This window comes from Parabacteroides sp. B2-S-102, assembly GCF_023656665.1.
Classification (GTDB): Bacteria; Bacteroidota; Bacteroidia; order Bacteroidales; family Tannerellaceae; genus Parabacteroides; species Parabacteroides distasonis.
This window is the reverse complement of sequence record NZ_JAMOKM010000002.1, coordinates 115,343-513,188: the sequence shown is the minus strand read 5'-3', so window position 1 is coordinate 513,188 and position 397,846 is coordinate 115,343. Positions and strand designations below refer to the sequence as shown.

The following is a 397,846-nucleotide window of genomic DNA, read 5'->3' as shown; positions in this document are numbered from 1 at the left end:
AATAAATAGATTCAAAATCTTCCATGGTCCATTGATGTGACATAACAATTGAGCTTTTTTACTTTGATTACAAAAGTAATATCACATTTTTAGAATGAAAGGGGGAGTTTATCGAATGCTTACCGTACAGTAATCCTTTGTCGGTCCAGTTTGGCGATCCATACGTATTGTTGGCCTCGGACGGACGTTATTATATGTATGGTACCGGTGCCGGGGCTGTAGACGGTTTTTGCGCCTATTCTTCCGATGATTTGATCCATTGGAAGTCGGAAGGGCAGGTTTATCGGGGCAATACGCCCGATTCTTGGGCAATCGCTAATTTCTGGGCGCCGGAAGTGTACGAGCGTGACGGGAAGTTCTATATGTTCTTCAGTGCGGATTGGCGGAAGAATCCGACCAACGAGGAGGAAAATTTCCGTATCGGCGTAGCTGTGTCGGATAAGCCGACCGGACCATTTAAGGAATTGGCCGATGCTCCTTTGTTTGATCCGGGATATCCTGTAATCGACGGAAACTTGATCGAGGATGAGGATGGCCGTACCTATCTCTATTATTCCCGTTGTTGCTATAAGCATCCGGTAGAAAGCGAGATCGCCGATGAGGCAAAGAAGAAAGGCATGTTCGACTCCGTTGAGGAAAGCTGGATTTACGGGGTGGAGGTCGCTCCGGATCTTACGCACGTAATTGGGGAACCCGTACTTCTGCTGCGTCCACCCGTAAAATTGGATGATGCGCAAAGTGAGTGGGAAAGTCGCTCGGTTACCAAAGGGGAGGTCGGACGTCGTTGGACGGAAGGCTCTTTCATGCTACGTCACAACGGCTTGTATTATATGATGTATTCCGCTAATTATTTTGGCGGGGCAAATTATGCGGTGGGATATGCCGTGTCCGAACATCCGTTAGGACCGTTTGAGAAGGCATCTAATAATCCGGTGCTGGAGAAGAACGTGGAAAAAGGCGGTATCGTCACGGGTACCGGACATAATAGCGTTACTTGGTCGAAGGACGGAAAACAAATGTATTGCGTTTACCACGGGCGTACCCAGAAGACAGGGGATGAGCGGGTCGTATTCATCGATAAAATGCGAATCAATGAGAATGGCCTTCTAGTCGTGGAAGGCCCTACCACCGATCCGCAATCTATTCAATAGTTATTTATCTCTTCCAGCAACGCCACTCGTTCCAACGAGAACGTAGTGTCGTTGCGTTGGATATATTCCAATAGCTCTTTCGCTCTTGCCCGGAGTTTTTTACCTTGCGCCTCCGGCAAAAGGAAACTTTCTTCCAGCAAGGTCTTGCTCGCCAGCTCCATGCGTTGGAGGCCGCACGAATCATCACCGTCCAGATAAGTGCGGATACCGTCGATAGGCGTGTTCAGCAAGAAATCGTTATCCAGTTTTAAGAATGTGTAGACGGATTGGATTAACTCGGGGTTCTTGCGTGCCCCATCGTTGGAATTACGATTGAAGATGATCTGGGCGATCACTTTGCCCAGTTCCTCGATCTGTACCATGATGAAATCTCTCTTTAACATAGGAGTGGTGAATTATTCGATCGTTATACTTTGGATGCGGATGTCTTTCTTCGGACGGTCATTCTGGTCTTTCGGCTGGGTGGCGATCTGATCCAAAACGTCGAATCCCTCCGTCAGCTCCCCGAAGATCGTATAGGTGCCGTCCAGATGATGGCAACCGCCTACGGTGGTATAAGCCTTCCGTTGCTCGTCCGTAAATAGCAAATGCCCGGGAGTTGCTTGAATAACGGAGTCTATCTGGGCGTTGATCATTCTCAATCGCTTCTGGTATTCCCGTTTGTTACTCATCTTTATCATATTCAACTCGGCACGGACCGGTGCGTAAAACTCCTTCAGGGCCTTTTGCCGGGCCGGATAGTTGGCGGTACGCTCTAACGTATCCAGTTCGGTTTCCCTATAGACCTTCCCCTGCACGATAAAGAATTGCGACATATCCGATTTCTTTTGCGGGTTGACATCGTCCGGTTGGCGGGGAGCGGCCAAGGCTCCTTTCTTATGGAAATATTTCTCGTTGATCTCGGGCGGTATCTCGGCGGAAGGATCTCCAAAGCCGCATTTAGCACCGGCGGGAGCGTTCTTGGAATCCGGGGCTCCTCCTTGGATCATAAACTCCGGCAGGACACGGGTGAATAAGGTCCCGTTGAAATCCCCCCGTTTTGCCCGTTCGATGAAAGTACGGGTGTGATTAGGCACATCATCGTACAGGATGGCCTTCATAGTACCTACATTGGTTTTAATAACTACCGTTTTTCCAGCTTCTTGCGCCGAGGTGGCTACCACGCAAAGGAACAATGCTGATAAAATGTAATATATCTTTTTCATGAGATTTTAATTTAAAAGGTAAATATAGGTGTTATGTTGTAAAACACAAAGTAAATGCCTAACTTCGCGTCTTTATTAATAGGTAATAAGATTTTTAAAGATTTTAGCATGGATTGGATAAACGATTTATTATGGGGAGAAGGTATCGGGCATTCTATCCTTTTACTATCTTTCGTGATTGCCGCCGGCATTCAGTTGGGAAAGATAAAGGTGTTTGGGATTTCGCTTGGGATTACCTTGGTGTTGTTTGTAGGTATTATTTTAGGGCATTTTGGGTTTACGGTTAACCACAATGTGATTCATTTCTTTAAGGAATTTGGATTGATCTTATTTGTTTATTCGGTAGGTATGCAAGTCGGGCCGGGTTTCTTCTCGTCTTTTAGGCAGGGGGGAATCACGTTGAATATGCTAGCCTGTGGAATTGTCTTCCTTGGCGTGGCTACGGCTTTGGTATTGCATTTCGTGACAGGTATTCCGATGCCTACGATGGTGGGTATTTTATCGGGGGCGGTGACGAATACCCCCGGATTAGGTGCGGCTCAGCAGGCTTATTCCGATATGTACGGGGTTTCAGATAATACGATCGCCTTGGGTTACGCCGTGGCTTATCCGCTGGGCGTGATCGGTATTATTCTTTCGATCATTTTCGTACGTTACGTATTCCGTGTGAATTTCGATAAGGAGAATGACGATTTGAATAAGGAGGATGCCTCGCATACGAATGAGGCGAAACCGATCTCGCTGGTCGTAAAGAATCCGGCGGTTTTCGGTAAGACGGTAGGGGAGTTATCCGGTTTGATGGATCATCTGGATTTCGTGATTTCCCGTGTATGGCGTAATGATAACAAGCAGATCGAGATCGCTTCCGCCGGTACGATCTTGAATGAGGATGATAAGATTTTCGTGATCACGACCGATCAAGATGCCGAGTCCGTAAAGACATTCATTGGCGAGGAGATCGATATGGAGCGCAAGCAATGGATTCGTATGGAGAGCCAGTTTATCAACCGCCGTATCTTGATCACGAAACCGGAGTTGAACGGCAAGAAGCTGGGACAGTTGAAACTGCGTAAATTATATGGTATCAATATCACCCGTATCAACCGTGCGGGCGTGGACTTGGTAGCTACGCCGGGTCTGACGTTGCAGGTGGGCGACCGTGTGAATGTGGTGGGTACCGAGACGGCTGTCTCGAATGTAGAAAAGGTATTGGGTAACTCCTTGAAACGCTTGAACGAGCCGAACTTGATCACGATCTTTATCGGCATTGCCCTCGGTATTGTCTTGGGGAGTATTCCTATCACGTTCCCGGGCATTCCGCAACCGGTTAAGTTAGGTTTGGCGGGAGGTCCGTTGATCGTGGCGATCTTGATTAGCCGTTTTGGTTACCGTTATAAGCTGGTTACCTATACGACCCAGAGCGCTAACTTGATGTTGCGTGAGATCGGTATCACCCTCTTCCTCGCTTGTGTGGGTATCAGTGCCGGCGATGGTTTTGTGGATACGATCGTGAACAATGGTGGATTCGCTTGGATCGGTTACGGTTTCATTATCACAACGATTCCTTTGCTGATCATCGGTTGTGTAGGCCGTTATTTCTATAAGATCAATTATTTCACCTTAATGGGCTTGATCGCCGGTAGTACGACGGATCCGCCCGCTTTGGCTTACTCGAACGCTACGGCTGGAAACGACGCTCCTTCCGTAGGTTACGCTACGGTATACCCCTTGACCATGTTCTTGAGGGTACTTACGGCGCAATTATTGATCTTGTTCTTCGCTTGATGCGGTAGTTATAATGGTGCCGTCTTACACGTATATCGGCATTGCCTCACACGTATATCGACGTTGGCCTATGCGAGCGTAGGCGTGAGGCGATGTCGGTATACGTGCTGGATGGAGTTGACGCCGGGGAAAATAAAAAGCATAGATGTATTAAATTTATCAGTTTAAAAGGTGATGTTATTCGTAACATTGCCTTTTTTGTTAGCTTTGTGGGAGTATAATCTAATTTAATATCGTGGAAAGAATGAGTGTAGAGAAGAAAAACGCTTATATCGGAGTGGATTTAGGGGGGACGAATATGCGTGCCGGCCGTATCGTAGGGGATCGATTAGTGGCTCAGGGGAACGCCCCGACTCCCCAGGACGCCGCGGATTGCGGGGAGACATTGGAGGCTTTGATAGAGGTGATCCGTTCCGTGTGGGACGAGGGCGTGGTAGCTATCGGAATCGGTGTGCCGAGCGTGGTGGATCGTGAGAAGGGGATCGTATATAACGTGGTGAATATCCCGCATTGGGAGGAGGTACATTTGAAGGAGATCTTGGAGGCTTGCTTCTCCGTGCCGGTTTATGTGGATAACGACGCGAATTGCTTCGCTCTGGGTGAGCGTATCTTTGGCGAAGGAAAGACGGTTGATAACTTCGTGGGCCTCACCTTGGGTACGGGTTTGGGGGGTGGAATTATCCAGAATGGCAAGCTGTTGGCCGACGCTAATTGTGGCTCGGGAGAATTTGGCATGATTCCCTACCAAGGACAGATCTTGGAATATTTCTGTAGCGGTTCCTATTTCATGAACGTATGGGGCGTGGATGGGAAGGAGATGTACACCCGTGCGATGCGGAAGGACGAGCAGGCGCTGGAGGCTTACCGGCAGTTGGGCGTACATGTGGCCGCCGCTATCAAGATCGTGGTATTGACGGTAGATCCGGAGATGATCGTCTTCGGAGGCTCGGTGACCGCCGCCCATGAGTTGTTTGAGGAGAGCATGTATGAGGACTTGAAGGATTTCGCTTATCCGAACTCTATCAAGAACTTGAAGATACGTTTCTCTAAGCTGGAGAATCCGGGGCTATTCGGTGCCGCTTCCCTTTGTTATGATAAATAAAGACGGATAATTTATAGTTTACTTAAATCTTATTCATACCATGAGACATGTATTTTGTAGGAAGATCGTTTTCCTTTTGGCCGCTTTATTGGTTGTATGTGGCATGTCGGCCCGTAAGCCGATCAAGACGTTATTAATAACAGGGCAGAATAACCATAATTGGCAGGTGAGCCATGTGGTGCTTAAACAGATATTGGAGAACTCGGGACGCTTCTCCGTGGATTTCGCGGTCTCTCCGGAGGCGGGGAAGGATATGTCCGGCTTTGTCTTGGATTTCAGTCCTTACGAGCTGGTGGTGCTGGATTATAATGGGGATGCTTGGCCGGAGGAGACGAACCGCCGTTTCTTGGAGTATGTGCAAGGGGGTGGAGGTGTCGTGATCTATCATGCCGCTGATAACGCCTTCGTGAACTGGCCGGAATACAATAAGATTTGTGCCTTGGGCGGTTGGGAGAACCGGGATGAGAAAGCGGGACCCTATGTATATTGGAGCGATGGTAAGTTGATAAAGGATAGCTCGGCGGGCGTGGGTGGCTCTCATGGCAAGCAGCATGAGTATGTGCTGAATGCCCGGAACCATGAGCATCCGATCATGAAGGGGCTGCCGAATAAATGGAAACATGCGCAGGATGAGTTATATGATCGTATGCGTGGCCCGGGAAATATAAAGGATTGCTTGTATACGGCTTATTCGGACAAGGAGACCGGAGGCTCCGGCCGTGAGGAGCCGTTGATCTTTACGGTTGATTATGGGAATGCCCGTATATTTCATACGATGTTAGGGCACGCGGGGGAAACGGTAGAGAATTGTCCGGCTATGCAATGCGCCGGCTTCCAGATCACCTTGTTAAGAGGTGCGGAATGGGCCGCTACCGGCAAAGTAACCCAAAAGGTTCCCGCTGATTTCCCGACGGAAAAACAAGTATCTAATCGGAGTAATTATAAGCGGTGATACTTGGTTTATTAGAATGCCCATTGTAAGCTCCTTATGATGGGCATTCTAGCAAGCTAACAATGGGCATTCTAAGGAGCTTACGATGGGCATCGTGCTATTTTGCTGAATCCTCGTGCGATAGATAGCCGTCGCTTAATGTGAATCGGGGATCTTGATCCGCCAGAAAGCGGATGGCCGTGAGGCTTTTCTCTTGAGGGAAAGGTAATTTCTCAATAAGTTCTTTCACGGGGATAGGGGATTCCCCGGCCAATACCTTTACGAGACTTTCCCGGATAGCGCTGAATTCCCAATTCATAAGCTGTGATTCATGCTTCGATAGGCATACGTCGCAACAGCCACAAGGGGCGGAATCTTCCTCGCCGAAATAGGATAGGAGCATGCGGCTACGGCATACCCGCTCCTCGTTGATATATTCCAGCACCTTCTCGATCCGTTTCCCGAAACGCTCCTTGCGTTCCTCATACGCCGAGCGGGGTATGGAAAGATACCGCTGTTCCTCCCGGGTCTGGGTATAGATAATCAACGGGGTTTTCTTATGCGGGATGTAGTTTACGATCCGGTATCTGGATAAACCTACCAAGGTCTCATACACCTCGTGAGGCGTTACTCTCGCACGGGTAGCGATTACGCTCTCATCTATATAAACATAATCCGCGAATAACCCGGTGTAAGAACGCAAGATCGTCTGAATCACCTCATCCGTTCGCTTGTTCTCACTTAAATACCTGTAAAGCTCGTCACGGGTAGCCGTGAACATCAGGCGGGAAGCGTTGTCCACCTCCTCCGTATACTCGATATAGCCCGATAACCCAAGGATCTTCAAGGCATGATGCGCTTGCAATAAAGAGAACTTATAAGCGGAACAAAAATCCGTTAACGAGAAATCGTGTACCGTATCTAGCCCGTACCCTACGGCGATCTGGTAATAATTACCCAACGCCTCATAGACCCGGTAGATAAACTCCTTGTCCGGAAACTCATCCGCCAGCCGTTTCTTTAGCTTGGCGCTATCCGTGGAGGAACAAAGAGCCACGGCGAAGGCTTTCTTCTCATCACGCCCCCCGCGTCCGGCCTCTTGATAATATTCCTCCAACGATCCCGGCATATCCATATGCACGACCAATCGCACGTCCGGCTTATCGATACCCATACCAAAAGCGTTGGTCGATACGATTACCCGGCACTCGTTGCTTTTCCAACGGGCCTGACGCAGTTCTTTCTCGTCACGGTTTAATCCGGCATGGAAGAAATCGGCGGAGATACCCGCCTGTTGCAGCATGACGGCGATCTCCTTGGTGCGTTTCCGGTTGCGGACATATACGATGGCCGTACCCGGAACTTTTCCCAATATATAAACGAGTGTATTTAACTTATCTTCCGTCTTCCGGACAATATAAGCCAGATTTTTGCGGGCGAAGCTCTTTTGAAATACGTTCTTCTCCTTGAACCGCAGACGCTCTTGTATGTCATTCACCACTTCCGGGGTAGCCGTGGCGGTCAAGGCCAATACCGGAACACCCGGCAATAAGTCCCGGATCTCAGCGATATTGAGGTAAGAAGGACGGAAATCATATCCCCATTGCGAGATACAGTGACTCTCGTCGATCACTAGCAAACAAACTTGCATGGCCTCCATCTTGATCCGGAAAATATCCGTACTAAGCCGCTCCGGGGAGACATACAAAAACTTATACCCCCCGAAGATGCAATTCTCCAGTTGCGTGATAATCTCTTGCCGGCTCATGCCCGAATAAATAGCCGTAGCCTTGATGCCGACCCGGCGTAAGTTCTCCACTTGGTCTTTCATCAAGGCGATCAAGGGAGTGACGACGATGCAAATCCCTTCCATCGCCAAGGCCGGCACCTGAAAGGTGATGGATTTACCACCACCCGTAGGCATCAGCCCGAGCGTATCTTTTCCGGCACAGACGGAATGGATAATATCCTCCTGCAAGGGACGAAAAGCAGGGTATCCCCAATACTTCTCTAATATCTTATGGTAGACGTCCACCTGTCCTCCTCATATATCGTCGGGTTTGATGTCTTTGATCATCAGCTGGATAGAGGTGTTGCCGTTGTAGGTGTTCTCCTCCACCGTGTAGCAGATGTTGAAAGGCTTCATACCCTTGATATGGTCGTTGTGCCTGTGCATGCCGAAAGCGATGGCGTGCATGGGGGTGCTTGAGTTTCCGTCGATCAATTCCAGCTTGAGATGCTCCAGTTCCTTACCCACGAGCTTACTGGTGCCGTAGTCCTTTACGCCAAGCGAGCAGAATACAGGCTTCTGGTTGTCCGGTCCGAACGGGCTCATCTTCTTTAGGTCGTTCACGAACTTCTGGTTGATCTCTTTCAAATCCAAGATAGCGTCGATATCGATCTGTGGGATCATCTGTTCCGGTATGATCTCCTCGGATGCGATCTTCAAGAAACGCTCGGTGAATGCCTCTAGGTTCTCCTCCCGAAGGGAAAGCCCGGCGGCGTAGGTATGTCCCCCGAAATTCTCCAATAAATCCCGGCAGCTCTCTATCGCCTTGTAAATATCGAAACCCGTTACGGAACGTGCCGATCCGGTGATCAACTCGGACGATTTGGTAAGAACGACCGCCGGACGGTAATACTTCTCGGTCAAACGGGACGCTACGATACCAATCACGCCTTTGTGCCATCCCGGGTTATACACCACGATCGCCTTCCGGTCATCCATGTTCTCTACTTCGTCGATGACAGCGTTCGCCTCGTCGGTGATCTTCTTGTCCAATTCCCGGCGTTCCTCATTATATTGGTTGATGCTCTCGCTCTTCTCCCGGGCACTGGCGCTATCCTTGGACAGTAGCAGTTCCACCGCCTCCTTCCCGTTCATCATACGGCCGGAAGCGTTGATACGGGGACCGATCTTGAATACGATATCACTGATCGTGATCTCCTTTCCGGTCAATCCGCAGATATCGATGATCCCTTTCAGCCCGAGGCTGGGGTTGCTGTTCAATTGCTTCAGCCCGTAATAGGCGAGGATGCGGTTCTCTCCCGTAATCGGGACGATATCCGAGGCGATACTGACCGCCGTCAGTTCCAACAACTTCTCCAGATCCGAGAACGGGAAATTATTACTCTTGGCGAACGCCTGCATGAACTTGAATCCCACTCCGCAACCCGATAAATGCTCATACGGATAGATAGAATCCGAGCGCTTGGCATCCAATACGGCGACAGCGTCCGGCAAAGTGGCGTCTGGCATATGGTGGTCGCAAATAATAAAGTCGATACCTTTCTCCTTGGCGTACTCGATCTTCTCGATCGCTTTGATACCGCAATCCAGCGAGATAACCAGCGACACGCCGTTCTCGGCGGCATAATCGATACCCTTGTAAGAGATACCGTACCCCTCGTCGTATCGATCTGGGATATAGAAATCCAAGGTAGACGAGTAAGGTCTTAAATACTTGAAGACGAGCGATACCGCTGTCGTTCCATCCACGTCGTAATCGCCGTAGATCAAAATCTTTTCTTTATTCCCCAAGGCTTTGTTCAAGCGCCTCACCGCCTTATCCATATCCGGCATAAGGAACGGGTCGTGCAAATCGTTCAAGCTGGGTTTAAAGAATTTCTTCGCCTCTTCGATCGAAGTGATACCTCGTTGAACGAGCAAGAGACAGATCACCGGGCTGAATCCTAATTCAGCCACCAATTGGTCTCTCTTATGTAACTCTTCTTCTGATGGGGTTTGAAAGTTCCATTTGTTAATCATTATATATTGTTTTTTTCTTTTTTGCTTGCCTGATACTACGGATACCTTGTCATCCTTAATCTACCGTATGACAAAGGCGAGATTTCCGCAATATATTTCAACCCGTAAAGTTAGAAATTAAATATGGTATATCCGGTATGGCTTAAAGAAAATAGTTTTTTTGTTATTATTTTTTTGAAGTAGGAGAATGATTCGTACATTTGCCTAAATATTATAAAATACAATGACGGAAGATATTAAAAAAGCTTGCGAAGTAATGGCCGCAGGCGGCATAATACTTTATCCTACAGACACTATCTGGGGAATTGGTTGCGACGCTACCAATGAAAAAGCCGTACAAAGAGTGTACGAGCTAAAGCGAAGGGCAGACAATAAGGCTATGTTGGTCTTGATGGACAGCGAGGCTAAATTGGATAGGTACGTGTCGGATGTTCCCGATATCGCTTGGGATTTGATTAGCGTGTCTGATAAGCCGTTGACCATCATTTACTCAAGTGCCAAGAACTTGGCGACAAATCTATTGGGAGCCGATGGTAGCGTGGGTATCCGCATCACGAACGAGGAGTTCTCCAAGAAATTGTGCGAGCGTTTCCGTAAACCCTTGGTCTCTACTTCCGCCAACGTAAGCGGCGAGCCTTCTCCCGCTAATTTCAGCGAGGTATCGGAGGTGATCAAGGAGGGTGTGGATTATATCGTGAGTTATCGTCAGGACGATATGAGCAAGGCCGCTCCGTCCGGCATTATCAAGCTAGGAGCCGGTGGGCTTGTGCAGGTAATTAGATAAGGATGAAGAAAAGCGTACAAGCCGGAAAATATATTGTCTCGGATTTTATAGCGTCGTCGGTAGTCTGGTTATTATTTAACCTGATACGCTATGAGGAGGTGGCGGTGTATGAAGGGTTTGATACCGTCGGGGCCTTTTTGCTGCATATCCCCTCGTTGAAGGGGCAGCTATTGATCCCGTTTTTCTGGTTCGTATTATATTGGTTTTCCGGTTATTATAATAAACCGTTCGGTAAGTCGAGGCTTACTGAGTTGTTCTCTACCCTTGGGAGCGTGTCGATCGGTGTCGTGATCTTGTTTTTTGCCTTAGTGCTAAATGACTTGCCCCGTTCCTATCATGTGTATTATGATATGTTTTTCTCTTTATGGGGATTGCAGTTTGTCCTGACGTATATTCCCCGGTTATTGATTACGCAGGCCGGGTTACGGAAGATAAAGTGCAGGGAATGGGCGTTGAACGTATTGATGATTGGGGCGGGGAAGAAGGCGGCGTGTATTGCTGACGACCTGTATGGGTTGGGTTATAATATCGTCGGTTTTGTCTCCGATGGTACGGAGAAAAAGGGCGGGGTCGCCGGAGATCGTGTGATCGGTAGGCTGGAATCTTTGCCGGTGATCGTAGAGGAGAAAAAGGTGGATGAGCTGGTTGTCGCCTTGGAGACGGTGGATAATAGCCGTTTGATGGATATCCTGTATTCGTTATATTGCTATAAACGGCCGATCAAGATATTGGCGGATAAATCCAGTTCATTATCGCAAGTAAAGATCAAGGCGATAAAGGGCGTTCCGCTGGTGGACGTGACGGATAACAACTTCTTGCCCATCGAGCAGAATGTAAAGCTCTTTATGGATAAGATGTTATCTCTGATTTTCTTGGTGCTCTTATCTCCCTTGTTCCTGTATATCGCTTGGCGGGTGAAGCGGGATTCCCCCGGCCCGGTGTTTTTCAGTCAGGAACGGATCGGATACATGGGCGAGCCTTTCATGATCTATAAGTTTCGTACGATGTATACGAACGCCGAGGAAGAAGGTCCGTTGCTCTCTTCCGAGGACGATTCCCGTATCACTCCCTTCGGACGGGTGATGCGGAAATACCGCTTGGACGAGTTACCGCAGTTCTGGAACGTGCTGAAAGGGGATATGTCGCTAGTTGGCCCCCGTCCGGAACGTAAATATTTCATCGAGCAGATCGTGAGGAAAGCCCCCTTCTACTATCTGCTGCATAACGTACGTCCGGGAATCACCTCGTTGGGTATGGTGAAATATGGATATGCCGGCAGCGTGGATGAGATGATCGAGCGCTTGGAATATGATATATTATACTATGAGAATATGTCCTTGATTCTGGACATAACGATTCTCATTTATACAGTTAAAACAGTGTTTACAGGTAAAGGTATTTAAAATGGCAAACGAAGGTTTATTCTATAAATTCTTGTTGTGGAGGGAAAAGCGCATCAAGGAGAAGCATTTCATCCTTATTATCAGTTTTATCGTGGGACTTTGTACGGCAGCCGCCGCCATAATACTGAAACAGCTGATCCATTTCATACAGCATTTATTGACGGGCAATTTCAATGCTGATGGCGTAAATTACCTCTATTTGCTTTATCCGGTGATCGGTATCTTGTTGGCCGGATTATTCGTGAAATACATCGTGCGGGATGATATCAGCCACGGTGTGACGAAGATCTTGTATGCCATCTCGCAACGAAAGAGCCGTATCAAGCCGCATAATACATGGACCTCTATCGTAGCCAGTTCCGTGACGATCGGCTTTGGTGGATCGGTCGGGGCGGAGGCTCCTATCGTATTGACGGGGGCGGCTATCGGTTCTAATCTGGGGCGGGTGTTCAAGATGGAGCAGAAGACGTTGATGTTGCTCGTGGGATGTGGTGCCGCCGGAGCGATCGCCGGTATCTTCAAGGCGCCTATCGCCGGGTTGGTGTTCGTGATTGAGGTATTGATGCTGGACCTTACGATGACTTCCGTGCTTCCTTTGCTGATCTCGTCGGTGACGGCGGCTACGATGTCTTATATCTTTACCGGCACCGAGGCCATGTTTAAGTTCTCTCAGACCGAGGCATTCGAGATCGAGCGTATTCCTTACGTGCTCTTGCTGGGTGTTTTTTGCGGATTGGTATCCCTTTATTTTACCCGTGTGATGAACAAGGTGGAAGGGATGTACCGGAAGTTGGGTACGTATTGGAAGAAGTTCATGTTGGGCGGCGTGATGCTGAGTATCTTGATATTCCTGTTCCCCCCGCTATATGGTGAGGGCTATGATACGATCGGCTCGTTGCTGAACGGGCAGTTCTCGCATATCATGGACAAGAGTTTGTTTTACGATCTGAACGATACGTATTTCGGGGTCTTGATCTTCTTGACCTTGATCTTGCTTACGAAGGTATTCGCTTCCAGCGCCACGAATGCCGGAGGGGGTTGCGGTGGTATCTTCGCTCCTAGTTTGTATCTGGGCTGTATCGCCGGTTTTATCTTTGCGCATACGTCTAATTATTTCCCGTTCACGATGTATATCTCAGAGAAGAATTTCGCTTTGCTGGGTATGGCGGGCATTATGTCCGGGGTGATGCACGCTCCTTTGACCGGGGTTTTCTTGATTGCCGAGCTGACGGGTGGGTATGATTTGTTCCTCCCCTTGATGATCGTCTCGATCAGTTCCTATATCACGATCCTTATGTTCGAGCCTCATAGCATCTACTCCATGCGTTTGGCGCAGAAAGGCGAGTTGCTGACGCACCATAAGGATAGGGCGGTGCTTACCTTGCTACGGGCGGATAGCGTGATCGAGAAAGATTTCCAGATGGTGTCTCCGGAGATGACGTTGGGCGATATGGTAAAGGTCATTTCCCGAAGCGGACGTAACACCTTTCCTGTCGTGGACGAGCGGGGCGTGTTGCTGGGTATCGTCTTGCTGGATAATATCCGGAATATCATGTTCCGTCCGGAGTTGTATAATCGTTTCCATGTATCGAAGTTCATGGTTTCCGCCCCGGCCAAGATCGTAATCAACACGCCGATGGATCAGATCATGCAGACGTTTGATGATACGAAAGCGTGGAATCTTCCGGTGGTCGATGAGAATGGCCATTATATCGGCTTTATGTCGAAATCGAAGATATTTAATTCCTATCGGGAGGTATTGGTCGATAACTTTTCCGGGGACTAACTTGTTACAAACAGATCCAATTTATTATATATGAAGAAAGAGGATTTACGAATCGTATATATGGGCACTCCCGATTTCGCCGTGGAGAGCCTGCGTGCCTTGGTAGAAGGTGGATATAATGTGGTAGGTGTCATTACGATGCCGGATAAGCCGATGGGCCGTCATGGTAGCGTGCTTCAGCCGAGCGCTGTGAAGCAATATGCCGTATCGGTGGGTCTTCCGGTCTTGCAGCCAGAGAAATTGAAGGACGAGGCATTTTTAGAGGAACTGCGTGCCTTGCGGGCGGATTTGCAGATCGTGGTGGCGTTTCGTATGCTGCCGGAGGTGGTCTGGAATATGCCCCGTCTGGGAACTTTTAATCTGCATGCCTCCTTGCTTCCGCAATACCGGGGTGCCGCTCCGATCAACTGGGCGGTTATCAATGGTGATACGGAGACCGGCGTGACTACTTTCTTTCTTACGCATGAGATCGATACGGGTAAGATCATCCGTCAGAGACATCTGCCGATCGCTGATACCGACGATGTAGAAACCGTTCACGATGCCTTGATGGCGATGGGGGCGAGGTTGGTTACCGAGACCGTGGACTTACTGTTGGATGGAAAAACAGACGCTATCCCCCAAGAGGAATTCTATAAGGATGCCGCCGAGTTGCGTCCGGCCCCGAAGATATTCAAGGATACCTGTCATATCGACTGGAACCAGCCGGTGAAGAAGATCTATGATTTCGTCCGTGGGCTTTCTCCTTATCCTGCCGCTTGGACGGAATTGATCTCTGAGGATGGCAAACGTCTGGCTTTAAAGATTTACCAGGCAGAGAAACGTCCGGCTGAGCATAACTTCCCGGTCGGCTCTATCCATACGGATCATAAATCGTATATCGACGTGGCCGTGAAGGACGGTTTTCTTCGCTTGCGTTCCTTGCAACTTGCCGGAAAGAAACGGATGAATATAACGGACTTCTTGAACGGTTTCAAGCAAATCGCAGAATATACGGTTGGCTGATGAACGGGACGAGACGTATCATATACATTACGTTAGGAACGTTTTTTCTTATATTGGGAGCGATCGGCATCTTTGTCCCTTTGCTCCCGACCACTCCTTTTTGGTTACTGACTTGTTGGTTTTATGTCCGTAGCTCGGAGAGACTTTATAACCGGGTGATGAGCAATCGTTATTTCGGGCCGCATATTAAGGGCTTTGTGGAAGATAAGGCTATTCCTTTGCGTTCCAAGATTATCACGATCGCTATCATGTGGCTATCTACGATCATTACTTCCCTTTTGCTAGTCGGCTATTGGTGGGTGAAAGCTTTGTTAGGGCTTATCAGTATCGGAGTCTCATGGCATATCCTCTCTTATCCTACTAAAAAAGAATGAGATAACCTGTTCATCCATAGGATTACTGGGGTTATCCCTCTTTTATCGCTTTCTATCGTAGCCTTACTACTTTATCGGTCTTCTTTCAAGGCCTCTTCCAAGCTGATTCCTAGAGCTTCAGCTACTCCCTTACCGTAAGCAGGGTCTGCCTTGTAGCAATTGCGTACGTGGCGTTGCTTGATGAACAGTTGGGCGTTACCCATCGCACGGGCGGTATTTCCGAATAACAACTGTTGCTCTTCCGGCGGCATCAAACGGAATAAGGCACCCGGTTGGCTGTAATAATCATCATCATACTCACGCTCGTTGTAATTATAAACATCCCCGTGTACTTTCAAAGGCGGTTCCTTCTTCTCGGGAGAGTCTTTCCATTCGCCGAAGCTGTTAGGTTCGTAACCCTTTGCGGCTCCATAGTTTCCGTCTACACGCATCGCTCCGTCACGGTGATAGGCATGGAACGGACAGCGGGGCTTGTTCACCGGGATCTGCTCTAGGTTCACGCCAAGGCGGTAACGCTGGGCGTCGCCATAAGAGAATAGACGACCTTGTAACATCTTGTCTGGGGAGAAGCCGATACCTTCGACAGTATTCATCGGGTTGAATGCGGCTTGCTCCACGTCTTGGAAATAATTCTCCGGATTACGGTTCAACTCGAGGATACCGACATCCATTAACGGGAAGTCCTTATGCGGCCATACTTTCGTGAGGTCGAACGGGTTGATCGGATAGGTCTCGGCCTGCTCCTCAGTCATCAATTGGATCTGGAATTTCCATTTCGGGAAGTCCCCACGCTCGATACTCTCGAACAAATCACGCTGATGGGATTCACGATCCTTGGCGATGATCGCAGCCGCTTCCTCGTCACTCAAGTTCTTGATACCTTGCAGGGTTCTGAGATGGAACTTCACCCAGATACGTTCGTTCTTATTGTTGATAAAACTGTACGTATGGCTACCGAAACCATGCATATGTCGATAAGAGTAAGGAATGCCGCGAGAACTCATCGTAATCGTTACTTGATGCAGGGCCTCGGGAAGCAAAGTCCAGAAATCCCAGTTGTTATCCTCGCTTCGTAGATTCGTTTTCGGGTCACGTTTGACCGCATGATTCAAGTCCGGGAACTTTAGGGGATCACGCAAGAAGAATACGGGGGTGTTGTTACCTACCAAGTCCCAGTTACCCTCCTCTGTGTAGAATTTCATGGCGAATCCACGGATATCACGCTCTGCGTCGGCTGCTCCACGCTCTCCGGCTACGGTGGAGAAACGGACAAAGCAGTCAGTTTTCTTGCCTACCTCGCTGAAAATAGCCGCTTTCGTATACTTTGTGATATCATGTGTAACGGTAAAGGTACCGAATGCGCCGGAACCTTTGGCGTGCATGCGTCTTTCTGGGATCACTTCACGGTCGAAGTGCGCTAGCTTCTCAATGAACCAAGGGTCTTGTAATACCATCGGGCCACGTGGCCCCACTGTTTGTACGTTCTGATTGTCCGCAACAGGGCGCCCGTTGGCGGCAGTTAGTTTTTTGTCTTCCATAACTTTAGTTTTTATGTCGCAATAAAGAATTTTAGATAAAGTAATCTTTAAATAAAACTGTTTAGAAACAACAATTGTTTTTAACTTCCTGACAAAAATAAGATGTTGTTAGACAGTTGTCAAATAGTTAATATCTATAAATATATAGACGGGTAGTAGAAACTCAGTGGGGATAGGCGCATGAGTTATAAAAGTATCTTAGTTTCATCGCCCCATACACCTAAGATACTTCGCCAATGAACTTAGGATACTTTCTCTATGAAACTAAGATACCTTGTTTAAAAGGTATGGATACAAAAAAGCGGTTGTCTGGCAAGATGCCAAGCAACCGCGGTATGGTTTGAAAAAATCAAATGTTCACCTTCCCGGTAAAATGGGGTGTTACTTATTTATTGTAACCCCATTTTGTTAACTCCGACTGACCGATAGCAGCGAGTGATCTCAAGCAGCTATCCAAAAAATGTCTAATAAAACTTTTCATAGCTCATTTTCTTTTTAATTAATAAATCTGTGCCTTTCGACACGTTCTAAATCTCACATAACTTTTGAAGTCCGAGTAACGAATGAATTGAAAACCTAAACCTTTAACCTTTTAACCTATTACTAACCTAATCCCGAACTTCTGATAACCTTAACCTAAACCTTCCTCTTTTTCATCGTGAGGTTTACCACATGCGGTAAACCCAAATTGTCCAAGGTTGAAACCCTAGCAAATCGATGTAACGTTTAAACAATCTCTTTACCATATTTGCTTTACAATTATGTTTTACGACACAAATATACGGCGTTATTCCATACGTGGTATGTTTTATAGCATGTTTTTTGCGGATTCCTATGTTTTCTTGATCTATGATAAAAAAAGCGGGAATCAGATTCATATAATGATAGTATTTGAACGTTTGGCATGTCTATTGTGTTACCATGCCATTGCGTTTCTATTTCTATTTGCTACATTTGCGGAGCTAAATGTAAGATAATGTAATATATATGAGTAGAAAAGAGGAGTACAAAGAGAAGAATCTATTGTATTTGGACGAGATCGCTTCGGAAGAGGGAACCCGGACATTACCGTGTGGTATATTATATAAGGTAATACAAGCGGGTACAGGCAAAGTCTCTCCTAATCGGGAAAGCGTCGTTTCCGTACGTTATAAAGGAACGTTGATTAACGGAAGGGAATTTGATAACTCATGGAAACGGGGTTGCCCGGAAGCCTTTCGCTTGAACCAAGTGATTGAAGGCTGGCAATTGGCTCTTCAAGAAATGCGGGTAGGGGATAGATGGATAATCTATATCCCTTACAATTTTGGTTATGGTAATCGTGCCTCGGGTCCGATCCCTGCTTTCTCCACATTAATATTTGAGGTAGAGTTGTTGGGAATCGCCTAATTCCAATCATAGAATATATAATAATGTATCCGAAGGGAGTAAAAAAGAATAACCATGGGTTTAGCCATGGCTATTCTCTTTTTGCCTCATTAGAGGATTGGAAACTTTCTATTGTTTAGGCGTATCATCCGTCTTCTTTCCTTTATCCAGCCATTTCTCTTGGATGGTCTGCATCAGTTCATAGAAGTTAGGGATGAACATCGTGGCGAATATCGTATTGATAGCCATACCGAATACTACCGCCGCACCTAAGGATATACGGCTGGCCGCTCCCGCTCCGGTAGCGAAAAGCAAAGGCATGACACCCAATACAAAGGCGAACGAGGTCATCAGGATCGGACGTAAACGAACGTGTCCGGCTTCCAAGGCGGAATCCCGTATCGGATTACCTTCCTTTCGGAAATCCCGGGCGAACTCTACGATCAAGATACCATTCTTGGCGGACAAGGCGATCAATAAGATAATACCGATCTGGGTATATACGCTTACCGGAACCCCCATCACCCAGCAGCCGATAATAGCTCCCAACAAGGCGATCGGCAAACCCATGATAGCCGCCAACGGACTTGTCCAGCTCTCATATTGAGCCGAGAGAACCAAGAAAGCGACTAGCAACGCCATGGCGAAAATAATCACCGTCGTAGATCCTGCTTTCGTCTCTTGATAAGCGACCGAGGTCCATTCATATCCAAAATTATCACCTAATTGCTCCTGTATCAGCTCCTCCATCGCTAGGATCGCTTCTCCGGAGCTATATTTCGGGTTGGCGATACAAGTAATAGCCGCCGATGAATACATATTATATAGGTTGATCTGGTCTAATCCCAATTGCTCGTCTAATTCGATAAAAGAGGAGAAGGGTACCATCTCTCCTTTACTATTCGCCAGACTCAAACGGAGTACATCATCGATCACTTTCTGCGCCTCTCCGTTCGCCTCGATCTTAACTTGGTAAATACGTCCGAACTCCACGAAATCGTTCACGTACGCCGCTCCCATATAATAGCTGAGCGTGGAGAATACTTGATTCAACTGAAGACCGAGCATCTGCACCTTATCCCGGTCTATCTTCAGTAGATACTGCGGGGTATTGGCCTGATACATACAAGAAAGGTTCAGCAATTGCGGTTTCGAGCGGTAGCTGGCCTGCAATGTCTCCACGGCATGCTGCATCTCCGTCGGACCTAGGTTCTTACGATCCTCCAATTGCAGTTGCAAGCCGCCCGAAGCGCCCAACCCCGGGATAGCTGGCGGTACCATACCGAATACCTGCGCTTCTTGGATAGCCGATGCCTCCCGGTTGAAACGGTTGGTCACGGCCTCTGCCGTATGCTCCTTACCTTTACGTTCGTTCCAGTTCTTTAGGATCACGAAGAAGGTGGCCGTATTGGATTGCTCCCCTCCACCCATCACGGAGAATCCGCTAACGCTGATGAATGATTTCACCTCGGGGTATGTCTTTAGGATCTCGTCGATCTGCTTGGTGACCGCCTCCGTCCGGTTCAAGCTCGCCGCCGGGGGTAATTGGGATACGACTAGGAAATAGCCGTCATCCTCTTCGGGTATAAAGGTTGTCGGCCAGCGCATAAACAAGATAACCGCTACCGCCGTGATGATACCGTAAACGATCATCGCCGCTCCCGGTCGTTTCAGCATCCGCTCCACGATCGAGTCGTACATCTTCTGAGTCTTTCCGTATACCTTATTGAATCCTTTGAAGAGGAAGAATTTTGGTTCTTCCGTATTCTTCTCCAAGAAAAGGGCGCAAAGCGAGGGCGTAAGCGTAAGCGAGTTAAATCCGCTTAATACGGTAGCGGCGGCGATTGTCAAGGCGAATTGCTTATAGAGCTGCCCGGAGATACCGCTGATAAACGTTGTCGGGATAAATACCGCCAATAATACCAATACCACGCCCACGATAGGCCCTACGATCTCATCCATGGCCTTCGATACCGCCTCGTGGGCCGTATATTTCCCGGTATCGAGGAGCCGGGTGGAGTTCTCTACCACCACGATGGCGTCGTCTACCACCACCGCTATCGCCAGAATCAAGCCGAATAAGGTCAACGTATTAATGGAGAAGCCTAAAGCCGCCATGACCGCCAGTGTACCGATCAATGAGACCGGAATCGTAATGAACGGGATGACTACCGCCCGGAAATTCTGTAAGAATAAGAAGATAACCAAGACCACCAGCAAGGTTGTCTCCAAGAACGTGATAAGCACCTCATGGATGGAGGCGTCGATCACCTCGGTCGTATCCAAGGTCACTTTGTATTCCACGCCTTCGGGTAAGGAACTGCCTAATTCTTTCATCTTGGCCTTTACCACCTTCGATACATCCAATGAGTTGGAACCCGGCAACTGGTAGATCGCTATCGCAGCAGTCGGCTGTCCGCTTAATTTAGAGACCACGTTGTAAGAGGAGCTACCCAACTCTATGCGGGCGATATCCTTCAATCGCAGGATCTTGCCACCTTGCCCGGTCTTAAGGACAATATTGCCGAACTCATCCGGTGTCGTCAACCGTCCTTTCACGGTCAAGGTATATTGATAGGGGTTATCCGCCCGTAGAATCGGTTGGCCTACGTAACCGGCGGATACTTGGGCGTTTTGCGTGGATATGGCTTGATAGACCATGTCCGGCGTCAAGTTACGGATACGCATCGCCTCCGGGTCTAGCCAGATACGCATGCTATAGTTTCCGGCTCCCATCACCTGTACCGAGCCTACACCCGGCAGGCGGGTTAGCTGGTCTATCATATTTAAGGTGGCGTAATTACTTAAATACAACCCGTCGTAAATGGAATCCTTGGAACTTAGGGTAAGCATCATCACGATATTGGAGGATTGCTTGCGGGTGGTGATACCTTGTACGATCACGGGTTCCGGCAAGCTGCTCTGGGCGATACTCACCCGGTTTTGCACCATGACGGTCGCCATGTCGATATCCGTTCCCACGGCGAAGGTGATCGTTAGGGAGTAAGCCCCCGAACTGGAGGAGTTTGAACTCATGTAAAGCATACCGTCCACGCCGTTTACCTGTTGCTCGATCGGTAAACCTACGGTCTGCGCTACGGTCTGTGCGTCCGCCCCGGGATAAACGGCGGATACCTGTACGGTAGGCGGCGTGATCTCCGGATACTGGGCGATCGGTAATATATTGAGGGTGACCAAACCCGCCACGACGATGATCAGAGCAAGTACGGTGGCGAATATCGGTCTGTTAATAAAGAACTTTACCATAGCTTGCTTATTTTATAGGTTTGATAGTCATGCCATCTCGTACCTTAAGCAGGGCGGAGGTGACATAGGAGTCTTTGGGGCTGATACCGGCGGTCACTTGGCGAAGCGTATCGTCTACCAATTGGCCCACCTCGATAGGACGGTATCGTACGACATTGGAGTCGTTCACGATATAAAGGTACTTCCCTAATTGGTCGGTACCGATCGAGGCGTCGCGAACCAAGACCGCATTCGGCTGCTCGGCATACGGCAGGGTGATGGTGACATATAAGCCACTCTTCAATACATGCTTCGGGTTATCCAGATTGGCACGTACGTTCAGGGTACCGGTCGATAGGTCGATATTGGGGGATAGATAATCCAGCCGGCCCGTATACGCATTGCCGCCATCCTTGCCTATGCTGACGAGGATCTCGGTCGGAAGCTTCACGGTGCTATCGTTGCGGGCGGCTTCCAGCATCATCTTCATGAACTGGTTATCCTCGATATTGAAATTGGCGAACATCAAGTCGTCCTTGTATAAGGTGGCCAAGGTAACCGGCTGGACGGCTCCGTTGATGTAATTACCTATATCGTAGCTGGCCCGGGTAACCGCACCGTCGAAAGGCGCACGGATATAGCAATAGCTCAAGTTGGTCCGTGCGGTATTCAACTCCGCCTCGGCATTCTTCACGGCAGCCTCAGACTCCGATACGGTAGCCTCCGCTTGGATCACTTGTATCTGGCTTACGGCGCCGCTCTTAGCCGCCTCCTTCATACGCTCGTAGTTACTGCGTGCATATTCCAGCTGGGCTTTGGAGGTCTTTACGGAAGCCTCGGCTTGGGTGACGTTATCTTGATAGGTGTCCGGTTCGATCACGAAGATAAGATCGCCCTTCTTCACCCGGCTTCCGGCCTTGAGGTAAGAGGTACGCAAGTATCCGTTGACACGGGCTACCAAGTCTACTTTCAGTTGTGAACTAAGGTATCCGGGGTATTCTTTCGTCAAGGTAATGTCCCTCACGATCGGCGTGGATACGCTTATGGAGGGCACGGGCGTTTCCATCGGCTTGCTTTTCCCCTTGCAAGACGCCAGTAATAAGGCGGAGGCTCCGATAATCCCTATGTAAACAAATGTCTTCATATCTTTTGTCTTTAATGATTATTTATATTAATTGTTTGAGTGGGCTTTTGTTCGATCGGATCGAACGGCCTACATAGGATTCCATCCTCCGCCCAATGACTGATAAAGCTGTATCAAGTTCAGTAGGGAGCTACCTTGAGCCTGTGTCAATTGGTTCTGGTAGGTGAGGAGGGAGCGTTGCGCGTCCAGTACGTTTTGGAAAGGCGTAAGGCCCTGCTTATAGAGGTCTAGGGAAAGATCCAAGGTCTGTTTTCCTTGGTTTACCACTTCCCGGAGGGCTACGATCTGCTTGATCGAGTTCTTGTACGAGCTCATGGCGTTATCCACTTCCTGTACGGAGGTAAGCACGGTCTGGTTGAATTGCCGGATCGACTCGTCCAACTGGGCTTTCGCCAACCGGGTAGCCTGTATCTTCTGGGTGCCTTGGAAGAAGTTCCACGTAAGGGTAGGGGCGATCTCATAGGTCAAGCTATTATGATTCGCCAGCTTGTCGAAGTCGTGGGAGGCGAAACCGACCGAGCCTTTCACGAATACTTTCGGCCACCAATCGGACTTAGAGGCCCCGAGCGAGGCGGCAAGCGCATTGACCTGCCGTTCTGCCGCACGTACATCCGGACGGCGTAGCAACAGGTTTGCCGGTAGCCCTACACCGACCGGCTCGATATATTCCGGCAAGGAGGCCTCTGTCTCCATGATCTTTTGCAGATCGGAAGGGTACAGGCCTAGCAAGATCGCCAAGGAGTTCGCGTATTGGATGATACCGGCCTCCAGCATCGGTAGGGAGGCTTTCGTGCTGTAGTATACGGATTGCGCCTGCGCTACGTCCAGTTTAGAGACTAGCCCGGTCTCATACCGTTTCTGGGTGATCTGTACGACCGTCTGTTGGGAGCGGCAGTTCTGTTGCGCTACCTTTACCTCTTGTTGCAGTTCCCTCATATTGATATAGGAGGAGGCTACTTGAGCGCAAAGGGAGACCATGGCGGCGTTGTATTCCTCTTTCGAGGCGGCGAAATTCTCTTTCTCCGCTTTCACCCGGTTCCGGATACTCCCGAATACGTCCACCTCCCAGTTCATATCTACGGTAGCGCTGGAATATTGGGTGATCGCCTTGGGTACCTGATTGATATTGCCGCTACTTTGTTGCCGTGTCCATCCGGCAGAAAGCCCTAGGGTGGGCGAGTAGCTTCCTTGTGCCGACCGCAGGTTGGCTTTTGCCATGGCGATCCTGTCCATCGCCATTTGCACGGAATAGTTTTGTTTCACGGCTACTTCTATCAGCGAGTCCAGCAACGGGTCCTTAAAATTTCTCCACCAATTATCTTCTACGGGAAGTGTCTGCTGGAAATCACTCCCTTCCTCAGACCATGACCCGGGTAGGGCACGGTCTAAATACTTATGCTCTGTCTGCGCCATTACCCCGATCGGTACCAGCAAGCACAACAAAGCATAACATGTCAGGCGTAAATGTTTGTGCATAAATATATATGTTTAGATTTAGCTTTTAGCAAAACAGTTAAGGGTGAGAAATGTTTGTATCTTTGCCTATTTATATATCCCAAAAACTGAAATATATGGATATCTTATTGGTTATACTAGGCGTTATCTGTTTGTTGGTGGGATTGGCGGGGTGTTTTTTGCCGATCTTGCCGGGGCCGCCGGTGGCGTATTTGGCTTTGTGGCTGTTGCATTTTACGGGCTATGCGGAATTTACGGTTACGGAGTTGGTCGTGTGGGGATTGCTGGTCGTGTTGGCACAGGCGATGGACTATGTTACGCCCATGCTGGGGACTAAGTATAGCGGAGGGTCCAAGTGGGGAAATTGGGGATGTGCCGTGGGAACTGTGGCCGGTATGTTCGTGTTTCCGCCTTGGGGGATCTTGCTGGGTCCTTTCGTGGGGGCTTTCGTGGGGGAACTTTTGGGAGGTAAGGCGTCCGGGGATGCGTTGAAGGCTGGTTTCGGGGCGTTCGCTGGTTTTTTATTGAGTGTCGTGCTGAAGGTTACCCTTTGCGGCTATTTTATTTATAGTTTTGTGAGAGGGATAATTAATTGAAGATGGTAATTAATAAAGTAAGATATGTTTGAGAAAATTGTAGTGGTAGATTCTACCGGGTTGAATACATGGGGAGTGGAGCGTTTGAAGGCGCTTGGAAAAGAGGTTGTTTTTTATACCGGCATTCCGGAAACGGATGAGGAGATTGTGAACCGGATCGGGGACGCAGATTGTGTGCTCGTCTCTTATAATACACAGATCCGAAGGAACGTGATCGAGGCTTGCCCGAATATCAAATACATCGGGATGTGCTGTACCCTTTATAGCGAGTCTAGCGCGAATGTGGATATAGCCGCCGCACGTGAGCGGGGGATAACGGTTTTGGGCATCCGCGACTATGGCGATGAGGGAGTCGTGGAGTATGTCATTAGCGAGCTGGTCCGTTTGTTGCATGGTTTCGGCGGGAAACAGTGGAAGCATAAGGCGTATGAGCTGGGCGGGCAAAAAGTAGGCATCGTGGGATTGGGTCGCACCGGGAGAATGATCGCTGACGCCCTTCGTTTCTTGGGGGCGGAGGTTTATTATTTCAGCCGTACCCGTAAGCCGGATGCCGAGGCCTCCGGTATCGCTTACCTGCCTCTGCGGGAGTTGCTGCCGGAAGTGGATATTTTATGTACTTGCTTGCCTCGTAATACGATTCTTCTGGGGGCGGGTGAGTTTCGTTTGTTCGGTAATCTGAAGATATTGATCAATACGTCGGTAGGGCCTACTTTCCGTGTTCCGGATTTACAACGTTGGCTTAGCGCCCATAAGCGGAATTTCTTCTTATGCGATGAGGTAGGTATCGGGAATTATGCGGATACCTTGACGCAATTCGATAATGTCATATATACCCCGAAAGTCTCCGGCCACTCGGAGCAATGTATGGAGCGATTGTCGCAAAAGGTAATAGCGAATATCGAAAGCTATCAGAATTGATATATCCAGTTGTAGAGACGGGGCACGCCCCGTCTCTACAACTGGGGACAGTATTGATAGGGCTTATCCCCCTATCAACCTTCTTTCTCGATCTGCTCCTGAACGATAGCGTCTACGACAGCTACGGTAGTCAGGTTCACGATATCACGGGTAGAGCTTTCTACGTCGGTGAAGTGGATCGGTTTGTTCAATCCCATCTGGATCGGGCCGATCGTCTCGGTGATACCCAGCGTATCCAATAGCTTGTACGCGCTGTTGGCGGAGCTTAGGTTCGGGAAGATCAAGGTATTCACGTCTTGTCCTTTCAGCTTGTTGAACGGGTACATATCGTCGCGCAGCTTCTTGTCGAGGGCGAAGTTTACTTGCATCTCTCCGTCTACTACCATGTCTGGGTATGTCTTATGCAAGAAGTCGATCGCCTCGTGCACCTTCAGCGGGCTACCCTGCTTGTCGGAACCGAAGTTCGAGTAAGACAACATCGCCATCACCGGCTCGTGAGCGAAGAACTTCACGGCGTCGTGCGTCAGGCGGGCGATATCGATCAATACCTCGGCCGACGGGTGACGGTTGATCAGCGTATCGGCCATGAAGAAGGTACCCTTCTTACAAGTCAGGATGTTCAAGGCACCGAAATGCTTGTAACTCGGGCGGATGCCGATGATCTGTTCCGCCATCTTGGTAACCTCCGAGTAGCGGCTGTATACACCCGTCACGAAAGCGTCAGCGTCGCCGGTAGCCACCATCATCATACCGAACGCATTACGGTCTACCATCTTCTCGCAAGCCTCTGAGTAAGTCACGCCCTCGCGCGCCTTCTTGTCGGTAAGGATACGGGCGTAGCGGTGGCGGCGTTCCGTCTCACGGTCGTGGCGGAGGTTGACGATCTCGATACCGTCCAGACTGATATTCTCCTCAGCGGCGATCTTGGCCAGACGCTCCTCGTTACCCAGCAAGATCGGGAAACAGATACCTTCCGCTTTCGCCTCGGCGGCGGCTTTCAGCATATTCACGTGGTTCGCCTCCGCGAATACCACCCGTTTCGGGTTCGCTTTCGCCATATCGGTGAACGAGCGCAAGAGTTTATTATCGTACCCCATCATCTCACGCAAATGGTTGGCGTAGCCCTCCCAGTCGGTGATCGTCTTGCGAGACACGCCCGAGTCGATAGCGGCTTTCGCCACGGCGCAAGATACACGGGTCAGCAAGCGGGGATCGAGCGCTTTCGGAAGGATATAGTCGCGTCCGAAAGTGGTTCGTTTCAGCTTATAGGCGGCGTTCACCACGTCGGGAACCGGCTCCTTGGCAAGGTCGGCGATGGCGTAGACGGCGGCCCGCTTCATCTCCTCGTTGATCGCCTTGGCGTGCGTATCCAAGGCGCCGCGGAAGATATAAGGGAATCCCAGCACGTTGTTGATCTGGTTCGGATAGTCGGAACGTCCGGTAGCGAAGATGATATCGTCCCGCGAGGCCATCGCGTCGGCGTAGGAGATCTCCGGGTTCGGGTTCGCCAAGGCGAATACGATCGGGTCGGCGTTCATGCTACGTACCATCTCCTTGGTCAATACGTTCGCCACGGAGAGGCCCAAGAATACGTCGGCTCCCACCACGGCCTCCTGCAAGGTCTTGATCGGACGGTCGGTAGCGAACTCCCGCTTGGCGGCGTTCAAGTCCGGGCGGCTGGTAGAGATGACGCCCTTGCTGTCGCACATGACGATATTCTCCTTGCGCGCTCCCAGCATCACGTACAGTTTCGTACATGAGATAGAGGCGGCTCCGGCGCCGTTCACCACGATCTTCACGTCCTCGATCTTCTTGCCGGCGATCTCCAAGGCGTTGATCAGCCCGGCGCCGGAGATGATTGCCGTACCATGCTGGTCGTCGTGCATGACGGGGATATCCAGCTCGTTCTTCAAGCGAGTCTCGATCTCGAAACACTCCGGTGCCTTGATATCCTCCAAGTTGATTCCTCCGAACGTGGGCGAGATCGCCTTCACGGTCTGGATAAACTTCTCCGGATCTTTCTCGTTCACTTCGATATCGAATACGTCGATACCTGCGAATATCTTGAATAGCAATCCCTTGCCTTCCATCACCGGCTTACCGGCCAAGGGGCCGATATCGCCCAGCCCGAGTACGGCGGTACCGTTGGAGATTACGGCTACCAAATTACCTTTCGCCGTATATTCGTACGCGTCCAGCGGATTCTTCTCGATTTCCAGACACGGCTCGGCTACGCCCGGCGAATAAGCCAGGGATAAATCCGTTTGCGTGCTATGAGGCTTTGTCGGGATAACCTCGATCTTACCCGGTTTGCCCTCGACATGGTACCGAAGGGCCTCCTCTTTTGTAATCTTTGCCATAGGTATGTTTATTAATTATGTTGTTCCTATTTAAAACCACCGCAAAAGTAACAAATTATTATGAGTTTACTAGGTTTTGCTTACAAATAGTTTTTTCAAGAAAGTGCGAATAGTAATCCGGTTTTAACTTGTGAGAGTGGAACTCTATTGTTATATTTGAAGATTTAATAATCAGGGCCTCCATCCAAGAGAGACCTATAAATCTATTTATCATGGCAATACTAGTAAAACCCGTGCAACGAATAAACCCTTTGGACAAGGAAGCGCCTAAGAAATGGTATGTAACTCAAGTAACTACCGCCCAAGCGGACGAGACCGAGGTAGCGATGGAACTCGCCGACGAGACTACGTTGAACCCTTCCGAGGCGATGATGGCCATCCGCCAGCTTCGTAAGATCTTGCTTCGCAGGCTGCTGGGAGGCGAGAGCGTGAAACTGGGTAACTGGGGTAGTTTCAGCGTTACGCTTTCCAGTTTGGGGGTACCTACCAAGGAGGAGGTCAACGCCAAGAATATCAAAAGTGTGAACCTTAACTTCCAGCCTGACGAGGCTTTCAAGACGGATCTTCAGAAGGCTACTTTCGCTTGGGTGGACAAGCTGGCGGAAGGACGACCGGGTGGCTCCGGCGGCTCCGACTCGGAATCTCCGGACGAGATATAGGCTAGGATGATAGCCGCGGGCCGGTATCCGGGCAGGTACTCACGTGTACCCGCCCAGATACCGGCTTTTTGTTGCCCGGATACAAGCGGGTACCCGTACGGTTACGCTCTTGCACTTACGTATCTGCGTCCTTGTATCTACGTATCTGCATCTTCGTATCCGTACGGATACACGGATGCAGATACGTAGATACAAGAATGTAGCCGTACGGATACGAGTAAGGAAGATGCCGGGTAGATAAATAATCGTGGAAGAGGTGTAGGCGTTGTCCCTGCGGGACTCTGGTTAATTATGAGATCAAAGATAATAATATTTATTAAATAGCTGGTGAAAATCAATAATAGTCTTAAGAAAAAAAACAATAGTGTTAATGAGCGGAGTGAAATAAAACCATTTACCACCAGAGTCCCGCAGGTACTCGTAAACTTAAAGAACCATGAAACACCTACTTTATATATTTTTAGTTTTAGCAACCTTGCTTACGGGGTTGTACTTGCTACCTAAGCATACTCCCTTATTTGAGTATTATAGGCTGAGGCCTGTTTTTGAGGTAGCTACTATCGTATTTTTAATCGGTGTCTTATGCTTGTATGGGCGGGAGAAGAGGCAAGTCAAGATGATCTTCTCCCGTTTGTCTCAAAAGAATTTCTTCTTGGATTTGGCCATACAGTGTGGAGGCATATACATCTGGGAATTCAAGGATGAGGAGTTCTTTTTCAAGTATCCTGTCGGTGACCAGCCGTCGCGAATCGAGTTGGAGGAGATGTGGAAATTGATACATCCCGATGATCTCATCGCTTTCAAGCTGCAGAGGCAATCCTTATGGAAAGCGGACAAGGAGGTATTCCAATGCCGTGCCCGCTTTACCGGATCTGATTATGAATGGTGGGAATTCCGCTTTAGCGCCATGCCTGCGGTAGATAATGCGGAGGGAGGTAAAGACGTGAGCGGTATACTTATCAACATCAATGACATGAAGAAACGGGAAAAAGAGCTTATCCTCATGAGGGGGTATGAGCAAAAGTTCTTGGCGAACATGAGCCATGAGATACGTACGCCGCTGAACTCTATCGTAGGCTTCTCGAACCTGCTGGCCTCGGAGAAGGACTTAGACGAGGCCGACAAGCAGCTGTTTGCCAAGACGATCAATCAGAGCTGCGATCTGTTGTTGGTGCTCATCAATGATATTCTGGAGGTTTCGAGACTTCAATCGGGACAAATGAAATTCGAGAAAGAGAGCTGCTCCGTCAAGGAGTTGGTCGACGATCTTTACCTCGCCCATCAGTTATTGGTCCCCACCCACCTACGATTCTCGAAAGAGGCGGAGGGGGATTTGTTTATCTATACGGATAAAAAGAGACTTTCGCAAGTTATAACCAATTTCTTGACAAACGCTTGTAAATTCACGAATAGCGGATATATAAAGTTGGGATTTAAGCATCTGAGGGGGACGGATGAGGCGGCGATTTTTGTCGAGGATTCCGGGATCGGTCTATCGGAGGAGGAACAAGAGAAGGTATTCAGCCGTTTTTTCAAGCAAGATGAATTCAGCCAAGGGGCCGGTCTAGGGTTGTCTATCTGCCAAGGAATCGTACAAAACTTGGGGGGACGGATAGCGCTGAGTTCTAAGCAGGGAGAAGGAAGCCGCTTCTCGGTCGTGCTGCCGGTATACAAGGGGGGATAGTGGAGCGGGAAGCGGATGTCTTGCCGACCCTAGACGGGATTCTCATTTTATTCCTCTTTTTGCTCGATTTTTGTGGATTTACCTCTTTGGGTTATAATGACGATAATTCCATTGCTAGCTTTAGGCCCCCATATGGCTGCGTCTGATCCTTTTAGTAAAAATATTTCTTCTATGTCGTTAACAGGGTAATCTAGGATGTCGAAATCGATAAAAGGCGTGTCATCAATCACGACTAGGGGTTTCCCTTCATTTTTTGATCTAAAGGAAGTTATCGCGTCACGGAGTACCGGATAATATTTTTGCTTAACGTTATCGAAGATAAATTTAACCCCGCTAAAGCGAGATAATAACGATTTCATCTCATTTATATGCCACCGTTCTATATCTTGGGAGCTATAAATACGGCTGGAAGCTTGGACGGGCGAATAGAGTCCTTGATTCTGTTTGTCTTTCTTGAATGCCTTGATTTCTACATTCTCCAACTCGATGGTCTTCCATATATCATCATTTGGCCTTTTATCAGGTTCCGATTGTTCCTGGTCGATTGTTAAAGTCTTGGCCAAAGTATCCAATACGAGATTCTTCCGTATGGAGTCGGTTCCCGGATCGTTCATGATAGGAAGTAGCCTTATCTTGAAGTCCGGAGGCAAAGATTGGAGTGATGAGATATTTTCTAGCTTGAAAAACGGTCGCCCGGAAAGTAGATCGCCATTACTATCGACTAAAAGAAAACTAGACAGGCCGGTCTTGATGTTTTTTTTCTCGAATACGATCCATCTCCTTGAGAAATCCCAAATGTCTTTATAAACGATGGAGTCTTCGGATTGTAACAGTATATATAAAGTGTCTTTAAATTGCAAATGCTCTGGTTTTAAGGCGGAGACTAATATTTGGTCTTCCTTGAAATGTACTTTTATCCCTATTGACAGGGTTGCGGCAGGTAATATAAAGCTTTTTTCTATACCTTCTGTGCTTTTACAGTTCAGATAATAGGTCCTTCCTTCATCTGGGTAAATATTGAAATATCCTAATCCGTTATATAAGGATTTTACGTTTTGTACAATATTACCTCTGTCATCCACGATCTCTCCTGAGATATCTAATGTTCTACCATCTCTGCTTTCTGCCTTGAATGCGACTACGCAGGCGGTATTTAATATCAATCGGCCCCCTTCCGGATAGAATGAGACTGTGTAAGCCTCATTTCCCTCCTTGATATCCGGATTTGATGCGGTCGATTTATCCCCGTGAAGCAATGGGAGAAAGAAAACTAGAACGTTTAGTATCAGATGGTACATGATTTTTATTTAGTTTTTTTATTGTAAACTATGTCATTGCCTTTAGGAAATCTATGATATTCCGTTGCTATGGGAAAAACGGTTGATGATCATTCTTCGCTCTAAATGTAACAAAAGAATTTATAAACTTAGGACTAAAATACATATATTATGATGTATATTGCTGAAATAGACCTGAAAAAGAAGAAACGACAACTTATTCCCTTGACGCGGATATGTCTCTTTGGCTATGTTGACGGCAAAAGAAAGAACCTAGAAAAAAATTGTACCTTTGCTTTTATAAATATGACAATATATGGCATTGAAACTTATCCATACCGCCGACTGGCATCTGGGCCAGACCTTTTTCGGCTACGACCGGGAGGCGGAGCACGAGGCTTTCCTCGGTTTTCTGACAAATCTATTGGTGGAGCGGCAGACGGATGTCCTGTTGATCGCCGGCGATGTGTTCGACGTGACGAACCCTTCCGCGGGGGCGCAACGCCGTTTCTATCGTTTCCTGCGGGAGGCGAATCGCCTGAATCCGGGCTTGCAGATCGTGATCATCGCCGGCAACCACGATTCCGCGATCCGTCTGGAAGCCCCGAATCCCTTGCTGGAGGAATTGAATACCTCGATTGTCGGTATCGTGGGGAGGACGGATTCCGGGGAGATCGACCTCGCTTCGCTCGTCGTCCCTTTGAGGAACCGGGCGGGAGAACGGGAGGCGCTTTGCCTGGCGGTGCCTTTCCTCCGCCAAGGGGATTACCCGGCGGTACCTGAGGGAGAGCCCGACTCGTATGTGGCGGGTATCGGCCGGATGTACCGGCGGCTCTACGCTTATGCGGATGCCCGGAGGAATCCCGGCGAGGCGATCGTAGCCTTGGGACACCTCCACGCTACCGGAGCCGAACTATCGGAGGATGACCGGAGCGAGCGTGCGATCATGGGAGGTCTGGAGTCCGTATCCGCGGATACCTTCGACGCCGGGATCGCTTATACGGCGCTGGGGCATATCCATAAGGCGCAACGGATCGGCGGGCGCGAGGCGGTACGTTATGCCGGAAGCCCGCTTCCCATGTCGTTCTCGGAGAAGAATTACCGGCATCAAGTGATAGCCGTAGCGGTCGAGGAGAGGAAGGTCGCTGGTATCGAGGCGATCGAGATCCCAAGAGTAGCGGACTTGATGCGTATACCGGATAGCCCGTTACCACCGGAGGAGGTCTTGCGATGCCTCGCCGGGCTTCCGGAGCCGGAGGAGGGCAGGGAGGACGAGAGCCGCTGGCCTTACGTGGAGATACGGGTCCTGCTGACGGAGCCGGACCCTACGTTCCGTCATCGGGTAGAGGAGGCGTTGGTCGGGAAGGCGGTCCGCCTCACCTCCATCGTTCCTTCGTATCCCCGGCGGGAAGGGGAGGCAGAGGAGCGGGCCTTGTCGTATAACGATTTGCAAAAGATAGCTCCGTTGGATATGCTGAGGCATACGTTTGCCGTGAAATACGGAGGCGAGTTGCCCGAGGAGATAGAGACATTGTTTAATGAGGTGATGAGGGAGGTTTCTTTATGAGAGTGCTGGCGATCAGAGGACGCAATCTGGCGTCGCTGGAAGGAGAGTTTTCCATTGATTTTACGGAAGAGCCTTTGGCTTCGGCGGGTATTTTCGCTATATCCGGGCCTACGGGGGCGGGAAAATCCACGTTGCTGGATGCCATGTGCCTCGCCCTCTTCTCCCGTACGCCGCGAACGGAGCTGGCGAAGGAGAATAACGTGCGGCTGAGGGACGTGCAAGAGGATGTGTTGCCGCAAAGCGACCCCCGCTTCCTCTTGCGCCGCGGGACGGCCTCGGGCTATGCCGAGGTGGATTTCGTGGCGCTGAACGGGTGTCGGTATCGCGCCCGCTGGTCCGTATCCCGGGCCCGGGAGAAGGAGAGCGGACGTTTGCAGGCCGCCCGCCTTACATTATATAATATAGATGCCGGGAAAGAGGAGCCGGGAACCAACAAGGACCTGCAAGCCCGTATCATCGAGCTGATCGGCCTGACTTTCGATCAGTTCACCCGCTCGGTGCTCTTGGCCCAGAACGATTTCTCTACCTTCCTGAAAGCGGAGCAGGGCGAGAAGGCCTCCTTGCTGGAAAAACTGACCGGTACGGAGCAATACTCGGAGATCTCCCGCCGGATCTTCGCCAAGAACGCCGAGGCGAAGGAGGCCTACGAGCAGCTATACGCCCGCGTACAAGACATAGAGCTTCTGTCGGAGGAGGAGGTGGAAGCCTCCCAAACCCGCCTTTCGGCCTTGGAGGTGGAGCTGGCCCGTCTGGAGAAGGCGAGGGCCGAGCGGCAAAGCCTGCGGGAGGCCGTGAAAGCGGCCGAGGTCCAGATCGCCTCGAAGGAAAAACAGCGGGAGGAGAACGCCCGTTTCTTGGAACGGGCGTTGGCATCGCTGGAAACCTCAAGGAAGGAGTATGAGCAAGGAGAGGTGCGATTGGCGAGGACGGATGAGGAATCTAAGGGCTTGCGACTGGAATTGCAACAGGCCCGGAAACTGGACGTGCAACTGGAATCGGCCTTGAAAGCCCGCTCCGAGGCTGATGAACGGATGAAAGACTTCTCCCGGCGGAAGCAGGAGGCAGAAGAGAAACTCAGGAAGGTGGAAGAGCGGCAGAAGAAAGCCTCGGAGGAATGGGACAAGCTGACGTCGTGGCGTGAACGTTACCGGAGCAAGGAGGGGATCGCCGAGCAACTGTCGGCCTTGTTGATTCATCTGGATACCTGCCTTACGGCTCGCCGGGCAGTCGAGCGGTCGGACAAGGCCTTGCTAGCCATCCGACAGAAAATCCAGCGGTTGGAGGTTCGGAGGCAATCCTTGCGGCGGGAGGCGGAGACGCACGCCAAGGAACAGGTAAAGATTGAGGAAGAGCGGAAGTCCGTAGCGCTTGCCCTCCAGGAATTGGAACCGGAGGCTTTGGACCGGTCGATCGAGACCTGCCGTACGGAACGGGAGCGTTTATTGCTGGAGCAAGCCCAGTTCGTGACGACTGGCGATATCAAAAGCCTGCGGGACAAGCTGACTGCCGGAACGCCTTGCCCGGTCTGCGGAAGCCTTGAGCATCCTTTCGCCTCTCACGAGGCGCATGAGCGCCTGTTGGCCTTGGCGGATCGCATCTCGGAAGCTACCCTGCGCCTCAAGCGGCTTCTCGACCGGAAAGAACGGCAGGAGGCCTGCGGGAAACAACTCGCCGCCCTGCAACAGAAAGAATTGGAGCTGCATAAACAACTCGCCGCGGACGAGAACGCACGGACGGAATTAAGGAACCAGTTACAATCCTTGTCCGAGCAAATCGACCGGGAAGAACTGGATAAGCGGGAACAGCAGGAGAAGCTGTCCCAATCCCTATCAGCGGCCAACGCCCTGTTCGGGAACGACGCATGGCAGACGGGCTGGAACAAGGACCCGGAAAGCTTCCGGGAGACCTTGACGGATTTCGCCCGCCAGTGGCAAGCCAACGGGGAACGCCTGCGGGAACTGGAACGGGAGCGGAGCGCCCATCAAGCGGAACGGGAGTCGTACGAGGCTTTCCTCCCTCCCTTGCGCAAGCAGTACGAGGACGCCGCGAAAGCCTACGACGAGAAGAATCAATCCTATACCCGCTTGCGTTCGGAGCGGAATCTCCTGCTGGGAGGCCAGCCAGCCGACCAGGTGGAACGTACCTTCCACGAACGGGTGGAAGCCTTGAAGAGCCATTTGAAGCAGTTGCAAGAGAGTACGACGAGGCACGCCGGCGAGGTGGAGCAATACCGGGGGGGTACGGAACAGATCAAGAAGGATCTGGCGGAGACTTCCGGTCTCCTTTCCGCACGCCGGCAGGAGCTGGATAACTGGATGGTCGCCTATCAAGAGAACTCCGAGGGGAAGACGCTGGAGGAATCTCTGTCGGAAATGACGGCCCAAAAGTCTGAATGTAGTTTCCGTCTGCGTACGCACGAGGAGAATAAGCGGAAGATAGCCGGCTTCCAGCAAGAGCTCTCGGAGCGGAGGGCGATGAGCGAGCGTTGGGCGAAGCTGAATGAGTTGGCAGGCTCGGCGGATGGCGCCAAGTTCCGTAGGATCGCCCAAGGCTACACCTTGGATGTCTTGTTGAGTTACGCGAATGTGCAATTGCGGCAACTATCCCGGCGTTACCGGTTGGAGCGTGTGCCGGATACCTTGGCCTTGCAGGTGATCGACCAAGATATGTGCGACGAGATCCGTACCGTGCATAGCCTTTCCGGAGGGGAATCTTTCTTGGTCTCGCTGGCCTTGGCGTTAGGCTTGTCCTCGCTCTCCTCGAACCGGATGAAGGTTGAGAGCTTGTTTATCGATGAGGGCTTCGGCTCTTTGGATGCGGAGACGTTGCGGGTCGCTATGGATGCCTTGGAGAGCCTGCGTACGCAAGGGCGCAAGATCGGCGTTATCTCGCACGTACAGGAAATGACGGAACGTATTCCCGTGCAGATCCGGGTGAACCGGGCGGGAAACGGACGGAGTTATCTGGAAGTCATATAGCTTTACCAGCCGTTGTGATGGATCTGTTGGACGTTGTATTTGTTTTTGGGAGTCTCTTTCTGCATGGGGTATCCCACAGGTATGACGTTCAACGGCATGATATGATCCGGTAGCCGAAGCTCTTTCCGGACGATCTCGATCCGGTCCGGATAGGGGTAAACAGCCGTCCATACGGCTCCCAATCCCATGGATTCGGCGGCAAGTAGCAGGTTTTGCGAGGCGGCGGAACAATCCAGAAACCAAGCGTTGGAGGATTTGATCGTATCGCCGCAAACGACGATCGCTTGCCTTGTCTCTTTCAGCATCCGGGCGAAGGGGAGACCTTCGGCCATTGTGTCCAAGGCTTTCCGGTCGGTTACGATAATGAATTCCCAAGGTCGCCTGTCACGGGAGGAGGGGGCGGCCATTCCGGCTCGTATCAGTTTGTCTATCTTTTCCTTTTCTACCGGGCGATCCTTATACTTACGTACGCTTTTGCGATTGAGTATCGTTTCCAAGGTCTGGTTTTCCGGTTCCTGCCGCTGGTTCCCCGTAGAGGAGCAGGCCATGAGGAAAACGGTGATCAAGAAGAAAAGACAGATTCTCATAAAGACGGGTTTATATGGTTTATAACGGATTATTTACTTAATATCAACGTAGAAGGCATCTTCTGCAAGGCTTCTTTCCGGTGCTCGGAGACATCGTTCCATGTCTTATAACTGATCAGCATGAAGTTGAAGCCGTTGAAAGACTGGGGCGTAAGGTCTTTCTCTCGTAGAAGCGTGGTCTGCTTCACGTCTTCCGTGAATCGCAGGATTCCTTCCTTGATCACCTCGTTCCCCGGGGTCGTACTGCTGGATTTATCAAGTACGCTGGCCGAGCCGTGTGTAGACTTCAATAAGGTCTGGGCGTATCCCAACAGGAATAAATCCTCCTCGGAGTCGATGACCACGATCACGTTCGATGCCTTGACGAAATTCCGGTTCACGAATACACCTACCGGGCAATTGCTTTGCTCGATAAACATCTTCGTCTTGTCTTTCAATAAGGCACCCGGATAAAACCAGGATTCCGGAGCCTTGAAGCGTTTGAAATAACGGTTGTAGAAAGAGGCCCGGTAATGGCTTGCCGCTATATCATCCGGTGTGTTGCTCATCGATATCCCGGAACCGACCAGAAGGAAATCATACCCCTCATTGTTTACGATGCTACAAATATCCACTCCGGCGTTGTTCGATACCTCGTAGCGAGTCTGTATCTGAATGCCCAGCTTCTTGGCCCCGTAAAGGATCGGGCCGAAGCTGACTTCCTCGAAATTATCCGTGTGTAGCGGGTTTACATCCGAGCCAACCGTCAAATGCAGTGCCGTCAGCTCCAGTTTGTTTTTGCCTTGGGCGAACATCTGGTAGGCCACGTCCAGCATGATCTGTCCGTTTCCGGCTCGTCCGAAGGATAGCAGTACCTTGAATATTCCCTCCAATGGCATTCTTTCTTTTTGCTCCATCAGCTTATCATGCGCCCGGTAACAGAATTTGATGAATGAGACCAATGGGGTTGTCATAAAGGTGGTGACCAGTGTCATTAGCACTAAGATCACGAATACGGAAGGCGTCAATATCCCCATCTCGTACCCGATCGTCAATACGACCAGCTCCATCAACCCACGGGTGTTCATGAGAGCCCCTATATAGAGACTATCCTTCCAGCTCTCACCCACGAATCGGGCGGAGAACATCGCTCCCCCAAACTTTCCTGCGATGGCCACGACTATGAAGATAAGGCATAGCCACCATAATTCAGGCTTGTTTAGAAGACCTATTTCCGTACGTAATCCGGTGGATACGAAGAATAAGGGAAGAAATAGCGCAAGGGATACATCCTCTACTTTCTCGGTCATGATCTTGCGGAATTTGACATTTCCCGGCATCACCACTCCTGCGATAAAAGCGCCGAATAAGGCATGCAATCCCAATATCTCTGTCAGATAAGCCGAGGTGATCAATAGCAAGAAGATGAAAGCGACCAGCCCCTTGTCGATTACCTCCTTGTTGTGGTAGATATGTCCGATCATCCGCAGGAATGGCCGCACCGCCAAAAACATAAACACTATGTAAAGAACTGAGAATAAGATGTTGTAAACGGCACTTAGCATCGAACCCGCTTGTGCGATCGCTATGACAACCGCTAGCAAGCACCATGCGGTGATATCCCCATTCGCCGCGCTTGCCAACGAGATGGTACCCAAATGTGTCTTGGTAAGTCCTTTCTCTTGGATAATACGTGCCAATACGGGAAAGGCGGTAATACTCATGGCGATACCTATAAACAAGGCGAAAGAGAGGAAAGGCGTACTCTTATCCGCATATTTGTCGTACACGAAATAGGCGGTCAGCATACCGAAAAAGAAGGGGACGATCGTACTGGTATGACTGATTAAGATCGTCTCTTTCAGCTTTTTCCTTACCTCGGAGATATTAAGTTCCATCCCGATAGCGAACATAAAGAGTATAAGTCCGAATTGACTCAGCATATTTATATTCACCAACGATTCCACAGGAAAAAGGAAGGCGGAAGCCTCCGGGAATAAATTGCCTAATACGGACGGCCCTAGCACGATTCCGGCAACGATCTCGCCGATGACGGTGGGTTGCCCGATCTTCTGGAATAACCAACCGAACAAACGGCACGTAAGCAATATCGTGATGATTTGTAAAAGCAGAATTCCTATGGAAGACTCGATATTATGTACTAATAATTGAGTAAATATGGTAAATCCCTCTTCTAAATTACTAGGTGCGTTTTGAATGGACGCAATCGAATTTTCCAGTTGCTGACTTTCCCCTTCTTTGGCGATAAAGTACATCAGCGAACCGAAAATGAGGATCATCATTAGGTAAAAGGCTATACTTTTTGTTCCTTTGCTCATCTTTATACGGTTTACCGCGAATATAAGAAATATCCTAATATTATCAATGGGTATGTTTTTTTCTTTTATCTTTGCCGAGAACCAAATTATAATAAATCATGGAGTCTCTAAATCTGATAAAAAATGACCCGTGGCTGGCCCCTTATGAGGCGGCTATAGAAGGCCGGTATCAATACGTGATTGATAAAGAAAAGAGCTTGACGAATAATGGTAAACTAACTTTATCCGAGATGGCTTCCGGATATCTTTATTTTGGGTTACACAAAACCACGAAAGGCTGGGTGTTCCGTGAATGGGCGCCGAATGCTACCGCTATTTATTTGATCGGAACATTCAACGGATGGCAGAAAGATAATAAATACAAGCTTAAACGTAAGGCGAATGGCATATGGGAGATCGCTTTGACCGATGCGCAGATGTGTCATGAGGACTTGTTTAAGTTGCTGGTCGAGTGGGACGGCGGTAGCGGAGAACGTATTCCCGCATGGACTCGCCGGGTGGTGCAAGATGAGCAATCTAAGATATTTAGCGCTCAAGTATGGAACCCGGAGAAACCTTATAAATTCAAGAATAAACGATTCAAACCTAAGAAGTCTCCCCTTTTGATCTACGAGTGCCATATCGGTATGAGCACTAACGAGGAGAAGGTGGGGACGTATAATGAATTCCGTCAAAATATATTGCCTCGTGTAGCGAAGGATGGTTATAACGCCATTCAGATCATGGCTATACAAGAACATCCTTATTATGGATCGTTCGGCTATCACGTAAGTAGCTTCTTCGCTGCCTCTTCCCGTTTCGGTACGCCGGACGAGTTGAAACAACTGATCGACGAGGCGCACGGGATGGGTATCGCCGTGATCATGGACATCGTACATAGCCACGCCGTAAAGAACGAGGTGGAGGGATTAGGCCGCTTTGACGGTTCGTATGACCAATATTTCCTGAGTGGCGAACGCCGTGAGCATCCGGCATGGGATTCCCTGTGCTTCAATTATGGAAAGAACGAGGTGCTTCATTTCTTATTGTCGAATTGTAAGTTCTGGCTGGAGGAGTATAAGTTCGATGGTTTCCGTTTCGACGGCGTGACCTCCATGCTTTACTACAGCCATGGCTTGGGCGAGGCTTTCTGTAATTACGGCGATTATTTTAATGGCCACCAAGATGGCGACGCTATCGCTTATCTAACCTTGGCCAATAAATTGATCCATGAGGTGAATCCGGGCGCTATAACGATCGCCGAGGAGGTGAGTGGCATGCCGGGTTTGGCAGCCAAGGTCGAAGATGGTGGTTATGGCTTTGATTATCGCATGGCCATGAACATCCCGGATTATTGGATCAAGACGATCAAGGAAAAGAAGGATGAGGATTGGCATCCGTCTTCGATCTGGTGGGAGACGACGAACCGTCGTGCCGATGAGAAGACGATCAGTTATGCCGAGAGCCACGATCAAGCCTTGGTGGGTGATAAGACGATCATCTTCCGCTTGATCGACGCCGATATGTATTGGCATATGCAAAAAGATGACCATAATTTCATGGTAGATAGAGGTATCGCCTTGCATAAGATGATCCGTTTGGTTACGGCTTCTACCATTAATGGCGGTTATCTGAACTTCATGGGAAATGAGTTTGGGCATCCGGAGTGGATCGACTTCCCAAGGGAGGGCAATGGATGGTCTTATAAATACGCTCGCCGCCAATGGAATTTGGTGGACAACTTGGATTTGAAGTACCATTTCTTGGGCGATTTCGACCGTGAGATGTTGGAATTGATCGGGGATGTGAAGAATTTCCAAGATACCCCTATCCAGAAGGTTTGGGATAATGATGGCGATCAGATATTGGCTTATATGCGTAAAGACTTGGTTTTTGTGTTCAACTTTAGCCCGACGAAATCGTTCACGGATTACGGTTTCTTGGTTCCGAAGGGAGAATATGAGGTCGTATTGAACACTGACGCTACCCGTTTCGGGGGGTTTGGCTTGGCTGATGATACCATAAGGCATTTCACGCAATTTGATCCGTTATATAAGAAAGAAAAGAAAGAATGGCTGAAACTTTATATCCCGGCACGTAGCGCCGTCGTATTAAGGAAAGTGAAGGTCAAAAAGTAAAACTCTATACACAAAACACGTTATGTTATATCCATTTACATTTAAGCCGATCCTCAAGAAGGTGATTTGGGGCGGTTCAGATATCTGCCCGTTTAAGGGTATTACTCCGGTTGAGAATGGTGTAGGCGAGAGCTGGGAGCTTTCTCATGTTGAGGGAAATTATTCTATTGTCGATAATGGCGAGTTGGAAGGCAAGTCTTTGGATGAGTTGATCCGCTCTTATGGCAAGGAGTTGCTGGGAGAGAAGGTGATGGAGAGATTCGGGACGACTTTCCCGTTGCTAATCAAGTTTATCGATGCCCGTGATAATTTATCTATTCAAGTTCACCCGGACGATGAGCTGGCGAAAAAGCGCCACAACTCTTTCGGTAAGACGGAGATGTGGTATGTGATCAAGGCGGAGAAAGGCGCTGGCCTATATTCCGGTTTCTCTGAGCAAATCGACGCAGAGGAATACGTGAAACGGGTGGAGAACAATACGATCATGGATGTGCTTCAACGTTACGACGTAAATGAAGGTGATGTATTTTTCTTGCCGGCGGGACGTGTGCATGCGATCGGAGCGGGTTGTTTTATCGCAGAGATCCAGCAGACTAGTAATATCACGTATCGTATTTACGATTACAACCGTAAAGATGCGAACGGTAATGGCCGTGAGCTGCATACGGAATTGGCGAAAGACGCGATCGATTATACGTTGTATCCGGATTACCGTACTCACTACAAAGGTCATACGAATGCCACGGTAGAGTTGGCGGACTGTAAGTATTTCACGACAAACCTTTTGGATCTGGATACGATTATGGTTCGTAATTTCTCGGAACTGGATTCTTTTGTCGTTTATATCTGTATGGCAGGCAAGGCTTCCATCCGTGATAATAAAGGAAACGAGATCTTTGTACACCAAGGTCAAACTGTCTTGATCCCTGCGGACACGGAGGTAATAACCATCTCTCCGGCTCCGGGCGCTAAGTTCATGGAGACTTATATCGGTCAATAAGATCGATGCGCTAAATAATAATGAGGGGGTGTGTCAAATCTAATAAACCGGACTTTTGACACATCCCCTTTTTATTATCCTTTCCTGCAAACGCAGTCTATCAGATGATCATTGATAAATCCCGAAGCCTGTAGGTGGGCGTAACAAATTGTAGGTCCGAAGAATTTGAAGCCCCTCTTCTTCATGTCCTTGCTCATGGCTTCGGATTCAGGCGACGTGACAGGGATCTCGCTCAATGACCGGAATGTGTTGATAATCGGTTTTCTGTCGGGAAAGAATGACAGGGTGTAATTGTAAAAGCTGCCGAACTCCTTTTGTATGGCGAGGAACAGCCTTGCGTTTGTGATTGTGGATTTGATTTTCTGGCGGTTTTTCACGATACCCTCAAACCGCATCAACCGTTCAACATCCTCATCGGTCATTTGCGCTACCCGTTCGGTGTCGAAGTCACAAAAAGCCTTACGATATCCCTCACGCTTCCGAAGGATTGTTATCCAACTCAATCCGGCTTGAGAGCTTTCCAATACAAGAAACTCGAACAGTGTTTTATCGTCAGTCACCAACTTTCCCCACTCTTGATCGTGGTACGCCATATACAACTCGTCAGTTCCGCACCAACCGCAACGCCCGTTTATTAGATCTTCCATAATGTATGATATTACTGATTTTTCGGATAGGGATAAAAAGACAATCCGTTATACATAAATCGATAAGTAGGGACATCAACGCCGAGCTTCTCCGCTTGACGAATAACATATCCGGTCAATGTTTCCAACTCTGTTTTTTTCCCGGCGAGAAAATCACTATGCATGGAAGTCGTGGAGCCGGCCGGCATCATCTTTTGCGTCTCGATGGAAGTATAGACGATGTCATCGGGTAAACTGACTCCCATAGCCTCCGCTACGCTTTTTAATTCCGTACCCAAAGCGATGAATAGATCAATATGTTGGGCTAGTACTTCATCAATGGGCTGGTTGAAGAAACTCGTAGCCGTAGCCGCCGTAGAGATCATGAAGAATTTCTTCCAGATGCGTAGGTCTATATCCGCTGGATTAAAAGCGTTTAACCGGGCATACATAAGTAATTTAAGCAACTCGGTTTGCTTATCTTTGTTTGCATCTTTGTTGCCGAAGAAAATACGTTCCTTCAAGGAGAATTTCTCGACAACACCCGGCTCTGTCAAGCGGGAACCGATATAAACACATCCTTTCCAGACCTCTTGTCCGGGTAGTATATTATGGATTCGTTCTTCGATATCCAATCCGTTTAGCAAGGGGATGATAACGGTCTTAGGTCCGATAACAGGCTTTAGCTGCTGGATGTTTTCTTCTAGATCGTAACTTTTTGTACAACAGAAAAGGTAGTCTACCGGCCCTATCTCGGCGGGATTATCGGTGGCTAGTGCCGGAGCCGTATGGATTGTCCGGATGCCTAGTTGCATTTGTAAACCTTTTTCACGGATAGCCTTTAGATTTTCTCCACGGGCGATAAAAAAGATATCTGCTTTTATTGTTCCTTGATAGCGGGCGGCGACCATACCTCCGTAATAACCACCCACCGCACCGATACCAGAAAACGCTATTCTTAATTTAGCCATACTATTATATTCCTTTTATTTGCAAATATGAGAAAAAAAAGGCTCTCATTTATATCAGTTTCAGTTCTTTTAGTAAATCCGGAATGGATTGTTCGAAGTTCACGCCAAAGCGATAATCCGTTTGCGCCTTGAATGTTCGAAGAATACTTTCTGCCGTGAAGCGAACGGCTATTTCCGCAGATATCTCCAAGTTGAAATTATTTAACAAACCGGACAGTAAAGCACTTGCGAAAACATCTCCCGTACCATGATAATAACCGGGTATTTTCTCTGTTAAAACATACTCTGTCGCATTTCGTTCCATATCGAAAGTGGCGGCTCCCAGTTCTTTCTCGTCGAAATAGACACCGGTCAAGACAACTTGCTTAGGGCCTAGCTGACTTAGCTTATGTAAAATACCATCGATATAAGCTTTGGTATAGGGACCTGCTTGGTAGGGTTCGCCCAACAATAATGCGGCCTCCGTCAGGTTCGGCACGATAATATCCGCTCTTTCACAAAGGGATCTCATTCCTTTCGCAAATTTAGGGGTGAAGATCTTGTACAGTTCTCCGTTATCGCCCATGACAGGATCGACTAGAATCAGGTTATCTTCCCGCTTGAAAAGGGAGAAGAACTCTTTTACGATATCTAATTGCTCGAAAGATCCAAGAAAGCCGCTGTAGACGGCGTCGAAACGGATATCTAATTCTTTCCAATGCTTCATGAACGGACGCATATCTTCCGTCAAGTCTCTATATGTATAGCCGAGAATACCTCCTGTGTGTGTAGAAAGTATGGCCGTAGGTAAGGCGCTTGTCTCTATTCCTGCCGCCGAGAGGATCGGGAGGGCAACTGTCAATGAACATTTGCCGAATCCCGATAGGTCATGAATGGCGGCTACTCTTTTTTGTTGTTCCTTATTCATCTTGAATCGATTAAAATGTGATAGGAAAACAAGAGCGGATTGGTAAAGGTTTATTTTACTTTCCTAGAAATAGTTCCATGTCTTCGTCTACACTACCTATTCCGGCGATCCCGAAATTATCGACCAATACTTTGGCTACATTCGGCGACAAGAACGCTGGCAATGTCGGTCCTAAGTGAATGTTTTTTACGCCTAGGTAGAGTAGGGCAAGTAATACGATTACCGCTTTTTGCTCGTACCATGCGATATTGTATGCGATAGGTAATTCATTGACATCATCCAGCCCGAAGATCTCTTTTAACTTGAGGGCGATCATCACCAATGAGTAACTGTCATTACATTGTCCGGCATCTAATACCCGTGGAATACCTCTGATCTCACCCAAAGGCAGTTTGTTGTAACGATATTTGGCACAACCGGCGGTTAATATGACGGTATCTTTCGGTAATTTCTCGGCGAATTCGGTATAGTAGCTACGGCTCTTCATTCTTCCGTCGCAACCTGCCATGACAAAGAATTTACGTATCGCTCCTGATTTTACGGCATCGATAACCTTGTCGGCTAATTGGAATACCTGCTCATGAGCGAATCCACCGATGATTTCCCCGTGTTCGATTTCCGTTGGAGGGGCGCATTTCTTTGCGTGTTCGATTAACGCAGAGAAATCCTTAGAGCCTCCGGGCTTACGATCGGCGATATGTGGGAATCCTTCGAACCCGGTAGAGCCGGTCGTATAGACCCGATCGGCGTAAGTGGCGGAAGAACGGGGAGGGACAAGGCAGTTGGTCGTAAACAGGATAACTCCATTGAATGTCTCGAAATCGGATGTTTGTTTCCACCAGGCGCTACCGTAGTTTCCTACAAAATGCTTATACTTCTTGAAAGCCGGGTAATAATGTGCGGGAAGCATCTCGCTATGTGTATAGACATCTATGCCTGTACCTTCGGTTTGTTCCAGCAAGTCTTGAATGTCTCTCAAGTCGTGCCCACTGATAAGTATACCCGGGTTCTTTCCTACGCCGATATTCACTTTCGTAATTTCCGGGTTGCCATAGGTGGAAGTATTCGCTTTATCTAATAAGGCCATGGCTTTTACTCCGTATTCGCCGCAGGTAAGTACCCATTGGGTTAAATCGGCGACAGTCAGGTCTGATCGAGTCGTCGCTACCAAGGCATCTTGCATAAAGGCATAGAGGCTGGTATCCTCGAAACCTAGGTTGTAAGCGTGCTCCACGTAGGCGGCCATACCTTTAACCCCATAAGTGAGTAATTCGCATAGAGAACGGATATCCTCGTTTTCTGTGGCAAGAATACCTACTTCTTTCGCTTTGACCTCCATTTCCTCTACTTTATCCGATTTCCAAGTCAGACAGTCGCAGGTTAAGGAAAGATGGATTCCCAGTCGATGCAATTCGTTGAGAAGGTTCTCCCGTAGCTGATAGGCTTCCTTGATCTTTGAGACGAACCTGGATGAATCGAAATTGGCGTTTGTGATGGTCATGAAAAGTCCGTCTACGATAAACTTATTGGCCGTGGATGATTCCACGTCTTGTTTGCGTAAAGTCGTTGTTAATTTGGAGATTCCCTTCATTAAGTACATCAGTAAATCTTGTAATCCGGCCACTTCGGCGGTCTTACCACATACACCTTTTAATGTGCAGCCCTTTCCTTGGGCGGTTTCTTGACATTGATAACAGAACATAGCTTTTATTTTTAAAGTTTATCGCGAATGTAGGGGGGAGAAGGTCGTTTAATCTGTAACAGTTGTTACACTCTTTGATTATTTTCTTTATCTTTATCCGCAAAAGGAAGTTTTATGAATCTGAGTTTGTGTCCTATTTGCGGAAAATTGTCTGAGGAAGAGCAAACCGCTCTTTTCAGTTCGTTGGATTATTCGACAAGGTCGTTTAAGAAAGGTGACTGGGTGGCTCGTCAGGGAGATGCCTTATCTTCGCTTTATCTATTGAGTAAAGGACGGGTAAAGACTGAGATGATCACCGAAAGCGGGACAATTCTGGAAGTGGAGACTTTATCGGCGCCTACTCCTTTGGCCTCCGCATTTTTGTTTGCGGAAAATAATCGCTTCCCGGTAGATGTTATCGCCTTGGAGGAATGCGAGATTATTTTAATACCTAAGAGTGCGGTGATGCGTTTGCTGGCGACAAACGAGCATTTTCTTCAAAGCTATATGGCTTTTAACGCCAACCGAACACAATTTCTTTCTGAACGTCTTCAATTATTATCGATTAAGACCATTAAAGGTAAACTGGCTTACTATATACTTAAACGTATTCAAGGGGATCATTATAAGCAGGATCGTAATCAAACAGAGCTTTCGGAATATTTTGGAGTGGCTCGTCCTTCATTGGCCCGTAGTTTCTCGGAAATGATAGAGGAAGGGGCTATTTCCCGGGAAGGGAAAATAGTTGATATGAATAAGCTGAAAAGCTACGTGCTTTGAAAATCCATCTACGAATGTACTTGTTCTCGAAACAACTCCCTCTCTATATATGTTACTAGAGTAGATGATTTTTCATTCGACATGGTTATGATGATAAATGAATTAAATACAGGCTTGATTGAAGCTTTAAAAGAAAAACTTCCCCCTAAGACAAATTTGGCGAATCTGTTGATGGATACCCTTTATATTGGCAGAGAAGCCATTTATAGGCGCTTACGTGGCGAGGTTCCTTTCACCTTGGAAGAGGCTGCTCTTATCTCAAGGAAATTGGGTGTGTCATTGGATAAAATAGTAGGGGTTAGTTTTAGTGCCAATGCCGTGTTCGACTTGAATGTGGTAGATCACGATGATCCGTTTAATGCTTATTTTACGATCTTGTCTAGATATGTGAAGATCTTTAGGGCCTTTCAGGATGATCCTACTACGGCTTTGGGTACCTCTTCCAATACTATTCCTCAGACCCTTTATTTGAAGCATGACCTTTTGTCAAAGTTTCGTTTATTTAAATGGATGTATCAGAATAAGCATATCCAATGTAATCATTTTGAGAATCTGAAGATACCGGAAAAACTGGTTGATATCCAAAGAGAATTTGTATCGTTGACACGGTATATCCATTCTACGGATTATATTTGGGATAATATGATCTTCCATCATTTGGTCAATGATATTAAATATTTCTCCGATATCCATCTTATTTCCTGTGAGGATATACAACGTATCAAAGAGGAGTTATTAGTGTTGGTGGATGAATTGGAAGAGCTTGCCATGAAAGGAAAGACCGAGGCAGGCAATAGTGTACGGATTTATGTATCGCATATTAACTTTGAGGCTACGTATAGTTATCTGGAAACAAGTTCTTTGCAGTTAAGTATGATACGGGTTTACTCGATAAATTCTATTACGACACAGGATACTGAGATGTTTAATAGCTTGAAAGACTGGATTCAATCTTTAAAAAAGTTCTCTACCATGATCTCCGAGAGTGGAGAGATGCAACGTATCCAGTTTTTCAATAGACAAAGGGAGATTATAAATACGTTTTAGAGTTTGAACTTGTTTCGATAAATGAAACAACCTAGATCTTCCGATTGCGCGATTCGAAATTTATAGGTGCTTTTTTTATTTAATTTCGTTTTCTATCTTTTTCTGTCTGCGTTTGCCTTAATTAGAAAAGGAACAATTCTCATAGGCTTTCTTTATCGTACAAAACTATCGTTTACATGTTTTACATTTGCCAAATGTATCAAGGATTATTAATACTTAGAAATAAGGAATAAGGCAATGAAAGATAGTATTGTAAATGAATTGATAACCGCAATGAAAGATAGGTTACCTCCCGGACAAAATCTTGCTAATTTCTTGACGGATACTTTATGTATCGGGAGAGAGGCGGTGTATCGCAGGCTTCGTGGGGAGGTCGCTTTTACGATTGATGAGGTTGCGCAAATTTCCTGTAAGTTGGGATCAGATCATAGGAAATCACTTGTATAATAGAGTGACTTTCGATATGAACTTGCTCCGATCCGCTAATGCGATAGAAAGTTATTATGAGATTATTGATCGTTATTTACGGATTTAACGTATTGACTTTATGAAAAGTCAGAGGTTGGTTATCGATGCGTTATAAAAATGAAGAGGCTTTACACGATAAAGGTTAAAGAACTAGTTAATTTCGCCCGGATTCTACTTAAGGATTGAGCCGTGACACCTAGATAAGAAGCTATATATTTTAGGGGGACGGATTGGATGATTTCGGGCTGCTTGTCCAATAGAATGGCGTAACGTTCAATGGCGGTTCGTTTGTAAGAACTTAACCATGAAGTCTCGATCTCAAGCATAAAATTCTCTAGAATCCTTCTTCCGATATTTGCTAATTGCACGGAGGATTGAAATAGGATTTCTAGTTTCTGTTTGGATAGGCAATACGCCTCGCTTTCCGTAACGGCTTCTATGGTATAAAGAGAAGGAGAGCCGGAAGTATATCCCCATACCGGGAGTGCGATCTCGCTCTCCACGGCGAACCAAAAGGTATCTTCCGTCCCATCTTTAAATGTATAAGCCCGCCAGATTCCCTTGGATAAGATATACATATTCGTGTTTATCTCACCTTCATGTACGATTATATCTTTAGGGACAAACGACATCATCTCTGCGCTTTCCAGCAATAACCGCATGGCCTGCTCAGAGATTGAAAACCGTTCCATCACTTTCTGGCGAACTTCCTCTTTCATGCTCTTGTACGTTTCAATAGATAGTATACCACAATGATTACAAAAGTAATTAATTCCGACAAAGGTACGGCCAGCCAAATACCTTTAATTCCGCAGACAACAGGTAGGTACATGAAACTTAGGGTGATAATCACGATTCCTCGTAGAATAGTGAATAGCGTAGCGGGTTTGAAACGTTCTATGCTCTGGTAGTACCCGATACAAACGATATTGAGAGCGAAAAAGACATATCCCAAAGAAAAATAGGGAATACCGGAGATTGCTATCTCGTAAGCGTTGCCATGATTACCGAGAAATAAGGAGGAGACTTTCGGGCAGAATAAAATAGTACCCACGCAGGCGAGTCCTCCGCACACGACAGCGCATAGCAGGGCTAACTTAAACGCCTGCCGTACTCTTTTCCACTGCTGTATGCCATAGTTGTAGCTTATGATCGGCTGGATAGACTGGGCGATCGCATTGTTCACCATGAATACGATAGGAAAGCAATAACAGGCTACACTATAGGCGGCAACCCCGTCTTCCCCAAGGTATCTCATGAATATATAATTACCCACCAGCATCATACAAGCGATAGCTGCCTCAGTTAAGAATGCGGAAGAACCAAGCTTTACCATGTATCCGATATTGCGGATTGTCAATAAGATACTTTTAAGCGAGAATTTAGGGCGGTAAAGATGTAATACTTTAGAAAAACCTACGATATAAACCACGATCATAATACTTCCTACGATTACGGAAATAGCGGAAGCTAAAGCGGCTCCCATTAATCCCCAATGCAATGGGAAAACGAAAATATAGTCTAATGTTAGGTTTATCAGGGCCGGGATAGCGCTGCATAACATGGCGTATGTAGGTGATCCGTCTAACCGGATAATGAATAACCCGATATTCAATAACATGTAAAAGGCAAGGAACGGGACGATCCAGTTCATATATTCCAATACAGAGGGCAATAATTGCTCGGAACTACCCAATAAAAGAGCGACCTCAGCACGGAATGTCATCACTAACAAGGAAAGCGATAACATAATACATAATGAGACCGAAAGCGCTTGCGTGATATTAATATTCGCTACCTTAACTTTCTGGTGTGAAAGGTGGATCGAGGCGACGATAGATGCGCCTACTCCGAACATAAGCCCGATTCCGGTTGCTAACATGAAAAAAGGAGCCACGATATTTACCGCAGCCAAGGCGTCATTTCCTACGCCTCTTCCTACGAATATTCCATCGGCGATATTAATAGTGGCGGAAAGGATCATACCTAATAAGGTAGGGATAAACATCATACGGAACAACTTCGGAATGTTCATTGTTCCAAAATCAATACTGTCTTGCATCATCAGTTTCTTTTCTTTTTATTTTTGCGGCACAAAAGTAGGCTTCTCTATTTAGAAAAAAGTTACCATTAGGGTAAAAAACGGAGTATTTATCAAGTTTGAATTCGATAGCTTATATTTCCTTTGTACATTTGTCCATAATTAAATAGAATAGTGACATAGTGAAAGACGCATTTATAAAACTGCATATATCTATTATTTTGGCAGGTGCGACGGGCATATTTGGAAAATTGATTAGCTTGAATGAAGCCCTATTGGTCTGGTATCGTATGATGCTTGCGTCTTTGTTGTTTTTACTCGTTTTATCCGTCAGCAAAAGATTGAATCGAATTTCTTTCGGGGATGCCTTGAGAATAGGGGGAGTAGGGTTATTGCTGGGATTGCATTGGGTTTTCTTTTATGGAAGTATAAAGGCTTCGAATGTGTCTATTGGAGTGGTTTGTTTTTCTCTGGTAGGTTTCTTTACGGCTTTTCTAGAGCCATTGATTAATTGTCATAGAGTGTCTTTCAAGGAGGTTGTTTTTAGTTTGTTGACTTTATTCGGGGTGGTACTGATTTTCCATTTCGATACTCGCTATCGTTTAGGAATAGGTTTGGGTATTATATCATCCGCTTTAGCGGCTTTGTTCACGATCACGAATAAGAAGACCGGAAATAATTATTCAACAAGTACCATGCTCTTGTATGAAATGGTAGGTGGCTTTATCGGGCTTTCCTGTATTTTACCGTTCTATTTGCGATATTTTCCTGTATCGACGATTGTTCCCGGGCTATTAGATTTTACTTATTTATTGCTTTTAGCTTCTGTTTGTACGATTGGTTTGTATTTACTTCAGATACAAGTCTTGAAAAAGATCTCTGCGTTCACGGTAAACTTGAGTTATAATCTGGAACCTATTTATAGCATTATCTTGGCTATGCTTCTTTTTAGTGAGGCTAAAGAGTTGAACGCCGCTTTTTATATAGGGCTAGGGGTAATAATATTGTCTGTCATCTTACAAACACTAAGTGTTATTCGATCAAACAAGAAGATTTAGTGTAGGTAACAAAAAATCTAAAAAGTCCCACAAATCGTTGGATTTGTGGGACTTGACTGTTCATTATCTGGTTAGTTCTGCGGAGAGAGCGGGATTCGAACCCGCGAAACCCTTTAGGGGTTTACACGCTTTCCAGGCGTGCCTCTTCAACCACTCGAGCATCTCTCCAAGGTCTTGTTGAAACCGGGTGCAAAGGTATTGATTTTTTTTGATTATGCAAGAGTTTCGCTTGCGAATTTACATAGAGATGCAATGTCTGGATGCGATTACTTGGCTCACCCGATATTTATTGGGGACAGACTTAATTCAAAGGGATAAGACAAGAATCGCGGATGTCAGCTTAATGCGATGAATGGTATCTTTTTGATTGAAATGCCTTCTTTTTCACGACACGGCTCTCTGGCTATAAAAGCCAACGGGCGTAAACGGGGAGCGCGAACAAGCTGCCACCACCGCTTTTTAACACGATAAGCGTCGCTTTTTAACGAATATATACGTATCAACCTACACATATGGCTGTATCAGCTCACACATATAGCAGTGTTAACCCACACATATAGTCGCGTCAAGCTACACATATAGTGGCGTAAGCCTACACATATATAGGTATCGGCCCTCACATGCGGTAGCGTTGGGCATTATTACCGCCTTACGACCGTAAAACATGAACTAGGGTGAATTATTTCGGCTGGAACGAAAGGCCGTTTTTCAGCAAACAGCTATCAAACAGAGAATTGCTGTTTTTTTCTCTCGAATTTGGAAGCGAGACGCACTTGGGTACGGAATAATCGTTTCTCCGGGACTTCAGATTACAAGTTGTCAAAAAGACAAATGGGGCACTTGTATCTATAGTTCCTCTGCCATTTCCCGATAACCATCGGGGGAGAGACGGTTAATGTATAATTTATGCCTTGTCAGGTGAATAACTTACGGCTTGTCAAGTGAATAACTTACGGCTGGGGGTAGCCGTAAGCTTACGAGTCTGGAAGTGGTTAGTTATTCACTTGGGAAGCCTTTCTCAAGTGAGTTGGTCTGTTGATTAACAGGATATAAGACAGCGATTTATATGGTAATGGTTATCCCATGATCTCATCTGTTGGCCGACTTCTATATTTCTGTAGGTCGACTTGTCTTAGGTTGCCGGCTGAAATATAGATGAGCCTGAAGATACCCCCACTGATTATCAGGTGAGCCGAATTTTCTTCTGATAAGGCATTGGACACAAGACTTATAGGCGATAAAAACCTACAAATCAGCGATTTGTAGGTTTTTGTCCACTTACTCTCTTGTTTTGTTCAGTAGGTTCTGCGGAAAGACAGGGATTCGAACCCCGGGAACCTCTCGGTTCAACGGTTTTCAAGACCGCCGCAATCGACCACTCTGCCATCTTTCCAAGATGTTTTGCGATCAAACGTTTCGTTTAATTGCTTTGCAAAGGTAGTCATTCTTTTGGAATATACAAGAGTCTTATGCGCTTTTTTTCTTTTTGTTTATTCTTTTCTTTTAAGAATAGAATGTGTGGGAATCCCCTTTTTATTGCTATTTTTGTAGCAAATAATTTATCAATCAAGTAAAAGGTTTCTATATGAGAAAGTTGAAAAGTTTATGGCTGGTTTCGGTTGTGCTGCTATTAGTAAGCTGCTCGATGTCCGCTAAATCAGATAAATCAAGTGAGGCTGGTACCGCCTCCAAGGGAGAGGTCGTTACTTTGAACAAGGCAGAGTTCCTGCAAAAGGTATTCAATTACGAGAAGAACGCTACGAAATGGGTATATGAAGGTGATAAGCCTTGTATCATCGATTTTTATGCGGACTGGTGTGGTCCCTGCAAGCAAGTGGCTCCTATTTTAAGGGATTTGGCTATCCTGTATAAGAATGATATCGTAGTTTATAAGGTAAATGTGGATAAGGAAAAGGAGTTGGCTGCCGCTTTCGGCATACAAAGTATTCCTACGTTCTTGTTTATCCCTAAGGAAGGACAACCTCAGATATCGATGGGAGCTCTTCCCCGTGAGGAGTTTGTGAAACAGATCGATACTTTCTTGTTGAAGAAGAAGTAACACGACTTACTTAATCATCATTTATAGATCGGAAAGCCGTAGAATTTTAGATTTTACGGCTTTTTTAATTGGGAGGGATGCTTTATGAAAGTAGGAATTATCAGATGTATGCAAACAGAGGATTTTTGCCCCGGTACTACTGATTTTAGGATGATCCGTGAGAAAAAGGGAGCCTTTGAGGGCGTAGAGGAAGATATTGAGATCATCGGGTTTATCAATTGCGGAGGTTGTCCCGGAAAAAAGGCCGTATTAAGGGCGAGGGAGTTGGTGAATAGAGGGGCGGATAGTATCGCTTTTGCTTCCTGTATCCAAAAAGGGACGCCGATAGGTTATGCCTGTCCTTTCGCCAAAAGGATGAAGGATGTTATCCAGAACGATTTAGGCGATGGCATCCGGCTGATCGATTATACGCATTAGGAAGATCCGGTAGCTGGTGGAAAAGGCATAAAAAAAGAGGGCATTGAAAAATGTCCTCTTTTTTATTTTGGCATCGCACGAATTATTCAGCGCTTTCAGTTGCCGGAGCTTCTTCAGCGGGAGCCGCTGCGGCTGCTTCCTCAGCTTGCTTAGCAGCTTCAGCTGCTGCCAATTCTGCTTTCTTTTTAGCTACGATTTCTGCTTTTGCCTTATTAGCTTCCTTCTCAGCCTCAAGACGTGCTTTAGCTTCTGCTCTAGCTGCTTCGCTGTCTTTTTCTTTGATAGCTTGTACGGAAGCTTGTTTATTCTTCAACCAAGCTTGGAATTTCTCCTCAGCTGCGGCTTCGTCGAACGCACCCTTCTTAACACCTTCCAATAAATGCTTTTTCAAGCAAACGCCTTCGCGAGAAAGGATGTTACGAGTTGTGTCTGTAGGTTGAGCACCTACTTGTAACCAATACAAAGCTCTTTCGAAGTTCAAATCTACTGTAGCAGGATTAGTGTTCGGATTATAAGAACCTATCCTTTCAATAAATCTTCCATCACGTGGAGCCCTGCTGTCTGCGATCACGATTTGGTAGAAGGCGTAACCTTTACGACCGTGTCTTTGCAATCTAATTTTTGTTGCCATGTTTGAATAATTAATTTAAGCTGTTTGTATTAGCGGGTGCAAAGATAGGAGTTTCTGTTTATAAAACAAGCGTTTTGTTGGAAAATATGTGGATGCTTCTGCTTTTTTTTAAGGTAGTTTAAGGGATTAGTCCTTTATGCAATTGGTTGCCGACACCGTCGGCAATAATGCTGACGCTGTCGGAAATATTGCTGACGGCGTCGAAAATATTGTCGACGGCATCGGCAACCAATTTCTTCCTAGTCTTGCCCCGGAAAGATCGTATGAAATCTCCTGTACATCCCTAATGAAAGGGATTTTTCTTATCTTCGCGGCTTCATTATATTAATGTATTAAAATAAACATATGATTTCAGTTGACGGACTAACAGTAGAGTTTGGTGGAAGCGCCCTTTTCTCGGATGTTTCTTTTGTGATTAACGAGAAAGATCGTATCGCTTTGATGGGCAAAAACGGTGCTGGTAAATCTACCTTGTTGAAGATATTGGCCGGCGTGCGGGAGCCAAGCCGTGGAAAAGTGTCCGCCCCTAAAGATACCGTGATCGCTTATTTGCCGCAGCATTTGATGACGGAGGATGGCCGTACCGTTTTCGAGGAGACGGCGCAGGCTTTCGCCCATCTGCACGAGATGGAGGCGGAGATCGCCGAATTGAATAAGCAACTGGAGACTCGTACGGACTATGAGTCGGATGGTTATATGGAGCTGATCGAGCGGGTCTCTACCTTGAGCGAGAAATTCTATTCCATAGAGGAGATCAATTACGACGCCGATATAGAGAAAACCTTGTTGGGACTGGGTTTCAAACGGGAGGATTTCGACCGGCAAACCAGTGAATTCAGCGGTGGCTGGCGTATGCGTATCGAGTTGGCGAAACTACTGTTGAAGAAACCGGATGTCCTTTTGCTGGACGAGCCGACGAATCACTTGGATATCGAGTCTATCCAGTGGTTGGAGGATTTCTTGATCGATAACGGTCAGGCCGTAGTGGTGATCAGCCACGATCGTGCGTTCGTGGATCATATCACGACTCGTACGATCGAGGTGACGATGGGCCGGATTTATGATTATAAGGTAAACTATAGCCAATACTTGCAATTACGGAAGGAACGTCGTGAGCAACAACAGAAGGCTTATGACGAGCAACAGAAGATGATCGCCGAGACGAGAGAGTTCATCGAGCGTTTCAAGGGCACGTACTCCAAGACCTTGCAGGTGCAGAGCCGTGTGAAGATGCTGGAGAAACTGGAGATCTTGGAGGTGGATGAGGAAGATACCTCGGCTTTGCGCTTGAAGTTTCCGCCTTCGCCCCGTTCGGGCTCTTATCCGGTAACGATCGAGAATGTCTCGAAAGCGTATGGCGATCATACGGTTTTCCGAAACGCTAATCTGATGATCGAGCGAGGGGATAAGATCGCTTTCGTCGGGAAGAATGGCGAGGGTAAGTCTACCTTGGTGAAGTGTATCATGAAAGAGATCGAGCATGAGGGGACGTTGACGCTGGGGCATAACGTGATGATCGGTTATTTCGCCCAGAACCAAGCCTCCCTGCTGGATGAGAATCTTACGGTTTTCCAGACGATAGACGATGTGGCGCAAGGCGATATCCGTAATAAGATCAAGGATCTGCTGGGTGCGTTCATGTTTGGCGGCGAGAACTCGGCGAAGAAGGTGAAGGTGCTTTCCGGTGGCGAGCGCACACGTCTGGCCATGATTAAGCTATTGTTGGAGCCTGTGAACTTGCTGATTCTGGATGAGCCGACAAACCATCTGGATATGAAGACGAAGGATATCTTGAAGCAGGCGTTGCTTGACTTTGACGGGACGTTGATCGTCGTATCCCACGACCGTGATTTCTTGGATGGGCTGGTCTCTAAGGTCTATGAGTTCGGAAACCAAAAAGTGACGGAGCATTTGGAAGGCATCTATGAGTTTATGCAGCGCAAGAAGATGGAGAATCTGCGTGAGCTTGAGCGGAAGAATTAAATCCTCCACCCAAGCGTCAGCATAATATCATACGTGGAGCTATCTATATCTTTATGATACTTATAATGGGTACGGCGGGAGAAATAACGATTTCGCAACGCAATATTCCATTTATGCTTGGACATATAGGCTAAGGTGGTGGAAAATACCGTTAAACGTGCGTTGCCGGCATCGCCTTGTACGTTTAACTTTGTAGGGTCCACCGCATTCCAGTCTATATCCGGCTCGTATCCTTTCCATGTGAAGATATGGTAGTTTTCCAAATCGATCAAGAACGCCCAGCGTTTATCGTAAGCCAATCCGGTAAACGCTTTCACGCTATAACCGCTTCCCAGATTATAATCTCTCTCTTCCAGCCGGAGATAATCGGAGATGCTTGCGCCCAAGGCGACTCCTGTTCCGTATAATTCGGCGTAAACATCTACCTTATTGTCCGGCGTGCCTCTTTTGTAATAGATCAATCCACCACCGACTGCCGCCGCTTCCGATATGCGGTAGGGAGCTACCGTTTGGGAACTATTGGATTTTAACTCGGAATCATAGTAGTCGAAATGCTGAAAGATTCCAGCGGCCAGACTACGAGGGCCTTTACTCCAGACCTGTTTCCCCCAGATAGCCCCAACGGCATTGACTTGGCTGATGAGCGGCTGGCTGGAAAAGAAATCGAACCCGGCCTTCAGCTGAAACCATTCATAGGGCGAATAGAAATCATCATTGAAAGGATCTCCATAATCCAACCTGAAGGATACGTGCATGCTCGTAGTGCCATGCTTGGAGCCTTCCTGCTCGGCAAGGAAGCGAGGACCAACACCCACGATGAAGTTTACGGGAACCGAGGTGTAGACACGCCCCTTGGAGCTGCTGTGTCTCCAAGCTTCTCCCGTGATGATACGATTGATCGCCCGCATCGGAGATATCAAACCGGATAAGATCTCCCGTCCCACACGTTCCGCCCCGTGGGAGCGGTTGTCGATGAATAAGTCGGAGAGCCGGTAGGTAATCTCACCTAATTCTATACCGCCGAAAGAGGTGGCAAGCATGTCATTGATGGAGGGCGGTTCCGTTTCCATAAAGAATTCCCACATTAGGCTGCCTCCCGCCGCGAATGGAATGGATTGCCAGAAATTCAGTCCGTTGCTACGGGCCGCGTTGAAATATAACGATCCGTGATAGGGATGGGCCACCAGATTGGTAGAGAACTTATCCGTGTCCCAAACAGGCCCCGTCTTGAAGTTTTGCTTAATCGTATGTCCGTTTATCTTCGCGAAATCCTCGTTCATTAAGAAACGGTCGAAAGTCCAGACGGCCATGTTCATTCCGAATACCTCGCTTGCTGCCAACCAAGGGCGGCGTGGAATGAAAAGGGCCGTGTCGCTCACGTAATTGCGGGCATCCATCTGAGGGAAGTGTTGCCCCCACATCCATTGGCTGGATAGCAGACAGATCAACCCGATCAACATGCATTTTTTCATCCTCATCTAACTCAATTCTCTTTTGTAAATAAAAATCAATAGGTTACGGTTATAACCACTCCGCAAACTTATATATAATAAACATTAAGGGATTCGTTTGGTTTAAATTATTGTTAGGTATTCTTTCTATAAATGCTGTTATTTGCGAACTATTCCGTATTTTTGCGAAAAAAACAAAATGATAGATTTTATCACCTTTTGTGACTATACAGGGACCTTTGCGTTTGCCATAAGTGGCATAAGATTGGCTTCTGCGAAACAATTTGATTGGTTTGGCGCCTATGTGGTGGGTGTCGTGACCGCTGTAGGAGGAGGTACGATTCGTGATATTTTATTGAATGCGGTGCCTTTTTGGATGGAACAAGCCTCTTATTTGATTGTCTCGGCCTTGGCTTTGTTGTTCGTTATCGCTTTCCGAAAATACGTGATCCGTTTGAACAATACATTTTTTATATTCGATGCTATCGGATTGGGGTTGTTTGTGGTGGTAGGTATCGCCAAGACCTTGGATTTCGGGTTTCCCATGTGGGTGGCGATCGTGATGGGAACTATAACCGGCTCGTTTGGCGGTATGATGAGGGATATATTGATTAATGAGGAGCCTTTGATATTCCGGAAAGATATTTATGCGTTGGCTTGTGTCTTTGGCGGTTTGATATATTATATATGTATGCAAACTTCTATGTCGGCGGCGATGATACAGTTCGTATCGGCGTTGAGCGTGTTCCTCGCACGTATAATCGCCGTAAAATATCATATAAGTGTTCCGGTGTTGAAAGGAGAAGAATAATTTATTAACTTTGCATAATTATATGGACATGCATACTCAACAAGAAAAGGCTTCCATCCTGTTGATATATACGGGTGGGACGATAGGTATGATCGAGAATCCGGAGACTGGAGTGTTAGAGTCGTTTAATTTCCAGCATTTGAAGGACAATATGCCGGAGTTGAAGAAACTGGGGTATTCGGTGGCCACGATACAGTTCGATCCTCCGATGGACTCCTCGGAGATGGGGCCGGACTCGTGGATGAAGATCGTGAAAATCATCGCCGATAATTATCAGAAATACGACGGCTTTGTGGTACTGCATGGCACGGATACAATGTCGTATACGGCATCGGCATTGAGTTTTATGCTCGAGAACCTGAGTAAGCCGGTGATCCTTACGGGATCGCAATTACCGATCGGGATGTTGCGTACCGATGGGAAGGAGAACTTGATTACGGCGATCGAGATAGCGGCCGCCAAGGAGAACGGCTTACCGTTGGTCCCGGAGGTCTGTATCTTTTTTGAGAATGATTTATTGAGGGGGAATCGTACGAGTAAGATAAACGCAGATAATTTTAATGCGTTCCGTTCGTACAATTACCCGGCTTTGGCTCATGCGGGTATCTATATTAAGTATGATCTGCCGCAGGTATATCATCCGGTATCGCGTAAGCCGCTGAAGCCGCATTATTTGTTGGACCGAAATATCGCTATACTAAAACTATTCCCCGGAATTTCTCCGCAAGTAGTGGAAAGTATCCTGAATATCCCGGGTCTGAAAGGCGTGGTGATGGAAACATTCGGAAGCGGAAACGCTCCGTGCGAGGAATGGTTCTTGAATATGTTGAAGGAGGCTGTAGACCGTGGTATCGTTATCGTGAATGTTACTCAGTGTAGGGCTGGAAGTGTGGAGATGCACCGTTATGAGACGGGGCACAAATTGTTGGAGGCAGGCGTGACGAGCGGCTTCGATAGTACGACGGAGAGCGCCGTAACGAAGCTAATGTTCCTCTTCGGCCATGGGCTGACACCCGACGAGGTGAAGGAGCATATGAACTGCTCGTTAATCGGGGAGGTATCGATCCCTGAGACGTTCCGCCCCTAGTGTATACTATGTAAAACAGAAAAAAAGCAGTGTTGCGGAATAGGAGAGTATGAAACTATCATTTCTGAGTTTAGCGAGTGGGAGCAGTGGGAACTGCTATTATTTGGGGACTTCGGAATTCGGTATGCTGATTGACGCAGGTATCGGAATCCGGACCATAAAGAAAGTATTGAAGGACCGGTCGATCGATTTTACCAAGATCGTGGCCGTGTTGATTACCCACGATCATGCGGATCATATCAAGACGGTCGGGTATTTGGGCGAGAAGCTTTGCATTCCTGTCTATGCGACAGCCGACGTGCACCGGGGGATTGATAAGAGCCGGTATGTGGAGGAGACCTTATGTGTCTCCCGCAAGGTTATAGAAAAAGAAGTTCCATTCCTTATCCGTGATTTCCGTATCACGGCTTTCGAGGTGCCTCACGATAGTACTGATAATGTGGGGTACCATATCGAGTATGGTAATCATAAATTCACTTTCGCTACCGACGTAGGCCATATCACGGACACGGTGGGGAAATATATCTGCATGGCGAACCATTTAATATTGGAAGCGAACTATGACGAGGAGATGCTTCGTTTCGGTACATATCCCGCTTTCTTGAAAGAGCGGGTGGCGAGCCCCACCGGGCATTTGAGTAATAGGGAGGCCGCAGAGTTCTTGGCGACCCATTATAATACCGGTTTGAAGAATATCTGGCTTTGCCATCTCAGCCGGGACAATAACCATCCCGAACTGGCCTATAAGACAGTGGATATACGTCTTTTCCAAGAGGGCATAAGGGTAGGGAAAGATGTCTCATTGGTAGCGTTGAAGCGGACTACACCCTCGGATATTTACGAGTTTGATTAAAATTTTAAGAAAAAAAGTAGTCGAAAAGTTTGCGGGGAAAAATAAAACCTCTATCTTTGCACCCGCAATCGAGAAACAAACGGTGGTTTGAAAAAGTAACGATAGCGAAACAGAATGACTTGGTAGCTCAGTTGGTAGAGCAAATGACTCTTAATCATTGGGTCGAGGGTTCGAGCCCCTCCCAGGTCACTCAAACAAATAACATGTTGACTTGGTAGCTCAGCTGGTAGAGCAAATGACTCTTAATCATTGGGTCGAGGGTTCGAGCCCCTCCCAGGTCACACGATTTACTTATTGGAAAGATGGCAGAGTGGTCGATTGCGGCGGTCTTGAAAACCGTTGAACTGAGAGGTTCCCGGGGTTCGAATCCCTGTCTTTCCGCAGAGAGTCCTGTAAGGCGAAAGCTTTACGGGATTTTTTGTTTTTGAGGCGTTTGTCCGGGCACAAACGGAAAGAGGTAGCGGGCATCGCTAGAATGAGAAAGTGTATAATAATATGGAAACAGGATCATTGCGGATAAGTGATATACGGCCGGATTTTATCTATATGATGGAACAAGCCGTGAAAGCCCCATCGGGGCATAATACCCAACCTTGGTTGTTTCGTGTGCAAAAGGATAGGATACAGATTCTTCCGGATATGAGTAAGTCCCTTCCGGCCGTAGATCCGGATAACCGTGAGTTATTTATTAGCTTAGGATGCGCCACCGAGAATCTTTGCATTGCGGCTGAGGCAAAAGGATATACTCCGCTACCGTTTTTTTCAGGATCGGGGGAGATCACCGTACTCTTGTCGGAGGCATCGATGATTAAGGAGACGAGTGGGCTTATCGAGGAAATTTCGGTGAGACAGACGAATCGAGGCATATATTCCGGGGAAATGATTCCATCGGATCAACTGAGCTATTTGAGGAATACGCCTTTGGAGGAAAATATCAGTCTGCATTTGTGGTCGAAAGGAGAGTGGGAGTTCGATACGCTTTCTTCTTATATATTTGCGGGGAATAACCGGCAAATGAACGATCGTCTGTTTAAGCGAGAGCTGAAATCATGGATGCGTTTTAATAAGAATCATGTACGAGCTACATCGGACGGCCTGAGTTATGCGGTGTTCGGGGCGCCGAACCTTCCCCGTCTTATCTCAGAGACAATCATGGGAAGTGTCTTGAAAGCCGGCATACAAAATAGGGGAGACAAGAAGAAGCTGGACTCTTCTTCTCATTTAGCCTTGTTCGCCTTACGGATAAATACGCTACCGGAATGGTTTGCGCTAGGCCGGAGTTTGCAACGTTTTCTTTTGAGAGCTACGGAAAAGAATATCGCTTTCGCCTTTTTGAACCAGCCTTGTGAGGTGCGTGATCTTTCCGGTTTGCTGGCGAAAGACTTGTCTTTCACCAACGAGATTCCAGCCTTGATCCTCCGTCTGGGATACGCCAAGCGGAAAATGCCGTACTCACCTCGAAAGTCTTGGCGTGAGAGGCTGGTTCCGTAATGGTTAAGTCAGATAGCGAGTACCCTCGTTCATGCCAGCCTGCACGGGATATGCCAATACGAAACTGTTTGCCTGGAAGTATTTGTTGAGGTACTTGGGGATACGGGCCATGGCGGGAGCGTAGGAAAGTCCTTCCTTGCGGCTAAGGATAATCCACATCGTGTCGTCCGGTTTTATATCCCGGAAAACGATCAGGAAGTCATCCCAGTCGTTGAATTCGATATAACTGGCTTCTCCGCTTTTCTTGGCTAATAATTTCTTTAAGGCATTCAAGGTCGCTTCCGAACCGTAAAAGACTGTCGCTGCACCTGTGTTCTGGGTCACGTTTCGTAACCGGAAGATGATTTGGTTGAAACCGATTTCTTTTTCGGCCAATTCCGGGATGATGATCAGATGCCGTCTAACGGTAGAGATGGGTTGTGCGGGCTTGTATATGAATGTACTTACACTACTTTCCGCCAATACACTTTCCACGATATGGCCTAGGAAGGCCGCCGGTATATCTTTTTCCTTGTGCAATCCCACTACCAGATCTGTGATCTCCCGCTCTTTTACCACGCTGGCGATAGCATTCGATACGCTTAAGTCATATCTTAATAAATCTTTCATCCGGGTATCCGTGGCGGCAGCCGTATTGACTGCGGTCTGTAGAACCCTGCGGGATTGTTTTAACGCTTTCTCGTCTGAATGATGGTTATCTATCACTTTTAGGGCAAACAAGCCGTTCTTGTTTTGGGGAGATTTGATCGCCAAGCTGAGGTTGACCAGCTCTTCCACGGTCTCTTCATTGCTGACCGGTATCAAGATATGCTCTGATTCTTTTTTGTTTTCCTCCTTATCGGATATATCTTGGGCCGCTATGTTATGAGCGCCTTTTTGGGCGGCGAAAGAGGCGATGGTACAAGTGACAAGTATCATCAGGATCGTACCGTTCAACACGCTCTCATTTAATAACCGGATTGGTTCCCCATTAGCGTCTGTTCCGGTGATTACGTTATATCCGACCATCACGGCGGCCAATGTAGCGGCGGCTTGTGCGTTACTTAAGCCGAAAATAACGCTTCGCTGATCTGTGGACAGATGGAAAGTCTTTTGGGTCATCCAAGCGGCTATGTATTTGGCGGCCGTAGCTACGATAATCATGATAAGCCCTACTTTAATGGTCTCGAAACTGGTAAAGAACGTACGATAATCTATTAACATACCTACGCCCAACAAGAAGAATGGGATGAATATGGCATTTCCTACGAACTCGACACGATTCATCAAGGGTGAGCTTTGCGGGATAAGGCGATTTAGGGCTAGTCCGGATAAGAACGCCCCGATGATCGCCTCCATACCCGCTACCTGAGCTAGGAAAGATCCCAGAAATACCATCACCAGCACGAATATATACTGTGATATATTATCGTGTACATGCTTAAAGAACCAACGCCCAATGAAAGGGAAACCGAATAATACGATTAACGCGAATATCAAGATGGAAACCCCCAGACGAATCCAAAACATATCGTTGACCTGTCCGGTGGCCATGCCGACAATGATCGTTAGGACGAGCAATGCCAAGGTATCAGTGATCATCGTTCCTCCTACGGTGATACTGACAGCTTTGTTTTTGCTGATACCCAGTTTGCTGATAATCGGATAGGCGATCAATGTATGGGAGGCGAACATACTGGCGAGTAAAACGGAGGTCAATACGTTGAATCGCAGGACCCATATTCCGACAACCGTTCCTAGGATCATCGGAATGAGGAATGTGTACATGCCGAATGCTAGGCTTTTCGTACTATTTCTCTTAAAATCCGCCATATCGATTTCCAATCCGGCGAGAAACATGATATAAAGCAATCCCGCCGTCCCGGACAAGATAATGCTGCTATCCCGTAATACGAGATTAAAGCCGTGCGGTCCGATAATTGCGCCGGCAATGATCAGTCCAAGCAGGTGAGGGATTCTCAGCTTGTTTAATAAAAGGGGAGCGGCCAGGATAATTAAAAGAATCAAGAGAAATTTTAATACCGGGTCCGCTAAGGGCAATGTGAAATCTATTGTCGAGGCTAATACCATATGCGTAATTTTTTCGTTATAATTTGAAACAAAAATAATAAGAATTTGCGGAGATTGCAGCGTTTACGCCAACTTTGCATCTTCTTTTATAGATAACAATGAATGTGTGAGTTTTATAAGTTAAAGTATATGTAAATCTTGGGACATTAGCGTGAACCGATTATATTTGTACATACATTGCATTGAGTTTATTGTTATAAAACTAAAAAGCGTTTAAACCCTTTGCATAAAAGGGTGTCAAACATGAAAAGAGAAAAATATTTATTTAATGTAGAGGAGAAACAAATATGAAACCCATGAAATTAACATCTTTAGTGATGATGCTTCTGATCGCGTTTAGTGCTGCGGCTCAGGAGGAGTTCTTTGATGATGTGTATTTCTCTTCCAAAAACAAGAAAAAGAAAGAACAGGTTGAAGAGAAAAAGGTTGTTCAGCCGAAACAGGAGTCTAGGGCCCTGGTCGCTACAGCCAAGAGCCCAGCTTCTTCAGACAGCCGGGATGTGGATGAATATAACCGTCGTTATACATCAGTCGAGGTAGAGGAGCCTTATCGTGAGGATGATTCCGTTATCTATGAGGATAGCGATGAGAATGAGTCTTCTTCCGAGCGTCGTTCGGATACTGAATATACGGAACGTATCATTCGTTATCATTCGCCGAGTAAGATTACGATCGCCGGAGCGGATCAAGTCGATTTGTATCTGAGTGACGGATATTATGGTTACGGCTATGATACGGATTATTCGAACGGTAGTGCGAACGTGAATTTTAATATCAATGTCGGCAACGGCTGGGGCTCGCCTTGGTATACAGGTTGGTACGATCCTTGGTTCTATAGCTATAGCCCTTGGTGGACTTATTCATCTCGCTTCTACGGCCCGTCTTGGGGATTCGGCTGGGGCTGGGGAGGCTTTTATGCCGGCTATTATAGTCCGTGGTACGATCCATGGTATGGCCCGTCTTGGGGCTGGGGTGGAGGCTATTGGGGTGGCCATTGGGGACATCATCACCATTACTATCCCGGTTACTACTCGACTCCAAGTAGACATTATTCAAACGGACGTTCCTCTTATCGAGATAATCGCTCTTATGCGAGTGGCAGAGGTTCCGGTTATACAGGTGGGCGGAGCAGTGGCTCTTCTTCCTTGAGAAATTCAGGATCGACTACAAGACCTTCGTCTTCAAGTTCATTGAGCAATGGACGTGCGGGATCTACCCGTAGGGAATCTGCTATATCCTCTGGTGCGGGACGTCGTTCCTCTTCTTCTGTTAGAAATTCGGCAACGACAAGAAGTAGCTCGGGCATAAGTAATAGCTCGGCGAGAACAAGGATTTCCAGAAGTAGTTCTGGAGCCGCATCTTCTTCCGGACGTCAATATTCAGCTCCGGTAACACGTTCCTCTTCTAGGAGCAGTAGCGATTTCTCAAATAGTCGCTCTTCTTCCAGTCAATTTAGAAGTTCCTCTCCTTCTCGTAGTAGTTCGGTAGGTTCTTCTTCCGGTAGCTTCGGTGGAGGTCGTTCTAGTGGAGGCTCTGTTGGTGGCGGAGGTGGCCGTGCCGGTGGTGGTCGCAGGTAAAAGTGTTAGGTTGATAAAATTAGAGATACGATGAAAAGGATAGGAATTATAATGTCGGTGCTTGCCCTGTGTGGCGGCACCGCTTTTTCGCAGTCACAGTTGGATGCCTTTAAGTATTCCCAGACGGAGTTGAATGGTACGGCTCGTTATTTAGGAATGGGTGGTGCTTTTGGTGCGTTAGGTGGTGATATTTCCGCTATGAATACGAACCCGGCAGGCTTGGCGATTTATAAAAGCTCGGAGGTGGTTACGACATTGAGTTTGTCTTCGGCCTCGGCGAAGACCGATTGGCTTGGTTCGAAGGTGGATAACAGCCGTACGAAGGTGAGTTTCGATAATATCGCTTACGTAGGATATTTCCCGACAGCGAATGATGAGGGTATCGTGAGCTGGAACGTTGGTTTCTCTTATAATCGCTTGAAGAATTATAGCCGGAACTATACGATGGCTACAGGAGGTGATTTGAATACTTCTCTTTCTGATTATGTGGCCATGCGTGCGGCAGGAATGCCTAGCGGACTGTTAGGGGAGGATAAGGACTATAATCCTTATAACAATCAAGACTTGGGTGATTGGCTATCTATTCTAGGATACAATGCCGGTTATATGGATTCATATAACGATAATGATAAAGAGTATTATAGTGCGTTCGGAGATAATAATGCGGATGGGCAATGGAGTCCATATTTATTGCAAGGAGGTCAATTAAAAGTTTCAGAGCGAGGTTCCGTGGATCAATATGATTTGGCTTTCGGTATAAATATATCGGAACTTGTGATGCTTGGCGCTACGGTTGCGATTACGGATCTGAACTATCGATATCAGTCATCGTATGATGAGGAATTTACGAACGGCAATAATTTATACTTAGATAATTACTTGGATACGGATGGTACCGGGTATTCATTTAATGTGGGTGCTATCGTCCGTCCCGCCGATTTTCTTCGCTTGGGTGTGGCTTATAATTCACCTACGTGGTATAAGATGACAGATCGTTATTATGGTGAGGCCGGTTCTTATCTGACCTTTATGGATAAAGGGGAGATGAAAGAGCGTAAACTAGATGCCGCTACCCCTAATAATGCTTATTATGACTATGAATTCCGTTCTCCGGATAAATGGATCTTTAGTGCCGCCGCTATCTTGGGTACGACCGCTTTGATAAGCGTTGATTACGAGTTGATGAATTATAAGAATATGCGTATGTATCAAACGGATGGTAGCAGTAACGTGTATACTAACCAAGATATAACGGATAATTTCAAGTCAATGAATACGATCCGTGTAGGTGCGGAGGTAAAGGTTACTCCTCAATTTGCCGTAAGAGCAGGTGTCGCCTACAGCGATAGTCCGATCAAGGATAAACTGAAGAATGGAGAGAAAGAGGTCTTTACGGTTGGTACGATTCCTAATTATACGATCGATAAAGGGGTCATGAATTATACGGTAGGTATCGGTTATCGCTTCACCCCGAACTTCTATACGGACTTGGCTTGTGTATTCCGTACGCATAAGGAAGATGTTTATGCGTTCTCTAATATGTTTGCGGGAGATGATCCGAAACCATTCCTCGAAGCCCAACCCGCCACGATGAAAACAAACACGACTCGTGTAGCTTTGACATTGGGATACAAGTTCTAATATACATATATTTTAGATCAGTAAAGTCCCCTGTTCGTACGTTAAAGGTGCGGGCAGGGGACATTCTTTTTATAATTTGAAATAAAATGTTTGTTGGTTTAAAATATTTTTCGTTCTTTTGCTTCCATAAATAACATTGTATAACAGTTAAACCCCATCGCCTATAGCATAAACATTACTCGAATAAACTAAAAATGTGAAAGTAATGAAGACTTTAAAAATGATGACCGACGAGGAATTGGTTGTCCTTTATGCAGAAGGTAATAATGCCGCTTTCGATATTTTATTAAATCGATACAAAAGTAGCATTCATTCTTACATTTATTTCATAGTACGTAACAAAGAGCTTACGGAGGATATCTTTCAAGAGACCTTCGTGAAGGTTATCATGACTATAAAACAAGGTCGCTATACTGAGAACGGCAAGTTTAAGGCATGGATTACTCGTATTGCCCATAACTTGATTATCGATAATTTCCGTCAAGAACGTTGCGAAAACACGATCTCGAATGATGAGGTAGAAATCGACTTATTTAATAATATCAAGCTTTGCGATGGTACGATAGAGGATAATATCGTGCGCCATCAAGTATTGTCTGACGTGAAGAAATTGGTAAAGCATTTGCCGGATAACCAGCGTGAAGTGTTGGAGATGCGTTACTATCAAGACCTTAGTTTTAAGGAAATCGCCGATATCACGGGGGTTAGCATCAATACGGCCTTAGGGCGTATGCGTTACGCTATCTTGAATATGCGCCGTATGGCCGATGAGAACCGTATCGAGCTATCTATGGTGTAAAATAATTTTCTTTCCATGCAATAAGTCTTAGGTCCCTACGTTTTATTAGCAAACAAGATAAAAATAGAGGTGCCTATGAGGAAGCTTTCTACGCAATGCATGGATGATTTGGAGAAAAAAGTGAAAAGTGCCCCGGAGGCGAAAAGTTCGCCTCGGAAGCAAACGATGGATTTCTTGAAACAGTTTGCGAGGGCTTATCAAGCGGAACCGGCTGTACGTCCGGAGCTCTGCGGGTATGTGTTGAACTAAGAATTACGGAAAGAGAATCTATATTATTAGGTTCTCTTTCTTTTTTTGTGTACTTTTGTAAAAACAAAAGACAAGATTATGAAGCATTTGATAGCGCCTTCCCTGCTTTCCGCTAATTTTCTGGATTTGCGGAAGGAGATGGAGATGATAAATAAAAGTGACGCCGATTGGTTGCATCTGGATATTATGGATGGGGTATTCGTGCCGAATATCTCGTTTGGTTTCCCGGTACTTAACGCATTAAAGCCTATATGCCAGAAGCCGATGGATGTGCACTTGATGATCGTGGAGCCCCAGAAGTTTATCCCCGAAGTGGCGGCTACGGGAGCCTATATGATGAACGTGCATTATGAGGCATGTTCCCATTTGCATCGGACGGTAGCGGCTATTAAGGAAACGGGCATGAAAGCGGGTGTCACCTTGAATCCGCATACGCCCATATGCTTATTGGAAGATATTATCCAAGATGTGGACATGGTTTTATTGATGTCCGTGAATCCGGGATTTGGTGGTCAACGTTTCATTGAGCATTCCGTAGATAAGGTGGCTCGTTTACGAGAAATGATAGACCGGAAGGGATTGAGTACTATGATCGAGGTAGATGGCGGGGTGAATTTAGAGACGGGGAAGCGCTTGGTTGACGCCGGTGCCAATGTGTTAGTCGCCGGTAACTTCGTATTCAAATCTCCAGATCCGATACAAACAATTAAAGACTTGAAAGCTTTGTAGAACACATTAATATATCACAAAACCTAACTATCATGATTGAGGAAATACAAAAGCGGCCTTTTGTACGGCCGCTTTTTTTATGGATAACCGGAATTTTATGCTATGCGTTTTTACCTGCCTCTTCGCTCCTATATGTTTTAGGGGTTTTATCTGCTTTGGTTTTTCTTTTTTTGGGGTTCTCGTGGGGGCAAGGGCATGCTGAGTTGCAATACGATTCCCGTTGGATATGGGGAGCTATAGTCTCCGTTTTGATTGTATGTTTGGCGGTTGAGGTCTGTTGGTATAGTGACCGGCGTATAGCGCTTGTAAATGAGCCTGCTTCTTCTTTAGATTTATTGGCTACCAAGGCTCAATATTCTTTGGTAAATACATTTGATCGTTTGCGTTTATCTGATGAGGAGAAATCTATTTTGGCTACATTGACATTGGGATATAAGAAAGCGATGAGTCGGGAAACGAAAAGGCGCTTCTCTTTGGCGGGCGTGTCTCATATATTAGCGGTGAGCGGTTTTCATGTTGCCGTGATTTGTGGATTCTTATCTTTCTTTTGCTCGTTTATGCCAAGATGGGGGATAGGACGTTGGGTTCGTTATATCATTCTGGTGGGAAGTCTTTGGGGGTTTGTCTTTATCACAGGATTAGCGCCCTCGGCGGTACGGGCAGCCTTGATGCTATCTTTATATTTAACAGGAAGGGCGCTTAGGCGTGTTACGGATGGATATAATACATTGGCCGCCGCCGCTTTCTGTATGCTGGCCTATAATCCGTATTATCTGTTTGATGTCGGTTTTCAGTTAAGCTATTTGGCTGTGTTTTTTATTTTATTCCTAGTGCCTCGTTTCAAGGAATGGATAGTGGTGAGAAATCCTTTGTTGGCCATGCCTTGGGAATGGATTACGGTGTCTATTGCTGCACAGATAGGTACTGCTTTGCTCTGTTTTTATTATTTTGGACAATTTTCGACAGTTTTCTTGTTTACGAATCTACCGGTCACTCTCTTGGCTATGTTTTTGATTCCTTTTGCCTTTTTGTGGTTAGGCTATCCGGTGGATTTCTATGGATATGACTGGATACAGAAGATCGTAGAAGGGCTGGTTCATGGCATGGTAAGGGTAGTGGACGTGTTTAGCGTTATGCCTTATGCGACGATTACGGGTCGTTTTAGCTTCTTTGAGATGCTAGGAGGTTATGGGTTTCTTGTTTTATGCTTGATATATATGAAGATACGGGAACCAAAAGTTTTGTTAGCCGCCTTAACCCTTTTGTTAATAATATCAGTAAAGATCCTTATTGAACTTTTTTTGATAGCCGGAAACTAAAAAAGTCGTACCTTTGGGGGTGAAAACAAAAAGATTATATGATCACTAAAATCATTCAAGAAGAGAAGATTCAGAAAGCCAAAAAATACGTAGAGAAAGGCGAGAGTTTTGTTATCGTGACGCATGTCTCACCAGACGGCGACGCATTAGGTTCATCCCTTGGTTTATATCATTTCCTATCCGCTTACGGTAAGGATAATGTAGCGGTAGTGGTACCGAACGCATTTCCCTCTTTTTATAGATGGATGCCGGGCGCTAAGGATGTCGTGATACATGAGAAATATCCGGATTTCGCCGAGAAATTGATCAAGGAAGCGGATGTTATTTTCTGCCTCGATTTCAATGAACCCAAACGTATCGAGAAACTGGCTCCGGCGGTGATCGCCTCAGAAGGCCGCAAGGTGATGATTGATCATCATTTGAACCCCGCGGATTTTTGCCGTGTGACGATGTCGTATCCGGAGATGTCTTCTACCAGTGAGATGATTTTCCGTTTTATTTGTCGTATGGGGATGTTTGATTTATTGAATCGGGATGCCGCCGCTTGTATCTATACGGGTATGATGACGGATACGGGATCGTTCACCTATAATTCGAATAAACCGGAGATTTATACGATCGTCAGCGAATTGATCAAGAAGGGGATTGATAAGGATTTGATCTATCGTAAGGTGAATCAGGTCTATTCCGAGTGTCGTTTACGTATGATGGGATATGTGTTGTATGAGAAGATGAGGGTCTATCCGGAACAACAGGCGGCTCTTATCACGTTATCGAAAGAGGAACTGGATCGTTTTCAGTACCAGACAGGAGATACGGAAGGTTTCGTGAACTTGCCGTTAAGCATAGAGAACGTAAGCTTTAGTGTCTTTATTCGTGAGGACAGCGATTATATAAAGGTATCGCTTCGCTCTGTGGGCGATTTCCCTTGCAACCAGTTTGCCTCTACTTATTTCAACGGGGGTGGACATAAAAATGCGTCCGGAGGTGAGTTCTATGGCTCTTTATCTGAGGCCGTAGCCGTGTTTGAGAAAGGTTTACAGGAATTTAATCCTAATAAATCAGAAGATTTAGGCAAACATGCGTAAGGTTTGACGAAGATTATTTACATTTGCGATTCATTCAATTAAAGACTAACAAATGAAGAAAGGTTTTAATATCCTGTTGATTCTGTGTGCCGCATTAGTTGCTATCTCTTGTAGCAAGACAAAGTCGTACACGGATATGTTGAAAGATGAGAAAAAGGCAATCGAGCGTTTTATCGATGATAAGGGCCTTGAGATCTTAGATGATTTTCCTGCTGATAGCGTATTTAAGGAAAATCAGTTTGTGCTCTTGGATAATGGTGTCTATTTGAATATTATTGATAAGGGAAGCGATCAGAGAGCGGTGCAATATAAGACGAAAATGTTGTACCGTTGTAAGATGAGTTACTTCATGGATTCTACTATTGTCGCTATTGAGAACTATGGCCCGCATAGTAATGGAACTTCTCCTATCGCTTTTACATATGGGGATTATTCGAAGAATTCACCTTATGATCCCTCTTATTATTATGTAAGTGAGGGAATGCAAGAGCCTTTGAAGTATGTTGGAGATCGGGCTAAAGTGAAAATGATAGTGCCTTTCAAAAGAGGAGCCTATAATGATCAATCAAACGGTCAACCTGTATATTACGAAATTCTAGAATATATATTTGAAGAAAACTTATGACACTAATTAAATCTATTTCCGGTATTCGCGGTACAATAGGCGGTAGCCCGGAAGACGGATTGAATCCGTTAGCTATTGTTAAGTTTGTAGCCGCTTATGCTACATTCATCCGAAAAAACACAAAAGTGGAGACCAATAAGATCGTTGTAGGGCGTGACGCACGTATCTCCGGTCCGATGGTAAAACAAGTCGTCCTAGGAACGCTTACCGGCATGGGATTCGATGTGGTGGATATCGATCTGGCCACGACCCCGACAACCGAGTTAGCCGTAGCTATGGAAGGGGCTTGCGGAGGTATTATCCTTACCGCCAGTCATAACCCGAAGCAATGGAATGCCTTGAAGCTTTTGAATGAGAAAGGTGAGTTCTTGAATGCCGCTGAGGGGGCTGAGGTATTACGCATAGCTGCCGCCGAGGACTTCGAGTTCGCCGACGTGGATCATTTGGGCAAGGTAATCCCGAATGCGACTTATAAGCAAAAACATATCGAGAGCGTCTTGAATCTGGATCTCGTGGACGTGGAGGCTATTAAGGCCGCTAATTTCCGTGTAGCTATCGATTGCGTGAACTCCGTAGGCGGTATCGTGATCCCTGATTTATTATATGCGTTGGGCGTGAAGGAAATCTTCAAGCTGCATTGCGCTCCTCATGGAAACTTCTCTCATAATCCGGAACCCATTCCGGAAAACTTGACAGAGATCTCCGATTTGATGGGACATGCGAAAGCGGATGTCGGTTTCGTAGTAGATCCGGACGTAGACCGTTTGGCGATTATCTGCGAGAATGGCGAGATGTTCAACGAGGAATACACCTTGGTCGCTGTCAGTGACTACGTATTAAGTCATACACCGGGTAATACGGTAAGTAACCTGAGCTCAAGCCGTGCGCTTCGCGACGTTACCCGTGCTCATGGCTGCGAATATAATGCCGCCGCTGTAGGCGAGGTAAATGTGGTTACCAAGATGAAGGCTACGAATGCCGTGATCGGTGGTGAGGGCAACGGTGGAGTGATCTATCCGGCCAGCCATTACGGACGCGACGCTTTGGTGGGTATCGCCTTGTTCCTGACTCATCTGGCAAAGAAGAAGATGAAGACGAGCGAGTTGAAGGCTTCTTATCCTCCGTATTTCATCTCCAAGCAAAAAGTTCAGTTAACGCCGGAGATCGACGTGGACGCTATCTTAGCGAAAGTAAAAGAGAAGTTCTCTCAATACGATATTACGGATATCGACGGCGTAAAGATCGATTTCCCGGATAAATGGGTCCATTTGCGTAAGAGCAATACGGAACCGATCATCCGTATCTACTCTGAGGCCCATACGATGGAGGAAGCCGAGGAATTAGGCGGTCAATTAATACAGATCATCAACGAGATGTGTAAATAACACCCTTTCGGGGCGTTTTAAAATATTGGGTTCAGTCTTCAGCCGAGGTAAGCTATTTATGCTCTGTTGATTTGACTGAACCCTTTTCTTTTGGATAATTCTCAGTTCGTGTAATGAATAAACTAATAAAGGTAATCTTATTTCTAATTGTCGGGATGGTTCAGGTCTTCGCATGGGGAGGGCTGAGAGGGGACACGTTGGCCAAGGAGTTGGATGAAGCTGTTTTGAATAGATCTTTTTATCTGCAGCAACGGGAGCAACGGATCACGCAGCTAAAGGACATGTTTCTCTTGAGCAAGATATCGTTGTGGCAGGAATATGAGATCAACCACCAATTATACGAGGAATTCAAGAAAATACAACAAGACTCGGCCATCTATTACATAAAGCGGAATATGGAGATAGCGTCATTTATGAAGGATACGGCACGCATCTATACTTCCCGCTTACGACTGGCTACGCTTTATGCTTTCTCCGGGATGTACCGTGAGTCGGAAAGTCTGTTGCGAAGCATAGACCGTGAATTGCTGTCTAAAGAGCAGAAACAGGATTTCTATGAGGCTTATTATTCGTTTTTCTCTTATTACAGTACGAATCTGGATTCTTTTGAATATAGGAAACAACTTGATTTATACAAGGATTCGTTATTGTCTGTCTTAGATACGGTCTCTTATCGGTATAAGATAAATCTGGCGCAGAAATATCTGGCTCACGGACAGGCGAGGTCTGCGGAGAAGGTGCTCATCCCTTTATTGGAGAAAGAGGAGCGGTATAACCCGAATTTCGCGATGATCACTTATCTGCTGGGAGATGTTTATGATATGGATGGGCGTACCGATCTCGCCCGAGACTATTATACCTTGTCGGTTATCGCCGATATCAAGAGGGCCTTCTTGGATAGTGGTTCTATCCAAAAGCTGGCGTTGAATTATTATGAAAGTGGTGATCTATCCAATGCCCTTAAATATGCGCAGCTAGCTATAGAAGGTGCCGTTACTTGCAATATACAGTTCCGCATGAATGAGATCTCTAAATTCTATCCTATCATTAATGCTTCCTATCAGACACGGGAAGCTCAGGGCAAAAGGCAATTGATGACTTATTTCTTGTCGATCAGCCTATTGACGCTCTTTCTGATCCTTTCTCTTGCCTATGTGTATAGGCAGATGCGGAAGATCTCAGCGATACGAGAAGAGCTGGTTAATACCAATGCCTGTTTGGTAAAGTTGAATGGAGAGATAAGCGAGACGAATAATTTATTGCAAGAGCGAAATATACAGCTATCGGAGTCAAACCATATCAAGGAGGAATACATCGCTCATTTCCTCGATCTCTGCTCCACCTATATTAATAAACTGGAGGATTACCAGAAATCGCTACAGAAGAAGGCGATGAATAAACAGTTGGACGAGTTATTCAAGATGCTCCGTTCGACCCGTATGGTGGAGAATGAGGTGGAAACGCTTTATGTCAACTTCGATCGAATCTTTCTTGGATTATATCCTACGTTTGTCAAGGACTTCAACGCTTTGTTGCAGCCCGAGGAACGTATCGTCTTGAAATCGGAGGATCTGTTGAATAAGGAACTTCGTATATTCGCCTTGATGCGGTTGGGAGTTACGGATAGCGTAAGGATAGCCGCTTTTCTTCGTTGTTCGTTGAGTACGATCTATAACTACCGGACCAAGGTACGTAATAAGGCGTTAGTGCCTCGTGATGAGTTTGAAGGTTGGGTGATGAGGATCGGGGTTAACCGGAATCCGTTATAATCAATCTACATTTTTTAGGATAGTGATCTTTATTAACTGATTTGTATTTAATAGGATAGCGGATCGTACTGTCTACATTTTTATATCAATCTTCTTTTTGCTTCTTATTCCCGGATACATTTGCGGCATAACTTTTAAAAAGAGATGCCATGAAGATTAAATTAATGATTGCCGCCGTGATCGCCTGTTTGGTGTTCACGGGATTTACGAAAGAGAACGTATCCGATACGGTCGATCACAACGCATGGAAGACATCCGGCGTCGTGGTCATACAAAATGATGTCCTTACGTTGGCCGGTTCCAACGCCCGTGCTTTGTTGAACGATGGCAAAGGCTATACGAACTTCGAGTTAGATATGGATGTACGTACCACGACCGGTGGCAAAGGTTATATTGGTATCCATACGGACGCTACGGATCGTAAAGGATACCGTATCGCCTTGAACAACGATCGGGAAGATCCGGTTTGGTGGCGGATGACGGGTAGCTTGGTGTCGGTCCGGAACCTGACGAAGAGTTTCGTGAAAGAGAACGAATGGTTCAAGATGAATATCCGGGTAGAAGGACGGCTTGTCCGGGTGCGGATTAATGGTGAGACTGTCGTAGAATATATAGAGCCTTCCAAACCTTTCCGTTTGAAGGAGAACGCTAAAGCATTGTTATCCCAAGGTACGATCTCGCTGGTGGGTACGGGACGTGGAAATCTTCAGTTTAAGAATATCTCTTTAGAGGCGTTCAGCGCGAAAGGAATAGACATTCCCGCTCAATGGGCGAATGCCGTGGATGAGCAGACGGACGAGATTATTCGTTTGCATCAAGAGGACTTCCCCGTGCTTGATTATCATGTTCATTTAAAAGGTGGATTGACGAAGGAAGTAGCCGCACGGCAGTCACGCCAGACGGGTGTTAATTATGGCTTGGCTATCAATTGTGGCATCGGCTTCTCGATCACGAACGATACGGAGTTGTATAATTATCTGGATACCATGCGTACCCAACCCTTTATCTTGGCTATGCAAGCGGAAGGACGTGAGTGGGTAACAACCTTTTCGGAGGCGGCCCGCAACAGCTTTGACTATGTGTTTACCGATGCCATGACGTTTCTGGATCATAAGGGGCGGCGTACGCACCTATGGGTAAACAAGGAAGTGATTATCGATGATGAGCAAGCATATATGGATATGATGTTGGACCGTATCTGTTCTGTCTTGGAAGAGCCGGTCGATATGTACGTGAATTCCTGTTTCCTTCCCGACGCGATGAGTGACCGATATGATCTATTTTGGACAGAAGAGCGTATCGCTCGCTTCGTGGATGCCTTGGCAAAAAGCGGAAAGGCTTTGGAGATAAACGAGCTTTATCATATTCCGAATAAAGCGATCATTCGGAAAGCGAAAGCCGCGGGTGTAAAGTTCACGTTCGGTTCCAACAATATCACGCCGGAGGTAGGAACGCTCGATTATTGTATCCGTATGAAAAAGGAATGCGGTTTGACAGCGCAAGATATGTATAAACCACACATTAATATATAAGATTAGTTTTAAGGTCTGAACAAACATTAGATTTAAGGTAGAGGTATTAGTGCTTTAGGCAAAGATTGTTAGGTTTCGAGGTAAGATACATATGGGGTTACAGCTATAATATAATAGATCGATTACTATAGGACAAAACATTTTATTTACTATATATAAAGATAATCATATATAGTTACATTCTACAAAGCACGGCGTGAACCGTACAGACCACAGCATGGATTGTATAGTTTACGTCGTGGTCTGTACGGTTTACGCCGTAGTTTGTAGAATGTAACTGTATCTTACGAAGAATGAACAGGCTCTTGAATAACTATTCTAGCTGAAGTGTAGCGTTTTATCTTATAGGAAAATAGCGGTGAATTCCTTTTCGAAATTCGGGGTGAATGCGCCTTTCCCCAGATTCTCTTTGATCTCTTCGATCGGCCAGAAACGTCCTCCGTCCAGTTCCTCGGGATCGGGGGTGATGGGGCCATCGTAAGTGGTCCGGAAGCTGTTTACCAATTCCTTCTCTATGGAAGACTCGAATATATAACGTTTGATGAAGACAGGCGTAAAATCAGTAATGCCCAATTCCTCACGAACCTCACGGCGCAGGGCCTCTTCCACGCTTTCTCCATAATCAATATGCCCACCTACGGCCGTGTCCCACTTTCCCGGTTGTATATCCTTGTTCATGGAACGTTTTTGGAGATATAGATCTCCATCCTTATTAAAGATATGTAAATGGATTACGGGATGTAGCAACTTACTTCCGCTATGACATTCCTTGCGAGTAGCCTTTCCGATCGTCTCACCCTCCTCGTTTACCAGAGGAAACCATTCTGTTCTCATATTTTAAATCGTTTATGTGGCGCGAAGATAAAGAATAAACAAGTTTGGTTCGCTGAAAATAATTACTACTTTTGCAAATAACTAATTAATAGGAGGATTAACTATGACAAAAGCGATGATGGCCTTGGAGGCCGAGAAAGCGGAACTGGCCCGTATAGTGCTGGATCTTGACGATATGGAGTTGGTAAAGAAAGCGAAAGCAGCCCTGAAGCGTATCACGACTCCCAAGGAAGATCCTTTCTTCACGAACCCGGCGAACCTTGAGCATTTCAGACGATCTGTGAAGCAAAGGGAGAATGGGGAAGTGGTAGAGTTGACAAAAGAGATGTGGGAAGAACTTTTATTGAAGTGATTATGTATGAAGTTATACCGACCAAGCAAGCCTTAGAAGATATAGAGTCTTTTAGAAGAGCCGGAGATAAGGCTAGTTTGAAGAAAATATACGCTTTGATTGAGGAACTGTATGAACATCCGTATACCGGAACCGGCAAGCCCGAACCATTAAAAGATAATTGGTCCGGCTACTGGTCGCGGAGGATCAATAAGAAGGATCGCTTGATCTATGCGGTGGAGGAAGAGCGGGTAATCGTTACGGTTGTCCAAGCGAAAGAGCATTACGGTGATAAGTGATCAAGGCTTTAGTTTATTGATAACCGCGCTTAATTCCTCATCCGTCAATAGATTTCCATACGTGGCGTAATCCAAGCGGAACGTACATCCATTCTTGTATTCAGAGCAGCCATAAGCGGTTTTGCCCCGGAGGATAGAGCCTTTGTGACAGATGGGGCAAACGGGCTTTTCCGTTGGTGGAAGCTCCAATTTAGGAGCAGCCTCCGTTTTCTCTTTCTTGGCACGGGGCTTACGAGGTTTCTTTTCCTTTTTCTCCTTAGGTTCGTCTTTGAGAGCTTCTTCTTTAGCTACTTTAGACGTATCCTCAATCGTGATCGTTCGCCGGGTTTGGTCGGAAAGAACGTTTATGACGACCTCGTTTACCATCTGCTTCAACTCATCAAGGAAAGTACGGGCCTCATAAGTTCCCCGCTCGATCTGGCGAAGCTTCTTCTCCCAAAGACCCGTCAACTCCGCGCTTTTCAGCAGTTCCTCATGGATCGTGCCGATCAATTCCGCGCCGGTAGCGGTGGGATAAAGATTCTTGCGCTCCTTCCGTATATAATTACGCTTAAATAAAGTCTCGATGATCGCCGCACGGGTAGAAGGACGGCCGATACCGTTTTCCTTTAAGGCATCCCGCAGCTCGTCATTATCCACTAATTTACCGGCGGTTTCCATCGCCCGCAATAAAGTAGCTTCCGTATAGGGTTTCGGAGGCTGGGTCCAAGTCTCTTTCAAGATCGGTTTATGCGGGCCGCTTTCTCCTTTCACGAAATCGGGCAATACGCCTTCTTCCTCGATAGGTTCAGCCTCCGGATCTTTCTGCTCGGCTCCGAATACGACACGCCAACCCGGTTTGAGGATTTGCTTTCCGGTCACCTTGAATTCCACCTTATCCACTTGGCCCAAGACCGTAGTGGTCGATATCTCGCAATCCGGATAAAAGGCGGCGATAAAACGACGGGCTACCAAATCGTACACCTTCCGTTCCGTATCCGTAAGATTGCGGGCGGGGACTCCGGTAGGGATAATCGCATGGTGATCGGTAACCTTCGAGTTATCGAACACCTTCTTGCTCTTCGGCAATTTCTGATTCATCAAAGGAGCGGTAAGCTCCGTATAATCCACCAGCCCTTTCAAGGTATTGGGAACTTTCGGATAAATATCATCACTAAGGAAAGTCGTGTCGACACGCGGGTAGGTTGTCACCTTCTTCTCGTAGAGCGATTGGATCAGCTTTAGGGTATCGTCCGCCGTAAACGCGAATTTCTTATTACATTCCACCTGCAACGAGGTCAAGTCGAATAGGCGAGGGGCGAATTCCTTCCCTTTCTTCTCGGTGATACTGGTAACGGTGAAATCCTGTTCCTTTACCTTCTCCAGAAAAGCCTCGCCTTCCTCTTTCTTCGTGAACTTACCTTTCGTGGCGGAGAAAGTCGTATTCCTGTAAATGGTCTTTAATTCCCAATAGGGTTCCGGCTTGAAATTGTCGATCTCGGCTTGCCGGTTTACGATCAAGGCGAGCGTCGGGGTTTGCACACGGCCGATCGATAATACCTGCCGGTTCTGCCCGTAGCGCAAGGTATAAAGGCGGGTGGCGTTCATCCCCAGCAACCAGTCACCGATGGCACGGGATAGCCCGGCCTCATATAACTTATTGAATTCCGTCTGTTCTTTGAGTTTTTGGAAACCTTCCCGGATCGCCTCCTCCGTAAGCGAGGAGATCCAAAGGCGGTAGACCGGGCATTTACAACCTGCCTTTTGCATGACCCAGCGTTGGATCAGCTCTCCCTCTTGGCCGGCATCACCGCAGTTAATGACCATCTCGGCATTTTGCATCAGGCTCTCGATTACCTTGAATTGTTGCTCATACGTAGGATTCTCGATTAGTTTGATACCGAACCGGGGAGGGATCATAGGTAGCGACCCCAGACTCCAGCGTTTCCAGTTCTCCGCGTATTCATGCGGTTCTTTCAGGGTACACAAATGCCCGAATGTCCAAGTTACCTGATATCCGTTTCCTTCGATATACCCATTCATTCGTTGGGTTGCCCCTAATACTTCCGCGATTTCCCGGGCCACACTCGGCTTTTCGGCGATACAAACTTTCATCAATACATCATCCTTTCTTAAATGAACAGACAAAAATACATGATTATTTCCGAATGAGCAAAGATGTTTGTTATCGCGAGTTTATAAAGCTGTATGATGGAGTTGCTGATTTTGGTTCAATTTGTTTTTACCTTTGGGAATTTTGCATACATTTGAACCTATGTAATCGAAGTGGGAGAATAAGTCGAATGGCAGACATTGATTCAGAGAAAGAAAGAAGGCTTGTGGCGGACTTGCTAGAAGGGGACGAGTCGGCCTTTTGTGAATTATATGCCCTGTATAAGGATCGCTTGATGTGGTTTTCCTTGAAATTCCTTAAATCCCGGGATATGGCGGAAGATGTTTTTCAGGATGCTTTCGCCTCTATTTGGCAAAATCGCCGTTTCTTGAACCCGAATGTACCTTTTGGCCCGTATGTGTATACGATCGTGAAAAATCGGATCTTAAACCTGTTGGCGGGACTGGATCGTGAGTTGGAGCTGAGGGATAAGATACGGTCCGCCTCATTGGATAGCACGAACGAGACGGAGGACTCGGTATTGGATACGGATTTAAACGCATTGTTGGATAAGGCGCTTGAAACGTTGACCCCACAACAAAAAAGGGTTTTTGATATGAGCCGTAAAGATATGAAATCCCATAAGGAGATAGCCGACAGTTTGGGTATCTCGGTATATACGGTACAACAACATATCTCTACGGCCTTGAAAGTGATCCGGGCGTTTCTGGCTAAATATGCGGAGACTTATATGAAGCTACTGCTCTAAACACACACCTCCCTTTATTCATATTCCCGATAGGCACCGAACCGGGCTAAGCGATCCTCGCCGAGTTGTTCCGGTACAGGTTGCGGGGAGAGGCCCAAGCCTTCGTTGATCTGTTCCCAAAGTCCCGTACGGGTGTAAGTTTGATGCACTTTCTGGAAACGGGTGGATAGTAATAAATCCTTGGCTTCTTGATATTGCTTCTTATCAATCAGTAGCTGTACCTTTCGCTCGACCACCCATTCATCAGAGGACGCGTTTATCTTATCCAGCCATTTTTCCCGTTCCGATAAAGCCTCTGTTCCAAACTTCTTTAATACTTTATCCCGCTCGATAACCAACTGGGGATGTAGGTTCAACCACGAGGTCTCGGGGATAGCGGCGTAAGTATCTCTCGCCTTTTCCCACGCCTGCCGACGAACATATAGCCTTGCCAATAAAGCTTTCGCCAGATCGATATCCGGAATGGATAGTTGTTCGATCGCCTCCTCTACACGTTCTCTTCCAGCCAACCAAGTCCCATAGTGGAATTGCCAATAATCCCGTTCCGGCCGGGGAGATATTTGGATCGCCCAACGAAAAGCATCGTCCAGATCTTCCATGCCGGATGGAGCCCACTGCCCGTCTTCCGGATAGGGGGCGGCGGGAAGCGTGGACTTATTCTTATAGGCATCGGCTAAGGCGATCCAGATGGAAGATTCATTCTTCCGGGCCCAGTCGAATAGCGGGATGCGATCAATCGGGCGAAGCCTTAATGCCGGAACCTTTAAGGAATAGATATCCAAAGGATGATCTGTCGGTATCCAATATTCTACGTGATTCTTTTTCTCGCCGGGACGCAATTCGAGCTTGATAGATTGGTCGCTGATCGGGCCACCTTGGATTTCTACGTAAGGCTGCCGGTCGGGGGTACTGAGCATGGACCATTCCTTGTCGCCGGCTACGCCATAACTCCATAGCTTGATACCGGGCGTACTGGATTCGTCGGCGATATGATAGAGCCCGCTGCCCAAGGAGGGAGTGTAGGCCCCGAAAGCATTCACGTCTTTCGTTTTCCAGAAGTAGCCGGTCATCTCTTTGATATCCCGTTCGTGATGGGTTCCTTCGGTTTTCCAGTCGATTGTGTCCAACGTGGAGGCATGGGATAATACGGTCCCGTTCGGGAAATCGTATTGGGTATCCGGTGCGCAAGGAAGGGCGGCGTTGGACCATGACATCCATGGATAGGCTTGCTTTCCCGGGTTGTAGTAAACAACCCTTTGTGTAAGGCACTCGTCCTTATCTCCTAAGGAATATTCTACGGACCATTGCATACCGTAATGAGGTTCCCGTTCTCCGCATGTTACATATGTGCGGTCTTCTGTGTGATCGATCTGGTAAAGCACCGGCTCATTTTGCGTGGGAGAGTGGGAGATCGGGAAACTGACCTCGATCCCCCCGGCCACGAAATAGAAGCGGGGTAATATCCGTGTGTATTTGATTACGTCCGGTCTGTACAAGACCTCCTTGCCGCTCTCCTTGTGAGTGAGGGATATTACTTTCCCGCAAAGATCGGGGCAGATGATAGCCTTGACTTTCTTGTTCTCTAGCGAGATCATCCGGTACCTTTTAGGCACCGGACGATTTGAGGTCTCGCTATAACTCATATAGGGGTATACGCCATTCGGATCCAAGGCGGTCGGTAGCGGGCCGGTGGGCGTCAATACGTGCGTCAGCTGTATCTGGTCGAACTTCTCGCAAACAACACCTGTTGTTTGCGAGAAGGCCGGCCCTGCGGCTACGCTTGCCATGAGTGATAGGATTAAACGATATGCTTTCATGTCTTTCCTGCTATATAAGCCCATTATTTCGCCAAAAGATCGGACAGTTGACGGATGATGAGGTTACCCTTACGTACATCCGCCGAGATCTTGTTCTCATCGAACTCTTTCTCTTTCGGGAAGATAGACAAATGTTGGTCTAGCTGCTTCAATAAGCCTTGAGCTTGAGCGTTACCCGATTGGGCGGTCAGTTCCCGTAAGATACGGACCTTCTCGAAATCCACGATACCTTCTCTCATTTTCTCGAAGCGGATGCAACTTTTGCCTCCCGGATATACCATGTAGCAATCGCCTGCTGCCCAAGAGCCATGACGTGCGTCGCGATCGGCATCTTCCGGCCAAGCGTCGTAAGCCCATCGCAAGAAGCCGTCGTACCCATACGCCATTACATACCAACTGATCCAACGTCCCTCGATAGGAGGTGAGAACACGAAGTTGTTCGGGATCGGCGGGTTACAGCATACGTATACGGTGGACGTGCGTCCGGTGGCGGCCCGTGCCTTTTGCTCGGCGATGGTAGGTTCCTCTCCGTAAAGGAAAGAATAATCGTCCAGCAGTCCGTCCAATTCCTTATGCCAATTGCCGGCGTAAGTGATCTTCCAGCATTTATCATGGTTGCGCACGACATGGATAGCCGCTAAGGTCTCTTCCATCGGATTCTCGTTGATTCCGATATAGGTGATGTCCAACCAGCTTTTAGCTTCCAGGTGGAACTTGAAATCCGTGAGGAAGATATTCCACATCTTCTTGAATTCCTCTGAGCTTGGCGCCCAGTTGATATAAGAATAATCGCCCGTAGCCTCGTCCTTATAGCGGTGACGGAATCCCCAAGGAATCGGGGTATAGAGGGTGATTGCCTCGTCGATGCCACATTCCATTGCTAATTCTACGTACTCGTCGAAGATCTTGTAGTCGAAGGCCCATGTGCCGTCTGCTTTCTTGATCCACTCGATCATACCCCCCTCGATCATATAGGAGTTATCGGACCAAGGAGAATGTACTCCATAAGTCGTGATGTAGGTACCACCCGCATCGGCATAATGCTTCAAATGCTGCTTGAGAAGCATTTTATGTTCTGGTGACCACGGTTCCACGTGATTGTACCATGCCACGGCCCACGGGTTCTGCCATAGGTCCAGACGGTATTTCCAGTCTTTCGGATAGGGGAGAAACTGGTTTTGCACCACGATCTCCAGATTCAATAGTTGAGGAGCCTTGCCTTTCGCCCGCACCTCCACCTGTCCTTTATACGTGCCGGGAACGGTTCCTCTCGGCACATCCACCATCATCCATACCGGACGGGTGGTTTGGGAAGGGAGATCGAAGCGGTCCAGCGTCTCGAAACGGTCTGGCATCAGGAAACCGGATTTGTAGGGAGATTCCCCGCAGATGGCTTTTTTCTCGGCATACGGATAATTGGACAATACGTAACGCACCAACTCGAAGGTAATCCGATCTTTCGGGATGATGTTTCCCTCGGCGCTCCTCAAGTCCTGCGTAGAGACACGTACTTGTTCCAACGCTTCTGACGACCATACCAATATCTGGGCATTCGCTCTTTCCCCCCTCCAAACGGTCGTAGAGTAGGAAGATGATAAATCGTTGTCATGGTTTACGGGTACTTCCTTCCGGAAATAAAGCCGGTCGGTCGATCCGAAGGCGGAATGGATACCCGCCTGATTGCTCCAAGCGGGTTCATTCACGCAAAAATCAAATGTTAACTCCGGGTCATAGTGATGACTCCGTACAGGGACAAACGTGGAATCCATCTGCCCCGGATACACTTGGCCTAGACTGATATGAGAATAAATAAAAAAACTAGCTACCGCTAAAAAGTATTTCTTCATGCTATAAAAATTTAAGATAATTCATATTTAAATGGGATTCCCCTCCCGGATAGGTAGGCCCTACCTTCTCGTATAGGTAGGGCCTACCCTCATATATATAGTCGCTTATTCTTGGAAAAACCCTTACCAGCCCGGATTCTGTTCCAAGGTTCCTTTCGACAATTGTACCTGTTGCAAAGGTATCGGTGACAGCCAATGCTTCGGTGTCTGGAACTTGCGGGCGGATGCGGGTTGGGCGATGATAAAGCCATCGCTATCCACCTGTATATCCTGCCCGATCACCAACTCCGGGAATTTCTGTTGATACTCCGTACCCACGAATTTCACGCCACGGATCGCAAGGGGAAGAACCGTTTCCGCCGTGCCCCAACGACGTAGGTCGTCCCGGCGATATCCTTCGAATGCCAGTTCCACGGTTCTCTCACGCCGGATCTCTTCCTGCATATTCAGTCCGTTCGTAGCTACAAACGCATTGGTCAAGCGAGGCATATTCGCCCGGTTTCGCAGGTCATTAATGGTCAGGTCTAATTGCTCGTCCGTGATCTGTCCGTTCTTCTCGTATAAAGCCTCGGCCAAGATTAATAGGACCTCTCCGTAACGGAATTCCTTGAAATCGTATTCCCCAATGAATTGTACGGCATCAAGCGTTTCATCCATAAACTTGCGGATCATGTATCCGGTCCGGGTAGAATTGTTACCGATGAATCCCGGCTCTACGGTTGCCCATCCGCCCCCTTCCGAGAATATCTCGCTACCGGGTACGACAAACGTTTGCGCCATCCGGGAATCCCGGTTCTCAAATTCGCTTGTCTGGGTTTGGAATCCTTTGAACAACTTGGATTTATCGATAGGTAAACCATCGGTACAAAGGTATACGTCCGCAAGGTTCTTTGTCGGTACCATGGCACCTAATAATAGTTCCCGGGTCCAGTTATGAGTCGCTCTCAATTTGTAATACCGTCTTGCCAACAAGACTTCCTTGCTGTCGTCGCCTTCTAGGATATGAAGATATTTGTAACTGAGTTCTCCTTTCTCGCGATATAGTTCATACTCCTTGGAATCGACAATGGCTTGGGCCGCTTGGATAGCTAGGTCGAGGTATTTGCCTGCGTCCGCCATCCCGTGGTATTTTTGCCAAGTTCCTTCGAACAAGGCCGCACGGGCCTTGAGAGCTAATGCCGCCCCTTGCGTGGTACGTCCTAATTCCTCAGCGGTCAGTCCGCTTTGCTTCGGAAGGAGAGGAATGGCCTTATCCAAGTCCTCGATAATAAAATCGATGATCTCCTGTTGGCTGGAACGAGGTGTGTAAAGTTCCTCCGAGGAGGTATTTAACGGGATGTCTATCTTGGGTACTCCTCCATAAGTTTTCACCAATTTCCAATAGTTGTAGGCACGGAAGAAATGCGCTTCTGCTTTCCAACGTCCGATCTCTTCGTCCGACAAACCGGATTCCTCCGCTTTCTTAAGCAAATAAGAGGTAGATTGGACAAATTTCCATGGGTTGTCCCAATCATCCGAGTTGACCGGGGCCAGATAGGAACCGTCGCTGACATCGTTCGTGCCGGAACCAAAGGCGATATCCGAGTTCATGTCTATATATTGGGAGACCTCTTGGAGCCCAAAATAGAAATCGTTGGCGGCCAATTCAAAGTCGGCCGGCTTTTGCCAGAATACAGCGTCCGACACTTGATCCATTGGCATTTTATCCAGCTCACAACTGAATAGTCCTAAGGTGGCGGATAACGTGATAATTATATTGAATCGTTTCATAATATTCGTTTTATTAAATAGAAAACCTTAGAAAGTCAAGTCGATACCAAATGAGTAGTAACGTTGGAACGGATAGTTGAAACCTCCGGTGTCAGACTCTGGGTCCCAACCGCCTTTTACCCCGTGTATCTCGAATAAGTCTTGTCCGCTTACATAAAAACGGGTCCGCTCGATACCGATCTTCTGCAATAAGCTTTTCGGCAGGGTATATCCGATCTGGATGTTCTTTAGGCGTACGTAAGCGGCGTTGATCTTTTGCATCGTAGACGCTTGGTAGTTCCAATGCCTGATATCGCCGTGGGTCAGACGAGGATAATATGCGTCTTGACGATCCTCATTCCAGGTTTGCCCGTAATAGAACTGAGGCGGATATCTCCACCAGTCGCTCCAAGGCATGGAGAACTCACCTTCACGGAACAAGGTGCGTTTAGCGACTCCTTGGAAGAATACGCTGATATCAAAGTTGTTCCACTTGGCACCCAAGTTTAATCCGAATGTATATCGGGGAGTGGTTGAGCCGACATACTTAGCGTCGCCGTCGTCCCCTTCCTTATCACCGTAAGTGGAGATTTTCCCATCGCCGTTCAGATCCTTGAATTTGGCATCGCCGATACCGATATTAGAGGGTACGCCTTCCAGCTTCTTGTAAGCGTCCAGATCCGCTTGGTCCTTGACTACGCCATCATATACATAGGCGAAATAGGAGTTGATGGGATATCCTTCTCTCGTCTTGTTCAAGCCTAGCTCATAAGTGTCCGAGCCTCCGTATTCCACGAGCTTGTTCTTAGCGTCGCTCAATTGGAATTGTGCGGAATATTCGACATTACCGATTTTGTCCGTCCAGTTTAAGGTAAGCTCGAAGCCATTCGTACGCAATTTGCCCGAGTTCGTATCCGGGGGAGTTGCCCCTAGCATACTGGGATAAGTTACGGGGATCAACATATTATTGTTCATCTTCACGAAGTAGTCGAAAGAGAATCCTAAGCGGGAGTCTAAGAAAGCGGCATCAATACCTGCGTTGATATTCTCCAAGATCTCCCATGTGCGATTTACGCCGGCTAAGACATCCAGCCCCATCGCTTGTGTTTGTGAACCGCTGCCGAAAGGATAGGTCAATTTAGTTCCCCAACCGTCGTCCCTGAATTTTAGCAACTGGATATAATCGTATAGACGAATACCTTCTTGATTACCTGTTTGTCCGTAAGAAGCTCTTAGTTTCAATTCGTTGAATACCTTAGAGCTCTTTAGGAATTCCTCTTGAGAGATACGCCAGCTAGCGGATACGCCGGGGAACATTCTCCAACGGTTACCCGGGGCGAAGCGGGAGGAACCATCGTAGCGGAAGTTTGTCTCCAAGATATACTTATTCTTGAAGCTGTATCCGATACGGGCGAAAGCCGAGCTTGTCGCCCAATGTTCAGCTTTGGCGTCGTTCTTCATATTTCCGGTGCCACCAAGGTTGAGTTCCCATAATTCGTCTGTGATGAAATTATCTCGGCGTGCCATGAACATACGGACCTCTTCTGCCTCATAAGCCATACCTAACATGGCATCTAAATGATGATCCAGTCCGAAGTTCTTATTATAATTCAAGTAAGCCGTATAATTTTGATAGATGGTTTCCTCGGTCGTACGATCTACAGCGGATTGTTCGGGACTACCTGCTCCCGTATAATAATTGATGTCACCGTCCCATGTATAGAGCGGGATGGCTTTCGCTATATCCTCGTTATTCTTGTTTTTGTAGTTTAAGCCCACTTGAGCGTTAAACACGAGTCCGTCCGTGATATCGGCGATCAATCTAAAGTTACCGTTCATCTCCCGGGTATTGAACGTGGCGGTCTCGCTTTCCTTGGCCAGCGCTATCGCGTTGCTCCAGCCTCCTTGCGTGAAGAACTCTCCGTTGGCGTTATAGATCGGGAAGTTCGGCATATCAAACATCGCCTCGCCGATCACCCAAGCGCCATTACTTCCTATGTCCGTACGTTTCTGGTTATCCAAAGATACCTTTGTCTCTAATTTTAGCCACTTTGCCAATCGATAATCATAATTCATACGCAGATTGTATTTGGTATTATTATCGTCTGCATATTTTACCACGCCAAATTGTTTGCTGTAGCCGGCGGATAGGTAATAGTTAGACTTCTCGCCTCCACCGGAGATTGTTAGGTTATGGCGATGTTGTACGCCATTGGTCAGCAACTCGTCCATCCAGTCCGTGTTCGTGAAAAAGAGCTTCCAGCCGGGTTGGGTGGGATGGTCGATAGGGTTCGGATCGTTCGCTAAGATGCGATCCAGAAGCTCTTGGGTATAGAGTGGGGCGGCACCGTTGTGTATGTTCGCCTCGTTATCCATAATCGCCATCTCATAATTTGTCGGGGCTTTCATGATTCCGGTCATTTTCGTGATCGCCAAGTTCCCGTTGTAAGTAAGTTTCGGTGCTCCGCTCTTTCCTTTCTTAGTCGTGATTAATACAACACCTCCGGCGGCACGGGAACCATATATGGAGGCTGAGGCATCTTTCAATACCGATATAGCCTCGATATCCTGCGGGTTGATCATATTCATATCCCCGGGGATTCCGTCGACCAAGACTAGCGGGGTATTCCCTCCGTTCGTGGAGGAGGCGCCACGCACGTTCAAGTCGAATTCCTCGTTACCCGGTTGTCCGGATGTTCGCTGAACGACCATACCGGGAATTTCTCCTTGCAAGGCGGACAGGACATTTGTAACCGGCTTAGAGTCGATTACCTCGGAGGATATTTTCGAGATCGCTCCGGAAAGATTGCTTCGTTTCTGTGTTCCGTAACCGATCACGACTACCTCATCAAGCTTCTGGGTGTCTTCCTTTAGCTGGATATTGAGGGTTTTGTTGTTGCCTACGGCCACTTCTTCCGATAAATAGCCGATGTAGGATATGAGTAGGATCGATTTACCGTTCGCCTCGATGCTGTACTGACCGTTCAGGTCGGTAACTGTACCATTTGACGTACCTTTTACCACGACATTCGCTCCGATGATCGGTTCGCCCCGTTCATCTGTAATGATACCGGTCACTTTTCGGTCTTGCGTCACCGGAACGGAGGCGTTGCCCGCGTTTCCGAGACTGACGGCTATCGTGTTATTCTCCCGCTTAAAATAAAGATTGGCTTGCCGGGTGATCTCGTTCAATACGCTGTTGACGGGAGCGTTTTTGAACTTTAGGTTAACCTGTACGTTCCGGTTCGCGATGGCTTCTCCATAGAAAAATTTTAATCCTGTCTGCTTCGACAAATCATCAAAGACTTTCTGTATGGGTTGGTTTTTGACTTGAATTGTTATTCTTTCTTTCTGATTTTCTTGCGCTTGCAGAGGTTCAGGGGAGCCTAACGCTAAAAAAACTAAAATAATAGAACAACACATCCAATTATTCCTAGTAATAGTTGGAAAGTTCATAATTTTGTATGTTTAAAGGTTGTTTTTATACACTTTTAAAAACAGTCCGATTTATGTAATCTCCAAGGGGGTCCAATCCAAGGGTGTACATATCGGGAAAGATAAAGGGAGATCGAAGGTCAGAGGTCGGTTTCCCTTTTTTATGTGGCTAAGCTTATGTCGTATCTTTCATGGGCAAATCGATTTTAAGGTTAATGACTCGTTTTATATAACACGATCCGACTTTCTTCTTTCCGGTATCGGATGCCGGTTGAATATTGAATTGCGTTCAGTACGGCTTCCAGACTTTTATTGTCGTGCTCGCCATAGATGTAATCGTCGAATACGACATTCGGATCGAGTACGATCTCTTGATTATACATTCGCTCCAAATCGTGTATAACGCTACTGATAGGTGTCCGGTTGAAATAAAGGCCGCCTTGCAGCCAAGCCGTTACTTTTTGGGCGTCCTCGTTCTTTTTAAGAATCTCTCCATTTGTGTTATTCACGATTATCTGCTCGTTCGGTAATAGGCGCATTACGCTTTCGGGCATATCCACCTCAACTTTTCCGGTCCGAACGCTGACGGCCATCAACTCATCCTCTTGATAGGCTTTTACGTTGAAAGAGGTTCCGAGTACTTTTACGTCGGCTTGCCGGGTACGGACGATGAAGGGCTTGCCCTCGTCTCTCATGACATTGAAAAAAGCTTCTCCTTCCATTTCTACCAAACGGATGTCAGAGGTAAATTCCGTTGGGTATCGCATGACGGTACCGGCGTTTAGATGAACGACCGTGCCATCGGGAAGGGTGACTTGCTTATGTTCGCCATGATTGACGCTTATTTCCGTTAGGAGATGGTCGCTGGCAGATGTATGCTGCTTTGCTGAATGATTTAGGTATAGTTTCGCTCCGAATCCGATGGAAACGATAATCGCTATGCTCGCCGCGTACTTGATGAAAGTGGATAGGGAGATTCTTCTTTCTCTTTTACGTGTCTTATCCAACAGGTCTTGCGCCTCCTTCTTATAAAGCAGATGATTATGGGAATCGGATTGAGGTAAGTCTTGCGCCTCGTTCCAGACCCGGTCCATTTCGCTTTCTAATTCTGCTCGCTTCGTTATGGATGCGGCTAGCTTCCGCAAGGTCTCTATATCGTTCCGTGTATAGAGTCCATTTACGTATCGGATTAATAAATCGCTTATATGTTTGTTTTCTTCTTCCATTATTTCTCGTGCTATATTAATAGTACAAAGAAGTCCGGGAGAACTGGGATGTCATTAACTTTTATTAGTATATGATTTTATTATCTTCGCGAAACGATATGTGATGCTAAATGAAAGAGAGACAAATTATAAAGTCGTTGAAAGAAGGAGATAGGGAGGCTTTTTCGATGTTGTATAAACAATATTGGGAAAAGGTTTATCATTTCTGCGGGCTTTATTTGAATAATCGGGATGTAGCCGAGGATGTGGTACAAGAGGTGTTTATCAAGGTCTGGGAGTCGAGGGAATTCATCCGGGAGGATGATAACTTCAAGGGTCTTCTGTTTATCATCACCCGTAACTTGATCTTTAATCATCACCGGAAGAACGTGAACGAGGACTTTTATAAAATGACGGTCTTGTCCGTTATGGAGACCTCCTACGACCTAGAGGAAGAGATCACCGCCTATAACCTGGGGGAGTATATCGATCATTTGATAGAGGAATTGCCGGAAAGACGCCGGGTTATCTTTAATCTAAGCCGGAAGGAGCATAAAAGCTATAAAGAGATAGCCTTCCAACTCAATATTTCCGAGAAGACCGTTGAGAACCAAATCAGCGAAGCCTTGAAGTTCTTGAAGAAAAATATCATGTTACTTATCTGGTTTATCTAGCGCTTTCCTAGGTCACGTATTTGTAGAGTCCGGAAGTGCCACTGCGTCTTAAGTTTTAGTTTTGCTCGTCTTCTTTTTCAGGCAGCACATAAATCCGGTGTGTTCGATATCCTACGCTGGCTATTACGTTATCCTTGATAAATTGCTTGATATCCTCGCTCGCACGGTAGCGGGTACAATTGTTCAAGCCGGCGTAATCGGTGAGATTTATATATGAGTTTCTTTCTAGATAAGATAACATCTTAGTCTTCCTTCCCTCGATTCCCGTTTTGGGCAGATTTTCCCGTTTAACCAAGATGGGGGCGTTCTTTTTTACCATCTCCTTCAGTCGGGGAGAGCAGCGGAAGTTAACGCCGTGTATGCTAGCGCTTGATTTAGTATTTCCTTTCTGGTCCGTTACTTCTTTGCTTTTTACCGATGGCGAGAAATGTCCCAATCCTTCCAGTTCCACGCTGTACCCATAGGATAATTCCCTGCCGATATAGGAAGTAAGCGCCTCCAATACACCTTTTATGTCGGCGGAGGTGACGGATGAGCATTCGGAAATATACTCACATATATCGTTCATGCGTTTGGTATCTCTGGTGATGACTCGTGCGCAGGATGTTGGCCTGCGTTGTTCATTGCCCGGTGTATTATAAATACTGACTTGGATGCCCCTTCTTGGTTTTCCCATGATTTTCTCGTTATTTAAATGGATAATGTATAGGATGCCTCGGAGATTTAACGTTTATCTCTTTGGCGTTTCTATTTGATGAAATCGGTTGCCGACGCCCTCGGCAATGCTGCTGACGCTGTCGGAAATATTGCTGACGGCGTCGGAAATACTGCCGACACCGTCGGCAACCAATTTCATTGAATACAAAGGACGGAAATATAAGGATGGAAAGCAAGGAAGATACTGATAAAATACAATTTCGTAAAGATAATTTTAAAGAGTACCTATAAGTAATGGACATTTAATTGTACTTGAGGCTTTAGGCATGATTATTTTTCAATCGTATTTGGGTATCTTATCTGAATTTGATTAACCTAAGCGAATTTTTTTATCTTCCAATAGGGGGGAGGGAGTCGTGGCGTGTATTTATAAATAGAACAAGAATAATAAACATGAGCGAAGATACGAGAACGATATTGAAGAAGTTGATGCGAGATGCTCTGGATGAGAAAGATCGGCAACGTTTGCTGTGTGACCCCAAAGTGGAAGAGCGTATGCGTTCCCAATGGGACGAGGCTGCGGATCGCGTGAATCCCGTGGTGGGGAATCGCATGTGGGAACGAATCATAGCCCGGACAATGGCGACAAACGGTGTCCGTAAACTCTGGGTCTATAAGATTACGGCGATAGCCGCCTCCATATTGCTACTTTTAGGTGTAGGAAGCGTAGTTTATTGGTCTCATACGAAAGAAGATCAATATATATATGTAATGGCCTCCGGTGTCCGTTGCATAGAGTCGGTTTCCTTATCGGACGGCACGACCGTGAGAATGGGGCCGAATAGCCAATTGATCTACCCAAAGAGTTTCGATGGCAAGACCCGTGATGTGGAATTAAAAGGGCAAGCCTTCTTCGACGTGGCGAAAGATCGGGAAAGACCATTTACCGTGCATACCAAGAACATGGATGTAACGGCCTTGGGCACGGCCTTCGAGGTTTTCAATTATGATTCCGAGAGCAAGTTGGAGACGATCCTGTTAAACGGTAAGGTGAAGATTGGCTTGGGAGGTCCCAATGTGAAGAACAGGCGTGAGGTGATATTGAACCCGAACGAGATGTTGGTTTTCGACAAACAAGCGAATACCGTTAGAGTTAAGACGGTTAATGCCGAGGAGTATTCGGGTTGGCGTAACGGTGTCCTCAGTTTTGAGAACGAACGCTTGAGCATGATCCTTACCCGTCTGGAGCCTTGGTTCGGGCGGAAGATAAAGTGCCCGAAGGAGATAGCGGAGAAATATCGGTTTACGTTTAAGGTACGGGATGAGTCCTTGGAGCGAATCCTGTTTATGCTGAGCAATACGTCGCCCATTAAATACAGAGAGAAAGACAATGAATATGAACTATATATAAAGGGAGATAAATGAGTGTCTAACGTTAAATTCTAAGAGATATGCTTGTTAACAGTTCTTGAGTCTAATAAAAAAACAGGAGGAAAAACTAGGTTTCTCCTCCTGATCAAATGTTCTTGACGGCAGGCGTTAGGAGTTGAGAGGCCGACACACCTGCTAATTTATTCATCAGAAACATTACAAAGTTATGAAAAAAATCAGAAAAGTAAACCGAGTCATGAAGATAAGTGCGTTGTTATCCTTGGCTTTCGCATGCACTGTATCCGCTTCTACCTATGGACAGAATTATAAGCTTTCCATGAATAAACAGGATTGCAGTATATCGGAAGTGCTAAAAGAAATAGAGAAAAATAGTGAGTACACGTTCTTCTTGAATGATAATCAAGTAAATGTAAATAGGAAAACGAGTGTAAAAGCAAATAATGCTTCGTTAGAGGAGGTCTTAGAGCAAGCCTTGAAAAATACGGGATACCAATATGAGATTGTAGACCGGCAGATTATAATTAAGTCAAAGAGTGTTTCAAGTGTCTCACATCCGAATGCCTTATTCCAGTCTTCGCCACGAAAGATTACCGGGCAAGTAAAAGATGCGTTGGGAGAACCCATTATCGGGGCGAATGTTGTCGTTAAAGGCACTACGAACGGAACGATTACGGATATCGATGGAAACTTCAGTCTGGAAGTACCGGACAATGCGATTTTGGTAGTTTCTTATATTGGTTATACGGATCGTACGGTCGAGGTCGGTAATTCTTCGAAAGTAATGGTTAGCCTGTCCGAGGATACCCAGAAGTTGGATGAGGTTGTGGTCGTAGGTTACGGAACGCAGAAGAAAGTGAATTTAACGGGAGCGATCTCCTCTTTGGATGCGGAGACGTTGGAGAATCGTCCGATCACCAACTCGACCCAAGCGTTGCAAGGTACGCAAGGTGTTTACGTAAATCAAGCGGGTGCTCAGCCGGGAGCGGACGGGGCGACGATTCGTATTCGTGGTCAGGGAACCTTGAACGATAATAACCCGTTGATTTTGGTGGATGGTATCGAGTTCCCGTTGGAAGCGGTAAATCCGAATGATATTGAGAGTATTTCCGTATTGAAAGATGCGGCTTCTTCCGCTATCTACGGTTCTCGTGCGGCGAATGGCGTTGTCTTGGTAAAGACAAAGGGGGGAAAGAAAGGTAAGTTTACCGTCGATTATAATAACTATTTCGGCGTGCAGCAGGCTACCTATCTGCCTAACTTCATATATGATCCGGTCGTGTTTATGGAAATGAGAAACCAAGCGCAACGGAACGAAGGTAAACTAACGGTGGATTATTCTGATGCGTTAATCGAGGAGTACAAACAAGGTATGTTAACAGACCCGATTATGTATCCGCAGAATAATTGGTTGGATATTATGTATAATAATGCCTTTATTATGGAGCATAACATACGTTTCTCCGGAGGTGATGATAAATATACGTATTCCGTATCTTTAGGCTATGGTGATCAAAATGGAGTATTGCGTGGAACGGATTCCAATAAATATACCTTAGCTGTGAATACGACTGCTCAGGTAAATAGCCGTTTGAAGATCGGCGCTAATATCAATGCGCATTATCAGATCTATAATGAGCCGGTAGCGGGTGTGGCAAACTTAGTGGAGATGACTTATAAAGCGCAGGCTTTCCACCCGACTTATACGGCCGATGGTCGCTATGCGGATACCTTTATCCGTACTCCTGGGCATAATATCTATCGCCATCCGTTGGCGTTGGCCGATGAGGGCGAGAACAAGCATAAGTCCTTGCGTATGTTGGCGAATTTGTCTGCGGAATATAAGCTTCCGTTTGATATCGTTTATAACCTGAATGTCGGTTTAAACAAATATGATTATCTGCAATCTCGTTTTGCGCCTGATGTATACGAATATCAGTTGAAGACCAATGAGGAGAAACGAGTGGTTTATGACGGTCAGAATACACGCCATGCCTATAAAGGTGATAAGAATGACTTGGCAGTTACAGTATTCAATACTTTATCTTGGGGCAAGAAGTTCAATGATGCCCATGACGTAAAAGTATTGGCTGGCTATAGTTTTGAGAGCGATGATAAGACTGAGTTTTCCGCTAAGGTAGAAGGTTTCTTAGGGAACGAGTTGCACGAATTAAACGCAGGTTCTAGTAATCCGAGTGTAGCGGGCACTTCCTCGAGATCAGTCTTGATGTCTTATTTTGGTAGGGTGAATTATGGTTATAAAGACCGTTATTTATTTGAGGGTAACTTTCGTTATGATGGTTCGTCCCGTTTTGCCAAAGGAAATCGTTGGGGTATTTTCCCTTCATTCTCTGCCGGATGGCGTTTGAGCGAGGAAGAATTTATGAAAGATATTCCTTGGATCTACAATCTGAAATTGAGAGCTTCTTGGGGACAATTGGGTAACGAGCGTATCGATTTGTTCCGCTACGTGGACCTAATGAACTTGAAGGTGATAAAAAATGATGGTTCAATCACGGATTATAACTACCCGTTGAATGGAGCGATGCAATCCGGAGCGGCTATTACCGCTTATAACGATCCGAACATTACATGGGAGACAACGACCATGACGAATGTCGGTATTGACGCTAGCTTATTAAACGGAAACTTGGATTTCTCTTTCGAGTTCTTTGATAAACGTACTTCCGACATCTTGCGTAAGGTTACTTTGCCGGATCAAGTAGGTGGTCTGGATGGGCCGATCCGTAATATCGGCGAGGTGAGCAATAAAGGTTTCGAGTTGAATATGGGGTATCGGAACAATATCGGGAACTTCCGTTACGAGGTAAATGGAAATATGACCTTTATCAAAAATAAGATCGTTAGCTTGAAGGGGCAAACAATCATTGATGGAATGTTTATCTTGGAAGAAGGAAAGCCTATCGATTCTTATTATATGCTTCATGCTATCGGTATTTTCCAATCTGAGGAGGAAATCAAGAATAGTCCGTATCAAACCGCGGCTACTAAACCGGGATATCTGAAGTTTGAGGATACGAATGGAGATGGGAAAATTACCGAAGATGACCGCCAGATACGTGGTGGTGTGATTCCAAAGATAACTTATGGATTCAATATCAACTTAGGATATAAGGATTGGGATCTGGGCGCTTTCTTCCAAGGTGTAACTGATGTCTATACATATGGAGACCGCATTGGTGCTACTCCTTTATGGTTTGGTTGTGGTTTGCCGGAACAATGGTTGACGGATGCTTGGACTCCCGAGCGGGGAACCAGCGCTACATTGCCTATCTTGACTACATATGAAGGATGCTTGAACGAGAATTTCCGTACAAATGATTTCTGGTTGAGAAACGCCTCTTATTTACGTTTGAAGAACTTGCAACTTTCTTATAACGTACCGGTCTCTTTCTTGAAAAGCGGTGTTGTTAAGAGATTGAAGGTCTTTGTCAATGCGCAAAACTTATTCACGTTCTCTCCGATGAAGGATTTTGATCCGGAGAAGAACTTGAAGGGAAGCAACTGGTATGCCTATCCGTCTGTACGGACTTATACGGCAGGTGTTAATGTCACATTTTAAATAATAAGGAATAATAATATGAGATGTAAAATATATAAGATGATATGTGTCGCTGTCGCTTGTATGAGTTTAACCGCTTGCGATAGCTGGTTGGATGTAGATCCTTCCGATCAATATTCCACGGAAACATTCTGGAAGACAAAAGAGCATGCGAGTGCCGGTATAATGGGATGTTACAACGCATTGAAACCTTGGCGTTCATTGCATACGATGGAATTCGATATGTTGACAGCGAATGCGATGCCTTATAACGAGGCGAATGGTACGCAAGCGATTGGAAAGGGTGAACATTTGTCTACTACGGCTCTAATCGGAAGTTTATGGAAGAACTGTTATGTTGGTATTGGCCGTACGAATACTTTCATCGCTAATGTCGGAGGTGTCGATATGGATGAGTCGGAGAAGGCGAAGATGGTGGGTGAAGCCAAGTTCTTACGAGCTTTCTATTATTTAAGTCTGGTCGATAAATTCGGAGGTGTACCGCTGATTATAGATGCTCCCAATGCGGATGAGCAAGCCGAATTACCTCGCAATTCCAAGGAAGAGGTAGTGAATCAGATTGTCAAGGATTTGGAGGAGGCCGCTGCCGTGCTACCGGACACCTATGCTAGCTCAGACTTGGGACGTGCGACAAAAGGTGCTGCGTTAGCGTTAAAAGCCCGTACTTTATTATATAATTCTCGTTGGGCGGAGGCGGCCCAAGCTGCTAAGCAGGTAATAGAGTCTGGCGTTTATCAATTATTCAATGATTATCGTCATTTCTTTAGCGAAGATAATAAATATAATTGTGAGGTAATCTTTGATATAGAAGCGAAATTGCCGGAGTATCCAACGGATTATGATCAGAATATCTGGCGCTTGAATCGTCCGGCTCCCTTGAAGGAACTGGTTGATACATATCTCTGTATTGACGGGAAGACGATAGAAGAGTCACCGCTTTATGATCCGGCTCGTCCGTATGAGAACAGAGATCCCCGTTTATTGAAATCGATCGTTTGCATCGGTTATCCGTATTTAGGAAAGACGATCACAAAAGAAGATGTGGCGACTACGGGTTTCGGTGTGAAGAAATACACTTCTTATGAGGATGATGTAACGATTCCTTTAGTAGAACGTTCGGCTTTCAATTTCATTTTAATTCGTTATGCGGAAGTTCTGTTGACGTATGCCGAGGCGCAGAATGAGGCGAGTGGTCCTGATCAGTCAGTTTATGATGCCATCAACCAATTGCGTAGGCGCCCGGATATCAATATGCCGGAAGTACCAAAAGGTTTGACGAAAGATCAGATGCGTGAGGTAATCCGCCGTGAACGCCGTATCGAGTTGACCTTTGAAGGACTCTACTATTCGGATATCTTGCGCTGGAAAACCGCCGAGAAAGAAAATAATGGTATGATGCATAATTATGAGGGAATAGAAGTCGTGAAACGTTCTTTTAATCCGAAACGAGATTATTTATGGCCGATCCCTTATAACCAAACAGTCTTGAACCCTAATTTGGAGCAAAATCCGAACTGGGATTAATTCTTGGGTAAATTAAAAACTGTTATCTTTGAAGTGCCAAACACAGGATGGCACTTCAAAGCCAATATTTCAATAAATAATATCATGAAGAATAAACTAATGTTACTGACGGCCGCCTCAGCTTTTTCAATGGCAGGCATAGCCGCTGATTACACGAATATCGTCCTAATCAATTTGGATGATGTGGGTTACGGAGATTTTTCTTTTAATGGAGCTTACGGATATACCACTCCGAATATCGATAAGATGGCGGCGGAAGGCGTTCGTTTTACGCACTTTTTGGTAGGACAACCGATCAGTGGAGCCTCTCGTGCCGGCTTGTTGACCGGCTGCTATCCGAATCGTATCGGTTTTTCCGGCGCTCCGGGGCCAGATTCGAACTACGGTGTCCATCCAGAGGAGATGACGATCGCAGAGGTATTGAAACAGAAAGGATATAGTACCGCTATCTTCGGTAAATGGCATTTAGGTAGCCAAAAGGAGTTCCTCCCCTTGCAAAATGGCTTCGATGAGTATTATGGGTTGCCGTATTCTAACGATATGTGGCCATTCCACCCGCAACAAGGTGAGGTCTTTAATTTCCCAGATTTGCCGACTTATGACGGAAATGAGATTATCGGTTATAATACGGACCAAACACGGTTGACTACGGATTATACCACCCGTTCTGTTAATTTCATCAAGAAGAATAAGAATAAGCCTTTCTTCTTGTATCTGGCCCATAATATGCCCCATGTACCGTTGGCCGTTTCCGATAAATTCAAGGGAAAGAGCGAGCAGGGTTTATATGGCGACGTGATGATGGAGATCGACTGGAGTGTAGGTGAGATATTCAAGGCATTGCGTGAGCTGGGCTTGGAAGATAATACGTTGGTGATCTTGACTTCCGATAATGGCCCTTGGACCAATTACGGGAATCATGCCGGTTCAGCCGGTGGGTTACGTGAGGCAAAGGCTACGACCTTTGATGGTGGTAACCGGGTTCCTTGTATCATGTACTGGAAAGGTAAGACGTTACCGGGCACGACTTGTAATAAGTTAGCTTCTAATATCGACCTTCTTCCTACGTTCGCCGAGATCACGCAGGCTCCGCTTCCTCCTCGCAAGATTGACGGAGTAAGTATCTTGCCGTTGATCGAGGGTAAAAAAGACGCCAACCCACGTGAGTCTTTCGTCTATTACTATCGAAAGAATGACTTGGAGGCTGTTACGGATGGAATGTTCAAATTGGTATTCCCCCATAAATACGTTACTTATGGGGCTTATGAGCCGGGAAACGACGGCCAGCCGGGTAAGTTGACGAATCTGGAGATCATGAAGCCGGAGATGTACGACCTGCGCCGTGATCCGGGAGAGCGTTATAACGTGATTACCCAATATCCGGAGGAAGCCGCTAAATTGATGAAGATCGCGGACCAGAAACGCCATGAGTTAGGGGATGACTTGACTCGTATGAAGGGTACGGAACGTAGGGAACCGGGTTTAGTACAAGGGAAAAAACGTCATGACTTATGAAACAATCGATCATTAGTATCGGAATGACTGCCTGTTGTCTTTCGGGAAACGGGCAGTCTCTCTTTGCCGCCAATAAACCGGCGCAAGAGGAACGTCCCAATATCTTGTTTATCCTATCGGATGATCATACTTCCCAATCGTGGGGTATTTACGGGGGCGTGTTGGGGGAATATGCCCGCAACGAGAATATCCGTCGCTTGGCTGCGGAGGGTTGCGTATTGGATAATTGTTTTTGTACGAACTCGATCTCTTCTCCGAGTCGCGCGGCGATCTTGACCGGAGCCTATAGTCACGTGAACGGTGTCTACACGTTAAGTGATTCTTTTGATCCGGAGCAGGATAATATCGCCAAGCAAATGCGGGCGGGAGGCTATCAGACCGCTTTGGTCGGTAAATGGCATCTGAAAACGCAACCGCAAGGTTTCGACTTCTATTCCGTGTTCCATGACCAAGGCGAGTACCGAGACCCTACTTTTATAAATTGTACGGAACCTTGGCCGGGTGAGCGTAATTTCGGGGAGCGGGTACGAGGTTTCTCCACGGATATCGTGACAGATAAGGCGATCCGTTGGATGAAAGAGGCCGATAAGGACCGGCCTTTCATGATGTGTTGTCATTTCAAGGCTACACACGAACCTTGGGATTTTCCAGAACGGATGAGGCATTTGTATGACGGCGTTGTTTTCCCGGAACCGGAGAACTTATTTGATTGGGGGCCGGAGACGAATGGACGTACTTTCTCCGGACAGCCTTTGGAGGAGTTGGCCCGTCGTTGGGACGTGGCGTCGCAAGACCCTGATAAATGGTGGTGCCGGTATCCGGAGTTGCCTTTTACGACGAAGGGGATGCATCGATCTGCCGCCCGTAGCGCCGCTTACCAGAAATTGGTGCGCGACTATCTGCGTTGCGGGGCTACGATCGACGATAATATCGGGAAGTTATTGAAAGCGCTGGACGATATGGGAATCGCCGATAATACGATCGTGGTGTACGTATCCGACCAAGGTTATTTCTTAGGAGAGCATGGTTTCTTCGATAAGCGTATGATGTATGAGGAGTCTCTACGTATGCCTTTCGTGATCCGTTACCCGAAAGAGATCCCGGCGGGGACCCGCAATAAGGATATGATCTTGAACGTGGATTTTGCCTCTTTGCTGGCGGATTACGCAGGCGTGAAGACCCCGAATGAATCGCAGGGCCATAGTTTTCGCGATAATCTGAAAGGAAATACCCCAAAGGATTGGCGTAAGGAGATGTATTATCGTTATTGGACCCAACATTCGAACCGTCCGGCCCATATGGGTATCCGTAATGAGCGGTATAAACTGATGTTTTTCTATGGCGACCGTCTGAATATGACTGGTTCGGAGGATAAGACCACGACACCAGCATGGGAGTTTTACGACCTTCAATCCGATCCTCGTGAGAATCACAACGCTTATAACGATCCCCAATACGCCAAGATCATCCGGCAAATGAAGGAGGAGATGCTGAAGCTGCGGAAAGATGTTAAGGATGAGGACACGAATACCCCTAAAATGAAGGAGATTATGGATACCTATTATTGGTAAAAAGAAAACGGAGGGAGACGTAGCGTGCTGCGTCGCCTATCCTTTGTAATAGAAGTCCACGCTAGCAACCGAGAGGGAGTGCGGTATGTTATAAAGCATGTATTTCTAGAAAGAAGAAGGAATTTGTTCTTTTGTGAAAAAGAAGTCTTATGTTTGTGCACGATATGAAAAACAGGGTTTATATGGCCCCGTTATCAGTAAAAAACCAGCCTTGACATGAATACAAACAGAGATAAGGCTGTCTCTTTTGGGCGGGACGGCGGAGATGTCCGCCGTCCCGTTTTTTTGTCAATGAGCCAGAGCCGTATGTTACATCCGTTCCAGCTCCGGGGGAGCCAGAGCGGAATATCGCCCGCTGGCTGTGTGAATAACGACAAGCTGCGTCTTTCCGGATACCTATTTCGTTAAATCATAAGCCTCTATCACGCATTCCAAAGCGCAAGCGTTTGCTGCCGAGTTTTCCTTGTGGAAAGGGCCGTACCAATAACAACCGAAGCTTTTGGATGTGGGATCATAATCTTTTGTGATGATGGATTCCGCATTTTTCAAGATGAAATCTTTATAAGCCGGATTCTTTGTCACTTCATACAGGAAGGCTAAATGACGGATGAAGATACCCTTAAATTGGACACCGTCGTTGCTATCATCGATCTCGGGCTTCATTTCACGGAGAATACCCTCGTCAGTTATCAATTGTGTGGTGATGGTAGCGTCGGCGATCTTTTCCGCTAGTTCCAAATAAGATTTATCGTTGGTTTGGAGATACATCTCGGCTAAGACAGCGATGGCTACGCCTTGGTTATAGGTGTAGTGGGCATTTCGGTTGGGGGTACAATCGTCTTTGGTACCGTCTTCGATTTGGTAGATGTTCGTATTGATCATGCCGGTTCGCATATACCAATCTACGTTCTTCTTGAACCAGTCGAGGTATGCCGGATTCTGGGTCGCTTTATATAAACGGATCGCCGTAAGGGAGAATAAGTTGTTGGCAATCGAGTTCTTGTAATGCAGTGGATTCTTCTTCCAGAAAATGCCGCCTCCGCAAGCGTCGCTCCAGCCGGTTGTCATATCATCGAATATGATCTCGGCCATATCTAGGTACTTTTTCTCTCCGGTCAGTTTGGAGGCCTCGATCCATGCCAATGCCCACCAACCCTCGTCATCGTAATAATCGTTGATGAAGTTGTCGCAATAACGGGGAGTACCGGTTGAGTCTACGCCTACTTGGTAATGACGGGCTTTCTCGAATACATCCTCTATGACAGAAGGGATGGCCGGATCTTTGGTTACGGCACCGTAGCGAATGGTGGCGGTTAATACGTTCGCCGAGTTCCACCAGCCTGCTGTTTCCCAGATACCGGTCGTGTCGTTTCTCCAGCTTAGGGAGGTTTGTACGCATTCTCGCATCTTTCCTTCAAAAGGGGAAAGTTTGCTACAGGATAGCATGAAAAATACAAGCAATACGCTTGTCAGGAAATGTTTGTACATACGTATTTATTAAAATAAGATTAGATTAAGCTACAAAGATAAATGATCTTTTTGAACTTTATTTAAACTTTGTACCTTTGTCTGACGGAATCTAAGATACTTCAATATTAATCATAAAAGAAAAACACGGTAAGATGAAAAAGCAAATCTTATTTATTTGTTGTGCGGTAATCGCATACTGCCTGAGCGCCTGTAATACGGCACCTCAGCAAGTGCCTTTGAAAGAGAAGAATCTGCCAAAGCATGTAATCTTGATTGGTTTCGACGGCTTGAGCGCCCATTGCTTGAATAATGGGGCGGATATGCCTACTTTCCGTAAGATGATGGCGGAAGGTGCTTCCACGTTAGAGAATCGTTCGATCCTGCCTTCGTCGAGTGCTTGTAATTGGGCTTCCATGTTTATGGGAGCAGGACCGGAGTTGCACGGATATACGGAGTGGGGATCTCGTACGCCGGAGCTTCCTTCCCGTGTCGTGAATAGCGACAACCGTTTCCCGAATATCTTCGGCATGTACCGGGATAAGGCTCCCGAGGCTGAGATTGGCTATATCTATGAGTGGGAAGGCATGAATTATCTGGTGGATACCTTGGCCATGAGCTTCCGTAAGCATGCCCCGATGTCGGCTGAGAACCCGAACGGATGTACCCCGGTAGCCGTTCAGTATATCAAGGAGAAGAAGCCGAACCTTTGCGCGATTATATACGATCAGCCGGATGGTACCGGACATGGCAAGGGATGGAGTTCCCCGGAGTATTTCGCCATGGTGAATCATTTGGACAGTTGCTTGACGCAAGTGATGGACGCCGTTCGTGAGGCGGGTATCATGGATGATACGGTGGTTATACTGACGGCCGACCACGGCGGTATCGAGACCGGTCACGGTGGCAAGACGATGAACGAGATGCAAACCCCGATCGTTTTCTATGGAAAGAACGTAAAGAAAGGCTTCAAGATCCCGGAGAGCACGATGGTATATGATATCGCCGGTACGATGGCTTACCTATTGGACGTACCGCAGCCGCAGGTGTGGATCGCCCGTCCGATATTATCAGCTTTCGAGGATAATTAAAAACATAGATCATGAAGAAAGTTATTTATTCTTTTATTTTTCTTTTTTGCGCCGTATTAACCTTACAGGCGGAGACAATGGTGGTTGCCACCTATAATTTGCGTAACGCCAACGGCGGCGATTCCACGAACGGTAACGGTTGGGGACAACGCTATCCCTACATCGCCCAGATCGTACAATTTCACGGGTTCGATATCTTTGGTACCCAAGAGGGCAAATATCCGCAATTGCAGGACTTGAGGCAAGCCATGCCCGGATATGATTATATCGGTGTGGGACGTGACGATGGTAAGCGGGCGGGAGAGCATTCGGCTATCTTTTACCGCACGGACAAGTTCGAGGTTTTGGAGCATGGCGATTTCTGGCTATCCGAGATCACCGACCGTCCGAATAAGGGCTGGGATGCCGTCCTTCCCCGTATCTGTACGTGGGGTGAGTTCCGGGATAAGCAAACCGGTTTCACTTTCTTGTTCTTCAACCTTCACATGGACCATGTAGGCGTACAGGCACGTGCCGAGAGCGCCAAGCTGATCTTGGAGAAGATCAAGGAGTTCCCCAAGAAACTTCCCGCTATCCTTACCGGCGATTTCAACGTGGACCAAACAAGTGAGTCCTATCAGTTGTTAGATGGTTCCGGTATCATGCGTGACTCTTATGAGATCGCTGATTTCCGCTATGCCCCGAATGGTACCTTCAACGGTTTCCATCCGGACCGCAAGACCGATAGCCGTATCGACCACCTTTTTCTTACGAAAGAATTTGAGGTGAAGAAGTATGGATTCTTAACGGATACTTATCGCTCCGAGGCGAAAGAAAGCGCCCGGAAGGAGCAAAACGGTAATTTCCCGAAAGAGGTGTCATTGAGTAAATATGAGGCCCATACCCCTTCCGACCACTTTCCCGTAATGATCGTTGTGGAAGTAAAAGACTGAGGTTTTAGAAAAATTGGTTATTATTAACCCCGTAATCTTTATCAAATTTGTTTAGATCTTGTTATATAATCAGAATATTGACTAAAACGATCTAAACAAATTTGGTATGATACGTAAATTATTGATTCGTGATTTGACTCTTCGCGATGGTCAGCAATCGGCATTCGCTACAAGAATGTCTCAAGCGCAAATAGACCGTGTACTTCCTTACTACAAAGACGCAGGCTTTTATGCCATGGAAGTATGGGGTGGGGCGGTTCCCGATTCCGTGATGCGTTATTTAGGTGAGAATCCGTGGGATCGTTTAGAGATCATCAAAGAGAAAATAGGAAATTCCTCCAAGCTATCCGCTCTTTCCCGTGGGCGTAATTTATTCGGTTATAATCCTTATCCCGACGAGATTATAGAAGGCTTTTGCCGGAACTCGATTCGTTCTGGTATCGATATCATGCGTATTTTCGATGCTTTGAACGACGTGGATAACGTGAAATCCACGATCCGTTATGTGAAGAAATTCGGGGGAAAGGCTGACTGTGCCATCTGTTATACGATAGATCCTCACCATTCCCCGGTAGAACGTATAAAAGCCGCCTTGCATGGACGGCCCTTGCATAAGCCTGTTTTTACGAATGAGTATTTCTTAAACAAGGCCCTTCAACTGGAGTCGCTGGGCGCTGATATGATCACCCTGAAGGATATGAGTGGTTTGATACCTCCGGCTCGTACGGCGGAATTGGTGCGATTGTTCAAGAAGAGCCTGAAGGTACCGGTGGATTTCCATACGCATTGTACGCCCGGTTACGGATTGGCGTCGGTCGTATCCGCCATTATCAATGGGGTGGACATCGTTGATACGAATATCTGGAACTTCGCCGGAGGACCGGCCGCTCCCGCCGTGGAGCTGGTCTATATCTTCTGCAAGAAATTGGGTATCGAGCTGGATCTTGATATGGACACGATCGCTAAGATCAACAAGGAGTTATTGACGATCCGCAAGGAACTTTCCTCGTTCGATACCGCGAAGAAATTCCCGAGGCCCTTTAATCCCGTAGAGGATAGTTTCCCCGCCGAGATCGACCGCTTCTTCAACGATGCCATCGAGGCCGCCCGGAAAGATAAGGAGGACGATTTGCTGCTTTATTGCCGTGCGATCGAGGAGTATTTTGATTTCCCCGAGCCGAACGAGTTGGTGAAAAAAGCGCAGATCCCGGGAGGTATGTACACGAATATGGTTGCCCAGTTGAAGCAATTGGGGCAGATCGACTTGTTGGAGAAGGCGATGTCGCTCATTCCGCAAGTACGGATGGATGCCGGCTTACCTCCGTTGGTGACGCCTACGAGCCAGATTATCGGGGCGCAAGCGGTTTCCTGTGCGCTGGATGAGCTGAAAGGTCGCCCGATGTATAGTAATCCTTCCAACCAGTTTATCGCCTTGGTAAAAGGAGAGTATGGCAAGACGCCGATTCCGGTAGATCCGGCGTTTCGGTTGAAAATCGCCGGCGTACAAAATGAGGTGCCTTACGACGGTTCCCATTACGTGAGGCAAGAGAATCCTGTATTGGAGGATTTGGATGTGCTATTGGCTGAGAATGAGAAAGAAATACTGTTGCTGGAGTTGTTCCCGACGGTAGCCCGTACATTTTTAACTAAATGGAAAGAACAAAAAGCGAGATCGACTGTTTAATAGTAGAAAGTCCTCAAATTTGGCATCCGTCATCTATTATATGTACGTTGCCGTTTAAACGGTGATACGAAAAGGCTCTCCGAATGGTAAGCGAACCATGGGAGAGCCTTCTTTATTTTATAAAGTGACTTTTTCGCGGACTCTACAAAGGGATCTTGTCTATACGACGTTGGTGGCGACCACCCTCAAAAGGTGTATCCAAGAATATCTCAACGATTTTCTTAGCCTCTTCCTTGCTGATAAAACGACCGGGCATTGATAACACGTTCGCGTCGTTATGCTCACGTGCCAGTTTCGCGATATCCTCTCGCCAGCATAAGGCGGCACGGACACCCCGATGTTTGTTCAAGGTCATACTAATGCCATTCCCTGTACCGCAGACAGCTATTCCCGGATAAACTTCGCCAGCTTCTACGGCCTTGCCCATCAGATGGGCGAAATCCGGATAATCGCAACTGTCAGAAGAATAAGTTCCAAAATCTTTATAAGACAATCCCCTTTTATCGAGGATTGTCTTTATATATTCTTTTAACTCAAAACCAGCGTGATCGCTACACAAACCTACTATACCCATCTTTATGCTAATAATTCTTTTACTTGGTTATAAACGTTCTTAGCCGTGAAACCTAATTTCTCGTCCAATACTTTGTAAGGGGCGGAGAAACCGAAGGATTCAAGTCCCCATACCTTGCCGTTAGGACCTACCAAACCTTCCAGATTAACCGGAAGACCAGCGGTTAAACCGAAAATCCTGCTTCCTGCGGGAAGAATGGATTCTTGGTACTCTTTGCTTTGTGAACGGAATAGACCTTCGGAAGGAACGGAAACGATACGAACCTTTATGCCTTCAGCACGAAGTAAGGCGGCGCCCTCGACCAAAGTCGATACCTCGGAACCGGAAGCCAAAAGAATTACATCCGCGTTAGCGTCTTCATTGACGATATAGGCACCCTTTTCCGCCTGCAAAGCCTCTTGATAGCGGTTTTCCTTAGCGGGAAGATCTGTGATATTCTGACGGGAAAGAATCAATGCGGTAGGAGTGTAAACGTTCTCCATCGCTAGTTTCCATGCGACTGTTGTCTCCACAACGTCTGCCGGACGAAGTACCAACATGGAGTTGTGTCCCTTATGATTCTTCAATTTCTCTAATAAACGAACTTGAGCTTCTTGCTCTACCGGCTCGTGCGTAGGTCCGTCTTCTCCAACACGGAAAGCGTCGTGTGTCCAGATGAACTTAACGGGCTGCTCCATCAACGCGGCCATACGTAACGCAGGCTTCATGTAATCGGAGAATACGAAGAATGTACCGCAAGCGGCGATCACGCCACCATGTAAAGACATACCGATACAGATACAAGCCATAGAAAGCTCGGCTACACCCGCTTGGAAGAAAGCTCCGCTAAAGTCGCCTTTCACGAAAGCATGGGTCTTTTTCAAGAAGCCGTCTGTCTTATCGGAATTGGAAAGGTCGGCGGAAGCGACGATCATGTTTTCTACATGGGTAGCAAGCACTCCTAATACGGTAGCGGAAGCGGCACGGGTCGCTTGGTTCGCTTTCTGCTCGATTGCGGCCCAGTCGATTTGAGGAGCCTTTCCGGAGAACCATTGCTCCATCTTAGCCGCTAAGTCCGGGTGAGCTTTCGCCCATACGTCTTTCACGGCGTAACGTTCGGCGACGATTACTTCCAATTCTTTCGCACGCTTGGCATATAATTCTGCTACTTCAGGGAAGATCGTGAACGGATGTTCCGGATCACCACCTAGGTTCTTGATCGTATCCGCTATGGAAGCTCCTGCCGCGGATAAAGGTTGTCCGTGAGTAGATACCTTATTTTCGTAACAGCTGTTATCAGCGCCGACAGCACCTTTCCCCATAACGGTGTTACCGATGATCAAAGTCGGTTTGGAGATCTCTGCCTTAGCCTCTTTTAAAGCCTTGCGGATCTCGTTTACGTCGTTACCGTTTATTTGAATGACTTTCCAGCCCCAAGCCTCGTATTTCATGGCTACGTTCTCCGCATCGACGTCTTCTACCTTGGTAGATAGCTGCACGTTGTTAGCGTCGTAGAACATGATCAAGTTATCCAGTCCTAAAGTTCCGGCGATACGTCCGGCACCTTGGGAGATTTCCTCTTGGATACCTCCATCGGAAATATATGCGTAAATAGTCTGGTTCATTACTTCCTCACCCAGACGTGCTTTCAAGAATTTAGCCGCGATAGCCGCACCTACCGCATAAGTATGTCCTTGTCCCAGCGGGCCGGACGTGTTTTCGATACCACGCATAACGTCTACCTCAGGATGTCCCGGAGTAACGCTTCCCCATTGGCGGAACTGTTGAAGTTCATCCAATGTGAATTTGCCGCTTAAAGCCAGTACGGAATAAAGCATCGGAGACATATGCCCCGGGTCAAGGAAGAAACGATCGCGTCCTTCCCATTTGGGATTCTTGGGATCGTATATTAAGAACTCTGAGAACAGTACGTTAACAAAGTCTGCACCACCCATAGCGCCACCCGGGTGCCCGGAGTTCGCTTTCTCCACCATTGACGCAGCCAGTATACGGATGTTATCAGCTGCTTTGTTCATTACTTGAATATCGTTCATTTTATCAGATGAATTATTTATTTGACCGCAAAGATAATCAAACTCTTTGTAAGAGCCGTTATATCAATCAAACAATTCCTTTTCGGTAAAGGTTCCTATCTTCTTATATTTTTGATAAATTGAGAGATATTTAAGATAGCCCGCTGAGCGCCTTATTCTTGCGGATATACATCATTCGGATTAGAGCGAGAAGTCGAAACCCTGTTCAACCCATTTGTTGTATTTTTTCTCGTTGAATTTGTAGAGGAAAGCTCCTCGTTTGGAACTTTTCTTGTCTTTGATATCCAGTTTCTCCAGAATATCCATGGCGTTTAGCTTTTTGCGAAAGTTCCGTTTGTCTAAAGGGGTTTGGTAAATGGCCTCATACAATGTCTGTAGTTGGGGCAAGGTAAATTGCTCGGGAAGCAAATTGAAACCGATAGGGCGGCTTGCCGCCTTCTTTTTAAGGACGGACAACGTATCGTTTATCATTTGGTTATGGTCGAAAATCAAGTCAGGAAGCTCGGATATCTTGGTCCAAGTAGCGTTATGGCTTTCCAAGATCTCGGGGCTGAAATCATTCATATTCACCAAGGAATAGTAAGCTACGGAGATAACCCGTTCCCCTAAGTCACGCGATACATCTCCGTAAGCCCCTATTTGTTCCATAAAAAGATGCTCGATACCCGTGCAATCCGTTAATACCCGTGATGCTGCTTCATTCACGCTTTCCCCGGATTTCACGAAGCCTCCCATAAGGGACCATTGTCCTTTCATCGGCTCGAACGAACGTTTGTATAATAAAACATTCAACTCCTTATTGTTAAACCCTAGAATGATACAATCTACGGCAACATAGAATTTTACTTCGTCTTGATAAAAAGCTGCTGACATCGTTTTATGGATTTTAAAGATTAACAGAGCTTGCGTGCTCCGTCGCTGATTACTACATTATATAATTTAGGTTCACGGCCAAACTTCTCTTTATAAGCAGAGAAGGCTTTCTTCACGAAATCGTCGTACAACTCATCCTTAACCAAGTTTATCGTACAACCACCGAATCCTCCACCCATGACACGAGAACCGGTTACACCACATTCCTTGGCGATATCGTTCAAGAAATCCAGTTCCTCGCAGCTAACTTCATAAAGCTTGCTCATACCCTGATGCGTGCCGTACATCTTTTCGCCGACAGTCTCATAGTCGCCTTTCTCCAGAGCGGCACATACGTCGAGTACGCGTTGGATTTCCTCGATAACATATTCGGCACGCATGTAATCCTCTGCGCTGACATCCGCTTTTACCTCGTTCAGCATCTCCATCGTAGCGTCACGTAAGAACTCTACTTCCGGATGGTTGCGGCGAATGGCGGCTACCACGTTCTCACAGGATTTACGGCGTTTGTTGTAGGCTGAGGACGCCAACTCGTGCTTAACGACCGAATCCAATAACACGAGTTTGTAACCAACCGGATTAAACGGATAATATTTATATTCCAAAGAACGGCAATCCAAGCGGATCAAACTTCCGGCCTTGCCGAATACGGAAGCGAATTGGTCCATGATACCGCAATTCACGCCACAATAATTATGTTCTGTAGCCTGACCGATCTTAGCCAACTCGAATTTATCGATGTTCAATGAGAATAAGTCATTCAATGCGAAAGCATAAGTACTTTCCAATGCGGCGGAAGAAGACATTCCAGCGCCCAGAGGTACGTCTCCAGCGAATACGGTATCGAAACCTTGGATATTGCCACCTCGTTTAATAATCTCCCGGCATACGCCAAAGATATATCTTGCCCAGCTTGCGGAAGGAGCGTCCTCCTCGGTCAAGCCGAATTCAGCGTAATCATTTAAGTCGATGGAGAACGCCCGGACTTTGCCCGTCCCATTTGGTTTGATCTCGGCGATCATTCCTTTATCTACGGCACCCGGAAAAACGAAACCTCCATTATAATCAGTATGTTCACCGATCAAGTTAATACGTCCCGGAGATGTGTATAAGCTACCTTCGGTATTAAATAACTCTTTAAATTTAGTTCTGATTTTTTGTTGCATGATACTTAATTTGATTAAGGTAAATAATTGAATAAACAAGAAGAAATTATCCATTCAGAAAACTCTGCCGGATAATTTCTTCTTTATTATATTATGTCCTGTCCTTATTATTCAACAGGAATATCTTTGTTTACGTTCTTGCTACCAATCAAAGCGTAATATAGCAAATATGCCAATCCTAGGAATACCACCCAGAAGCTGGTAATGAAACCGCCAGCGTCGGCTACGGCTCCTTGGATCAACGGAAGAATACCTCCACCGCAAACCATTACCATGAAGATACCGGAAGCGGCTGCCGTATATTTACCTAAACCTTCTACTGCCAAGTTGAAGATACCACCCCACATGATGGAAGTACATAAACCACAAAGAGCCATGAACATGATTCCGACAGGAACCTCAACCATACCGAAAGAGATATCTGACAAGAATACAGGCATACTAACTTTAGTCGTAGCAGGGGCAAAGATAGCGATCAAGATAAAGATCATACCTACCGTGGCGGCTGATGACAACATCGCCTTACTAGAGATCTTAGCTCCGAAAGAGGCACCGAACAGACGTCCGATCATCATCAAGAACCAATATGTACCCACGATAGAACCGGCTACTGTAGGATCGATACCGATCTCAGAAGAAGTAGCGAACAAGTTCATGAAGTTAGGAATACCTACTTCGACACCCACATACAAGAAGATTGCGATGGCACCTAAAATGAAGTGACGGAAAGAAAGCGCGCTGTGCTTGTCCGGAGTCTTGGCTTCATTTTCCTTAACCATATGCGGTTCTGGAATTTGCATGCAGAACAATACGATAAATACGATGGCAAAGATACCCATAGCCAAGAACAATGCCGGGTTAGCGTCACTGATCTGAGCCTTAGCAGCGTCACCGATCAAATAACCAACCAATACCGGAACGATCGTAGCACCGATAGAGTTCACGGAACCGGCAACCTGAATTAATTGGTTACCTTTGTTTCCACCACCACCTAGCGTGTTCAACATCGGGTTTACTACGGTATTCAACATACACATAGAGAAACCGGACACGAAAGCACCTGTCAAATAAACAGCGTAGCTACCAGCCACACCGGAAAGATAAGAAATACCTACACCACAGAAACCTACGATGATCGCTAACAAAGCGGTTTTCTTGTAACCGATCTTCTGTAATAGCATACCGGCCGGAATACCCATGAAGGCATAGGCGATAAAGTTAGCCGCGTTACCCAGCTGCGACATGAAGTTGCTGGCAGCGAACTGGTTCTTAACGATGATACCGAATGGGTTCTGTAGACCCGTCACGAAAGATATCATGAAGAAGAGAGCCACCATCATGATAATAGGCAATGTGTAATTCTTTTTTGCTGTTGATTCCATTTCTTTTTTGTTGTTTTAGATTATTAGATTACTTAAATTATTCTCTTATTCTACACTGAATTTATAAATAGTAGTACTTTGGAAAACCTCGCCCGGGCGGAGTTCCGTTGTCGGATATTCCGGTTTGTTGGGGCTATCGGGGAAATGTTGGGTTTCCAGACATAAAGCGGCCCGTTCCGGGTAGCGTTGTCCGTTCTTACCTTCGAAATTCCCAGTCATCCAGTTACCTGTGTATAATTGCACGCCCGGTTGAGTCGTATAAGTTTCCATTACGATACCGGTCTTGGGGGAGGAGCAGCGAGCGCAGTAAGAAAGTTCGTTGTCCTCTTTATTTAATATGTACGTGTGGTCATATCCCTTACCGAATATAAGCTGTTCGAAATTGTCATTGATTCGTTCGCCTACCTCATGAGGAGTCCGGAAGTCCATCGGTGTACCTTCTACTTTCTCTTTAGGTCCGTACGGGATTGCCGTATTGTCCGTAGGCAGGTAATAGTCGGCGTTGATCGTGAGGATATGGTCTCCTATATAAGGATCTCCCGCACCGGATAGGTTAAAATAAGAATGATTGGTTAGGTTCAAGACCGTAGGTTTGTCCGTAGAGGCTTGATAGGAGATAACGACCTCATTCTCATTTGTCAGATGATAAGTTACGGTTGTCTTTAGTTCTCCGGGGAAACCTTCCTCGCCATCGGCGGAGGTATATTTCAATTCAATGGTTTGCTCGTCTATTTGCTTGGCGTCCCATACGACCGCATTGAATCCCTTGATTCCGCCATGCAAGCTATTGGGGCCATTATTTATGGCTAATTTGTCATAAGTAACACCGTCGATCGTGAATTTTCCAGCGGCGATACGATTTCCATAACGACCGCAAATGGCACCGAAATAAGGTTCTTCTGATGTTAAGTACTCTTCAATCGAATTATGGCCAGTAACGACATCGGTCATTTTTCCGTTCTTATCCGGAACCATCAGTGAGACGATTTTCGCTCCATAATTCGTGATCGCTAGCTCTGCTCCAACCTTGTTACACAGGGTATAAAGCGCCGTTTCTTTCCCGTCAATTTGCTTGCTGAAGTTAGCAACAGACAAGCCCGACAGTGTATTTATGTTCTTCATGCGTATCAATATTATTGAAATTGCGTGTAAAAGTAACTTTCTTCTTTGTATTTATAACCTTTCTGAATAATGTTTTATAGCATGATTTTAGATTTGTCTACCAAAAATATATAATTATCGCTTGTTTATACGTCAAGTCCTTGATTCTTCTCTTAGGCTAAAAAAACAAAACAACTCTTGTCTTACCCCTGTTATTAGTAAAACAGAGATAGAAAGAAATTGTCCATGCGGTCGTCCTATAAATATATCATACTCATACTCTTTGTGCTTATGCCCGGCTTGCTTTATTCCCAATCTCAAGATTGGGTACGTAAGTCCATTTATCCGCAAGCGGATAGTGGTAAAAGCAAGATCTATAATTGGATGTGGGGGAGGCATTATCGTCACCTTTATACGATCCCGATCAGGGTTCCTTCGGCTACGATAGAAACGTTGGGGGGTGGGATGGATATCGTCGGGCAAGCGGAAGGGTTTCACGGATTATTGTTGGAGAATAAGCGTAAGCAATTGTATTTGCTAAAGCCCTTGGGTGGCTCTACAAGTTTCTTGGAGTCGAAGTTTTTCCGGGAAATATATAATAAGACTGATTTTAAGAATACATATTTGGATGAGTTCTTAGGAGATGCTTATACGATTATCAATCCCTATACCTTTTTGGTCGCAGATTATTTAGCGAAGTCCGCGGGATTGAGTTTTTCTCCCTCCCGTATTTACTATATTCCTTCCCACATACGGAAAGACACAGTTGCGGACGGCAGCGATATACAAGATAGGCTGGTCAATCTAATCAATGTTCCGGATATTAATTTAAGGTCTAATTTGTATACCACGGAAGACTTTCTAGACAGCCTTCAAGTGAGTAAAAACTATATGGCGGATCAAAATCTATACATTCGGGAACGTATTTTCGATATGTGGATCGGAGATTGGAATAAGATGAACGAAAACTGGGAGTGGCAATCACATACCGTCAATGATAGCGTAATTTATACCCCGATCGTGATCGATAGGAATCATGCTTTCACGAAGGTGGACGGAGTATTGTTCAAGCAAATGTTGAAGATGTTATCGTTGGATTTTATCTGTAATTATGATAGCTTGATTTTAAAGGATACAAAGAAAATCAATAAGCTAGCTTTTGCGCTGGATATGGCGGTAGCAGGCCGCAGTGATGAGTCGGTTTGGATACGCCAAGCCCAAGAAATTCGGAAACAGATGACCGACTCTTTGATCGATAGCGCTTTTACTTATTTGCCGGAAGGTGTAAAACATGATGAGATAGAACTGATTAAACAAAAGTTGAAACGAAGGAGGCTAGAACTGGAAGCGGTTGCCAGCCAATATTATCGCTTATTGCAACGTACGCCAGTGGTTGCCGGAACCAATCAATCCGATTATTTCTTGATCGAGCGGCAAGCGCCGGACCGAACTATTTTACGGATTTATGATCCCGAGACCGGAGACTGTAGGTTGGAACAACAATTCTCCGGCAAAGAAACCAAGGAACTGTGGTTATATGGGCTTGCGGGAAACGATACGTTTGAAGTGAAGGGAAATACACGGAAAGATTTTCCGATATACTTGATCTCCGGAGAGGGGGAGAACCAATACCAATTGAATCATAGCCGGAAAATACATGTCTATGATAAGGATTATAAATATGATTACCAGAAGATAAAATACCATAAGATATCTTTTACCCCGTGGGGAATATATGACTCGGATAAAGGTATAAGTTTGGGTACGTTCTTTACATATACGATGTATGGCTTTAAACGAGCCCCATTTACCTATCAGCATCGGATCGGGTATAATTATTTGAAAGGGTTCATGTATGCAGGTGTCTTCCCTAATTATGACGGCCGGAGACGTTTATACCTGAATGCCTCCATCTCTTCACCCCGTAACTTCGAGAACTTCTTCGGATTTGGAAATAATACGGCGGGCTATAAAGAGGAAAAAAAGAATTATAACCGGGTGAAGCTCCGGACGTATATGTTTAATCCATCCTTCGAGATGGATTTGAGGAAAGAAGAGGTGATGACTTTCTTTGGCTCTTTGGATATGTACAAGGCTAAACGTACGGATGATCGATATATTTATACGGTTTATGGAGAAGATCATCCTATTTTCCGTACGAATTATTTCGTGGGTCTTGGGGCTACTTACCGGATAACGAAACAGCCTTATTCGTGGCTTCCCCTATTGGAAACCGAATGGACGGCCGGATGGAAAATGAATTTGAAAAAGCCGGAACGCAATTTCCCCTATGCGCAGGGAAGCCTTTCATGGAACGTACGGTTCTCGGATCGTTTTACTTGGGCCTCCTTGATGAAGGGAACGGTATTATTCGATAATGACTATGAGTTCTATCAAGCCGCCACGATTGATTTAAGGGGATTCCGTGATAACCGTTTTATCGGAAAACAATCCTTTTACCAATACTCGGATTTACGCTTGGACATGGGAAAACTAAAGAATCCGTTCACTCCCTTAAAATATGGTCTATTTGCGGGCTTTGATTATGGTAGGGTCTGGTTTCCCGGTGAGCGTTCCCATAGTTGGCATACTTCCTATGGTGGCGGGATTTGGCTTACTTTCTTGAATAAGTTCACCACTAAATATTCTTGGTTCGGCTCGACGGATAGTTTCCGGTTCGCCTTTGAGTTGGGGCTTGGGTTTTGATATAGCCTCAAACTTACACGGGACTGATGAGGGAAATTCTCATCATGATAAGGAGGGTTATTGTCTATTTCTATATTTGTTCTTGTCTTCTGTCGTATGACCCGGTAAAAACGTGTACGTGTTTTCCGAAAAACATGTACGACTTTTGTGGAAAACATGTACGTGTTTTTTCAGAAATATAATCATGTTTTTAAGGCTGATGATAATCAATGATTTACATATTCGTGTTATTTGCATGCTTATTGTTTGGATTTATTGAGTGAAAATCCATACATTTGCCTTTGATCAATTTTGTTCTTGTTATGAAATGGTTAAGGGCAATGTTTTTGTGCATGGTCGTTTTTGCCGCATTGACTGTGGTCGCCAACGATTCTTTCTCCCAAAAGGAGGTACGGGTGTGTGCTTCTACATCTTTATTTTCAATAGCGAATAAAGAGCCGGCTGCTTTCATCTCTTTTCAAGAAATCATAACTCCTTTGACGTCTTTCCCCGCTTTTGGGGAGAAGCTTTTGTTTCTTATTGCCTCATTGACTTTTTTCCTCGCTTTGTTTACCCTGTCGGTAGCTTTGTTGTTTTACGAACGGAGGGTAAGTTATGTTCGATTAAAATCCGTCTTTTGGCAAGAACGATACTCTTGCTATGTGCTTTGTCGTATGCTGGATTAGACATGATTATGCCCTGTCTTTAAGGGTATAGGGGAGAATTGTGTCAATTTATTATATACGAAAAACAAGCGTATCATGAACTCTATATATCGAAATTTTATTATCACGTTGAAGGTAAATAAAATGGCGGCAACACTAAATATATGCGGCCTCGTTATCGCCTTTACTTTATTTGATAGCGTAGCTATCCGTACGGAATCCGAACGAACTTTTGATAAAATACACTCGAAAGCCGAGGCTATTTATCGATTGGATTGTGTGACAAGTAAAAGTCAATGGCCTACGCAAATCCTGCCTTTTGCCCAAGCGTTCGCCTCGTCTTCTCCACATATATTGGAAAGTACGATCATAAATCCTTACGTAGGGGAAGTTTATTTTACGATCGGGAGGGACGAGATTCTCAAAGATTATAAGGAACCGGTGATAACCTGTACTCCGGGGATCGTTTCTATATTTGACTTCCAATTGGTGGAAGGTTCACTGGATTGCTTAGATGATCCGGAGAAATGCCTTTTGCCGGAGAGTATGGCACGGAAGATATTTGGCGAGTCATCGGCTATTGGTAAGGAGTTGCTTGCGGAAGAAGAGATTTGGAGCAAGGAACGGAAATCACTAGTCGTAGGAGGAGTTTATAAAGATTTCCCGGAAAACACACAATTGAATAATGCCATTTATACTTCTTTATCGTCGACTTATTGTATGGATGATTGGGATAACTGGATTTTCCTTTGTTATGTCCTTTTAGATGATCCGTCACAAAAAGATCTCATTTGCTCCCAGTTTAACCAAGCATTCCCCTTCAAGCAATACGAGAGGCTCCAAGAGGTACAGACCCGTTTGGTGAATTTATGCGATATTTATTATATGAATGATATGAATAGCGTTACTTACATAAAATCAGGGAATAAAAGACAAACGGATTTGTTGTTTAGCGCCTCGTTTCTAGTGGTATTGATAGCAGTGATTAATTTTATAAACTTTACAATGGCATTGGTTCCGGCAAGAATAAAAAGTATTAACATCCGTAAAATTCTAGGGGACTCGGTACGGCGGTTGCGTGGATTTCTTTGGTTGGAGTCTTTTCTTTTTGCGTTATTGTCTTATGCTATATCCTTGTTGCTGTTATTGGTTTATGAAGGTTGCATTGGAGGAGGCTTTCATATGAAGGGAATAGTTTTTTTTGGTGGATTATTCATGGCTTTGTGTGCGGGACTATTGGCCGGTGCATATCCGGCTATTTATGCGACTTCTATTCCTCAGCGAATCGTGCTGAACGGTTCTTTCGGTTTGTCTCCAAAGGGAAAAAGAATGCGGGAATGTCTGGTTGGTTTTCAGTATACGGTTTCAATTATATTGATCGTCCTGTCACTGTTTATTTATAAGCAGATAGAGACAATGCGGAGTCATTCCTTTGGTTTCGGGAATGATAATGTAGTTGTCGTAGAATTGAATAAGGAGATAACCGAGAAATATAAAGAGAATTTTACCAACCGTTTGCGTGGTTATGCGGGAATTGAGGATGTGGCTTTCGCCGCTAGTAAGATAGGAGCGACTAATGAGAATCGTGGCGGGGCCGCAGAGTTTAATGGAGAGACTATTTATTTTTATTATTTGAATGTATCACCTAATTTTTTATCCCTTATGGATATTACCGCGAACGAGGGACGTGTCTCAAGGATGGAAGATGGGAGGAATAAAGAGTTGCTTTTGGTTTTTGACCAAAAAGCGAAAAGGCAATTAAACCTTCATGTGGGTGACCGTATGAAAACCTTTTGGGGGAATGATGCCCGGGTATTAGGATTTACGGATGAGGTGGTGATCGCTTCCACACATAAAGCATCGGAGTCGCTAGCTACTTATCCTGTCGCTTTTGTGACGAATGAAGAATTATATATGCCTTACGCTTATATAAAGTTGATGCCGGGGGCTGATAAAGGGAATGTTTTACTTTATATTAGGAATATGCTCAACGAACTTTCCCCTTCATGTTTACCTGATTTTGAGTTTTGCGATACATTCTCCCGGCATCTGTATGAAAAAGAAATCCAGTTTGGCGACCGGGTTATTTTATCCAGTGTTTTATCTATCTGGATGGCATTGGCAGGTATTTTAAGTCTGGTATTGTTTGATGTCCACTATCAGCGGCGAGAAATTGGTATAAGGCGGGTGTATGGATCTTCCGTGAGTGAGATACTATATCGTTTGAATAAAGTCTATTTAAAGGTCTTGCTCATTAGTTTTGTTATTGCGATTCCAGTTTCCTATTATTTTATGGAGAGATGGGCCAGTAATTTTATGGAGAAAGCCCCTGTCGGTTATTTGATTTATTTTGTCGCATTGCTAGGGATCAGTATCCTGACGGTAGGAGTGGTCACGTTCCAAAGTTGGAGGGCGGCGAATGAGAATCCGGTGGATATGTTATAGACAACTTACATCGGCAACGAAGTTAACTTTATCGGCAAAGTAACTTAACATACTTTGCTGATGAAGCTAAGATACTTTGGAAGTACAGATAAGGTATTGGATTGTAACCGATTTTTCTAACTAATTTGAAATTTGTAAGGGAGGATTTATGCGAATAGTCCCTCCCTTACATTTTGTCTTGTTCAAATAGTTGGCTTTATTTGTCCTAGAACTTATTTCTTCAAGGCCTCCAATACTTGAGGCATCATAGTACAGATATAATGTTCTTCTTTCGCTGTAAAGAAATTGCCATCGACTACGGAATCCTCATCTGTAGCTTGTCCTTTGCTAATGGAAGGTTTAGCCAACGGATGTACCGCTAGCTTCTTTCCTTCCGTGATTCCGGTGAAGTCGAAGAGCATAGCGGCAGCGCAATGTCCAATCATAATCTTACCCTTTTCCCCGAAATTCTTAATCACATCCATTAGATCGATATTGTATTGTTTGCTAGCGTTCTGCTGGAAAACAGGAACCGCATCGCCACAAGCGAATACCATTGCGTCGTATTCATCTTCATGCCCTTTTAAATTAGCGATCACATCGTCTACTGTCAAAGCTATGCCAGAGTTCGTTTTGATTTCTTTTGAATCGGCTACCGCATATACTTTATAAGTAATGCCATTCTCGAAAAATGATTCCAAATATTGGAACAAACCAAATCCATTTACTGGATTTACCGCTAAAACTGCTACTTTCTTTGCCATAATCGTAAATTATTAAGTGATACAATAGTTATTTTTCGTAAGTTTATTACTTTTGTGGTGTAAAAGTAAGTTCCTTTTTTAGAGAAAACAAGAAGGAACTTATAAATAAGGAACTTACATGGATGTAACCATTGTTGAGATTCAAGTAAATAGAAAAGGTTAAAAAATGAAAAACTTTCATCCGACAGGGAATTGCCCCGTGAGAGACGTATTGAGCCGGCTAGGAGATAAATGGTCTATGTTAGTGCTTATCACTTTAAGCGCCAATGGTACCATGCGTTTTAGTGATATCCATAAAACCATCGCGGATGTATCGCAACGTATGCTGACCGTAACTTTGCGCACGTTGGAATCGGATGGTCTGATCGAACGAAAGGTCTATGCGGAAGTTCCTCCCCGAGTAGAATACTGCTTAACGGAAAGAGGATTAAGTCTTATTCCCCATATCCAAGGTTTGGTGGATTGGGCGTTGCAGCAGATGAGTGGTATTATGGAAAGCCGGGTTTTACATACGTCATGACTTGCTCTGGCATTAATCTATCAGTGAGCTTTTTCTGCAAGAATATCTGCCAGCGACCGTTGGGTTAATTTACTCTCAATCCAAGCAAGGACATCAAATGTCTTTAAAAGTTGGCGTTCATATTTATCTTGTTCGATTTTTTGAATGTCTTTTTGGTATTGTAGCCAGCGTTTATTTCTAGCTTTCTCGTATGATGGAAGCGGATAGCCCTGTATAAACTTGAATATTAACTTTTCTGTGATATAAGTCTGTTTCTCGAAGCGGATGTTTCTTTTGATGGAAATAATTTCGTTCTCAAAGAAATCATAATTGCCTAATTCTGCTTGGAGTAAAAGATTTACCAATCTTGCTATCTTGTAAGAAGGAAATGCGCAAAATAACTTTCCCAAACTAAATATCTTTTTCATGTATTTGCGAGCTTGTACATAATCTTTCGTATACATGCCTAATACAGCGAAGCTTAGATATAACCGTAATTGAGACTCAAGTCCTAATGATGTTACTTTTTTTAGTAATTCATTTTCTTGCTTATCCCTTAGCTCTAAGGCCTGTTCAAAGTTTCCGGCTTGTAACAAGCTATTGGATTTGTAGATATATATCAAGGTTTTCAGATGTAAGATGAATTCAGTGGAGTACTCATTTTGTGTTAATTCTTCTAGTTTAGAAAGGAAAAAGGGAGTTTCATGATATAATCCGGCAATACATAAACTGTCTAAAATACCTTGTATGGCACTTAAATAGTAGATAGGAGGATTTAATATTAAATGTTGGTTGTCGTTAAATAAGTTGATAAGCTCTTGGTAATATCGGATAGCCGATTTATAATTGCCGGAGTTAAGATAATAAGTGGCTTGGAATAGCAAATGTAACTTTTGCGCTTCGAATCCTTGGTAGGAATTGTTTGCGATTAAATGGAGTTCGCTCAATACGAGATCGTTTAAATCCTCTTTTTGTTTGTCGGAACGGATATAGCCTTTGTTAATTAAACGGTGTTTAAGAATATCGTATAGCTGTGTATGTTGATTAAGGGTTCTTGCGTATTTTAATACTTCATTGATTTTCATTTGCTTGTTTACCAGCTGCTTTTCTGAGATTGTTTTAAAATCAAGAGCGCTTAAGTATTTCAGTTCCGTTCTCCGAATCAATAAAAGCAAGGAATCATTTTCATAAGTGATCGCTAATTTTTTTGCTTTATCTAATTCAATGAAAGCTTCATCAAATATTTCTCGTTCGAATAATACGCCAGCCTTTGATATATAATTGAAAATTCTTGTTTGGACATCCTGTTTTTCTCTTAGTCTAACTAAACATTCTAGAAGTACCCGATATAAATGTTTGACTGCGGTCTCGAAACTCTTCCCGTCTTGAATCTGACAAAAGCGTGTATACAGCTGTTCGGGAGACGTATTAGCGTCTATTAGATTAAAAAGGGTGAGGTATACCTTATCACCGTTTTGAAGGTTTGCGCAAAGATGGAAATATCTTTTCTCAGCTTTTGTCAAGGTGTTGACAAGCATTAATAATATGTATGTGTTATTCATGGACTTTTGATGTTATCAAGTGTTTGATATATAGTGAATATGAGAAATTGTATGATGCAAATATATCGATTTGGGTTTATCTACGATGAAGATTAATTGATGATTTTTATATTTTGGATCTTTTTATATTTGCGACATCGGTGAATGAATTTAAATTAACATGAAATCTGGTGTACCAAGCGGAATATATGATATTTTTGTTAAACGAATGATTAATAAGAGAAAAGCATGAAAGACTTACGGAATCATAATATATTGGTTGTTGGAAGTAGCAATACCGATATGGTCATAAAGACGAATCATCTCCCTCGTCCGGGAGAGACGGTATTAGGCGGAACATTTTTTATGAACCCGGGTGGGAAAGGAGCGAATCAAGCGGTTGCTGTTGCGCGGTTAGGGGGACAGGTCTCGTTTATTTGTAAAACAGGCAGTGATATATTCGGACATCAATCCCAGCAGCTATTTGAGGAAGAGGGGATTGATACTTCCTATATTTTCTCAGATCCGAAGAATCCATCTGGCGTAGCGTTGATTACGGTGGATGCTCATGCTGAAAACTGTATTGTGGTGGCCTCCGGAGCTAATGCTAATCTATTACCTTCTGATTTAGCGAAATCGGAAGAGGCGATAGAAAAAGCCGATTTGATTTTAATGCAATTGGAGATTCCTATGGATACTGTCGAGTTTGTCGCTAAGATGGCATCGAAGAAGAACAAACGGGTAATATTGAATCCGGCTCCAGCTCAAACTTTGTCGGCTACGTTACTCCGGCATCTGTATATGATTACCCCGAATGAGACAGAGGCAGAGATGATCTCTGGCGTGAAGATCACGGATGAGGTTTCCGCGAAGAAGGCTGCGCAAGTTATAATGGAGATGGGAGTACAGAACGTAATCATTACTTTAGGTTCAAAAGGAGCTTTGATTTACTGTGATTCCATGGTAGATATGGTTCCTGCGATAAAAGTGGAAGCCGTTGATACTACTGCAGCCGGGGATATTTTCAACGGTGCTTTAACGGTTGCTTTGGCCGAGGGGCGGGATTTAAGGGAAGCCGTGAGATTCGCTTGCAAAGCTTCCGCCATTTCCGTGACTCGTGTGGGAGCGCAATCTTCCGCTCCTTATCGAAATGAGGTAGATATCTTTGATTAATCTAAAAAACAATCTAATATTATGAAACAAACAGTATTTGCGATGATAGCGGCTGCCTCTTTATTTGTAGGGGCGACCTCATGTTCCCAACAACCCTCGGCAAAGGATCAAACGACGGTTCCCGCTGAGTTTACGATTAGTAAAGAAAAGTTGATGGATAAGATTAAGGGAGGTTGGGCCGGACAAACCATAGGCTGTACGTATGGCGGTCCGACGGAGTTCAAATATAACGGAACGATGATTCAGGAATACGTACCGATCGTATGGCCGGACGGGTATATCAAATGGTGGTACGAGAATGTTCCCGGATTGTACGATGATGTTTATATGGACCTTACGTTCGTGGATGTCTTTGACCGGTTGGGATTGGATGCTCCTGTAGACTCATTCGCCATGGCGTTCGCTACGGCAGGATATACGTTGTGGCATGCTAACCAGTCGGCACGTTATAATATTTTACAAGGGATCATGCCTCCGGCATCCGGTCATTGGCTGAATAACCCGCATGCGGATGATCTTGATTATCAGATCGAGGCGGACTATGCCGGACTGATGTCGCCGGGTATGCCGAATACGGCTTCCGAGATTTCTGATAAGATCGGGCATATCATGAATTATGGAGATGGTTGGTACGGCGGTGTGTATGTCGGGGCGATGTATTCGTTATCGTTTATCTCGGATGATATCGAGTTTATCGTGACTGAGGCATTGAAGACGATACCGGAGCAAAGTATCTATTATAAATGTATGAGCGATGTGATCCGCTGGCATAAGGAATATCCGGACGATTGGAAACGCACTTGGTTTGAATGTGAGAAGAAATGGAGCTCGGATATTGGTTGTCCGGATGGTGTTTTTGTTCCGTTCAATATCGATGCCGTGATCAATAGCGCATACATTCTTATCGGCTTGCTTTATGGTGAGGGAGATTTCTATAAAACATTGGATATCTCTACCCGTTGCGGACAAGACTCGGATTGCAACCCAGCCTCCGCGGGTGGTATCTTAGGAACAATCCTTGGTTATAGCCATATACCGGATTATTGGATGAAGAACTTGAGAGAAGTGGAGAATATGGATTTTGCCTATACGACCATCTCATTGAATAAGACTTACCAAATGGGCTTCGATCAAGCGTTGCAAGTGATAGAGCGCAACGGCGGTTCCGTTTCAGGTGACGAGGTGACGATCAAATGCCAGCAACCTGTAGCCGTTCGTTACGAGAAGGCTTTCGAGGGTATGTATCCGATAGAGAAAGTGGCGGTTAATAAGAATTTGCCCGATGTAGGAGAACTGCCTTTTGAGGGAACAGGCGCCGTATTCAAAGGCTTTGTGAACGCTAAAGATGATAAATACGTAGCGAAAGTAGAGATGTACCTAGATGGGGAGCTGGTTGAGACGGCGAACCTTCCGGCATCCTATACGACTCGTAGGAACGACCTGTTCTGGAAGTATCAGCTGCCCAAGGGAAAACATACGGCTACGTTTAAATGGCTAAATCCACGTAATGATGTCTCCGTTCATTTCAGCGAGATACTGATTTACTCGGATACTCCGAAAGAGATTGTTCACCAATAAATTATAAAGATTATGAAGAAATCATTGTTTCTGATGGGCTTATTTGCCTTGTTGATTTCCTGTAAGGGAAATGTGTCGAAAAATATTCCTCAAACCGATAAGCCTCAACCGGTAAATCTTATTCTAGATACTGATTTAGGTCCGGACTATGATGATGTGGGCGCTATGGCCTTGATGCATGCCTTGGCGGATAGCGGTCAGGTAAATATCCTTGCGACTCTTTCCTCCAACCATGATGAGCGGGTGGTACCTTGCATTGAGGTGTTGAATACTTATTTCAACCGTCCGGACATACCGGTAGGGGCACCAAAGAGCGAACCGGGGGCTTCCTTGACTACTTGGCATAAAACGAAGTGGACTGACGAGTTACCCGCTAACTATCCGCATCATACGGCGAAGACTTCCGACGCTCCGGATGCTCTGAAGGTGTACCGTAAGATTCTGAGCGAACAACCGGATACCAGCGTTGTTATTTGTACGATTGGTTTCTTCTCTAATTTAAGGGACTTGCTTCAATCGGGAGCTGATGAATATAGCGATCTCTCCGGAAAGGAATTAGTCGCCAAGAAAGTGAAACGTTTGGTTTCTATGGCGGGCCTGTTTCCGGAAGGAAAAGAATTTAATGTGTATTGCGATGTCCCTGCCTCTAAAGTCGTAGCGGATGAATGGCCTACAGAGATTGTCTTTAGCGGTTTTGAGATCGGGAACGTAATCTTGACCGGAAAGAAACTGGTGCAAATGAACGTGGAGAACAGTCCTGTAAAAGATGCGTATGCCCTTTGTTTCACGGAGGGAGACCCGGAAGGGCGCATGAGCTGGGATCATACGGCGGTATTGGTCGCTATAAAAGGTTATGAGCCTTATTTCGATGTAGAGCGAGGTACCTTTCATGTCGTAGATGATGAGGGGACTAACAATTGGGTGGCAAATCCCAATGGCCGTGATCTTCGTTTGATCGAGAAGATGCCGCCTACGGAGGTCGCTTCCTTGATAGAGAATTATATGATGCATCAACCATCTATTAAATAGTATTTTATGTATATCGTACAAGATTATTCTTTAGCTGTCATATTCTGTGTCGTTACGATGCTTTGTTGGGGATCGTGGGGGAATACGCAGAAATTAGCCTCCAAGACTTGGAGATATGAGTTCTTCTATTGGGACTACGTGATTGGTGTCTTGCTCCTTTCTCTGATTTCCGGCTTTACCTTGGGCAGCATCGGGACGGAAGGACGCAGTTTCCTGCCGGATTTGGCGCAAGCGAATCTCGCTAGTTTAGGGAGTGCCTTTTTGGGCGGTATTATTTTTAATGCTGCCAATATCTTGTTGTCTGCGGCGATCGCCATTTGCGGATTGTCGGTCGCTTTTCCGGTAGGGATCGGATTGGCCTTGGTGCTAGGCGTATTGGTTAACTATTTCGGGGCGGCGAAGGGGGAACCGACTTATATCTTTATCGGTGTAGCCTTAATCACGGTCGCCATCATCTTGAATGGCCTGGCTTATAAGAAAGCCTTGGTCGGTACCAAGAAAGTATCGGGGAAGGGGATCCTTATATCGGTTGTGGCCGGCGTGATCATGGCCTTTTTCTATCGTTTTGTCGCCGCTTCCATGGACATGGAGAATTTCGCTTCTCCGGCACCCGGGAAGTTGACGCCTTATACCGCCGTATTTGTTTTTGCCATAGGAGTATTTGTTAGTAATTTCTTATTTAACACATTGGCAATGAAACATCCGGTGGAAGGTAAGCCTGTCTCCATATCCGGTTATTTTAAAGGAGATATGAGTACGCATCTCGTGGGTGTATTGGGGGGTGTTATCTGGTGTATCGGTCAATCTTTCAGTATGATAGCGTCAGAGAAGGCGGGAGCGGCTATATCTTACGGATTGGGGCAAGGAGCCACGCTAGTCTCCGCTTTATGGGGCATCCTTATCTGGAAAGAGTTCAAGGGAGCGCCAGCCATTTCCAATCGTCTGAATGTCGGGATGTTTATTTTATTCGTGATCGGACTTGGGTTCTTAATTTATGCGGGAGCTTAAATAACGTTATTTTTATTTATTCCGGAAAAAACATTACCTTTGTTCTTGTTTCTTGTTTATGGGAGTTTAATAACGAAAAAAGACGATCTATGAAAGAAGAAGGTGATGTATTCAAAAAGTTCCGTGATTCCTTCAGCAGGATGGAGGGACATTTCCATATACTAGAACAGCGTGTGCCGGTTGAACTTCAGATGGAGTATTTCAAATACTCGGAAAACGTACGGAAGGAAAACCGGCCTCCCCGTCCCTTATCGGAGGATGAGTGCGAGACCCTGTACAACACTTTGTTGACGGAGGAAACCACGGACAAGACCGAGAAGAGATATTTGTTATCTCAATTGGCTACCTCGAAATCCGTCCGTGCGTACCGCTTGTTGGAGGAATACACCCAGCATCCGGACCCGGAAGTGACAGATTGGGCCTACATGGCTTTGATGGAGTCTCGTATCTCCTTAGAGTCCGATTTCTCCGACGAGAAACAAATTTATATCTCGACCGGCTTGGGAGGAAAAGGGGAGAAGCTGCGTTTCTATGTCTTGATGACGTCTAAAGGCAAGAAACCTTTCCAAGAATATCAGCGGCAGACAATCGAGCGGGAGTTCGCTTATTATCTGCCGAAAACGGACTGCGAGATCGAGCGTTTGACGATCGGTGAGCAGTATGTGGAGCTGGTGTTCTTGATCCCGGTGCGTACGGATATAAAAGCCACGTTGGACCGGGTGATCAATGAATGTAACCAATACGGCGATTTCCTCTCGAATGTTTTCACGATCACGAATGTCAAGGAATTGACACCCGAGGAGATTTCCGAGATTATAAGTAAGAATGGAGACGATTAAGCAAGCTATTAAGTATGGTGTAGTCGGGTTGAGCAATACCTTGATAACGATGATCGTTATCTGGGTGATGATGAAACTCTTCGGATGCCGGGAAGGTTTATCTAACTTAACGGGATATGTGGCAGGCATATTAAACAGTTTCATCTGGAACAAGCAATGGACTTTCAAGGGAAGTTCCACCGGATGGACGAAAGGGGCGGTTCGGTTCACGATCGCTTTCATTATTTGTTATGCCTTACAGTACGGATTGGTACTGATCTTGAATTCCCGACTTACGATCGATCATTACTACAACCACTTGATTGGAATGGCTTTCTATACGGTGATTAATTTTTTAGTAAATAAGTTTTATACCTTTAAAGCTTAAAAGGCATGAAGAAGTTAGCGGTTATAGTCCCGTGTTATAACGAGGAAGCCGTGATCGAGGAATCGTATCGGCGTACGAAAGAGGTCTTGGTAAAGTTGCCGAACCCTACGGAGATTATCTATATAAATGATGGCAGTCAGGATAAGACACGTTCTTTGTTGGATCATATAGCCGCTACCGATCCTCATGTGAAGGTGATTCACTTCTCCCGGAATTTCGGTCATCAACCGGCGGTAACGGCGGGTATCAATAACTGTGACGCTGATTTGGCGATTATCATCGACGCCGATATGCAGGATCCGCCGGAATTGATTCCGGATCTGCTGGAAGTGCAGGAGAGAGAGGATGCCAACGTGGTTTATTGCGTCCGTAAGTCACGGGAAGGGGAGAGTCTTTTCAAGCTGTTCACCTCCAAGGCTTTTTACCGGGTGATGAATTATATGAGCGAGGTCCATTTCCCGCTGGATACAGGAGATTTCCGTTTAGTGGACCGGAAGGTGATGAATGAGTTCGACCGTTTTAAGGAACGGGGAAAATATATCCGTGGCTTGATAAGCTGGGTGGGCTTCCACCAAGTGCCGTTTTATTATGAGCGTGAGGCGCGTATCGCCGGCGAGACGAAATATCCGATTAGTAAGATGCTGAAATTTGCGTCGACGGCAATGCTTTATTTCTCGAAGAAGCCGTTGCGTTTGGCGACGAGTCTCGGGTTTATATCCGTATTGGTCGGTATAATCTTGGCGGTTTGGTTCACGTTGGGCAAGATCTATGGTTTTAGTAACGCCGAGGTTGGCTGGACTTCTATCATGACTTCCATTATCTTCTTTGGAGGTGTGCAGCTATTGACGGTCGGCGTGTTAGGGCAATATGTCGGTATCCTCTTTGACGAGATCAAGGCCCGTCCCGAATACATTATTGACGAGAAGAAAAACTATTAAAAAACATCGGAGGCGAAATAAGCCGTTTTTCTATGATCTGAATTCTGTTCCATGATAAATGTCTTTTCATGATATACTTGTGAATGTAACATAAACAATTCGATATCCGGATAGTTTATACATAGAAGAGATTAATAAAACTTATGTGTCATGAAGTATAGAATAGAGAAAGATACCTTAGGTGAGGTGGAAGTGCCGGTGGACGTTTATTATGGGCCGCAAACACAACGGAGCGTGAATAATTTCAAGATCGCCACCGATATTAGCCGGATGCCCAAAGAGGTGATAGAGGCGTTCGCTTACTTGAAAAAAGGAGCGGCTTTGGCTAATAAAGACGCCGGCGTCTTGTCTCCGGAGAAATGCGAGTTGATCGGTAAGGTATGCGACGAGATCTTGGCGGGTAAATTAAATGACTCCTTCCCCTTGATCGTATGGCAAACGGGGAGCGGGACCCAGACGAATATGAATGTCAATGAGGTGATCGCCAACCGGGCACATGTGCTGAGCGGAGGAAAGCTAACGGATAAGGAGAAAGTGCTGCTTCCGAACGATGACGTGAATAAATCGCAATCCTCCAATGATACGTTTCCTTCCGCTATGCATATTGCCGCCTATAAGGTGACTGCGGAGGTGACGATACCGGGATTGGAGAGTCTGTATCGTGCGTTGGCGCTAAAAAGTGAGGAGTTCATGAAGATCGTGAAGATCGGGAGGACTCATTTTATGGATGCCACTCCATTGACATTGGGGCAAGAGTTCAGTGGCTATGCGGCTCAATTGGAATATGGTATACGGAAAGTAAAGGATTCCCTGTCGCATATCTCCGAGTTGGCTTTAGGAGGTACGGCGGTTGGGACCGGTATTAACGCCCCGGTCAATTATGACGAGTGTGTCGCTAAGAAGATATCTGAGTTGACTGGGCTTCCTTTTGTAACCGCTCCGAATAAATTCGAGGCCCTAGCTACCCATGATGCCTTGGTTGAGGCGCATGGAGCCTTGAAATCCGTAGCGGTCAGCTTAATGAAGATCGCGAACGATATACGAATGTTGGGCTCAGGTCCTCGTGCCGGTATCGGTGAGATCCATTTGCCGGAGAACGAGCCGGGTTCCTCCATCATGCCGGGAAAGGTGAATCCTACGCAATGCGAGTCATTGACGATGCTCGCCGCTCAAGTAATGGGTAACGACGTGACAATCTCGATAGCCGGCTCCAACGGGCAGTTCGAGTTGAACGTATTTAAGCCGGTGATTATCTCGAACTTCTTGCAAAGCGCCCGCTTGATCGGTGACGGTTGCCTGAATTTCAGCGAACGTTGCGTAAAAGGCATTACCCCGGTGAACGAAAACATCAAACGCCATCTGGATAGCTCCTTAATGCTGGTTACCGCCTTGAATCCGAAAATAGGATATTACAAGGCCGCCGCTATCGCCCAGAAAGCCTATCAAGAAAATAAGACTTTGCGGGAGGCGGCTATCGAGTCCGGTTATGTGACCGCCGAGGAGTTTGATCGTTGGGTAGACCCGTCCAAGATGGTAGGAGAGATTGAGTAGTGTCAAAACTGCTACATCTTCTCCCAAAAATGAAACAAAGAGTTAAGATGATAATGGATATTTTTGTACCGTTATCATTTTAATTCTTTGTATTATGAAGAGCACACGATGTATTTTGTCTATAATCTTAGGGTTGCTGGCCGGATGGCTACCTCTGGGTGCGGTTACCGTATTGAAGAACCTACAGGTTGAGTATCAAACCAATCCACTGGGAATTGATGTCAGTCAGCCACGTTTTAACTGGCAGATGGAGTCCGATCGCTATGGGGCCTGTGGACAGGCTTATCGGTTATGGGTGGCCGATAGTCCGGAGCAATTGGCTGCCGGGCGTTATATCTATGATTCGGGAAAGGTTCTTTCCGGGGAATCGGTCGGCGTAGTTTATCAAGGAAAAGCATTGCAACCTTCCACTCGCTATTATTGGAAAGTTTCCGTATGGGATGAATCGGGAACGGAAATTACCTCCACCGAGCCTGCGTGGTTCGAGACCGGTCTTCTGGGTTCCGGATGGAGTGGCGCCCGTTGGATCGGCTCGTCGGAGACACAACTCTCCAAATATCGCTCGCATTATGTGATCGACTATGATGTGCGGGTTGCCGAGGGTAATGATAAAGCCGTATTTGTCTTTGGGTCGAGGGACGCTGATAATTATGTGTCTGCTGAACTGGACTTGAATGGTTCGGGGGACGCCCGTTTCATTTTACGTCATACCACAGATGGAAAAACGAGGCAAGATGCGGCGGAAAGTCTGGCCTCTATCATCCCAGCCTCGGATAAGCATAAGGTGCATCATATCCGGTTGAAGGTGACGACGGCCCAATATGCCTTGAAATATTTCGTGGATATAGAGATCGATGGAAAGACCTTGGTGAATTCCTCTTTGACTCCCGAGGAGAAAGAACGGAAGAGCCGTGGTGATTTCTGGGGAGGCAAGGAAGGGGCTTTCACCGTGTATCCTTATCCGGATGGAGAGTTGGTTTATCATTGCCGCTTGTACGCGATCGGTTTCCTGCAACCTAAAGGGCAGACCGCTACATTCTCCAACTTGCGTATCAGCGAGGATACGTGGAATACGCTTCTGTACAATCCTGCCGAGACTTATGTGGAGAAAGGGGAGGGAAAGCTCAATGTCTGGTATCCGGGCGAGAACGTATCCGCTCCCATGCTCCGGAAAGAGATAAAGATAGAGAAACCGGTCAAGAGCGCCCGTTTATATGCTACCGCTAGGGGTATCTATGAGTTCTCGGTGAACGGGCGGAAGGTTGGAAAGGATTATCTGAATCCGGGTTGGACGGATTACCGTTACCGTATCATGTATAATACGTATGATATAACGAGTTTGCTACGACCGGGTGATAATGGTATCGGGGCGATGTTGGGCGCCGGATGGTGGAGCGAGCATAGCGGTTTCCTTACCGGTTGGCAGGATCAATACGGAACCCGCCAGTCCTTATTGGGAAAGATCGTGATCGAGTATGCCGACGGTACTCGTGAAACGATCGTTACGAATGATAGCTGGAAATGTTATGACCGGGGACCGATCACTTTTAACGGCCTTCAGAATGGAGAGGAATACGATGCCCGGAAAGAGGTGAACGGCTGGGATGCTCCGGGTTTTGATGACTCGTCATGGAACCCGGCGACCTTATTCGCCGCTCCTCCGGTAAATGTGGAGATCCAAGGATATGTAGGTAGCCCGATACAAAATAATGTGACCCTCACCGCCCGTTCCATGGTAGAGCCTATTCCCGGCGTCTATGTCTATGATATGGGGCAGAATATGGTCGGTGTTCCCCGTCTGACCTTCAAGGGAAAGGCCGGACAGGAAATCACGATCCGTTTCGGGGAGATGAATTATCCGGAAACGATCCCTACCGAGCCGGTCGCCCCGTACACGATCGCGATGTATAAGGAGAAGAAAGGGCAAGTCTATACGGATAATTACCGGAGCGCCCTTTCCACGGATCGCTATATCCTGAGAGGGGATGCGGCGGGTGAGACGTATGAGCCTCGCTTTACGTTCCATGGTTTCCGTTACGTGGAGATTCACGGGTTGGACAAGCCGTTACCCTTGGAGGCGGTGAAAGGGATCGTGCTGGAATCTATCGGTGCGCGGACGAGCGGTTATGAGACGTCGGACGAGCGTGTCAACCGTTTGTTCAGCAATATCATCTGGGGCCAACGGGGTAATTTCCTGTCGGTTCCGACAGATTGCCCGCAACGGGATGAGCGTATGGGCTGGACAGGGGATGCGCAGGTATTCGCTCGTACGGCTACTTATAATATGAATGTCGATCCGTTTTACACCCGTTGGCTCTACTCGGTCCGGGATAATCAAGGAGATGACGGTAGTTACGCGAACTATATACCCGTAGTCGGTTTCCCGCCTCACGGCGCGGAGGATGGCGGAGGTGCCATGGGATGGATGGAAGCCGGCGTGATCGTACCGTGGCAAATGTATCAACAATACGGAGACGTGCGTATTCTGGAACAGCATTACGCTTCCATGGTCGCTTATATGGATTATTTGGAGCGTCGTGCCGTACGCTATGTACAGCCCTTCGGTGGTTTCGGCGATTGGCTGGCTATCGAGCCGACGAATTCCATGTTGACGAACACCGCTTACTCCGCCTACGACGCTTTGATTATGGAGCAGGTAGCGAAACGTTTAGGGAAGGACGCGGACCAAAGGCGTTTCCGTACTTTCTACGAGAACGTGAAGAGGTCTTTTAACGACTTGTTCGTAAACGAGGAAGGACGCACGTTCGCCCCGACGGTGGAATCTATCTTTGGCAAGGATTCGCAAGTAGGTATGTGGCCCGGAACGGCGGCTACCGAGGCGAAGATCGTGGATACGCAGACCTCATACGTGGTTCCTCTCCAGTTCGATCTGTTCAATGAGAAAAACAAACCCTTGGCGATCCGGCATCTGGTAGAGAATATCAAGAAACATAATTATACGCTTACCACTGGCTTTATCGGTACGCCTTACCTGAATTTGGTATTATCCGACAATGGTTATGACGATGTCGCCTATAAATTATTTGAGCAAACCGCCTATCCTTCATGGCTATACCCTGTCCTGCAAGGCGCAACCACGATTTGGGAACGTTGGAATTCCTACACGTTGGTAAATGGCTTCGGCCCTGTGGATATGAACTCTTTCAACCATTATTCGTATGGCGCTATCGAGGAGTGGATGATAGCTTATACCTTGGGTATCCAGCGGGATGAGGAACAACCCGCCTATAAGCACATCATCCTTCAACCCCGTATCGGCGGAACCTTCTCGTTCATCCGGGGTCATTACGATTCCGCCTATGGCCGTATCGAGAGTGGATGGCAAATCCAAAAGAAGGGCTATATATACGAGGCAACCATTCCCGCTAATACGACGGCTACCTTATATCTGCCCGCCAAATCGGAGAAGTCCGTTCGTATGGAGAAAGGGCAGGTGGGGATCACGCCCGTGGGATTGAAGGATGGGAAGGCTGTGTACCGATTGGGATCGGGGAGCTACCGGATATACGTGGATTGAATATTTCCCAAATATCCCGCCCGCGTCGGGTGCGCGGTCGAATCTTGGAGAAATGCGGGACCTCGCGCCGGGTGCGCGGTCGAATCTTGGAAAAATACGGGGCTCGCGTCGGGTGTGCGGTCGAATCTTGGAGAAATATTGGACCTCGCACCGGGCGCGTGGTCGAATCTTGGAGAAATACGGGGCTTACACCGGGCGCGAGGTCGAATCTTGGAGAAATGCGGTGCTTCTCACCCGGTGTAAGGTCAGATTTTGTAAAAACGATAGTGCCCGGCCTTATTAAAATCTGTACATTCGCGCAAAAATAAATAAGAACATTGTTCATGATTGTTTAATTCTAATTAGATCAAGCGAGAATGTCAATACGAAAATCGGATCGCATTATCAGCGTGGAGCACGTATCGAAGTATTTTGGCGAGAAGGCCGTGCTGAATGATGTAAATTTACAGGTCCGCAAGGGCGAGTTTGTAACCATTTTGGGGCCTTCCGGTTGCGGAAAGACTACCCTGTTGCGTTTGATAGCCGGCTTCCAGACGGCCTCCGAGGGCGTTATCACGATGTCCGGGAAGGAGATTACGCAGACGCCGCCGCATAAACGTCCCGTAAATACGGTATTTCAGAAATATGCTTTATTTCCACATCTGAATGTGTACAATAATATCGCCTTTGGCCTGAAGCTGAAGAAACTTCCTTCCGCCACGATCGAGAAGAAAGTGAAACAGGCGTTGAAAATGGTAGGGTTGACAGACTATGAGGATCGGGATGTCGATTCCCTTTCCGGTGGCCAGCAGCAACGTGTGGCGATCGCTCGCGCTATCGTGAATGAGCCGGAGGTGTTATTGCTGGATGAGCCGTTGGCGGCCTTGGACTTGAAGATGCGCAAGGACATGCAAATGGAATTGAAAGAGATGCATAAGTCCTTAGGCATTACGTTCGTGTACGTGACCCACGACCAAGAGGAAGCGCTGACGCTTAGCGACACGATCGTTGTCATGAGCGAGGGAAAGATCCAGCAAATCGGTACCCCGATCGATATTTATAACGAGCCGGTCAATTCGTTCGTCGCTGATTTCATCGGTGAGAGTAACATCTTGAACGGAACGATGATCAAGGATAAGCAAGTCTCTTTCGCCGGTCATGAGTTCGAGTGCGTGGATGAGGGATTCGGGGAGCAAATGCCGGTAGATGTCGTGTTGCGCCCCGAGGATATTTACATCTTCGAGCCGTCGGAGGCGGCGATGCTGACGGGTACGGTAACCTCCTCCATCTTTAAGGGCGTGCATTATGAGATGATGGTGCAAACCCCGAACGGATACGAGTTCATGGTACAGGATTACCACCCGTTCGAGGCGGGTAGCGAGGTCGGGCTTCTTATCAAGCCTTTCGATATCCATGTAATGAAGAAAGAGCGTATTTGCAATACCTTCGAGGGAAAGCTCATCGACGCTACGCATGTGGAATTCCTAGGCTGTACGTTCGAATGCAAGGAGGTAACCGATATAGAGCCAAATACGCCTGTGAAAGTCGAGATCGATTTTAAAGATGTGATCTTGGAGGATAACGAGGAAGACGGTCGCCTGACCGGAGAGGTGAAATTTATCCTCTACAAAGGCAACCATTATCATCTGACCGTGTTTACGGATTGGGACGAGGACATCTTTGTCGATACCAACGATGTATGGGATGATGGAGACCATGTCGGCATAACGATCGCCCCGGATAAAATTCGAATTATTCATGCTTAAAAAGGGAAGGAAGTGATCAATACGTTTTCTGCATTTTTTATGAGACGAAGGAACTGGACCATTCCTTATGTCCTGTTCTTGGCCATCTTTGTCGTGATACCGCTCCTCTTGATCGTGTATTACGCCTTTACGAATGACGAAGGGATGTTTACCTTCGCCAATTTCCGTAAGTTTATGATCCATCCCGAGGCGATAAACACCTTCGTGTATTCAGTCGGGATCGCTTTGATAACGACCATTCTTTGTCTGCTGCTGGGATATCCGGCCGCTTGGATATTGAGCCAAGCCCGATTTAATACTTCCCGTACGATGGTCGTTTTGTTTATCCTTCCGATGTGGGTCAATATCTTGATCCGTACGTTGGCTACCGTGGCTTTGTTCGATTTCTTGAATTTCCCGCTGGGAGAGGGGGCCTTGATCTTTGGTATGGTGTACAACTTCCTGCCCTTTATGATCTACCCGATTTATAATACACTCCAGAAAATGGATCACAGCTTGATAGAGGCGGCGCAAGACTTGGGGGCGAATCCGTCGCAGGTATTTATCAAGGCCGTATTCCCACTATCGATGCCGGGAGTGATGAGCGGTATCATGATGGTGTTTATGCCGACCATCTCTACGTTTGCCATCGCCGAGTTGTTGACGATGAACAATATCAAGCTCTTCGGTACGACCATACAGGAGAATATCAATAACGGTATGTGGAACTACGGGGCGGCGCTTTCTCTTATCATGTTGTTATTAATCGGAATCACGGGATTGTTCAGCAATGAGAGCAGTGATTCGGCGAATGAGGGAGGGCTTATCTGATGGTGAAATATTTAGCTAAGGGATATCTATGGGCTTTGTTATTATTGCTCTACTCGCCGATCTTGATTATCATGATCTTCTCATTTACGGAGGCGAAAGTACTGGGTAACTGGACCGGGTTCTCCACGAAATTATATAGCTCTCTTTTTGCCGGCAACGTACAACATTCGTTGGTCAGCGCACTTTGGAATACGTTCGCTATCGCCATGATAGCCGCTACGGTATCTACCTTGTTGGGGAGCGTAGCCGCTATCGGGATCTTTAATTTGAAGGCAAGGGCCCGCAATGCCGTGAGTTTTGTCAATAACATCCCGATGTTGAATCCGGATATCATTACCGGTATTTCCTTGTTCCTGTTGTTTGTCAGCTTAGGGATCTCTCAAGGTTTGACGACGGTCGTGCTGGCGCATATCACGTTCTGTACGCCGTATGTGGTATTAAGCGTCATGCCCCGCTTGAAACAGATGAACCAGAATATCTACGAGGCGGCGTTGGATTTGGGGGCGACTCCGTTTCAGGCCTTGCGGAAGGTGATCTTCCCGGAAATCCGTCCGGGTATGATCAGTGGCTTTATCCTTGCCTTCACGCTATCTATCGACGATTTCGCCGTGACCATATTTACGATTGGTAATGAGGGCTTGGAAACCCTTTCCACCTTTATCTACGCGGATGCCCGGAAAGGAGGTTTGACCCCGGAACTGCGTCCCCTCTCAACGATTATATTCGTAACCGTGTTAGTATTGTTGATTGTTATAAATAAACGTGCTGAGAAAGCGAAGCGAGCGTAAATGAAAATGAAGAAATTTATATCGATTCTGTCTGTTTTGGCCCTGCTTATGGGGCTGTTCACTTCTTGCGGGCGCTCGGACGAGGAGAGAAGCAAGATCTTGAAGATTTATAACTGGGGAGATTATATCGACGAGGACGTCCTGACGGATTTCCCGAAATGGTATAAGGAACAGACGGGTGAGGAAGTCCGGATTATCTATCAGGTCTTTGATATCAACGAGATCATGTTGACCAAGATCGAGCGGGGACATGAGGATTTCGACTTGATTTGCCCTTCGGAGTATATCCTTGAGCGCATGCTGCGGAAAAATCTCTTGCTACCGATCGACCGTAATTTCGGGAAGACACCGGATTATATCGACAATGTCTCTCCCTATATCCAAGAGGAACTGAATAAGTTAAGTCAGCCGGGCCGTAAGACTACCGACTACGTGGTTCCTTATATGTGGGGAACCGCCGGCCTGTTGTATAATAAAGCCGATGTCTCGAGGGACGAGGTAATGTCGTGGAAATGCCTTTGGGACCCTCGTTTCAGGAATAAGATCTTGATGAAGGATAGTTATCGTGACGCTTATGGAACCGCTATCATATACGCCCATGCGAGGGAATTGGCGAATGGTACGATCACGGTGGAGCAATTGATGAACGATAGCTCCCCGGAAATGATCGCTATCGCCGAGGAATACTTGAAGAAGATGAAACCGAATATCGCCGGTTGGGAGGCCGATTTCGGTAAGGAGATGATGACGAAAGGAAAGGCGTGGCTGAATTTCACTTGGAGCGGCGACGCGGTCTGGGCCATGGAAGAGGCGAGTGCCGTAGGCGTAGATCTGGGGTATGAGGTTCCTTTGGAGGGTAGTAATATCTGGTACGATGGTTGGGCGATCCCTAAATACGCTCGCAACGTGAAGGCCGCCAGTTATTTTATGGACTATCTATGCCGTCCGGACATCGTCAGCCGTAATATGGAGGTGACCGGATATGTCAGCACCGTGGCCACCCCGGAAATATTGGCGGAAAAGATCGATACGACGCAGACCGAGTTCTCGGACGTAAGTTATTTCTTCGGACCGGGAGCGGAGCGTGTCCAGATAGACCCGGCTCAATATCCGGACCGGAAGGTCGTGGAACGTTGTGCCATGATCCGTGATTTCGGGAACGAGACGGAGGTGGTTCTGGAAATGTGGAGCCGGGTAAAAGGTGACAATCTTAACTCTTGGATTGTTATATTGATATTCGCTGTTTTCGGCTTGTTGTTTGTCTGGGTCGTTTACAAGCGGATCAATCGTTATCAACAGAAAAGACGACATCGCAGACGTCGTAGCTGGTATAAAAAGAAATGATATGGAAGGCATAAAGAACTTGATTATAGACTTGGGCGGTGTGCTTATTAACCTGACTCGCAACCGTTGTATCGAGGCTTTCGAGAATCTGGGCGTGGAGAATATCCGGGAGCAGATCACGAATAACTATCAACATAAGGACTTGTTTGAGCGATTAGAGTTGGGAACGATTTCGGTGGAACAGTTTCGCGATGATATTCGTGCCTTATCGGGGAAGCCCCTGACGGACGAACAAATCGACACGGCATGGATCGCCATGTTGGGAGACGTCCCGGAAAATAAGTTGCGTCTGCTATTGGAGCTTCGTGAACGCTATAATACGATGCTTCTGAGCAATACGAACGAGCTTCATTGGAAATGGTCCGAAGATACCTATTTCTCTTATCAAGGTCTTTGTGCCCAAGATTTCTTCCATAAGATTTACCTCTCTTACGAATTGCATATGCTGAAGCCGAACGCGGATATTTTTGAGTACGTACTGAAGGACTCGAATCTTTTAGCTGAGGAAACGATGCTGATTGATGACGCTTCCGTGAATTGCCGGGCGGCTAAATTATTGGGAATGAAGTCCTATACGCCGCAACCACGGGAAGACTGGTCGCATCTGTTCAAATGAGGCCGGCCTTCGCTGGGTGACGAATTAAATATCCTTTACCTTTAGGATATTATACGAGGTACCAAGATCATACACATCATTCCCGTCTACTTTCTTGATGTACTTTACGACACGGATGGTGACGGGAAGGATGATAACCTCGTACAAGGATTTAAGTACCGCCTGCGTCCCGATCATGATAAGCAATTCTCCGGCCGGGATCAATCCGGCGAAGGCGATCGGGAAAAAGATCAGGGAATCGGCGCTCTCACCGATAAGGGTAGATACGATCGCTCGTAACGAGAAATTCTTTCCGTTGGAGGCGATTTTCATTTTGCTCATCACATAGGCGTTCAGGAAAGAACCGGCCAAAAACGCTATCAAGCTGGCGACCGCTATACGTGGGGCCATCCCGAAGACGAAATTGAAACCTTCCTCACCCTCCCAAAAAGGGGCGGCCGGTAATAATACCGCCAATTGCGCGAATGCGATCACCAGAAAATTAGAGGCGAAGCCACTCCAGATAATTAGCCGTGCCTTCTTGAATCCCCACACTTCCGCTATACAATCATTGATGATATACGAGATCGGGAATACGATCAAACCTGCGGTAGCCGTTATACCGCCTACTTGCACTACTTTTGTCTCTAAAAGATTGGACGCTACAAGGCATATATTAAAAAGTATACCTAGCAGCATGAAAGGTACTGTAACTGTTTTTTGCATGTCTTCTTGTTTTTAACGAGGTTTATCAAGCACTCGGGGCGCGAAGGTACGAAAATTCTCATTAAAAACGATGGGTATAGCAGATACCGATCGCATGGCGGTAATTCACGGGATCGTCTACATTAAATATATGGTAGCGATAATAGAGTTGGAGGTTATTGTTCGGGTTTAGTTGGTAATTACTTCCTGTGGAGAAACGGATCTTATCGGACCGCATCTTATTTCGCGTATCATTGAAGACCTCGGTGTAGGCAAAAGGACAGAAACCACTCTTGCCGATCTTATAGGAGAGGGTCAGCATCGAACGCAGATAATTCTTGGGATGTTCGGCGTGAACCTTATAGGTACTTTGAAAACGTTCCCGGACAGAGAGGGTAAAACGTCCGGCCGAATAAGTCCCCGTAGCGTAGAGATAATATCGGTTTCGCAACTCGTCGGATGCCTTGTATCGTGCTAGAGACATATATCCGCTTCCTGCCAGAAGATATTTATTAAACTTGTAGTTTACCTCAACGGTGGTGAGGAACCATTCCGCTTCCTTAAAGTCATCTCTCGGACGGATGTCCTCTTCTACAAGAAAGGATAAATGCTTATAGATTTTTCCGCATAGGCTCGCCTTGAAATACACACCTGCGCCTTCCATTCCGTATAGGGATGAAGTGCATCCTATTATAAAGAATAGGATCAGATAAATAGATCGTTTTGTATATGATGTGTTTTTCATGTAGAGTGACTTCCGATGCAAAAGTAGTGTTTTTGGATGTAATACCAACGCCTCAGGATATTATATCCGATTTTTCTTATATTTGTCTCCTATTAACTATCAAATTCGAATACATGGAAAACATATCAAGAAGAACGGCTATCAAGACATTTTTAGCTGGAGGCGTGGCTTTGGCGACTACAGGTATCGAGGCGGCAGCCGCCGCGAAAAAGAAAACAGACGTGAAGGAACCCTTGAAAGGAAATGTCCGCCACTCCGTAAGTAAATGGTGTTTCGGCGATTATAAGCTGGACGAGTTCTGTGAGATCTGCAAGCATATAGGGATTGAATCCGTTGAGTTGCTGGACCCGGTAGATTGGCCGATCGTACAAAAACATGGCCTGACGGTGGCGATGGCGCAAGGGGCCGGGCTTGGAATAGATCGAGGTTTCAATGATCCGGCCTTGCATGACGAGTTGGTCGCCAGTTATGAGAAGGTGATCCCGATGGTGGCGGACGCTGGATTGACAAACTTGATTTGCTTCTCCGGCAGACGTAATGGCGTAACGGACTTGCAAGGCTGGGAGAACTGCGAGAAGGGGTTGAAGCGCCTTATCCCGTTAGCGGAGAAACACAAGGTCGTCTTGACCATGGAGCTTTTGAACAGTGTCGGCCATAAGGATTATCTGTGCGATCATACGGTTTGGGGGGCGGAGCTTTGTCGCCGTATCGGTTCCCCTAATTTTAAGTTACTATATGATATTTATCATATGCAGATCATGGAGGGGAATATCATCGAGAATATCCGGAAATATAATCAATACTTCTCCCATGTCCATACCGGAGGTAGTCCGGGACGCGCGGAAATCGACGAGACGCAGGAACTTTATTATCCGGCTATCATCAAGGCTCTTATGGAGACAGGCTATAAAGGCTTCGTTGGGCAGGAGTTCGTCCCCGCCCAAGAAGACAAGATCGCTTCCTTGGAGAAGTGTATCCGTATCTGTGATGTATAGGGCTATTTAGTAATAACTTACAGTGCCAAGCCAGTGCCGTTATAGTGGCACGGCTGTGCCACCAGCGTGGCATCGTTGTGCCATCGCTATGGCATCATCGTGCCATAAGGGTGGCACGACTATAATACTAGAATGACAAAGACCTTGAATTTATTTTCTCCAGCCATGTTACGTTTTCTTTTCTCGATTGTCATTAAGATAGAATGGAACAAGAACAGTTTAAAAAAGAGATATTGCCTTTGCGGGAGAAACTATTCCTTTACGCGAGAAGGCTGCTAGATAACCCGGAGGATGCCGAGGATATCATGCAGGAAGTCTTTTTGAAACTGTGGTATATGCGTGGCGAGTTAGACTATTATAATAATGTAATGGCCTTGTCCGTACAAATCACAAAGCACCTTTGCCTGAATCGGATGAAAGTTCGTGAACGCACGGAAGGTGAGGCGGGCGAACAATTCTTTATCTGCGATGCCTCCACGCCTTATACCCAGCTGGAACAAAAAGACAGTTTGGAGCATGTAATGCGGCTTATCAATAAACTACCGGGACTTCAACAGACCATTCTTCGCATGAAACACGTGGATGGTTTCGAGGTAGAGGAAATCGCCGGGTTGACCGGAAGTACCCCCGAGGCGGTACGTATGAATCTTTCCCGTGCCCGTAAACGGGTGAGAGAGCAATTCTTTAAAATGCAGACGTTATGAAAACAGAGGAATACAAGTCTATAGAGGATTTATTAGACCGCTTCTTCGAGGGCCAGACCTCGAACGAGGAGGAGCGAGTGTTGTATAAGTTCTTCGCCCGTCCGGATATTCCCGCCCATCTGGAACGTTATCGGGAGGTATTCGGATACTTCGAGAGTGGCATTGCCTTGGATTTTAGCGAGACTCCGGAATTGAGGCTACCCGCTAAGGAATCTTCTAATAAGCGAAAAATAGGATGGGCGATCGCTGTTTGCGTGGCGGCTTCTCTTTTGTTGTTTTTGGTGAATCAGCTCTTTATGGGCACTGAAGAGGTCATTAATCCGTATGAGGGGAGTTATATCGTACGTAATGGCTGTGTAGTTACCGATCTGGATCGTATACAACCGGAGATCGAAGCTATTTATCAAGCGGCGGAAGCGGCGGAAAAAGAGGCGGATCTATTGTTATGCGATAAGAATGAACGGAAATTCATATCCGGAATGGCGGACCGGCAAGTAAAAGAAAACTATCAATCTTTGTTGAGGAGTGTACAGGATGATCGACTTCGGAAAGAAATTAAGAATATATTGGACTCGGATGAATAAGGTCAAATAATTTATAAACAATGGAAATTATGAAAGCAAGTAGATTTTGTTGGTTGGCATTATGCCTTTTATTAAGCGGTTTTAGTATGGAATTGATGGCACAGAAGAATTTGGAGGCTGTCGTGCAAAAGTGTAAGTCTGATAAATCGGTAGATAAGAGTATCGTGACTAAAAGAGATCCTAAGACAAAGGAGTTACAGAAAATAATCAGCTCTTTTACGATTGAAGACAACCCTACGTTACAGCAGGAAGTCAAGACCGCCTTTGAACAGGATAAGGAAGATGCCTATCAAGTGATCGAGAATGAGTCGAATGGTAAGATGGATTATTTTATCCGTTTCTCAAAAGCGAATGTCAAAGTCTCTTATTCCATGGATTCTCGTGATACCAAACTGTCATTTACGGTTATTGAGAATTTTGAGAAGGGAGGAGATAAGGGTACGGACTTCGAATTTGGTAATGACATGTAGGTTTAAAATGTAAGTAAGTCAATGAAGGCACCTTCTATCTGTGAGGATAGAGGGTGTTTCTTTATGTCAAGATATTGGACAGTAGTGTCAAGATATTGGACAACCTATAGAATATAGTGGTTCGTTAGTTTGCTGTTATTTAGATTGTTGTAATCTTTGGCATACTATTTGTATTTTACTTAATGACATAAGATAATAACAGCTTTAAATCCATACAGCCATGAAACAACTTCAATATGTAATCCGCTACCTGTTAAAAGCCAGAGGAAACAATCTTATAAAGATCGTCTCATTGACATTGGGGCTGTTTGTCGGTTTGATCCTTTTCGCTCAAGTAGCTTTCGAGATGAGCTACGATAATTTCTATCCGGATAAGGAACAGCTTTATTTATTGCATATCAAAGCTTCGGTACAAGGTAAAGATGGATTTGAGGGAGGGGTCGTGCATGCGCCGTTTGCCCCTACTATGTATCGGGAGTTTCCTGAAGTGATCTCTGCGGCCAATGCTTATGCTTTCTCGTGGGAAAGGCGTTTCAAGTGGGGGGAGACTACGTTTGAGGAAAAGACACTGTCCGTGGATTCTTTGTTCTTCCAGACCATGGGTTTCCCCGTCTTGGAGGGAAATCCGGAAGAGTTAAAGATGGAGGATGCCGTTTTTGTATCCCGCTCGTTTGCGGAAAAAGTGTTTGGAAATATCATGAATGCGGTGGGGCAACGGCTAATATCGGATGAGCAAACTTATCAAGTGAGGGGTGTTTTTGAGGATTTGCCAAAGAACGGACATTTACAATTTGAGGTAGCTACTTCTCTGACCTCATGGACAAAAGGAGCCGGATGGAGAAATAATGACGCGTACGCTTGCTATCTCAGATTAGCTTCTGGGACAGATATAAATACGATACCGGATAAAATACGAGAGATGCGTTTGCGGCATTATGATGTAGAGGCTTTGGAGCGGGAAGGTGTTCGTTGGGATTATTATGTGAAGCCTGTCACGGAATTGCATTCCGGCGATCCGGTAGTTCATCGAACTTGCTTGATTCTTAGCTTACTGGCTTTTTCGTTATTGGTGGCATCCGCTCTCAATTACGTATTGATCTCTATCTCATCTTTGGCTACGAGAGCGAAGTCGGTTGGTGTTCATAAATGCAATGGTGCGTCGGAAGGAAATATTTTCGCTATGTTTATTTATGAGACGTTCGTATTGATTATGGTGTCTTTGCTGATCACGATAGTGCTGATTTTGTTGTTCCAAAAACAGATAGAAGTGTTGGTGAAAACGGATTTGTCGGCTATATTCTCCTTGGAGCATTGGTGGGTAGTAGGGGCTGTGATCGTTGTATTGATGCTGATTACGGGTATTATTCCGGCTAAGATCTTTTCTTCTTTGCCCGTATCCTTGGTTTTTCGTTCGTACAAAGATAGTAAGCGGACTTGGAAGCGGTCTTTATTATTTATGCAATTTGGCGGTGTCTCATTCTTGATGACTCTTTTAGGTGTCATCGTTCTTCAGTACCATATGATGTTGAACCGGGAATTGGGTTTTGATACGGAAGGTGTGATTTGTACGGAAGGTATGTACACATTAAGTAAAAATGAGTTGCAGGCCGTCAAACATGAGTTTTTAAGTTATCCGGGAGTGGAGTCGGCTACTCTTACCCAAAATTTACCTACCGGTAGGTGGAGCGGGCAAAGTATGAAAGACCCGGTCACTGAAGAGATTTTAATCCATACACGTTTCACCTCTGCGGATTCGTCTTATTTTAAGACATTAGGCATCCGGGTATTGATGGGGAGAAATTTTAATGAGGAATCATGGGAACGTCGTGAGGTAATCGTGAACCAGACATTTGTCCGGCAATTAAACGTAGAGAATCCGATTGGGATGAGAGTGTCTTATTTCGATGATATTTATACGATCTGTGGCGTAGTGAATGATTTTCAATATCGGTCTTTCTTTGAGGAGATTCCTGCGATAGCGTTTGTGCCGATCGAATTTCCCTATTGTAACAGCGCTACTTTGGCCTTGCGCTTAAACAGGGAGATTACCCCGGAATTATTGATTGATATGAATGAGAGGCTGAAAGAATTGTCCCATAAAGAGGATTATATGTTTACTCCTTATTTTGTGACCTATGCGGCCTATTATAAGGATATCCGCTTATTCCGCGACTCTGTGATTGTGGCTGGATTGATTATGTTGGTAATTACTTTGTTAGGCCTTTTCGGATACATTACAGATGAGGTTCACCGACGTAGCAAGGAGATCGCTATCCGCAAAGTGAATGGGGCGACCTCAATGGATATATTACGGATATTATCCGTGAATATTTCTTTTATAGCGATCCCGTCTATCTTGATCGGTTTAGGCTTTGCATATATGGTTGGGACGGAGTGGTTAAAGCAATTTGCGGTGAAAATACCGTTGAGCATTGCTTTATTTGCGGGCTGTGGGTTTATTCTTTGGTTGATCATACAGATGTGTTTGGTACTTCGTGCGTGGAATGTGGCGAACGAAAATCCGGTGAAAAGTATCAAATCGGAGTAAGACCACGTGTTGAAGTGTCTAAATTTTGTACACCACTGTCAAATAATTGGACAGTCTGTTTTGGAAAGTAAAATAGTACTTGTTTGATAATTAAATATTTAGTTAGTTTGGCACACTATTTGAATTAGATATGGTAAATTAAACAGTTAGATAACAATTAAAACAAATACAGTCATGATTAAGATCGAAGGTTTAAGTAAGTTTTTCCGTACGGAAGAGGTTGAGACAATTGCGTTGAATAAGGTTTCTTTGGAGGTAAAAGATGGCGAGTTCGTCGCTGTCATGGGACCTTCCGGTTGCGGTAAGTCTACGTTGTTGAATATTCTGGGTTTGCTGGATAACCCTTCCGAGGGAAATTATTACTTGGGCGACCAAGAGGTAGGACACTTGAAAGAGAAAGAGCGTACGCAGGTCCGTAAGGGAAACATCGGTTTCGTGTTCCAGAGCTTCAACTTGATAGACGAGTTGAACGTTTTTGAGAACGTGGAGCTGCCGTTGACTTATCTAAAGATCAAGGCGTCGGAGCGTAAACAGATGGTAACGGATATCTTGAAACGAATGAATATCAGCCACCGTGCGGCTCACTTCCCTCAGCAACTCTCCGGAGGTCAGCAGCAGCGTGTGGCGATTGCCCGTGCGGTAGTTTCCAACCCGAAGATAATCTTGGCCGATGAGCCAACGGGTAACTTGGATTCCAAGAATGGTGCCGAGGTTATGCAGCTGCTCACCGAGCTGAATAAGGAGGGAACGACGATCGTAATGGTGACGCACTCCAAGCACGACGCGGGTTTCGCTCACCGTGTGATCAATTTATTCGACGGTAGCGTTGTTTCTTCCGTTAGTGAATTTATTTAGTCAACATGACATAAACACATACACACAAGAGTTTTTTATAAGCTAATTGGCCTGTGAAGGTCGGTTAGCTTTCAATTTAACTTAAATACAAATCGATGAGACAGCTATATTATACAATCCGTTATTTACTTCGAGGCCGAGGGGGAAATGTGATCAAGGTCCTGTCCTTGACACTAGGACTTGGAGTGGGATTGATCCTGTTCGCTAGGGTCGCTTTTGAATTGAGCTTCGATACATTCTTTGACCAAGTGGAAGATTTGTATAGCGTGCATGTGCGATACAATGATGATAAGGCGGGAGAGGAAGATGAGTCTCGTATCATCTTTGCCCCGATCCCGGAGGCTTTGCGGCAAGAGTTCCCCGAGATACAGTACGCGACGGTTTGCCGGAGAAGGTACGGGGCCGTATTGTATCATGGTGAGGATCGGTTCAAGCCCCGTTTGATGATGGCGGATTCCCTTTTTTTCCGTACGATGGGAATCAAGGTGCTAAGGGGGGATGACCGTTTGTTGGGAATCGAAGATCAAGTTTTCTTATCGGAAAAAATGGCTGAACGTATATTTGGCAAGGAAGATCCGATCGGGAAACAACTGCTGTACGGAAAAAACTATCCTTATACGGTGGCCGGGATATTCCGTGACATACCGGAAAATAGTCATTTACGTTTTGACGCTGTCGCTTCTTTCATTAATATGAAAACCCAGTTCGGTGCCTATGCCGGTTGGGGTGCCGACGATAGTTATCTGGGCTATATCCGCCTGAAACCGGGTGTGTTCCCGGAACAAATCAATCAGAAGATACCGGCTTTATTGCCTAAATATATAGATGTAGAAAGGGAGAGGAAACAAGGTTTTGAGATGGAGCTTTATATCAAGCCGGTCTCGGAGATATATACGCAAAGTACCGAGGTGAAGCGGATGGTGGTGATCATGAGCGTACTGGCTTTCGCTTTGTTATTCGTGGCGGCGATGAATTATATCTTGAACTCGGTATCTTCTCTGCCGATCCGGGCGAGATCCGTAGGAGTACATAAATGTAATGGAGCTTCCAGCAAGGACATTTTCAATATGTTCTTGTTTGAGACGGCGGCTTTATTTGTTGTGGCTCTTGTATGTATGGCATTGCTTTTATTCGCTTTCCGGGAATATGTAGCGGATATGGCGGCTGTTCCTACTTTGGGCACTTTATTGAATGCGCAGACTATATGGCTTCCTGCGATCATGATCTTGGCTATATTCATTTTGTCCGCCTTGCTACCGGCCCGTTTGTTCAGCGTTATCCCGGTTACCCAAGTATTCCGGGTATCTACTTCGGGTAAGCAGGGATGGAAGCGGAGTTTGCTCTTTATCCAGTTTGGGGGAATAGCGTTTGTCATTACATTATTGGTGATTGTGTTATTGCAATATGATCGGCTAATGAATAATGATTTAGGATATGATCCGGAAAATATAGTGTATGCCCCCTTGAATAATATGGATGATCCGAAAACGGCCAAACTTACCGCCGAGTTCAAGAAGTTACCTTATGTCATGGCTACGGGGCTTTCGTCCATGGACATTCTAAGTGGTTATGGTGGTTTCCCTATTCTGGATAATGAGAAAAACTGGCTGTTCACGGCCCGTCAGGTAAACTATAACGCCGATTATCTCTCTCTGATGAAAATCCCCTTGCTTGAGGGGCAACCACTAAAAGGTGACGGGGATATCTTAGTGAATGAGTCATTCGTGAGTAAGCGTGGGTGGACGGATGGTGCGATCGGTAAATATATTTATGATGATGAGGGCAATTTAAAGGGAAAAATAGTGGGTGTAACCCGTGATTTCATGGTGAATTCCTTCTTCACTCCCCAGTTACCGGTCATCATGTTTGGTAGTGACCGGATGAGTTATTGTAACTTTACGGTTCGTGTCTCCGAGCTAACTCCGGAATATTTGCGGGAAATGAATGATCGGATCGCGGAACTATTTCCGGATGAGGATGTCGGTTTTACGGTGCTGAAAACGATTATAGAGTCTCAGTATGAGGGAACCCGTCATTTCCGTGACGGTGTCTTTGTTGCCTCGATCGCTATCTTGCTGATCATCTTAATGGGATTATTAGGATATATTACGGACGAGATGCACCGTAGGAGCAAGGAGATAGCGATTCGCAAGGTGAATGGAGCGACGGCCCCGAATATTTTACGTCTTTTATCTAAGGACGTTTTGGTCACGGCTTTCCCGGCTATCCTTTTAGGAGTGATAGCCTCACGAGTCGTGGGAGAGAGCTGGTTGAGGCAATTCGCGGATAAGATACCGCTGACTGTTTTTATTTTCATATCTACGGCTCTACTGGTTCTAGCTATCATTTGGGGATGCGTGATCCTGAAATCTTGGAATATCGCCAATGAGAATCCGGTCCGTAGCATTAAGAACGAATAATATAATAGGTAATATAAAATTGCGTATGAAGACTATTTTGAGGAATCTCTTGAGCGTATTGCGCCGTTTCAAGATGGCGACACTTTTAAATGTATTAGGACTATCTGTGGCTTTTTCCGCTTTTATCCTGATAATGATGCAAGTGGACTATGACCGGAATTTTGACCGAGGCATAAAGGATGTGGATCGGATATTCCGGGTAGAGGTGGCTTATGAAAGTGGTACGAAACAGGCTATTATAAATCGTCCGTTGGCGGAAGCTTTTATCCGATCATCACCGCATATTCTGGCCGGTTCGTTATTGGATCCTTGGGGAGAGGGCGCTTTCTTTTATACGGAGGAGAACGGTGTCCGGAATAATTTCAAGGAGCGATGGATGCGTGTATTTCCTGAGTATGCGGATATATTTACGTTTGATATGTTGGACGGCAGTGCCGATAAATTGAAAGAACCCAATATGGTATTACTTCCGCTAAGTCTATCGAGCAAGCTTTTCGGCAATCAATCCGCGGTGGGTAAGCAGTTGCATATGGCTAATTCGAAAGGTGTTTTCACCGTTGGAGGAGTGTATCGGGATTTCCCGGATAACTCATCCGTGGGGAATAGCATCTATTACCAATTAAATCCGAAAGAGAATTTCCAGAACTTTGGCAATTGGAATTATATGTTCTACGTCCGTTTGGATGATCCGGCGAATGCTTCCGGCTTGTTCGAGAATTTCAAGGCGCATTTCGATGTATCTACCTTATCGAAAGATTTCTCTTGGGAAGGAGGTGGAATGTCTTTGGTCTTGAACCCTCTGACGGAGGTGCATTTCGACTCCGGGGTCACTTACGATAATGCTCCGAAGGCAAGTAAATCTACTATGCTTGTCTTATTTGCGATCGCCATTGTGATCGTAGTGATTGCCGGTATTAATTTCACGAACTTCAGTACGGCGCTTACACCCATGCGTATCAAGAGCATAAATACGCAAAAAGTATTGGGTGGCGAGGTCTCGGTGATCCGTATGTCTCTGATTTTGGAGGCTATCGTTATCAGTGTTATCTCTTTCCTGTTGGCGTTGCTTTGGGTCTCTTTGTTTTCCAGCACAACCTTATCTGCGCTTATCGACGCTCGGATTGCCTTGATGGATTATCCGTTGTTGTTGGGGGCTACGGCATTGATTGCGATTGCTACCGGTTTGTGCGCCGGGTTGTATCCCGCTTATTATATGACATCTTTTTCTCCGGCCTTGGTATTGAAAGGAAGTTTCGGTCTGTCACCAAAAGGTCGCCAGATGCGTAATGTCTTGATTGGCGTGCAGTATGTGGCTTCATTTGGGTTGATTATTGGGGCGGTATTCATGTATTTGCAGAATTATTATATGCAGCACGCCCCGTTAGGCTATGATAAGGATGAGATTATCGTTACCGATCTGAACGCTAAACTCTGGAAAAGCCATGAGGCTTTCGTGAGCCAGGTGAAATCTTTCTCGGGCATCGATGACGTGACGTTCGCCGAGCCTCTTCTCTCCAGCAGTGACCAGTACATGGGGTGGGGACGTGAGTATCAAGGCAGAGAGATCAGTTTTCAATGCCTGCCGGTAGATCCTTCTTTTCTAAAGGTGCTAGGGATACAAGTAAATGAAGGCCGCGACTTTCGGGAGGAAGACGCTAATAATCCTTATGGGGCTTATATTTTTAATGAGCGTGCGCGTGCCGCCTATGAAATGGAGGTGGATGCGATGATTGACAGCGCAAAGATCGTCGGTTTCATACCGGACGTGAAATTCGCCTCTTTCCGTACGGAGATAGCGCCCATGGCGTTTTTCGTATGGGGAACACGTAATTGGGGGAGTCGTCCTAACTGGGCATATATCAAGGTGAAGGCGGGATCAGACTTGCGGGCAGCCATGGATCATGTGCGATCGGCCGTGCGAACATTCGATCCGGAGTATCCCTTCAATATCCGTTTTTTCAATCAGGTGTTGAATGATTTGTATAAGAAAGAGGGGAATCTGAGTTCCTTGATCACCTTGTTCGGGCTATGCGCTATTTTCATCTCTATCGTAGGGGTCTTTGGCTTGGTGGTTTTCGATAGCGAGTACCGGAAGAAAGAGATCGGTGTTCGCAAGGTGCTGGGCTCTACCACGGGCGAGATTATCGTGATGTTCAACAAGACGTACATACGTATTTTATGTATCTGCTTTGTGCTGGGCGCTCCGGCTGCGGGCTATGCGGTGCATCGCTGGCTAGAGAATTTCGCTTATAAGACCCCGATGTATTGGTGGGTTTATCTGATAGCCTTCGCTCTTGTCTCGATCATCACGATATTGACTGTCACCTTCCAGAACTGGCATGCGGCGAACGAGAATCCGGTACATAGTATCAAGAATGAATAGGCGGTAGTCTCCAACCCTAAGATGATCTTGGCCGATGAGCCAACGGGTAATTTGGATTCCAAGAACGGTGCCGAGGTCATGCAACAATAAAATAGAGTAAGTCATGAAAACAATCATACGTAATTTCATCAATGTATTAACACGTTTCAAGGTAGCTACCATTTTGAATGTAGCGGGATTGGCGGTCGCTTTCGCTGCTTTTATCGTGATTTTGATACAGGTAAATTTTGAGTGGATGTTTGATCGTTGCCACCCGACTTCCGATCGTATTTATCGGGTAGAGCTAACACCTGCGGTCGGGCTCAATACGATCTTATCCCGCGGATTGGTTGAGGCAGTTATCCAATCTTCTCCACATATTGAGGCTGGAACATTGTTAACCCCTTCTTTCGGGGAGATTTATTTGACAACTGAGAAAAAAGATGGAGAACGGTTGGGATTTGAAGAGACCATAACAACCTGTCATCCGACTTTACCTTCTATCTTCCAATTTCCACTCATCGAAGGTGATCTTAATTGCTTGGATGAGCCGGAAAAGGTTATGATCCCTGAAAGTTTGGCGATGAGGCTTTTCGGGAAAGGAGTTTCAGCGGTCGGTAAATCATTACATGCGGAGCAAGCGGTATGGACGAAATCGCAAACTCTTTTTACGATAGGGGCGGTATATAAAGATTTTCCGGATAATACGCAGCTAAAGAATGTGATCTATACGTCGATTGATCCGGATTACGAGATCAATAATTTCGACGCAAGTAACTGGATCTGTTATCTATTGCTGGATCAATCCTCTTCAGCGGGAGGAGTGATGGATAGTTTTAACCGGCATTTTGATTTCTCTAAAATAGGGCGGCCGGAGGTTCGGGTTCAGTTAGTCCCGCTTACCGATATTTATTATTTGGATGAACCTAACAATTATAGCATGTCTCGGAAAGGGAATCTTGAGGTAACTGTCTTGCTTTTAGGATTAGCTATATTGATCATTTTTGTAGCCGCTATAAATTTTACGAATTTCAGTACGGCGTTGACGCCTTTGCGTGTCCGTAGTATCAATACCCAAAAGGTTTTGGGTAGCTCGTATCGTATCTTGAGGGGCTCTTTACTAATCGAGGCTGTTCTGATAAGCCTTATTGCATGGTTGATCGGTTTATGGATAGTATGGGGACTTGACCGAACAGTAGCTTTACCTTTTCTTGAGGCGGATTTGGATTTTTCAGTTAATATTCCGGTAATTGTTGTTTCTGGATTGATCGCTATGTTGACAGGTATAATCGCAGGTTTATATCCTTCTTATTATGTGACCTCTTTTCCTCCGGCTTTGGTTCTGAAGGGAAGTTTTGGACTTTCTCCAGTCGGTAGGAAATTACGGATGGTTTTGATTGGTTTCCAGTTTGTAGTATCTATCCTGTTGATTATACTGTCTTGTTTCATGGGGATTCAAAGTCATTATATTCGGAATTTTTCTTTGGGTTTTGATAAGGACGCGATTGCGATCGTGGAGTTGAATCCGACTCTATACGATAAGCATCATACAACTTATGTGGACCGTTTGAAGGGATATCCCGGCATTGAAGATGTAGCTTTCTCTACGGCGAAAGTCGGGGCGGGCGATAATTATAGTTATAATACCGTGACTTATAAAGATCAAGAATTTACCTATTTCAATATTAGGGTCTCTTCTAATTTCTTTCAGGTCATGGGGATATCAGTGGCCGAGGGGCGCGAATTCTCAAAAGCAGATGAAGGATCGGAAAATGTCGTTTACATATTTAACCGTGCGGCACATATTGGCGCGAATATGAAAGAAGGAGATAATTTTCACGATGGCCGTATTATAGGCTTCACGGATCATGTCAAATTCACGTCGCTCCGGGATGGAGAAAACAATATCGCGTTCTCTTGCATGAGTTCGAAAAAAACGATGCCTGTTTCTTACATTCGATTAAAAGCGGGTACGGATATGTTCGCCGCCGTGGATTATATCCGAGAGACCTTGAAAGGGCTAGATTCTGCTTACCCTTTTGATGTAGAGTTCTATGATGAGATATTCGACAATCTATATCATAAGGAAGATGCCTTACGAGATATGATAACTGTTTTTGGACTTTTGGCTATTATACTTTCATTGGTTGGGGTATTTGGCTTGGTCGTATTTGATACGCAATATAGGAGAAAGGAAATAGGTATTCGCAAAGTACATGGAGCTACAGTAGGAGAGATCTTGCGGATGTTCAATAAATCGTATGTGAGGATCGTGATAGTCTGTTTCGTGATCGCGGCTCCGGTTGCTTGGCTTGGCGTAGAGAAATGGTTGGAGAATTTTGCTTATAAAACACCGGTTTATGGTTGGGTGTTTTTACTGGCTTTAGTCGTCGTTTGCTTTATTACATTGTTGACTGTCTCTTTCCAATGTTGGCGTGCGGCGAACGCGAATCCGGTGGATAGTATTAAAACGGAATAATAAATGAAACTATAATAAAATGAAAACGATTATTCGAAACTTTCTAAGTGTGTTGAGGCGGTTTAAAATGGCGACCGCATTGAACGTAGCCGGTCTTGCGGTTGCTTTCGCCGCTTTTATCGTGATTTTGATACAGATTAATTTTGAGCGGACTTTTGACCGTTGCCATCCTACGTCCGGGCGGATTTTTAGGGTGGACTTGACCATTCCGGGTACTTTCGGGACAATATTACCCCGTGCCTTTGTGGAGGCTGTCATCCAATCTTCCCCGCATATAGAGGCGGGTACATTGTTGACTCCTTCTTTTGGCCAGAATGGTGTTTATCTCTCGGTGGATAGAAACGGGCAACCGTTTGGGTTTAAGGAAATCGTGACAACCTGCCACGCTAGTTTACCGAAGATATTCGCGTTCCCGATCGTGGAAGGCGATATCGATTGCTTGAAAGATCCCGAGAAAGTAATGGTACCCCGAAGCTTGGCTGACAAGTTGTTTGGGGAAGATATCTCTGCGGTTGGTAAGACGTTGCGAGCGGAAGAAAATATCTGGACTAAATCGGCTAAACTCTTTACGATTGGCGCGGTTTATAAGGATTTCCCGGAGAACACGCAGCTTCGGAACGTGGTCTATACGGCGATCGATCCGGATTATAATATCAATAATTTTAGCTCAAGTAACTGGGTTTGTTATTTATTGCTTGATAATCCTGCCATGGCAGATGAGGTTGCCGATAATTTCAACCGTCATTTTGATTTCAAGAAGATTTACCATGAGGGAGAACAGATCCGGCTCGTCCCGCTGACTGATATTTATTATATGAATGAGACGCAAGACGGTGGTACATTCCGGAGCGGAAACAAGGAAGTCACGGCCTTATTGTTCGGTATAGCCCTTCTGATCGTCATTGTCGCGGCTATTAACTTCACGAACTTTAGCACTTCTCTGACTCCGTTGCGAATCAAAAGCATCAATACGCAGAAGGTATTGGGTAGCTCGGATACTTTGTTGCGCAGATCTTTATTGATAGAGGCAGCCCTTATTAGTTTTATAGCATGGCTGGTAAGTCTCGTTATCGTTTGGGGATTGGATTGGGCGGAAGCGCTACCTTTTATCGAGGCCGATTTGAGTTTGGTCTCAAATCTTCCGATCGTTTTCTTGTGTGGCATCGTAGCGTTGGTTATCGGTTGGCTGGCGGGCATTTATCCTGCTTATTATATAACTTCTTTTCCTCCGGCCTTGGTGCTGAAGGGCAGCTTCGGGTTATCTCCTTCCGGGCGTAAGTTACGTACGACATTGATTTGTGTCCAGTTCGTTGTTTCGATCGTGTTGATTATCGGGGCTTGCTTTGTGCAAATCCAGAATAGTTATATGAGGAATTTCTCTTTAGGATTCGATAAGGATCAGGTAGCTATCGTGGAGCTGAATGAGACAATGTACAATAAGCATCACGATACATATGTGAATCGCTTGAAAGAGAACCCGGGGATCGAGGATGTGGCTTTCGCTATGGAGAAAGTGGGCTCTAAGGACGGGTATAACACGAATGGCGGTAGTTATAAGGGTAAGGACTTTCAGTATTTCATAATTATAGCATCTTCCAATTTCTTGCGGGTGATGGGGATTCCGGTTATAGAAGGGAGAGATTTCTCAAAGGCGGACGAACTTTCGGATCATACGTCTTATATATTCAATCGTACGGCGATGGAGGGGTTGGATATGCAAGTGGGTGACGCGTTCGATAGCTATTCTCCCGGTCATCTTATCGGTTTCTCCGACGATGTGAAATTCACCTCGCTTCGTGGTGGAGAGGATAATATCGCTTTCTTGGTCGGAAACTTTGGTTATTCTTTGCCAATCTCTTATATCCGCTTGAAAGCCGGATCGGACATTCATGCCGTAGTAGGTCACATTCAGGAGACGATGAGAGAATTAGATCCTTCCTATCCGTTTAATATAGAATTCTATGATGAGATCTTTAATCATCTTTACCAGAAAGAGGAGAATCTACGCGATCTGGTTACGGTTTTTAGTTTACTGGCGATTATTATCTCTTTGGTCGGAGTATTTGGCTTAGTGGTGTTCGAGACTCAATACCGCCGTAAGGAAATAGGTATCCGCAAGGTACATGGAGCTACGGTAGGGGAGATCCTGCTGATGTTTAATAAGGCCTATCTGAGGATTGTAGGTATTTGCTTCGTGATAGCGGCGCCGATCGCTTGGCAGGGCGCGAAGATGTGGCTCGAGGGTTTCGCTTATAAGACTCCGCTTCATTGGTGGGTATTCTTAATCGCCTTATTGATCGTAACCGTAATCACGTTATTGACCGTGAGTTTCCAGAACTGGAAAGCGGCGAACGAGAACCCGGTAAATAGTATCAAGAGCGAGTAATCCACCATCCCATCTTCCACGCCAGTAGCAAGATCAGTAGGGAAAGGACCAAGCAGGCTAATAGCAACCAAACTCCCAATCCGTTTACGAAAAGGATGGGGACGAAGGTGATCAATAAGATCTCTATGGGAGCGATAGGCAGGTAAGCCATCGCATAATCATCCATCGCTTTGCTGGAAAGTTTCGGATCGACGATCCGCAGCAAGGCGATGCCCATGCCCATCGTGCCGGTCCACCATCCCCAAGCGAAAATCATGCGCTCGAACCAAAAGGTCTTGGCTAATCTTCTTCCTAAGAAGAATGTTATGCACCAGACGATCGCCACGCCCGCTATGATGAGTACGATAAGCGGCAAGGCATATTTTACGATCACCCCTAGCTTGATAGACGCTACACCGCAAGCTACCAGCATATCCGTGAAGGAACTGCTCAGCCTCTGGGTCGTCTGCGGGCAGATATATCTGGATATGGTTGTTGCGTCGAAGAATTTCTTTAATACTAATCCAATGATAAAGGCACAACTGAAAACAGGTAACTCCAATACCGGATAATACACCTTTACGGTTTGGCTAACCATATATCCCAAAAAAGCCACGACAAATACCAAAGCCACATGGAAAGTCAGCGTATCGATGGATATGGAGGAAGTCGTAGCTTCTCCGATGGAATCCCGCTTATCCTCTGGCAGCAACCCACTTCTCAGCTCGTCCGGTAGATCGTCGAAATCCGAGATAAAAGCGGTTTGTTTATGCTTGGCCGCCCATTTGACCATCAGTAAACCTCCGATGATCGAGCAAATAACCCCCACGGTAGCGGTTGTCATGCCTAAACTGCGAGCCTCGTCCCAGCCCAATCCCTCGAACGCAGACCCGATAGCAGCGGCCGTGCCGTGTCCGCCATAAAAGCCTGTCGGCAACATAATGCCGAAAGCGTCATTCAGGTCCGGCCAGATCAGTTTGATCACGTACAATCCGAAAAGGCCTACCAATGCCCATTGCAATAACATACCCACCTGAGCGTACGCCCACATCGGTCCGACTCGTTTCGCTACTTCTTTCATGGAGACGTTCGGGGAAGATAAAGGCAACGCGCCGAACACCAAGGCGATAAGGATAGCCGCATAAGTACCTAAGTCATTGGAAAGCGGAATCCACCCCAGTCCATTAGGTCCGAACGCCAGTCCTAGCAAGCCCGCGATCAAGCTGGGGGGTATGAATAATTGTTGTATCAGTTTTACCTTGACTCGTATGAATTTGCCAACCAATAGAAGTATCGAAATGAATCCAAGATCCGTAAAGAGAGTCCAAGGGGTGAACTGTGTTAGGTCTATCATAGTAACTACTTACTTTATGTTCGTTTAAATATCTATTGTACAAATATATTTTATTCTTATGAGAAATACTAGAAATCCAAACGAATTCTATATCTCCATCTCCTTTTTACGATAAACGGAAGGAGAGCAACCCATAACTTTCGTAAACGTACGCGAGAAGTAGGCGGCATCCTCGAATCCCAGATGCGTGGCGATCTCATTCAACTTCATATTCGTTAGCTCGATATATTCACAAGCCTTCTGTATTTTCAAGCGTATGAAGTAATTCATGGGCGAGACCCCGGTCTCGCCAAAGAAGAGAGCAGAGAAGTGAGAAGGGGAATATTTGAAATAAGACGCTAATTCCTTCAAGGTAAGATTCTGCTGGATGTTCTCACGCATATAATGAATAACCCGTGCCGTGAACGGATATTCTTTTTGCGAGGGAATCATGATATGGCGGAATTGCTCCAGATAGATGAAAGAGGCCAGAAAATTGTAAAGGCACATGGAGGAATAAATCATATATTCTTTAATATATCCCATGGAGAAACTGCTATATATCTCCTCAAACAGCCGTAACCGATCTTGTAAACGGGAATATTCATTCGGCGAAATAGTGACCGGAACCGGATGCGACGGCAGGAATTGATCGCAAAGCTTCCCTTGGAAGTGTAACCAGTAAATAGTCCATGGATCTCCCTCGTCTGCCCCGAATGAGTAGGGGATACCGGGAGGGATGATGATATATTGGTATTTCTCCACGGTATATTGTTTACCGAGGATACGATACCATCCTTTTCCCTCCGTACAATAAATAAGCATGGCGTAGTCACAGCCATGTTCTTTTTGGAGAAAATGATATTTAACACGTGGGAAGAAACCTATCTTGCGTACATATAAATTATTGATGAGCGGTTCCCTCCGGTAGCTTGCCAATAGTTCCTCGGGTAAAGAAACGAACCGTTCTCCCTTAAATCCTTCTTTTATCTTGACCATGATCTATAAATCATAAGATTGTACAAGTAAATCGGAACAAATGTAGCATTTCTTTCTGGATTATTGAAATAATTTTGCCGACATAAATCATAACATAATGCCATGAATAAAATTCTAGTTGTAGTTTCTTTTGTATTTGTATCTTTTTTGTCTTGTACGGGATTAACCGATAGACAGCGATTGGCCAATCAGATATTGTCTGATACGAATTTGTTGAAGGTCGATAGTATGGCTCGTGCTACCATCCGCAATGGTTTTAACGCAGGTAGCGGTTATTCCCAGATATGGGCTCGTGATATGAATACGTTTATAGAGATCGCTTGCGAGGAGAGTGATCCACACGAACTGCGGGAAGCTATTTTATTGTTTTTCGCTCTTCAACAGCCGAATGATGAGATGATCGATGGTTATGTGCTGAAAGAAGATTTTACATGGTATGATGATACGCCTTATTATTCGAATGCCGCTCCGAAACATGTCGCTTTTAAGAATACGGTAGAGACGGACCAAGAATCTTCCTTGATTCAGATCGTAGGTAAATACATTCGTAAGACGGGTGATCGGGAGATATTGAATGAGAAAGTTGTCGGGAAGACCGTTCTCGAGCGAATGAACGCGATGGTAGATTATCTGATGCGGGAACGATATAATGAGAAATATGGATTGCTTTATGGAGCAATGACCGCTGATTGGGGCGATGTACAGCCGAATGACGATTTCGGATGTGATATGAATGATTTGTCGGATCCGGCTATCGATGTATATGATAACGCTATGTTCATAATCGCCTTGGATTATTTGTTGGAAATGGCTCCTGATTCTCCGCAAGCCTCCCGTTGGAAAAGTCTGCGTGAGGGAATCGAGAGAAATGTGCGGGCTCATCTATGGGATGTAAAGCGCCAGAAGTTCATTCCTCATATTTATCCGGAGAAATCTCCGATTCCGGAAGGTTTTGATGAACTTGCCATTCATTATCATGGTGGGACGGCTATCGCTATAGAGGCCGGCTTATTATCGAAAGACGAGATACGTACCGTAAATGCCCAGATGCTTGAGAATGTTCGCCTGTCGGGTATGCCAAGCATTGGTCTGACCTTATATCCCGTGTATCCGGATGGTTTTTTCCATGGAGGAATGTCTAAGGCTTATCTGTATCAGAATGGCGGGGATTGGACATGGTTTGGCGGTCGGATGATCCAGCAGCTTGTCGTTAATGGAATGGTTGAGGAGGCTTATGCGGAGATCCATCCGATGATCGAGCGTGTGATCCAAAATGACGGATTCTACGAATGGTATGGCAAAGGCGGTGTCCCCAGCGGCTCTGGTAATTTCAAGGGATCGGCCGGAGTGTTATCTAAGGCGATTGAATTATTAAGGGATTGGGCAGAGAAAAATAAGAGTTAAATACAAGCGTGCAATATTAAATGTCAAAAGAGATGAGAAAAAGTAATTATGATAAAATGCCGGCCACCGTTGTAGACGGTACCTTGTGGAAAGGCTGGGAATCGATACGGAAGCGATTGGCGGAGATACATGCGGAAACGAATGGATCACAAGTTTGGGTGGTGGAATGCTACCAAGGGGTTCATCACGAGGAGTTGATGCGTGAACTGCAAGCGCTCGCGCCCGATCGTTTTATCAATACGCGAGATTTATTTAAATCGGCAGAAGATATAGAGGCGATGACCTATCCTTATCTGACGGATGACCGGTTGTTTGGCCGCCGGGCTCATTTCTCTTATACGGATTTCTTGGATGAGGAGAAGGTGAACGCCTGCCGGGAGTCCTTGCGTGATGGAAAAGGCTGGACAATCGTTTATGGCCACGCCGCCGCCGAGATCGTTTCCGCTCCGGACAAATTGATCTATGCGGATATGGCTCGTTGGGAGATCCAGATGCGTTCCCGTAGAAAAGAGGTGAACGGGCTAGGTGTGGAAAACCGGGAGGAAGCCCCGTCGTACCATTATAAGCGAGGATATTTTATTGATTGGATTGTTTGCGATAATCTGAAGAAGAAAGTCCTTCCTAAGGTCGATTATTGGTTGGATACCCATATCGTCCGAACACCTAAGATGATTTCCGGGGAGACATTGAAAGAAGGGTTAGAGAAAACGGCGCATACTCCGTTCCGGGTAGTACCTTTCTTTGATCCGGCTCCTTGGGGCGGCCAATGGATGAAAGAGGTCTGTGATCTGAATAAAAAGCAAGATAACTTCGGTTGGTGTTTTGATTGCGTGCCCGAGGAAAATAGTTTATACCTGAAAGTTGCCGGAGAGCTGTTTGAGATCCCTTCCAATGACTTGGTATTCTATAAGACGAGAGACTTGCTGGGCGGGCCGGTCGAGGCTCGTTTCGGACAAGATTTCCCGATCCGTTTCGACTTCTTGGATACGATGGGAGGAGGAAACCTAAGTTTGCAAGTGCATCCGGTCACCCAATATATCCGGGATACGTTCGGGATTTATTATACGCAGGACGAGAGCTACTACCTGCTGGATGCCGAGGAGGACGCTACCGTTTATCTGGGATTGAAAACCGGTGTCAACCCGGACGAGATGATCGCTGCCCTAAACGAGTCCCAACAGACCGGAAAGCCTTTCGATACGGAGAAATATGTCAATAAATGGCCTGCCAAACGCCATGATCATTATCTGATCCCCGCCGGAACGGTCCATTGTTCGGGAGCCGGTGCCATGGTGCTTGAGATTAGCGCTACGCCAAGTATCTTTACGTTTAAGCTTTGGGACTGGGGCCGCTTGGGATTGGACGGACTGCCTCGACCTATTAATATCGGCCACGGCTCGAAAGTGATCCAATGGGAGCGGCAAACGGAGTTTGTCCGTCATAACTTGATCAACCAAGTGGAGATGATCGCCGAGGGAGACGGTTGGCGGGAGGAGCGGACCGGCTTGCATGAGAACGAGTTCATCGAGACCCGCCGTCATTGGTTCACGGATATCGTGCCTCACAATACGAATGGAGGGGTGCAAGTACTGAATGTAATCAAGGGAGATGAGTTGATCGTGGAGAGCCCGACAGGCGCATTCGAACCTTTCATCGTTCATTACGCGGAGACTTTTATCATCCCGGCTTGCGTGGGTGAATATACGATCCGTCCGTATGGATCGTCTGTAGGTAAATATTGTGGTACTATAAAGGCTTACGTACGTTTTAGGCAATAATCACCGTTTGCCATAGGCATTGCACTGCTTTGCCACTACTGATGGCACGATTGTGCCACTTCGAAGGCAAGGTTGTGTCACCTCTAATGGCAAAGTAGTGCCACTGCTGTGGCACTGGCGGGACCTCTTTAAGTAAAGAAAAGGAATATATGATGTACACAAATGACAATAGAATAGTAATGACATTGGATGCGGGAGGAACGAATTTTGTCTTCTCTGCCATCCAAGGTGGAAAAGAGATAGCCGATCCGGTAGTTCTTCCGGCATGCGCGGATTGCTTGGATAAGTGTTTAGGTAATTTGGTAGAGGGTTTTAAGGCAATTCAAGCAGGCTTGCCGGAAGCTCCGGTCGCTATCAGTTTCGCTTTTCCTGGTCCGGCGGATTATCAAGCCGGTATCATAGGCGATTTACCCAACTTCCCCTCTTTCCGGGGTGGCGTAGCGTTAGGCCCGTTTCTGGAAGATATATTCGGGATACCGGTATTTATCAATAACGACGGAAGCTTGTTTGCGTACGGAGAGGCGTTGACGGGAGTGCTCCCGGAGATCAACCGCCGTTTGCGGGAGGCGGGAAGTACGAAACGATATAAGAATTTGCTAGGTGTCACGCTAGGGACAGGCTTTGGTGCCGGGGTTGTCATCGATGGAGAGCTTTTGCGGGGTGATAACGCGGCGGGAGGATATGTATGGTGCCTGCGGAACAAGAAGTACCCGGAGTATATCGTGGAGGAGAGCGTCAGCATACGGGCGGTCATGCGTGTCTATGCGGAGCGGAGCGGTGATGCGGGGGCGCGTACCCCGAAAGAGATCTTCGAGATCGCCGAGGGTATTCGTCCGGGTAACCGGGAAGCGGCTATCGCCGCGTTTGAGGAGTTGGGTGAGATGGCTGGGGACGCGTTGGCTTCCGCTATTACCTTGATCGATGGGCTTATCGTGATAGGCGGTGGTTTGTCCGGTGCTTCCAAGTACATCCTGCCGGTCTTGTTGAAAGAGATGAACGCGCAGACGGGAATGATGGACGGTGCTCGTTTCGGGCGCTTGCAAAAGGAGGTGTATGACTTGGACGACGAGAAGAGCTTCGCCGGTTTTGCCCGGGGAGAGGCTGTCGAGGTGCTAGTCCCGGGTACGAATCGCAAGGTAGGATACGATCCTTGTAAACGGATAGGGGTGACCTTCAGCAAGCAAGGAGCCAACCGCTCGATCGCTATGGGTGCTTATGTTTTTGCGTTAAACCATCTATCTAAATAAATTATGAGAAAGTATAGTATGAAGCCGGTCTGTTTCCTCTTGTTCCTGTGCGGGGTTTTCACATCCTGCGTGACACAAGGCAAGAAGGTCCAGCAAGAGGAGCTTAGCCAATATGTAGAGCCTCGGATCGGCACGGCGCATTGCCGTTGGTTTCATTTTACCCCGGGAGCGGTGCCTTTCGGTATGGCCAAGCCGGCCCCTTCTACGAACGGGCATATCGGGAATAAATCCGGTTGGGAGGCGACCGGTTATGATTATCGGGATCAATCGATCGAGGGTTTCCCCTGCTTGCATGAGTTCCAGATCGGCGGAATCGTTCTAATGCCTACGACGGGTTCATTGAAAACAATTCCCGGAGCGGTAGACGACTCGACAGGTATAGGATACCGTTCCCGTTTTGATCGTGCGGACGAGATCGCTACCGCCGGTTATTATTCCGTTCTCCTAAAAGATTACTCGATCCGGGCGGAGCTTACCGCTACCCCTCGTGTGGCTATCCAGCGTTATACGTTTCCGGCCGGAGAGGATAGCCGTATCTTGTTCGATATAGGAAACCGCCAAGGAGAAAGCGGAGCCGTGCGGGACGCGGAAATTACTTTTACGGAAGACGGGCGTATCGAGGGCTGGGTGATTACCGAGCCTGAATATGTGAGGAAATACCAGCCCGGGGCATCGGTTCCTTTGTATTTCTCGGCGGTGCTGGATAAGGCTCCCGTTGGATATGGCGCTTTCAACGGGGCGGATATCCGTCCGGATGAACGAAAAGCGACGGGTGTGGGAGCCGGACTTTATTTGACATTCCGTACCCAAGATCAAGAGTCGGTAACCGCTAAAGTAGGTCTTTCCTATACATCCGTGGAGAATGCCCGGTTAAATAGGGAGACGGAGGCCGCTACCCTTACGTTTGACGAGGCAAGGGAAATCTCTCGCCAAACATGGGAAGAATATTTGGGACGTATCCGGGTAGAGACTCCGGCGCGAGAGGATAAGGTGAAATTCTATACCGGTTTGTATCATGCTTTATTGGGCCGCAGATTGGCTAGCGACGTGAATGGCGCTTATCCGAGAAATGATGGCTCGGTAGGACAAATCCCTTTGAAAGACGGGAAACCGATACATAACTTATATAATACCGATGCCGCTTGGGGAGCGCAATGGAATCTGACGCAGGTTTGGGCTTTGGCCTATCCGGAATATTATTCGGATTATATAAGTAGCCATTTGTTGGTGTACAAGGACGCCGGCTGGCTGGCGGATGGAATCGCTAATAGCCGTTATGTCTCCGGGGTTGGTACGAATTTATTAAGTACGATTATCGCTGGCGCTTATCAATGTGGCATTCGGGATTTCGATGTGAATACGGCCTATGAGGCTTGCTTGAAGAATGAGTTGGATGGGGAGAATCGTCCATTGGGCGCAGGAAAGATCGATACCCGTTATTTCGTGGAATATGGTTATGTGCCTCATTTGGATAAGGGGGACGGGCCAGACGAGGCTTTCATGTTCTCCGCTTCCCATACCTTGGAATATGCTTATAGCGCATGGGCCGTGGCCCAATGGGCGAAGCAACTGGGTAAGACGGACGATTATAACCGTTTGATGGACTTATCGAAAGGCTGGGAGCGTATCTATGACCCTTCCTGTAATTTTGTCCGTCCCAAGAAGAAGGATGGTACGTTTATCGAGGACTTCAATCCGATGCAAGTATGGCGCGGATTCCAAGAAGGTAACGCTTGGCAATATACATTCTATGTACCGCACGATGCGAAAGGCTTGGTCGCGAAAGTAGGCGCAGACGTGTTTAACCATCGGTTGGATAGCATCTTCACGGTGTCTCGTAAATTAATCTTTAGCGGAGGCACGGAAGTAGGGGCTTTCGCCGGTTTGCAAACCTTGTATAACCAAGGAAACCAACCGTGCTTGCACATCCCTTGGATGTTCAACGAGGCCGGTCATCCCTCGCTTACGCAAAAATGGGTACGGGCGATCTTGAATGAGTTCTATGGTACGGATGGCATCTACGGTTATGGCTACGGACAAGATGAGGATCAAGGCCAGCTCGGGGCTTGGTACGTGATCTCTTCCTTAGGCTTATTCGATATGAAAGGCTTGACGGATCAAGCGCCTTCTTTCGCTTTGGGCAGTCCTTTATTCGATAAGATTACGATCCGGCTGAATGACCGCTATTATAAAGGGAAGGAATTCGTGATTGAGGTCCGTAATAATAGTAAGCAAAATGATTACGTGCAATCGATGAACTTAAACGGGAAACCATTGACGGATACTCGTATTCCTTTCTCGGAGATTGTTCAAGGTGGACATTTGGTTTTAGAAATGGGTAGCCAACCAAAAGATCGATATGAGAACTAAAAGTACGAACTCCGCTATATTCCCGATCCTTTTCGGCTTTTTTGTGATGGGATTCGTGGATGTCGTGGGAATTGCCACGAATTATGTGAAGATGGATTTTGGTTTGTCCGACACCTTGGCGAACCTATTACCCATGATGGTCTTTCTTTGGTTCGCCCTGTTCTCTGTCCCCACCGGTATCTGGATGGGACGGCACGGGCGTAGGAATACGGTAGTCGCTGCCTTGGCCATCACGACCTTGGCGATGCTGATACCTCTTTTCTTCTATGACTTTGCTTGTATCTTGTTTGCGTTCGCTTTGCTGGGAATTGGAAATACGATTTTGCAAGTATCTTTGAACCCGATGGTAGCCCGGGTGGTAAATCCGGATAAGGTAACGAGCGTGCTTACGTTAGGGCAGTTTATTAAGGCGGTATCTTCCTTCTTAGGTCCGATTATTGCGGGGGTCGCTTCCTCTTTTTGGGGGGATTGGAAGTTGATATTCATTGTCTATTCGGTGACTACCTTGTTATCTATCATCTGGTTGATAGCGACTATTCCGGGTAAAGAGGAAGGAGAGGAGCAAGAAGCCTCATTCGCCTCTACATTAGCTTTATGTAAAGATGCTAGGATACGGATGCTTTTCTTGGGGATTCTGTGTATTGTCGGGATCGATGTCGGTCTGAATACGACGATCCCCAAGCTATTGATGGAAAAGTTATCCATGCCGTTGCAAGAGGCCGGATTAGGGAGTAGCCTTTATTTTGCCGCTCGTACGGGAGGCTCTTTCCTTGGGGCTATATTGTTGGCGAGGATCTCGTCACGACCCTTCTTAAGGGGAAGCATGCTTATCGCTATCCTTGCTTTCATAGGATTGCTTATCTCGGATAGCTTGTGGAGCATGGGCGTTATGATCGTACTGGTTGGCTTGGCTTGTTCGAATGTGTTTTCGATCCTGTTCTCTTTCGCCTTGGAACATCGGCCGGAGCAATCCAACGAGGTCTCAGCCTTGATGATTATGGGGGTGTCAGGAGGCGCCTTGATTACGCCTTGTATGGGAGGCTTAGCCGATAGGTTCGGACAGGTAGCCGGTTTGATGCTATTATTAATATGTATGTTGTATATAGGACTTATATCAATAAAAACACGATAAGATGAAAAAAAGGACTTATTTATCAGCAGGATTGGCTTTGTTGATCGGGGCATTGTCGGTTCATGCGTCTCCGGGATTATCAGATATCAAGAGCCGTGTATTGCCGGCGGTTTATAAATCGAAAAACGGACTGACCCAAAAGGTCGAGATCTCCGTGAAACATGAAGGAGAGCCTTCTACAGTGACGATCCGTTTAGGCGAGCAAAGCCGTAAAGAGAAACTGGCGTCCGGGGATAATGTATTCCGAATCGAGATACCCGAGGTTAGCGCTACTCGCCAATTACCGTTGACGCTGACAAGTGGGAAAGAGAAAGAGGAAAGTACGGTTACCGTAAAACCGGTTCGCCATTGGCAGATGAATATGGTGCAGCACACGCATACGGATATCGGTTATACCCGTTCCCAAATGGAAATCTTGGCGGAACAGCTTCGATACATTGATTATGCGTTGGACTATTGCGATGCTACGGATAATTATCCGGATTTCGCTAAGTTCCGTTGGACTTGCGAGATCGCTTGGGCGGTTAGCGAATATTTGAAATGTCGTCCTGCGGAACAGATCGCTCGCTTGAAGCAACGGGTAAAGGAAGGCCGTATTGAATTAGCAACGATGTTCTTGAATTTTGACGAATTACCGGATGAGCAGACACTTGCCGCTTCTCTTTATCCGATCAAGCAATTCAGGGAAAATGGGATGCGTGCCGAGGTAGCTATGCAAGACGACGTGAATGGTATCGGTTGGTGTTTCAGCGAGTATTTTGCGGATGCCGGCGTGAAATATGTGAATATGGGAACCCATGGCCATCGGGCGTTGATCTGTTTTGATAAACCTACGGTGTTTTGGTGGGAATCACCTTCAGGGAAGAAGGTCTTGACTTATCGTGCGGAGCATTATCACTATGGTAATTTTTTCGGGATTCATACGGATAACTTTGACCAGTTCGAGGAACGTGTTTTAACTTATTTAGGTGAAATGGAAGCGAAAAATTATCCGTATGATATATTAGCGGTACAGCATTCGGGATATCTTACGGATAATGCGCCCCCTTCGACTAAAAGTTGCGAGATGTTACAGAAATGGAACGAGAAATATGAATGGCCGAAATTACGCACGGCGGTAGCCAGTGAGTTCTTTAAAACGGTAGAGAGCCAATATGCGGATCGTATCGAGACCGTTCGTGGAGCTTGGCCGGATTGGTGGACGGATGGTTTCGCTTCCGGTGCCCGCGAGGCCGCCATATCTCGTGTGACTCACTCGGATATTATCGCGAACCAAGCCGGATTGTCATTCGCCAAAATGCTAGGCGCTCAATTGCCGACAGACATCAATGATCGGATTCAGGACATCAACAAAGCTCTTTTGTTCTATGATGAGCATACTTTCGGGCATAGTGAGAGCGTGCGTAACGCTTATGGACTGGAAACTTGGGAACAACGCTCCTTGAAGCAATCGTATGCGTGGGAAGCCTATCGCCATTCCGGTTTGCTGGGAGAGGCCACTATGGGTATATTACAGTCGTTCGTGCCTAAAAGCGACGTTCCGTCTATCGCTGTATTCAATACGCTCAACTGGAGTTATAGCGGTATCGCTAAAGCTTATGTCGATCATCAGATTCTTCCGAAAGACAAGGCTTTCGAGATCGTGGATGCGGCTGGCAACGTAATTCCCGCACAAGCCGGCGAAAGCCGTTCCGATGGTACTTATTGGAACTTTTACGTGAAAGAAGTCCCGGCTTTGGGATACGCACAGTATTATATAAAGGTGAAGGATGCGCCACGTCCGGAAATACAGGGCACTACGGAATTAAAAGAGACACATGTGGAGAATCCTTGGTATGCCATCGACTTCAATACCCGTAAAGGTACGATTCGTAAATTATGTGATAAGGATTTGAACAAACAATTGGTTACGCCGGATGCGGAATGGGAGATGGGAGAGTTTATTTATGAGATTATCGATAGCCGTCATCCGATGGAACAATATCGTGCTCCCCAATTCCTCCGCCGTCGCCCAGAGAAGATGCGTTTCGAGAAATATGAGAAAGGCGATGTCTGGGATACATATCGTTTCCGGGGAGAGACAGTAGCGGGACGTGAGCCGAATAATTTGATGGTGGAATTCCGTGTATTTAACGTAACAAAGAAAATCGAGGTAGTTTATCGCCTGCGCAAAAAAGCGGTAACAGATCCGGAAGCGGTTTATATCGCTTTCCCGTTTGAGGTTGAAGGAGGAAAGATCCATTTAGATGTACCCGGCGGATCGATTGAGGCGGGTGTAGACCAAATCCCGGGCTCCTCTAACGATTGGTACACGGTGCAAAACTTCGCTACGGCTCGTAATGGAGAGTCACAGGTCGTGATGGGTAGCCAAGAAATACCATTAATGCAATTTGGGGCGATCAATACGGGGCGGTATAAAGCCGGAGCCGTACCTCAGTCCACGAATATGTATTCATGGCCGATGAACAACTACTGGGTAACCAATTTCAATGCGGACCAAATGGGAGAGATGCAATGGAGTTACTTCATCAACTCTTCGAAAGACAACTCTATTGAGTATGCGACTAAGTTCGCTTGGGAAAACCGGATTCCGTTCTTGACCCGTGTTTTGCCTGCCGGAGATAAAAAGGTGGAGCCTCTCCAATCGGCTTCCATTTTCAAGATCGTACCGGAGAATTTGTTGTTGGTAAACATGAGGCCTGTGGAAGGCGAGAATGCTGTTATGCTTCAATTGCGTGAGATAGGCGGGAAGCCAGCTACTTTCTCCGTAGCTTCAGATAAAATTAATTTTGTGAAAACTACGGTTTGTGATGTCGTAGGAGACCCAGTTTCGGGGAATCCGTTGAGTTTCGCTCCGTGGGAGAATAAGTTTATAAAATTATCTTGGTAGCATGGTAAGGGGCGGGGTTTGCCCGCCCTTATCCAGTTTGTCTTATGTTTGTATATTGAATGTTTTGATAGGATCTAATCCCAAATAAATCGGTATTATTCTAAGCAGAAGACTTGCTTGTGTTAGAGTGATGGGTGAAGAGTGTCATGAGAGACTCTGTTTCGGGTAATGCCTTATTGGATTTCAAGCCTTGTGGGAATAAGTCTATGGCGCTTTCTTGGTAGAAAGATTGTAGATAATGTGGTTCTTCTTTTATTTATAAAGGAAGGCTAAATTTTTTTATATTATCCAGTCTCTGAATATATTATCTGTTTTTTTCATAGAAGCCATACTAGTGCCATTTTCGCCTAGCCTTGAATCTCAATAAATTTAACATTTGTTTATTGTAACCAATTTAAAGTGTTTTTACTGTTAATATTTGATAGTTAATTATTTATGTGATAGAAAGACGATGATACTATTGTAAGTCCGTACGGAACTAGCATGTGATATTTAATCTTTTTCGATAGTGATAAAAGTGCGATGAACAGAGTATGATCTGGCTCATTGGATTTCTTTTTTCTAATTCTTTTTGTTAGATTTGCACCTATATTCGTATAATGCCAGAAATTCATAAGAAAGAAAGGGATATTTCTAAATAAATGACACGAGGATCACTTTCTATTCATGTTAATTAAATGGATATTTGTAGTCTAACTATGAATATAAAACACAAAAACGGATAAATTATATTATTAATTAAATAGCTATATCATGAAGAAAAAAAGCGTTTGGGCTTTAGCTTTAGCGGCGATGCTGATGTGGGTGGGGAAACCTGCGGCAGCGGCTGTGAATGAGTCTTTTGACCCAGTAGAGTATGTAAACCCGCTAATGGGGACGCAATCTTCCTATGAGTTGTCTACAGGAAATACCTATCCGGCGATCGCTCGTCCGTGGGGTATGAATTTCTGGACTCCTCAGACTGGTAAGATGGGAGATGGATGGCAGTATGTATATACGGCTAACAAGATCCGTGGTTTTAAACAGACCCACCAGCCTAGTCCGTGGATCAATGATTACGGACAATTTGCGATCATGCCGGTGGTTGGTAAACCGGAGTTCGACCAAGATAAACGTGCGAGCTGGTTCTCTCACAAAGGGGAGATCGCCAAGGCTTATTATTATAAGGTATATTTGGCGGAGCATGATGTGGTGACGGAATTAACGCCGACAGATCGTGCGGCTATGTTCCGTTTCACTTTCCCGGAAAACGAGCATTCTTATATCGTGGTGGATGCCTTGGATAAGGGCTCTTATATCAAGGTAATTCCGGAGGAGAATAAGATCATCGGTTATTCAACGAAGAATAGCGGTGGGGTTCCCGATAATTTCAAGAATTACTTTGTGATCGAGTTTGATAAACCTTTCACATACGAGGCTACATTTGCTGACGCTTCCTTGAAAGAGGGAACGAAGGAACAAACGAGTGACCATGTAGGAGCCGTTATCGGTTTCAAGACGAAGAAAGGTGAGATCGTCCACGCTAAGGTGGCTTCCTCATTTATTAGCTTCGATCAGGCCGCTATCAATATGAAGGAATTAGGTAACGATAACTTTGATACTTTGGTTCAGAAAGGTAAGGATGTTTGGAATGAGCATCTGAGCAAGATCGAGGTTGAAGGTGGAGATTTGGATCAATACCGTACTTTCTATTCTTGCTTCTATCGTTCATTGTTGTTCCCTCGTAAGTTCTATGAGATCAACGCTCAAGGCGAGGTGGTTCATTACAGCCCGTATAATGGTGAGGTATTACCCGGTTATATGTTTACCGATACCGGATTCTGGGATACGTTCCGTAGTTTGTTCCCATTCTTGAACTTGATGTTCCCGTCTGTAAACAAGGAAATGCAAGAGGGTTTGATCAATACGTATAAGGAAAGCGGCTTCTTCCCGGAATGGGCAAGTCCGGGCCACCGTGGTTGCATGGTCGGTAATAACTCGGCATCTATCTTGGTAGACGCTTATATGAAAGGCGTGAAGGTTGACGATTTGGAGACTCTATATAAAGGTTTGATCCATGGTACGGAAAACGTTCATCCGACGGTTTCTTCTACAGGACGTCTGGGGCATGAATATTATAATAAGTTGGGATATGTTCCTTACGATGTGAAGATTAACGAGAATGCCGCTCGTACATTGGAATATGCTTACAATGACTGGTGTATCTGGCAGATCGCTAAACAACTAGGCCGTCCGAAAAAGGAATTGGATTTATATGCCCGTCGTGCGTTGAACTATAAGAACCTGTACGACAAGGAAACCAAGTTGATGCGTGGCAAGAATGAGAATGGCGAGTTCATGGCTCCGTTCTCTCCGCTGAAATGGGGTGACGCTTTCACGGAAGGTAATAGCTGGCACTATTCATGGTCTGTATTCCACGATCCTCAGGGATTGATCGACTTGATGGGCGGTAAGGATTCATTTGTGATGATGCTTGACTCCGTATTTGCTGTACCGCCTTTGTTCGATGATAGCTACTACGGTGGTGTGATCCACGAGATCCGCGAGATGACCGTGATGAATATGGGTAACTACGCTCACGGTAACCAGCCGATCCAGCATATGATTTATTTATACAACTATGCGGGTCAACCTTGGAAGGCTCAATATTGGTTGCGTCAAGTAATGAATAAGATGTATACTCCGGGTCCGGATGGTTATTGCGGTGATGAGGATAATGGCCAGACTTCCGCTTGGTATGTATTCTCAGCGTTAGGATTCTATCCGGTAGCTCCGGGTACGACCCAATATGTGTTGGGCGCTCCGCTGTTCAAGAAGGCTACGATCCATTTTGAGAATGGAAACAACTTGGTGATCAACGCCCCGAACAACAGCGATAAGAATATCTATATCGAATCTATGACGTTCAACGGCAAGAACTACACCAAGAATTATTTGGATCATAACGATTTGTTTAAGGGTGGCGTGATTGACTTCAAGATGGGTGACAAGCCGAATATGAATCGTGGTATTAATCCGGAGGATATGCCTTACTCATTCTCCGTAAACGAGGAAGGGATCAATAAACTTTCCCCTATTTCTGTAAAACCTAGTAAAAAGAAGAAATAAGCAATTAAGATGAATTTCATTCATAAACCATTAATGTCAGGCATAGCGATATGCCTGACATTTTTCGCATACTCCTGTGCTACACCGGAGAAGATGGAAAACAAGACAGACTTTACCGCATATGTAGATCCTTATATCGGATCGGGAGAACACGGACACGTATTTGTCGGGGCGAACGTTCCGTTTGGAGCTGTTCAAGTAGGTCCTCAGAATATTTTTAAGGGATGGGACTGGTGTTCCGGTTATCATTACTCCGATAGTATCATTATCGGATTTAGTCATACGCATTTGAGCGGAACCGGATGTTCTGATCTGGGGGATATCCTTCTGATGCCTTATACGGGCGAGGTACGTACCGCCCGTGGCGAGCAAGATAATATAGAGGGAGCCGTTTCTTCCTATTATAAACATGCCAACGAAGCCGTAGCTCCGGGATATTACTCTTTGCTGATGGATAATGGCGTAAAGGCGGAGTTGACAGCGACCGAGCGTGTAGCCTTACATCGTTATACGTATCCGTCGGGAAGCGAGCATCGCCTCTTGATCAACTTGAAGGAGGGTATCGGTGATAAAGCGTATGACACTTATTTGAAGAAGATTGATGAGTACACGATCGAGGGGTACCGCTTTTCCAAAGGTTGGAGCCCACGTCACAAAGTATTCTTTACGTTGAAATGTGATCAGCCGATCGAGTCTTTGGCTGTATTCAACGATGATGAGGCCGCAGGTAATGATGAGTTGACGGGCGAGTCCGTTAAGGGAGTGATTACCTTTAAGGGAGATGCCCCGACCGCCTTGGTAAAGGTCGCTATCTCTTCCGTAAGTTGTGAGAATGCCTTGGCTAACTTACGTACGGAGCTTTCTCATTGGGATTTCGACGAGGTTCGTAACGAGGCTATCGATAAATGGAATGACCAATTGTCTTGTATCTCCATCGATACGAAAGATGAGCGTGCCAAGAAGATTTTCTATACCGCCATGTACCATGCGTTTATCGCTCCGACGTTGTATTGCGACGCGAATGGCGATTTCCGTGGCCATGACGATAAGGTGTATACGAACAATACTTGGAAGAACTATTCCACTTTCTCTCTATGGGATACGTATCGTACCTTGCATCCGTTGTTCACGATTATCAAGCCTCAATATGTGTCGGATTTGGTGAACTCGATGTTAAGCATTTACGACCAGCAAGAGAAATTACCGATCTGGCCGTTGATTGGTGGTGAGACGGACCAAATGCCGGGATATAGCGCTGTGCCTATTATCGCAGATGCCTATCTGAAAGGTTTTACCGGCTTTGACGCCGACCGTGCGTATCGTTATATGGTTGCTTCATCTGTCTATGAGAAGCAAAACGGGGTGCCGTACGTGTTGGAAAAAGGCTATATCCCTTGTGATAAGGTACGTGAGGCTACTTCTATCGCGATGGAATATGCCGCTGATGATTGGGGTATCGCCTTGATGGCGAAAAAAATGGGCAAGACGGAGGATTACCAAAATTACTTGAAACGTGGTAAATATTATACGCAGTATTTCGATAAGGATATCAACTTTATCCGTCCGAAAATGAATGATGGCAGCTGGCGTACGCCGTACGATCCGATCCAGTCCATACATAGCGTAGGCGATTTCTGTGAGGGAAATGGCTGGCATTATACATTCTTCGTGCCCCAGCATCCGGAAGGCTTGATCGAGTTGATGGGTGGCGACGCTCCGTTTATCTCGAAACTGGATTCTTTGTTCTTGGTGGAAGGTGAGTTAGGAGAGAACGCCTCTCCGGATATCAGTGGGTTGATCGGCATGTACGCCCATGGAAATGAGCCGAGCCATCATGTCACTTACCTTTATCCATACGCCGGCGAGCAATGGAAGACAGCCGAGAAAGTTCGTTACATCCAAGATGTGTTCTATACCGACCAACCGGAGGGCATCATCGGAAACGAGGATTGTGGCCAGATGTCCGCTTGGCATATCATGTCTGCCTTGGGATTTTACCAAGTAAATCCTTCCAATGGCGTGTTCGTGTTCGGTAGCCCGTTATTCGATAAGGCTTCCGTTCATTTGCCGGAGGGTAAGACTTTCGAGGTCGTAGCCCAGAACAACAGCAAGGAGAATGTATATATCCAATCCGTGTTGTTAAATGGTAAACCTTATAACAATTCTTATATCTTGTATGATGATATCGTGAAGGGAGGGAATCTTACCTTTGTGATGGGAAGTACACCGAATAAGGAGTTCGGAGCTGCCCCGGAAAATCGTCCGAAGACGGCTGAGTAAATAGCTCCCTTACTAGTGAGCGGTTAGCTCTGTTACCCGTGAGACAACGTCTCACGGATTGCCGGGAAAGTACCCGGCTGAGAAGCAAAGAATAATTAACGAATTAATAATCGACAAAATGAAGACAAAGCTTAAAACTTCGATGGCCCTTTTGGCTTCCGCTTTCCTGTGGGTGTCATGCGCCGGTGGGGGAGGGACTTCTCCTTCGGCGATGGACCCGGTGGATTACGTGAATCCTTATATGGGAAACATCAGCCATTTATTGGTGCCTACTTTCCCGACCGTGCATTTGCCGAACAGTATGCTACGTGTATATCCGGAGCGTGCGGACTTCACGGGCGACCGTCTGGGCGGTTTGCCTATTATCGTGACAAACCATCGTGAGCGTTCCGCGTTCAATTTATGCCCTTATCAAGGTGACGAATCCGGCTTGCGACCCGTGATCGCTTATAGCTATGACCGGGAGAAGATCTTGCCGTACCGTTATCAGGTATATCTGGATAATGAGGAAATCGACGTGGACTTCGCCCCGTCCCATCAAAGTGCCGTATATTCGCTCACTTTCGAGAAAGAGGGACCGGCTTATCTGGTATTTAACAGCCGTAACGGACAGCTACAAGTAAATGGTAATTCCGTAAGCGGTTATCAATATATAGATAAGAAAACGAAAGTCTTTTTATATGCCGAGACGAACCAGAAGCCTGTGAAAGCGGGTGTATTGTCAAACGGCAGTGTCAACTATAACGAGACCTCCGTGGAAGGTACCAATGCCGCTATCGCCCTTTCCTTCGGGGAGGACGTGAAGAAACTTGGCGTTCGCTACGGTATCTCTTTTATCAGCGAGGAACAGGCGAAGAAGAATCTGGAGCGTGAGATCGCCGCTTACGACGTGGATGTGGTAGCGAAGATCGCCCGCAACGATTGGAACGACGCTTTAGGTAAAATACAAGTACAAGGCGGTACCAAGGATGAGAAGACCGTATTCTATACATCTTTATATCGTTGCTACGAACGCCCGATTTGTTTGAGCGAGGACGGACATTATTACAGCGCTTTCGACGGAAAGATCCATGAGGATGGCGGACGGCCTTTCTATACGGACGACTGGATTTGGGATACCTACCGTGCTACGCATCCCCTGCGTGTCTTGATCGATAATGAGCGTGAGAACGATATCATCAACTCTTATCTCCTGATGGCGGAGCAGATGGGTACCGACTGGATGCCTACCTTCCCGGAGGTGACGGGAGATACACGCCGTATGAACTCAAACCATGCCGTCGCTACCGTGATCGACGCTTACCGCAAGGGCTTGCGTGGGTTTGAGTTGGAAAAGGCTTATATCGCTTGTAAGAAAGGTATCGAGGAAAAGACCTTGATCCCGTGGTCTGCCGCTCCCGCCGGTTGGTTGGACGATTTCTACAAGGAACATGGCTATATTCCCGCGTTGAGACCGGGAGAGAAAGAGACGGTGCCTAACGTATCCATTTGGGAAAAACGTCAGCCGATCGCCGTGACTTTAGGAACTTCGTATGATGAATGGTGCTTGTCCCAGATCGCTCAAGAATTGGGAAAGAAAGACGAGGCGGATTATTATTTGCGTCGCTCTTACAATTACCGGAACGTATTTAATCCGGAGACAGGTTTCTTCCATCCGAAAGATAAGGATGGCAAGTTTATCTATCCATTGGATTACCGTTATGATGGTGGTCTGGGTGCCCGTGATTATTACGATGAGAATAACGGATATATTTATCGTTGGGACGTACAGCATAATATCGGTGACTTGATCTCTTTGATCGGAGGCAATGAGGCGTTTATCTCTGCTTTGGATTCCATGTTCAATACGCCGCTGGGTATGTCTAAATGGCAATTCTATTCCACGCTTCCGGATCATACGGGTAACGTAGGTATGTTCTCTATGGCGAATGAGCCGAGCTTGCATATCCCGTACTTGTATAATTATGCGGGTAAGCCTTGGATGACGCAGAAACGTATCCGTACCTTATTGAATCAATGGTTCCGCAATGATTTGATGGGTGTACCGGGTGATGAGGACGGTGGTGGTATGTCCGCTTTCGTTGTCTTCAGTCAGATGGGATTCTATCCGGTGACTCCGGGTTCTCCTACCTATAATATCGGTAGCCCGATGTTTACCGACGTGAAAGTGGATATGGGTAACGGCAATACGTTCGAGATCCGTGCGAATAACGCGTCCGATGAGAATAAATACGTACAATCCGCTAAGTTGAACGGCGTAACCTTGAACCAGCCTTGGTTCAATCATAGCGATATCGCCGCCGGTGGTTTGTTAGAGTTAGAGATGGGGCCGAAAGCGAATAAGGAATGGGGATTGGGAACGCCTCCTCCTTCTGCCGCTCCGATGCCTAAGTAAATAAAAAGCGTGTTGCGATTGTCGCAACACGCTTTTTTTATGCCAATACCTTAGCGATTAATTTCTTTAGTTCTTTTATATCAATGGGCTTCACTACATAATCCGTGAATTCACATTGTTTGGCGATCTCCTTTTCCCTTTCGAAAGCGAATGCCGTGAGCGCTATGATCGGAATGGTCTTGGATAAGGTGCGGATTCTGCGAGTCGCTTCGAATCCGTCCATAACCGGCATTTTTATGTCCATCAGGATTAGGTCCGGATGATATGTCTCGAACATATCGATAGCCTCTTGCCCGTTTAGCGCATGATAAAGTTGGTATTGCTTGCCAAACAAGGTTTCCAAAAGGAAATAATTCTCATAAACGTCCTCGGCGATTAAGATGGAATGATGCCTATCTGAACGGGGCGTTTCTTCGGATTGGACGGGGATATCCGGTGAAAGCTCAATATCAGTCCGTTTTGTGTCCAAAGGCAGAGTGAACCAAAAAGTGGAACCCACCCCTTCTTCAGAGTCTACGCCGATTTTACCTCCTAATGCCTCGATAATGGTTCGGCTGATGGTTAATCCCAATCCCGTACCTTGCTGGAAAGTATCTACCTTGATGAATCGCTCGAATATACGTCTTTGGTTTTCCGCGGAGATACCGATACCTGTATCTTTCACGCAGACTCGGATAAAATCCCCTTCTATCTCATAATAAATCGTGATACTTCCTTTTGTGGTAAATTTGATAGCGTTATTCACGAAATTAGATATCACTTGCATAACCCTCCGCTCATCGGTTTTAACGATTACGGATGGGGAGCCGAGATCAAAGATAAGAACCACGTCTGAAGGCATCTTTATAGAGTCTGCCAATGCGATTTCGCCACATATATCCTTGATGTCCACTTCCTCGAAATGATAATCCATGGTTCCCGCCTCGATTTTAGAGAAATCAAGGATATCATCGATCAGTTGCAGTAGCAAATCATTGTTTTTATGAATGATATCTAAATAAGATTGACGCTCTACCTCATCATCAATCTCGGCGATTATATTTGAGAACCCGACGATAGCGTTCAGCGGCGTGCGTATCTCATGACTCATATTCGCCAAGAATGCGGACTTCAATTTATCAGCTTCCTTTACCTTGATTAGCTCGATCTCCTTTTCCCGTTGCTGGGTTATGTTGGAGGTATAGCTTACGATCCTGTTAGGCGTTCCGTCATCGTTGAATTTATAGGAGCGTACATTGGAGTTGAACCAGAATGTTTTGCCATTGAGGATACGCCTGTAGGCCGCTACGAAGTTATTGATCTTCCCTTGCAGGAGAGGTTTGAACTGTTTATTATATACCCGGTCAAAATCATCCGGATGGATTGAGGATTTATAGTCTTCTTGATTCTTGAAGTTGTAATCATGAATCGCTTTTAGCCCCTCATTATTATTAATGTCTTCATTGAGGCCAAAATCTACGGTCAATTTATCATTCTCTACATCGTATTCCCAAAGAATGGAATCCCCGGTATCTACCGATACTTTTAGCCGGGCTAGGCTATTTTCGATTTGTTCCCGCTTGATGTGATTCTCGGTATCGTCGAATACAATATAAATATAGCCGAATATATTATCAAGAGAGTCTTTTAATGTGACTCCTTTTACCAACAGATGCTTTGTTTTAGAATCATGATGACTATCGTAATAGCCGTTTTGAGAAGCAACCTTGAAATCATAATTAAGAGGAAAGAATATATCTTTTCCGTTTTTGAGGCTTTGGTTTACATATTTCGGGATATTAGGATTCTCGAACATATTCAGTCCCACGGCCTGCTCACGGGTAACACCAAAAATATCGAGATCCGCTTGGTTGATATCTACCAACACTCCATTCTCATCATAAAGTTCGGCGCCCCAAGGCATCTTGTCGAAAATGATCTTAAACTTCGTCTCGCTTTTCATGACTTGCATAGCCGTATGTTCTACTAATCCTTGAACTTCCCCTCTTTCAATGGCTATGGAAAGGATATCAGCCAACATATGTAAGTTCTCTATATCTAAGGCACTCCAGTTCCGTTTCTTTTTTACAGAATCAAAGCCGATAAATCCGGATGGTTTGCCTTGCTTGAAAATAGGGATGACTAATAAGGATGAAACCTCTTGCAAAATCAGAAGATGCTGCTCACTCTTCGCCTCTTCCGGCATTTTAGAGACATCATGAATAACGATATCCATGCCCTTTTTGATACTGTCGTACCACCAAGGAATCTCGTCTTGCGGGAGTTGACGCAGTAAATCCTCTCGCATAGAGATAATGCCATCACAAGTAACTTCATTCGTAAAATCAACAGTATGAGTTTGTTCGTCAAATGTTCCGATATACACCCGATCCACATCGAAAAATTGTAAGATGCGGAATAGCGCTTGGTCAATAACCGAGTTTTTTTTGGCTCCAAGAAGAAGTGACAATACATCCGACATCGTTTTTCGCAAATCAATCATATTGGCCAAAATCAAGTCGGTCTTTTCATCTTCTACATCGGTCTTCTTGTCTATAGCCTCATTAAGAAATGTTGTATTGGAATGAATGTTATTCATGATAAATTGAGTGTACTAAATTTATTCGAAAACAAATGTAAGTATAAACTTTGATTATTTTTTGTTTTAGTGTTTATTATATTATTATCGTGGCTTTAAAAATAATTTTGTACGTTTGTAAATGGTTGAATTAAACTTGAAATCTATGGATAATAAAATCATATTGACGATAGGCCGCCAGTTCGGAAGCGGTGGCCGCGAGATCGGACAACGTTTGGCGAAGGAGTTGGGTATCGGTTACTATGATAAGGAACTGATTACCGTGGCGGCCCGTGAGAGTGGATTATGCGAGGATGTTTTCGAGAAGGCGGACGAACGTGCCTCCAGTGGTTTATCGTACGCTTTTACGATGGGGTATTCTTCTTTTATGGGAGGGATGTTTACGCCTTATAATGATATTTTGTCTAATGACGGTCTTTTTAAGATACAGAGTGACGCTATCCGTAAATTGGCGGAGACTGAGTCGTGTGTTTTGGTAGGGCGTTGCGCTGATTATATCCTCCGGGATGATCCGGCTTGTTTGAGCTTCTTTATCCATAGTTCAGTGGAGAGCCGGGTCCAAAAGACCGTGGAAAGGCATGGTGTGACGGTGGAAGAGGCGAAGAACATGATGGAGAAGACTGATAAATCCCGTGCGGCTTACTATAATTATTATACGAATAAGACATGGGGAATGGCCTCTTCTTATAATTTCTCGATCGATGTATCCGTATTAGGGATCGACGAGACCGTGGAATTTATGAAAAGCTTTATCGAGCGCAGATTGAATAAGCGTCCGCCTCATTTCGGATAAATCGTATTCTTGAGAAACCATTATTGAATAGAGATTAACCTATTAAAACTAAGAAAGTATGCGAAAACCTTTTATTACTGTTCGGCTGACCCATGGTATGTTGGGCGCCTTGTTAGTTTCCACCTGTGCTTGTTCGGGCACGAAGTGGACGGAGGTGGAGAAAGATTCTATCCGTATCGTTACCCAGCAAGAAGGAGCTGTATTAGGATATTCCGCCAATTCGGGGGTGAGACTTCTTACTGTTGACGGATATGCCTTCAAAGATCTGAATCGGAACGGGCGGCTTGATCCGTATGAGGATTGGCGTCTTACGCCCGAGGAACGTGCCGTTGATTTGGCCGGACAGTTATCTACAGAGGAAATCGCCGGATTGATGCTTTATAGCGCCCATCAATCTATCCCCGGTGCCTCGAAAGGGTTTGGAACTTCTACCTACAATGGCAAATCTTTTGATGAGAGTGGAGCCCAGCCATCCGATCTTTCCGATGCGCAGCGTAAATTCCTCACCGAGGATAATGTTCGTCATGTATTGGTTACGAGAGTGCAAAGCCCGAAAGTGGCGGCTCGCTGGAATAATAATGCGCAAGCTTTAGTAGAGGGTATCGGTCATGGTATCTTACGGTCGTTGATAATCCCGATGAGGCGGATTTCGCCATCGTCTTTATGACGAGCCCGAACAGTGGTACGGGGTATGATAAATCCGATTGTGAGAAAGGTGGAAACGGTTATATGCCTATCAGTTTACAGTATAATGATTATACCGCTACCTATGCCCGTAACCCAAGTTTGGCGGGGGGAGATCCGTTTGAGAATTTCACGAACCGTTCTTATAAAGGTAAGTCCGTGAAAACAGCTAATAAGCAGGATATGCTTTCTGTTTTGGAGACAAAGGCTAAAATGAAAGGTAAGCCTGTAATCGTATCTTTGGAGATGGATAAGCCTACGATTATGTCCGAGTTCGAGGGTTCGGCGGATGCCATTCTGGTGAACTTCGGTGTACAAAACCAAGCGGTCTTGGATATCATCAGTGGAAAAGCCGAGCCTTCCGCTTTGTTGCCTTTGCAGATGCCGGCAGATATGCGTATCGTGGAGGAGCAATTCGAAGATGTTCCCCGGGATATGAAATGCTATACGGATAGCGAGGGCCATCTGTATGATTTCGCTTTTTGTATGAATTGGAAAGGCGTTATCGATTATGAGCGAGTGACTAAATATAAATAGAGTAAATTACATTTTTGTGTTTTTGTGGCTACGGTATCTATATATAATGCCTAAATTTGCATGGTAATATTATTAAGTGCAGACCATGAAAATTATGACATTGCAGGGAACGGACAAATTGTTATATGAACTTGTCGCACCTTTGGTCATGAATCCAGCCATTTTGCGACAAAATAACAATTACCCTTTTAAAACATCTCGTAGCCACGTTTGGTATATAGCCTTTCATGAAACAGCTGTTGTTGGTTTTATGCCTGTAAAAAAAGGACATCTCTATTACTCTATAGACAATTATTTCGTGAGTGGTGATGATCCTTCGGTATTGAGTGAACTTCTTGAAGAAGTCATAAAGGATTTTTCATCTCAAGCTTCACTTATGGCTGTTGTGCATAAACGTCATGTAAAAGTGTTCTCACAAAAAAAGTTCCAGACATGTGTTGAGTGGAAAAATTATGATAAAATGCATTATTTACCGGAGGTAGAGTCATGATGCGAAGAATGGATGTGTACGAGGCGACAGAGAAAAGATTGAAGATCATTTTTGATTATTTCGATTACGTATACGTCTCTTTTTCCGGCGGAAAGGATAGTGGTGTACTGTTGAATTTGTGTGTAGATTATATTCGTAGATACGCTCCGGGACGAAAATTAGGTGTATTTCATATGGATTATGAGGTTCAATACAGCCAGACGACCGAATATGTGGAAAAGGTTTATGCCGCTAATTCCGATATCCTTGATATTTATCATTGTTGTGTTCCTTTTAAAGTCCAGACATGTACATCTATGTTTCAACAATATTGGAGACCTTGGAGCGAGGAGTACCGGGATATCTGGGTTCGAGAGATGCCCCATTCATGTCTCCGGGCGAAAGACTTTGACTTTTTCAAGGAGGACATGTGGGATTATGATTTTCAGAATATGTTCCCTTTTTGGTTGTATCAACGGAAAATGGGCCGGCGTATATGTTGCCTTGTTGGTATCCGTACCCAAGAGAGTTTTAATAGGTGGCGGGCCATACATAGTGATAAGAATTACAGAAAACTAGCTAATTATAAATGGACTCGCAGAATGAATTATTCTATATATAACGCATATCCTATTTATGATTGGAAAACTCAGGATATCTGGATAGCGAACGGAAAGTTCGGTTGGACATATAATCATTTGTATGATTTGTATTATCAAGCAGGGGTGCCTTTGTCCCGGCAACGTGTGGCGAGCCCATTCATATCCCAAGCGATATCCACACTGTTCATTTACAAAGTTGTCGATCCCGACATGTGGGGGAGGATGGTTGGACGTGTAAACGGTGTTGGCTTTGCCGGTATATATGGGAATACCTCCGCTATGGGATGGAGGGCTATCAAGTGCCCAGCCGGGTTCTCTTGGGAGAAATATATGTATTTTCTCCTAAATACTTTACCCGAAGAAACTCGTGAGAACTATTTGAATAAGTTAAGAGTCAGCCGTAAATTCTGGAGAGAAAAAGGAGGATGCCTCAGTGAGGAGACTATCGCTAAGTTACGGGCGGCTAATATTCCTATCATTGTGGAAGAATGTACCGCTTACCATACGGATAAGAAACCGGTACGGATGGAGTATATCGATGATATCAATATACCTGAGTTTAAAGAAATCCCTACTTACAAACGTATGTGTGTTTGTATTTTGAAAAACGATCATACATGTAAGTATATGGGTTTTTCCCAGACAAAACGAGAAAGGGATATGAGAAAAGAAGTAATGGACAAATATAATTTTTATAAGCATGGGAAACTTTGTTAGTCCGGCATATGGTGTTAGGGCTGTCCCTATAGAAAAAATTGTAGCCAACAGCTATAACCCTAATATCATGGCACCACCGGAAATGCGATTATTGGAACTTTCCATTTGGGAGGATGGCTATACGATGCCTTGCGTCTGTTATTATCTTGAAGAGGATGATTTATATGAGATAGTAGATGGTTATCATCGTTATCTGGTTATGAAGCAATCTCAAAGGATTTATGATCGTGAGAAAGGAATGTTGCCTGTAACGGTGATTGAGAAAGATATTTCAAACCGAATGGCTTCAACCATTCGCCATAACAGGGCTCGAGGGATGCACAACTTGGAACTTATGACGGAGATTGTTACGGAGTTGGTCAAATCTGGGATGTCTGATAAGTGGATCATGCGTAATATTGGAATGGATAAAAATGAGTTACTTCGGTTCAAGCAGATTTCGGGATTAGCTGAATTATTCCGGGATAAAGAATTCGGTTGGTCTGATGACTGGTCGGAAGAAGATTAAGCTTCTTACATTTTGTTTGGCTGAGCGTTTTTTGCCTTTTATGGCTCTGTTGAGTACATATATACTAATTTTTTGTACATTTGCCCCCGACTTTTCACATAGGGGTGCCCGAGTCATACGGGCTGAGATTATACCCATCGAACCTGATCCGGGTAATGCCGGCGAAGGGAAAATAAGGTAGAACTAGGAAATAAAGGGGGCGTTACCTCTATGTGCTCCCTGATGTTTAAACTTTAATTAGTTATTAAGATGGAACAGATTGTTTCAAGTGGAATCATTGACTCTTACTTCGAGAAGTTGAAGAGCAACTTGTCTGTGGATGTAGCGATCGTGGGAGGGGGACCTTCCGGTATCGTGGCCGCTTATTTCTTGGCGAAAGCCGGTAAGAAGGTGGCGTTGTTTGATCGTAAGCTGGCTCCCGGTGGAGGTATGTGGGGCGGCGCTATGATGTTCAACGATATCGTGGTGCAGGAAGAGGCTATGCCGATTATCAAGGAATTGGGCGTAAGTTATAAAGAGGGTGCTAACGGCACGTATATCATGGATTCGGTACATACCACTTCCGCTTTGATTTATCAGGCGACGAAGGCGGGCGCTACGATCTTTAACTGCTATTCGGTAGAGGACGTGGTGTTTCATAACGATGCCGTAGCTGGTGTGGTAGTGAACTGGGCTCCGGTAATCCGTGAGGGGATGCACGTGGATCCGTTGACGATCATGGCAAAGGCTGTCTTGGAAGGTACGGGGCATGATTGCGAGATCGCCCGTGTGGTAGCCCGTAAGAATGATATCCAATTGAATACACCGACCGGAGGCGTGATCGGCGAGCGTTCCTTGAATGTGGAGCTGGGTGAGCAGACGACGGTGGAGAACACGAAGGAGATCTACCCGGGATTATTCGTTTCCGGTATGGCCGCTAACGGCGTAAGCGGTAGCTTCCGTATGGGACCGATCTTTGGCGGCATGCTGATGAGCGGCAAGAAGGCGGCTGAGTTGATCTGCGAAAAGCTTGGGAATTGAAAATTGAGAATTGAGAATTGAGAATTATTGATTGTTGTATCTTTAATTTTCAATTCTCAATTCCCAACGGTTTTTCCTTGTCTCAAGAATAAGAATCCCGTTATGATCAACGCCGTGGATAATCCCGTATAGAATACAGAAATGAAAGAATTCGGCAGTAAATGGAGCGCACGGATCGTGATCCCGAAAGCGATCATGAAGATCATGATAATCCAACCTTTCACGTCGAAGAAAGAGAACGGGCAATGTTTCCCGTTTTTCCGGGAGATCCGTTCGGAATGTTTATAGAAAAGCCGTTTAAAGACCAAATTGAAGAAAAGTAAGAAAACGATGGTCGCTTCCCCGATCTTGAATAACCAATAATGGGTATCGTTTAACCATGTGACGATACCGATGCGTAAGATATTGATACCGGCGAAAATCCATACGCAACCGGCGGTATATAATAATACCTTTTTATTTACTCCAAACTTCATCTATCTTTTTATTTACCGCAAACTTACAACATTCATGTAAAAAACGGAAAAATATCCTTATCTTTGTGCCATGCGTGAGAAAATGAAACAGAGGGTTGTACAATACGTGGTGCTGATGGCCGGCATCTTGGCATTGCTTTCTGTGGTTATCCCTCACCATCATCACCGGGACGGGATGCCTTGTTATCAATCCTTGACCGCGGAGCAAGCGCATGGCGATAAAAGCACTGATACGCATGATTGCGGTTGCGACGGGCATAACTTGGCCTATTTCAGTACGCATATTTCTCATTTTATGGATGGAGATGTGGATATACATCTGATGCCGTTACTCGTCTTATTTGATTACATTTATCCACCTGAACCGGCGTTTTGCGGACAGCTCCTTGATCACGAGAACGCCCCTTACATTGAGTCGCTGCACGACACTTGGATAGTGAGTGCCTCGGGACTTCGTGCCCCTCCTATGTCTTGATACCTCGTTTGTGAGAGCGGGTGAGGACAGACTTGCCCCTATCTATTTATTATTAACGATATCAAGATTTTTTACACAATGAAGAAAATATATTTGGTAGGTGCGATGTGCGCTTACCTGTTTGCCGGTTGTGCGGGAAATGCGTCGCAAGCCGGACACGATGAGCATAATCATGAATTAGAGGCTCACGATCATGATCATGAGGGACATGAACACGAAGGCCATGACCATGAGCATGAGCATGAGGCCGGTGGTACCCATCCCGGCGAGATTGTCTTTAAGAAGGCTTTAGCCGAGGCCGTTGGTTTGCAGACCGTAACGGTTAATCCCGCTCCTTTCACGGATGTGATTAAGACGAGCGGACGAGTAATGGCGGCGCAGGGGGAGGAGTCCGTGATCGTCGCTACCGTCCCCGGCGTGATCTCGTTTGGTAGCTTGCCATTCGTGGATGGTACGGCGGTACGCAAGGGACAGGCCGTGTTGAGTATCGCTTCCAACGCCCTCTCGGATGGAGACGTGGCGGCAAGGGCTAAATTCGCTTATGAGACGGCGAAAAAGGAATACGAGCGTATGCAAGCCTTGGTAGGCGATAAGATCGTATCCGCCAAGGATTTCGAGCAGGCCCGCTTGAATTACGAGAACGCCAAGGTCGCTTATGAGGCGATAGCGGGAAAACAGACGGCGAAAGGCGTGTCTGTAGTCTCTCCCTTGAACGGTTACTTGAAGAACATCCAAGTGAAAGAGGGTGATTATGTATCCGTAGGTCAGCCTTTGGCTACGATCTCGCAAAACAATCGTTTGGTATTGCGTGCGGACGTGTCTGAGAGGTATTACAACGATCTTCCCATGATCCAAACCGCTAATTTCATGACTCCGTATGATAACGCTCTCTATAAATTGTCTGATTTGCGTGGACGGTTGTTATCGTATGGAAAGGCTTCCGATATGAACTCTTTCTATGTACCGGTGACTTTCGAGTTCGATAATAAAGGAGCGGTTATCCCCGGTTCTTTCGTGGAGATCTTTTTGTTGACAAAGCCGATGGAGAATGTCTTGAGCGTACCTGTCTCCGCCCTTATCGAGGAGCAGGGCGTTTATTCGGTATTTATCCGTCTGGATGAGGAAGGCTATAAGAAGCAATGGGTGACGCTGGGAGCGAATAACGGCTCGGAGGTACAGATCCTTTCCGGATTGAAACCGGGCGATGAGGTCGTGACCCGTGGCGCTTACCAGATCAAGTTGTCTTCCGCTTCTAACGCGATACCGGCTCATAGCCATAGCCATTAATAGGAGGGACGTTGCATGTTAAATAAGATAATTTATTATTCATTGCACAACCGGTTGGTAATCTTGGTTTGTGCGCTATTGCTGATGATCTGGGGTACGTACACGGCGTTTAATACGGACGTGGATGTGTTCCCGGACTTGAACGCCCCGACGGTCGTGATCATGACCGAGGCGAACGGTATGGCTCCCGAGGAGGTGGAACGCTTGGTGACATTCCCTGTGGAGACTGCCGTGAACGGTGCGATGGACGTGCGGCGTGTACGTTCCTCGTCTACCACCGGATTCTCCGTGGTTTGGGTAGAGTTTGATTGGGGTACGGATATTTACCGGGCTCGTCAGATCGTGTCCGAAAAACTGGCTGTCTTGGGTGAGAGCCTTCCCGAGAACGTAGGTAAACCGACCTTAGGCCCGCAGTCATCCATCTTGGGTGAGATGATGATTCTCGGTTTGACCGCCGATTCCACGTCTTTGTTGGACTTACGTACGATCGCCGACTGGACGATCCGTCCCCGTTTGTTGTCTACGGGCGGTGTGGCGCAGGTTGCCGTGATCGGTGGCGATATTAAGGAGTACCAGATCTTGTTGGACCCGGCTCGTATGAAGCACTACGGTGTAGGGTTGAACGAGGTGTTGGATGTTTGTCGGAATATGAACCGGAACGCCAATGGTGGTGTATTGTATGAGTTCTCGAACGAATACATCATCCGAGGTGTCTTATCGACTTCGAAGGCGGAGGAGATCGCTCAGGGCGTGGTGAAGACCGTGAATGAGTATCCGGTTACGCTGGGTGATATCGCTACGGTCAAGATCGGCGGTAAAAGCCCGAAGCTGGGAACCGCTTCCGAGCGAACGAAGCCGGCCGTATTGATTACCGTGACCAAACAGCCGGATACGAGTACGGAGAAGTTGACGGAGAAGCTGGACGAGATTGTTGTCGATTTGCGGAAGAACTTGCCGGCGGATGTACATGTCTCTACGGATATATTCCGCCAGAGTCATTTTATCGATAACTCTATTAATAATGTAAAGAAGAGCTTGTTTGAGGGTAGTTTCTTCGTGGTGATCGTCTTGTTCCTGTTCTTGATGAATATACGTACGACGGTGATCTCGTTGGTAGCCTTGCCGTTATCTTTGCTGGTCTCTATCATCGTATTGCACTACATGGGATTGACGATTAACACGATGAGCTTGGGAGGTATGGCGATCGCTATCGGTTCCTTGGTGGATGACGCTATCGTGGACGTGGAGAACGTGTATAAACGAATCCGGGAAAACCGGCTCTTACCTCCGGATCAGCAACGCTCTACCTTGGAGGTGGTTTACGACGCTTCCCGTGAGGTACGTATGCCGATCTTGAACTCTACCTTGATTATCGTGGTGAGCTTCGTGCCCTTGTTCTTCTTGAGTGGTATGGAAGGCCGTATGTTGGTTCCGCTGGGTATCGCTTTTATCGTGGCGTTGTTTGCTTCTACGGTGGTGGCGCTTACCTTGACCCCGGTGCTTTGTAGCTATTTACTGAACCGTAAAGCGACGGGAATGAAGGAACTGCGTGAGGCTTGGATAGCCCGGAAGTTGAAAGTGGTGTATAAACGGGCTTTGGAGTTAGCGTTGGCTTACCAGAAATGGGTGCTAGGTACCACGATCGCTTTGTTTGTGGTCGCCTTGGTGATCTTCTTTCACTTGGGACGTAGTTTCTTGCCCCCGTTCAATGAGGGTTCTTTTACGATCAACGTAAGTTCGCTTCCGGGAATTTCCTTGGACGAGTCGGACCAGATCGGACGCCGTGCGGAAGCGTTGCTGTTGCAAGTACCCGAGATAAAGACTGTGGCTCGGAAGACCGGTCGTGCGGAATTGGATGAGCATGCCTTGGGCGTGAATGTTTCCGAGATCGAGGCTCCTTTCGAATTGCAAGACCGTAGTCGGGATGAGGTGATGAATGATGTCCGCAAGAAGTTATCTACGATCAGCGGCGCTAATATAGAGATCGGGCAACCTATTTCCCATCGTATCGACGCTATGCTTTCCGGTACGGAGGCGAATATCGCTATCAAGCTGTTTGGTACGGACTTGAACCTGATGTTTACGGTCGGAAACCAGATCAAGGCCGCTATCCAAACGATCCCGGGTCTGGTGGACTTGAAGGTAGAGCAGCAGATCGAGCGTCCGCAGTTGACAATCACCCCGAAACGTGAGTTGCTGGCTAAATATGGCATTCCCCTGCCGGAGTTCGAGGAATATATCAATGTGATGTTGGGAGGAGAGGCCGTAAGTCAGGTGTACGACGATGGCAAGAGCTTCGACCTGACCGTGAAGACCTCCGACGCTAGCCGTGCCACGATGGATGATATTAGCAATCTGATGATCGATGCCGCCGGACAGAAAGTGCCGCTAAGCTACGTGGCCGATATCCGTTCGGTGACCGGTCCGAATACGATCAATCGTGAGAATGTGCAACGTAAGATCGTGATTAGTGCCAATGTATCGGAACGTGACTTGCGAAGTGTGGTTAATGAGATACAGGATCGGGTAGAGGCTAATATCCGTTTGCCGGAGGGATACCATATCGAATATGGTGGCCAGTTCGAGAGCGAGGCGGCGGCCAGCCGTACCTTATTGCTGACGTCATTGATGTCGTTATTGGTGATCTTCATGTTACTGTACAATGAGTTCAAGGACGTGAAGGAGAGCGGCGTGATCTTGTTGAACCTGCCGTTGGCGTTGATCGGTGGCGTGATTATCCTATGGCTTACTTCCGGCGAGATCAGTATCCCGGCGATTATCGGTTTCATTTCCTTGTTTGGTATCGCTACCCGAAACGGTATGCTGCTGATCAGCCACTATACGCATTTGCGTGGAGAGGGAATGGGATTGCGTGAGTCCGTGATACAAGGTTCCCTAGACCGTTTGAACCCGATCTTGATGACGGCGTTGAGTTCCGCCTTGGCGTTGATCCCGTTGGCGTTGAATGGCGATCTTCCCGGGAATGAGATCCAAAGCCCGATGGCGACGGTGATCTTGGGTGGTTTATTAACCTCTACGTTCTTAAACGGATTCATCATCCCGATTGTTTATCTGATAATGAACAAGAATAAAGAATAAGTTTTATGAAATCATATATTATAGTCGCCGCCTTGTCTGTATTGACAGGCGGCCTTTCCGCCCAGACTTCTATAGAGGACGTGCTCCGGAGCGTGGAGGCGAACAATAAGGATTTACAGGCGAACAGCCAGTTGGTCCAGTCGCAGAAGCTGGAGGCGAAGTTGGATAATAATTTGCCAGACCCTTCGGTCTCTTATTCGCATTTCTGGGGGAATAAAGAAGGGATGGGATTCACGGGCGAGTTCGTGGCTTCCCAAAGCTTTGATTTCCCGTCCGTATATGTCCGGAAGCATAAGCTGACGAAGGCGAAATCCGCGGGTTTGGATCGTCAAGGGATGGCTTTTCGTCAGCAAATCTTGTTGCAGGTGAAAGAGGTTTGCCTAGATTTGGTGCTGTTGAACCAGCAGAAGAACCTATTGGATACCCGTCTTAGGAACGCCGAGCAACTTTCCGCTTTTTATGCGACTCGTTTGGAGAAAGGAAATGCGAATATCCTTGAGACAAACAAGATCGATCTGGAATTATTGAACGCTCGGACAGAGGCCCGGATGAACGAGACTTCCCGTATTGCCAAGCTGCAGGAGCTGGCTACCCTGAACGGCGGTATCGCTATCGAGTTTACGGATACGGTTTACGCCTTGCCGGATAAGGATGTGCTTTCCTTTGATGAGCTGCGGACGGAGGCGATGCAATCCGATCCGCAATTACAGACCTTGCGTAGCGACCAGACGACAGCTCTTCGGCAGGTGAGCGTGAATAAGGCGAAAGGTCTGCCCGGCTTTGAGTTAGGGTATCGTATGAATCCCGCCTCGGGTGGAGAGCGTTTCAATGGTTTCTTGGTAGGAATTACCATCCCGTTGTTCTCGAACCGTAATAACGTGAAACAGGCGAAGGCTCAGGTCCGTTATACGGAGATGCAGTTGGAGAGCGCTTCTTTCACGGTAGAGAATGGGTTGAGGCAGCTATATGACCAGTCTGTCTCCTTAAAGAAATCTATCGATGAATATAAGGATGTGCTGAAAAGGCAGAATAGCTTGGTCTTGTTGAACAAGGCTATACAGGCTGGGCAAATCTCTATGATCGAGTATTTCGTGGATGTGACGACCTATTACCAAAGCGTGCAAAACTACCTGCAATTGCAAAACCAATACCAAAAGGTCATGGCGCAATTGTATAAGTATCGATTATGATAAGGAACACAACTGTGTTTTCTCTTGAACACAGTTGTGTTTATCCACAGATACAGTTGTGTTTTCTCACGAACACAACTGTGTTTTTACGTTCTCTAAGGATCGCTTAAAGTCACGGATCAATTCTTTCATCACCTCTTCCACGGATAATTCCTCCCAGAATAAAGACGCTACCTGTCCGATCTCTAACTCGCCTTCCTTTAGGTCGCCCTCAAAGATTCCTTTCTTGGCACGTCCTTTGCCTAATAACTCACGTAATTCTTCCACGGACGCTCCCCGGGCTTCCGCTTCTTCCACTGCCGTAGCGAAATCTCCTTTTACCAGACGGGTAGGAGACAGTTTCTTTAATAATAACTTCGTATCGCCTTCCTTAAGATTCAAGCATAGTTTCTTGAAATTCTCGTGTGCCGAGCTTTCTTTGGTTAGGGCGAAACGAGTGCCTATCTGTACGCCGTCGGCCCCTAGTGCGAGTGCCGCTAGCATCGCTTGACCGTTTCCTATACCTCCTGCCGCCAAAAGGGGGAGAGAGGTCGCTTTCCGGACAGCGGGGATCAGGCACATCGTAGTTGTTTCCTCCCGTCCGTTGTGCCCGCCGGCCTCGAAGCCTTCGGCAACGATGGCATCCACTCCGGCCTCCTCGCATTTCGTGGCGAATTTAGAGCTGCTTACCACGTGAACGACCGTCATGCCATGATCCTTCAAATACTTTGTCCATGTTTTCGGGTTGCCGGCGGAGGTAAATACGATCTTCACTTTTTCCTCCACCAATATCCGCATCAAGGTATCGATTTCCGGATACATCAGCGGGACATTCACGCCAAAAGGCTTGTCGGTCGCCGCCTCGCATTTACGGATATGTTCCCGGAGCACTTCCGGGTGCATGGAGCCTGCCCCGATCAATCCTAATCCACCGGCGTTACTAACCGCTGAAGCTAGCCGCCAACCACTACACCAAACCATTCCCGCCTGTATGATGGGATACTGAATACCAAAAAGACTACAAATTCGATTCATATTATTTCTTGCGTTAATCTCGCTAAAATTAGTGAACTATTTTTATTGGAACAACAATTTCTTTGTCGAGGTTGTTGAATAGGCATATAACTTTAAAATATAAGAGATATGCCAGAGAATATAATGAAAACGTTATGGGATGAGAGCGATGATCTTCACGATGAGACCATGTCTACCAATTCGGTATTGTCGGATGATTACACGTCTAATGACATTCAAGATTTACAAGAAACGATCGAAAATGAAAATATCGAGGACGGTATAGAGAGCGATTCGATTGAACATTGAATGAAAGCATATTGGGTCCCCGAAGGGAAGATCTCCCTTTGGGGATCTTTTTTGTGTGAATTGTGAAAATCTTTTTCCGGATTCTAAATAATAACAATTTGAAATAGAATTGTAACGCAAAACTTCGTTATCTTTGTCCATTGTAATTCTAATATAACAATGGCATGAATAAAACGCTTATGGCCGCAGGTTTAGCGGTTATTTTGGGAGCTTGTTCCTCCTCAAAGAAAAGCGATGTAGCGGAAGGCGCTACACCCAATCCGTTTTTTGCGGAGTATACGACACCGTTCGGGGTGCCTCCGTTTGACCAAATAGAGGTGGCTCATTACAAGCCGGCTCTTTTGAAAGGCATGGAAGAGCAGTCGAAGGAGATCGAGGCGATCGTGGCAAATCCGGATGCGCCGACATTCGAGAATACGATCGTGGCCTTAGACCAAAGTGGCGAGTTGCTTACTAAAGTAATGTATGCTTTCGGTGGCCAATCCAGTGTGAATACCACGGACGAGATCCAAGAGCTCGAACGTGAGCTTTATCCCCTTTTATCCAAACATTCGGATGATATCAGCTTAAATCCCAAGCTTTTCGCCCGGGTGAAATCCGTATATGAGAATCAGGCGAGCTTCCATCTGGATAAGGAACAGAAGAAGCTGTTGGAGGAAACCTATAAAAGCTTTGTCCGGGGAGGAGCCAATCTGCCGGAGGATAAGCAGGCGAAGTTGCGTGAGCTGAACGAGAAGATATCCATGCTCCAACTTACTTTCGGACAGAATACCCTGAAAGAGACCAACGATTTCCAATTAGTGATCGATAATAAAGAGGACTTATCCGGTCTGCCGGAAGACGTGATCGTCAAGGCGGCGCAAACGGCCCAAGAGAATGGTCTGGATGGTAAGTGGGTGTTTACCCTCCATAATCCGAGCGTGATGCCTTTCCTTCAATACGCCGATAAGCGTGATTTGCGTGAGAAGATCTTCAAGGCGTATACGAATCGTGGCAACAATAATAATGAGAATGATAATAAGGAGGTCGTTAAGCAGCTGGTTGCCGCTCGTCTGGAGAAAGCCCGATTGATGGGATATGAGGATTATGCCGCTTTCGTATTGGAAGAGAATATGGCGAAGAACGAGAAGAACGTGTATGACTTGCTCGATAAAATCTGGCCGTCTGCTTTGGCGAAAGCGAAAGAGGAATTGGCCGATATCAACGCCGAGATCAAGAAGGAAGGTGGTAATTACGAGGCCGAGGGCTGGGACTGGCGTTATTATTTCGAGAAAGCCAAGAAAGCGAAATATAACTTGGACGAGAACGAGATGCGTCCTTATTTTGAGTTGGGACATGTACGTGAGGGCATCTTCTATGTAGCCAATAAATTATACGGTATCACGTTTACCGAGATCAAGGACATCCCGAAACCGGACCCCGACGCTCTCGCTTTCGAGTGCAAGGATAAAGATGGTACGCATCTGGGCGTGCTGTATATGGATTTCTTTACCCGCCCGGGCAAAGGAGGTGGCGCATGGTGCGGCGGTTACCGTTCACAAACGTATAAAGATGGGAAACGGGTAGCCCCGGTGGTTACTACCGTATTTAATTTCAGTAAACCGGCGGAGGGACAACCGGCGCTTTTGACAGCCGACGAGACTGAGACCGTATTCCATGAGTTCGGTCATGCCTTGCACGGTTTATTCTGCGACGTTCATTATTATGGCGTGTCCGACGTGCCTCGTGACTTTGTGGAGCTACCTTCGCAAGTCGATGAGCATTGGGCCGTTGAGCCGGAGGTATTGAAAGTGTACGCTAAACATTACCAGACCGGCGAGGTAATACCGCAAGCCCTTGTAGACAAGATGATTAAGAGTGGCAAGTATGGACAAGGCTTCGCTACGACGGAGTATCTGGCCGCCTCTTATCTGGATATGGATTATCATGTATTGAAAGAGATCCCTGCCGATTTGGATATCGAGAAATTTGAGGCGAAGGTCTTGGGCGATCGTGGTCTGATCCGTCAGATTCCGTCTCGCTACCGCTCCACTTATTTCGGACATACGATGGAAGGTGGATATACCGCCGGTTATTATAGCTATATCTGGGCGGAAGTGTTGGATTGCGACGCTTTCCAAGCTTATAAGGAGACGGGTGATATCTTCAACCCGGAGGTTGCCTCTAAATTCCGTAAATACGTACTGACCCCGGGCGGCATCGATGATGCTATGGATATGTACGTGAATTTCCGTGGTAAACAACCAAGTATCGATCCGTTGTTGGAGAACAGAGGGCTAAAATGAGAAGAATAATTAGAATAATTCATAACTCATAAATCAAAAAATCAGTAAAGATGAAACAATTAATTATGGCAGCAGGATTAGCCGTTATGCTTACTGCCTGCGGTACTTCCGAAAAGAAGACCGTGGAGGGTGAGAACCCGTTCTTTGCGGAATATACCACCCCGTTTGGAGTTCCACCTTTTGATCAAATCAAGTTCGAGCACTACAAACCGGCCCTATTGCAAGGCATGGAAGAGGGACGCAAGGAGATCGAGGCGATCGTGAATAACCCGGAGGAGCCGACGTTCGAGAATACGATTGTCGCTTTGGATGAGCAGGGTGCGTTGCTTCGGAAGGTCCAGATTGTTTTCGGTGGACAGAATAGCGTGAATACGAATGATGAGATGCAGGCGTTAAGCCGTGAGATGTCGCCGCTATTGTCAAAATATAGTGATGATATCAACTTGAATCCGAAATTATTCGCTCGTGTGAAGGCGGTATATGATAAGAAGGATGAGTTGGGTCTCGATAAGGAGCAAATGAAGTTATTGGAGGAGACTTATAAGGACTTCGTCAGGGGTGGCGCTAATCTTTCCGCTGAGGATCAGGCTAAATTGCGTGAGTTGAATAGCAAGATCTCCATGCTACAGCTTACTTTCGGACAGAATATGCTGAAAGAGACGAACGCTTTTAAATTGGTGATCGACAAGCAGGAAGATCTTTCCGGTCTGCCCGAGACCTTGATCGCTAACGCCGCTCAAGCGGCTAAGGATGCCGGGATGGAAGGCAAATGGGTATTTACCTTGCAGAACCCGAGCGTGATGCCGTTCTTGCAATATTCCGATAAACGTGAGTTGCGTGAGAAGATGTTCAACGCTTATATCAACCGTGGTAATAATAATAATGAGAACGATAACAAGGAAGTGGTTCGTGATTTGGTTGCCGCTCGTTTGGCGAAAGCGAAGTTGATGGGCTATGATGATTACGCTTCTTTCGTGTTGGAGGATCGTATGGCGAAAAGCTCGGATAAGGTTTATCAATTGTTAGATGAGGTTTGGAAGCCTGCTTTGGCGAAAGCGAAAGAGGAATTGGCCGATATAAACGCCGAGATCAAGAAAGAAGGCGGCAATTTCGAGGCCGAGGGCTGGGATTGGCGTTATTATTTCGAGAAGGCCAAGAAGGCTAAATTCAATTTGGATGAGAATGAGGTTCGTCCTTACTTGAAGTTGGATAATGTTCGTGAGGGTGCTTTCTATGTAGCTAATAAGTTATATGGTATCACGTTCACCCCGATCCGTAATATCCCGTTGCCTTATCCGGAAGCGCAGGCTTTTGAGTGCAAAGATAAGGATGGCTCTCATTTGGGCGTTATTTATTTCGATTTCTTCCCTCGTGCCAGCAAGCGTGGTGGCGCATGGTGTGGTTCTTATCGTCCGCAGGCTTATAAGGATGGCAAGCGTGTGGCTCCGGTCGTAACGATCGTTTGTAACTTTAGCCAGCCCGCTCCGGGACAACCTGCGTTGTTGAGCGCTGATGAGGCGAATACATTGTTCCATGAGTTCGGTCATGGTTTGCACGGCTTGTTCCGTGACGTGCATTACTCCGGTGTTTCCGGTGTTCCTCGTGATTTCGTGGAGTTGCCTTCACAGGTTATGGAGCATTGGGTATTCGAGCCGGAAGTATTGAAGGTGTACGCTAAGCATTATCAGACCGGCGAGGTGATCCCGGCCGAGTTGATCGAGAAGTTGGATAAGAGCGGTAAGTACGGACAAGGTTTCGCTACGACGGAGTATCTGGCGGCTTCTTATCTGGATATGGATTTCCATGCGATCAGTGGTGACGCTGCGGATAAGAAGGTGATCAAGTTCGTTGACCAGACGAATAATGTTCCGGCCAACTTGAACGTGATGGATTTCGAGCAACAGACGTTAGGCCGTCGTGGTTTGCTGAAACAAATCCCTTCCCGTTACCGTACGACTTACTTCAACCATACGATGGGTGGCGGCTACACCGCCGGCTATTATAGCTACATCTGGGCTGAGGTATTGGATTGCGACGCTTTCGAGGCATTCAAGGAAACCGGCGACATCTTTAATCAAGAATGTGCCGATAAATTCCGTAAATATGTCTTGACCCCGGGCGGTATCGACGACGCTATGGATATGTACAAGAATTTCCGTGGCAAGGAACCGGGTACGGATCCGTTGCTGAAGAATAGAGGACTGAAATAATCTAGAAATGGAGATTTTATAAAGGCGGACCGGTTGGTTCGCCTTTTTTTGTATATGCTCAACCTCCCGGATCTGTATTACATTTGCTAAGTTTTATCACGAAAAAATAGCGATAGTATGGAGAAAAAGGATTTAGTAGAAGGGATGAGGTTGTATATCTATAAATTGCGTGTGGATGGGCGTTATTCCACGGCGAAGAGCTATCAGGATGCATTGAACTCATTCATGCGGTTTTGTGGGTTGGAGGTAATTCCCTATATCTATGTCAATAAGGAGAACCTTCGGCGTTATCAGGCCTTTTTGTTGAATAAAGGATGTACATGGAACACGGTGTCGACCTATATGCGTCGGATCCGTTGTGTGTACAACATGGCGGTGGAGGAAGGGTTGGCCCCCTATATCCCTTATTTATTTAAGGGAGTTTTCACGGGTATAGAGAGCAAACGCAAAAAGGCGTTACCACAGGATTTATTACGTTCTCTGATGACGGCCTCATTAGATGATCCGGAACTGAGAAAAACACGGCAGGCATTGTGCCTGATGTTCCAGTTTTGCGGTATGGCATTCGTGGATTTCGCTCATCTGAAAAAGGAGAATGTCCGGGGTGGGGTTTTGGAATATAAACGCCAGAAAACGGGTACTCCGATGCTTATAGAGGTACAATCTACCGCATGGGAGTCGCTGAGGGAACTGTCAAGTGATGTAGGTAAGGACTCACCCTATTTGTTTCCTTTCTTGAAAGGGATAAAAGTGGGAAAAGAAGCCTACAAGGAGTACACTTCCGCTTTGGCCCATTTTAACCGGAATTTGAAGAGGTTGGCGAGAGCCTGCGGTGTGTCTATCCCGATCACCTCATATTCGATCCGTCATTCTTTTGCGATGATTTTGAAGGAACAGGATGTCCCGATTGAGATGATCAGCGAACTATTGGGCCATAAATCGATCAAGACTACGCAAATCTATTTGAAAAGTTTCTCGTTGGAAAAGATGTCTGCGGTGAATAAAATTTGTTTTGAGAGTGTGTACAATCATGTACCGAAAGTAGGGTAAAGGGAGTAGGCTACTTGGGGAGTAGCGTATTCTTTCACGGCGCAAATGTAGTAAAAAATAACTAAAAACAAGCAAACAAATGCGCTTGTTTACTCATTGTAGGCGTTTGATCCTCTCTATTTTTTGATTTTCCTGTTTTATCCTAGACGTATAGACATGGTGATGCGGGTGAAATGACCTCTTGTTCCCGGTATCATTCCACCATGCCTTATAACCTGTGTGTATTCCTGTAGAGACGGGGCACGCCCCGTCTCTACAACCGGGTGATAACCGTTCTCGCACCTTTTAGGCTACTCCCCAAGTAGCCTAAGATTTCGAGAGATGGTAATTTTCAGTAATGCCACATTTAAAAACATAAAGTACTGTTTATCAAGATGATATAAAAGATTCTTGGTAGGGCTCTGAATTGCCGTGGGGTCTGTTTTCGGGCCACGGGATAACCACTGGAAAAGATAATCATAGAGATGGATATATTGACAGGCAAGTGCTCGGATAGGTTCATGGCGCATGTTCTGAAGCGACGTGACCAGGAGGCCGTCCGTTGGTACGTGCTCACGCTCCCTACCGCCGGTGGCGGGCGTGACAGGATCAGTCCCTCGAAGGGGCTGGACGCTGAGCTTTCCCGCCGTGAGCGTCGTGGGGAGGCCTTGTTCGAGTATTTCTCCCCCTCGTATGTCGAGGCGAGGAAGGTGGGCGGTAAGATGGTCAACACGAAACGGCCCCTGCTGTACAACTACGTGTTCGTCCACGCCTCGGAGGACGAGATCTTTAGCCTGAAGCGTACGCTTCCCCTGTATAATTTCCTCCCCCGGGTTTCCTCCGGCGGGCGGTCTTATTTCCCGTACCTCTCGGATCGTGAGATGGATACCTTGCGTTGGGTCGCGGCTTCTTACTCCAACGAGCTTCCGGTGTACGTGCCAGATAGCGGCCGCTTGTTGAAAGGCGACCGTGTGCGTATCACCTCCGGCCCTTTTACCGACATGGAGGCGGAGGTGGTGGTGCAGCCGGGCGGTGGGCATAAGGACGTGATGGTGCGTATCCTCGACTGTCTGTGGGTCCCCTTGTTCGAGGTGAGAGCGGGGGAGTACGAGTTGATCGAGCTGAACACGGGGGGCAAGCACGTGTATACCCATTTGGACAACGACCGTCTGTCGGAGGGCTTGCACGGGGCCTTGGGCCGTTACCACGCCTCTGGCGTGGTAGTGGATGAGGATGCCCGTCTGGCCCGTGAGGTCCTGCGTGGCTACGCCTCTCTCCGTGGTGAGACCGACGTGATCCGTTGCAAGCTTTACTCTTTGCTCCTTCCAGCCTATCTGCTTTTGGGCGAGTCGGATGAGTTCGATCGTTTGCATGCCACGATGCGCAGCATGCTCCCGGTGATAAAAGCGGGGCAATCCCGTGCCTTGTTGCTGGTCACGCTGTACGGCTGTACGGACAGCAGCCTCTACCAGCGCATGGCGCACGAGCTGGTTGGCCCTTGGATGGAGGAGGCCTCGCCCAAGAGGAGCAAGTCCGTGTTGATACGTCGTTTACGGGATTACGACCGTTGGTTCGGGCACGGGAACGGCGATGAATAAAAGATATGAGAGAAGAGAGAGAGACATGCGGCGTCCCTTCGGGCATCCGGCTGATGAACCTGTTGCGTGAGCGTTTGACAGAGATCATGGATCGTGAGCGTGCGAACCGAAACTCAATACACCTGTATTGCACGGGTCCCTACTGGGTAGCGTTCGAGCGTTCGGCCTACCAGCTGCATCGTGCGTTCCCGGATAGCGAGACCACTCCGTTGCGCCTGTTCGCCTACCCGTTCCCGATCGTGATGGTGTCCGTTACGGATCGCTCGCTCCGCTCATATACTCGCAAGCATATCTTGAGAAGAGACGGGGCGGATTACAAGCTATTGACCGTCCCCGGGTTTCCCTTGGCGGACTACCGTGAATGGCACGCCGGCGAGGTGGAGGGATTGCCCCGGTTAAGCGAGAATTAGATAAGGGCAGAAAAGAAACGGTCGGATCCCCCGGATGGCAATGGCCGTCTCTAGCGGCTAGGAGACCCCTTGGCTTTGGCCGATAGGCTGACCCCGCTTTAACATATACCACTCCGGCCGTCCGGTGGTCCGGCCCTTTTATAATTGAGAATTGAAAATTGAGAATTAAAGAGATGATAATAGCGGTAGATTTCGACGGTACGATCGTCGAGCATAAGTATCCGGCGATAGGTCGTGAGCTTCCTTTCGCCATCGAGACGTTGAGGAAATTACAATCGGAGCGGCATAAGCTGATCCTGTGGACGGTCCGTGAGGGAGTGCTCTTGGAGGAGGCGTTGTCCTTCTGCCGTGAGCGTGGCTTGGAGTTCTACGCGGTGAACCGTGACTACCCGGAGGAGGAGAGAGACCGGAACAACCACTTCTCCCGCAAGCTGAAGGCGGACGTTTTCATCGACGACCGCAATCTCGGCGGCCTCCCGGACTGGGGCACGATCTACGAGATGGTGACCAAGGGACTGAGCTATGAGGACTTGATGCGTAAATACGAGTCGGAATACGAGCCGGAGAAACCCAAAGGTTTCCTGTCCCGCCTTTTCCGTTAAGTCCGTGTCATCCGTGTTTAAAGAAATAAAAACGATAACAAAATAATATGAAGATCAAAAGACTACTGTTCCTATTCTCGCTGCCCCTTTTGCTGGCGGCGTGTACGTCTTACAAGAACGTGCCCTACCTCCAGAACCCGGAGGCGGTGAACGATCTCGAGGGGACGCTTCCCCTGTATGACGCCAAGATCATGCCCAAGGACCTGTTGAGCATCACGGTCAACACGACGGACCCTCAGGCGGCGGCCCCGTTCAACCTGACGGTGCAGACCCCGTTGAACGCGGCCCTGACGAACATCAACACGACGACGCAACCCACGTTGCAGCAATACCTCGTGAACAACTCCGGCGAGATCGACTTCCCTGTGATCGGTACGCTGAGGGTCGGCGGCTTGACGAAGAACGAGGCGGAGAGCCTGATCCGTGAGAGATTGAGGCCTTACTTGAAGGAGGCGCCCATCGTGACGGTGCGCATGGCGAACTACAAGATCTCGGTCTTGGGCGAGGTGGCCCGTCCGGGCAGCTTCACGATCGGCAACGAGAAGGTGAACGTTCTGGAGGCGTTGGCGATGGCCGGCGACATGACGATCTACGGCGTACGTGACAACGTGAAGCTGATCCGCGAGGACGAGAGCGGGAAGCGCAAGATCATCAACCTTGACCTGAACAACGCCGGAATCGTGACCTCCCCGTATTATTATTTGAAACAGAACGACATCCTTTATGTCACGCCGAACGAGACGAAGGCGAAGAACTCCGATATCGGTAACAGCACGACGTTGTGGGTGAGCTCGATCTCGATCTTGGTCTCGATCGCCGGCCTGTTGGTGAACATACTTAAATAATTGAAAATAGAGAATTGAGAATTGAAAATTTAGAGAGATGGTGGACGATGGTATAAATACAAGCAATAATAATAATAATAATAACAATCCGGAGGGGGAGGATCGTGAGATCAATCTTTACGCCGTGTTTTTCAAGTATATGGTTTATTGGCCTTGGTTCGTGGCGAGCGTACTGGCCTGCTGCATCGGGATGTACGTCTTCCTGCGTTACCAGACGCCGGTGTATAACGTCACGTCGTCGGTGCTGATCAAGGAGGACGAGAAGAAGGGGGCAAACGCCGCCAGCGGCTTGGCTGCGATACAGGACCTTGGCATGCTCTCGATGACGAGTAACTTCGACAACGAGGTCGAGATCCTGAGGTCCCGCACGTTGATCAAGAAGGTGGTGAACGACATGGGCCTGTATATCGACATGGAGGAGTCGAACGCCTTGGGCTTTAACCCCCCTTTATACAAGAACTCCCCCGTTAACGTGTTCATCACCCCCGAGGAGGCGGACCGTCTGGTGGCCCCCGTCGAGCTACGCATGCGCTACACGAAGGAGGGTCAGCTAACGGTGAGAGCGGAGTACAAGATTGACAAGGAGGGTGACGAGGAGACGATGGAGCAGGGCTTCGACAGGCTCCCCGCCATATTGCCCACCCCCGTGGGGGTTTTCAGTTTCACGTGCATGGATTCCATACCGGAGTTGGAGGGCGGGGAGATCGAGCTGGTCGCCCACGTCCATACCCCCACGTCTACTGCCGAGGCTTACGGCAAGGAGTTGAGCGTGACGCCCTCGTCCAAGACGACGACGATCGCCAAGGTATCCTTGAGGAACACGGTGAGGCGACGAGGCGTGGACTTCATCAATCGCCTTGTGTCGTTCTACAACCAGGACGCCAACGACGAGAAGAACGAGGTGGCGCAGAAGACGGCGGAGTTCATCGAGGAGCGCATCGGCATCATCAACGGCGAGCTGGGCACTACGGAGAGCGAGCTCGCTGCCTTCAAGCAACGCTCCGGCCTGACGAATTTGACGAGCGACGCCCAGATGGCGTTGCAGGAAAGCTCGAGGTATGAGCAACAACGTACGGAGAACGCCACGCAGATCAACTTGGTGCAGTATCTCCGCAATTATATCGACGATCCTGCGAACATGGACGAGGTGATCCCTGCCAACGTGGGCCTGCGGGATCAAAACCTCACCTCTGTCATCGACCAGTACAACACAATGATCATCGAGCGCAAGCGCCTGTTGCGCACCTCTTCGGACAGCAACCCGGCGATCATCAACATGAACGCCGGCATCGAGGCTATGCGCCGCAACGTGAAGACGACGGTGAACAGTGTCTTGAGGGGTCTCCAGATCGCCAAGGCGGACATCGACCGCCAGGCGAGCAAGTTCGAGAGCCGCATCAGCGACGCCCCGAGGCAGGAGAAGGAGTTCATGACGATCTCCCGGCAGCAGGAGATCAAGGCCACGTTGTACGTCATGCTGTTGCAGAAGCGTGAGGAGAACGCCATCACGCTGGCGGCCACGGCGAACAACGGCCGCATCATCGAGGAGCCGCTCGCCGATGAGCGTCCTGTCGCCCCGAAGAGGATGGTCTTCATGCTTGCGGCGTTGATCTTGGGCCTGGCGATCCCGGTGGGCATTGTCTACCTTCATGACCTGTTGAAATACAAGATCGAGAACCGTGAGGACGTTGAGGCGATCACGGGCGTGGCTATTTTGGCGGAGCTCCCGTTGGTCAAGAAGACGGGTGAGGGCTCGATCGTGGTGCGTGAGAACAAGAACGACCTGATGGAGGAGATGTTCCGGGGGTTGCGCACGAACCTCTTGTTCATGCTAGGCAAGGACGAGCGTGTGATCCTTTTCAGCTCCACGCAACCGGGCGAGGGCAAGTCTTTCGTTGCTGGCAACTTGGCGGTGAGCTTGGCTTACTTGGGCAAGAGGGTGGTGGTGGTCGGTATGGACATCCGCAAGCCGGGCCTGAACAAGGTGTTCAATATCTCCCGTAAGATGGAGGGCATCACGAACTATCTGAGCGACCCGGATCACGTGGAGTTGTTCGACATGGTCCAGCGATCCGATATCAGCCCTAACCTCGATATCCTCCCGGGTGGTCCTATCCCCCCGAACCCGACTGAGCTGGTCGCCCGTGACGTGCTGGAGAGGGCTATCGCCCGGTTGAAGGAACGGTACGACTATGTCATCTTGGATACGGCCCCTATCGGCATGGTTACGGATACGGCGATCATCGGCCGTGTGGCTGACATGTGCGTGTACGTCTGCCGTGCGGACGTGACACCGAAGGCCGGTTTCAGCTACATCAACGTGTTACGGCGTGAGCGTAAGTTCCCGAAGCTCGCGACGGTCATCAACGGCCTTGATATGAGCAAGCGCAAGAACAGCTACGGCTACGGTTACGGCAAGAAATACGGCTACGGCAAGGGATACGGTTATGGCTACGGCTACGGCTATGGTTACGGTTTCGAGGCCGGTGACAAGAAGAAATAACTAATACGCAAATCATGCAAATAACATTACTACTACTGTCGGGCTTCCTTTTTTCCGTGCTGTTCGGGATGGTGATCATCCCGAGGATCTTGGTGATCTCCCACAAGAAACGGTTATATGATGTCCCGGATTCCCGTAAGGTACATACGACGCCGGTCCCCCGTCTGGGCGGCCTGTCGTTTTTTCCGGTGATCCTGATGTCCATGTTCCTTGTGATAGGCTTCCGCCTGTACTTTTGGGATATGGACTCATCGAGCCTGTCGTTCAACATGCTCTATGAGTATCTCTTTCTGTTCGTGGGCATGACGCTACTCTATCTAGTGGGTGTCTGCGACGATCTTGTGGGTGTTGGCTACCGTTACAAGTTCGCCGTCCAGATCGTGTCGGCATTATTATTGGTACTGTCCGGTAATTGGTTCGGTTCCTTGGGAGGCTTGTTCGGTGTATACTCGGTTCCCGCTTGGGTGGGAATCCCCGTCACGGTCTTTATCGTAGTGTATATCACGAACGCCATTAACTTGATAGACGGTATCGATGGCTTGGCCTCCGGTTTGTGCAGTATCGCCCTGTCGGTCTTGAGCGTGATCTTCTTTATCCGCATGCAGTATGTGTACGCCTTGTTGGCCATCTGTACGCTGGGAGTCCTCATGCCTTTTTGGTGTTACAACGTCTTTGGCAACGCAAACCGTGGCCATAAGCTCTTTATGGGTGATGCGGGTAGTCTTACGCTGGGTTACGTGATCGGTTTCCTGATCATCCATCTGTGCGTGTCGAACCAAGTCTCACCGGAGTTACCAAATCCCTATATGGTGATCGCTTTCTCCACGGTCTTGGTCCCTTTGCTCGATGTAATCCGTGTGGTGCTTCATCGCCTTCGTAATCATCGTAACCCGTTCTTGCCCGATAAGAATCATTTCCATCACAAGCTGCTTCGTACGGGTATGCGTGTACGGATGGTGATGGTGACGATTCTGTGCGTATCTGTTTTTTTCATCGTATTGAATGTCTTATTGGCCATGAAGGTAAACGCCACCTACCTCTTGCTCTTGAACTTGGTTTTATGGTCTATCCTTCACTTGACGATCAACCGCTTCATAACGAGGCATCATAAAGAGCAAGAGCTGAAAGAGATAGGGGGTATTTTTACAAAGTAAGTCGTGAAACCGGACAATCTAGCGAGTGAATGACGAGCCGGTATCTATTTTATAAAACGAGATACTCCTCCCTTGCGTCAAAGCAAGGGCAAGCCTTGCGTATGTAAGGGCTTAATTGGTAATGTCCTAGGATGCGTGCCTCCGGATAGTCCCTTCGTAATTGCCGTAGCAGATCCGTCAAGGTACACCGCTGGGCGTAGGTCCGGGTATCGGCCGGACGGCCTTGTTCGTCGAGTCCTCCCTCGTAACATATACCGATACTTTTGTCGTTCCATCCGGCTGCGTGCGCCCCGATCTGGTTGACCGGCCGGCAGCGGTGTAATTCCCCGTCCCGTGTGATATAGAAATGATAGCCGATATCGGCGAATCCCCGTGCCTTGTGCGATGAACGGAGCGCCTCCACGGGAAAATCCCTGTCATATCGTGTGGCCGAGCAATGAATTACAAGGAGTCTGACCTCCCTGTAATTCTGGTAGAAACAATAAGCTTTACCCATGATAATTGAAAATTGATAATTGAAATTGAAAATTAGAGAATACAGGATTGGATGCCAAGTGCTCCCGCGATGGCGGTAGCTACGGCGATGATCACTTTGATAATGGTACTCCATACGGATTTTTTCATGATAATTAATAATTAATAGTGAATAATGAATAATGAATAATGATATCACGGTTAATATAAGAGGAAAGCTTCGCTTTCCTTCGGACGGCCTCAGCGGACGGGCGTCAAGCGAAGAGACCGCAGCGAGCGCCCGGAGCATCCCTGTCTGAGCGAAGCGAGTTGGGATGCGACAGCGAGCGTAGGTCTCGAAGTAGCCCGTCAGCGTCAGCCTTGACCTTTTGGTTACTTTTGGGTCAAGCCAAAAGTGACACATCAGATCTCATCAGGCGACTCAGAATCGGAACCGCCCCCTTCCTCCACCGGCGTCCCGAGTATCGTCACCTTGAGCAACGAAGTCTTCTCGCCCAGCAGCGAGTACCGTCGTGCCCCGTTCAGTATGGTATAGGAAGGCGAGAATCCCGGCACGATAGTCCGTATATGCGTAGCCTTGACCTCGGGGGCGGTCGCTACCCCCTTCTCCGTGACGAAGCGGTTATAGACGGTTCCGAACCCTAGCAGCTCCACCTTGTAACCTTTCTGTAGGTTCTTGATGACATACCGCTGATAACGATCCAATACGTTCAATACGTCACCCTTCGTGAGCGAAGACTCCTCGGCGATCTGGTCGGCCGCATCTTGTGTGGACAGGGTACCGAAATAATAGGGAACCGGCTTGTACACCTCCTGCTTAGGATCCGTCTTGGGGATAAAAAACTTTCGTGCTTGAAATGCTTGTGGCATAGTTTGATAATTAAAGATTAATAATAGAAAATTAATTGCTTGCTGATCAATGTTACAAAGATAGGTTCCGCCGTAAGGGGCGGTGATGCCGATTGATGCCCGGGGTAGGGAATAACGATTAATTAACATGGGACGCAGTGATAACCGCCGGTTTCTTACGCTGCCTATCGTAAGCCCCTTTGAATAGGCATTATAAGAAGCCTTGGATGGGCATTGTAAAGATCTTAGAATACCCATCCAAGTTGACAGTTGACTAGTGACAGTAGGCTGTTTTTATTTACCTCTGTGCGCAACTGTCAACTAATTTACGGTTCTCCTAGGTAGTGGATGATTAATCTGATCTGTCGTGGCGTAAATATACGTTGCTCGGGGCGGTAGCCCGTCTCCAGCAGCTTGTCGTGCAATTCCGTGCATCGAATGATCCAACGACGTAAGCGGTTGCAAGCTTGATGGGAGGCCAGCTCCGGGAAATAGGATGCCGCTAGTGCGGACTTTCTTAATGGCAAGAACATTTGATTTATGATTTATAGATTTGGGAGAATGAAACTTTCAAACTTTCAAACATTCGTCCCCCCCTCACACACACACGCCCGTGGGGTACGTTATATAGGGGTGTGAGGGAGGCCGGGATTACTTATGGGTGACACGGCCGCCGAAGCTGTACTCGCCCCGGCCGTTCTTCTCCAGCGTGCCTCGTTCCTGCATTCGCTTGAGACAGGTATCTAGGGTGGCGGTGGGGATGTTGTTCCTCTCTGCTTCCTCCAAGGCCTGTTGTCGGTTGAAAGAGAGTGGAAGGGCCGCGAAGAGAGCCTCTTGGGGCGTGGGCGTGCGAGAGCGTGGCACCTCGTCAGACGGAAGCAGGGAGAGTATGCCCGCCGAATGACGGTAGAGCGGCTCCACGAGCGAGAGGACGGCTTGAAAATCGTCATCGTTGATGCGTAACTCTAGAGAAGGAACGATACCGTCCCGTACGTTCTCCTCCGGGATCTCGAGGGCAGGCGAGAGACCGGGACAATTGAGGATTGAAAACTGAGAATCGAGAATGGCTTGTGGGATGAGGAGACTCTCCACCGATCGTAGGAAGGCCACCACGGAAGCGATCCGGCAGATATTGATAGCGATACGGGCCACGGAGCTTCGCATCGGATAACCGTAGGAAAGACCGGCGTGCCCGAATATGCGTGCGAAGCAGCTGTTGAATCGCTCCTTTTGCGTGTCGGAGAGATGGAATTGTATGATATTGACCCTCTCACGCAGGTAGTCCACGAGCATTTTCCACTGCTTCCCCCAATCGGAGAAGAGGCTATCCATGTCCTCGTCGCCCTGCTCGAACTGATCCGCCCACTCGTCGATGGGTGGCATCCGGTAGAACAATTGGCGTGAGAACAACCCGTTCTCGGCCGAGGGAATGAGTGGCCGTACCTGCGCCGGGGTCCCGCTTAACAAGACACTGAGGTAAGAGGCCGGGCACTCCCGGTATTCCCGGTTCGTGCGTCGGTTGAAAGCCAGTCGCTCGTGGTCGTGGCATTTACGCAAGGTATCGCTCCAGTGCCCGTGCTCGGTGCCGATGGCCGTGCTCACGGTATCGGCCTCGGTCTCGCAGATCAGCCCTATGCCGTCGGCCTCGATGAGGTTCTCCAGCACGCCGGTGCCGGAATTGTTACCGGCGATAAGGAACATCTTGAGGGGAGGCATCTCGGGCTCCGGCGTATCGGATTTTTTCTTGCCCAGCGAGTCCCAACGGCTCTTCTCCTCCCGGTAAGCTTTATGCCTCTGCCGGTAGTTCGCCATCATCGCCTCATGTATCGGCTCGGCAAGCCGGCGTGTCCAAGCGAGGGCTCCCTTTCCCGAGGCGGGAGGGGCGACGATGAACGTTTGCAGGCAAGGGTAGTAGAATTTTCGCCCGTACGATATCCGGATCGATTTGTTGAGTGTCGCTCCCAACACGGTGATACCTCCCAGCAGGAGGATATCCTTTTGGGCGGGGGTATCGCCCCGGTCGATCATCCGTTTGAGGAAAGCGGGCCAAGGATACTCCGGAAAGGCGGGCGGGACATTTTTCACGGACTGTTCCTCGTGCGTACACGTGTGCGTGTGTGAAGGAGGCGTGAATGTTTGAAAGTTTGAAAGTTTCCCGGCCTCGGCCAAGGATTTGTCCAGTTTCACGCCGGCTAGGTCCGCCAAGTGGAATACGGATCCCAAGCCATTCCGTCCATTGCCTCCTTTGAGGGCATGGTCGTATAGCTTATCCGCCTCGGTAGAGACATATTTCTCCGACATCCGGCAGATACGATGAAAGAATGTCCGGCCGGCCTCTCCGCAATCGTTGGCGATGGCGAAGGCGATCGGCATATACTCTTGATAGGTGGGAGCGATGTTCGCCCCCTGTTTCTCGATGGCGGCAACGAGCCGCTCCAGATCTGATAATGGGTTCACGATGAATGAATAATGAATGGTGAATAATGAATGAATAACGATTTATAACTGCCAACTGTCACTTGTCCTCTGTCAACGATTCCGGTCTCCTAGCCTCGCTGAGGGATCGTGGCAAAGGAAGCAAGCCCGTGAGAGGTCTGCGTTCGTGGCATCAGCTTTCAGCCCGTATTTCCACTCAAGGTATTCCCAAGCGAATCGTACCGCCTCGTCGAAAGACTCCTCTACGGTTTTCTTGATCGACAGGCGATAGGGTACGAGGAGCTTGATTCCCGTGGTACTGGGACTCACGAAGGAGAGATCGGGGCGTAGCCGCTCGTCGGCGAACAGCGTGTCCCTCCAACGGATCGCCTCTTCGGGTGAGGAGAGGTGATCGATGTCGATGACGAACTCGCCCGAGGGCACGAGCAAGTGATCTTCCTTGCGGTAGGAGAAGATACCGGCGGGCGTGACATAGGGTAGCAAACTCTGTTTCAGCCGCCTGAACCGTTTCTCGTCGCTCGATGCGGCACGTACCTGATCGGTACGCTCACGCAGCCACTCGCTGGTGGTGATATAGGCGTACAATTGACTGACACAGACGACCCCGTTCGGTACTTGATTGGTGATGGGGGCGTTGAAAAAGGAAAAGATAGACTCTTTCATGATCGGATAAAATAAATTGATTATTCGGTTACTGCCGGTAAAGGAACGCGTTCCTGCCCGTTCCCGGAATAGCGATGGACGGGACGGGTACGGAAACGGACGTATGGTGGATGAAATGAGGATAGAAATAAATATCCCCCGTGAAAAGGGTGATTATTGTTAACACTTAAATTAAAAACGGATATGACAGAAAATCAAGAGCGGGCGGAACAGGCACGTTCTGCCTTTACGGTCAATGGAGGTAACGTGCAGATCCTGCCCAATGCCACCATCGCTATCCAGAACATCCATTGGGGTGACGGGACGGTGACACGGACGGAACGTTGGATTACGCCCGCGGAATCGGGACTTCATGAGTCTCCGTCTCCTCCGATAAACTCTCCTGCCCCTCCAGTGACGGCTGAACCCTCCTCGTTGGCCTTGTTCATCCCGGACGAGGCGACCCGTCTTGTCTACGAGGCCCGCCTATGCGCCTGCCCGGACACGGTCACCCTTTGCCAGACGGTATTGACAGACCTTTACAACGAGATCCTAGCCGACTACTCGTCTCCCCTCAAGCTGGTCAAGAGCCGTGCCTTCATCAGCGCCCTCTTGCCTCACCTCACGTTCGTGAACGGGGCGAATGTACCGAGCATTCGGTATGGGATCAGGAAGTATGTGCTGGGGGAAGGGTGAGATAAAAAAGGTAAATTGTTGCAATATTTGACAACTATTGCGTAATTGGGTATTTGACGGAAAGTAGTGATGTAGATATTTATTACGAGGGTGAGACGCAAGGGCTTCTCTCTCTCCCATTTGAAAAGCGAATTGGAAGAATTGCTGGGAAGTCCGGTGGATATCATTCGTCTTAGAGACCGGATGAATAAGCTGCTTCGTAGACGTATCGAGAGGGAGGGAATCTCATTGTCCATCATTATTTTGATATTGACGTAAGTGTGATACTTTATAGTTTTCAAAATGAAGTCCCGGATTTGTACTTTACTATTTGTGTTATGCTGAATGATTTGTCTCAGTGACCTATATTTATAAATATAGCTTAAACTCATTTTTAATTTAGACACTCAACGTAATAGTACCACAGGTGTATTAGTGGGGGAGGAGTGTCTTGGTACTCATTTTTATGGCAACTACATTGGAGAATAATAAGCGGATTGCGAAAAATACTGTGTTCCTGTCGATTCGAATGTTAATGGTTTTGTTGGTGTCGCTTTATACTTCGCGTATTGTATTAGATGCGTTGGGTGTGGAGGATTTTGGCATTTATAACGTAGTTGGGGGGATAGTGAGTTTGTTTGCGTTTATGAATGGGGCTATGTCTAATGCGACACAACGTTATATCGCATTTGAATTAGGGAAGAGTAATCCGGATGTAAGACGTGTGTTTAGCTCCTGTATGATGTTGCATTTTTTTGTGGCGTTATTCATTTTTGTTTTCTCAGAAACTGTTGGGTTATATCTTTTGAATCATTATTTAACAATTCCGGATAATAAGTTGATAGCAGCGAATTGGGTGTATCAATTTTCGATAGTATCTTGTTTAGTGATGGTGGTAAATACGCCTTACAATGGAGCCATTGTAGCATATGAGCGAATGCAGGCTTTTGCCTATATCTCATTGATCGATGTGTGTTTACGTTTAGGTATAGCTTTTTTGGTTGTAGCTATACCATCCGATAGGCTGATTCTGTATGCCTTGTTTCTGTTTGTAGGTCAGTTTTTTGTACGGTTAAGCTACACTTTTTATTGTAGGAGGTACCTTTCGGATGTAAAGTTCTCATATTGTTGGGATCGCCTTTTATTTAAGGAGTTGTCAGGGTTTATGGGATGGACAATGTTTAATAATATGAGTGTTATCGCATGCACGCAAGGTATAAATGTAGTTTTGAATATCTTTTTTAATCCGATGGTGAATGCGGCGCGAGGTATAGCGGTTCAGGTAGAGCAGGCTGTAACAATGTTCTCTAAAAACTTCCAGATGGCTATTACGCCTCAGATTATTAAAAACTATTCAATGAACGAACGAGATCGCTTTGAAGAGCTGCTTTTCTCTGCGTCTCGATTATCTTATTTTTTTCTTTTATTTTTGGCTTTTCCGGTCTTGCTACATACAGATTTTATTTTAAATATATGGTTAAAAGAGGTACCCATTTACACGACTGATTTTGTCAGATTGATCCTGCTCGTATCGTTGGTCAACGTATTGGCAGAACCTTTGCTCGCTGCCGTATCTGCATATGGAAAGATAAAATATTTTCAATTGGTATCAGGTTTGTTGTTAATATCTATTTTACCTATATCTTCGTTGGGATTTCGATATATTGAATGCCCGTTATTAATATATGATGTATACCTATTCATTTCGATTGTTGTTTATGGTTATAAATTGTATTATACGAAAAAGTTTTTAGCAATCTCTTTACGTCAGTATACCAAACGAGTATTGTATAGGGTCCTTATTGTATCAATGCTTTGCGCTTTTTTTTATGAGTTTTATTTTAGCTATTTATCCTCTTTTAAGGAACGTTATTTTGTGCTTTGTTTTGTCATCTCAGGAGTCTACGTTGCCATATTGATAGGGCTTTTGGGTCTTACAGAAAATGAAAGGAAAAAGATGATATGTTATTTGCGAAAATGGATCAAAAAAGGTTTAAGGTTAGGCAATACATTAAGTTATATGGTCTATCTGGTACTCTTTTACGAATGTTTAAAAGTGTAATTTACCGATGTGTGGGGTTTAGATGGGAGAGGTGTTTTCTCATGTCCCGATCGCTTGATACGATATGTCCACCGTTGGTTCAGGCGGAATTAGAGGTACGTGAGTTAAGTTTAGTGGATTATGACAACGCATTATGGCAAGGTTACCTTACGGAAGAGAGGCGGAGGCTTTACGAAGAGCGGTTTAACGAAAAAAAGGCGAAAGCATATGGCGTGTTTGTCGATGGTACGTTGGCTTGTTCCGCTTGGATATTGTATGGAAAGGTGATTCTCACAGAGGAAAAAGTTTTAGTTGAAAATGACACATGTGCCTTATTACTCGATGACTATTGTTTTCCAGCTTTTAGAGGAAAAGGGTTTCATGGTTATTTGAATCAATGGCGGTTGAACGAGATGAAAATAAACGGAGCTCAAAAAGCATATGTGATCGTACTCTCTTATAATCGTCCGGCTATCAGGACGCAACGAAAATGTGGCATGGAGATAGAGAAAGTGTTCTATGCCTATACGTTTGGGAAAAAAGTGTTTATCAAAGGATACTAAAGAGATGAGTACGTTAAAATTTTTCTTGGTGTGTGTATATGTGCTTAGTCCATTCGTGGATATGTATAATGGGTATGTGCAACAATTTTTCGATTCACGCACTATAGTTCCGGTTATTTTTAAAATGATGATCATTTTGTTCTCATTTCGATACATATTGCGAACCAATAAGGCGACTATATTGCTCCGAGTTTTTTCCCCCCTATTGTTGTTTTGTTATCTTTACTGGGAGTCCTCTTGTTATGTGGATGATCTTATTGAGCTTTTGCGATATGCGAGTAAGTTTATTTATCCATATAGTATCCTTATCGTATTGTATGTGTTTAGGAGGCAATTGAATACAGACACGTTACTACATTATGTGTTAGCATATGGGCTGATTTGCGCTGTTTCAATTTTGCTATCAGATCTTCTTGGATTTAGTACGGATTCTTATGGTGAGGATTATGGCTACGGCGTAAAAGGATTATTTAACGCAGGTAACGATATAGGATTGTCTCTTATTCTATGCAATTGTGTATCAGCTTATTATATAGGTAAAGGAGGTGATGCTAAATATATTCTATTCAATGTGATCCTTTTAATAACTAGTTTCAGGATCGGATCTGTCGCAGGAATGATGGGAGCGGTTTCCGTGGTGTTGTTTTTAATTATGCAACCTTTTTTTGTGCGGAACAAATATTCTAAAAACTTTTATAGATATAAACATCTTTTGCTGTGGGCTGGCATACCATTGATCGTTTATTCGGTTTATTTGATCATGAATACGGATGCTTATACGTTAGAGAAATTCAATATAGAACGTTTGATATCTGGTGGGGCGAGAGCGGTTTTAGCGGAAGCCTTTTACGCCGTTTCCTCTGATTTTACGGTAGCAGATGGACTGTTTGGCATTGGTTCGAATGAACTGTTTGTAAGAATAGCCCATTATTTGGGTTTATATGGAACAGAACGAGCGTTGGAAGTGGACCATTTAGAGTTAATAGGTTCGTTTGGGTTTATCTTAGGTGGGCTATTGTTGTTATATCCCATCTTCTATTGGTTAAGGTATATAAATTATTATGTCAAGGAGAGGGATGGTTTATCGTTTTGGATGGCGATAGCATTTTCGTTATTTGTTTTTCATGGAATATTTGCGGGGCATGCCTTTACGTCTATCGTGGCGATGACGGTATTAGTCGCATTCATTTTTGTTGCGGATAAAATGTATTATAAAATAGATAGGGAAAGATGATAGTGACAAAGGATGTGTTTTATGACACATTAAAGAAGATGGATACATACATTCCTTTTGAGCAGTCGGAAGGTTGGTGTGAATTTAAGTCCTCGGATAAGTCAAGCATAGTTTATTTCGTGGATAATATCGATAATCCAATGCTGGCTTATTTCGGACGTGTTTATAATAAGCCATTTGTCGGTCGTATAGTGGATATTATTGGTGAGGTTTGGAAGCCAGGGATCAGCAAGCGTCAGGTCACGAAATTTTTTAAAGGTGTGATTCAAGACGCTAAAGCAAGTATGATTTGTTATAATAGTGTCAGTTTATATGACGTGAATAAGGAGATAGGTTTGCGTTGTGCGGGTTTTGTGAGACCGCTTGGTAATCGGGTTTGTCCACTCACGCAGTTGATTGGGTTACAGGAACCTCGGAATTTTGATAGCGATTGGCGAAGGAATTTGAAGAAAGCTGAGAAAAATGCCTTGACGTTCGATGTGGTGGAAAACCCGAGTGAGAAAGATGCCGTATGTTTTGTATGTTTGTTTGATGAGTTGAGGCAACGAAAACAGTTGGGCTTTTCGTTGGATAAAAATAAAGTTACCTCTCTATTACTGCAACCAGGATTTAAGATTTGTTACGCAAGACTCGGTGAACAGGTGCTTTGCGCACGTATTATATACATATGTAAAAAGCAAGCGGCGGACGTGTTTGCCGCTAACTCGTTTAACTCGATGAGGTATTCTGCTACGCATTTTATTATGGAGTCAATTTTTAATTGGTTAAAAAAAGAGGGCGTTGAACAATTCGATTTCTCTCGTATTTCGCCCAGCGCAAATGAAACCAATACTATTTATCAATTTAAGGATGCTGCCGGAGGTTGTCCGGCTCAATACTTAGGTGAATGGATATGGACGAGGAATAGTCTCGTCAAATTATTGTTTTGTGTTTATAATTTTTTGACTCAAAGACATTCTTATTGAAAGCATGAATAAAATACTAAAGAAATTAAGCTTGTTTCATTATAACATTGGCTTTTTTGACTATAATCCAGAAAAGCTGTCGCAAGGGGAATGTTCAGTGGCTTGGTTGAGACATCCATATAAGGATCGCTTTTTCGCAGATCCCTTTATCTTGTCGGTTGATGATGATGAGATAAAGGTGTTGGTGGAGGATTTTGAGTATCGTCGCTGGAAAGGCTGTATTTCATTGTTGGTGGTTGACAGAAAAGACTATCACTTAAAGCGGAAGAAAACGTTACTCGATTTAGATACGCATCTTTCGTTTCCCTTTATATTGCGAAAGCCGGAGGGAATTTATGTGATACCTGAAAACTCAGAAAGTGGACGACTGACAGCTTGGAAATATGACCTGAATACAGAGACGCTCTCGAAAATCTCGGTACTGACCGATATGGCAGTGATTGATCCGGTTGTCCGAAAGATAGGTGAACACTATTATTTATATGGTTCGATCAAGGGTAAAAACGAGAATGGTGCGCTTTATCAGTGGGAGTCTATGGAGGAACTTTCCGGGTATAGGCTGATGCGAGAGGAACCTGTCAAACAAGGAAAAGAGGACGCTCGGAGAGGAGGAAACTTTTTTATGATGGACGGACAATTGTATGCCGCTACGCAATGTTGCACGCATAGTTATGGAGAGGCGCTGACTATCTGTAAGGTAAATGTTATGGACAACACTCTGCTAGAAGAGACTCCTGTCGTGTCGCTCTATCCTCAAAAGCCTTATACGGAGGGACTTCATACACTTAATATAAGTGAAGGTTTGTGTGTGGTTGACGGGCTCACCTATCTGTTCCGGCCGGTTGAGAAGATAAAACGAATGTTGTGTTTTCGTGGAATAAATATATGAGGATTTTAATCAATGCTCCCTCTTTTAAACTTAGGGGAGAGTAGCTAATCATTACTTGGGTTTAAAGCCATTTTTGAATTAAAATACAGTATAACACGGTAGGTAAGAGAAGTGAGAAAAGCGGTAGCGGAACAAATTGGTTGCCATGGAATTTATTGAAATTTTTTCCGTTTAGTTTTGTTCAGGCCTGAAACTGTATTGCAGTATTCTTAATTGAGTATGGTATAATTAAAAATACATTTTTATGCTTGCTAAAGAAATAACAGATAGCATATTGACTATAGGGTGTGAATATCGTTCCCCAAAAGGAGGAGTAGCACAAGTGATAGATTCTTATTTTAAGCTTGTGTTTGCAACTTTTTTATTTTCTGCAAATTCAGCGGGTGAAAGTAAAATGTACAAATTTATTAAGTGTATTAACGCACTTATAGAGGTGTTCCTCCGTTTGACTATTCAACGGCGGATAAAGATTGTACATATTCATACAGCTTCATGGAACAGTTTTCGACGTTCCATACTCTTCATCCGATTGGCGAAAATGATGAGGAGGAAAGTTGTGGTTCATATTCATGGAGGTGGTTTCAAAGAGTATTATGCTTCAAATCCGGAATTCGTTCGGAAATACTTGCTTATGGCGAATTGTGTGATAGCTTTGAGTGAATCATGGAGAGAATTTTTTGTTAGTAAAGTAGGACTTAGTAACGTACAGATAGTTCATAATATTGTGCCGCCACCTCAAAAAGAAAGTATCGAAGTTGATGGTGTATTACATGGTTTGTTTTTAGGAAAGATATGTAAGGATAAAGGAATATATGATTTACTACGAGCGATAGAACTGGAAAGAGATAATTTGACTGAACGTTTCTTGCTTCATGTAGGTGGAGATGGTGAAGTGGATCAACTCCAACATTTCATTTTGGAGCATGGTTTGCAGGATGTGGTATGCTATGAGGGATGGGTGGATTTAAGTCGTAAATCGTATTTGCTAAATCTCTGTCGTCTGTATATATTACCTTCATATATAGAAGGTCTGCCTATTTCTATACTTGAAGCGATGTCTTATGGTGAGGCTATCCTCTCAACGCCTATAGGTGGAATACCAGAAGTTGTAACACCAGATATTGGCAAACTGGTTTCTCCGGGAGATGTGAGTGCGTTGGCTGTTCAACTTCGAGAGTTTTCATTTCATCCCGAAATGGTCTCAGTACTGGGAAGGCAAGCTGAAAAGAATATTACGCCCTATTTACCTGAAAGCGTGTCACGGGAGCTCCTTGAAGTCTATATGCCGTTGCTCTGAAAAGTTCTTAACAAAAAAAGTGAATATTGTTTCGGACCACACTTCAGTGAATTAAAAAAACATACAGAATCGATGAATTTAAGAAAGTATTTAAAGGAGAGTTGCAAATATATGCTTCGCAGCTATCCTATTATTCGCCCATATGTCAAAGAAGTAGAAGGCCTGTTTACCATGAGTCAAGAAGAATTGAACAAGCGTAACGAACAGCGCTTTTTGGAGATTTTTAGTAAGGCTTATGATAAATCACCGTTTTATCATAAATTATATACAGAAGCTGGAATAAAGAAAGAAGACATTACTTGTTTGGCTGATATAAAGAAATTACCCATTATTACCAAAGAAATGGTAAAGCAAAATAGGGAGGCAATGTTAACAGTTCCGAGATTTATGGTTCATGGGGGATGTACAAGTGGTACAACTGGTACGCCTCTCAAGGTATATAAAGATTGGAAAGCTATTTGGCGTTCGCAAGCATATCTATACGTGATGCGCAAAAAATGCGGATTCACCTATGGGCAATCATTTGTTTCGTTAAGAGGTAATTTGGATAAGAGAGATATGATGCTGAAAGTTCATATAAGTAATACAGTCTATTTTTCCAGTTATAATATTAATCCGGAAAAAGTGAATTTCTACCATGAACAGATTGTCAAGCAGAAACCTGTTGCTATTGAAGGTTATCCTAGTTCGCTCTATACTTTGGCTTTGATGCTTCGCAATGCGGGACTAGAACTATATATTCCTATCGCTTTCACTTCGAGCGAAACATTGCTTGACTATCAACGTGAACAAATTGAACAACAATTACATACTGAAATATTCGATCTATACGGAATGACAGAAGAAAGCATTTGTTTGCACGAAACACTTAACCACAAAGGCTATTACGAAGCTCCTGGATTTAGCATTAACGAATATTTGGAAGATGGGGAAATTTGTACCTCCCTTATTAATGATGCATTTCCTTTAATTCGTTATCGCTCAAATGATGTTATAGAATTGTATGAAGGAAACGAATTTGGAGAGAATGAGGTTTTGATACAACGTATTGAAGGACGTAAGGAAGATTATCTCATAGGAAAACACGGTGAAATTTGTCAGCGTTTAAATCAGATTGCAAAGAAAGCACATCATAGCAAAGCCATGCAGATGATTCAAGACAAAAGAGGACAAGTCTCTGTTTACATTGTTCCTGATGGAGAGTTTACCAAAAGTGATGAAATCCAATTTGTTCTTGCTTTTGAAGAGTTAGTTGGCGTAGGAGTACTTGATTATTCAATTTATTTGGTTTCTGATATAAAAGATCTTACGTATACAAAAAGAGGGAAATTTAAAATGGTAATAAATAATATAATAAACAAGAAACCATGAATTTGATTAATTTATATCGGATACAAAGTAGTTGTATCACATCCCATTGATGCCTAAGGTTATGCAGTTACTAATATTATTAGTACATAATAGTAAGCTGGTAGGTGATACAGTGATTGGTTAGAGAGCTTATTTCGTTTGCAAAGGTATTGCCACAGTGTTAGTTCCTAAAACAATGGTTGTGTGTGTTAGGATTGAGGTTTGCCACTGTGAGGTTATTCCCTTATAAGGCTGTTCCAAAGATCGGTAATCGTGTTCTGAGTGTGGTAATAGCTGGCCCAGTAATCATTGGTGATGATATGGTTATTGCTGCAAATTAATTTATTAATAAATGTTTAATATTAAGGGAGGTAGTCTCTGGTAGTCCTGTTAAAGTGATAGGCTGTACTAAAGATTTGAATTACGATTTATTTGCTAATGCAAATTATAAAGAAGGAACAATGCCTTATGTTGAAATGAAAAAAGAAATTAAATCAAGGATTGTTGATAATGATTAATGCTGTTTTCTTTTACCATATATCTATGGTATCTGCATTCATGTACCGTTTTTGCCAAAGTTGATTATGCTGATTATCTGTTTGCCGATAATAGATAATCATGTACGTATTCATAATGGAGCTATTGCGTTTGGCGGTAGTACGATTGGTGATAATGCTGAAATTGGAACTAATGCGGTTGTTGCAGGAATACCGGCTAAGATTATCAAAATAAGAGATGAAGAATCGAATAGTAGATAGTTTTAAATGCTTGAAGCATTATTGTGAATCAGAGCACTTCAAAGGTTGGGATCCATATGATGGATTGAATTCTAAGGTGTTTCAAGCTCTCCCTTTCTTGAAAAGAGCGGCTATTTGCCGATTGGTGGTAATTCAAGGTTTTAAGCGTTGTCCCATTAACTTGAGGCGTATAGCGCTTGTTCCGAAAGAGTATAATGCGAAAGGTATTGGCTTGTTCTTATCAGGTTATTGCAATTTGTATGCTTCTTTGTTGGGATCGAGATTGTTGAGTTATTGTTATCATTATACACGTAATAATACGTATCGTGATTTGGCTGGGCAAAGTATAAAAGCGTGTTGTGCCGGACAACGGCAGGATGGAGCATGGGTGTACGGAATGTTACCGGTTCAGAATTGGGTGGATAGTTTTCATACGGGTTATAATTTGGATGCGCTTATCGCTTATCAAGAATTGACCGGAGATAGGCAGTATAATACCTATATAGAAAAGGGATTTGATTACTATATCCGTCATTTTTTTGAGCCGGATGGAACTCCAAAGTATTTTGATGACAAAATGTATCCGATAGATATTCATTGTCCGGGACAGTTGTTTGTGACTTTAGCACGGTTACATAAATATGATGAATATGCGAGTCTAGCAGAAAGCGTGTTAAACTGGACTATTTTGAAGATGCAGGATAAGAAAGGATATTTTTATTATCAACTGAAACCCAGTTTCAGTTCCAAAATTTCATATATGCGATGGAGTAACGCTTTTATGTTTAATGCAATGTCACATTATTTGATGGAAAGTGAATGTATATGAAAAGGAGATTTTTTATTGCTGTAATAGACTACAAAAACCTTACCGATCGAATTTTTACAATCAAAAACATATATGGAAAGAGTTTCTTTGAACGGGGTGAAGGTATATCCTTTTACTTCGCATGAGGAATTGTTGGCTTTTGTGAGTCGACACAAGGGGATATTGGTGGCTATCAATGCGGAAAAGATTTTGCATGCTACGGATCAGACCCGTTCTATCATCAACCGAAATATAGGTTATTGTGATGGTTTCGGAGCGGTCATGGCGTTGAAAGAGAAAGGGCATAAGGAAGTGATCAAGATTCCGGGGTGCGAGTTGTGGTTGCGTATCATCAATATGACCTATCAACAAGGAAAGAGTTATTACTTGGTTGGTGGAAAACAAGAAGTAATCGAACGGACCGTAAAAAAGCTAAAAGAGGATTATCCCGGTATACGGATTGCCAACTTCCGAAATGGCTATATTAAAACAGAGGAAGAGCGAAAAAATTTATTGGAAGATATCGTGACAAAACGGCCGGATGTGGTTTTTGTGGCGATGGGCTCCCCAAAACAGGAATTGCTAATGGAAGAGATGGCCGAACGACATAAAGCTGTCTATCAAGGTCTAGGTGGTAGCTTTGATGTATATACCGGTAACGTGAAACGTGCCCCGCAATGGTGGGTACGACATAATTTGGAATGGGCCTATCGTTTGGTGAAGGAACCGGTTCGAATTAAAAGACAAATACATTTAGTGAGGTTCTTGCTTCGGGTGAAATTAGGACTGATTTAATTTATATCTCCGTTTTCTTATTCTAAATCAATATAACATAATAACATAATTTTTATGAAAGCATGTTTCATGGGTTTGGGCTATATTGGCCTGCCCACGGCTATTATTGCCGCAAAGCACGGGGTGGAGATCGCCGGAGTGGATATCAACGCCCAGGTGGTGGAGGTTACCAACCAAGGGAAATTGCATATCATCGAGCCGGGTATGGAGGATATGTTGCGGGAGGTACTGGCCTCCGGACATTTCAAGGCTTACACCGAGCCTCAGGTGAGCGACGCTTATTTCATGGTGGTACCCACTCCTTTCAAGGGGGATCATGAGCCGGACGTATCGTTCGTTGAGTCGGCTACCCGTATGGTGCTTCCTTTGTTGAAGGAGGGGGATTTGTACGTGATCGAGTCTACATCGCCGGTGGGGACGACCGAACGGATGGCTAGTTTGATTTTCTCGGAACGGCCGGAGCTGAAGGGCAAGATCTATATCGCTTATTGTCCGGAGCGGGTGCTTCCGGGTAACGTGATCTATGAGTTGGTGCATAACGACCGGGTCATCGGCGGCATGGACGAGGCCTCTACCCGCAAGGCGATGGAGTTCTACGGCCAGTTCGTGAAGGGTACGCTTCACCCAACGAATAGCAAGACGGCTGAGATGTGTAAATTGACCGAGAACTCAAGCCGGGACGTACAGATCGCTTTCGCCAATGAGCTGTCGTTTATCTGCGATAAAGCGGGAATCAATGTGTGGGAGCTGATCGATTTGGCGAACAGGCATCCCCGTGTGAATATCTTACAGCCGGGTTGTGGTGTTGGTGGTCATTGCATAGCGGTGGACCCTTATTTCATCACGGCGGAGTTTCCGATGGAGAGCCGTATGATCTCGACGGCCCGTGAGACGAATAATTACAAGGCTTTCTGGTGCGCGGAGAAAGTGAGGAACGCCATGCTACGGTTTGAGCTGAAGCGTGGGCGTAAGCCGGCGGTGGCAATGATGGGCTTGGCTTTCAAGCCTGATATCGATGACTTGCGCGAGTCTCCGGCCAAGGGAATAACGACGAAGGTGTTGCAATCGTGCAACAACGCTGACATCATGGTGGTGGAGCCGAACGTTTCGGAGCATAAGTTGTTTAAGTTGACCCCTTATAAGGAGGCCTATGAGAAAGCCGATATCGTGGTTTTCTTGGTGAATCATAGGGAGTTTTCGGGGTTGAATTATCGGGATGACGTGGAAGTACTGGACTTTTGCGGGACATTCAAGAAATAATCGTTCGCTAAATAGAAGAATACGCTGTAATGAGGAAAATAATGTTAGTCTTCGGGACCCGTCCCGAGGCGATCAAGATGGCTCCGCTGGTGAAGGAGTTCCAAAAACATCCGGAGTCGTTCGAGACCATCGTGTGCGTTACCGGACAGCATCGGGAAATGCTGGATCAAGTGTTAAAATTGTTCGAGATCACGCCGGATTATGATTTGAATATCATGAGGCAGGGTCAGGACTTATATGACGTGACCGCCCGTGTCCTTGTGGGTATGCGTGACGTGTTGCGTGAGGCGACACCCGATGTCGTGCTGGTGCATGGGGATACCACCACGAGCACGGCGGCCGCCTTGGCCGCTTTCTACCAACAGATACCTGTAGGTCATATAGAGGCCGGCCTTCGTACCCACAACATCTATAGCCCATGGCCGGAGGAGATGAACCGTCAGGTCACGGGGCGTATCGCCACGTATAATTTCGCACCCACGCGGTTGAGCAAGCAGAACTTGATGCGAGAGGACGTGAATCCGGACTCAATCTTGGTTACCGGCAATACGGTGATAGACGCCTTACGGCAAGTGGTGACTAAGATAAAGACGGACGCTGAGCTGGACAAGGAGCTGGAAGGCGTGCTTTTGCGTTCGGGGTATGACGTGAACCGTCTGGTTGAGGGTAAGAGACTGGTGTTGATCACGGGTCATCGCCGGGAGAACTTTGGTGATGGATTCATCCATATGTGTACCGCTATCAAGGACTTGACCCGGAAGTATCCGGAGGTGGATTTTGTCTATCCTATGCACTTGAATCCCAATGTGCGCAAGCCGATTCACGAGGTATTCGGCGAGGATCTTTCTCATTTGGAGAATATGTTCTTCATTGAGCCATTGGAATATCTGTCGTTTGTCTATCTGATGGAGAAATCAACGATAGTGCTGACCGATAGCGGCGGTATCCAAGAGGAGGCCCCCGGATTGGGCAAGCCCGTGTTGGTGATGCGTGATACGACCGAGCGTCCGGAGGCTCTCGCGGCAGGTACGGTGAAACTGGTCGGAACGGACTATGATAAGATCGTGAGCGAGGTCTCGGCGTTGCTTGATGATACTGTTTATTACGATGCGAAGAGCAAGGCGGTTAATCCCTATGGGGATGGATTGGCTTGTGGAAGGATCGTAGAATTTTTGAATCAGAGGAAATGAGGATATGGCAGATAGGCTACCCTCGAGATTGGTAAATAGATAATCCGTTGTTTTTTAACATGGGGCTGTCCAAAAAGTGTGACAGCCCCTTTTTGCTATTGTTTATTTCAGTAAAAAGTATTATCTTACCGTTGCAACAAACAAACATTATAGCGATGACTAAGATAGTATTTAAAGAGTTAACTTCCAACCAAAATGTACTTTTTCCGGTCAGTTTATCGGAAAAGATCGCTCCCAATCATCCCGTCCGTGTCGTAAACAGTGTTGTAGATGCGTTGGATATCAGTTGTCTGCTCTGGTCATATAAAGGAGGAGGCACCAGCAGCTACCATCCCCGTATGATGCTCAAGGTCCTGTTTTATGCCTACCTGAACAATATCTATTCCTGCCGCAAAATAGAAAAGGCCTTGCAGGAGAATATTCACTTCATGTGGTTGTCCGGTAATAGTACTCCCGATTTCCGCACGATCAATGATTTCCGTGGCAAACGTTTAAAAGAACATATAAAATCGTTGTTTTCAGCCATTGTTCTACTGCTACAGGAATCCGGCTATGTCAGTTTGGATGTACAGTATATTGATGGCACCAAAGTGGAATCGGCATCCAACCGCTACACTTTTGTCTGGCGTGGCAGCGTGGAAAAGAACAAGACAAAACTGGAATCGAAAATACAGGCAATCCTTAGTGAGGTTGACAAACATATCGAACAGGACAAACAGGAAAGGACCCCGGATACCTTACCGGATATGGATTCCTGTGGTTTGCGGGAAAAAGTGAGCGCTTTAAACAAACGGCTCTGCGGGATGAACAAAGCTGAGCAGAAGCAAGTCAAAAAGCTACAGGAAGAATATCTGCCCAGCCTTGCCAAATATGAATCGCAATTAGAGAAATTAGGGGACCGTAATTCTTTCAGTAAGACCGATGAGGATGCGACCTTCATGCGCATGAAGGAGGATCATATGAAAAACGGACAATTGAAACCCGCCTATAACATACAGATTGCTACAGAGAATCAATTTATTACCAATCTGGCGATTTACAGGCGTGCCGGAGATACGGGAACTTTAATTCCTTTTTTGAAAGATTTTCGAGAGACTTATCATAGGCAATCCTCTATAGTAGTGGCCGATGCCGGTTATGGAAGCGAACAAAACTACGAGTTTGTGGAAAATGCGGGTATAGAGGCTTTTGTCAAGTACAATTATTTCCACAAAGAGCAGAAGCGTTCCTGGAAGAAGGATGCTTTTGCCATACAGAACCTTTACTACAACCGGGAAAGGGATTATTACGTATGCCCGATGGGACAACATATGGAATATAAAGGTCAAAGGAAAAGTAAGTCCGATTTGGGATATGTATCCGTACTGAAGCGTTATCAGGCACAGAACTGTGAGGGTTGCCCGTTGAAATCTCAATGTCATAAATCAAAGACTAACCGGATCATAGAAGTTAACTATAACCTTAACAGGTATAAACAAAAAACACGGGAAAAACTCATGAGTGAAGAAGGTATTTATCATCGGGGCAGACGATGTATAGAACCGGAAGCAGTCTTTGCGCAGATAAAGCATAACTCGACATGGAACCGGTTTAGATTAAGAGGGTTGGAGAAGGTAAAAACAGAGTTTACCCTGGTTGCTATTGCACATAATATAAGGAAACTGGCTAAAAAAGTCAGTTCTCTTTTGTTTTTTACTTATTTCTGTAGGATGGCTTCTCGAAAAGAGATAATTGAGAAGACCAAAGATGGTTTAAAAATAAAAATGGATAATGAACGGGCAGCATAACAAAAAAGAAGGTATCCTTTTCAGACACCTTTTTTGTTTCCGGAAACATGACATTATGCTTCTCACCACCTTTGTATTACAAAAGACTACCACATCATACCCATGAGCCAGAATGGAATGGCGTTGCCTACAGGGTAGTCGGTGTTGTCTCTCAAGACGTAGTCCGCTTCTTTAGGATTTTTGTTTTTTCCTCCAACTTCTAGGGTTTGTGATACATGGTCTTTTGTAATCACATAATCACCTTTCTTCTCGTCTTTCATGGCGTTTATCTCGTAACCTGCCCTAGAAAAGCAGTGGACAATGTAGGCTTCACGTTCCGTTCCTTGGTCAGCATTCAAAACCTTATAAGCACATGGGTCTGCGAACAACATTTTTGCGCCAGTGCTACGGGCTTTCGTGTCATTGGGGTACCTTACTATTTTCAATAGATCTACACTTTCCATCACAAAGAGTAGTTGATAGAGTTTTTCCGCTCCTATTCCCCAGTCGGAACATAAGGAGGTGACTTGTACACGAGGTATTGAGGAGTTTGCCAGTGTGCCGATAATGGCTCGCATCACACGTAGGTTGTTTTCGGAAATGCTAGGCAGGAAGAACGGTATATCGTTATTGAGAATTTTGTCGATGATAGCCATGTAACGTGCTTCGAAATCTTTCTCTTGGTAGAAAGGACGTGTACCGTAACTACGATAATTGAGGAAATGGTTCAACAGCTCCGCATCTGGTTGTGTAGGTAGTATTGTGTCTCCCAGTTTATACTTGGGGTATATTTGGCCAGTTTCAAGATATAGAAATTCTCTGAACGACATTAAAGGCATCTGTATCGCTACATAACGTCTGGACAAGTCGGCTTTGCCATCACGAAGTACTAACGATGAGGAATCTGAAATCCAGATGATTTTTCCTGGATAGTCATCATACAAGGCCTTCAGATGTATGCTCCAGTTTGATGCGTAGTGAATCTCGTCGATAATAACACCTTCATAACCAAGCATGAATACGCTACTAACTAAGTCATAGAGCGGTTCGCCAATAATCTTCGGATTATCAGCAGAAAAGTATAATAAGCGCCTGCCTTGTGAATGATGGAGTAGAAATGTAGATTTGCCACATCCTCTGGCACCGGTTAGCATCAGGTTTTTAGGGAGCTCATCAAACTCCGTGGTAAATGGTCGCAATCTCTGCGGAAGAGCCGCTAATCGGCGTTGCATGGCCGTTACCAGTGTTTGGAGTATATTTGTATTCATTACTATGGAATTTATATTTACGCACAAAATTACCGAATTATTTCTGTGATAGAAAGAATTTATGCAAGAATATTTCTGTGCCAGAAAGAATATTGGTGTTTTTCTTTCTGTTACGGAAATATTACGGTTCTCGGATGGATATCTTTGAAAGGCCTCTTTCAAGAGGGAAATGAGTGGCTTATGGATTGAAAATAAAACCCTCCCTTTTGCTTATAAAATGTAAGCTTTGTTAACCAAACGTCCGATAAAAACATTTTTTCCGTGAAAGTGTCAATTATTTTATGTTTGTTTAAACAATATGTTAGGTATTGTCTGTATCTTTGCGGCAAAATCAAAAAGTTGATTCGACAATGGAAGTATTGAAGCACGAGTGTGGTGTTGCCATGGTCCGGTTACTGAAACCCTTGGAGTATTATCACGAGAAGTACGGTAGTTGGATGTATGGACTGAACAAGCTCTATTTGCTGATGGAAAAGCAGCATAACAGGGGGCAGGAAGGAGCGGGCTTAGCCTGCGTGAAGTTAGAGGCAAATGCCGGAGAGGAATATATGTTCCGTGAACGGGCCGTCGGGACCGGAGCTATTACCGAGATATTTGCCGCAGTTCACGAACACTACAAGGATTTAACCCCCGAGCAACTCAACGATCCGCTATTCGCCAAAGCCAACCTACCTTTCGCCGGAGAGCTTTATATGGGCCACCTCCGTTACAGTACCACCGGAAAATCCGGAATCTCTTATATCCATCCTTTTTTACGACGCAATAACTGGCGTGCAAAGAACCTTGCCGTTTGCGGAAATTTCAACCTGACAAATGTTCATGAAGTATTCGAGGAGATCACGGCGATCGGTCAGCATCCCCGGAAATATTCCGATACGTATATCATGCTGGAGCAGCTGGGACACCGGCTGGACCGGGAAGTGGAGCGCCTGTACCAAAAGTGTGAGGCGGAAGGATTGAGAGGGATGGATATCACGCATGCCATCGAGGATCAAATTGATTTGTCGAACGTGCTGAAACGCTGTACCCCGGGCTGGGATGGTGGTTTCGTGATTTGCGGTATCACCGGTAGTGGCGAGTCGTTCAGCGTGCGGGACCCGTGGGGAATCCGTCCGGCCTTCTATTATGCGGATGATGAGATTATCGTGTTGGCTTCCGAGCGTCCGGTTATACAAACCGTGATGAACGTGCAGGTAGAGGATATCCGGGAGTTGAATCGGGGAGAGGCGATACTCGTCAACAAGAAAGGCGAGTGGCATATCTCCCAGATCGTGGAGCCGAAAGAGAATAAGGCTTGTTCCTTCGAGCGTATCTACTTCTCACGGGGTAGCGACGTGGATATTTACAGGGAAAGGAAGCGTTTGGGAGATAATCTCGTGCATCCGATCTTGAAAGCGGTGGATTACGACTTGAATCATACCGTCTTCTCTTTTATCCCGAATACGGCCGAGGTCGCTTATTTCGGGATGCAGGAGGGGTTGAACAACTATTTGAATAAGCTGAAAAAAGAATGGATCGCCGATCGTAGTCACCTGCTCAGGGAAGAGGAACTGGAGCAAATCCTTTCCATGCGAGTCCGCTCGGAGAAAGTAGCTATAAAAGATATAAAATTACGTACATTTATCGCTGAGGGCAATAGCCGCAATGATCTGGCGGCGCACGTATATGATATTACTTACGGAAGTATTGAACCTTTTATCGATAATCTGGTTGTGATAGATGATAGCATCGTGCGGGGTACTACCTTACGCCAGAGTATTATCGGTATCTTGGATCGCCTGCATCCGAAGAAAATCGTGATCGTAAGTTCTTCTCCGCAGGTACGTTACCCGGATTATTACGGTATCGATATGTCCCGGATGAACGAGTTTATCGCTTTTAAGGCCGCGGTGGCCCTGTTACGTGACCGGGGGATGGAATACGTGATCTTGGACGCTTATCAGAAGGCGAAGCGACAACAAACAGCGGCGGATGGTCCGTTGGTGAATTACGTAAAGGAGATATACGCCCCGTTTACGGACGAGGAGATATCCGTTAAGATGGTGGAGTTGCTTACACCGGCCGGGACGCAGGCGAAAGTAGAGATCGTCTACCAGACTTTGGAGGGCTTGCATGCCTCTTGTCCGGAGCATCCGGGTGACTGGTATTTCTCCGGCGATTACCCGACACCGGGCGGGACTCGGTTAGTGAACGAGGCTTTTATTCACTATATGGAAGAAGAATATTTAGTGAAATGACACAACATACAGATTCTATGCAGACAAACAGAACAGCAACTTTGATGTTAGACGACGGTACCGTCTTCCGTGGCTACTCTTTCGGCTATGAGAGACCGGTCGCCGGCGAGGTCGTGTTCAATACCGCTATGACCGGATATCCGGAGAGCTTGACGGACCCTTCGTACGCAGGCCAGTTGATGGTGTTGACTTATCCGCTCGTTGGTAACTACGGTGTCCCGCCTCGTACGTTCGAGCCGAACGGGATCGCTACGTTTATGGAGAGCGAGAAGATCCACGCCGAGGCGATTATCGTTAGCGATTACAGCCATGAGTATAGCCACTGGAACGCCGAGCGCAGCTTGGGCGACTGGTTGAAGGAGGAGAAGATCCCGGGCATATACGGTATCGATACGCGTGCGTTGACTAAGAAATTGCGTGAGCATGGCGTGATGATGGGACGCATCGTTATCGGCGATGCCGATAACGAAATTGAAAATGGAGAATTGAAAATGGAGAATTATGAGCATGTGAACTATGTGGATCGGGTATCGTGCAAGGAGATTATTTGTTACCTGCCCGATGGTACGAGCCAGACCTGTTCTTTATCGGAAGCCTCCAATTCTCGATTCTCGATTCTCAATTCTCAATTCCTAAAGCGCGTCGTGCTTTTGGACTGCGGCGTGAAACATAACATCATCCGTTGCCTGTTGAGGCGTAACGTGGCGGTGATCCGTGTGCCTTGGGACTACGACTTCAATCAGCTGGAATACGATGGCTTGTTTATCAGCAACGGTCCGGGCGATCCGGATACTTGCGATGCCGCCGTGCGGAATATCCGTAAGGCGCTTTCCGGGGATAAGCCGATTTGCGGTATTTGCATGGGTAACCAGTTGTTGGCGAAAGCCGGCGGTGCTTCTATCTATAAATTGAAGTACGGTCATCGTAGCCATAACCAGCCGGTACGTATGGTAGGCACGGAGAAATGCTTCATCACCTCGCAGAACCATGGTTACGCCGTGGATAACGATACGCTGGGTGAGGAGTGGGAACCGCTGTTCATCAATATGAATGACGGGACGAACGAGGGTATCAAGCATAAGACGAAGCCTTTCTTCTCCTCTCAGTTCCATCCCGAGGCTTGCAGCGGGCCGCTGGATACGGAGTTCATGTTTGATAAATTCACGGAATTGTTGTAGCCGGGGATTTACGCCCACCCTAAACGAGGGATTAGGGCAACCCTAAATGAGTGTTTAGGTCTACCCTAAACGGGTGTTTAGGCTTACCCTAAAAGAGAACATTAAAAAAAGTAAAGCAATGAAAGAAGATATAAAGAAAGTCCTGATACTCGGTTCCGGAGCCTTGAAGATTGGTGAGGCGGGCGAGTTCGATTATTCAGGCAGCCAAGCCCTGAAGGCTATTAAGGAAGAGGGGATTCAAACGGTATTGATCAATCCGAATATCGCTACGGTACAGACATCGGAAGGAGTTGCGGACACGGTTTATTTCCTGCCCGTTACTCCTTTTTTTGTGGAAAAGGTGATCGAGAAGGAACGTCCGGAAGGTATCTTGCTCGCTTTCGGCGGGCAGACGGCGTTGAATTGTGGCGTGGCTCTTTACCAAAGCGGCGTGCTGGAGAAGTATGGCGTGAAGGTATTGGGTACCCCGGTGCAGGCTATCATGGATACCGAGGATCGGGAGTTGTTCGTACGCAAGCTGGATGAGATCGACGTGAAGACGATCAAGAGCGAGGCCGTGGAGAACGCCGCTGACGCTCGTCGTGCGGCCGCTGAGCTGGGGTATCCGGTCATCGTCCGTGCCGCTTATGCGCTGGGGGGCTTGGGTTCCGGTTTCTGCGACAATGAGGAAGAATTGGACGTGTTGGTAGAGAAGGCTTTCTCTTTCTCTCCGCAAGTATTGGTGGAGAAAAGCTTGAAGGGCTGGAAAGAGGTAGAGTACGAGGTGGTGCGCGACCGCTTCGATAACTGCATCACGGTATGTAACATGGAGAATTTCGACCCGCTGGGAATCCATACGGGAGAGTCTATCGTGATTGCCCCCTCGCAGACCTTGAGCAATACGGATTATCATAAATTACGTGAGTTGGCGATCCGTATCATTCGCCATATCGGTATCGTGGGCGAGTGTAACGTGCAATACGCTTACGATCCGGAGAGTGAGGATTACCGGGTGATCGAGGTGAACGCCCGCTTGAGCCGTTCTTCGGCCTTGGCTTCTAAGGCGACCGGTTATCCGTTGGCTTTCGTGGCCGCTAAATTAGGCTTGGGCTACGGTTTGTTCGACTTGAAAAACTCCGTGACGAAAACGACTAGCGCTTTCTTTGAGCCGGCTCTCGATTACGTGGTATGTAAGATCCCTCGCTGGGACTTGGGTAAGTTCCACGGCGTGGCTCGTGAGTTGGGTTCCAGCATGAAGTCGGTTGGCGAGGTGATGGCGATCGGACGTACCTTCGAGGAGGCTATCCAGAAGGGCTTGCGTATGATCGGGCAGGGTATGCACGGTTTCGTGGAGAATAAGGAGTTGGTGATCGAGGATATCGATAAGGCGTTGCACGAGCCTACCGATCGCCGCATCTTCGTTATCTCGAAGGCATTCCGGGCCGGTTATACGGTAGACCAGATTCATGAGCTTACCAAGATAGACCGATGGTTCCTACAGAAACTATATGGAATCATGCAGACCTCCAAGGAGCTTCACGCTTTCGATATGAAGGGGATCCAACGTTGGCGCATCAATCCGGAGTTGATCCGCCGGGCGAAGATACAAGGGTTCTCTGATTTCCAGATCGCCCGTGCGATCGGTCTCGACGGGGATGTGGAGAAGGGTATGATGTTGGTTCGCCAGTTCCGTAAGGAGCATGGCATTCTTCCGGCGGTGAAACAGATCGATACCTTGGCCGCCGAGTATCCGGCGCGGACGAATTACCTGTACCTGACGTATAGCGGTACGGAAAACGACGTGACGTACTTGGGCGATCATCGCTCGATTGTCGTGCTGGGTTCCGGCGCTTACCGCATCGGTAGCTCGGTGGAGTTCGACTGGTGTGGCGTGCAGGCCTTGAATACGATCCGTAAGGAGGGTTACCGCTCCGTGATGATCAACTACAATCCCGAGACGGTGTCTACCGACTATGATATGTGCGACCGCCTTTATTTCGACGAGCTTACCTTCGAGCGTGTGATGGATATCCTCGAGCTGGAGAACCCGCACGGCGTGATCGTCTCCACCGGTGGCCAGATCCCGAATAACTTGGCGATGCGTTTGGACGAACAGCATGTGAATATCTTGGGTACGTCAGCTAAGAGCATCGATAATGCCGAGGACCGTGAGAAGTTCTCCGCCATGTTGGATCGTATTGGCGTGGATCAACCCCGCTGGAAAGAGCTTTCTTCCATGGAGGATATCAATGGCTTCGTGGCGGAGGTAGGCTTCCCCGTATTGGTTCGCCCGAGTTACGTGCTGAGTGGCGCCGCCATGAATGTCTGCTCGAATCAAGAGGAGTTGGAGCGTTTCTTGAAATTGGCCGCCAACGTCAGCCAAAAGCATCCGGTGGTGGTAAGCCAGTTCATCGAGCATGCGAAAGAGGTGGAGATGGATGCCGTGGCCGATCATGGTGAGATCGTGATGTATGCCATTAGCGAGCATATCGAGTTTGCCGGGGTTCATTCCGGCGACGCTACGATTCAGTTCCCGGCCCAGAAATTATATGTGGAGACGGTTCGTCGTATCAAGCGTATCAGTAAGCAGATCGCTAAGGAGCTGAATATCTCCGGCCCGTTCAATATCCAATATCTGGCGAAGGGCAATGAGATCAAGGTGATCGAGTGCAACCTTCGTGCCAGCCGTTCCTTCCCGTTCGTGAGCAAGGTGCTGAAGATAAACTTCATCGAGTTGGCTACCCGTGTCATGCTGGGCTTGCCGGTAGAGAAACCGAATAAGAATGAGTTCGATTTGGATTACGTGGGTATCAAGGCCTCTCAATTCTCGTTCAATCGCTTGCAGAAAGCCGATCCGGTATTAGGGGTCGATATGGCTTCCACGGGCGAGGTGGGTTGTCTGGGCGACGATGTATCCGAGGCGGTGTTGACGAGTATGCTCGCTGTCGGGCAACGGGTTCCGGAGAAGAATATCCTCCTGTCCACCGGTACGCCGAAGCAGAAGGTAGCCATGCTGGATGCCGCTAAGATGTTGGCGACGAAAGGCTACAACCTATTCGCTACGGGAGGTACGCACCGTTTCTTGGCGGAGAATGGCATTCCGAGTACGAAGGTGTACTGGCCGAGCGAGAAGGGAGAACCGCAGGCGCTTAAGATGCTTCATGAGAAGCAGATCGATATGGTCGTGAATATCCCTCGTGACCTTTCCGCCGGCGAGCTTGACAACGGCTATAAGATCCGCCGTGCCGCCATCGACCTGAATATCCCGTTGATTACGAATGCCCGTCTGGCGAGCGCTTTCATTCAAGCCTTCTGTACCTTGAGCGTAGATGATATCTGCATCAAGAGTTGGCAGGAATATAAATAAATGGGGGCTTGATGTAAATCAAGTGGTATTTATTTCGTAAGTTTGCGGAAACAAACAAAAACAACCATGAATATGGATACAGCGATATTTATAGCTCGCAGGATTGCGGCGCAATCGATTCTACTCAGTGAGGAAGCCGCCCAGAAACTGGCCTCTATCTTAATCCGGACAGAATTGAAAAAAGGCGCCCTGTTTTTGAGCGAAGGAGAGGTTTGTACGCAACTCGGTTATGTCTATAAGGGAATGGTTCGCCAGTTTTACTTCAAGAATAAGAAAGAGCTGACCGAGCATTTCGCCAGCGAGGACAACATCTTCATTTGCATCGAGAGCTTCTTGCGCCAACGTCCCGCTAATCTGTTGGTGGAGGCCTTGGAGAATACGGTACTGTATGGTATTCCTCATGATCCTTTATTGGCATTGTGCGCCGAGGATTACGAGATCGAGGTCATGTATCGCCGCCTGTTGGAGAATTCGCTGATCCTGTCTCAACGGAAAGCGGATTTCCTTCGTTTCGAGACCGCTAATGAACGTTATGCCCGCTTATTGAAAGAACACCCTGAGATCGTGCAGCGTGCCCCCTTGTCCCATATCGCTTCTTATTTGTTGATGACTCCCGAGACGTTGAGCCGGGTTAGGGCAAATATGCAGTTGTGATGGGCCTTTAGGTGTTAATTATATACGGTGTCGTATATAAGGATATAAAGATATAATTAGTATGAAGGTAGGATTATTTATCCCATGTTACATTAACGCGGTGTATCCCGAAGTGGGTATCGCCTCGTATAAATTGTTGAAGCATGTGGGTGTGGATGTCGATTATCCGATGGACCAGACCTGCTGCGGACAACCCATGGCGAACGCCGGCTTCGAGGATGAGGCGGCTCGCTTGGCCCTCCGGATGGAGGAACAGTTTAAGAACTATGACTACGTGGTAGGCCCCTCGGCCAGTTGCGTAGCCTTCGTAAAAGAGAACCATCCCCATATATTGGGAAAGCGGGATCACGTTTGTATGAACAGTAAGAAGATTTATGATATCTGCGAGTTCTTGCACGACGTGGTGAGACCGGGATCCCTGCCGGCCGTTTTCCCGCATAAGGTGAGTATCCATAATAGTTGCCACGGGGTGCGTGAGTTGCATCTCTCGTCGCCCAGCGAGCGTAATATCCCGTACTATTCCAAGTTACGTGATCTTCTTTCCTTGGTGAAAGGTATCGAGGTGTTCGAGCCGAGGCGGGTGGACGAATGTTGCGGTTTCGGCGGTATGTTCGCCATCGAGGAGCCTGAGGTCTCTACTTGCATGGGACAAGACAAGGTAAAGGATCATATGAGTACCGGCGCCGAGTATATCACCGGGGCGGATAGCTCTTGCCTGATGCATATGGAAGGGGTTATCAAGCGGGAGAAACTTCCGATCAAGACTATTCACATCGTTCAAATATTAGCGTCCGGATTATGAGTACGAAACATGCTATAGCTGCGGCCCGTTTCCTAGAGAATAAGGAGAATGAGGCTTGGCACGACCATACGCTTTGGATGGTACGTACCAAACGGGATAAGATGAGCCATTCGCTTCCCGAGTGGGAGCGGTTGAGAGAGTTGGCTTCGGAGATCAAGCTTTACTCCAACAGCCATCTGGACACGCTTCTGGAGGAGTTCGAGAAAAATGCGATCGCCAACGGGGCTATCGTGCATTGGGCGAAAGATGCCGAGGAGCATAACGAGATCGTCTTGCGGATCTTGCGCCAGCATGATGCCCGGAACCTGATCAAGAGCAAATCGATGCTGACGGAGGAATGCCATATGAATGAGTTCTTGATGTCGAAAGGAATCGATGTGGTGGAGAGCGATTTGGGTGAGCGTATCTTGCAATTGATGCATTTGGCCCCGAGCCATATCGTGATGCCGGCGATCCATATTAAACGGGAGCAGATCAGCGAGATGATGGAGCGTGAGATGGGAACGGAGAAAGGGAATATCGACCCTACCTACCTGACGCATGCCGCCCGTAAGAATCTGCGTGAGAAATTCCTGCATGCCGACGTGGCGATGACGGGCGCTAACTTCGCCGTCGCCTCTACGGGCGAGATCGTGGTTTGTACCAATGAGGGAAACGCCGATATGGGAACCTCCTTCCCGAAGGTGCATATCGCTACGATGGGGATGGAGAAGATCGTACCGAATCTGGAGGCATTGGGCGTATTCACTCGTTTGCTGGCTCGTTCGGGTACGGGGCAACCCATCACGTCTTATACTTCCCATTATCGCCGTCCGTCCGAGGGACAAGAGTTCCATATCATTATCGTGGATAACGGGCGTAGTGATATCTTGGCGAAACCGGATCATATTCGTACGTTGAATTGCATCCGTTGTGGCGAGTGCATGAATACCTGTCCGGTATATCGCAGGAGTGGTGGCTATTCGTATACGTATTTCATTCCGGGACCGATCGGGATCAACTTGGGTATGCTGAGGAATCCGGAGGAATATTCGGATAACGTATCGGCTTGCTCCTTATGTCTTTCTTGCTCGAACGTTTGTCCGGTAAAGATCGATTTGGGCGAGCAGATTTACCGTTGGCGGCAAGATTTGGATAAGATCGGTAAGGCGAGCAAGGAGAAGAAAGTGATGTCTTTCGGCATGAAGTTCTTGATGGAACGTCCGGGATTGTTCAATACGGCGTTGAAGTTTGCTCCGGTAGTGAATCATTTGCCCCGTTTCATGGTCTACAATGGCTTGAACGCTTGGGGCAAGGGACGTGAGCTTCCGGCTTTCGCCAAGGAGTCGTTTAATGATATGTGGAAGAATAATAAGGTGAGATAATGAGTAGTAAAGATTCTATATTGGCGAGTATCCGTCGTCATACGGGTACATGCCACGAGATGCCTGAGCTTACGTTGGAGGCGATTACCTATGCGGATAAGTTGGCTACGTTCTCGGAGGTGTTAGCCGGGGCGGGTGGCAAGGCCATCGAGTTAAAGCCCGGCGAGGATGTGAATGAGGTGATCCGCCGTGAGTTTCCGGAGGCGAAACGTATCGCCTCGAATTTGAAGGAGATTACTTGCGCTACCTTTAACCCGGATGGGCTGACCGATCCCCGGGAGTTGAACGGAACGGACGTATCTGTGGTGGAGGGTAGTTTCGGCGTGGCGGAGAATGCCGCTGTCTGGTTACCCCGTCAGGTACGTTATAAAGGTCTGTACTTTATCTCGAACGCTTTGGTGATCTTGTTGGACAAGACTCAATTGGTTCATACGATGAATGAGGCTTACCGCCGTACTGCCACTATGGATTATGATTACGGAGTCTTCATGTCCGGTCCCTCAAAGACTGCTGACATTGAACAAGCCTTGGTATTCGGGGCGCATGGCCCGATCCAAGTAGTAGTCCTGTTAAGATAAAATCTATACCCTTTTGAGGGGATGAGACGGGGCACGCCCCGTCTCTACAAGTTGTACGTTATTTACAGCTCTCCAATATTTCCCGTGCCACGCTACCCGTTACATTCTTCGCCTCCCCGAAGGCGGCGTTTCGTTCATTGAAGCGATTCTCTATCTCGGTGATCGTCGCATCGCCAATCTTCTCTTGGCTGAGGCGGGTAGATAAACCGAGGCTTTGGAAAAATTGCTCAGTCTTCTCGATGGCTTGGCTTACCCGTTCCTCTGTTGTTCCACTATTGATACCCCATACCCGTTCGCCGTATTGCAGTATCTTGCCCTCTTTCTGCTTGCGTAGGGTGCGTAAGGTTCCGGGGAAGACGATCGCTAGAGTCGCTCCATGCGTCAATCCGTGAAGGGCGGTTAGCTCGTGTCCGATCATATGGGTAGCCCAGTCCTGCGTTACGCCCATAGCGATAAAGCCGTTCAAGCCCATCGTGGCGGATAGCATGAAATCTGCCATCAGGTCGTAATTCCTCGGATCTTCCTTGATCTTCGGGGCGATCTCAACCAAGGTACTTAAAATACTTTCCGCCCAATGATCCATCAAGCGGGATTGGTCGGTCGTAGTCATATATTGCTCCATCACGTGGACGAAGGTATCGGCGATACCGCAAGACACTTGATACGGGGGGAGGCTGAAGGTCGTCTCCGGGTCCAAGATCGAGAACACGGGGAAATTACTGTAGAACGGGAATTTCTCTTGCGTCTCTTTCCGGGAGATCACGGCCCCGCTATTCATCTCGGAACCCGTGGCGGGCAGGGTCAGTACGGTACCCATGGGCACGGTATGATAGTAATACCCTTTCTGTACCAATTCCCAAGGATCACCGTCGTACTGGATGCCGGCGGAGATTAGCTTCGTCCCGTCTATGACGGAGCCACCGCCTACCGCCAATAGAAAATCCACCTGCTTGCCTTTCGCTATCTGGATAGCTTCTCGCAAGGTCTCGATGGTGGGATTAGGCTCGATGCCCCAGAACTCGATATAGTCACGATCCTTTAGCGCCTTGATCACTTGGTCGTACACACCGTTTTGCTTTACGCTACCTCCTCCGAAGGTGATCATGATGCGATGCACCATCGGGATGGCCGTACTCAGTTTCTCAATCATGCCCTTACCGAATAATAAACGGGTTGGGTTGTGAAAAGTGAAGTTATTCATAGGACTATTTACTGTTTTTATATGTAAACATGAATAGGGTTCCTATTGTTTTAGGGCTTCCAGTAACTTATCGACCGCCTCGGCGGGAGTAGCTTCGCTCTTTAGTAACTGTACGAACTTACTGCCGATGATGGCACCGGAAGAATGGGCTATCGCCGCCTCGAAAGTGGCTTTATTGCTGATGCCGAAACCTACCAAGCGGGGATTCTGTAGGTTCATGGCGTTGATACGACGGAAATAGGCCTGCTTCTGCTCGTTGAAGTCTTGTTGGGCTCCGGTCGTGGCTGCGCTGGATACCATATAGATAAACCCGCTGGTATGGGCATCGATCAGCCGGATTCGTTCCTCGGAGGTCTCTGGGGTGATCAGCATGATCATTTTTAGGTCATGGCGATCGGCGATCTCCTTGTAGTCGGAGATATAATCGGCATAAGGCAGGTCGGGGATGATCATTCCGTCTACGCCGGCCTCTATGCAACTCTCGCAGAATTTCTCGAAACCGTATTGCATGATGGGGTTCAGGTAGCCCATCAAGATGATCGGGATCTGTACTTCGCTCCGGATCTCTTTCAATTGCTCGAATAAGAGATGCAGTGACATCCCGTTACGCAACGCTTGCGTGGCGGCCTCTTGGATGACAGGGCCGTCTGCCATCGGGTCGGAGAAAGGGATTCCTACTTCTACCATGTGGATACCTTTAGTCTGTAAGGCTTTTAAGATGCTTGCCGTATCGTTTAAGTTCGGATAACCGGCGGTGAAATAGACGGAGAGTATTCCGTCTTTCTGGGTCTGGAATAAGTTTGTGATGCGATTCATTTTGAATTCTATTTTAAAAATACTATCAGACGGTGGGAGACGGGGCACGCCCTGTCTCTACAGCTGGATGTAAAATTTGTTGGATGAAATTCTTTAGTTTGTCGACGTCTTTCAATCCCGGCTCAATCTCGAAGCCACTGTTGAGGTCGATACCTGCGAAACGGGGATGCCGGAAGTTCCGGATCGCCTCTGCGTTTTCCGGACGGATGCCTCCGCTGAGCAAGAAGGGAGTCTCTCCTTTATACTCGGTTAGGATGGACCAATCGAAACGTTTGCCTGAGCCTCCATAGCCCTCGCATCTCGTATCGAAAAGGAAATAATCCACCCGGCCCTCATACTCCCTTGTTTTTTCGAAGTCCTCTTTCGTAGCGATGGGGAAAGCCTTGATCAAGGAATAGCCCCTTTTTTGCAAGGTGTGGCAATCTTCCGGCGATTCGTTACCGTGAAGTTGGAGATAGTCTAGCTTGTAGGCGGAGGCTTTCTCCATCATGGACTCGATGGTAGCGTTGACGAAAACGCCCACTTTTTTAGTTGATAGTTGACAGTTGACAGTTGACAGTTGCGACAAGCGGTATTTAACTGTCAATTGTCCACTGTCCACTGTCCACTGCTTCGTCGGGCTTTGCCCGATGAAGCGCGGGGAGCGTTCGTAGAAGATGAGGCCGATCCAGTTGACGGCTAGGGCGGAGACTTCTTGGATGTTCCGGGAGTCTCGCATTCCGCATACTTTGATGATCATGCCAGTCCTCCTATAAAATCGGCTAGGGTATCGCCCGGCCTCTCGGTTTTCATGAAGGTCTCTCCGATCAGGAATCCGCGGAAACCGGCCTCACGCAATCGGCGTACGGTATCGGTCTCGGAGATTCCGCTCTCGGACACTAAAAGAGGGGAGAAGCCTCGCATCTTATCGACCAACTTGAATGAGTTGTTTACGTCCGTATGGAAGGTGCCGAGATTGCGGTTGTTCACGCCGAGCATATCGATATCCGCATTCAGGTATTTGAGCTCGTCCTCGCTATGGACTTCCAGCAAGACTTCCAATTGCAGGCTATGGGCGGTCTCGGCGAGTACCCGGCATTCTTCTTCTGTAAGGGCGGCGGCGATCAACAAGACAGCGTCGGCGCCTATCACCCGGGCTTGGAAGAGTTGGTAGGTATCGATGATGAAGTCCTTGCGAAGTAACGGGAGATCCACCAGCTTGCGGGCCTTTTGCAAGTCGCCCAAGGAACCTCCGAAGAAATCCCCGTCCGTAAGGATCGAGCAGGCGGAGGCGCCTCCGGCCTCGTAAGCGGGCACCACGTCGGCGATATTCGCACCCGGATGCAGCCAGCCTTTGGAGGGGCTTTTACGCTTGAACTCGGCGATAATACCGGAGGGGGATGATTCCAGCGCCGCACGCATGGAACGTGTGTCACGCTCCATACGGTCGCTACCTAGAGCCAATAAGGTCTGTAAGCTTACGGCCTGTTTTTGCCGGGCTACCTCGATGCGCTTATTGGCGATAATATCTTGTAAGATGTCCTTTTTCATAGGATATGTTTCTTTATCAATGGTTCAAAGATATAAATTTACGGAATGTAGCCAATGCTTTTCCGCTTTCCAGTGATTCACGTGCCTCGGCGATACACGTCTCGATCTTTTTCTCAGGACAGATCACTTGGATGGCGAAGGCGGAGTTGGCGATCACGCAGCTCTTTTGGGCCTCGGTAGCCCTGTTCCCTAATACGGCGTCGAAGATACGGGCCGCTTCCTCCGGGGTCTCGCCGCCGTCGAGGTCCGCTTCCGTGCAACGTTTGAATCCGAGCATCTCCGGGGTATAAAGCTTCTCTTTCTCCGGCATGGCTACCTTGAAATCGGCCGTGAGGGAGATCTCGTCGTAACCGTCCAAGCTATGTACCACGGCGAAACGGGTACCGCTCTCTTGATACGTATAATTATATAGGCGGAGTAGCGGGAGGTTATATACGCCTAACAATTGGTAAGTAGGCATGACCGGGTTGACCAGCGGGCCGAGCATATTGAAGAAGCTGCGCACGCCGAGGCTCTTCCGTACCGGAGCTACCGCTTTCAGCGCCGGGTTGAACAAGGGGGCGTGGAGGTAGGCGATATGGCAGGTATCCATGGAGGTACGTAGCTTATCGATATCGTTCGTGAATTTTACGCCGTGTTGCTCCATCACGTTGCTGGCACCGCTCACCGAGGTAGCCCCGTAGTTACCGTGCTTTACGACATGGTAACCGGCACCGGCCACTACGAAGCAGGAACAGGTACTGATGTTGAACGTGTTTTTCCCGTCGCCTCCGGTACCTACGATATCGATCGGCTTGTATTCGCTTAGATCTACCGGTACACGCATCTCCAGCAAAGCTTCCCGGAATCCGGTCAATTCCTCTACGGAGATACTGCGCATCAGGAATACGGTGATCAGGCTGGCGATCTGGGAATCGTTGTAGCGTCCCTCCGCTATGTTCTGGAGGATATTCCGGGCTTCTTCCCGGCCTAGATATTGGTGCTCGAATAATCTGTATAAAATCTGTTTCATGTCTGTAATGTGTTGAATGATAAATTATTGCAGTTTTGCGATATTTCTTTATCGAAAAACTTTTGTTTCTCTAGGGGAAAACTAATGTTTCTTGCTTGAGAAACATTAGTTTCACTATAGGGAAACTGATGTTTCGTTAGGAAGAAACTATAAGTGCCTTAGGAGGTAATTAGCGTTTCAGCCAGTTCTCTAAAATTGTCTTCCCTTTGGGTGTCAACACGGATTCCGGATGGAATTGGATACCTCGTACATCATACTCACGATGGCGCAAGCCCATGATCTGTCCTTCTTCCGTATCAACCGCCGTGATTTCCAGACAATCCGGGAAGTTTTCCTTGGAGACCGCCCAAGAATGATAACGCCCAACACGTATACCCGGTTCCAGTCCCTCGAAGATAGGATCTTTAGCGACAATCCGTATATCGGAGCAAACGCCGTGATGCACGTCGGTAAGGTTTATCAATGTGGCGCCGAATGCCTCGCCGATGGCCTGCTCGCCTAGGCAGACACCTAGGATGCTCTTTGTCGGGGCGTACCGGCGGATCAAGGGGAGGAGGATGCCGGCTTCCTCGGGGATGCCCGGTCCCGGGGATAGTAAGATCTTATCGAAACGCTCTATCTCTTCCAAGGAGATCTTGTCGTTGCGGTGTACCTCTACGTCCGCACCCAGTTCCTTCAATATATGTAGCAAATTGTAGGTGAAGGAATCGTAATTATCAAATAATAATATCTTCATTTTATATGTATTGTTGTTGTTGTAGAGACGGGGCGTGCCCCGTCTCTACAACCGGATAATCAATTGATTAATTTCTCCGCTAGGTCTATCGCCTTCTTCAAGGCTCCCAGCTTATTGTTTACCTCTTGTAATTCACGCTCATCGTTGCTTTTGGCCACGATCCCGGCTCCCGCCTGATAGTAAAGTACGTTGCCACGGCTGACGAAGGTACGGATCGTGATCGCTTGGTTCAAATCACCGTCCAGACCGATAAAGCCGATACAGCCGCCGTAAGCGCCCCGGTTATGATGCTCGATGTCGGTGATCAGTTGCATGGCCCGTACTTTGGGGGCACCGCTCAACGTGCCGGCGGGGAAGGTATCGACGTAGGTCTTTACCGGGTCGCTATCGGCGTTGATCTCGCCGCTCACACGGGATACGAGGTGGATGACGTGGCTGTAGTATTGTACCTCCTTATAGAAATCCACTTGCACGTCGTGGGCGTTCCGGCTTAGGTCGTTGCGGGCGAGGTCTACCAGCATCACGTGCTCGGCGTTCTCCTTGGGGTCGGCTAGCAGGGCCTCGGTACGTTGTTTGTCTACCTCGATATTACCGGTACGGAAAGCGGTCCCGGCGATCGGGTCGATGCTGGCGTGTCTGCCCGTTACCTTGCAATGCGTCTCGGGGGAAGAGCCGAAGATACGGAAACCTCCGAAATCGAAGTAGAACAAATAAGGAGAGGGATTGATGCTGCGAAGAGCCCGGTACACCTTGAAGTCGTCTCCCTTGAACGGTTGCTCGAAGCGACGGCTCAATACGATCTGGAAGACATCTCCCCTGAGGCAGTGCTTGATGCCTTGGCGGACCATCGCCTTGTATTCCTCGCCGGTGATCGGGGAGGTCTCGGGACCCGCTGTCTGGAAGTTGTAGGAGGCGAAGTTACGGTTCTCTATCAATGTCTCGATTTCTTCCAGCTGGCTAGCCTCGTCCTCTTGGAGCATCTCCACTAGGGTCAGCTCGTTCTTGAAATGATTGAAGACAAGGATATACTTATATAATATGTATAGCATATCGGGGGCGTCGTTCTCCTCGTGATGAACTTCCATGACCGGGATGTTCTCAAAATAACGGACGGCATCGAAAGCCGTGTAGCCGAATAATCCGCAGACCTTCTTGTCCGCTCCCTCCACCTTGAAGCGGCCGAGGAAAGCGTTCATCGCCTCGGGTACGTTATAGTCTTCGGTGAGCGGGGTAACCTCACGGGTCTCGTCCGGGAAGGTAGCCGTGCATTCCCCGTTGTTGATACCGATGCTCGCCAAGGGGCGGAGCGCTATAAAGGAAAGGCTATTCTCGTTTCCGTGGAAGTCCGAGCTTTCCAACAGGGCCGATTCCGGGTAGATATCCCGCACTTTCAGATAGATGCTTACGGGAGTGTGAAGGTCGCCCATCACCTTCTTGCTTATTGTCCTAAAGGTATAATCCATCATATAATTTTCAATTTTCAATTTTCAATTTATAATTAATGTAAGTGTCCATATCTTTATCGCCACGGCCCGAGACAGTCAGTACCACCACCTCTTCCGGCTTGAAGTTTACCTTGGCCAAGGCTCCCAAGGCATGGGCGCTTTCCAAGGCCGGAATGATTCCTTCCAGACGGGTCAACTCGAAAGCGGCATCCAACGCCTCGTCATCATCGACAGCTAGGATTTGCGCACGGTGCTCTACGGAGAGGTTCGCGTGGATCGGGCCGATGCCCGGGTAATCCAAGCCGGCGGAAACAGAATAAGGCTCCTCGATCTGCCCGTCCTCGTTCTGCATGACCAAGGTACGTGCCCCGTGGATAATGCCCTCCTTGCCCAATTGGATCGTAGCGGCGCTCATGCCGGAGTGGATGCCCTTGCCGCCGGCCTCGGCCAAGACGATCTTCACCCGCTCGTCGTCCACGAAATGATAGATCGTACCGGCTGCGTTACTTCCCCCGCCTACGCAGGCGATCAGGTAATCCGGGTGATCCCTTCCTTCCTTCTCCAGCAGTTGCTTCTTGATCTCCTCGCTGATAACGGATTGCAGCCGGGCTACCATATCCGGATAAGGATGGGGCCCTACCGTAGAACCGATAATATAATACGTATCCGAAGGATGACAGCACCAGTCACGAATCGCCTCGTTTGTGGCGTCTTTCAAGGTCATGTTGCCCGAGGTCACGGGCACGACGGTAGCTCCCAGCATCTCCATCTTCTGTACGTTGGCATGTTGGCGTTCCACGTCTGTCTTCCCCATATAAACGATACATTCCATATTCATCAAGGCACATACCGTAGCCGTAGCCACTCCATGCTGTCCTGCACCCGTCTCGGCGATGATACGGGTCTTCCCCATGCGGCGGGCTAGGAGGATCTGGCCGATCGTATTGTTGATCTTATGTGCTCCGGTATGGTTCAAGTCTTCCCGTTTCAAATAGATCTTGCATCCGTACTTCTCGCTCAACCGTTTGGCCAAGTAAAGAGGGGAGGGGCGGCCTACATAATCACGCAATAACTGATCGAACTCTTCCTTGAAGCTATCGCTCTCCAACACTTGCAGATAGGTGTTCTGTAAATCTTCCACGCATTGATGAAGGATCTCGGGAACATAGGCCCCGCCGAACTCACCATAGTAACCTTTCTTGTCAACTTGATACGTTTTCATCTTTTGATTTATGATTTATGATTTATTATTTCCAAGTAAAAAAAAGAGGCCTGCCGCAAGTGCGACAGACCTCTTTATATCTTTATGTAGTGCTTATATATACATACGAGTCTTCGTCCCTTACGACCTTTTGAGTTGTACGGAGCGCCACCACCAATATGTATTTACTACGAATGTTCTCATGACTCTGTTTTGTTATTACGGCAGCAAATATATGGAATCTTTGACAAACAGCAAATAAAATCGTGCTTTTTTATGAATGAGATAAAAAAGATCAGAAGGTCTATTAAAACTGCTCTGTTGACAAATTGTAATTCATTGAGCCTTACGTAGACGTGTATTGGTGTTTTTGGTATTTGTTTTTATTATTTCAAAGAATAATTTGCTTTCAAAATAATAGTTTCTACCTTTGCGGAAACAATAAGAAAACGATTAATATTTCTAATATGGATACTAAATTAACTGGAAAAACTCGCATAGAGAGCGATTTGATCGGCGCTCGTGAAATCCCCGCCGAAGCATTATACGGAGTTCAAACCTTGAGAGGAATCGAGAATTTCTCGATCAGTAAATTCCGTTTGAGCGAATATCCTTTATTCATTAAAGGATTAGCTATAACAAAAATGGCGGCTGCCATGGCTAACTTTGAATTAGGCTTGCTTACCGTGGAGCAAAAAGACGCTATCATCGCCGCTTGCGGGGAGATCATCGATGGCAAGCATCACGACCAGTTCCCGGTGGATATGATCCAAGGCGGAGCGGGTACGACTACAAATATGAACGCGAATGAGGTAATCGCCAACCGTGCCTTGGAATTGATGGGGCATGAGAGAGGTGAATACCAATACTGCTCACCGAACGACCATGTGAACTGCTCGCAATCCACGAACGACGCATATCCGACCGCTATCCATGTCGGTATGTATTTTAAGCATCTTCAATTGCTTCCCCATTTGGAGGAATTGATCGCCTCTTTCCGTAAGAAAGGGGAGGAGTTCTCGCAAATTATCAAGATGGGACGTACGCAGTTGGAGGATGCCGTACCTATGACGTTGGGACAGACCTTTAATGGCTTCGCCAGCATTTTACAGGATGAGATCGCTCACTTGAATGAGGCCGCCGCCGATTTCTTGGTGGTTAACATGGGAGCTACCGCTATCGGTACGGGTATTTGTGCCGAGCCGGGATACGCGGAGAAATGTATCGCGGCTTTACGTGAGATAACCGGATGGGATATCCGTCTCTCCTCCGATTTGGTAGGAGCTACCTCGGATACTTCTTGCTTGGTAGGCTATGCTTCCGCCATGAAGCGGGTTTGCGTGAAGATGAATAAGATATGTAATGACCTTCGCCTGTTGGCAAGCGGCCCTCGTTGCGGTTTGGGTGAGTTTAACTTGCCTGCTATGCAGCCGGGTTCGTCTATCATGCCGGGTAAGGTGAATCCGGTGATCCCGGAGGTGATGAACCAGATCGCTTATAAGGTAATGGGTAATGAGCTATGCGTGACCATGGCTGGGGAAGCCGCCCAGATGGAGCTGAACGCCATGGAGCCGGTGATGGCACAATGCTGCTTCGAGTCCGTGGATTTGCTGATCAATGGTTTCGATACCTTGCGTACCCGTTGCGTGGACGGTATTGTCGCTAACGAGGATCGTTGCCGTGAGGAGGTACATCATAGCATCGGCGTGGTGACGGCCTTGAATCCGGTAATCGGCTATAAGAACTCGACCAAGATCGCGAAGGAGGCGTTGGAGACCGGCGTTAGCGTTTATCAATTGGTACTGGATCATGGTATCTTGACCAAGGAGGAATTGGATACGATCTTAAGCCCGGAGAATATGATCAAGCCGGTGAAGTTGGATATCAAGCCTCGTCGTTAATCGAGTCCTTATTATATAATGTATACCGTTTGTAGACCGTATAGGTGGATTTTTCCATCCTATGCGGTCTTTTTTAGATTATAATCTCTATCTTTGGACTGACTTAATTCTAATAATTATGACAAATAGACGAGATTTTTTAAAGAACGCGTCCCTTTTTACCTTGGGTGGCTTGATGGCCGGAAAGGTCGGGAGCGCAGATGCGGCTAAACCTGTCACTTCTGAAACGATGGCCGCTAAGACAGTTGGTTTACAAATCTATTCTTTAGGCAAGGAACTTTATGCGGATGTACCCGGTGGATTGAAAAAGATCAAGCAAATGGGGTACACGAATCTGGAATTGGCCGGTTACAAGGAAGGCAAGATCGGCGGTGTAGACATGATGGAATTCAAGAAGATGGTGGATGATGCCGGATTGAAGATCACCAGTTCCCACGTGAATCCTCCGGTACGTGAGTACACGAAGGCCAATCGCTCCCAGATCTCCGAGTATTGGAAGAAGACGGCTGATGACCATGCCAAACTAGGCGTGAAGTACCTGATCCAGCCCGGGCAACCGAGTACCCGTAGCACCGAGGAAACCGCTTTCGTCTGCGAGATTTTTAACGAGGCGGGTAAGATCGTGAAAGCGGCCGGTATTCCTTTCGGCTATCACAACCATGAGATGGAGTTCGCCAAGGTAAATCCGGGTAGTACGGAGGCCAAGCTGGGAAGGCGTGTGAAAGGAGATTGCATCTATGAGTTGTTCTTGAAGAATACTGATCCTTCGCTTGTATTTTTCGAGATGGATGTTTATTGGGCCGTGATGGGACAACAAGATCCGATAGAGTGGTTGAAGAAATATCCGAACCGTATTAAGGTATTGCACATCAAGGACCGTGCTATTCTAGGCGAGTCCGGGATGATGAATTTCGAGAATATATTCCGGCAAGCTTACGCGAATGGAATCAAGGATTATTTCGTGGAGTTGGAGGGTATGCCTGACGGACGTTCCCAGTTTGAGGGCGTGAAAGGCTGCGTGGATTATTTATTGAAAGCACCGTTCGTGAAATAAGTCTTTTGACTCATTAAAAAAACGCTCATGGCGGTAGGATGCTTCCTCCGTTATGAGCGTGTTTGTTCGTAAAGCAGCCATACCAATAAAGGGATATAGTCCTTTAATTTCGTCCGTAATATCTTGAGCGCTTGAGAGATGCGGTATGCGATTGTTTTGGGGGATACGCCTGTCCGCTCGGCGATCTCGTTGTAGGTCATTTCCTCGAAACGGTTCATCTCGAATGCCTTACGGTATTCATCCGGGAGCTCCCGGATGGCCTTGGAGGCCAAGGCCATCAGTTCTCCTATATAAAAATCAGGATTCTCGAATTGTTCTTGGAACTTGGCGTACAGTCTCTCGTGCACTTGTTGCTTAACCTGTATGTGGCTGATCGTATTGAGGCATTTATTGCGGACAATCGTGAAGAGGAGTGATTTCAGGGACATGTCCGCTACTAGGGATTTTCGGTTTTCCCACAGCCACATCATCACGTCTTGTACGATCTCCTCCGATTCTGGTACTGTTACATATTGGGAGGCGAAGGCGCACAATCCCCGGTAATATTGTTTGTACACGGTGTCGAACGCTTGTTCGTCTCCTGCGATAAGTTCTAGTGAAATTCGTTCTGCGTTCTCGTCCACAATAGTGTTTAAGTTTGTTTGGTTGCAAACTTAATGAATAATTCCGGATAAGAGGCATGAATCCCGCTACTTTTTCTTTCCTTGGTTGGCTACGGCTTCCATGAGTTTCTTGATTTCCTCCGGGTCGCCAAGGAAATAATCATTCACGAGTTTTAAGTCATCATCGAACTCGAACACGTATGGAACGGCTGTTGGGAGATTCAGATGAACGATCTCTTCATCGGAGATGTTTTTTAAATATTTGATGATTCCCCGCAAGCTGTTTCCGTGAGCGGCGACAAGGATCTGGTCGGCGGTCCGGAGCGTCGGGAAGATAACCTCTTTCCAATAAGGGAGAATCCGCTCAACCGTATCTTTCAAGGATTCCGTACGGGGCAACTCTTTATCCGGCACGTCTTTGTAGCGGATATCGAAGCGAGGGTTACGAGGGTCGTCTTCCGATAGGGGAAGCGGGGCTATATCGTAACTGCGACGCCAGATCAAGACCTGCTCGTCTCCATACTTTTGGGCGGTCTCGCTCTTGTTCAACCCTTGTAGCGATCCGTAATGTTTCTCGTTCAGCGTCCAGCTCTTCTCCACCGGGATCCAGTCTTGGTCCATGCGATCCAATACACAATTCAAGGTTTTGACGGCCCGTTTTAAATAAGAGGTATAGGCTTTATTGAACACATATCCTTTTTCTTTCAATAGGTTGCCGGCCCTATAAGCTTCGGCCACGCCTTTTTCTGTCAAATCCACATCGGTCCAACCGGTGAACCGGTTCTCTTTATTCCATATACTTTCGCCGTGGCGAAGCAATACGATACTTTTCATAGGTCTTTTTATTTTTATGATTTGTTTTTTTCGAAATCCTCGATGACTTCTTTTAATATAGGTAGATGACTATGTTGTACATCCTTCGCTGCCGTGAGGAAAGTGACAACCGGATGCTTCTCGATCTCTCGTAAGAAAGGAATGAAATCCGGGTTCTGCTTGATCTCCATCCCGTAGCGACCTTGGAATACTTCCCAATGCCTGTCTTTATCCTCGTGGAACCATTGGCGTAACTCCTTGGATGGAGTGATGTCTTTTCTCCATTCGTCAAACTTCGCATCCTCTTTCTTCAGTCCTCTGGGCCATAGCCTGTCGAGAAGAATGCGATAACCATCCGCCTCACTTGGCTCCTCATAAATCCGTTTTAAAAGAATCTTTACCATTAGAAGTCTCATTTTGTGGTAAAACAGTAGAAAGAGGGATATTGTTGAGCCTTTCTTTAGGAACGGTATTTTTGCCATTATTCAATTTTTTTGAAAAAGAATGACTAAAAAAGCAAAAAATAGCAGATTTGAGCTTTTGTTTTGAGTTTCAAGTGGTTGTGGCAGTCGTTGGCTTTTTGTGGCATTCGTGAGGAAATGCGAAAATGGCGGATTTGAGAAGTAGAAACGCTTTCAAGTCATTACCTCAAAGAAACGCTCTAATAAGCATTTTTAACGGCTTCGGTTTTTACTTCTCAATTCTGCACAGGTTGTGAATTTGCCATGCAACTCTCATGATTTAATTTTGCACAGAACAAAAAGCAAGGAATTATGAGAAGTACATTCAAGACAGTCTTCTATGTAAACGGAAGCAAGGAGAGAAACGGAATTGTCCCTATCATGGGACGTGTGACAATCAACGGAACTATCGCACAGTTCAGTTGCAAGCTGAGCGTGACCAAAGCGATATGGGATGCCAAGGGCAACAGAGCCAAAGGCAGAAGCAAGGAAGCCAATGAGGTGAACTTTGCGCTTGATAACATCAAGGCTCAAATCGCTAAGCATTACCAACGGCTTTCCGACCGTGAGGCGTTCGTTACCGCTGAAATGGTGAGAAACGCATATCAAGGCATAGGTACGGAGTATGAGACATTACTCAGAGCTTTTGACAAGGAGAACGCAGCCTTTGCCCAACGCGTGGGAAAAGACCGAGCTGTCCGAACCTACCGCAAGTATCTGACGGTAAGAAAGTACGTTGCCGAGTTCATCAAATTTCAGTACAAGCGCAGCGATATGTCCATGAATGAGCTTACCGAGGAGTTCATCCGTGATTTTTGTCTGTATTTGAAGAATGTCATTGGACTCACGCAATCTACCATTTGGATATACTCCATACCATTGAAGCATATCGTCACGGCAGCACACTACAACGGCAAGATACAGAGAAATCCGTTTGCCATGTACCACGTTGACCCAGACCACAAGGAGCGTGAGTTCTTGACAGAGGAAGAATTGGACATATTTGCAGGAATAGAGTTGGAAAATCCCAACTTTGCTTTTGCGAGAGACTTGTTTATGTTTGGTTGTTGGACAGGTATCTCTTTCGTTGACATCAAGAATCTTACAGAGGACAATGTTGCCATTATAAGTGGGTCTCCATGGATAGTTTCTCAGCGTCAAAAGACAGGCGTACCATTCAAAATTAAACTGATAGATGCAGCCATACAGATAATTGAACGTTACAAGCCATTGAGAAAAGATATGCACTTGTTTAATATTGGCTCACTTGACATGGTAAACAAGCGTATAAAGAAAGTGGCAAAAATGTGTGGCATCAAGAAGCGAATTTCATTTCATGTAAGCCGGCATTCGTTCGCAGTTTTGGCTTTAAACTACGGTATGCCGATAGAGAGTGTAAGCAAGATACTGGGACATACGGACATCGCCACAACACAAATTTACGCAAAGGTGACAAGTACTAAATTGGAGCATGACATATCAGCTTTTGAAAGTCGAATCAAGGGGCATATGCCGACAATGGGGGGAATGGCATGAAAAGGACTGTAATCACCGTGGACGGAAATGGAATGTTATCCATTCCGTCCAACTTGCAAGACTTGTGGATGAGTGAGGGTGAATTGGTTGATATGCTCCATGTCACCGCCCCGAAACTCCATGCTGTGATAAGGTCGATATACGAGGAAGGTTTGTTGCCCATGTCGGAAGTCCAACAGAAACAGGAAACCTCCAAGGGCATTTGGCAAACGATGTATGGTTTCCCGATGGTTGTTGCCCTTTGTTTCCGTATAAACTCATACGGGGCAGCTCGGTTTCGTGTCACCATCTTCAAGAGATTGTACGGGGCAAAAGAGAAAAGTAGTGTCATTATCCTACAACTCAATAGAAGAACAACCGCCTTTAGTTGAATGTCCTCTTGCTTGTTTGTTGGCTTGGCGCTGTCGTACTGTCGTGAATAAGTACTGAAGCATAAGCATGACATTCTTACTTGTAGGGGGATTAGTTCTGTTCATAAAAATGACGGACAAAACACCCCTTATTTTTGTTGAATTGTTGAATATGATGAAAGAAGTATTGAACATCAGGCATTTACGGCTCAACATATTCTCAACAAATCTCTCAACAAAAGAAAGATAATGTTGAAAAGAGAAAACCCTGAACACCATTCCTTTCTTTCTTTTTTGCCCAGTAATTTGTTGTGTAGAGCTATTTGTTGAGAGTTTGTTGAGGGTATAAGTGGTTGGTTCTCATAAAGATAACACCTATCTTCAACAATTCAACGTTTTACATGCCCTCACTTGGTACGCTGTAAAATGTGCTTGTGGATTAATTGGCAACCGCTCTATTCTCCGAAATGGTTGCAGCAACGTTCCTTGGAGGCTTTGCGCCTCCAGCCACTTGGGCGAACCTCCGCAGTGTTTTAGCATGGCATTAGATTTATGCAGACTATACCGAGGACACACAGCACACATAACACACTCGGCATAGTTCACAAAGGAAATCAACAACACACAACTGAAACACTTGGCAAGTTTCACACTGAAAATATCACCTTTTCCTTTGCAAACTCCATGTACAAAGCAGCTTGTGTCTGTGACCTTGTTCTTTCAATGTGGCAGCTTTGATGTTTGGCGCAAATTGAGAGAATTAAGGTCTGCAACCTTGGGCATGGAAAGCCGAAAGGCAAATATCTCGTCTTTTGTTCTTAGAGGAGGGAGCGAGGTTATGTTTTGGGAACCCCAAAACTCCTCGCTCCACCATGAGGGCGGAGAATTTTTGCTCCCAACGGTCGCAGATAGTGAGTGTACCAACTATAAGCAGCATATCGAATGGCAAACATACAGAAACAAGATTATTCTTTGCGTAAATGTTACATTAAGACAAAGAATGCTTCCTTTTTATTTTCATCAATATCTGCCTTTTTGCGGAAGCTAATCCAGGGGATAGCGTCTCTTGTTCCAACATGTCCAATGCCATCTTTAACTCGCTGAGAAGTTCGGGATAATACTTCATTTGCTCATAAGCAAGCTTCATGCAATAGGCTCGTATAGCATAGGGTTGAGCGCAAGCGGTAATCTTACTTACACAGAAGTCTATGAAATCCGAGTGGAGGAATTCTTCTTCAAACGGTTGGCGTAAGAGAAGATTAAGCATTAGACGGCACTTCCCAACATGTTCTTCTTTCATCACTCGGTCAATCAGCTCATCATGTTTGCTGTAAAGCCACTCATTATTTGCTAAATCAAAATTTGATAGAACGTGCAGTGCATTGAATGCTACACGATTATCCTCATCGAAAGTGAGCCGATAGAACTCTTCCTTTCGGTGGTCATTCTTATCACCTTGAGTGAGAAAGCACAGCTCAAGGATATTATCCTTGCTTATTCTACCAAATAGTTTTTGTTTCATATCATGTGGCTTAATGTCCCATTCTTGATGTATCAACTTCCTTTACTTTCTTTTCTTTGTAGCCTCCGAACTTATAGATGACAGCAAAAGTGGCAGTAGCCCAATTATAGTTTACTTTCATACGGTAATCTTGATTGCCTTGTACGGAGCGGGTGTCTGCCTTGTTGTTGAAAATATTGCTGCCATTGATGCGCAATCCCCATTTTCCATCATGTGAAGTCCATTGTAATTTGGCGTTCATTCTAAAGATTGGACTTATATCATAAACACCTTGTATTGCTTTTGACTGAAAGAAAGGGTTTAGTATGAGGCGCAAGTCTTGTGTGCGGCAAAGTTTTATAGATGCAGTACCTCCAAGAGCTGCCGTCAGTTTCTTGCGGTTGAATGGCAAATCGAAGAAATGGTCACTTTTGGCATGCTTGTAGATTCCAACGGCAAACACATTGCCATTGAGCCATTTGCCTGCGCTGAATATTGCAGAGGCTTGCAATCCAAAGCTATTTTCGTAGTTGAAGTTAGTTTCTTTCATTATTACCGCCATGCGGTCTGTTGGCTGGTATGGCATCTGCACAGAATAATCTGGCTTCAAATTTGCAAAAGCCATCAAAGTATAGCGTCTCTTTATCTGCCACATAAAGTTGACATTATAATTTGAGTATGGTTTCAAATCGGGATTGCCATGTATCTCAGTATATGTTGATGAGTAAAACACGCTGCTCATTGTTGACCAATAACTCGGGAACTCAGAGTTAGAGCTGAACGACAAGTTGAGTAAATGATTCTCGTTGATATTCCACAGGGCGTTGAGTGAAGGATATATGCGCCATTTGTCCCATATCGGGGAGTGGTATTGCTCGGCAGCTACGGATGCTTCAATACTAATCGCCTTGTTTATCTGTTTGCTGAAACCTGCATATATATTCCATATCCGTTCGTTGATGTCCACACTGCTTGTTGCATTAGGCAGAATATTTCCCTCCTTATCGAGGGTGTTCTGATAACTCTTGTTGCTTGTGAACTGTCCCTTTACGCCATACGACAATCCCCAGCCATGTGCCAAAGAATGGGTTTGGTCTGCCGTGAACATCCATTTGCTGATTGTCTGTTCACTGCCACTTGTAAGGTTGCGTTCCGTTTCTGTCGTATTTTCATTTGTATAAATCGTACCGTCAAGTTTTTGTTGTTGGGGGGTACGATAATTCGTGTATGAACCATTAATATTAAGTCCAAAAGGAAGTGAGTAGTTTACATCAACATTGTGCAGATACTCATGGCTGTCATTATGCATTCCGCTTTCACTTGAGCCTGCGGTGTTGCTGTTGGAACAAGACTTGTCCCATTTACCTGTATAGGCAACTTCAAGACGATGATTCTTGCTAAAGGCGTAATTCATGCCAAGTCGGTAGTTATGAGCAATTCCAAATGATTTCTGACATGTTTCGTCGTTGTAGTGTACCCGTTCGTTACCCAACGGATGGTTGGCTATGCGTGAAGACTCACCGTATGAATTGCCGTCAACATATTGATATTGTGCATCCAACCCAAACTTTCCTCTTTGTATAGAAAGGTAAAAATCACCAAATCCTTCTGCATATTTGCTTTGCTGTAATCCTCCAATTATCTGTCCAGACAACTGATTAGTACCTGCATAATCTTTCGTGACGATATTTATAGCCATGCCACGAACATGATAACGTGCGGGAGCTGCAAGCATTACCTCTGCCTTTGCCAATTGTGCGGCAGGCATAGCTTTCAATCTGTCCGTCAACTGTTCTTGTGTCAGAGTGGTCGCCTGTCCGTTGATAATAAGCGTCACCTCATTGCCGGAAAACTTTATGCCACCATCGGCATCGCTAACACCTGGAATGCGGGTGAGAGCCTCATAAGCGTTGTCGGCAGGTAGTTGCTTCATAAGTAACGGCATGTTATAGGATAACATACCTCGCTCAGCCTTGACGATAGGACGCGAACCTTTGACCATTACTTCGGGAAGGTTGTGCATCATATTCTCCATTGTGAGCGAATCATTCTGCGTCTGAGTTTGAGCTTTCACGTTAGCAACTGAAAGCAGAAATAATCCTAAAAGGAATACTTTATTGTCCATATTTTACCTTTCTAATCTACATTCTCTTTCTATAACTTTCAAAAGTACGAAAAAAAATCCATAAACGAGAACGTTTTGCTTTGTATTGTAGGAATGAGGACGACATTTAACATTTCTCTTACTTTTAATGCCGTATATGAAATTTATCTATGCTGCATAGACAATGTGTTGCTACATTTGGAATAAGCACACTTCCAACCCAAAATTAATAATCTATAAAAACAAAGCAAAAAGTGTCGTTTTTCAGATTTTAGGTTTAACTTTGCATCCGAAAAGAGTTGTTTGGCAAGCAAGGCAAACTTATGTAGAATGTAGAAGTTAAAACTATTGCCAAGTCATTACCTCTATTGAGGAAAGACACTCATAAATCGCTCATTTTAAGCTATTCAGAAGATTTTAGCAGAATTTTCTTGAAAAAAATCGTTTTTTTGTTTAGTACATCTTTTGTCTTAACTGTATTAATTATAGAAACAAGAAAAAATGGAAATAAACGAAGACATATTGATCCGATACATCAATGGGATGTTGACCGAGGAGGAAGCTGCGGAGGTGAAAAACTGGCGGGCCGCCTCTCTAGAAAACGAGAAACTGTTGGAGCAGGTCTATTTTACAGCTCAAGTGGCAAGTCGCCTAAAAGTCATGCGGACCGTGAACCCGGACGAGGCGTTGTCTCGTTTTAAATCAAGAATCCATAAGAAAGAGAAAAGATTAGCTTTAAGACAAGTGTTAGGTGTTATTCAACGGGCTGCGGCCGTGTTATTCATTCCAGTCTTTCTTTTATCCGCTTATTTGTTCATACAGCAGGGTCAAGGGAACGTGCGTACGCTAGCCGTACGCACGAATCCTGGGGTGGTTTCGGCATTCGATTTACCTGACGGTTCTAAGGTTTGGCTGAATGCCAATAGCGAATTGAGATATCCTTCGGACTTCAATGCGGATACCCGTACGGTGGAATTAACCGGACAAGGATATTTCGAGGTGACGAAGAATGCCCATAAGCCTTTTATTGTGAAAGCGGATAAAGATTACTCGGTAGAGGTGTTGGGTACTTCTTTCAATGTATCCGCTTACAAAGACGAGAGTATGATAGAGACCACCTTGGTAGAGGGATCGGTAAAGTTGAACGTCGTGTCCGGAGGAAAGCGAATGACACAGATGTTGAAGCCAAACGAGAAAGCTGAGTATCAAAAGGGTGCTGACAAGATCAAGGTGTTCGACGTGAATACCGAATATGACACGGCTTGGAAGAACGGGGAGATTATCTTCAGGAACCATCCGATGGATAAAGTATTGAAAACGCTGGAACGTCATTATCACGTAGTATTCGAGGTGAAAGATAACGAGATACTCAAGTCCATAATAACAGCCCGTTTCAAGGACGAGCAATTGCCTCAAGTATTGGAATACCTGAAATTGGCGTCGGGAATCCAGTATGCGATACATAAACCTACCGTTAAGGACAGTGGATCGGGAACCTCAGTCGTGGAAATATCAAAATGAGAAATAATGTGTAACCTTCTAAAATACGTCTGCCCATGAAGAAAGAATAAATAAGGATTAAAAACATACGGAAGAATATTGGCGTATTCTCCCGTACGAAAAGTCAAGAAGAGCTGTTGGCGCAGCTACAAATAACTTTATTATAAATAGTAACACTACAAAAATATGAATAAAATTGTAACCTTAAATGCTTTAAGGGGGAATAGTTATTCTCTTTTTCGAAAAATTCCGTTAATGATTAACATGGGGGTATGCGCATTCTGTTTGGTACCGGCCATGGTTTTCGCAGAGAACACGCATGAAGTCACAGTCTTAAACGCTCAACAACAGACACGAAAAGCAGTCGGTGTCGTTACGGACAAAACGGGCGAGGCTATTATCGGTGCTAACGTAATTGTCAAAGGAACTACCAACGGTACCATCACGGATATGGATGGCCGTTTCGAGTTGGATGTTCCTAACAATGCGACTTTACAAGTTTCCTATATCGGCTTTAATACGCAAGAGATCGTCTTTACCGGACAACCTTCTATAGAGGTTCAATTGGTCGATGATACGCAAGCCTTGGATGAAGTCGTGGTAACCGCTTTGGGTATCAAGCGTGAGAAAAAGGCTTTGGGATATTCTATGTCTGAATTGAAAGGTGAGTCCCTGACGCAAACCCGTGATGCTAACGTGGCCAACGCTTTGGCTGGAAAGGTAGCTGGTTTGCAGATCAAGCAAAATGGTACCGGTGTCGGTGGTTCCTCTCGTATCGTGATTCGTGGTAATAACTCTATTACTGGTAATAACCAGCCGTTGATTGTTGTGGACGGTGTACCTATCGATAACTTTAGCGGTGGTACGGATGACTATTGGGGTAACGGTAACGTGGATAAAGGTTCCGGTATCTCTGATATCTCCCCAGATGATATCGAGAGTATGTCCGTATTGAAAGGCCCGGCAGCCGCGGCGTTGTATGGTAGCCGTGCAGGTAACGGTGTCGTGATGATCACGACTAAGAAAGGTAGCCAGAATAAAGGTTGGGGCGTAAGTATCAATTCGAATTTCACGGCTGAGAACCCGATGCAAACTCCGAAGTTCCAAGATGTATACGGACAAGGTATCGACGGCGCTTTCGATAATAATAAAGCGACGAGTTGGGGTGCCGTTATGGATGGTTCTCCTAAGGATATGGCGATGGGATCTCATCCCTATGCGGCTAGAGATAATAATCTGTACAAGGACTTTTTGCGCACTGGTACCACTTGGACGAATAGCGTGGATTTGAGTAAGAGCTCCGAGGATATCACTTTCCGTGCCGGTGTGACACGCTTGGATAATAAGGGGGTTGTCCCGAATAGCGGAATGGATCGTACGTCTATTAACTTGCGTTCTACGGCTAAGCTGTCTAAATGGTTATCGGCTGACGTGAAGGTCAATTATGTAAGCCAGCATACGAACAACCGTGTGAAATTAGCGGGCGACCCGGATAATATCTTCCTTAACTATTTAAGTATGCCTCGAAGTGTGGGCTTCTCTGACTATGACGCCTATAAAGATAATGATTGGAAACGTGCGGACGGAAAGCCCGCTGGTTATCTGATCGACACGGGAGCCAACGCCAATAACCCGTATTGGTCCGCTTACCGCAATACGAACAAGGATAAGAAAGACCGCTTTATCGGATTCGCGGCCTTGGATTTCACGTTTACGGATTGGTTGAGCTTGAAGCTTCGCTCTGGTATGGATAATTACACCATCCAGTATGAGACGATTCGTGCGACAGGTAACCCGTATTGGGAGAACAACGGTAGCATGACTGCCAATATGGAGAAATTCACCGAGATCAACTCTGATTTCTTATTGACTGCTAAAGGCAACTGGGATCGATTCGGTATCGTAGGTACGGTAGGTGGTAATATGATGTACCGTAATTCTACATGGTACAAGGAATCATCCGGTGAGTTTGTGATTCCCGATTTCCATGCGATCGCCAACGGTAAGACACATGGTGGTGAGTATACTCGCAACCGTAAACAAATCAACTCGCTATATGCTACGGCATCATTGTCTTGGGACGACTATTTGTATTTGGACTTAACCGCTCGTAACGACTGGTCTTCAACACTTCCGAAAGACAATGACTCTTATTTCTACCCGTCGGTAGGTGTTAGCTGGATTTTCACCCAAATGTTGAATAAGATGGGGCATAACACGGGTATTCTTTCTTTCGGTAAGATCCGTGCGTCTTGGGCTCAGGTAGGTAATGATACGGACGCTTATATGCTGCGTGACTATTATAATATCAGTTATGATATTAAAGGGGGTATTTTTAATGCCAGCAACGAGGATTGGATGGCAAATCCAAATTTAAAGAATGAGACGATCAACTCTTGGGAGTTAGGCCTTGAGTTGAAGGCGTTTGAGAATAGGGTTGGTGTCGACGTAGCGTATTATAAAAAGAACGCCAAAGACCAGATCTTAAAGATCGATGTTCCTTCCGCTACAGGGTTCAAGAAAAAGATGATCAACGCCGGTAATATTGAGAATAAGGGTGTAGAGGTTGCGTTTAACGCTACTCCTTATATCTCCGAGAGTGGTTTCCAATGGGATACTCAGTTGAACTGGTCAAAGAATATCAACAAGGTAATTTCATTGACAGATGATACGAAAGAGCAGATCCTTAGTGACGCATCAGTAAGTTTCTTGAAGATCGTCGCTCACGAGGGTGGAGCCTATGGAGATATTTACGGTTACGCTTATCAACGGGATGATAACGGCAACATTATTATCGGTGCCGATGGTGTTCCTTTGAGAACGGACGATATGGTATTGTTGGGTAACAACCAGCCGAAATGGATGATGGGTTGGAGCAATACCTTGTCATATAAGAATTTCGTGTTGAACTTCATGTTCGATATGCGTTATGGCGGTGATGTGTATATGGGATCTATCCGTGCGGGTGCTTCATCCGGTAATTTAGAGATGACGTTGGATGGTCGTGATGGTATGGTTGTTCCGGGGGTATTGGCCGATGGTACTCCCAATACGAAAAGCATTACGGCTCAAGCTTATTGGAATGGTCTTTCTAGCAATAACGTGACAGAGGCTTATATGTACGATGCGACAAACATCCGTTTACGTGAGTTGAGTTTGGGTTATAATTTCCCGAGAACGATGTTGGCGAAAACTCCATTTACTTCCGCTCGCTTGAGTTTCGTGGCTCGTAACTTGTTCATGATTTATAGTAAGACAAAGGGATTCGACCCGGAGGCTGCTTATACATCTGGTAACGCTCAAGGTATCGAGTACGGTTCTATGCCTACTATGAGAAGCTTAGGTTTCAATATTAATCTGGCATTTTAATGAAACATAAATCTAAAAATGGAATTATTATGAAAAGTAGTATAAAGATATTAGCAGCTTGTTCGTTTATGATGCTGGGTGTGACTAGTTGCGACCTGACAGGTATAAATGAGAACCCGGATAAGCCGACAGATGATGTAAATTACAATATGAACGAACCTCGATTGGCCTCTACGCTACGTGGTGGGATGATTATCGATGGTGATGTGGAACAACGCTTGAAGCCTTTGCAAATTGATTTCTACTCTCAAATGTTGATCGATGGCGGTGGCTGGGCAACTAAGAATTATATCCAAAATGACGAGTGGAACAATTTAACATGGCAAGCGTATCTGACACAGATTTCCTCTATCAATATCGTGATCCGTAGTTTGATGGAAAAAGATAAGGACTTATATGCTAATACGATCGCTTTCGCTCGTATCTGGCGTGTGTATATCCATAGCCAGGCTGCGGATAAGTTTGGTCCGATGCCTTTCCCGGCCTATGCTACCGTAGAAGATAATCCTCCTTATAAATCGGTGAAGGATATCTATTATGAATATTTCACGGAATTGGATGAGGCGTTGAATAGCTTCAGCGATAGCGCTGAGCCTATATTCTCGGATGCAGGTATCGACTTGGTCTATAAGAATGACGTTTCTCTTTGGAAAAAATTTGGAAACTCCTTGCGTCTTCGTTTCGCTGTTCGTCTATCTGAGGTGGATCGAGAGAAATGTGTCGCTGAGGCAAATGCCGCTTTGACATCCCCTTGTGGCTTGATCTCAAGTAAGGCCGATAACGCTTATATGCCTCCAAAAGCGGATGGTTCTTGGGGACAAGACTATAACTATACGATGTTCCAGATTACTTGGAGCGGTCCGATCTGTATGTCCAAGTCATTTGAGAAATTAGTGACTAATATCGGTAATATCGATTGGCCTGCCGGCGTGGTAAACCAGACATCCGGAGTTGCGGTATCGAATGTACATCCCGCTAAGGTAGACCCTCGTGCCCCGAAGATGTTCCAGCCGGGTATTGAGAATGGTGATTGGAAGGGTTTGGTATACGGTGCGAAAGCCGAGGAGGCGAATACTGGTATTTATCAGTCTAAGCAATGTGCAGAGATGGGCTTTATTATTAAGGATGGTGCTCCGTATAAATCTCGTCCTTATGACATGTTCCTTTCTGAGGAAGTTGATTTCTTGAAAGCTGAGTTGTTCGCCCGTAATTTGGTCGCCGGTGATGCTAAAGCTGCTTACGAGGCAGGTGTACGTGCTTCCTTCGAGACTTGGGGTGTATCGGGTGATGTTGAGGAGTATTTGGCTTCCACGGAAAAGAATGAGGCTGGTACCAGTGCGAAATATGACGATCAACAAGGCGCGGGCAATACGGCTTTAGAAAAGATCATCACGCAGAAATATATCGCCGGACTTCCAGATTTGGCGCAGGAAGCTTGGAATGACAAGCGTCGTTTGAACTTGCCTCGTTTGGATGTGGCTGTTTATCGAGATCAAGCTGTATACAATAATAGTGATACAAATATCTTGAATCCTCAAAATTTCATCAAACGTATGAAATACCCGATGAAAGAGCAATTGGTAAATGCTGCTGAATATGAGAAAGGCAAATCCATGTTAGGTGGGAAAGGTGATGTGGTTTCGACCCCGATTTGGTGGGATAAGAATTCCAACTATTGCACATCTTCTAAATAAACAGACAGACAGATTGATTATATTGGGCTTTAACAGAAGTTGATGGTTATTCTCGTTTGGAGATACTTATCTGCGAAGAACAGTACTCCAAACGAGAATTTTTTGTAATAATTGAATAGTATTAGATAATAATTCTTACATTTACCCATGATAAATTGTGTGTGTAAATTATGAAATTATATATTTATATCTTCATTCTACTATTATTATGTATATTCCCGCTGGACGCCCAACAGGAACGTTCGGAATCCTATATTCGTATCTCCGCTCCGGTTAGCTTGGCAGGCGCTTTGGATGAGATCGAGAGCCAAACCAATTATTCTTTTATTTATGACGCTCAGGTGATCAATTTATCGGAGAAAGTGCGTAAACCTTTATCCGGGCGTTCGGTTTTCGAGATCTTAAATTTATTGTTTAAGAACACGGAGATCGTCTATACGGTCATGAATGACCAGATCATCTTGAATAAGAAAGAGGCGATAATCCAAATGCAACAAAAGCTGGATGGTAAGGTAAAAGGTATCGTGACCGACCACAAAGGAGAGCCTATTGCTTGCGTGAATGTGGTGGAGAAAGGAACGAGAAACGGTACGATTACGGATATGGATGGCAGTTTTGTCTTGGAGCTTCCCGAGGAGGCTACTTTGGTTTTTTCTTATATCGGTTATCGTTCACGGGAAATTGAGTATGAGGGGCAATTGTCATTGAATGTGCAGTTGGAGGATGACGCCCAGATTTTGGACGAGGTAGTCGTTACGGCTCTTGGTATCGAGAAGAAAGAATCTTCCTTGCCTTATGCCACCCAGTTAATCACAGGTGGGGAATTGGTAAGGGCCAAGGATTTTAATTTTATGAGTACGCTTTCCGGAAAGATGGCCGGACTCCAGATTAACCGGACTTCCGCCGGTCTGGGTAGCTCGTCCCGGGTGATTATTCGAGGTAGTCGTTCCGCGTCCGGAAATAACCAGCCTTTGTATGTGATAGACGGTGTCCCGATCTTGAGCATTAGCAGTGAGCAAGCCTTGACAACGATCGGAGGTACGGCCGATGCCGGCAACCGGGATGCGGGAGATGGTATCTCTAATCTAAATCCCGATGATATAGAGAGTTTGAGTGTCTTGAAAGGGGCTTCGGCCTCTGCGTTGTATGGGGGACAAGCGGCGAACGGTGTGATCTTGATCAAAACGAAAAAAGGTAAGGCCGGGGTACGGAATATTCATTTCTCCTCGTCGCTGACTGTCGATCAAGCGATCAGTCTCCCCAAGTTTCAGAATGAGTTTGGACGGATGGAAGGGGCGGAAACTTGTTGGGGAGACTGGGCTTCTCTTCCGGTCTATGACCCTGTCGGCGATTTCTTCCAGACGGGTATTACCGCTATTAACTCATTGATATTTACGGCAGGGAATAGCCATGTGCAAAATTATTTCTCGTATGCCAATACGACCGCACGGGGTATCGTTCCTAAGAATAATTTAAGCAAGCATAATTTTAATCTCCGTGAAAGTTCTTCTTTCTTTGATGATCGTTTGATCTTGGAGGGGCAGGTAAACTTGATACTCCAAACAATCAAAGGAAAACCTACGGCCGGGGGATTTTATATGAACCCGTTACAAGGTTTATACACGTTTCCTAGAGGGATGGATATGGCGCCTTATAAGGAGAACTTTGAGGTATATAACGAGAAACGGAATATGAACGTCCAGAACTGGTATACTACGATTACTGATTTTGAGCAAAATCCTTATTGGTTGGTCAACCGTACGGAAAACGAGGACAAACGTGCCCGTGTGTTGGCGTTGGCTTCCGCTAGTTTCAAGGTAACAGATTGGCTTACGTTACAGGGCCGTGGAAATATCGATTATGTGAATGATAAGTATCAGCAGGAAATATACGCTTCTACCTCTCCGGGTATCGCCGGTGAGAACGGGCGTTACATTTATTACACCTACCAGACTACGTTGCTCTATGGGGACTTGATGGCCAAATTGAATAAAAGCTGGGATGATTTCTCCTTGAACGCCGCTATCGGTACGAGCATAACGGACACACGCACCAGTGCGTTGAGGCTGGATTCGAAAACGGCTTCCTTGTATTATCCGAATGTCTTTACGATCGCTAATATTAACATGTCGTCCAGTGCCTACATTGAGGAGTCGGATGACGCGCGCCGGCAAATGCAATCCTTTTTTGCTATGGCGCAGTTGGGATATAAGGAAAGCCTTTACTTAGATGTGACCGCACGTAATGACTGGTCATCTACCCTTGCGTTTACGGAACGTAAATCAAGAGGTTTTTTCTATCCTTCAGTCGGTCTTTCTTGGATTATCCCTAAATCCTTCTCGATGCCATCCTTGATATCTTTTGGGAAAGTACGGGCTTCTTGGAGTAAGGTGGGTAATGATATACCCTTATTCGTTAGCAATACGGTAGGCCATATCGCCGCGGGCGGGATTCCCCAGCCGAATGATACGGCTCCGTTCGGTACCTTGAAGCCGGAGATGAGCAGCTCTTTTGAGATAGGTACCGAATGGAAATTCTTTGATTATCGTATGGACGTGGATCTTACGTTCTATAAGACCAATACGAAAAATCAACTCTTCTCTTTGCCTTCTTCCGCTGGAGCCGCATACAAGTATTATTTTGTGAATGCGGGAAATATACAGAATATGGGAGTGGAATTGACGCTTGGTGCGGTTCCTATCTTAACGAATCAGTTTAAATGGAATACGACACTCAACTTTTCCCGGAATAAAAATGAAGTAAAGAAACTACATGATGATTTGGCTAGCTTTATTCAAGGAGATGAAGGATTCTCCTCTAGCTATACGATGCGTTTGGTGGAAGGTGGCTCGTTTGGTGATATCTATGGGAAAGCTTTTGAGCGGGATAAATATGGCGCGATCGTGTATGGTCGGGACGGCTTGCCCCAAGAGATCGGCAGCGGGAATACGGCTAAGGTGGGGAATTGCAATCCGGCGTTCTTATTGGGTTGGGGAAATAGTTTCACGTATAAGGATTTCTCGTTCTATTTCTTGATTGACGGGCATTTTGGGGGAGATGTACTGGCCCAGACTCAGGCTGTGCTTGACCAAACGGGAGTGAGTAAGGTTTCCGGAGAGACCCGTACGATGGGGTATGTGGATTTGGAAGGGCATCATATTTATAACATAAAAGGATTTTATGAGCAGGTGGGAGGACGAAACGGTGTGACTGAATATTATATGTACGATGCTACCAATATCCGTTTGCGGGAGTTATCTTTGGGATATACGCTACCGAAGAGATTGTTGGGAAGGAAACAATTTGTTAAAAAGGCGGAACTGTCTTTTGTCGCCCGGAATCTGTTCTTTATTTATAAAAAGGCTCCATTTGATCCGGATGCCGTCCTTTCGGCGAGCAATAGCAATCAAGGGATCGATATATTCGGGATACCGACTACGAGAAGTGTCGGCTTTAATGTGAAACTTTCATTCTAAGCGTATGAAGACGAGATTTCTGAATAAGATGGCAGGTCTGTTGGCCGTATTACTCCTTTTTTCCTGTACGGGTAAATTCGAGGAGTATAATACCGATAATACGGGTTTTACCGATGAGCAGAAAACGTATGATTATAATACGTTCGGTGTCTGGCTAAAGGTAGTCCAGATGGGGATTTATTTTAATTATGATTGGGGGAGTGGCAAGAACTGGCATTTCCAGACGATGCAAAATCTGAACGCGGATATGTTTTCCGGTTATATGCATGATTTTAAACCCTTCAACGCCGGATTGGGAAATACGGTCTATAATTTGCAGGATGGCTGGAATGGCACGATGTGGGATAATACGTATGGATATATCATGACGGAGATAAAGCAGACGGAAGATCATTCCCGTGATAAATATCCGGCTTTCTATGCGATCGCTAAAATACTGAAAGTAGAGGTCATGCATCGGATCTCGGATTATTATGGCCCGATCGTGTATACGAAGTTCGGGGAGTCGGATGCCGGGGTAATGCCGGATTCCCAGAAAGACGCTTATTATGCTTTTTTCCGGGATTTGGGGGAGGCTATTCACCTGCTGTCTGAATATGATGGAGAGGAAACCTTTTCTCGTTTCGATATGATTATGCCGGCGAATTACAGGACGTTTGGGGAATGGATGCGTTTCGCCAACTCATTACGTTTGCGCTTGGCGATTCGTATCGCTATGGCCGAGCCTGATAAGGCGAGGGATGAGGCGCATAAGTCGCTGACACATCCAGCCGGTTTGTTGGAGGAGGCTTATGAGGTCGTCGCAGTTTCTACCGCCGGAACCGGCTACTCGAATCCGCTAGGGGAGATCAATAAGGCGTGGGGAGAGGTTTTTATGAACGCTAATATGGAATCGATCCTTAAGGGATATAAAGACCCTCGGTTATCTCGTTATTTTGAGCCTGCTACCGGACAGGGATATTCCGGGGAGTACCGGGGAATCCGGCAAGGGACAGGATTTAATCATTCCCGCTATAGTGAGCATTCGAGAAGCACGATTACCCAGAAAACGGACGCTATCTTAATGACGCCCGCGGAAGTTTGGTTCTTACGTGCGGAGGCAGCCTTGCGGGGCTGGTCCGGGGAGGACGCCGGGACTTGCTATGAGCAAGGCGTACGATCATCGTTCAGCCAATGGAGGGTAGGAGAGGCCAATGCTTATTTGCGGAGTGATCATGTAGCCGCCGATTTCGTGGATACGTTTACTCCCGAGTATTCGGCGAAGGCGCTTTGCTTGGTGTCTCCGGCATGGGATGAAGAAGCCTCTAGGGAGACCAAGCTGGAGAAGATTATTACCCAAAAATGGATCGCTTGTTACCCCGAGGGCTGTGAGGCTTGGGCGGAGCAGAGGCGTACCGGTTATCCTCGTTTGTTCCCGGTTTTGGTGAATAAAAGCAATGGAAAGATCGATACGCGAACGATGATTCGTCGCTTGAATTTCCCGGTTAGCATTATTTCCGGTAACCCGGCTCAGTATTCCGCCTTGTGTGAGTATCTGGGAGGTCCGGATACCGGAGGTACTCGTTTATGGTGGGATACCGGAGTGAATTTTCGTGATTAACGACTAATTTTTCCTCTTCCTGCCAATATAATACCGAGATTCCCCTAAAAAATACTACCTTTGACATCGAAAATTATAAAAAAAGGGTTTTATGTCTTTAAAACGTTTTGGTGTCTCTTTGGAAGACAATCTGTTGGAATCATTGGATCAATATGTGAATGAGAATGGTTTCGCCAATCGTTCGCAGGCGATTCGTTTTCTGATAGAGAAGAATGTAGCCGAACGTAAATGGCAATGCAACCATATCGTAGCCGGGACGATCGTGATCATGTATGACCAAGTCAAGAAAGAGATCTCATTGAAAATCACGGGTATCCAACAAAATTATAAGGATGTGATTTTGTCGTCTTCCCAGTATTATATCAATCAGAATTTTTGCTTGCATATAGTGACGGTGATGGGAACGGCTCACCGCTTGACAGAATTGTCGGATAAGTTGACGACAATCAAAGGCATTAAGCATGGTAAGTTGGTGATGAGCCGGGCGGATTAATGCTTTTTTTTGCGGGCTTGGTAACACGTTTTTTGGTAAACGTGCCACTACGGGATGTTTAAAATGATAAATATTATAGATGTAAGTAGTATATGAGAAAAGAACTTTTACTAGTTTCCGGACTGTTGATAGGCTCCATGGCGTTTGCGATAGATCCGGCAGAGATTGACAGTCTGATCAATTTGAAAGGGGTGGTGGTTTCCGCCAACAAGATCCATGTGAACCGGAACAGTGTGCCATTATCTATCTCGGTCATCGAACGGGAGGAGATTGAGGCTAGCAGTGAATCGGCGTTGCTTCCCGTATTGTCGGAGCGAGTACCCGGGCTGTTTGTCACGGAAAAAGGGATTACAGGTTTCGGCGTTTCCGAGGGAGCGGCCGGGACGGTTAATATCCGGGGTGTCGGACAGGGTAATAAGGTCTTGATGTTGTTCGACGGACAGCCTCAATGGGCCGGTATATTCGGCCATTCGCTTCCGGATACCTATGTGGCTTCGGACGTGGAAAGGGTGGAGGTGATCCGTGGTCCGGGTGCCTTATTATACGGTTCGAACGCTATGGGAGGTGTCGTGAATATCATTACCCGCCAGCATAATCAGCCGGGACGACGTACACAAGCCCGTATCATGTACGGCTCGTATAACACCCAGAAGTATATGATTAATAATGGGTACAATATCGGTAACTTTAGTAGTTATATCTCATTGAATCATGACCGCACGGATGGACATCGTCCGGATTCGAAGTTTCATATCACGAATGGTTTCGCTAAGTTAGGATATAAGATTGATGATCATTATAAGGTGACGGGAGACGTAAGCTTAGCTAAGTTCAAGAACCAGAACCCGGGAGAGATAACAAATCCGCTTATCGATAATATAATGAATATCCTGCGAGGTACTACCTCCTTCGCTTTAGAAAATAATTACGGGAAGACAAGTGGTGCCCTTCGTGCTTTCTACAACTGGGGCCATCATAGGATTGATGATGGGTATAATCCGGGCGGGACGCCTAATCCTTATCTGTTTTATTCGGACGATCATAACGCCGGTTTCTTGCTTTATCAGTCTTTCCGCTTGGTGAAAGGGAATAGTTTTACGGTCGGTATCGATTACAAGAACTGGGGTGGTAACGCATGGCAGGATAGTATCAATGGCAACCAGAATGAGTTGGTGAATAAGACCGTAAACGAGGTAGCCGGATACGTTATCATGCAGCAGGATCTATTTGACAAGGTAAGTTTGAACGCCGGGGTTCGTTATGAGCATAACAGTATCTTCGGCGGCGAGTGGATTCCGCAGGCCGGCTTCACGGTACGTCCGTTCGAGGGAAACGTGATAAAGGCTTCTTTGTCGAAAGGCTTCCGGAGTCCGAATATACGGGAGATGTACATGTTCCCGCCTCAGAACCCAGATTTGAAACCGGAGCGCATGATGAACTACGAGGTATCCATCGGACAGACATTCTTGGATGGCAACTTGTTTACGGAGTTGACCGCCTTTTTTATCGACGGGCAAGATATGATCGAGACGACACGTATAGACGGACGCCCTAAGAATGTCAATACGGGTACTTTTACCAATAAAGGTATCGAGTTCGATTCCCGCTACCAGATTCTCAAGAATTTAAGCCTCGATATGAACTATAGCTATTTGCATACGAGCAAGGCCCTGCTGGCGGCTCCGGCGCATAAGTTTTTCGCTGGCGTGATGTATGCCCCGGGACGTTTCACTTTCAACGTGAACGTACAATCCATTTTCGACCTTTATATCAATACGGCGGACAAGGTGAAAGAGGATTACACGGTTCTGAATGCGAAGGCAGCCTACCGTTTCGGTACACGTGATAAAGGCTTGAATCTATTTGTCAAAGGAGAGAATTTAACGGCTACCCGTTATTCCATCAACGAAGGATTCCCGATGCCGAAGGCGATATTTATGGGAGGTATAGACGTAACTTTCTAGCATGGGTGGAAAAAGAACTTCCCCGAATACTCATATCTCCTTGAATTTTATGTCTACTTTCTAATATTTGTTTTATCTTTGCTTCATCAGAGTTTATTTGATTTTGATTAAAAGAATAAAACGTTATATATATGGATGTGAAAAATGATTTGAGTGGAGGAAAGCCCACGTTGCTAATCGCGGAGGATGAGGAAAGTAATTATTTACTTCTGAAGACCATTTTACATAAATATTGTAATTTGATCCGTGCTAAAACTGGTTTGGAAGCTTTGGCTCTCTTTAAGGAAAACGAGGTGGACTTGATCTTGATGGATATAAAGATGCCTGAGATGACGGGTATCGAGTCTTTGAAAGAAATCCGTAAGCTATCGAAAGATATCCCCGTAATCATGCAGTCGGCTTATGTATTCGACTCTGATATGGAAGCCGCTAAAGAAGCCGGGGCTTCCGGTTTTATCACGAAGCCGATCAATCTAAAGGTATTGAAAAATACGATATCGCAGTATTGTCCGTCGATCGTATGGTAAGGATTTATTAAGATGTTTTAGATTTGTATAAACGGCATTTTGCCGTATTTTTTGTTATTTTTGTAGAAAATCGTCAAGAGGGCGCTTTACAAATGTATTCTAATCTACAAAAATGACATGCTTATGATAAAAAAAGAACATCTTGTATCCGACATTTCTAAACTAAAAAAAGTATATAATCAGAGCTTCCCTTGGTTGGTGACCTTAGCGGAAGAAAGTGAGAACGCAAAGTATTTTAAGGATGCTTTGCGTTCTCTTATTTTATCCCGGCTCACGGAAAAGGAAAGTACCCAAGAAAACGTAGGAATGGCGGTGGCGAGACGTATCCTTCTTTTGATTGAGCATGATGATACTTTCGTGGACGAGCTGTCTACGGGCGAGCGTCTTCCGGTGCGGACGGTCACTTATCTTTGGCAGTTCCTGATCGGCCATTTGGAAAATGAGGTCTCTCCTGATTTATTCATTGACCTATACCATCAGTTTGATTTATTGGAATATCCGGTTGAGATCCTACCGGACCGGGCATTGGTGAAAAGGCAGATGAGCCGTTGGCCGACCGGGCTTGACCCGGAGGTAATCGCTATCCGTGAGAGGAACAAGGAGCGTATCATCTCTTGCTTGATCAAGAAGATAGAAAGACGCCATAGCCCTTCGTCACGTTTTCAGTTCGCCGAGGGCATCTCCTATGAGGAGAAAGAGGCCCGGGTACGTGAATGGTGGAATACCGCTCGTTTCCATTTGTCGATGGCGATCAAGAGTCCTACGGAATTGAACTTCTTTTTGGGATATTCCCTGTCGGACGAGACGATGAGCTTATTGGCCCGTGCCAAAAAGAAGGGGATGCCCTTTTTTGTGACTCCTTATTATCTTTCCCTATTAAATATAGAACATGAGGGGTATGACGACGCTACGGTGCGATCGTACATCATGTACTCGAACGAGCTGGTAGATACGTATGGAAGCATTAAGGCGTGGGAAAAGGAAGACATGGTCGTTGCCGATGAGCCGAATGCGGCGGGTTGGCTATTGCCGGAGGGACATAATATACACCGGAGGTATCCGGAGGTGGCGATCTTGATCCCCGATTCGATGGGGCGTGCCTGCGGTGGATTGTGCGCTTCTTGCCAGCGCATGTATGATTTCCAGAGCGAGCGGTTGAATTTCGATTTCGAGGCCCTGAAGCCTAAGGAGAGTTGGGACCGGAAGTTACGTCGTCTGATGCGTTATTTCGAGGAAGACGCCCAGCTACGGGATATCCTGATAACGGGCGGGGATGCCTTGATGAGCCAGAACGCTACCTTGCGTAAGATATTGGAGGCGGTATATAAGATGGCGGTGCGGAAACGGAAGGCGAACGAGAGCCGTTCGGAGGGCGAGAAGTACGCCGAGCTGCAACGGGTACGGCTAGGTTCCCGGTTGCTGGCTTATCTTCCGCTGCGTGTGACCGACGAGTTGGTCGGTATATTGAGGGAGTTCAAGGAGAAGGCTTCCGCTATCGGTGTGAGCCAGTTCTATATACAAACGCATTTCCAGTCTCCACTGGAGGTGACACCGGAGGCGAGGCACGCTATCGAGGCGATCTTGGCGGCGGGCTGGACGATCACGAATCAGTTGGTTTATACGGTCTCGGCTTCCCGTAGGGGGCATACGGCGAAATTACGGCAGACCTTAAACGCCCTTGGGGTGGTTTGCTATTATACGTTCTCCGTGAAGGGATTCCGGGAGAATTATGCGGTTTATACCCCGAATAGCCGCTCGTTGCAAGAGGCTCGTGAGGAGAAGATCTTCGGGCAGGTGCCGGAGGAGAAACAGGCGGAGTTGTATGATATGATCCGTAACCAGCGTCCTTTAGGCAAGTGCTTGGTTCGTTTCCTGAAGGAGAACGGGTTGCTGTTCGCCGGGACGGATCGTAACGTGTTGAACTTGCCCGCTATTGGTAAGAGCATGACTTTCCATACCATTGGACTGACTTCCGAGGGAAAGCGGATTCTTAAGTTCGATCACGACGGGAGCCGTCGGCATAGCCCGATTATCGATCAAATGGGTGAGGTCTATATCGTGGAGAATAAATCCGTGGCCGCTTACCTTAGGCAATTGAAGGAGATAGGCGAGGATGTCAATGAGTACCGTACGATCTGGAATTATTGCGAGGGAGAGACCGAGCCTCGTTTCAGTATTTATGAATACCCGGCTTATCCCTTTAAGGCCACGGACCGAATGACTAATCTTGAATTATGAATTCTATCCTCATGTGTTTGCCTTGGTTTCGTATATTTTGCTTAATTTTGTTTCATTGAATTTAGAAGGATATGATACAGAACGAAAGAGAAATCAGGCATGAGCTTGTGTTACAGGCCGCACGCCGCATGATGACAGCCGCTCGCACGGCTCCTAAAGGCAAGGGTATTGATATCATAGAGATAGCGATGGTGACGGATGGGGATATCTTGCGCCTGTCCGATGAGATGATCCGGATAGCGGCCGAGACCGGATTCAAGTTCCTGCTTCGTGACGCCGAGAATATAAAGAGTGCCGACGCCGTGGTGATTATCGGTACCTCCCAGAAAGTACAAGGCTTGAACTGCGCCCATTGCGGTTTCGATACCTGCGTGGAGAAGCCGGATTTGGTTCCGTGCGCTATTAATTCCGTCGATCTGGGTATCGCAATCGGCTCGGCTTGCGCTACGGCGGCGGACTTGCGTGTGGATACCCGTGTCATGTTCAGCGCCGGCTTGGCGGCCCAGCGATTGGGGCTGTTGGAAGACTGTAAATGCGTGATGGCGATACCGGTCAGCGCCTCGTCGAAGAACCCGTTTTTTGATCGTAAACCGAAAGAAGAACCGAAAAACTAGAAACAAATGAGTGACTCTATTCTAAAATTTGCGAATAAGCTGGAGATACGTTATTCCTTTAATAATAAATCCAATTATATGGATGCCATGACCAAGCACCGGTGTGAGAAGGAGATTCTTACGCTGATACGTTCCTTGGCGGATATGCTGGACGTGAAGCTGACGGTTTACAACGAGCCTTACGATAAGGAGGGTGGTTTCCGTGAGAAGCTGGGCGTGGCCGGGGAGAGTAGCCGCTCTATCTCTATCGTGTTGAACTTGGTGATGCAGATATTGACCCGTCCCTCCTTGTCGGTGGGTGGACAACCGCTGATGGACCGTACGCCGGCGGACGAGGAGGAGATGCAGCGTGAGCTGTCCAAGTTACGCCGTGAACTACGACTGAAGACTCCGGGGGCTACGCCTTCACACCGCTTGATCGACCTGTTGAACGCCTCGCCCCGTTTCTGTAAGTGTAAGTCTAATTTCTACGAGGCTTTGAAAGGGTATCCGAAGGTGACGAAAATCTCGGTACGTGAGTTGAACGAGAAGGATCGTAGCCGTTCCGGTTCGCTGGAGGTGAAGCGGGACCAGTTCGATTATTTTATCTTGCGTAGCGACGATCTGCCTACTGTCAAGGATAATAAGGCCACGATAGAGATCATCTCGCCGGTACTGAAAGACAGTAAATATCGCTGGAAAGGTATTTACAACAAGGGAGGCGAGACGATCGATTTCTATATGCAAGATGAGGATTTTAAGAAACAGATGTTCGAGGATAAGATCTCGTTCACGAGCGGCATGTGCATCGATTGCGTCTTGGAGATCGTCCGCCGTCTGTCGGAGCTAGGAGAGGTGGTCAACGTGAGCTATACCGTGACTACGGTGATACGTACCCGTTTCGATAAGATGGAGATCGTCACCCCTCAAGGCAAGCGGCATCTTCGTAAACTGGAAGCCGCAAAGAAGCAGCTTACGCTGGATTTGTTCGGCTAATCCGATTGCCGTATTCCCATCGCTCCCAAGCACTACAGTGTTTCTACTTGAACACAGTAATATTCATCAGCGAACACAATAGTATTCAATCCCGGACACAATAGTCTTTTTGCTTTGAATACTATTGTGTTTTCACATAGAGGATCTGTACGTCTTATTTATTCTTCTCCAAGCTTATCTTGTAATAGTTTGGGATTATTACGGCAATCCCAAACCGCAACGATATGACAGGTATCTTTCTCGTGGAAGTAAATTAATTTTATTTTTACCATGTTTCGGCTTCTTTTACTAGGTCGTCGTGACTTTGTCCTAGGCCTTGGCGGGCATCTTGTACACCTTGGCGTACACGTTGTGTCAATTCGCCAACGTCATATTTACAAGGGCTGTCCCGTTCGACTTTATTTCGCAGCTGGCACAGATATTTTTTCAGCTGTGTCATCGCCTCTTCGTTATCTAGCAGGAAATTAAGATTCTCGAAGATGTCTGCCCTTAATTCCATCGTTGTCATACGGATCCTCCTTATTCTTTAAATGAGTACTGTGAGCAAAGATAATGTTTATCCATTTAATTTACCGTATATTTCCTCGGATAATTGAATGCGATCGCCAATAAGGCGCCTGCTCCCAATAGATATGGGTAGTAAAGATATTGCATGATCTCGATAGGGGAGACATGCCCGAGTCCGGCGGCCATCAACATCTGGGCGCCGTAGGGGATGATTCCCTGTATGAAGCAAGAGAAGATATCCAATAGGCTGGCGCTGCGGCGGGGATCTATCTTGAACCGGTCCGCTATATCCTTGGCGATCGGGCCGGCCATGATGAGGGCGATCGTATTGTTGGCCGTGCAAAGGTTGGCGAAGCTCACCAAGGCCGCTATGCTCATCTCGGCCCCCTTGGAGGAATGGATGCGGGAGGTAAGCTTGCGGATGATCCAGTCGATACCCCCGTTATAGCGGATCATCTCCAACATGCCTCCTGCCAGAAGCGTCACGATAATCAGCTCGCCCATATTGGTGATACCTAATCCCATGGAGGCGTTCCAGCCCCAGATATCGAAGCTACCGGTCCACAAACCTACTATACCGGACAGGACGATCCCGATGAATAGCACCAGCATGACATTGATCCCGCAAACGGCGGTTACCAACACCACCAGATAAGGGATCACCTTGACCCATTCGATCGGGGCCGGGGCGTAAGCGTTCTCCACGCCGCTTCCCACCAGCACGTATATCAATCCGGTCAGGATCGCTATCGGGAGGGCGATACGGATATTCACCTTGAACTTATCGGACATCTGGCAACCCTGCGTGCGGGTAGCTACGATGGTCGTATCGGATATGAACGACAGGTTATCGCCGAACATGGCGCCGCTCACCACGACACCTAGCATAAGGGCGTCCGGCATCCCCGTCTTGTCCGCTATACCGACGGCTACCGGGGCCAAGGCCACGATCGTGCCCACCGACGTACCTACCGAGATGGATATGAAACAAGCGGCCAAGAAGATTCCGGCCGCCAACAGGTTACCGGGCAGGATGGACATCGCCAGATTCACGGTAGCGTCTACGGCACCCATCGCCTTGGCGGTCTGCGCGAACGCCCCGGCGAGGATGAAGATCAATACCATCAGCATGATATTGCTATTGGCCGCCCCCCGGCAGAACTGCTCGATACGGTTGCTTAATTTGCCTCCCTTGGAGATCGCTATCGCTACGATCGAGGAGATGACGAAGGCTACCGTTATCGGCATCTTATAGAAATCTCCCGCCACGATAGATATCACCAAATAAGTCAATAAGAATACCACCAGCGGCGTCAATGCCCATGCGTTCGGTCTGCGTTCCAACTCCCCCATTTTCTTATCTCTCCTACATTTAACTGTCAACTGTCAATTCTCAACTGTCAACTCTTAGAAGGAGAACCGCAGCGCTATACGCACGCCCCCCTTCTTGATATTCGGTTGGTCCAGATACGTCAACCGGCGGTAATAATCGATCCGTAATATCTTGAAGATGTTCTCCAGACCTACGCTGGCCTCCAGGTAAGGTGTACGGCCCATCGGCGAGGTTCCCTCGGGGAAGCGGTATAGTCCCGTCGGGTCCAAGGCCGGGTTATTCTTATCGGTCAGTCCTCCGTAGAAACCGCTGAACGATATCACCTCACGCAAACGTAGCCACTTCACGCCGGGAATACGGTTTAAGATCCATCCCTTCATATAATACGTGAAGTAGAACGAAACATACTGGTCGCTTACGAACTCCAGCGCACGCATCATGTTGAAGGCTTGCGGCTGGATCGTGATGGACTGGTTGGTATTCGGCATGATGAGCAAGGGGAAAGGGACCTTGTCCCATACCTTGCCCGCTGTCACCAAGGCGTCGATATGTCCGAAGGAAGAGAGCCAGATCCGTTTCTCGGCGCTGATCTCCGTATGGTTGTAGTTGAAGTCGCCCCCCAACACGTTCTTCAATCCCATCTGATGGGATAGCTTGAATACGGGAGCGTCTTTTGAGAGGTTGAAAAGAGAGTTCTTACCCTCTCGTCCGTTATAGGCACGCTCGCCCGGGGCGAAACGAAGCTGGGCCCCTAGCTCCGTGTTGGTGAAACTCTTTAAGTTCGTCAATGTCCCGTCGGCGTTGTAACGGTCGTAGCGGAGCGTTCCGGCCGCCTCGTTGTTCTCGTTACGTGCCCAAGTGGTAAGGGTCAGGCCATTCAGCCATTCCTTCTGGTACTGGAGCATGGTCTTGCGGATGTATTGCATCATGGTGACGGGCTCGCCCACCTTCCATGCCACGAACATATTATCCTTGCTGGTGAAGAGGAAGTCTTGACCGGGCGTATATACGTCGTACTCTTGGATAGCGGAGATATTGTTCACCGGGCTTTCTCCCTCGTGATATTTCTTCTTGTTCACGCTATACGTCAGCTTGGCGTTATACTTTAGCTTACGGTCGTTTACGCCATAGGCTAGATAACCGCTACCGAACCAGTGCGGGTTGAGGTTTGCCGTCGTCATACCTCCCACACGCATGCGGAAGCCCTCCAGATGGTTGGCGCTGAAAGTGGTATTCATCGGTCCGAAATCGAACTTGCTCTTATCCTTGTCCGCCGTGGTCGGGATATAACCGGTGATCAATATCTCGGCGGTCTTGATGATCACGTTGAAAGCCGGTACCTTGCGGAGTTGCGCCAGCAAGTCGTCCAAGGCGCTCTCTTTCTCTTTCAAGGGGACATGGCGGTTGTGTATCCAGAAGGTGTCGGTCTGGGCGGTGGCTTCGGGCAGCTCATGGATCGGACCGAGAAGGCCGAAGATCGAGTCGGCGTTCTGCACGTCGAACTGATACTTATCGAAATTCCTTAGCTGGTGGGCATAGAGCTGTTGCGCCCCTTTTACGATATAGAAATTAACGTAGGTATTCTCGTTGGCGAGCACCCAAGTACTATCCGGCATCCGCTTGAACTCTTGTTCGATCCGGAGCTTGTCCACCCAGTTGAGGTTGATGTTCGCCGGGGTGTTCAAGAGGAATTTCTTGACGGCGTAATTACCGTCCAGCGTGATGTACAAGCGGCCCGTGAAGCCGTAGCTCTGGCTGTTTACGGGCACGAAGGCGAGATCCACACATTTATCTCCGGCTACGTCCACCGTATCCATGATATAATATTTGTAATAGGAGACGGCCAGCGTGGAAGATAACGGGCTCACGAAACGGTTCAACAAGATATTGATATTGTTGTCGAAGATATTGACGCCCTTGAATATCTCCTCAAGGTTGGCGGTGATGGCGCCTCCATCGTCCAATGTCTTGTCGATACCCTGCTGGCGCTTGGCCTTGGTGATCGTCTTCTCCGCCTTGGGATGTTTGCGGTAGTATTGGTCGGAGATCGTCTCACGGACGGAGATCGTCAGGATCGGTTTCCCGTTGAACTCCGAGGTATCCAGATAGTTCTTGATGAACTTGAATTTCTTCAGGAACTTATTCTTCTCGAGATTGGGGTTGAAGTCGTCCAGCGACATGCTGAGCTTCTCGTACACCTCGCTTTGGTACTCGTCCTTCGCCTCGATGCGGTTGTCGTTCTTATGCTCTATGACTTTCTTGATCAGTTCCACGGCGGGGTTGTCCTTGCGGGAGTATCTCTCCTTGGTAGGCCTCACCTCTACCTCCGCGATCTGGAAGGAGGTGGGGCTTAATAATATATCCAGATTGTCGTTCTTTTGCCCGGCCTTTAGGTTTACGACCTTATTGTCATATCCAAGCGAGGATACGACCAGCCGGGTAAGCCCTTTGTCGTTCTGGAGGCTGAAAGCCCCGTCATCGTCGGTCATCGCCCCGATCGTCGAGTTTTCGAACATGACGGATACGTAGGATAGGGGTTCCCCGCTTACGGAGTCTCTCACGATTCCGGACGCGGAAGTTATGCTCTGGGCGTATAGGACGGAAATGCCGGTCACGAATTGTAACAGGACTAGCAAAGTGATATAGCGAATAGATCTTATCATGTAAATGTCTCGTTATTCCTTCACGGATAATACAGTTGGCAAAGGTATGTTTTTTTCGTGGGAGGGAGGGGGGAGAGGCTATTAATAATCATTAATCAATGGGGCATCCCCTCCTTGGAGGGAGGGGAGCCCCATCATTCTTAAATCTAAAAAACATGAGGGCCTCACGGCTTTATATCTCTGACGGCGATTCGCTATCCGCTTGCTTCTTGGCGGCGGCGGCCCTCGCTTGTGCGATGCGTTGGTTGTAGAGGGCGTTGGTCTCGTCGATGAGGGTGTTGAGGCGGTTGATGAAGGTGGCGGTCGTAGCCGTTGGCTTCACCACGCTCTGGGCGAAGGCGTAGGTGGTCATCTCGTCGTATTCCTCGTCCATGCGGAGGCGGATCTTCTTGGCGCTCTCGATGGGGTTGTCGGCTTGCGCGTTGGTGCGCTGCTCGGTCAAGGCTGCGTATTGCTGGTTCTTCTCCTTCAGCGAGGCCACTACCTCGGTGAGGGTGAGCGCCGCCAGCGCCTCGGGCATGCCGTCCTTGTCGAGGTCTACCAGCAAGCCCTCGATGGCGGCCGTCTCCTGCAAGTTGGCGAGGCGCGCGGCTCCGATGTAGGGCTTCACGGGAAGGTATAGCTTCTCGGCCGCCGTGCGTTGCGCCGCCAGCGGGCTTTTCGTCATTTGGGTAATGGTGGAAGTAATGAAGATCAAGAGATCATCCCTCTCCTTGTCGAGGGTGGACATCTGCGCGGTCTCCTCGCTGGCCGAGGATTGGTTCACGGCGTCGGTCAATAGGGCGAAATCGGCGGTGAAAGCTGTACGAACTTCTTGGGGGATGCCCAGCGGGTCGTTCGGATCGAAGCTGATCTCGTCGGGCGATTCCGAGTCGCTTCCGCCACCCGCGAGCAGGTTCCCGTAGCGGGCCATGAAGGTTCGGTACTCGGCGTTGTTCAATCTTTCTAAATATGCGCTCTTTACTTTCGTGATTTTTGCCATGTCTGAAAATTTTTAGTTGGATAGATATATATGATTTAATTGTGCTAATGTAAGAAGATTTCCGGATGTATCGATCAAGAGCGGCATTGTTTTTTTAAAATCGGGCTTACATCCGGTGCGGGGTGGATTTAAAAGTTTAAATCGGGCTTGCGTCGGGCGCGAGATGGAATTTAAAAGTTTAAATCAGGCTTGCGTTAGGCGCGAGATGGAATTTAAAAGTTTAAATCGGGCTTGCGTTAGGCGCGAGATGGAATTTAAAAATTTCAGCGGGGCCCAACCGTGGTGGCCGGGCCTCGCGATAAATCATTTCTTCTTGATCACGATGATACTGGTGCCGCCCTCGGGCTGCACCAGATCCCCGATCTGCTTGCCATCGTCGTCCAGCGTTGGGACGAGGAACGGATAATATTCCGGGTTGTAATACTGCTTCGTGCTTAGGGAGCCTTCCTTAGGATGCATGGAATAAACTAGTTCTCCGTTGATCCAGATCTGATCCATAAGGAGCAAGGATGAAGTCCTGTATAGCTGTACTTTTATCTCATCCTCGTTTCCGTCGGGATACTGGATATAGGTATAGGCGATATCCCTATTTCCTTCCGTCACGAAAGGGGATGCTTCGATGTAATAGTATCCCATCGTATTTTGATTTACCATTCCATATACTTCATCATCCTTATACGGTGGATAGATCGTGCTCCATTCTCCTAGGATGGCTCCTCCGTGTGTCTGGAGGGGCCAAAGTAGGGGAAGGGTTAATTTTTGATCTTTATACCGATACATGACTTCTATTCCTTGGGTATACTCTTCTCCAAGGAAGCTAGGGGATCCCGGGTTCAGGCGATCGTTCAGCTCCGGGTCTGTCAGTACGATTTGTATAACTATATCCTCTACACAAGAGATTTGACCTTCTTGTGGTTCCGATTCACAGGCGCAGAGGCCGGCTAGCGCTACGCAGCATAGAAAAAATATACTTCTCATAGGACTCTATATCTAAAAGGGTTAATAAATATAACTGATTATCTTATTATTCCGATTGTAATTGCTTCCAGTAGATGGCTTTTCGAAAATACCGCTGGTAAACCAACCATTGTCACTCAAGGTTCTTCCTCCCCAATCATACCGGACAGTTCGAAAGGAAGTGATGGAAGAATTGCCGGAAGCTTCAAACACTTTCCCGTTATATGTAATGGTATAGATATCGGTACTGGTAGTTTTCGTGATTCGTACCCCATCGATTACCCAAGCATGGCCTTCATCATCAGCTTTTATTCCCATTACATATGTAGGGCCATAGCTTAATGCGCTCCAAGCTCTGTCAAATGTATAATCTTGAGCGGATCCGGCGGTATAGCCATTATTGTTTAGGAAGTCTCTGGCTTTGGATATAGTGCTACTTGTCCCATGCCCATCATATCCTGTGTTCATCGTATTAAACAAATCAAGCATAAGGCGCTTTAGCTCTACGGATGTATATCTATTATCAATCATTGTAGGCCACATCGCCGCCGTGATATAATTGCTGTAGGGCTTTTTGTGATATGCCATGATTTGCGAGACGGCTATCATACCACAACCCACATAGGCTCTATCTGTATAATCTGGAGGAAGCAATGGCAGTAAGTCATTGAACGGACTTTCTTGATGCCATCCTCCGGGAACTAGCTTGATCCTTTCGGTGACTTCGTTTTTTACGTCTGTCCGGTCATAACTCCAAGGGCTGTTCGGGTCGTCGGGGTCAAATGGCGGGAGCGCTTTGGTGATTACCTTGCCTTTATTTGCCGCTTTTATCTTTTGATTAGCCGAAGAAGCCAGACTTTCTATGTCTAATTCTTTTTGAGTTTGCTCCTCCACATACAATTCGACTAGCTCTAGGCAGTATTTCAAGCTCTTGTTAAACGAGGTGTCCGATATAGACCCGTTTTCTGAGTAACAAAGTAGCTTGTCTACACGTTCATCTGCCGATAATAGGGAGAATCCCGTTCCTTTGTCGTTTTCGAATATAACTTCGTAATATAGGTTTCTCCCGTTTTTCTTGTTCTTCTTCAATGAGAGAGCTTTTACTTTTACGGCTTTCTCCTTGTGGATGGTCTTAGCATAGCTCTCGAAGTTCTTTTTCGCTTCTTTTTCCGAGATATTGTATGAACCTTTCTGTTTTACGGAAAGGGCGATTTGCTCGGAGGCGGTTAAGACCAACTCCTTGTCATTGTTTGTCGCCGCGTTTAACGCTTGGGCGCCAGCATCTATAAGATCTTCACTTTGTGAACATCTCGTCATGATTATTAAAGTAACGCCGATAATAATCGTACTCAGTAAAGTATCCGTTGCTTTCATGTGAGATTGGATTTAGAGATTAGCATGAGAAAAAAGTGATTATCAACCTTTGTTGATCTTGAGAAGGAACTCCGAAGAGACGGGACCATTTATTCTTTGAATAGAATAGGTAAATGTTGAGTCGTAAAGGTCTGGATTAAATCGGATAAAAACAAATTCTGTGATCAGAATCTTGTATGAAATCTCGTTATTATCCATTTGTCGCGACCCTCTTGAAACAACAAAGGCCTTGCCGGGGTAGCAAGGCCCATCGCGGGGGATGAGACGCAGCACGCCGCGTCTCTACAACGCCTCCTTGTTCCACTTGTTCTGCGGGTTCTTCCCCTCGGGGGTATAGAGCTGGGCGATACGGGCGGCGTAGGCTTTCTCTACCTTGCCCCGGACGATCTTCATGGTGCTGTTTACCATGCCGTTTTGCTCGGTGAAAGGCTCGGGGAGGATGGCGAAGGTGGTCGGCAACCAACGATCAGGGAACATACTAGACAGGTCGCCTCCCTTGCGGAAACGGTCGATCTGGCGCTGGATGATACGGATGGCCTCTTCCCGGCCTTGATCGCTCGTGAGGTCCAGATTCTGGTGGGCCAGATGCTTCCGCAACCGTTCTTTGTTAGGGACCAGCAGGGCGGTCGTGTACGGACTCTGGTTATTGTATAGGATCAGCTGGTCGATGCAAGAGGAATGCTCTACCAAGGCCTCCTCTATACCCTCCGGACTGTATTTCTCCCCGTCGCTTCCGATCAGCAGGCTCTTGAAACGCCCCAACACATAAAGAAGCCCGTCACGCATATATCCCATATCCCCGGTGTACAGCCAACCCTCCTTTACGGTATCGGCCGTCGATGCCGGGTTCTTCCAGTAGCCGGCCATCACGTTCTCTCCCCGGATGACGATCTCGCCTTTCTCTCCCGGAGGAAGTACGTTGCCGTCCATGTCGCAGATCTTTAGGTCGAGGGGCCGCACCAATACGCCGCTACTGCCGAAGGTATGGCGGCGGGGGCCGTTGGTCGAGATGATCGGTGTCGCCTCGCTCAGCCCGTATCCTTGGTACATCGGGATTCCCAAGGCGTAATAGAACTTCTGCAAGTCCTTATCCAGCAAGGCGCCCCCTCCGATAAAGAACTTCAGCTCGCCCCCGAAGTTCTCACGGACTTTCGTGAACAATAGCTTGTCGAACAAACGGATCAGTGGTTTCAAGAAGACGCGGAAGCCTTTTCCTTTCTCCTCGTCGCTATCCCCGTTATAGATATAACCGATCCGTAGGGCTAGGTTGAAAAGGCGGACGGCGTTCTTGCCTTGCGCTCGGATACCTTGCTCGATATTCTTCTTGAAGTTCTTCGCCAAGGCGGGGACGCTCAGTATCAGGTACGGCTTGAACTCCTTTATATTGATAGGGATATTCTTCAAGGTCTCCATACCGGTACGCCCTACCTGCACGGTAGCTACCGAGGCTCCCTTCGACATGAAGATGTAGAATCCTACCACGTGGGCGAAGCAATGGTCCAGCGGGAGTATCACCAACGTACGCCACGTATCGTCTATATCCACGCAAGTGAGCGCTTGCTCCACGTTCGCCGTATAGTTACGGTGGGTGAGGATCACGCCTTTCGGATCGGCGGTCGTGCCGGAGGTATAGGTGATGGTGGCGTAATCATCGTTGCCCAGCGATTGCCCGATCGCCAAGAACTCCTCTAGCGGATGAATACCCAGATAGACCTTCCCCATCCGGCGTATCTCGGACAGAGGCATCTCACGGTCTTGGTATTCCGCCAGCTCGTCGAGTACGATGATCTTCCGTACGGCGGGGAGCTTATCCTTGATCGCCCGGATTTTCTTGAGTTGCTGGCCCGATACCATGATATATTTCACGTCGGCGTGGACGAGGCGGAATAAGAGGTCGTTCGCCTCCTCCAGCTTGATCGATAGGGGCACGTTCGTCGCCCCGGCGTAGAACATGGCCAGCTCGCCGATGATCCACGCGTTGCGGCCCTCGCTCAGCAAAGCCATGTTATCCCCTTTCCGCACGCCCAGCGATACGAGGCCTGCGCCTTCCTCATAGACGAGGTCGCGAACCTTGGAGTAAGTGGTTGGCTCGAATCGCTTGCCCGTCTTCTCCCATAAAAAAGGATTACCGGGGAAGCGCTTCACTGAACTCTCAAAAAGGTCTATAATCGTTTTCTTTTCCATATCTTTTCGTGTTTGTAAGAGGATGTGTCAAAAGTCGGTTGAGTTTATTTTTTCCATCTCTTGCAGGTAGCCGCATGCCGCTTCCACCGTAGGGACGTTCTTGATCACGATACTTCGCTTGCCGTTCTGCTCCCGGAGGTTACACTCACGGGGATGCTTTTGGATGAAGCCCAGCAGCTTGCCGAACGCCTCGCTTTGGTAATACGGGCTATCCGGGTTATTCACCAAGAAGAGGCTCATCTGCCCTTTCTTCAGGACCACTTTCTCCATGCCCAGTTTCTTGGCCATGCGGCGGAGGCGCACGATCCGGATCAACTCCTTGCCCTCCTTCGGTATCTTGCCGAAGCGGTCTTTCAAGCGCTCCGTGAAGGCGAGGATGTCACGTTCCTCCTCCATATTATCCAACTCCCGGTATAGGGAGATACGTTCCGAGTCGTTGGGGATGTAGGTGGGAGGGAACATCAATTCCAGGTCGCTCTCGATATAGGTCTCTCGGACGTATTCGCTGCCCGTATCCCGGTGCCCTTCGGCATTATCAGCGTAAAGATCGGCGAATTCCTCGCTTTTCAATTCGTCTACCGCCTCCTCCAAGATCTTCTGGTACGTCTCATAGCCTAGGTCGGCGATGAAACCGCTTTGCTCGGCGCCTAGCATATTCCCGGCTCCCCGGATGTCGAGGTCTTGCATGGCGATATGGATACCGCTACCCAGCTCGGAGAAGTTCTCGATCGCCTGCAACCTGCGTCGTGCCTCCTGTGTCAGCGAGGTGAGGGGCGGGGAAAGGAGGTAGCAGAAGGCTTTCCGGTTGCTTCGTCCTACACGTCCGCGTAGCTGATGGAGGTCGCTAAGCCCGAATTGCTGGGCGTTGTTGATGATGATCGTATTGGCGTTGGGCACGTCGATGCCGCTCTCCACGATACTGGTGGCTATCAATACGTCATACTCATAATTCACGAAATCGAGGATGATCTTTTCTAGCTTCTCCGGTTCCATCTGCCCGTGCCCCACGGCTACCCGTGCGTCGGGGACTTCTCGCCGTACCAAGGCTTCCATCTCGTAAATGTTCTGGATACGGTTGTTGATGAAGAACACCTGCCCGTTCCGGCTCATCTCGAAATTGATCGCTTCCCGGATAATATCGGGGTTGAAACGCTCCACCTCCGTCTGCACGGGATAACGGTTGGGCGGTGGCGTGGTGATGCTGGAAAGATCCCGGGCCCCCATCAAGGAGAACTGTAGGGTACGGGGGATCGGGGTGGCCGTCATGGTCAAGGTGTCCACGTTCACCTTCAGCTGCCGAAGCTTCTCCTTGACGGATACCCCGAACTTCTGCTCCTCGTCGATGATAAGCAAGCCCAGATCCTTGAAACGTACATCCTTGCCGACGATCCGGTGGGTGCCGATCAAGATATTCACCTCGCCCTCTTTCAGCTCTTTCAAGGTAGCCTTGATTTGCGCGGCCGTACGGGCCCGGCTGATATAATCGATCTTGCAAGGGAAATCCTTCAAGCGCTCACAAAACGTCTGGTAATGCTGGAAAGCCAGTACGGTGGTGGGTACCAACACGGCCACCTGCTTATTGTCCGATACCGCCTTGAATGCCGCGCGGATAGCTACCTCGGTCTTTCCGAAACCAACGTCTCCACAAATCAGCCGGTCCATCGGACGGGTACTTTCCATATCCGCCTTGACCTCGGCGGTCGCCTTCATCTGGTCCGGCGTGTCCTCGTAGATGAAGCTGGCTTCCAGCTCATGCTGCATGAAGCTGTCCGGCGTGTAGGCGAAACCCGTCTCTTGCTTGCGTTTGGAATAGAGGAGGATCAAGTCCCGGGCGATATCCTTCACCTTCGCCTTGGTACGTTCCTTCATCTTTTCCCAAGCGCCTGTGCCGAGCTTGCTCAACTTAGGAGGCTCGCCGCTCTCTTTCCCCTTGTATTTCGATAATTTATGCAGGGAATGGATGCTGACGAATATAATATCGTTATTCTGATAAATCAATTTGATGGCCTCTTGCATCTTACCGTTCACCTCGGTGCGTACCAATCCCCCGAACTGTCCTACGCCATGGTCGATATGTACGATATAATCCCCCTGCGAGAACTGGTTCAGCTCCTTGAGTGAAAGGGTGATCTTTCCGCTTCGTGCCTTATCGCTCTTCAAGTTGAACTTGTGGAAGCGGTCGAACAATTGATGGTCGGTGAAAAAGCAGATGCGTAGCGTATCGTCGGCGAATCCCTCGTGTATCGTGCGGTTTACGGCGGTGAAAGGGATATTGTCGCCCCTATCCTCGAAAATCATCCGGATACGGTTGGCTTGTTTCTCTTGATCGCTCAATATATATAATGCATAACCCTCGTCGAGGTATTTATGGAACGACTCGCTCACCCGGTCGAAATTCTTATGATAGATCGGCTGCGTTTGCGTAGAGAAGTGGATGGTAGCGTCCGCCGTTCCCATCGGCCGTACCCCGAAATGGATGCGACGGAAATCCAAGACCTCCCGTAGGAAGTCCTCGCCCCGGACTAATTTCTTCCGCATCTGGTCGATATCGGCGAAGGATTCCTCGTCGGCTACCACCGGATCGTCGTTCCATACGCTTCCGATGCGCTCCTTGCACCATGCGAGATCTCTCGCCGCTATGAAGGTGTTCCGGGGGAGGGAGCCTAGCAAGGAAGTACTATCCTTGGCGTTCTTGCTCATCTCCGGGACGATATAGATGCTGTCCAGTTTCTCCTTGCTGAGTTGCGTCTCCACGTCGAACGTACGGATGGTCTCCACCTCGTCGCCGAAAAAGTCGATACGGTAGGGAAACTCGTTGGAGAAAGAGAAAACGTCGAGGATACTGCCACGGAGGGCGTACTGCCCCGGCTCATATACATAATCGACCTGCTCGAAGCCATACTCGTCCAGCACGTCAGAGACAAACATATTATCCAGCTTCTCGCCCACGCTGATTTTTAAGGTATTCTCCTTCAATACCTCCCGGGCCACGACTCGTTCCGCCAAGGCGTCCGGATACGTGACGATCACGAAAGAGGCGTCCGGGTCTTGCAACCGGCTGAGTACCTCGGTGCGCAGGATCTCGTTCGCCGGATCGACATGCCCGTACTTGATGGCCCTCCGGTAAGCGGATGGGAAGAAGTATACCTCATTGCTGGCGGTAAGCTGCATCAAGTCGTGATAGAAATAGCCGGCTTCCTCTTGGTCGTTCAACACACACACATAGCTTCCCCTTCCTTTCGTAAAAAGAGAGGCGATCGTCATCGCCGGACCCGAGCCATTCAGTCCCTTTAGGAATATATTGCGGGACGTATCGTTTTTCAGTAAGGTGTCCAGCGCCGTCACTTGCGGGTGAGCGGCATATAGTTTCAATAATTCTTGTACTTCCAAAGCGAAATCTTGTTTCCGCGAAGGTAACCTTTTTTGAAAAAAAACAGTATGAATAATGCAGCGATTATTGCCCAGACAATGAACAATGCCGGATTTGACGTACTGCCGATGGAAATGGACTTGTCCTCACGCTCGTCTATTCTGAGCTTGATAGACGAAGCGCAGAAGCATGGAGAAATCTCAATGTTAGTAAATGTCGCCGGAGTATCTGTAAAAAGTCGTACGTGTTTGCCGAAAAACATGTACGACTTTTCAAAAAAACACGTACGTGTTTTTCGAAAATGATAATCGTCTTTTTAAAATGTTAGTATCCAATTATTTATGTATTCATGTCATTTGCATACTTATTGTATGGAATAGTTTAATAAATTTCCTCTATCTTGATATAAAAATTATCTGTTTGACAGCTACTTATACTTGCCGTATCTTTGCGGTATAAGAAAAACAAAAAGTATAACAAATTAAAAAGTAGCAATTATGAGAACATTAGATTATATCCACTTAGACGCATCAGCGGTAAGTAACGTAGTAGCAAGCTTGAAACAATTATTGGCGGACTACCAAGTATTCTATACGAACCTTCGTGGTTTCCACTGGAATATCAAGGGACACGGTTTCTTCGTTCTTCATGGTAAATTCGAGGATATGTACAACAACGCTGCCGAGAAGGTTGACGAGTTGGCGGAACGTATCCTGATGTTGGGAGGCGAGCCGGAGAACAAGTTCAGCGAGTACCTGAAAGTAGCCCGTGTAAAAGAGGTATCAGGCGTATCCTGCGGTGACGAGGCGTTAAAGAATATTCTTGATACGTATGGTCATTTGATCGGTGAGGAGCGTAAACTTCTTTCCTTGGCATCCGGGGCGGGAGATGAGGCTACGGTCGCTTTGATGAGTGATTATCTGAAAGAACAAGAGAAGTTGGTTTGGATGTTAGTAGCATATTTAACTTGCGATTGCAAGAAGTAAAAAAGGTGATTCATTGCGTTTGGAGAAGGTCGGAAGTGATTCCGGCCTTTTTCTGTTGGTGCCAATAGGGGTTTTTTATTGTTTCATGTCTTATTCATATATATCGTTCGATTATTTTATCAAAATAAAAAGTATATGAAAAGAGTTGTAGTATTTGCGATGGTGTTAATGCTGGGTGTAGTATCGGTACAAGCCCAGTGGTCGGTAGTTCCGGAAGCGGGTATGACAGTGATGAAGGCGGGTCCAATGGTTGATTGGAAACCGAGTTGGAAGATTGGGGTAGGAGTGGAATATCAGTTGAAGCCGGAATTTCTTTCTCTGAAGTCCGGTCTGTATTATACGCAAAGGGGATATAGTAATGACCAATTCCCCGGATATGGATATGGGCATTATTGGTGGACTGTGCCGGGACCTACTTATGATCCGTATGGATATGCGTATGATTACTCAAATAAGGTGACACGAAATTTCTTGCAATTACCGATTATGGCTAATTTATCGTTCAAATTAGCTGAGGATATTCGTTTGAATGTCGGAGTAGGCCCTTATATAGCCGTAAGCGTATTGGATAAAGGAATGTTCGGGGGATGGTCTGTCGCTTCGGAAGAATCCGCTAAGTTTTATACCCATGATCCCTGTGAAGGGCTTCGTGCTTTTGATTGGGGTATAAGTGCCACTGTAGGTGTGGAAATAAAACAATGCTTTATCAATTTTGGCTATGATGTATCGTTAGGTAAAGAGTATAAGGGAGGATCGATCGAGGCGAATTACCATACCTTGGTTCTTACCGCAGGATATAAGTTTAAATTGGGTAAATAGAAACCCAAGTTCTATCGCAAGTCTTCCTGCTGATCGTTTAAATATAGATTTTATCTATATATGTATAGGAATTATCTGTTTGACAGTTGTTTATATTTGCCATATCTTTGCGATATAAGAAAAACGAAAAGTATAACAATTAAAAAATAGCAGTATGAAAACATTAGATTATCTTCATTTAGATGCGTCAGCGGTAAGTAACGTAGTAGCGAGCTTGAAACAATTATTGGCGGATTACCAAGTATTCTATACGAACCTTCGTGGTTTCCACTGGAATATTAAGGGACACGGTTTCTTCGTTCTTCATGGTAAATTCGAGGATATGTACAACAACGCTGCCGAGAAGGTTGACGAGTTGGCGGAACGTATCCTGATGTTGGGAGGCGAGCCGGAGAACAAGTTCAGCGAGTATTTGAAAGTAGCCCGTGTAAAAGAGGTATCAGGCGTATCTTGTGGTGACGAGGCGTTAAAGAATATTCTTGATACATACGATCATCTGATCGGTGAGGAGCGTAAACTTCTTTCCTTGGCATCTGAGGCAGGCGATGAGGCTACGGTCGCTTTGATGAGCGATTATCTGAAAGAACAGGAGAAGTTGGTTTGGATGTTAGTAGCCTACTCAACTTGCGATTGCAAGAAATAAAAATAGTAGATTCATTGCGTTTAAAGAAGGCCGGAAGAGATTCCGGCTTTTTTGTTCTATGATATTTATGCTCTGCAACATGCTTAACACCTTTTTACATATTTCGTATCTTGTTTAAATTCATCACTGCTATATTTGATTCAAATCTGAAACGCAATTTCAAATATGGAAAACACGCTACCAAATATGGAAAAAGTGGATGAGAACTATAAAGTGCCTAATTTAGAGAAGGGCATTGCGGTTCTTGAGTACCTTTCCTTGCGGTCGGCGGGGGAAACATTGCAAGATATTAAGTCGGCGCTCGATATATCTCAGACTACGGCTTACCGTATTTTGAATACATTGGTGCGGCTGGAATATCTTAATTTTAGTGAAGACACGAAACGCTATAAACTTTCCCGAAAATTATTGACCCTTGGTTTCAGATCCTTGAATGAACACAATCTCTTAGAGACCGTCTTGCCACATTTGCGTGATTTACGTGATCAAGTGAAAGAGACCGCTTGCTTTGGTGTCTTGGGAGATGAGAAAGGGATTTTTATCGAACAAGCGCAAGGACATCATACGTTCCGCTTCGTCCTGTCGCCGGGAAAGCCGTTTGAGTTGCATTGTTCGGCTCCCGGAAAGGCGATTATGGCTTATTTGCCGAAGACGGTGCGAGATCGTTACCTGTCCTACATGACGTTTACACGGTATAATTCCCGGACGATCACTTCTCGTGAGGCCTATCTGGAGGAATTGGAGAAGGTTGGTAAGCTGGGATATGCCATGGATAATGAGGAGGAGCTGAGCGGCGTGATCTGCGTAGGCGCCCCGATCTTTAATTATACGGGATATCCTTGTGGAGCGATTTGGATCTCCGGCCCGAAAGACCGCTTATCGAAAGAGGTGGTGAAAAATACGGTGAAGGTGATCAAGGAGATTGCCGGGGTGATCTCGAACGAACTAGGATTTAGAAAATAAGGAATACAAAATATACCATGAACACACGAAAATACTTGATAAAAAACTCATTGGTGGCTTGTCTTGTCGGCTGTTGCGTTTCTCTCGCTTCAGCCGGCAACCCACCTTTCTTTACTACGGATGCCGTATTGAATGCGAAGGGGGAGCTATTAATGACACAGAAAGGAACGAGACATCTGGATATTTTTTCAGCGGACGGTAAGAGCTTACTTCATTCGTTTCCGTTTGATGAGATCCCGACCGGGTTGCTTCCGGATGGGGATAAGGTGTATGTGACGACCTTCGAGAAGACCGGCCGTTTACAAGTGCTTTCCTTGGAATCGGGTAGGGTGGAAGCGGCCATACCGACGGGATCGGGAGCCTGCCATCCGATGTTCGGACCGGATAAGAAACATATATATGTATGTAATCAGTTCGATAATTCGGTGGTCGAGATAGATCCGGTGATGCGTAAGGTAGTCCGGAGCGTGAAAGTGTTGCGTGAGCCTAAATCGGCGGTATTCAGCAAGGATGGCAAGTATATGTTTGTTACGAATTTCCTGCCCGCACAACGGGCGGACGTGGATGTGGTGGCCGCTTGCGTATCAGTAATCGAGATGGATGGGTTTACGAAAGTGAAAGATATCCAATTGGCGAATGGTAGCAATGCCTTACGAGGGATGTGCATCACGCCGGACGGGAAATATATATACGTGTCTCATAACTTGGGACGATTCACGGTGCCTACTTCCCAACTTCAACAAGGTTGGATGAACACGAGTGCTTTCAGCGTGATCGATGTGGCGAAGCAGGAATTCGTTGGGGCGGTATTGGTGGACGAGCCGGATCGTGGCGCTGCCGGTATCTGGAGTATCGCTTGCGATGACAAGCATATCTTTATCACGCATAGCGGTACGCATGAGGTAAGCGTGATCGATCATCCGGCGATGTTGGCGAAGTTTGAGTCTTATAAGGATAAGAGCCGTCTGGATTACGACTTGAATTTCTTGTATGGACTTCGTGAGCGAGTTACCTTACAAGGAAACGGTCCCCGAAATTTTATATTTTCGGGAGATAAGTTGGTAATCCCTACTTATTTCGCCGATATCTTGAATACCGTCGATATAAATACATTGGAGGTGACGGCTACCGACATGAATCCGGGGCGTACGGAAACGCCGGAGAACAAGGGCGAGAAATACTTTAACGACGCAAATCATTGCTATCAAGGCTGGCAGAGTTGTAACGGTTGCCATCCGGGGGATGCCCGTACGGACGGGATGAACTGGGACTTGATGAATGATGGAGTTGGTAACTCGAAGAATTGTAAGAGCATGTTGTATTCGCATGTGACTCCCCCAAGCATGATCTCGGGTGTTCGTGAGAGTGCGGAATATGCGGTACGTGCCGGTTTTAAGTTCATTCAGTTTTTTGAGCCAGAAGAGGAAATGGCGAAATGTGTGGACGCTTATATGAAATCCTTGCGTCCGGTGCCTAGCCCGTATTTAGTAAATGGGGAATTATCGGATAAGGCGAAAGAGGGAAGAAAGGTGTTTGAGAAACTGAAATGTGGCGAGTGTCATAGCGGTCCTTATTATACGGATATGAAGATGCACCGTATCGGCGAGGATATAGAATTTGAGAAAGGGTGGGATACGCCTACTTTGATCGAGGTCTGGCGTACGGCTCCTTATCTGTTTGATGGGCGTGCGGCTACCATGGAAGAGGTGTTCGAGGTCCATAAGCATGGCATCGATAAAAAGGTTTCCAAGAAAGATATCGAGGCGTTAACGGAATATGTAAACTCCCTGTAAAATAAAAGGATATGAATTATTGTGAGAAGATACATTATACGATATTAAGCACCAAGCGGGCCGAGTTCGCCGTTATGGTGGACGATCTATTGTCTCAATTGCCTCAAAACGAGGTGATCATGAGGTTGGCCTTTTTCGGTACTCCGGGTACAAATGAGGAATACGTGGCACGCCGGGTTTTGCTGCGGGAGAAAATCCGTCGGTATTATGGGGATTGCGAACCGGCTTTGAGCTATGTCTCCCAACCGCCGCTGAACGCTCCTTTGCTGATGGAGGTACATAGCTATGTGCCCGATGCGCAGGATCGGATTACTTTCCGTCATTATCAAGGTGTTCCTTATGTCTTGTTGGAGAATGCCTCGGGACGTTTCCTTTTTGCCGGCGGTTTTCAAGGGGATGTACTCCATTTTGGTATAGAGCCTCAGTCGGTGGAAGCTTTCCGGTTATTGGGGGATGTGCTTCGTCGGGAGGGTTTTCCGTTGAATAGCATTATCCGCCAGTGGAATTATATCGAGCGTATAACCGCTTTCGACGGTCAGGATCAGCATTACCAAGCGTTTAATAACGCCCGGTCTGATTTTTATAGTAAAACGGAATGGACGAATGGTTATCCTGCCGCTACGGGTATCGGGGCGAATCTGGGAGGTATCTTGATCGATGTGGATGCCGCCGTATTTACTACGCCGGACGCTTTCGCTACGCCGATCGATAATAAGTTGCAGGTGGCCGCCCATGCGTATTCGGAACAAGTACTGGAAGTTGCCCGACAAAAGAAGACGACCCCTAAGTTCGAGCGTGCCAAGAGCATGACTTTTCAGGATCGTAAATTGATTTATATCTCCGGTACAGCCGCTATCCGTGGTGAGGAGAGCTTGACGGGAGTAGGTCTGGAACGTCAGCTACGGATCACGATGGAAAATATAGCGGAACTGATCGCTGACGCTAAATTGGTTAAGTTACGAGTCTACTTGAAGAATAAATCCGACTACGAGGAGGCTGAGCGTTTGATGAATACCTACGGATTAAATATCCCGATCTCTTATATGTGGGCCGACGTTTGCCGGGATGAGTTATTGATCGAGATCGAGGGAATAGCGATACGTTGAAACAGATAGTACTAACAAATATACACAAAAACAAATGAGAAAAGGTTTGAACATGAAAATGGCGGCTATGGGATTGGCGTTGGCATCTATGGTCGCATGTACGGGAAAGACAACAACAGACGCTACTTGTTGCGCCGCTAACGGGGAGGGCAATTGTCCGGAAGGAACTTGCCGCAAAGAATGCACGAACGCATGTAATACTAACAATCAAAAAAATAAAACAATGGCTTATTCAAAGAAGTACACGAACGCCGATTTTTATAAAGACGGCAAGTTCCAACAAGATGTCGCTATGGAAGCGATGAAAGATATGTTTGCTTTTTACGATGTTCCTTTCACGGAGTTGATGGCGAAAGATATGTGGGTGACAGACTTTGGTTTGGGTGATTTCGAGAATGTAGGTATGGGGGGTATTTTCTGGATCAACGATCCGGAGTATAAGTATTTCGCTCACGCTATCTATTTGTTGCCGGGCCAGATGATTCCGGAACATGCTCACGTAAAGACTGACTTCCCGGCTAAACATGAGTCTTGGATGGTAGAGAAGGGTTGGGTATACAACTTCTCTGAGGTAGGTGACGAGACTCCGAACGCACCGGCTATCCCTGCTGGACACGGACCGATCAAGAGCAAGAATTTCGTGGTTCAGAAGGTCGGCGACGTATTACGTCTGAAGAAATTGGAGACATTCCACTTTATGATGGCAGGTCCGGAAGGCGCTATCGTAGATGAGTGGGCATGCTATCACGACAACGCTGGCTTACGTTTCACGAACCAGAAGGCCGCTTTATAAAAACCTATAGGGTTATGCTTCGTAATTCTAAGGGTTGTCGATCGTGATCCTTAGGGTTTCAATAAACAACCTTCTAAATTTAAATTTAATACATGAATAAATACTATATAATGGTATCACTCTTGTTGTCGACCTCTCTTCTTGTTTCGGCAGGTCCGAAGCAAAAGAAGGTGGATAACTGGATTGACGCCTCAGTAAAACAAAAGTCTGAGCTTCGTGCCTCTTTGGTGAAGGCGAACATGCCGATCATGTCGGCTTGGATCAAGGCGAAGCAGAAGGCTGTCCCGATGTCCGCCGATTTGACGGGGCTGGATCAGTTGGTGCTTGTTACGGCCGCCGGACCGGATGGTACGGATTGGGATTGGGGTACATGGGCGAACGCCCGTTTAATCAAGGCGGACGGTAGTTCGGTTTGGTTGGATGAGTTAGATCCTGATTATTGGGTTTCTGGCTCGGGCAGTATCCGCAAGAATACGGATTTATACGGGAATCCTTTGTTGATCGGCGGTAAGAAATACGATCATAGTGTATTATGCCATGCCAATGGCGTGATGGTGTACAATATCAATAAGGAATATGTACGCTTCGAGGCTGAGGTGGGTTTGGCCGATCAGTCGACGGTAGGTAGTGTATTCTTCCGTATCATGAATGTTTTCCCGAAGGAGGAGGCCGCACGTTTGCTAGCCGCTTATCCGAAGGAATTAGGAGCCTTAAACGCTAATATCGATGGGTTGGAGAATTGGTTGACTGCTAGTGACGCTTCCGCTGAGCGTGATATTGTCTTGAATCTGGCTTCTCGTCTGAAAGACGCTGCGTATGTAAAGAACGCTGTTAAGCAGATCGAGACAGAAAAAGATATTGATACTCAGATCCGTGAGTATTTGAAACTTTATGAGAAAACTCAACGTATCTGTAATTTGCAGAGCGACTTGAGTTGGTTGAATATGGAGGCGATTCGTCTGGCTTTCAATGATATGAAAAAACTGAAAGGTTTCGATGCCACTAAGTATCAACCGATTTTGGATGAGCTGGAACAGCAGGTAAAGAAAGGTTTCGATGGTATTTATAGTGGTGATGAGGCCGCTTTGGTTAACGCGGAGAAAGCGATTGCGAATAAACGTACGATCTTGCTGGCGAACCCGTTCTTGGATGGTGATAAAGTCTTGGCTGCCCGCTTTAAATTAGGTGTAAACGCTCATAAGGCAATGGCTCCGGATTTGGGTACGCAGGGTAATAACTGGAGCAACCAAGAGTCCGCCCGCCGTATGGGCTTCGACGCTGATATCGTGGAGTTGAGTAATTTACGCGGGGAGGATGTACAGGTACGGTCGATCTATAAACCGGGAAACGGTTCCTCTGTCGCCGACTTGCGGATGCATTGGGATGGCGATCGTGCTATGTTTACCCAGACGATGCCCGATAAGCGTTGGAACGTATTCGAGGTGAAATTGGATGGCTCGGGCTTTAAGCAATTAATACATAACGAGGAGCCGGATCTGGAGTTTTATGATGGAACCTACTTACCGGACGGACGTATCATCGCCAACTCGAATATCGGTTATCAAGGCGTGCCTTGTGTAAGCGGTGATGACCCTGTCGGTAATATGGTACTTTATACGCCGGATACGAAGAACTTGCGCCGTCTGACTTTCGATCAAGATGCGAACTGGAACCCGGTAGTGATGAATAACGGCCGTGTGATGTACACTCGTTGGGAGTACACGGACTTGACGCACTATTATTCCCGTATCGTGATGAACATGAATCCGGATGGTACGGAGCAGAAAGCGCTGTATGGTAGCGGATCGATGTTCCCGAACAGTACGTTCGATATTCAGCCGTTGCCGGGCCACGGTTCCGCTTTCGTGGGAATTATCTCCGGTCACCATGGTATTGCCCGTTCCGGTCGTTTAATCGTGTTCGATCCGGCGAAAGCCCGTAAAGGCGCCGCTGGTATGGTACAGGAGATACCGTATCGTAACCGGCCGATCGTGGAGGAGATTAAGGATGAGTTGGTAAATGGCGTATGGCCGCAGTTTATCAAACCGACTCCGCTGAATGATAAATATTTCTTGGTGGCCGCTAAATTAGATCCACAGGATTTATGGGGTATCTATTTGGTGGACGTATTCGATAACGTGACTTGTTTGCGTAAGGTAGAGGGTGAGGGCTATATCAGTCCGGTTGCCGTACGTAAGACACAGACTCCTCCGGCTATTCCGGACCGTGTGAAATTGAATGACAAAGAGGCTACGGTCTTTATTCAGGATATTTACGAGGGAGAGGGTTTGAGAGGCATTCCCCGGGGTACGGTTAAATCTCTTCGTCTGCACGCTTATGAGTATGCTTACGTGAAGACTACCTCCGATCATAACTGGCATGGAATCCAGTCCGGTTGGGACATCAAACGTATGTTGGGTACAGTACCGGTAGAAGAGGATGGCTCCGCTATCTTCAAGATCCCGGCGAATACGCCGATCTCTATCCAGCCGTTAGACAAAGACGGAGTGGCTATCCAGTGGATGCGTAGCTGGTTGACCGGTCAGCCGGGCGAGGTGGTATCTTGTATCGGTTGCCATGAGGACCAGAACCAGATTCCTATCCCGAAACGTGTGATGGCTTCGCAGAAAGCCCCGCATGCGTTGACTCCGCCGGAAGGGGGGACCCGTTCGTTCACGTTCGATCTGGAGATCCAACCGATCTTGGATCGTGCCTGTATCGCTTGCCATAATGGTGAGGGTAAGGCTTTCGACTTGCGTGGGGGCAAGAAGGATAAATTAGGTTATGGCACTTCTTACTTGAATCTGCATCCGTATGTACACCGTCAAGGTGGCGAGGGTGATATGGTGGTTCTTCAACCGTATGAATATCATCCGAACACGAGTGAACTGGTTCGTATGTTGAAGAAAGGGCACTTTAACGTGCAACTGACGGATAAAGAGTGGAAAACCCTTTATAACTGGATTGATTACAACGCTCCGGATAAGGGTTATTTCAACGCAAATGTGCTTTCGAAGGATATCATCCCGTATCAAGGCTTCGACCAGATCAAGCGCCGTAAAGAGTTGACGGATAAGTATGCGAATGGCGCAGGCGTGGATTGGAAGAAAGAGATCTCCGATTATGCCGCTTACTTGAAGGGTAAAGGTGAGATCAAACCGGAGATGCCGGAGAAATTGGCTCCTGTCAAGGAAAAAGAGTTGAAGGTGAAAGGCTGGCCTTTCGATGCGGACCGGATCAAGGCTATGTTGGCTGACGAGAAGGAAACCCGTAAGGAGATCGAGTTGGCTCCGGGTATCAAGATGACATTTGTTCGCATTCCGGCCGGACAATTCGTGATGGGCAGCTATCGTGGGCAATCCGATACTCGTCCGACGGCGAAAGTGAAGATTGACAAAGCTTTCTGGATGGGTGAGTTGGAGGTTACGAACCAGCAATTCAACGTGATTTTCCCGGATCACGACAGCCGTTTCGTGGATCAGCAATGGAAAGATCACGTGGTTCAAGGATATCCCGCTAATAAACCGGAGCAACCGGTAATCCGTGTAAGTTACAATGACGCTATGGATTATTGTAAGAAGCTGAGTGAGAAAACAGGCTTGAACATCACGCTTCCGACCGAGGCGCAATGGGAATGGGCTTGTCGTGCCGGTAGCGATCAAGATTTCTGGTATGGCGATATGAATGCGGACTTCGGCAAAAAGGATAACCTAGCCGACGTAACCACGCTCCTGCTTGCCGTAAGCGGTATCGACCCGCAACCGATGCCTAAGACTTCTTATTGGTACAAGTACTATACTTACTTACCGAAAGAGGAAGGCGTGGATGATGGCAATTTGGTTCAGGTGGGTGGTAAGCAATATGAAGCGAATCCGTTCGGTTTGTATTGCATGCACGGTAACGTGGCGGAATGGACTCGTTCAGATTACTTGCCTTATCCTTACAACGAGAAATCGAAAGAGGTCTCCGAGTATAAGGTGGTTCGTGGTGGTTCTTATATCGAGCGACCGAAATTCTCGACGGCTTATACCCGTAAAGGATATTATCCGTACCAACGTGTGTTCAACGTAGGCTTCCGGGTAATTATTGAGGATTAATAGACAAGGTCTATTTATAGATAGATAACATGGATGCGGCAAATTAATCGCCGATTCTTTCAAAAATGATTAATCTGCGTACATTTGTCGCATCAGTGTTATTAATAAATGAGCAAATGAAAACTCTAGAAAGATTTATCTCTTCTTCTGTGACGACTATCGTCCTCCTATTGATCTACGCCTTTGGCTTGGCTGTCGCTACTTTTATAGAGAAGTATCACGGTACTGCCGCCGCTAAAGCGATGATTTACTATTCTCCTCTGTTTTTCTTACTCCAATTCTTATTGGTAGCCAATTTCGTGGCTATCGTTATCAAGCACCAGTTGCTTAAACGGCGTAGATGGGGATTGATGGTCACCCATGCCGCCTTTATTGTCATCCTTCTGGGCGCCCTTGTTTCCCACCTTCTCGGCGAGGAAGGAATCCTTCACCTGCGTGAGGGAGAGGCTAGCGATCGTATCATGATCCGTACCTCGGACCAGACTCTCTATCATACGCTCCCTTTTAGCGTAGAACTCGTGAAATTTACCTTAACCCGCTATCCCGGCTCTGCCAGTCCCTCCGCTTATGAGAGTGAGTTGCTGGTACATGTAGATGGACAGACTCGCCATGCCCGGGTATATATGAATAATGTATTAGACGTGAAAGGCTATCGTTTCTTCCAAGCCTCCTATGACCCGGATGAGCAAGGAACGGTACTTTCCGTGAACCGAGATGTGGCCGGAAGGAATATTACATATACCGGTTACGTGATTTTAGTGATCGGCTTTATACTTTGCTTGGTAGGTAAAAACTCCCGTTTCATGAAATTAAGCCGTCAGTTGAAAGATTTAAGAGAGGGCGCTCGTAAAACGACCCTGTTAGTAGCGGTTCTTCTTTCCGTAGGGGGCTTGCGGGCGCAAGGTGCGGCCGCTCCCGAGATGAAGGAGGCCATACAGAAATATGCGATAAGTCCGGAACATGCCGCTAAGTTCGGTGCGTTGCCGATCCAATCGGTAAGCGGACGTATGTTGCCAATCAATACATTTTCTTCCGAGGTACTACGGAAGTTGCATAAATCGGATCAGTTCGGTTTCTTGAACTCTGATCAGTTCTTGTTGAGCGTCTTGGCTATGCCGGATATGTGGGTCCGGGTGCCGTTTATCGCCTTGTCTAATAGTGAGCTGGCTAATTATTACGACCTTACGGATAAGGAGTGTGCCTATATAGAGGTATTCGATAGCCACGGACGCTATAAATTGCAAGAGAAGCTGGACGAGGCCTACAATAAAATGCCGGCGGAGCGTACCCGCTTCGATAAGGACTTGATCAAGCTGGACGAGCAGGTGAATATCTTCCATCAATTGATCAATTACCAGATGTTGAACCTTTTCCCGAAAGAGGACGATCCGGATCACAAATGGTATGCGCCGGGCGATGATTTGTCGGCGTTTTCCGGAAAAGACTCCATGTTCGTTACCCACATTATGGGCTGGTATTTATCGGAGGTACAAGAAGGATTGAAGAGTGGTGATTGGGAGAAAGCGGACGAGGTGATCGGTATGATCCATACGTATCAGCAAGCCAAGAATAAGACGGTAGACATTCGCCCTGAGAAAATACAGGCCGAGATTAAATATAATCAAATGGATGTATTCCGGCAATGTAAGAAAGGGTACTTGATTTTGGGAGGCTTGTTGCTGATCTTCGCTTTCGTGGCCTTATTCAAGAAGGAAAAATGGGTTACCTATACGACTTGGTTATTGAGTCTGGGCATTTTGGCCGTATTCGTTTTCCATATGTATGGGATGGGAATGCGGTGGTATATCGCAGGTTACGCCCCTTGGAGCAATTCGTACGAGACGATGGTTTATGTGGCTTGGGCTACGGTGTTCGCCGGGTTGTTGTTCGTACGCAAGAGTACGCTTACGTTTGCGTTGGCTACTTTATTCGGGGGGATCATCTTGTTCGTGTCCGGCTTGAGTTGGATGGACCCGCAGATCAATCCGCTGGTTCCGGTCTTGAAATCCCCGTGGTTGATGTTCCATGTGGCGGTTATCGTGGGAGCTTACGGTTTCTTCGGTATTAGCTGTCTGATCGGCTTGACGAATCTGGTGATGATGAGCGTAAGCGGGGAGAAGAACAGCGTGATGCTCAAAGAACGGGTACGAGAATTGAGTATCGTGAACGAGATGTCACTTTGGATCGGATTGGCCCTGATGACGATCGGTACTTTCTTGGGAGCGGTCTGGGCGAATGAGTCGTGGGGACGTTATTGGGGCTGGGACCCGAAGGAGACGTGGGCGTTGATTACGATGGTGATATATGCGATCGTGACGCATCTCCGCTTGATACCGAAATGCAATAACCTGTGGTTGTTTAATTTTACGTCTATCTTGGCCTTCTATTCGGTGTTGATGACCTTCTTCGGTGTGAATTATTTCTTGAGTGGCATGCACTCTTATGGCCAGAATGACAACGTGAACGGGATATTTATTTATCTTTATCTGTCGATCATCCTAGTATTGGGGGCTGGCTTTATATCCTATCGGAAGAGAACGAATTTTAATAATATAATTGTCTAACTATAAATTGAATAGATCATGAGAACATTTAATCACGTAGGAATTGTCACTACGGAAAGTAAGGAAGGGGCGGTTTATAACGAAGGCCTGAGTGTATGGTTGACGGATTACAGCAAGAGTCCGAACCGGATCGAGTTCTTGAAATTCGAGAAAGGCAGCTGCCTACCGGAGTTGGTACAGACCAATGGCCATATCGCTTATACGGTTCCTTGTTTGGAAAAAGAGTTGGAAGGTAAGAAGGTAATATTCGGCCCGGCTGTTTGCGACGAGCACTTGACGATCGCTTTCATCGAGGAAGAAGGTATCGCTATCGAGATCATGGAACTAAAATAATTCGTAAATCAAAATTTATAAATCTAAAGGAGGATAATACCATGTCAGACATCAAGACAAAATTCATAAATGATCCTGAGAATATTACGGCAGAGTTATTGGAAGGCTATGTATTAGCGTATCCGAATCAAGTAAAGTTGGCGGCTGAGAATATCGTCGTACGTGCTAACCCGAAAGGCAATGATAAGGTAGCGATCGTTACTTTAGGCGGTTCCGGTCATGAGCCTGCCTTGAGCGGTTTCGTAGGAGAGGGCATGTTGGATTGCTCCGTCGTGGGTGACGTATTCGCCGCTCCGGGTGCCCAACGTTTGTTTCAGGCACTGCAATTGATGGATCGTGAGGCCGGGATCTTGCTGGTCGTATTGAACCATTCCGGCGACGTGATGAGCGCTAATATGGCTTGCCAGTTGGCTGCTCGTAAGGGTATCAAGGTGAGGAAATTACTTACGCATGATGATATCAGCGCAGGTATCGGGGCGAATGTAGATGATCGCCGTGGCTTGGCCGGTTGTGTTCCTTTGTATAAGATATTAGGTGCCGCCGCCGAGGAAGGGAAGTCTTTAGACGAGTTGATTGAGATAGGTGAACGCTATAATAAGAACGTGGCTACCTTGGCTGTCGCTATGCGTTCTTGTACGCATCCCCAGAACGGAGGTACGATCACGAATCTTCCCGATGGAATCATGGAGATCGGTATGGGCCAGCATGGCGAAGGCGGTGGTGGACAGAAACCGTTGGTATCCGCCGATGATACGGCAGCGGAGATGGTAGACCTACTTTGCCAGCAGTTACAGCCAAAAGCCGGTGATAAGATGTTGTTGATCATTAACGGCGTAGGCGCTACTACCCATATGGAATTGAATATCATCTTCCGCAAGGCTTATAAGGAATTAGAGGCTCGTGGCTTGCAGGTGGTGGTAAGCCGTATCCAAGAGATCTTGACCGTACAGGAACAAGCCGGATTCCAGATGATCCTAGCGATCTTGGATGAGGACCATATCGATTATTTGAATAACAAACGTGCGGACGCACCTTATTGGACAACCCTAGGTAAATAAATAATATATATGAAACAACTTACTATCGAGGCCTTCAAGGCCATGTTAGACAATGCGCTGAAACAGATCAAGGCACGTGAGGAGGAATTCTCTAAATTGGATGCCGTAATCGGGGATGGAGATCATGGTACCGCTATCGTTGCCGCTATGACTGCCGTGAATAAAAGCGCTCAGTCTGGAACGGAGTTCAAGCAAATGCTTGGTGATATGGGTATGGACGTGATGATGGAAGTGAGCGGATCGACAAGTACCTTGCTCGGCGCTTTCTTCTTGGGTATGAGCGATCATGCAGAGGGAACCGAGTTGGATGCCGCAGGCGTGAAAGCTATGTTCGCCGGTGGCTTGGCGAATGTGCAACAACAAACCCAAGCGAAACGAGGCGACAAGACGATGATGGATGCCTTGATCCCGGCGGTGGAGGCTATGCAGGCTTGTACATCGGATGATATCAAGGAAGTCTTGAATGCTGGCGCTAAAGCGGCGCTTGATGGAGCGGAGGCTACGGTACCGATGAAAGCTAATTTTGGCCGTGCCCGTAACTATGGTGAGCGTTCGATTGGTTTCGCTGATAGCGGGGCTACTTCGTGGAGCTGCATGTTCGCTTCTTTTGCGGAGGCGCTATAAAATAATACACAGCGTGAGACGGGGCACGCCCCGTCTCTACAAAATATAATAATATAACGAATAATAAATATGGCAGATTTAGATGATTTAAGAGAAGGTGCGGACTTCGGTTTGGGCATCAATTGTGAGAACCAGAGTTTCCATGTGAAGGGAGCCGAGAACTTACCTTGGGGTATGAAAGACCGTCTGTCCCGTATCTTCAACCCGAAGACAGGCAAGGCGGTTATGCTTGCTTTTGACCATGGTTTCATCATGGGGCCGACTTCCGGTCTGGAGCGTATCGACTTAAATATCGTTCCTTTGATTGAATATGCGGATTGCTTGATGTGTACCCGTGGTATCCTGCAATCTACGATCCCTGCGAATACGACGAAACCGATTTGTCTTCGTTCGGACGCTGGAACGTCTATCCTTACGGATTTGAATGATAATGTATTGATCGATATAGAGGACGCTATCCGTATGAACGTCTCCGCCATGGCGGTTATGTTGGCTATCGGCGATGAGGCGCATGAGGCTAAGACAGTGGCTAACTTATATAAGGCGGTCGATAAGGCTAGCCGTTACAATATCCCGGTAATGGGTGTTACCGCCGTTGGTAAGCAAATGGCTCGTGACGCTCGTTATTTCGGTCTGGCTTCCCGTATTTGTGCGGAGAACGGCGCTAATATCGTGAAGACCTACTATTGCGAGGGCTTCGAGAAGGTAGCCGCCGCTTGTCCGGTTCCCGTGGTAATTGCCGGTGGTAAGAAATTACCGGAGAAGGAGGCGTTGGAATTATGTTATAACGCGATCAACGACGGTGCGGCTGGCGTGGATATGGGACGTAACGTATTTCAGAGTACTTCCCCAGTCGCCATGATCCAGGCGGTTCATGCGGTCGTGCATCAAGGTATCACGCCCGATCAGGGATATGAGTTGTTCCGTGACTTAGCGAAATAAAGAAGAATGAACCAATGTGTCGTTTCGCTAAATGTGCCAATATGCCAATGCGAATACAACACACATGATCTTTTTTTGCAGGGTGGACTCCATGTGTCCATCCTGCTATAATTAGCACATTGGCATATTATCTAATTAGTACATTATTATATACCATGAAAATCTATACTTTTATATTATCCGCATGCCTGCTACTCGTATGTTCCGCATGCCATGAGGCGTCGCATCATCTTTTATTAGGCGGTTCCGGCTGGGACAAGATCGCCATCGTAAACAAGAACACGAAAGAGATTGAATGGGAGCATCCCTTGGAAAAAGGATGGGAATGTAATTCCGTAGCTGTTACTCCCGACCGGAATATTCTTTTTTCCTATTCGAAAGGGGCGAAGCTAATCACACGGGACCATGAGGAGGTCTGGAATATCTCCGCTCCGGAAGGGTGTGAGATGCAGACGGCCCGTGTACTTCCCAACGGTAATTATTTATTGGCGTGGTGTGGATACCCGGCGACGATCATGGAGGTGAATGCAAAAGGAGAGATCCTGTCGAAAACGGATTTCGACACCCATATTGAGCAACCCCATGCCCAATTCCGTCAAGTAAACAAAAATAAGCAGGGCAATTATTTAGTGCCCTTGTTCGCTACCTCCGAGATCCGGGAAATATCCCCGTCCGGTCAATTGCTGAAAAGCGTGAAAGTAGACGGTAACCCGTTTAGCGTGGCTGCGTTGGATAACGGTAATTATCTGGTCGCTTGCGGTGATGCCCATTGCTTCATAGAGCTGAATTTCGAGACTGGAGATATCGTTCGCAAGGTGAATGAGAACGATATCGAGGGAGCCCAGCTTTTCTTTGTTGCCCAGTTGCTCCCTAAACGGGACGGTGGTTTGTATATCTGTAACTGGCAAGGCCATGACGGAGAGGCTGCGAAAGGACATTACCCGCAGTTGATCGAGATAAACGGAGCCGGAAAGATGGTCTGGGATTTGAATGATAACGCTACCTTCGGGATGATCTCCTCTATTTGTCCGATCGATTAAAGATATATCCGGATTATTAATTATATTTGTACACCTAAATTCTAAATAAAGCATGGAAGAGAAAAACACGAATGCTACTAAACGTCGAAACCCTGTAACTTGGGTCCCTAGTGTCTATTTTGCTATGGGATTGCCTTTTGTAGTGCTGAACATGGTTACCGTACTCATGTTTAAGGGATTGGATATCTCGGATGCCCAGATTGCGTTATGGACCTCGGTTATCATGTTACCTTGGACCTTAAAGCCTTTATGGAGCCCGTTTTTGGAAATGTATCGTACCAAGAAATTCTTTGTCGTATTGACCCAGTTGTTATCCGGTTGCTTATTCGGTTTAGTGGCCTTGGCGTTAAACTTGCCGAGTTTCTTTGCTCTATCTATCGCATTATTAGGTATTATAGCGCTTAGCGGGGCTACGCATGACGTGGCAACGGATGGCGTTTATATGAAAGAGCTCTCACCGGAGAATCAAGCCAAATATATCGGTTGGCAAGGTGCGTTTTACAATTTAGCGAAGATCGTAGCCACGGGTGGTCTGGTTTATCTGGCGGGTTATATGATGCAATATTTTACCGGGATAGGATTGGAGAAAGAGGCCATGATATACGCTTGGATGATCGTTATGCTGCTTTGCGGTACGATCATGATCCTGCTTGGTTTTTATCATATGAAGATGTTGCCTTCGGGTGGAAAAGCCGCTACCGGAGAACATTCGTTGAAGGAAAGTATGGCTGAGCTATGGCTGGTCTTCAAGGAGTTCTTCACGAAGAAGTATATCGTGTGGTATATCTGTTTCATTATATTGTATCGTTTTGCCGAGGGTTTCGTGATAAAGATCGTACCTTTGTTCTTGAAAGCTCCGATAGCTGATCAAGGATTAGGACTAACGGAGCAAGAGATCGGTTTGTATTATGGTACGTTTGGAGCGGCGGCGTTTGTGCTGGGTTCTTTGCTCGGTGGATATTATATCTCGGCTAAGGGATTGCGAAAGGTATTGTTTACGCTTTGTTGTTGCTTCAACATACCGTTTTTGGTATACACGTTCTTGGCGTGTTTCCAGCCTGATAATGGTCTCATTATCGCTTCCGCCATCGTATTCGAGTATTTTGGCTATGGATTCGGTTTCGTGGGCTTGATGCTGTTTATGATGCAACAGGTAGCTCCGGGCAAGCATCAGATGGCGCATTATGCGTTCGCCTCAGGTATCATGAACCTTGGCGTAATGCTTCCGGGAATGATGAGCGGTTTTGTGAGTGACTGGCTAGGTTATAAGTATTTCTTTATCGTGACCTTGCTGGCGATGATCCCTTCATTCTTGGTAGCCTATTTCGTACCGTTCACGTATGACGATAAAGGTAATAAGTTAGTATAGTAATATTTTAATAGGATTAGTTATGGATAATTTGAAAATCGTAGGCGCTCCGCTGCCAGATATGCCTTGGGAAGATCGTCCCGAGGGTAGCAAAGAAGTATTGTGGAGATATTCGAAGAACCCGGTGATTCCTCGTGATATCCTCCCGACATCGAACAGTGTGTTCAACAGTGCTGTTGTCCCTTTCAAAGGTGGTTATGCCGGTGTGTTCCGATGCGACGATACGAATCGCCGGATGCGTTTGCACGTAGGTTTTAGCGCAGATGCCATTCATTGGAGTATCTCTGAGACAAAACTCGAGTTTGAGTGCGACGACAAGGAGATCGGCGAGTTTGTTTATGCCTACGACCCCCGTGTATGTTTTATCGAGGATCGTTACTATGTGACTTGGTGTAACGGTTATCATGGCCCGACGATCGGCGTGGCTTACACGTTCGATTTCGAGACCTTCCATCAGCTGGAGAACGCTTATCTGCCTTTCAACCGTAATGGCGTGATGTTCCCTCGTAAGATTAACGGAAACTTCGCCATGTTGAGCCGTCCGAGCGACAACGGTCATACTCCGTTCGGCGATATTTTCTATAGCGAGTCTCCGGATATGTGTTTCTGGGGTAAACATCGCCACGTGATGTCTCCGGCTGCGTTCGAGGATAGCGCTTGGCAGTGTACGAAGATCGGTGCGGGCCCTATCCCTATCGAGACTTCCGAAGGCTGGTTATTGATTTACCACGGCGTGCTTCGTTCTTGCAACGGGTATGTGTATAGCTTCGGTTCCGCTATCTTGGATTTGGAGCAACCTTGGAAAGTGAAATTCCGCTCCGGACCTTATTTGTTATCCCCGCAAAAGGATTACGAGTGCATGGGAGACGTTCCGAACGTAGTCTTTCCCTGTGCCGCCTTGCATGATCCGGAGACGAAACGTATCGCTATCTATTACGGCTGCGCAGATACGGTAACAGGATTGGCTTTTGGCTATATTGATGAGATTTTGGATTTTACGAAGAAGAATTCAATCATTTAACAGACTCGAGAAGAACAATATACTTTTGTTGTCGAAACAATATACTTTTACACACGAAAGTATATTGTTTTAGAACAAAAAGTATATTGTTTTTTTTATTAGGTAAAAGAGTAAGAGCTATGACAAAGATACAACAGTTTTTGGCAGATCTGCCCGAGGAGAAGAAATCCTTGTTTGTCCCTGTTTTCGGGAGCATGGAGAAATTTTATACGGTAGTTTACTTGATCGCCCGGAATGAGCACGTCACTGATCAGGAGAAGCCAGATCGTTATGAGGATCGTTTACAGGTGATTCGCCAGATACGTAACCGGGTGGAGAAACTAGTTTCCTCGTATGGCTTGGACGGAGGGGAGATCGTAGCCGATATCGCCAGCGACTATTTTGAGGATTATGTCAATTACAAAGAGCCGGAGCTAGACATTACGAATGATGAGTTTATCGCTATCCTCCAGAAAATATAGGAGATAAATATAATTTTATTGTGTGGTAGTATTGACATTATCCGGTATCACCGTGGCTTTGATGACTCTCCCGAACTTAATTGGTATCTTGCTGTTACATAGGGAAGTGAAAAACTCTGTCAAGGAGTATTGGCGACGGATGAAGGAGAAGTAATGACTGTGAATAACATTTTTTGTGTATAATACGCTTTGTATGTGTTTAATAACGCCTATCTTTGCCAATTACCGGAATTTTAGGTTCTGGGTATTAGTTGAGAAGAGTAATGATTGAGAGTTGGCAAAGTTTTATTGAATGAAGTATTTTACAAAGTTAATACGCTGGATATCTTCACAGGAGCATTTATATTTCTTATTTGCCCTGTTATTTATCATCCCAAACTGTGTGTTCTTTTTTACGGAACCGCTTCCCGTCACGGTCGGTATCGCCTCGTTGCTGATACCTTTGGCCTTTTGGATGGGTGTTTTGTTAGTGGCCCGTAAACCGGGGATCGTGGTTTGGTGCCTGTTGCCGAAGGTTATATTAGATGGGGGACAGTTGGTGCTTCTGTATCTTTTCGGGCAGTCCGTGATAGCGGTTGATATGTATTTGAACCTTACCAGCTCGAACGCTTCCGAGGCTAGCGAATTATTGGGGAATATCATTTTGGTGATCGGTTGCGTATTCTTTTTCTATACATTGCCTACTCTAATACTCGCTTATCGTTCGATACGGCAGAAAGAGAAATTGCGAAATCCTTTCCGGAAGAAATGGGCCAAGATCAGCCTAGGCATGTTTGTCATGGGCTTGATCCTTTGCTTCCTGTCTCCTTTGCAAGATCACCGGTTTTCATGGAAGGACGATGTGTATCCGGCTAACGCCCTATACAATTTATATTTCGCCATAAATAAGGCGGAGAGGAACCGTAAGTATCATATTACTTCCGCCGACTTTAAGTTCGACGCCACTAAGCTGGAACAAGCTGAGGGAAAACGGGAGATCTACGTCTTGGTAGTGGGAGAGACCTCCCGTGCTATGGAATGGAGCCTTTACGGATACGAGCGCAAGACGACTCCCCGTATGGAGGCTTTAGACGGATTGGTGCATTTCACGGATGTGGTGACGCAATCGAATAATACGCATAAAAGTGTCCCCATTATCCTGTCCGCTGCCAGCGCCGAGAATTATGGAGTCCTTTACGACGAGAAAAGTATCGTAACCGCTTTCAAAGAGTCTGGTTTCCGTACGCTCGTGATCGCCAACCAGAAACTAACGACCTCGATGATCGGCGCTTTTTACCGGGAGGCAGATACCTTTATCGATATGAGCGCATTTAATACGGGTTCTACGCTAACCTCCTTGCACGATGCGGCGATCCTGCCTTATCTAAAGAAGGAACTGGATAAAGAGGACGGTAATCTTTTCGTAGTACTTCATACTTATGGCTCGCATTTTAATTACCATGAACGTTATCCGAAGGAGTTCCGTTTCTATAGGCCGGATAAGGCGGAGGGAATTCGTGCCTCGTATAAAAAGGAGTTACGGAACGCTTATGATAATTCCATCCACTATACGGATTACGTGCTGGGGGAAATCGTGGATATGTTGGCGAAGACAAATGCCCCGGCATCCATGCTTTACTTAAGCGATCATGGAGAGGATATCTTCGATGATTCCAGAGCCCGTTATCTGCATGCCTCTCCGATACCGACCTATTATCAGTTGCATATCCCGTATGTGATCTGGTTCTCGAAGGCTTACCGGGAGTCATATTCCCAGAAATATCTGGAAGCGCAGGCACACGAGACTTATCCGGTTAGCACGAACAGCGTATTCCATACGATGCTTGATATAGCTGGCGTGCGGACTCCGGTGGCCGATTCCACGTTTGCCTTAACGAATCGAGCTTTCAAGGTACGTGACCGTATGTATCTGGGAGACCATGACGACCCGATTCCATTCTGGAAAGTCGGCTTGAAAAAGCAGGATTTTGAGATGATGGATAAATGGGATATCGCTTACGATAGGAATTAGACTGATCTCAACCGTATGAAAGAGCAAAGCGGACATATTACTAGCAAGGTGATATTAGGCTATATTTTGCTGATTACCATTGCGGTCTGCTCGGTCGCTTACATTTATAATATAGTAGAGAAAGTGGCCGAGGAGGACGAGCCGGATCATCAGGCACGCCGGAAGGTGTACTTGGTCACCAATACGCTCTCCCTGCTCTATGAAAGCGAGGCGTTGGGGCAGTTGGTAGGCATGCCCCAGAACGAGTTCCGCCACTTCAATCGTACGTTGAATAAGGCCCATAATAACATGGATTCGTTGAGGACCTTGGTGACGGACTCCATGCAACTCCTGAAAATAGATACGATCGACCTGCTGCTGGAGCGTAAGCGATGGAATACCCGTCGTTTGCTTGAGACTTGGCAGGAAGCGAACACGGAGCGTCTTTATACGGAGAATATCGAGAAAATAATTGCCGTCCGGGATACGATCGTAAACGAGGTGCAGATACAGGAGCGGGTAGAGGTCAAGCAAGATACGGTGGTAGTTCCCCGTAAGAAGCGAGGATTCTTCAAGCGTTTGGCCGACGTGTTCTCTCCCGGCAAGGAAGATACCAGCATCGTGGTGAACACGACCCGGGAGATCGTCACCGATACGCTGGTGAACGCTTATAATCCGACCGATACGATTGTCAGCGTGCTGAAAAGCATCCAAGACAGTGTGGCTTGGCAACGGCAACAACTGATGGATCAGTTGTTGGAAAGGGCCTCTAACTTACGGTATAACAATAGCGTGATTACCCGGGAGATCAACCAGATGCTCCGTAATATCGAGGAGGAGGAGATGGAGGCGTCGCTGGAAAGGGTCTATAAGAAGCAGGTACTATTAAGGGAGACCTCCCATTTGATCGCCGGAATCGCGATCGTCTCCATGGTAATCGCCTTTCTGTTCCTCTTCTTTATCTCACGGGATATCTCACGAAGTAAATATTACCGTATGCAACTGGAAAAGGCGAAACAGGTCGCCGAGAGCTTATTGCGAAGCCGTGAGAAGCTGATGTTGACGATCAGCCACGATATACGGGCTCCGCTCTCTTCCATCATCGGATATATCGAGCTTTTGCTACGCCGCCATCCGGACGAGCGTCAGCGATATTATCTGGAGAACATGAAAGGTTCCTCGGATCATATCCTTTCCTTGGTGAACGACCTGTTGGATTTCCAGCGGTTGGAGTCCGGCGAGATGGAGGTGCATAGCGTTCCCTTCCGTGTCCCGGCCTTGTTCGACGAGATCTATACCAGCTTCCGGCCGATAGCGGAGGCGAAAGGCTTGCGGTTTGTCTTGAACCTGAAACCGGAGGAGACCGGGCAAGTCTATATGGGCGACCCGATCCGTATCCGGCAGGTCGTAGGAAACCTCTTATCCAACGCTATCAAGTTCACGGAAGCGGGGCGAGTCGTTCTCCTCGTCTCCCTCCAAAAACTTTCAATTATCAATTATCAATTATCAATTACCGTCAGCGATTCCGGTCCGGGCATCCCGAAAGAGGAACAAGAGCGGGTATTCGGGGAGTTTACCCGCCTTGCCGATACGGAAGAGGCGGAAGGTTTCGGTCTGGGCCTCTCCATCACCCGTAAGCTTCTGTCCTTGATGAACGGTACGCTTGCTTTGGATAGTACCCCGGGGAAAGGCAGTGATTTCACGATCTTGCTACCTCTTCCCTTGGCTGATAACCAATCTTTGCCGGACGTAACGGCGGAGGCTCCGGATGCCGGTGGGGCCGAGGCTTTACCCTTGTTTAGGGGGCAAGATGTCTATTGCCTTCTGGTTGATGACGATCCTCTACAACTGGCCTTGACGGAGGAACTCTTGAAGCAGAGTCACGTGCAGGTGGTAGGTTGTACGAATCCGCATAACGTCCTCGAGCTATTGCGGAACACCGTATTCAACGCCATTATTACCGATATACAGATGCCGATGATGGATGGCTATCATTTACTGGAGCGGATACGTACGTCCGGTATCCCCGGAACGGATAAGATCCCGGTGATCGCCCTATCCGCCAGTATCGCCAAGGAGCACGAGCATTATCTGGAGGCTGGTTTCACGGGCTTCTTGAACAAGCCGTTTACCGCCGCCCAATTAATCTCCTTGCTGAATGAGTTGCTGACACTTCATCTGGAGGCAAAGAGCGAGTTGAATTTCTCTTCGTTGACCGCTTTTGCCGGAGAGGATCCGGAGGCCTCAGCCTCTATACTGAAAACCTTCTCGGAGGAAACCCGCAAGAGCATCGACTTACTTCGGGATGCGTTAGAGGGAAAAGACCGGGAGGAAGCCTCCCGGATATCCCATAAGTTGATCCCCCTGTTTACGATGCTGGGGGCCAATTCATTGGTACAACACCTGCGGATCTTGGAGAAGAACGATGAGGAACTGACCGATTCCGGCTGGTACCACCTGCTGGGCGAGGTAATCGAGCAAGCACTTGCTATCGTGAAGGATGCGGAGTCCGCCATCGGGTAATCTTGTGGAATCCGGTGTGGAATAAATACCCATCCGTGGAATGCCTTTCCCCATGCTTCTGAAATAAAATTCCACTTTATAGAAACAAAATTTATCTATTACTTGTTAAAGGATAAGTAGTTAGATATTCATTATCGTGCGTTTCGCTGGCTTTGGCACGATATTCGCTATCTATTTAATGAAATCGCAAGTGGGCGTTTCTACATTTAAACCGTTAAAAACGAAAGTCATGAATTTATTCATGGCGAAAGATTAAGTCCTGAGTATTCAATTTAAGTCTGCAAAAGAAAAAGGCATCCTTTCGAGGATGCTTTTTCTATTTAGTTTCGTTACTTTTGCCACGAAATAATAAAATCTACTGAATCATATCATGGAACACGCACTACAATCCCGACCTCGTATCGAGGTGGTCGACGCATTACGAGGATTTGCCGTTATGGCTATTATCCTATTGCATAATATCGAGCATTTTAACTTGTATAATTTTCCGGAGGCTACTACCGATTTTATGAAAGCCTTGGATAAAGGGGTATGGGATACCTTGTTCTTCCTCTTTTCCGGGAAGGCATACGCCATTTTCGCCCTGCTGTTCGGTTTCAGCTTCTTTATCCAGTTTGATAACCAAGCGAGGAAAGGGAAGGACTTCCGGCTTCGTTTCTTCTGGCGGTTGGTGCTCCTATTCTTTATCGGTTGCTTCAACGCATCGTTCTTCCCGGGGGAGATCTTGGTGCTTTATTCGATCTTGGGTATTGTGTTGATACCGGTTTGCAAGTTGAGTAATAAGGTGGTATTGGCGATCGCCGTGGTCTTGATGCTACAGCCTATGGAGTGGGGTAAATTCATGTATGCCCTGATGCATCCGGAATATGTGGCATCCAAGGAACAATGGCTGGTGCACTGTATGCGGATCTTTCCGTATATGGAAGGTACCAGCTTTTGGGAAATGGTCAAGTCCAATCTGTGGGACGGGCAGCTGTATAGCCTTCTCTGGGCTTGGAGCTATGGACGTTTCTTCCAGACATCGGCTCTCTTTATGCTGGGTATGTTGTTGGGGCGCAAGGGATTGTTTGTCGATCCGGAGAAGCACCGGACGTTTTGGACAAGGACCTTTGTTATCGGGGTAGTTTGTTTCATTCCCCTCTATTATCTGTCCCTTTCACTACCCGGTTTGCTGGAGCGTACCGAAGAGCTTCGCCCGATGAGCACGATCGTGTCTTCCTTGCGTAATTTCTCGTTCATGTGCGTATTGGTATCCTCCTTTATCTTCTTGTGGCAGTGGAAGGCGCCGCATAAGGTGCTTCACGGGCTTGTGCCTTACGGGAAAATGAGCTTGACGAATTACCTCACGCAATCGATGGTAGGCTCTTTCATCTATTTCGGATACGGTTTATCCCTGTATGACGATCTGGGAACGACCGCCAGCTTCGCCGTAGGAATCCTTCTTTTCATTCTCCAGCTAGGTTTTTGCCACTGGTGGCTGGCCCATCATAAACAAGGTCCTTTCGAGGGAGTATGGCGTAAAGCTACGTGGATGTTTTCTTGATTCGTTTTATTTATTTACCTTTGTGGTTACTATAAATAATCTGAGTGGGTATGTTGTCGATTCTAATCGTTGAAGATGATATAACTTTTTCCTTGATGCTTACCACATGGCTGGGTAAGAAAGGGTTTGTCGTAAGATCCTCGTCCTCTGTCTCCGACGCTAAACGGAGGCTGGGGGAGGAAGCGTTCGATTTGGTTATATCGGATTTACGCCTGCCGGATAGTGACGGGATCGACTTATTGAAATGGCTGAAGAATACCCATCCTTCCTTACCCCTTATCATGATGACCAGTTATGCGGAGATACAAACGGCGGTTCAGGCGATGAAGCTGGGAGCGGCGGATTATATCGCCAAGCCGTTGAACCCGGATGAGTTGCTGGGAAAGATCAGGGAGCTTGCGCACGTGGAGGAGAAGGCTCCGGCGAGAGTCCCGGTTCCCTCGGCCCCGGATCTTTATATCGAGGGGCAGAGCCAAGCGGCCCGCCAGCTTTATGAGCATGTGCGTTTGGTGGCCCCGACGGATATGTCGGTATTGGTGACCGGCGCTAGCGGTACCGGTAAGGAGTACATCGCCCGTCGGATTCACGAGCAAAGTAATCGTAGCAAGGCTCCGTTTGTCGCCGTGGATTGCGGCGCTATCCCCAAGGAATTGGCGGCTTCCGAGTTCTTCGGCCACGTGAAAGGTTCTTTTACGGGGGCGATCGAGAACAAGACCGGGGCGTTCGTGGCGGCCCAAGGCGGTACGATCTTCTTGGATGAGATCGGGAACCTGACGTATGAGGTGCAGGTCCAGCTATTGCGTGCCCTGCAGGAGCGCAAGGTGAAGCCGACCGGGAGCAATCAGGAGATCGCCATCAACGTACGTCTGATATCCGCTACGAACGAGAACTTGCGGCAGGCGATCGAGAAAGGAGATTTCCGTGAGGACCTGTACCATCGTATCAATGAGTTCACGATCCGTATCCCGGACTTGAAAGAGCGAAAAGAGGATTTGCTCTTGTTCGCCAATCATTTTCTCGATCTGGCGAATAGCGAGCTCCAGAAAGATATCATCGGTTTCGACAACGATACCATGCAATTGTTCCAATCTTATTCTTGGCCGGGCAACCTGCGGCAGATGAAGAACGTCATCAAGTACGCTACCTTATTGGCGACCGGTCGATACATCACCCGCAAGGAACTCCCGGAGGAACTGACGGAGAACCTCTCTTCGCACACCAACATCCAGCTTAAGAACGTGGAGCATGAACGTGACCTTATCCGTAAGGCCCTCCAAGAGTGCGGCAATAATAAGACTCGTGCGGCCCAGTTATTGGGCATCGACCGGAAGACGCTTTACAATAAGCTGAAGATTTATCAGTTGGATTGAAAACCTCTTCCTCCCCTTATAACTCAGCGTATTCGCTACGTGCGTCGAAGCAAGGGCAGGCTTTCCGGATGTAGGGGCTTAATTGGTAGTGGCCTAGGATCTCAGCCTTCGGATAATCCCTCCTCAATTGGCGGAGCAGGTCCATGAGGGCGCATTTTTGGGCGTAGGTACGGGTGTCGGTGGGTTGGAGGCTCTCGTCCAGCCCCCCCTCGTAGCAGATACCGACGCTTTGGTCGTTCCAGCCGGCGGCGTGCGCCCCGATCTGGTTCAGTGGACGGCAGCGGTGTATCTCGCCGTCGCGGGTGACGTAGAAATGATAGCCGATGTCGGCGAATCCCCGGGCCTTGTGGGAGGCCCTAAGAGCTTCCACCGGGAAATCACGGTCGTAACGAGTGGCGCTGCAATGGATTACAAGGAGGCGCACCTCCCTGTAATTCTGGTAAAAACACGAGGCTACCATACTCCGCAGGCGGTTAAGCCCAACGTTCCCGCCAAGGCGGTGGCTACGGCTATGATTACCTTGATGATAACTCCCCATACAGACTTTTTCTTCTCTTGTTCCATATTATAAATAATGAATGATTAATACCCCGTTTTTTCAATTCCCGATTCCTCAGATCTCATCCGGGCTCTCGCTATCGCTTCCCTTATTCTCGCTTGCCCCATACTCGGTGAGTTCCCTGATTTTCACGTCGAGTTTCAGCGTCGTGGGAGTAAGGTTGCCGGTAGCCCTCGCCCGGAGGCGTACGCCGGTGATGTTGGTGTTGGCGTTGAAATCATCGGCGGTAGGGGCCCCCGTGGTATGCAGGCCTACGGAGAAGATGGCGAGGTCGTCGATCTTTACGTTCTTGCCGTCCAGCAGCAACTCCTTGGTGCAGTTTACCATGTCCTTCAGCATGCCGTGGATGGCGCCTGTGGAGTAAGGGGTGTTGTGGCTGGCCATGTGTGCGGCTAGCCCCTTGATGTCTACGGTCTCGTCGCACACGGCACGTGCGTACCATTTCCCGAAGGCCGTCTGGTTCTTCTCGTTCTTGTTCTGGAATTTCATGAATCTGATCATAACCTATTGTTTTTGATGATGTCACAAAGATACGTCGCTGCCGTATCGAGTTGCGACTTATGGGGAGTTCGAGGGAATAGGGGGAGGTTAAAGGGAATTAAGGCTCACCCAGCGCCTCTACGATGGCCCGTACCATGGCGGGGGAGTAGAGGCGCTCGGTGGGCCGGTAGCCCATGTCGTGGAGGCGATCTGCCAGCCCGGGATAGATCGCTATCCAGTGTTGTAACTTGCGGTGAGCCGCCTTGGGAGTCATGGCGGGCAGGTAGGCTTGCGCCAGTTCCATCCGTCCGTAGGGCCGTATCCTGAATGTTGTTTCCATACCCCTAAGATACGGAATTATTATTGAAATACAAAGGGTTTCGCCGGATATCGCATGCCCTTTTTCCGGGGGGCTAGGCCTATATAACCCTAAGGCTTACGAGTCGTAAACCTTGGGTTAGCGGGGCGTAAACCTTGGGTTTGCGGGGGGGGACCCGTAAGCCTCGATGGTAGGGTACGATTCGGTACGATTCGGTACGATTACGGATTTTCCTGAAAAACACAAATCCTTGTATATGAGCGATCAGGCTTCCTTACGGTACGATGGTACGATTGGATCCAAGCGCTCACCGTATAAAAAACAGGTCTGTATACTGTTGTTTGTCAATCTATTATATCAAAAACCCAAAAATTTTAATAAGATATTGAATCGAATCGTACCATCGTACCCCCGGCCACGCCCCGGGCCGCTTGTCAGCGGGCTTTCAATTTACGCTCGGCCTCGATGAAGGTAGAGGTTTTCTCGATCACCAGATAACCGGTTTGCTTGCCGTTTCCCCTCCTTACGCACCTGAATCCCTGCTTCGTCATCACCTTGCCCAGCTGCCGGAGGCTGAGCGGCCTGCGAATGGCGCCCCAGACGGTCAGCTTGGCGCCGATCTCGGCTAGGGTGAGGAAGATGGCGTTGCCGGCCTCTTCCTGCCCGGGCGTGGGCACGGCGAAGTAAACGGGGATCAACTGCCCCTCGTTGGTCTCCTCCATGAAGCCCTCCACGTGCTCCTCGAGGCCCTTTATCTCGTCGAGATCGAACCAATGCCGGAAGCCGTCTTTCGAGAGCTGGTAGGCTTGGGCGTATATCCCGGCGTAGGGGAGAGGATGCTCGAAGGGCGAGTCGATGCTCTCGATCTCGAAAGGGAGCCAGCGGCGGTTGCCCGAGGTATCGGTGAGGAATTGCTCCTTATTGCCGCTGGCGGCGTAGGAGGCGAGGCGTATGCGACGCTCCTTGTTCGTGGCGTAGACGGCCCGTACGACGATGTCGTCCGAGGTGATGAGCGACTTCAGGGTATTCACCTCGCGATCCGGCATGCTGTCGATCTCGTCCATGTTGATCAGCCCGAACTCGCAGAAACGTAGCATCTCATCCTTGTCCAGCCGTCCGGTGGCGCTCTGCTTGCTACGGTAACGGACGAGCTGGGGGGGCATCAGCCGGTCGATCCACGTGGTCTTGTAGATACCTTGCCGCCCGATGAGCACCAGTATCTCATGGTTCGTCACCTCGTCGGCCATCCATGAGGCTACCATGGCCACGAACCATTTCTTGAAGCAGGAGGCCCAGAGGGACTGCTTGGCGGGGTCTTTCACGTGCACCATGCCGCTCGCTTGGGAGATATAGTCCGTCTGCCCGTCCCAAGGCGGCAGCTCCTCGATGAACTCGCGCAGCGGGTGTGCCTCGTGGATGATGTCGCTGCTCAGCACGGCACGGAAGGTGGGCTGGTTGATGTTCTGGGAGGTCGTCCGGCAACACTCGCAGTAGAGCGAGTTGGTGTCGCGGTCTGTCATATCCTTCCAATTCGCGTTGGGAGAGGATTCCGTGTTGCGCTGCGTCTTCTGGCTGATGATATCGTAGCGCAGGGGCTTGCCTCGCAGGAATTGCTCCACGATCTCGGTACGTGTCATTTTCCTCTTCCCGTCATCCGTCTCGCCCTCGTCGGCCGCCCGTGCCTTCCGCCCCCCGGAGGTCTTGGTGTCCTTGCCCTTCCGGGCGGAAGGGCGGTGGGAAGGGCGTTCACGGCACCCGAAGCTGGCCGTGGCCCGTTGGTAGACGGAGCGGACGAGGAGGGCGGGGTTCTCGTCGTGATAGTCGGCGTAGTTCATGGCGATCCACATCTCGGTATCGCTTTCGGACACGCCGTAGTCGTTCAGCAAGTAGCAGAGGCGCACGAGGTGGTTATGCCGTTGCCCCTGCATGAATGGCATCCGTCGCTCCACCAGCTCCCGTGCGTGGCGGCAGATCTCGTCGGAAGTCAAGGGTGTCGTCCCGCCGGAGTTCCCCGCGGTCTCGGGAGAGATGCCGGAGGTAGTCCGCACCGGCTCGGGACGTTCGCCATGCCCGTCGGGTACGAAAGCCGTTGCCGAGAGGTTGAGATAAGCCTCCGGGTCGTGGCATAACGAGCTGAGATGCACGATCGGCTCGCACGACGGGTCGTAGGGGAGCGACGCCTGCTCGGCGAAATACTGGTTGCCTTGCCGGAAGGCCTGCCGGTAATCGCCCTCGTAGCGGTAGAGCAGGTGGAGGCCGTTGCCCATCGAGCGATAGAGGAGAAGGGTCTCGGGCAGGGCCTTGAGACGGAGCGCCACCTCATGCGTCCGCTCTGCGGGCACCTTGTCGAAGTCTACTTGGCAAAGCCCCGTATATCGCGTTACGCACTCCTTTCGCCGGAATCCGGCGCATACGCAGGCGGGCATCAAGGCGGGAAATGCCGTCCGCTTCATCCTCGCCGTCACTTCGGGGTCGCCTTTCCGCATGACACGCCTGTACTCCTCGGTCGTCGGTCGCAGCTCCTCGCCCACGATCCGGTCATATATCTCAAGGATTGTCTCCATTCTCGGCTCCTCTTTCGACACGCAAGAGGCGTAAACAGGTAATTGTAGTTGTTCCATATGAAAATAAATTATTAATTTTGCTCAAATTAAGGCCTTTCTGCTTGTTTGGCCAAGAAAGTGTCCCTACGGGGGACATAATACGCTAATACATTACAAAAAAGAATTCCACATGGAAAAAACCGGAACATCCCAAACCTCCCGTGCGCTAACCGTACGTGTACTCACTTATCTGGACCGCCTTTATCCCCGCATGCGGCATACCTTCGAGCGGGAACTACATATCCGTCACGGCGTTTTCGCGCGGGCATGAATGGATCAACTCCAGCCCAACGAGGCGCTGTCCCTCGAGCAACTCATCATCGCCCACCGCCATATCCTCCGCTATTACGACGAGAAGATCGCCAAGGGCCTTATCCCCTCCGACACCGACCGCCTTCGCCGTGAACGGGAGTCTTGGCGTAAGGAGTTGCTTGAGTGGCTGGAGTAGGGGGGTAAAAGTGTGTTTTTTATTCTTTTTTAATACGGCATGAGATAAATATTGTCTATTTATCAATGGCTTTTTATTGGATATGTTATTAATTATAGTTAATTGATGTAATAATGTTTGCCTGTTGAAGGACTTCGTGTCATAATAAAGTCTACCTTTGCTGTCGATAATACTCAACAAGTTGATTAAAATATACAACTTCTTTTTTTTAACAGTGTTATAGGGGAAATATTTAATGATTAAGCATATGAAGAGATGTATTTTTACGAAAGTGAAGTTCATGGCGCTGTTCCTGTTCGCGGCGCTGATGGCCGCTTGTACGGCGGATGTGTATGAGCCGAAGCCGGATCCTACTCCAACTCCGGAGCCGGAGATTCCGGAAAATCCAATTGTGGATATAGTGAACTCGATATCCAAGTCGAGAAACTTGACGGTAAACGTAGCCGATGCTTATGATGGAAAATATTATTATACGATAGAAGTCTTTGTAGGTAATCCGGTTACTGATGAAAATGTGCGGTTGTTGGCGGGGCAGAAAACGAATAGCAAAGTCCCATTTAGTGTGAATATAAACATTCCGGATTCTGAGACAGATATTTTTATTCGCCAAACGGATCCGTTTAAAAGAAAAAGAGTTTATGCCTTCCCTGTTCAAGACGGTGACATGGTTTGTGATTTGGGTTCGATTGCCAATACTAAAAGCTCTTCTGGTTCAGTGTTGCGTAGCGCAAATTACGAAATGCCAGAGGTTGATTTTAGTCCGTCAGGCGCGACTGCGATTAGTGGAAATCAACAAATTAGAACCGGAGGAAAATATATCGTAAACAAGGATGCAACGTTGAATATAAGTTCTTTACCGGGAGATGGGAATTTTAGCTTATATATAAAAGGTGAAGCCAAACTAACCAGTGATTACTTAACCTTGCAGAATAACGCGAAGATTTATATATTAAGTGATGGCGAGTTGACTGCTGGTAAAAACAATATAGTATTGAACTGTGTGGGTAACGCTCAAATAGCGGTAGAAAAGGATGGCTCTTTAGGAGATGATGATGACAAAAAATTGAGCTTGTCTTTCACGGATCAATCAAGATTGATTAATCATGGAGATGTCGAGTTGAATGGAAAGAAGGCAAATGGAAATTATTCTTTGGCTTTGACTTCAAGTGCTTCAATTTATAATGATGGAGAAATGGACATTACAGGTGGGCTGTCTACTACTGATAAAACAAACCTCATTGTAAATTATGGAGAATTTGATATAGAGAAAACATTGAAGTTAACGAACGGTGAAATCTATAATGCTTGTGTCTTTGATGCGGATATATGTGTTGTCAATGGAGGAACGATAGAGTTGGCTTCCGGTTCTATTTTTGAATGTGATAAGTTTACCGCCGGAGGCTTACATTTGAATATGGATGCCTTATCTGTTTTTGATTGTACGGATGATAATAAAAGTGCGGGAGTACATTTTAATACACAAAGGAATTATGTCACAGGTTTGTCTACCGATTATGCGTTGTTTAGAGCGGACAAAGTGGAATTTGGAGGATGGGACTGCGTTACATATTCAGGAATGGTCGAAATCGAATGTCCCCAGCATGCGACAATAGGTAACGGAAGTAAACTAGTTCCTCCCGCTACTTTTGCGGATGGTCAGGCATCTGTAGAGATAGCTGAAGATGATTGTAATAAAAATTCCGGAAATCAGAATCCGGGAGAAGGCGATGGAGATCAAGATCCGTCGTATGAAGAAGTTGAGACTTTACCTTATACTTATTTATTTGAGGATAATTGGCCCGCTACCGGCGATTATGATATGAATGACTTGGTAATAGGTATCCAGATAAATAATAAAAAGATGGGGGGCAAGACGGAGTCTGCTAAAATCATCTATACGCTATATGCCACCGGCGCTACAAAGCAAATTGGGGTTGGTTTCCAATTGGATGGTATTCCCGCTTCGGCGGTTTCTGGCGCTGAGCAAGGACAGACGAATGCTGTGATCCAGTTGTTCTCGGATGCACATTCTCTATTAGGTAGCTCGGAAAGAACACCTATTAATACTTATAAGATAACAGCTGAGCCTGTAGTGAACGAAGTGACAGTTAATTTCAATACACCTATTGATGGAGTCATGAACGTTAATAATTTTAATCTCTTTATTGTTACCAATGGCTTTGATTCTGATCGTAGAAATGAAGTTCATATAGCGGGTTATAAAGGTACGGATAAAGCCGCGTCTAGTGAAAATAGTACGGCAAACTATGTGTCGAATGAGACTGGTTTGATGTGGGCTTTAAGTATACCTTCACAAGATTTCGCTACTTATCCTAAAGAGACGATTCGTATCGATGATGCTTATGAGGGTTTCGGGAGTTGGATTAAAGGTGATAATACGCCGGGGTGGTATTTAAATTATGTAGAGGACAATGTAATAAAATATGATCTCTTTACAAACAAAACAGAATGAAGAACTAGTTATGCGGAGGATGTGCTTTAAGGCACATCCTTTTGTTGTTCAATAAATAATATATCGATTCTATGATTGGCAACCAATGATGATGAATGTCTTGCCAACGCCAAAATGACGCTGTATTGACAAGGTTGTGGATTACTGAATGTTTATAGGGGATAAGTGAATAATAAAACTTCAATGATATGAAAACAATGATTAAATCAACAATGAAATGTGTCGCTATCGCGCTTTGCGTTCTATTGGCGGCATGTACTACCGATGTGTACGAGCCTGAGCCGGATCCGGTTCCGCCTACTCCGGAAAAACCAGATCCATCTTTGCCTGATGATTTCAATCAGTCTACCGCCACTATTCACCAAGTGACTTTGACCGTAGAGGTGAATGATGAGTTCAATGGCCAGTATGATTACCAAGTATGGGTATATGACGTGAATCCTTTCTATGCCGATGACGCTGAGCCATTATATGGTGGTGTGGCCAACGGGAATAAGCCGTATGTTCGCACGATGACATTGCCTCGAGCTTTGGAAACGATTTACATTATGCAAATCGATCCCCAAAAAGGAAAATCGGTGAAGAACGTATTAGTAGATCCCTCAATGAAGGATCTGGCTTGCGATTTTAAACCGGCTTCTGCCGTTGGTACGACAACTAAATCTTTATTGAGAAGTGGAGAAGATAATTATAATTCAGGAAAAGCTAAACTGATCACTGCCGAGGAATTTTTTGATAGGGCTATGGAGGGGCAGGGTAATGTTACTTTGTATGAAGGGACGTATAAGCTTGCTGCTGGAAATGATACTTATGATGCGAGCACTCTAACCTTGATAGGAAATGTGACATTATATGTAGAAGGAACATTGTCAGTCTCGATTCTTAAAGGAAGTAGTGGAGCTACTATTGTTTTGGAAAAGAGTGGTAGGTTGAATATCCTTGAAGCTAATGGAGAATCACAAGGTGACGGCGCTAAGTTGGTTGTGAAAAGTGGAGCGAAGTTCGGTGAGCCGGATGCTCTTTCTGAACCCGCTTATAAATTAGTTGATTATGATCTTGAGAACTATGGAGAGGTAATTCTTTCTGGATATAGAGCGAAAGATCATGCTGTTGCTCTAATAAATTATGGTACGATTAAGGCTACTAATATTAATATGACAGGGAAAAATGGTAGTGCTGGCGGATCTATAGAGAATCATTGTAAGATTTCTGTTGAAGCCGGACTTTCACTTTACAATGTTAGTATGTACTTGGCTGAGTCTACTCTGCTTGAAGCAAGGTATATGGATGCGAAAGAAATTGAGTGTGAAATGGGAAATTACTCGATTTTCAGAATTACGGATCTAGGTGATGCGGCAGGAAACTATTTGGCATCTTTTAAAAGTTGGAATAAGATAGAGTGTAAGGATTCAGATTATGCGTTATTAGATTTCACGCAAACTAAATTATTGGAAGGAACGCTTTCGTTGGATGGGAATTTGCAATTGTTGGGAAACTTATGGAAAGGGAATGAATTTTCGAAAAATCTAACGTTGTCTGGTGGAAGTAAGCAGGTTGATAAAAACGCTTCAATTGCGATTCCTGCGGGCGATTGCACGGGTAATGGTAATCAAGGTCCGACAGATCCTCCTTCCAACCCGGATTATCCAATCGAGGTCCCCAATGGCTCTTATTATACGTTCGCTATGGAAGATAACTGGCCCGCTTTTGGTGATTATGATATGAATGATTTGGTCTTGGGAATTAGTAGCCAACTTGAATTGGGAAGATCAGGAAACATAGATGGAATGGTTTTATTTGTAGACCTTATTGCGGTAGGAGCGACAAAGACATTAGGGGCCGGTATTCAATTTGATAAATTATCTGCCAGTAAATTTAGCGGGGTTTCTGTTCCGGCAAGTTTGTTTGTCAATAATAATTATTTTGAATCAGCCGGAAACATAGAGCCGAATCCTTCAGCGGCGGTGTTACCTTTGTTTGATGATGCGCATTGGATATTAAGCGGATCGCAGGAACGAACAATGCTGAATACCTCAAATACCTCTAAAACATTTTATCCGGTACGTACGATCATGTATGAATTGACTTTTGCCGGTGGCGTATCACAGGATGATTTGGATATGTCTGCTTTGAACTTCTTTATCGTGAATGGCGGAAATACAAACAATCGTTCAGAAGTACATTTAGCGGGCTATAGACCGACGGATAGAGTGAAATCGGAAACAAATGGTTATATCGCCAATGATCCGAATAACTCAGATAAGACAATGTGGGGTTTTATAATTCCTACGGAGTTTAAATACGCGGCGGAAAATAATTCTATAAATGATGCCTATCCAGAATTCTCAGAGTGGTCCATAAGTTCAGGCGAACAATATAAAGATTGGTATGAACATCCTAATATGGATCATGTATTTAAGCCGAAAGAAACTGAGTAAAGAATAAGAAATAAAAACGGATTGCCGGGATCTTATCCTAAGCAATCCGTTTTTTACTTTAGTCATTAATCCAGCATCAAACTCATATAAGCCATCCTACCTTGATAACCTATCAGTTGTCGTGTTAGCGTTTGGTTATCCATTTGTTCCAAATCTTTTTTGGAGACAGGGCTTTCGTGTTGTTTGGATAGCCAGAGGTGGATCATGCGTTTCGTGTCGATGATGCGGGCCATACCCATAGGTAAGGTACCCGGAGGGGTGGGAGGGGTATTGACCGTCGCTTGCGATATGTTATTTTGGAGGGTAAGCTCTTGCAATAGTAATGCCTTGATCTCTTCCGAGTCGTAAAGAAGTTCCTTGATAAAAAGCTTTTTGTCGGACGGCGCTGTACCCGCCTCAAGAGGCAGTGCGAAAGCCATGCCAACTACCTTCTCGTTCTCGTCCAAGGCCGTGTACATCCCTCCGTTATCTAATTGCAGATCCCGGAGTATCGTGATGAAATCATCCTGCGAGTGCAGGATACAGGAAGGGCGTTCACGTAATTTGCGGTTGAAATAAGCGAACAATTCGTCGGTTGTCGGTACCTCCGGTTGGATAACCGTTATCTTCGGGAGTTGAACCGGCGTATTCGGGCGGATATACGTCTCCACGGAATAATCGAATGCCTCGGTATAACCCTGTTCCCGGTAATAGTCGAATAGCCAAGGATCGGCAGGGATTAAGGCGGAGATAGCGACCTCACGCCGTTCCATTTCCTCGAATGTCTCTTGCAAGAGTTGTCGCATAAGCCCTTGCCCTCTTTCTTCCGGAGTCGTGCACGCCCCAGAGATATAGCCTACCGAGATCTCGGTACCCAAATAAGTCATCGTATAAGGAACAATCTGCAAGGCAGATACTATTTTACCGTCCTTCTCGATGGTCATTGCGTTCTCGTCCTTGTAAACACGATCAAAATAAAGGCTGATAAATGCCTCGGAATCCCCGAAGCAGGTACGCCATAAGTTTACGATTTGTTGTTTCTTGTCCATAATTTATTTAGTTTGCGTAAGTTGCTTTTTTATTGCGGCACTCTTCTCTAATAGTATGGTAGGCTGATAAGAAAGCTTCGCTTGGCGTAACCCCGGTATGCCGAGATCCTCCTCCCGGTTCACGTAAGTATACTGTTCCGGAAGGTGAGAGGCGAACTCTTGGTTGATCACCGTATATGCTCCGTCAAAATTCACGTCCGCTTTTTCCACGTGTACTCCGAATGTATTATGATTGATGGGTGCCCCGAAAGAGAAAGCGATAATTTCGTTATCAACCCGGAGAGCGCCACCGATCAGGCCTAGGCTGTTAAAATGATGCAAGGCATAGGTAAGGGAGCGGCGTTCGTCATTAAGTTCTTCCTCGTCATTATCCCCATTGTTCGCCTTATACCATTTGCATTCCAGCTTCAGGCATTGGGGGACGATATCCGGCGTGATAGGGACATACTCGTACGAATATTGTTTCTTGAAATTATTGATATGATTACGTTTGGATTGGTATTTCTTACCCCGTAAGGTCGCTAAATCCTCCCGTAAATAAATGTAATCGAAATAATCCCGTTCTGGGATATAAAAAAAGCTTCCGGGAAGTGCGCCTTCCAGTTGCTCCTTGGCGTCGGGGGTGATACCCAGCATGCAGAGCGGATGTCCATATTTCAAGGAATCCTCTTCCAGCAAACGGACGGCACCCGCCAAATCCCCATCCCCGACAGGCATCATATAGGCGAAACGGCTCTTGTCCTCGATCATGAAACGGATTAATAAATAGCCATCCACGATAGCGAATTCACTGTCATATAAGAAACGCCAACTGCACATGTTCGCGAATGAGAAATCACAATTGCGATAATCGCTGGGAAATGTAAATGAGGTTATGATCTCTTTGTCTTCTAACCTAATCGGTTTAAACGGTATATCCATAAATTTTCTTGTACTGTTTTACAAACTGCAAATATAAAACTAAAATGCGTGTGCGAATGTTTAGAATGGGAATAATAAAGGTAATATAAATACCATAACGATTCCCATCACGATTTGTAAAGGCAACCCCACCTTTACATAGTCCATAAATGTATATTTTCCGGCGGACATAACGAGTGCGTTGGGTGGCGTAGAGAAGGGGGAGGCGAAGCACATGCTGGCACCTACCGTCACCGCCAGCAGGAACGGATAAGGGCTAACGTTGATGGCTATGGCGGATTGAAGGGCAATAGGGGCTACCAGTACCGCCGTGGCCGTGTTGCTGATAAACATGGTCAGTAGCGAGGTGGTGAAATAAATTCCGGCCATCAAGACGAGCGGTCCGTAATCGCCTAGTCCGCTCACCAATTTCTCCGAGATAAGATTGGAGGCGCCTGTCTTCTCTAAGGCTAGCGACATGGGTAACATGGCGGCGATCAAGACTACGCTTTCCCAATTAATCGTTTTATAAGCCTCTTCCACGTTACGGAAACATCCGGTTAATACCATCAATATTCCCGCTATGATTACCGCCGCTACCGGAGGAATCGGGATGAAGTCGAATACCATGGCGGCAATCATTAAGACCATGATCAAGGCGGCGACAGGGGCTTTATAATCCAGAGTGACTTTAGAGGCCTCTTCTAAGGGCTGGCCCAATACCACCCATTGCGATTGCTTCTGGCTCATGCGAGCGATACTGTCCCATGTGCCTTGTATTAGAAGGATATCGCCGGCATGCATCTTTATATCTTTTATATCATTCAGTATATATTCCCCTTTCCGTTGGATGCCTAAGATATTCACGGAATATTTATCCCTGAAACCAGAGTCCTTTACCGCCTTATTTATCAATTTCGAGTCGGGCATTAATAAGACCTCGGCGATACCGATCTCCCGAACGCTCAGCTTTTCAACCTCCGCCCCTTCAACATATTCGGATACGTGGGTATCCGTAAGCTCCAGATTCTGTTCTTTGGCGAATTGGTTTACTTTCTCGAACGGGCCGAACACATAGAGGATATCGTTCTCCTGTAATTCCGTATGTGGGCCGGCTAAGGACTGGTCTACGGTTTTAAGGAAACGTCCTTGAGAGGACGACTGCCGGCGTATCTCCAGAATGGAGAGATTATAAGCCTGCGTAATATTTAATTCTTGCAATTTTTTCCCTCCGATCCGGGAACCGGGCCTGATCTGTATCCGATATAGATTATCCGATAATTGGTATTTCTTGGCTAACTCTTTTGGGGAGTGCCCGGTTGTAGTCTTCGTGTCTTTGCCATCCTCCTTTTTTACCAAGAAGAATTTGCTTAGGGGAATCAAGACGACCAAGCCGATAAGCACACAAATAACCCCGATAGGCGTAAACGAGAAAAACGATAGATCCGTGAATCCGGCGTTGGATAGCACCTCATCTACCACGAGGTTCGGAGGCGTACCGATCAGCGTGGCCATTCCGCCCATGCTACTAGCGAAAGCCAAGGGCATCAAGAACCTCCCGGGACTGATATTGGCGCTTGCCGCCATGCTCACTACGATCGGAAGCATGAGGGCCACGGTACCCGTATTACTGACGAACGCCCCGATAAAAGCGGTGACCATCATGATCAATATGAATAATTTCAATTCGCTTTTTCCCGCTAGACGGAGTATCTTACTGCTGATCATCTTGGCCAATCCCGTTTTAAAGATAGCTCCTCCTACGACAAATAACCCGACCATCATGATGACGATAGGATTGGAGAAGCCGGAAAGCGCTTCTTCGGGTGTAAGTATGTTGAATACGATTAATAAGACGAGGGCGCATAGAGCGACAAGATCGGAACGTAATTTTCCATTAACAAAGAAAACGGCTGATAGGGCCAGTATTATAAGTGTTGTGATCATAGGGTATAAATATTATAGGTAAAGAACAAAAAATAGGGGGTATTTGTTCGTTATTTTCTTGTTTCGGGAAAAATGGCTAAACTTATAGGTTGAACAGCCATTTTGTAAAATAGGGGCTGGAGCTATTTTTGCGATATGAAATTCGCAACAATTAGGTTAAAACGAATGTTATTTTAATGTCTAACGAAAAGAAGATAAATCAGAGATGAAAAAGTACGATGCGATTATTATTGGTTTTGGGAAAGGTGGAAAAACCTTGGCGGCGGATTTGGCCAACCATGGATGGAATGTAGCTGTGGTGGAGCGTTCGGCGGGTATGTACGGAGGTACTTGTATCAATATCGGCTGTATACCGACGAAAGCGCTTGTACATTACGCTCAGGTGACGGGGTATCGCAGACCTTCTACCTTCGGGCAATATGCGGAGGAGTTTAAGCGGGCGATCCTCGCCAAGGAGAAACTGACCTCTTTGCTTCGTGAGAAGAATTTCAAGAATCTGGATGATCGGGAGACCGTAACGGTCTATACCGGAGAGGCTTCTTTTCGTTCCCCTTATGAGATTGTCGTGAAAACGGATACGGACTCTTTCTTGCTGGAAGGCGAGAAGATATTCATCAATACCGGAGCCACGACGATTATTCCTACGATAAGCGGTATCGAGGATAATCCTTACGTATATACAAGTACTTCCATTATGGAACTGGAGAAATTGCCACGGCATCTGGTGATTGTCGGAGGCGGATATATCGGGCTGGAATTCGCTTCCATGTTCGCCGGTTTTGGGTCGAAGGTAACGATCTTGGAGGCAGGGGAGGTGTTCGTCCCTCGTGAGGACCGGGACATCGCCGATTCGGTGAAGTCTACGCTAGAGAAAAAAGGGATCACCATTCATTTGAATACGGTCGTGCAGACGATCGAGCAGGATGCCGAGCGGGCTACGGTGATCTGCCGTAACGCTATCTCGGGAGATACCTTGCGGCTGGATGCCGAGGCGGTGCTTTTGGCTACCGGCCGTAAACCGAATACGGAAAGCCTAAATCTGCAGGCCGCCGGAATACGGACGACTAATCGTGGCGCTATCGAGGTGGATAGTAAGTTGCGTACCAATATCCCTAATATCTGGGCGATCGGGGATGTACATGGCGGATTACAATTCACCTATCTGTCTTTGGATGATTACCGTATTATCCGGGAAGAGCTGTTTGGTAATGGTTTCCGGAGCTTGGACGATCGGGAAGCAGTGGCTTATTCCGTATTCATCGATCCTCCGTTGGCCCATGTCGGGTTGAACGAGACGCAAGCCCGTAAGATGGAGAAAAATATAAAGGTGGCCAGCCTGCCCGCCGCCGCCATGCCTCGTACCCGTACCATCGAGCAGACGGATGGCTTACTGAAAGCCGTGGTAGATGCGGATACCGGGAAGATCCTAGGATGTACCTTATTCTGCGCCGAGTCCAGCGAAGTCATAAATACGGTTAGCTTGGCGATGCGTCTCGGGCAAGATTACACGTTCCTCCGGGATTCGATATTCACCCATCCGTCGATGAGTGAGGCTTTAAATGATCTATTTGGATTAATAAAATAAAAACATAAATATGAAAACATCAAATATTGGATTAATCGGCTTGGCCGTGATGGGCGAGAACCTTGCGTTGAACATGGAAAGCAAGGGGTTCACCGTATCCGTTTATAATCGTACAGCGCCGGGAGAGGAAGGCGTGGTAGACCGCTTCATGAGCGGTCGTGGAAAAGGAAAGAATTTTATAGGAACCCATACGATACAGGAATTTGTCGAGTCTATCGAGCGTCCTCGCAAGATCATGCTGATGGTAAAAGCGGGTGCCCCGGTGGATGAGCTGATGGCTCAATTGATTCCTTACTTATCACCCGGTGACGTGATTATCGATGGTGGCAACTCGGATTTCCATGATACGGAACGACGGGTGAAGGAGATGGAGGCGCATGGGATGTACTTCGTAGGTACCGGAATCTCCGGAGGGGAGATCGGTGCCTTGTACGGACCTTCCGTGATGCCGGGTGGCTCGCCTGCCGCTTGGCCTTTGGTGAAGGATGTCTTGCAAAGCATCGCCGCCAAGCTGGACGACGGGACGCCTTGTTGCCAATGGATTGGTCCGGGTGGAGCCGGCCATTTCGTGAAAATGGTACACAATGGTATCGAGTATGGAGATATGCAGTTGATTTCCGAGGCGTATTCTTTATTGAAGAATCGTCTGGATCTGGACAATGAGGCCTTGGCTCGTATTTTTGAGGATTGGAACACGGGAGAGCTGGATAGCTACCTGATCGGTATTACGGCCGATATTCTCCGCTTCAAGGACGAGGCGGGAGAGGGCTATCTGCTAGATAAGATATTGGATGCCGCCGGCCAGAAGGGCACCGGTAAATGGAGCGCTATCGCCGCTATGGACGAGAATGATCCGCTGACATTGATTACCGAGGCTGTTTATGCCCGTATGCTTTCTTCCATGCAGGAAGAACGGAAAAAAGCGTCCTCGCTTTATCCGAAGAGTGGCGCGTTGGGGCAGACCTTGATCTCGGAGAAAGAGATCAAGCAGGCTTTGTATGCTGCTAAGTTGGTTTCCTACGCACAGGGATTCTCTTTGTTGTGCCAAGCCTCCAAGCGATATGATTGGCAGTTGGATTACGGTACGATCGCCAAGATCTGGCGGAAGGGATGTATCATACGCTCTGTCTTTTTGGAGAAAATTACGCAGGCTTATGAGAAGAACCGGAATCTGGAGAACCTCTTATTCGATGAGTTCTTTATTCAAAAGATCGAGTCTTCCTTGTTGGCTTGGCGGCAAGTGGTAGCCGAGGGTGCCTTGCATGGAGTGGCTTTGCCGGCAATGAGCTCGGGGTTGAGCTATTTCGATGGATTGTCTACCCCACATTCTGCCGCTAACCTGATTCAAGCTCAGCGGGATTATTTCGGGGCTCATACCTATGAGCGGGTCGATTGGGAGCGTGGTAAGTTTTTCCATACCAACTGGACGGGCGAGGGAGGAAAGACGGTTTCTGGAACTTATAACGTATAAAGGTATGAAGAAAGCAGATAATCAATTATTAGTTATATTCGGGGCGTCGGGCGATCTTACCAGTCGCAAGTTGCTTCCCTCTTTGTTCGAGTTATATGTCCGGGGCTTGCTGCCCGACCGCTTCTGCATCTTGGGGGCCGCCCGTACCGCTTATGGTGATGAGGAGTTCTGTGCGGAGCAACATACGCATATCTTGGAGGCACAGAAGGGAAAGACTTACGACGAGGGCTTGATCGATGACTTCTTGGAGAATGTCTATTACCTCGCCTTCGATTCCACGAACGCCGATGAATACTACAAATTGCGTGAGCGCATCGAGTTCTTGCAAGAGAAACATGACTTGCCGGATAAGATCATCTATTACTTGGCTACCCCGCCGGTGATGTACGAGATCGTCCCGCAATGTTTGCTGGAGAGCGGTTTGAACAAGACCGAGTCTCCAGATGGTTTCAGGCGGATCATCGTAGAGAAGCCGTTCGGTACCAGCTTGGAGTCTGCCCGCCAGTTGAACGATCATTTACGACATATCTTCCATGAGGAGGAGATTTATCGTATCGACCATTATCTGGGGAAAGAGACCGTGCAGAATATCTTGGTATTGCGCTTCTCGAACGGTATTTTCGAGCCATTGTGGAATCATAATTATATCGATTCCATCGAGATCAGCGCTACCGAGACTTTGGGGGTGGAGAATCGAGGGAAATATTATGATGGAGCCGGGGCGATGCGGGATATGATCCAGAATCACTTGATGCAATTGATGTCGTTTATCGCCATGGAATCTCCCTCTATATTCGAGCCGGAACCGATTCGTGACGAGATCGTGAAAGTATTCCGCTCCATACGTCCGTATACGGTGTTGGATATGGATAAGATGGTTGTCCGCGGACAATATATCGGTTATCGGGAAGAGAAGAACGTAGCTCCCGACTCGAATACCGAGACGTATGTGGCAATGAAATTCTTCATCGATAACTGGCGCTGGAGCGGTGTGCCCTTCTATTTCTATACGGGAAAGAAGTTGCCGGAGAAGTCATCGGAGGTAGTGATCCACTTCAAGTCTACGCCCCATCAACTGTTTGTCGGTCAATGTTCGGGAGGTTCCTGCAATAAATTGACCATCCGTATCCAACCGAACGAGAGTATATCCTTGAAGTTCGGGCTGAAAATGCCGGGAGCCGGTTTCGAGGTGAAGCAAGTCAGCATGGACTTCCGCTACGATTCCCTCTCGAAGAGCTATCTTCCTGACGCTTACGAGCGTCTGTTGCTGGATGCCATGCTGGGCGATTCCACCCTGTATGCTCGTAGCGACGCTTTGGAGGCTAGCTGGAAATTTATCGATCCGATCTTGCTCCATTGGAAAGAGGAGGGTTCGAAGAACTTATTCTTCTATGAGCCGGGCGAGGACGGACCGGAGGAAACTGTTATTTTAGGTGCGGAAAAGAAAGTCTGCGCCTGCCAAAGAAGATAATTTTATGGAAATAAAGAGATATAATGAGATGAAAGAGGCGCTTCGGTCGATGACGGAGGACATGATGGCGATGATTCGCCGAAAAGACTTCGCTCCGTTTAACCTAGCGCTCTCGGGAGGAGAGACGGCGAAGCATATGTTTTCCCTCTGGGTAGATGAGTATAAGGATAAGATTGACTGGAATAACATCCGTTTCTTCTGGGTGGACGAGCGTTGCGTTCCTCCAACGAGTCCGGATAGTAATTACGGTCATGCGAATCATTTGCTTTTTAAGCCTTTGTGTATCCCGGCGGATCAGATCCACCAGATCAAGGGCGAGAACGAACCGGGTACTGAGGCGATGCGTTATTCATGGGTCGTAAAGGAATTCTTGCCGTTGTTCAATCAAATGCCTACGTTCGATTGCATCATCCTCGGCGTAGGTGAGGATTCCCATACGGCATCCATTTTCCCTACCACCATGGAGCTATTGTCGGATAGCCGTAACTATGCGGTATCCCAGCAACCTTCTACCGGTCAATACCGGATCACCATGACGGGACCGCTTATCTTGAACGGCGCCCCCTTATTGGTCCCGATACTGGGCACGAACAAGGAACCCGTAATCCAGAGGCTCTCCAAGGGTTATTCTCCTTCAAACGACACGCCTGCCGCTTATATCTTATCGCATGCCGTACAAGCTACGATTTATGGGCTGAACCCATGATTTTGCGACATGCCGAGCCCTTCCCAAAAACATGTACGTGTTTTCGAAAAAACACGTACATATACTCCTCTCCTTGGAGAAGATATACTGCAAGTACCCTAGGAGATATACTTCACCGTCCAAGTAAGTACTACTTCTCGTGATATCCTATTAGTATATACAAGACTGTTGCCCACATTTAAAGTGAATGTATTTGTTGGATTCATGTTTTTTTGCGAAGTTTGTTGCTTGAAAAGTAAGCTTTGAGACATGAATATGAGAAATATTGTACTGTGTATATTATATTTGTTTTTGGTGCCGATGGGAGGGTTTGCCCAATCTGAGGTCATTGTCTTGTATCCCGATACTGAAAATAAGGATTTGGATGAAGCTGTATACCAAAAAATCTTTTTGGCCGGCACGATTGATATGGGGAAAAGCGTGGATTGGCAAAAGGCTACCTGCGACTGGTTCCGGGCGCTTCCGGAGGGACGGTATCTCTTGTTCAATCCTCGTAGAGATAAAGGGTTGAGCGGGGAGATGTCCGATTTTGAGCATCAAGTGAATTGGGAACTGGAGCATCTGGAGAAAGCCGATCTGATTATCATGAACATTCTGGCGAGCAGCAAATCCCCGATAACTTTATTGGAGATGGGGCTGTTTATGCGCTCCGGAAAGTTGCGGGTGATTTGCGAGCCCGGCTTTTACCGCTATGATAATGTGCGCTTAACTTGTGCGCGCTATGGCGTCCCATTGTATCAGAATATGGACGATTTTTTGAAAACCATGCGCTAATCTATTATTATTTGTTTAACTTTGTATAGTTTTAGGGACGGTGTGGAATCGATCCTAAGCGAGTATTGTCGAACAAAATGGAAAGAATATGAAAGGTATAGTTTTAGCCGGTGGATCGGGTACCCGCTTGTATCCGATCACTAAAGGAGTTTCCAAGCAACTTCTACCTATTTATGATAAGCCGATGATTTTTTATCCGGTATCCGTGCTCATGCTGGCAGGGATACGGGAGATTCTTATTATATCGACCCCTCAGGATTTGCCGGGCTTTCGTCGTTTACTGGGCGATGGCTCCGATTATGGCGTTCGTTTTGAATATGCCGAGCAGCCTTCACCGGACGGATTGGCGCAAGCTTTCATCATTGGAGAGCGTTTTATCGGCGATGACTCCGTTTGCTTGGTACTTGGCGATAATATCTTTTACGGACAGAGCTTTACCCGTATGTTAAAAGAGGCCGTTGACAAGGCGGAGAACGAACAAAAAGCGACCGTGTTCGGTTACTACGTAAACGATCCGGAACGCTATGGCGTGGCCGAGTTCGATGCGGATGGGAACGTCCTCAGTATCGAGGAGAAACCGAAGGAACCGAAGTCGAATTACGCCGTGGTAGGATTGTATTTCTATCCGAACAAGGTGGTGGGCGTGGCCAAGAATATCAAGCCATCCGCCCGTGGAGAGCTGGAGATCACTACCGTGAACCAGTGGTTCTTGAAGGATGGGGAGTTGAAAGTGCAGCTATTGGGACGTGGATTCGCTTGGTTGGATACCGGGACTCACGACTCGTTGTCTGAGGCATCTACTTTCGTGGAGGTGATCGAGAAGAGACAGGGACTGAAGGTGGCTTGTCTGGAGGAGATCGCTTTCAAGCAAGGATGGATTGATGAGAAGCGACTTGAGCAAGTGGCTTTGCCGATGATTAAGAATCAGTACGGCCAGTATTTGATGAGGTTGATTAATAAGTAGAAGTAGTTCAGAATACGAGATATCGATGGAAAAAGACAGTAAAATATTTGTTGCCGGTCACCGGGGCTTGGTAGGCTCCGCCATCCTGAATAATTTGCGTAGCAAAGGGTATACGAACTTCCTGCTTCGTACGCATGCGGAACTGGATCTGACGGATCAAGCCGCTGTGAACGAGTTCTTTGCAGCCGAGCGGCCGGACTATGTGTTCTTGTCGGCGGCGCACGTCGGCGGTATCATGGCGAACAGTCTGTACCGTGCCGATTTTATCTACAATAATTTGATGATCCAGAATAATGTCATTCATGCCTCTTGGAAAAACAATGTAAAGAAATTATTATTCTTGGGAAGCACCTGCATCTATCCCCGTGAGGCTCCGCAGCCGATGCCGGAGGATTGCTTGCTGACATCTCCCTTGGAATATTCCAACGAGCCTTACGCGATCGCCAAGATAGCGGGTATCAAGATGTGCGAGAGTTACAACCTGCAATACGGTACGAACTATATCGCCGTGATGCCTACCAACCTCTACGGGCCGAATGATAATTTCAATCTGGAGACCTCGCATGTGTTGCCTGCCATGATCCGTAAGATCCATTTGGCGAAATGCCTGCATGCGGGAGATTGGGAGGCCTTGCGTAAGGATATGGACATTCGTCCGGTAGAGGGCGTGTCTGGGAAGGCCTCCGAGCCGGAGATACTCTCCGTATTGGATAAACAGGGTATCCGTCCGGGCGAGGTGGAGCTGTGGGGAACCGGCAAGCCGCTTCGTGAGTTTTTATGGAGCGAGGAGATGGCCGACGCTTCTGTTTATATCATGGAACACGTGGATTTCGAGGATGTCCGCCAGAAGGAGGGCGAGGTCCGGAATACACATATTAATATAGGTACGGGTATCGAGCTTTCGATCCGTGAGGTCGCCGAACTGATCCGGCGAGAGATCGGGTTCGAGGGCGAGTTGAGGTTTAACTCGTCCAAGCCGGACGGTACGCTTCGTAAGCTGACGGATGTAAGCAAGTTGCATGCCTTGGGTTGGCGCCATACGATCGAGATCGAGGAGGGCGTGAAGCGACTCTATGAATGGTACTTGGGAATTGAAAAATGAGAATTGAAAATTGAAAATTAGAGAAATGGGCAAAGTAGCGTTAATAACGGGTATTACGGGACAGGATGGGGCTTATCTTACCGAGTTCTTGATCAAGAAAGGATATACGGTACACGGTATCAAGCGTCGTTCTTCCATGTTCAATACGGACCGTATCGATCATTTGTATCAAGACCCGCATGTGGAAAACCGTAATTTGATTTTGCATTATGGCGATTTAACGGATAGTTTGAATCTTACACGTATCATTGGCGAGGTTCAACCGGACGAGATCTATAATCTGGCCGCCATGAGCCATGTAAAAGTAAGTTTCGACACTCCCGAATATACTGCGAATGCGGATGGTTTGGGCGTATTGCGTATCCTAGAGGCGGTCCGTTTGCTGAACTTGATCCCGAAGACGCGTATTTACCAGGCATCTACATCCGAGTTGTATGGCTTGGTGCAAGAGGTGCCGCAGAGGGAGACTACTCCTTTCTATCCGAGAAGCCCTTATGCGGTAGCGAAACTATACGGTTACTGGATTACGGTGAATTACAGGGAAGCCTATCATATGCACGCTTCCAATGGCATCTTGTTTAATCATGAGTCTCCATTAAGGGGAGAGACATTCGTGACCCGTAAGGTAACCCGGGCGGTTTCACGTATCGTTTTGGGTATGCAAAAAAAGGTTTATATGGGTAATCTTTCCTCCAAACGGGATTGGGGACACGCAAAAGATTACGTGCGTGCCATGTACGCTATTTTGCAACAAGATGAACCCTCGGATTATGTCATAGCTACCGGGATTACTACCACGATTCGGGACTTTATCCGTATGGCTTTTGAGGAAATTGGCGTGGGAATCCGCTTTAAAGGAGAAGGGATAGACGAGGTCGCTATCATAGAGTCGATAGACGAGGGATTGTTCGTCAAGAAGGTTGGTGATGCCTATCTGGAAAACTTTAAGAAACGTGTGGGTGAGGAAGTTGTGGGAGTAGATCCGCAGTATTTCCGCCCTACGGAAGTAGAGTTGCTGATCGGTGACGCTACGAAGGCACGTACTCGTTTAGGGTGGGAACCGGAGTATTCATTAGCGGCTTTAATTGAGGATATGATGAAGAACGATATAAAACTAATGAAGAAGGAGTCTTATCTGAAAGAGGGGGGCTATAAAATTTTGAACTATTTCGAGTGAGTTCGAAACAATTTGAAGATTTTATTTGTTGTAATTACAAAAAGAGTTAAATTTGTGCCAATTTTAAGATATTAGGTAATTGATTGTTTAATTAAAATGTTGAAAATATGAAGACTAAGGTTTTACTTTTAGCTTTGTTATCAGGTTTTGTATTCTCTGTGGCAGCACAGGAATATCAACCGCAGGTGGGGTTCAGCAATGAGGCTGGTTATAAGACTAATTTCAAGAAGAATAAAGCTCGCGACAATTGGTTTATTTCAATTGCGGGTGGAGCCAGCGTATTGTTAGGAGACCAAAATGGAGAGGCTGATTTCAAGAATCGTTTAAACTTCGCTCCACAAGTATCTTTTGGTAAGTGGTTTAATCCGTATTTAGGATTCCGTACCCAGTTAAATGGTGGTATTATCCACGGTTTTGAAGGTGATGGCGCACAGTTTATGCAACATAATAAATATGTAGCCGCTCACGTAGATTTGTTGTGGGATGTTACTAACTTCTGGGCTCCTTACAGAGAATCTAAAGTGTTCCGCTTGATTCCTTGGGTCGGTTTTGGTTATGCGCAGCGTTTCAAGACTACAGAGTCTTATGATCGTCCAAGAACGGAGTCTCCTACGTTGAACGCTGGTATCTTAACCGCTTTCCGTTTGAGCAAACGTGTTGATTTGAACGTTGAGATCCAAGGTTCTTTGTTGAACGAGCAGTTTAACCGTGTCGAGATGAATCACCTGACAGATGGTATCGTTCAGTTGAGCGCTGGTTTGACATTCAAATTGGGTAAGACAGACTTCGAGGTATTGGAGCCGATGGATTACGCTTTGTTGAACGACTTGAACGGCCAGATCAACTCTTTGCGTGCTGCTAACGATGAGTTGAGCAAACGTCCGGTTTCTTGCCCTGAGTGCCAAGAGACAGTTACTGAAGTTGTAAATAACTACGTTGACAATGTGGTTTACTTTCGCATCAACAGCGCTAAGATCGACAAGAACCAGCAGATCAATATCTATAACACAGCTGAGTTCATGAAGAACAACAACGCTCCGATCAAGGTAGTTGGTTACGCTGACAAGAAGACGGGTACTTCTGATTATAACATGGGTCTTTCTGAGAAACGTGCTAGAGCGGTCGCTAAGGAACTTATCGATAAATACGGTATCTCTTCTAGCCAGATCACTATCGAGTGGAGAGGTTCGGACGAACAACCTTATGGCGAAAATAGCTGGAACCGTGTAGTAATTATGAGCGCTAATAATTAATTTACGAATTAATACTTTAAAAAGGCCGTACTTCTAAGTGCGGCCTTTTTTTTGCGCCGAAAAATACTTACTTTTGTGAGAATTTATCGAATTGCTATGATATTGAACAAAAAACATGGTTATTTAATCCAATGGCTGATTGGTGTAGGAGATTTGATCGTATTGAATCTCTTGTTTATGGCCGTTTTTCATCTGCTTGGCCCGAAATACACGGAAGCGATATCCTATAATTTGAGAGAGGTTATTTTGTTATTGAATTTCTGTTATTTCTTCTCTTTATATTTTATCCCGATTCAATTGCATCAGGCGGTCGTGTTTATCGACAAGATTGTGCAACGGGCGTTCGGATTGGTTACCGTACTTATCTTTTTATTCGCTACTTGCTTGATCTTCTTGAATGTAGGGGATATTCTGGCTACCTTCCTCTTGGTCTATTACGGGGTTTCTATCATCTTGTTTTCGCTTTGGCGGGTTTTTGTGCGCTTATCCTTAAAGTTTTATAGGCGAAAAGGCTATAACTTTAAGAAGGTGGTGATTGTGGGTGCGGGAAAGAATGGTATGGAGCTTTACCAAGTTATGAAAGATGATTTGAGCTATGGGTTTAGTGTAAAGGGGTTCTTTGATGACAATGACTCGTTGAAAGACGTTTTACCTAATTATTTGGGTAAGACGAGTGAGGTGGAAGCGTATGTGCTGGAGCATGATATCGATGAGATTTATTGTACCTTGCCGGGTACGAACAACGGAAAGATCGTACGGCTTCTGAATTTCGCTGAGAAGAAGATGGTGCGCTTCTATATCGTGCCCGAGTTTTACCGGGATGTAAAGAAGAGTATGGTGATGGAGGTGATGGAATCGATCCCATTGCTGACGGTCCGCCGGGAGCCTTTGCAATCCGCCTATAACCGGTTCTTGAAACGAACGTTCGATATATTTTTCTCTTTGGTGATTTTGCTCACGATTTATCCGATCCTGTACATCGTGGTCGGTATAATGATCAAGTTAAGCTCACCCGGCCCGATTTTGTTTAAGCAGAAACGTACGGGATTGTATGGGCATGACTTCGAATGTTTTAAATTTCGTACGATGAAGGTGAACGCGCAGGCCGATACCTTGCAGGCCGTCAAGGATGATCCCCGGAAGACCCGGATCGGCGATTTCTTGCGCCGGACGAATTTGGATGAGTTCCCTCAGTTCGTGAACGTCTTGCTGGGCGATATGTCCGTGGTAGGCCCTCGTCCGCATATGCTGAAGCATACCGAGCAGTACTCGGCGTTGATCGATAAGTATATGGTGCGGCATTTGGTGAAACCGGGAGTAACGGGGTGGGCGCAAGTCACCGGTTACCGAGGTGAGACCAAGACGCTGGAGCAGATGGAAGGACGTGTGAAGAGAGATGTGTGGTATATAGAGAATTGGACGTTCTTCCTTGATTTAAAGATTATTGTGGTTACGGTACTGAATATGTTCAAGGGAGAGAAGAATGCATATTGATCCGATTTGTTGCACACTTTTTGCGGATTTGTGTAATCTGTATTTATATTTATGCTATATTCGCGCTCGATGGGAAGAATAATTGCAATAGATTACGGCCGGAAACGTACGGGGATAGCCGCTACGGATATTTTACAAATGATCGCTAACGGCGTGGCGACAGTCCCAAGTGGAGAGGTTGTGAAATACCTGTCGGATTACATATCACGGGAACCGGTGGATTTATTTGTGGTCGGGCTTCCGAAGCAAATGAACAATGAGCCTTCTGAGAACATGAAGTATGTGGAGGCGTTCGTGACCCATCTGAAAAGGACGATACCAAGTATCCCGGTAACTTATTACGACGAGCGGTTCACGTCGGTCTTAGCTCATAAGGCCATGTTGGAAGGCGGTTTAAAGAAAAAGAAACGGCAAGATAAAGGATTGGTTGATGAGATTAGCGCCGTTATTATTTTGCAAGCTTATTTAGAAAGTAAAAAATATCAGTTATAACTTATGATTTTACCCGTATTTTTATATGGTCAGCCCGTACTAAGAAAAGAGGCTGAGGATGTACCTAAAGATTATCCCGACTTGAAACAGTTGGTTGCCAATATGTTTGAAACGATGTATAATGCTGATGGGGTAGGGCTTGCCGCTCCTCAGGTGGGCTTGTCTATCCGTTTGGTGGTTATAGACGGTGATGTGATGGGAGATGACTTCCCTGAATGCAAGGGTTTCAAGCGTGCGTTGATTAATCCCGAGTTTTTGGAACGTAGCGAGGAGGAAATAGCTATGGAGGAAGGCTGCTTGAGCCTGCCGGGTATACACGAGAAAGTGTCTCGCTCGAAAACGGTTCGTGTGAGATATTGGGATGAGAATTGGGAGGAACACGAGGAAGTGGTGGAAGGTTTCGCCGCCCGTATCGTGCAGCATGAGTGCGAGCATCTGACGGGGCATGTCTTTATCGACAATGTCTCCGCTATTCGCCGTCAATTGAACAAAGGCAAATTAAATAGTATTATTAAAGGGACGGTTCGTTGCTCTTACCGGGCAAAAGCCGTTGGTAAATAATAAATCTATAAATAATCAATATGACAGATTTAAGTAAAAACATTGAGGCCCTCAGGGAAAAGAAAGCCGTTATCGAGATGGGCGGTGGTGAGGCTGCTATCGAAAAGCAAGTGGCGATGGGTAAGCTTACTGCCCGGGAGCGTATCTTGGCTTTGTTGGATAAGAACTCTTTCCATGAGTATGACATGTTCGTGAAACACGATGGCCGTGATTTCGGTATGGAGAAGAAGGTTCTGCCGGGTGATGGTGTGGTTACTGGTACGGGTACGATCTTTGGTGCCCCGGTTTGCATCTATGCGCAGGACTTTACGGTTGCCGGTGGTTCGTTAGGTTTGCAGCATGCTCGTAAGATCACCAAGATCATGGATCATGCGTTGAAGATGAAATGTCCGATCATCGGAATCAATGACTCGGGTGGCGCACGTATCCAAGAAGGTGTTGGTGCTTTGGCTGGTTATGGTGAAATATTCTATCGCAATACGATCGCCTCGGGCGTGATCCCTCAGATTTCCTTGATCCTCGGTCCTTGTGCCGGTGGTGCCGTTTATTCTCCGGCGTTGACGGACTTCGTGTTTGTGGTTGAGAACATCTCTAAGATGTTTATCACGGGACCGAACGTTATCAAGACCGTGCTGGGTGAGGATATCTCTATGGAAGACCTTGGTGGCGCACGTGTTCATGCGGAGACTACAGGTAACGCTCATTTTTATGCCTTGAGCGAGCAAGAATGTTTCGATCAGGTGAAACGTTTGGTTAGCTTCATCCCTTGGAATAATCAGGAGCGTGCGAAAGTGGTTGAGCCGAAAGAGCCGTCCGCTATGCTGAATATCGAGCAAGTAGTTCCGGCGGACCCGAAACAACCGTATGATGTGCGAGACGTTATCAGATGTATCGTCGATGACTCGGACTTCTTGGAGATTCAAGAGTTGTGGGCCGCTAATATTGTGATCGGTTTTGGTCGTATGGCAGGAGAAACGGTAGGTTTCGTTGCCAATCAACCGATGGTTTTGGCCGGCGTGCTTGATTGTGATAGCGCTGACAAGGCCGCTCGTTTCATCCGTTTCTGCGACTCATTCAATATTCCTATCATCACGTTGGAGGATATGCCGGGTTATCTGCCGGGCGTAGATCAAGAGCATGCGGGTGTGATTCGTCATGGGGCTAAGGTTCTGTATGCGTATTCGGAAGCTACTGTTCCTAAGATCACGGTTATCTTGCGCAAGGCGTACGGTGGAGGTTATATAGCTATGAACTCCCGTCACTTGGGCGCTGACTTCATGTTCGCTTGGCCGAGCGCGGAGATCGCTGTTATGGGTCCGGAAGGCGCAGCTAACATCATATTCCGCAAGGAGATCATGGAGGCGGAAGATCAGAACGCTATGCGTCAGGAGAAGGTGAAAGAATATATCGAGAAATTCGCGAACCCATACGTGGCGGCTTCCAAGGGATTTATCGACTCTGTGATCGAACCGAAAGAAACCCGTTCATTATTGCTACACGCACTGAAGCTTTCCATTCTAAAAGAGGAATACAGACCGGCCAAGAAGCACGGTTTGCCTCCGTTCTAAATTGATGAGAGTATGGAAAAGAAACACCAGCAAGAAGAATATGTAGACTTTGTGGTGACGGCACGTAAATATAAGACGTTGCTGACAGCGAAGTATAAGAGCCGACCGATGTGGCATAAGCCGTCGGCTGGTGACGTGGTTTCTCATCTTCCCGGAACGATTATCAAGATTATGGTAGAGGAAGGACAGGCTGTGGAGGCCGGGCAACTTCTGCTAATCCATGAGGCGATGAAAATGCAGAACCGGGTGGTCGCTCCCATATCGGGAGTCGTTGTCGAGCTCAATGTAAAAGAGGGCGATAAGATAACGAAGAATCATTTAATGGTAAAAATAGAGTCTAAGTAAGATAATTTACTTATTTTTGCCTCTCAATCATTTTTAATAGGATGAAGAAGGCAACACTCTTTTTGATATTACAGATATTTACGATTTCGCTTTTTGCGCAGATTAATACGGACCGTGTATTGGCCATTGGCAGGAACGCCCTTTATTTTGAGGATTATGTTCTTTCCATTCAGTACTTCAATCAGGTTATCAAATCCAAACCTTGGTTGGCGGAACCCTATTTTTACCGTGCGGTGGCGAAGATAAATCTGGACGATTTTAAGGGGGCCGAGGAAGACTGTACTTTATGTCTTCAGCGGAACCCTTTTTTAACGCAAGCGTATTACGCTCGCGGCATCGCCCGTCAAAGCCAGGAGAAATACGACGAGGCGATCGACGATTACCAGAAAGGACTTGAGTTCAAACCCGAGGACCGCCAGATGCTGGTGAATATGGCGGTGGCTTTTATCCAGAAAAAAGACTATAACGGGGCGGAGAAGACATTCGATGATTTAATGACCGCCCATCCGAAATATTCCATGAATTATATGACACGGGGCGCTATGTATCTGGAGAAAGGGGATACGTTGAAAGCCTTGGCCGATTATAATAAGGCGATCGAGATGGATCCTTATTATGCGCCGGCGTATGGCAATCGTGCGATCCTTCATTATCAAATGGATGATTACAAGGACGCTTTGGCCGATTTGAACGAGGCTCTACGTCTGGATACCCGTGAGAGCGGATATTATATTAACCGGGGGCTAGTTCGTTATCAGATGAATGACTTGAGAGGTGCGATGGCCGATTACGATCAGGTGATCAGCATGGATCGCCGGAACTTGATCGCACGATTCAACCGAGGTTTGCTTCGGTTCCAAGTCGGGGATAATAACCGTGCTATCGAAGACTTCGATGTCGTTATCCAGCAAGAGCCAGATAACTATATGGCTTATTACAACCGTGCGTTGCTCCGTTTCGAGACGGGCGACTACCGGGGGGCCGTGCAGGATTACGACGTGGTCTTGAAGCAATATCCTACTTTCCTGCCAGGCTTTGTGAGCCGTTCGGAAGCAAAGCGTAAGCTAGGGGATAACGTGGGGGCAGACCGTGATTATTGGGCAGCCATAAAGATGGAGGAGCAGGCCAAGAACGGACAGCTCCCGAAGACATCGTCTTCTAGCTCCAATACAGCGGTGAACGGAGATGCCAAGACGGACGATTCGGAGGAGAATACTCGTGAGCAATCCGATAAGAATATCAATAAGTTCAACCGCTTGGTGGTATACGATAAGGAGCAGGAGCGTAAAAGTAAATACCAAAGTGAGGTCCGTGGGCGTGTACAAGACCGGAATGTCCATGTGGATCTGGAACCCCAGTTTGTCTTGACCTATTACGAGAAGGCGGATCCCGTAAAGAAACTTGTTTATTACGACAAGATGGTGGAGGATTACAATGGCCAGATGGTCTTGAAGCGTAAATTGCGTATCACGAACGAGGAGGCCGCTTTGACCGAGGACCAGATCGCCGTGCATTTCGCCTCCATCGACGAGTATTCGGCGGAGATCGAGCGTGATCCGAACAACGCTAACGCTTATTTCGGTCGTGCGATGGACTTCATGTTGGTGCAGGATTTCTCGGAGGCGATCAAGAATTTCTCGGAAGCGATCGAGCGAGACCCGTCGTTCACGATGGCTTATTTCAATCGTGCCGTGGAACGTTATAAGCAATTGATGTACACCCAATCCCAGCAGGCTAGCAAGGATACGTACGACTTGAGTGGCTCGGGAATGAACTTGAATATTGGTAAGTCCGCACAGTCGCAGGTAAACGCCAACACCTCGGTGGACCTCCGGAGCGCTATGCTGAAGGATAATAAGCGAGCCTATGAGCATGAGCAGATCATGAGGGATTACGATATGGTGATCAAGCTGAACCCGGGTTTTGTGTACGCTTACTTTAACCGTGCGAATCTGCGTTGCGCCCAGCGTGATTTCCGTGCCGCTATCGTTGATTACAACGAGGCGATCGAGCGGGACCCTGAATTTGCCGAGGCTTACTACAACCGTGGGTTAGCCCGTCTGTCGCAAGGTGACGTGAACCGGGGCATCGCCGACTTGAGCAAGGCAGGGGAATTGGGTATCTACAACGCCTATAGTATCATCAAGCGAATGACAAGCCGGTGATAACGCAAATTATTCGAGTTAAATGTTTCGCTGATAGAAAAGAAATATTAACTTTGTGGGCTGAATATAAAGAATTTTAGAGAATAGAATATGATAAAGATTACATTTCCGGACAATTCCGTAAGAGAATATGCAAAGGGAACGACTGCTATGCAGATAGCGGAAAGCATTAGTTCTCGTTTGGCACAGGAAGTCCTAGCCGCAAGCGTGAATGGGGAGGTTTGGGACTTAAGCCGTCCTATCAACGACGACGCTACGGTGAAACTTTTGAAGTGGGAAGACGAGGAAGGTAAACATGCGTTCTGGCATTCCAGCGCTCACCTTATGGCAGAGGCTTTGCAGGAATTATATCCGGGTATTAAATTCGGTATCGGTCCGGCGATCGAGAACGGTTTCTATTATGACGTGGATCCGGGCGAGGCCGTGATCAAAGAGGGTGATTTCGCTGCTATCGAGGCTAAGATGCTTGAGCTGGTAGCCAAGAAAGAAGAGATCAAACGTCAGGACATTACCAAGGCGGATGCCATGAAGATGTTCGGCGATAGAGGTGAAGAGTATAAAACAGAGCTTATCAGTGAGTTGGAAGACGGTACGATCACTACCTATACACAGGGTTCTTTTACGGACTTGTGTAGAGGGCCGCACTTACCGAATACCTCTTATCTGAAAGCTGTCAAGATATTGAGCGTAGCCGGCGCTTATTGGCGTGGCGATGAGAAACGCAAGCAATTGGTTCGTTTGTATGGTATCACTTTCCCGAAAAAGAAGATGTTGGATGAGTATCTGACATTGTTGGAGGAGGCCAAGAAACGTGACCACCGTAAGATCGGTAAGGAAATGGACTTGTTCATGTTCTCCGATACGGTAGGTAAGGGCTTACCGATGTGGTTGCCGAAAGGTACCGCCTTGCGTTTGCGTCTGCAAGAGTTCTTGCGTCGTATCCAAGCTCGTTATAATTATCAAGAGGTAATGTGTCCGCCGATCGGTAATAAATTATTGTATATTACCTCCGGCCACTACGCTAAATACGGAAAGGATTCTTTCCAACCGATCCATACACCTGAGGAGGGTGAGGAATACTTCTTGAAACCGATGAACTGTCCTCATCACTGTATGATCTATAAAAACTCTCCTCGTTCGTATAAGGACCTGCCGTTGCGTCTCGCTGAGTTCGGTACGGTTTGCCGGTATGAGCAGAGCGGAGAGTTGCACGGATTGACCCGTGTACGTAGCTTTACGCAGGATGATGCTCATATTTTCTGCCGCCCCGATCAAGTAAAGCAGGAATTCTTGAACGTGATGGACATCATCTCGATCGTATTCAAGACGATGAATTTCGAGAACTTCGAGGCTCAGATCTCCTTGCGTGACAAGGTGAACCGTGAGAAATATATCGGTAGCGACGAGAATTGGGAGAAGGCTGAGCAAGCGATTGTAGAGGCTTGTGAGGAAAAAGGCTTGAAAGCTAAGATCGAATATGGAGAGGCCGCTTTCTACGGTCCGAAACTCGACTTCATGGTGAAAGACGCTATCGGCCGCCGTTGGCAGTTAGGTACGATTCAGGTAGACTATAACTTACCGGAACGTTTCCAATTGGAATATACGGGTGCCGACAACCAGAAGCACCGTCCGGTTATGATCCACCGCGCGCCGTTCGGTTCCATGGAACGATTCGTTGCCGTATTGATCGAGCACACCGCCGGAAAGTTCCCGTTGTGGTTGACTCCGGAGCAGGTATGTATCATGCCGATCAGCGAGAAGTTTAATGATTACGCTTGGCAAATCGCGCGTGAGTTGGGTAATCAGGAAATCCGTGCTATCGTAGATGACCGAAATGAGAAGATCGGTCGTAAAATTCGTGACAATGAATTGAAAAGAATCCCTTATATGCTCATCGTTGGAGAAAAAGAAGCAGAAAATAGTGAAGTTTCTGTAAGAAAACAGGGCGAAGGTGATAAAGGTTCGATGAAAATTGCTACCTTTGCAGCGCTTTTGAATGGCGAGGTAGAGGAAATGATGAATCGCTGGCAAAAAAGTAATGATTAAATAACTAATAACGAGGAGAATAAATCTTTTTGAATGAAGAATGACAATCTGAAAGAACAGTATAGAATCAACGAACGTATTCGTGTTCGTGAAGTTCGTTTAGTAGGTGACAATATTGAGACGGGTGTTTATCCGATCGCTCAAGCGCTGAAAATAGCGGAAGAGCAGGGGATGGATCTAGTCGAGATTTCACCAAATGCTGCGCCCCCCGTTTGTAGAGTAATCGACTACCAAAAATTCCTCTATCAGCAAAAAAAGCGTCAGAAAGAGCAAAAAGCGAAATCTGTGAAAGTGGTCGTGAAGGAGATTCGTTTCGGGCCTCAGACAGATGATCATGATTACAATTTTAAATTGAAGCACGCTAAGGGATTTTTGGAGGAAGGTTCGAAGGTCAAAGCCTACGTGTTCTTTAAAGGCCGTTCTATCCTTTTCAAGGAACAGGGAGAAGTCTTGCTGCTTCGTTTTGCCAACGATTTGGAGGACTATGGAAAAGTAGAGCAGTTGCCGGTTCTGGAGGGAAAACGTATGATTATCATGCTTACTCCGAAGAAAGCGGGCACTGGTTCAGCCCCGGCTGCGGCCGCAGCTCCGAAAGTTGTAAAGAAAGTGATTACGACACCTAAGCCTAAAAGTGAGGGTGATAAGAAAACAGAAGAATAAAATCCGTCCCTGATAGAAGGGAGGTTAAGTTTAATAATTAAAATATAATTGGAAAATGCCTAAGATGAAGACTAATTCCGGTGCCAAAAAGAGGTTCGCCCTTACCGGATCAGGAAAGATCAAAAGAAAACACGCTTTTAAGAGTCATATCTTAACAAAGAAGACTAAGAAGCAAAAGAGAAATCTTACTCACACGGGTTTGGTAGCTAGTGTTGACGTAAGCAACGTAAAGCAGATGCTTTGCATGAAGTAATCTTTATTCATTAAGCGAGTTTTATAACGATTTTTATTAACCGAATGCATTAGCAATCAAGTTCATCCTACGAGATGACGCTAACATTCAAAACAGATTAGAATTATGCCTAGATCAGTAAATCATGTTGCTTCAAGAGCAAAAAGAAAACGGATTTTAAAACTAACCCGTGGTTATTATGGTGCACGTAAGAACGTTTGGACCGTAGCGAAGAATACATGGGAAAAAGGTTTGACTTATGCTTTCCGCGACCGTCGTAACAAGAAACGTAATTTCCGTGCTTTGTGGATTCAGCGTATCAACGCTGCCGCTCGTATGGAAGGTTTGTCTTACTCTCGCCTAATGGGTGCTTTGCACGCTGCCGGTATCGAGATCAACCGTAAGGTTTTGGCAGACTTGGCCGTTAACCATCCGGAAGCATTCAAGGCTATCGTAGCTAAAGTAAAATAAGATTTTTGCTATATAGTTAATAAAGAGCCTCCCCGAAAAGGAGGCTCTTTTTTTGTTGTTTTTGTTTGGTTATGTCGATACGATTACATATCTTTGTAACAAGAAAAAGATAAACAGGGAATGAGTTAAGCCGCACTTGTTCGATTGGGAAACTCATCAGTTTATTTTAATTCCGAGACATAGCTCTTGTCGCCAATGGCGGGCCGCACCCTTCGGGGTATGCTTAGCACGGCGGATTACAAAGGTGGCAAAGCACTCAAATCCTGTCATACGGAGTTTGTTCATATCTACAGTGCGGCTTTTTCAAATAGGGAAGAGGATCTTTAATTAGATTCTCTTCTTTTTATGCGGTTCACGCAGATAGTCTCGTTAGCTCATATAAGTAGTCTTCTGAAGATAAAGTGAATTATTTTGAAAATAAATTAGGTTTTATAGTTGGTAATCCAAAAAGAATGCTTTCCTTTGTAGCAACAAACAAAAGATAGTTTGTCTTGCTCTTTATCTTCGAGTTTCTATTCTCAGTAATGATAATATATTCTTCTAGAAATCGATCTTCACTAACATCACTTGTTTTATTATTAATTTATTTTTAATTTTTTTCGTATGAATATTTACATTGGAAACTTGAGTTATCGAGTAAGAGAATCTGATTTGCAACAAGTATTAGAAGAGTATGGTATTGTTGATTCAGTAAAGTTAATTGTTGATCGTGATACTAGACGTTCTAAGGGTTTCGCTTTCGCTGAAATGCCTAACGTTGATGAGGCTCAAAAAGCTATCGAGGAATTAAACCAAGCTGAGTACGAAGGTCGTCAGATGGTTGTAAAAGAAGCAATTCCTAGACGTTAATTTTAGAAGATATACATCTTAAAATAACTCTGAAGCGGGGAGACGATAGTCTTTCCGCTTTTTTGATATTGTCTATTATTGTTGTATATTTACGCACCAAGAATAACACAACTAAAAAATAAGTATTATGACGTTGCCAAAACGGTCTTGCATGAAAGTAACCGGACTTGCTCTCGCTTGTTCCTCACTACTTTTTTCCTGTGCTCCCAAGGAGGTTCCGCAGGTGAATTTAATCCCTAAGCCGGCCCATATCGAGGTGACTGGCGGTTATTTCAAAGTAGATAGTAATCTCATATTCGGGAATGATCAATCGGGTACGATCCGTTACGTGGTCGATGAGTCTTTTAATGGCGGGAATCCGGAAGGATATGCGTTGGACGTGACCGAGAAGGGGATTGAGTTGAGAGCCGCCTCTAAATCCGGATTGTTTTACGGGGAACAAACGTTGCGCCAGCTGTATACGTCGAAAGGGATTCCTTGCGTATCGATCCAAGATAATCCCCGTTTCCCGTATCGTGGCTTGCATCTGGATGTCTCCCGTCATTTCTTCCCGAAAGAGGAGGTGATGAAGTTATTGAACGTCATGTCTTATTATAAATTGAATACGCTTCATATGCATTTGACGGATGCCGGTGGTTGGCGTATCCAGATGGATAAATATCCGAAACTGACTACGGACGTGGCTTTCCGTACGGAATCTGATTGGCAGAAATGGTGGGATGGAAAGGATCGCAAGTATCTGCCGGAAGGAACTCCGGGGGCATATGGCGGTTATTTTACGAAAGAAGATATCCGTGAGATCGTGGATTACGCTACGGCCCGGCATATTAATATAATACCGGAAATCGAATTCCCGGGGCATTCGGACGAGGTGTTCGTGGCGTACCCGGAGTTGAGTTGTGCCGGCAAACCTTATACGACGGGTGATTTCTGCATCGGCAACGAGAAATCGTTTACGTTCATGGAGGATGTATTGTCCGAGGTGATCGAGTTGTTCCCTTCCGAATATATCCATATCGGGGGAGACGAGGCCGGGAAGGGAGCTTGGAAGACCTGCCCGAAATGTCAAGGTTTGATGCGCCGGAACGGGATGAAGGACGTGGATGAGTTGCAGAGCTATATGATTCATCGTGCCGAGGAATTCCTGATTTCCAAAGGCCGCAAATTGATCGGTTGGGATGAGATTCTGGAAGGGGGCTTGGCTCCGGAGGCTACCGTCATGTCTTGGCGGGGCGAGGAAGGGGGAATCAAGTCCGCCCGCATGGGACACGACGTGGTTATGACACCGGGTGGTTATATGTATTTCGATTTCTATCAAGCCGATCCGAAGACACAGCCGTATGCCATCGGTGGTTATACGCCGATTAAGCGGGCGTACAGTTATAATCCGGTGCCTATGGATTCGTTGACTGCCGAGGAAAGTAAGCATATCCTAGGGGTACAGGCGAATACATGGACGGAGTATATCAAGGATGAGAAGCATCTGGAGTATATGATGTTCCCTCGTGCCTTGGCGGTCGCCGAGATTGGATGGACTCCGCAAGAGGATCGTAGTTGGGAGGATTTTAAGCCTCGTATGAACGCGAATATCCCGGTTCTGCAACGGATGGGTATCCATACGTTCACGCTCTCGGACGAGATCGAGACCACGATGGAGGTAGATACCTTGCGGCGAGAGATCAAGGTCATGTTGGATGCGGAGAAATATCCGGCGGAGATACGTTACACGACAGACGGTTCTATTCCCACCGCCTCTTCCCGGGTCTATGACGGTCCGATCGTGGTGAAAGACTCCGCTGATATCAAGGCCGCTATCTTCCGTGACGGGCAGCTTCAAGGAACGCCTACCGAGAAGAAGGTGGATTATCACCGGGGTATCAATAAGCCTATACATTATAATAGTAAGCTGTATAGCGGTTATATGGCGGGTGGCATGAACGCGTTGCTGGACGGCTACAGGGGAGGCTTGACTTATCTGGACGGCCGTTGGCAGGGTTATTTGAATGACTTGGATTGCGTGGTGGACATGGGCGAGGTGACGGATATCCATAAGGTATCGTCCCGCTTTATGCAATTGATCGGCCCGGGCGTGTACCAACCGGGAGAGGTGGAGTTGCTGACATCGGAAGACAGGGAGAGCTATATCTCGCAGGGAGTTATCCCTACTACGATATCCAATACGGATAAAGACCTGTCTTTTCAGGAGTATACGTTTAACGGCGATTGGAAAGCCCGTTATATCCGTATCAAGGCAAAAGAGGCGAATAAGGGTTTCATCTTCACGGATGAGATCGTGATCTGGTAAGTATGAATCAATTAATTATCAACTAAAATACATTTATCAAATGAAGAAACAGCTAATGACCTTCCTGTTGTGTGGTAGCCTGTTCGCTACGGCACAGCAACCGGTAGATTATGTGAACCCCTTCATCGGTACGAGCAATTACGGTACGACGAATCCCGGCGCGGTTTGTCCGCAGGGTATGATGAGCGTGGTTCCTTTCAACGTCATGGGGTCGGAGAAGAATCGTTTTGACAAGGATAGTCAATGGTGGTCTACTCCTTACTCGGCAGACAATAAATTCTTTACGGGATTCGCCCACGGTAGCTTGAGCGGCGTGGGATGCCCGGAGCTGGGAGGTTTGCTATTGATGCCGACAACGGGCGAGTTGAACGTGGACTATAAGGCTTACGGCAGTGAGTACAAGGACGAGGTGGCTCACCCCGGTTATTATAGCAATACCTTGACCAAGTATAATATCAAGGCGGAGGCTACTGCCAGCATGCGTACGGGCTTGAGCCGTTTTACCTTCCCGAAAGGGAAGAGCCATATCCTCTTGAACCTAGGCGAGGGCTTGACGAACGAGACCGGCGCCACGGTACGTATCGTGAATGATACGGAGATCGAGGGGAGTAAGCTTTTAGGTACGTTCTGCTATAATCCACAGGCCGTATTCCCGGTTTACTTCGTGATGAAGGTAAACAAGGCCCCGAAGAAGATGGGTTATTGGAAGAAACAACGTGAGATGAAGGGGGTAGAGGCCGAATGGGATATCTACTCCGGCAAGTATAAGTTATATACCAGTTATACCCGTGAGATGAGCGGAGACGATGTCGGCGTATGGTTCGATTACGATACGGACGAGGGCGAGGCTATCGAGGTGAAGATGGGTATCTCGTACGTGAGCATCGAGAACGCCCGCCTGAACATGAATACGGAGCAGCCCGGCTTCGATTTCGACAAGGTCCGTACGGCGGCTAGTACGATGTGGAACAAGGATCTTTCCAAGGTACAAGTGGAAGGGGGTACGAAAGACGAGAAAACGATATTCTATACCGGTATGTATCATTTGCTGATCCATCCGAATATCCTGCAAGACGTGAACGGCGAGTACCCGATGATGGAGAGCCTGAAAGTAGGCCATACCACCGGAAACCGTTATACGGTCTTCTCCTTGTGGGATACGTACCGCAACGTAAGTACCCTGATGACCTTGCTCTATCCGGAGCGTCAATTGGATATTATCCGTACGATGCTGGATATGTACCGGGAAAACGGTTGGTTACCGAAATGGGAGCTTTACGGACGTGAGACCTTTACGATGGAGGGCGATCCCTCGATCCCGTATATCGTAGACGCATGGATGCGCGGCTTGCGTGACTTTGATGAGCAAACCGCTTATGAGGCGATGCGTAAAGGCGCTACTACCCCGGGAGAGTTCAACCTGCTTCGTCCGGATGCGAACGATTATTTCAGCAAGGGCTATGTTCCTTTGCGTGAGCAATACGATAACTCCGTATCTCATGCGCTGGAATATTATATCGCCGACTGGAACTTGGCTAATTTCGCTCAAGCCTTGGGTAAGAAAGAGGATGCCAAGTTATTCCGTGACCGTTCTTTAGGTTACAAACATTATTATAGCAAGGAGTTCGGAACGCTGCGTCCGATCTTGCCGGACGGCACCTTCTACTCTCCGTTCGATCCGAAACAAGGCGAGAACTTCGAGCCTAGTCCCGGTTTCCATGAAGGCAACGCATGGAATTATACGTTTTATGTTCCTCACGATATCAAGGGACTGGCCAAATTGATGGGAGGCGATAAGAAATTTGTCGATCATTTGCAGAAGGTATTCGATGACGGCAATTATGATCCCGCCAACGAGCCAGATATCGCTTATCCTTATTTGTTTAGCTATTTCAAGGGAGAGGCTTGGCGTACCCAGAAGTTGGTCCGTCAGTTGTTGAAGGATTGCTATCATAACGCCCCGAACGGTGTCCCGGGTAACGAGGATACAGGCACGATGTCCGCTTGGGCTATTTTCTCCATGATGGGCTTCTACCCAGCTTGTCCGGGCGACGTGAACTATGTATTGACTTCCCCGACTTTCGATAAGGTTACGATCCAGCTCGACAAGAAATTCTATCCTAAAGGCGAATTGGTAATCGAGTCTAAGCATAGTAATCCGGAAGCGATCTACATCAAGGACGTTTTCGCCGGCGATAAAAAGCTAAAGGGCTACACCATCTCGCAAGAGGAATTGGTGAATGCCGGAACCTTGCGTTATATCCTCGAGGATACGCATAAGTAAGCCAAGATAAAGATATACCGAATTTGATATTTACCGGACGCAGATGACACCGACAAGCACGGGTGATCTGCGTCCGGTTTATTTATTTGATATCCTAGAACCATTTGATCTTCCTGAATATGAAAAAGGCCGTAGCGGATAGCAAGATCGAGAGCAAGATGATAACCACGAAACCATGCGGCATATCCTCCATGTAGATCGGGACGTTCATCCCGTAGAAGCTAGCGATTAATGTCGGAACCATTAAGATAATGGAAAGTGATGTCATACGTTTCATGATCGTGTTCACGTTGTTGGAGATGATAGAGGCGAAAGCGTCCATCGTACCCGTAAGAATATCGCTATAGATATTTACCGTGTTATGGGCCTGTTTCAACTCGATCTCTACGTCCTCCACTAAATCCTTGTCGATATATTGCGGCTCTTGGAAAATATTCTGGAGCTTGGCCAGCATCACCTCATTCCCGCGGATGGAGGTGTTGAAGAATACCATGCTTTTCTCCAGCTTCATCAACGCCAGAAGATCCTCGTTGCGGATGCTTTTCTCCAACGCCTTTTCCGCCTCGGTGACGGCGTAATTGATTTGTTTCAGGTATTTAAGGAACCATACGGCCGATGAGTGGATCAGCCGGAGGATCAACTCATACTTGTTTTTAATCTGGAGTTCCTTCCGTTGGGTATAGCGGATGAAATCGGGGATCAAGTCCGTCTTATGGTAACATACGCTTACGATGATCTCATTGTTCGTGATGATACCGATTGGCACCGTATTGAACGGGATGTCATGATCTTGGTTCTGCAACGGGATACGTAAGATGGTAAGCAACCAATTCCCCTCGTACTCGATACGGGGACGCTCGTCCGTATCGGCTATATCGCTCAAGAAAGATTCGGGTACGTTAAATCGATCCATCAAGAATTGAAGATCTTCGGGAGTCGGGCACTCTACGTTTACCCAACTGTTAGGAAGCCATTGGTTCTTCTCCACATAACCGGCCTCACAATAAAGAAATTGTCTCATTATTGCCTCCTTTCGTGTTTAATCCGAGCAGAGGATCAATGAAACCCTCCGCCTCGTTAGTTCATACTCTGTTCTGTTTCTAGCGGGATACTGTCGTCCATAATTTGAAAATTACTTTTTACGGGTGCAAAGATAATACTTTTTTACGTAAGTAAAGTTATGTCGCTGTATGCTGACAGCAATATTGTTGCCAGTTTACGTTAGCATAGGCTTACTTCTCTGAGAGTATTGCGATACTTCTGGTAATAGTACTGGCCGTCTATTCAATCCCGCATTTTCCCTCTTCGTTGAAGTAGAAGAAGAGCCCGGTATCTATGCTGGCCGGGCCATGGATACGGTTTACGGCGGGTTCCCATGCGGGCATCAACTGGAGTACCCGTAAGGCTTCATCGCGGAACTCATCATAGGTTTTCCCCGTATTGCGAGGATACAGTATATTCTCGGGTAGGCTTATGGGATTCTGTAACATTCCTAAGGAATCGATCGTGAAGGAGTAGAAGAGTCGTACCTTCGTGCCCGTACCTTTATAAGATTCGGGATAACGCAGGTTCTGTTCGAAGAAACGGATCATGGCTTCTCTTCCTCCCTTGAACTCGGCCATGGGGCGAGGCTCGTGGAGCCGGCTGGCGAAGCGTGTGTATTCCTCATAATCTTCCGGGTTATCGGATAGGTAGAATGTGGCGGTTAAAGGGTAATGGACGAGGCCGGCGCCATGTCCGGTGCTGACGCTCTTATGCACCCGGTACAATCCCGGAGGGTTTTCCTTGAGTTCGGGTAGCAAGGTGGCCGAGAAATCGTCTCTTGTCTGGTTAGGAAAGATCGGATAGCCGAGAGCGACGAAGGCGGTGGGTTGCGGGATTCCTTTCCATGCCCTCCCGTCGAAACGCTCGATGAAATACTCTTCGCCTCCCATCCCTTCCAGGTCGGTATGGTTGGTGATAGCGATCTCGATCCGCTCGATGTTGGTTGGGTAGACGTTCGGTCTTACTCGCATGGAGAAGTGGGTGGTGTCCATGCTGATAGCTTCCTCGGGTGGCCGGTCGTAAGGGCCTCCGCCGATCCGGATGAGGGGCGAGTCGAATACGTACGTCTTAAATGCTTTTACATACGGAGCTTCCACTATGATAAGCTGTAGGAAGACGGAGTCGTCCGTGTTCCAGAGGGAGGCCATGTTTCTGCGGATCTTCCGGAGATGCGGGGGAAGGGTATCGTATTCCTTGCCGAAGAACAATTCTATGCTGTCCCGTATCTGCTTGGCGGTCCATCCTTCCGTGGAAACTGAAGATGCGGCATGGGTATCAGTCGGTAACGGTAGGGTATCTTGCCGTGCTATGGATTGGGAGTCGGCTGAGTAGTCGCTACTGTTTTCCCCTTTCTTTTGTTTGGTATGGCAGCCGTATAATAGGCAGCCGCCCATGATAACTAATCCGATAAAATACGCTTTCATGATTCGACAGGTTTTAATTCCTAAATATAAAGAATCTTTTTCAGAAATGGGTAAAAGATATTACCTTTGACTCCCCAAATAGAAAGAATGATGGCAGAAGGAACAAGAAATACAGGAAGAGGAAGGAAAAAGCCTGTGGAGATGCTCCCCGATATGGGGCGTCTTCAGCCACAGGCCCGTGAGTTGGAGGAGGCTGTGTTGGGTGCGTTGATGCTGGAGAAAGATGCGTACTCGATCGTCAGCGAGATCTTGAAGCCGGAGTGTTTCTATGAGAAAGCGCATGAGAAGATTTATGCCGCTATCGTAGACTTGGCGTTGAGCCAACGTCCCGTGGATATGCTTACCGTAACGGAGCAATTGAAGAAACGGGGAGAATTGGAGGATGTAGGCGGACCGTTCTATATCTCTCAACTTACCAGCAAGGTGGCCAGCAGCGCCCATATCGAGTATCACGCCCGTATCATCGCCCAGAAATATCTGGCGAGGGAGTTGATCTCTTTCACGGCGATGATCCAAGGAAAGGCATTTGATGAGACGCTCGATGTAGAGGACCTGATGCAAGAGGCGGAGGGCAAGTTGTTCGAGATCTCGCAACGTAACGTAAAGAAGGATGTCACCCAGATCAACCCCGTCATCAAGGACGCTATGGAGATGTTGCAAAAGGCGGCCCTCCAGAAGGAAGGTCTGAGCGGATTGCGTACGGGCTTCGAGGGGTTGGATAAGATGACTTCCGGTTGGCAGAATTCCGACCTTATCATTATCGCCGCCCGTCCGGCCATGGGTAAGACGGCTTTCGTGCTTTCCATGGCGAAGAATATGGCGGTGAATTTCAATACGCCTGTCGCCCTGTTCTCGCTCGAGATGAGTAACGTGCAGTTGGTAAACCGTCTGATCGTGAATGTCTGCGAGATACCGGGTGAGAAGATCAAGAGCGGACGCTTGGAGAGCTACGAGTGGGAACAGTTGGACTTTAAGATCAAGGAGCTTTACGACGCCCCGATCTTCGTGGACGATACCCCGAGCTTGTCCGTCTTCGAGCTGCGAACGAAAGCCCGTCGCTTGGTGCGCGAGCATGGCATTAAATGTATCATTATCGACTACCTTCAGTTGATGAACGCTAGCGGTATGAACTTCGGTAGCCGTGAGCAGGAGGTGAGTACGATCTCCCGCTCGTTGAAGGGATTGGCTAAGGAATTGAATATCCCGATCATCGCCTTGTCGCAGTTGAACCGTGGTGTGGAAGCCCGTCAAGGCGTGGAAGGTAAGCGTCCGCAGCTAGCCGACTTGCGTGAGTCCGGAGCTATCGAGCAGGATGCCGATATGGTATGTTTCATCCACCGTCCCGAATATTATAAGATTACGGAAGACGAGCGGGGAAATTCCCTGATCGGCCTCGCCGAGATCATTATCGCCAAGCATCGTAACGGTGCCGTGGGGGATGTCCGGCTGCGCTTTAAGAGCGAGTTCGCCAAGTTTATGAACGTAGAGGAAGATATAGCGGTAAGGGAATTCTCCTCGACCATGAACGGTGGAGACCCGATGCCCCCGATCCCATCGGCGGGAGCTGACTTCTTGAGTCAAGGTAGCAGTAACGAGGTTCCGTTCTAATATAGCATGAATGAGCGAAAGAGGCGAAAACGTTTGCGGTAGATTTTTCGCCTCTTCTTTTCTGTTTCGTTGGCGAATCCGATTCGAAACTTCTATCTTTGTGATTGAAAACAAATTACTGAATCAGCCATGACGAGACACTTAGTTCCGGTATCTATATACCTGTCGCTGTTGCTTAGCTGCAACTCACCGAAAGAATACAAATCCTTTGATGAATACCCTTCCTATGAGGGAGACGATCTGGAGTTGTTCTATTCCCCCACGAAATCCGTGTTCACCCTTTGGGCCCCGACGGCGGAAGAAGTCCGCTTGAATCTTTACGCCTCCGGTGAGGGAGGGGAGCCTATCCGCCGGTTGCCGATGAAATCCTCGGACAAGGGTACGTGGCGTATCTCCGTGAGCGAGGATCTGAAAGGTTCCTTCTATACCTTCCAGATCCGTATCGGCGATAAATGGCTGGATGAGACTCCCGGTATCTGGGCGAAAGCCGTCGGGGTGAATGGAAACCGTGCGGCCGTGATCGATTGGGCGGCTACCGATCCGGAGGGCTGGGAGGCGGATAAATCTCCCGAGTTGAAAAGCTTCTCCGATATTATCATCTACGAGATGCATCATCGGGATTTCTCGATCGCCGCGAACTCCGGCGTGACGCATAAAGGTAAGTTTCTCGCCTTGGCGGAGAACGGCACGAAAGGTCCGGGCGGCGTGGCTACCGGCGTGGATCATCTGAAGGAGTTGGGCGTTACCCATGTCCACATCCTTCCTTCCTATGACTATGGCTCGGTGGACGAGACCCGCTTGCAAGATAATGTGTACAATTGGGGATATGATCCCAAGAACTATAACGCCCCCGAGGGGAGCTATTCCACCGATCCTTACAATCCCGAGGCTCGTATCCGTGAGTTCAAGGAGATGGTGCGGGGGTTGCACCGGAATGGTATCCGTGTGATCATGGACGTGGTTTACAATCATACCTTCGTGGGGGATGGGTCGAATTTCAGTTTGACCGTTCCCGGTTACTTCTACCGTCATAAACCGGACGGAAGCTATTCGGATGCCTCCGGCTGTGGTAATGAGACCGCTTCGGAGCGGGCGATGGTACGCCGCTATATCGTGGAGTCCGTGAAATATTGGGCCGAGGAATACCATGTGGATGGTTTCCGTTTCGACTTGATGGGCATCCATGACGTAGAGACCATGAACGAGGTAAAAGCCGAGTTAGCTAAACTAGATCCTTCCATCTTCGTATACGGCGAGGGCTGGACCGCCAGCGATTCCCCGCTACCGGAGGATCAGAGGGCGATCAAGGTAAACGCCCCGAAACTGAATGATGTGGCCGTATTTAGCGATGACCTGCGGGATGCTTTAAAAGGAAGCGTATTCGAGACTACACAGGCCGGTTTCGCCTCCGGAAAGCCGGAAGGTAACGAGGAGTCTATTAAGTTCGGTATTGTAGGCGCTATCCGCCATCCGCAAATCGACTATAACCAAATATTATATTGCAAAGCGCCTTATGCGAACAAGCCTACGCAAGTGATCAACTATGTCTCTTGCCACGATGATCTTTGTTTGATGGATAAGTTGAAGCTCTCGGCCCCGAAAGACGCTACCCCGGATGAGTTGATACGATTCGGCAAGTTGGCCCAGACCATCATCTTCACCTCGCAAGGAGTTCCCTTCATGCGGGCAGGAGAGGAGTTGCTGCACGATAAGAAGGGCGTACATAACAGCTATCAATCGCCCGATTCAATCAATGAGATCGACTGGTCTTTGAAGGCAAAAAACAAGGATGTTTTCAACTATTACAAGGATTTGATCGCCCTTCGTAAGTCGCACCCGGCTTTCCGTATCGCCACGGCCGAGGGAGTGAGGGAGGCCCTTCAATTCCAAGAAGTGAACCAGCCCGGTGTCGTAGCGTATACCTTAGGGGAACATGCGAACGGGGATAGTTGGAAGAAGATTATGGTTATCTTTAACGGGAACCGGAAGGCGGTAACGGTTTCTCTGCCGGAAGGAACATGGGTTCCGGTTTGTAAGGATGGTCGGATTTATCTGGACGGTAAAGGTTCCGTACAGGGTAAAACTACCGTAAGCGCCTCTTCCGCCTTGATCTTGAAACAAGATTAATACGGAACTAAATCAAAGAAAATCCCCCGGGACATCTCAATGAATACCGAGCGTCCCGGGGGATTTTTTATTAAATCACTTACTTATCTGATTATTTGTAAGCCTCGCCTTTTACAGCTGCGATACCCGGAAGAACCTTACCTTCGATAGCCTCAAGAAGAGCGCCACCACCTGTAGAAACGTAAGATACGCCGTTAGCCAAACCGAATTTGTTAACGCAAGCAACAGAGTCGCCACCACCTACTAAAGAGAAAGCGCCGTTCTTCGTAGCCTCAACGATAGCCTCGCCAACCGTGCGAGATCCGTGCGTAAAGTTCTCGAACTCGAATACACCCGTAGGACCGTTCCAAAGGATCGTCTTAGAGTTCTTGATAACGTCAGCGTAGATAGCCTCGGTCTTCGGACCTATGTCAAGACCTTCCCAACCATCAGGAATCTGATCTACCGGAGCGAAATCAGTCTTAGCGTCGTTGCTGAAATCGTCAGCGATCTTAGCGTCAACAGCCAATACCAAGTTTACGCCTTTTTCTTTCGCTTTCTTGATCAAATCAAGAGCAAGATCCAACTTATCGTCCTCGCAAATAGACTTACCGATCTTACCGCCTTGCGCTTTCGTGAAAGTATAAGTCATACCACCCGTGATGATCAAGTTGTCTACCTTGTTCAACAAGTTCTCGATGATCTCGATCTTAGAGGAAACCTTAGAACCACCCATGATAGCGGTGAACGGACGTTGGATGTCGTTCATAACCTTATCGACAGCCTTCACTTCTTTCTCCATCAAATAACCGAACATCTTGTTGTCCGTATCGAAGTAGTCAGCGATCAAAGCCGTAGAAGCGTGAGCACGGTGAGCGGTACCGAATGCGTCGTTTACATAGCAGTCAGCGTAAGAAGCCAATCTCTTCGTGAACTCTTTCTGGCTTTCTTTAACGGCTTTCTTGGCAGCCTTCTTCTCCTCGTCGGAAGCGTCTTCAGCCAAACCTCTTGGTTTGCCTTCTTCCTCAGCGTAGAAACGAAGGTTCTCAAGCAACAAAGCTTCGCCCGGTTGCAAAGCGGCAGCCTTAGCGCCGGCTTCTTCGCCAATACAGTCGTTTGCAAACTGAACATCTACGCCTAACAACTCAGAAAGGTGTTTCAATATGTGTTTCAAGGAGAACTTCTCAGTAACGCCTTTCGGACGGCCTAGGTGAGAACCGATAATTACGCTACCACCATCCGCTAAGATCTTCTTTAATGTAGGAAGAGCGGCACGCATACGAGTGTCGTCGGTGATGTTGAAGTTTTCGTCCAATGGAACGTTAAAGTCAACTCTTACAAATGCCTTTTTGCCGGCAAAATTGAAATTGTCAATTGTTTGCATAACTATTGTATTTAATGTCTGTATTAAAATGTTCTTTTAATCGCTTGCAAACTTACACAAAATATTTCATTTGGCTGTTTGCGCTTGCTTTAAATTTTATACCAATTTGAAACGTAGCCGTAATCTCCCGTCGGCATAGTCGTAATTCAATAGCTTGAAATGTCCGATCTCGGATGTATTCGCCACGTGCGATCCGATACATGCGCAGGCATCGTAATCGCCTATGCGTACGATACGTAATGTATCGCTGGCATCATCGGGCAATTTACTTAAATCCACGATACCGCCGGCCTTTTCTTTTGGCATGAACTCGATGGTTACGGGTAGGTGCCGGTCGATCACCTCGTTTATCTTCTTCTCGACCTCAGCCATGGCCTCTGCGCTAGGCTCCTCCGCCAATAGATAATCGCATTTAGACTTCTTCCTCTCTATGTGTGCGTTCTTAGACCGGGGGCATCCGAACATCCGCACCATTGTCTGGTTTAAGATATGTTCCGCCGTGTGCATAGGAGGATACTCTTGCTTGTTGTGTTCGTTTAATTGGATTTCTTGTTTCATGTATTTGATGTTTTGATTGTATTTCGTGAAAAATATGCTCAAATGTACGAAATAAATCTTTAGTTTTGTAAAGTCATAGAAAACACCTTAAAGGAACGATATGCCAGCTAAGCGCTTATTTGGAATAATATCTATCATATTTCTCTTTGTTACCTGTATATCATGTAAATCCTCTACAGACTTATCGGAGGAGAAGCGTATACTCGTGATTCAATCTTACGAAAAACATTTTCCCGCCTATGAGAAGATGAAGGAAATCATGTCGAGTGAATTGCGGAAGAAGGGGATACATGCGAGTGTCTATTCTTTTTATTTGGATTGTGAGCAATATTCGGAGAAGCAACAGCGACAGAAATTATTCAAGAAACTGAATGGGTTATCGACATGGAACCCGGATATTATTCTGGTCAATGACGATCAAGCCTTAAACGCTTTGATAAGTAGCAGGCATCCCCTCGCTAAATCGATCCCGGTCGTGTTTATGGGGGTTAGTTATCCCAATATCCCGATCATCCGGAAATATCCGAATATGACGGGCTTTTATGATAAACCGGATTATAAGAGGAATATAGAATTGATACGGCGGCTTGTTGGTAATTGCATCGTCATAAGAGTCTCGGATGATACCTTTCAGGATAATATGATGCTGGCGGACATGAATGCGCAGATTCAGGATATTTGTGCCGTGAACAATATATATTCCTTGGATCGGGTACGTTTATCCGGAAAGAACGGGATTTCGATATCGGATATACCTAAGATAAAGCCGGATACGATGTATATAAGCACACTCAGTACGAAATCGGCGAATGCCCTGATTAAGGGATTCGGCGAGAATTATTATAATAAAGCGTATCTGGCAACCAAGAGGGATTATATGACAATCTCGTTGGGGCGGCTCAGCGCCTTTCCATGTTTCTCCGTGATCAATGAGTTGATCGGAAATCAGAATGGCGTAGTTGGCGGGTATGTCACTGTCTTTAAGGATGAGGTAGAGGGGGCTGTAAACCGGGTCGTCTCTATCTTGAAAGGAACGCCCCCGTCCGATTTTCCGCAAATCGAAGGGAGTAACAAGGCTTATGTTTTTGATTACGGTGTGTTAGAACGTTGGGGCATTGATAGTAGTAAATTGCCGGAAGGAGCTATTATTGCGAATATGCCGTTTGTCGTTCAATATAAATATTATATATGGGCTGCCGGCTTTATTCTGGTGGTGATGTTGCTTCTGCTTTTTAGTTACCAAAGAAAGCGATATATACAGGAGGCTTTACATAAGAAGGATGCGCAGGAGAAGTTAAAAAGGGAGAAGACTTTTCTTTCTTTTGCGTTGGATAGCGGCAACATTTTCGCTTTTCGGTATAGCAAAGGGGTATTCGAGTTTGATAATAGATTCTACCATTATTTAGGTATGCCCTGTGTACCGATGAAAATCGAGGAGTTTCAGGATGCTATACATCCTGAAGAACTGGATAATTTCCTTCGAGACCGGAATCTGCTGGATAGTGGCTTTCTTTCCCGGAAAGTGACGCAACGTCGTTGTAACTTTAATAAGAAGGGGTATGAGTGGTGGGAATTTCGCTATGCCCAAAATAAGAATGAGAAAGATTCGGTTTCCGGTGACGAAGCTGTTGAGGTAAGTGGCTTATGCTTGAATATCCAGCGGATAAAAGACACGGAGAATAGCCTTATAGCCGCCCGCCAGAAAGCGGAGGAATCCGATCGGATGAAATTAGTCTTTCTGGCGAATATGAGCCATGAGATACGTACGCCTCTGAATGCGATCGTAGGCTTCTCCCAATTGCTCAATTCGGATATGCCTTTGGAACCGGAGGAAAAGGCGGAGTTTATAGATCTGATTACCAAAAACAGTGACCTGTTGCTTAAGCTGATCAACGATATCTTGGATCTATCACGCATAGAATCCGGTAGCATGTCTTTCTCTTATGAGAACCTCGATCTGAGTAAACTGATGGGAGATATCTTCCATACGCATCAATTGATGATGCCGGAGGGAGTGGAGTTAAAGATAAGGGTTCCCCATGAACCTCTTATCATCCGTTCGGATCATTTCCGGTTGACGCAGGTTTGTACCAATTTCATTAATAATGCGGTGAAGTTTACCGCTAAGGGATATATCGAGATCGGATACGAACTTAGCGCAGATGGAAAATCGATCCTTATTTCCGTGAAAGATACGGGTAAGGGCATTCCTGATGATAAAAAGGAAAAGGTATTCGAGCGTTTCCAGAAACTAGATGAGTTTGCCCAAGGTACAGGCTTGGGGTTAGCGATCTGCCAGAGTATCGTTCATACGTTTCATGGAAGCATATCGCTTGAATCCGAGGTTGGTGTAGGTAGTAAGTTTACGATCTCGCTACCTTATACCCCGGGGTTGGAGCTGAAGGAAAGAACTTAATTACCTTCGATGAATCGTTTATTGGCCCTCGCTTCTTCCTGCCATTGGGGGATGACGGTTTCTAAAAACTTTTGTTTGGCCTGTTGCTCGGCTTCCATATCGAGGCCGATATATTGCTGGGCTTTCGCTTTCGTGGAGATATCCGGCATCGGAACGTCTTGGGTATAGCCTAGCTGCGCTAAGACCTTCATGATCTGGATGCGGGCTTGGGTAGACTTATCGAGTCCGCTGCCCAAGATACGTGTGACTTCTTGGGGCGCGTGGAAAGCCGCCCCGTGTGAGGCCACGGCGAAGTCCCAACGCCATTGTGCCTGCCGGAGCAGTTTTAATACGTTTTTCATTTGAGATTCCGTAGCGCCTTTGTCCCAAGCGAATTTCGCTTCTATATGGGCTTTTGTCAATTCTTCCTCTACACGCATGCGTATGGCGTAGACTTTGTTTTGCCGTTCATAAACATCCTTGCGTAAGGTCTCCTCACTTTCCCGGTGGCAGGCTTGGCAAGTACGGTCTATCATCGCCAACGGGCTTTTGATATGATGGTTGTTGTACCGGTTCTCATCTTCCCCGACAGCAGGCATATGGCATTCTCTGCAGGAAACGCCTCTTTGCCCGTGAATGCCCATCTGGAATAACTCGAAATCCGGATGTTGCGCCTTTATCAAATGTGCCCGGCTTAATTTATGGGTGAAATCGGTGAAGTTTATGCTATCGTAATAGGCTTCTATATTTTCTACTGTATAACCTTGATCCCAAGGTAAGGCTAGTATACGATCTTCTCCTTGGAAATAATATTCGGCGTGGCATTGGGCGCATACTAGAGATCGCATCTCTTGCTCGGTTGCGTCCTCTATACGTAATCCGTTGCGCTTATAGGCACTTTTCAAGAATGAGCGGGTCACGCGCAATCCCATGCTCTGCGGCTCATGGCAGTCTGCGCATCCGATTGGATTCACGATCTCGTTGCCTAGCTCCGCCCATTTCTTCTTATATAAGGTCTTGGCATTGGTGGTCGTTAATAAGCGGGGTATGTCCGGACTTTTACATGCCCAGCATGCGGCAGGCTGGGGACCACTCGTCGGGGTCATGGGAGCGCCGGTCCGCAGGCTTTTGTATAGATCTTCTATGGAATACATATGCCCTCTGGGACTTAGATAATCTTTGGAGAAAGCGTATCCTGCCCATAATACCATCATTCCGGGATGTTCGGCCAAGATATCAGCTTGTTGGTTCCCATTAAACAAACTGCGGAAAGTCGTGTCCGAGGTTTGTTTCCAACTTTGGTACTCATTGGAATAACGAAGGTCTATAGAGTCGCTGTTTTGTTGATCGATTGGCTGATCATCGGTATCGTCGATGAATTTGATGCTATCTTGTCCGGTAACAGTAGTACGTAAGATCACTAATACGATAATGACGATTAGACTTATGGCTATAGAAGTTTTATAGTGTGCTTTCAAGTGTTTACCTTTTATCTTAAATAAAATATTCTTTGTATTAACTGCGAATATATGAATAATAATGATACGACCGGTAGAAATTGAAAAAATCCTTATTTCATTGCTTCCGAAGACGCTGGATGAAATAAGGATTCTCAAGTGACTCGCATAGGATTCAAACCTATAACCTTCTGATCCGTAGTCAGATGCTCTATTCAGTTGAGCTAGCGAGCCAATCTGTAAATGAATTTGAATATTCAAGTGACTCCTAAAGGATTCAAACCTTTAACCTTCTGATCCGTAGTCAGATGCTCTATTCAGTTGAGCTAAGGAGCCAAGATATATTCTATTGCTATCTTCGAATGGTGACCGCGACAGGATTCAAACCTGTAACCGGCTGATCCGTAGTCAGCTACTCTATTCAGTTGAGCTACGCGGCCATTGTTTCGTGATTGCGAGTGCAAAGGTACGTTTTTGTTTTAAATATGCAAACGTTTCGACTACTTTTTTGCGAATTTAATCTAACATTTTTGGATTGAAGATCAGGTAACCAATGTTTAAGCCAAAGTTGAAATTCTCCTTCGGATAACTGTATCCGTTGGCGTACAGACTGATACATAAGAATGGCAATTGCAATACGACCGCCGCTTCACCCATATAATTAAACGAGTGCAAAAACTTACCATAATGCGGGATTCCGACATACGGGTTGTTTTCCGGCACCGTCTTTTGTATTTCATAGAGTGGAGCGAAGCCATACATATCCAACCGGAAGTGCAGAAGCTTGCTTAACTTCAAGATCGGGGAAAGCCCAAAAGCCACATATTGGTTCGCCCGGAACGCCTCGTTGAATACAATCTCGCTATGGGGTGTCGGGGTAAACGCCGGGGCCTGTAATACGCTAGCCGTATAGTTATTCATGAGGTTCTTGCTGGATATGACCATTTCCGCCAAATAACCTAAGTTGAAACGGTTGCTCAGCGTCTGGTATTGGTTCCAGCGCCCTTTCAGTTGCAGCCAGCTATGCACTTTGCGACCAATCGGGGCTTCCGTCGTGGCGGAAGTGGGGGATGGGGTATACTTCTCCGTACCGGTTACGTATTGGGCGATTAGGAATTGCTGTTTTCCGCTTATCGGGTATTGTTTGGTGTTGAGTGAGTTTTGCTCGATACTTAACGAGCCGCTGAATAAATCGTACCAGCTATGGTCGAAAGAGGCGTTCGGGAAAGGTATCGTGGTGCTCTGCAAATAGAAATCGTTCAACCGTCCGTAGGCGAACCCGATCTCCGCTTTCGCGTGGTTGAGGAAGGGGAAGCCTAATTTTAGTTTCATGTACAGTTCTTTCTGCTTAATCATGGCGGGCACTATATCCTCATAAAAGAGGGATTGGCTTTCCGTGTATTTCTTGTCCGAGAAGACTCCTTGCCAATTTAAATAAGTGGGGATTTGCGTTTGCAGGTACATCCGGCCACTCAACATGACACCACTAAAGGAGTTACCCACTTGAAAGTTCGAGTTTACGTCGGCGGCGAACCGTCCCAGATATTGATACCCCAATCCTAGGTATAATTGATTCGCTTGATGAGACGATACGTTTCCACCGAAGCCAACCGTGATCTCTTCTTTCATCTTCACGTCCAGGTAAAGATCGAATTTCTTCTCTTTCCGGTTATAAACGGCATGCGGCATGATTTCCCTAATCTTGGAATAGGTCAGCATCTTGAAATAAGCCCGCTTGAACTCTTCCATGGAGAACTCGTTATTGATATCCCTGTGTAATTGGGCCTCTATGTATTTACGCTGGGCCTCGGATACGCCCGTCACGTAAATATTGCGGAAGATCAGCGGGGGAAGGTTCTCTTTATAGGCTTTTCTTCTTTCGGTAACCTCATTTAAAGGCACTTCCCGGGGAACCCGTTGCTTGATGGAGTCGATCATGGAAAGGGTACGTTTATACCCGATGTCCATAAGCTCCTTACCTTTCTGGAAATCCAATAAGGAGACGGTGGGAAAACTGAATTTAATCATCATGCCATCTTCCTCCGGTACCTCGTAATCGGTCTTTTGCATGATCATGGTCTCGATCTGGTTATAAGGATTCTCCGAAGGCTTTTTATTCCCTCCCGATACCGTCGATCCGAAAATGAAATCCGGGTGGAACGCGTCTTTCATCGGGCCTACCGGGAAATTATCGTAGATACCTCCATCGAATAAAGGAATACTGTCTTTCCATATGGGCTGGAAGAAAAACGGGAAAGTCATGGAGGCACGTACGGCGTCTCCCAGATCCCCATTCTTAAAGATGATCGGCTTTTTAGTATATATATCCGAGGCCACGCAACGGAAAGGGACAAACAGGTTGTCGAAATTCCACCCCGCCTTTGCCGTCGCCTGCGAGAACAAGGCCATGAACGCCTGATTCATCTGTATGGGATTGATCAAGCTTTGCGGTAAGAAGCTAGCCTTGATCTGTAGGGAATCGGACATATCGATGGAGAAATGCGCGAATTCCGGGGTCGGGTAAGGCTCCTTGAAATAATAGGTATATTGCTCCTCCACCGTACCTGTTTGCCAATAGGAGAACTCCTTGGAAAGCATCAGCTCCAGCATCTCCTCGGGGGAATATCCCATGGCGTATAAACTACCGATAATCGCCCCGATGGAGGTACCGGTAATGTAATCGATCGGTATATTATTTTCTTCCAGCGCCTTGATCACTCCGATATGTGCCGCTCCTTTGGCACCGCCGCCACTGAGTACCAACCCTACTTTCTGGGCGGAAACAATCTGAATGGCAGCAAGGAATAAGGCTATGATAACTGTTATTTTCCTCATATGAACCCAATCTGTTTTTCTTCTCCAAATGTAAGAAGTATTTCTTTAGAAACATAAACATTTTGTTTTTTCGTATTGTTGAGTTATCAATACAATTAAAACAGAAGATGTTATGAAAGAGAAAGAATTGAATAGGGAAGAGCGGAATAAGACCGTTATGGAGACTGGTGCTTTGGTCATGGCTGAGTTTTATGCGGATTGGTGCCCTCATTGCCAGAAAATGATGCCGATCGTGAAGGAGTTCAAGGAATTGGAGAAAGGAAAATTAGAAGTGGTACAAATCAATATCGAGGAGGAGAGCGCTCTTGCCGATTTGTATACGGTGGAATCGATTCCTACTTTTATCCTGCTACGGAAAGGGGAGGCTTTGTGGAGACAATCCGGCGAGATGAACTTGGATAGGTTGCGGAAAGTGGTCGAGGATGTCGTGGGCTGAAACTAAAAAAACCGTTCCCCCGAGAAGGAACGGTTTTTTATATATGTGAGGATTGGTTTATCCGATCAGTTCTACGCTACGTTTGATGAATTGGCTTAAGGCCTCTCCCTTCAGCATACCGTTTCCTAACAAAGCAAGGTCGATCAACTGACTAACTGTCTTGTTCGTACCGGCGTACTCGGCGAGAACTTGGTTGCGTTGCTCACGAAGCTCATCCAGCTTATGGTTGGTGTTGGTCATATCCTCTTTCTCTTGCGCCGTGATCTCATCTTCTTTCTTTTTGCTTTGAGCCTCACGTAAGTCGGCTTGACGAGCCTCCCACCCTTTGATATCGCTAAGGATCGGTTTTAACTTCTCGTCGCAAGCTTGCTCCTCTTCAGTTAATACTTTCTTGATCAACGGATGATCCGTATTCAATACGAAGTTGAAGCTATCCGGCATCTCGCCATAGAAAGACATACCCGGTTGCATAGCGGACATCTCACGCATTCTTCGCATATACTCGCTTTGTGTCAACATGACAGGGTTCGCGTTTTCGCCCAATGCCTCGAATGTTACGTAGAACTCGGTCTTGTTCAATTTCGGCATCTGACTCTTGAATACTTCCTGCATGGCCATTTTCTGCTCCTCGCTCAAGGTTACCTTATTCGAGTCTTCCTTGCGGATCAGGTTATCGATCGTATCGCTATCCACACGAACGAAGCGGCTCTTCTCGAACTTCTGCTCCAATTGTCCGATCAAGTGTACATCCAATTGTCCGTCCATTTCCAAGACGCTGTAACCTTTGTCCTTTGCGGCTTGTATATAGCTGTATTGCTCGTCTTTATTGGTGGTATACAGATAGATTAAGTTACCCTCTTTGTCTGTCTGGTTGTCCTTGATTAAGTTCTTGTATTCCTCGAAAGTGAAGTATTTGCCTTCGACATCCTTGAATAAGGCGAACTTAACCGCACGGTCGTAGAACTTCTCATCAGTCAACATACCATATTGGATGAATAGTTTCAAGCTATCCCATTTCTCCTCGAACTGCGGGCGGTCGTTCTTGAAGATCTCTTCCAAGCGGTCTGCCACCTTCTTCGTGATGTGGTTGGAGATCTTCTTCACGTTCTGATCGCTTTGCAAATAGGAACGGGATACGTTCAACGGGATATCCGGCGAATCCAATACACCATGCAATAATGTCAAGAACTCAGGAACGATACCCTCTACGGAATCCGTAACGAATACTTGGTTGCAATATAACTGGATCTTGTTACGATGCAAGTCGATATTGCTCTTGATGCGAGGGAAATATAAGATACCGGTCAAGTTGAACGGATAGTCTACGTTCAAGTGAATCCAGAACAACGGCTCATCCGTCATAGGATATAAGTCACGATAGAACTTCTTGTAATCCTCGTCGGTCATATCGGCCGGTTTGCGAACCCATGCCGGTTTGGTGTCGTTGATTACGTTATCTTCGTCCGTATCTACATATTTGCCATCCTTCCACTCTTGCTTCTTGCCGAACGCAATAGGAACCGGTAAGAAACGGCAGTATTTTGTCAATAAGCCATTGATCTTATCCTTGTTCAAGAAATCTTTATTCTCGTCGTCGATATACAGGATAATATCGGTACCGCGATCCTCTTTCGTCGTTTCCTCCAAGGAGTATTCCGGCGTACCGTCGCAGCTCCATTTCATGGGAACAGCGCCTTCTTTGTACGATTTCGTCACGATCTCTACTTTCTTGGAAACCATGAAAGAGGAGTAGAAACCAAGACCGAAGTGACCGATGATAGAAGCGGCGTCGTTCTTGTATTTCTCAACGAACTCCTCGGCGCCAGAGAAAGCGATCTGGTTGATGTACTTATCGATCTCCTCGGCCGTCATACCGATACCCCGGTCAGAGATCGTGATCGTTTTGTCATCGAACTTAACCTGTACGGTCAAATCGCCGAGTTCGCCTTTAAACTCGCCTACGGAAGAAAGCGTTTTTAACTTCTGGGTAGCGTCTACCGCATTAGAAACAAGTTCACGAAGGAAGATTTCGTGATCACTGTATAAGAACTTCTTGATAATCGGAAAGATGTTTTCCGATGTTACTCCGATGTTACCTTGTTTACTGCTCATAGTCTGAATATCTTATTATTTTTATTGTTATTTTGTGCGTATTCCTGATCCTGATCATTCTCAAGATCCGCCTATTCCTATACAAAACGAATGCCAAAATGTTTCGGATAAACTATAAATGACAAAAAGGCAGATGCCGGCTGATAGATTTGCAGCCGGGCATAGTTTGATCAAACCATATCATCTCCTGTCTTGGCGAATGTAACACGGATGGTTTTATGGAATGGGATAAAGCGGGATACGATCGCTATGCATAAGGAGATGACTAATAAATACCCCAGTATCTCTTTTAACGCCAATAATAAGCTTTGTTGCTGTAACGTATTATAGAGTGTATTGGTAGCCATTTGCGCTGCCTCGTCGTAGGGATGCCCTTGGGTCAAGGCATTGCCAAGCGCTTGGTTATAGCGTGAGGCGGCTAGAGGATCGGCCAGCGTAACGGTTTCTGATAAGGAATACATATATTTTTGTTCCAAGCGATATAGTATATTACTGTAAAAAGAAGTCGCCATGATGGGGGATAATACTGAACGGAAAATGATGAGAAAGAAAGCGTTTGACAATAAATATTTAGGATTTAAATCTTCCACGGCAAATAAGGCGAAAGCTATGATAAGAACCATCATGCCCAATCCCCTGAGGAATATAGGAAAGTAGAGCATCTCGTATCTGCTATCCGGTGAGATCCCGAAATAAAGGCTCCCGAAGAACAGGACGAAACAACTCATTCCTCCCGCTATCAAGAAACGAAACCGCCAACGTTGCCACCGGAACCACCAAAAACAGATGAACGCCCCCAAGACATATCCCGGAAGCAAATAAGTATAAAGGGAATAGGTATGAGTGCTGTCTACCTTTAAGATACTGGTCAGGTAGCTGGTCAACAAGGTAGTCGAAGTACTGAAAAACATGACAAGCATCATATAGAAATAACCGATAATGGCTTTCGGCTGGTATAAAGGCGCCAGATTCACGTACGGACGTTCCGAATGATATTGATACCAAATAAATAAAGCGATCAATATCGGGGCGATCATGATATAAAGGCAAATCTTGGGGGATGCCATCCAGTCGAGTACTTTCCCGTAATTAATGACATACATAAGCATTAACAATCCGATGGATATGATGAACATTTCCCGGATGTGTAGATCGGCCAAGGGGATGGACTTGATCGGCCGGTTATGGCGGAAGCAGATGATTACCATTACTATGGCCAATAAAATCATTAGCATCATGAAGTAATACATATATTTCCAGTCGTAATGGTAGGCTAACTGTGCGGTAACAAGCATGGATGCTTGTCCCCCTCCGAAAACAAAAGGATAGAAGTAAGAATAGAATTGGCTACGTATATTTTTAGGGCTGAATATCTTTTGCGCGTACCGGATAAACCACAGCATGAGAAACCCTTTCAGGAAACCGATCGCGAAACTACAGACGATCAATATGTCGGCGTTCTGGGAGCGGGCACAGATCCAGCTTAGGAAGAACTGGGCGACTAAATCCGCCAACAATAAGAATTTGATGGAGAAGGCTTCCAGTATCTTCGGGATAATCGGATAGGATACCGCCATTCCCGCCGCTGCCGCGTAATATCCCATGGTTATATCCTCGGTGTTCGTGCCTAGCGTGTTTGATACCTCCAGCATACTGCCGGTGTACGAGCCGTTTAGCATCGTGACCGGAAGGATAACGATGAAGATACAGATCAATCCTAACCAGTCCGGCACCCATTGGCGGATCGGTGCCCCAAGCTCTTTCATCGTGATCATTTGCGTAAGGCTTCTGTTTCAACCATCATGCCTGCTCTTAAATATTGCGTATCTTCTTGCGATAGATTTTCCAAGTCTATCCGTACCGGGATACGTTGTTGTACCTTGACGAAGTTTCCGGCGGAATTATCGGTCGGGACTAATGAGTATTTGGAGCCTGTGGCGTCGGAGATTGCGGTTACCTCCCCGTTGAATATCTTTCCCGGCAACGCGTCTACCTTGATACGTACTTTCTGCCCGATATAGATGTGGGGGATCTGGGTCTCCTTGTAATTGGCCGTGATCCATTTGTCTTTATCTCGTACGAGGTAGGATATCGTTTGTCCGGCTTGCACGTATTGTCCGGGCTCTAAGGTCCGTCTGCCTACATGACCGTCGTAAGGGGCGGTTATAACGGTATAGGAAAGGTTTAACCTCGCTAAATCTAGATCCGCTTCTTTTCGTAAGATCGCCGCCTCGGCTCCTGTTGTCTTCTTGCTGGTTTCGGTGAATTGGGAGAAAGCGGCTTTCTTTTGTTCCACCAACGCCTGATATCGGGCTTGCGCCGCCTCGAAAGCGGCCTTGGATTGCTCGTATTGTTGCTCGGGGATCGATTCTTCTTTCAGCAGCCGCTCAAATCGGTGATAATCCTGTTCCAATTGCCAAAGCTTGGCTTTAGCCTCGGCGATGTTGGCGTCTTGTACGGCGATGTTCGTATGGGAGGTCTCGATACCGGAACGAAGTACGTCTTGTGATCCTTGGGCGTCGATCAACGCGGCCTCTGCCTCTTTTACCTTGATCCGATATTCCCGATCGTCCAATATGAGAAGTGTGTCCCCTTGGTGAACGTACTGGTGTTCCTTGAAACGGACCTCTTTTATGTAGCCGGAGGCACGTATATTTAGTGGGGCGATATATTGGTCCACAAAGGCATCGTTTGTCACCTCATAATTGATGTAACGCCAGAAATAATTGGCTGTCCACCAAATGCCGGAACCGGCTAAAAGGATACATATGGAGTTTAATACTATATTCCGTGTCCTTACTTTCTTTAGTCTTTGATGTTTCTCTTTTAATTCGTTTGCCATAGTCGTTGTTTCTTTTTAGAGACGGCCGCAAGCCTTCTGTAGTTGATAGTAAGTGTAAATCACGTGGGTACGGGTATTCGTGAGCTGTAGCTCCGCGTTGAGGAGAACCGAGTTCGCGTCGAGTAAGTCGGTTAGGATCGCCAATTGGTTTAAATACCGGTTTTGCATGATCCTGTAGTTCTCTTGAGCTTGCCGTACGGATAACTTCAAGGCTTCCACTTCTTGTAGAGCTTCCTTATGACGTAAGAACGCGGTGCGCACTTCTATACGGATTTTCTGTTTTTTCTGTTCCTCCTCGTTTTTATGTAACGAGACCATCCATTTGCTTTCCTTTATCTTATGGTTGTTTTTATATAAAGAGGATAAAGGGTAGGAGAGCGACAGACCTATGTTCCAGTTGTTATTGTACATATCCGCTAATGTTCGGGAGACTGGACGTGCCAATGTGTTCGACGCATATAGCGATAGGCTGGGTAGCGATGAGGCTTTAGTCAAACGTATATCGTTTTGGGCTAACTCTGTTTGTTTCCGGAGTAGACGTATCGCCGGATCATTGGAATAGGCTTGGGCTACATAATCTTCGTAAGTTTCTAAAGATACGGTTTGGTCCAGTAACGTGGTGTCTGGCTTGAGCAACAGATTCTCATCGAGACCGATCAGGATATCCAATTGCTGTGATACCAGTATGAGGCTATTATCCGTTTCTTGCAAGGATAGGCGGTCGTTGGTTAATTGCATCTCGCTTCTTAATACGTCGTTATTGGTTATCAGTCCCTCTTTTTTCATACGCCGGATATCTTGCAGGCGGCGTTCCGATTCCTCGATATTACGGGAAAGCACCTCACGTTGTTTAAACAGGCTGAAAAGACCGATGTATTGATTTAATAGACTGAGCTTGATCTCACTCTGGTCTGTGAGCGTTTGTAAAGAGGCGACTTCTTTCTCCAGATCCGCTTTCCGGATGGAATACCGGATTTTACCGCCTTGGTATATCGGTTGGGTAAGGTCGATGGCATAGTTCTGGGACCAATCGGGCGCTTCCGGGCGAGTCGGGTGGGCAAGCCCTTGCTCAAAGAGGATCGGTTGCCCTACATATCCACCTTTCAAGCCGATTTGCAGGTCTGGTAATTGTGCGGAACGGGCCGTATGCGTTCTCTCTCGCGCTATCGATTCTTTTAAGATGTCTGCTTGGATCTGCAGACTGTGCCGTACGCCTCTCTCAAAAAGCTGGTCGATGGTCAAGAAGAGCGAATCCGTTTGGGCGATTGCCGGAAATGTAGCGACCGTCATACAAAAGAGGCTCAATACGTGCTTTTTATATATTCTCAAGGACATTATGTACTGCTTTTAATTCGGATAACATGGTTTCTACGTTCTCTATTCCGATAATATGCTCCGCATGTACATAAACCTGATCAAGGATCGGGCGAATTTGCTTTTTGAATTCTTCTCCTTCCGGGGTTAGGAAAACCAGTTTGTTCCTCCGGTCCTCGGGATCTTCTTTCCGATGGACGTAGCCTTTCTTCTCTAAATTGTTCATTAGGTTTGTCAGACAAGCCTTATCCTTTGCCGTTCTCTCTGCCAAGACCTGTTGGGTGATACCTTGTTCGTGCCATAGGCAACTCAAGATTTGAAGCATCTCAAATGTTATACCGGCGTTGTTCTTTTTCAGCGTTCGTTGCATAGACCGACGAAATGCCATGCGTGTGCGGACAACTTGTAACATAAGTTCCCGGAATTCTTTACCTTCTACCATTACTTATAATTCTTTTAAACTTGCTGGGCGCGAAGATAGCGTTTTTTCTTGGATTAGTCAAATGTTTAACTAATTAGCGTCTCGCTAATAAAGTATGTTTGCCATCTAGGTGGCACAGCTTTGCCATCGGCGTGGCACGGGCTTGCCATCACTATGGCACGGGTATGCCATCAGTGTGGCACAGCTGTGCCAAGGCGATGGCAGATGCTGGCACAGTATGTGTATGAAAGACAGGCGTATAGACTGAAAGCGTAACAAACCCGTGGAGTGATTCGTTACGCTTTCTGTTTAGTTCTCGTTTACGAGTTTAAGATGCATTCTTCTTTATCCAAACGCCTCCTTCAATTGCTTCACCCATCGCTCGATTCGTTTGTCGGTTTGATCCGGTTGGTTTTCCAAATCGAGGACTAAGCCTAGTAGTTTGCCATTTTTCAAGGCTTTGGAGGCATTAAAAAAATAATCATCCGAAGAGGTCTCGCCTACTAAAGTCGCCCCACAGGAGGTGAAAGCGTCCGCCAATATGCCGACTCCATCGGCGAAATTATCCGGATAATTCGTTTGATCTCCAAGACCGAAAATAGCGACCTTCTTATTTTTAAGGTCTAAAGTGACCAGTTCCGGGATGATCTCGTCCCAATAGGTGGGAAGCTCGCCATCGAACCAAGTAGAGGTTCCTGCGATTATATGGTCGTAAGCCTCGAAATCTCTTTTCCATGCGCTTTCAACAGGGATGATATCGATCTGATCCTCCCCGAAAGCTTTTCTTATTTTATTGGCGACAAAGGTTGTTTTCTCTGTGCCCGTTCCGTAAAATAATCCTGTTTTCATTATGATGCTTTTAAAGATTTAACGAATGTGGATCTAATAAAGCAGCAGTTCTTTTGCCGCATGATAGATGGTCTCCTCGTTGGGGAGGATGGCCCGTTCCAAGACCGGATGGAAACCAACCGGAGTGAATAGGGAACCTACCCGTTGGATCGGAGCATCCAAGTACTGGAATAGTTCCGAGCCGATGATGCCGGCAATTTCCGCTCCGAAGCCAGAGAAGACCTTGTCCTCATGTACGATCAATACTTTACTGGTTTTCTTCACCGAGTTGAAGATCGCCTCTTTATCCAATGGTATCAAGGTACGAAGATCGATAACCTCCAGTTCCCAGCCTTTCTCCTTGTAAAGAAGCTCGGCTACGTTGAGGCAAAGATGGGTCGTATTGCCATAAGTGATGATTGTCAGATCTTTTCCCGGACGGCGGATACGGGCTTTCCCAAACGGAACCTCGAAATCCTCGGGGACAAAGGTGGAGGCTTCTACCGCATTGTAAAGCGCTTTCGGTTCCAGATAGAGCGTAAAGCCTTTAGAACGCATACTCGTCCGCAACAGTCCGGCGGCATCATCCGCGAAAGAGGGATAAACAATCCGGGCACCGGGTAGTGAGGTCAATGCGCCCTCGATGGTCTGGGAATGATAAAGTCCTCCTCCGATATAGCCTCCGGAGGCTAGGCGCAAAGTGATGTTTGGGGTAAATTGCCCGTTGCTGCGCCAATACTCATGCGTACATTCCACGTATTGCTCGACGGCCGGCCAGAAGTAATCGGCGAATTCCGCGCCCTCGATCACTACATGGATCTTCGGGTCAAAGCGGCACATACCGTTCGCTGTCCCTACGATATAATCCTCGGCGATAGGGGCGTTGAAGACTCGCTCGATACCGAATTCTTGCTGCATGCCTTTGGTGATGTTGAATACGCCACCCTTTTCTTTATTGGCTACATCCTGTCCCCAGATAAACGTATCCGGGTTGTGCCGGAACTCCGCTTTCAACGTCTTGTTGATCGCCATAACTAGCGTTTCTTTCTCTCCTTCCTCGTTTTGAACACCTTCTTTGTATTTTTGAGGTTGATAAGGTTCCGGAAGGACGTAATCCTTGACGGTAGACGGATCGGGATCGGGGGCGGCCATCGCTTTCCGATTGGCGGCTTTCAGGTCTTTAGCCGCTAGATCCGCGATCTCTTTCAATTCTTCCTCGGTGAAACGTCCGTAACGAATCAGCATGCGATGGAATTTGTATAAAGGATCGGCGGATTTTACATAGGTAAGCTCGTTCTCATCACGATACAAGGTATGTTTATCGGAGTTTGAGTGGGAGCCTATCCGTACGCAATTGGCCTGAACGATTACGGGAGTCCGGTTGGCGATCGCGTACTCTTTGGCCTCGGTCATGGCATTCATGGAATCGAACACGTCTTTTCCATTGCAATGGATAATACGTAAATTCTTGAAGCCAGAGAAGTTATCGGCAACTTTACGATTGGCCGTCTGGTCCTTTTTGGGGACAGAGATACCATATCCATTGTCTTGGAAGACAAAGATAACCGGCAGTCGCTCATTGCTGGCGCCATTGATTGCCTCATACACATAGCCTTCGGAAGCGGCCGATTCACCGTGCGAGGTAATCGCTACGCCTTTCTGTCCATAGTAAACCATCGCCCGTGCCACGCCGGCGGCATGGAGATCGTGAGTCGCCGTAGCGGAAGAAACGTTCTCGATATGCCATTCCATCTTAGAGAAGTGGTTAGACATGTGGCGGCCGCCACTGGTCAGATCGGTCGCCTTGGAGATACCGTTCAGGATGATCTCCTCGGCAGTCATTCCCGCCGAGAGAACCGTCAACATATCCCGGTAATAGGGGAAGAGAAAGTCCGTATCCTTATCGAATACTTGTCCCATGGCGAGTTGTATCCCGTCGTGCCCGGCATACGGGGCATGATAAGACCAGCCGAGAGATTGCAATAAATAGGAGGGAGCCTTCTCATCGATCGCCCTTCCGAGCGTCATAAGGTAAAACCATTTCCTGAGAGTCTCCTTATCTGTTGTTTTTATATCATACTTTTTCATGTTGTTCTATTATAATAATGTATTAAGCGTTCCAATTCTCTAGTTCGTCGGCGATGGAACGTAAAAAGGCTCCCGCCAAAGCTCCGTCCACGATACGATGGTCGTAGGAGAGTGAGAGGTACATCTTGTGACGGATAGCGATCGTGTCTCCCTCGGGCGTCTCTACTACCGCAGGCTTCTTCTCGATATAACCGACGGCTAGGATCGCTACTTGAGGCTGATTGATGATCGGGGTGCCGAACAGACTCTTGAAGGTTCCGAAATTCGTAATCGTGAACGTTCCGCCTTGGATGCTATCCGGGGCGAGCTTATTCTCACGGGCTTTAGCCGCCAAGGTATCTATTTGTGAGGCGAGGCCACTTAGGTTCAGCTTATCGGCATCGTGTATAACCGGGACAATTAAATTTCCGTCGTTTAAGGAAACCGCTATACCTATATTAATAGGCTTCTTTAGGATGATATTGTAACCGTCCACAGATGAATTTACTAATGGATAGGCTTTCAACGCTTTGGCGGTCGCTTCGGTAATAGCCGGCATATAAGTTAGGTTGATGCCTTCTTGCTTGAAGAATTGATCCTTCACTTTTTTACGCCAGTTAACCAGTCGGGTCACGTCTACCTCGATAACCGACGTCACATGCGGAGATACTTTTTTCGATAATACCATATGGTCCGCAATGATCTTACGTACACGATCCATTTCTCTCACCTCGTCTCCTTGAGCGAGTGGAGCGGATGGAGTGGCCGCTGTCATAGGCATGGAAGGAGCGGTCGGCGGCGCTACCGTAATTATCGGCGTGCTCGTAGCCGTTTGCTGCATGGAAGAAACAGGAGCCTGTTTCGGTTTCGGCATTTCCGTACCTTTATTTTTGTGATCGATATACGTTTGAATATCTTTCTTACTGAGACGTCCCAGATATCCGGTACCCGGAATATGATCCAGTTCATCTTGCGATACACCGGCAGCTTTCGCTAATTGCAATACTACGGGAGAATACCAACGATCTTCCTCTTGGGAATTCTTTGATAATTCCTCTGAGGCGGGAGCGGGGACTTGTTCTTTCGGTTGAGTAGCCTCCGAGGTTTCCGGCTGAGCTCCGTTATCCTCTCCTTCACCTTCGATCTCAAGGATCGCTACGACTGTACCGACCGCTACGGTGTCTCCCTCATTAAAAAGAAGTTGTTTTACTTTTCCCTCAACGGGGGATGGAATCTCAGCGCTTACTTTCGCTGTGCTTACTTCGAAAAGGACATCATCTTCCTCTACGGTATCACCTACCTTTACCGACCATGAGATGATGGTTCCTTCTGTAATACTTTCGCCCAACTTAGGCATCTTTATCTCAAATGTAGCCATATTTTGATTTTTTAATTACTGTCATATAGTGGGAGACGGGGCGTACCCCGTCTCTACAAGCGGTATATAATAAGAACAAAGATTAAGAAGGTAAGTTTCTGTATTATAGTGTATAAGTGTTAAAGTTCCAGCTGGCTGTAGCATATTTCTGCTCTTTAAGCCTATAGATGGCTTCCAAGTCTGCTTGCGTGAAGGAATAATCCTGTATGCCCGGATTATTGATCGTGAAATAATAAAGAAGCGCTTTCTTAAAATGCTGGATGGAGATAGATGCCGGAAGATGAGCGCTGATATTCGTGACCGGACTCCGTACAGATTTAACGAATGTCGATCGTTTGCCTCCTGTTTTCTCTGGTGTTTGACGGGATGTACTTTTCAAGGAGGTGACGAGCCTATCCAGATCGGTGGAAAACAATAAGGTAGCATGGTGCATATACCGATTCTTATGGATACTCTGTGCGCTACCCGATATTTTAAATCCTCCGATAGTTAGTCCTTTCCGTTCATCCATCTCGACATGTACTCCCAATGTCTTGAGAAAATTCATGATCTGGATGGTATATTTGTCGGTCTGCATAATCTGGCCGGTCTCTATAAATGTAAGATTCAGGTTTCCCGGATCATGGTAAACGGCACCACCACCGGAAAACCTGCGTGCTATCTTGATTTGTTGGTCTTGTACGAATTTGAGATTTACCTCGGCCCATACATCCTGATGCTTACCGATCACGATTGATGGTTCATTCTGCCAAAGCATGAAAATATTCTCTTTGAAATTCTTGAGCAGATACTCTTCGGCGGCCAAATTGAAGTATGGATCCGTTTGTGTATTGTGAATGCAAAGCATCAGGAAACTGTTTTAGTTAGGCGTTTTATTAGATATATAAACTTTCGTGGAGGATCTCACTGACTGTCGGATGCGGGAAAATATTTTTCTTAAATTCATCGACTGTATAACCATTCTCGACAGCGATTCCGGCGGTGACGATAATCTCGGATGCCGGATTCCCTAGTAGATGGCAACCGATGATACGATCCTCGTCGTCCGTGATCAGTTTACATAAACCATTACCATTCTCGTTCTCTGCGACGAAACGTCCGGAATAGGTCATCGGGATCTTTTGAACACGGAAACTTTCCCCATTCGCTACCAATTCCTCTTCTGTCTTACCCACGCTCGCCAATTCCGGATTCGTATAAACTACCGCCGGAATGGCTTTATAGCTCATCTCGTCCGGTATGCCTAGGATATGGTGTATGGCAACTTCCGCTTCCCGGTAAGCCGTATGTGCCAGCAGGGAAAAACCGGTAATATCTCCAGCCGCATATACATGTGGATGGGAAGTCAGCATATGTTCGTTTACCTTTACACCGGCCCCTTGTATTTCGATCGCTAGATTTTCTAGTCCCAGACTCTTTGTAATCGGACGGCGGCCCACGCTCACCAATATTTTATCGGCTTCAATCGTGTCTGCCTTGCCGTTTTTCTCAACAAAGACTTTCTCTGCGGATACCTCTGTAACTTTGGTATTCAAGAAAAACTCTACGCCTTTTTTCTTATACTCGGATCGAAGCATCGCTGAGGTTTCTTTATCCATATTCCCTAATATCTCGGGTAGCATCTCGATTACCTTCACCTTTACGCCCATACTGTTAAAGAATGAGGCGAACTCCATTCCGATCACGCCACCACCGATAATCGCTAACGATTTTGGCAAATCGTTGAGATCAAGGGCTTCCCGGGAAGTCCAATACTTGACCTCAGATAATCCTTTGATAGGAGGGATCACGGTTTCAGAGCCTGTACATACTAACACATTCTTCACTAAATACTCTTTTCCATCACAGTGAATCCGTATATTTCCAAACTCCTCTCCGGTGATTCGTGCCTCTCCTTCTACGATGGTGACGCCGTTACCCGTAAGCCGGGCTTTTACCCCGAGCGTAAGTTTACGGACGGTCTTGTTCTTCCGGTCGATAATCTTTGCCAAGTCGAAACTTGGGTCTTTCATCGCCACTATACCATATTTGGAGGCACTTTTGATACTGTCTAGTATCTTGGCGGAGTATAAAAGAGTTTTTGTCGGGATACATCCCTCGTTTAGGCAGACGCCACCGATAGCGTTCTTCTCGAAAAGGATCGTTTTTAATCCATTCTCCGAAGCCCTTTCGGCGGCGGTGTAACCCGCAGGTCCACCGCCTATGATTGCTATGTCATATTCCATATACATTAATTATAATTATTTGAATACTAAAATTCGTTCCTCTAATGGGGCGAATTGTTTTTCTCCCGGTTCTTGCGTAGAGGTACCGAACGGCATCTCGGCGATCAGTTTCCAGTTCGGATTGATATGCCATTGTTTAGCGACCGCCTCGTCGATCAACGGGTTGTAATGTTGCAGAGAAGCGCCGAAACCGGCGTCTTCCAGCATAGTCCATATCGCGAGTTGATGCATAGCCGATGTCTGTTGGGACCATACCGGGAAATTATCTTTATAAGAAGGGAATTGCTTCTGCAAGCCTTCTACTACCGCCGTATCCTCGAAAAAGAGGACCGTGCCATAGCCAGCCTCGAAAGAATTATCTATCTTTGCCTCGGTAGCCTTATAGGCTTCGGCGGGGACGATTTTACGAAGCGTGTCTTTTACGATTTCCCAAAGCTTCTTGTGGCTTTCACCCAGTAGCAGTACGATTCTCGTAGACTGCGAATTGAATGCGGAGGGAACGTGAGTGACCGCTGTCTTAATAATCTCATGAATCTCGTTGTCGGAAATGGGAGAGTTGTTACCTATTCCATAATGTGTCCGGCGATGCTGGATCGCTTCTTTAAAACTTCTTGCCATAATGAATATCATGTTATGTTGTTATATACCTATAACTAATTTAAGACATGATTTGTTGAGGAAAAAATATTTGAGAATTCTTGCGGATAAATCAAAATAATTCTTACCTTTGCACCCTGTAAAGATAAGACTCTATTAGAATCTTCGTTTTTGTTCATGATGCTAGTTCAGAAAGGGAAGACACATAGCAGGAGTTGACTTAAATTTCGTATAATTTAAAAGAACAGATTAGAAATGTCTAAAATTTGTCAAATTACTGGAAAGAGAGCAATGGTTGGAAACAACGTTTCTCACTCAAAGAGAAGAACGAAACGTAAGTTCAATGTCAACCTGTTTACGAAGAAGTTCTACTGGGTAGAGCAGGATTGCTGGGTTAGCTTGAATATATCTGCGGCTGGCTTACGTACAATCAATAAGTTAGGTTTGGATGCGGCTATCAAGATGGCGGCTGAAAAAGGTTATTTGAACGCATAATTTGTGGAGGATATAGAAAATGGCAAAAAAAGCAAAAGGAAATAGAGTACAGGTAATCCTTGAGTGTACAGAGCACAAGGAAAGTGGAATGCCGGGTATGTCTCGCTATATCACTACGAAGAATAGAAAGAATACTACTCAGAGATTGGAATTGATGAAATACAATCCGGTTTTGAAGAAGATGACGTTACACAAAGAAATTAAGTAATAGGAGATTTTAAACGATGGCAAAAAAAGCAGTTGCAACATTTAAGAAAGGTGACGGTCGTACTTATTCCAAAGTGATTAAAATGGTTAAGTCTCCGAAAACAGGTGCATACATCTTCCAAGAAGAAATGATCCCTAACGAAGCAGTAAAAGATTATTTCGCTAAATAATAAATTAGCGAATTAAAAGAATATAAGAGGCTTCTCTCCGATAAAGCGGAGGGGAGCTTTTTTTATGCCCTAAACTTTTGAAAGTATAGTTGGTTACAAACAAAATATTTTCTTAATTTTGTTGGGTTAATTTGTAGAGACAGGGCATGCCCCGTCTCTTCCCATCCAAATGGTAGTTTGTATGAAATAATAATATAACAAGATAAAATAATTAAAGCTATGAGATTCGATGTATCCAGCACTGCGCTATTATCACGTTTACAGTCTATAAGCAAGGTTATCGCTTCCAAGAACTCTTTACCGATTCTGGACAGCTTCCTTTTTAACCTAGAAGGAAATACGCTTACGGTGACAGCTTCCGATGCCGAGACCCGGTTGGTGACTTCCGTAGACGTCATGAATGCCCAAGGTGCCGGACTCTTTGCGGTTTCCGCCAAGATATTGCTCGATCCGCTGAAAGAGCTTCCCGAACAACCGCTTACTTTTGATATCAATGATGAGAATTTGGAGATTTTCATTCATTTCCAGAATGGAAAGTATAATTTTATCGGTCAGAAAGGGGACACATATCCGCAGCAGAAGCCGTTGAATGATAACGCTATCTCTATCTCGATGGATGCCCAGATGCTGTTAAACGGCATCAGTCGTTCCTTGTTCGCCACAGCCGATGATGAGCTTCGCCCTGTAATGAATGGTGTCTATTTCGATATCCATACGGATGATTTGACGTTCGTGGCATCAGACGGACATAAATTGGTTCGCTTGCGTAACTTGGCGGTGAAATCCCCGGAACGGGCTTCTTTCATTTTGCCGAAGAAGCCGGCTAATTTATTGAAGAATTTGTTGGCGAAGGAGTCGGAGCAAGTATTGATTAAGTTTGATGATAACAATGCGTATATTACTTGCACGAACTTCGAGATGGTTTGTCGTTTGATCGAGGGGCGTTACCCGAACTATAATAGTGTGATTCCTCAAGAAAACCCGTTTAAGGTAACGATCGATCGTATCTCTTTCTTGAATGCTTTAAAGCGTGTTTCTGTCTTTTCTAATCCGGCGAGCAGCTTGGTGAAGTTGCACTTGAAGGATAGCTTGATTACGGTTTCCGCCCAAGATATCGATTTCTCCACTTCTGCGGAAGAGCGTATTGTTTGTCAGTTTGACGGGACGGAGTTAAGCATCGGTTTTAAGGCTACATATCTGATCGAGATCCTTGGAAATATCAGCTCGGAAGAGGTTGTATTAGAATTAGCGGACCCTTCACGTGCCGGCTTGATCGTTCCTTCTGAGAATGATGAGGACGAGGACTTGCTCATGTTGCTGATGCCGATGATGTTGAATGACTAATAAATAAATAATGCAGTTAAACTTAAGGAACCCGCTGGTCTTTTTTGATTTAGAGACCACGGGTATAAATATCGTAAAGGACCGTATCGTAGAGATTTCCTACGTGAAGGTCTTCCCAAATGGGAAAGAAGAAACGAAGACACGCCGGATAAATCCCGGTATGCCTATTCCCCCCGAATCTACCGCTATTCATGGCATAACCGATGAAGATGTAAAAGATTGTCCGACCTTTAAGGAGATCGCTAAATCTTTGGCAACCCAGATCGAGGGTTGTGATTTGGCCGGATATAATTCCAACCGTTTTGATATACCCATGCTTGCCGAGGAGTTTCTGCGTGCGGGTGTGGATATCGATTTGAACCGGCGCAAATTTATCGATGTACAGACGATTTTCCATAAGATGGAGCAACGTACGTTATCTGCCGCTTATAAATTCTATTGCAATAAAAGCTTGGAGAACGCTCATACGGCTGAGGCTGATACGTTGGCTACATATGAGGTGTTGAAAGCGCAGCTGGATCGCTATCCGGATTTGAAGAATGACGTTGCTTTCCTTTCCCAATATTCCTGCTACTCGAATAATGTGGATTTCGCCGGACGTATGGTTTACAACGATAAAGGCGAGGAGGTTATTAACTTCGGTAAGTATAAAGGCCGTTTGGTAACGGAGATCTTGAAGTCGGATCCGGGTTATTATTCTTGGATCATGAATGGCGATTTCCCGTTGAATACGAAGAAAATGTTGACAGAGATCCGTTTGAGAGACTTTAATTCAAAATAAGGCGATGAATAATTTTGAGTTTTGCAATCCTGTAAAGGTTGTGTTCGGCAAAGGAAGTATTGCCCGTTTGTCTGCGTTACTTCCAGAAGGAAGTAAGGTTCTGGTGGTATACGGTGGCGGTAGCATTAAGAAAAATGGCATTTATGAGCAGGTGACGGCAGCTTTGAAAGACTTCCATACCTATGGTGGTATTGAGGCGAATCCCCGTTATGAGACTTGTATGAAGGCTGTTGAGTTGGTGAAGGGGGAGAATATCGATTTCTTGCTGGCGGTAGGCGGCGGATCAGTGATCGACGCTACGAAATTTATCGCTTCGGCTACGTTTTTCGAGGGAGATCCTTGGGATATCTTGTCGAAAGGTGGCGTGATAAAGAAAGCGCTTCCTTTAGGAGTAGTGCTGACTTTGGCCGCTACCGGTTCGGAAATGAATGAACGGGCGGTAATTTCCCGGGAATCTGTCCATGAGAAATTAAATTTCATGTCTCCGTTGGTGTTCCCTAAGTTCGCTATCTTAGATCCGCAGGTAACTTATTCTTTACCTGAGCGACAGGTGGCTAACGGTGTCGTTGACTCGTTTATCCATGTGGTCGAGCAATACCTGACTTATCCGGTGAACGCTAAGGTTCAAGATTATTTTGCCGAGGGATTGATGAAGACAATTGTGGAAGAAGGCCGCAAGGTCTTGCAAAATCCGAATGATTATGATATTCGTGCTAATTTGATGTGGGCGGCTACGAATGCCTTGAACTGTTGGATCGGCCAAGGAGTACCCCAAGACTGGTCCTCACACCGTATGGGATATGCATTGACGGCGCAGTTCGGCTTGGATCATGCCCAGACTTTGGCGGTTATCTTGCCGGGTGTCATGACCTATATGCGTAAGGAGAAAGCGGCGAAACTGATCCGGATGGGAGAGGTCATATTTGGTATTACCGAAGGATCTGCCGATGAAAAGGCGCAAAAGTCAATAGAGGCTACGGAAGATTTTTTCCATTTCATGGGATTAAAGACCCGTCTTTCCGACTATGGGATCAAGGAGTCCGACTTGGATGCTTTGGTGGAACCTATCGATCGAATGGGATGGAAACTTGGCGAATATGGCAATATAAACTCAAAAGTAGCCAAAGAGATTCTTTTGTTGAGGTTGTAGAGACGCAACGTGCTACGTCTCTACTGGCAAAGATAAATTGATTCGATATATGATATTGAAAGATAAACATATTATATTAGGGATTACGGGGAGTATAGCCGCATACAAAGCCGCTTATATCATCCGGGGATTGGTGAAAAAAGGAGCCGAGGTACAAGTGGTTATCACGCCGGCGGGAAAAGAGTTTATCACTCCGCTTACGTTATCGACGTTGAGTAGCCACCCTGTAATCAGCGAGTTTTTTTCCAATAGGGATGGTACATGGAATAGTCATGTGGATCTGGGGCTTTGGGCGGATGCCATGTTGATTGCTCCGGCTACCGCTTCCACGATCGGTAAGATGGCGAACGGAATCGCCGATAATATGCTGATAACTACTTATCTTTCTTGTAAAGCCCCTGTATTCGTGGCTCCGGCCATGGATTTGGATATGTTCGCTCATCCGAGTACCCAACAGAATCTGGAGCGCTTGCGTTCATTCGGTAACCGGATTATCGAACCTGCCGAGGGGGAATTGGCGAGCCATTTGGTTGGTAAAGGCCGGATGGAAGAACCCGATAAGATTATCGAGGTTTTGGAAGACTTCTTTTCCGCTCAAAAAGATCTTGAAAAAAAAAAGATCTTAATAACAGCAGGTCCGACATATGAAAAGATAGATCCCGTACGTTTTATAGGTAATTACTCTTCCGGTAAGATGGGGTTCGCTTTAGCGGAAGCTTGTGCGGAGAGAGGGGCGGAGGTGACTTTGGTCGCTGGTCCAGTCTCTTTAAAAACACATCATCCAGCTATTAAACGAATCGATGTTGAGTCTGCCGGGGAAATGTACCAAGCGGCGATGACCGCATTCCCGAGTAGCGATGCTGCCATATTATGTGCCGCTGTCGCCGATTACCGTCCGGAGAATGCTTCCGAGCAGAAGATCAAACGGGAAACGGAGAGAGAGATGACGCTTCATTTGGTTCCGAACCCGGATATCGCCGCCTCTTTGGGTGCGATCAAGCGGGAAGGACAGGTCATGGTGGGGTTCGCCTTGGAGACGAACGACGAGGCTACTCATGCCGAAGGTAAACTGAAGAGGAAGAATCTCGATTTCATCGTCTTGAATTCTTTACGAGACCAAGGTGCCGGTTTCCGTTGCGATACCAATAAGATCACGATTATCGACAATGCCGGAGGAGTAACGAGCTATCCGCTCAAAACGAAGCGGGAGGTAGCCTGTGATATCGTAAATAAGTTGGTAACATTATTGAAATGAGAAAAGTAAGAAGACTGTTTTATCTATTCATGCTTTGCGCCGCTCCTTTTTGTGGGAAGGCGCAAGAGTTGAACGCCCGTATCACGGTGAACGGAGACAAAATTGCGACCGCTAACAAGCAAATCTTCACGACCTTACAGAACTCCTTGACTGAGTTCGTGAATAACCGGAAATGGACGGATGCCACGTTTGCCGTCAATGAGAAGATCGATTGTACGATGACGATTATCGTGAATGAATTGGATGAGACGAACTTCAAGAGCGAGATCCAGATACAAGCCCGCCGTCCGGTCTATAATTCCAGTTATACAACTACTCTTCTGAATTTCAGGGATCAACAGTTGGATTTTGAGTATACGGAGGGCGAGCCGTTGGACTATAACTCAAATACGCTGACCAGCAATCTTACGGCCACTATCGTGTTTTACGTCTATGTGATCTTGGGGCTTGATTTCGATAGTTTCGCTCCGAAAGGTGGAACTACCTATATACAACAAGCCCAGCAAATCGTGAACATGGCCCAGTCTGAGATGTCGTGGACGGGCTGGAAAGCTTTTGATAGCAACCAGAACCGCCATGCCGTAGCGACGGCTTTGCAAGATAACGCATCCGACGCTTTCCGGGAAATGTGGTACACGTATCACCGGAAAGGACTCGATGAAATGGCAGCAAATCCGGATCGTGGACGTACGACGATCATTAGTGCGCTTCCCGCCTTGCAGGAAGTAAAGAAAGCCCGGCCTACCTCTGTGCTTCTACAAATGTTCGCCGACGCTAAATTAGATGAGATTATCGCAATTTATTCGAAAGCGACCACACAAGAGCGGCAAGAGGGCTATAAGATGCTGTTCGAGATCTATCCGGCACAATCCACTCGCTTGGAAGAGCTTCAAAAACCAGTAAGGTAAAATAGTTATGTTGAAATCCTTATTTATACAGAACTTTGTCTTGATAGACAATTTGGATATCCGCTTTGATAAAGGCTTCTCGGTGATAACGGGTGAGACCGGAGCGGGAAAATCAATTATATTAGGAGCCTTGTCTTTGGTGCTGGGACAGCGTGCGGATGGCAAGAGTATAAAGAAAGGTTCGGATAAATGTGTGATCGAGGCCGTATTTGATGTCTCAAAATATCAGTTGGAGCCTTTCTTCCTAAGTAACGACCTTGAGTACGACGCGGATAGCTGTATCTTGCGTCGGGAACTTTATGCCTCCGGCAAATCCCGTGCCTTCGTCAATGATTCTCCGGTTTCCCTTACGATCTTAAAAGAGTTGGGAAGCCGCTTGATTGATATCCATTCGCAGCATCAGAACCTATTGTTGGGCGACAACCGTTTCCAGCTGAAAGTGATCGATGTAATGGCCGAAAATGAGATCTTGCTCATTCTTTATAAGAAGGAATTTACTCGTTATCAGGCGTTGCGAAGGGAACTGAAAGATTTGAGGGACAAAGCGGCTCAAAGCAAGCAGGAGGAGGACTATATCCGTTTTCAATTGGAACAATTGGACGAAGCCAACCTTCAACCGGATGAGCAGGATGAGTTGGAGCAAGAGCAAGAAACTCTCTCGCATGCGGAGGAGATCAAAAGCTCTTTATATAAGGTAACCGAACTCTTGGACGGCGAGGAGCAAGGAGCCATCCAAATACTCAAGGAAGCCCTTTCCACCGTGGATTCCTTAGAAAGATATTTCCCGAAAGCCAAGGAGATCTCCGAGCGAATCCGCTCGGCTTATATCGACTTGAATGATCTGGCTTCCGAGACAGACGTTTTAAAGGAAGATGTAGAGTTCAACCCGGAACGATTGGAATGGGTGAATGAACGCTTGAATATCCTTTATACACTTCTGCAAAAACACCGTGTCTCCACCGTGGATGAATTGATTGCTATACGGGATCAATACCAAGAGCAATTGCGTGCGATCGATTCTTTCGATGAGCAAATCGGTTTGTTAGAGAGTCAATTGGATGCCTCGTATAAAGAGTTGCTTCAACAAGCCTCCGTGCTTAGCGAGCAGCGTAAAGTCGCTTCCACGGCGATGGCCTCGCAATTGGTCAAGATGATTATTCCGTTGGGGATGCCGAATACCCGTTTCCGTGTGGACATCCTTCCTCGCAAAGAGCCGGAGAGCGATGGAATGGACGATATCCGATTTATGTTCTCCGCCAATAAGAGCGCGGAATTGCAGCCGGTAGCCCAAACCGCTTCCGGAGGTGAGATCTCCCGGTTGATGCTCTGCATTAAGGCTATGATTGCCGGGTTCACCGCTTTACCTACTATTATCTTTGATGAGGTAGATACGGGGGTATCGGGTGATATCGCCGATAAAATGGGGGATATCATGCAAGAACTCGGAACAAAGATGCAAGTTTTCGCTATCACTCACTTACCTCAGATAGCGGCGAAGGGGCAAGCTCATTATTTTGTTTATAAGAAGGATACCAAAGACCGTACGCTGACCCGTATCAAGCAATTAGAGGGGGAGGAACGTGTGAACGAGGTGGCCCGTATGTTGAGCGGAGCCTCGTTGACAGAGGCTTCTCTTGCCAATGCGAAAGATTTGTTGGGTATCAAGGATTAAACCTTTCTGAAGTAGGGCAGTCTTAGATAAAAGAACAAACGATTCGCTTTATTATTAACTTAAAATTGAAAAGACATGAAACGATTCAGCTTACTATGTGTGTTGGCTATATTGTGCAGTTTACCCGCTTACAGCCAGTTTTGGATCAGTTTTGGGTGGAATGAACCGCATTGTCAAAATTGTCTTTGGATGGAGCAAGCGATGCATTTGCCCGCTCGCCAAGCAGCGGAATACCATAAGATTATCCATAAGTACGGACAGAAAATAGAGAAGGAGGCCCGCCGTGACTATCGGTATTGGGACCGTGCGGCTCGCCGTATTTACGATTTGCGTATGGAAAGGGATCGTAAGATCCAACGTCTATTGACTCCGGCCCAGTTCAATCTATATGTCCGTTTTGTAAGGGAGCATCCGCAACGTATCCATGATTATCGGGGATGGTATGCGAATCCGAGATATCCGGATCGCCGCCCGTCCCATGACTGCCGTCGATATGAGGATAACTATTGGAATTACCGCTGGGGTACCATTCACCATGACAATCATTGGAGAGACGACCGGCATGACTCAGATAGACATTGGGATCGTGACAACCATCGTCATGACTATCGGAAACCAGCGAAACCGGATAAGCCCAAACCTAAAAAGAATAAGAAGGATCGGGACGATAGAAAAGAACGGTATTATAGCAATGGGCGAAAGGTCTAATAATTCAACCATAGCTTGAAAGAGGCCCATTTTTCTTTGCTGACCAATATTTTCTCTTTATGTTCCGGCTTTATGTGGACAATGACCTTATTCTGAAAATAGGGCTCTATTTTCACGATGGATTCGATATTTATGATCGTCTGCCGGTTCGTCCGGAAAAATTTATCGGGATCTAATTGTTCCATGAGTTTATCCAGCGGGAAATCGATTATGTACTCCTTGTTTTGGCGTGTGACAGCGAAGGTGATCTTGTTTAATGAATAAAAGTGGGGATATCCTCCACCTGTAAAGTGATCAGTTTCTCGTTGCCGGAAATAAGGAAACGGGTCCTGTATTTCTTGCCGGGATACGTGAGGGAATGGAGTACTTCCAATAAATCATTTTGCTCTAAGAGCTTCTGGTTGTACTTAGACGTGACATGCTCGAATTTTTGGATGGCTTCCTCCAATCTCTCTTGTCGTATCGGTTTGAGTAGATAATCAATACTGTTTACCGTAAAGGCCCGGACTGCATATTCATCGTAAGCGGTCGTAAAGATAATGAGACTTGTAGGACAAGCCTGTTCTATAAATAAAAAAGAATTTCCATCCGACAACTGGATATCCAGAAAAACGATATCCGGATGCGGATGGGAAGCGAACCAAGCCACGGATGATTCGATGCTTCCGGGTATCTTGATGATATCCCATTGCGGGCGTAATTTCTTTATCATACCTTCCAGTAACCGGGCGGCCGGTTTCTCATCTTCGATAATGGCTACTTGGATATTATTCATAAATAAGTGGGATTGATACGGTGAATTGGTGATCATTTTTTCGGATCTGGATATCCTGCTTACATAGTAATTGATAACGCTCCGACAAATTCTTTAATCCTTTACCGGATGCGTTTGAGACTTTTTTAGGCCGTAATGTATTGCTGACGCATAGATATCGACTGTTCCTTTCAGTATATACCCGTATGGTCATCGGGTTAAAATCGTCGATATAATTATGTTTCACGACATTCTCGGCTAGTAGTTGCAGTGTCAGAGGGGGCAATTGATGGTCAATGACGTTGTCGGGAAGATCGCGTTCCAACGACAAACAATCTCCCAGCCGGACTTGATGGAGGAATATATAGGAATCCAGAAAATCAAGCTCCTCTTTTAAAGAGACGATCTGGCACTGTTGCTGGCGGAGCACGTAACGGTATACCTCGGATAGATGCTGCGTAAACTTGACCGCCGTAGCCGGATCATACTCTATCTCTGCTATCAATGTATTCAAGCTATTGAATAGGAAATGAGGATTTAGCTGGCTTTGGAGAGCGGTATATTTAGCTTGTATAGATTCTGCTTCCAATCTTTGTTTCTCCTTATATAAATTCAATGTATAACGCATCGAATAATTAATCAAGAGAAGGCTGAAAATGATCATCTCCACGAACCAGACGGCTATTACCAAACCGGCCCCTTTTGCCCGGATCACGAAAGGATCGCCAATGCTTGTGATCCATTTCAACGAGATAAACAGGGTACAATTCATAAGTAGCAATAGGATCGCTACCAGCAGATAATGCCATAACATCCGGCTTTTATCGATATAATATAATGGATAGTTGGTAGCCATCCAATGGCTGCTGACCAGTAAACTGAAACCGAACAAGTTGAATACCGCTATCGTGATGGACAAAGCGATCAATGAGATCTTTATATCGGGGATGCGCTCTTGTAGCTCCGTATGATATAACAGCAAGAAATAGGAAAAGACCCCTAATGCCGAAAACAAAAGGATACATGCCGATTTCCCGTATGATATTTCTTTCATGACCTATTCTTTTTTGCGAAGATAATAAATTGCCCGTTCGAAATCCGTCTTCGCCATCTGTGCGTTTAGTTTGGATTGTATATAATTAACCTGAGCTTGCTGATGATATAATTGAGCGTTGATAACCTCGACGATGGAAACATTCCCCTCCTTATAACGCTCCATGGCCATTTGCTCACTTTCGGATGCTTTTGATAATGAGCTCTCGGTTAGTTCGACTTTATCGATAGCTTGTTTATAGTTGTAATGGGCGGTTTGTATTTCCAGCCGGATCTTATCTTGCGTCTTGCTGAGATTCTGTTGAGCCATATTGATGGCGTACGAGGAAGCGTTGCGGGTACTCTTACGTTTTCCCCATTCGAAGAGCGGGATACTGAGCTTGGCGTAGATCGCATAGTTCGGATCTAGGTCGGATTTGAAGTTATAGCCCGGTGAGGAATAACTTCCATCTACTCCAATATGGAATTGGGGTAAGAAATGGGCATCCGCTATTTTCCGGGATGATTCCTGTAACTCGATCTTGTTTTTGGCGATCCGGTATTCCGGCCTGCTGGTTATCGCGTTATCTATCTCATCCGATAAAGGGATAAATTGTTTGAGGGCGATTACGGAATGATCGATCGGCAAGGTATCGCTCGGGTTTACACCAGCGAAAGAATTAAGGGCCAAACGTGCGATCTCGGCGTTATCACGAGTTTGCAATAACTGGAAATCTGCATCGTTTAGCTTTACCTCCGCCATAAGAAGATCGTTTCGATCGATGTATTCGACTTCTACCCGGTGGCGTACGACGTCCACCAGTTGCTGTATGGATGTACGAAATGCCTGTGCCACGAAAACCAGCTCGTGCTGGGCTACCGCATTCCAATAGTAGATATCGGCGTCGTGTAGGGTATTGCTTTTTATACGATCGGATTCATTGGATGCCAACTCTTTTTCTTGCCGTGCTTTTTGGTAGTTGGCACGAATGCCGCCTCCGGTATAAATCGGTTGCGAGAGGGAGAGAGTCGCCCCATATTTCAGATCTTTACCTTGAAAATAAAGGGGGGAATTCATAGATGGCAAATCAATCGATAATTCTAGCGGATTACCGGTATAATTGAAATTACCTTCCGCCGAGAGTTTCGGTTTGAAATCCGCACGGGCCGATTTGATCATTTCCTGTTTCATGGCCTCGTTGTATCCCGCTGCTTTCAAGTCTTGGTTGTATTCCAAGACTTTTTCCCTATATTGCGCTTGATAATCGCTGTTTTGTGCGATTAACGGGAAGGATAGGAAGGATAAGAGACCGCTGATAATATATACTTTGTCCATTTTTATCGTTTATTTGTGAGGTGAATGAATCCGGTAAAACAATGCGTATAACGTCGGGGTTACGAATAACGTAAGTAAGGTGGCGAAGGTGAGTCCGAAGATAATAGTCGCCGCCATTCCACCGAACGCTACGTCGAAAAGTAAAGGCACCATTCCTAAAATAGTCGTGGTAGCCGCCATCAAGACCGGGCGAGTCCTTGAGATGGTTGCCTCTATGATCGAGTCGTATGGAGAGATACCGTTACGACGTTGCGTGTTAATCTCGTCTAATAATACGATTACGTTTTTGATAATCATACCCAAGAGCCCCAACCATCCGGCGATCGGGAAAAAGCCGAAATCGAACCCGGTAAGTAACATACCGATCGCTACCCCGATTAAGGAGAGAGGGAGCACGCAAAGGATGATTATCGGTTGACGGAAATTGGAGAATAAAGCGACCAATATAACAACCAACATCAAGAAAGCCAGCGGGAAGAATTTGACAAGGGCTTGCAATCCCTCTGTCTGGTCTTTATATTGTGAATCCCAGAAGAAGCTATATCCTTGGGGCAGGTTCATTTTCTCGATCTCTTCCCGAATCTCACCGTGTACCTCAGACATGGTGTAACCGTTTTTCACGCCACACATCGCTGCCATAGACAATTGCCGGTTGTAGGTCTTGATCTGCGGATATTCCCATGCGGAGGTTACCTGTCGGGTTACTTGTGACAAGGGTGCGGATTTCTCTCCGTTCCACACCGAGAAATCACCTAATGAACGGGGATCGTCGATTCCGCTCTTCTCCGATTTCAATAAGACCGGGACTTTCTTTTCCTCATCCCGGTAAATCCCGATAACCGTACCTTCCTCGATGGATTTGACGGATTCCATCAAATTAGCCTTGGTGATACCTAAGAAACCGGCTTTTACCGGATCATATACCGGGCGTATCATATAGGTCATATTACCCCATTCATTCCGGGCATCGGTTACTTTCGGGTTCCTTCGCATAATGTCGATAGCTACTCCGGTCAAAGAGTCCAATACCGCCGGGTCCGGTCCGA

310 protein-coding genes, 8 tRNA genes, 5 pseudogenes and 1 riboswitch (1 of these 324 only partly in view) are annotated in these 397,846 nt (G+C 46.7%); of the genes and pseudogenes, 213 read left to right on the top strand and 110 right to left on the bottom strand.

Annotated features, from left to right (window positions below; translation table 11 throughout):
* Positions 1-110: 110 nt before the first annotated feature.
* Positions 111-1,151 (top strand): glycoside hydrolase family 43 protein, encoded by a 1,041-nt coding sequence (locus tag NBH07_RS04955; protein WP_250833469.1) that lies wholly within the window; start codon positions 111-113, stop codon positions 1,149-1,151.
* Here NBH07_RS04955 and NBH07_RS04950 read toward each other — a convergent pair.
* Both NBH07_RS04950 and NBH07_RS04945 read right to left on the bottom strand, forming a co-directional pair.
* Entirely contained in the window at positions 1,145-1,534 is a 390-nt protein-coding gene (locus NBH07_RS04950) for a hypothetical protein (RefSeq protein WP_005858241.1), read from the bottom strand. The two genes, NBH07_RS04955 and NBH07_RS04950, sit on opposite strands and share 7 nt — an antisense overlap.
* Before the next feature lie 12 nt (positions 1,535-1,546).
* Positions 1,547-2,356, bottom strand: coding sequence for a peptidylprolyl isomerase (locus NBH07_RS04945; RefSeq protein WP_156682412.1), 810 nt, complete (start codon positions 2,354-2,356; stop codon positions 1,547-1,549).
* A 108-nt stretch (positions 2,357-2,464) separates the two neighbouring features.
* Between NBH07_RS04945 and NBH07_RS04940 the strand changes: the two genes are divergently transcribed.
* The 3 genes from NBH07_RS04940 (at position 2,465) to NBH07_RS04930 (ending at position 6,195) form a co-directional block, all read left to right on the top strand.
* On the top strand, positions 2,465-4,141 hold the full coding sequence (locus tag NBH07_RS04940; protein WP_036629009.1) for a putative transporter: 1,677 nt from the start codon (positions 2,465-2,467) through the stop codon (positions 4,139-4,141).
* Positions 4,142-4,385: 244 nt separating this feature from the next.
* Positions 4,386-5,243: an ROK family protein gene (locus NBH07_RS04935; RefSeq protein ID WP_156682411.1), complete on the top strand. Its 858-nt coding sequence runs from the start codon at positions 4,386-4,388 to the stop codon at positions 5,241-5,243.
* Between the two features lie 40 nt (positions 5,244-5,283).
* Positions 5,284-6,195, top strand: coding sequence for a ThuA domain-containing protein (locus NBH07_RS04930; RefSeq protein WP_044544851.1), 912 nt, complete (start codon positions 5,284-5,286; stop codon positions 6,193-6,195).
* Between the two features lie 97 nt (positions 6,196-6,292).
* On the opposite strand, the gene NBH07_RS04925 is transcribed toward NBH07_RS04930, so the two are convergent.
* Both NBH07_RS04925 and recJ read right to left on the bottom strand, forming a co-directional pair.
* Positions 6,293-8,209, bottom strand: coding sequence for a RecQ family ATP-dependent DNA helicase (locus tag NBH07_RS04925; RefSeq protein WP_057325956.1), 1,917 nt, complete (start codon positions 8,207-8,209; stop codon positions 6,293-6,295).
* Between the two features lie 9 nt (positions 8,210-8,218).
* The gene (gene recJ, locus NBH07_RS04920; protein ID WP_005866190.1) at positions 8,219-9,943 is read right to left on the bottom strand and encodes a single-stranded-DNA-specific exonuclease RecJ; all 1,725 of its coding nucleotides are present in this window, start codon (positions 9,941-9,943) and stop codon (positions 8,219-8,221) included.
* Between the two features lie 223 nt (positions 9,944-10,166).
* Between recJ and NBH07_RS04915 the strand changes: the two genes are divergently transcribed.
* The 5 genes from NBH07_RS04915 to NBH07_RS04895 are packed head-to-tail and all read left to right on the top strand — an operon-like array spanning position 10,167 to position 15,295.
* Complete coding sequence (locus tag NBH07_RS04915; RefSeq protein ID WP_008774182.1) at positions 10,167-10,727, top strand: L-threonylcarbamoyladenylate synthase; 561 nt, start codon at positions 10,167-10,169, stop codon at positions 10,725-10,727.
* Between the two features lie 2 nt (positions 10,728-10,729).
* A complete protein-coding gene (locus tag NBH07_RS04910) occupies positions 10,730-12,130 on the top strand; it encodes a sugar transferase (RefSeq protein WP_156682410.1) in 1,401 nt (466 codons plus the stop codon).
* A 1-nt stretch (position 12,131) separates the two neighbouring features.
* Complete coding sequence (locus tag NBH07_RS04905) at positions 12,132-13,916, top strand: chloride channel protein (protein WP_008779521.1); 1,785 nt, start codon at positions 12,132-12,134, stop codon at positions 13,914-13,916.
* Between the two features lie 30 nt (positions 13,917-13,946).
* Positions 13,947-14,921: a methionyl-tRNA formyltransferase gene (fmt, locus tag NBH07_RS04900; protein WP_057316990.1), complete on the top strand. Its 975-nt coding sequence runs from the start codon at positions 13,947-13,949 to the stop codon at positions 14,919-14,921.
* Entirely contained in the window at positions 14,921-15,295 is a 375-nt protein-coding gene (locus tag NBH07_RS04895) for a YbaN family protein (protein WP_005866200.1), read from the top strand. Before fmt ends, NBH07_RS04895 begins: the two co-directional genes overlap by 1 nt.
* Positions 15,296-15,366: 71 nt before the next feature.
* Here the strand turns inward: NBH07_RS04895 and NBH07_RS04890 are convergent, their stop codons facing one another.
* Positions 15,367-16,833: a catalase gene (locus NBH07_RS04890; RefSeq protein ID WP_005858216.1), complete on the bottom strand. Its 1,467-nt coding sequence runs from the start codon at positions 16,831-16,833 to the stop codon at positions 15,367-15,369.
* Between the two features lie 987 nt (positions 16,834-17,820).
* On the opposite strand from NBH07_RS04890, the gene bamJ reads away from it, so the two are divergent.
* Positions 17,821-18,222 (top strand): BamJ family beta-barrel-assembly machinery protein, encoded by a 402-nt coding sequence (gene bamJ, locus NBH07_RS04885; protein ID WP_156682409.1) that lies wholly within the window; start codon positions 17,821-17,823, stop codon positions 18,220-18,222.
* Positions 18,223-18,330: 108 nt separating this feature from the next.
* Here bamJ and NBH07_RS04880 read toward each other — a convergent pair whose 3' ends face one another.
* The 3 genes from NBH07_RS04880 to NBH07_RS04870 form a co-directional block, all read right to left on the bottom strand.
* Positions 18,331-21,468: an efflux RND transporter permease subunit gene (locus tag NBH07_RS04880; protein WP_170105524.1), complete on the bottom strand. Its 3,138-nt coding sequence runs from the start codon at positions 21,466-21,468 to the stop codon at positions 18,331-18,333.
* Between the two features lie 7 nt (positions 21,469-21,475).
* Positions 21,476-22,591: an efflux RND transporter periplasmic adaptor subunit gene (locus tag NBH07_RS04875; protein ID WP_005858206.1), complete on the bottom strand. Its 1,116-nt coding sequence runs from the start codon at positions 22,589-22,591 to the stop codon at positions 21,476-21,478.
* 69 nt (positions 22,592-22,660) lie between these two features.
* Entirely contained in the window at positions 22,661-24,067 is a 1,407-nt protein-coding gene (locus NBH07_RS04870; protein WP_009017110.1) for an efflux transporter outer membrane subunit, read from the bottom strand.
* A 95-nt stretch (positions 24,068-24,162) separates the two neighbouring features.
* Between NBH07_RS04870 and NBH07_RS04865 the strand changes: the two genes are divergently transcribed.
* Together NBH07_RS04865 and NBH07_RS04860 are read left to right on the top strand one after the other, a co-directional pair.
* Positions 24,163-24,642, top strand: coding sequence for a DUF456 domain-containing protein (locus NBH07_RS04865; protein ID WP_005866214.1), 480 nt, complete (start codon positions 24,163-24,165; stop codon positions 24,640-24,642).
* Positions 24,643-24,666: 24 nt separating this feature from the next.
* A complete protein-coding gene (locus NBH07_RS04860; RefSeq protein WP_009017112.1) occupies positions 24,667-25,560 on the top strand; it encodes a D-isomer specific 2-hydroxyacid dehydrogenase family protein in 894 nt (297 codons plus the stop codon).
* A 74-nt stretch (positions 25,561-25,634) separates the two neighbouring features.
* Here the strand turns inward: NBH07_RS04860 and NBH07_RS04855 are convergent, their stop codons facing one another.
* Positions 25,635-27,920, bottom strand: a complete 2,286-nt coding sequence (locus NBH07_RS04855) for an NADP-dependent malic enzyme (RefSeq protein ID WP_156682407.1) — start codon at positions 27,918-27,920, stop codon at positions 25,635-25,637.
* Between the two features lie 212 nt (positions 27,921-28,132).
* Here NBH07_RS04855 and NBH07_RS04850 point away from each other — a divergent pair, with 212 nt between their 5' ends.
* Together NBH07_RS04850 and NBH07_RS04845 are read left to right on the top strand one after the other, a co-directional pair.
* Positions 28,133-28,579 (top strand): HU family DNA-binding protein, encoded by a 447-nt coding sequence (locus NBH07_RS04850; RefSeq protein ID WP_005858196.1) that lies wholly within the window; start codon positions 28,133-28,135, stop codon positions 28,577-28,579.
* Between the two features lie 436 nt (positions 28,580-29,015).
* Complete coding sequence (locus tag NBH07_RS04845; RefSeq protein ID WP_009017114.1) at positions 29,016-30,263, top strand: PAS domain-containing sensor histidine kinase; 1,248 nt, start codon at positions 29,016-29,018, stop codon at positions 30,261-30,263.
* 47 nt (positions 30,264-30,310) lie between these two features.
* Here the strand turns inward: NBH07_RS04845 and NBH07_RS04840 are convergent, their stop codons facing one another.
* On the bottom strand, positions 30,311-31,561 hold the full coding sequence (locus NBH07_RS04840) for a TonB-dependent receptor (protein ID WP_036632482.1): 1,251 nt from the start codon (positions 31,559-31,561) through the stop codon (positions 30,311-30,313).
* 295 nt (positions 31,562-31,856) lie between these two features.
* Between NBH07_RS04840 and NBH07_RS04835 the strand changes: the two genes are divergently transcribed.
* Both NBH07_RS04835 and NBH07_RS04830 read left to right on the top strand, forming a co-directional pair.
* The gene (locus NBH07_RS04835) at positions 31,857-33,107 is read left to right on the top strand and encodes an exonuclease SbcCD subunit D (protein WP_036632479.1); all 1,251 of its coding nucleotides are present in this window, start codon (positions 31,857-31,859) and stop codon (positions 33,105-33,107) included.
* Positions 33,104-36,085 carry an AAA family ATPase gene (locus tag NBH07_RS04830; RefSeq protein ID WP_009017117.1) on the top strand — a complete coding sequence of 994 codons (2,982 nt, stop codon included), beginning with the start codon at positions 33,104-33,106 and terminating at the stop codon, positions 36,083-36,085. Before NBH07_RS04835 ends, NBH07_RS04830 begins: the two co-directional genes overlap by 4 nt.
* A gap of 2 nt (positions 36,086-36,087) precedes the next feature.
* Here the strand turns inward: NBH07_RS04830 and NBH07_RS04825 are convergent, their stop codons facing one another.
* Together NBH07_RS04825 and NBH07_RS04820 are read right to left on the bottom strand one after the other, a co-directional pair.
* Positions 36,088-36,672, bottom strand: coding sequence for a nitroreductase family protein (locus NBH07_RS04825; protein ID WP_008779572.1), 585 nt, complete (start codon positions 36,670-36,672; stop codon positions 36,088-36,090).
* 29 nt (positions 36,673-36,701) lie between these two features.
* Positions 36,702-38,990 carry a cation:proton antiporter gene (locus NBH07_RS04820; protein WP_008779573.1) on the bottom strand — a complete coding sequence of 763 codons (2,289 nt, stop codon included), beginning with the start codon at positions 38,988-38,990 and terminating at the stop codon, positions 36,702-36,704.
* A 98-nt stretch (positions 38,991-39,088) separates the two neighbouring features.
* Here NBH07_RS04820 and NBH07_RS04815 point away from each other — a divergent pair, with 98 nt between their 5' ends.
* Complete coding sequence (locus tag NBH07_RS04815; protein ID WP_009017118.1) at positions 39,089-41,107, top strand: alpha amylase C-terminal domain-containing protein; 2,019 nt, start codon at positions 39,089-39,091, stop codon at positions 41,105-41,107.
* Positions 41,108-41,129: 22 nt separating this feature from the next.
* Positions 41,130-42,107 (top strand): type I phosphomannose isomerase catalytic subunit, encoded by a 978-nt coding sequence (locus tag NBH07_RS04810; protein ID WP_005858180.1) that lies wholly within the window; start codon positions 41,130-41,132, stop codon positions 42,105-42,107.
* Between the two features lie 74 nt (positions 42,108-42,181).
* Here NBH07_RS04810 and NBH07_RS04805 read toward each other — a convergent pair whose 3' ends face one another.
* The 4 genes from NBH07_RS04805 to hcp are packed head-to-tail and all read right to left on the bottom strand — an operon-like array spanning position 42,182 to position 46,313.
* Positions 42,182-42,754, bottom strand: a complete 573-nt coding sequence (locus tag NBH07_RS04805; RefSeq protein ID WP_005858179.1) for a DNA-3-methyladenine glycosylase I — start codon at positions 42,752-42,754, stop codon at positions 42,182-42,184.
* 11 nt (positions 42,755-42,765) lie between these two features.
* Positions 42,766-43,704 (bottom strand): ketopantoate reductase family protein, encoded by a 939-nt coding sequence (locus NBH07_RS04800; RefSeq protein WP_009017119.1) that lies wholly within the window; start codon positions 43,702-43,704, stop codon positions 42,766-42,768.
* Between the two features lie 49 nt (positions 43,705-43,753).
* Positions 43,754-44,611, bottom strand: coding sequence for a pyridoxamine kinase (locus tag NBH07_RS04795; protein ID WP_009017120.1), 858 nt, complete (start codon positions 44,609-44,611; stop codon positions 43,754-43,756).
* A 55-nt stretch (positions 44,612-44,666) separates the two neighbouring features.
* On the bottom strand, positions 44,667-46,313 hold the full coding sequence (gene hcp / locus NBH07_RS04790; RefSeq protein ID WP_009017121.1) for a hydroxylamine reductase: 1,647 nt from the start codon (positions 46,311-46,313) through the stop codon (positions 44,667-44,669).
* Positions 46,314-46,427: 114 nt separating this feature from the next.
* Between hcp and NBH07_RS04785 the strand changes: the two genes are divergently transcribed.
* From NBH07_RS04785 to NBH07_RS04775, 3 genes and pseudogenes are all read left to right on the top strand, one after another.
* Positions 46,428-47,072, top strand: coding sequence for a Crp/Fnr family transcriptional regulator (locus NBH07_RS04785; protein WP_005858175.1), 645 nt, complete (start codon positions 46,428-46,430; stop codon positions 47,070-47,072).
* 87 nt (positions 47,073-47,159) lie between these two features.
* Positions 47,160-48,119 (top strand): hypothetical protein, encoded by a 960-nt coding sequence (locus NBH07_RS04780; protein ID WP_009017122.1) that lies wholly within the window; start codon positions 47,160-47,162, stop codon positions 48,117-48,119.
* Between the two features lie 237 nt (positions 48,120-48,356).
* Positions 48,357-48,651, top strand: a pseudogene (locus NBH07_RS04775) (hypothetical protein); the annotation flags it as partial.
* Between the two features lie 64 nt (positions 48,652-48,715).
* Here NBH07_RS04775 and NBH07_RS04770 read toward each other — a convergent pair.
* Together NBH07_RS04770 and NBH07_RS04765 are read right to left on the bottom strand one after the other, a co-directional pair.
* Positions 48,716-49,306 (bottom strand): Crp/Fnr family transcriptional regulator, encoded by a 591-nt coding sequence (locus NBH07_RS04770; RefSeq protein WP_009017123.1) that lies wholly within the window; start codon positions 49,304-49,306, stop codon positions 48,716-48,718.
* On the bottom strand, positions 49,303-50,652 hold the full coding sequence (locus tag NBH07_RS04765; protein WP_039848585.1) for an MATE family efflux transporter: 1,350 nt from the start codon (positions 50,650-50,652) through the stop codon (positions 49,303-49,305). Before NBH07_RS04765 ends, NBH07_RS04770 begins: the two co-directional genes overlap by 4 nt.
* Positions 50,653-50,810: 158 nt before the next feature.
* Between NBH07_RS04765 and NBH07_RS04760 the strand changes: the two genes are divergently transcribed.
* Positions 50,811-51,686, top strand: a complete 876-nt coding sequence (locus NBH07_RS04760; protein ID WP_009017125.1) for a DMT family transporter — start codon at positions 50,811-50,813, stop codon at positions 51,684-51,686.
* 80 nt (positions 51,687-51,766) lie between these two features.
* Here the strand turns inward: NBH07_RS04760 and NBH07_RS04755 are convergent.
* Positions 51,767-51,854: transfer RNA gene (locus NBH07_RS04755), tRNA-Ser, on the bottom strand.
* A gap of 1,140 nt (positions 51,855-52,994) precedes the next feature.
* Positions 52,995-53,079 (bottom strand) — tRNA-Ser (locus NBH07_RS04750).
* A 192-nt stretch (positions 53,080-53,271) separates the two neighbouring features.
* Between NBH07_RS04750 and trxA the strand changes: the two genes are divergently transcribed.
* Together trxA and NBH07_RS04740 are read left to right on the top strand one after the other, a co-directional pair.
* A complete protein-coding gene (gene trxA, locus NBH07_RS04745) occupies positions 53,272-53,745 on the top strand; it encodes a thioredoxin (RefSeq protein ID WP_005858169.1) in 474 nt (157 codons plus the stop codon).
* An 84-nt stretch (positions 53,746-53,829) separates the two neighbouring features.
* The gene (locus NBH07_RS04740) at positions 53,830-54,162 is read left to right on the top strand and encodes a CGGC domain-containing protein (RefSeq protein ID WP_005866270.1); all 333 of its coding nucleotides are present in this window, start codon (positions 53,830-53,832) and stop codon (positions 54,160-54,162) included.
* Positions 54,163-54,244: 82 nt separating this feature from the next.
* Here NBH07_RS04740 and NBH07_RS04735 read toward each other — a convergent pair whose 3' ends face one another.
* Complete coding sequence (locus NBH07_RS04735; protein ID WP_005858168.1) at positions 54,245-54,793, bottom strand: 30S ribosomal protein S16; 549 nt, start codon at positions 54,791-54,793, stop codon at positions 54,245-54,247.
* Positions 54,794-55,138: 345 nt separating this feature from the next.
* Between NBH07_RS04735 and NBH07_RS04730 the strand changes: the two genes are divergently transcribed.
* A complete protein-coding gene (locus NBH07_RS04730) occupies positions 55,139-56,776 on the top strand; it encodes an ABC-F family ATP-binding cassette domain-containing protein (RefSeq protein ID WP_005858166.1) in 1,638 nt (545 codons plus the stop codon).
* Here NBH07_RS04730 and NBH07_RS04725 read toward each other — a convergent pair.
* Positions 56,773-58,254, bottom strand: coding sequence for a DUF3943 domain-containing protein (locus NBH07_RS04725; RefSeq protein WP_005858165.1), 1,482 nt, complete (start codon positions 58,252-58,254; stop codon positions 56,773-56,775). The genes NBH07_RS04730 and NBH07_RS04725 overlap by 4 nt on opposite strands.
* A 172-nt stretch (positions 58,255-58,426) precedes the next feature.
* Here NBH07_RS04725 and NBH07_RS04720 point away from each other — a divergent pair, with 172 nt between their 5' ends.
* The 7 genes from NBH07_RS04720 (at position 58,427) to NBH07_RS04690 (ending at position 62,469) form a co-directional block, all read left to right on the top strand.
* A complete protein-coding gene (locus NBH07_RS04720; protein WP_005858164.1) occupies positions 58,427-59,038 on the top strand; it encodes a trimeric intracellular cation channel family protein in 612 nt (203 codons plus the stop codon).
* A 22-nt stretch (positions 59,039-59,060) separates the two neighbouring features.
* Positions 59,061-60,125 carry an asparaginase gene (locus NBH07_RS04715; RefSeq protein ID WP_005858163.1) on the top strand — a complete coding sequence of 355 codons (1,065 nt, stop codon included), beginning with the start codon at positions 59,061-59,063 and terminating at the stop codon, positions 60,123-60,125.
* A gap of 49 nt (positions 60,126-60,174) precedes the next feature.
* On the top strand, positions 60,175-60,978 hold the full coding sequence (locus NBH07_RS04710) for an MBL fold metallo-hydrolase (protein WP_005858162.1): 804 nt from the start codon (positions 60,175-60,177) through the stop codon (positions 60,976-60,978).
* Between the two features lie 116 nt (positions 60,979-61,094).
* A tRNA-Lys gene (locus tag NBH07_RS04705) sits at positions 61,095-61,167 on the top strand.
* 19 nt (positions 61,168-61,186) lie between these two features.
* Positions 61,187-61,259: transfer RNA gene (locus NBH07_RS04700), tRNA-Lys, on the top strand.
* A gap of 15 nt (positions 61,260-61,274) precedes the next feature.
* Positions 61,275-61,359 (top strand) — tRNA-Ser (locus NBH07_RS04695).
* A gap of 114 nt (positions 61,360-61,473) precedes the next feature.
* On the top strand, positions 61,474-62,469 hold the full coding sequence (locus NBH07_RS04690; RefSeq protein WP_005858161.1) for an Acg family FMN-binding oxidoreductase: 996 nt from the start codon (positions 61,474-61,476) through the stop codon (positions 62,467-62,469).
* Between the two features lie 3 nt (positions 62,470-62,472).
* On the opposite strand, the gene NBH07_RS04685 is transcribed toward NBH07_RS04690, so the two are convergent.
* Complete coding sequence (locus tag NBH07_RS04685; protein ID WP_005858160.1) at positions 62,473-64,539, bottom strand: cation:proton antiporter; 2,067 nt, start codon at positions 64,537-64,539, stop codon at positions 62,473-62,475.
* Positions 64,540-64,826: 287 nt separating this feature from the next.
* Between NBH07_RS04685 and NBH07_RS04680 the strand changes: the two genes are divergently transcribed.
* The 11 genes from NBH07_RS04680 (at position 64,827) to NBH07_RS04630 (ending at position 77,252) form a co-directional block, all read left to right on the top strand.
* On the top strand, positions 64,827-66,116 hold the full coding sequence (locus NBH07_RS04680) for a hypothetical protein (RefSeq protein ID WP_008779584.1): 1,290 nt from the start codon (positions 64,827-64,829) through the stop codon (positions 66,114-66,116).
* A 30-nt stretch (positions 66,117-66,146) separates the two neighbouring features.
* A complete protein-coding gene (locus NBH07_RS04675) occupies positions 66,147-67,757 on the top strand; it encodes an OmpP1/FadL family transporter (protein ID WP_008779585.1) in 1,611 nt (536 codons plus the stop codon).
* A gap of 205 nt (positions 67,758-67,962) precedes the next feature.
* Positions 67,963-68,556 (top strand): RNA polymerase sigma factor, encoded by a 594-nt coding sequence (locus NBH07_RS04670; RefSeq protein WP_005858157.1) that lies wholly within the window; start codon positions 67,963-67,965, stop codon positions 68,554-68,556.
* 75 nt (positions 68,557-68,631) lie between these two features.
* Positions 68,632-68,805, top strand: a complete 174-nt coding sequence (locus NBH07_RS04665) for a hypothetical protein (RefSeq protein ID WP_005858156.1) — start codon at positions 68,632-68,634, stop codon at positions 68,803-68,805.
* A 78-nt stretch (positions 68,806-68,883) separates the two neighbouring features.
* Positions 68,884-69,534, top strand: coding sequence for a ribulose-phosphate 3-epimerase (gene rpe, locus NBH07_RS04660; RefSeq protein WP_008779587.1), 651 nt, complete (start codon positions 68,884-68,886; stop codon positions 69,532-69,534).
* 32 nt (positions 69,535-69,566) lie between these two features.
* Positions 69,567-70,853, top strand: coding sequence for a ComEC/Rec2 family competence protein (locus NBH07_RS04655; RefSeq protein ID WP_005858154.1), 1,287 nt, complete (start codon positions 69,567-69,569; stop codon positions 70,851-70,853).
* A gap of 38 nt (positions 70,854-70,891) precedes the next feature.
* The gene (locus tag NBH07_RS04650; protein ID WP_005866290.1) at positions 70,892-71,941 is read left to right on the top strand and encodes a DHH family phosphoesterase; all 1,050 of its coding nucleotides are present in this window, start codon (positions 70,892-70,894) and stop codon (positions 71,939-71,941) included.
* 52 nt (positions 71,942-71,993) lie between these two features.
* A complete protein-coding gene (gene bamK, locus NBH07_RS04645; protein ID WP_005858151.1) occupies positions 71,994-72,566 on the top strand; it encodes a BamK family beta-barrel-assembly machinery protein in 573 nt (190 codons plus the stop codon).
* Entirely contained in the window at positions 72,563-73,951 is a 1,389-nt protein-coding gene (gene glmM / locus NBH07_RS04640; RefSeq protein WP_005858149.1) for a phosphoglucosamine mutase, read from the top strand. The genes bamK and glmM overlap by 4 nt, the downstream gene beginning before the upstream one ends.
* 113 nt (positions 73,952-74,064) lie before the next feature.
* On the top strand, positions 74,065-75,720 hold the full coding sequence (susR, locus tag NBH07_RS04635) for a SusR family glycan utilization regulator (protein WP_250833468.1): 1,656 nt from the start codon (positions 74,065-74,067) through the stop codon (positions 75,718-75,720).
* A 149-nt stretch (positions 75,721-75,869) separates the two neighbouring features.
* A complete protein-coding gene (locus NBH07_RS04630) occupies positions 75,870-77,252 on the top strand; it encodes a DUF1080 domain-containing protein (protein WP_156682405.1) in 1,383 nt (460 codons plus the stop codon).
* A gap of 342 nt (positions 77,253-77,594) precedes the next feature.
* On the opposite strand, the gene NBH07_RS04625 is transcribed toward NBH07_RS04630, so the two are convergent.
* Positions 77,595-78,086, bottom strand: coding sequence for an NUDIX hydrolase (locus NBH07_RS04625; RefSeq protein WP_005866300.1), 492 nt, complete (start codon positions 78,084-78,086; stop codon positions 77,595-77,597).
* Between the two features lie 103 nt (positions 78,087-78,189).
* Between NBH07_RS04625 and NBH07_RS04620 the strand changes: the two genes are divergently transcribed.
* On the top strand, positions 78,190-78,438 hold the full coding sequence (locus NBH07_RS04620) for a hypothetical protein (RefSeq protein ID WP_156682404.1): 249 nt from the start codon (positions 78,190-78,192) through the stop codon (positions 78,436-78,438).
* Positions 78,439-78,440: 2 nt separating this feature from the next.
* Complete coding sequence (locus tag NBH07_RS04615; RefSeq protein WP_156682403.1) at positions 78,441-78,716, top strand: Txe/YoeB family addiction module toxin; 276 nt, start codon at positions 78,441-78,443, stop codon at positions 78,714-78,716.
* Here NBH07_RS04615 and NBH07_RS04610 read toward each other — a convergent pair whose 3' ends face one another.
* A complete protein-coding gene (locus NBH07_RS04610; RefSeq protein WP_156682402.1) occupies positions 78,717-80,810 on the bottom strand; it encodes a DNA topoisomerase 3 in 2,094 nt (697 codons plus the stop codon). It lies immediately after the preceding gene.
* A 188-nt stretch (positions 80,811-80,998) separates the two neighbouring features.
* Here NBH07_RS04610 and NBH07_RS04605 point away from each other — a divergent pair, with 188 nt between their 5' ends.
* Positions 80,999-81,577 carry an RNA polymerase sigma-70 factor gene (locus NBH07_RS04605; protein ID WP_005858137.1) on the top strand — a complete coding sequence of 193 codons (579 nt, stop codon included), beginning with the start codon at positions 80,999-81,001 and terminating at the stop codon, positions 81,575-81,577.
* Between the two features lie 14 nt (positions 81,578-81,591).
* On the opposite strand, the gene NBH07_RS04600 is transcribed toward NBH07_RS04605, so the two are convergent.
* The 5 genes from NBH07_RS04600 to NBH07_RS04580 form a co-directional block, all read right to left on the bottom strand.
* On the bottom strand, positions 81,592-83,394 hold the full coding sequence (locus tag NBH07_RS04600) for a DUF5107 domain-containing protein (RefSeq protein ID WP_156682401.1): 1,803 nt from the start codon (positions 83,392-83,394) through the stop codon (positions 81,592-81,594).
* 23 nt (positions 83,395-83,417) lie between these two features.
* Positions 83,418-85,241 carry a DUF4091 domain-containing protein gene (locus NBH07_RS04595; RefSeq protein ID WP_156682400.1) on the bottom strand — a complete coding sequence of 608 codons (1,824 nt, stop codon included), beginning with the start codon at positions 85,239-85,241 and terminating at the stop codon, positions 83,418-83,420.
* A 123-nt stretch (positions 85,242-85,364) separates the two neighbouring features.
* On the bottom strand, positions 85,365-87,011 hold the full coding sequence (locus NBH07_RS04590; protein ID WP_009017136.1) for a RagB/SusD family nutrient uptake outer membrane protein: 1,647 nt from the start codon (positions 87,009-87,011) through the stop codon (positions 85,365-85,367).
* Between the two features lie 27 nt (positions 87,012-87,038).
* The gene (locus NBH07_RS04585; protein WP_005858129.1) at positions 87,039-90,446 is read right to left on the bottom strand and encodes a TonB-dependent receptor; all 3,408 of its coding nucleotides are present in this window, start codon (positions 90,444-90,446) and stop codon (positions 87,039-87,041) included.
* 191 nt (positions 90,447-90,637) lie between these two features.
* Positions 90,638-91,651 (bottom strand): FecR family protein, encoded by a 1,014-nt coding sequence (locus NBH07_RS04580; protein WP_009017137.1) that lies wholly within the window; start codon positions 91,649-91,651, stop codon positions 90,638-90,640.
* A gap of 110 nt (positions 91,652-91,761) precedes the next feature.
* On the opposite strand from NBH07_RS04580, the gene NBH07_RS04575 reads away from it, so the two are divergent.
* Positions 91,762-92,304 (top strand): RNA polymerase sigma-70 factor, encoded by a 543-nt coding sequence (locus NBH07_RS04575; RefSeq protein ID WP_009017138.1) that lies wholly within the window; start codon positions 91,762-91,764, stop codon positions 92,302-92,304.
* Positions 92,305-92,359: 55 nt separating this feature from the next.
* On the opposite strand, the gene NBH07_RS04570 is transcribed toward NBH07_RS04575, so the two are convergent.
* Positions 92,360-92,980: an HU family DNA-binding protein gene (locus NBH07_RS04570; RefSeq protein WP_009017139.1), complete on the bottom strand. Its 621-nt coding sequence runs from the start codon at positions 92,978-92,980 to the stop codon at positions 92,360-92,362.
* A 434-nt stretch (positions 92,981-93,414) separates the two neighbouring features.
* Between NBH07_RS04570 and NBH07_RS04565 the strand changes: the two genes are divergently transcribed.
* The 6 genes from NBH07_RS04565 (at position 93,415) to NBH07_RS04540 (ending at position 102,951) form a co-directional block, all read left to right on the top strand.
* A complete protein-coding gene (locus NBH07_RS04565; RefSeq protein ID WP_005858119.1) occupies positions 93,415-94,386 on the top strand; it encodes a FecR family protein in 972 nt (323 codons plus the stop codon).
* Between the two features lie 172 nt (positions 94,387-94,558).
* Positions 94,559-97,933, top strand: a complete 3,375-nt coding sequence (locus NBH07_RS04560; RefSeq protein WP_009017141.1) for a TonB-dependent receptor — start codon at positions 94,559-94,561, stop codon at positions 97,931-97,933.
* A gap of 18 nt (positions 97,934-97,951) precedes the next feature.
* Entirely contained in the window at positions 97,952-99,457 is a 1,506-nt protein-coding gene (locus NBH07_RS04555; protein WP_009017142.1) for a RagB/SusD family nutrient uptake outer membrane protein, read from the top strand.
* A gap of 84 nt (positions 99,458-99,541) precedes the next feature.
* Positions 99,542-100,972: a sulfatase family protein gene (locus tag NBH07_RS04550; RefSeq protein ID WP_009274937.1), complete on the top strand. Its 1,431-nt coding sequence runs from the start codon at positions 99,542-99,544 to the stop codon at positions 100,970-100,972.
* A complete protein-coding gene (locus NBH07_RS04545; protein WP_009017144.1) occupies positions 100,969-102,543 on the top strand; it encodes a sulfatase family protein in 1,575 nt (524 codons plus the stop codon). The genes NBH07_RS04550 and NBH07_RS04545 overlap by 4 nt, the downstream gene beginning before the upstream one ends.
* Positions 102,544-102,759: 216 nt before the next feature.
* Complete coding sequence (locus NBH07_RS04540) at positions 102,760-102,951, top strand: hypothetical protein (protein ID WP_005858110.1); 192 nt, start codon at positions 102,760-102,762, stop codon at positions 102,949-102,951.
* On the opposite strand, the gene NBH07_RS04535 is transcribed toward NBH07_RS04540, so the two are convergent.
* Positions 102,940-104,031: a glycoside hydrolase family 76 protein gene (locus NBH07_RS04535; RefSeq protein WP_008779603.1), complete on the bottom strand. Its 1,092-nt coding sequence runs from the start codon at positions 104,029-104,031 to the stop codon at positions 102,940-102,942. The two genes, NBH07_RS04540 and NBH07_RS04535, sit on opposite strands and share 12 nt — an antisense overlap.
* A gap of 134 nt (positions 104,032-104,165) precedes the next feature.
* Here NBH07_RS04535 and NBH07_RS04530 point away from each other — a divergent pair, with 134 nt between their 5' ends.
* The 3 genes from NBH07_RS04530 (at position 104,166) to NBH07_RS04520 (ending at position 107,717) form a co-directional block, all read left to right on the top strand.
* The gene (locus NBH07_RS04530) at positions 104,166-105,101 is read left to right on the top strand and encodes an alkaline phosphatase family protein (RefSeq protein ID WP_005858107.1); all 936 of its coding nucleotides are present in this window, start codon (positions 104,166-104,168) and stop codon (positions 105,099-105,101) included.
* 11 nt (positions 105,102-105,112) lie between these two features.
* Positions 105,113-106,033, top strand: coding sequence for an endonuclease/exonuclease/phosphatase family protein (locus NBH07_RS04525; RefSeq protein WP_156682399.1), 921 nt, complete (start codon positions 105,113-105,115; stop codon positions 106,031-106,033).
* 106 nt (positions 106,034-106,139) lie between these two features.
* A complete protein-coding gene (locus tag NBH07_RS04520) occupies positions 106,140-107,717 on the top strand; it encodes a hydroxymethylglutaryl-CoA lyase-like TIM-barrel protein (RefSeq protein WP_009017146.1) in 1,578 nt (525 codons plus the stop codon).
* Positions 107,718-107,859: 142 nt separating this feature from the next.
* Here the strand turns inward: NBH07_RS04520 and rpiB are convergent, their stop codons facing one another.
* The 6 genes from rpiB to NBH07_RS04490 form a co-directional block, all read right to left on the bottom strand.
* Positions 107,860-108,291: a ribose 5-phosphate isomerase B gene (gene rpiB / locus NBH07_RS04515; RefSeq protein ID WP_005858101.1), complete on the bottom strand. Its 432-nt coding sequence runs from the start codon at positions 108,289-108,291 to the stop codon at positions 107,860-107,862.
* A gap of 2 nt (positions 108,292-108,293) precedes the next feature.
* Positions 108,294-110,324 (bottom strand): transketolase family protein, encoded by a 2,031-nt coding sequence (locus NBH07_RS04510; RefSeq protein WP_009017147.1) that lies wholly within the window; start codon positions 110,322-110,324, stop codon positions 108,294-108,296.
* Positions 110,325-110,504: 180 nt separating this feature from the next.
* A complete protein-coding gene (locus NBH07_RS04505; RefSeq protein ID WP_005858097.1) occupies positions 110,505-111,197 on the bottom strand; it encodes an NUDIX hydrolase in 693 nt (230 codons plus the stop codon).
* Positions 111,198-111,217: 20 nt separating this feature from the next.
* Positions 111,218-112,363: a galactokinase gene (galK, locus tag NBH07_RS04500; protein ID WP_005858095.1), complete on the bottom strand. Its 1,146-nt coding sequence runs from the start codon at positions 112,361-112,363 to the stop codon at positions 111,218-111,220.
* Positions 112,364-112,470: 107 nt separating this feature from the next.
* Entirely contained in the window at positions 112,471-113,745 is a 1,275-nt protein-coding gene (locus NBH07_RS04495) for an MFS transporter (RefSeq protein ID WP_005858093.1), read from the bottom strand.
* 45 nt (positions 113,746-113,790) lie between these two features.
* Positions 113,791-114,867, bottom strand: a complete 1,077-nt coding sequence (locus tag NBH07_RS04490) for an aldose epimerase family protein (protein WP_009017148.1) — start codon at positions 114,865-114,867, stop codon at positions 113,791-113,793.
* A gap of 225 nt (positions 114,868-115,092) precedes the next feature.
* On the opposite strand from NBH07_RS04490, the gene NBH07_RS04485 reads away from it, so the two are divergent.
* On the top strand, positions 115,093-117,552 hold the full coding sequence (locus tag NBH07_RS04485; protein WP_009017149.1) for a hypothetical protein: 2,460 nt from the start codon (positions 115,093-115,095) through the stop codon (positions 117,550-117,552).
* A gap of 214 nt (positions 117,553-117,766) precedes the next feature.
* Here NBH07_RS04485 and NBH07_RS04480 read toward each other — a convergent pair whose 3' ends face one another.
* Complete coding sequence (locus NBH07_RS04480; protein WP_022191889.1) at positions 117,767-118,003, bottom strand: hypothetical protein; 237 nt, start codon at positions 118,001-118,003, stop codon at positions 117,767-117,769.
* 289 nt (positions 118,004-118,292) lie between these two features.
* Here NBH07_RS04480 and NBH07_RS04475 point away from each other — a divergent pair, with 289 nt between their 5' ends.
* A complete protein-coding gene (locus tag NBH07_RS04475; RefSeq protein ID WP_009017151.1) occupies positions 118,293-120,641 on the top strand; it encodes an ABC transporter permease in 2,349 nt (782 codons plus the stop codon).
* Between the two features lie 212 nt (positions 120,642-120,853).
* On the opposite strand, the gene NBH07_RS04470 is transcribed toward NBH07_RS04475, so the two are convergent.
* Positions 120,854-121,384 (bottom strand): DJ-1/PfpI family protein, encoded by a 531-nt coding sequence (locus NBH07_RS04470; RefSeq protein ID WP_009017152.1) that lies wholly within the window; start codon positions 121,382-121,384, stop codon positions 120,854-120,856.
* A 166-nt stretch (positions 121,385-121,550) separates the two neighbouring features.
* On the opposite strand from NBH07_RS04470, the gene NBH07_RS04465 reads away from it, so the two are divergent.
* Positions 121,551-121,904, top strand: a complete 354-nt coding sequence (locus tag NBH07_RS04465; RefSeq protein ID WP_005858079.1) for a winged helix-turn-helix transcriptional regulator — start codon at positions 121,551-121,553, stop codon at positions 121,902-121,904.
* Positions 121,905-121,924: 20 nt separating this feature from the next.
* On the opposite strand, the gene NBH07_RS04460 is transcribed toward NBH07_RS04465, so the two are convergent.
* A complete protein-coding gene (locus NBH07_RS04460; protein ID WP_009017153.1) occupies positions 121,925-123,445 on the bottom strand; it encodes a BT2802 family ribose utilization protein in 1,521 nt (506 codons plus the stop codon).
* 228 nt (positions 123,446-123,673) lie between these two features.
* On the opposite strand from NBH07_RS04460, the gene rbsK reads away from it, so the two are divergent.
* The 14 genes from rbsK (at position 123,674) to NBH07_RS04390 (ending at position 140,748) form a co-directional block, all read left to right on the top strand.
* Entirely contained in the window at positions 123,674-124,597 is a 924-nt protein-coding gene (rbsK, locus tag NBH07_RS04455; protein WP_156682398.1) for a ribokinase, read from the top strand.
* A 21-nt stretch (positions 124,598-124,618) separates the two neighbouring features.
* Positions 124,619-126,175, top strand: a complete 1,557-nt coding sequence (locus NBH07_RS04450; protein ID WP_156682397.1) for an ADP-ribosylglycohydrolase family protein — start codon at positions 124,619-124,621, stop codon at positions 126,173-126,175.
* A gap of 12 nt (positions 126,176-126,187) precedes the next feature.
* Entirely contained in the window at positions 126,188-127,204 is a 1,017-nt protein-coding gene (locus NBH07_RS04445; protein ID WP_057325922.1) for a nucleoside hydrolase, read from the top strand.
* A 6-nt stretch (positions 127,205-127,210) separates the two neighbouring features.
* The gene (locus NBH07_RS04440) at positions 127,211-128,212 is read left to right on the top strand and encodes a GRP family sugar transporter (protein WP_008774266.1); all 1,002 of its coding nucleotides are present in this window, start codon (positions 127,211-127,213) and stop codon (positions 128,210-128,212) included.
* An 89-nt stretch (positions 128,213-128,301) separates the two neighbouring features.
* Complete coding sequence (locus NBH07_RS04435) at positions 128,302-129,051, top strand: hypothetical protein (protein WP_005866375.1); 750 nt, start codon at positions 128,302-128,304, stop codon at positions 129,049-129,051.
* On the top strand, positions 129,038-129,418 hold the full coding sequence (locus NBH07_RS04430; protein ID WP_005858065.1) for a GtrA family protein: 381 nt from the start codon (positions 129,038-129,040) through the stop codon (positions 129,416-129,418). Before NBH07_RS04435 ends, NBH07_RS04430 begins: the two co-directional genes overlap by 14 nt.
* A gap of 5 nt (positions 129,419-129,423) precedes the next feature.
* Positions 129,424-130,356 (top strand): glycosyltransferase family 2 protein, encoded by a 933-nt coding sequence (locus NBH07_RS04425; RefSeq protein WP_005866377.1) that lies wholly within the window; start codon positions 129,424-129,426, stop codon positions 130,354-130,356.
* 150 nt (positions 130,357-130,506) lie between these two features.
* On the top strand, positions 130,507-131,907 hold the full coding sequence (fumC, locus tag NBH07_RS04420) for a class II fumarate hydratase (protein WP_008779616.1): 1,401 nt from the start codon (positions 130,507-130,509) through the stop codon (positions 131,905-131,907).
* A 94-nt stretch (positions 131,908-132,001) separates the two neighbouring features.
* The gene (locus NBH07_RS04415; protein WP_156682396.1) at positions 132,002-135,445 is read left to right on the top strand and encodes an alpha-L-rhamnosidase; all 3,444 of its coding nucleotides are present in this window, start codon (positions 132,002-132,004) and stop codon (positions 135,443-135,445) included.
* A 356-nt stretch (positions 135,446-135,801) separates the two neighbouring features.
* On the top strand, positions 135,802-137,190 hold the full coding sequence (locus NBH07_RS04410; RefSeq protein ID WP_121956415.1) for a polyamine ABC transporter ATP-binding protein: 1,389 nt from the start codon (positions 135,802-135,804) through the stop codon (positions 137,188-137,190).
* A gap of 12 nt (positions 137,191-137,202) precedes the next feature.
* Complete coding sequence (locus NBH07_RS04405; protein ID WP_005858055.1) at positions 137,203-138,000, top strand: ABC transporter permease; 798 nt, start codon at positions 137,203-137,205, stop codon at positions 137,998-138,000.
* Positions 138,000-138,788, top strand: coding sequence for an ABC transporter permease (locus NBH07_RS04400; RefSeq protein WP_005858053.1), 789 nt, complete (start codon positions 138,000-138,002; stop codon positions 138,786-138,788). Before NBH07_RS04405 ends, NBH07_RS04400 begins: the two co-directional genes overlap by 1 nt.
* Positions 138,789-138,794: 6 nt before the next feature.
* Positions 138,795-140,132, top strand: coding sequence for an ABC transporter substrate-binding protein (locus tag NBH07_RS04395; RefSeq protein ID WP_156682395.1), 1,338 nt, complete (start codon positions 138,795-138,797; stop codon positions 140,130-140,132).
* A gap of 1 nt (position 140,133) precedes the next feature.
* Positions 140,134-140,748: an HAD family hydrolase gene (locus NBH07_RS04390; protein WP_156682394.1), complete on the top strand. Its 615-nt coding sequence runs from the start codon at positions 140,134-140,136 to the stop codon at positions 140,746-140,748.
* A gap of 24 nt (positions 140,749-140,772) precedes the next feature.
* Here NBH07_RS04390 and NBH07_RS04385 read toward each other — a convergent pair whose 3' ends face one another.
* Positions 140,773-141,453, bottom strand: a complete 681-nt coding sequence (locus tag NBH07_RS04385; RefSeq protein ID WP_005858047.1) for a queuosine precursor transporter — start codon at positions 141,451-141,453, stop codon at positions 140,773-140,775.
* A gap of 61 nt (positions 141,454-141,514) precedes the next feature.
* Entirely contained in the window at positions 141,515-142,177 is a 663-nt protein-coding gene (locus NBH07_RS04380; RefSeq protein ID WP_008774273.1) for a DUF2490 domain-containing protein, read from the bottom strand.
* 113 nt (positions 142,178-142,290) lie between these two features.
* Between NBH07_RS04380 and NBH07_RS04375 the strand changes: the two genes are divergently transcribed.
* The 11 genes and pseudogenes from NBH07_RS04375 (at position 142,291) to NBH07_RS04325 (ending at position 157,980) form a co-directional block, all read left to right on the top strand.
* Complete coding sequence (locus NBH07_RS04375; protein WP_008774274.1) at positions 142,291-143,172, top strand: hydroxypyruvate isomerase family protein; 882 nt, start codon at positions 142,291-142,293, stop codon at positions 143,170-143,172.
* Positions 143,173-143,375: 203 nt separating this feature from the next.
* A complete protein-coding gene (locus tag NBH07_RS04370; RefSeq protein WP_008774275.1) occupies positions 143,376-143,876 on the top strand; it encodes a GFO_1088 family ECF-type sigma factor in 501 nt (166 codons plus the stop codon).
* Positions 143,873-144,460: a PG0215 family putative anti-sigma factor gene (locus NBH07_RS04365; RefSeq protein ID WP_156682393.1), complete on the top strand. Its 588-nt coding sequence runs from the start codon at positions 143,873-143,875 to the stop codon at positions 144,458-144,460. Before NBH07_RS04370 ends, NBH07_RS04365 begins: the two co-directional genes overlap by 4 nt.
* Before the next feature lie 29 nt (positions 144,461-144,489).
* Positions 144,490-144,930 carry a DUF5024 domain-containing protein gene (locus NBH07_RS04360; RefSeq protein WP_009017164.1) on the top strand — a complete coding sequence of 147 codons (441 nt, stop codon included), beginning with the start codon at positions 144,490-144,492 and terminating at the stop codon, positions 144,928-144,930.
* 220 nt (positions 144,931-145,150) lie between these two features.
* The gene (locus NBH07_RS04355) at positions 145,151-147,478 is read left to right on the top strand and encodes an ABC transporter permease (protein ID WP_009017165.1); all 2,328 of its coding nucleotides are present in this window, start codon (positions 145,151-145,153) and stop codon (positions 147,476-147,478) included.
* A 174-nt stretch (positions 147,479-147,652) separates the two neighbouring features.
* Positions 147,653-148,333, top strand: a complete 681-nt coding sequence (locus tag NBH07_RS04350) for an ABC transporter ATP-binding protein (protein ID WP_005858035.1) — start codon at positions 147,653-147,655, stop codon at positions 148,331-148,333.
* Between the two features lie 95 nt (positions 148,334-148,428).
* Entirely contained in the window at positions 148,429-150,753 is a 2,325-nt protein-coding gene (locus tag NBH07_RS04345; RefSeq protein ID WP_009017166.1) for an ABC transporter permease, read from the top strand.
* A gap of 25 nt (positions 150,754-150,778) precedes the next feature.
* Positions 150,779-153,136, top strand: coding sequence for an ABC transporter permease (locus NBH07_RS04340; protein WP_008779627.1), 2,358 nt, complete (start codon positions 150,779-150,781; stop codon positions 153,134-153,136).
* Positions 153,137-153,217, top strand: a pseudogene (locus tag NBH07_RS04335) (ABC transporter ATP-binding protein); the annotation flags it as partial. It lies immediately after the preceding gene.
* Between the two features lie 22 nt (positions 153,218-153,239).
* Positions 153,240-155,594, top strand: a complete 2,355-nt coding sequence (locus NBH07_RS04330; protein ID WP_005858029.1) for an ABC transporter permease — start codon at positions 153,240-153,242, stop codon at positions 155,592-155,594.
* 19 nt (positions 155,595-155,613) lie between these two features.
* Complete coding sequence (locus tag NBH07_RS04325; RefSeq protein ID WP_005858027.1) at positions 155,614-157,980, top strand: ABC transporter permease; 2,367 nt, start codon at positions 155,614-155,616, stop codon at positions 157,978-157,980.
* Here NBH07_RS04325 and NBH07_RS04320 read toward each other — a convergent pair.
* Both NBH07_RS04320 and NBH07_RS04315 read right to left on the bottom strand, forming a co-directional pair.
* On the bottom strand, positions 157,967-159,313 hold the full coding sequence (locus NBH07_RS04320) for a sodium/glutamate symporter (RefSeq protein ID WP_156682392.1): 1,347 nt from the start codon (positions 159,311-159,313) through the stop codon (positions 157,967-157,969). The two genes, NBH07_RS04325 and NBH07_RS04320, sit on opposite strands and share 14 nt — an antisense overlap.
* An 87-nt stretch (positions 159,314-159,400) precedes the next feature.
* Positions 159,401-160,291 (bottom strand): AraC family transcriptional regulator, encoded by an 891-nt coding sequence (locus NBH07_RS04315; protein ID WP_005858022.1) that lies wholly within the window; start codon positions 160,289-160,291, stop codon positions 159,401-159,403.
* Positions 160,292-160,393: 102 nt separating this feature from the next.
* Between NBH07_RS04315 and NBH07_RS04310 the strand changes: the two genes are divergently transcribed.
* The 9 genes from NBH07_RS04310 to NBH07_RS04270 all read left to right on the top strand — a co-directional run bounded on the left by NBH07_RS04310 (position 160,394) and on the right by NBH07_RS04270 (position 178,895).
* Positions 160,394-161,695 (top strand): glucosidase family protein, encoded by a 1,302-nt coding sequence (locus tag NBH07_RS04310; protein ID WP_005858020.1) that lies wholly within the window; start codon positions 160,394-160,396, stop codon positions 161,693-161,695.
* A 32-nt stretch (positions 161,696-161,727) separates the two neighbouring features.
* A complete protein-coding gene (locus tag NBH07_RS04305) occupies positions 161,728-163,473 on the top strand; it encodes a class I mannose-6-phosphate isomerase (protein WP_011966538.1) in 1,746 nt (581 codons plus the stop codon).
* A 149-nt stretch (positions 163,474-163,622) separates the two neighbouring features.
* A complete protein-coding gene (locus NBH07_RS04300; protein ID WP_008779630.1) occupies positions 163,623-164,720 on the top strand; it encodes an ROK family protein in 1,098 nt (365 codons plus the stop codon).
* A 3-nt stretch (positions 164,721-164,723) separates the two neighbouring features.
* The gene (locus tag NBH07_RS04295; RefSeq protein ID WP_250833467.1) at positions 164,724-167,090 is read left to right on the top strand and encodes a GH92 family glycosyl hydrolase; all 2,367 of its coding nucleotides are present in this window, start codon (positions 164,724-164,726) and stop codon (positions 167,088-167,090) included.
* Complete coding sequence (locus tag NBH07_RS04290) at positions 167,080-168,222, top strand: MFS transporter (protein ID WP_009017168.1); 1,143 nt, start codon at positions 167,080-167,082, stop codon at positions 168,220-168,222. Before NBH07_RS04295 ends, NBH07_RS04290 begins: the two co-directional genes overlap by 11 nt.
* Before the next feature lies 1 nt (position 168,223).
* Entirely contained in the window at positions 168,224-171,112 is a 2,889-nt protein-coding gene (locus tag NBH07_RS04285) for a glycoside hydrolase family 38 N-terminal domain-containing protein (RefSeq protein WP_009017169.1), read from the top strand.
* Between the two features lie 753 nt (positions 171,113-171,865).
* Positions 171,866-174,220, top strand: a complete 2,355-nt coding sequence (locus NBH07_RS04280) for a GH92 family glycosyl hydrolase (RefSeq protein WP_005857974.1) — start codon at positions 171,866-171,868, stop codon at positions 174,218-174,220.
* A 9-nt stretch (positions 174,221-174,229) separates the two neighbouring features.
* On the top strand, positions 174,230-176,500 hold the full coding sequence (locus NBH07_RS04275; protein WP_009017174.1) for a GH92 family glycosyl hydrolase: 2,271 nt from the start codon (positions 174,230-174,232) through the stop codon (positions 176,498-176,500).
* A gap of 118 nt (positions 176,501-176,618) precedes the next feature.
* Positions 176,619-178,895, top strand: coding sequence for a GH92 family glycosyl hydrolase (locus NBH07_RS04270; protein ID WP_250833466.1), 2,277 nt, complete (start codon positions 176,619-176,621; stop codon positions 178,893-178,895).
* A 37-nt stretch (positions 178,896-178,932) separates the two neighbouring features.
* On the opposite strand, the gene NBH07_RS04265 is transcribed toward NBH07_RS04270, so the two are convergent.
* A complete protein-coding gene (locus NBH07_RS04265; protein WP_122380303.1) occupies positions 178,933-181,473 on the bottom strand; it encodes a hybrid sensor histidine kinase/response regulator in 2,541 nt (846 codons plus the stop codon).
* A gap of 145 nt (positions 181,474-181,618) precedes the next feature.
* On the opposite strand from NBH07_RS04265, the gene NBH07_RS04260 reads away from it, so the two are divergent.
* The 7 genes from NBH07_RS04260 to NBH07_RS04230 all read left to right on the top strand — a co-directional run bounded on the left by NBH07_RS04260 (position 181,619) and on the right by NBH07_RS04230 (position 186,803).
* Complete coding sequence (locus NBH07_RS04260) at positions 181,619-182,266, top strand: cytidylate kinase-like family protein (protein WP_005866440.1); 648 nt, start codon at positions 181,619-181,621, stop codon at positions 182,264-182,266.
* Between the two features lie 58 nt (positions 182,267-182,324).
* Positions 182,325-182,933 (top strand): hypothetical protein, encoded by a 609-nt coding sequence (locus NBH07_RS04255; RefSeq protein ID WP_009017177.1) that lies wholly within the window; start codon positions 182,325-182,327, stop codon positions 182,931-182,933.
* Complete coding sequence (locus NBH07_RS04250) at positions 182,930-183,487, top strand: glycoside hydrolase family 3 C-terminal domain-containing protein (protein WP_005857961.1); 558 nt, start codon at positions 182,930-182,932, stop codon at positions 183,485-183,487. Before NBH07_RS04255 ends, NBH07_RS04250 begins: the two co-directional genes overlap by 4 nt.
* 85 nt (positions 183,488-183,572) lie before the next feature.
* The gene (locus tag NBH07_RS04245) at positions 183,573-183,977 is read left to right on the top strand and encodes a hypothetical protein (RefSeq protein ID WP_005857959.1); all 405 of its coding nucleotides are present in this window, start codon (positions 183,573-183,575) and stop codon (positions 183,975-183,977) included.
* Positions 183,974-185,275 carry a DUF3440 domain-containing protein gene (locus NBH07_RS04240; protein WP_005857957.1) on the top strand — a complete coding sequence of 434 codons (1,302 nt, stop codon included), beginning with the start codon at positions 183,974-183,976 and terminating at the stop codon, positions 185,273-185,275. The genes NBH07_RS04245 and NBH07_RS04240 overlap by 4 nt, the downstream gene beginning before the upstream one ends.
* Entirely contained in the window at positions 185,259-185,783 is a 525-nt protein-coding gene (locus tag NBH07_RS04235) for an IbrB-like domain-containing protein (protein WP_005857955.1), read from the top strand. The genes NBH07_RS04240 and NBH07_RS04235 overlap by 17 nt, the downstream gene beginning before the upstream one ends.
* A gap of 90 nt (positions 185,784-185,873) precedes the next feature.
* Positions 185,874-185,970, top strand: a riboswitch (TPP riboswitch).
* A 62-nt stretch (positions 185,971-186,032) separates the two neighbouring features.
* Positions 186,033-186,803, top strand: a complete 771-nt coding sequence (locus NBH07_RS04230) for a sulfide-dependent adenosine diphosphate thiazole synthase (RefSeq protein WP_005857953.1) — start codon at positions 186,033-186,035, stop codon at positions 186,801-186,803.
* A 56-nt stretch (positions 186,804-186,859) separates the two neighbouring features.
* On the opposite strand, the gene NBH07_RS04225 is transcribed toward NBH07_RS04230, so the two are convergent.
* Positions 186,860-187,279, bottom strand: a complete 420-nt coding sequence (locus tag NBH07_RS04225; protein WP_005857951.1) for a hypothetical protein — start codon at positions 187,277-187,279, stop codon at positions 186,860-186,862.
* A gap of 70 nt (positions 187,280-187,349) precedes the next feature.
* Between NBH07_RS04225 and NBH07_RS04220 the strand changes: the two genes are divergently transcribed.
* The 4 genes from NBH07_RS04220 to NBH07_RS04205 all read left to right on the top strand — a co-directional run bounded on the left by NBH07_RS04220 (position 187,350) and on the right by NBH07_RS04205 (position 193,330).
* A complete protein-coding gene (locus tag NBH07_RS04220; protein ID WP_005857949.1) occupies positions 187,350-187,754 on the top strand; it encodes a DUF6769 family protein in 405 nt (134 codons plus the stop codon).
* 78 nt (positions 187,755-187,832) lie between these two features.
* Positions 187,833-189,041 (top strand): efflux RND transporter periplasmic adaptor subunit, encoded by a 1,209-nt coding sequence (locus tag NBH07_RS04215; RefSeq protein WP_005857946.1) that lies wholly within the window; start codon positions 187,833-187,835, stop codon positions 189,039-189,041.
* A gap of 15 nt (positions 189,042-189,056) precedes the next feature.
* Positions 189,057-192,140 (top strand): efflux RND transporter permease subunit, encoded by a 3,084-nt coding sequence (locus NBH07_RS04210; protein ID WP_022192393.1) that lies wholly within the window; start codon positions 189,057-189,059, stop codon positions 192,138-192,140.
* A 5-nt stretch (positions 192,141-192,145) separates the two neighbouring features.
* Positions 192,146-193,330: a TolC family protein gene (locus NBH07_RS04205; protein ID WP_009274978.1), complete on the top strand. Its 1,185-nt coding sequence runs from the start codon at positions 192,146-192,148 to the stop codon at positions 193,328-193,330.
* Positions 193,331-193,396: 66 nt separating this feature from the next.
* Here NBH07_RS04205 and NBH07_RS04200 read toward each other — a convergent pair whose 3' ends face one another.
* On the bottom strand, positions 193,397-194,344 hold the full coding sequence (locus NBH07_RS04200; RefSeq protein WP_057329172.1) for an NAD(P)H-dependent flavin oxidoreductase: 948 nt from the start codon (positions 194,342-194,344) through the stop codon (positions 193,397-193,399).
* Between the two features lie 108 nt (positions 194,345-194,452).
* Between NBH07_RS04200 and NBH07_RS04195 the strand changes: the two genes are divergently transcribed.
* The 10 genes from NBH07_RS04195 (at position 194,453) to NBH07_RS04150 (ending at position 207,268) form a co-directional block, all read left to right on the top strand.
* Positions 194,453-194,632: a hypothetical protein gene (locus tag NBH07_RS04195; protein ID WP_005857938.1), complete on the top strand. Its 180-nt coding sequence runs from the start codon at positions 194,453-194,455 to the stop codon at positions 194,630-194,632.
* 164 nt (positions 194,633-194,796) lie between these two features.
* Positions 194,797-196,917: a M3 family metallopeptidase gene (locus tag NBH07_RS04190; protein WP_009017180.1), complete on the top strand. Its 2,121-nt coding sequence runs from the start codon at positions 194,797-194,799 to the stop codon at positions 196,915-196,917.
* Between the two features lie 50 nt (positions 196,918-196,967).
* Positions 196,968-199,127 (top strand): M3 family metallopeptidase, encoded by a 2,160-nt coding sequence (locus tag NBH07_RS04185; protein ID WP_005866465.1) that lies wholly within the window; start codon positions 196,968-196,970, stop codon positions 199,125-199,127.
* 117 nt (positions 199,128-199,244) lie between these two features.
* Positions 199,245-200,177, top strand: coding sequence for a tyrosine-type recombinase/integrase (locus NBH07_RS04180; RefSeq protein ID WP_005857932.1), 933 nt, complete (start codon positions 199,245-199,247; stop codon positions 200,175-200,177).
* Positions 200,178-200,641: 464 nt separating this feature from the next.
* The gene (gene nusG / locus NBH07_RS04175) at positions 200,642-201,754 is read left to right on the top strand and encodes a transcription termination/antitermination protein NusG (protein WP_211737957.1); all 1,113 of its coding nucleotides are present in this window, start codon (positions 200,642-200,644) and stop codon (positions 201,752-201,754) included.
* Between the two features lie 5 nt (positions 201,755-201,759).
* A complete protein-coding gene (locus tag NBH07_RS04170) occupies positions 201,760-202,164 on the top strand; it encodes a hypothetical protein (protein ID WP_009017183.1) in 405 nt (134 codons plus the stop codon).
* 173 nt (positions 202,165-202,337) lie between these two features.
* Entirely contained in the window at positions 202,338-202,766 is a 429-nt protein-coding gene (locus NBH07_RS04165) for a BT0820 family HAD-type phosphatase (protein WP_039848590.1), read from the top strand.
* 47 nt (positions 202,767-202,813) lie between these two features.
* Positions 202,814-203,611 (top strand): polysaccharide biosynthesis/export family protein, encoded by a 798-nt coding sequence (locus NBH07_RS04160; RefSeq protein ID WP_005865687.1) that lies wholly within the window; start codon positions 202,814-202,816, stop codon positions 203,609-203,611.
* A gap of 37 nt (positions 203,612-203,648) precedes the next feature.
* Complete coding sequence (locus NBH07_RS04155; RefSeq protein WP_009017185.1) at positions 203,649-206,114, top strand: GumC family protein; 2,466 nt, start codon at positions 203,649-203,651, stop codon at positions 206,112-206,114.
* A gap of 14 nt (positions 206,115-206,128) precedes the next feature.
* Positions 206,129-207,268, top strand: coding sequence for an MraY family glycosyltransferase (locus NBH07_RS04150; protein WP_009017186.1), 1,140 nt, complete (start codon positions 206,129-206,131; stop codon positions 207,266-207,268).
* Positions 207,269-207,317: 49 nt separating this feature from the next.
* Here the strand turns inward: NBH07_RS04150 and NBH07_RS04145 are convergent, their stop codons facing one another.
* The 7 genes from NBH07_RS04145 to NBH07_RS04115 all read right to left on the bottom strand — a co-directional run bounded on the left by NBH07_RS04145 (position 207,318) and on the right by NBH07_RS04115 (position 211,856).
* Positions 207,318-207,764 carry an N-acetylmuramoyl-L-alanine amidase gene (locus tag NBH07_RS04145; protein WP_009017187.1) on the bottom strand — a complete coding sequence of 149 codons (447 nt, stop codon included), beginning with the start codon at positions 207,762-207,764 and terminating at the stop codon, positions 207,318-207,320.
* Positions 207,765-207,796: 32 nt separating this feature from the next.
* A complete protein-coding gene (locus tag NBH07_RS04140) occupies positions 207,797-207,892 on the bottom strand; it encodes a smalltalk protein (RefSeq protein WP_005855736.1) in 96 nt (31 codons plus the stop codon).
* A 252-nt stretch (positions 207,893-208,144) separates the two neighbouring features.
* Positions 208,145-208,612 (bottom strand): HU family DNA-binding protein, encoded by a 468-nt coding sequence (locus NBH07_RS04135; RefSeq protein WP_005857915.1) that lies wholly within the window; start codon positions 208,610-208,612, stop codon positions 208,145-208,147.
* A 305-nt stretch (positions 208,613-208,917) separates the two neighbouring features.
* Entirely contained in the window at positions 208,918-209,124 is a 207-nt protein-coding gene (locus tag NBH07_RS04130) for a DUF4248 domain-containing protein (protein ID WP_005857913.1), read from the bottom strand.
* Positions 209,125-209,242: 118 nt separating this feature from the next.
* Positions 209,243-211,048: a DUF3987 domain-containing protein gene (locus tag NBH07_RS04125; RefSeq protein ID WP_009017194.1), complete on the bottom strand. Its 1,806-nt coding sequence runs from the start codon at positions 211,046-211,048 to the stop codon at positions 209,243-209,245.
* A 72-nt stretch (positions 211,049-211,120) separates the two neighbouring features.
* Complete coding sequence (locus NBH07_RS04120; RefSeq protein WP_009017195.1) at positions 211,121-211,690, bottom strand: BT4734/BF3469 family protein; 570 nt, start codon at positions 211,688-211,690, stop codon at positions 211,121-211,123.
* A gap of 28 nt (positions 211,691-211,718) precedes the next feature.
* A complete protein-coding gene (locus tag NBH07_RS04115; protein ID WP_154396230.1) occupies positions 211,719-211,856 on the bottom strand; it encodes a hypothetical protein in 138 nt (45 codons plus the stop codon).
* Positions 211,857-211,873: 17 nt separating this feature from the next.
* Between NBH07_RS04115 and NBH07_RS04110 the strand changes: the two genes are divergently transcribed.
* The 15 genes and pseudogenes from NBH07_RS04110 to NBH07_RS04045 all read left to right on the top strand — a co-directional run bounded on the left by NBH07_RS04110 (position 211,874) and on the right by NBH07_RS04045 (position 227,260).
* Complete coding sequence (locus NBH07_RS04110) at positions 211,874-212,365, top strand: hypothetical protein (RefSeq protein ID WP_005857907.1); 492 nt, start codon at positions 211,874-211,876, stop codon at positions 212,363-212,365.
* 56 nt (positions 212,366-212,421) lie between these two features.
* Positions 212,422-212,623: pseudogene (locus NBH07_RS04105) on the top strand (nucleotidyltransferase family protein); the annotation flags it as partial.
* A complete protein-coding gene (locus NBH07_RS22730) occupies positions 212,593-212,706 on the top strand; it encodes a ribonuclease HepT family protein (RefSeq protein WP_465245823.1) in 114 nt (37 codons plus the stop codon). The pseudogene NBH07_RS04105 and the gene NBH07_RS22730, both read left to right, overlap by 31 nt.
* Positions 212,707-212,810: 104 nt before the next feature.
* The gene (locus tag NBH07_RS04100) at positions 212,811-214,406 is read left to right on the top strand and encodes an MATE family efflux transporter (protein ID WP_141806789.1); all 1,596 of its coding nucleotides are present in this window, start codon (positions 212,811-212,813) and stop codon (positions 214,404-214,406) included.
* 41 nt (positions 214,407-214,447) lie between these two features.
* Positions 214,448-214,948, top strand: a complete 501-nt coding sequence (locus NBH07_RS04095; RefSeq protein WP_141806790.1) for a hypothetical protein — start codon at positions 214,448-214,450, stop codon at positions 214,946-214,948.
* Complete coding sequence (locus tag NBH07_RS04090; RefSeq protein WP_083785418.1) at positions 214,905-216,182, top strand: O-antigen ligase family protein; 1,278 nt, start codon at positions 214,905-214,907, stop codon at positions 216,180-216,182. The genes NBH07_RS04095 and NBH07_RS04090 overlap by 44 nt, the downstream gene beginning before the upstream one ends.
* A complete protein-coding gene (locus NBH07_RS04085) occupies positions 216,179-217,147 on the top strand; it encodes a GNAT family N-acetyltransferase (protein WP_009017200.1) in 969 nt (322 codons plus the stop codon). The genes NBH07_RS04090 and NBH07_RS04085 overlap by 4 nt, the downstream gene beginning before the upstream one ends.
* A 4-nt stretch (positions 217,148-217,151) precedes the next feature.
* On the top strand, positions 217,152-218,036 hold the full coding sequence (locus NBH07_RS04080; protein ID WP_009017201.1) for a glucosamine inositolphosphorylceramide transferase family protein: 885 nt from the start codon (positions 217,152-217,154) through the stop codon (positions 218,034-218,036).
* 244 nt (positions 218,037-218,280) lie between these two features.
* Positions 218,281-219,333 (top strand): glycosyltransferase family 4 protein, encoded by a 1,053-nt coding sequence (locus NBH07_RS04075; RefSeq protein WP_009017202.1) that lies wholly within the window; start codon positions 218,281-218,283, stop codon positions 219,331-219,333.
* A 72-nt stretch (positions 219,334-219,405) separates the two neighbouring features.
* On the top strand, positions 219,406-220,704 hold the full coding sequence (locus NBH07_RS04070; RefSeq protein ID WP_009017203.1) for a phenylacetate--CoA ligase family protein: 1,299 nt from the start codon (positions 219,406-219,408) through the stop codon (positions 220,702-220,704).
* A 714-nt stretch (positions 220,705-221,418) separates the two neighbouring features.
* On the top strand, positions 221,419-222,249 hold the full coding sequence (locus NBH07_RS04065; protein WP_250833465.1) for a glycoside hydrolase family 88 protein: 831 nt from the start codon (positions 221,419-221,421) through the stop codon (positions 222,247-222,249).
* 72 nt (positions 222,250-222,321) lie between these two features.
* Positions 222,322-223,023: a WecB/TagA/CpsF family glycosyltransferase gene (locus NBH07_RS04060; protein WP_009017207.1), complete on the top strand. Its 702-nt coding sequence runs from the start codon at positions 222,322-222,324 to the stop codon at positions 223,021-223,023.
* 54 nt (positions 223,024-223,077) lie between these two features.
* Positions 223,078-224,283 carry a UDP-N-acetyl-D-mannosamine dehydrogenase gene (gene wecC, locus NBH07_RS04055; protein WP_122297690.1) on the top strand — a complete coding sequence of 402 codons (1,206 nt, stop codon included), beginning with the start codon at positions 223,078-223,080 and terminating at the stop codon, positions 224,281-224,283.
* Between the two features lie 29 nt (positions 224,284-224,312).
* On the top strand, positions 224,313-225,473 hold the full coding sequence (gene wecB / locus NBH07_RS04050) for a non-hydrolyzing UDP-N-acetylglucosamine 2-epimerase (protein WP_250833464.1): 1,161 nt from the start codon (positions 224,313-224,315) through the stop codon (positions 225,471-225,473).
* Positions 225,474-225,628: 155 nt separating this feature from the next.
* Positions 225,629-227,260, top strand: coding sequence for an IS1182 family transposase (locus NBH07_RS04045; RefSeq protein WP_156682389.1), 1,632 nt, complete (start codon positions 225,629-225,631; stop codon positions 227,258-227,260).
* A gap of 86 nt (positions 227,261-227,346) precedes the next feature.
* Here NBH07_RS04045 and NBH07_RS04040 read toward each other — a convergent pair whose 3' ends face one another.
* Positions 227,347-228,507 (bottom strand): ATP-binding protein, encoded by a 1,161-nt coding sequence (locus NBH07_RS04040; RefSeq protein WP_009017211.1) that lies wholly within the window; start codon positions 228,505-228,507, stop codon positions 227,347-227,349.
* Between the two features lie 350 nt (positions 228,508-228,857).
* Between NBH07_RS04040 and NBH07_RS04035 the strand changes: the two genes are divergently transcribed.
* From NBH07_RS04035 to NBH07_RS04005, 7 genes are all read left to right on the top strand, one after another.
* A complete protein-coding gene (locus NBH07_RS04035) occupies positions 228,858-230,744 on the top strand; it encodes an amidophosphoribosyltransferase (protein WP_005857863.1) in 1,887 nt (628 codons plus the stop codon).
* Complete coding sequence (gene carA / locus NBH07_RS04030; RefSeq protein WP_005857861.1) at positions 230,741-231,922, top strand: glutamine-hydrolyzing carbamoyl-phosphate synthase small subunit; 1,182 nt, start codon at positions 230,741-230,743, stop codon at positions 231,920-231,922. The genes NBH07_RS04035 and carA overlap by 4 nt, the downstream gene beginning before the upstream one ends.
* Before the next feature lie 118 nt (positions 231,923-232,040).
* Positions 232,041-235,268, top strand: a complete 3,228-nt coding sequence (gene carB / locus NBH07_RS04025; RefSeq protein WP_009017212.1) for a carbamoyl-phosphate synthase (glutamine-hydrolyzing) large subunit — start codon at positions 232,041-232,043, stop codon at positions 235,266-235,268.
* A 72-nt stretch (positions 235,269-235,340) separates the two neighbouring features.
* Positions 235,341-235,922, top strand: coding sequence for a Crp/Fnr family transcriptional regulator (locus NBH07_RS04020; RefSeq protein ID WP_005857857.1), 582 nt, complete (start codon positions 235,341-235,343; stop codon positions 235,920-235,922).
* Positions 235,923-235,983: 61 nt separating this feature from the next.
* Complete coding sequence (locus tag NBH07_RS04015) at positions 235,984-236,724, top strand: (Fe-S)-binding protein (RefSeq protein ID WP_009017213.1); 741 nt, start codon at positions 235,984-235,986, stop codon at positions 236,722-236,724.
* A complete protein-coding gene (locus NBH07_RS04010; RefSeq protein ID WP_009017214.1) occupies positions 236,721-238,088 on the top strand; it encodes a lactate utilization protein B in 1,368 nt (455 codons plus the stop codon). The genes NBH07_RS04015 and NBH07_RS04010 overlap by 4 nt, the downstream gene beginning before the upstream one ends.
* Positions 238,088-238,666, top strand: a complete 579-nt coding sequence (locus tag NBH07_RS04005) for a LutC/YkgG family protein (protein WP_009017215.1) — start codon at positions 238,088-238,090, stop codon at positions 238,664-238,666. Before NBH07_RS04010 ends, NBH07_RS04005 begins: the two co-directional genes overlap by 1 nt.
* Positions 238,667-238,724: 58 nt before the next feature.
* Here the strand turns inward: NBH07_RS04005 and NBH07_RS04000 are convergent, their stop codons facing one another.
* The 8 genes from NBH07_RS04000 to trpB form a co-directional block, all read right to left on the bottom strand.
* Positions 238,725-239,867, bottom strand: a complete 1,143-nt coding sequence (locus NBH07_RS04000; protein WP_005857849.1) for an iron-containing alcohol dehydrogenase — start codon at positions 239,865-239,867, stop codon at positions 238,725-238,727.
* A 42-nt stretch (positions 239,868-239,909) separates the two neighbouring features.
* Positions 239,910-240,683 carry a tryptophan synthase subunit alpha gene (gene trpA, locus NBH07_RS03995; RefSeq protein WP_009017216.1) on the bottom strand — a complete coding sequence of 258 codons (774 nt, stop codon included), beginning with the start codon at positions 240,681-240,683 and terminating at the stop codon, positions 239,910-239,912.
* 25 nt (positions 240,684-240,708) lie between these two features.
* The gene (locus tag NBH07_RS03990) at positions 240,709-241,422 is read right to left on the bottom strand and encodes a phosphoribosylanthranilate isomerase (protein WP_009017217.1); all 714 of its coding nucleotides are present in this window, start codon (positions 241,420-241,422) and stop codon (positions 240,709-240,711) included.
* Positions 241,419-242,213, bottom strand: coding sequence for an indole-3-glycerol phosphate synthase TrpC (gene trpC / locus NBH07_RS03985; RefSeq protein WP_005857844.1), 795 nt, complete (start codon positions 242,211-242,213; stop codon positions 241,419-241,421). The genes NBH07_RS03990 and trpC overlap by 4 nt, the downstream gene beginning before the upstream one ends.
* A gap of 16 nt (positions 242,214-242,229) precedes the next feature.
* The gene (trpD, locus tag NBH07_RS03980) at positions 242,230-243,225 is read right to left on the bottom strand and encodes an anthranilate phosphoribosyltransferase (RefSeq protein WP_008779673.1); all 996 of its coding nucleotides are present in this window, start codon (positions 243,223-243,225) and stop codon (positions 242,230-242,232) included.
* 169 nt (positions 243,226-243,394) lie between these two features.
* Positions 243,395-243,961, bottom strand: coding sequence for an anthranilate synthase component II (locus tag NBH07_RS03975; protein ID WP_009017218.1), 567 nt, complete (start codon positions 243,959-243,961; stop codon positions 243,395-243,397).
* Positions 243,962-244,020: 59 nt separating this feature from the next.
* A complete protein-coding gene (locus NBH07_RS03970) occupies positions 244,021-245,424 on the bottom strand; it encodes an anthranilate synthase component I family protein (protein WP_039848642.1) in 1,404 nt (467 codons plus the stop codon).
* A 10-nt stretch (positions 245,425-245,434) separates the two neighbouring features.
* A complete protein-coding gene (gene trpB / locus NBH07_RS03965) occupies positions 245,435-246,628 on the bottom strand; it encodes a tryptophan synthase subunit beta (RefSeq protein WP_009017220.1) in 1,194 nt (397 codons plus the stop codon).
* A 446-nt stretch (positions 246,629-247,074) separates the two neighbouring features.
* Between trpB and NBH07_RS03960 the strand changes: the two genes are divergently transcribed.
* Together NBH07_RS03960 and NBH07_RS03955 are read left to right on the top strand one after the other, a co-directional pair.
* Positions 247,075-248,508, top strand: a complete 1,434-nt coding sequence (locus NBH07_RS03960; RefSeq protein ID WP_009017221.1) for an aspartate ammonia-lyase — start codon at positions 247,075-247,077, stop codon at positions 248,506-248,508.
* A 118-nt stretch (positions 248,509-248,626) separates the two neighbouring features.
* The gene (locus NBH07_RS03955; RefSeq protein ID WP_009017222.1) at positions 248,627-249,562 is read left to right on the top strand and encodes a sugar phosphate isomerase/epimerase family protein; all 936 of its coding nucleotides are present in this window, start codon (positions 248,627-248,629) and stop codon (positions 249,560-249,562) included.
* 50 nt (positions 249,563-249,612) lie between these two features.
* Here the strand turns inward: NBH07_RS03955 and NBH07_RS03950 are convergent, their stop codons facing one another.
* From NBH07_RS03950 to NBH07_RS03940, 3 genes are all read right to left on the bottom strand, one after another.
* Positions 249,613-250,185, bottom strand: a complete 573-nt coding sequence (locus tag NBH07_RS03950) for an RNA polymerase sigma-70 factor (protein WP_005857830.1) — start codon at positions 250,183-250,185, stop codon at positions 249,613-249,615.
* Positions 250,186-250,251: 66 nt separating this feature from the next.
* Complete coding sequence (gene gpmA, locus NBH07_RS03945) at positions 250,252-250,998, bottom strand: 2,3-diphosphoglycerate-dependent phosphoglycerate mutase (protein WP_009017224.1); 747 nt, start codon at positions 250,996-250,998, stop codon at positions 250,252-250,254.
* Positions 250,999-251,012: 14 nt separating this feature from the next.
* On the bottom strand, positions 251,013-251,381 hold the full coding sequence (locus NBH07_RS03940) for a DUF488 domain-containing protein (RefSeq protein ID WP_005857809.1): 369 nt from the start codon (positions 251,379-251,381) through the stop codon (positions 251,013-251,015).
* Between the two features lie 369 nt (positions 251,382-251,750).
* Between NBH07_RS03940 and NBH07_RS03935 the strand changes: the two genes are divergently transcribed.
* Positions 251,751-252,974, top strand: coding sequence for a site-specific integrase (locus tag NBH07_RS03935; protein ID WP_022459668.1), 1,224 nt, complete (start codon positions 251,751-251,753; stop codon positions 252,972-252,974).
* Positions 252,971-253,345 carry a hypothetical protein gene (locus NBH07_RS03930; RefSeq protein WP_250833463.1) on the top strand — a complete coding sequence of 125 codons (375 nt, stop codon included), beginning with the start codon at positions 252,971-252,973 and terminating at the stop codon, positions 253,343-253,345. The genes NBH07_RS03935 and NBH07_RS03930 overlap by 4 nt, the downstream gene beginning before the upstream one ends.
* A gap of 967 nt (positions 253,346-254,312) precedes the next feature.
* On the opposite strand, the gene NBH07_RS03925 is transcribed toward NBH07_RS03930, so the two are convergent.
* Positions 254,313-254,846 carry a HEAT-like fold family protein gene (locus NBH07_RS03925; protein WP_118141604.1) on the bottom strand — a complete coding sequence of 178 codons (534 nt, stop codon included), beginning with the start codon at positions 254,844-254,846 and terminating at the stop codon, positions 254,313-254,315.
* A 10-nt stretch (positions 254,847-254,856) separates the two neighbouring features.
* The gene (locus tag NBH07_RS03920) at positions 254,857-256,950 is read right to left on the bottom strand and encodes an outer membrane beta-barrel family protein (RefSeq protein WP_250833462.1); all 2,094 of its coding nucleotides are present in this window, start codon (positions 256,948-256,950) and stop codon (positions 254,857-254,859) included.
* A 480-nt stretch (positions 256,951-257,430) separates the two neighbouring features.
* On the opposite strand from NBH07_RS03920, the gene NBH07_RS03915 reads away from it, so the two are divergent.
* The 11 genes from NBH07_RS03915 (at position 257,431) to NBH07_RS03865 (ending at position 275,379) form a co-directional block, all read left to right on the top strand.
* Positions 257,431-258,450, top strand: coding sequence for a FecR family protein (locus NBH07_RS03915; RefSeq protein WP_009017225.1), 1,020 nt, complete (start codon positions 257,431-257,433; stop codon positions 258,448-258,450).
* Between the two features lie 165 nt (positions 258,451-258,615).
* On the top strand, positions 258,616-261,798 hold the full coding sequence (locus NBH07_RS03910; protein ID WP_005857805.1) for a SusC/RagA family TonB-linked outer membrane protein: 3,183 nt from the start codon (positions 258,616-258,618) through the stop codon (positions 261,796-261,798).
* A gap of 29 nt (positions 261,799-261,827) precedes the next feature.
* Positions 261,828-263,492, top strand: a complete 1,665-nt coding sequence (locus NBH07_RS03905; RefSeq protein ID WP_005857803.1) for a SusD/RagB family nutrient-binding outer membrane lipoprotein — start codon at positions 261,828-261,830, stop codon at positions 263,490-263,492.
* Between the two features lie 170 nt (positions 263,493-263,662).
* A complete protein-coding gene (locus NBH07_RS03900) occupies positions 263,663-266,968 on the top strand; it encodes a SusC/RagA family TonB-linked outer membrane protein (protein ID WP_005857801.1) in 3,306 nt (1,101 codons plus the stop codon).
* Between the two features lie 4 nt (positions 266,969-266,972).
* Positions 266,973-268,568, top strand: coding sequence for a SusD/RagB family nutrient-binding outer membrane lipoprotein (locus NBH07_RS03895; protein ID WP_156682387.1), 1,596 nt, complete (start codon positions 266,973-266,975; stop codon positions 268,566-268,568).
* A gap of 91 nt (positions 268,569-268,659) precedes the next feature.
* Entirely contained in the window at positions 268,660-269,061 is a 402-nt protein-coding gene (nikR, locus tag NBH07_RS03890) for a nickel-responsive transcriptional regulator NikR (protein WP_005857797.1), read from the top strand.
* Positions 269,062-269,153: 92 nt separating this feature from the next.
* Entirely contained in the window at positions 269,154-271,025 is a 1,872-nt protein-coding gene (locus NBH07_RS03885) for a TonB-dependent receptor plug domain-containing protein (protein ID WP_005857795.1), read from the top strand.
* Positions 271,026-271,156: 131 nt separating this feature from the next.
* Entirely contained in the window at positions 271,157-271,552 is a 396-nt protein-coding gene (locus NBH07_RS03880; protein ID WP_005863076.1) for a response regulator, read from the top strand.
* A 123-nt stretch (positions 271,553-271,675) separates the two neighbouring features.
* Positions 271,676-273,790, top strand: a complete 2,115-nt coding sequence (locus tag NBH07_RS03875) for a KamA family radical SAM protein (RefSeq protein WP_009017227.1) — start codon at positions 271,676-271,678, stop codon at positions 273,788-273,790.
* A gap of 71 nt (positions 273,791-273,861) precedes the next feature.
* Positions 273,862-274,404 carry a ferredoxin domain-containing protein gene (locus NBH07_RS03870; RefSeq protein WP_005857789.1) on the top strand — a complete coding sequence of 181 codons (543 nt, stop codon included), beginning with the start codon at positions 273,862-273,864 and terminating at the stop codon, positions 274,402-274,404.
* A gap of 6 nt (positions 274,405-274,410) precedes the next feature.
* Complete coding sequence (locus tag NBH07_RS03865; protein ID WP_008779683.1) at positions 274,411-275,379, top strand: hypothetical protein; 969 nt, start codon at positions 274,411-274,413, stop codon at positions 275,377-275,379.
* Between the two features lie 265 nt (positions 275,380-275,644).
* Here the strand turns inward: NBH07_RS03865 and NBH07_RS03860 are convergent, their stop codons facing one another.
* The 8 genes from NBH07_RS03860 to mfd form a co-directional block, all read right to left on the bottom strand.
* Positions 275,645-275,887 (bottom strand): hypothetical protein, encoded by a 243-nt coding sequence (locus tag NBH07_RS03860; protein ID WP_005857785.1) that lies wholly within the window; start codon positions 275,885-275,887, stop codon positions 275,645-275,647.
* Positions 275,888-275,943: 56 nt separating this feature from the next.
* Positions 275,944-277,239: a Na+/H+ antiporter NhaC family protein gene (locus NBH07_RS03855; RefSeq protein ID WP_005857783.1), complete on the bottom strand. Its 1,296-nt coding sequence runs from the start codon at positions 277,237-277,239 to the stop codon at positions 275,944-275,946.
* Positions 277,240-277,293: 54 nt separating this feature from the next.
* Positions 277,294-279,882: a DUF5686 and carboxypeptidase-like regulatory domain-containing protein gene (locus NBH07_RS03850; protein WP_005857781.1), complete on the bottom strand. Its 2,589-nt coding sequence runs from the start codon at positions 279,880-279,882 to the stop codon at positions 277,294-277,296.
* A 172-nt stretch (positions 279,883-280,054) separates the two neighbouring features.
* On the bottom strand, positions 280,055-280,864 hold the full coding sequence (locus NBH07_RS03845) for a DUF6261 family protein (RefSeq protein ID WP_156682386.1): 810 nt from the start codon (positions 280,862-280,864) through the stop codon (positions 280,055-280,057).
* A 303-nt stretch (positions 280,865-281,167) separates the two neighbouring features.
* Complete coding sequence (locus NBH07_RS03840) at positions 281,168-281,842, bottom strand: hypothetical protein (RefSeq protein ID WP_005857777.1); 675 nt, start codon at positions 281,840-281,842, stop codon at positions 281,168-281,170.
* 21 nt (positions 281,843-281,863) lie between these two features.
* The gene (locus NBH07_RS03835) at positions 281,864-283,195 is read right to left on the bottom strand and encodes a C10 family peptidase (RefSeq protein ID WP_250833461.1); all 1,332 of its coding nucleotides are present in this window, start codon (positions 283,193-283,195) and stop codon (positions 281,864-281,866) included.
* Positions 283,196-283,477: 282 nt separating this feature from the next.
* Entirely contained in the window at positions 283,478-285,379 is a 1,902-nt protein-coding gene (locus tag NBH07_RS03830; protein ID WP_156682384.1) for an AMP-dependent synthetase/ligase, read from the bottom strand.
* 27 nt (positions 285,380-285,406) lie between these two features.
* The gene (mfd, locus tag NBH07_RS03825) at positions 285,407-288,769 is read right to left on the bottom strand and encodes a transcription-repair coupling factor (RefSeq protein WP_039848593.1); all 3,363 of its coding nucleotides are present in this window, start codon (positions 288,767-288,769) and stop codon (positions 285,407-285,409) included.
* An 81-nt stretch (positions 288,770-288,850) separates the two neighbouring features.
* On the opposite strand from mfd, the pseudogene NBH07_RS22725 reads away from it, so the two are divergent.
* The 23 genes and pseudogenes from NBH07_RS22725 to NBH07_RS03710 form a co-directional block, all read left to right on the top strand.
* Positions 288,851-288,979: pseudogene (locus NBH07_RS22725) on the top strand (SDR family NAD(P)-dependent oxidoreductase); the annotation flags it as partial.
* A 267-nt stretch (positions 288,980-289,246) separates the two neighbouring features.
* Entirely contained in the window at positions 289,247-289,735 is a 489-nt protein-coding gene (locus tag NBH07_RS03815) for a Dps family protein (RefSeq protein ID WP_009017234.1), read from the top strand.
* Positions 289,736-289,870: 135 nt separating this feature from the next.
* Positions 289,871-290,554: a porin family protein gene (locus NBH07_RS03810; RefSeq protein WP_039848594.1), complete on the top strand. Its 684-nt coding sequence runs from the start codon at positions 289,871-289,873 to the stop codon at positions 290,552-290,554.
* Positions 290,555-290,708: 154 nt separating this feature from the next.
* The gene (locus NBH07_RS03805; RefSeq protein WP_009017236.1) at positions 290,709-291,197 is read left to right on the top strand and encodes a Dps family protein; all 489 of its coding nucleotides are present in this window, start codon (positions 290,709-290,711) and stop codon (positions 291,195-291,197) included.
* Between the two features lie 165 nt (positions 291,198-291,362).
* On the top strand, positions 291,363-292,160 hold the full coding sequence (locus NBH07_RS03800; RefSeq protein WP_009017237.1) for an IclR family transcriptional regulator: 798 nt from the start codon (positions 291,363-291,365) through the stop codon (positions 292,158-292,160).
* Positions 292,161-292,177: 17 nt separating this feature from the next.
* On the top strand, positions 292,178-293,953 hold the full coding sequence (locus NBH07_RS03795) for a YncE family protein (protein WP_009017238.1): 1,776 nt from the start codon (positions 292,178-292,180) through the stop codon (positions 293,951-293,953).
* A gap of 11 nt (positions 293,954-293,964) precedes the next feature.
* Positions 293,965-295,059: a chorismate transformation FkbO/Hyg5 family protein gene (locus NBH07_RS03790; protein ID WP_009017239.1), complete on the top strand. Its 1,095-nt coding sequence runs from the start codon at positions 293,965-293,967 to the stop codon at positions 295,057-295,059.
* A gap of 34 nt (positions 295,060-295,093) precedes the next feature.
* Entirely contained in the window at positions 295,094-295,852 is a 759-nt protein-coding gene (locus tag NBH07_RS03785) for a cupin domain-containing protein (RefSeq protein ID WP_008779695.1), read from the top strand.
* 92 nt (positions 295,853-295,944) lie between these two features.
* Complete coding sequence (locus NBH07_RS03780; protein WP_156682383.1) at positions 295,945-299,949, top strand: SUMF1/EgtB/PvdO family nonheme iron enzyme; 4,005 nt, start codon at positions 295,945-295,947, stop codon at positions 299,947-299,949.
* A gap of 116 nt (positions 299,950-300,065) precedes the next feature.
* Positions 300,066-302,513 (top strand): cytochrome c biogenesis protein CcsA, encoded by a 2,448-nt coding sequence (locus NBH07_RS03775; protein ID WP_009017241.1) that lies wholly within the window; start codon positions 300,066-300,068, stop codon positions 302,511-302,513.
* An 18-nt stretch (positions 302,514-302,531) separates the two neighbouring features.
* Positions 302,532-302,846 carry a hypothetical protein gene (locus tag NBH07_RS03770; protein ID WP_005857750.1) on the top strand — a complete coding sequence of 105 codons (315 nt, stop codon included), beginning with the start codon at positions 302,532-302,534 and terminating at the stop codon, positions 302,844-302,846.
* A 41-nt stretch (positions 302,847-302,887) separates the two neighbouring features.
* Positions 302,888-303,904, top strand: coding sequence for a dihydroxyacetone kinase subunit DhaK (locus NBH07_RS03765; protein ID WP_009017242.1), 1,017 nt, complete (start codon positions 302,888-302,890; stop codon positions 303,902-303,904).
* A 9-nt stretch (positions 303,905-303,913) separates the two neighbouring features.
* Positions 303,914-304,528 (top strand): DAK2 domain-containing protein, encoded by a 615-nt coding sequence (locus tag NBH07_RS03760; RefSeq protein ID WP_009017243.1) that lies wholly within the window; start codon positions 303,914-303,916, stop codon positions 304,526-304,528.
* Positions 304,529-304,597: 69 nt separating this feature from the next.
* On the top strand, positions 304,598-305,470 hold the full coding sequence (gene lsrF, locus NBH07_RS03755) for a 3-hydroxy-5-phosphonooxypentane-2,4-dione thiolase (protein ID WP_005863031.1): 873 nt from the start codon (positions 304,598-304,600) through the stop codon (positions 305,468-305,470).
* Positions 305,471-305,625: 155 nt separating this feature from the next.
* A complete protein-coding gene (locus tag NBH07_RS03750) occupies positions 305,626-306,510 on the top strand; it encodes a beta-propeller domain-containing protein (protein ID WP_039848596.1) in 885 nt (294 codons plus the stop codon).
* Positions 306,511-306,562: 52 nt separating this feature from the next.
* A complete protein-coding gene (locus tag NBH07_RS03745; protein ID WP_008779699.1) occupies positions 306,563-307,879 on the top strand; it encodes an MFS transporter in 1,317 nt (438 codons plus the stop codon).
* A 22-nt stretch (positions 307,880-307,901) separates the two neighbouring features.
* Positions 307,902-308,900 carry a glycoside hydrolase family 130 protein gene (locus NBH07_RS03740; RefSeq protein WP_005857736.1) on the top strand — a complete coding sequence of 333 codons (999 nt, stop codon included), beginning with the start codon at positions 307,902-307,904 and terminating at the stop codon, positions 308,898-308,900.
* Positions 308,901-309,019: 119 nt separating this feature from the next.
* Positions 309,020-309,361 (top strand): hypothetical protein, encoded by a 342-nt coding sequence (locus NBH07_RS03735; protein ID WP_005863025.1) that lies wholly within the window; start codon positions 309,020-309,022, stop codon positions 309,359-309,361.
* Positions 309,362-309,383: 22 nt separating this feature from the next.
* Entirely contained in the window at positions 309,384-309,515 is a 132-nt protein-coding gene (locus NBH07_RS03730) for an alanine:cation symporter family protein (protein ID WP_009017246.1), read from the top strand.
* Between the two features lie 138 nt (positions 309,516-309,653).
* Positions 309,654-311,372: a phosphoethanolamine transferase family protein gene (locus NBH07_RS03725; protein ID WP_156682382.1), complete on the top strand. Its 1,719-nt coding sequence runs from the start codon at positions 309,654-309,656 to the stop codon at positions 311,370-311,372.
* Between the two features lie 15 nt (positions 311,373-311,387).
* Complete coding sequence (locus NBH07_RS03720) at positions 311,388-313,874, top strand: ATP-binding protein (protein WP_156682381.1); 2,487 nt, start codon at positions 311,388-311,390, stop codon at positions 313,872-313,874.
* Between the two features lie 370 nt (positions 313,875-314,244).
* The gene (locus NBH07_RS03715) at positions 314,245-315,417 is read left to right on the top strand and encodes a DUF418 domain-containing protein (protein ID WP_011966101.1); all 1,173 of its coding nucleotides are present in this window, start codon (positions 314,245-314,247) and stop codon (positions 315,415-315,417) included.
* Between the two features lie 50 nt (positions 315,418-315,467).
* Positions 315,468-316,787 carry a sigma-54-dependent transcriptional regulator gene (locus NBH07_RS03710; protein ID WP_156682380.1) on the top strand — a complete coding sequence of 440 codons (1,320 nt, stop codon included), beginning with the start codon at positions 315,468-315,470 and terminating at the stop codon, positions 316,785-316,787.
* Between the two features lie 16 nt (positions 316,788-316,803).
* On the opposite strand, the gene NBH07_RS03705 is transcribed toward NBH07_RS03710, so the two are convergent.
* The 5 genes from NBH07_RS03705 to NBH07_RS03685 all read right to left on the bottom strand — a co-directional run bounded on the left by NBH07_RS03705 (position 316,804) and on the right by NBH07_RS03685 (position 320,766).
* On the bottom strand, positions 316,804-317,247 hold the full coding sequence (locus NBH07_RS03705; protein ID WP_156682379.1) for an N-acetylmuramoyl-L-alanine amidase: 444 nt from the start codon (positions 317,245-317,247) through the stop codon (positions 316,804-316,806).
* A complete protein-coding gene (locus tag NBH07_RS03700; RefSeq protein WP_153188314.1) occupies positions 317,241-317,351 on the bottom strand; it encodes a smalltalk protein in 111 nt (36 codons plus the stop codon). Before NBH07_RS03700 ends, NBH07_RS03705 begins: the two co-directional genes overlap by 7 nt.
* A 49-nt stretch (positions 317,352-317,400) precedes the next feature.
* Positions 317,401-317,847: an HU family DNA-binding protein gene (locus tag NBH07_RS03695; protein ID WP_022192632.1), complete on the bottom strand. Its 447-nt coding sequence runs from the start codon at positions 317,845-317,847 to the stop codon at positions 317,401-317,403.
* Between the two features lie 97 nt (positions 317,848-317,944).
* On the bottom strand, positions 317,945-318,166 hold the full coding sequence (locus NBH07_RS03690; protein WP_022192633.1) for a DUF4248 domain-containing protein: 222 nt from the start codon (positions 318,164-318,166) through the stop codon (positions 317,945-317,947).
* A 413-nt stretch (positions 318,167-318,579) separates the two neighbouring features.
* Positions 318,580-320,766 (bottom strand): VapE domain-containing protein, encoded by a 2,187-nt coding sequence (locus NBH07_RS03685; protein ID WP_156682378.1) that lies wholly within the window; start codon positions 320,764-320,766, stop codon positions 318,580-318,582.
* A gap of 112 nt (positions 320,767-320,878) precedes the next feature.
* Here NBH07_RS03685 and NBH07_RS03680 point away from each other — a divergent pair, with 112 nt between their 5' ends.
* A complete protein-coding gene (locus NBH07_RS03680) occupies positions 320,879-321,019 on the top strand; it encodes a hypothetical protein (protein WP_154396232.1) in 141 nt (46 codons plus the stop codon).
* On the opposite strand, the gene NBH07_RS03675 is transcribed toward NBH07_RS03680, so the two are convergent.
* On the bottom strand, positions 320,984-321,262 hold the full coding sequence (locus NBH07_RS03675; RefSeq protein ID WP_229045723.1) for a hypothetical protein: 279 nt from the start codon (positions 321,260-321,262) through the stop codon (positions 320,984-320,986). The two genes, NBH07_RS03680 and NBH07_RS03675, sit on opposite strands and share 36 nt — an antisense overlap.
* A gap of 181 nt (positions 321,263-321,443) precedes the next feature.
* Here NBH07_RS03675 and NBH07_RS03670 point away from each other — a divergent pair, with 181 nt between their 5' ends.
* Positions 321,444-323,669: an LruC domain-containing protein gene (locus NBH07_RS03670; RefSeq protein WP_250833460.1), complete on the top strand. Its 2,226-nt coding sequence runs from the start codon at positions 321,444-321,446 to the stop codon at positions 323,667-323,669.
* A gap of 188 nt (positions 323,670-323,857) precedes the next feature.
* Positions 323,858-326,107, top strand: coding sequence for an LruC domain-containing protein (locus NBH07_RS03665; RefSeq protein ID WP_250833459.1), 2,250 nt, complete (start codon positions 323,858-323,860; stop codon positions 326,105-326,107).
* A 65-nt stretch (positions 326,108-326,172) separates the two neighbouring features.
* Here the strand turns inward: NBH07_RS03665 and NBH07_RS03660 are convergent, their stop codons facing one another.
* The 3 genes from NBH07_RS03660 to NBH07_RS03650 are packed head-to-tail and all read right to left on the bottom strand — an operon-like array spanning position 326,173 to position 329,982.
* Positions 326,173-327,135: a GNAT family N-acetyltransferase gene (locus NBH07_RS03660; protein ID WP_156682376.1), complete on the bottom strand. Its 963-nt coding sequence runs from the start codon at positions 327,133-327,135 to the stop codon at positions 326,173-326,175.
* A gap of 3 nt (positions 327,136-327,138) precedes the next feature.
* Positions 327,139-328,056 (bottom strand): DUF2156 domain-containing protein, encoded by a 918-nt coding sequence (locus NBH07_RS03655; RefSeq protein WP_044544828.1) that lies wholly within the window; start codon positions 328,054-328,056, stop codon positions 327,139-327,141.
* A 60-nt stretch (positions 328,057-328,116) separates the two neighbouring features.
* Positions 328,117-329,982 carry an SLC13 family permease gene (locus NBH07_RS03650; protein ID WP_005857720.1) on the bottom strand — a complete coding sequence of 622 codons (1,866 nt, stop codon included), beginning with the start codon at positions 329,980-329,982 and terminating at the stop codon, positions 328,117-328,119.
* Between the two features lie 205 nt (positions 329,983-330,187).
* Between NBH07_RS03650 and NBH07_RS03645 the strand changes: the two genes are divergently transcribed.
* The 22 genes from NBH07_RS03645 (at position 330,188) to NBH07_RS03540 (ending at position 355,957) form a co-directional block, all read left to right on the top strand.
* Positions 330,188-331,567 carry an FAD-dependent oxidoreductase gene (locus NBH07_RS03645; protein ID WP_156682375.1) on the top strand — a complete coding sequence of 460 codons (1,380 nt, stop codon included), beginning with the start codon at positions 330,188-330,190 and terminating at the stop codon, positions 331,565-331,567.
* 10 nt (positions 331,568-331,577) lie between these two features.
* Complete coding sequence (gene gnd, locus NBH07_RS03640) at positions 331,578-333,038, top strand: decarboxylating NADP(+)-dependent phosphogluconate dehydrogenase (protein ID WP_156682374.1); 1,461 nt, start codon at positions 331,578-331,580, stop codon at positions 333,036-333,038.
* Positions 333,039-333,042: 4 nt separating this feature from the next.
* Positions 333,043-334,509 (top strand): glucose-6-phosphate dehydrogenase, encoded by a 1,467-nt coding sequence (zwf, locus tag NBH07_RS03635; RefSeq protein WP_011966109.1) that lies wholly within the window; start codon positions 333,043-333,045, stop codon positions 334,507-334,509.
* A gap of 4 nt (positions 334,510-334,513) precedes the next feature.
* Positions 334,514-335,215, top strand: a complete 702-nt coding sequence (gene pgl / locus NBH07_RS03630; protein ID WP_009017250.1) for a 6-phosphogluconolactonase — start codon at positions 334,514-334,516, stop codon at positions 335,213-335,215.
* A gap of 249 nt (positions 335,216-335,464) precedes the next feature.
* Entirely contained in the window at positions 335,465-335,989 is a 525-nt protein-coding gene (locus NBH07_RS03625) for a nucleoside 2-deoxyribosyltransferase domain-containing protein (RefSeq protein WP_009017251.1), read from the top strand.
* Between the two features lie 88 nt (positions 335,990-336,077).
* A complete protein-coding gene (rfbA, locus tag NBH07_RS03620) occupies positions 336,078-336,953 on the top strand; it encodes a glucose-1-phosphate thymidylyltransferase RfbA (RefSeq protein WP_008772418.1) in 876 nt (291 codons plus the stop codon).
* A 25-nt stretch (positions 336,954-336,978) separates the two neighbouring features.
* On the top strand, positions 336,979-338,055 hold the full coding sequence (locus tag NBH07_RS03615) for a GDP-L-fucose synthase family protein (protein WP_195318955.1): 1,077 nt from the start codon (positions 336,979-336,981) through the stop codon (positions 338,053-338,055).
* Positions 338,056-338,080: 25 nt separating this feature from the next.
* The gene (gene gmd, locus NBH07_RS03610; protein WP_005857703.1) at positions 338,081-339,232 is read left to right on the top strand and encodes a GDP-mannose 4,6-dehydratase; all 1,152 of its coding nucleotides are present in this window, start codon (positions 338,081-338,083) and stop codon (positions 339,230-339,232) included.
* A 107-nt stretch (positions 339,233-339,339) separates the two neighbouring features.
* Complete coding sequence (locus NBH07_RS03605) at positions 339,340-340,485, top strand: OmpA family protein (RefSeq protein ID WP_005857701.1); 1,146 nt, start codon at positions 339,340-339,342, stop codon at positions 340,483-340,485.
* Between the two features lie 96 nt (positions 340,486-340,581).
* Entirely contained in the window at positions 340,582-341,979 is a 1,398-nt protein-coding gene (locus NBH07_RS03600) for an undecaprenyl-phosphate glucose phosphotransferase (protein WP_005857699.1), read from the top strand.
* Between the two features lie 69 nt (positions 341,980-342,048).
* The gene (gene ruvX, locus NBH07_RS03595; RefSeq protein ID WP_008772415.1) at positions 342,049-342,471 is read left to right on the top strand and encodes a Holliday junction resolvase RuvX; all 423 of its coding nucleotides are present in this window, start codon (positions 342,049-342,051) and stop codon (positions 342,469-342,471) included.
* A 3-nt stretch (positions 342,472-342,474) separates the two neighbouring features.
* Positions 342,475-343,032: a peptide deformylase gene (def, locus tag NBH07_RS03590; protein ID WP_005857695.1), complete on the top strand. Its 558-nt coding sequence runs from the start codon at positions 342,475-342,477 to the stop codon at positions 343,030-343,032.
* A gap of 20 nt (positions 343,033-343,052) precedes the next feature.
* Positions 343,053-344,600 carry an acyl-CoA carboxylase subunit beta gene (locus NBH07_RS03585; protein WP_005857693.1) on the top strand — a complete coding sequence of 516 codons (1,548 nt, stop codon included), beginning with the start codon at positions 343,053-343,055 and terminating at the stop codon, positions 344,598-344,600.
* A 12-nt stretch (positions 344,601-344,612) separates the two neighbouring features.
* The gene (locus tag NBH07_RS03580) at positions 344,613-344,945 is read left to right on the top strand and encodes an acyl-CoA carboxylase biotin carboxyl carrier protein subunit (protein ID WP_005857691.1); all 333 of its coding nucleotides are present in this window, start codon (positions 344,613-344,615) and stop codon (positions 344,943-344,945) included.
* Positions 344,946-344,986: 41 nt separating this feature from the next.
* Positions 344,987-347,110, top strand: a complete 2,124-nt coding sequence (locus NBH07_RS03575; RefSeq protein ID WP_009017252.1) for a tetratricopeptide repeat protein — start codon at positions 344,987-344,989, stop codon at positions 347,108-347,110.
* A gap of 90 nt (positions 347,111-347,200) precedes the next feature.
* On the top strand, positions 347,201-349,156 hold the full coding sequence (thrS, locus tag NBH07_RS03570) for a threonine--tRNA ligase (protein ID WP_009017253.1): 1,956 nt from the start codon (positions 347,201-347,203) through the stop codon (positions 349,154-349,156).
* A 33-nt stretch (positions 349,157-349,189) separates the two neighbouring features.
* Positions 349,190-349,816, top strand: coding sequence for a translation initiation factor IF-3 (gene infC / locus NBH07_RS03565; RefSeq protein ID WP_008779711.1), 627 nt, complete (start codon positions 349,190-349,192; stop codon positions 349,814-349,816).
* Between the two features lie 55 nt (positions 349,817-349,871).
* A complete protein-coding gene (gene rpmI / locus NBH07_RS03560; RefSeq protein ID WP_005857684.1) occupies positions 349,872-350,069 on the top strand; it encodes a 50S ribosomal protein L35 in 198 nt (65 codons plus the stop codon).
* A 105-nt stretch (positions 350,070-350,174) separates the two neighbouring features.
* The gene (gene rplT / locus NBH07_RS03555) at positions 350,175-350,519 is read left to right on the top strand and encodes a 50S ribosomal protein L20 (protein WP_005857682.1); all 345 of its coding nucleotides are present in this window, start codon (positions 350,175-350,177) and stop codon (positions 350,517-350,519) included.
* A gap of 603 nt (positions 350,520-351,122) precedes the next feature.
* Positions 351,123-351,368: an RNA-binding regulator gene (rbp, locus tag NBH07_RS03550; protein WP_005857680.1), complete on the top strand. Its 246-nt coding sequence runs from the start codon at positions 351,123-351,125 to the stop codon at positions 351,366-351,368.
* Between the two features lie 127 nt (positions 351,369-351,495).
* The gene (locus NBH07_RS03545) at positions 351,496-353,673 is read left to right on the top strand and encodes a beta-N-acetylhexosaminidase (protein ID WP_009017254.1); all 2,178 of its coding nucleotides are present in this window, start codon (positions 351,496-351,498) and stop codon (positions 353,671-353,673) included.
* Between the two features lie 40 nt (positions 353,674-353,713).
* Entirely contained in the window at positions 353,714-355,957 is a 2,244-nt protein-coding gene (locus NBH07_RS03540) for a GH92 family glycosyl hydrolase (protein WP_005857676.1), read from the top strand.
* Between the two features lie 94 nt (positions 355,958-356,051).
* Here NBH07_RS03540 and NBH07_RS03535 read toward each other — a convergent pair whose 3' ends face one another.
* A complete protein-coding gene (locus NBH07_RS03535) occupies positions 356,052-356,978 on the bottom strand; it encodes a magnesium transporter CorA family protein (protein WP_008772410.1) in 927 nt (308 codons plus the stop codon).
* A gap of 259 nt (positions 356,979-357,237) precedes the next feature.
* The gene (locus NBH07_RS03530) at positions 357,238-358,425 is read right to left on the bottom strand and encodes an immunoglobulin-like domain-containing protein (RefSeq protein WP_039848597.1); all 1,188 of its coding nucleotides are present in this window, start codon (positions 358,423-358,425) and stop codon (positions 357,238-357,240) included.
* 90 nt (positions 358,426-358,515) lie between these two features.
* On the opposite strand from NBH07_RS03530, the gene dnaB reads away from it, so the two are divergent.
* The gene (gene dnaB, locus NBH07_RS03525) at positions 358,516-360,033 is read left to right on the top strand and encodes a replicative DNA helicase (RefSeq protein WP_008772408.1); all 1,518 of its coding nucleotides are present in this window, start codon (positions 358,516-358,518) and stop codon (positions 360,031-360,033) included.
* 129 nt (positions 360,034-360,162) lie between these two features.
* Positions 360,163-362,160 carry a type I pullulanase gene (gene pulA, locus NBH07_RS03520; RefSeq protein ID WP_009017257.1) on the top strand — a complete coding sequence of 666 codons (1,998 nt, stop codon included), beginning with the start codon at positions 360,163-360,165 and terminating at the stop codon, positions 362,158-362,160.
* A 91-nt stretch (positions 362,161-362,251) separates the two neighbouring features.
* Here pulA and NBH07_RS03515 read toward each other — a convergent pair whose 3' ends face one another.
* On the bottom strand, positions 362,252-363,523 hold the full coding sequence (locus NBH07_RS03515) for a phosphoglycerate kinase (RefSeq protein WP_009017258.1): 1,272 nt from the start codon (positions 363,521-363,523) through the stop codon (positions 362,252-362,254).
* Positions 363,524-363,619: 96 nt separating this feature from the next.
* Positions 363,620-364,081: an alanyl-tRNA editing protein gene (locus NBH07_RS03510; RefSeq protein ID WP_009017259.1), complete on the bottom strand. Its 462-nt coding sequence runs from the start codon at positions 364,079-364,081 to the stop codon at positions 363,620-363,622.
* 100 nt (positions 364,082-364,181) lie between these two features.
* Between NBH07_RS03510 and NBH07_RS03505 the strand changes: the two genes are divergently transcribed.
* On the top strand, positions 364,182-366,497 hold the full coding sequence (locus NBH07_RS03505; RefSeq protein WP_009017260.1) for a sensor histidine kinase: 2,316 nt from the start codon (positions 364,182-364,184) through the stop codon (positions 366,495-366,497).
* Here the strand turns inward: NBH07_RS03505 and nrfA are convergent.
* The 5 genes from nrfA to NBH07_RS03480 form a co-directional block, all read right to left on the bottom strand.
* Positions 366,494-367,954, bottom strand: a complete 1,461-nt coding sequence (nrfA, locus tag NBH07_RS03500) for an ammonia-forming cytochrome c nitrite reductase (RefSeq protein ID WP_009017261.1) — start codon at positions 367,952-367,954, stop codon at positions 366,494-366,496. The two genes, NBH07_RS03505 and nrfA, sit on opposite strands and share 4 nt — an antisense overlap.
* A 139-nt stretch (positions 367,955-368,093) precedes the next feature.
* Positions 368,094-368,167, bottom strand: a tRNA-Arg gene (locus NBH07_RS03495).
* Positions 368,168-368,195: 28 nt separating this feature from the next.
* Positions 368,196-368,269, bottom strand: a tRNA-Arg gene (locus NBH07_RS03490).
* 27 nt (positions 368,270-368,296) lie between these two features.
* A tRNA-Arg gene (locus tag NBH07_RS03485) sits at positions 368,297-368,373 on the bottom strand.
* A gap of 76 nt (positions 368,374-368,449) precedes the next feature.
* The gene (locus tag NBH07_RS03480) at positions 368,450-370,768 is read right to left on the bottom strand and encodes a patatin-like phospholipase family protein (protein WP_005857656.1); all 2,319 of its coding nucleotides are present in this window, start codon (positions 370,766-370,768) and stop codon (positions 368,450-368,452) included.
* Positions 370,769-370,880: 112 nt separating this feature from the next.
* On the opposite strand from NBH07_RS03480, the gene NBH07_RS03475 reads away from it, so the two are divergent.
* A complete protein-coding gene (locus tag NBH07_RS03475) occupies positions 370,881-371,204 on the top strand; it encodes a thioredoxin family protein (protein ID WP_005857654.1) in 324 nt (107 codons plus the stop codon).
* A gap of 57 nt (positions 371,205-371,261) precedes the next feature.
* Here the strand turns inward: NBH07_RS03475 and htpG are convergent, their stop codons facing one another.
* The 11 genes from htpG to NBH07_RS03420 all read right to left on the bottom strand — a co-directional run bounded on the left by htpG (position 371,262) and on the right by NBH07_RS03420 (position 385,009).
* Positions 371,262-373,316, bottom strand: coding sequence for a molecular chaperone HtpG (htpG, locus tag NBH07_RS03470; protein WP_005857652.1), 2,055 nt, complete (start codon positions 373,314-373,316; stop codon positions 371,262-371,264).
* Positions 373,317-373,486: 170 nt separating this feature from the next.
* The gene (locus NBH07_RS03465; RefSeq protein WP_009017262.1) at positions 373,487-375,091 is read right to left on the bottom strand and encodes an MFS transporter; all 1,605 of its coding nucleotides are present in this window, start codon (positions 375,089-375,091) and stop codon (positions 373,487-373,489) included.
* The gene (locus tag NBH07_RS03460; RefSeq protein WP_009017263.1) at positions 375,088-376,158 is read right to left on the bottom strand and encodes an HlyD family secretion protein; all 1,071 of its coding nucleotides are present in this window, start codon (positions 376,156-376,158) and stop codon (positions 375,088-375,090) included. The genes NBH07_RS03465 and NBH07_RS03460 overlap by 4 nt, the downstream gene beginning before the upstream one ends.
* Positions 376,159-376,173: 15 nt before the next feature.
* Positions 376,174-377,493: a TolC family protein gene (locus NBH07_RS03455; RefSeq protein ID WP_005857646.1), complete on the bottom strand. Its 1,320-nt coding sequence runs from the start codon at positions 377,491-377,493 to the stop codon at positions 376,174-376,176.
* Positions 377,474-377,914, bottom strand: a complete 441-nt coding sequence (locus NBH07_RS03450; protein WP_005857644.1) for a MarR family winged helix-turn-helix transcriptional regulator — start codon at positions 377,912-377,914, stop codon at positions 377,474-377,476. The genes NBH07_RS03455 and NBH07_RS03450 overlap by 20 nt, the downstream gene beginning before the upstream one ends.
* Positions 377,915-378,238: 324 nt before the next feature.
* A complete protein-coding gene (locus NBH07_RS03445; protein ID WP_008779722.1) occupies positions 378,239-378,742 on the bottom strand; it encodes a flavodoxin in 504 nt (167 codons plus the stop codon).
* A 33-nt stretch (positions 378,743-378,775) separates the two neighbouring features.
* Positions 378,776-380,809 carry an alpha-ketoacid dehydrogenase subunit alpha/beta gene (locus tag NBH07_RS03440; protein ID WP_008779723.1) on the bottom strand — a complete coding sequence of 678 codons (2,034 nt, stop codon included), beginning with the start codon at positions 380,807-380,809 and terminating at the stop codon, positions 378,776-378,778.
* A 22-nt stretch (positions 380,810-380,831) separates the two neighbouring features.
* Positions 380,832-382,166, bottom strand: a complete 1,335-nt coding sequence (locus NBH07_RS03435; RefSeq protein ID WP_005857638.1) for a dihydrolipoamide acetyltransferase family protein — start codon at positions 382,164-382,166, stop codon at positions 380,832-380,834.
* Between the two features lie 103 nt (positions 382,167-382,269).
* Positions 382,270-383,013 (bottom strand): lipoate--protein ligase family protein, encoded by a 744-nt coding sequence (locus tag NBH07_RS03430; protein ID WP_005857636.1) that lies wholly within the window; start codon positions 383,011-383,013, stop codon positions 382,270-382,272.
* 28 nt (positions 383,014-383,041) lie between these two features.
* Positions 383,042-384,391 carry a dihydrolipoyl dehydrogenase gene (gene lpdA, locus NBH07_RS03425; RefSeq protein WP_010183358.1) on the bottom strand — a complete coding sequence of 450 codons (1,350 nt, stop codon included), beginning with the start codon at positions 384,389-384,391 and terminating at the stop codon, positions 383,042-383,044.
* Positions 384,392-384,406: 15 nt separating this feature from the next.
* Positions 384,407-385,009, bottom strand: a complete 603-nt coding sequence (locus NBH07_RS03420; protein WP_005857632.1) for a nitroreductase family protein — start codon at positions 385,007-385,009, stop codon at positions 384,407-384,409.
* Positions 385,010-385,243: 234 nt separating this feature from the next.
* Between NBH07_RS03420 and rpmB the strand changes: the two genes are divergently transcribed.
* The 10 genes from rpmB (at position 385,244) to NBH07_RS03370 (ending at position 393,678) form a co-directional block, all read left to right on the top strand.
* Positions 385,244-385,483 carry a 50S ribosomal protein L28 gene (rpmB, locus tag NBH07_RS03415; RefSeq protein ID WP_005857630.1) on the top strand — a complete coding sequence of 80 codons (240 nt, stop codon included), beginning with the start codon at positions 385,244-385,246 and terminating at the stop codon, positions 385,481-385,483.
* Between the two features lie 19 nt (positions 385,484-385,502).
* Positions 385,503-385,691, top strand: a complete 189-nt coding sequence (gene rpmG / locus NBH07_RS03410) for a 50S ribosomal protein L33 (RefSeq protein WP_005857628.1) — start codon at positions 385,503-385,505, stop codon at positions 385,689-385,691.
* Positions 385,692-385,707: 16 nt separating this feature from the next.
* Positions 385,708-385,860: a DUF4295 domain-containing protein gene (locus tag NBH07_RS03405; RefSeq protein ID WP_005638125.1), complete on the top strand. Its 153-nt coding sequence runs from the start codon at positions 385,708-385,710 to the stop codon at positions 385,858-385,860.
* 219 nt (positions 385,861-386,079) lie between these two features.
* Positions 386,080-387,204, top strand: coding sequence for a DNA polymerase III subunit beta (gene dnaN, locus NBH07_RS03400; protein WP_005857626.1), 1,125 nt, complete (start codon positions 386,080-386,082; stop codon positions 387,202-387,204).
* A 10-nt stretch (positions 387,205-387,214) separates the two neighbouring features.
* On the top strand, positions 387,215-387,985 hold the full coding sequence (locus NBH07_RS03395) for a 3'-5' exonuclease (protein ID WP_005857624.1): 771 nt from the start codon (positions 387,215-387,217) through the stop codon (positions 387,983-387,985).
* 4 nt (positions 387,986-387,989) lie between these two features.
* Entirely contained in the window at positions 387,990-389,135 is a 1,146-nt protein-coding gene (locus NBH07_RS03390) for an iron-containing alcohol dehydrogenase (protein WP_009017265.1), read from the top strand.
* 49 nt (positions 389,136-389,184) lie between these two features.
* Positions 389,185-390,390 carry a bifunctional phosphopantothenoylcysteine decarboxylase/phosphopantothenate--cysteine ligase CoaBC gene (coaBC, locus tag NBH07_RS03385; RefSeq protein WP_005857620.1) on the top strand — a complete coding sequence of 402 codons (1,206 nt, stop codon included), beginning with the start codon at positions 389,185-389,187 and terminating at the stop codon, positions 390,388-390,390.
* Positions 390,387-391,298, top strand: coding sequence for a type IX secretion system protein PorD (gene porD, locus NBH07_RS03380; protein WP_005857619.1), 912 nt, complete (start codon positions 390,387-390,389; stop codon positions 391,296-391,298). The genes coaBC and porD overlap by 4 nt, the downstream gene beginning before the upstream one ends.
* 7 nt (positions 391,299-391,305) lie before the next feature.
* Positions 391,306-392,970: a DNA repair protein RecN gene (gene recN, locus NBH07_RS03375; protein WP_008779726.1), complete on the top strand. Its 1,665-nt coding sequence runs from the start codon at positions 391,306-391,308 to the stop codon at positions 392,968-392,970.
* A gap of 75 nt (positions 392,971-393,045) precedes the next feature.
* Positions 393,046-393,678 carry a hypothetical protein gene (locus NBH07_RS03370; RefSeq protein WP_008779727.1) on the top strand — a complete coding sequence of 211 codons (633 nt, stop codon included), beginning with the start codon at positions 393,046-393,048 and terminating at the stop codon, positions 393,676-393,678.
* Here NBH07_RS03370 and NBH07_RS03365 read toward each other — a convergent pair.
* The 4 genes and pseudogenes from NBH07_RS03365 to NBH07_RS03350 form a co-directional block, all read right to left on the bottom strand.
* A pseudogene (locus NBH07_RS03365) lies at positions 393,675-394,453 on the bottom strand (LytR/AlgR family response regulator transcription factor). The gene NBH07_RS03370 and the pseudogene NBH07_RS03365 overlap by 4 nt on opposite strands.
* Positions 394,446-395,486 (bottom strand): sensor histidine kinase, encoded by a 1,041-nt coding sequence (locus NBH07_RS03360; protein WP_005857611.1) that lies wholly within the window; start codon positions 395,484-395,486, stop codon positions 394,446-394,448. Before NBH07_RS03360 ends, NBH07_RS03365 begins: the two are co-directional and overlap by 8 nt.
* A gap of 3 nt (positions 395,487-395,489) precedes the next feature.
* A complete protein-coding gene (locus tag NBH07_RS03355; protein ID WP_009017266.1) occupies positions 395,490-396,800 on the bottom strand; it encodes a TolC family protein in 1,311 nt (436 codons plus the stop codon).
* A 9-nt stretch (positions 396,801-396,809) separates the two neighbouring features.
* A protein-coding gene (locus NBH07_RS03350) for an efflux RND transporter permease subunit (RefSeq protein ID WP_009017267.1) crosses the window boundary here: on the bottom strand, positions 396,810-397,846 show its 3' portion. 2,005 nt of this gene lie beyond the right edge of the window; the window shows 1,037 of its 3,042 coding nt (coding positions 2,006-3,042); its start codon lies off the right edge, out of view; its stop codon occupies positions 396,810-396,812.

Coding starts and splice junctions, on each gene's coding strand:
- NBH07_RS04950 (WP_005858241.1), bottom strand. CDS start 1,534: ATGTTAAAGAGAGATTTCATCATGGTACAGATCGAGGAACTGGGCAAA.
- NBH07_RS04945 (WP_156682412.1), bottom strand. CDS start 2,356: ATGAAAAAGATATATTACATTTTATCAGCATTGTTCCTTTGCGTGGTA.
- NBH07_RS04940 (WP_036629009.1), top strand. CDS start 2,465: ATGGATTGGATAAACGATTTATTATGGGGAGAAGGTATCGGGCATTCT.
- NBH07_RS04935 (WP_156682411.1), top strand. CDS start 4,386: ATGAGTGTAGAGAAGAAAAACGCTTATATCGGAGTGGATTTAGGGGGG.
- NBH07_RS04930 (WP_044544851.1), top strand. CDS start 5,284: ATGAGACATGTATTTTGTAGGAAGATCGTTTTCCTTTTGGCCGCTTTA.
- recJ (WP_005866190.1), bottom strand. CDS start 9,943: ATGATTAACAAATGGAACTTTCAAACCCCATCAGAAGAAGAGTTACAT.
- NBH07_RS04915 (WP_008774182.1), top strand. CDS start 10,167: ATGACGGAAGATATTAAAAAAGCTTGCGAAGTAATGGCCGCAGGCGGC.
- NBH07_RS04910 (WP_156682410.1), top strand. CDS start 10,730: ATGAAGAAAAGCGTACAAGCCGGAAAATATATTGTCTCGGATTTTATA.
- NBH07_RS04905 (WP_008779521.1), top strand. CDS start 12,132: ATGGCAAACGAAGGTTTATTCTATAAATTCTTGTTGTGGAGGGAAAAG.
- fmt (WP_057316990.1), top strand. CDS start 13,947: ATGAAGAAAGAGGATTTACGAATCGTATATATGGGCACTCCCGATTTC.
- NBH07_RS04895 (WP_005866200.1), top strand. CDS start 14,921: ATGAACGGGACGAGACGTATCATATACATTACGTTAGGAACGTTTTTT.
- NBH07_RS04890 (WP_005858216.1), bottom strand. CDS start 16,833: ATGGAAGACAAAAAACTAACTGCCGCCAACGGGCGCCCTGTTGCGGAC.
- bamJ (WP_156682409.1), top strand. CDS start 17,821: ATGAGTAGAAAAGAGGAGTACAAAGAGAAGAATCTATTGTATTTGGAC.
- NBH07_RS04880 (WP_170105524.1), bottom strand. CDS start 21,468: ATGGTAAAGTTCTTTATTAACAGACCGATATTCGCCACCGTACTTGCT.
- NBH07_RS04875 (WP_005858206.1), bottom strand. CDS start 22,591: ATGAAGACATTTGTTTACATAGGGATTATCGGAGCCTCCGCCTTATTA.
- NBH07_RS04870 (WP_009017110.1), bottom strand. CDS start 24,067: ATGCACAAACATTTACGCCTGACATGTTATGCTTTGTTGTGCTTGCTG.
- NBH07_RS04865 (WP_005866214.1), top strand. CDS start 24,163: ATGGATATCTTATTGGTTATACTAGGCGTTATCTGTTTGTTGGTGGGA.
- NBH07_RS04860 (WP_009017112.1), top strand. CDS start 24,667: ATGTTTGAGAAAATTGTAGTGGTAGATTCTACCGGGTTGAATACATGG.
- NBH07_RS04855 (WP_156682407.1), bottom strand. CDS start 27,920: ATGGCAAAGATTACAAAAGAGGAGGCCCTTCGGTACCATGTCGAGGGC.
- NBH07_RS04850 (WP_005858196.1), top strand. CDS start 28,133: ATGGCAATACTAGTAAAACCCGTGCAACGAATAAACCCTTTGGACAAG.
- NBH07_RS04845 (WP_009017114.1), top strand. CDS start 29,016: ATGAAACACCTACTTTATATATTTTTAGTTTTAGCAACCTTGCTTACG.
- NBH07_RS04840 (WP_036632482.1), bottom strand. CDS start 31,561: ATGTACCATCTGATACTAAACGTTCTAGTTTTCTTTCTCCCATTGCTT.
- NBH07_RS04835 (WP_036632479.1), top strand. CDS start 31,857: ATGGCATTGAAACTTATCCATACCGCCGACTGGCATCTGGGCCAGACC.
- NBH07_RS04830 (WP_009017117.1), top strand. CDS start 33,104: ATGAGAGTGCTGGCGATCAGAGGACGCAATCTGGCGTCGCTGGAAGGA.
- NBH07_RS04825 (WP_008779572.1), bottom strand. CDS start 36,672: ATGAGAATCTGTCTTTTCTTCTTGATCACCGTTTTCCTCATGGCCTGC.
- NBH07_RS04820 (WP_008779573.1), bottom strand. CDS start 38,990: ATGAGCAAAGGAACAAAAAGTATAGCCTTTTACCTAATGATGATCCTC.
- NBH07_RS04815 (WP_009017118.1), top strand. CDS start 39,089: ATGGAGTCTCTAAATCTGATAAAAAATGACCCGTGGCTGGCCCCTTAT.
- NBH07_RS04810 (WP_005858180.1), top strand. CDS start 41,130: ATGTTATATCCATTTACATTTAAGCCGATCCTCAAGAAGGTGATTTGG.
- NBH07_RS04805 (WP_005858179.1), bottom strand. CDS start 42,754: ATGGAAGATCTAATAAACGGGCGTTGCGGTTGGTGCGGAACTGACGAG.
- NBH07_RS04800 (WP_009017119.1), bottom strand. CDS start 43,704: ATGGCTAAATTAAGAATAGCGTTTTCTGGTATCGGTGCGGTGGGTGGT.
- NBH07_RS04795 (WP_009017120.1), bottom strand. CDS start 44,611: ATGAATAAGGAACAACAAAAAAGAGTAGCCGCCATTCATGACCTATCG.
- hcp (WP_009017121.1), bottom strand. CDS start 46,313: ATGTTCTGTTATCAATGTCAAGAAACCGCCCAAGGAAAGGGCTGCACA.
- NBH07_RS04785 (WP_005858175.1), top strand. CDS start 46,428: ATGAATCTGAGTTTGTGTCCTATTTGCGGAAAATTGTCTGAGGAAGAG.
- NBH07_RS04780 (WP_009017122.1), top strand. CDS start 47,160: ATGATGATAAATGAATTAAATACAGGCTTGATTGAAGCTTTAAAAGAA.
- NBH07_RS04770 (WP_009017123.1), bottom strand. CDS start 49,306: ATGAAAGAGGAAGTTCGCCAGAAAGTGATGGAACGGTTTTCAATCTCT.
- NBH07_RS04765 (WP_039848585.1), bottom strand. CDS start 50,652: ATGATGCAAGACAGTATTGATTTTGGAACAATGAACATTCCGAAGTTG.
- trxA (WP_005858169.1), top strand. CDS start 53,272: ATGAGAAAGTTGAAAAGTTTATGGCTGGTTTCGGTTGTGCTGCTATTA.
- NBH07_RS04740 (WP_005866270.1), top strand. CDS start 53,830: ATGAAAGTAGGAATTATCAGATGTATGCAAACAGAGGATTTTTGCCCC.
- NBH07_RS04735 (WP_005858168.1), bottom strand. CDS start 54,793: ATGGCAACAAAAATTAGATTGCAAAGACACGGTCGTAAAGGTTACGCC.
- NBH07_RS04730 (WP_005858166.1), top strand. CDS start 55,139: ATGATTTCAGTTGACGGACTAACAGTAGAGTTTGGTGGAAGCGCCCTT.
- NBH07_RS04725 (WP_005858165.1), bottom strand. CDS start 58,254: ATGAGGATGAAAAAATGCATGTTGATCGGGTTGATCTGTCTGCTATCC.
- NBH07_RS04720 (WP_005858164.1), top strand. CDS start 58,427: ATGATAGATTTTATCACCTTTTGTGACTATACAGGGACCTTTGCGTTT.
- NBH07_RS04715 (WP_005858163.1), top strand. CDS start 59,061: ATGGACATGCATACTCAACAAGAAAAGGCTTCCATCCTGTTGATATAT.
- NBH07_RS04710 (WP_005858162.1), top strand. CDS start 60,175: ATGAAACTATCATTTCTGAGTTTAGCGAGTGGGAGCAGTGGGAACTGC.
- NBH07_RS04690 (WP_005858161.1), top strand. CDS start 61,474: ATGGAAACAGGATCATTGCGGATAAGTGATATACGGCCGGATTTTATC.
- NBH07_RS04685 (WP_005858160.1), bottom strand. CDS start 64,539: ATGGTATTAGCCTCGACAATAGATTTCACATTGCCCTTAGCGGACCCG.
- NBH07_RS04680 (WP_008779584.1), top strand. CDS start 64,827: ATGAAACCCATGAAATTAACATCTTTAGTGATGATGCTTCTGATCGCG.
- NBH07_RS04675 (WP_008779585.1), top strand. CDS start 66,147: ATGAAAAGGATAGGAATTATAATGTCGGTGCTTGCCCTGTGTGGCGGC.
- NBH07_RS04670 (WP_005858157.1), top strand. CDS start 67,963: ATGAAGACTTTAAAAATGATGACCGACGAGGAATTGGTTGTCCTTTAT.
- NBH07_RS04665 (WP_005858156.1), top strand. CDS start 68,632: ATGAGGAAGCTTTCTACGCAATGCATGGATGATTTGGAGAAAAAAGTG.
- rpe (WP_008779587.1), top strand. CDS start 68,884: ATGAAGCATTTGATAGCGCCTTCCCTGCTTTCCGCTAATTTTCTGGAT.
- NBH07_RS04655 (WP_005858154.1), top strand. CDS start 69,567: ATGATTGAGGAAATACAAAAGCGGCCTTTTGTACGGCCGCTTTTTTTA.
- NBH07_RS04650 (WP_005866290.1), top strand. CDS start 70,892: ATGATCACTAAAATCATTCAAGAAGAGAAGATTCAGAAAGCCAAAAAA.
- bamK (WP_005858151.1), top strand. CDS start 71,994: ATGAAGAAAGGTTTTAATATCCTGTTGATTCTGTGTGCCGCATTAGTT.
- glmM (WP_005858149.1), top strand. CDS start 72,563: ATGACACTAATTAAATCTATTTCCGGTATTCGCGGTACAATAGGCGGT.
- susR (WP_250833468.1), top strand. CDS start 74,065: ATGAATAAACTAATAAAGGTAATCTTATTTCTAATTGTCGGGATGGTT.
- NBH07_RS04630 (WP_156682405.1), top strand. CDS start 75,870: ATGAAGATTAAATTAATGATTGCCGCCGTGATCGCCTGTTTGGTGTTC.
- NBH07_RS04625 (WP_005866300.1), bottom strand. CDS start 78,086: ATGAGAACAGAATGGTTTCCTCTGGTAAACGAGGAGGGTGAGACGATC.
- NBH07_RS04620 (WP_156682404.1), top strand. CDS start 78,190: ATGACAAAAGCGATGATGGCCTTGGAGGCCGAGAAAGCGGAACTGGCC.
- NBH07_RS04615 (WP_156682403.1), top strand. CDS start 78,441: ATGTATGAAGTTATACCGACCAAGCAAGCCTTAGAAGATATAGAGTCT.
- NBH07_RS04610 (WP_156682402.1), bottom strand. CDS start 80,810: ATGAAAGTTTGTATCGCCGAAAAGCCGAGTGTGGCCCGGGAAATCGCG.
- NBH07_RS04605 (WP_005858137.1), top strand. CDS start 80,999: ATGGCAGACATTGATTCAGAGAAAGAAAGAAGGCTTGTGGCGGACTTG.
- NBH07_RS04600 (WP_156682401.1), bottom strand. CDS start 83,394: ATGAAAGCATATCGTTTAATCCTATCACTCATGGCAAGCGTAGCCGCA.
- NBH07_RS04595 (WP_156682400.1), bottom strand. CDS start 85,241: ATGAAGAAATACTTTTTAGCGGTAGCTAGTTTTTTTATTTATTCTCAT.
- NBH07_RS04590 (WP_009017136.1), bottom strand. CDS start 87,011: ATGAAACGATTCAATATAATTATCACGTTATCCGCCACCTTAGGACTA.
- NBH07_RS04585 (WP_005858129.1), bottom strand. CDS start 90,446: ATGAACTTTCCAACTATTACTAGGAATAATTGGATGTGTTGTTCTATT.
- NBH07_RS04580 (WP_009017137.1), bottom strand. CDS start 91,651: ATGGAAGAAGAAAACAAACATATAAGCGATTTATTAATCCGATACGTA.
- NBH07_RS04575 (WP_009017138.1), top strand. CDS start 91,762: ATGAAAGAGAGACAAATTATAAAGTCGTTGAAAGAAGGAGATAGGGAG.
- NBH07_RS04570 (WP_009017139.1), bottom strand. CDS start 92,980: ATGGGAAAACCAAGAAGGGGCATCCAAGTCAGTATTTATAATACACCG.
- NBH07_RS04565 (WP_005858119.1), top strand. CDS start 93,415: ATGAGCGAAGATACGAGAACGATATTGAAGAAGTTGATGCGAGATGCT.
- NBH07_RS04560 (WP_009017141.1), top strand. CDS start 94,559: ATGAAAAAAATCAGAAAAGTAAACCGAGTCATGAAGATAAGTGCGTTG.
- NBH07_RS04555 (WP_009017142.1), top strand. CDS start 97,952: ATGAGATGTAAAATATATAAGATGATATGTGTCGCTGTCGCTTGTATG.
- NBH07_RS04550 (WP_009274937.1), top strand. CDS start 99,542: ATGAAGAATAAACTAATGTTACTGACGGCCGCCTCAGCTTTTTCAATG.
- NBH07_RS04545 (WP_009017144.1), top strand. CDS start 100,969: ATGAAACAATCGATCATTAGTATCGGAATGACTGCCTGTTGTCTTTCG.
- NBH07_RS04540 (WP_005858110.1), top strand. CDS start 102,760: ATGAATACAAACAGAGATAAGGCTGTCTCTTTTGGGCGGGACGGCGGA.
- NBH07_RS04535 (WP_008779603.1), bottom strand. CDS start 104,031: ATGTACAAACATTTCCTGACAAGCGTATTGCTTGTATTTTTCATGCTA.
- NBH07_RS04530 (WP_005858107.1), top strand. CDS start 104,166: ATGAAAAAGCAAATCTTATTTATTTGTTGTGCGGTAATCGCATACTGC.
- NBH07_RS04525 (WP_156682399.1), top strand. CDS start 105,113: ATGAAGAAAGTTATTTATTCTTTTATTTTTCTTTTTTGCGCCGTATTA.
- NBH07_RS04520 (WP_009017146.1), top strand. CDS start 106,140: ATGATACGTAAATTATTGATTCGTGATTTGACTCTTCGCGATGGTCAG.
- rpiB (WP_005858101.1), bottom strand. CDS start 108,291: ATGGGTATAGTAGGTTTGTGTAGCGATCACGCTGGTTTTGAGTTAAAA.
- NBH07_RS04510 (WP_009017147.1), bottom strand. CDS start 110,324: ATGAACGATATTCAAGTAATGAACAAAGCAGCTGATAACATCCGTATA.
- NBH07_RS04505 (WP_005858097.1), bottom strand. CDS start 111,197: ATGTCAGCAGCTTTTTATCAAGACGAAGTAAAATTCTATGTTGCCGTA.
- galK (WP_005858095.1), bottom strand. CDS start 112,363: ATGCAACAAAAAATCAGAACTAAATTTAAAGAGTTATTTAATACCGAA.
- NBH07_RS04495 (WP_005858093.1), bottom strand. CDS start 113,745: ATGGAATCAACAGCAAAAAAGAATTACACATTGCCTATTATCATGATG.
- NBH07_RS04490 (WP_009017148.1), bottom strand. CDS start 114,867: ATGAAGAACATAAATACACTGTCGGGCTTGTCTGTTGCTAACTTCAGC.
- NBH07_RS04485 (WP_009017149.1), top strand. CDS start 115,093: ATGCGGTCGTCCTATAAATATATCATACTCATACTCTTTGTGCTTATG.
- NBH07_RS04480 (WP_022191889.1), bottom strand. CDS start 118,003: ATGAAAGCAGCCGGCTCTTTATTCGCTATTGAAAATAAAGATGTAGAA.
- NBH07_RS04475 (WP_009017151.1), top strand. CDS start 118,293: ATGAACTCTATATATCGAAATTTTATTATCACGTTGAAGGTAAATAAA.
- NBH07_RS04470 (WP_009017152.1), bottom strand. CDS start 121,384: ATGGCAAAGAAAGTAGCAGTTTTAGCGGTAAATCCAGTAAATGGATTT.
- NBH07_RS04465 (WP_005858079.1), top strand. CDS start 121,551: ATGAAAAACTTTCATCCGACAGGGAATTGCCCCGTGAGAGACGTATTG.
- NBH07_RS04460 (WP_009017153.1), bottom strand. CDS start 123,445: ATGAATAACACATACATATTATTAATGCTTGTCAACACCTTGACAAAA.
- rbsK (WP_156682398.1), top strand. CDS start 123,674: ATGAAAGACTTACGGAATCATAATATATTGGTTGTTGGAAGTAGCAAT.
- NBH07_RS04450 (WP_156682397.1), top strand. CDS start 124,619: ATGAAACAAACAGTATTTGCGATGATAGCGGCTGCCTCTTTATTTGTA.
- NBH07_RS04445 (WP_057325922.1), top strand. CDS start 126,188: ATGAAGAAATCATTGTTTCTGATGGGCTTATTTGCCTTGTTGATTTCC.
- NBH07_RS04440 (WP_008774266.1), top strand. CDS start 127,211: ATGTATATCGTACAAGATTATTCTTTAGCTGTCATATTCTGTGTCGTT.
- NBH07_RS04435 (WP_005866375.1), top strand. CDS start 128,302: ATGAAAGAAGAAGGTGATGTATTCAAAAAGTTCCGTGATTCCTTCAGC.
- NBH07_RS04430 (WP_005858065.1), top strand. CDS start 129,038: ATGGAGACGATTAAGCAAGCTATTAAGTATGGTGTAGTCGGGTTGAGC.
- NBH07_RS04425 (WP_005866377.1), top strand. CDS start 129,424: ATGAAGAAGTTAGCGGTTATAGTCCCGTGTTATAACGAGGAAGCCGTG.
- fumC (WP_008779616.1), top strand. CDS start 130,507: ATGAAGTATAGAATAGAGAAAGATACCTTAGGTGAGGTGGAAGTGCCG.
- NBH07_RS04415 (WP_156682396.1), top strand. CDS start 132,002: ATGAAGAGCACACGATGTATTTTGTCTATAATCTTAGGGTTGCTGGCC.
- NBH07_RS04410 (WP_121956415.1), top strand. CDS start 135,802: ATGTCAATACGAAAATCGGATCGCATTATCAGCGTGGAGCACGTATCG.
- NBH07_RS04400 (WP_005858053.1), top strand. CDS start 138,000: ATGGTGAAATATTTAGCTAAGGGATATCTATGGGCTTTGTTATTATTG.
- NBH07_RS04395 (WP_156682395.1), top strand. CDS start 138,795: ATGAAGAAATTTATATCGATTCTGTCTGTTTTGGCCCTGCTTATGGGG.
- NBH07_RS04390 (WP_156682394.1), top strand. CDS start 140,134: ATGGAAGGCATAAAGAACTTGATTATAGACTTGGGCGGTGTGCTTATT.
- NBH07_RS04385 (WP_005858047.1), bottom strand. CDS start 141,453: ATGCAAAAAACAGTTACAGTACCTTTCATGCTGCTAGGTATACTTTTT.
- NBH07_RS04380 (WP_008774273.1), bottom strand. CDS start 142,177: ATGAAAAACACATCATATACAAAACGATCTATTTATCTGATCCTATTC.
- NBH07_RS04375 (WP_008774274.1), top strand. CDS start 142,291: ATGGAAAACATATCAAGAAGAACGGCTATCAAGACATTTTTAGCTGGA.
- NBH07_RS04370 (WP_008774275.1), top strand. CDS start 143,376: ATGGAACAAGAACAGTTTAAAAAAGAGATATTGCCTTTGCGGGAGAAA.
- NBH07_RS04365 (WP_156682393.1), top strand. CDS start 143,873: ATGAAAACAGAGGAATACAAGTCTATAGAGGATTTATTAGACCGCTTC.
- NBH07_RS04360 (WP_009017164.1), top strand. CDS start 144,490: ATGAAAGCAAGTAGATTTTGTTGGTTGGCATTATGCCTTTTATTAAGC.
- NBH07_RS04355 (WP_009017165.1), top strand. CDS start 145,151: ATGAAACAACTTCAATATGTAATCCGCTACCTGTTAAAAGCCAGAGGA.
- NBH07_RS04350 (WP_005858035.1), top strand. CDS start 147,653: ATGATTAAGATCGAAGGTTTAAGTAAGTTTTTCCGTACGGAAGAGGTT.
- NBH07_RS04345 (WP_009017166.1), top strand. CDS start 148,429: ATGAGACAGCTATATTATACAATCCGTTATTTACTTCGAGGCCGAGGG.
- NBH07_RS04340 (WP_008779627.1), top strand. CDS start 150,779: ATGAAGACTATTTTGAGGAATCTCTTGAGCGTATTGCGCCGTTTCAAG.
- NBH07_RS04330 (WP_005858029.1), top strand. CDS start 153,240: ATGAAAACAATCATACGTAATTTCATCAATGTATTAACACGTTTCAAG.
- NBH07_RS04325 (WP_005858027.1), top strand. CDS start 155,614: ATGAAAACGATTATTCGAAACTTTCTAAGTGTGTTGAGGCGGTTTAAA.
- NBH07_RS04320 (WP_156682392.1), bottom strand. CDS start 159,313: ATGATAGACCTAACACAGTTCACCCCTTGGACTCTCTTTACGGATCTT.
- NBH07_RS04315 (WP_005858022.1), bottom strand. CDS start 160,291: ATGGTCAAGATAAAAGAAGGATTTAAGGGAGAACGGTTCGTTTCTTTA.
- NBH07_RS04310 (WP_005858020.1), top strand. CDS start 160,394: ATGAATAAAATTCTAGTTGTAGTTTCTTTTGTATTTGTATCTTTTTTG.
- NBH07_RS04305 (WP_011966538.1), top strand. CDS start 161,728: ATGAGAAAAAGTAATTATGATAAAATGCCGGCCACCGTTGTAGACGGT.
- NBH07_RS04300 (WP_008779630.1), top strand. CDS start 163,623: ATGATGTACACAAATGACAATAGAATAGTAATGACATTGGATGCGGGA.
- NBH07_RS04295 (WP_250833467.1), top strand. CDS start 164,724: ATGAGAAAGTATAGTATGAAGCCGGTCTGTTTCCTCTTGTTCCTGTGC.
- NBH07_RS04290 (WP_009017168.1), top strand. CDS start 167,080: ATGAGAACTAAAAGTACGAACTCCGCTATATTCCCGATCCTTTTCGGC.
- NBH07_RS04285 (WP_009017169.1), top strand. CDS start 168,224: ATGAAAAAAAGGACTTATTTATCAGCAGGATTGGCTTTGTTGATCGGG.
- NBH07_RS04280 (WP_005857974.1), top strand. CDS start 171,866: ATGAAGAAAAAAAGCGTTTGGGCTTTAGCTTTAGCGGCGATGCTGATG.
- NBH07_RS04275 (WP_009017174.1), top strand. CDS start 174,230: ATGAATTTCATTCATAAACCATTAATGTCAGGCATAGCGATATGCCTG.
- NBH07_RS04270 (WP_250833466.1), top strand. CDS start 176,619: ATGAAGACAAAGCTTAAAACTTCGATGGCCCTTTTGGCTTCCGCTTTC.
- NBH07_RS04265 (WP_122380303.1), bottom strand. CDS start 181,473: ATGAATAACATTCATTCCAATACAACATTTCTTAATGAGGCTATAGAC.
- NBH07_RS04260 (WP_005866440.1), top strand. CDS start 181,619: ATGGATAATAAAATCATATTGACGATAGGCCGCCAGTTCGGAAGCGGT.
- NBH07_RS04255 (WP_009017177.1), top strand. CDS start 182,325: ATGCGAAAACCTTTTATTACTGTTCGGCTGACCCATGGTATGTTGGGC.
- NBH07_RS04250 (WP_005857961.1), top strand. CDS start 182,930: ATGACGAGCCCGAACAGTGGTACGGGGTATGATAAATCCGATTGTGAG.
- NBH07_RS04245 (WP_005857959.1), top strand. CDS start 183,573: ATGAAAATTATGACATTGCAGGGAACGGACAAATTGTTATATGAACTT.
- NBH07_RS04240 (WP_005857957.1), top strand. CDS start 183,974: ATGATGCGAAGAATGGATGTGTACGAGGCGACAGAGAAAAGATTGAAG.
- NBH07_RS04235 (WP_005857955.1), top strand. CDS start 185,259: ATGGGAAACTTTGTTAGTCCGGCATATGGTGTTAGGGCTGTCCCTATA.
- NBH07_RS04230 (WP_005857953.1), top strand. CDS start 186,033: ATGGAACAGATTGTTTCAAGTGGAATCATTGACTCTTACTTCGAGAAG.
- NBH07_RS04225 (WP_005857951.1), bottom strand. CDS start 187,279: ATGAAGTTTGGAGTAAATAAAAAGGTATTATTATATACCGCCGGTTGC.
- NBH07_RS04220 (WP_005857949.1), top strand. CDS start 187,350: ATGCGTGAGAAAATGAAACAGAGGGTTGTACAATACGTGGTGCTGATG.
- NBH07_RS04215 (WP_005857946.1), top strand. CDS start 187,833: ATGAAGAAAATATATTTGGTAGGTGCGATGTGCGCTTACCTGTTTGCC.
- NBH07_RS04210 (WP_022192393.1), top strand. CDS start 189,057: ATGTTAAATAAGATAATTTATTATTCATTGCACAACCGGTTGGTAATC.
- NBH07_RS04205 (WP_009274978.1), top strand. CDS start 192,146: ATGAAATCATATATTATAGTCGCCGCCTTGTCTGTATTGACAGGCGGC.
- NBH07_RS04200 (WP_057329172.1), bottom strand. CDS start 194,344: ATGAATCGAATTTGTAGTCTTTTTGGTATTCAGTATCCCATCATACAG.
- NBH07_RS04195 (WP_005857938.1), top strand. CDS start 194,453: ATGCCAGAGAATATAATGAAAACGTTATGGGATGAGAGCGATGATCTT.
- NBH07_RS04190 (WP_009017180.1), top strand. CDS start 194,797: ATGAATAAAACGCTTATGGCCGCAGGTTTAGCGGTTATTTTGGGAGCT.
- NBH07_RS04185 (WP_005866465.1), top strand. CDS start 196,968: ATGAAACAATTAATTATGGCAGCAGGATTAGCCGTTATGCTTACTGCC.
- NBH07_RS04180 (WP_005857932.1), top strand. CDS start 199,245: ATGGAGAAAAAGGATTTAGTAGAAGGGATGAGGTTGTATATCTATAAA.
- nusG (WP_211737957.1), top strand. CDS start 200,642: ATGGATATATTGACAGGCAAGTGCTCGGATAGGTTCATGGCGCATGTT.
- NBH07_RS04170 (WP_009017183.1), top strand. CDS start 201,760: ATGAGAGAAGAGAGAGAGACATGCGGCGTCCCTTCGGGCATCCGGCTG.
- NBH07_RS04165 (WP_039848590.1), top strand. CDS start 202,338: ATGATAATAGCGGTAGATTTCGACGGTACGATCGTCGAGCATAAGTAT.
- NBH07_RS04160 (WP_005865687.1), top strand. CDS start 202,814: ATGAAGATCAAAAGACTACTGTTCCTATTCTCGCTGCCCCTTTTGCTG.
- NBH07_RS04155 (WP_009017185.1), top strand. CDS start 203,649: ATGGTGGACGATGGTATAAATACAAGCAATAATAATAATAATAATAAC.
- NBH07_RS04150 (WP_009017186.1), top strand. CDS start 206,129: ATGCAAATAACATTACTACTACTGTCGGGCTTCCTTTTTTCCGTGCTG.
- NBH07_RS04145 (WP_009017187.1), bottom strand. CDS start 207,764: ATGGGTAAAGCTTATTGTTTCTACCAGAATTACAGGGAGGTCAGACTC.
- NBH07_RS04140 (WP_005855736.1), bottom strand. CDS start 207,892: ATGAAAAAATCCGTATGGAGTACCATTATCAAAGTGATCATCGCCGTA.
- NBH07_RS04135 (WP_005857915.1), bottom strand. CDS start 208,612: ATGCCACAAGCATTTCAAGCACGAAAGTTTTTTATCCCCAAGACGGAT.
- NBH07_RS04130 (WP_005857913.1), bottom strand. CDS start 209,124: ATGTTCTTGCCATTAAGAAAGTCCGCACTAGCGGCATCCTATTTCCCG.
- NBH07_RS04120 (WP_009017195.1), bottom strand. CDS start 211,690: ATGAAAGAGTCTATCTTTTCCTTTTTCAACGCCCCCATCACCAATCAA.
- NBH07_RS04110 (WP_005857907.1), top strand. CDS start 211,874: ATGACAGAAAATCAAGAGCGGGCGGAACAGGCACGTTCTGCCTTTACG.
- NBH07_RS04100 (WP_141806789.1), top strand. CDS start 212,811: ATGGCAACTACATTGGAGAATAATAAGCGGATTGCGAAAAATACTGTG.
- NBH07_RS04095 (WP_141806790.1), top strand. CDS start 214,448: ATGTCCCGATCGCTTGATACGATATGTCCACCGTTGGTTCAGGCGGAA.
- NBH07_RS04090 (WP_083785418.1), top strand. CDS start 214,905: ATGCCTATACGTTTGGGAAAAAAGTGTTTATCAAAGGATACTAAAGAG.
- NBH07_RS04085 (WP_009017200.1), top strand. CDS start 216,179: ATGATAGTGACAAAGGATGTGTTTTATGACACATTAAAGAAGATGGAT.
- NBH07_RS04080 (WP_009017201.1), top strand. CDS start 217,152: ATGAATAAAATACTAAAGAAATTAAGCTTGTTTCATTATAACATTGGC.
- NBH07_RS04075 (WP_009017202.1), top strand. CDS start 218,281: ATGCTTGCTAAAGAAATAACAGATAGCATATTGACTATAGGGTGTGAA.
- NBH07_RS04070 (WP_009017203.1), top strand. CDS start 219,406: ATGAATTTAAGAAAGTATTTAAAGGAGAGTTGCAAATATATGCTTCGC.
- NBH07_RS04065 (WP_250833465.1), top strand. CDS start 221,419: ATGAAGAATCGAATAGTAGATAGTTTTAAATGCTTGAAGCATTATTGT.
- NBH07_RS04060 (WP_009017207.1), top strand. CDS start 222,322: ATGGAAAGAGTTTCTTTGAACGGGGTGAAGGTATATCCTTTTACTTCG.
- wecC (WP_122297690.1), top strand. CDS start 223,078: ATGAAAGCATGTTTCATGGGTTTGGGCTATATTGGCCTGCCCACGGCT.
- wecB (WP_250833464.1), top strand. CDS start 224,313: ATGAGGAAAATAATGTTAGTCTTCGGGACCCGTCCCGAGGCGATCAAG.
- NBH07_RS04045 (WP_156682389.1), top strand. CDS start 225,629: ATGACTAAGATAGTATTTAAAGAGTTAACTTCCAACCAAAATGTACTT.
- NBH07_RS04040 (WP_009017211.1), bottom strand. CDS start 228,507: ATGAATACAAATATACTCCAAACACTGGTAACGGCCATGCAACGCCGA.
- NBH07_RS04035 (WP_005857863.1), top strand. CDS start 228,858: ATGGAAGTATTGAAGCACGAGTGTGGTGTTGCCATGGTCCGGTTACTG.
- carA (WP_005857861.1), top strand. CDS start 230,741: ATGACACAACATACAGATTCTATGCAGACAAACAGAACAGCAACTTTG.
- carB (WP_009017212.1), top strand. CDS start 232,041: ATGAAAGAAGATATAAAGAAAGTCCTGATACTCGGTTCCGGAGCCTTG.
- NBH07_RS04020 (WP_005857857.1), top strand. CDS start 235,341: ATGGATACAGCGATATTTATAGCTCGCAGGATTGCGGCGCAATCGATT.
- NBH07_RS04015 (WP_009017213.1), top strand. CDS start 235,984: ATGAAGGTAGGATTATTTATCCCATGTTACATTAACGCGGTGTATCCC.
- NBH07_RS04010 (WP_009017214.1), top strand. CDS start 236,721: ATGAGTACGAAACATGCTATAGCTGCGGCCCGTTTCCTAGAGAATAAG.
- NBH07_RS04005 (WP_009017215.1), top strand. CDS start 238,088: ATGAGTAGTAAAGATTCTATATTGGCGAGTATCCGTCGTCATACGGGT.
- NBH07_RS04000 (WP_005857849.1), bottom strand. CDS start 239,867: ATGAATAACTTCACTTTTCACAACCCAACCCGTTTATTATTCGGTAAG.
- trpA (WP_009017216.1), bottom strand. CDS start 240,683: ATGAATCGCATCACAAACTTATTCCAGACCCAGAAAGACGGAATACTC.
- NBH07_RS03990 (WP_009017217.1), bottom strand. CDS start 241,422: ATGATCATCAAAGTATGCGGAATGCGAGACTCCCGGAACATCCAAGAA.
- trpC (WP_005857844.1), bottom strand. CDS start 242,213: ATGAAAAAGGACATCTTACAAGATATTATCGCCAATAAGCGCATCGAG.
- trpD (WP_008779673.1), bottom strand. CDS start 243,225: ATGAAACAGATTTTATACAGATTATTCGAGCACCAATATCTAGGCCGG.
- NBH07_RS03975 (WP_009017218.1), bottom strand. CDS start 243,961: ATGAAGATATTATTATTTGATAATTACGATTCCTTCACCTACAATTTG.
- NBH07_RS03970 (WP_039848642.1), bottom strand. CDS start 245,424: ATGGATTATACCTTTAGGACAATAAGCAAGAAGGTGATGGGCGACCTT.
- trpB (WP_009017220.1), bottom strand. CDS start 246,628: ATGAAAACGTATCAAGTTGACAAGAAAGGTTACTATGGTGAGTTCGGC.
- NBH07_RS03960 (WP_009017221.1), top strand. CDS start 247,075: ATGGATACTAAATTAACTGGAAAAACTCGCATAGAGAGCGATTTGATC.
- NBH07_RS03955 (WP_009017222.1), top strand. CDS start 248,627: ATGACAAATAGACGAGATTTTTTAAAGAACGCGTCCCTTTTTACCTTG.
- gpmA (WP_009017224.1), bottom strand. CDS start 250,998: ATGAAAAGTATCGTATTGCTTCGCCACGGCGAAAGTATATGGAATAAA.
- NBH07_RS03940 (WP_005857809.1), bottom strand. CDS start 251,381: ATGGTAAAGATTCTTTTAAAACGGATTTATGAGGAGCCAAGTGAGGCG.
- NBH07_RS03935 (WP_022459668.1), top strand. CDS start 251,751: ATGAGAAGTACATTCAAGACAGTCTTCTATGTAAACGGAAGCAAGGAG.
- NBH07_RS03930 (WP_250833463.1), top strand. CDS start 252,971: ATGAAAAGGACTGTAATCACCGTGGACGGAAATGGAATGTTATCCATT.
- NBH07_RS03925 (WP_118141604.1), bottom strand. CDS start 254,846: ATGAAACAAAAACTATTTGGTAGAATAAGCAAGGATAATATCCTTGAG.
- NBH07_RS03920 (WP_250833462.1), bottom strand. CDS start 256,950: ATGGACAATAAAGTATTCCTTTTAGGATTATTTCTGCTTTCAGTTGCT.
- NBH07_RS03915 (WP_009017225.1), top strand. CDS start 257,431: ATGGAAATAAACGAAGACATATTGATCCGATACATCAATGGGATGTTG.
- NBH07_RS03910 (WP_005857805.1), top strand. CDS start 258,616: ATGAATAAAATTGTAACCTTAAATGCTTTAAGGGGGAATAGTTATTCT.
- NBH07_RS03905 (WP_005857803.1), top strand. CDS start 261,828: ATGAAAAGTAGTATAAAGATATTAGCAGCTTGTTCGTTTATGATGCTG.
- NBH07_RS03900 (WP_005857801.1), top strand. CDS start 263,663: ATGAAATTATATATTTATATCTTCATTCTACTATTATTATGTATATTC.
- NBH07_RS03895 (WP_156682387.1), top strand. CDS start 266,973: ATGAAGACGAGATTTCTGAATAAGATGGCAGGTCTGTTGGCCGTATTA.
- nikR (WP_005857797.1), top strand. CDS start 268,660: ATGTCTTTAAAACGTTTTGGTGTCTCTTTGGAAGACAATCTGTTGGAA.
- NBH07_RS03885 (WP_005857795.1), top strand. CDS start 269,154: ATGAGAAAAGAACTTTTACTAGTTTCCGGACTGTTGATAGGCTCCATG.
- NBH07_RS03880 (WP_005863076.1), top strand. CDS start 271,157: ATGGATGTGAAAAATGATTTGAGTGGAGGAAAGCCCACGTTGCTAATC.
- NBH07_RS03875 (WP_009017227.1), top strand. CDS start 271,676: ATGATAAAAAAAGAACATCTTGTATCCGACATTTCTAAACTAAAAAAA.
- NBH07_RS03870 (WP_005857789.1), top strand. CDS start 273,862: ATGATACAGAACGAAAGAGAAATCAGGCATGAGCTTGTGTTACAGGCC.
- NBH07_RS03865 (WP_008779683.1), top strand. CDS start 274,411: ATGAGTGACTCTATTCTAAAATTTGCGAATAAGCTGGAGATACGTTAT.
- NBH07_RS03860 (WP_005857785.1), bottom strand. CDS start 275,887: ATGACAACGATGGAATTAAGGGCAGACATCTTCGAGAATCTTAATTTC.
- NBH07_RS03855 (WP_005857783.1), bottom strand. CDS start 277,239: ATGGGGGAGTTGGAACGCAGACCGAACGCATGGGCATTGACGCCGCTG.
- NBH07_RS03850 (WP_005857781.1), bottom strand. CDS start 279,882: ATGATAAGATCTATTCGCTATATCACTTTGCTAGTCCTGTTACAATTC.
- NBH07_RS03845 (WP_156682386.1), bottom strand. CDS start 280,864: ATGGCAAAAATCACGAAAGTAAAGAGCGCATATTTAGAAAGATTGAAC.
- NBH07_RS03840 (WP_005857777.1), bottom strand. CDS start 281,842: ATGAGAAGTATATTTTTTCTATGCTGCGTAGCGCTAGCCGGCCTCTGC.
- NBH07_RS03835 (WP_250833461.1), bottom strand. CDS start 283,195: ATGAAAGCAACGGATACTTTACTGAGTACGATTATTATCGGCGTTACT.
- NBH07_RS03830 (WP_156682384.1), bottom strand. CDS start 285,379: ATGGAAAAGAAAACGATTATAGACCTTTTTGAGAGTTCAGTGAAGCGC.
- NBH07_RS03815 (WP_009017234.1), top strand. CDS start 289,247: ATGAGAACATTAGATTATATCCACTTAGACGCATCAGCGGTAAGTAAC.
- NBH07_RS03810 (WP_039848594.1), top strand. CDS start 289,871: ATGAAAAGAGTTGTAGTATTTGCGATGGTGTTAATGCTGGGTGTAGTA.
- NBH07_RS03805 (WP_009017236.1), top strand. CDS start 290,709: ATGAAAACATTAGATTATCTTCATTTAGATGCGTCAGCGGTAAGTAAC.
- NBH07_RS03800 (WP_009017237.1), top strand. CDS start 291,363: ATGGAAAACACGCTACCAAATATGGAAAAAGTGGATGAGAACTATAAA.
- NBH07_RS03795 (WP_009017238.1), top strand. CDS start 292,178: ATGAACACACGAAAATACTTGATAAAAAACTCATTGGTGGCTTGTCTT.
- NBH07_RS03790 (WP_009017239.1), top strand. CDS start 293,965: ATGAATTATTGTGAGAAGATACATTATACGATATTAAGCACCAAGCGG.
- NBH07_RS03785 (WP_008779695.1), top strand. CDS start 295,094: ATGAGAAAAGGTTTGAACATGAAAATGGCGGCTATGGGATTGGCGTTG.
- NBH07_RS03780 (WP_156682383.1), top strand. CDS start 295,945: ATGAATAAATACTATATAATGGTATCACTCTTGTTGTCGACCTCTCTT.
- NBH07_RS03775 (WP_009017241.1), top strand. CDS start 300,066: ATGAAAACTCTAGAAAGATTTATCTCTTCTTCTGTGACGACTATCGTC.
- NBH07_RS03770 (WP_005857750.1), top strand. CDS start 302,532: ATGAGAACATTTAATCACGTAGGAATTGTCACTACGGAAAGTAAGGAA.
- NBH07_RS03765 (WP_009017242.1), top strand. CDS start 302,888: ATGTCAGACATCAAGACAAAATTCATAAATGATCCTGAGAATATTACG.
- NBH07_RS03760 (WP_009017243.1), top strand. CDS start 303,914: ATGAAACAACTTACTATCGAGGCCTTCAAGGCCATGTTAGACAATGCG.
- lsrF (WP_005863031.1), top strand. CDS start 304,598: ATGGCAGATTTAGATGATTTAAGAGAAGGTGCGGACTTCGGTTTGGGC.
- NBH07_RS03750 (WP_039848596.1), top strand. CDS start 305,626: ATGAAAATCTATACTTTTATATTATCCGCATGCCTGCTACTCGTATGT.
- NBH07_RS03745 (WP_008779699.1), top strand. CDS start 306,563: ATGGAAGAGAAAAACACGAATGCTACTAAACGTCGAAACCCTGTAACT.
- NBH07_RS03740 (WP_005857736.1), top strand. CDS start 307,902: ATGGATAATTTGAAAATCGTAGGCGCTCCGCTGCCAGATATGCCTTGG.
- NBH07_RS03735 (WP_005863025.1), top strand. CDS start 309,020: ATGACAAAGATACAACAGTTTTTGGCAGATCTGCCCGAGGAGAAGAAA.
- NBH07_RS03725 (WP_156682382.1), top strand. CDS start 309,654: ATGAAGTATTTTACAAAGTTAATACGCTGGATATCTTCACAGGAGCAT.
- NBH07_RS03720 (WP_156682381.1), top strand. CDS start 311,388: ATGAAAGAGCAAAGCGGACATATTACTAGCAAGGTGATATTAGGCTAT.
- NBH07_RS03715 (WP_011966101.1), top strand. CDS start 314,245: ATGGAACACGCACTACAATCCCGACCTCGTATCGAGGTGGTCGACGCA.
- NBH07_RS03710 (WP_156682380.1), top strand. CDS start 315,468: ATGTTGTCGATTCTAATCGTTGAAGATGATATAACTTTTTCCTTGATG.
- NBH07_RS03705 (WP_156682379.1), bottom strand. CDS start 317,247: ATGGTAGCCTCGTGTTTTTACCAGAATTACAGGGAGGTGCGCCTCCTT.
- NBH07_RS03700 (WP_153188314.1), bottom strand. CDS start 317,351: ATGGAACAAGAGAAGAAAAAGTCTGTATGGGGAGTTATCATCAAGGTA.
- NBH07_RS03695 (WP_022192632.1), bottom strand. CDS start 317,847: ATGATCAGATTCATGAAATTCCAGAACAAGAACGAGAAGAACCAGACG.
- NBH07_RS03690 (WP_022192633.1), bottom strand. CDS start 318,166: ATGGAAACAACATTCAGGATACGGCCCTACGGACGGATGGAACTGGCG.
- NBH07_RS03685 (WP_156682378.1), bottom strand. CDS start 320,766: ATGGAACAACTACAATTACCTGTTTACGCCTCTTGCGTGTCGAAAGAG.
- NBH07_RS03680 (WP_154396232.1), top strand. CDS start 320,879: ATGGAAAAAACCGGAACATCCCAAACCTCCCGTGCGCTAACCGTACGT.
- NBH07_RS03670 (WP_250833460.1), top strand. CDS start 321,444: ATGAAGAGATGTATTTTTACGAAAGTGAAGTTCATGGCGCTGTTCCTG.
- NBH07_RS03665 (WP_250833459.1), top strand. CDS start 323,858: ATGAAAACAATGATTAAATCAACAATGAAATGTGTCGCTATCGCGCTT.
- NBH07_RS03660 (WP_156682376.1), bottom strand. CDS start 327,135: ATGGACAAGAAACAACAAATCGTAAACTTATGGCGTACCTGCTTCGGG.
- NBH07_RS03655 (WP_044544828.1), bottom strand. CDS start 328,056: ATGGATATACCGTTTAAACCGATTAGGTTAGAAGACAAAGAGATCATA.
- NBH07_RS03650 (WP_005857720.1), bottom strand. CDS start 329,982: ATGATCACAACACTTATAATACTGGCCCTATCAGCCGTTTTCTTTGTT.
- NBH07_RS03645 (WP_156682375.1), top strand. CDS start 330,188: ATGAAAAAGTACGATGCGATTATTATTGGTTTTGGGAAAGGTGGAAAA.
- gnd (WP_156682374.1), top strand. CDS start 331,578: ATGAAAACATCAAATATTGGATTAATCGGCTTGGCCGTGATGGGCGAG.
- zwf (WP_011966109.1), top strand. CDS start 333,043: ATGAAGAAAGCAGATAATCAATTATTAGTTATATTCGGGGCGTCGGGC.
- pgl (WP_009017250.1), top strand. CDS start 334,514: ATGGAAATAAAGAGATATAATGAGATGAAAGAGGCGCTTCGGTCGATG.
- NBH07_RS03625 (WP_009017251.1), top strand. CDS start 335,465: ATGAATATGAGAAATATTGTACTGTGTATATTATATTTGTTTTTGGTG.
- rfbA (WP_008772418.1), top strand. CDS start 336,078: ATGAAAGGTATAGTTTTAGCCGGTGGATCGGGTACCCGCTTGTATCCG.
- NBH07_RS03615 (WP_195318955.1), top strand. CDS start 336,979: ATGGAAAAAGACAGTAAAATATTTGTTGCCGGTCACCGGGGCTTGGTA.
- gmd (WP_005857703.1), top strand. CDS start 338,081: ATGGGCAAAGTAGCGTTAATAACGGGTATTACGGGACAGGATGGGGCT.
- NBH07_RS03605 (WP_005857701.1), top strand. CDS start 339,340: ATGAAGACTAAGGTTTTACTTTTAGCTTTGTTATCAGGTTTTGTATTC.
- NBH07_RS03600 (WP_005857699.1), top strand. CDS start 340,582: ATGATATTGAACAAAAAACATGGTTATTTAATCCAATGGCTGATTGGT.
- ruvX (WP_008772415.1), top strand. CDS start 342,049: ATGGGAAGAATAATTGCAATAGATTACGGCCGGAAACGTACGGGGATA.
- def (WP_005857695.1), top strand. CDS start 342,475: ATGATTTTACCCGTATTTTTATATGGTCAGCCCGTACTAAGAAAAGAG.
- NBH07_RS03585 (WP_005857693.1), top strand. CDS start 343,053: ATGACAGATTTAAGTAAAAACATTGAGGCCCTCAGGGAAAAGAAAGCC.
- NBH07_RS03580 (WP_005857691.1), top strand. CDS start 344,613: ATGGAAAAGAAACACCAGCAAGAAGAATATGTAGACTTTGTGGTGACG.
- NBH07_RS03575 (WP_009017252.1), top strand. CDS start 344,987: ATGAAGAAGGCAACACTCTTTTTGATATTACAGATATTTACGATTTCG.
- thrS (WP_009017253.1), top strand. CDS start 347,201: ATGATAAAGATTACATTTCCGGACAATTCCGTAAGAGAATATGCAAAG.
- infC (WP_008779711.1), top strand. CDS start 349,190: ATGAAGAATGACAATCTGAAAGAACAGTATAGAATCAACGAACGTATT.
- rpmI (WP_005857684.1), top strand. CDS start 349,872: ATGCCTAAGATGAAGACTAATTCCGGTGCCAAAAAGAGGTTCGCCCTT.
- rplT (WP_005857682.1), top strand. CDS start 350,175: ATGCCTAGATCAGTAAATCATGTTGCTTCAAGAGCAAAAAGAAAACGG.
- rbp (WP_005857680.1), top strand. CDS start 351,123: ATGAATATTTACATTGGAAACTTGAGTTATCGAGTAAGAGAATCTGAT.
- NBH07_RS03545 (WP_009017254.1), top strand. CDS start 351,496: ATGACGTTGCCAAAACGGTCTTGCATGAAAGTAACCGGACTTGCTCTC.
- NBH07_RS03540 (WP_005857676.1), top strand. CDS start 353,714: ATGAAGAAACAGCTAATGACCTTCCTGTTGTGTGGTAGCCTGTTCGCT.
- NBH07_RS03535 (WP_008772410.1), bottom strand. CDS start 356,978: ATGAGACAATTTCTTTATTGTGAGGCCGGTTATGTGGAGAAGAACCAA.
- NBH07_RS03530 (WP_039848597.1), bottom strand. CDS start 358,425: ATGAAAGCGTATTTTATCGGATTAGTTATCATGGGCGGCTGCCTATTA.
- dnaB (WP_008772408.1), top strand. CDS start 358,516: ATGGCAGAAGGAACAAGAAATACAGGAAGAGGAAGGAAAAAGCCTGTG.
- pulA (WP_009017257.1), top strand. CDS start 360,163: ATGACGAGACACTTAGTTCCGGTATCTATATACCTGTCGCTGTTGCTT.
- NBH07_RS03515 (WP_009017258.1), bottom strand. CDS start 363,523: ATGCAAACAATTGACAATTTCAATTTTGCCGGCAAAAAGGCATTTGTA.
- NBH07_RS03510 (WP_009017259.1), bottom strand. CDS start 364,081: ATGAAACAAGAAATCCAATTAAACGAACACAACAAGCAAGAGTATCCT.
- NBH07_RS03505 (WP_009017260.1), top strand. CDS start 364,182: ATGCCAGCTAAGCGCTTATTTGGAATAATATCTATCATATTTCTCTTT.
- NBH07_RS03480 (WP_005857656.1), bottom strand. CDS start 370,768: ATGAGGAAAATAACAGTTATCATAGCCTTATTCCTTGCTGCCATTCAG.
- NBH07_RS03475 (WP_005857654.1), top strand. CDS start 370,881: ATGAAAGAGAAAGAATTGAATAGGGAAGAGCGGAATAAGACCGTTATG.
- htpG (WP_005857652.1), bottom strand. CDS start 373,316: ATGAGCAGTAAACAAGGTAACATCGGAGTAACATCGGAAAACATCTTT.
- NBH07_RS03465 (WP_009017262.1), bottom strand. CDS start 375,091: ATGATCACGATGAAAGAGCTTGGGGCACCGATCCGCCAATGGGTGCCG.
- NBH07_RS03460 (WP_009017263.1), bottom strand. CDS start 376,158: ATGGCAAACGAATTAAAAGAGAAACATCAAAGACTAAAGAAAGTAAGG.
- NBH07_RS03455 (WP_005857646.1), bottom strand. CDS start 377,493: ATGTCCTTGAGAATATATAAAAAGCACGTATTGAGCCTCTTTTGTATG.
- NBH07_RS03450 (WP_005857644.1), bottom strand. CDS start 377,914: ATGGTAGAAGGTAAAGAATTCCGGGAACTTATGTTACAAGTTGTCCGC.
- NBH07_RS03445 (WP_008779722.1), bottom strand. CDS start 378,742: ATGAAAACAGGATTATTTTACGGAACGGGCACAGAGAAAACAACCTTT.
- NBH07_RS03440 (WP_008779723.1), bottom strand. CDS start 380,809: ATGAAAAAGTATGATATAAAAACAACAGATAAGGAGACTCTCAGGAAA.
- NBH07_RS03435 (WP_005857638.1), bottom strand. CDS start 382,166: ATGGCTACATTTGAGATAAAGATGCCTAAGTTGGGCGAAAGTATTACA.
- NBH07_RS03430 (WP_005857636.1), bottom strand. CDS start 383,013: ATGCTTTGCATTCACAATACACAAACGGATCCATACTTCAATTTGGCC.
- lpdA (WP_010183358.1), bottom strand. CDS start 384,391: ATGGAATATGACATAGCAATCATAGGCGGTGGACCTGCGGGTTACACC.
- NBH07_RS03420 (WP_005857632.1), bottom strand. CDS start 385,009: ATGGCAAGAAGTTTTAAAGAAGCGATCCAGCATCGCCGGACACATTAT.
- rpmB (WP_005857630.1), top strand. CDS start 385,244: ATGTCTAAAATTTGTCAAATTACTGGAAAGAGAGCAATGGTTGGAAAC.
- rpmG (WP_005857628.1), top strand. CDS start 385,503: ATGGCAAAAAAAGCAAAAGGAAATAGAGTACAGGTAATCCTTGAGTGT.
- NBH07_RS03405 (WP_005638125.1), top strand. CDS start 385,708: ATGGCAAAAAAAGCAGTTGCAACATTTAAGAAAGGTGACGGTCGTACT.
- dnaN (WP_005857626.1), top strand. CDS start 386,080: ATGAGATTCGATGTATCCAGCACTGCGCTATTATCACGTTTACAGTCT.
- NBH07_RS03395 (WP_005857624.1), top strand. CDS start 387,215: ATGCAGTTAAACTTAAGGAACCCGCTGGTCTTTTTTGATTTAGAGACC.
- NBH07_RS03390 (WP_009017265.1), top strand. CDS start 387,990: ATGAATAATTTTGAGTTTTGCAATCCTGTAAAGGTTGTGTTCGGCAAA.
- coaBC (WP_005857620.1), top strand. CDS start 389,185: ATGATATTGAAAGATAAACATATTATATTAGGGATTACGGGGAGTATA.
- porD (WP_005857619.1), top strand. CDS start 390,387: ATGAGAAAAGTAAGAAGACTGTTTTATCTATTCATGCTTTGCGCCGCT.
- recN (WP_008779726.1), top strand. CDS start 391,306: ATGTTGAAATCCTTATTTATACAGAACTTTGTCTTGATAGACAATTTG.
- NBH07_RS03370 (WP_008779727.1), top strand. CDS start 393,046: ATGAAACGATTCAGCTTACTATGTGTGTTGGCTATATTGTGCAGTTTA.
- NBH07_RS03360 (WP_005857611.1), bottom strand. CDS start 395,486: ATGAAAGAAATATCATACGGGAAATCGGCATGTATCCTTTTGTTTTCG.
- NBH07_RS03355 (WP_009017266.1), bottom strand. CDS start 396,800: ATGGACAAAGTATATATTATCAGCGGTCTCTTATCCTTCCTATCCTTC.